The 454,442-nt window shown below is 66.2% G+C and carries 426 protein-coding genes, 5 tRNA genes, 1 other RNA gene, 1 pseudogene and 1 riboswitch (2 of these 434 only partly in view); of the genes and pseudogenes, 264 read left to right on the top strand and 169 right to left on the bottom strand.

Annotated features, from left to right (window positions below):
- The 6 genes in view from NU688_RS10345 to NU688_RS10320 are tightly spaced (at most 54 nt apart) and all read left to right on the top strand, a layout consistent with a single transcriptional unit that may run on beyond the window.
- On the top strand, window positions 1-2,637 hold the 3' portion of the coding sequence (locus NU688_RS10345; RefSeq protein ID WP_257860437.1) for a 2-oxoglutarate dehydrogenase E1 component. It extends 240 nt beyond the left edge of the window; 2,637 of the gene's 2,877 nt are visible here — the last part of the coding sequence; its start codon lies off the left edge, out of view; its stop codon occupies window positions 2,635-2,637.
- 54 nt (window positions 2,638-2,691) lie between these two features.
- On the top strand, window positions 2,692-3,957 hold the full coding sequence (gene odhB, locus NU688_RS10340) for a 2-oxoglutarate dehydrogenase complex dihydrolipoyllysine-residue succinyltransferase (protein WP_257860436.1): 1,266 nt from the start codon (window positions 2,692-2,694) through the stop codon (window positions 3,955-3,957).
- Between the two features lie 16 nt (window positions 3,958-3,973).
- Window positions 3,974-4,438: a GNAT family N-acetyltransferase gene (locus tag NU688_RS10335; protein WP_257860435.1), complete on the top strand. Its 465-nt coding sequence runs from the start codon at window positions 3,974-3,976 to the stop codon at window positions 4,436-4,438.
- Window positions 4,439-4,453: 15 nt separating this feature from the next.
- Window positions 4,454-5,884, top strand: coding sequence for a dihydrolipoyl dehydrogenase (lpdA, locus tag NU688_RS10330; protein ID WP_257860433.1), 1,431 nt, complete (start codon window positions 4,454-4,456; stop codon window positions 5,882-5,884).
- A 12-nt stretch (window positions 5,885-5,896) separates the two neighbouring features.
- Window positions 5,897-6,997 carry a cell division protein ZapE gene (zapE, locus tag NU688_RS10325; protein WP_257860432.1) on the top strand — a complete coding sequence of 367 codons (1,101 nt, stop codon included), beginning with the start codon at window positions 5,897-5,899 and terminating at the stop codon, window positions 6,995-6,997.
- Entirely contained in the window at window positions 6,994-7,662 is a 669-nt protein-coding gene (locus NU688_RS10320) for a hypothetical protein (RefSeq protein ID WP_257860431.1), read from the top strand. The genes zapE and NU688_RS10320 overlap by 4 nt, the downstream gene beginning before the upstream one ends.
- A gap of 16 nt (window positions 7,663-7,678) precedes the next feature.
- On the opposite strand, the gene NU688_RS10315 is transcribed toward NU688_RS10320, so the two are convergent.
- A complete protein-coding gene (locus tag NU688_RS10315) occupies window positions 7,679-8,470 on the bottom strand; it encodes a PP2C family serine/threonine-protein phosphatase (RefSeq protein ID WP_257860430.1) in 792 nt (263 codons plus the stop codon).
- A gap of 108 nt (window positions 8,471-8,578) precedes the next feature.
- Here NU688_RS10315 and NU688_RS10310 point away from each other — a divergent pair, with 108 nt between their 5' ends.
- A complete protein-coding gene (locus NU688_RS10310) occupies window positions 8,579-8,782 on the top strand; it encodes a YdcH family protein (RefSeq protein ID WP_041943815.1) in 204 nt (67 codons plus the stop codon).
- Window positions 8,779-10,845, top strand: coding sequence for an ATP-dependent DNA helicase (locus NU688_RS10305; protein ID WP_257860429.1), 2,067 nt, complete (start codon window positions 8,779-8,781; stop codon window positions 10,843-10,845). Before NU688_RS10310 ends, NU688_RS10305 begins: the two co-directional genes overlap by 4 nt.
- A 10-nt stretch (window positions 10,846-10,855) precedes the next feature.
- Here the strand turns inward: NU688_RS10305 and NU688_RS10300 are convergent, their stop codons facing one another.
- Window positions 10,856-11,662, bottom strand: a complete 807-nt coding sequence (locus NU688_RS10300; RefSeq protein WP_257860428.1) for an outer membrane protein assembly factor BamD — start codon at window positions 11,660-11,662, stop codon at window positions 10,856-10,858.
- A 71-nt stretch (window positions 11,663-11,733) separates the two neighbouring features.
- Between NU688_RS10300 and NU688_RS10295 the strand changes: the two genes are divergently transcribed.
- The 20 genes from NU688_RS10295 to NU688_RS10200 all read left to right on the top strand — a co-directional run bounded on the left by NU688_RS10295 (window position 11,734) and on the right by NU688_RS10200 (window position 32,253).
- Window positions 11,734-12,702: an RluA family pseudouridine synthase gene (locus NU688_RS10295; RefSeq protein WP_257860555.1), complete on the top strand. Its 969-nt coding sequence runs from the start codon at window positions 11,734-11,736 to the stop codon at window positions 12,700-12,702.
- 130 nt (window positions 12,703-12,832) lie between these two features.
- Window positions 12,833-13,732 (top strand): SMC-Scp complex subunit ScpB, encoded by a 900-nt coding sequence (scpB, locus tag NU688_RS10290; protein WP_257860427.1) that lies wholly within the window; start codon window positions 12,833-12,835, stop codon window positions 13,730-13,732.
- Window positions 13,719-15,491 carry a pseudouridine synthase gene (locus tag NU688_RS10285; RefSeq protein WP_257860426.1) on the top strand — a complete coding sequence of 591 codons (1,773 nt, stop codon included), beginning with the start codon at window positions 13,719-13,721 and terminating at the stop codon, window positions 15,489-15,491. Before scpB ends, NU688_RS10285 begins: the two co-directional genes overlap by 14 nt.
- Window positions 15,492-15,648: 157 nt before the next feature.
- Entirely contained in the window at window positions 15,649-16,074 is a 426-nt protein-coding gene (gene ndk, locus NU688_RS10280) for a nucleoside-diphosphate kinase (protein WP_257860425.1), read from the top strand.
- 21 nt (window positions 16,075-16,095) lie between these two features.
- Entirely contained in the window at window positions 16,096-17,250 is a 1,155-nt protein-coding gene (rlmN, locus tag NU688_RS10275; RefSeq protein ID WP_257860424.1) for a 23S rRNA (adenine(2503)-C(2))-methyltransferase RlmN, read from the top strand.
- Window positions 17,251-17,254: 4 nt separating this feature from the next.
- Window positions 17,255-18,109 carry a type IV pilus biogenesis/stability protein PilW gene (gene pilW / locus NU688_RS10270; RefSeq protein ID WP_257860423.1) on the top strand — a complete coding sequence of 285 codons (855 nt, stop codon included), beginning with the start codon at window positions 17,255-17,257 and terminating at the stop codon, window positions 18,107-18,109.
- A complete protein-coding gene (locus NU688_RS10265; RefSeq protein WP_257860422.1) occupies window positions 18,102-19,058 on the top strand; it encodes a helix-turn-helix domain-containing protein in 957 nt (318 codons plus the stop codon). Before pilW ends, NU688_RS10265 begins: the two co-directional genes overlap by 8 nt.
- Before the next feature lie 5 nt (window positions 19,059-19,063).
- Entirely contained in the window at window positions 19,064-20,353 is a 1,290-nt protein-coding gene (ispG, locus tag NU688_RS10260) for a flavodoxin-dependent (E)-4-hydroxy-3-methylbut-2-enyl-diphosphate synthase (protein ID WP_257860554.1), read from the top strand.
- 15 nt (window positions 20,354-20,368) lie between these two features.
- Window positions 20,369-21,679 (top strand): histidine--tRNA ligase, encoded by a 1,311-nt coding sequence (gene hisS / locus NU688_RS10255; protein WP_257860421.1) that lies wholly within the window; start codon window positions 20,369-20,371, stop codon window positions 21,677-21,679.
- 6 nt (window positions 21,680-21,685) lie between these two features.
- Entirely contained in the window at window positions 21,686-22,378 is a 693-nt protein-coding gene (locus tag NU688_RS10250) for a tetratricopeptide repeat protein (RefSeq protein WP_257860420.1), read from the top strand.
- 7 nt (window positions 22,379-22,385) lie between these two features.
- The gene (gene bamB, locus NU688_RS10245) at window positions 22,386-23,528 is read left to right on the top strand and encodes an outer membrane protein assembly factor BamB (protein WP_257860419.1); all 1,143 of its coding nucleotides are present in this window, start codon (window positions 22,386-22,388) and stop codon (window positions 23,526-23,528) included.
- A gap of 60 nt (window positions 23,529-23,588) precedes the next feature.
- Entirely contained in the window at window positions 23,589-24,932 is a 1,344-nt protein-coding gene (der, locus tag NU688_RS10240; RefSeq protein ID WP_257860418.1) for a ribosome biogenesis GTPase Der, read from the top strand.
- Between the two features lie 157 nt (window positions 24,933-25,089).
- Window positions 25,090-25,353: an RNA chaperone Hfq gene (gene hfq / locus NU688_RS10235; protein WP_018902784.1), complete on the top strand. Its 264-nt coding sequence runs from the start codon at window positions 25,090-25,092 to the stop codon at window positions 25,351-25,353.
- A gap of 57 nt (window positions 25,354-25,410) precedes the next feature.
- Window positions 25,411-26,580 carry a GTPase HflX gene (gene hflX / locus NU688_RS10230; RefSeq protein WP_257860417.1) on the top strand — a complete coding sequence of 390 codons (1,170 nt, stop codon included), beginning with the start codon at window positions 25,411-25,413 and terminating at the stop codon, window positions 26,578-26,580.
- Window positions 26,581-26,654: 74 nt separating this feature from the next.
- On the top strand, window positions 26,655-28,031 hold the full coding sequence (hflK, locus tag NU688_RS10225; protein WP_308340290.1) for an FtsH protease activity modulator HflK: 1,377 nt from the start codon (window positions 26,655-26,657) through the stop codon (window positions 28,029-28,031).
- Between the two features lie 17 nt (window positions 28,032-28,048).
- Entirely contained in the window at window positions 28,049-28,948 is a 900-nt protein-coding gene (gene hflC / locus NU688_RS10220; protein WP_257860415.1) for a protease modulator HflC, read from the top strand.
- Window positions 28,949-28,964: 16 nt separating this feature from the next.
- Window positions 28,965-29,153, top strand: a complete 189-nt coding sequence (locus NU688_RS10215; protein ID WP_013542105.1) for a DUF2065 domain-containing protein — start codon at window positions 28,965-28,967, stop codon at window positions 29,151-29,153.
- 44 nt (window positions 29,154-29,197) lie between these two features.
- Window positions 29,198-30,358: an ATP phosphoribosyltransferase regulatory subunit gene (locus NU688_RS10210; protein ID WP_257860414.1), complete on the top strand. Its 1,161-nt coding sequence runs from the start codon at window positions 29,198-29,200 to the stop codon at window positions 30,356-30,358.
- Between the two features lie 22 nt (window positions 30,359-30,380).
- Window positions 30,381-31,712 (top strand): adenylosuccinate synthase, encoded by a 1,332-nt coding sequence (locus NU688_RS10205; RefSeq protein ID WP_257860413.1) that lies wholly within the window; start codon window positions 30,381-30,383, stop codon window positions 31,710-31,712.
- A gap of 16 nt (window positions 31,713-31,728) precedes the next feature.
- A complete protein-coding gene (locus NU688_RS10200) occupies window positions 31,729-32,253 on the top strand; it encodes a phosphoribosyltransferase (protein WP_013542102.1) in 525 nt (174 codons plus the stop codon).
- Window positions 32,254-32,264: 11 nt separating this feature from the next.
- Here NU688_RS10200 and NU688_RS10195 read toward each other — a convergent pair whose 3' ends face one another.
- The 3 genes from NU688_RS10195 to NU688_RS10185 form a co-directional block, all read right to left on the bottom strand.
- Window positions 32,265-32,729, bottom strand: coding sequence for a VOC family protein (locus NU688_RS10195; protein WP_257860412.1), 465 nt, complete (start codon window positions 32,727-32,729; stop codon window positions 32,265-32,267).
- A gap of 63 nt (window positions 32,730-32,792) precedes the next feature.
- Entirely contained in the window at window positions 32,793-33,662 is an 870-nt protein-coding gene (locus tag NU688_RS10190; RefSeq protein WP_257860411.1) for an AraC family transcriptional regulator, read from the bottom strand.
- A gap of 41 nt (window positions 33,663-33,703) precedes the next feature.
- Window positions 33,704-34,045: a DUF5713 family protein gene (locus NU688_RS10185; protein ID WP_257860410.1), complete on the bottom strand. Its 342-nt coding sequence runs from the start codon at window positions 34,043-34,045 to the stop codon at window positions 33,704-33,706.
- Between the two features lie 104 nt (window positions 34,046-34,149).
- Between NU688_RS10185 and NU688_RS10180 the strand changes: the two genes are divergently transcribed.
- Window positions 34,150-35,343 carry a PLP-dependent transferase gene (locus NU688_RS10180; protein WP_257860409.1) on the top strand — a complete coding sequence of 398 codons (1,194 nt, stop codon included), beginning with the start codon at window positions 34,150-34,152 and terminating at the stop codon, window positions 35,341-35,343.
- 160 nt (window positions 35,344-35,503) lie between these two features.
- On the top strand, window positions 35,504-35,707 hold the full coding sequence (locus NU688_RS10175) for a hypothetical protein (protein ID WP_257860408.1): 204 nt from the start codon (window positions 35,504-35,506) through the stop codon (window positions 35,705-35,707).
- An 80-nt stretch (window positions 35,708-35,787) separates the two neighbouring features.
- Here the strand turns inward: NU688_RS10175 and NU688_RS10170 are convergent, their stop codons facing one another.
- Window positions 35,788-36,435 carry an arylesterase gene (locus NU688_RS10170; RefSeq protein WP_257860407.1) on the bottom strand — a complete coding sequence of 216 codons (648 nt, stop codon included), beginning with the start codon at window positions 36,433-36,435 and terminating at the stop codon, window positions 35,788-35,790.
- Between the two features lie 42 nt (window positions 36,436-36,477).
- Between NU688_RS10170 and NU688_RS10165 the strand changes: the two genes are divergently transcribed.
- The 4 genes from NU688_RS10165 to rlmB are packed head-to-tail and all read left to right on the top strand — an operon-like array spanning window position 36,478 to window position 39,516.
- The gene (locus NU688_RS10165; RefSeq protein WP_257860406.1) at window positions 36,478-37,200 is read left to right on the top strand and encodes an ABC transporter ATP-binding protein; all 723 of its coding nucleotides are present in this window, start codon (window positions 36,478-36,480) and stop codon (window positions 37,198-37,200) included.
- Between the two features lie 47 nt (window positions 37,201-37,247).
- On the top strand, window positions 37,248-37,751 hold the full coding sequence (locus NU688_RS10160; RefSeq protein ID WP_257860405.1) for a ribosomal protein L7/L12: 504 nt from the start codon (window positions 37,248-37,250) through the stop codon (window positions 37,749-37,751).
- Window positions 37,752-37,755: 4 nt separating this feature from the next.
- Complete coding sequence (locus NU688_RS10155; protein WP_257860404.1) at window positions 37,756-38,736, top strand: hypothetical protein; 981 nt, start codon at window positions 37,756-37,758, stop codon at window positions 38,734-38,736.
- Between the two features lie 33 nt (window positions 38,737-38,769).
- On the top strand, window positions 38,770-39,516 hold the full coding sequence (gene rlmB / locus NU688_RS10150; protein WP_257860403.1) for a 23S rRNA (guanosine(2251)-2'-O)-methyltransferase RlmB: 747 nt from the start codon (window positions 38,770-38,772) through the stop codon (window positions 39,514-39,516).
- A 7-nt stretch (window positions 39,517-39,523) separates the two neighbouring features.
- Here rlmB and NU688_RS10145 read toward each other — a convergent pair whose 3' ends face one another.
- Both NU688_RS10145 and NU688_RS10140 read right to left on the bottom strand, forming a co-directional pair.
- Complete coding sequence (locus tag NU688_RS10145; protein WP_257860402.1) at window positions 39,524-40,723, bottom strand: NAD(P)/FAD-dependent oxidoreductase; 1,200 nt, start codon at window positions 40,721-40,723, stop codon at window positions 39,524-39,526.
- A 131-nt stretch (window positions 40,724-40,854) separates the two neighbouring features.
- Window positions 40,855-41,025: a hypothetical protein gene (locus NU688_RS10140; protein WP_177224720.1), complete on the bottom strand. Its 171-nt coding sequence runs from the start codon at window positions 41,023-41,025 to the stop codon at window positions 40,855-40,857.
- A gap of 571 nt (window positions 41,026-41,596) precedes the next feature.
- Between NU688_RS10140 and NU688_RS10135 the strand changes: the two genes are divergently transcribed.
- The 13 genes from NU688_RS10135 to NU688_RS10075 all read left to right on the top strand — a co-directional run bounded on the left by NU688_RS10135 (window position 41,597) and on the right by NU688_RS10075 (window position 56,094).
- Window positions 41,597-41,803, top strand: coding sequence for a hypothetical protein (locus NU688_RS10135; RefSeq protein ID WP_257860401.1), 207 nt, complete (start codon window positions 41,597-41,599; stop codon window positions 41,801-41,803).
- Window positions 41,804-41,986: 183 nt separating this feature from the next.
- Window positions 41,987-43,138: a cupin domain-containing protein gene (locus tag NU688_RS10130; protein ID WP_257860400.1), complete on the top strand. Its 1,152-nt coding sequence runs from the start codon at window positions 41,987-41,989 to the stop codon at window positions 43,136-43,138.
- A 137-nt stretch (window positions 43,139-43,275) separates the two neighbouring features.
- Entirely contained in the window at window positions 43,276-43,890 is a 615-nt protein-coding gene (locus NU688_RS10125; RefSeq protein ID WP_257860553.1) for a sulfotransferase family protein, read from the top strand.
- The gene (locus tag NU688_RS10120; protein WP_257860399.1) at window positions 43,874-45,019 is read left to right on the top strand and encodes an oxidoreductase; all 1,146 of its coding nucleotides are present in this window, start codon (window positions 43,874-43,876) and stop codon (window positions 45,017-45,019) included. The genes NU688_RS10125 and NU688_RS10120 overlap by 17 nt, the downstream gene beginning before the upstream one ends.
- A gap of 1 nt (window position 45,020) precedes the next feature.
- Window positions 45,021-45,641, top strand: a complete 621-nt coding sequence (locus NU688_RS10115; RefSeq protein ID WP_257860398.1) for a hypothetical protein — start codon at window positions 45,021-45,023, stop codon at window positions 45,639-45,641.
- Complete coding sequence (locus NU688_RS10110) at window positions 45,631-46,815, top strand: DegT/DnrJ/EryC1/StrS aminotransferase family protein (RefSeq protein ID WP_257860397.1); 1,185 nt, start codon at window positions 45,631-45,633, stop codon at window positions 46,813-46,815. The genes NU688_RS10115 and NU688_RS10110 overlap by 11 nt, the downstream gene beginning before the upstream one ends.
- Window positions 46,816-46,874: 59 nt before the next feature.
- On the top strand, window positions 46,875-48,179 hold the full coding sequence (gene aroA / locus NU688_RS10105) for a 3-phosphoshikimate 1-carboxyvinyltransferase (RefSeq protein WP_257860396.1): 1,305 nt from the start codon (window positions 46,875-46,877) through the stop codon (window positions 48,177-48,179).
- A 23-nt stretch (window positions 48,180-48,202) separates the two neighbouring features.
- Entirely contained in the window at window positions 48,203-48,736 is a 534-nt protein-coding gene (gene cysC, locus NU688_RS10100) for an adenylyl-sulfate kinase (protein WP_257860395.1), read from the top strand.
- Between the two features lie 115 nt (window positions 48,737-48,851).
- Window positions 48,852-50,285: an efflux transporter outer membrane subunit gene (locus NU688_RS10095; protein WP_257860394.1), complete on the top strand. Its 1,434-nt coding sequence runs from the start codon at window positions 48,852-48,854 to the stop codon at window positions 50,283-50,285.
- Window positions 50,286-51,575: a hypothetical protein gene (locus NU688_RS10090; protein WP_257860393.1), complete on the top strand. Its 1,290-nt coding sequence runs from the start codon at window positions 50,286-50,288 to the stop codon at window positions 51,573-51,575.
- 18 nt (window positions 51,576-51,593) lie between these two features.
- Window positions 51,594-52,859 (top strand): HlyD family secretion protein, encoded by a 1,266-nt coding sequence (locus tag NU688_RS10085; protein WP_257860392.1) that lies wholly within the window; start codon window positions 51,594-51,596, stop codon window positions 52,857-52,859.
- A gap of 6 nt (window positions 52,860-52,865) precedes the next feature.
- Entirely contained in the window at window positions 52,866-55,007 is a 2,142-nt protein-coding gene (locus NU688_RS10080) for a peptidase domain-containing ABC transporter (protein ID WP_257860391.1), read from the top strand.
- Between the two features lie 34 nt (window positions 55,008-55,041).
- Window positions 55,042-56,094 (top strand): hypothetical protein, encoded by a 1,053-nt coding sequence (locus NU688_RS10075; RefSeq protein ID WP_257860390.1) that lies wholly within the window; start codon window positions 55,042-55,044, stop codon window positions 56,092-56,094.
- A gap of 529 nt (window positions 56,095-56,623) precedes the next feature.
- Here NU688_RS10075 and NU688_RS10070 read toward each other — a convergent pair.
- Window positions 56,624-57,217, bottom strand: coding sequence for a helix-turn-helix domain-containing protein (locus NU688_RS10070; RefSeq protein WP_257860389.1), 594 nt, complete (start codon window positions 57,215-57,217; stop codon window positions 56,624-56,626).
- A gap of 42 nt (window positions 57,218-57,259) precedes the next feature.
- Between NU688_RS10070 and NU688_RS10065 the strand changes: the two genes are divergently transcribed.
- Window positions 57,260-57,781 carry a GNAT family N-acetyltransferase gene (locus tag NU688_RS10065; protein ID WP_013542087.1) on the top strand — a complete coding sequence of 174 codons (522 nt, stop codon included), beginning with the start codon at window positions 57,260-57,262 and terminating at the stop codon, window positions 57,779-57,781.
- Here the strand turns inward: NU688_RS10065 and NU688_RS10060 are convergent.
- Genes NU688_RS10060 through NU688_RS10045 form a run of 4 tightly spaced genes read right to left on the bottom strand, consistent with a single transcriptional unit; the run spans window position 57,778 to window position 60,524 of the window.
- Window positions 57,778-58,257, bottom strand: a complete 480-nt coding sequence (locus tag NU688_RS10060; protein WP_257860388.1) for a DUF3237 domain-containing protein — start codon at window positions 58,255-58,257, stop codon at window positions 57,778-57,780. The genes NU688_RS10065 and NU688_RS10060 overlap by 4 nt on opposite strands.
- Before the next feature lie 14 nt (window positions 58,258-58,271).
- The gene (locus tag NU688_RS10055; protein WP_257860387.1) at window positions 58,272-59,237 is read right to left on the bottom strand and encodes an aldo/keto reductase; all 966 of its coding nucleotides are present in this window, start codon (window positions 59,235-59,237) and stop codon (window positions 58,272-58,274) included.
- Between the two features lie 38 nt (window positions 59,238-59,275).
- On the bottom strand, window positions 59,276-59,875 hold the full coding sequence (locus NU688_RS10050; protein ID WP_257860386.1) for a chromate transporter: 600 nt from the start codon (window positions 59,873-59,875) through the stop codon (window positions 59,276-59,278).
- A 58-nt stretch (window positions 59,876-59,933) separates the two neighbouring features.
- On the bottom strand, window positions 59,934-60,524 hold the full coding sequence (locus NU688_RS10045; protein ID WP_257860385.1) for a chromate transporter: 591 nt from the start codon (window positions 60,522-60,524) through the stop codon (window positions 59,934-59,936).
- Window positions 60,525-60,607: 83 nt separating this feature from the next.
- On the opposite strand from NU688_RS10045, the gene NU688_RS10040 reads away from it, so the two are divergent.
- Window positions 60,608-61,531 (top strand): YihY/virulence factor BrkB family protein, encoded by a 924-nt coding sequence (locus NU688_RS10040; RefSeq protein ID WP_257860384.1) that lies wholly within the window; start codon window positions 60,608-60,610, stop codon window positions 61,529-61,531.
- Window positions 61,532-61,540: 9 nt separating this feature from the next.
- Here NU688_RS10040 and NU688_RS10035 read toward each other — a convergent pair whose 3' ends face one another.
- Window positions 61,541-62,092, bottom strand: coding sequence for a DUF924 family protein (locus NU688_RS10035; RefSeq protein ID WP_257860382.1), 552 nt, complete (start codon window positions 62,090-62,092; stop codon window positions 61,541-61,543).
- A 116-nt stretch (window positions 62,093-62,208) separates the two neighbouring features.
- On the opposite strand from NU688_RS10035, the gene NU688_RS10030 reads away from it, so the two are divergent.
- From NU688_RS10030 to NU688_RS10015, 4 genes are all read left to right on the top strand, one after another.
- Window positions 62,209-62,658, top strand: coding sequence for a CHRD domain-containing protein (locus tag NU688_RS10030; RefSeq protein ID WP_257860381.1), 450 nt, complete (start codon window positions 62,209-62,211; stop codon window positions 62,656-62,658).
- A 75-nt stretch (window positions 62,659-62,733) separates the two neighbouring features.
- Window positions 62,734-63,945 (top strand): patatin-like phospholipase family protein, encoded by a 1,212-nt coding sequence (locus NU688_RS10025; protein ID WP_257860380.1) that lies wholly within the window; start codon window positions 62,734-62,736, stop codon window positions 63,943-63,945.
- 76 nt (window positions 63,946-64,021) lie between these two features.
- Entirely contained in the window at window positions 64,022-64,771 is a 750-nt protein-coding gene (locus NU688_RS10020; RefSeq protein ID WP_257860379.1) for an acetoacetate decarboxylase, read from the top strand.
- Window positions 64,772-64,817: 46 nt separating this feature from the next.
- Complete coding sequence (locus tag NU688_RS10015) at window positions 64,818-65,600, top strand: 3-hydroxybutyrate dehydrogenase (RefSeq protein ID WP_099790010.1); 783 nt, start codon at window positions 64,818-64,820, stop codon at window positions 65,598-65,600.
- Window positions 65,601-65,603: 3 nt separating this feature from the next.
- Here the strand turns inward: NU688_RS10015 and NU688_RS10010 are convergent, their stop codons facing one another.
- Window positions 65,604-66,554, bottom strand: a complete 951-nt coding sequence (locus NU688_RS10010) for a helix-turn-helix domain-containing GNAT family N-acetyltransferase (protein ID WP_257860552.1) — start codon at window positions 66,552-66,554, stop codon at window positions 65,604-65,606.
- A 155-nt stretch (window positions 66,555-66,709) separates the two neighbouring features.
- Here NU688_RS10010 and NU688_RS10005 point away from each other — a divergent pair, with 155 nt between their 5' ends.
- Window positions 66,710-69,121 (top strand): YgiQ family radical SAM protein, encoded by a 2,412-nt coding sequence (locus NU688_RS10005; protein ID WP_257860377.1) that lies wholly within the window; start codon window positions 66,710-66,712, stop codon window positions 69,119-69,121.
- 22 nt (window positions 69,122-69,143) lie between these two features.
- Here the strand turns inward: NU688_RS10005 and NU688_RS10000 are convergent, their stop codons facing one another.
- Both NU688_RS10000 and NU688_RS09995 read right to left on the bottom strand, forming a co-directional pair.
- Window positions 69,144-69,524, bottom strand: a complete 381-nt coding sequence (locus NU688_RS10000) for a tautomerase family protein (RefSeq protein WP_257860376.1) — start codon at window positions 69,522-69,524, stop codon at window positions 69,144-69,146.
- A 54-nt stretch (window positions 69,525-69,578) separates the two neighbouring features.
- Window positions 69,579-70,250, bottom strand: a complete 672-nt coding sequence (locus NU688_RS09995; protein WP_257860375.1) for a cold shock and DUF1294 domain-containing protein — start codon at window positions 70,248-70,250, stop codon at window positions 69,579-69,581.
- A gap of 270 nt (window positions 70,251-70,520) precedes the next feature.
- Here NU688_RS09995 and NU688_RS09990 point away from each other — a divergent pair, with 270 nt between their 5' ends.
- Together NU688_RS09990 and NU688_RS09985 are read left to right on the top strand one after the other, a co-directional pair.
- Entirely contained in the window at window positions 70,521-71,447 is a 927-nt protein-coding gene (locus NU688_RS09990; protein WP_257860374.1) for a DMT family transporter, read from the top strand.
- 37 nt (window positions 71,448-71,484) lie between these two features.
- Complete coding sequence (locus NU688_RS09985) at window positions 71,485-72,390, top strand: hypothetical protein (protein ID WP_257860373.1); 906 nt, start codon at window positions 71,485-71,487, stop codon at window positions 72,388-72,390.
- Between the two features lie 6 nt (window positions 72,391-72,396).
- Here NU688_RS09985 and NU688_RS09980 read toward each other — a convergent pair whose 3' ends face one another.
- Window positions 72,397-73,278: a CoA transferase gene (locus NU688_RS09980; protein WP_257860372.1), complete on the bottom strand. Its 882-nt coding sequence runs from the start codon at window positions 73,276-73,278 to the stop codon at window positions 72,397-72,399.
- A gap of 158 nt (window positions 73,279-73,436) precedes the next feature.
- On the opposite strand from NU688_RS09980, the gene NU688_RS09975 reads away from it, so the two are divergent.
- On the top strand, window positions 73,437-74,480 hold the full coding sequence (locus NU688_RS09975; protein WP_257860371.1) for an OmpA family protein: 1,044 nt from the start codon (window positions 73,437-73,439) through the stop codon (window positions 74,478-74,480).
- Window positions 74,481-74,608: 128 nt separating this feature from the next.
- Window positions 74,609-75,511, top strand: coding sequence for an SDR family oxidoreductase (locus NU688_RS09970; RefSeq protein WP_257860370.1), 903 nt, complete (start codon window positions 74,609-74,611; stop codon window positions 75,509-75,511).
- A gap of 12 nt (window positions 75,512-75,523) precedes the next feature.
- Here the strand turns inward: NU688_RS09970 and NU688_RS09965 are convergent, their stop codons facing one another.
- On the bottom strand, window positions 75,524-75,982 hold the full coding sequence (locus NU688_RS09965) for an Lrp/AsnC family transcriptional regulator (RefSeq protein ID WP_257860551.1): 459 nt from the start codon (window positions 75,980-75,982) through the stop codon (window positions 75,524-75,526).
- A gap of 117 nt (window positions 75,983-76,099) precedes the next feature.
- Here NU688_RS09965 and NU688_RS09960 point away from each other — a divergent pair, with 117 nt between their 5' ends.
- Window positions 76,100-76,708 (top strand): glutathione S-transferase, encoded by a 609-nt coding sequence (locus NU688_RS09960; protein ID WP_257860369.1) that lies wholly within the window; start codon window positions 76,100-76,102, stop codon window positions 76,706-76,708.
- A 1-nt stretch (window position 76,709) separates the two neighbouring features.
- Here NU688_RS09960 and NU688_RS09955 read toward each other — a convergent pair whose 3' ends face one another.
- Together NU688_RS09955 and NU688_RS09950 are read right to left on the bottom strand one after the other, a co-directional pair.
- The gene (locus NU688_RS09955; protein ID WP_257860368.1) at window positions 76,710-77,108 is read right to left on the bottom strand and encodes a DUF488 domain-containing protein; all 399 of its coding nucleotides are present in this window, start codon (window positions 77,106-77,108) and stop codon (window positions 76,710-76,712) included.
- Window positions 77,109-77,129: 21 nt separating this feature from the next.
- On the bottom strand, window positions 77,130-79,007 hold the full coding sequence (locus tag NU688_RS09950) for a PhoX family phosphatase (RefSeq protein WP_257860367.1): 1,878 nt from the start codon (window positions 79,005-79,007) through the stop codon (window positions 77,130-77,132).
- A 99-nt stretch (window positions 79,008-79,106) separates the two neighbouring features.
- On the opposite strand from NU688_RS09950, the gene NU688_RS09945 reads away from it, so the two are divergent.
- Together NU688_RS09945 and NU688_RS09940 are read left to right on the top strand one after the other, a co-directional pair.
- On the top strand, window positions 79,107-79,937 hold the full coding sequence (locus NU688_RS09945; RefSeq protein ID WP_257860366.1) for a crotonase/enoyl-CoA hydratase family protein: 831 nt from the start codon (window positions 79,107-79,109) through the stop codon (window positions 79,935-79,937).
- A gap of 288 nt (window positions 79,938-80,225) precedes the next feature.
- Window positions 80,226-80,540 carry a hypothetical protein gene (locus tag NU688_RS09940; RefSeq protein ID WP_013542063.1) on the top strand — a complete coding sequence of 105 codons (315 nt, stop codon included), beginning with the start codon at window positions 80,226-80,228 and terminating at the stop codon, window positions 80,538-80,540.
- A 22-nt stretch (window positions 80,541-80,562) separates the two neighbouring features.
- Here NU688_RS09940 and NU688_RS09935 read toward each other — a convergent pair whose 3' ends face one another.
- From NU688_RS09935 to NU688_RS09925, 3 genes are all read right to left on the bottom strand, one after another.
- A complete protein-coding gene (locus NU688_RS09935; protein ID WP_257860365.1) occupies window positions 80,563-81,825 on the bottom strand; it encodes an acyl-CoA dehydrogenase family protein in 1,263 nt (420 codons plus the stop codon).
- 86 nt (window positions 81,826-81,911) lie between these two features.
- On the bottom strand, window positions 81,912-83,054 hold the full coding sequence (locus NU688_RS09930) for a DSD1 family PLP-dependent enzyme (protein WP_257860364.1): 1,143 nt from the start codon (window positions 83,052-83,054) through the stop codon (window positions 81,912-81,914).
- A gap of 150 nt (window positions 83,055-83,204) precedes the next feature.
- On the bottom strand, window positions 83,205-83,540 hold the full coding sequence (locus NU688_RS09925; protein ID WP_257860363.1) for a hypothetical protein: 336 nt from the start codon (window positions 83,538-83,540) through the stop codon (window positions 83,205-83,207).
- 185 nt (window positions 83,541-83,725) lie between these two features.
- Between NU688_RS09925 and NU688_RS09920 the strand changes: the two genes are divergently transcribed.
- Complete coding sequence (locus NU688_RS09920) at window positions 83,726-83,992, top strand: hypothetical protein (protein WP_257860362.1); 267 nt, start codon at window positions 83,726-83,728, stop codon at window positions 83,990-83,992.
- 28 nt (window positions 83,993-84,020) lie between these two features.
- Here the strand turns inward: NU688_RS09920 and NU688_RS09915 are convergent, their stop codons facing one another.
- Window positions 84,021-85,763 carry a CocE/NonD family hydrolase gene (locus tag NU688_RS09915; protein ID WP_374684627.1) on the bottom strand — a complete coding sequence of 581 codons (1,743 nt, stop codon included), beginning with the start codon at window positions 85,761-85,763 and terminating at the stop codon, window positions 84,021-84,023.
- Between the two features lie 471 nt (window positions 85,764-86,234).
- Between NU688_RS09915 and NU688_RS09910 the strand changes: the two genes are divergently transcribed.
- The 5 genes from NU688_RS09910 to NU688_RS09890 are packed head-to-tail and all read left to right on the top strand — an operon-like array spanning window position 86,235 to window position 92,544.
- Window positions 86,235-86,630, top strand: coding sequence for an acyl-CoA thioesterase (locus tag NU688_RS09910; RefSeq protein WP_257860361.1), 396 nt, complete (start codon window positions 86,235-86,237; stop codon window positions 86,628-86,630).
- The gene (gene prpC, locus NU688_RS09905; RefSeq protein ID WP_257860360.1) at window positions 86,627-87,796 is read left to right on the top strand and encodes a 2-methylcitrate synthase; all 1,170 of its coding nucleotides are present in this window, start codon (window positions 86,627-86,629) and stop codon (window positions 87,794-87,796) included. Before NU688_RS09910 ends, prpC begins: the two co-directional genes overlap by 4 nt.
- 20 nt (window positions 87,797-87,816) lie before the next feature.
- Window positions 87,817-90,441 (top strand): Fe/S-dependent 2-methylisocitrate dehydratase AcnD, encoded by a 2,625-nt coding sequence (gene acnD, locus NU688_RS09900; RefSeq protein WP_257860359.1) that lies wholly within the window; start codon window positions 87,817-87,819, stop codon window positions 90,439-90,441.
- A 28-nt stretch (window positions 90,442-90,469) separates the two neighbouring features.
- The gene (prpF, locus tag NU688_RS09895) at window positions 90,470-91,666 is read left to right on the top strand and encodes a 2-methylaconitate cis-trans isomerase PrpF (protein ID WP_257860358.1); all 1,197 of its coding nucleotides are present in this window, start codon (window positions 90,470-90,472) and stop codon (window positions 91,664-91,666) included.
- Window positions 91,667-91,683: 17 nt separating this feature from the next.
- Window positions 91,684-92,544: an oxaloacetate decarboxylase gene (locus NU688_RS09890; protein WP_257860357.1), complete on the top strand. Its 861-nt coding sequence runs from the start codon at window positions 91,684-91,686 to the stop codon at window positions 92,542-92,544.
- 64 nt (window positions 92,545-92,608) lie between these two features.
- Here the strand turns inward: NU688_RS09890 and NU688_RS09885 are convergent.
- From NU688_RS09885 to NU688_RS09865, 5 genes are all read right to left on the bottom strand, one after another.
- Window positions 92,609-92,685 (bottom strand) — tRNA-Arg (locus NU688_RS09885).
- Window positions 92,686-92,732: 47 nt separating this feature from the next.
- A tRNA-Pro gene (locus NU688_RS09880) sits at window positions 92,733-92,809 on the bottom strand.
- A 46-nt stretch (window positions 92,810-92,855) separates the two neighbouring features.
- Window positions 92,856-93,560: a glutathione binding-like protein gene (locus NU688_RS09875; protein WP_257860356.1), complete on the bottom strand. Its 705-nt coding sequence runs from the start codon at window positions 93,558-93,560 to the stop codon at window positions 92,856-92,858.
- 96 nt (window positions 93,561-93,656) lie between these two features.
- On the bottom strand, window positions 93,657-93,920 hold the full coding sequence (locus NU688_RS09870; protein WP_257860354.1) for a UBP-type zinc finger domain-containing protein: 264 nt from the start codon (window positions 93,918-93,920) through the stop codon (window positions 93,657-93,659).
- A 39-nt stretch (window positions 93,921-93,959) separates the two neighbouring features.
- Window positions 93,960-95,639 (bottom strand): FAD-dependent oxidoreductase, encoded by a 1,680-nt coding sequence (locus NU688_RS09865; protein WP_257860353.1) that lies wholly within the window; start codon window positions 95,637-95,639, stop codon window positions 93,960-93,962.
- A 145-nt stretch (window positions 95,640-95,784) separates the two neighbouring features.
- Between NU688_RS09865 and NU688_RS09860 the strand changes: the two genes are divergently transcribed.
- From NU688_RS09860 to NU688_RS09850, 3 genes are all read left to right on the top strand, one after another.
- The gene (locus tag NU688_RS09860; protein ID WP_257860352.1) at window positions 95,785-96,672 is read left to right on the top strand and encodes a GNAT family N-acetyltransferase; all 888 of its coding nucleotides are present in this window, start codon (window positions 95,785-95,787) and stop codon (window positions 96,670-96,672) included.
- A gap of 179 nt (window positions 96,673-96,851) precedes the next feature.
- Window positions 96,852-98,990, top strand: a complete 2,139-nt coding sequence (gene ppk1, locus NU688_RS09855; protein ID WP_257860351.1) for a polyphosphate kinase 1 — start codon at window positions 96,852-96,854, stop codon at window positions 98,988-98,990.
- Window positions 98,991-99,009: 19 nt separating this feature from the next.
- Window positions 99,010-99,471 (top strand): histidine phosphatase family protein, encoded by a 462-nt coding sequence (locus tag NU688_RS09850; RefSeq protein WP_257860549.1) that lies wholly within the window; start codon window positions 99,010-99,012, stop codon window positions 99,469-99,471.
- A gap of 130 nt (window positions 99,472-99,601) precedes the next feature.
- Here NU688_RS09850 and NU688_RS09845 read toward each other — a convergent pair whose 3' ends face one another.
- Window positions 99,602-101,122: a Ppx/GppA phosphatase family protein gene (locus tag NU688_RS09845; RefSeq protein ID WP_257860350.1), complete on the bottom strand. Its 1,521-nt coding sequence runs from the start codon at window positions 101,120-101,122 to the stop codon at window positions 99,602-99,604.
- A gap of 256 nt (window positions 101,123-101,378) precedes the next feature.
- On the opposite strand from NU688_RS09845, the gene pstS reads away from it, so the two are divergent.
- The 7 genes from pstS to phoR all read left to right on the top strand — a co-directional run bounded on the left by pstS (window position 101,379) and on the right by phoR (window position 108,126).
- Complete coding sequence (gene pstS / locus NU688_RS09840) at window positions 101,379-102,413, top strand: phosphate ABC transporter substrate-binding protein PstS (protein ID WP_257860349.1); 1,035 nt, start codon at window positions 101,379-101,381, stop codon at window positions 102,411-102,413.
- 35 nt (window positions 102,414-102,448) lie between these two features.
- Entirely contained in the window at window positions 102,449-103,528 is a 1,080-nt protein-coding gene (gene pstC / locus NU688_RS09835) for a phosphate ABC transporter permease subunit PstC (RefSeq protein WP_257860348.1), read from the top strand.
- Complete coding sequence (gene pstA / locus NU688_RS09830) at window positions 103,525-104,409, top strand: phosphate ABC transporter permease PstA (RefSeq protein WP_257860347.1); 885 nt, start codon at window positions 103,525-103,527, stop codon at window positions 104,407-104,409. The genes pstC and pstA overlap by 4 nt, the downstream gene beginning before the upstream one ends.
- A 19-nt stretch (window positions 104,410-104,428) precedes the next feature.
- On the top strand, window positions 104,429-105,208 hold the full coding sequence (gene pstB, locus NU688_RS09825; protein ID WP_093435048.1) for a phosphate ABC transporter ATP-binding protein PstB: 780 nt from the start codon (window positions 104,429-104,431) through the stop codon (window positions 105,206-105,208).
- A 9-nt stretch (window positions 105,209-105,217) separates the two neighbouring features.
- Entirely contained in the window at window positions 105,218-105,919 is a 702-nt protein-coding gene (phoU, locus tag NU688_RS09820; RefSeq protein WP_013540927.1) for a phosphate signaling complex protein PhoU, read from the top strand.
- Between the two features lie 132 nt (window positions 105,920-106,051).
- Window positions 106,052-106,744 (top strand): phosphate regulon transcriptional regulator PhoB, encoded by a 693-nt coding sequence (gene phoB, locus NU688_RS09815; protein WP_056580146.1) that lies wholly within the window; start codon window positions 106,052-106,054, stop codon window positions 106,742-106,744.
- A gap of 44 nt (window positions 106,745-106,788) precedes the next feature.
- Window positions 106,789-108,126 carry a phosphate regulon sensor histidine kinase PhoR gene (gene phoR, locus NU688_RS09810; RefSeq protein WP_257860345.1) on the top strand — a complete coding sequence of 446 codons (1,338 nt, stop codon included), beginning with the start codon at window positions 106,789-106,791 and terminating at the stop codon, window positions 108,124-108,126.
- 7 nt (window positions 108,127-108,133) lie between these two features.
- On the opposite strand, the gene NU688_RS09805 is transcribed toward phoR, so the two are convergent.
- The 3 genes from NU688_RS09805 to NU688_RS09795 form a co-directional block, all read right to left on the bottom strand.
- Window positions 108,134-109,477 (bottom strand): MATE family efflux transporter, encoded by a 1,344-nt coding sequence (locus tag NU688_RS09805; protein ID WP_257860344.1) that lies wholly within the window; start codon window positions 109,475-109,477, stop codon window positions 108,134-108,136.
- 3 nt (window positions 109,478-109,480) lie between these two features.
- Window positions 109,481-111,208, bottom strand: a complete 1,728-nt coding sequence (locus NU688_RS09800; RefSeq protein WP_257860342.1) for a hypothetical protein — start codon at window positions 111,206-111,208, stop codon at window positions 109,481-109,483.
- Between the two features lie 75 nt (window positions 111,209-111,283).
- Window positions 111,284-111,553, bottom strand: coding sequence for a type B 50S ribosomal protein L31 (locus NU688_RS09795; protein ID WP_257860341.1), 270 nt, complete (start codon window positions 111,551-111,553; stop codon window positions 111,284-111,286).
- A gap of 196 nt (window positions 111,554-111,749) precedes the next feature.
- Here NU688_RS09795 and NU688_RS09790 point away from each other — a divergent pair, with 196 nt between their 5' ends.
- Entirely contained in the window at window positions 111,750-112,817 is a 1,068-nt protein-coding gene (locus NU688_RS09790) for an oxidoreductase (RefSeq protein WP_257860340.1), read from the top strand.
- 54 nt (window positions 112,818-112,871) lie between these two features.
- Here NU688_RS09790 and rho read toward each other — a convergent pair whose 3' ends face one another.
- Window positions 112,872-114,137, bottom strand: coding sequence for a transcription termination factor Rho (gene rho / locus NU688_RS09785; protein WP_013540932.1), 1,266 nt, complete (start codon window positions 114,135-114,137; stop codon window positions 112,872-112,874).
- Window positions 114,138-114,317: 180 nt separating this feature from the next.
- Window positions 114,318-114,650, bottom strand: coding sequence for a thioredoxin TrxA (gene trxA, locus NU688_RS09780; RefSeq protein ID WP_042578306.1), 333 nt, complete (start codon window positions 114,648-114,650; stop codon window positions 114,318-114,320).
- Between the two features lie 136 nt (window positions 114,651-114,786).
- Between trxA and NU688_RS09775 the strand changes: the two genes are divergently transcribed.
- From NU688_RS09775 to NU688_RS09765, 3 genes are read left to right on the top strand one after another with little or no spacing between them, the layout of a single operon-like run.
- Window positions 114,787-117,342: a PD-(D/E)XK nuclease family protein gene (locus NU688_RS09775; protein WP_257860339.1), complete on the top strand. Its 2,556-nt coding sequence runs from the start codon at window positions 114,787-114,789 to the stop codon at window positions 117,340-117,342.
- Window positions 117,339-120,593 (top strand): exodeoxyribonuclease V subunit beta, encoded by a 3,255-nt coding sequence (locus tag NU688_RS09770; protein WP_257860338.1) that lies wholly within the window; start codon window positions 117,339-117,341, stop codon window positions 120,591-120,593. The genes NU688_RS09775 and NU688_RS09770 overlap by 4 nt, the downstream gene beginning before the upstream one ends.
- A complete protein-coding gene (locus NU688_RS09765) occupies window positions 120,590-121,828 on the top strand; it encodes a TIGR03862 family flavoprotein (RefSeq protein ID WP_257860337.1) in 1,239 nt (412 codons plus the stop codon). The genes NU688_RS09770 and NU688_RS09765 overlap by 4 nt, the downstream gene beginning before the upstream one ends.
- An 84-nt stretch (window positions 121,829-121,912) precedes the next feature.
- On the opposite strand, the gene ffs is transcribed toward NU688_RS09765, so the two are convergent.
- Window positions 121,913-122,009, bottom strand: an RNA gene (ffs, locus tag NU688_RS09760) — signal recognition particle sRNA small type.
- 113 nt (window positions 122,010-122,122) lie between these two features.
- Here ffs and dnaX point away from each other — a divergent pair.
- From dnaX to NU688_RS09720, 8 genes are all read left to right on the top strand, one after another.
- Window positions 122,123-124,000, top strand: coding sequence for a DNA polymerase III subunit gamma/tau (dnaX, locus tag NU688_RS09755; protein ID WP_257860336.1), 1,878 nt, complete (start codon window positions 122,123-122,125; stop codon window positions 123,998-124,000).
- A gap of 65 nt (window positions 124,001-124,065) precedes the next feature.
- A complete protein-coding gene (locus NU688_RS09750) occupies window positions 124,066-124,398 on the top strand; it encodes a YbaB/EbfC family nucleoid-associated protein (protein ID WP_007836669.1) in 333 nt (110 codons plus the stop codon).
- 7 nt (window positions 124,399-124,405) lie between these two features.
- Window positions 124,406-124,996 carry a recombination mediator RecR gene (gene recR, locus NU688_RS09745; RefSeq protein ID WP_257860335.1) on the top strand — a complete coding sequence of 197 codons (591 nt, stop codon included), beginning with the start codon at window positions 124,406-124,408 and terminating at the stop codon, window positions 124,994-124,996.
- Window positions 124,997-125,013: 17 nt separating this feature from the next.
- A complete protein-coding gene (locus tag NU688_RS09740) occupies window positions 125,014-125,406 on the top strand; it encodes an MAPEG family protein (RefSeq protein WP_257860334.1) in 393 nt (130 codons plus the stop codon).
- 158 nt (window positions 125,407-125,564) lie between these two features.
- On the top strand, window positions 125,565-126,599 hold the full coding sequence (locus NU688_RS09735; RefSeq protein ID WP_257860333.1) for an ABC transporter substrate-binding protein: 1,035 nt from the start codon (window positions 125,565-125,567) through the stop codon (window positions 126,597-126,599).
- A 52-nt stretch (window positions 126,600-126,651) separates the two neighbouring features.
- Window positions 126,652-127,467 carry an ABC transporter ATP-binding protein gene (locus NU688_RS09730; protein WP_257860332.1) on the top strand — a complete coding sequence of 272 codons (816 nt, stop codon included), beginning with the start codon at window positions 126,652-126,654 and terminating at the stop codon, window positions 127,465-127,467.
- Entirely contained in the window at window positions 127,464-128,297 is an 834-nt protein-coding gene (locus NU688_RS09725; RefSeq protein WP_257860331.1) for an ABC transporter permease, read from the top strand. The genes NU688_RS09730 and NU688_RS09725 overlap by 4 nt, the downstream gene beginning before the upstream one ends.
- Window positions 128,298-128,332: 35 nt before the next feature.
- A complete protein-coding gene (locus tag NU688_RS09720; protein ID WP_257860330.1) occupies window positions 128,333-129,517 on the top strand; it encodes a low temperature requirement protein A in 1,185 nt (394 codons plus the stop codon).
- A gap of 16 nt (window positions 129,518-129,533) precedes the next feature.
- On the opposite strand, the gene NU688_RS09715 is transcribed toward NU688_RS09720, so the two are convergent.
- Together NU688_RS09715 and gloB are read right to left on the bottom strand one after the other, a co-directional pair.
- On the bottom strand, window positions 129,534-131,156 hold the full coding sequence (locus NU688_RS09715; RefSeq protein WP_257860329.1) for a transglycosylase SLT domain-containing protein: 1,623 nt from the start codon (window positions 131,154-131,156) through the stop codon (window positions 129,534-129,536).
- On the bottom strand, window positions 131,153-131,932 hold the full coding sequence (gloB, locus tag NU688_RS09710; RefSeq protein ID WP_257860328.1) for a hydroxyacylglutathione hydrolase: 780 nt from the start codon (window positions 131,930-131,932) through the stop codon (window positions 131,153-131,155). Before gloB ends, NU688_RS09715 begins: the two co-directional genes overlap by 4 nt.
- Between gloB and NU688_RS09705 the strand changes: the two genes are divergently transcribed.
- Together NU688_RS09705 and rnhA are read left to right on the top strand one after the other, a co-directional pair.
- Window positions 131,931-132,704 (top strand): class I SAM-dependent methyltransferase, encoded by a 774-nt coding sequence (locus NU688_RS09705; RefSeq protein ID WP_257860327.1) that lies wholly within the window; start codon window positions 131,931-131,933, stop codon window positions 132,702-132,704. The genes gloB and NU688_RS09705 overlap by 2 nt on opposite strands.
- A 29-nt stretch (window positions 132,705-132,733) precedes the next feature.
- Entirely contained in the window at window positions 132,734-133,183 is a 450-nt protein-coding gene (gene rnhA / locus NU688_RS09700; RefSeq protein ID WP_042576760.1) for a ribonuclease HI, read from the top strand.
- 10 nt (window positions 133,184-133,193) lie between these two features.
- On the opposite strand, the gene NU688_RS09695 is transcribed toward rnhA, so the two are convergent.
- Complete coding sequence (locus NU688_RS09695; protein WP_257860326.1) at window positions 133,194-134,267, bottom strand: NADH:flavin oxidoreductase/NADH oxidase; 1,074 nt, start codon at window positions 134,265-134,267, stop codon at window positions 133,194-133,196.
- Between the two features lie 71 nt (window positions 134,268-134,338).
- On the opposite strand from NU688_RS09695, the gene NU688_RS09690 reads away from it, so the two are divergent.
- Window positions 134,339-135,295 carry a helix-turn-helix domain-containing protein gene (locus NU688_RS09690; RefSeq protein WP_257860325.1) on the top strand — a complete coding sequence of 319 codons (957 nt, stop codon included), beginning with the start codon at window positions 134,339-134,341 and terminating at the stop codon, window positions 135,293-135,295.
- Window positions 135,296-135,308: 13 nt separating this feature from the next.
- On the opposite strand, the gene glp is transcribed toward NU688_RS09690, so the two are convergent.
- The 5 genes from glp to NU688_RS09665 all read right to left on the bottom strand — a co-directional run bounded on the left by glp (window position 135,309) and on the right by NU688_RS09665 (window position 140,567).
- Window positions 135,309-136,625: a gephyrin-like molybdotransferase Glp gene (glp, locus tag NU688_RS09685; protein WP_257860324.1), complete on the bottom strand. Its 1,317-nt coding sequence runs from the start codon at window positions 136,623-136,625 to the stop codon at window positions 135,309-135,311.
- On the bottom strand, window positions 136,622-137,278 hold the full coding sequence (gene mobA / locus NU688_RS09680) for a molybdenum cofactor guanylyltransferase MobA (RefSeq protein ID WP_257860323.1): 657 nt from the start codon (window positions 137,276-137,278) through the stop codon (window positions 136,622-136,624). Before mobA ends, glp begins: the two co-directional genes overlap by 4 nt.
- Entirely contained in the window at window positions 137,275-138,432 is a 1,158-nt protein-coding gene (moaA, locus tag NU688_RS09675; RefSeq protein ID WP_257860322.1) for a GTP 3',8-cyclase MoaA, read from the bottom strand. The genes mobA and moaA overlap by 4 nt, the downstream gene beginning before the upstream one ends.
- A 57-nt stretch (window positions 138,433-138,489) precedes the next feature.
- The gene (locus NU688_RS09670) at window positions 138,490-139,779 is read right to left on the bottom strand and encodes a serine hydrolase (protein ID WP_257860321.1); all 1,290 of its coding nucleotides are present in this window, start codon (window positions 139,777-139,779) and stop codon (window positions 138,490-138,492) included.
- Window positions 139,780-139,865: 86 nt separating this feature from the next.
- Window positions 139,866-140,567: a hypothetical protein gene (locus NU688_RS09665; protein ID WP_257860320.1), complete on the bottom strand. Its 702-nt coding sequence runs from the start codon at window positions 140,565-140,567 to the stop codon at window positions 139,866-139,868.
- 193 nt (window positions 140,568-140,760) lie between these two features.
- Between NU688_RS09665 and NU688_RS09660 the strand changes: the two genes are divergently transcribed.
- Both NU688_RS09660 and NU688_RS09655 read left to right on the top strand, forming a co-directional pair.
- Complete coding sequence (locus NU688_RS09660) at window positions 140,761-141,405, top strand: superoxide dismutase (RefSeq protein WP_257860319.1); 645 nt, start codon at window positions 140,761-140,763, stop codon at window positions 141,403-141,405.
- A gap of 11 nt (window positions 141,406-141,416) precedes the next feature.
- Window positions 141,417-142,346, top strand: coding sequence for a ZIP family metal transporter (locus NU688_RS09655; RefSeq protein ID WP_257860318.1), 930 nt, complete (start codon window positions 141,417-141,419; stop codon window positions 142,344-142,346).
- Window positions 142,347-142,469: 123 nt separating this feature from the next.
- Here the strand turns inward: NU688_RS09655 and NU688_RS09650 are convergent, their stop codons facing one another.
- Window positions 142,470-143,903, bottom strand: coding sequence for an aldehyde dehydrogenase family protein (locus NU688_RS09650; RefSeq protein ID WP_257860317.1), 1,434 nt, complete (start codon window positions 143,901-143,903; stop codon window positions 142,470-142,472).
- Between the two features lie 310 nt (window positions 143,904-144,213).
- Here NU688_RS09650 and NU688_RS09645 point away from each other — a divergent pair, with 310 nt between their 5' ends.
- From NU688_RS09645 to NU688_RS09635, 3 genes are all read left to right on the top strand, one after another.
- Window positions 144,214-145,725 (top strand): DUF4214 domain-containing protein, encoded by a 1,512-nt coding sequence (locus tag NU688_RS09645; protein ID WP_257860316.1) that lies wholly within the window; start codon window positions 144,214-144,216, stop codon window positions 145,723-145,725.
- 674 nt (window positions 145,726-146,399) lie between these two features.
- Complete coding sequence (locus tag NU688_RS09640; protein WP_257860315.1) at window positions 146,400-148,229, top strand: peptidase domain-containing ABC transporter; 1,830 nt, start codon at window positions 146,400-146,402, stop codon at window positions 148,227-148,229.
- Entirely contained in the window at window positions 148,226-149,656 is a 1,431-nt protein-coding gene (locus NU688_RS09635; RefSeq protein ID WP_257860314.1) for an HlyD family type I secretion periplasmic adaptor subunit, read from the top strand. Before NU688_RS09640 ends, NU688_RS09635 begins: the two co-directional genes overlap by 4 nt.
- Window positions 149,657-149,677: 21 nt before the next feature.
- Here the strand turns inward: NU688_RS09635 and NU688_RS09630 are convergent, their stop codons facing one another.
- Window positions 149,678-150,232, bottom strand: a complete 555-nt coding sequence (locus tag NU688_RS09630) for a peroxiredoxin (RefSeq protein ID WP_257860313.1) — start codon at window positions 150,230-150,232, stop codon at window positions 149,678-149,680.
- Between the two features lie 131 nt (window positions 150,233-150,363).
- Here NU688_RS09630 and NU688_RS09625 point away from each other — a divergent pair, with 131 nt between their 5' ends.
- The 8 genes from NU688_RS09625 to NU688_RS09590 all read left to right on the top strand — a co-directional run bounded on the left by NU688_RS09625 (window position 150,364) and on the right by NU688_RS09590 (window position 157,966).
- Complete coding sequence (locus NU688_RS09625) at window positions 150,364-151,938, top strand: phospholipase D family protein (RefSeq protein WP_257860312.1); 1,575 nt, start codon at window positions 150,364-150,366, stop codon at window positions 151,936-151,938.
- 9 nt (window positions 151,939-151,947) lie between these two features.
- Window positions 151,948-152,730 carry a sterol desaturase family protein gene (locus tag NU688_RS09620; protein ID WP_257860311.1) on the top strand — a complete coding sequence of 261 codons (783 nt, stop codon included), beginning with the start codon at window positions 151,948-151,950 and terminating at the stop codon, window positions 152,728-152,730.
- The gene (locus NU688_RS09615; protein WP_257860310.1) at window positions 152,714-153,652 is read left to right on the top strand and encodes a fatty acid desaturase; all 939 of its coding nucleotides are present in this window, start codon (window positions 152,714-152,716) and stop codon (window positions 153,650-153,652) included. Before NU688_RS09620 ends, NU688_RS09615 begins: the two co-directional genes overlap by 17 nt.
- A gap of 3 nt (window positions 153,653-153,655) precedes the next feature.
- Window positions 153,656-155,617 carry an iron-containing redox enzyme family protein gene (locus NU688_RS09610; protein WP_257860309.1) on the top strand — a complete coding sequence of 654 codons (1,962 nt, stop codon included), beginning with the start codon at window positions 153,656-153,658 and terminating at the stop codon, window positions 155,615-155,617.
- Window positions 155,614-156,525, top strand: coding sequence for a hypothetical protein (locus NU688_RS09605; protein ID WP_257860308.1), 912 nt, complete (start codon window positions 155,614-155,616; stop codon window positions 156,523-156,525). Before NU688_RS09610 ends, NU688_RS09605 begins: the two co-directional genes overlap by 4 nt.
- 17 nt (window positions 156,526-156,542) lie before the next feature.
- Window positions 156,543-156,911, top strand: a complete 369-nt coding sequence (locus tag NU688_RS09600) for a hypothetical protein (protein ID WP_257860307.1) — start codon at window positions 156,543-156,545, stop codon at window positions 156,909-156,911.
- Window positions 156,898-157,149, top strand: coding sequence for a hypothetical protein (locus NU688_RS09595; protein ID WP_206173785.1), 252 nt, complete (start codon window positions 156,898-156,900; stop codon window positions 157,147-157,149). The genes NU688_RS09600 and NU688_RS09595 overlap by 14 nt, the downstream gene beginning before the upstream one ends.
- Window positions 157,150-157,381: 232 nt before the next feature.
- Window positions 157,382-157,966, top strand: coding sequence for a hypothetical protein (locus NU688_RS09590; RefSeq protein ID WP_257860306.1), 585 nt, complete (start codon window positions 157,382-157,384; stop codon window positions 157,964-157,966).
- Here NU688_RS09590 and NU688_RS09585 read toward each other — a convergent pair.
- The gene (locus NU688_RS09585) at window positions 157,963-158,811 is read right to left on the bottom strand and encodes a metal-dependent hydrolase (protein WP_257860304.1); all 849 of its coding nucleotides are present in this window, start codon (window positions 158,809-158,811) and stop codon (window positions 157,963-157,965) included. The genes NU688_RS09590 and NU688_RS09585 overlap by 4 nt on opposite strands.
- Window positions 158,812-158,931: 120 nt before the next feature.
- On the opposite strand from NU688_RS09585, the gene NU688_RS09580 reads away from it, so the two are divergent.
- Window positions 158,932-159,561, top strand: coding sequence for a TetR/AcrR family transcriptional regulator (locus tag NU688_RS09580; protein WP_257860303.1), 630 nt, complete (start codon window positions 158,932-158,934; stop codon window positions 159,559-159,561).
- On the opposite strand, the gene NU688_RS09575 is transcribed toward NU688_RS09580, so the two are convergent.
- The 6 genes from NU688_RS09575 to NU688_RS09550 are packed head-to-tail and all read right to left on the bottom strand — an operon-like array spanning window position 159,558 to window position 167,240.
- The gene (locus tag NU688_RS09575; protein ID WP_257860302.1) at window positions 159,558-160,712 is read right to left on the bottom strand and encodes an ABC transporter permease; all 1,155 of its coding nucleotides are present in this window, start codon (window positions 160,710-160,712) and stop codon (window positions 159,558-159,560) included. The genes NU688_RS09580 and NU688_RS09575 overlap by 4 nt on opposite strands.
- Window positions 160,712-161,896 (bottom strand): ABC transporter permease, encoded by a 1,185-nt coding sequence (locus NU688_RS09570; RefSeq protein WP_257860301.1) that lies wholly within the window; start codon window positions 161,894-161,896, stop codon window positions 160,712-160,714. The genes NU688_RS09575 and NU688_RS09570 overlap by 1 nt, the downstream gene beginning before the upstream one ends.
- Window positions 161,897-161,906: 10 nt before the next feature.
- The gene (locus NU688_RS09565; protein ID WP_257860300.1) at window positions 161,907-162,908 is read right to left on the bottom strand and encodes an HlyD family secretion protein; all 1,002 of its coding nucleotides are present in this window, start codon (window positions 162,906-162,908) and stop codon (window positions 161,907-161,909) included.
- Between the two features lie 2 nt (window positions 162,909-162,910).
- Complete coding sequence (locus NU688_RS09560) at window positions 162,911-164,335, bottom strand: TolC family protein (protein WP_257860299.1); 1,425 nt, start codon at window positions 164,333-164,335, stop codon at window positions 162,911-162,913.
- A gap of 14 nt (window positions 164,336-164,349) precedes the next feature.
- On the bottom strand, window positions 164,350-164,718 hold the full coding sequence (locus NU688_RS09555; RefSeq protein WP_257860298.1) for a nuclear transport factor 2 family protein: 369 nt from the start codon (window positions 164,716-164,718) through the stop codon (window positions 164,350-164,352).
- A 2-nt stretch (window positions 164,719-164,720) separates the two neighbouring features.
- Window positions 164,721-167,240 (bottom strand): sodium-translocating pyrophosphatase, encoded by a 2,520-nt coding sequence (locus NU688_RS09550; protein ID WP_257860297.1) that lies wholly within the window; start codon window positions 167,238-167,240, stop codon window positions 164,721-164,723.
- Window positions 167,241-167,497: 257 nt separating this feature from the next.
- On the opposite strand from NU688_RS09550, the gene ppa reads away from it, so the two are divergent.
- A complete protein-coding gene (gene ppa, locus NU688_RS09545) occupies window positions 167,498-168,025 on the top strand; it encodes an inorganic diphosphatase (protein ID WP_042576736.1) in 528 nt (175 codons plus the stop codon).
- A 1-nt stretch (window position 168,026) separates the two neighbouring features.
- Here ppa and NU688_RS09540 read toward each other — a convergent pair whose 3' ends face one another.
- Together NU688_RS09540 and NU688_RS09535 are read right to left on the bottom strand one after the other, a co-directional pair.
- Entirely contained in the window at window positions 168,027-168,674 is a 648-nt protein-coding gene (locus tag NU688_RS09540) for a lysozyme inhibitor LprI family protein (protein ID WP_257860296.1), read from the bottom strand.
- A gap of 116 nt (window positions 168,675-168,790) precedes the next feature.
- Window positions 168,791-170,011 carry a GNAT family N-acetyltransferase gene (locus tag NU688_RS09535; RefSeq protein ID WP_257860295.1) on the bottom strand — a complete coding sequence of 407 codons (1,221 nt, stop codon included), beginning with the start codon at window positions 170,009-170,011 and terminating at the stop codon, window positions 168,791-168,793.
- 19 nt (window positions 170,012-170,030) lie between these two features.
- On the opposite strand from NU688_RS09535, the gene NU688_RS09530 reads away from it, so the two are divergent.
- Window positions 170,031-171,728, top strand: coding sequence for an NAD+ synthase (locus NU688_RS09530; protein WP_257860294.1), 1,698 nt, complete (start codon window positions 170,031-170,033; stop codon window positions 171,726-171,728).
- Window positions 171,725-172,063, top strand: a complete 339-nt coding sequence (locus NU688_RS09525; protein ID WP_013540975.1) for a P-II family nitrogen regulator — start codon at window positions 171,725-171,727, stop codon at window positions 172,061-172,063. The genes NU688_RS09530 and NU688_RS09525 overlap by 4 nt, the downstream gene beginning before the upstream one ends.
- Window positions 172,064-172,110: 47 nt before the next feature.
- Here the strand turns inward: NU688_RS09525 and NU688_RS09520 are convergent, their stop codons facing one another.
- From NU688_RS09520 to NU688_RS09495, 6 genes are read right to left on the bottom strand one after another with little or no spacing between them, the layout of a single operon-like run.
- On the bottom strand, window positions 172,111-172,701 hold the full coding sequence (locus NU688_RS09520; protein ID WP_257860293.1) for a TIGR00730 family Rossman fold protein: 591 nt from the start codon (window positions 172,699-172,701) through the stop codon (window positions 172,111-172,113).
- Window positions 172,702-172,732: 31 nt separating this feature from the next.
- A complete protein-coding gene (locus NU688_RS09515; protein WP_257860292.1) occupies window positions 172,733-173,140 on the bottom strand; it encodes a diacylglycerol kinase in 408 nt (135 codons plus the stop codon).
- Window positions 173,137-173,706 carry an RDD family protein gene (locus NU688_RS09510; RefSeq protein WP_257860291.1) on the bottom strand — a complete coding sequence of 190 codons (570 nt, stop codon included), beginning with the start codon at window positions 173,704-173,706 and terminating at the stop codon, window positions 173,137-173,139. Before NU688_RS09510 ends, NU688_RS09515 begins: the two co-directional genes overlap by 4 nt.
- Before the next feature lie 13 nt (window positions 173,707-173,719).
- Window positions 173,720-174,520 carry a DUF3106 domain-containing protein gene (locus NU688_RS09505; RefSeq protein ID WP_257860290.1) on the bottom strand — a complete coding sequence of 267 codons (801 nt, stop codon included), beginning with the start codon at window positions 174,518-174,520 and terminating at the stop codon, window positions 173,720-173,722.
- A gap of 56 nt (window positions 174,521-174,576) precedes the next feature.
- Entirely contained in the window at window positions 174,577-174,999 is a 423-nt protein-coding gene (locus NU688_RS09500) for a DUF3619 family protein (protein ID WP_257860288.1), read from the bottom strand.
- The gene (locus NU688_RS09495) at window positions 174,996-175,562 is read right to left on the bottom strand and encodes an RNA polymerase sigma factor (RefSeq protein ID WP_013540981.1); all 567 of its coding nucleotides are present in this window, start codon (window positions 175,560-175,562) and stop codon (window positions 174,996-174,998) included. Before NU688_RS09495 ends, NU688_RS09500 begins: the two co-directional genes overlap by 4 nt.
- Before the next feature lie 285 nt (window positions 175,563-175,847).
- Here NU688_RS09495 and NU688_RS09490 point away from each other — a divergent pair, with 285 nt between their 5' ends.
- The 8 genes from NU688_RS09490 to NU688_RS09455 all read left to right on the top strand — a co-directional run bounded on the left by NU688_RS09490 (window position 175,848) and on the right by NU688_RS09455 (window position 185,528).
- Window positions 175,848-177,632: an acetolactate synthase 3 catalytic subunit gene (locus tag NU688_RS09490; protein ID WP_257860286.1), complete on the top strand. Its 1,785-nt coding sequence runs from the start codon at window positions 175,848-175,850 to the stop codon at window positions 177,630-177,632.
- Window positions 177,633-177,762: 130 nt separating this feature from the next.
- A complete protein-coding gene (ilvN, locus tag NU688_RS09485) occupies window positions 177,763-178,254 on the top strand; it encodes an acetolactate synthase small subunit (protein WP_013540983.1) in 492 nt (163 codons plus the stop codon).
- Window positions 178,255-178,308: 54 nt separating this feature from the next.
- Window positions 178,309-178,572: a DUF4282 domain-containing protein gene (locus tag NU688_RS09480; protein WP_042579951.1), complete on the top strand. Its 264-nt coding sequence runs from the start codon at window positions 178,309-178,311 to the stop codon at window positions 178,570-178,572.
- A gap of 54 nt (window positions 178,573-178,626) precedes the next feature.
- Window positions 178,627-179,643 (top strand): ketol-acid reductoisomerase, encoded by a 1,017-nt coding sequence (gene ilvC / locus NU688_RS09475; protein ID WP_093122648.1) that lies wholly within the window; start codon window positions 178,627-178,629, stop codon window positions 179,641-179,643.
- 183 nt (window positions 179,644-179,826) lie between these two features.
- Window positions 179,827-180,651: a CDP-diacylglycerol--serine O-phosphatidyltransferase gene (pssA, locus tag NU688_RS09470; protein ID WP_257860285.1), complete on the top strand. Its 825-nt coding sequence runs from the start codon at window positions 179,827-179,829 to the stop codon at window positions 180,649-180,651.
- A 185-nt stretch (window positions 180,652-180,836) separates the two neighbouring features.
- Window positions 180,837-182,540 (top strand): 2-isopropylmalate synthase, encoded by a 1,704-nt coding sequence (gene leuA, locus NU688_RS09465; RefSeq protein WP_257860284.1) that lies wholly within the window; start codon window positions 180,837-180,839, stop codon window positions 182,538-182,540.
- Between the two features lie 123 nt (window positions 182,541-182,663).
- Window positions 182,664-184,202 carry a 2-isopropylmalate synthase gene (locus NU688_RS09460; RefSeq protein WP_257860283.1) on the top strand — a complete coding sequence of 513 codons (1,539 nt, stop codon included), beginning with the start codon at window positions 182,664-182,666 and terminating at the stop codon, window positions 184,200-184,202.
- A gap of 117 nt (window positions 184,203-184,319) precedes the next feature.
- Window positions 184,320-185,528: a serine hydrolase gene (locus NU688_RS09455; protein ID WP_257860282.1), complete on the top strand. Its 1,209-nt coding sequence runs from the start codon at window positions 184,320-184,322 to the stop codon at window positions 185,526-185,528.
- Between the two features lie 83 nt (window positions 185,529-185,611).
- Here the strand turns inward: NU688_RS09455 and NU688_RS09450 are convergent, their stop codons facing one another.
- The 3 genes from NU688_RS09450 to aat are packed head-to-tail and all read right to left on the bottom strand — an operon-like array spanning window position 185,612 to window position 187,974.
- Complete coding sequence (locus NU688_RS09450) at window positions 185,612-186,442, bottom strand: IclR family transcriptional regulator (RefSeq protein WP_257860281.1); 831 nt, start codon at window positions 186,440-186,442, stop codon at window positions 185,612-185,614.
- A 30-nt stretch (window positions 186,443-186,472) separates the two neighbouring features.
- Window positions 186,473-187,222 (bottom strand): arginyltransferase, encoded by a 750-nt coding sequence (locus tag NU688_RS09445; RefSeq protein ID WP_257860280.1) that lies wholly within the window; start codon window positions 187,220-187,222, stop codon window positions 186,473-186,475.
- A complete protein-coding gene (aat, locus tag NU688_RS09440) occupies window positions 187,219-187,974 on the bottom strand; it encodes a leucyl/phenylalanyl-tRNA--protein transferase (protein WP_257860279.1) in 756 nt (251 codons plus the stop codon). Before aat ends, NU688_RS09445 begins: the two co-directional genes overlap by 4 nt.
- Before the next feature lie 222 nt (window positions 187,975-188,196).
- Here aat and NU688_RS09435 point away from each other — a divergent pair, with 222 nt between their 5' ends.
- Genes NU688_RS09435 through NU688_RS09415 form a run of 5 tightly spaced genes read left to right on the top strand, consistent with a single transcriptional unit; the run spans window position 188,197 to window position 192,677 of the window.
- Entirely contained in the window at window positions 188,197-190,527 is a 2,331-nt protein-coding gene (locus NU688_RS09435; RefSeq protein ID WP_257860278.1) for a xanthine dehydrogenase family protein molybdopterin-binding subunit, read from the top strand.
- Between the two features lie 36 nt (window positions 190,528-190,563).
- Window positions 190,564-191,478 (top strand): helix-turn-helix transcriptional regulator, encoded by a 915-nt coding sequence (locus NU688_RS09430; RefSeq protein WP_257860277.1) that lies wholly within the window; start codon window positions 190,564-190,566, stop codon window positions 191,476-191,478.
- Window positions 191,457-191,816, top strand: coding sequence for a VOC family protein (locus NU688_RS09425; RefSeq protein ID WP_257860276.1), 360 nt, complete (start codon window positions 191,457-191,459; stop codon window positions 191,814-191,816). Before NU688_RS09430 ends, NU688_RS09425 begins: the two co-directional genes overlap by 22 nt.
- Window positions 191,817-191,838: 22 nt before the next feature.
- On the top strand, window positions 191,839-192,240 hold the full coding sequence (locus tag NU688_RS09420) for an SRPBCC family protein (RefSeq protein WP_257860275.1): 402 nt from the start codon (window positions 191,839-191,841) through the stop codon (window positions 192,238-192,240).
- Window positions 192,240-192,677 (top strand): nuclear transport factor 2 family protein, encoded by a 438-nt coding sequence (locus NU688_RS09415; RefSeq protein ID WP_257860274.1) that lies wholly within the window; start codon window positions 192,240-192,242, stop codon window positions 192,675-192,677. The genes NU688_RS09420 and NU688_RS09415 overlap by 1 nt, the downstream gene beginning before the upstream one ends.
- Here NU688_RS09415 and pobA read toward each other — a convergent pair.
- Window positions 192,647-193,828, bottom strand: a complete 1,182-nt coding sequence (pobA, locus tag NU688_RS09410) for a 4-hydroxybenzoate 3-monooxygenase (RefSeq protein ID WP_257860273.1) — start codon at window positions 193,826-193,828, stop codon at window positions 192,647-192,649. The genes NU688_RS09415 and pobA overlap by 31 nt on opposite strands.
- A gap of 132 nt (window positions 193,829-193,960) precedes the next feature.
- Between pobA and NU688_RS09405 the strand changes: the two genes are divergently transcribed.
- The 5 genes from NU688_RS09405 (at window position 193,961) to NU688_RS09385 (ending at window position 198,817) form a co-directional block, all read left to right on the top strand.
- Complete coding sequence (locus tag NU688_RS09405) at window positions 193,961-194,731, top strand: IclR family transcriptional regulator C-terminal domain-containing protein (protein WP_198784261.1); 771 nt, start codon at window positions 193,961-193,963, stop codon at window positions 194,729-194,731.
- 59 nt (window positions 194,732-194,790) lie between these two features.
- Complete coding sequence (locus tag NU688_RS09400) at window positions 194,791-195,450, top strand: response regulator transcription factor (protein ID WP_176657107.1); 660 nt, start codon at window positions 194,791-194,793, stop codon at window positions 195,448-195,450.
- The gene (locus NU688_RS09395; RefSeq protein ID WP_257860272.1) at window positions 195,447-196,799 is read left to right on the top strand and encodes an ATP-binding protein; all 1,353 of its coding nucleotides are present in this window, start codon (window positions 195,447-195,449) and stop codon (window positions 196,797-196,799) included. Before NU688_RS09400 ends, NU688_RS09395 begins: the two co-directional genes overlap by 4 nt.
- A 177-nt stretch (window positions 196,800-196,976) precedes the next feature.
- On the top strand, window positions 196,977-198,458 hold the full coding sequence (locus NU688_RS09390) for a Do family serine endopeptidase (protein WP_257860271.1): 1,482 nt from the start codon (window positions 196,977-196,979) through the stop codon (window positions 198,456-198,458).
- Window positions 198,459-198,475: 17 nt separating this feature from the next.
- Entirely contained in the window at window positions 198,476-198,817 is a 342-nt protein-coding gene (locus NU688_RS09385) for a hypothetical protein (RefSeq protein ID WP_257860270.1), read from the top strand.
- On the opposite strand, the gene NU688_RS09380 is transcribed toward NU688_RS09385, so the two are convergent.
- The gene (locus NU688_RS09380; protein ID WP_257860269.1) at window positions 198,792-199,766 is read right to left on the bottom strand and encodes a YafY family protein; all 975 of its coding nucleotides are present in this window, start codon (window positions 199,764-199,766) and stop codon (window positions 198,792-198,794) included. The genes NU688_RS09385 and NU688_RS09380 overlap by 26 nt on opposite strands.
- 90 nt (window positions 199,767-199,856) lie before the next feature.
- Here NU688_RS09380 and NU688_RS09375 point away from each other — a divergent pair, with 90 nt between their 5' ends.
- The 17 genes from NU688_RS09375 (at window position 199,857) to NU688_RS09295 (ending at window position 229,273) form a co-directional block, all read left to right on the top strand.
- A complete protein-coding gene (locus NU688_RS09375; RefSeq protein ID WP_257860268.1) occupies window positions 199,857-200,261 on the top strand; it encodes a GFA family protein in 405 nt (134 codons plus the stop codon).
- Window positions 200,262-200,374: 113 nt separating this feature from the next.
- Entirely contained in the window at window positions 200,375-200,824 is a 450-nt protein-coding gene (gene gspG / locus NU688_RS09370) for a type II secretion system major pseudopilin GspG (protein WP_257860267.1), read from the top strand.
- A gap of 16 nt (window positions 200,825-200,840) precedes the next feature.
- Window positions 200,841-201,884 carry a type II secretion system minor pseudopilin GspK gene (gene gspK / locus NU688_RS09365; protein WP_257860266.1) on the top strand — a complete coding sequence of 348 codons (1,044 nt, stop codon included), beginning with the start codon at window positions 200,841-200,843 and terminating at the stop codon, window positions 201,882-201,884.
- A complete protein-coding gene (gene gspL / locus NU688_RS09360; RefSeq protein ID WP_257860265.1) occupies window positions 201,881-203,065 on the top strand; it encodes a type II secretion system protein GspL in 1,185 nt (394 codons plus the stop codon). Before gspK ends, gspL begins: the two co-directional genes overlap by 4 nt.
- Before the next feature lie 32 nt (window positions 203,066-203,097).
- Complete coding sequence (locus tag NU688_RS09355) at window positions 203,098-203,658, top strand: type II secretion system protein M (RefSeq protein ID WP_257860264.1); 561 nt, start codon at window positions 203,098-203,100, stop codon at window positions 203,656-203,658.
- Window positions 203,655-206,261, top strand: coding sequence for a type II secretion system secretin GspD (gspD, locus tag NU688_RS09350; protein ID WP_257860263.1), 2,607 nt, complete (start codon window positions 203,655-203,657; stop codon window positions 206,259-206,261). The genes NU688_RS09355 and gspD overlap by 4 nt, the downstream gene beginning before the upstream one ends.
- Window positions 206,258-207,730 carry a type II secretion system ATPase GspE gene (gene gspE / locus NU688_RS09345; RefSeq protein ID WP_257860262.1) on the top strand — a complete coding sequence of 491 codons (1,473 nt, stop codon included), beginning with the start codon at window positions 206,258-206,260 and terminating at the stop codon, window positions 207,728-207,730. Before gspD ends, gspE begins: the two co-directional genes overlap by 4 nt.
- Before the next feature lie 15 nt (window positions 207,731-207,745).
- Window positions 207,746-208,951, top strand: a complete 1,206-nt coding sequence (gene gspF / locus NU688_RS09340) for a type II secretion system inner membrane protein GspF (RefSeq protein WP_257860261.1) — start codon at window positions 207,746-207,748, stop codon at window positions 208,949-208,951.
- A 217-nt stretch (window positions 208,952-209,168) separates the two neighbouring features.
- Window positions 209,169-210,458, top strand: coding sequence for a substrate-binding domain-containing protein (locus NU688_RS09335; RefSeq protein ID WP_257860260.1), 1,290 nt, complete (start codon window positions 209,169-209,171; stop codon window positions 210,456-210,458).
- 146 nt (window positions 210,459-210,604) lie between these two features.
- Window positions 210,605-211,897, top strand: coding sequence for a substrate-binding domain-containing protein (locus NU688_RS09330; RefSeq protein WP_257860259.1), 1,293 nt, complete (start codon window positions 210,605-210,607; stop codon window positions 211,895-211,897).
- 232 nt (window positions 211,898-212,129) lie between these two features.
- The gene (locus NU688_RS09325; protein WP_257860258.1) at window positions 212,130-212,825 is read left to right on the top strand and encodes an STN domain-containing protein; all 696 of its coding nucleotides are present in this window, start codon (window positions 212,130-212,132) and stop codon (window positions 212,823-212,825) included.
- The gene (locus tag NU688_RS09320; protein ID WP_257860257.1) at window positions 212,822-213,391 is read left to right on the top strand and encodes an RNA polymerase sigma factor; all 570 of its coding nucleotides are present in this window, start codon (window positions 212,822-212,824) and stop codon (window positions 213,389-213,391) included. Before NU688_RS09325 ends, NU688_RS09320 begins: the two co-directional genes overlap by 4 nt.
- A gap of 8 nt (window positions 213,392-213,399) precedes the next feature.
- Window positions 213,400-214,389, top strand: coding sequence for a FecR domain-containing protein (locus NU688_RS09315; RefSeq protein WP_257860256.1), 990 nt, complete (start codon window positions 213,400-213,402; stop codon window positions 214,387-214,389).
- Window positions 214,390-214,453: 64 nt separating this feature from the next.
- On the top strand, window positions 214,454-214,828 hold the full coding sequence (locus tag NU688_RS09310) for a FecR/PupR family sigma factor regulator (protein ID WP_257860255.1): 375 nt from the start codon (window positions 214,454-214,456) through the stop codon (window positions 214,826-214,828).
- Window positions 214,825-227,793 (top strand): filamentous hemagglutinin family protein, encoded by a 12,969-nt coding sequence (locus NU688_RS09305; RefSeq protein WP_257860254.1) that lies wholly within the window; start codon window positions 214,825-214,827, stop codon window positions 227,791-227,793. Before NU688_RS09310 ends, NU688_RS09305 begins: the two co-directional genes overlap by 4 nt.
- A 121-nt stretch (window positions 227,794-227,914) precedes the next feature.
- The gene (locus NU688_RS09300; RefSeq protein ID WP_257860252.1) at window positions 227,915-228,544 is read left to right on the top strand and encodes an RNA polymerase sigma factor; all 630 of its coding nucleotides are present in this window, start codon (window positions 227,915-227,917) and stop codon (window positions 228,542-228,544) included.
- A 120-nt stretch (window positions 228,545-228,664) separates the two neighbouring features.
- Window positions 228,665-229,273: a transposase gene (locus tag NU688_RS09295; protein WP_257860251.1), complete on the top strand. Its 609-nt coding sequence runs from the start codon at window positions 228,665-228,667 to the stop codon at window positions 229,271-229,273.
- Here NU688_RS09295 and NU688_RS09290 read toward each other — a convergent pair.
- Window positions 229,270-229,719, bottom strand: a complete 450-nt coding sequence (locus tag NU688_RS09290) for a type II secretion system protein N (protein ID WP_257860250.1) — start codon at window positions 229,717-229,719, stop codon at window positions 229,270-229,272. The two genes, NU688_RS09295 and NU688_RS09290, sit on opposite strands and share 4 nt — an antisense overlap.
- A gap of 129 nt (window positions 229,720-229,848) precedes the next feature.
- On the opposite strand from NU688_RS09290, the gene NU688_RS09285 reads away from it, so the two are divergent.
- From NU688_RS09285 to NU688_RS09275, 3 genes are read left to right on the top strand one after another with little or no spacing between them, the layout of a single operon-like run.
- Entirely contained in the window at window positions 229,849-230,355 is a 507-nt protein-coding gene (locus tag NU688_RS09285) for a prepilin-type N-terminal cleavage/methylation domain-containing protein (protein WP_257860249.1), read from the top strand.
- A 3-nt stretch (window positions 230,356-230,358) separates the two neighbouring features.
- Entirely contained in the window at window positions 230,359-230,730 is a 372-nt protein-coding gene (gene gspI, locus NU688_RS09280) for a type II secretion system minor pseudopilin GspI (protein WP_257860248.1), read from the top strand.
- Window positions 230,727-231,410, top strand: coding sequence for a type II secretion system protein J (locus tag NU688_RS09275; protein ID WP_257860247.1), 684 nt, complete (start codon window positions 230,727-230,729; stop codon window positions 231,408-231,410). The genes gspI and NU688_RS09275 overlap by 4 nt, the downstream gene beginning before the upstream one ends.
- 23 nt (window positions 231,411-231,433) lie before the next feature.
- Here the strand turns inward: NU688_RS09275 and NU688_RS09270 are convergent, their stop codons facing one another.
- Window positions 231,434-231,790: a hypothetical protein gene (locus tag NU688_RS09270; protein ID WP_257860246.1), complete on the bottom strand. Its 357-nt coding sequence runs from the start codon at window positions 231,788-231,790 to the stop codon at window positions 231,434-231,436.
- 312 nt (window positions 231,791-232,102) lie between these two features.
- On the opposite strand from NU688_RS09270, the gene NU688_RS09265 reads away from it, so the two are divergent.
- The 10 genes from NU688_RS09265 to NU688_RS09220 all read left to right on the top strand — a co-directional run bounded on the left by NU688_RS09265 (window position 232,103) and on the right by NU688_RS09220 (window position 241,636).
- Complete coding sequence (locus NU688_RS09265; protein WP_308340289.1) at window positions 232,103-233,749, top strand: ShlB/FhaC/HecB family hemolysin secretion/activation protein; 1,647 nt, start codon at window positions 232,103-232,105, stop codon at window positions 233,747-233,749.
- A 60-nt stretch (window positions 233,750-233,809) separates the two neighbouring features.
- A complete protein-coding gene (locus tag NU688_RS09260) occupies window positions 233,810-235,615 on the top strand; it encodes a DUF2341 domain-containing protein (RefSeq protein WP_257860244.1) in 1,806 nt (601 codons plus the stop codon).
- Window positions 235,616-235,635: 20 nt separating this feature from the next.
- On the top strand, window positions 235,636-236,049 hold the full coding sequence (locus NU688_RS09255) for a biopolymer transporter ExbD (RefSeq protein ID WP_206173739.1): 414 nt from the start codon (window positions 235,636-235,638) through the stop codon (window positions 236,047-236,049).
- Window positions 236,050-236,059: 10 nt separating this feature from the next.
- Window positions 236,060-236,791, top strand: a complete 732-nt coding sequence (locus NU688_RS09250) for a hypothetical protein (RefSeq protein WP_257860243.1) — start codon at window positions 236,060-236,062, stop codon at window positions 236,789-236,791.
- Window positions 236,792-236,844: 53 nt separating this feature from the next.
- Complete coding sequence (locus NU688_RS09245; protein WP_257860242.1) at window positions 236,845-238,641, top strand: putative porin; 1,797 nt, start codon at window positions 236,845-236,847, stop codon at window positions 238,639-238,641.
- Between the two features lie 10 nt (window positions 238,642-238,651).
- Window positions 238,652-239,422: a hypothetical protein gene (locus NU688_RS09240; RefSeq protein WP_257860241.1), complete on the top strand. Its 771-nt coding sequence runs from the start codon at window positions 238,652-238,654 to the stop codon at window positions 239,420-239,422.
- The gene (locus NU688_RS09235) at window positions 239,419-240,360 is read left to right on the top strand and encodes a peptidylprolyl isomerase (protein ID WP_257860240.1); all 942 of its coding nucleotides are present in this window, start codon (window positions 239,419-239,421) and stop codon (window positions 240,358-240,360) included. The genes NU688_RS09240 and NU688_RS09235 overlap by 4 nt, the downstream gene beginning before the upstream one ends.
- Window positions 240,361-240,396: 36 nt before the next feature.
- Window positions 240,397-240,939, top strand: a complete 543-nt coding sequence (locus tag NU688_RS09230; protein WP_257860239.1) for a YbjN domain-containing protein — start codon at window positions 240,397-240,399, stop codon at window positions 240,937-240,939.
- 26 nt (window positions 240,940-240,965) lie between these two features.
- A complete protein-coding gene (locus tag NU688_RS09225; RefSeq protein ID WP_257860238.1) occupies window positions 240,966-241,199 on the top strand; it encodes a hypothetical protein in 234 nt (77 codons plus the stop codon).
- An 89-nt stretch (window positions 241,200-241,288) separates the two neighbouring features.
- Window positions 241,289-241,636 (top strand): GFA family protein, encoded by a 348-nt coding sequence (locus NU688_RS09220; RefSeq protein ID WP_257860237.1) that lies wholly within the window; start codon window positions 241,289-241,291, stop codon window positions 241,634-241,636.
- A 35-nt stretch (window positions 241,637-241,671) separates the two neighbouring features.
- Here NU688_RS09220 and NU688_RS09215 read toward each other — a convergent pair whose 3' ends face one another.
- From NU688_RS09215 to NU688_RS09205, 3 genes are read right to left on the bottom strand one after another with little or no spacing between them, the layout of a single operon-like run.
- Complete coding sequence (locus NU688_RS09215; RefSeq protein WP_257860236.1) at window positions 241,672-242,433, bottom strand: substrate-binding domain-containing protein; 762 nt, start codon at window positions 242,431-242,433, stop codon at window positions 241,672-241,674.
- A 10-nt stretch (window positions 242,434-242,443) separates the two neighbouring features.
- The gene (locus NU688_RS09210) at window positions 242,444-243,319 is read right to left on the bottom strand and encodes an alpha/beta hydrolase (protein ID WP_257860235.1); all 876 of its coding nucleotides are present in this window, start codon (window positions 243,317-243,319) and stop codon (window positions 242,444-242,446) included.
- Between the two features lie 39 nt (window positions 243,320-243,358).
- The gene (locus NU688_RS09205) at window positions 243,359-244,261 is read right to left on the bottom strand and encodes a LysR family transcriptional regulator (RefSeq protein ID WP_257860234.1); all 903 of its coding nucleotides are present in this window, start codon (window positions 244,259-244,261) and stop codon (window positions 243,359-243,361) included.
- A gap of 117 nt (window positions 244,262-244,378) precedes the next feature.
- Here NU688_RS09205 and NU688_RS09200 point away from each other — a divergent pair, with 117 nt between their 5' ends.
- A complete protein-coding gene (locus tag NU688_RS09200) occupies window positions 244,379-245,392 on the top strand; it encodes a zinc-dependent alcohol dehydrogenase family protein (RefSeq protein ID WP_257860233.1) in 1,014 nt (337 codons plus the stop codon).
- A gap of 15 nt (window positions 245,393-245,407) precedes the next feature.
- Here NU688_RS09200 and NU688_RS09195 read toward each other — a convergent pair whose 3' ends face one another.
- Window positions 245,408-246,484, bottom strand: coding sequence for an MBL fold metallo-hydrolase (locus NU688_RS09195; protein ID WP_257860232.1), 1,077 nt, complete (start codon window positions 246,482-246,484; stop codon window positions 245,408-245,410).
- A gap of 84 nt (window positions 246,485-246,568) precedes the next feature.
- Complete coding sequence (locus tag NU688_RS09190; RefSeq protein WP_257860231.1) at window positions 246,569-247,462, bottom strand: CsgG/HfaB family protein; 894 nt, start codon at window positions 247,460-247,462, stop codon at window positions 246,569-246,571.
- A 318-nt stretch (window positions 247,463-247,780) separates the two neighbouring features.
- Between NU688_RS09190 and NU688_RS09185 the strand changes: the two genes are divergently transcribed.
- Both NU688_RS09185 and NU688_RS09180 read left to right on the top strand, forming a co-directional pair.
- Window positions 247,781-247,999 carry a hypothetical protein gene (locus NU688_RS09185; protein WP_257860230.1) on the top strand — a complete coding sequence of 73 codons (219 nt, stop codon included), beginning with the start codon at window positions 247,781-247,783 and terminating at the stop codon, window positions 247,997-247,999.
- A gap of 36 nt (window positions 248,000-248,035) precedes the next feature.
- Window positions 248,036-248,353 carry a YnfA family protein gene (locus NU688_RS09180; protein WP_257860228.1) on the top strand — a complete coding sequence of 106 codons (318 nt, stop codon included), beginning with the start codon at window positions 248,036-248,038 and terminating at the stop codon, window positions 248,351-248,353.
- A 56-nt stretch (window positions 248,354-248,409) separates the two neighbouring features.
- Here NU688_RS09180 and NU688_RS09175 read toward each other — a convergent pair whose 3' ends face one another.
- The 9 genes from NU688_RS09175 to NU688_RS09135 all read right to left on the bottom strand — a co-directional run bounded on the left by NU688_RS09175 (window position 248,410) and on the right by NU688_RS09135 (window position 255,231).
- The gene (locus NU688_RS09175; protein ID WP_257860227.1) at window positions 248,410-249,063 is read right to left on the bottom strand and encodes a M23 family metallopeptidase; all 654 of its coding nucleotides are present in this window, start codon (window positions 249,061-249,063) and stop codon (window positions 248,410-248,412) included.
- Window positions 249,064-249,106: 43 nt separating this feature from the next.
- A complete protein-coding gene (locus NU688_RS09170) occupies window positions 249,107-249,343 on the bottom strand; it encodes a hypothetical protein (protein ID WP_257860226.1) in 237 nt (78 codons plus the stop codon).
- Window positions 249,344-249,453: 110 nt separating this feature from the next.
- Window positions 249,454-249,699: a hypothetical protein gene (locus tag NU688_RS09165; protein WP_257860225.1), complete on the bottom strand. Its 246-nt coding sequence runs from the start codon at window positions 249,697-249,699 to the stop codon at window positions 249,454-249,456.
- A gap of 135 nt (window positions 249,700-249,834) precedes the next feature.
- Window positions 249,835-249,910: transfer RNA gene (locus tag NU688_RS09160), tRNA-Asn, on the bottom strand.
- An 83-nt stretch (window positions 249,911-249,993) separates the two neighbouring features.
- On the bottom strand, window positions 249,994-252,156 hold the full coding sequence (locus tag NU688_RS09155; protein WP_257860224.1) for a TonB-dependent siderophore receptor: 2,163 nt from the start codon (window positions 252,154-252,156) through the stop codon (window positions 249,994-249,996).
- A 16-nt stretch (window positions 252,157-252,172) separates the two neighbouring features.
- Window positions 252,173-253,099 carry a thiamine phosphate synthase gene (gene thiE, locus NU688_RS09150; RefSeq protein WP_257860222.1) on the bottom strand — a complete coding sequence of 309 codons (927 nt, stop codon included), beginning with the start codon at window positions 253,097-253,099 and terminating at the stop codon, window positions 252,173-252,175.
- The gene (locus NU688_RS09145) at window positions 253,096-253,908 is read right to left on the bottom strand and encodes a thiazole synthase (RefSeq protein WP_257860221.1); all 813 of its coding nucleotides are present in this window, start codon (window positions 253,906-253,908) and stop codon (window positions 253,096-253,098) included. The genes thiE and NU688_RS09145 overlap by 4 nt, the downstream gene beginning before the upstream one ends.
- Window positions 253,909-253,930: 22 nt before the next feature.
- Entirely contained in the window at window positions 253,931-254,134 is a 204-nt protein-coding gene (gene thiS / locus NU688_RS09140; RefSeq protein WP_257860220.1) for a sulfur carrier protein ThiS, read from the bottom strand.
- Complete coding sequence (locus NU688_RS09135; protein WP_257860219.1) at window positions 254,131-255,231, bottom strand: FAD-dependent oxidoreductase; 1,101 nt, start codon at window positions 255,229-255,231, stop codon at window positions 254,131-254,133. The genes thiS and NU688_RS09135 overlap by 4 nt, the downstream gene beginning before the upstream one ends.
- A 140-nt stretch (window positions 255,232-255,371) precedes the next feature.
- Between NU688_RS09135 and thiD the strand changes: the two genes are divergently transcribed.
- Complete coding sequence (thiD, locus tag NU688_RS09130) at window positions 255,372-256,262, top strand: bifunctional hydroxymethylpyrimidine kinase/phosphomethylpyrimidine kinase (RefSeq protein WP_257860218.1); 891 nt, start codon at window positions 255,372-255,374, stop codon at window positions 256,260-256,262.
- Here thiD and NU688_RS09125 read toward each other — a convergent pair.
- On the bottom strand, window positions 256,195-257,544 hold the full coding sequence (locus tag NU688_RS09125) for a cytosine permease (protein WP_257860217.1): 1,350 nt from the start codon (window positions 257,542-257,544) through the stop codon (window positions 256,195-256,197). The genes thiD and NU688_RS09125 overlap by 68 nt on opposite strands.
- A gap of 76 nt (window positions 257,545-257,620) precedes the next feature.
- Window positions 257,621-257,728, bottom strand: a riboswitch (TPP riboswitch).
- A gap of 137 nt (window positions 257,729-257,865) precedes the next feature.
- Here NU688_RS09125 and NU688_RS09120 point away from each other — a divergent pair.
- Window positions 257,866-259,821, top strand: a complete 1,956-nt coding sequence (locus NU688_RS09120) for an adenylate/guanylate cyclase domain-containing protein (RefSeq protein ID WP_257860216.1) — start codon at window positions 257,866-257,868, stop codon at window positions 259,819-259,821.
- Here the strand turns inward: NU688_RS09120 and NU688_RS09115 are convergent.
- Window positions 259,805-260,542: a TetR/AcrR family transcriptional regulator gene (locus NU688_RS09115; RefSeq protein WP_257860215.1), complete on the bottom strand. Its 738-nt coding sequence runs from the start codon at window positions 260,540-260,542 to the stop codon at window positions 259,805-259,807. The genes NU688_RS09120 and NU688_RS09115 overlap by 17 nt on opposite strands.
- A gap of 107 nt (window positions 260,543-260,649) precedes the next feature.
- Here NU688_RS09115 and NU688_RS09110 point away from each other — a divergent pair, with 107 nt between their 5' ends.
- Complete coding sequence (locus tag NU688_RS09110) at window positions 260,650-261,954, top strand: aspartate aminotransferase family protein (protein ID WP_257860214.1); 1,305 nt, start codon at window positions 260,650-260,652, stop codon at window positions 261,952-261,954.
- Here NU688_RS09110 and NU688_RS09105 read toward each other — a convergent pair.
- The 15 genes from NU688_RS09105 to NU688_RS09035 all read right to left on the bottom strand — a co-directional run bounded on the left by NU688_RS09105 (window position 261,935) and on the right by NU688_RS09035 (window position 278,715).
- The gene (locus NU688_RS09105; RefSeq protein ID WP_257860213.1) at window positions 261,935-263,011 is read right to left on the bottom strand and encodes an NAD(P)/FAD-dependent oxidoreductase; all 1,077 of its coding nucleotides are present in this window, start codon (window positions 263,009-263,011) and stop codon (window positions 261,935-261,937) included. The genes NU688_RS09110 and NU688_RS09105 overlap by 20 nt on opposite strands.
- Complete coding sequence (gene fdxA, locus NU688_RS09100; RefSeq protein ID WP_093240594.1) at window positions 262,969-263,298, bottom strand: ferredoxin FdxA; 330 nt, start codon at window positions 263,296-263,298, stop codon at window positions 262,969-262,971. The genes NU688_RS09105 and fdxA overlap by 43 nt, the downstream gene beginning before the upstream one ends.
- Window positions 263,299-263,340: 42 nt before the next feature.
- Entirely contained in the window at window positions 263,341-264,678 is a 1,338-nt protein-coding gene (locus tag NU688_RS09095; RefSeq protein ID WP_257860212.1) for a sulfate adenylyltransferase subunit 1, read from the bottom strand.
- On the bottom strand, window positions 264,678-265,619 hold the full coding sequence (cysD, locus tag NU688_RS09090) for a sulfate adenylyltransferase subunit CysD (protein WP_257860211.1): 942 nt from the start codon (window positions 265,617-265,619) through the stop codon (window positions 264,678-264,680). Before cysD ends, NU688_RS09095 begins: the two co-directional genes overlap by 1 nt.
- Window positions 265,620-265,661: 42 nt before the next feature.
- The gene (locus tag NU688_RS09085) at window positions 265,662-266,294 is read right to left on the bottom strand and encodes a phosphoadenosine phosphosulfate reductase family protein (RefSeq protein WP_257860210.1); all 633 of its coding nucleotides are present in this window, start codon (window positions 266,292-266,294) and stop codon (window positions 265,662-265,664) included.
- 11 nt (window positions 266,295-266,305) lie between these two features.
- Window positions 266,306-266,701, bottom strand: coding sequence for a DUF934 domain-containing protein (locus tag NU688_RS09080; protein WP_257860209.1), 396 nt, complete (start codon window positions 266,699-266,701; stop codon window positions 266,306-266,308).
- Window positions 266,698-268,476: a nitrite/sulfite reductase gene (locus tag NU688_RS09075; protein ID WP_257860208.1), complete on the bottom strand. Its 1,779-nt coding sequence runs from the start codon at window positions 268,474-268,476 to the stop codon at window positions 266,698-266,700. The genes NU688_RS09080 and NU688_RS09075 overlap by 4 nt, the downstream gene beginning before the upstream one ends.
- A gap of 942 nt (window positions 268,477-269,418) precedes the next feature.
- A complete protein-coding gene (locus NU688_RS09070; RefSeq protein ID WP_257860207.1) occupies window positions 269,419-270,240 on the bottom strand; it encodes a M55 family metallopeptidase in 822 nt (273 codons plus the stop codon).
- Complete coding sequence (locus NU688_RS09065; RefSeq protein ID WP_257860206.1) at window positions 270,237-271,316, bottom strand: P1 family peptidase; 1,080 nt, start codon at window positions 271,314-271,316, stop codon at window positions 270,237-270,239. The genes NU688_RS09070 and NU688_RS09065 overlap by 4 nt, the downstream gene beginning before the upstream one ends.
- A 14-nt stretch (window positions 271,317-271,330) precedes the next feature.
- A complete protein-coding gene (gsiD, locus tag NU688_RS09060) occupies window positions 271,331-272,257 on the bottom strand; it encodes a glutathione ABC transporter permease GsiD (protein WP_093432219.1) in 927 nt (308 codons plus the stop codon).
- A gap of 10 nt (window positions 272,258-272,267) precedes the next feature.
- Window positions 272,268-273,188 carry a glutathione ABC transporter permease GsiC gene (gene gsiC, locus NU688_RS09055; RefSeq protein ID WP_257860205.1) on the bottom strand — a complete coding sequence of 307 codons (921 nt, stop codon included), beginning with the start codon at window positions 273,186-273,188 and terminating at the stop codon, window positions 272,268-272,270.
- A gap of 58 nt (window positions 273,189-273,246) precedes the next feature.
- Entirely contained in the window at window positions 273,247-274,800 is a 1,554-nt protein-coding gene (gsiB, locus tag NU688_RS09050) for a glutathione ABC transporter substrate-binding protein GsiB (RefSeq protein WP_257860204.1), read from the bottom strand.
- A gap of 75 nt (window positions 274,801-274,875) precedes the next feature.
- The gene (locus NU688_RS09045; protein WP_257860202.1) at window positions 274,876-276,753 is read right to left on the bottom strand and encodes a dipeptide ABC transporter ATP-binding protein; all 1,878 of its coding nucleotides are present in this window, start codon (window positions 276,751-276,753) and stop codon (window positions 274,876-274,878) included.
- Between the two features lie 31 nt (window positions 276,754-276,784).
- Window positions 276,785-277,741, bottom strand: coding sequence for an isoaspartyl peptidase/L-asparaginase family protein (locus NU688_RS09040; protein ID WP_257860201.1), 957 nt, complete (start codon window positions 277,739-277,741; stop codon window positions 276,785-276,787).
- Window positions 277,738-278,715 carry a MurR/RpiR family transcriptional regulator gene (locus NU688_RS09035; RefSeq protein ID WP_257860200.1) on the bottom strand — a complete coding sequence of 326 codons (978 nt, stop codon included), beginning with the start codon at window positions 278,713-278,715 and terminating at the stop codon, window positions 277,738-277,740. The genes NU688_RS09040 and NU688_RS09035 overlap by 4 nt, the downstream gene beginning before the upstream one ends.
- A gap of 463 nt (window positions 278,716-279,178) precedes the next feature.
- Here NU688_RS09035 and NU688_RS09030 point away from each other — a divergent pair, with 463 nt between their 5' ends.
- Window positions 279,179-279,940, top strand: a complete 762-nt coding sequence (locus NU688_RS09030) for an alpha/beta hydrolase (protein ID WP_257860199.1) — start codon at window positions 279,179-279,181, stop codon at window positions 279,938-279,940.
- Between the two features lie 107 nt (window positions 279,941-280,047).
- Window positions 280,048-280,896: an alpha/beta hydrolase gene (locus NU688_RS09025; protein WP_257860198.1), complete on the top strand. Its 849-nt coding sequence runs from the start codon at window positions 280,048-280,050 to the stop codon at window positions 280,894-280,896.
- A 41-nt stretch (window positions 280,897-280,937) separates the two neighbouring features.
- Here the strand turns inward: NU688_RS09025 and urtA are convergent, their stop codons facing one another.
- From urtA to NU688_RS09010, 3 genes are all read right to left on the bottom strand, one after another.
- Entirely contained in the window at window positions 280,938-282,185 is a 1,248-nt protein-coding gene (gene urtA / locus NU688_RS09020) for an urea ABC transporter substrate-binding protein (RefSeq protein ID WP_257860197.1), read from the bottom strand.
- A 31-nt stretch (window positions 282,186-282,216) separates the two neighbouring features.
- Window positions 282,217-283,395: an ABC transporter substrate-binding protein gene (locus tag NU688_RS09015; protein ID WP_257860196.1), complete on the bottom strand. Its 1,179-nt coding sequence runs from the start codon at window positions 283,393-283,395 to the stop codon at window positions 282,217-282,219.
- A gap of 291 nt (window positions 283,396-283,686) precedes the next feature.
- Complete coding sequence (locus NU688_RS09010; RefSeq protein ID WP_257860195.1) at window positions 283,687-284,148, bottom strand: GNAT family N-acetyltransferase; 462 nt, start codon at window positions 284,146-284,148, stop codon at window positions 283,687-283,689.
- Between the two features lie 124 nt (window positions 284,149-284,272).
- Here NU688_RS09010 and NU688_RS09005 point away from each other — a divergent pair, with 124 nt between their 5' ends.
- Window positions 284,273-285,301, top strand: a complete 1,029-nt coding sequence (locus NU688_RS09005; protein WP_257860194.1) for an aldo/keto reductase — start codon at window positions 284,273-284,275, stop codon at window positions 285,299-285,301.
- On the opposite strand, the gene NU688_RS09000 is transcribed toward NU688_RS09005, so the two are convergent.
- On the bottom strand, window positions 285,298-286,191 hold the full coding sequence (locus tag NU688_RS09000) for a LysR substrate-binding domain-containing protein (protein WP_257860192.1): 894 nt from the start codon (window positions 286,189-286,191) through the stop codon (window positions 285,298-285,300). The two genes, NU688_RS09005 and NU688_RS09000, sit on opposite strands and share 4 nt — an antisense overlap.
- 166 nt (window positions 286,192-286,357) lie before the next feature.
- Here NU688_RS09000 and NU688_RS08995 point away from each other — a divergent pair, with 166 nt between their 5' ends.
- The 3 genes from NU688_RS08995 to NU688_RS08985 are packed head-to-tail and all read left to right on the top strand — an operon-like array spanning window position 286,358 to window position 289,618.
- Window positions 286,358-287,515, top strand: a complete 1,158-nt coding sequence (locus NU688_RS08995; protein ID WP_257860191.1) for a branched-chain amino acid ABC transporter substrate-binding protein — start codon at window positions 286,358-286,360, stop codon at window positions 287,513-287,515.
- 8 nt (window positions 287,516-287,523) lie between these two features.
- On the top strand, window positions 287,524-288,429 hold the full coding sequence (locus NU688_RS08990) for a delta(1)-pyrroline-2-carboxylate reductase family protein (protein ID WP_257860190.1): 906 nt from the start codon (window positions 287,524-287,526) through the stop codon (window positions 288,427-288,429).
- Window positions 288,430-288,445: 16 nt separating this feature from the next.
- The gene (locus NU688_RS08985) at window positions 288,446-289,618 is read left to right on the top strand and encodes an FAD-binding oxidoreductase (protein WP_257860189.1); all 1,173 of its coding nucleotides are present in this window, start codon (window positions 288,446-288,448) and stop codon (window positions 289,616-289,618) included.
- Between the two features lie 12 nt (window positions 289,619-289,630).
- Here NU688_RS08985 and NU688_RS08980 read toward each other — a convergent pair whose 3' ends face one another.
- Together NU688_RS08980 and NU688_RS08975 are read right to left on the bottom strand one after the other, a co-directional pair.
- Window positions 289,631-290,980 (bottom strand): DUF3443 domain-containing protein, encoded by a 1,350-nt coding sequence (locus tag NU688_RS08980; RefSeq protein WP_257860188.1) that lies wholly within the window; start codon window positions 290,978-290,980, stop codon window positions 289,631-289,633.
- Window positions 290,981-291,016: 36 nt separating this feature from the next.
- Window positions 291,017-291,577, bottom strand: a complete 561-nt coding sequence (locus tag NU688_RS08975; protein WP_257860187.1) for a DUF2844 domain-containing protein — start codon at window positions 291,575-291,577, stop codon at window positions 291,017-291,019.
- Window positions 291,578-291,745: 168 nt separating this feature from the next.
- On the opposite strand from NU688_RS08975, the gene NU688_RS08970 reads away from it, so the two are divergent.
- Both NU688_RS08970 and NU688_RS08965 read left to right on the top strand, forming a co-directional pair.
- The gene (locus NU688_RS08970) at window positions 291,746-292,771 is read left to right on the top strand and encodes a class I fructose-bisphosphate aldolase (RefSeq protein ID WP_257860186.1); all 1,026 of its coding nucleotides are present in this window, start codon (window positions 291,746-291,748) and stop codon (window positions 292,769-292,771) included.
- A 16-nt stretch (window positions 292,772-292,787) separates the two neighbouring features.
- Window positions 292,788-294,083 carry an acetyl-CoA hydrolase/transferase family protein gene (locus NU688_RS08965; RefSeq protein ID WP_257860185.1) on the top strand — a complete coding sequence of 432 codons (1,296 nt, stop codon included), beginning with the start codon at window positions 292,788-292,790 and terminating at the stop codon, window positions 294,081-294,083.
- Window positions 294,084-294,289: 206 nt separating this feature from the next.
- On the opposite strand, the gene NU688_RS08960 is transcribed toward NU688_RS08965, so the two are convergent.
- Window positions 294,290-294,493, bottom strand: a complete 204-nt coding sequence (locus NU688_RS08960; protein ID WP_257860183.1) for a hypothetical protein — start codon at window positions 294,491-294,493, stop codon at window positions 294,290-294,292.
- A 106-nt stretch (window positions 294,494-294,599) separates the two neighbouring features.
- Between NU688_RS08960 and NU688_RS08955 the strand changes: the two genes are divergently transcribed.
- Together NU688_RS08955 and NU688_RS08950 are read left to right on the top strand one after the other, a co-directional pair.
- Entirely contained in the window at window positions 294,600-295,142 is a 543-nt protein-coding gene (locus tag NU688_RS08955; protein ID WP_257860182.1) for a Crp/Fnr family transcriptional regulator, read from the top strand.
- Window positions 295,139-295,876: a Crp/Fnr family transcriptional regulator gene (locus tag NU688_RS08950; protein ID WP_257860181.1), complete on the top strand. Its 738-nt coding sequence runs from the start codon at window positions 295,139-295,141 to the stop codon at window positions 295,874-295,876. The genes NU688_RS08955 and NU688_RS08950 overlap by 4 nt, the downstream gene beginning before the upstream one ends.
- Window positions 295,877-295,916: 40 nt before the next feature.
- On the opposite strand, the gene NU688_RS08945 is transcribed toward NU688_RS08950, so the two are convergent.
- The 10 genes from NU688_RS08945 to NU688_RS08900 all read right to left on the bottom strand — a co-directional run bounded on the left by NU688_RS08945 (window position 295,917) and on the right by NU688_RS08900 (window position 306,167).
- The gene (locus NU688_RS08945) at window positions 295,917-296,678 is read right to left on the bottom strand and encodes a winged helix-turn-helix domain-containing protein (RefSeq protein ID WP_257860180.1); all 762 of its coding nucleotides are present in this window, start codon (window positions 296,676-296,678) and stop codon (window positions 295,917-295,919) included.
- 521 nt (window positions 296,679-297,199) lie between these two features.
- Window positions 297,200-297,778, bottom strand: coding sequence for a hypothetical protein (locus tag NU688_RS08940; protein ID WP_257860178.1), 579 nt, complete (start codon window positions 297,776-297,778; stop codon window positions 297,200-297,202).
- A gap of 126 nt (window positions 297,779-297,904) precedes the next feature.
- Window positions 297,905-298,981, bottom strand: coding sequence for a fimbrial protein (locus NU688_RS08935; protein WP_257860177.1), 1,077 nt, complete (start codon window positions 298,979-298,981; stop codon window positions 297,905-297,907).
- Window positions 298,978-301,596, bottom strand: a complete 2,619-nt coding sequence (locus NU688_RS08930) for a fimbria/pilus outer membrane usher protein (RefSeq protein WP_257860176.1) — start codon at window positions 301,594-301,596, stop codon at window positions 298,978-298,980. Before NU688_RS08930 ends, NU688_RS08935 begins: the two co-directional genes overlap by 4 nt.
- A gap of 20 nt (window positions 301,597-301,616) precedes the next feature.
- Window positions 301,617-302,402, bottom strand: coding sequence for a molecular chaperone (locus NU688_RS08925; RefSeq protein ID WP_257860175.1), 786 nt, complete (start codon window positions 302,400-302,402; stop codon window positions 301,617-301,619).
- A 195-nt stretch (window positions 302,403-302,597) separates the two neighbouring features.
- Entirely contained in the window at window positions 302,598-303,131 is a 534-nt protein-coding gene (locus tag NU688_RS08920; protein WP_257860174.1) for a fimbrial protein, read from the bottom strand.
- Window positions 303,132-303,602: 471 nt separating this feature from the next.
- Window positions 303,603-304,304 (bottom strand): peptide-methionine (S)-S-oxide reductase MsrA, encoded by a 702-nt coding sequence (gene msrA / locus NU688_RS08915; protein WP_257860173.1) that lies wholly within the window; start codon window positions 304,302-304,304, stop codon window positions 303,603-303,605.
- 93 nt (window positions 304,305-304,397) lie between these two features.
- Window positions 304,398-304,649: a pentapeptide MXKDX repeat protein gene (locus tag NU688_RS08910; protein ID WP_257860172.1), complete on the bottom strand. Its 252-nt coding sequence runs from the start codon at window positions 304,647-304,649 to the stop codon at window positions 304,398-304,400.
- A gap of 80 nt (window positions 304,650-304,729) precedes the next feature.
- Window positions 304,730-305,521 (bottom strand): molybdopterin-binding protein, encoded by a 792-nt coding sequence (locus NU688_RS08905; protein ID WP_206173619.1) that lies wholly within the window; start codon window positions 305,519-305,521, stop codon window positions 304,730-304,732.
- A gap of 1 nt (window position 305,522) precedes the next feature.
- Complete coding sequence (locus tag NU688_RS08900; protein WP_257860171.1) at window positions 305,523-306,167, bottom strand: cytochrome b/b6 domain-containing protein; 645 nt, start codon at window positions 306,165-306,167, stop codon at window positions 305,523-305,525.
- 97 nt (window positions 306,168-306,264) lie between these two features.
- On the opposite strand from NU688_RS08900, the gene NU688_RS08895 reads away from it, so the two are divergent.
- Together NU688_RS08895 and NU688_RS08890 are read left to right on the top strand one after the other, a co-directional pair.
- The gene (locus tag NU688_RS08895) at window positions 306,265-306,993 is read left to right on the top strand and encodes a response regulator transcription factor (RefSeq protein WP_257860170.1); all 729 of its coding nucleotides are present in this window, start codon (window positions 306,265-306,267) and stop codon (window positions 306,991-306,993) included.
- A 73-nt stretch (window positions 306,994-307,066) separates the two neighbouring features.
- Window positions 307,067-308,557 (top strand): HAMP domain-containing sensor histidine kinase, encoded by a 1,491-nt coding sequence (locus tag NU688_RS08890; RefSeq protein WP_257860169.1) that lies wholly within the window; start codon window positions 307,067-307,069, stop codon window positions 308,555-308,557.
- Window positions 308,558-308,563: 6 nt separating this feature from the next.
- Here the strand turns inward: NU688_RS08890 and NU688_RS08885 are convergent, their stop codons facing one another.
- Entirely contained in the window at window positions 308,564-309,052 is a 489-nt protein-coding gene (locus NU688_RS08885) for a YcxB family protein (protein WP_257860168.1), read from the bottom strand.
- Window positions 309,053-309,144: 92 nt separating this feature from the next.
- On the opposite strand from NU688_RS08885, the gene NU688_RS08880 reads away from it, so the two are divergent.
- Both NU688_RS08880 and NU688_RS08875 read left to right on the top strand, forming a co-directional pair.
- The gene (locus NU688_RS08880) at window positions 309,145-310,068 is read left to right on the top strand and encodes a crotonase/enoyl-CoA hydratase family protein (protein ID WP_257860167.1); all 924 of its coding nucleotides are present in this window, start codon (window positions 309,145-309,147) and stop codon (window positions 310,066-310,068) included.
- A gap of 160 nt (window positions 310,069-310,228) precedes the next feature.
- Window positions 310,229-311,434: a glycerophosphodiester phosphodiesterase gene (locus tag NU688_RS08875; protein WP_308340288.1), complete on the top strand. Its 1,206-nt coding sequence runs from the start codon at window positions 310,229-310,231 to the stop codon at window positions 311,432-311,434.
- Between the two features lie 49 nt (window positions 311,435-311,483).
- On the opposite strand, the gene NU688_RS08870 is transcribed toward NU688_RS08875, so the two are convergent.
- Window positions 311,484-312,995 carry an alpha/beta hydrolase gene (locus NU688_RS08870; protein ID WP_257860165.1) on the bottom strand — a complete coding sequence of 504 codons (1,512 nt, stop codon included), beginning with the start codon at window positions 312,993-312,995 and terminating at the stop codon, window positions 311,484-311,486.
- A 197-nt stretch (window positions 312,996-313,192) separates the two neighbouring features.
- Window positions 313,193-314,092 carry a transglutaminase family protein gene (locus tag NU688_RS08865; RefSeq protein WP_257860164.1) on the bottom strand — a complete coding sequence of 300 codons (900 nt, stop codon included), beginning with the start codon at window positions 314,090-314,092 and terminating at the stop codon, window positions 313,193-313,195.
- 110 nt (window positions 314,093-314,202) lie between these two features.
- Between NU688_RS08865 and NU688_RS08860 the strand changes: the two genes are divergently transcribed.
- Window positions 314,203-314,544 carry an antibiotic biosynthesis monooxygenase gene (locus NU688_RS08860; protein WP_257860163.1) on the top strand — a complete coding sequence of 114 codons (342 nt, stop codon included), beginning with the start codon at window positions 314,203-314,205 and terminating at the stop codon, window positions 314,542-314,544.
- Here the strand turns inward: NU688_RS08860 and mnmC are convergent.
- Window positions 314,541-316,337 (bottom strand): FAD-dependent 5-carboxymethylaminomethyl-2-thiouridine(34) oxidoreductase MnmC, encoded by a 1,797-nt coding sequence (gene mnmC / locus NU688_RS08855; protein ID WP_257860162.1) that lies wholly within the window; start codon window positions 316,335-316,337, stop codon window positions 314,541-314,543. The two genes, NU688_RS08860 and mnmC, sit on opposite strands and share 4 nt — an antisense overlap.
- A gap of 135 nt (window positions 316,338-316,472) precedes the next feature.
- The gene (locus tag NU688_RS08850) at window positions 316,473-316,748 is read right to left on the bottom strand and encodes an oxidative damage protection protein (RefSeq protein WP_198087792.1); all 276 of its coding nucleotides are present in this window, start codon (window positions 316,746-316,748) and stop codon (window positions 316,473-316,475) included.
- Between the two features lie 139 nt (window positions 316,749-316,887).
- Here NU688_RS08850 and NU688_RS08845 point away from each other — a divergent pair, with 139 nt between their 5' ends.
- The 11 genes from NU688_RS08845 (at window position 316,888) to NU688_RS08795 (ending at window position 326,811) form a co-directional block, all read left to right on the top strand.
- Window positions 316,888-317,928 carry a sulfate ABC transporter substrate-binding protein gene (locus tag NU688_RS08845; protein ID WP_308340287.1) on the top strand — a complete coding sequence of 347 codons (1,041 nt, stop codon included), beginning with the start codon at window positions 316,888-316,890 and terminating at the stop codon, window positions 317,926-317,928.
- A 93-nt stretch (window positions 317,929-318,021) separates the two neighbouring features.
- The gene (gene ssuE, locus NU688_RS08840) at window positions 318,022-318,606 is read left to right on the top strand and encodes an NADPH-dependent FMN reductase (RefSeq protein ID WP_257860159.1); all 585 of its coding nucleotides are present in this window, start codon (window positions 318,022-318,024) and stop codon (window positions 318,604-318,606) included.
- 120 nt (window positions 318,607-318,726) lie between these two features.
- On the top strand, window positions 318,727-319,779 hold the full coding sequence (locus tag NU688_RS08835) for a sulfonate ABC transporter substrate-binding protein (RefSeq protein WP_257860158.1): 1,053 nt from the start codon (window positions 318,727-318,729) through the stop codon (window positions 319,777-319,779).
- A 25-nt stretch (window positions 319,780-319,804) separates the two neighbouring features.
- On the top strand, window positions 319,805-320,761 hold the full coding sequence (locus tag NU688_RS08830; protein WP_257860157.1) for a sulfonate ABC transporter substrate-binding protein: 957 nt from the start codon (window positions 319,805-319,807) through the stop codon (window positions 320,759-320,761).
- Window positions 320,761-321,930 (top strand): FMNH2-dependent alkanesulfonate monooxygenase, encoded by a 1,170-nt coding sequence (gene ssuD, locus NU688_RS08825; protein WP_257860156.1) that lies wholly within the window; start codon window positions 320,761-320,763, stop codon window positions 321,928-321,930. Before NU688_RS08830 ends, ssuD begins: the two co-directional genes overlap by 1 nt.
- A gap of 15 nt (window positions 321,931-321,945) precedes the next feature.
- Window positions 321,946-322,797, top strand: a complete 852-nt coding sequence (gene ssuC / locus NU688_RS08820; protein WP_257860155.1) for an aliphatic sulfonate ABC transporter permease SsuC — start codon at window positions 321,946-321,948, stop codon at window positions 322,795-322,797.
- Window positions 322,798-322,808: 11 nt separating this feature from the next.
- Entirely contained in the window at window positions 322,809-323,774 is a 966-nt protein-coding gene (locus NU688_RS08815) for an aliphatic sulfonate ABC transporter substrate-binding protein (RefSeq protein WP_257860154.1), read from the top strand.
- A gap of 5 nt (window positions 323,775-323,779) precedes the next feature.
- A complete protein-coding gene (locus tag NU688_RS08810) occupies window positions 323,780-324,607 on the top strand; it encodes an ATP-binding cassette domain-containing protein (RefSeq protein WP_257860153.1) in 828 nt (275 codons plus the stop codon).
- A 34-nt stretch (window positions 324,608-324,641) separates the two neighbouring features.
- Window positions 324,642-325,928: an O-acetylhomoserine aminocarboxypropyltransferase/cysteine synthase family protein gene (locus tag NU688_RS08805; RefSeq protein WP_257860152.1), complete on the top strand. Its 1,287-nt coding sequence runs from the start codon at window positions 324,642-324,644 to the stop codon at window positions 325,926-325,928.
- A gap of 22 nt (window positions 325,929-325,950) precedes the next feature.
- Window positions 325,951-326,547: a malonic semialdehyde reductase gene (locus NU688_RS08800; RefSeq protein WP_257860151.1), complete on the top strand. Its 597-nt coding sequence runs from the start codon at window positions 325,951-325,953 to the stop codon at window positions 326,545-326,547.
- 48 nt (window positions 326,548-326,595) lie between these two features.
- Window positions 326,596-326,811, top strand: a complete 216-nt coding sequence (locus NU688_RS08795) for a molybdopterin-binding protein (RefSeq protein WP_042579699.1) — start codon at window positions 326,596-326,598, stop codon at window positions 326,809-326,811.
- A 59-nt stretch (window positions 326,812-326,870) separates the two neighbouring features.
- Here NU688_RS08795 and NU688_RS08790 read toward each other — a convergent pair whose 3' ends face one another.
- Complete coding sequence (locus tag NU688_RS08790) at window positions 326,871-327,317, bottom strand: hypothetical protein (RefSeq protein ID WP_257860150.1); 447 nt, start codon at window positions 327,315-327,317, stop codon at window positions 326,871-326,873.
- 148 nt (window positions 327,318-327,465) lie between these two features.
- Between NU688_RS08790 and NU688_RS08785 the strand changes: the two genes are divergently transcribed.
- The 11 genes from NU688_RS08785 (at window position 327,466) to NU688_RS08735 (ending at window position 338,425) form a co-directional block, all read left to right on the top strand.
- On the top strand, window positions 327,466-328,563 hold the full coding sequence (locus tag NU688_RS08785) for an ABC transporter substrate-binding protein (RefSeq protein ID WP_257860149.1): 1,098 nt from the start codon (window positions 327,466-327,468) through the stop codon (window positions 328,561-328,563).
- On the top strand, window positions 328,560-329,936 hold the full coding sequence (locus NU688_RS08780; protein WP_257860148.1) for an LLM class flavin-dependent oxidoreductase: 1,377 nt from the start codon (window positions 328,560-328,562) through the stop codon (window positions 329,934-329,936). The genes NU688_RS08785 and NU688_RS08780 overlap by 4 nt, the downstream gene beginning before the upstream one ends.
- Window positions 329,933-330,775, top strand: coding sequence for an ABC transporter permease (locus NU688_RS08775; RefSeq protein WP_257860147.1), 843 nt, complete (start codon window positions 329,933-329,935; stop codon window positions 330,773-330,775). Before NU688_RS08780 ends, NU688_RS08775 begins: the two co-directional genes overlap by 4 nt.
- Complete coding sequence (locus tag NU688_RS08770) at window positions 330,775-331,581, top strand: ABC transporter permease (protein WP_257860146.1); 807 nt, start codon at window positions 330,775-330,777, stop codon at window positions 331,579-331,581. The genes NU688_RS08775 and NU688_RS08770 overlap by 1 nt, the downstream gene beginning before the upstream one ends.
- A gap of 13 nt (window positions 331,582-331,594) precedes the next feature.
- Entirely contained in the window at window positions 331,595-332,425 is an 831-nt protein-coding gene (locus tag NU688_RS08765) for an ABC transporter ATP-binding protein (protein ID WP_257860145.1), read from the top strand.
- Between the two features lie 46 nt (window positions 332,426-332,471).
- On the top strand, window positions 332,472-333,416 hold the full coding sequence (locus NU688_RS08760) for a TauD/TfdA family dioxygenase (RefSeq protein WP_257860144.1): 945 nt from the start codon (window positions 332,472-332,474) through the stop codon (window positions 333,414-333,416).
- 290 nt (window positions 333,417-333,706) lie between these two features.
- Window positions 333,707-334,189: a rhodanese-like domain-containing protein gene (locus NU688_RS08755; protein WP_257860143.1), complete on the top strand. Its 483-nt coding sequence runs from the start codon at window positions 333,707-333,709 to the stop codon at window positions 334,187-334,189.
- Between the two features lie 51 nt (window positions 334,190-334,240).
- On the top strand, window positions 334,241-335,155 hold the full coding sequence (epsC, locus tag NU688_RS08750) for a serine O-acetyltransferase EpsC (RefSeq protein WP_257860142.1): 915 nt from the start codon (window positions 334,241-334,243) through the stop codon (window positions 335,153-335,155).
- Entirely contained in the window at window positions 335,152-335,421 is a 270-nt protein-coding gene (locus tag NU688_RS08745) for a helix-turn-helix domain-containing protein (protein WP_257860141.1), read from the top strand. The genes epsC and NU688_RS08745 overlap by 4 nt, the downstream gene beginning before the upstream one ends.
- Before the next feature lie 73 nt (window positions 335,422-335,494).
- A complete protein-coding gene (locus NU688_RS08740) occupies window positions 335,495-336,427 on the top strand; it encodes a family 2A encapsulin nanocompartment shell protein (RefSeq protein ID WP_257860140.1) in 933 nt (310 codons plus the stop codon).
- A 63-nt stretch (window positions 336,428-336,490) separates the two neighbouring features.
- Window positions 336,491-338,425, top strand: a complete 1,935-nt coding sequence (locus NU688_RS08735; protein ID WP_257860547.1) for a family 2A encapsulin nanocompartment cargo protein cysteine desulfurase — start codon at window positions 336,491-336,493, stop codon at window positions 338,423-338,425.
- 16 nt (window positions 338,426-338,441) lie between these two features.
- Here the strand turns inward: NU688_RS08735 and NU688_RS08730 are convergent, their stop codons facing one another.
- The 5 genes from NU688_RS08730 to NU688_RS08710 form a co-directional block, all read right to left on the bottom strand.
- Window positions 338,442-338,933, bottom strand: a complete 492-nt coding sequence (locus NU688_RS08730) for an SgcJ/EcaC family oxidoreductase (protein ID WP_257860139.1) — start codon at window positions 338,931-338,933, stop codon at window positions 338,442-338,444.
- Between the two features lie 163 nt (window positions 338,934-339,096).
- Window positions 339,097-339,783 carry a response regulator transcription factor gene (locus tag NU688_RS08725; RefSeq protein ID WP_257860138.1) on the bottom strand — a complete coding sequence of 229 codons (687 nt, stop codon included), beginning with the start codon at window positions 339,781-339,783 and terminating at the stop codon, window positions 339,097-339,099.
- A 12-nt stretch (window positions 339,784-339,795) separates the two neighbouring features.
- Window positions 339,796-341,418 carry an ATP-binding protein gene (locus NU688_RS08720; protein ID WP_257860136.1) on the bottom strand — a complete coding sequence of 541 codons (1,623 nt, stop codon included), beginning with the start codon at window positions 341,416-341,418 and terminating at the stop codon, window positions 339,796-339,798.
- 78 nt (window positions 341,419-341,496) lie between these two features.
- Complete coding sequence (locus NU688_RS08715) at window positions 341,497-342,501, bottom strand: dienelactone hydrolase (RefSeq protein ID WP_257860135.1); 1,005 nt, start codon at window positions 342,499-342,501, stop codon at window positions 341,497-341,499.
- 29 nt (window positions 342,502-342,530) lie between these two features.
- Window positions 342,531-343,388 carry a GyrI-like domain-containing protein gene (locus NU688_RS08710; RefSeq protein ID WP_257860134.1) on the bottom strand — a complete coding sequence of 286 codons (858 nt, stop codon included), beginning with the start codon at window positions 343,386-343,388 and terminating at the stop codon, window positions 342,531-342,533.
- Here NU688_RS08710 and NU688_RS08705 point away from each other — a divergent pair.
- Together NU688_RS08705 and NU688_RS08700 are read left to right on the top strand one after the other, a co-directional pair.
- Window positions 343,387-346,530 (top strand): GH92 family glycosyl hydrolase, encoded by a 3,144-nt coding sequence (locus NU688_RS08705; RefSeq protein ID WP_308340285.1) that lies wholly within the window; start codon window positions 343,387-343,389, stop codon window positions 346,528-346,530. The genes NU688_RS08710 and NU688_RS08705 overlap by 2 nt on opposite strands.
- A gap of 106 nt (window positions 346,531-346,636) precedes the next feature.
- Window positions 346,637-347,995 (top strand): NAD(P)/FAD-dependent oxidoreductase, encoded by a 1,359-nt coding sequence (locus NU688_RS08700; RefSeq protein ID WP_257860132.1) that lies wholly within the window; start codon window positions 346,637-346,639, stop codon window positions 347,993-347,995.
- 40 nt (window positions 347,996-348,035) lie between these two features.
- Here the strand turns inward: NU688_RS08700 and NU688_RS08695 are convergent, their stop codons facing one another.
- The 3 genes from NU688_RS08695 to solA all read right to left on the bottom strand — a co-directional run bounded on the left by NU688_RS08695 (window position 348,036) and on the right by solA (window position 350,972).
- A complete protein-coding gene (locus tag NU688_RS08695) occupies window positions 348,036-348,719 on the bottom strand; it encodes an aspartate/glutamate racemase family protein (protein ID WP_257860131.1) in 684 nt (227 codons plus the stop codon).
- A gap of 23 nt (window positions 348,720-348,742) precedes the next feature.
- Window positions 348,743-349,675 carry a 2-dehydropantoate 2-reductase gene (gene panE, locus NU688_RS08690; protein ID WP_257860130.1) on the bottom strand — a complete coding sequence of 311 codons (933 nt, stop codon included), beginning with the start codon at window positions 349,673-349,675 and terminating at the stop codon, window positions 348,743-348,745.
- 64 nt (window positions 349,676-349,739) lie between these two features.
- Window positions 349,740-350,972 carry an N-methyl-L-tryptophan oxidase gene (gene solA, locus NU688_RS08685; protein WP_257860129.1) on the bottom strand — a complete coding sequence of 411 codons (1,233 nt, stop codon included), beginning with the start codon at window positions 350,970-350,972 and terminating at the stop codon, window positions 349,740-349,742.
- 133 nt (window positions 350,973-351,105) lie between these two features.
- On the opposite strand from solA, the gene NU688_RS08680 reads away from it, so the two are divergent.
- Window positions 351,106-351,663, top strand: a complete 558-nt coding sequence (locus NU688_RS08680; protein ID WP_257860128.1) for an NADPH-dependent FMN reductase — start codon at window positions 351,106-351,108, stop codon at window positions 351,661-351,663.
- A 75-nt stretch (window positions 351,664-351,738) separates the two neighbouring features.
- On the opposite strand, the gene NU688_RS08675 is transcribed toward NU688_RS08680, so the two are convergent.
- Entirely contained in the window at window positions 351,739-352,866 is a 1,128-nt protein-coding gene (locus NU688_RS08675) for a branched-chain amino acid ABC transporter permease (RefSeq protein ID WP_257860546.1), read from the bottom strand.
- A gap of 210 nt (window positions 352,867-353,076) precedes the next feature.
- Between NU688_RS08675 and NU688_RS08670 the strand changes: the two genes are divergently transcribed.
- Window positions 353,077-354,012 carry a LysR family transcriptional regulator gene (locus NU688_RS08670; RefSeq protein ID WP_257860127.1) on the top strand — a complete coding sequence of 312 codons (936 nt, stop codon included), beginning with the start codon at window positions 353,077-353,079 and terminating at the stop codon, window positions 354,010-354,012.
- 62 nt (window positions 354,013-354,074) lie between these two features.
- Here NU688_RS08670 and NU688_RS08665 read toward each other — a convergent pair whose 3' ends face one another.
- Window positions 354,075-354,722: an FMN-dependent NADH-azoreductase gene (locus tag NU688_RS08665; RefSeq protein ID WP_257860126.1), complete on the bottom strand. Its 648-nt coding sequence runs from the start codon at window positions 354,720-354,722 to the stop codon at window positions 354,075-354,077.
- 133 nt (window positions 354,723-354,855) lie between these two features.
- Between NU688_RS08665 and NU688_RS08660 the strand changes: the two genes are divergently transcribed.
- From NU688_RS08660 to NU688_RS08610, 11 genes are all read left to right on the top strand, one after another.
- The gene (locus NU688_RS08660; protein WP_257860125.1) at window positions 354,856-355,824 is read left to right on the top strand and encodes a LysR family transcriptional regulator; all 969 of its coding nucleotides are present in this window, start codon (window positions 354,856-354,858) and stop codon (window positions 355,822-355,824) included.
- A gap of 77 nt (window positions 355,825-355,901) precedes the next feature.
- A complete protein-coding gene (locus tag NU688_RS08655) occupies window positions 355,902-356,543 on the top strand; it encodes a peroxiredoxin (protein ID WP_257860124.1) in 642 nt (213 codons plus the stop codon).
- Between the two features lie 22 nt (window positions 356,544-356,565).
- Window positions 356,566-357,141, top strand: coding sequence for an alpha/beta hydrolase (locus NU688_RS08650; RefSeq protein WP_257860123.1), 576 nt, complete (start codon window positions 356,566-356,568; stop codon window positions 357,139-357,141).
- Window positions 357,138-358,154 (top strand): sulfate ABC transporter substrate-binding protein, encoded by a 1,017-nt coding sequence (locus NU688_RS08645; protein WP_257860122.1) that lies wholly within the window; start codon window positions 357,138-357,140, stop codon window positions 358,152-358,154. The genes NU688_RS08650 and NU688_RS08645 overlap by 4 nt, the downstream gene beginning before the upstream one ends.
- Window positions 358,155-359,042: a sulfate ABC transporter permease subunit CysT gene (cysT, locus tag NU688_RS08640; protein ID WP_257860121.1), complete on the top strand. Its 888-nt coding sequence runs from the start codon at window positions 358,155-358,157 to the stop codon at window positions 359,040-359,042. It abuts the gene before it with no gap.
- Window position 359,043: 1 nt separating this feature from the next.
- On the top strand, window positions 359,044-359,946 hold the full coding sequence (gene cysW / locus NU688_RS08635; RefSeq protein ID WP_257860120.1) for a sulfate ABC transporter permease subunit CysW: 903 nt from the start codon (window positions 359,044-359,046) through the stop codon (window positions 359,944-359,946).
- 22 nt (window positions 359,947-359,968) lie between these two features.
- Window positions 359,969-361,066, top strand: a complete 1,098-nt coding sequence (locus tag NU688_RS08630) for a sulfate/molybdate ABC transporter ATP-binding protein (protein WP_257860119.1) — start codon at window positions 359,969-359,971, stop codon at window positions 361,064-361,066.
- Window positions 361,063-361,566 carry a disulfide bond formation protein B gene (locus NU688_RS08625; RefSeq protein WP_257860118.1) on the top strand — a complete coding sequence of 168 codons (504 nt, stop codon included), beginning with the start codon at window positions 361,063-361,065 and terminating at the stop codon, window positions 361,564-361,566. The genes NU688_RS08630 and NU688_RS08625 overlap by 4 nt, the downstream gene beginning before the upstream one ends.
- A 199-nt stretch (window positions 361,567-361,765) precedes the next feature.
- A complete protein-coding gene (gene macA / locus NU688_RS08620) occupies window positions 361,766-362,932 on the top strand; it encodes a macrolide transporter subunit MacA (RefSeq protein ID WP_257860117.1) in 1,167 nt (388 codons plus the stop codon).
- Window positions 362,929-364,911 carry a macrolide ABC transporter ATP-binding protein/permease MacB gene (macB, locus tag NU688_RS08615; protein WP_257860116.1) on the top strand — a complete coding sequence of 661 codons (1,983 nt, stop codon included), beginning with the start codon at window positions 362,929-362,931 and terminating at the stop codon, window positions 364,909-364,911. The genes macA and macB overlap by 4 nt, the downstream gene beginning before the upstream one ends.
- Window positions 364,868-366,295, top strand: a complete 1,428-nt coding sequence (locus NU688_RS08610) for an efflux transporter outer membrane subunit (protein ID WP_374684626.1) — start codon at window positions 364,868-364,870, stop codon at window positions 366,293-366,295. Before macB ends, NU688_RS08610 begins: the two co-directional genes overlap by 44 nt.
- Here NU688_RS08610 and NU688_RS08605 read toward each other — a convergent pair.
- Genes NU688_RS08605 through NU688_RS08590 form a run of 4 tightly spaced genes read right to left on the bottom strand, consistent with a single transcriptional unit; the run spans window position 366,286 to window position 369,720 of the window.
- A complete protein-coding gene (locus NU688_RS08605; RefSeq protein ID WP_257860114.1) occupies window positions 366,286-367,062 on the bottom strand; it encodes a glycosyltransferase family 2 protein in 777 nt (258 codons plus the stop codon). The two genes, NU688_RS08610 and NU688_RS08605, sit on opposite strands and share 10 nt — an antisense overlap.
- Window positions 367,029-367,829 carry a lysophospholipid acyltransferase family protein gene (locus NU688_RS08600; RefSeq protein ID WP_257860113.1) on the bottom strand — a complete coding sequence of 267 codons (801 nt, stop codon included), beginning with the start codon at window positions 367,827-367,829 and terminating at the stop codon, window positions 367,029-367,031. Before NU688_RS08600 ends, NU688_RS08605 begins: the two co-directional genes overlap by 34 nt.
- 41 nt (window positions 367,830-367,870) lie before the next feature.
- Window positions 367,871-368,929 carry a hypothetical protein gene (locus tag NU688_RS08595; RefSeq protein ID WP_257860545.1) on the bottom strand — a complete coding sequence of 353 codons (1,059 nt, stop codon included), beginning with the start codon at window positions 368,927-368,929 and terminating at the stop codon, window positions 367,871-367,873.
- Between the two features lie 2 nt (window positions 368,930-368,931).
- Window positions 368,932-369,720, bottom strand: a complete 789-nt coding sequence (locus tag NU688_RS08590) for a class I SAM-dependent methyltransferase (protein ID WP_257860112.1) — start codon at window positions 369,718-369,720, stop codon at window positions 368,932-368,934.
- A gap of 117 nt (window positions 369,721-369,837) precedes the next feature.
- On the opposite strand from NU688_RS08590, the gene NU688_RS08585 reads away from it, so the two are divergent.
- From NU688_RS08585 to rng, 9 genes are read left to right on the top strand one after another with little or no spacing between them, the layout of a single operon-like run.
- Entirely contained in the window at window positions 369,838-370,563 is a 726-nt protein-coding gene (locus tag NU688_RS08585) for a YebC/PmpR family DNA-binding transcriptional regulator (protein WP_206173565.1), read from the top strand.
- Between the two features lie 37 nt (window positions 370,564-370,600).
- Window positions 370,601-371,899: a phosphoribosylamine--glycine ligase gene (purD, locus tag NU688_RS08580; RefSeq protein ID WP_257860111.1), complete on the top strand. Its 1,299-nt coding sequence runs from the start codon at window positions 370,601-370,603 to the stop codon at window positions 371,897-371,899.
- Window positions 371,899-372,816: an oxygen-dependent coproporphyrinogen oxidase gene (hemF, locus tag NU688_RS08575; RefSeq protein WP_257860110.1), complete on the top strand. Its 918-nt coding sequence runs from the start codon at window positions 371,899-371,901 to the stop codon at window positions 372,814-372,816. Before purD ends, hemF begins: the two co-directional genes overlap by 1 nt.
- The gene (gene nadD / locus NU688_RS08570; protein WP_257860109.1) at window positions 372,813-373,442 is read left to right on the top strand and encodes a nicotinate (nicotinamide) nucleotide adenylyltransferase; all 630 of its coding nucleotides are present in this window, start codon (window positions 372,813-372,815) and stop codon (window positions 373,440-373,442) included. Before hemF ends, nadD begins: the two co-directional genes overlap by 4 nt.
- Window positions 373,442-374,131, top strand: coding sequence for a ribosome silencing factor (gene rsfS, locus NU688_RS08565; RefSeq protein WP_257860108.1), 690 nt, complete (start codon window positions 373,442-373,444; stop codon window positions 374,129-374,131). Before nadD ends, rsfS begins: the two co-directional genes overlap by 1 nt.
- Window positions 374,128-374,595, top strand: a complete 468-nt coding sequence (rlmH, locus tag NU688_RS08560) for a 23S rRNA (pseudouridine(1915)-N(3))-methyltransferase RlmH (protein WP_042579728.1) — start codon at window positions 374,128-374,130, stop codon at window positions 374,593-374,595. Before rsfS ends, rlmH begins: the two co-directional genes overlap by 4 nt.
- Window positions 374,592-375,272: a phytanoyl-CoA dioxygenase family protein gene (locus NU688_RS08555; protein WP_257860107.1), complete on the top strand. Its 681-nt coding sequence runs from the start codon at window positions 374,592-374,594 to the stop codon at window positions 375,270-375,272. The genes rlmH and NU688_RS08555 overlap by 4 nt, the downstream gene beginning before the upstream one ends.
- Before the next feature lie 2 nt (window positions 375,273-375,274).
- Window positions 375,275-375,877, top strand: a complete 603-nt coding sequence (locus tag NU688_RS08550) for a nucleoside triphosphate pyrophosphatase (RefSeq protein ID WP_257860106.1) — start codon at window positions 375,275-375,277, stop codon at window positions 375,875-375,877.
- 7 nt (window positions 375,878-375,884) lie between these two features.
- Window positions 375,885-377,411 (top strand): ribonuclease G, encoded by a 1,527-nt coding sequence (gene rng / locus NU688_RS08545; RefSeq protein ID WP_257860105.1) that lies wholly within the window; start codon window positions 375,885-375,887, stop codon window positions 377,409-377,411.
- 9 nt (window positions 377,412-377,420) lie between these two features.
- Here the strand turns inward: rng and msbA are convergent, their stop codons facing one another.
- Window positions 377,421-379,205: a lipid A export permease/ATP-binding protein MsbA gene (msbA, locus tag NU688_RS08540; RefSeq protein WP_257860104.1), complete on the bottom strand. Its 1,785-nt coding sequence runs from the start codon at window positions 379,203-379,205 to the stop codon at window positions 377,421-377,423.
- 253 nt (window positions 379,206-379,458) lie between these two features.
- Here msbA and tolB point away from each other — a divergent pair, with 253 nt between their 5' ends.
- From tolB to NU688_RS08515, 5 genes are all read left to right on the top strand, one after another.
- Window positions 379,459-380,685 carry a Tol-Pal system beta propeller repeat protein TolB gene (gene tolB, locus NU688_RS08535; RefSeq protein ID WP_257860103.1) on the top strand — a complete coding sequence of 409 codons (1,227 nt, stop codon included), beginning with the start codon at window positions 379,459-379,461 and terminating at the stop codon, window positions 380,683-380,685.
- A gap of 24 nt (window positions 380,686-380,709) precedes the next feature.
- On the top strand, window positions 380,710-381,228 hold the full coding sequence (gene pal, locus NU688_RS08530) for a peptidoglycan-associated lipoprotein Pal (RefSeq protein ID WP_257860102.1): 519 nt from the start codon (window positions 380,710-380,712) through the stop codon (window positions 381,226-381,228).
- Complete coding sequence (gene ybgF / locus NU688_RS08525) at window positions 381,228-381,977, top strand: tol-pal system protein YbgF (protein WP_257860101.1); 750 nt, start codon at window positions 381,228-381,230, stop codon at window positions 381,975-381,977. Before pal ends, ybgF begins: the two co-directional genes overlap by 1 nt.
- 19 nt (window positions 381,978-381,996) lie before the next feature.
- The gene (locus NU688_RS08520) at window positions 381,997-382,839 is read left to right on the top strand and encodes a tRNA threonylcarbamoyladenosine dehydratase (protein WP_257860100.1); all 843 of its coding nucleotides are present in this window, start codon (window positions 381,997-381,999) and stop codon (window positions 382,837-382,839) included.
- A gap of 49 nt (window positions 382,840-382,888) precedes the next feature.
- Window positions 382,889-382,964 (top strand) — tRNA-Lys (locus NU688_RS08515).
- A gap of 83 nt (window positions 382,965-383,047) precedes the next feature.
- On the opposite strand, the gene NU688_RS08510 is transcribed toward NU688_RS08515, so the two are convergent.
- Window positions 383,048-383,932, bottom strand: a complete 885-nt coding sequence (locus tag NU688_RS08510; protein WP_257860099.1) for a LysR family transcriptional regulator — start codon at window positions 383,930-383,932, stop codon at window positions 383,048-383,050.
- A 195-nt stretch (window positions 383,933-384,127) separates the two neighbouring features.
- On the opposite strand from NU688_RS08510, the gene NU688_RS08505 reads away from it, so the two are divergent.
- The 4 genes from NU688_RS08505 to NU688_RS08490 are packed head-to-tail and all read left to right on the top strand — an operon-like array spanning window position 384,128 to window position 389,078.
- On the top strand, window positions 384,128-385,228 hold the full coding sequence (locus NU688_RS08505; protein WP_257860098.1) for a TauD/TfdA family dioxygenase: 1,101 nt from the start codon (window positions 384,128-384,130) through the stop codon (window positions 385,226-385,228).
- The gene (locus tag NU688_RS08500) at window positions 385,225-386,613 is read left to right on the top strand and encodes an MFS transporter (protein WP_257860097.1); all 1,389 of its coding nucleotides are present in this window, start codon (window positions 385,225-385,227) and stop codon (window positions 386,611-386,613) included. The genes NU688_RS08505 and NU688_RS08500 overlap by 4 nt, the downstream gene beginning before the upstream one ends.
- A 28-nt stretch (window positions 386,614-386,641) precedes the next feature.
- Window positions 386,642-387,832 (top strand): acetyl-CoA carboxylase biotin carboxylase subunit family protein, encoded by a 1,191-nt coding sequence (locus NU688_RS08495; RefSeq protein WP_257860096.1) that lies wholly within the window; start codon window positions 386,642-386,644, stop codon window positions 387,830-387,832.
- Complete coding sequence (locus NU688_RS08490) at window positions 387,813-389,078, top strand: ATP-grasp domain-containing protein (RefSeq protein WP_257860095.1); 1,266 nt, start codon at window positions 387,813-387,815, stop codon at window positions 389,076-389,078. Before NU688_RS08495 ends, NU688_RS08490 begins: the two co-directional genes overlap by 20 nt.
- 171 nt (window positions 389,079-389,249) lie before the next feature.
- Here NU688_RS08490 and NU688_RS08485 read toward each other — a convergent pair whose 3' ends face one another.
- Both NU688_RS08485 and NU688_RS08480 read right to left on the bottom strand, forming a co-directional pair.
- Window positions 389,250-389,630 carry a hypothetical protein gene (locus NU688_RS08485; RefSeq protein WP_257860093.1) on the bottom strand — a complete coding sequence of 127 codons (381 nt, stop codon included), beginning with the start codon at window positions 389,628-389,630 and terminating at the stop codon, window positions 389,250-389,252.
- A 23-nt stretch (window positions 389,631-389,653) separates the two neighbouring features.
- Window positions 389,654-391,231 carry an ABC transporter substrate-binding protein gene (locus tag NU688_RS08480; protein ID WP_257860091.1) on the bottom strand — a complete coding sequence of 526 codons (1,578 nt, stop codon included), beginning with the start codon at window positions 391,229-391,231 and terminating at the stop codon, window positions 389,654-389,656.
- Between the two features lie 166 nt (window positions 391,232-391,397).
- Here NU688_RS08480 and NU688_RS08475 point away from each other — a divergent pair, with 166 nt between their 5' ends.
- Genes NU688_RS08475 through NU688_RS08465 form a run of 3 tightly spaced genes read left to right on the top strand, consistent with a single transcriptional unit; the run spans window position 391,398 to window position 395,103 of the window.
- Window positions 391,398-392,381, top strand: coding sequence for an ABC transporter permease (locus NU688_RS08475; RefSeq protein WP_257860090.1), 984 nt, complete (start codon window positions 391,398-391,400; stop codon window positions 392,379-392,381).
- A 30-nt stretch (window positions 392,382-392,411) separates the two neighbouring features.
- Entirely contained in the window at window positions 392,412-393,368 is a 957-nt protein-coding gene (locus NU688_RS08470) for an ABC transporter permease (protein ID WP_257860089.1), read from the top strand.
- Window position 393,369: 1 nt separating this feature from the next.
- Window positions 393,370-395,103 carry an ABC transporter ATP-binding protein gene (locus tag NU688_RS08465; protein ID WP_257860088.1) on the top strand — a complete coding sequence of 578 codons (1,734 nt, stop codon included), beginning with the start codon at window positions 393,370-393,372 and terminating at the stop codon, window positions 395,101-395,103.
- A gap of 130 nt (window positions 395,104-395,233) precedes the next feature.
- Here NU688_RS08465 and NU688_RS08460 read toward each other — a convergent pair whose 3' ends face one another.
- On the bottom strand, window positions 395,234-396,757 hold the full coding sequence (locus NU688_RS08460) for an amidase (RefSeq protein WP_257860086.1): 1,524 nt from the start codon (window positions 396,755-396,757) through the stop codon (window positions 395,234-395,236).
- A 16-nt stretch (window positions 396,758-396,773) separates the two neighbouring features.
- Complete coding sequence (locus NU688_RS08455) at window positions 396,774-398,381, bottom strand: ABC transporter substrate-binding protein (RefSeq protein ID WP_257860085.1); 1,608 nt, start codon at window positions 398,379-398,381, stop codon at window positions 396,774-396,776.
- Window positions 398,382-398,652: 271 nt separating this feature from the next.
- On the opposite strand from NU688_RS08455, the gene NU688_RS08450 reads away from it, so the two are divergent.
- From NU688_RS08450 to NU688_RS08405, 10 genes and pseudogenes are all read left to right on the top strand, one after another.
- Window positions 398,653-399,084, top strand: a complete 432-nt coding sequence (locus NU688_RS08450; protein ID WP_257860083.1) for a DoxX family protein — start codon at window positions 398,653-398,655, stop codon at window positions 399,082-399,084.
- A gap of 51 nt (window positions 399,085-399,135) precedes the next feature.
- A pseudogene (locus NU688_RS08445) lies at window positions 399,136-399,219 on the top strand (ABC transporter permease); the annotation flags it as partial.
- Between the two features lie 123 nt (window positions 399,220-399,342).
- Window positions 399,343-400,416 (top strand): putative FMN-dependent luciferase-like monooxygenase, encoded by a 1,074-nt coding sequence (locus NU688_RS08440; protein WP_257860082.1) that lies wholly within the window; start codon window positions 399,343-399,345, stop codon window positions 400,414-400,416.
- A 14-nt stretch (window positions 400,417-400,430) separates the two neighbouring features.
- Entirely contained in the window at window positions 400,431-401,066 is a 636-nt protein-coding gene (locus NU688_RS08435; RefSeq protein WP_257860081.1) for a CMD domain protein, read from the top strand.
- Between the two features lie 20 nt (window positions 401,067-401,086).
- On the top strand, window positions 401,087-401,698 hold the full coding sequence (locus tag NU688_RS08430; RefSeq protein ID WP_374684625.1) for an alkylhydroperoxidase domain protein: 612 nt from the start codon (window positions 401,087-401,089) through the stop codon (window positions 401,696-401,698).
- Between the two features lie 289 nt (window positions 401,699-401,987).
- Window positions 401,988-402,791 (top strand): MetQ/NlpA family ABC transporter substrate-binding protein, encoded by an 804-nt coding sequence (locus NU688_RS08425; protein WP_257860080.1) that lies wholly within the window; start codon window positions 401,988-401,990, stop codon window positions 402,789-402,791.
- 15 nt (window positions 402,792-402,806) lie between these two features.
- On the top strand, window positions 402,807-404,417 hold the full coding sequence (locus NU688_RS08420) for an ABC transporter substrate-binding protein (protein ID WP_257860079.1): 1,611 nt from the start codon (window positions 402,807-402,809) through the stop codon (window positions 404,415-404,417).
- A 130-nt stretch (window positions 404,418-404,547) separates the two neighbouring features.
- The gene (locus tag NU688_RS08415; RefSeq protein WP_257860078.1) at window positions 404,548-404,871 is read left to right on the top strand and encodes a hypothetical protein; all 324 of its coding nucleotides are present in this window, start codon (window positions 404,548-404,550) and stop codon (window positions 404,869-404,871) included.
- Between the two features lie 140 nt (window positions 404,872-405,011).
- Entirely contained in the window at window positions 405,012-405,575 is a 564-nt protein-coding gene (locus tag NU688_RS08410) for a fasciclin domain-containing protein (protein ID WP_257860077.1), read from the top strand.
- Window positions 405,576-405,872: 297 nt separating this feature from the next.
- On the top strand, window positions 405,873-406,463 hold the full coding sequence (locus NU688_RS08405) for a GAF domain-containing protein (RefSeq protein ID WP_257860076.1): 591 nt from the start codon (window positions 405,873-405,875) through the stop codon (window positions 406,461-406,463).
- Between the two features lie 13 nt (window positions 406,464-406,476).
- Here NU688_RS08405 and NU688_RS08400 read toward each other — a convergent pair whose 3' ends face one another.
- Complete coding sequence (locus tag NU688_RS08400) at window positions 406,477-407,187, bottom strand: XRE family transcriptional regulator (RefSeq protein ID WP_257860075.1); 711 nt, start codon at window positions 407,185-407,187, stop codon at window positions 406,477-406,479.
- Window positions 407,188-407,253: 66 nt separating this feature from the next.
- Here NU688_RS08400 and NU688_RS08395 point away from each other — a divergent pair, with 66 nt between their 5' ends.
- Window positions 407,254-407,493 carry a helix-turn-helix domain-containing protein gene (locus NU688_RS08395; protein ID WP_257860074.1) on the top strand — a complete coding sequence of 80 codons (240 nt, stop codon included), beginning with the start codon at window positions 407,254-407,256 and terminating at the stop codon, window positions 407,491-407,493.
- Window positions 407,494-407,675: 182 nt separating this feature from the next.
- Here the strand turns inward: NU688_RS08395 and NU688_RS08390 are convergent, their stop codons facing one another.
- The 10 genes from NU688_RS08390 to NU688_RS08345 all read right to left on the bottom strand — a co-directional run bounded on the left by NU688_RS08390 (window position 407,676) and on the right by NU688_RS08345 (window position 419,828).
- The gene (locus NU688_RS08390) at window positions 407,676-408,185 is read right to left on the bottom strand and encodes a hypothetical protein (RefSeq protein ID WP_257860073.1); all 510 of its coding nucleotides are present in this window, start codon (window positions 408,183-408,185) and stop codon (window positions 407,676-407,678) included.
- Window positions 408,186-408,228: 43 nt separating this feature from the next.
- Complete coding sequence (locus NU688_RS08385; RefSeq protein ID WP_257860072.1) at window positions 408,229-410,199, bottom strand: ABC-F family ATP-binding cassette domain-containing protein; 1,971 nt, start codon at window positions 410,197-410,199, stop codon at window positions 408,229-408,231.
- A 142-nt stretch (window positions 410,200-410,341) separates the two neighbouring features.
- Entirely contained in the window at window positions 410,342-411,223 is an 882-nt protein-coding gene (gene prmB, locus NU688_RS08380) for a 50S ribosomal protein L3 N(5)-glutamine methyltransferase (protein ID WP_257860071.1), read from the bottom strand.
- Window positions 411,220-412,404 (bottom strand): succinyl-diaminopimelate desuccinylase, encoded by a 1,185-nt coding sequence (gene dapE, locus NU688_RS08375; RefSeq protein ID WP_257860070.1) that lies wholly within the window; start codon window positions 412,402-412,404, stop codon window positions 411,220-411,222. Before dapE ends, prmB begins: the two co-directional genes overlap by 4 nt.
- 16 nt (window positions 412,405-412,420) lie before the next feature.
- Window positions 412,421-413,569 carry a PilT/PilU family type 4a pilus ATPase gene (locus NU688_RS08370; RefSeq protein ID WP_257860069.1) on the bottom strand — a complete coding sequence of 383 codons (1,149 nt, stop codon included), beginning with the start codon at window positions 413,567-413,569 and terminating at the stop codon, window positions 412,421-412,423.
- Window positions 413,570-413,635: 66 nt separating this feature from the next.
- A complete protein-coding gene (gene dapD, locus NU688_RS08365) occupies window positions 413,636-414,469 on the bottom strand; it encodes a 2,3,4,5-tetrahydropyridine-2,6-dicarboxylate N-succinyltransferase (protein WP_257860068.1) in 834 nt (277 codons plus the stop codon).
- Window positions 414,470-414,521: 52 nt separating this feature from the next.
- Window positions 414,522-415,733 carry a succinyldiaminopimelate transaminase gene (dapC, locus tag NU688_RS08360; protein WP_257860067.1) on the bottom strand — a complete coding sequence of 404 codons (1,212 nt, stop codon included), beginning with the start codon at window positions 415,731-415,733 and terminating at the stop codon, window positions 414,522-414,524.
- A 52-nt stretch (window positions 415,734-415,785) separates the two neighbouring features.
- The gene (locus NU688_RS08355) at window positions 415,786-416,424 is read right to left on the bottom strand and encodes a LysE family translocator (protein ID WP_257860066.1); all 639 of its coding nucleotides are present in this window, start codon (window positions 416,422-416,424) and stop codon (window positions 415,786-415,788) included.
- A 25-nt stretch (window positions 416,425-416,449) separates the two neighbouring features.
- A complete protein-coding gene (argA, locus tag NU688_RS08350) occupies window positions 416,450-417,796 on the bottom strand; it encodes an amino-acid N-acetyltransferase (RefSeq protein WP_257860065.1) in 1,347 nt (448 codons plus the stop codon).
- Between the two features lie 40 nt (window positions 417,797-417,836).
- Window positions 417,837-419,828 carry an AAA family ATPase gene (locus NU688_RS08345; protein WP_257860064.1) on the bottom strand — a complete coding sequence of 664 codons (1,992 nt, stop codon included), beginning with the start codon at window positions 419,826-419,828 and terminating at the stop codon, window positions 417,837-417,839.
- A 384-nt stretch (window positions 419,829-420,212) separates the two neighbouring features.
- Here NU688_RS08345 and hrpA point away from each other — a divergent pair, with 384 nt between their 5' ends.
- Window positions 420,213-424,076, top strand: a complete 3,864-nt coding sequence (gene hrpA / locus NU688_RS08340; protein ID WP_257860063.1) for an ATP-dependent RNA helicase HrpA — start codon at window positions 420,213-420,215, stop codon at window positions 424,074-424,076.
- A gap of 45 nt (window positions 424,077-424,121) precedes the next feature.
- Here hrpA and NU688_RS08335 read toward each other — a convergent pair whose 3' ends face one another.
- The 8 genes from NU688_RS08335 to lptF all read right to left on the bottom strand — a co-directional run bounded on the left by NU688_RS08335 (window position 424,122) and on the right by lptF (window position 430,047).
- Window positions 424,122-424,280 carry a DUF3309 family protein gene (locus NU688_RS08335; RefSeq protein ID WP_093239522.1) on the bottom strand — a complete coding sequence of 53 codons (159 nt, stop codon included), beginning with the start codon at window positions 424,278-424,280 and terminating at the stop codon, window positions 424,122-424,124.
- A 99-nt stretch (window positions 424,281-424,379) separates the two neighbouring features.
- Window positions 424,380-424,832: a DUF3592 domain-containing protein gene (locus tag NU688_RS08330; RefSeq protein ID WP_257860062.1), complete on the bottom strand. Its 453-nt coding sequence runs from the start codon at window positions 424,830-424,832 to the stop codon at window positions 424,380-424,382.
- A 13-nt stretch (window positions 424,833-424,845) separates the two neighbouring features.
- The gene (locus NU688_RS08325) at window positions 424,846-425,220 is read right to left on the bottom strand and encodes a rard protein (RefSeq protein ID WP_257860061.1); all 375 of its coding nucleotides are present in this window, start codon (window positions 425,218-425,220) and stop codon (window positions 424,846-424,848) included.
- Between the two features lie 28 nt (window positions 425,221-425,248).
- A complete protein-coding gene (locus tag NU688_RS08320) occupies window positions 425,249-426,421 on the bottom strand; it encodes a pyridoxal phosphate-dependent aminotransferase (protein WP_257860060.1) in 1,173 nt (390 codons plus the stop codon).
- Window positions 426,418-427,359, bottom strand: coding sequence for a CysB family HTH-type transcriptional regulator (locus NU688_RS08315; protein ID WP_257860059.1), 942 nt, complete (start codon window positions 427,357-427,359; stop codon window positions 426,418-426,420). Before NU688_RS08315 ends, NU688_RS08320 begins: the two co-directional genes overlap by 4 nt.
- Before the next feature lie 62 nt (window positions 427,360-427,421).
- Entirely contained in the window at window positions 427,422-427,793 is a 372-nt protein-coding gene (locus NU688_RS08310; RefSeq protein WP_257860543.1) for a sirohydrochlorin chelatase, read from the bottom strand.
- Window positions 427,794-427,795: 2 nt separating this feature from the next.
- A complete protein-coding gene (gene lptG / locus NU688_RS08305) occupies window positions 427,796-428,905 on the bottom strand; it encodes an LPS export ABC transporter permease LptG (RefSeq protein WP_257860058.1) in 1,110 nt (369 codons plus the stop codon).
- The gene (gene lptF / locus NU688_RS08300; protein WP_257860057.1) at window positions 428,902-430,047 is read right to left on the bottom strand and encodes an LPS export ABC transporter permease LptF; all 1,146 of its coding nucleotides are present in this window, start codon (window positions 430,045-430,047) and stop codon (window positions 428,902-428,904) included. Before lptF ends, lptG begins: the two co-directional genes overlap by 4 nt.
- Window positions 430,048-430,068: 21 nt before the next feature.
- Between lptF and NU688_RS08295 the strand changes: the two genes are divergently transcribed.
- The 4 genes from NU688_RS08295 (at window position 430,069) to NU688_RS08280 (ending at window position 433,772) form a co-directional block, all read left to right on the top strand.
- On the top strand, window positions 430,069-431,589 hold the full coding sequence (locus NU688_RS08295) for a leucyl aminopeptidase (protein ID WP_257860056.1): 1,521 nt from the start codon (window positions 430,069-430,071) through the stop codon (window positions 431,587-431,589).
- The gene (locus NU688_RS08290; protein WP_257860055.1) at window positions 431,586-432,029 is read left to right on the top strand and encodes a DNA polymerase III subunit chi; all 444 of its coding nucleotides are present in this window, start codon (window positions 431,586-431,588) and stop codon (window positions 432,027-432,029) included. The genes NU688_RS08295 and NU688_RS08290 overlap by 4 nt, the downstream gene beginning before the upstream one ends.
- Before the next feature lies 1 nt (window position 432,030).
- Entirely contained in the window at window positions 432,031-432,426 is a 396-nt protein-coding gene (locus tag NU688_RS08285) for a hypothetical protein (protein ID WP_257860054.1), read from the top strand.
- A gap of 137 nt (window positions 432,427-432,563) precedes the next feature.
- Window positions 432,564-433,772, top strand: coding sequence for a branched-chain amino acid ABC transporter substrate-binding protein (locus tag NU688_RS08280; RefSeq protein WP_198784029.1), 1,209 nt, complete (start codon window positions 432,564-432,566; stop codon window positions 433,770-433,772).
- A gap of 96 nt (window positions 433,773-433,868) precedes the next feature.
- Here NU688_RS08280 and NU688_RS08275 read toward each other — a convergent pair whose 3' ends face one another.
- The 5 genes from NU688_RS08275 to NU688_RS08255 all read right to left on the bottom strand — a co-directional run bounded on the left by NU688_RS08275 (window position 433,869) and on the right by NU688_RS08255 (window position 436,431).
- Window positions 433,869-434,258: a response regulator gene (locus tag NU688_RS08275; protein WP_257860053.1), complete on the bottom strand. Its 390-nt coding sequence runs from the start codon at window positions 434,256-434,258 to the stop codon at window positions 433,869-433,871.
- 103 nt (window positions 434,259-434,361) lie between these two features.
- Window positions 434,362-434,718 (bottom strand): hypothetical protein, encoded by a 357-nt coding sequence (locus NU688_RS08270; protein WP_257860052.1) that lies wholly within the window; start codon window positions 434,716-434,718, stop codon window positions 434,362-434,364.
- A 203-nt stretch (window positions 434,719-434,921) separates the two neighbouring features.
- Window positions 434,922-435,012 (bottom strand) — tRNA-Ser (locus NU688_RS08265).
- Between the two features lie 24 nt (window positions 435,013-435,036).
- Complete coding sequence (locus NU688_RS08260; RefSeq protein WP_257860051.1) at window positions 435,037-435,966, bottom strand: SPFH domain-containing protein; 930 nt, start codon at window positions 435,964-435,966, stop codon at window positions 435,037-435,039.
- A gap of 39 nt (window positions 435,967-436,005) precedes the next feature.
- Window positions 436,006-436,431 (bottom strand): NfeD family protein, encoded by a 426-nt coding sequence (locus NU688_RS08255; protein WP_206173517.1) that lies wholly within the window; start codon window positions 436,429-436,431, stop codon window positions 436,006-436,008.
- Window positions 436,432-436,627: 196 nt separating this feature from the next.
- Here NU688_RS08255 and NU688_RS08250 point away from each other — a divergent pair, with 196 nt between their 5' ends.
- Window positions 436,628-438,925 (top strand): arginine/lysine/ornithine decarboxylase, encoded by a 2,298-nt coding sequence (locus NU688_RS08250; protein WP_257860050.1) that lies wholly within the window; start codon window positions 436,628-436,630, stop codon window positions 438,923-438,925.
- Window positions 438,926-438,931: 6 nt separating this feature from the next.
- Here NU688_RS08250 and NU688_RS08245 read toward each other — a convergent pair whose 3' ends face one another.
- Both NU688_RS08245 and fabI read right to left on the bottom strand, forming a co-directional pair.
- The gene (locus tag NU688_RS08245; protein WP_257860049.1) at window positions 438,932-439,786 is read right to left on the bottom strand and encodes a DNA ligase; all 855 of its coding nucleotides are present in this window, start codon (window positions 439,784-439,786) and stop codon (window positions 438,932-438,934) included.
- Window positions 439,787-439,856: 70 nt separating this feature from the next.
- Entirely contained in the window at window positions 439,857-440,639 is a 783-nt protein-coding gene (fabI, locus tag NU688_RS08240; RefSeq protein WP_257860048.1) for an enoyl-ACP reductase FabI, read from the bottom strand.
- Between the two features lie 37 nt (window positions 440,640-440,676).
- Here fabI and NU688_RS08235 point away from each other — a divergent pair, with 37 nt between their 5' ends.
- From NU688_RS08235 to truB, 11 genes are all read left to right on the top strand, one after another.
- Entirely contained in the window at window positions 440,677-442,491 is a 1,815-nt protein-coding gene (locus NU688_RS08235) for an extracellular solute-binding protein (RefSeq protein ID WP_257860047.1), read from the top strand.
- An 18-nt stretch (window positions 442,492-442,509) separates the two neighbouring features.
- Window positions 442,510-443,550, top strand: a complete 1,041-nt coding sequence (locus NU688_RS08230; protein WP_257860046.1) for a microcin C ABC transporter permease YejB — start codon at window positions 442,510-442,512, stop codon at window positions 443,548-443,550.
- On the top strand, window positions 443,516-444,583 hold the full coding sequence (locus NU688_RS08225; RefSeq protein ID WP_257860045.1) for an ABC transporter permease: 1,068 nt from the start codon (window positions 443,516-443,518) through the stop codon (window positions 444,581-444,583). The genes NU688_RS08230 and NU688_RS08225 overlap by 35 nt, the downstream gene beginning before the upstream one ends.
- Complete coding sequence (locus NU688_RS08220) at window positions 444,580-446,223, top strand: ABC transporter ATP-binding protein (protein ID WP_257860044.1); 1,644 nt, start codon at window positions 444,580-444,582, stop codon at window positions 446,221-446,223. The genes NU688_RS08225 and NU688_RS08220 overlap by 4 nt, the downstream gene beginning before the upstream one ends.
- A 19-nt stretch (window positions 446,224-446,242) precedes the next feature.
- Window positions 446,243-447,439 (top strand): YbfB/YjiJ family MFS transporter, encoded by a 1,197-nt coding sequence (locus NU688_RS08215; RefSeq protein WP_257860043.1) that lies wholly within the window; start codon window positions 446,243-446,245, stop codon window positions 447,437-447,439.
- A 205-nt stretch (window positions 447,440-447,644) separates the two neighbouring features.
- A complete protein-coding gene (rimP, locus tag NU688_RS08210; RefSeq protein WP_257860042.1) occupies window positions 447,645-448,292 on the top strand; it encodes a ribosome maturation factor RimP in 648 nt (215 codons plus the stop codon).
- A 16-nt stretch (window positions 448,293-448,308) separates the two neighbouring features.
- Complete coding sequence (nusA, locus tag NU688_RS08205; RefSeq protein WP_257860041.1) at window positions 448,309-449,802, top strand: transcription termination factor NusA; 1,494 nt, start codon at window positions 448,309-448,311, stop codon at window positions 449,800-449,802.
- Between the two features lie 24 nt (window positions 449,803-449,826).
- A complete protein-coding gene (gene infB, locus NU688_RS08200) occupies window positions 449,827-452,778 on the top strand; it encodes a translation initiation factor IF-2 (RefSeq protein ID WP_257860040.1) in 2,952 nt (983 codons plus the stop codon).
- Between the two features lie 21 nt (window positions 452,779-452,799).
- Entirely contained in the window at window positions 452,800-453,480 is a 681-nt protein-coding gene (gene lepB, locus NU688_RS08195) for a signal peptidase I (RefSeq protein ID WP_257860039.1), read from the top strand.
- Between the two features lie 15 nt (window positions 453,481-453,495).
- The gene (rbfA, locus tag NU688_RS08190) at window positions 453,496-453,867 is read left to right on the top strand and encodes a 30S ribosome-binding factor RbfA (RefSeq protein WP_042576812.1); all 372 of its coding nucleotides are present in this window, start codon (window positions 453,496-453,498) and stop codon (window positions 453,865-453,867) included.
- Between the two features lie 2 nt (window positions 453,868-453,869).
- Window positions 453,870-454,442: the 5' portion of a tRNA pseudouridine(55) synthase TruB gene (gene truB / locus NU688_RS08185; RefSeq protein WP_257860038.1), read on the top strand. The gene runs 396 nt beyond the window's last position; only the first 573 of its 969 coding nucleotides appear in the window; it begins with the start codon at window positions 453,870-453,872; its stop codon lies beyond the right edge, outside the window.

Raw genomic sequence — 454,442 nt, 5'->3', positions numbered from 1 at the left:
CAGGGCACGACCAAGGTCGTGCAGGCCAGCGGCGCCGACTCCGAACTCGGCCGCAAGCGCACCTCCGTCCAGCAGCTGATCGCCGCCTACCGCAACGTCGGCGCACGCTGGGCCGACCTCGATCCCCTCAAGCGCGCCGAGCGCCCGGCCATTCCGGAGCTCGAGCCCTCGTTCTACGGCTTCGCCGATGCCGACCTCGAGACGGTGTTCAACACCAGCAACACCTTCTTCGGCAAGGAGACCATGTCGCTGCGCGACCTGCTCAATGCCTTGCGCGAAACGTACTGCGGCACGATGGGCGCCGAGTACATGTACACCACCGACCAGAACCACAAGCGCTGGTGGCAGCAGAAGCTCGAAAGCGCGCGCACCAACCCGAAGCTGAGCGCAGAGCAGAAGAAGCACGTGCTCAACCGTCTGACCGCGGCCGAAGGCCTCGAGCGCTTCCTGCACACCAAGTACGTCGGCCAGAAGCGCTTCTCGCTCGAAGGCGGCGAGAGCTTCATCGTCTCGATGGACGAGCTGATCACCCAGGCCGGCGCCAAGGGCGTGCAGGAAATCGTGATCGGCATGGCCCACCGCGGCCGCCTGAACGTGCTGGTCAATTCGCTCGGCAAGATGCCGGCCGACCTGTTCGCCGAGTTCGACCACACCGCCCCCGAAGAATTGCCCAGCGGCGACGTCAAGTACCACCAGGGCTTCAGCTCGGACGTGACCACCCCCGGCGGCCCGGTGCACCTGAGCCTCGCGTTCAATCCCTCGCACCTTGAGATCGTGAACCCCGTGGTCGAAGGCTCGGTGCGCGCCCGCATGGACCGCCGCGCCGACCCGCTGGGCAAGCAGGTGCTGCCCGTGATCGTGCACGGCGACGCCGCCTTCGCAGGCCAGGGCGTCGTGATGGAAACGCTGGCGCTGGCCGAAACCCGTGGCTATTCCACGGGCGGCACGGTGCACATCGTCATCAACAACCAGATCGGCTTCACCACCAGCGACCCGCGCGACAGCCGCTCGACGCTATATTGCACCGACATCGTCAAGATGGTCGATGCACCGGTGCTGCACGTGAACGGCGACGACCCCGAAGCCGTGGTGCTCGCCACCCAGCTCGCGCTGGAATTCCGCATGGAATTCCAGAAGGACGTGGTCGTGGACATCATCTGCTTCCGCAAGTTGGGCCACAACGAGCAGGACACCCCCTCGCTCACCCAGCCGCTGATGTACAAGAAGATCGCCCAGCACCCCGGCACGCGCAAGCTGTACGCCGACAAGCTGGCCGCTCAGGGCCTGGGCGACACGCTCGGCGACGACATGGTCAAGGCGCAGCGCGCCGCTTTCGACGAAGGCAAGAACACCGTCGATCCGGTGCTCACCAACTTCAAGAGCAAGTACGCCGTCGACTGGAGCCCGTACCTCAACAAGAAGTGGACCGACGCCGGCGACACCGCCATTCCGTCGTCCGAGTGGAAGCGCCTGGCCGAGAAGATCACCACGGTGCCGGCCGGCTTCACGGTGCACCCGCTCGTGAAGAAGGTGCTGGACGACCGCGCCGCCATGGGCCGCGGCGACGTCAACGTCGACTGGGGCATGGGCGAGCACATGGCCTTCGCCTCGCTGGTGGCCAGCGGCTACCCGGTGCGCCTGTCGGGCGAAGACTCGGGCCGCGGCACGTTCACGCACCGCCACGCCGTGCTGCACGACCAGAACCGCGAGAAGTTCGACACCGGCACCTTCACGCCGCTGCAGAACGTGGCTGAAAACCAGGCGCCGTTCGTCGTCATCGACTCGATCCTGTCGGAAGAGGCCGTGCTCGCGTTCGAATACGGCTACGCCTCGAACGATCCGAACACGCTCGTCATCTGGGAAGCCCAGTTCGGCGACTTCGTGAACGGCGCGCAGGTGGTGATCGACCAGTTCATCGCTTCGGGCGAAGTGAAGTGGGGCCGCGTCAACGGCTTGACCATGATGCTGCCGCACGGCTACGAAGGACAGGGCCCCGAGCACAGCTCGGCACGCCTGGAGCGCTTCATGCAGCTGAGCGCCGACACCAACATGCAGGTGGTGCAGCCCACCACGGCCAGCCAGATCTTCCACGTGCTGCGCCGCCAGATGGTGCGCAACCTGCGCAAGCCCCTGATCATCATGACGCCCAAGTCGCTGCTGCGGAACAAGGACGCGACCTCGCCGCTGTCCGAGTTCACCAAGGGCAGCTTCCAGACCGTCATTCCCGACAGCAAGGGCCTGAAGGCCGAGAAGGTCAAGCGCCTGATCGCCTGCTCGGGCAAGGTCTACTACGACCTGGCCAAGAAGCGCGAAGAGCAGGGCAGCGACGACGTGGCGATCATCCGCGTCGAGCAGCTCTATCCGTTCCCGCACAAGGCCTTTGCCGCCGAGATCAAGAAGTACCCGAACCTCGCCGACGTGGTGTGGTGCCAGGACGAACCGCAGAACCAGGGCGCCTGGTTCTTCGTGCAGCACTACATCCACGAAAACATGCAGGACGGCCAGAAGCTCGGCTACTCCGGCCGTGCCGCTTCGGCATCGCCGGCGGTCGGGTACTCGCACCTGCACCAGGAACAGCAGAAGGCGCTCGTCGATGGCGCATTTGGCAAGCTCAAGGGCTTCGTGCTGACCAAGTAATCCAAGTCTCTTTTCACACGAACACCCTCAAGAAAAACACGGAGCAATCTCCAAATGTCTATCGTAGAAGTCAAAGTCCCCCAGCTTTCCGAATCCGTGGCCGAAGCCACCATGCTCACCTGGAAGAAGAAGGCCGGCGACGCCGTCGCCGTCGATGAAATCCTGATCGAGATCGAGACCGACAAGGTCGTGCTGGAAGTGCCCGCGCCCTCGGCTGGCGTGCTGGCCGAAATCGTGCAGCCCGATGGCGCCACCGTGGTGGCCGACCAGCTGATCGCCAAGATCGACACCGAAGGCAAGGCCAGCGCCGCTGCCCCGGCTGCAGCACCCGCTGCCGCTGCGCCGGCTGCTGCCGCGCCTGCTCCGGCAGCCGCTGCCGCCGCCACCGGGGGTTCGAAGTCCGACGTTGCCATGCCCGCCGCCGCCAAGCTGCTGGCCGACAACAACTTGAAGACCGGCGACGTGGCCGGTACCGGCAAGGACGGCCGCGTCACCAAGGGCGACGTGCTCGGCGCCGTGGCTTCGGGCGCCAAGCCCGCGGCTGCCGCCATTCCCGCACCGGCTGCCAAACCCGCACTGCCGCAGGTCGCCTCACCGGTGGGTTCGTCCGACCTGGGCGAGCGCCCCGAGCAGCGCGTGCCGATGAGCCGCCTGCGCGCCCGCATTGCCGAGCGCCTGATCCAGTCGCAATCGACCAACGCGATCCTGACGACCTTCAACGAAGTGAACATGGCGCCCGTCATGGAACTGCGCAAGCGCTTCCAGGACAGCTTCACCAAGGAACACGGCGTGAAGCTGGGCTTCATGTCCTTCTTCGTGAAGGCCGCCGTGCACGCGCTCAAGAAGTACCCGGTGATCAACGCGTCGGTCGACGGCAACGACATCCTGTACCACGGCTATTTCGACATCGGCATCGCCGTCGGTTCGCCGCGCGGCCTGGTGGTGCCGATCCTGCGCAACGCTGACCAGATGAGCTTTGCCGACATCGAGAAGAAGATCGCCGAGTACGGCAAGAAGGCACAGGACGGCAAGCTGGGCATCGAAGAGATGACCGGCGGCACCTTCTCCATCTCGAACGGCGGCACCTTCGGTTCGATGCTCTCGACGCCGATCATCAACCCGCCCCAGTCGGCCATCCTCGGCGTGCACGCCACCAAGGACCGCGCTGTCGTGGAGAACGGCCAGATCGTCATCCGCCCGATGAACTACCTGGCCATGAGCTACGACCACCGCATCATCGACGGCCGCGAAGCCGTGCTGGGCCTGGTCGCCATGAAGGAAGCGCTGGAAGATCCGTCGCGCCTCTTGTTCGACATCTGATCCACGCGCGCTGCCGATGGAGTGGTATTGCAAGCCTTTCGACGCGCTGACCGCGCGCGAGGTCTACGCGATTCTGTCGGCGCGCAGCGAAGTCTTTGTCGTGGAGCAGCGCTGCGTGTACCTCGATCCGGACGGCAAGGACGCGCAGGCGCACCACCTCTTCGCGCTGGACGATGGCGCAGAGGGACGGCCGCAGGTGGCTGCATACCTGCGGCTCCTGCCGCCGGGCGTGTCGTACGAGGAAGCCTCGATCGGACGCGTCCTGACGGGCGCTGCATACCGTGGCCAGGGCCTCGGGCAGGAGCTCCTGAGCCGAGGTCTCGTGCATGCGAACGGGTTCTGGCCGAATGCCGCGCTCCGGATCGGCGCGCAGGCGTACCTGCAGAGGTTGTATGAGTCGGCGGGCTTTGCCACAGTGGGCGAGCCCTACGACGAAGACGGGATACCGCACATCGAGATGGTGCGGAACGTTCATCACTAAATTTTCGGAAATCAAATGACCACCAAACAATTCGATGTCGTCGTGATCGGCGGCGGCCCCGGCGGCTACATCGCCGCGATCCGTGCGGCGCAACTGGGCTTCAACGTGGCCTGTATCGACGAGTGGAAGAACGCCAAGGGCGGTCCCGCGCTCGGCGGCACCTGCACGAACGTAGGCTGCATTCCTTCGAAGGCGCTGCTGCAATCGTCGGAGCACTTCGAGCACGCCGGCCACGGCTTTGCGGACCACGGCATCAAGGTGTCGGGCCTCGCGCTCGACATCGACAAGATGCTGGCCCGCAAGGACCAGGTCGTGAAGCAGAACAACGACGGCATCACCTACCTGTTCAAGAAGAACAAGATCACGTCGTTCCACGGCCGTGGCTCGTTCGTGAAGGCCGCCGAAGGCGGCTACGAGATCAAGGTGGCGGGCGCCGCCGAGGAAACCATCGTCGGCAAGCACATCATCGTGGCCACGGGCTCCAACGCCCGCGCGCTGCCGGGTGCGGCCTTCGACGAAGAGAACATCCTCTCGAACGACGGCGCGCTGCGCATCGGCGCTGTGCCCAAGAAGCTCGCGCTGATCGGCTCGGGCGTGATCGGCCTGGAAATGGGCTCGGTCTGGCGCCGTCTCGGCTCGGAAGTGACGGTGCTCGAAGCACTGCCCACGTTCCTGGGTGCGGTGGACGAGCAGATTGCCAAGGAAGCCAAGAAGGCGTTCGACAAGCAGGGCCTGAAGATCGAACTGGGCGTGAAGGTCGGCGAGATCAAGTCGGGCAAGAAGGGCGTCTCGATTGCCTGGACCAACGCCAAGGGCGAAGCCCAGGTGCTGGACGTCGACAAGCTGATTGTGTCGATCGGCCGCGTGCCCAACACCATCGGCCTGGCCGCCGATGCCGTGGGCCTGGCGCTCGACGAGCGCGGTGCCATCACCGTGGACGGAGACTGCAAGACGAACCTGCCCAACGTGTGGGCGATCGGCGACGTGGTGCGCGGCCCGATGCTCGCGCACAAGGCCGAGGAAGAGGGCGTTGCCGTGGCCGAGCGCATTGCCGGCCAGCATGGTCACGTCAACTTCAACACGATCCCGTGGGTGATCTACACGCACCCCGAAATCGCGTGGGTCGGCCAGACCGAGCAGCAGCTCAAGGCCGAAGGCCGCGCCTACAAGGCCGGCACCTTCCCGTTCCTCGCGAACGGCCGCGCACGCGCGCTGGGCGACACGACCGGCATGGTCAAGTTCCTGGCCGATGCCGCGACCGACGAGATCCTGGGCGTGCACATGGTGGGCCCGCAGGTCAGCGAACTGATCTCCGAAGCCGTGGTGGCCATGGAGTTCAAGGCGAGCGCCGAGGACATCGCGCGCATCTGCCACGCGCACCCGTCGCTGTCGGAAGCCACGAAGGAAGCCGCCCTGGCGGTGGACAAGCGCACACTCAACTTCTGATGCGCTGATCCCTTGGCCAGCGTCAAAGAGGCTTACGAAAAGGAGCTCGCCGCGCGCGGGTTCCACAGCGATCCCGCGCAACTGCACGCCGTGGAGGCGCTGGATCGCTGCGCGAACGAATGGGCGGAGTACAAGGCCCAGCGTTCGAATGCGCTGAAGAAGTTCATCAACCGGCCCGAGCTGCCGCGTGGCGTCTACATGTACGGTGGCGTCGGGCGGGGCAAGAGCTTCCTGATGGACCTGTTCTTCAACGCGGTGCCGCTGCGCCGCAAGACGCGGCTGCACTTCCACGAGTTCATGCGCGAGGTGCACCGTGAATTGCGCGAACTGCAGGGCACGGTCAACCCGCTCGACGAGCTGGGGCTGCGCATCTCCAGGCGCTACAAGCTGATCTGCTTCGACGAGTTCCACGTGGCGGACATCACCGACGCGATGATTCTTCATCGGCTGCTGGTGTCGCTGTTCGAGAACGGCGTGGGCTTCGTCACCACCTCCAATTTCAAGCCCGACGACCTGTATCCCGGCGGGCTGCATCGCGACCGCATCCTGCCTGCGATCGCGCTGCTCAACGAGAAGCTCGAAGTGCTGAGCGTGGACAACGGCACCGACTACCGGCGCCGCACGCTCGAGCAATTGCGCATGTACCTCACGCCGAACGACGCGTCGGCCGAGAAGGAAATGCGCAAGGCCTTCGACAAGCTGGCCGAGACGGCCGACGAGAACCCGGTGCTGCACATCGAGGCGCGCGAGATCCGCGCGCGGCGCAAGGCCGGCGGCGTGGTCTGGTTCGACTTCAAGACGCTCTGCGGCGGACCGCGTTCGCAGAACGACTACCTGGAGATCGCCAGCCAGTTCCACACCGTGCTCTTGTCCGACGTGCCGCACATGCCGGTGCGCATGGCCTCGGAGGCACGCCGTTTCACCTGGCTGGTCGACGTCTTGTACGACCGGCGCGTGAAGCTCATCATGTCGGCCGAGGTTCCGCCCGAGGCGTTGTACACCGAGGGTCCGCTGGCGCACGAGTTTCCGCGCACGGTCTCCCGGCTCACCGAAATGCAGTCGAGCGAGTTCCTCTCCCTGGAACGCCGCATCGTCGATACCCGACTCACATGAAAAAAATCGCCCTTGCCTTGCTGATGACCTTGGCCAGCCTTCCGCTCTGGGCGCAGTCGAATGCCGCGGCCGGCAACGCCAACCTCGAAGCCGAACGCGGCCGACTGTCCGCCGAGCGCGAAGCGATCGAAGCGCGCTTCGTCCAGGAGCGGGCGGTCTGCTACAAGAAGTTTGCGGTCGAAGACTGCCTGCGCGAAAGCCGTGGCCGGCGGCGCACGGAGCTCGACAGCATCAAGCGCCAGGAAACGGCCATCAACGACATCCAGCGCCAGCGCGCCGGTGCGGCGGAACAGCAGAAGCTCGACCAGAAGGCCGCCACGCAGCGTCCGGCGGACACCCAGGACAAGCGCGACCAGTCGGCCAAGGAGCAGAAGGACCGCGAACAGCGCGCTGCCGACCATGCCACCAGCCGGGCCGCCACCGCGGGCGAAGCCGCCGAGCGCCAGAAGCAGTTCGACGACAAGCAGAAGGCGCATGCCGACACCCAAGCCAAGGCTGCTCAGCGCCGCGCCGAGGGGCCCGCCGAAGCGGAGCGTTTTGCAGAAAAGCAGCGCAAGGCGGAAGAGCACAAGGCGAGCCGCGAGCGTCAGAACGCCAACCGCTCCAAGCCGCGCGGCGCACCGCTGCCGCCGGCGGCGGCGCCCGCGTCATCGCCGGCGCGCTGAAGGCGCGCGGCGGCGATCAGGCCGTTGCGGTGGCGGCCGTTGCCGTTGTCGGCAACGGATCGAGCTTCAGCACGGCGATCGAGATGTTGTCACCCGTGCCGCGGGCCCGGCGGCGCGCTTCCCCCACCAGGATCTCGACCGCATCGCGCGGCGGCTGCGCGTACAGCACGCTTGCGAGCTCCGCGGGGCTGAAGTAGTGCCAGAGCCCGTCGCTGCACGCCATCAGCAGGTCGCCCGGCTGCATCTTCGGGATGTAGTGCGGGTCGATGGGCGGCGGCGTCGTGGCCATGCCCAGGCAGCCGAGCAGGATGTTGCCCTGGGGATGCACATTGGCCTCGGCCTCGCTGATCTGGCCACGGTCGACCAGCGCCTGCACATACGAATGGTCGCGCGTGCGCTTGACCAGTTGCCCGTCTCGGAAGTGATAGATGCGCGAGTCGCCCGCATGAATCCAGGCGCAATCGCCCTTGGGGTTCATGAGGAACGCCGCCAGCGTGCTGTGCGGCTCCTGCTCGCTGGAGATCGCGGTGAGCTTGATGACCGTGTGCGCGTCGTCGAGCAACTGGCGCAGGATGGCCTCGGGGTCGTCGCGGTCGGGGTGGTAGCGGGTGAAGAGCTGGCGTGCCGTCATCAGCACCTGGTCGGAGGCCTTGCGGCCCCCGCTGCGGCCGCCCATGCCATCGGCGATGACGCCAAGGACACAGCCCGGCGTGCGCGGATGGCTCATCATCAACACCTGGTCCTGTTGATAGGGGCGGTCTCCCTTGTGGAGTCCGGTGGCGGCGGCAAGTCGAAAGCCTTGGGTCATGAGCACATGTGCGCCAAAGGCGCGCTTCCTGTCTTCTCGTAAATTCGTATCAGGACGTATTATCGAATGAACATGCGCCGCGCCAACCCTGCGTTCGCACACCCACCGTTGGACTCCAATCTCCACTCCCTTTCCCGCCAGCTGATCGAACTGCGCATCGAGCACGCCGATCTCGATGCCACCATCGACCGATTGGCCGAAGCCTCGCCGCAAGACGAGCTCCTGCTGCGGCGCCTGAAGAAGCGCCGTCTCGCGCTGCGCGACCAGATCACGCGCGTGGAGAACATGCTCGATCCGAGAGAGCCCGCGTGACCGAGACGCTCGAGGACAAGGTGCGCGACGCGTTCGCGCAGGGCGGGGTGCTTTCGCATGCCGCCGATCAGTTCCGCGAACGCTCGGGCCAGACCGACATGGCCATGGCGGTGGCCCGCACCATCGACCAGGGCGGCGTGCTGGTGGTCGAGGCCGGCACCGGCGTCGGCAAGACTTTCTCGTACCTCGTGCCGGCGCTGCTGAGCGGTGAGCGCGTGTTGCTGTCGACTGCGACCAAGACGTTGCAGGATCAGCTGTTCGGTCGCGATCTGCCGAGGCTGGTCGAGGCCTTCGGCCTGCCGGTGCGCACGGCACTCTTGAAGGGGCGCGGCAGCTACCTGTGTCTGCACCGGCTCGACACGGCGCGCCACGACGCTTCCTTGCCCGAACGCGGCAGCCTGCGAACGCTCGCCAAGATCGAGCAATGGTCCAAGGCCACGCGCACCGGCGACCTGGCCGAGCTGCCGGGGCTCGACGAGCGCTCGCCGCTCATTCCGCTGATCACGTCCACACGCGAGAACTGCCTGGGCGCGCAGTGCCCGCAGTTCAAGCCCTGCCACGTGAATCTGGCGCGGCGCGAGGCGCTGGCGGCCGACATCGTGGTCATCAACCATCACCTGTTCTTTGCCGATCTCGCGGTGCGCGAGACCGGCATGGCCGAGTTGCTGCCGAGCGTGAGCGTGGTGGTGTTCGACGAAGCGCATCAGCTCAACGAAACTGGCGTGCAATTTCTCGGCGCGCAACTGGGCAGCGGCCAGGCGCTCGATTTCGCACGCGACATGCTGGGCGCCGGCCTGCAGCATGCGCGCGGGCTGGTCGATTGGCAGCAACTGGTGGCGGCGGTCGAGCGGGCTGCGCGCGAGCTGCGGCTCGTGGTCGGCAAGCAATGGCCCGGCGCCAAGCTGCGCTGGCTGGGCGAGTCGCCGGAGGGCGTCGATCCGGGGGCTTGGCAGAGGTCGCTCGAGGATCTGCAGCATTCGTTCGAACTCGCAGCCGAAGGGCTCGATACCGTCAGCGAGATTTCTCCCGACTTCGTGCGCCTGCACGAGCGGGCGCAGCAGCTCGCCAAGCGCTCGGCGCGCTTCGCACTGCCGTGTGCGGTCGATTCGGTGCGCTGGGTGGACGTGGGCTCGCAGCTGCGGCTGATCGAATCGCCACTCGACATTGCCGAGGCGATGCGCAAGCGCGTGCTCAAGATCAGCGATCCGGAAGACGGCGACGACAGCGACACCGACGCGTACGGCGAGCGCCCTCCGGCACAAGAGCGGGAACACGACCGCCGGGCCTGGGTCTTCACCTCCGCCACGCTGGGCGACGAGCCGACGCTGCGCTGGTTCACCGAGCCCTGCGGCTTGGGCGATGCCGAGGTGCTGCGCGTGCAGAGCCCGTTCGACTACGCCTCGCAAGCGGCGCTCTACGTGCCGCGCGTTTTTCCGAAACCCAACGACGCTTCGCACAGTGCGAAGGTCGCGCAACTGGCCGCACGCGGTGCCGCCGAGCTTGGCGGGCGCACGCTGGTGCTGACGACCACGCTGCGCGCATTGCGCACCATCGGTGATGCGATGAAGCAGCACTTCGAACTGCTCGATGCGGCGGTGCGGCCCGAGGTGCTGGTCCAGGGCGAGCTGCCCAAGCGCGTGCTGATGGAGCGATTCCGCGAAGGCGCGAACGAGGGCCGTGCCGGCTGCGTGCTGGTGGCGTCGGCGTCGTTCTGGGAGGGCTTCGATGCGCCCGGCGATGCGCTGCAGCTGGTGGTGATCGACAAGCTGCCGTTCCCGCCGCCCAACGATCCGCTGGTCGAGGCCCGGTCACAGCGCCTGGAAGCGCAAGGGCGCAGTTCGTTCAGCGACTACTCGTTGCCCGAGGCGGCCGTGGCGCTCAAGCAGGGGGCGGGGCGTTTGATTCGCCGCGAGACCGACAGCGGGGTGCTGGCGATCTGCGACACGCGGCTGGTGGCGATGGGTTATGGCCGCCGCTTGCTGGCGGCGCTGCCGCCGATGCGGCGGCTGGAAACCGAGGCGGATTTCGAGAGCGCCATCGGCGCCCTCAGGAATCCCGGCTAGTCGGCGCTGACTACCAGACCTTCCACCAAGGGTCGTTGTTGCCCTTGAAGCCGTTCGCCAGGTAGGTGCTCTGCGGATAGTTGGTGGTCAGCACGCGCTGGGCATCGTCGCGCAGGTCCTTCATGCCGAGGGCGTCGTACGACTTCACCATGATGTACAGGGCCTCTTCGAGCGCCGGCACTTCGCGGTAGTCGGACAGCGCGATCTGCGCCCGGTTGATGGCCGCCAGGTAGGCGCCGCGCGTGTAGTAGTAGCGCGCCACGTGAACCTCGTACTGCGCGAGCGAGTTCACGATGTAGTTCATGCGCTGGCGCGCGTCGGGGGCATAGCGCGAATCGGGGAAGCGCGTCACGAGGTCGCGGAACGACTCGAACGATTCCTTGGCCGCCTTCTGGTCGCGCTCGGACAGGTCCTGGCGGGTCAGAAACGCGAACATGCCCAGGTCGTCGTTGAAGTTGATCACGCCCTTGAGGTAGAGCGCGTAATCGAGCGCCGGGCTGGCCGGGTGCAGCTTCATGAAGCGGTCGATGGTGGCGATGGCATTGGCCTTTTCGCCGCCCTTGTACTGGGCGTAGGCCTTTTCCAGCTGGGCCTGCTGCGCGAGGGGGGTGCCGGCGGCGCGGCCTTCGAGCTTTTCGTACAGCGGCACGGCCTTGTCGTAGGCGCCCGAGCTGGATTCTTCCTTGGCTTCCGAGTAAATGCGGTTGGGGCTCCAGGAAGCGGTCTTGTCTTCCTTGGTGGAGGAGCAGCCGGTAGCGAGCAGAGCCGCCGCGCTGAGCGCGATCCAGGCGGGGACCGATAATTTGGCGCGAAACATCACATACGGCTTTCGTGAAACAGTTGACTTCAATTATATCGACCGACCCTTTGGCCGATCCCCCGGAAACCATGGAGCTCGAAGAGGGCGCCGATCCGGTCGAGCCGAGCGAGTTGCGCCCCTTTGTGGTCAGCGAAGCACTGCACGGTCAGCGGCTCGACCGGGCGCTGACCGCCCTGGTGCCCGAATTTTCCAGAAGTTACCTGCAGCAGTTGATCGAGGCCGGTGCGGTCGAGTTCCAGGGCCGCACGCTGACCAAGGCTTCGGCCACCGTGCGCGCCGGGCAGGCAGGGCACATCGAACTGCGCCCCACGCCCCAGAGCCAGGCCTTTCGGCCCGAGCCGATGGACCTGGTCACCGTGTTCGAGGACGAGCACCTGCGCATCGTCGACAAGCCGGCCGGCCTGGTCGTGCATCCGGCCCCGGGCCACTGGAGCGGCACGCTCCTGAACGGGCTGCTGGCGCTGGACCCGAAGGCCGTGCTGCTGCCCCGCGCGGGCATCGTGCATCGGCTCGACCGCGACACCAGCGGGCTGATGGTCGTCGCGCGCACCCGCGCCGCGATGGACGCGATGGTGGCGCTGATCGCCGCGCGCGAGGTCAAGCGGCAGTACCTCGCCATCGGACACAAGCCGTGGATCAGCGCCGCGGCCCGCCAGGTCGATGCCCCGATCGGGCGCGATCCGCGCAACCGGCTGCGCATGGCCGTGGTCGATCTGGAGCGCAACGCGGGCAAGACGGCCCGCACGCTGATCGAGCGGCTCGACAGCCATTCGGAGGGCTGTGTGGTGCGTTGCACGCTCGAAACGGGCCGCACCCACCAGATCCGCGTGCACATGGCGTCGATCGGCCATCCGCTGGTCGGCGATGCGCTTTACGGCGGCGCCCCGGCCGTCGGGCTGGCGCGCCAGGCGCTCCATGCGTTCCGGCTGGCCTTCGTGCACCCCGTCACGCAGGCTGCGCTCGAGTTCCGTTCGCCACCGCCGCCGGACCTTGTTCAGGCTTTGCAGTCCTGGGGGCTGGACTACAATCGCGCCTGACGGCCCAAGGGCCGCGCCGGCCCCCCGAAGCCGGCCCTGCGTTGCACTCGCCGTGTGCCGGCAACGCCTCCTTCTTTCATCCTTCTGAACAAGCGCCCACTCGGCGCCTTTTTCCCGGATAACGCGAACCATGAATACGGCGGATGCCAAGCGCATTCTCGAAACCGCCTTGATCTGTTCGAGCCAGCCGTTGCCGGTGCGCGATCTGCGCGTGCTGTTCGACGACGAGTTGGGTGTGGACACCATCAAGGTGCTGTTGCTTGAACTGCAGGAAGACTGGGCGCAACGCGGCCTGGAGCTGGTGAGCGTCGGCAGCGGCTGGCGCTTCCAGAGCCGGCCCGAGATGCGCGACCACCTCGATCGCCTGCACCCCGAGAAACCGCCGCGCTACACGCGCGCCGCCCTCGAAACGCTCGCCATCATTGCCTACCGTCAGCCGGCCACGCGCGGCGACATGGAAGACATCCGGGGTGTCACGATCAACTCGCTGATCCTCAAGCAGCTCGAGGACCGCGGCTGGGTCGAGGTGATCGGCCACCGCGAAACCGTCGGTCGGCCCGCGCTGTATGCGACCACCCGCCAGTTTCTCGATGATCTCGGTCTTGCCTCGCTCGACCAGTTGCCGCTGATCGAAACTCCTGCGCAGCAGGCCGCGCTGGTCGATGCGCTCGAGCAGGCCTCTGGCAACCAGCCAGGCCTGCCCATGGACGCGGTCGCCGAATCGGATGCTGATGCATCCGCCGATGGCGATGCGGATGTGATGCCGGAAGAGGCGCCGCTGCCGGTCAGCGACTCCGTCGAAGCCGCACCCGAAGTGGTGGAAGCCGCCGCTGCGCAGGTTGCCGAAGACGCCGCAGCTGCCGATGTGGCCGAAGCGGATGAAACCCTGCTTCCCACAGGCGAAGAGGCCGAATCTCCCGTCGAAGCCGAGCCCACCCCCATTACTACCGACTCCGACCCCGATGCCGCGTCCCAGGACGAGGTCGATCCCCACGCAGTTCCTCCGGAAAAACCCCATGAGCCCATCTGACATCGACGACGCGGGAATCCTGCCGATCGCGCCTGAATCCGAGAAGAAAGAGGCGCAAGCGCCCGAACAGGCTGCGGATGCTGCGATCGATTCCGCTGCGCCTGCCGATGGCGAGGCTCCCAAGAAGCGGCGCCCGCGCAAGAAGAAGGTCATCGAGGCTGCTGCCGATGAGGCCGAGGCATCGCCCGTGGTCGCGCAGGCCGAGCCTGTAGAGCCCGCGGTCGAGTTGCCGGTTGCCGCTGCCGCGCCGGTCGAAGCCGCTCGGCAAGAGCGCCTGACAGAGGACGCTCCCCGGGGCGACCAGAGCGACCAGAGCGATCAGGACGACGACGAGGACGAAGACGAAGAGCCCGACGAGGAAGAAGACGACCTCGACCGCGCCCGCCGTGCCGCCGAGCGCGAGCAGCGCAACGCACTGCCGCCCGAGCCGATCCGCTTCGCGGACGTCATCTCGGGCCAGTTCGACGCCGACGAGGAAAGCCCCGAGGTGCCGCCGCTCAAGCGTGTGCTGCTGCCCGAAGCCGATTCGCCCAAGCTGCACAAGGTGCTCGCGCAGGCCGGCCTGGGTTCGCGGCTCGAGATGGAGGGGCTGATCCTGCAGGGCCGGATTTCGGTCAACAACGAGCCCGCCCACATCGGCCAGCGCATCCAGTACGGCGACCAGGTCAAGATCAACGGCAAGCCGATCCGCTACCGCATCGCGCCGCCGCCGCCGCGCGTGATCGCGTACCACAAGCCCGTCGGGGAAGTGGTCACGCATGACGATCCGCAGAATCGGCCCACCGTGTTCCGCAAGCTTCCGCGCCTGCAGCAGGGCAAGTGGCAATCGGTCGGCCGCCTTGACCTGAACACCGAAGGCCTGTTGCTGTTCAGCAGCTCCGGCGACCTGGCCAATCAACTGATGCATCCGCGCTTCGGCCTGGAGCGCGAGTACGCGGTGCGCGTGCTGGGTGCCCTCAGCAGCGAAGAGAAGCAGAAGCTGCTCGACGGCGTGCGCCTCGAAGACGGCATGGCCCAGTTCGGCACCATCGAAGAGGGTGGCGGCGAAGGCTCCAACTGCTGGTACCGCGTCACCATTTCCGAAGGTCGCAACCGCGAAGTGCGCCGGCTGTTCGAGTCGGTGGGCCATGCGGTCAGCCGGCTGATTCGCATCCGCTATGGCGCGATGGTGCTGCCGCGCGGCCTGAAACGTGGCGCCTGGATGGAACTGGACGAGCGCGACATCCGTGCGCTGTTCCAGGCCTCCGGCGGTGCGGTTGCGCGCCCTGCAGCGCCTCAGCAACGTGGCCCTGGTGGTCCCGAAGGCGGTGGTCGCAACGGACGCAACAAGAAGCGCCGCGGCAACCGCAATGGCGGTGGACAGGGTCAAGGGCAAGGCCAGCAGCCGCGCGAAATGCGCGATGAGGGGCGCGAGGCGCCCATTCCGAGTCCGCTGGGCGACGGTCGCGGTGGCCGAGCCAACCGCGGCGGCGGTGGCGGCAACGGCGGCCCCCCGCAGCAGCGCCGCGGCAATGCCGGTGGCAATAACCGCCAGGGGCAGGGCGGCGGCAATCGCCAGCAGGGCGACGATCGCCAGCCGAGTGGCGCCAACCAACCCGATCCGATGAAGACCTCGCTGGGCTACATCGGTGCCGACAGCTTCTCGCGCCAGCGCAAGGAGCAGCGCGGAGGACCGGGGGGGCGCCGCAGCGGTGGCGGTGGTGCTTCGGGCGGTGGTGGTTACGGCGGCCCGGCCGGCTCACGCCGCCGCGGACGCTGAAAGCCAGCCGTCACGGCGCGGCGCGGCTTTCGCGGGGTTTTCACCAATCCCGAAGGCCGCGCCGGTTAAAATCAGAGGCTTTGTCGACTCGTGACGAAACAAACTCGTTGCAGTTGTGACAAAACACTTCAAAATCAAAGCTGCAGGAAGCATTTCAATGGCTATCGAACGTACCCTCTCCATCATCAAGCCCGACGCTGTCGCCAAGAACGTCATCGGCAAGATCGTTTCCCGCTTCGAAGCTGCCGGCCTCAAGATCGTCGCCGCCAAGCTGGTGCATCTGTCGCGCAACGAAGCCGAACAGTTCTACTCGGTCCACAAGGATCGTCCCTTCTTCAAGGATCTGGTCGAGTTCATGATCTCGGGCCCCGTGTTCGTGCAAGTGCTCGAAGGCGAAAACGCCATCGCCAAGAACCGTGACCTGATGGGCGCCACCGACCCCAAGAAGGCAGCCGCCGGCACCATCCGCGCCGACTTCGCCGACAGCATCGACGCCAACGCCGTGCACGGTTCGGACGCTCCCGAAACCGCAGCGAACGAAGTCTCGTTCTTCTTCGCCGGCCTCAACGTCTACGCACGCTGAAGCTGTCTGCCGACTGATTCCATGACCACGGCCAACCTGCTCGACTTCGATCTCGAGGGTTTGGCTGCGTTCTGCGAAAAACTCGGCGAGAAGCGTTTCCGCGCCACGCAGCTGTTCCGCTGGATCCACCAGCGTGGCGCCAGCGACTTCACCCAGATGACCGATCTGGCCAAGTCGCTGCGCGAGAAACTCGCGACCACCGCGCGTGTGGAGGCCTTGCCGGTTCTCACGCAGCACGAATCCAAGGACGGCACGATCAAGTGGCTGTTCGACGTCGGCGATGGCAATGCCGTCGAAGCCGTATTCATTCCCGAGGACGACCGCGGCACGCTGTGCGTGTCGTCCCAGGCCGGCTGTGCGGTCGGTTGCCGCTTTTGCTCGACCGGGCATCAGGGCTTCAGCCGCAACCTGAGCACGGGCGAAATCGTCGCCCAGCTCTGGTTTGCCGAACACTTCCTGCGCAAGCACTTGAAGCGCGACGAGCGCGTCATCTCCAACGTGGTGATGATGGGCATGGGCGAGCCGCTGCAGAACTACACCGCGCTGGTGCCCGCATTGCGCACCATGCTCGACGACAACGCCTACGGGCTGTCGCGCCGCCGTGTCACCGTGTCGACCTCGGGCGTCGTGCCGATGATCGACCGCCTTGGCAGCGACTGCGCGGTGGCCATGGCCGTTTCGCTGCACGCGCCCAACGATGCGCTACGCGACGACCTCGTGCCGCTGAATCGCAAGTACCCGATTGCAGAACTGCTCGAAGCCTGCAAGCGCTACCTCGAACACGCGCCGCGCGACTTCATCACTTTCGAGTACTGCATGCTCGACGGCGTGAACGACCAGCCCGAGCATGCGCGCCAGCTGGTCGAGCTCGTGCGCAAGCACGATGTCTCGTGCAAGTTCAACCTGATTCCGTTCAACCCGTTTCCGGCCTCGGGCCTTCTGCGTTCGCCGCAGCCGCGCGTGCTGGCGTTCGCCCGGACGCTGAGCGAAGCGGGCCTCGTGACCACTGTGCGCAAGACGCGCGGCGACGACATCGATGCCGCCTGCGGGCAGCTCGCTGGCGACGTCAAGGACCGCACCCGCGCCGCCGAACGCATGGCCCAGCGCCGTGCAACCGAACGTCCCGTTGTCTTGCACCCGATGCGCAAGAACCCCACCGTCCCCCAGGAGCATTGAACCGATGAGCAAGGCCTTTCCGATGATCACCGCGAGCACGCAGCGCATGCTGGCTGCAAGCCTTGCCGGTGTCGCCGTGGCGTTTCTGCTCGCGGGCTGCGTCAACACGCGGACCACTACCACCAGCCTGGCCGACACCAGCTCGGGCAAGGCCACCGAGATGGTGACGGAGTCCGACGAAACCAACCGCCAGCGCCGCGCGCGCCTGCGCATGGAACTGGCTTCGGGCTATTTCGAACATGGACAGACCACCGTCGCGCTCGACGAAATCAAGCAGGCGCTGGTGGCCGACCCCAACTACGCGGACGCCTACAACCTGCGCGGCCTCGTCTACATGCGCCTGGAAGATGCGGGCCTGGCCGAAGACAGCTTCCGCCGCGCGATCGCGATCGCCCCGCGCGATCCCAACATCCGCCACAACTACGGCTGGCTGCTCTGCCAGCAGAACCGCTTTGGCGACGCCGCCCAGCAGTTCACCGAAGCGCTCGCCGTGCCCAGCTACAACGACCGCGCCAAGACGCTCATGACGCAGGGCGTCTGCGAGCTCAAGGCCGGGCTGCGCCCGCAGGCCGAGCGCAGCCTCCTGCAGGCTTACGAAATCGACGCCGGCAATCCAGTGGTCGGCTTCAACCTGGCGTCGGTGCTGGCGCAGCGCGAGGAGTGGCAGCGCGCGCAGTTCTACATTCGCCGCGTCAACAACAGCCCCTCGGCCAGCTCCGAGACGCTCTGGCTCGGCATCAAGATCGAACGCAAGCTCAACAACCGCGAGGCCATCGCGCAGTTGGGAGGCCAACTGCAACGCCGCTTCCCCCAATCGCGGGAGGCATCAGCGTACGAGCGCGGGAATTTCAATGACTGAACGGGTTTCGGAGTTCGGCACTTCCGCGGCACTGCCGCTCGAGGAAGGCGACATCACGCACAAGACGGCCGGCGACCTGCTGCGCGAAGCGCGCGAGGCGCACGGACTGCACATCGAAATGGTCGCGGCCGCCCTCAAGGTGCCGCCGCAAAAGCTCATGGCGCTCGAGGCGGACGACATCGCTTCGCTGCCCGACCCGGTCTTTGCGCGCGCCCTGGCCAGCAGCGTCTGCCGGGCCCTGCGCATCGATCCGGCGCCCGTGCTCGCCAAGCTGCCGAGCACCCAGCACACAGCGCTGGCCGTGGCCGACCGCACCCTCAAGACCAACATCGTTTCCGGCACGCCGCGCTGGAACGGCGGGCGCTCCAGCGTGCTGCCGTCACGGGCGCTGCTGACGGTGGTCGTGCTGCTGCTGATCGGCGCGGGCGCGCTGTTCTGGCTGCCGCAGTCGGTCTTCGATCAGATCGGCGCCTCGGTCTCGCGCCTCACGTCGCGCAGCGCGCCCGATGCGGCTTCGACGGGTGAGGCGCCTGCGGCCGGATCGGCTTCGGGCACGTCGGGCGTTGTTGCCGAGAACGTTCCCGTGCAAGCTGTCGCGCCCACGGGCCCGGCAGGCGATGCACTCGCCGCGGCCGCCAATGCAAACCCGGTTGTCCCTGCAGCCGTCGCGCCCGCATCGGCATCTCCCGTTGCCGCTGCAAACAGCAGCCAGCAACTGGTTTTCGTGGCACGCGAAGAGTGTTGGATCACCGTGACCGAAGCCGGCGGCAAGCAACTGCTGCGCCGCAGCTTGCAGGCCGGCGAAACCGTCGGGCTGTCGGGCACGCTGCCGCTCTCGGTGGTGGTGGGCCGTGCCTCGGCCGTCGATGTGCAGGTGCGCGGAAAGGCCTACGATCTGAAGCCTGTCACGCGCGGCGGCGGCGTGGCGCGTTTCGAGGTGACATCGTGACCGACTTGACTGACTGCACTCCTCAACCCATCGAATCAGCCATCGAATCGGCGGCGCCCAAGGCGCGCCGCTCGCGCCAGGCCAGCGTGGCCTGGGGCCCGCGTGTCGTCACGGTAGGCGGCGATGCGCCGGTGCGCGTGCAGTCGATGACCAACACCGACACGGTCGATGCCATCGGCACCGCGATCCAGGTGAAAGAACTCGCCATCGCGGGCTCCGAGATGGTCCGCATCACGGTCAACACGCCCGAGGCCGCGGCCCAGGTGCCCTACATCCGCGAGCAGCTCGATCGCATGGGCATCGATGTGCCGCTGATCGGCGATTTCCACTACAACGGCCACCGTCTGCTCACCGACTATCCAGCCTGCGCCGAGGCATTGAGCAAGTACCGCATCAACCCCGGCAACGTGGGCAAGGGCGACAAGAAGGACAAGCAGTTCGGCCAGATGATCGACGCCGCAATGCGTTGGAACAAGCCGGTGCGCATCGGCGTGAACTGGGGCAGCCTCGACCAGGAACTGCTCGCCAGCCTCATGGACACGAACAGCCAGCGCGCCGAGCCCTGGGATGCCAAGCAGGTGATGTACGAGGCGCTGATCACCTCGGCCATCGAATCCGCGAAGCTCGCCGAATCGATGGGCATGGCTGGCAACCAGGTCATCCTGTCGTGCAAGGTGAGCGGGGTGCAGGACCTGATCTCCGTGTACCGCGAACTTGCGAAGCGCTGCGACTATCCGCTGCACCTGGGCCTGACCGAAGCCGGCATGGGCACCAAGGGCACGGTGGCGTCGGCCACGGCGCTGTCGATCCTGCTGCAGGAGGGCATCGGCGACACGATTCGCGTGTCGCTCACGCCGCAGCCGGGCGAGTCGCGAACGCAGGAAGTGCTGATCGCCAACGAAATCCTCCAGGCCCTGGGCCTGCGCGTGTTCGTGCCCAGCGTCACGGCCTGCCCCGGCTGCGGCCGCACCACGAGCACCACCTTCCAGGAACTGGCCAAGCAGATCGACGACTACCTGCGGCTGCAGATGCCGGTCTGGCGCAAGAAATACCCGGGTGTCGAGACGATGAAGGTGGCCGTCATGGGCTGCATCGTCAACGGCCCTGGCGAGAGCAAGCACGCCGACATCGGCATCAGCCTGCCCGGCACCGGCGAGGCGCCCGCCGCGCCGGTCTTCATCGACGGCGAAAAGGCCCTCACGCTGCGCGGCGACAATATCGCCAACGAGTTCCACCAACTCGTCGAAACCTACATCGAAAAGCGCTTCGGCGGCGAACACGCCGTCGCTGCCTGACACCTCCGCAGACTCATGGCTGAAAAATTGAATGCCGTCAAAGGCATGAACGACATATTGCCGCCCGAATCGGCGCGCTGGGAGTGGCTCGAGGCCACCGTGCGCGAGCAGATGGGCCGCTTCGCCTACCGCAACGTGCGCACGCCGATCCTCGAGCACACGGCGCTGTTTGTGCGCGGTATCGGCGAGGTCACGGACATCGTCGAAAAAGAGATGTACGCCTTCGAGGACCGCTCCGACAAGCACGGCCAGGCCGAGCATCTCGCGATGCGTCCGGAGAACACGGCCGGCCTCGTGCGCGCCGTGATCGAGCACAACATGCTCTATGACGGTCCCCGGCGCCTCTGGTACACGGGTCCGATGTTCCGCCGCGAGAAGCCGCAGCGCGGGCGCTATCGCCAGTTCCACCAGATCGGCGCCGAGGCGCTCGGCTTTGCCGGTCCCGATGTCGATGCAGAGTTGATCCTGCTGGCCAGCGCGCTCTGGAAGGCCATCGGCCTGACCGATGTGCGGCTCGAACTCAACAGCCTGGGCCAGCCCGCCGAGCGCGCGTTGCACCGTGCTCAGCTCATCGCCCACTTCGAGCAGCATGCCGACAAGCTCGACGAAGACGGCAAGCGCCGCCTGCACAGCAACCCGCTGCGCATCCTCGACACCAAGAACCCGGCCATGAAGGATGTGGTCGAGTCGGCGCCCAAGCTGAGCGAGTTTCTCGGAGCCGAATCGATCGCGCACTTCGAGGGGCTGCAGGCCATCCTCCAGGCCAACGGCATCGCCTACACGATCAACCCGCGTCTCGTGCGCGGGCTCGACTACTACAACCTCACGGTGTTCGAGTTCGTCACCGATCGCCTCGGTGCGCAAGGCACCGTTTGCGGCGGCGGCCGTTACGACGGCCTGATCGAGCAGATTGGCGGCAAGCCTGCACCGGCCGTGGGCTGGGCCATGGGTGTGGAGCGCGTCCTCGACTTGCTGAAAGAGCAGGGCTCAGACATTCCCGCGCCGGCTCCCGATGCCTACGCCGTCGTGCCCGACGCGACCTCCATGCCGCAGGTGCTGCGCACGCTGCAGCAGTTGCGCGAAGCCGGCGTGCGTGTGCAGATGCACGGCGCCACGGCCGAGGGCCTGGCGAGCTTCAAGTCGCAGATGAAGAAAGCCGACAACAGCGGCGCGACCTACGCGCTGATCTTCGGCGCCGATGAACTTGCACGCGGCGAAGTGACTCTCAAGGCGTTGCGCGACCGCAGCGGCGCGCAAATCGCCCGGCCGCTCGCCGAAGTGGCCACCTGGGCCGCCACCCTACAATCCCCGGCTCCCAACACCTGACAGCGCATGGCAACTCATCTCGATCTCGAAGAACAGGAACAGCTCGACCAGCTCAAGCATTTCTGGAACACCTACGGCACCCTGATCACTTGGGTCGTGCTGCTCGTCGCCGGCGCCTTCGTGGCCTGGAACGGCTGGCAGTACTTCCAGCGCAGCAAGGCAGCCCAGGCTGCGGCCCTTTACGACGAGGTCGAGCGCAGCACGCAGTCCGGCGACGTCGAGCGCATCCAGCGCGTGCTGGGCGACATGAAGGAACGTTTCGCCGGCACCGCCTATGCGCAGCAGGCTGGCCTGCTGGCCGCCAAGACGCTGTACGAAAAGGGCAAGGTCGAGGAATCGCGTGCCGCGCTGGGCTGGGTGGCGCAGAGCGCCATCGACCCGGGCTACCAGGCCATCGCGAAGCTGCGGCTAGCGGCCGAACTGCTCGACGGCAAGTCGTACGACGAAGCCCTCAAGCAACTCGACGGCAAGGTGCCCAAGGATTTCGAGCCGCTGGTGGCCGACCGCAAGGGCGACATCTACATGGCACAGGGCAAGCGCGACGAGGCGCAGCAGGAATACCGCAAGGCCTGGACGGGCCTGGGCGCGACCTCCGACTACCGCCGACTGGTGGAGATCAAGCTGAACGCGGTCGGTGTCGACCCGAAGAGCCTGGCGCCGACCATCACTGTCACACCCGCAGCCCCCAAAAACTCCTGACCGCATCATGAATTTCAAGCGTCTCATGCCTGAATCGGGCGCCTTGCGCGCAGGTTCCGCTCTTGTTTTGGTAGCGCTGCTGGCCGCCTGTTCGGGCACCAGCAAGCCGAAGCCGGCCGAGCTGCCCGCCAACCCCGCCTTGCTCGGCGTGCGCCAGGCCTGGAGCGTGAAGATTCCGGAAGTGAGCTTCCCGCTCACCGCCGACGTCAGCGGCGACATCGTGACCGTGGCCGGCAGCGACGGCACCATCGTGGCCATCGACGCCCGTGCCGGCCGCGAAACCTGGCGCGCCAACGCGGGCGCCACGCTGGCGGCAGGCGTCGGCAGCGATGGCACGATGGCCGCGGTCGTCACCACCAACAACGAACTCGTTGCCATCGAAGGCGGCAAGGTCCTGTGGAAGCAGAAGCTGTCGGCCCAGGCCTTCACCGCACCGCTGGTCGCAGGTCGCCGCGTGTTCGTGCAGACCGCGGACCGCAGCATCAGCGCCTGGGACGGCCAGAGCGGCCGCCGCCTCTGGCTGCAGCAGCGCCCCGGTGAAAACCTCGTGCTGCGCAAGTCGGGCGTGCTGATCGCCGTGGGCGACACCCTGGTCGCCGGCATCGGCGGCCGGCTGGTCGGCATCAACCCGGCCAACGGCACGTCGCGCTGGGAGTCGCCCATCGCGGCACCGCGCGGCACCAACGACGTGGAGCGCCTGGTCGACCTGACAGGCAGCGTGAGCCGCTTCGGCGACAGCGTTTGCGCCCGTGCCTACTACGCCAGCGTCGGCTGCGTCGAGACCCAGCGCGGTGCGCTGGTCTGGAGCAAGCCGGCCTCGGGCGCGGACGGCGTCACCGGCGACGAAGGCTTTGTCTACGGCACCGAATCCGACGGCAGCGTCACGGCCTGGCGCCGCGGCGACGGTGAACGCGCCTGGCAATCGACCCGTTTCAAGAACCGTGTGCTGACCTCGCCGCTCGCGGTGGGCCGCTCGCTGATCCTCGGCGAGGACACCGGGTCCCTGCATTTCGTTTCGCGCGAAGACGGCGCGCTGCTCAATCGCGTTACGCCCGATGGCTCCGCCATCACCGTTGCGCCGGTCCTGGCCGGCAACACGGTCGTGGTCGTGACTGCCAAGGGCGGCGTGTTTGGCTATCGCCCTGAATAATTTCTTCTTTTCCCACTCTCAAGGCCCGACCATGAAAACCGCGCCATCGAAAGGCCGGCCATGAAGCCGGTCGTGGCCCTGGTCGGCCGTCCCAACGTCGGCAAGTCGACGCTCTTCAACCGCCTGACCCAGACGCGCGACGCCATCGTCGCCGACTTCGCCGGCCTTACGCGCGACCGCCACTACGGCAACGGCCGCCTGGGCAAGCACGAGTTCATCGTGATCGACACCGGCGGCTTCGAGCCCGACGCGGGCAGCGGCATCTACAAGGAAATGGCCAAGCAGACACGGCAGGCCGTGGCCGAGGCCGATGTGGTGATCTTCGTGGTCGATGCCCGCGAAGGCCTCTCGGCGCAAGACCACGACATCGCCAACGAGCTGCGCCGGCTGGGCAAGCCCTGCGTGCTGGCGGCCAACAAGGCCGAAGGCATGCACGACGGCACCAAGCTGGTCGACTTCTACGAACTGGGCTTTGGCGACGTGCACGGCGTGTCCGCCGCGCACGGGCAGGGCATGCGCGACCTGGTCGAGCTGGCCCTCGAGCCGCTGAACCTGCCGGATCCGGACGATGAGGCCGACGAAGACGACGTCAACAAGCCCATCAAGCTGGCGGTGGCCGGCCGGCCCAATGTCGGCAAGTCCACGTTGATCAACACCTGGCTCGGCGAAGAGCGCCTGGTGGCCTTTGACATGCCGGGCACCACGCGCGACGCCATCTCGGTGCCGTTCGAGCGCAACGGCCAGCGCTTCGAGCTGATCGACACCGCCGGCCTGCGCCGCAAGGGCAAGGTGTTCGAGGCGATCGAGAAGTTCTCGGTGGTCAAGACGCTGCAGGCCATCGAGTCGGCCAACGTCGTGCTGCTGCTGCTGGACGCCACGCAAGGCGTGACCGACCAGGACGCGCACATTGCTGGCTACATCCTGGAGAGCGGCCGCGCAGTGGTGATCGCCATCAACAAGTGGGATGCGGTCGACAGCTACCAGCGCGAGCAGATTCAGCGGCAGATCGAAACCCGGTTGCCGTTCCTGAAATTCGCGTCATTGCATTTCATCTCGGCCATCAAGCGTCAGGGCCTCGGCCCGGTGTGGCAGGCAATTGCGCAGGCGCACAAATCGGCCACCCGCAAGATGTCGACGCCGGTGCTTACGCGCCTGTTGCTGGAGGCGGTGCAATTCCAGGCGCCCCAGCGCGGCGGCATGTTCCGGCCCAAGCTGCGCTATGCGCACCAGGGCGGCATGAATCCGCCGGTGATCATCATCCACGGCAATTCGCTGGAGCACGTGACCGATGCGTACAAGCGATTCCTGGAAGGGCGCTTCCGCAAGGAATTCGACCTGGTGGGCACGCCCTTGCGGATCCAGTTCAAAAGCTCGCAAAATCCATTTGCGGACAAGGACAGCTGAATTGCGTTTGGGCGCGCTTGGCCACCGATGGCGGCCGATGAGTTGCAGCTGGAACGGAAGTTCCGTCTTTTGAGAACCGTTATTTTCTCAAGGCTTTTGGCCCCGATTGCTGCAGCGCAGAAACCCTGTGTTAAGGTCATCTCTCCAACAACTACTCTTGAACACGGAGAATATCGTGAGCAATAAAGGGCAACTTCTGCAAGACCCGTTTCTGAACACCCTGCGTCGCGAGCATGTGCCGGTTTCCATTTATTTGGTGAACGGCATCAAGCTGCAGGGCCAGATCGAGTCTTTTGACCAATACGTCGTGTTGCTCCGCAACACAGTGACGCAAATGGTCTACAAGCACGCCATTTCCACCATCGTGCCGGGTCGTGCCGTCAACTTCTCGGCTGCCGAGAACGACGACGCCGCAGCCTGATCGCGCGGAGCGCGGCGGAGCCCCCTCCGTCGCGCTTTTTCCATTTTCTGATTCCGCTTGTCTGAACTGATCCACCGCCAGGAAGGCGCCGCCGTTCTCGTCGGCGTCGACTTTGGGCTGCCCCATTTCGACAGCGAACTCGAGGAACTCGGCCTGCTCGCGCAGACCGCGGGCCTCACGCCTGTCGCCCGACTCACCTGCAAACGCAAGGCGCCCGATGCGGCGCTGTTCGTTGGCAGCGGCAAGGCCGATGAGATCAAAGAACTCGCCGCCATGCACCGGGCTAGCGAAGTCATCTTCGACCAGTCCCTGAGCCCGGCGCAGCAGCGCAACCTCGAGCGCCAGCTCGACGTCGCTGTCTACGACCGCACTTTCCTCATTCTCGAAATCTTCGCCCAGCGCGCGCGTTCTCACGAAGGCAAGCTGCAGGTCGAACTGGCTCGCTTGCAGTACCTCAGCACGCGGCTGGTCCGCCGCTGGTCCCACCTGGAGCGCCAGACCGGCGGTGCAGGTGTGCGCGGCGGCCCGGGCGAGAAACAGATCGAGCTCGACCGCCGGATGATCAGCGAGTCGATCAAGCGCACGCGCGAGCGCCTGGCCAAGGTGCAGAAGCAGCGCGGCACGCAACGCCGGCAGCGGGAGCGCCGCGAGACCTTCAACATCTCGCTGGTGGGTTACACCAACGCGGGCAAGTCGTCGCTCTTCAATGCGCTCGTCAAGGCGCGCGCCTATGCGGCCGACCAGCTCTTCGCCACGCTCGACACCACGACCCGCAACCTCTACCTGGGCGATGCGAAGCGCCAGGTGTCGATTTCCGATACCGTCGGATTCATCCGCGACCTGCCGCACGGCCTGGTCGACGCGTTCAAGGCCACGCTGCAGGAGGCGGTCGATGCCGACCTGCTGCTGCACGTGATCGACGCCTCCAATCCCCATTACCCCGAGCAGATGGCCGAGGTTCAGTCCGTCCTGCGCGAGATCGGCGCGGACGCCGTTCCGCAACTGTTGGTATTCAACAAGCTCGACGCTCTTGAAAGCGCGCAACGTCCACTGCATCTGCAGGACGAGATGGAAATCGACGGCGTTCAGGTCCCCCGCATCTTCCTCAGCGCCAAAAGCGGCGAGGGCGTACCGTTGCTGCGCGCCGAGCTGGCCCGGCTATCGGGCTCCGTAGCCGATACGATGACCCCTGCGGACGACACTGAATTGCACGATGCTGCCCTTTGATTGGGCACAATCCCGCCACTGACAAGAGAACGAAGCGAATGAATGCAAAGCCAGCGTGGAGAGGGTTTCTGGGCATGTTCAATCTGAACGATGGCCGATGGGGTCGCGGGGACGAGCCGTCGTCCTCCAACGGCGACCGCCCAGCCGGCAACCGGCCCCCCGATGCCGATCCTCCGGGCGCACCGACGCCCCCGCCTTCGGGCAACAACAATAACAACGGCAACCGCCCCCGCGGCCAAGGCCCCAACCAGGGCCCGCCCGACCTCGATGAACTCTGGCGCGATCTCAATCGCAAGCTCGGTGGTTTCTTCGGCGGCGGCAAGGGCGGTGGCAACCGTCCCAACGGCGGCAACAGCGGCGGTGGCGGCAACGGCTACAGACCCGACATGAAAAACGCAGGATTCGGCCTCGGCCTGGTGGCTGCCGTGGCGATCCTGATCTGGCTCGGCACCGGCTTCTTCATCGTGAACGAAGGCCAGCAGGCCGTGGTCACGCAGTTCGGCCGCTACAAGTCGACGGTGAACGCCGGCTTCAACTGGCGCCTGCCGTACCCGATCCAGCGCCACGAGGTGGTGGTGACCACGCAGATCCGCTCCACCGACGTGGGCCGCGACGCCATCGTGCGTTCCACGGGCCTGCGCGAATCGGCCATGCTGACCGAAGACGAGAACATCGTCGAAATCAAGTTCGCCGTGCAGTACCGCCTGAGCAATGCGCAGGCCTGGCTCTACGAAAGCAAATCACCGGCCGAAACCATCGTTCAGGTGGCTGAAAGCTCCGTGCGCGAAGTGGTCGGCAAGATGAAGATGGACGCGGCACTGGCCGAGGAGCGCGACCAGATCGCTCCGCGCGTCCGCGCGCTGATGCAGACCATCCTCGACCGCTACAAGATCGGCGTCGAAGTCGTCGGCATCAACCTGCAGCAGGGTGGTGTGCGTCCTCCCGAGCAGGTGCAGGCAGCGTTCGACGACGTGCTCAAGGCTGGCCAGGAGCGCGAGCGCGCAAAGAACGATGCACAGGCCTACGCCAACAACGTGGTGCCGCTCGCCACCGGTACGTCTTCGCGCCTGAAGGAAGAATCCGAGGCCTACAAGGCGCGCATCATTGCGCAGGCCCAGGGTGATGCCGGCCGTTTCAGTGCGGTGCTGGCCGAGTACCAGAAGGCGCCACAGGTCACCCGCGACCGCATGTACACCGACGCCATGCAGCAGATCTACGCCAGCACGACCAAGGTGCTGGTCGACACCAAGGCGGGCTCCAACCTGCTGTACCTGCCGCTCGACAAGATCATGCAATTGAGCGGCAACAATGCGGCCGCCACACCCGTCGATGCCGCCAGCCCGAGCGTGGCCGGCACCGCACCGACCCAGTCGTCGGTGATCCCGGTGGCGCCGCCCACGGGCGAGACCCGTGCACGCGACGGTCGTTCGCGTGACCGCGACGTGCGCTGAAAAAGGCCTAGAAGAACATGAACAGAATCGGATTCATCGCCTCGTCGATCCTCGTCTTGCTCGTGCTGCTGAGCTCGACCCTCTTCGTGGTCGACCAACGCCAGTTCGGCGTGGTCTACGCCCTCGGCCAGATCAAGAGCGTCATCACCGAGCCCGGCCTCAACTTCAAGCTGCCGCCGCCGTTCCAAAACGTGTCGTACATCGACAAGCGCCTCTTGACGCTGTCGAGCATCGACACCGAACCCATGCTCACGGCTGAAAAGCAGCGCGTGGTGATCGACTGGTATGTGCGCTGGCGTATCAGCGATCCGCAGGCCTACATCCGCAACGTCGGCCTCGACGAAAACGCGGGTGCCATGCAACTGAACCGCGTGGTGCGCAATGCGTTCCAGGAAAACATCAACAAGCGCACCGTGCGCGACCTGATCTCGTTGCGTCGCGAAGCCCTCATGGCCGATGTGCAGCGCGAAGTGCTGGGCGTGGTGAAGGGTGCCAAACCCTGGGGCGTGGATGTGGTCGACGTGCGGATCACCCGTGTGGACTACGTGGAAGCCATCACCGAATCGGTTTACCGCCGCATGGAAGCCGAGCGCAAGCGCGTGGCCAACGAACTGCGCTCGACCGGTACGGCCGAAGGCGAAAAGATCCGCGCCGATGCCGATCGCCAACGCGAAGTGATCGTGGCGAACGCCTACCGCGATGCCCAGAAGATCAAGGGCGAGGGTGATGCCCAGGCTGCCGCTTCCTACAGCGAGGCCTTCGGCCGCGACCCGCAGTTCGCCCAGTTCTATCGCAGCCTCGAGGCCTACAAGCAGAGCTTCAACAAGAAGAGCGACGTGCTGGTGGTCGACCCGTCGTCCGACTTCTTCCGTGCCATGCAGGGCTCCGGCTCGGCAGGCAACGCACCCCGCCGCTGATCCGCTCCGGGGCTTCGTGAGCGCCGAGACCTTCTGGAGCGCGCTCGCGCTCGTCCTGGTGATCGAAGGCATCCTGCCCTTCGTTTCGCCGGGAGGTTGGCGGCGCGGCTTCGGACAGTTGATGCAACTGCGCGACGGCCAGCTGCGTTTCTTCGGTCTTTGCAGCATCTTGCTGGGCTTGGTACTACTTTGGGTTTTGGCGTAGCGCGGTCCCGGTAGAATCCCGGTTTAACCACGCCCCCGATCCCCATGTCCGCCTGGGTCCTCCCGGATCACATTGCCGATGTGTTGCCTTCCGAGGCGCGCCACATCGAAGAACTTCGACGCCAGCTGCTCGATACCGCCCGTGGCTATGGCTACGAGCTGGTGATGCCGCCGCTGCTCGAGCACCTCGAGTCGCTGCTCTCCGGCACCGGCGAGGCGCTCGACCTCCAAACCTTCAAGCTCGTCGACCAGCTCTCCGGCCGCAGCATGGGCCTTCGTGCCGACACCACTCCTCAGGTGGCGCGCATCGATGCCCACCTGCTGAACCGCGACGGCGTGGCCCGGCTTTGCTACTGCGGCCCGGTGCTCCACACCCGGCCCGACCGCCCGCATGCGACGCGCGAACCGCTGCAGTTCGGCGCCGAGATCTACGGCCATGCCGGCCTCGAAGCCGACACCGAAACCCTGCTGCTGGCGCTCGACTGCCTCGATGCCGCAGGCCTGCGCGACGGCGTGATCGTCGACCTGGCCGATGCCCGCATCGTGCGTGCGCTGTTCGCCGGCGTGCCGGTCGATGCCGCCGCGCTCGCCCGCGTGCATGCCGCTCTGGCTGCCAAGGATGCGAGCGAGCTGCACCTGCTCACCAAGGATTTCCCGGCCGCTTCACGCGACGGGCTGCGCGCGTTGGTCCAGCTCTACGGCGACGCCGCGGTGCTCGACGAGGCTGCCAAGGCCTTGAAGGGCACGCCGGCCGTGAGCGCCGCGCTGGCCGACCTGAAGCAACTCGCCGCCGGCCTGAACGGCACGGCAGGGCGCCAGATCAGCTTCGATCTGGCCGATCTGCGCGGCTATGCCTACTACAGCGGCATGCGCTTCGGCATCTACGTGCCGGGCGCCGCCGATTCGCTGGTGCGCGGCGGCCGCTACGACGAGGTGGGGGCCGTGTTCGGCCGCAACCGCCCGGCCGTCGGCTTCAGCCTCGACGTGCGCGAACTGGTCGGCGTGCTGCCGGCGCGCCCGCTGCGCGCCGCCATTCGTGCGCCGTGGAGCGATGCAGCGGGCCTGCGCCAGGCCATCGCCCAATTGCGCAAGGCCGGTGAAACGGTTGTCTGTGTGCTGCCGGGACACGGCAGCGAAATCGATGAATTCCATTGCGACCGCGAGCTCGTCGAGCAGGCGGGTCAATGGAATGTCCGAGCGATCTGAATTTTTAAGCAATGGAACGAGCATGAGCGTAACCACCGGAAGAAACGTGGTCGTCGTCGGCACCCAGTGGGGCGATGAAGGCAAGGGCAAGCTGGTCGATTGGCTGACGGAGAGCGCCCAGGGCGTGGTCCGCTTCCAGGGCGGCCACAACGCGGGCCACACGCTGGTCATCAACGGCGTGAAGACCGCGTTGCACCTGATCCCGAGCGGCATCATGCGGCCCGGCGTCAAGTGCTACATCGGCAACGGCGTGGTGCTGTCGGCCGCCAAGCTGTTCGAGGAAATCGAAGGCCTGGAGAAAGCCGGCGTCGAAGTGCGCTCGCGCCTGCGCATCAGCGAGGCCTGCCCGCTGATCCTGCCGTTCCACGCCGCGCTGGACATCGCGCGCGAGGCCTACCGCGAGAAGGGCGGCGTCGAGAAGATCGGCACCACCGGCCGTGGCATCGGTCCGGCCTACGAAGACAAGATCGCCCGCCGCGCGCTGCGCGTGCAGGACCTGAAGCACCCCGACCGCTTCGCCACCAAGCTGCGCGTGCTGCTCGACCTGCACAACCACGTGCTGACGCAGGTGCTGGGCGCACCGGCCGTCGACTTCGACACCGTGTTCGACGAAGCCATGCGCCACGCCGTGCTGCTCAAGCCGATGATGGCCGACGTGTCGCGCGAGCTGAACGACGCGCACAAGGCCGGCGCCAACCTGCTGTTCGAAGGCGCGCAGGGCACACTGCTCGACGTGGACCATGGCACCTACCCGTATGTCACCTCCAGCAACTGCGTGGCCGGCAACGCCGCCGCCGGCTCGGGCGTGGGCCCGGGCATGCTGCACTACATCCTGGGCATCACAAAGGCCTACTGCACGCGCGTCGGCGGTGGTCCGTTCCCGACCGAACTCGACTGGGCCACGCCCGGCACTCCCGGCTATCACATGAGCACCGTGGGCGCCGAAAAGGGCGTGACCACCGGCCGCAGCCGCCGCTGCGGCTGGTTCGACGCCGCGCTGCTCAAGCGCTCGGCGCAGGTCAATGGCCTGTCGGGCCTGTGCATCACCAAGCTCGACGTGCTGGACGGCCTCGAGAAGCTCGAGCTGTGCACCGGCTACGAACTCGACGGCGAAACCACCGACATCCTGCCGATGGGCGCGGACGAAATCGAACGCTGCACGCCGATCTACGAGACCCTCGAAGGCTGGACCGAAAGCACCGTGGGCGTCACGCAATACGACAAGCTGCCGGTCAATGCGCGCCTCTATCTGCAGCGCATCGAGCAGATCACGGGTGTGCCGATCCACATGGTGTCCACGAGCCCCGATCGCGACCACACGATCATGATGCGTCACCCCTACCTGGCCGACTGAAGAGGAACTAGAACCCATGTTGACCGAAGACGGCAAACATCTCTACGTCAGCTACGACGAGTATCACAACCTGATCGAGAAGCTCGCGATCAAGGTGCACCAGTCGGGCTGGGAGTTCGACACCATCCTGTGTCTCGCGCGCGGCGGCATGCGCCCGGGCGACGTGCTCTCGCGCATCTTCGACAAGCCGCTGGCGATCATGTCGACCAGCTCGTACCGTGCCGATGCGGGCACGGTGCAGGGCCACCTGGACATCGCCCGCTTCATCACCACGCCCAAGGGCGAGATCGCTGGCAAGGTGCTGCTGGTGGACGACCTGGCCGACTCGGGCCACACGCTGCATGCCGTGATGGACATGCTGCGCAACAACTACAAGCCCATCACCGAGCTGCGCAGCGCGGTGATCTGGACCAAGGCGCTGTCGACCTTCACGCCCGACTACTCGGTCGAGTACCTGGCGACCAACCCCTGGATCCACCAGCCCTTCGAGGGCTACGACTCGCTCGGTGCAGAGAAGCTGCTGGAGAAGTGGTCGGTCTGATCAGCCGTTGATCAGGCCTGGCACGACCCGTCGCCGGACGTGAGCATCGCGGTGTAGCGCCGCTGCATCTCTTCCGGCGTCAGTTTTTCGATGCTGTGGCCGACGTTCCAGCGGTGGCCGAAGGGGTCGCGAAAAACCCCGGAGCGCTCGCCATAGAACTGGTCCTGCGGCGCCATGTCGAGCGTTGCGCCGGCCGCCACGGCCCGCGCCACCACCGCATCCGCATCGTCCACGTGCAGGTGCAGCGTCACCGCGCTGCCGCCCAGCGTCTTGGCGCTGCGGATGTTGTATTCGGCGAACTCGTCCGAGATCATCAGGATCGCGCCGTTGTGGAAGTCCAGTTCCGCGTGGCCGATGCGCCCGCTGGGCTCGGTGAGGCGGAATATTTCCTTCACTTCAAAAACCTCGCAATAGAAGTCGATGGCCGCGCCGGCATCGTCGACGCAGAGATACGGGAACAGTTCGTGGATCGCCATGGTTGTTGCCTTTCGAGAGAAGGGGAAGCAGTGTCGTGGCGCCGATTCTGGGTCGCCGCGCCGCTAGCGTCTTGAACGAATTTGACCTGTTGTTGTGCCCGCCGGCACATGCCGCGGCGACATGGCCCCGGTCCGCCGCCACGCCTGCGGCGACATGCCCGCCAGCGCGGAGAACTCGCGGCTCAGGTGTGCCTGGTCGCTGTAGCCGGCCGTGAGCGCGATCTCGGCCCAGCTTTGCGCGGGATCGCCTGCCAGCGTCAGCGCGCGGTCGAAACGCATCACGCGTGCGTACTCCTTGGGGCTGAGGCCGATGGCGCTGCGAAAGAGCGCGATGAAGCGGTGGTGGCTGTAGCCGCTGCGAGTCACCAGTCCGGCGATCGAGGGGTTTTCGCGGGCCAGTGGGCCGAGCGTTGCGGCGATGGCCGGATGCAGGCCACGCAGGCCGGCGCCGAGCGAGTCGATGACACGCTGGGTGAGCAGGGCTTCGAAGACATTCAGCTGTCTTTCGAGGTCACCCGCCGCATGAACCTGCTCGAGCGCGGCATCGGTCTGCCGCGCGCCCCACAACGCATCGAGCGGCGTGTGCTGGTTGGCCAGTGCATCCTCGGGCGCACCGAGCAGGGCGCGTGCGGCGCCGGGCTGAAGCTGTGCGCCGACGGAGCGTGTGGCCACCGAAACGTCGCGCATGTAGGAGGCGGCGCGCGTGCCGCCGACGATCGCGTAACCGCAGGTCTGGCCGCGCATGTCGTCGGGGCCACCGAACAGCTTCAGCGGCGGACCCGACAGGCGGAGCACCAGGTGCATCCCACCGGTAGGCAGCACATGCTCGCGCGCGCCGGGCCGATCGGTCGATGCGCCTTCGGGCGCCGAAGCCCACAGCAGCTTCACGAAGGGTTGCAGATGGGGAGGAGGGGGGCGCGTCAGCTGCACCATCGGTGCATTGTGCGACGGAACCCGTGCTGCGAAATCCGGGCCTACCAGTCGCGCGTGGCGATCACGTCCTCGATATCGACATCGACGAACCCGTAGGCCCTGACGATGGTCTCGAAGTCCGCGCCAATGGCTTCGCGCGCGCCTGTTTCCAGTTCGCTGTCGTTCTCTTCGAACTCCTCGACCAGTTCGTTGAACCGGTCCGTGGCGGCATGCGTCAGCTTCAGCAAGCCGGCGTCGTCGGATGGTTTCTTCGCCTCGATCTCCTCGCAGAGATCGACCAGGATCTGCTTGCACTTGTCCACCAGGAAGTCGGGAAAGTACGCGTCGCGGTACATGTCCTTGAGGAACGGATGGTTCTGCAGTTGCGGGTTCGTGATCGGCATCGACGGGCTCCTGGTGGGGTTGTGTGGCGTGGTTCGCAAGCGCGAGGCCGCGAGTCTAGGGCGCCCGGTTTCCCCGCGTGTGACGGGCGCGCTAGCATCGGCACATGAGCAAGCCATCGACGACCCTGATCCACCACCCCTACACCCCGCCCGCCATCTTCTCCGCGCCGCAGCCCGGCGTGTTCAAGGCATCGACGGTCTTCTTCGCCGACGTGGCCGCCATGCGCGCACGCGACTGGAAGACCAAGGCCGGCTACACCTACGGCCTGCACGGCACGCCGACCACCTTCACGCTCGAGGAGCGCCTGGCCACGCTCGAAGGCGGCACCGAATGCCTGCTGGTGCCCAGCGGCCTGGCGGCCATCTCGCTGGTCTCGTTTGCGTTCCTCAAGACCGGCGACGAGGTGCTGATTCCCGACAACGCCTACGGCCCCAGCAAGGCGCTGGCCACCGGCGAACTCGCCAACTTCGGCATCACCCACCGCCTGTACGACGCGATGAATCCGGCCGACCTGGAGGCCAAGATCTCGCATCGAACGCGGCTGGTGTGGGTCGAGGCGGCGGGCTCGGTCACGATGGAGTTTCCGAACCTGCCCGCGCTCGTGGACGTCTGCCGCGCACGCGGCGTGGTAACGGCGTTGGACAACACCTGGGGCGCGGGCCTGGCGTTCGCGCCCTTCGATTTCAACGGCACGGGGCAGGGTGTGGACATCTCGGTGCACGCGCTCACCAAGTACCCCAGCGGCGGCGGCGACGTGCTGATGGGCAGCGTGGTCACCAACGACGAGCGGCTGCACCGCGCACTCAAGCTCGCGCACATGCGCATCGGCTTCGGCGCCGGCGTGGGTGACGTGGAGACGCTGCTGCGCTCGCTGCCGAGCATCGGCCTGCGCTATGCGGCGCACGACCGTGTGGCGCGCGAACTGGCTGGCTGGCTCAACGGCTGCGAGGAGATCGCGCAGGTGCTGCACCCCGCGCTGGAGGATTCGCCCGGCCACGCCAACTGGCGCGCGCTGTGCGGCGCCACCGACCTGGCCGCGGGCCTGTTCTCGGTCGTGTTCGACGAGCGCTACAGTGCCGAGCAGGTCGACCGTTTCTGCGACAGCCTGAGGCTCTTTCGCCTCGGCTATTCGTGGGGCGGGCCGATCAGCCTCGTGGTGCCCTACGACATCGGCCTGATGCGCGATGCGAGCGTCGCGCGCTGGCCCTACAAGGGCACGTTGGTGCGCTTCTCGGTCGGCCTGGAAGATGTCGACGATCTGCGCGGCGACCTGCAGCAGGCGCTGGTGCAGATGTAAGACCGGTGCGATGGGCTGGTTCATGCACCAGCGCTACCCCGGTTTGCAAGGTGTGTTCGAGTTCGAAACGGCGCCCGGCGCCACGCCTTGAGACTGCACCGTTATCGCTTACAGTAGGCGACGCACAGTCACCGTGACTGTCTCGCCTCAAGGAGAAGCAGTGGCAACACCAAATTACGGCTACGAGAAGCGCCAGAAAGAGCTGGCCAAGAAGAAGAAAAAGGAAGACAAACTCCGCGAGAAGCAATACCGCAAGCTCGGCCCGAGCAGCGACGGACTGGCTCCCGGAGACCCGGAGACCGACGTGGCATCGCTCGAACGCGATCCCCCCACGGTGCCCGAGTTGCCCACCAAGAACGGTTGATCCGTTCCTGGCGTCCCCATCGAAATGCCGCCGCAGGCCTGTGCCTGCGGCGGCTTTTTGCTTCTTGCGCGCCGCCCGCCTTACTTCGGCAGCAGCTTGCGCAGTTCGGGCCAGACGTTGTCGAGCAATTGGGGCTGCGCCACGGCCGTTGGATGGATGCGGTCGGCCTGGAACAGCGAGAGCGCATCGGGCGCATCGGCCACGCCCTTGAGCAGGAAGGGCACCAGCGCCGACTTGGTCGCGCCCGCCACCTTCGAGAACACCGCCTCGAAGCGCCGCGTGTAGTCGCCACCGTAGTTCGGCGGCACCTGGATGCCGACGATCAGCACCTTCGCGCCCGCGGCCTGCGCGGCCTTGGTGATCTGCAGCAAATTGCTTTCGGTGTCCGAGAGCGGGAGGCCGCGCAATGCGTCGTTGGCGCCGAGCTCCAGCACCACGTGGCTGGGCTTGTGCTGCGCGAGCAGGGCGGGGAAGCGGGCGCGTCCGCCGGAGCTGGTGTCGCCGCTGATGCTGGCGTTGACCACGGTGGCCGCGATCTTCTGCTGGGCAAGCCTTTTTTCCAGCAAGGGTACCCAGCCTTCACCGCGCTTCAAGCCGTACTCTGCACTCAGCGAATCGCCCAGCACCAGGATGACCGGCTTGTTGCCGGCCGCGTTGGTGGCCTGGGCGTGCGCCGCGGCCGTCCATGTCCCCGCGCTGCCCGCACCGCCTAGTGCGGCGGTGGTCAAGATAAAGTCACGTCGATTCAAAACCAAAGCCAAAGCCTTTCCATGTCCCAACCCCCGTCTGATGCCATTGTCGCCGTCGAGCATGTCTTCAAGTCCGTCACCGATTCGACCGGCACGCTGGACATTCTGCAGGACATCCATTTCACCCTCGGCTCACGGGAAACCGCCGCCATCGTCGGCGCCTCGGGCTCGGGCAAGAGCACCTTGCTGTCGATCATCGCGGGGCTCGATACGCCCACGCGCGGCACGGTCAAGCTCGCGGGCGACGACATCTTCGCCATCGACGAGGACGAACGCGCCGCCCTGCGCGCGCAGCGCGTGGGCTTCGTGTTCCAGAGCTTCCAGCTGCTGGGCAACCTGAGCGCGCTCGAAAACGTGATGCTGCCGCTGGAGCTGGCCAACCGCAAGGACGCGCGCAAGGCCGCCACCGAAATGCTCGGCCGCGTCGGCCTCGGCCAGCGCCTGGGCCACTACCCCAAGGTGCTCTCGGGCGGCGAGCAGCAGCGCGTGGCGCTGGCGCGGGCCTTCGTGGTCCAGCCGGCCCTGCTGCTGGCCGACGAGCCCACCGGCAGCCTGGACTTCGCGACCGGCGAGCAGGTGATGAAGCTGATGTTCGACCTCAACCGCGAACTCGGCACGACGCTGGTGCTGGTCACCCACGACCGCGGCATCGCGTCCCGTTGCGAGCGCCGCATCACCATCGAGGCCGGGCGCGTGTCGCTCAACGAGAAAACGCCGGTCTCGACGGTCGACCAGGCCGCCTGAACGCCAAAGACGCAGCGAAGAGACAACAACAACCCGAGGAGAGGTCCATGGACAAGCTTCCACCCGAAGCCATCGCGGCATTGCAGCGCGGCAGCCTGATCGAGGCGATCAAGATCGTGCGCGACAAGACCGGCATGGACCTCAAGTCGTCCAAGGAAGCCGTCGAGCGCTACGCCAATGGCGAGGGCGCGCCGGCCGATTGGCAGGAGGGCGACTGGGGCCGCGGCGAACCCGAGGGCGCGGGCATGCAGGGCAACGGGCCCGCGGCGGTGCCGTCGGCCGCGCTCACGGCCCTGGCAAAGGGCAACAAGATCGAGGCCATCCGTCTCACGCGCGAAGCCACGGGCCTCGGCCTGGCCGAGGCCAAGCAGTTGGTCGAGAACCACCAGAACCCGGCGGCCGGCGATTTCGGACACCTGTCGTCGGGCATTCCGACAAACCCGATGGCCGAGCCGGGGCGGGTGTCGCAAGGGGGCTCCAAGTTGCTGCCCATCGTCATCGTCGTCCTGGTCGTGGTGCTGGCCTGGCTGTATTTCGTGAAGGGCGCCTGAAGCGATGATCGTTCCCCAGTTCTGGGCCGAGGGCCGCATCCAGGAGCGCCTGGCGGGAAAGCAGATCACCGTGCGGCGCTACGGCTGGTCCGACGACAGCCCACTGGCCGCGCAGGCGCATGCCGACCAGCGCACCCGCGAGGCCTTCGACCGCATCGCGAGTGGCGAAAAGCTCGAGCGCCGCGAGCGCAAGTTGGCCTACAACGGCGCCGACGGCGTGCCGATCCGCGAGGAAATCGTCGAGCGGCAGGGCGAGAGCGTCATCACCCGCAATGGCTACGGGGCGCGCTGCCTCAACACGCCCGACGTGATGTTCGTCGACATCGATTTCGACGAACCCCTGCGCACCAGCGTATTCGGCTTTGCACTGGTGCCGGCGCTCATCGCGGGCATCGTCGGCGGCTGGACGGCCAAGACCTGGGTGGGCGGGCTGATCGCCGCCATCGTGGTCTTCATCGTTGCGTACCGCATCGGGCTGGCCAAGAAGCGCGGGGAGGCCAGCACGAACCCCGCGCCCGAGAAGCGCGCGGCCGAGCGCATCGGGCGCTTCATGCACCAGCATCCCGACTGGCACCTGCGGGTCTACCGCACCCCTGCGGGCTTTCGCCTGCTGGCGATGCATGACGTCTTCGGCCCGGCCGACATGACGGTGGCCGACTGCTTCCAGGCGCTGGGCGTGGACAAGGTCTACGCGCGCATGTGCCGCAACCAGAACTGCTTTCGCGCCCGCGTGAGCGCCAAGCCCTGGCGCGTCGGCATCGGCGAGCACATGCGGCCGCGGCCGGGCGTCTGGCCCGTGTCGCCCGAGAGGCTGCCCGTGCGCGATGCCTGGATCGCGCAGTACGAAAAGGCCGCCGAAGGCCACGCCGCCTGCCAGTACCTGGAGAGCGTCGGCAACACCGGGCGGGTGCATCCGAACGCGCAGGCGGTGCAGGAACTGCACGACGAGCGCACGCGTGCGCTCAGCGGCCTTCCGATCGCCTGAGGGGGCATCCCCGGGGGTAGGGATAATCGGGGGATGTCTTCCCCCAAAGTGATCTTCGGCTTCCATGCCGTGGGCGTGCGAATCAAGACCGCGCCGAAATCGGTGCTCGAGGTTCTGTTCGACGCCAGCCGGCGCGATGCGCGCATGAAACAGTTCATTGCGCGTGCGCAAGAAGCCGGTGTGCGGCTGGTCGAGGCCGACAGCCTGCGCATCGCCAAGCTCAGCGGCAGCCACGGCCACCAGGGCGTGGCGGCGCGGGTCGAACCCACCGCGCAAATCCATTCGCTCGACGAACTGCTCGAAGGCCTCGAAGAGGCCGGCACCGTGCCCCTCTTGCTGGTGCTCGACGGCGTGACCGATCCGCACAATCTGGGCGCCTGCCTGCGCGTGGCCGATGGCGCCGGCGCGCATGCGGTGATCGCGCCCAAGGACCATGCGGCCGGCATCAACGCCACCGTGGCCAAGGTGGCGAGCGGCGCGGCTGAAACAGTGCCGTATTTCATGGTGACCAATCTCGCGCGCACGCTCAACGAGCTCAAGGAGCGCAGCATCTGGTGCGTGGGCACCAGCGATGACGCGCCGGGCACGATCTACCAGAGCGACCTGAAGCGGCCGCTGGCGCTCGTGCTGGGCGCCGAGGGCGAGGGCATGCGCCAGCTGACCCGCAAAACCTGCGACGAGCTGGTCAGCATCCCGATGGCCGGCGCGGTCGAGAGCCTGAACGTCTCGGTGGCGAGCGGCGTGTGCCTCTACGAGGCGATGCGCCAGCGCAGCGCCTGATCTCCCGCTAATCCTTCTTCGGAAGCGGCCCACCCTTGCGGTGGAAGTAGACGAGTTCTGCCATGCGCCGCATCTGCGGCGTGCCGAGCAGGTGGTTGAACATCCAGTCGCTCTGGAAGTGGTCGAAGGCCCAGCGCAGCGAGCGCTTGAGCAGGAAGCGCGGGTAGCTGCGCACGAACCACGTCGCAGGGTCGCCCACTTCGCCGCGCACGAAGCGCGCCACCGCCTCGCCCGCGCGCTCGCCGTGCTGCAGCGCGGTGTGGATGCCACCGGCCGTGACCGGCGACACCATGCCGGCCGCATCGCCCACCAGCAGCGCCCGTTCGCGCGCCACGACCGGGAGCACGCCGCCGCAGGGAATCATTCCCGCGCGCACGGCCACGGGCGGCGCATCGCCTGGAGACACCACCGATTCGATCTTCTTGAGCAGCGGGGCGAGCCGCAGCGCGTTCGCATCGTGGTGGCCCAGGCGGCGGGCCAGGCCGATCTGGCTCACGCCCACGCCATCGAGCGCCCAGCCGATGTAGCCGGGGGCGAGCTTGCGGTCGATGAAGCAGTGGAGAAGGTCGGGCGCCATGCGGGCGCCCTGGTATTCGTGTTCGACGCCGTAGAGAAAGCGCGTGTTTCGCGAGAGGCCCAGCGCCTTGGCGACGCGTGAATGCGGGCCGTCGGCGCCCACGAGGTAGGTGGCGGTGATGCAGGGGCCGTGCGTCACGGGGACTTCCCAGCGGTCGTTCATCCACAGCGCCTGCTCGAAGAGCGTGCCGAGCCGCACATCGACGCCGCAGGCCCGGGTCGAATCCACCATCCAGTCGAGCAGCGCGGGCGCATCGGTGGCCCAGAACCAGTAGCCGGGCGCGTGCAGGTCGACGTGCCGCATGTTCGGCGCATAAAGCCGCACGCCTTCGATGCGGCGGACCAGTTCTGGCGGCACTTCCGCCAGCCAGGGGACGCTGTCGACCGCGTCCTTCACGATGATCCCGGTGGTGTGGAGCTTGGCGCCGGCGCTGGTCTTTTTCTCCAGCACCATCACGCTGAGTCCGGCGAGCGCCGCGGCGTGGGCGCAGGCGAGGCCCGCGAAGCTCGCCCCGACAACGAGCAGATCCACCTTGATGTTGGCGAGTCCGCCGCTCGTGGCGGCCGGTGCCGGGCAGGGCGCCGTGGATGAAGTGGAGAGCGGGGAGAAGAGGCAGGAAGAGGTGTGCATGGGGCAGCTGACTTGGCGATGCGCGCCACGGCTTGTGGTGCGCGTGCGAAGTTAGCTACGCCATGTGCGGGTGGTGTGCGCGCGATGTGCGCGCGCCGTGAAGGCTGTGTGAACCCCGCGGCCGCAACGCGTCAGGACGGGTCTTTGCCGCGCGTGCGGCCCACCGCGCTGAAGATGCCGATGCCCAGGAGGATCAGCGCACCGATGCCGATGTAGAGCGTTGGAACACCCGCCACTGATGCACCCCAGGCGACGCCGCCCAGGAAGATCAGGAAACCGATCATGTAAAGCGCAAAAGACATCATGGTCCTCCGAAGCTGAGATGCCTTGCAGTATCCCGACCGGCCTTTAGGCCCGGACCGGCCTGAATCGCCTCTGCGTGTGGGAGCGTGCCTACCGTTTGCCTAGACGAAGTACCGTGTAGATCTGTCATTTTCCCTACCACTTGCTGGCGTGGCATCACCGAAGCGCGCGATACATCACCCCAGGATAAGCCGCTGCCACAACCTCACGTAGGTATGCAGACGCATGCGCAAGGCCGGAGCAAAAACTGCGATCCATGTTCCTAGAAATGGGGGCGAAACTGTGGAATGGGACGTCAGTTGAAGCGCTCCTCTCAAAGAGTCGACATCGATTACTTTGGATGGAAATTAGCGAGATCGACATTCAAACTGAGAATTAAATCGAGACGGGCTTCCGAAATTACATCAAAGGACTGGAAAAAATGTATGGGTGGTGCTTGTGCATGCGAAGGTTCTCTCATACGATTATTTTGGAGGGTCTGAAAAAGGATTTTGAACCCCCCATCGGAGATGGTTTGGTCGATTCGATCAGATCAACAGTAAACTTTACCATCAAGAAAGGCATTTTGTAATGCAAAAGAACTCACCCACGTTGGCGTCAAAATTGGAAATTGAATCGAACTTGAGCCAAGTCAACCTCGAACGTCTGCACAGCAGCCATGCGAATTACAAAGATCTCGTCGATGCTTTCGCTCGCGAACTGACCTCTGATGAGGTGCTTCTCATCTCTGGTGCAGCCAAGACTGGTGGCCACTATTGCGGTCAGGTTTATTCCTAACCAAAAGCATTAATTTTCATGCGCCCGACTGCCAGATGCGCTCTGACAGTCGGGTTAGTCTTTCGCTTGTGGCCGGGTTGGAGGGGCTGCGAGATGGCAGAGTTTCTGGATCGCGCAGCGGAGTGACCTTGGCTACGAGCACCTGCGGGGAGAGCAGGAAAAATCAAAATAAGGAAAAAGCCCATGCTGATAGATTTCAAGATAAATCCCACAGAATTCAAGGAAAAATACCAAGAAAAAAAACCGCTGGTCATTAAAAAATCGGCAAATCCCAGTGTTGTCTCCTGGAATGATATTAATGACATCATTGCCAGAACAGACGCAGACTCAATCAATTTTCGCGTTTCTTTCCCTCATGGAAATGTGCCCAAGGAGGAGTATATTGACACATACTTTCACGTTGGGGATGTTCGCAAGAAATTGAAAAAAATTGCCCTCTATAAGTTTCTAAAGGAGGGTGCAACTGTTGTGGCAAATAATATTTATGATGAGCCACGGTTCAACGACTATGCCAAAGACATTGCGCAATTAACTGGTAGGCAAACGGTCACGTCTGCATATATCGCATTCGGAGAAGTCGATTCATATCGGGCGCATTGGGACTCGAGAGATGTTTTTGCAGTGCAGCTGGTGGGAAAGAAGCGCTGGGTAATTTATAAGCCCTCTTTCGACGCGCCTCTCTACATGCATCAGAGCAAATTTATTGAAGATCGATATCCGTGCCCATCCGAGCCCTACATGGATTTCATACTGGAAGAGGGTGACGTTCTCTACATTCCGCGAGGGTGGTGGCACAACGTCACTCCACTTGGAGAGCCAACGGTGCATCTCGCGATTGGCACTTTTCCTTCTTTCGCGCTGGATTACGTCAAATGGATCTTCCGGCAACTTCCTGAATCCGTGCACGCGCGCCAAGCGTTTGGAGATGAGAAAGACGACAGGGCGACAATTAGTGCGTTGAGCGAGCACATATCTGCCCTGATGAACGATTCGGCGTCGTATCGCAATTTCATGGAGCAGCATCTCGGCGAGCAACGCATAGAGACGCGGCTGAATTTGGATCTCCTCGGTGATGCCAATGTGAAGTCCTTGGAAACACATTTAAAAGTCAGATTGAATGTGCTTCAACCGGACGCGGCAGAAGACCATTTCGCAACCAGCACCGGAAAAATATACTTCCGAGATGAGTTGCGGGACCTGAAAGGTTTTCTTGCTCGCAATCCGGAAACAACGATTGGCGCTTTGCTCGAACAATTCCAAGATCGCAATCCAAGAGAGGTTCATGACGTGATTCTTTCGTTGGCAACGCGTGGAGTCATTGAGCTGCTGCGATAGGAATAAATAATTTCGCGGCAAATAAACCGCATTCACGGCTAGGCGTAAGTCAGTTTTGTGAAGATCAATATGGGTAGCTAAAGTAGCCACGGCGCTGAACTGTGCGCTTCAGCAAAGAGGAGAGATGCGTGATCATCATGCATTCCAGAAAAATGATATTTATTCGCTGCCGGAAGACGGCGAGCACTTCATTGGAAATTGAATTGTCAAAGCATGCGGAACGCGGTGACGTCGTCACGGCGGTCTCGCCGCGCGACGAGCAATTGCGTGCGGAGCATGGAGGAAAAATTCCGGATGCGGATGCACATCCTTTTTACAACCATGCCTCTGCCGCAGAGATTAGGAAATTCGTTTCCCCGGAAATTTGGGATTCTTATTTCAAGTTCTGCATAGACCGTAATCCTTGGGATAAGGTTGTTTCAATGTTCTATCACCGCAGGGCCAGGCCTACGGCAGCGCGGAACTTCAGCGATTTCATTTCCAGTGGAGAGTTCAAGGACGCCAGGAATTTTCCTCTCTATGGAATCGCCTCGTCAGTCATCGTGGACCACGTGGGCAGGTACGAAAACCTAGACGAAGAACTTGAGAAAATATTCAGTCGAATTGGTCTCTCATATTCTGGATTGTCGTGTCGGGCCAAAAGTCAATTCCGCGAGAGAAAAGACTACAGAGATTTATACGATGCCACCAGCATTAAAGCGGTGGCTAATGCATTTGCGGAGGAAATCTCTTTACATGCTTACCAGTTCTGAAAACTGGCTGCCATCGGGCAGCAATGGATTGAAATCCCTTTTCGAGGGTTTTCAATTGCAGGGGAAATATTTTCGAAACCGCGTATGGGTGCCCCCCATGTGCCAGTACGCTGCCCCACAAGGGGCTCCGACCGCTTGGCATGAGCGGCATTACGCGACCTTGGCGATTTCATCGGGATGTGTCGTGGTGGAAGCTACAGCCATTTCTTCGGTGGGCCGCGTTACACCGGAGGATCTTGTTCTTGACGATGTTTCGCTATTACCTGCGCATCAACGCTTGGTCGACGGGATTCGCCGTGCCGGCGCTGTGCCCGGCATTCAGCTTTGTCATGCGGGGCGCAAAGGGTCTCGCAGCAGCCCATGGCGCGGTGACCTGTCCTTATCCGTGAAGGAGGGGGGGTGGCCCATCTTGGGGCCTTCCGCGATCGCATTTGGCGAAAACTACGCCGTCCCGGGCGAGATGACTCTCGGGGATATCCAGCAGACGATTCGCCAGTTTGTCGAATCGGCCCAGCTTGCTGAGCGGGCCGGCTATGAAGTCATTGAGGTACACGGCGGTCATGGGAGATTGGTGCATTCCCTACTCTCTCCAATCTCCAATTTGCGCACAGACTCGTATGGCGGCAGCTTTGAAAACAGGTGTCTCTACGCCGTGGAGTTGGCGCGTACGCTGCGCTCCGCGCTGCGTGCCGACACTATCCTGGCATTCAGACTTTCCTGTGTTGACTGGGTCAACAATGGCATCGCGCTCGAGGACTCTGTTCAACTGTCGCGACTGCTGGGTATAGAAGGAGTGGCGCTGATCGATTGCAGTTCGGGAGGCATCGTCTCTCCGATACTCAAGAAAACCCATCCCGGCTACCAAGTCCAGTTTTCCAATGCTATCAAAGTAGGTGCTGGCATCGCCACTGCGGCGGTGGGGGAGATCTTCACTATCGAGCTTTCCGAAAGCATCCTCGAATCGGCGCAGGCGGACGTCATCATGATGGGACGACGATCCCTCATTGATCCCACTTACCTAATGCGTTGCGCAGCACTGGCTGGATATTGGGACCTTGTTCCTCTTCCCTACCGGCGGGCGATGGAGCGATTGCTACGTGCAGAAATTCAACTCGTTCCGGAGCTTTGACATGCTGATAGAAGTAGCCGGCATTGACGGCAGTGGGAAGACGACGCTGATTCACGCAGCGAGAAAGCGTATTAACGAGCTGGGCCAAGCTTACGCTTATGAGCGCCCGTTTCAAAGCGAAGGCGTGAGATTGCTGGAGGCCGCGGCATCGCGAGCGGGCCGATGTCGTCCGTACAAGGTGTTCGGCCACTCAACGGTCGAGGCAGTGCGAGCCGTAGATCTGGTCGCGCGATCCGCTCTGCTACACATGTATAAAGGTTCGAATGTGCAGCACGCCTTCTGCGACGGCTATGTCGTTGAACAGCTTGGACGATTCAGGCAATTCGGATTGGCAACCGCACAAAACCTCGAAATACTCAAATTTGCAACACAGCCGGACATCCTGATTTACCTTCGCCTACCTGCAGAACAGGCAATAGAAAGAATGAGGGGACGTCCGAAAGGTGATTCTCTGCTTCTGGAGGACGATCCACTTGCAGCGACGCAGAAGGTCATATCCGCGCTCGAGGAAGTAATCGCCGATTTAGGTTCCGGTGTGATTGCACTGGATGCGACCCAATCGCCAGATAGGTTGCTGACGGAGGTCATGCAGATTATCGAGCGGTCACAGCATGGCGCTTGACACCGAACCTCGGCTCTGGCCTCTCTACGAAGCACAGGTGCTGGCTCAGTTGCCTGAAATAGCGGCTATGCCCGATCTGGGCGCCGTAGATCCCCATCCGGCAGTCGTTTCCTTTGAAGCCGCGTTCTGCTTGCATCTCGGAGGAGGGCGCGCCGCTTTCTATAACTCTGGCACCTCGGCTTTGGCAGCTGGCTTGTTCGCGTTGGATCTGCCGATTGGCTCCGAAGTCATTGTCCCCTCACACAGTTTTCGGGGAACGGTGACGCCGCTGTTCCAGTTTGGGTTGGTTCCCGTGCTGGTTGCCTGCGACGCTTCCGGCAGCATCGAGCCAGCTGCGGTGCAGCAGGCTATCAGTTCTCGCACCAGCGCGGTGATCATCAATCACCAATGGGGTTTACCAGCCGATATGGTGCGCCTCTGCGCATTGGCCCAACAACATTCATTGAAATTAATTGAGGACGCATCGCATGCGCATGCGACGCGCATGGACGGTATTGCGGTGGGTAATTTTGGGGATGTAGCATTCTTCAGCTGTGGCACCACCAAGCTGGTTAGCGGTGGCTTGGGGGGCGTGCTGTTTTCCCGGTCCTCCGCTATTTTCGATCGGGCTCTGGTGTTCGGTCTGGCCAAGCATCGGTGTCTCGCGGAGATCAACGATGCAACGATCAGACCACTCGGGCGCCTGGGTGTCGGCGTCAATTTGCGCGGCTACCCCCTGGCTGCCCATCTTGCTCACAGCCACATGAAGCGACTCGACAATATTGCCGCGGCGAAGAATCGAAACGTCGCTAAGTTTGAGTCGATCTTGACCGAACTTTTTCCCATGGTTCGTCCACTGCAGCGCCCCAAAAGATGGAGCGAGGGCGTGTGGTACAAGCTGCCTTGCCGTGTAGACGAGCCGGCCGTGAGAGATCGGCTAGTGCAAGTTGCGGTCACAGCGGGGATTCGGTTGAAGCACTGCGATCCCCCATTGGCACAGCAGTTTGCGGCAAGCCTCGACCTCGGTGCAGGCGCGCTTTCCAGCCGGAGGCTCAACTTCAGATACGTTGACGCGAGCGACAACTGCGGCTTGGACGATCTCGTGTTATTCGATACGAGAGACATGTACGGCGAGGTCGACTGGGACTCCTGCTGGCAAAGGCTACAGCGCTGGTCGCAAGCTTTTCATGCCTAGTGCTTTTTTGCTTTTTTTAATTGTTAGAGGTAGAGATGAGTGCAGATCAAGATGTATGGATGCTGAGCAAACTGGCCGATGCGCCACGGGACTTCTCGATGGACCTTCCGGGCAGCAAGTCGATCTCATTACGGACCCTGGTCCTCGCCTCGCTGGCAACGGGAACAAGCCGCATTACTGGCCTTGCCAATTGCGACGATATCGATGAGTTGACCAGCGCCCTGCGAACACTGGGCGTTGGCATGGCAGTATCCGAGGACGGCACCTATACCGTTACGGGCACCGGCGGAAAATTCGCTACAGGTCAATTGAACGTTCAGTTGGGACTCAGTGGAACCTCGACTCGATTCCTGATCGCTCTGGCATTCCTTCGCAAGGATGCGACCCATATCGATGGCCACGAATCCCTGCGTGCTCGCCCCAACAAATACCTTGTCGATGCACTTAGGAGTCTTGGTGCACGGGTCGATCCTGAGGAAGCCTCGGGACTTCCTGTCCTTATTCAAGGGCATCCCGAGACGCGACAACGATCCGTGGAGATGGCAGGCAACCGTTCCAGTCAGTTCTTCTCCGCCTTGATGCAAATCGCGCCGTTGCTGACTGAGGGTTTGAGCATCAAGGTGCGGGGTGAACTGGTCAGCCGACCCTATATCGACATCACCACCGCACAGATGAAAGCCTTCGGTGTAAATGTCACATGGAACGAGAGCGGAACTGCGTTCGATGTTCGTCCCCAAAGCTATCGCGCCGTCGATATGGCGGTGGAGGGCGACGCCTCGGGGGCTTCCTACTTTGCTGCGCTCGCGACCGTGCACGGCACGGCTGTGACTTTTCGGAATCTGGGTCACCAGACCTTGCAAGGCGACTATGGGTTCTTCAAGCTGTGCGAAAAGCTTGGCGCCACCGTTTCGTCCGACGCAGACACCACTCGGATCACCGGCCCCAGCAACGGCATGAACGCAGTCGATGAGGAGATCGACATGGAGGACATGCCAGACGTAGCTCCGACTCTGATGGCTATTGCTCCCCTTGTTCCCGGTGGTTTGAGAATTCGGGGACTGGGCACATTAAGAATCAAGGAATGTGATCGCCTCGGCGTTTGCGCAGCACACTTGCGCACGTTGAATGTGCCTGTCGAGGAAGGACCCGATTCCATCGTGATCCAGGAGCATCGAAGTGGCCCCTCTGAAATGGTTGGACTGGAGACCTTTGACGATCACCGCATTGCAATGAGCTTCGGGGTCCTTGCTTCCAAGTTGGGGAACATTGCGATCCTGGATCCGCATTGCGTGGCCAAGACATTTCCTGAGTACTGGGATGAATTGCAGCGATTCGGTATCGATGGTACCGGTAAAGCGGCCTGACAGCAGTCCCCGAAAGCAGCCGCATGACAAGTGGATTGGGAAGATGCTATTGGATGACAGGACTGCCCGGTTCGGGAAAGACATCCATCGTGAAAGGCGTGCAACAGCGGCTTCGCCTGCGGGGAGTCGCGTGCCTAGTCCTGGACGGCGATGAGGTCCGAAGGGGTTTGAGTAGCGATCTAGATTTCGCACGTTCGAGCCGCCGAGAGAACGCACGACGAATCGCCGAGGTTGCCCGCTTGGGGGTAGAGGCGGGGCTTGTGGTGCTGGTTGCGTCCATCACACCGTTCCGTATAGACCGTGAAATGGCACGGGACATTCTTCCCAAGGGCAGCTTCATCGAGGTTCACGTAGCGGCTTCCTTGGCCGTTTGTTCAACACGCGACCCGAAGGGCCTCTATGCGAAAGCGCGGGCAGGAGAGTTGACCGGGTTAAGTGGGTGGGACGCGGAATACGAGCAGCCCAATGAACCGAATATCACCTTGAATCCGGAGCATCTTTCTCTGCAGCAATCCGTAGAACTGATAGCAGGCCACGCGGCCGGCGCCACCGCCTAAACGCGAATGATCTCTTAATGCAATCCGCCCCTTCGCCGGATAACTTTGAACGCCAGACCAATTGCAGCCATCGGATGCGAGTTATTACGGCGCGCTTAAAAAAACTACTTTCGCCATGACTTTCGTATTCTGGACGCTGACAGCTACCAGTTTAGTGCTTGTGGGCTGTGCAAGCATGGCGCCCGAGTACCGACGGCCGGAGCCGCCCGTGCCTGCGCGCTTCGGCGATGCATCGCAGTTGGGCGTAAACGGCGCCCAAGCCGTTGCTTCACTTCAATGGCATGAGGTATTCCTAGATAAGCGCTTGCAAAAGTCGATCTCGACCGCGCTCGAGAACAACCGCGACCTGCGATTGAGTTGGCTTCGCATGGAAAGACTACAGGCGCAATACCGCATCTCGCAGGCCGACATGCATCCGGCCCTGCAACTCCAGACCAGTCAGAGCGCCTCGCGAGGGCGTACTTCCTCTGGCGAAGCCGCTCGCGTGAATCGTTCGGCTACTCTAGGCGTGGGAGTCAGCAGCTGGGAGCTCGATCTTTTCGGCCGCATACGCAGTTTGAGCGACGAGGCGCTCGAAACCTTTCTTGCCTCCGAGCAAGCGCAGCGTAGTGCGCGCATCAGTTTGGTTGCGGAGGTAGCGAGTACGTGGCTGGCTGTGGGAGCCGACCAAGCACGGTTGGCTCTGGCCGAGCAGACGTTGCTGAGTCAGCGCAAAACTTTGGAGTTGATGCGCAACAAGTACCAGTTCGGCATCGCCTCTGCAGTAGATCTGGCCCAAGTTCAGGCCAGCGTCCAAAGCGCCCGCGCCGATGTAGCTGGCTTCACGACGGCCCTTGCGCAGTCTCGTCACGCACTGGAGCTGGTGGTTGGAGCTTCGTTGGGCGAATCGGAGCTGCCGACCGTCGACCGTACCTTGGAGCCGATCAGGCTTGCGCCGCCGCCTGAGAATCTCTCATCAAGTGTGCTGCAGCTACGTCCGGATGTGCTCGCGGCCGAGCACGAGCTCAAGGCTGCGAATGCCGATGTAGGCGCAGCCAGGGCTGCGTTTTTTCCGACGATCGCGCTCACCGCCTCGTCGGGGCGTAGCAGCGATGCATTGACTCACTTGTTTGTCAAAGGGGGCCATACATGGTCCGTGCTGCCCGGCGTCACGGTACCTGTATTCAATCAGGGAGCAATCAGGGCCTCGCTCGATGCCGCCGAAATTCAGAAAAAAATTCGTGCCGCCGAATATGAGAAGAGCATCCAAAGAGCTTTTCGCGAGGTCGCCGATGCTTTGGCCGTGCGCGCGAACGTCAGCGAACAGATGGCAGCGCAATTAGAACTCGTTGCTGCCACAGAAACGAGATACCGGCTGTCCGAGTTGCGTTATCGCAGCGGCGTGAACAGCTATCTGGAGACACTTGACTCCCAGCGGTCGTTCTATAACACCCAGCAAGCTTTGATCACTCTGCAGCTGGATGAGGCAAACAATCGCGTCGTGCTGTACAAAGTTCTTGGAGGGGGCGCAGACGCTGTCGCTTGGAACGTTGACGGCCTCGGGCAATAAATGGACGGACCGGGCGGCCTATTTGATATGACGGGCTTGGAAGAGGAGGCGTTTGTCGGGCAATCGGAATGCAAAGCCATCGAGAAACACGAAATTCAAACCCGTCTTCGTCCGCAGCCACGTTGCACAAGAATGATCAAAAAAATCCCCTATCCCTTTTCTCTCGATGTCATGAAGCGCAACCTGCTTTTCCTGCCTTTTTGTCCTCCGGACGGACTGGACAGCGACGGAAGGCCCGTGCTCGAGGGGCGTTCCATCTACTACAAACCGGGAGAAAAATCGTATCGTCGATGCACTTACGGTGACTCACGCAGTCACAGCGGAAAGCCGATGAATCTTGAGTCACTTCAGGCACTGAACGGGCACAAGAGCGACGTGCAGGAACTCATCCATGACTTGTCGGATATTCTGAGAACCAAGCTCCCAGAAGCTGACGGCCTATCTTGGCTCAAGTCCTTGTACGCATTGGCGTACATTTTGTACAAGGCGCCCAGTTATTTTTTTGTTCGGCAGGTATTGGACAGCTCAGTCAAAATTCCCGGCTTCTACGCCTCAGCGTCACGGTTTTCTCATGGCTTAGTCAACATGCTGTCAATCCTGGCGCTTGATCATGATGGCCAACTGGGCGATTTGCATTGCAATGCCGAAGAGCTTTATGGCATAGCGGATCGAAGTGGCTACCTCGTCGGCAGAAATGAGGTTTGCGCCGCTCCGAAGAACCAGATCATTGCGTACTTTGAGCTAATGCGAGTCGGCCTTGCCGGCGAGATTGATCGCAGTGGCGGAAACAAGCGCCCGCAAAAACAGGATATCCAGGCCGTCTGCGACTTTGGTTGTGCGATGTTTCTGCTAGAGATCATCAGTCTTGTCTACGAAACGGTCCGATGCCGCCTGTGGCGATGCGGCCACGTCGCGAGTAGCGACGCAGCCTCCGCCGCCAATGAACCTCGTGCATTACATGCAATCACTCACTGCTCGGTTGCGCAGCGAATCTCGCGGGACAGGCAGCCTTTTTCTCACGTTCTTTTTCGCAGACTGAGCAATTTTTACTGGGGCGAATCTGACGGGCGATATTCGATCCATCAAATCGTTGCATCGGCCAATGAACTGCTCGAAAAATCTGAATTAGCTCGGGTCGATCCAACAGCATGGGAGTTTCAGCTCGCAGGTTTCCAGGAACGAGTAAGGAACAGCCTGTTGGCCCACCGCCCAGTGTTGCCGGAATGCACGGACGAAGGTGCACTTCTCTCGAGTGGCTTGGATATTTTTTTCGGGAAATGGCCCCAATGACCCGATCTGGCAGATTCAATGGATAAGAACGAACTCTTCAGAAAGGAGGCGATGGAGGCGCGCGCTGAAGCAAGGGGATTTGACGGCAGCGTGGTTCTCTACATGCCCAGATCATACTGGGCACTTGTCGGAGGCATCACTTTTATCGCGGCGTGCATTATTGTCTTGCTGGTTTTTGGGTCGTATACCCGTCGCGTCACAGTAAGTGGTGAGCTACTTTCTGATCAAGGGGTAATTCCAGTTTTCTTGCCGCGCCCTGGAATTGTAAGTAGATATTTGATCGCCGAAGGCGAGAGAGTTCAAGTCAATGACTCGATGCTTGAGGTCTCCAATGAAATATTCGGAGCGTCAAATCGTAGCGGCTCCATCGAGATTGCTGCTCTTTTGAATAGAAAAAAGGAAACGGTTCAACGCCAATTGGCTGCTGGCGATAAATCCATAGGGAAAAATATAGAAAACATTGAAAGAAAAATATCTTCCATTGTTCGTGAGAGACTCATTCTGAGTGCCCAATCAGCCGAAACGAAGGCGAAAAATGAACTAGCAAAAGAAATGCTAAGCCGACACAACGGCGCTAAGGAAATCGGAGCAGTTTCTGAAGACGAACTCGCAGCAAAGAAAATCGCGCTACTCGAAAGTTCGATCGGGCGTAGTGAAAAAGAGCGCGAGCTTGAATTGTTGGAAAGAAATTTAAAAGAGTTGCTCTTTCAGAAGGTTTTCTTGCAAACCGAAAGCGCAACCGAAAAGGCCAAACTTGAGCGAGAACTGATCGGCGTGGAGGAGCAGCTGCTAGAGGCCGATTCACAACGCGGCGTTATTGTGAAAGCCCCCATCACAGGAGTTATCACGGCAATTCAGGGATCTATTGGTTCGCTTTTTGAAAATACCAAACCTATTGCTCTCATAATTCCCGAAAAATCGAAGATCGAGGCGCAAGTACTGGTGCCCAGCAGCTCCATCGGTTTTCTCAAGAAGGGCCAAGTTGTTTTTCTGCGGTACGCGGCATACCCCTATCAGCAATTCGGACAAGGACGAGGTGAAATTTATTCCATTTCGAACGCCTCGCTAGCTCCTAATGAGATTGCTTTCGGATCAAGAATGACGCTTGTTGAGCCAATGTATATTGTAAAAATAAAAATTACGGAACAAGAAATAAAATTGAATGGCTCTTCGCATTTTCTGAAGCCCGGAATTAAAGTTGACGCCGATATCATGTTGGAAGAGCAAAAGCTCTATCAGTGGATCCTCCGCCCTTTCTTCGCGGCGGCAGAAAAACTCAAATAATCTCGCATGAATATCTTTTCTTTTGGGTTGGCGGCTCGTAAGATTCCGGTGATTTTGCAGACTGAGGCGACCGAATGTGGTCTCGCGTGCATTGCGATGATTGCCCACTTCTTCGGAAACAAGGTCTCCTTGCGGGAGCTTCGTATCAGATTTTCAGTCTCCCTGAAAGGCGCTTCTCTTGGATCGCTTATCCGTGTTTGCAAACACGCAGGGCTTGCTACCAGACCGGTCAAGGTGGATCTCGCTGGGCTTCATCAGATTAGATTGCCTTGTATTCTTCACTGGAATTTCAATCACTTTGTGGTACTACAGAAGATCACAAAAAAAGGTGCCCACGTAATCGATCCCGCGCTTGGCGAGCGGGTTTTGCCCATTAGCAAAGTTTCCAGTTCCTTTACGGGGGTAGCTTTAGAGATCTGGCCTGGTGCAGATTTCACTCCCAAAAAAGCGGCCAAGAAAATTTCGTTGGCACAGCTTGTCGGGAATGCCCATGGGCTGGGCAAGACGATCGCATCGATTCTCTTTTTGGGCATCCTCTTAGAGTTCGTCACGATACTCGCTCCGTACTTTATTCAACTGGTTATAGATAAGGCGGTAATCTCTTCCGACAATCAGGTCTTGGCAATTCTTGCTGCAGGATTTGGAGTGGTCTATTTGGTAAAAAACTTAATCGCCTCCGTGAGAGCTTGGTTTCTTATGTATATAGGAACTAGCCTGAATATGCAGTGGAAGGACAACGTACTCGGGCATTTGCTCTCACTGCCGCTTGAATTTTTCGAAAAAAGACATATTGGAGATGTCACTTCTAGATTTTCTTCTATTGATTTCATCCAAAGAATGTTGACGACATCTTTCATCGAATCCGTCCTTGATGGATTGATGTCGATTGTCGTTTTGATCGTGCTCTTTTTCTATAGTCCAATGCTGGGGCTAACGGTATTGCTTAGTTGCGTGCTTTATGCGGGCGTTCGTATAGCGGCGAATCACACCCTTTGGAATGCAACGAGAGAAGAAATTATTTATGGAGCGCGGCAGCAGTCGCACTTGCTTGAAACCATACGAGGTATGAAGCCGATCAAGCTCTTCAGTAAGCAGAACGAGAGACGACTGGTATGGCTATCATTGTTTGCTGATCAAACTAATGCGAAGCTGGGCATGCAGAAGATCGAGATAGTTTTGAAGAGCACTCGCACGCTGATCTTCGACATGCAAAATATCCTTGTCATCTGGCTTGGCGCGAATCTGGTGATAGCCGGAGAGTACACCGTAGGCGCTCTTGTCGCATTTCTGGGATATAAGCTGATTTTTGAAAGTAGGATCGTTGCACTCATCGATAGTATTTTCACGATCAAGAATATTGGATTGCAGGTCGATCGCCTCAGTGACATTGTTGTTTCAAAGTCTGAGGAGGAAAAATCTGCGCTCCCCGTTGATGTGCAAGAAATTCGAGCCGAACTTGAATTTAAAAATGTCAGCTTTCAGTATTCTTTGTATGAAAAAAAAGTCATGAGTGGAATGAATTTCCTCGTTCAAGAAGGGGAGTCGGTTGCAATTGCTGGTCCATCTGGATGCGGGAAGTCGACCATTTTCAACGTTATACTTGGAATCTACCAAGGTGCAAAGGGTCAAATTTTAATTGGTGGGAGAGATGTCAACTCTATCGGAGCGGAGGGGGTTAGGGCGATCATTGGTACGGTGCTTCAAGATGACATGCTTTTCTCCGGCTCCATCGCAGAAAATATTTCATGCTTTGACAATGAGGCGCGGCAGGATTGGATTGCCGAATGCGCAAGGTCGGCTAATGTTCACAACGAAATAGATGCAATGCCAATGAAGTATCACACATTGGTTGGGGATATGGGGACTGTTCTTTCCGGGGGGCAAAAACAGAGAGTGCTTTTAGCAAGGGCGCTCTATAAAAGACCGAAAATTCTCTTATTAGATGAGGCGACGAGTCACTTGGATATTGAAAATGAGAGGATAGTTAGTGCCGCAATTAAGTCGCTCAACATTACCAGGATAATTATCGCGCATAGACCGGAAACGGTGCTTTCGGCGGATCGAGTGATGCTGATGGAGGGGGGAGCTATAAAAAGCTCATTGGATCCGATTGAGGCTAAGAAAATATTAGAGGCGATGAACTTCTGAGTGCATTTGAAGATTCATAAATCGAGAATCAGTTATGAAATACATTTCGATAAAAGCCGACGAATTCGAGGTGAGTCTGGAAAGAATTGCATCCGCATTGTCCGTTGACATGGAAACTGATTTTCTGCGTTGCAAATGCCTCCTCTTGGTTGGGTCCCAAGCCGAACAATTGGACACGGATAGTTCTGATCTTGATCTGATGCTTGTAGTGGATGGGCATGAAAGCTCTTGGGGAGAAAATGAAAAATTCCGTAGTTGCCTGCTCAATGGGATGCGCACTGAGGTGCTGATACTGGATGACGCAGGTTTAAAAAAACTGACGACCATTCACCAATCTCCTAGCTACTCTCGATTTGCTCTGCGGGACTTGGAGTTTTTGCATCGATTACTGAATGGACGCGTGCTGCATGGGAAAGAATGGCATGACATATTTTTAGGGGCGCGGCGAGAAATCTACCAAGAAAGAATGTCGGAGTTTTACCTGAAGTTTGCTGAGAACTTTTATGAGGATACGGTCGGTCTGAGTGTTCAAGAGGATTCGTGGACACAGATCATCCAATCGAGAGAGTTGGCGCGATTAAGCTTTGACGCTCTGCTTGCGGCGAATGGTGACACTTACCCAAAGAAGAAATGGCGGGGAAGGCGCTTGATGAGATGCTTTTCAGAACGCCGCGCGGTTGTCGATAATTTTTATGCAATTGAATTCGATATCCCAAGGCCAACCAAGGAAAATTGCAAAATATGGTGCGGCGCGCTGTTGTCTTTGGCAGCGCAAAATCAGTTGGAAATATATTTTGGTGTGCGGCGCGACCTATTGTTGACGGAAATTATTGCCCTGCCGGGCCGCATTGAGGGCTATATTTTTCGTCATCTGGGTAAGTTTTATTTGCACAGTGGTTTTAGCGTGTTTGAGATTCCGGAAGCAGTTGCGCTTTGCCTCCTGCTGCTTTCAGCCAAATTCAGGCCGGAAGATTTGCCTGAAAAGATTGAAGGGGTCTGCTTTGAGCGAAATATTTCGCCGGCGGGAATTGGAGACGCTGTAAATTTCGTTACAGCACTGGTTGCGCGAGGCATTTATTTTCGGTAGCGTAGCCGCTGAAATCAAATTAAGCGCTTGACAAGATGTTAATGGGGATGCGCTGAGTACGGCGACGACAGGTCGCTGACGCGCAATGCCGCATTTTTGGCCAGTCTCAAGGCAAATGAACGGCCAGAACCGTTTTCCTCTCCCCGCATTGTTTACGTCGTTAGGATGCAAATGCTTTTTGCCAATCGTAAATTTATTGGTGATGATGGTTCTCCCTCAGACACGCGGTTGTGGGTGAGGCACCGCTGTGCCCATCGAGTAGGACTAGTGAATATCACTGCAGAGCGGCATGCTGCGTCCAACGGAAAGTGAAATCAAGGCGACGCGTATTGCAGATTAGATGAGCCCATCTGATTGGATGCATATTAGAAGGGTGGGTGCACGAGAAGGAGTTGCAGGCACAGTTTGGAGGCGCCGCAGAGGTTCTGCTCTTCTTTGGCCACGGCGGCGCTGACAGCCGTCTTGCTGAAGAAGGCGAATACGAGGACCGCCAACAGCACCGTAATGCGCATCCGAGGTAGGGCAGGTTCTAGTCCGGAGAGGCCACCAGCAAGTAGCGGCAGGCCGTGCGCCCGAGCGCCTTGAAGACCAGCGGCCGGTCCACGCCGAAATCGAGGCAATCCCCGGGCGCCAGCTCGAAGCGCTCGTCGCCGTAGTCCACCCGCAGCGCGCCTTCGAGCATCCACAGGCACTGGCGGTAAGGCTTGCCGCTCCATCGCGGATAGCCGACCTGCGCCGAACGCGGCAGCTCGACCTCGACCAGTTCCACTCCGCTGCCCGTCGTGCCGCGCTCGGCCACCTGGCGGCGCAGATAACCCGCCTCGGGGTCGCGCCAGACCTCCTGCATGGCCTTCGTGCGAAGCCGCTGGGGCGCTTCCTTTTCTTCCGTGAGCAGTTGTGCCAGCGACACGCCGAGGCCCGCCGCCAGCCGGCCCAGCAGCACGGCCGTCGGGCTGCTCTGTGCCCGCTCCACCTTCGAAATCATGGCCTTGCTCACACCCGACAGCTCGGCCAGCTCGGCCAGGCTGAGCCCCTTGGCCTGGCGCAGCGCCAGCAGCCGGGTCGCGATGAGGGCGTCGATGTTGCCGGGGGATTCGCCTGAAGGGGGTGATTCGTTTCTCATATGAGATTATTATTCTCCTATATTGAACGACAGAGAAGCACCATGCGCCTCATCACCTGCACCGAGGAAGCCCACGCTGGCGCCATCCTCGCGATCCTCAACGACGCCATCGTCACCTCTACCGCGCTGTACGACTACAAGCCGCGCACGCCCGAGAACATGGTCGCGTGGTTCGCCACCAAGCGCGCCAACGGCTTCCCGGTGATCGGCGCGGAAGACGAGAACGGCAAGCTGCTCGGCTTTGCGAGCTACGGAAGTTTTCGCGCCTTTCCCGCCTACAAGTACACGGTCGAGCACTCGGTGTACGTCGAGGCCGGCCATCGCGGCGCGGGGCTCGGGCGCACTCTCATGGAGGCGATCATTGCCGAGGCGATCGCGCGGGACGTGCATGTGATGGTCGGCGCCATCGATGCCGCGAATGCGGGCAGCATCGGCCTGCACGAGCGGCTGGGGTTCGAACACTCGGGCACGGTGCGGCAGGCTGGCTTCAAGTTCGGCCGCTGGCTCGACGTGGCGTTCTACCAGCGCATCCTGGCAACGCCGCTGAACCCGGTCGACGGCTAGGCGAGCGAGAAGAAGCGCATCACAACCTCGGCCGGGTGCCTGACACCGGCGCCGACAAACATCCGCTCGTTGATCCATCGCAGCGCAGGCGAGGCCGTCTCGAAGCGCGGGTTGCAGCGGAAGTAGACGTCTGCCGGATCGACCGGCTCGCCGCGCAGCAGCTTGGCCATCACCTCCGGCGCGGCCGAACGCACCGCGTGGTTCTGCACGTAGATCAGGTCGCCTGCGTCGGTCTCCAGGCCATAGCGCGCATCGAGTTCGGAGAGCGTGTCGCTCACGATCAGCTGAAAGTCGCTGCCGCCCGGCAGCACGCGGGCGCGCCAGCCGTGGCCCGAAGCCTCGCCGCCCGTGATGGGCACGACGCGCCGCAGCCCGCGCGCACTCTGGCCCAGCACTTGCGGTACGCCCACTTCCACGCGCAGGTCGGCGAAGTGCTCGAGCGTGGGAGCGGCGATCGAATCGAAGACGTTGCTCATCGCTGAAGAACGGTTCAGGCGGCCGTCTCTGCGCTCGCGCGGTCGAGCATCTCGATGGTGCCCGCGTCCAGCTTCAGTTGCGTGGCGACCACCAGCTCTTCGAGCTGCGCGATCGAGGTGGCGCTGGCGATGGGCGCCGTCACGCCCGGCCGCGCGATCTGCCATGCGATGGCGACCTGGCCCGGTTTGGCGTTGTACTGCTGCGCCACCTTGTCGAGCGCATCGAGGATGCGCAGGCCCCGCGGGTTCAGGTACTTCTTGGTGGTGTTGGCGCCGCGTGCGCTCTTCGAAGCATCGGCCTCGGTGCGGTACTTGCCGGTCAGGAAGCCGGCCGCGAGCGCGTAGAAGTTGATCACGCCCACTTCGCGCTTCACGCACAGCGGCTCCAGTTCGTCTTCGAACACCGCGCGGTCGTACAGGTTGTAGAGCGGCTGCAGGCTCTCGTAGCGCGCCAGCCCCAAGCGCTCCGACACGTCCAGCGCCTCGGCCAGCCGCGGCGCCGTGTAGTTGGAAGCGCCAATGGCGCGCACCTTGCCTTCCTTGATGAGCGCATCGAAGGCGCCGAGCGATTCTTCGAGCGGCGTAGTGGCGTCGTCATCGTGCGATTGGTAAAGATCGATGTGGTCTGTCTGCAGGCGCCTGAGCGAGGCCTCGACCGCCTCGCGGATGTACTTGGGTGACAGGCCCATCTTGCCTTCGCCCATCGGCTTGCCGACCTTGGTGGCAAGCACCACGCGGTTGCGCTTGCCGCTCTGCTTGAGCCACTTGCCGATGATGGTTTCCGATTCGCCGCCGGTGTGGCCCGGCACCCAGGCCGAGTAGACGTCGGCGGTGTCCACGAAGTTGAAGCCCGCGTCCAGCCAGGCATCGAGCAGCTTGAACGAGGCCGCCTCGTCGACCGTCCAGCCGAACACGTTGCCGCCGAAGGCGAGCGGCGAAACCAGGAGGCCGGAGCGGCCGAGCGGACGAAGTTGCGACATGAAGAAGTTTCCTGAAGAAGACAAAGGGAAGGAAGGAATCAGACGAAGCCCACGGCGCCGAGCAGTGCGCCGGCGCCCAGCAGCCAGAGCAGGTGGATGCGCGTGCGCCAGACGATAAGCGCGGCCACGCCGGTCAGCAGCCACAGGTGCCAGGCAGGCGCGTTGCCGGCATGGTTACCCGTGGCCAGCACCCAGCCGGTGGCGATCAAGAGGCCCACCACCACCGGCGCCATGCCCTGCTTGAAGGCGCGCACCTCGCGGCGGGTGCGGTTGCGGTGGCCCCAGCGGGTGGCGACATAGGTGAGGGTGGTGCTCGGCACCATGATGCCGACCATGGTCACCATCAGGCCGAAGAGACCGAGCAGCCACGCCGTCGGCCCGGCGCCGATGCCGCCGCCCGCGTTGAGCCCGACGTTCCAGCCCATCAGCGCGACGAACAGCACGTTGGGCCCGGGCGCCGCCTGGGCGATGGCGACCGACGAGCTGAACTGCGCATCGGTGAGCCAGCCATGCTGGGTGACGAGGTAGCGGTGCATGTCGGGCACCGTGGTGATGGCGCCGCTGATCGACAGCAGCGAGAGCAGCAGGTACTGGCCGAAGAGGGCCAGCCAGTCGTGCCATTGCATCGCGATGGTCATTCGAAAACCTCCGCCTTCGGCTGCGGTGCGCGCTTGCTTGGGGCGGCCCGGCGCGCGCTCATGGGGCGATCCTCTTCCAGGTCCAGACGCAGGCCACGCCGCCGAGCACCAGCAGCACCCAGCCGAGCGGCACCTTGAACACCGCGATGGCCGCGAACACCAGCGCCATGAACGCGAGGCAAATCGGAAAGCCCAGCGGGTGCTTGCGCAGTTGCGGAATCAGCTTGATGCCCGTGGCGGCGATCAGCCCGCCCGACACCGCCCCCATGCCCCGCAGTGCCGCCGCCACCTGCGGGTTGCCGGCGTAGTGCGCGTAGAGCACGGCCAGCGCGAGGATCACGACCAGCGGAATGGTCAGCATGCCCGCCACCGCCGCAATGGCGCCGCGCAGGCCGAAGTAGCGGTCGCCGATCATCAGGGCGAGATTGATCACGTTGGGCCCGGGCATCACCTGGGCCACCGCCCAGTCTTCGAGGAACTGCTCGGGCGTGAGCCACTTCTTCTTCTCGACCATCTCGCGCTGGACGATGGCGAGGACGCCGCCGAAGCCCTGCAGCGCGAGCCAGGTGAATGAAACAAAAAGGTCGCGTGGCGACTTGGGCTGGGGCGGAGCCTGCGGCGTTGCCGCATCGGGAAGGGGCGGTTGCATGTGGATGCGATTATCGTAGGCAGGCCTGCAAACTGCCGGGCATCGCGCCGACATGACCCCGGCCGATTCAACAGGGACACTCCATGCTCATGCAAATCCGCGCGCTCCTCGATCTCTGCAAACGGGCCTTCGCCTCGTGGTCGAACGACTACGCACCCAGCATGGGCGCGGCGCTCGCCTACTACACGGTGTTTTCCATCGCCCCGCTGCTGCTGATCGTGATCGCGGTGGCGGGCCTGGTCTTCGGCCAGGAGGCTGCGCGCGGCGAGATCTTCGCGCAGCTCTCGGGCCTCATGGGCGAGCAGGGCGCGGCGGCGGTGCAGGGCATGCTGCAGGCGGTCAACAAGCCGGCCGAAGGCATCGTGGCCACGGTGATCGGCATCGGCCTCCTGGTGGTCGGCGCGACCACGGTCTTCGGCGAATTGCAGGACGCGCTCGACCGCATCTGGCGCGCACCGGCCCGCACCAAGAACAAGGGACTCTTCAACATGCTGCGCGTGCGGCTGCTGTCGTTCAGCATGATCATGGGCATCGGCTTTTTGCTCATGGTGTCGCTGGTGGCCAGTGCGGCGCTGGCGGCGCTCGGCAAGTGGTGGTCGCCGATGTTCGGCGCGTGGGAGAGCCTGGCGCAGGTGGTGAACTTCGTCTTCAGCTTCGTGATGGTGACGGTGATCTTCGCGATGATCTACAAGATCATGCCGCGCGCCAAAGTGCAGTGGCGCGACGTGTGGGTGGGTGCGGCGGTCACCGCGCTGCTCTTCACGGTGGGCAAGCACCTGATCGGCCTGTACATCGGCAAGAGCAGCGTGGCCTCGGGCTACGGCGCCGCGGGCTCGCTGGTGGTGGTGCTGGTGTGGGTGTACTACTCGGCGCAGATCTTCCTGCTGGGCGCCGAGTTCACCTGGGTCTATGCGCGCACCTACGGTTCGATGAAGGACAAGGCGGACCTGCCCGATGCGAACCCGTCGCCGACGCGCGACGTGCCCTTGGCGCACAACGACGCCTAAGGGCGAGCGTCAACCGGCGAAGCCGCCTTCGTCGAGAAACTTCTGCTCTTCCGCCGTGCTGCTGCGCCCCAGCATCCGGTTGCGATGCGGAAAACGGCCGAAGCGCGCGACGATGTCCCGGTGCAGCACGGCGAAGCGCTGCGTGTTGGCGTCGAGCGCTGCATTGAGTTCGACCGAGCGCTCCTGCTCGGCGAGCACTTCGGAGTGCATGAAGGGCAGGTAGAAGAACGCGCGCAGTGCGGTTTCGAACTGCTGGTCGAAGCCCGCGTCGATCGCCTTCTTCGCCACGGTCAGCGCGAGTGAGTCGGTGGCGAGCATGTGCGGGTTGTTGCGCCAGGCGTTGCGCGGCAGTTGGTCGAGCAGCACCAGAAGGGCCAGCGAGCCCTCGGCATCGTCGGTCCAGTGATCGAGTTCGCCGCGGGCGGCGGCCTGGTGCGCATCCGAGAAGCGAGAGAGGAATTCGGCGTCGAATGCATCGCTCTTGGCGAACCAGCGAGCGGGACCGGCTTCGCGCCAGAAATCGACCACTTCGCGGGCGGTAGGGAGTGCTTGGAAGGTCATCGTTGCATTCTCTTTCACTCTGTGGCGGGCCCGCAAAGACGGGGCGGTGGCCGACACGGCGGCGCGCGGGCGCTGCCTATGCTGGGGAGGCTTTCATAACCCAGGAGATAAAGCTCATGACCAAATACGGCACCCTTTTGCGCGCAGCCCTCATCACCGGTGTGGCCAGTGCTGCCCTGGTCGGCTGCGGGATGATGTCCAAGTCGAACACCGCCAGCTTCAGCGGCGCGATGAACGCGGCCAGCCAAGTCCCGCCCAACATGACGCGCGGCAGTGGCATGGCCGAAGGCTGGCTCAACCGGGACACCAACGTCCTCAAGTACAAGATCACCTACACCGGCCTGAGTGGCCCGGCCACCGCGGCGCATTTTCACGGTCCTGCCGCGGCCGGCGCGAATGCCGGCGTGGTGCTGCCGTTCGCCAACGCGGCCAGCCCGATCGAAGGCCAGGCCACGCTCACGCCGGCCCAGGCAGCCGATCTGGTCGCGGGCAAGTGGTACGCGAACATCCACACCGCGGCCAACCCGGGCGGCGAGATCCGCGGGCAGATGCTGCCGAAGATGTGATCTTCTTCCGGGGGCGGCTCAAGGGCTTGAACCCCCGGTCAGGTTGCTGTCGCGGGGCTGGTGTCAAATGAATGCATGACGACGACCCCCAAGAAGAAACCCCGTGCGGCAGCCTCCCAACAACCCCTCAATCCTTTCGCGTCACGCCGCGAAGACATGCGCCAGGCCCGCAAGGCCCTGGTGCTGCAGGGCGGCGGCGCACTCGGCGCCTACCAGGCGGGCGTGTATGCCGCGCTCAGCGAGACCGAGCTGCAGCCGCACTGGATCGCCGGCGTATCGATCGGCGCCATCAATGCGGCGCTGATCGCGGGCAATGCGCCCGAGCACCGGGTCGACAAGCTGCGCGAGTTCTGGCACCTCGTGTCCTCGGGGCCTTCGCAGCGTCTGCCGTCGTGGTTCGGCGACCGGGCCACGCAGAACCAGTACAGCGCGGCGATGGCATCGCTGGTCGGCATTCCGGGATTCTTCGAGCCGCGCTATTCGCCGGCTCTCCTGATGGGCGGCGCGGCGCCGCTCCTGAGCTACTACGACACCTCGCCGCTCAAGGCCACGCTCGAGCGCCTCATCGACTTCGACCGCATCAACGCCTGCGAGGCCCGTTTCAGCGTGGGCGCGGTCAATGTGCGCACCGGCAACTCGGTGTACTTCGACAACACACGCCAGCGCATCGGCCCCGAACACATCATGGCCAGCGGCGCTTTGCCGCCGGGCTTTGCGCCGGTGCACATCGACGGCGACGACTACTGGGACGGCGGCATCGTCTCGAACACGCCGCTGCAGTACGTGCTCGACCTCCATCCGCGCAACGAACCCCTGGTGGTGCTGCAGGTCGACCTGTTCAATGCACGCGGCGAAATGCCGCGCAACATGGCGGGTGTGATGGAGCGGCAGAAGGACATCACCTATTCGAGCCGCACCCGCATGAACACCGACGCGATGGCCGCGAACATGAACCTGCAGCAGGCCATTGCCGACCTGATCACCAAGCTGCCGGCCAACCTGCGCAAGGACCCGAGCGTGCTCGCTGTGCAGTCGCAGCTCACGCACGAGCCCATCGACATCTTTCACCTCATCTACCGCGACAAGCCCTACGAGCTCGAATCGAAGGACTATGAGTTCTCGCGCGCCGCGGTCGAGGAGCACTGGGAGTCGGGCGCGCGCGACATGCGCGCGACGCTGGCGCATCCCGAAACCCTGCGCGCCGACGCCACCGTCAATGGCGTGACGACCTTCGACCTCGGCGAGCACGGTGCGGGCCGGGTCAAGCGCCCGGGCTTGTCGCGCTGAACGGGGCGAACGAATCAGCTTCGACTAAGAAACCACCGCCAGACTGGGCCGGTCACTTCAACAGGAGGAAATGTTCGTGAACATTGAAGATGTACGGCGACAGGCTTTCGCCATGCCGCTCACCAGCCCCGCCTTTCCGCCCGGACCGTACCGGTTCGTGCGCCGCGAATTTCTCATCGTCACCTACCGCACCGACATGGACGCGTTGCGCGCCGTGGTGCCCGAGCCGCTCGAAGTGCTCGAGCCGCTGGTGAAGTACGAATTCATCCGCATGCCCGACTCCACCGGCTTCGGCGACTACACCGAATCGGGCCAGGTCATTCCGGTGCAACTGCGCACCGCCAAGGGCGTGGAGCAGGGCGCGTATGTGCACGCGATGTACCTCAACGACCATCCGCCGATTGCCGGCGGCCGCGAACTCTGGGGCTTTCCGAAGAAGCTCGCCTCGCCCTCGCTCGACTACGAGACCGATGTGATCGTCGGCACGCTCGACTACGGCAAGGTGCGCGTGGCCAAGGCGACAATGGGCTTCAAGCACCGCGCGCTCGACCATGCGCCGATTCTTGCGGGCATCGCGCAGCCGAACTTCCTGCTCAAGATCATTCCGCACGTCGACGGCACGGCCCGCATCTGCGAGCTGGTGCGCTATCACATGGTCGATGTCACGCTGCACGGCGCATGGACCGCGCCGGCCTCGCTCGAGCTGCATCCGCATGCGTTGGCGCCGGTGGCCGACCTGCCGGTGCTGAAGGTCGAATCGGCCGTGCACTACATCGCGGACATGACGTTGGCATTGGGTACGGTCGAGCACGACTACCTTGCCTGATTCCTGCTTGTCTTCTTTCATCCTCAACCCTCAAGGAACATTCACCATGCAACTCAAGGACAAGGTCGCCTACATCACCGGCTCGGCCAGCGGCATCGGCAAGGAAATCGCCATCCTCTTCGCGCAGGAAGGCGCCAAGATCATCATTGCCGACCTCAACAAGGAGGCGGCCGACGCCACGGCCGCCGAGCTCAAGGCCACGGGCGCGCAAGCCATCGGCGTGGCTGTGGACGTGACCAACGAAGACCAGGTCAATGCCTCGGTCGAAGAGGGCGCGAAGGCCTTCGGCGGCATCGACATCCTCATCAGCAACGCCGGCATCCAGATCGTTCATCCGGTCGAGGAGTTCAGCTTCGCCGACTGGAAGAAGATGCTCGCCATTCACCTCGATGGCGCCTTCCTCACCACCAAGGCGTGCCTGAAGCACATGTATGCGCAGGGCCGCGGCGGCAGCGTGATCTACATGGGCTCGGTGCACTCCAAGGAAGCGTCGCTGCTGAAGGCGCCTTACGTCACGGCCAAGCACGGCCTCATCGGTCTCGCGAAGACGGTCGCGAAGGAAGGCGCCAAGCACGGCGTGCGCGCCAACGTGATCTGCCCCGGGTTCGTGCGCACCCCGCTGGTAGAAAAGCAGATTCCCGAGCAGGCCAAGACGCTGGGCATCAGCGAGCAGGAAGTCATCAAGAACGTGATGCTCAAGGAAACGGTGGATGGCGAATTCACCACCACCGAAGACGTGGCGCGCGTGGCGCTGCTGTTCGCGGGCTTCCCCACCAATGCGCTGACCGGTCAGTCGCTCGTCGTGAGCCACGGCTGGTTCATGCAGTAGGCGCTACAGCTTCAGCTCCCACGTCTCGCCCACGAGTTGCTGGCCGTAGCTGGCGTGCGGCTCGGACTTGGTGAGCTGGAAGCCGCGCTTGGCATAGATGCCGCGCGCGGCAGCGAGGCAGCTGTTGGTCCACAGCACCACCTTCCTGTAGCCCTTGCGGCGCGCGAAGGCGAGGCACTCGTCCACCAGCTTGCCGCCGAGGCCCAGCCCGCGTGCGGTCGGCGAAAGGATCAGCAACCGAATCTGCGCCACGCCGGCCGATTTGCGCACCACGAAGATCGAGCCCACGCGTTCGCCATGGAGCTCGGCGATCCAGCAGCGCTCCCATTCGGGCTGGAACTTGAGCAGGAACTCCCCCGCGATCTGCGCCACCAGCGCTTCGAAGCTGCTGTCCAGGCCGTATTCGCGCGCGTAGATTTCGCCGTGCTGCTGCACCACCCAGCCGATGTCGCCGGGCGCCGGGTCGCGCAGGACGGCTGCCTGGGGTTTGGCCGGCGCGGCGGCGGGGTCGAGCAGCGATTGCATCGTGCCCATGGCCTGCACCAGCTGGTTTCGCTGGGCCGGGCCGAGTGACGCGAGCAGTGCGGCGGCCTCGTCGCGCGATTTCTGTTGCAGCGGCGCGAATGCGGCATGGCCGGCCTCGGTCAGGCGCAGCACGCTTTGCCGGGCATCCCGCGCATGGGGCTCGCGCGTGAGCCAGCCTTCGGATTCGAAGCGGCGCAGGATGCGGCTCATGTAGCCGGCGTCGAGCCCGAGGTCGCGGCCGATCTCGCTGGCGACCGCCGTTTCGCGGTGCGCCAGCTCGTACAGCACGCGCACATCGGTCAGCGACATGGCGCTGCCGAGGTACGGATCGAGGGCACCGATCTGGCGCGTGTAGAAGCGATTGAACTGCCGAATGGCCTTGACGGCGGCGACGTCGGTGGTGGGTGAAGGCGTGGACATGGTTGCCATTGTCATTTGATTGATTGACTTTGGCAATCAGTTGAGAGCCACATTAGAGCCCGGTCACTGGATGTTTGTAGCGACAGGCATGCTCGAAAACCCTAAAATCGCGGGTTGCCCACGACGGCACCGCACAGCCGCGGGCTGTCCCTAACTCCCCACTGATGAACGCCCCCGTCGACGTCTCCTTTTTCGCGCGCGCCGCCAAGCCGCTGACCAGCTACCGCAAGTACTGGGCGGCCCGTTTCGGCACGGCCAAGTTCCTGCCGACTTCGCGCAAGGAAATGGACGCGCTCGGCTGGGACAGCTGCGACATCATCGTGGTCACGGGCGATGCCTACGTCGACCACCCCAGCTTCGGCATGTCGGTGATCGGCCGCATGCTCGAGGGACAGGGTTTCCGCGTGGGCATCATTGCCCAGCCCGACTGGCAGAGCGCCGAGCCCTTCAAGGCGCTGGGCAAACCGAACCTGTTCTTCGGCGTGACCGCCGGCAACATGGATTCGATGATCAACCGCTACACCGCGGACCGGAAGATCCGCAGCGACGACGCCTACACGCCCGGCGACATCGGCGGCTCGCGCCCCGACCGCGCGGCCATCGTGTATTCGCAGCGCTGCAAGGAAGCCTGGAACGACGTACCGATCATCCTGGGCGGCATCGAAGGTTCCTTGCGCCGCATCGCGCACTACGACTACTGGTCGGACAAGGTGCGCCGCTCCATCGTCGTCGACGCCAAGTGCGACCTGCTGCTGTACGGCAACGCCGAGCGCGCCATCGTGGAGATCGCGCACCGCCTGGCCGCCAAGGAGCCGGTGCAGCAGATCACCGACGTGCGCGGCACCGCCTATGTGCGCCGCGAAACGCCCGAAGGCTGGTTCGAGATCAACTCCACCAGCGTGGACGAGCCCGGCCGCGTCGAGGCGCACGTCAATCCGTACCTGATGGTGTCGGACCAGGCCAAGGCGAACGGCGCCACCTGCGCGAAGGAAGACGAAGCGCAGGACGTGGCCAAGGCCGCGGAAGCTGCCGGTTCGCCGGCGCTTCAGTCGGTGCAGTCGGTGGTGAACCCGGCCATCAAGCCGCTGACCTTCATGCCCAACCCCGCGCTGCAAAGCCGCGGCAAGATCAGCGTCCCGCCGCGCGACCGCTCGGTGATCCGCCTGCCTTCGTACGAACAGGTGCGCAGCGACCCGGTGCTCTACGCCCACGCCAACCGCGTGCTGCACCTGGAAACCAACCCCGGCAATGCCCGCGCGCTGGTGCAGGCGCACGGCGAAGGCACCACGGCGCGCGACGTGTGGATCAACCCGCCGCCCATTCCGCTCACCACCGCGGAAATGGACTACGTGTTCGACCTGCCGTATGCGCGCAGCCCGCATCCGCGCTACGCCGACGAGAACGGCAGCCACGACGGCGGGACGAAGATCCCCGCGTGGGAAATGATCCGCTTCAGCGTGAACATCATGCGTGGCTGCTTCGGCGGCTGCACCTTCTGCTCGATCACCGAGCACGAGGGCCGCATCATCCAGAGCCGCTCCGAAGAATCGATCATCAAGGAGGTCGAGGCCATCCGCGATTCGGTGAGCGGCTTCACCGGCACCATCTCCGACCTCGGCGGCCCGACGGCCAACATGTATCGCCTCGGCTGCAAGAGCCCCGAGATCGAATCGGCCTGCCGCAAGCCCAGCTGCGTGTATCCGGGCATCTGCCCGAACCTGGGCACCAACCACGATCCGCTCATCAAGATCTACCGCCGCGCGCGTGCGTTGCGCGGCATCAAGAAGATATTGATCGGTTCGGGCCTGCGCTACGACCTGGCCGTGCAGTCGCCCGAGTATGTGAAGGAGCTGGTGCAGCACCACGTCGGCGGCTATCTCAAGATCGCGCCCGAGCACACCGAGCAGGGCCCGCTCACCAAGATGATGAAGCCCGGCATCGGCAGCTACGACAAGTTCAAGCAGATGTTCGAGAAGTTCTCGGCCGAGGCGGGCAAGAAGCAGTACCTCATTCCGTACTTCATCGCCGCGCACCCGGGCACCAGCGACGAGGACATGATGAACCTCGCGATCTGGCTCAAGAAGAACGGTTTCCGCGCCGACCAGGTGCAGACGTTCTATCCGAGCCCGATGGCCACGGCCACGACGATGTACCACACCAACAAGAACCCGCTGCGCAAGATCACGCGCGAGAGCGAGACGGTGGACATCGTGCGCGGCGACAAGCGCCGCCGCCTGCACAAGGCGTTCCTGCGGTATCACGATGCCAACAACTGGCCGCTGCTGCGCGAAGCCCTGAAGAGCATGGGCCGCGCCGACCTGATCGGCAACGGCAAGCACCACCTCATCCCGACGTGGCAGCCGCTCACCGATGGTGGCTACATGAGCGCGCGGCGCAAGAACTCGACCTCCGCGCCGGTGGCCGCCAAGGCCTCGGCGCCTGTGCGGCTCGCGCCGGTGAAGCCCTCCAAGGGCCGCATCCTCACGCAGCACACGGGCCTGCCGCCGCGGGATAACGGCAGTGGTGGCGGCAGCGGCAAGCCGGTCAACAAGCCTTCATCGCGCAAGGTGCGTTGATCGGGCGGGTAGCGGGCGACCGCTACGCGTACTGCATCTCGCCGTTCCCGAACGACCAGTTCTCCTTCATCACCTCGACGAGGTTGATGAACACGTCCTCGCGCCGGATGCCCAGCTTCTCGTGCAGGTCGTCGGCCACGCGCTTGTAGAAGGCCTTCTTCATCTCGATCGTGCGTCCCTGGTTCAGCGTGATCTGGATCAAGACGAAGCCCGCCGAATACGTGACGCCCAGGTAGCTTTGCGGATGGACCAGGTTCTGCGCGGCATGCCGCGTGATGACCTGGAACTTGTCGTCCTTGGGCACGTTGATGGTTTCGGTCATGGCCTGGTAGATCAGGTCGCCGATGGCCGGGCCCAGCGTTTCCGGCGAGGCATCCGACAGTTCGATGCGAACGAATGGCATGGGAGGTTTCTCCTGGTTGGGACCGTTTCAGTCTAGGACCGCACACAACGGACGTCAGGCCACAGCAGGAATACCCCGCAGCCAGAAAACCCAGGCCAGCACTGCCGCGCAATGAAGCACGACGGTGGCGCGGTACACGATCAGAAAGCTCTGCTTGCTCGACTTGTGGCGCAGCAGCCTTTGCGCGGCCCAGGCCCCCGGCCAGCCGCCCACCAGTGCGAGCAGGTGCAGGGTGCTTTCCTTCGTGCGCCAGCGGCCGGTCTGCGCGGCGTTCTTGTCGAGGGCGTAGGCGAAGAAGGTCAGCAGGCTCAGCGCCGGAACTGCGCCCAGAACCAGCAACGGCAGGCGGCCGGACCAGACGGTCGCGCCGAGCAGCACTCCGTACGCGAGAAGGAAAAGCAGACCCCAGGAGGCCGGAGCATCGGATGCGCCCGCACGACGCGGATTCGCGCGCTTCGGAGCAGAGCGGCGATGGCTGTTGATGGGCGTGTGCTTCGGCGCGGACCGCGAGGCACTGGCCGATACCGCCTGCACCGCCACGGCACGCGGCCCCTTGCCGCCGACATGGATCTCCTCGAAGCTCAGTGCCATGCCCACCTGCGGCAACACCCGCCGGTCGCTGAAGTCGCGCAGGTGCACGAACACATCGGCCGACACCTCGGGACTGCGGATGAAACCGAAGCCGCGGTCGGCCTCCCAACGGACGAGTCGACCTTGGCGTTTCATGTTTCGTGGCGGGTGGGAGGAGGGCACATGGCCGGGATTCTCTCTTGCCCTCGCCGGACCCGGCTCCTATCATCGGCCGCTCATGAACCTGCACCACTCTCCCCCCACCATCGCCTGCCTCTGACGCGCGCCTCGCGCCGCGCTCAGACCCGCAAGTGGTCGCCGTCGTCCGCCTCCTGCAAGGCCTAGTGACGGCCGGATGGTCATGCCTGCCCTCTACAGAAACAGAGCGGCGGGCGTCATGGAGAACTTTCAACAATGAACGCAAGAATGTCTGCCGCCCTGGCCTGGGGCGGCGTGTTGCTGGCTGGTGCGCTGTGGGGCGGCGGTGCGCTGGTGGCGCAATTCCTCATAGATGGCGGCATCGCGCCGCAGAGCCTGTCGCTGGCGCGCTTCGCGCTCGGGGTGCCGCTGTTGTGGTGGCTGCATTGGAGGGCGCAGCGCATGGCGCAATCCACCGACGCGCGCTGGCGCGAGCTGACCCGGCGCGAGCAGTTCCAGGTCGTCGGCACCGGCGCTGCGATGGCGCTCAACGTGAGCTGCTGGTTCGCGGGCATCGCGCACCTGGGCGCCGCGCTGCCGACCGTGATCTCGATCTGCTGCGCGCCGGTGATCGTCGCGCTCGTCTCGGTCGCGCGCGGCTACGAGCCCTTCGGCCTGCGCCTGCTCGGCGGCCTAGTGCTGGCACTCGCAGGCGTGGCGCTGCTGGTGATGCCGGCCGATGGTTGGGGCCCGCTGCCTGCCGGGCATGCCGCCGGCCTCGCCTGGTCGTTCGGCTCGGCCTTCTGCTACGCGCTGGTGGTGCTCGGCAACGCACGCATGCCGGTGCGGGTGCCGGCCGTCACCGCGTCGGCATGGGGCATGAGTGTGGCGGCGCTGTGCATGCTCGCGGTCGCATGGCCGAGCGGCATCACCTGGCCCAACGGCGCGGCCCAATGGCTGGGCGCGAGCTACACCGGCGTGGTGACGACCTCGGTGGCCTACCTGGCCTTTGCCTGGGGCGCACGGCGACTGTCGCCGACGGCGGCCGTGGTCGGCACGCTGATCGAGCCGCTGGTGGCGGCGTTGCTGGCGGCGCTCTTGTTCGCCGAGCCGATGGCGCCCCGGCAGTGGCTGGGCGCTGTGCTGCTCGCAGTGGCGATGCTGCTGCTCATGCGGCGCGGTGCGAAGACGCCACCCGAAACAGAAGCCGACTGAAGCCAAAAGTGGTCGCGCCGTTGTATGGTGTGGCCCCATGAGCAGTTCGCCCCACCTGCCGGCATCGTGGACACGCACCCTGTGCGGCGCCGTCCTGTTCGCAGCCTCGCTGCAGCTGTGTGCCGCGGCACCCGTCGAGTCCGCCGCGCCGGCCCAGGCGCTGCGCGACACCCACAAGCGCCTGAGCGACAAGCTCGACCGCAGCAGCTTCGGCCGCCCCGTGCAGCTGGATTCGAGCGAAACACCCGGCGGGCTCGAGGGCGACGTCTACGCGGTGATCGACCATCCGCTGTCGGAAGTCACTGCCGCGTTCAAGGGATCGGCCCACTGGTGCGAACTGCTCACGCTGCACATCAACAACCGGCGCTGCAAGACCGGCGCGGCACAGGGGCGCGAGACGCTCACGCTCTACGTCGTGCGGCGCTACGACAAGCCTGTCGACCAGGCCTTCGAGCTGCCGTTCGTCTACCGCGTGGCGAATGCGACGCCCGAGCACCTGTCGGTCGAGCTCTCGGCCGCGAGCGGTCCGTTCGGCACGAGCAACTACCGCGTCACGCTCGAAGCGATTGCGCTCGACGCGCAGAAGAGCTTCGTGCATTTCGGCTACAGCTACGACCACAACCTGATGGTGCGGCTCGCCACCCAGGCCTACCTCGCCACCTTCGGCCGCGACAAGGTCGGCTTCACGGTGATGGGCAAGGCGCCCGACGGCAAACCCGAGTACATCCGGGGCTTGCGGGGGCTGGTGGAGCGCAATGCGATGCGCTACTTCCTCACGCTCGATGCCTATCTGTCCAGCGACGCGAAGGATGCCGACGAGCGCCGGCAGCGCCACTGGTTCATGGCCGCCGAGCAGTACCCGCGGCAGCTGCACGAGGTCGATCTCGACACCTACCTCGCGCTCAAGCGCGAAGACCGCCAGCGCGACGGCGCCGGTCGGTGAAGCTCCTCAACCGGCCAGCGTGAGCAGCGGCACGTCGCGCTCGCGGCCCATGGCTTCGAGCTCGGCGCGCGTGCGGGTCGCGAGCCACGCTGCCAGCGCCTCGTGCGTGGCCGTTGCCATCATGTCGGGCGGCGTCACGCCTGCGACTTCGCACAGGCGATTCGCAAAATGCGGCTCCAGCGCCGCCACCGCCACGCGGCCATCGGCACACGGGTAGACGCGGTAGCCCGCATGGGCGCCGCCGACCGCGCCCGAGGGCTGCGTCAGACCCCAGGTGCGTGGCAGGGCGAGCCAGTCGGCCGAGGCGTTCAGGGCGACTTCGAAATACATGCCGCCGTTCTTGTCCCCGCCACGGGCGCGCCGCAGCATGGCTGTCAGCACCGCCTCGCTCGCGAGCAGGGCGCCGCCCATGTCGGCATAGAGCGTGGGCGGCAGCTCGGTGCCGGTGACGAGGCCGCTCTCGGCCACGTAGGTGAGGTCGTGGCCCGGCTCTTCGGCGCGCTCGCCCGGCGCGCCGACGATGGCCACCTGCGAGAGCGACGGATGGCGCGCCTGCAGCGCGGACCAGTCGAGGCCCAGCTTGCGCAGCGCGGAGGGGCGGAACGAGGTGAGCAGCACGTCGGTCTTCGCGAGTGCGGCGTGCAATTGCTGCTGTCCCGCCTCCGTCTTCAGGTCCGCCGTCTCGATGGCGATGCCTTCGTGCAGCGCGGCATACGCCGGCTGGTTGTAGAGCGCCATCGGGTCGCCGCCCGGCGGTTCGAGCTTCAGGCAGGTGGCGCCCATCTGGCGGCAGCGCAGCAGCGCGGCGGGACCGGGCAGGTTGAGCGCAAGGCTCAGGACGCGCACGCCTTCGAGCGGCAGGAATGGGGAGGCGCTGGGGCTTGGCATAGGGCGTATATCCAAAGAACTGGTTGCTATCGAATGCGTAGCGGGCCATGCAGGCAGGGCAAAGGCTGCACGCCGCACCCACCTCAAAAACGGCGGCCGGCAGGCCTCGCGCGCCGGGTTATCGTCGCGGCCATTCTCACTCGACGCCAGGGAGCGCCATGCACGCCGCACGCCATGTCTTTCTTGCCGCTGCACTGCTGGGCGCACTCGCCGGCGTTGCGCAGGCCGACACGCTGGTGCCCAAGCAGGACCTGAAGGGCCTGGGCGATCCGGCGGGCCTCAAGCGCTTCTCGGGCGCGGTGCTCGTGTACCGCGACGACGTGGCCTACGACGAGGTCAAGCTGCCGGTCGCCAAGGCCGTCTACAAGGACGAGAAGGTGACCGCCGCGCGCTCCCTCGACCGCGCGGGCCAGCGCACCGCCCTGCAATACATCACGCCCCCCGACCGCAGCGCGCTGGAAGTGCTGCGCAACTACCAGCAGGAGCAGAAGGGCGCGGGCTTCGAGACGGTGTTCGAGTGCGCGGGCGAAGCCTGCGGCGACAGCCGGGACATCGACAAGACCAGCCTCTCGGCGCTGGTCCTGCCCGACACTTGGTGGACCAAGGCCGGCGACAACTCGCCCGCGGCCTGCGGTGCCGGCCACTTCGTCTCCGACTTCCGCTATGCCGTGCTCGACAACAAGGCGAGCGGCGCTTCCATCGCGCTCATGGTCTGGAAGCCCGGCGATGTCTCGGTGTACTGCGACGAGAAGGAATTCAAGAAGCGCATCAGCGTGCTGGTCGTCAAGGTCGAACCCAAGGCGCGCGAGCAGAAGATGGAGACGCTCTCGGCCTCCGAGCTCGGCAAGAGCCTGGACGCCAATGGCAAGGTCGCCGTCTACGGCATCCTGTTCGACACCGGCAAGGCCGACATCAAGCCCGAGAGCAAGGCCTCGCTCGACCAGATCGGTGCGCTGCTCAAGCAACAGGCCGCGCTCAAGCTGCATGTGGTGGGCCACACCGACAACGTGGGTGCGCTGCCGGTCAACCTCGACCTCAGCAAGCGCCGCGCCGATGCCGTGTCTGCCGCGCTCGCCAAGGACTACGGCATTGCGCGCGACCGCCTTACCGCGAACGGCGTGGCGAGCCTGGCGCCCGTGGCTTCGAATGCCAGCGAGGCGGGCAAGGCGAAGAACCGGCGCGTCGAGCTGGTGCTGCAGTAGCCGTCGCTGCCCGGCGAGCGAAGCCAGATTCCGCAAGCCGCCACCCTTGTGGCGCGCGTAGCATGCGCCGTGGCAGCGTGCGTCCTTGCCGCTGCCGCACGACTCAACGTGACTCAAGGAGACCCCCCATGTTCCAACCTTCCCTGATGAGCGGCCAGCGCATCCTCGTGACCGGCGGCGGCACCGGCCTCGGCCGCGCGATGGCCGAGCGTTTTCTCAGCCTGGGCGCCGACGTCGCCATCTGCGGCCGGCGCCAGGCGGTGTGCGAGGAAACGGCGGCCGAGTGGCGCCAGCAGTTTCCTGGCCGGCGCATCGACACCTTCGGCGTGGACATCCGCATCGCGCAGAGCGTGGACGAGATGGTCGAGAGCCTGTTCCAGAGTGGCGGCCTCACGGGGCTCATCAACAACGCCGCGGGCAACTTCGTCGCACCGACCGAGAGCCTCTCGCCGCGCGCCTTCGACGCGATCGCGAACATCGTCTTCCACGGCAGCTTCTACGTGACGCAGGCGGTGGGCAAGCGCTGGGTGGCGGAGGCCAAGTCGGGCCAATGGAAGCAGGGCGATGCTTTCCGCAGTGTCATGAGCATCATCACGACCTGGGTCGACAACGGCAGCCCCTACGTGGTGCCCTCGGCCATGAGCAAGGCCGGCATCGACGTGATGACCAAGTCGCTCGCGGTGGAGTGGGCGCGGCACGGCATTCGCCTGAATGCCGTGGGCCCGGGCGAGATTCCGACCGAGGGCATGAGCAAGCGCCTGAACCCCGGCGAGGAGCCCGGCGCGCGCAGCAAGCAGAACAACCCGATGGCCCGCACCGGCCGCATGAGCGAGCTGCAGAACCTCGCGGCCTTCCTGATGGCGCCGGGCCAGTGCGACTGGCTCACGGGCCAGAGCATCATGATGGACGGCGGCAACGCGCTGGCCACCGGCGGCAATTTCTACGAACTGCGCCAGTGGAGCGACACCGATTGGCAGGACGCGCGCGAACGCATCGAGGCGCAGAACCAGAAGGACAAGGCGCAGCGCTGAACGCGCTGTCCCTTATTTCTTCGGCGGTTTCGCCGCGTGCACGGTGACGTGCTTGTTCACGGGGCTCGACAACACCAGCGAGGTGGTCACCGCGCCGTCCACCGCCAGCGCATCGACCACGCGCTCCAGGTCGGCCGGCTCGGCGATGGCGCAGCGCACGAAGAAGCAGTCTTCGCCGGTCATGCGGTCGGCGCTCAGCACTTCGGGCATGGCCTCGAACAGCTTCAGGTACTTGGCGATGCCCGCATGCGTGGTGTCGATGCGGATGATGGCCTGCAGCCCCACACCCAGCGCCCGCAGGTTGACGCGGGCGCCGTAGCCCTCGATCACCCCGGCATCCTCGAGCTTGCGCACGCGCTCGCTCATCGCGGGCTGCGAGAGGCCGATGCGCTTGCCCAGCGCGGCCAGGCTCTGCCGCGCATCGGCCTGCAGGGCTTCGAGGATCAGGCGGTCCTTCTTGTCGATGTTCATGGTGTGTTTCATGACCGATGGGTGATCGGTTTGCGGCCCTGATTTTCGATGGGTTGCCATTCGGTGCGGATGCAGCGACCGATATCGTGGCGAAACATCCTCAATGAGAAACAAACAATGCAACTCATCGGCATGCTCGATTCACCCTATGTGCGCCGCGCCGCCATCTCGCTGCGGCTGCTCGGCCTTGCGTTCGAGCACCGCCCGGTCTCGGTCTTCAGCACCTTCGAGCAGTTCCGCGCGATCAACCCGGTGGTCAAGGCGCCCACGCTGGTGTGCGACGACGGCACGGTGCTGATGGATTCGACGCTGATCGTCGACTACGCAGAAGCGCTGGCCGGCCGCAGCCTGCTGCCCGCCGATCTGGCACTGCGGCAGCGCGCGCTGCGCATCACCGGGCTGGCACTGGCGGCCTGCGAGAAGACCGTGCAGATCGTCTACGAACACAACCTGCGCCCGGCCGAGAAGCTGCACCAGCCCTGGCTCGACCGGGTGCAGGGGCAGCTCGCTGCGGCGTATTCGGCGCTGGAGCAAGAGACGGCGGCCATGCCGCTGCCCGATGACGAAGCGACCCTGACGCAGGCCGGCGTTTCATCGGCCGTGGCCTGGTCCTTCACGCAATTGATGCTGCCCGAGGTCATTGCGCCGGCCAGTTTCCCGCTGCTGGCCGCCTACGCCGCGCGCGCAGAAAACCTGCCGGCATTCCTGGCTTTACCCCAGGTGTGATTCAGCCCGCGATGTCCGCGCCGCGCTCGGCCAGCAGCCCGCGCAGCAGCGAGCGGTGGCAGCGCGATTCGTCCTCGCAATAGCAGCCGACCGCAAGGGCGGCGCTGTGCGACAGCGCGGCGAGCAGATCGAGGCTGCGGCTCGCGTCGGACTCGGCCATCTCGGCCTTGTACTTGCGCGCGAAGGCGTTCCATTGCGCGGGCTCCTGCGTTGCCTGCGCCTCCTGGCCCAGCTTCATCGTTTCGGCGGACGGCGCGAGGTTGGGGTACCAGACGTCATACCAATCCTGCGAGGCGAACTCGGTCTTCGGAACGCCGCGCGGCGGGCGGCGCACGGTGCCGACGCGCAGGCCCTCGCCGGGTGCGCGCGGTGTGCCCAGGCGAACGATGCGGATGCTCATGGATGGGTCTCCTTGTTCTCGTCAGGTGCCGACGATACCGCCGTCGCGACGACGGATCGCCAGCGTTGCCGAGCGCGGTCGCGCGGAGCCCGGTGTCGTGCCGTCGGGCCAGGCGCTCACGGGCGTGCCATTGCCATCGTCGCGCGCCTCGCCCGGATGCTGGATGTTCACGAACAGCGTGCGGCGGTCGGGCGTGACCACGCAGCCGGTGATCTCGCTGCCGTTCGGCCCGGTCAGGAAGCGCTTGATCCGACCGGTGGCCGGGTCGGCGCACAGCATCTGGTTGTTGCCCAGCGACGCGTAGGCGGGCTTGCCGATCACCTGGCCGCTCATGTCGGTCTGGATCCAGAGCAGGCCGCCGCTGTCGAAATGCAGGCCGTCGGGGCTGCCGAACATGTCGGCGTCGGCGGCGGGATAGCGCGCGCCGCTGCCCGCCTGCGCGGGGTCGCTAGCGAGCGCGAAGTGGTCCCAGGCGAAGCCGGTGCTCGCCGCATCGTTGCCGTCCTCGCGCCAGCGCAGGATGCCGCCGAAGAGGTTGTTGGCGCGCGGGTTGGCGGCATCGGGCGCGGGCTTGCCGGCGTCGCCGCGCTGGCTGTTGTTGGTGAGGGTGACGTAGACCTCGCGGCTGTGCGGATGCACGGCGATCCACTCGGGGCGGTCCATCTTCGTGCCGCCGACGATGTCGCCTGCCAGGCGCGCGTGGATCAGCACCTCGGCCTGGTCGGCAAAGCCGCTGGACGCGTCGAGGCCGTTGCGGCCGTGCGTGAGTTCGAGCCATTGGCCGCGTCCGTCGGGGTCGAAGCGCGCCACGTAGAGCGTGCCCTCGTCGAGCAGGCGGCTGTTGGCCGGCGCCTGCGGCGCGTCGGTCACGGCGACGATCGAGTCCTTGCTGACGAATTTGTAGATGTATTCGAAGCGCGCATCGTCGCCCATGTAGACGACCGCGCGGCCGTCTTTCGACGTCGTGCAGGTGGCGCTCTCCTGGCGCTTGCGGCCCAGCGCCGTGCGCTTGATCGGCGCGGCGCCGGGTTCGAAGGGGTCGATCTCGACCACCCAGCCGAAGCGGTGCGGCTCGTTCGGGTGGCGGCTCAGGTCGAAGCGCTCCTCGAATCGCCAGTATTCGACCCATTGCGAACCCGGGACCGTGCCGTAGCGGCGCTGTGCATCCGTCATGTCCTTCGCCGCCTCCTTCGGGCCACCGAAGTAGCCGTGGAAGTTCTCTTCGCAGGTGAGATATGTGCCCCAGGGCGTGACGCCCATCGCGCAGTTGGCGAAGGTGCCGAAGACCTGGTCGCCGGCCGGGTCGGCGGCGGTGCGCATCAGCGGCGTGCCCGCGGCCGGGCCGGCGATGCGCATGGGCGTGTTGCCGTGGATGCGGCGCGCAAAGGGTGAGGGCCGCACCTGCTGCCAGCCCCTGGCGGTCCGGCGTATCTCGATCACCGACACGCCCATCGCATGCAGCGACTTGCGCACCTTCTCCGCTGTCCATTCCTTGATGCCGTCCGCGTGCAGCAGTTGCTCGTCGGTGTACTCGTGGTTCATCACGAGCAGGGCGCGGTCCGGCACGGAGAGCGGAAAGAAATGCATGCCGTCGTGGTGCATGCCGGCCTGGAGCGCCTGCTCGTCGGCGGTGTTGCCGGCATTCGGTGCAAAGGCCGGCATCGGGCCCGCAATGCCCGTCGGCGTGCCCCAGGCATAGAGCAGTTGCCACTCGTATTCGGCCGGGATCGCGACGGCATCGCGCAGCGACGCGGGGACGGCCGTGAAGCCGAGCGCATGGCCGGCAGTGGCAGTGCGGCCGCGCCCGGTAACCGGCGCTGCATGGGACTGGCCGAACAGCGCGACCACGGCGGCGGCCGAACCCGATTGAAGAAGAAAGTGGCGACGGTCCAGCGGCATGGCAGGGGTGTTGGGTAGGCGACAGCCGCGATCATCGCCGAGCCTCCGCGCCGGGCGATACTGGCCAAAACCCACAACGAAATCCACAAGGAGACACGCATGAGCGATCGCATCGAATGGACCCTCCACCCCGACGGCGTGGTGGAACTGCAGCTGGCACGCGCCGACAAGATGAACGCGCTCGACCCCGCGATGTTCGATGCGCTGATCGAAGCCGGCGAGGCCCTCCGCGCCGACACGGCGGTGCGCGCCGTGGTGATTTCCGGCCGCGGCAAGGCGTTCTGCGCGGGGCTCGACATGGCCTCGTTCGAGCGCATGCAGCAGCAGGGCGCGGGCGAGGGCGTGCTGGGTGAGGGCGCGGCAGGGGCCGATCTGGTGAAGCGCACCCATGGCGTCTCCAACGCTGCGCAGCACGTCGCGATGGTCTGGCGCGAGGTGCCGGTGCCGGTCATCGCCGCCGTGCACGGCGTGGCTTTCGGTGGTGGTCTTCAGGTGGCGCTGGGCGCGGACATCCGCATCGTCGCGCCCGACACGAAGCTGTCGGTGATGGAGATCAAATGGGGCCTGGTGCCCGACATGGCCGGCATGGTGTTGATGCGCGAACTGGCACGCAACGACGTGGTGCGCGAGCTCACCTTCACCGGGCGCATCTTCTCGGGCGAAGAGGCGCTGCAGATCGGTTTTGCCACGCGCCTCTCGGCCGACCCGCTGGCCGAGGCATTGCAGATGGCGCACGAGATCGCGGGCAAGAGTCCCGATGCGATTCGCGCCGGCAAGCGCCTGCTCAACGCGGCGATGTCAGAGGGCGCAGCGGAGCTGCTGATGGCCGAGTCGGTCGAGCAGAAGGCGCTGATCGGCAGCGCGAACCAAGTCGAAGCCGTGAAGGCCAACATCGAGCGGCGCGCACCGCGTTTCGATCCACCCGCCTGACCGGCAAGCCACCCTTGTGTTGCATCGTCCGCGCTCCGAAAAAGGAGTGCGGCGCCTTCCTTTCCGAACGATTTATGCACTTCGGTTCTCGAAGAAATCGGCATTTAACACACATCGGGTATCTGTGTGTAAGAATTAAGTAGTTGTTTTATAGGGAGGATGAAAGGAAATGGAATCAATTTGTGTGCAGAAGGTCACGTCTTGTCGGGGAGTAGTCCCTTGGAAGGATGGCTCCTGAACTCGCACTCCCTAACAATCGAACGCTTTGCCTAGCGACGGCGACCCCGCATGTCGACGACCACGTTCTTTTGTAACCTCAGTGTGCCCATCCTGGTGGGCGAGGATCGCTACAAGTACATCCCCATCGTTGGGGTCTTCCGCAGCATTCCGTTCGATCAAGTCGATGAGTGGGTGATGCACCCCGACGGCGGACCGCGCAGCGATCGCGAACTCGCGGCCGAAGTGCTTGTCGAGATCCGCAAGCCCCTCGGCGCGAGTGGACGCACCGCGCCACACGCCTTCGATGTGGCCGACATCCTGCAACTGGATCGCGCTGCCGCGATCGTTGTCTCCACTTTTCTCGCCGCGCTGCCTCGCGTCTGAGGCCTCCGCTTTTCTTGCGCCGTCAGGCCGCAATCGCTCCCACCGCCCAGTAGAACGTCGGCCTCGCTCCGTTGAGCAGGTGATCGCCGACCACGCGCCCCTTGTAGATCGTCGGGTTGTGCGATGCCAGCGTGCGCGCGTTGCGCCAGTGGCGGTCGAGCCGGCGGTCTTCCTGCAGCGCCGAGGCGCCGCCGATGTCGAAGAGCCGCGTGCCCGCCTGCAGCACCGCATCGACGATGCCGGCCTGCGCCTTCGCGGTGTTGAGTTCCACCTCGAACAGCAGGCTCTCGGGAACGGCTTCGCCGCGCTGGCGGAAGCGGTCGACCTCGCCGAGCCCGCGCGCCACGGCCTGCACGGTGGACGCCGCGATGAACGCGGTGCTCGCCAGCTGGCCGATGACCTGCTGCACCAGCGGATCTTCACGCGGCGTGTCGCCGCTGCCGTGGCTGTAGACCCGCTTGCGCGGCTGCACGAAGGCGACCGCGTCGCGCACGATGGCGCGTGCGATGCCCGCCAGCGTGGCGAGATGCGTGAGTTGGAAATGCGCGGTGAGCGGCGTCGGCTGGTCGCGCACGTAGAGCAGCACGTTCTCGGGCTTCACCCGCACGTTGCGAAAGCGCGTGGTGCCCGATGCGCTCAGCCGCTGGCCGAAGCCGCGCCAATCGTCGACGCGCTCCACGCCTTCGGCTTCCGAGGGCACGAGCGCGATCACGCGGTCGCTGCTGCCGTCGGCGTTCAGGCGCTGGGCCGAGACCGAGATCCAGTCGGCGTAGAGCGTGCCGGTGCTGTAGTACTTGTCGCCGTCGAGCCGCCATGCATCGCCGTCGCGCGACAGCGTGGTCTGCAGCGCGCCGAGCGCGCCTTCGCCCAGTTCCGTGGTGGCGTTGCCGAAGATCACGCCTTCGGCCGCAAGCCGCATCCACGGGCCATGCAGCGACGGATCGATCTCCGCGAACAGCCGCTCGATGAAGCTGAAGTGCGCGCGCAGGATCTGCGGCAGGTTGGAGTCGGCCTCGCCGAGCTCGATGAGCAGGTCGTACAACTGCTCGACCGACGCTCCGATGCCGCCGTATTCGGCAGGCACGCGCAGGGCGCCGAAGCGTTCGGCGTTGAGCCAGGCGACCGGCTCATGGGCCAGTTCGCGGTCGTTTTCGCGCTGCGCCGCGTGCACGGCGATGCGGTTGAAGATGGGGCGAAAGCGCGCGAGCAGTTGTTGCGAGGAGGGCGCTGCCGACGCCACATCGGGGGCGCGCGTCGGGCGCGGTGTGTCTTGGAGGATGGGCATTGGACCCGGACTGTGCCCCGGCCGCACCCGTCTTGGGAAATACGCTTTCCGAGTTTCCTTATGCCGAGTACGCCGTCCGCAATGGGCTATCGCTTCCCGCGCGCATCCACCGGCCAGATCGCCACCAGCGCGCCGCCTTCGACCACGTGATAGACGTCGTGCAGGTTCACCGTCGGATCGCAATGCGGCGTCACGAACTCAATGCGCGTGCCCAGCGCGGGCCGCGTCCCCGCCGGCATCAGCTTGCCGTGCTCGTCGCCGAAGAAGGCGTAGCGGCTCGCGGCATCGATACCGCGAGCGACCAGCGGCACGCCGCTGTCCGTGGCGAAGCATTTGGTGCCGCCGTCGACCGTGACCCAGTCCGCCGCATTGGTGCTGACCACGGCCGTCTGCACGAAGAGGGCCACCTCGAAGGGCGAAGGCTCGGTGCCGGCGGCCAGCACCTGCGTGTATTCCGCGTCCATGAAGACATAGGAGCCGGCCTGCAGTTCGGTGAAGGCGTTCTGCTCCGAATCGAGGTCGTGGGTGCCGGTGCCGGCACCGGTGACGATCTCGAAATGGATTCCCTTGCGCCGGGCCGCCGCGACGATGCCCGCCACGGTTTCGCGCAGTGCCGCGGCCGCCGCGCTGCGTTCTTCGCGCGCCACGATGTGCTGCAGGTTGCCCGCATAGGCCTGAAGGCCGCGCAGCCGCAGGCCCGGCTCGGCGGCAATGGCTGCGGCGAGCGCGAGCACCTGCGCCTCGTTCGCGGCGCCGGTGCGGTTGTAGCCGGCGCCGTAGTCGACCAGCACAGGCAGCGGATGCAGCAGCCCGCTCGCGGCCCGGGCCAGGTCGGCCACGTTGGCCAGGTTGTCGGCCACCACCATCACGCCGCCGGGCGCCGCGCGCTCGGCGAGCTTGACGAGGCGCGCGATCTTGCTCGGCGTGACGGCGGGCGAGGTGATCAGCACGCTGCGGATGCCGCCGTCGACCATGACTTCCGCCTCGCCCAGGGTGACGCAGCTCACGCCGATGGCGCCCGCGGCCACCTGGCGCCGCGCGATCTCGATCGACTTGTGGGTCTTCACGTGCGGCCTGAGGCCGATGCCGCGCGCCTTGGCAAAGGCGGCCATGCGTTCGATGTTGCGGGTCATCGCGGGCAGGTCGATCAGCAGGGCGGGGGTGTCGAGCAGGTGGCGGCCGCCGGGAACGCCGATCAGCGGCGAATTGGGATGCTGGGGTCTGGGCATTCTTTTGTCTTCCTTTGTTCTTGGATTTGGATGTGCGATGCGTGGGCGCATGCATGCGGAATGATCGCATCCAAATATTCGCACGATCCGTTGGTGTGCGAATGGCCGCCGTTGCGCAATGACAGCGCGCGGCGCCGAAGCCTCGAAGGTCTATCGCGTCCGCTTCGCGGCGCTGGTCGGCACGCTGGCGTCGCCCTGGAACGCCGAGTCGCGCGGCCGCAGCGCCAGCCACCACAGCAGCCCCGCATTGACTGCCCAACTGCCCGCGAGCAGCAGCAGCGCGGTGTTCGCCACGCCGGGCGAAAGATCGAGCGTGAGCAGGCCCAGCGACCACGGCAGCCCACCCGCGATGGCGACCAGCATGCCCACATCGCTTTCCGGAACGGCCGCGCTGCCCAGCACGCACACCACGCCGGCGACCGTATAGATCGACGCTGCAATGCGCCAGCCGGGGCGAAAGGACAGTGGGGAACGCGCCGTGGACATGACCCGAGCATCGCCGATTGCCGTGTCAGCCGTGAAGGCCGGATACGCGCAGGAACGTAGTGTTTTGGCGACGGTTCATCGGCGGGCCTGCCAACCAGATCACACGATTGCCGGGTTCCACTGCGGCAGCAGAACCTTCACAGCCGTTTCGCGCGACTGTCACTTGACCCCGCCACCATGCGCCCATGGCTGGCCAACTCATCTCCATCGCCCTCACCGTCGACCAACACGACGCCGGGGATTATTTCTGGGTGCTCCTCGAATCCTTCGACAACTCGATGGAGTTCGAGCCGCTGATGGAGGCCGCGACAGGCTTCGCCACATACGGCGATGCGCTGCAGGCGGGCTACGTCGTGCTCAAGGGGCTGTCGGAGGACCTGGGCACAGGCCCCAGGGAAGAGGGCGACGATGCGAACCTGATGGCGATGGACGACGTGGGGGACACCGACTGACGCGTTGTGTCCCCCGCGAAGGTGAAGCTCAGCGCGTCGGCACGACCAGCGTCGCTTGCAGAACCGGGTCGAACTCGAAGCGCACCCCGAAACGCTCGCCCGGATTGACCGGCGACGCGTACAGGCTGTCCGCCGTGTCCAGTACCACGCCGATGTGGTGGCCCGCCGGAATGTCGTACGCGGTGGCCGAGAAGTCGATCGGCAGATCGACCGTCTGCCCCGCCGTGGCCCAGTGCAGCGTGGCCGCGCCGTGCGTGATCAGCACGCCCGTGCCGATCGCATCCACGTCGTACAGGTAGGCCGACACCTGCGAGCGTGCCTGTGTCGGCGTGACGCGCAGGTTCAGCTTGGCGATGCCCCGGATCTTCTTCGTGCTCTGGAGCGCCGGTCCTTCGTAGCGCACGCCGGTGGACAGGCCCACCGTCAGCAGCGAATTGACCACCGGCAGGTTGATGGTTTCGCCGAGCGTGGAGAGCACCGGGATCGGCCCGCTGGTGGCCGTGGTGTCCCAGAAGTTCTGGATCAGGTCGGAGCCGCGCGTGGCATTGGGCGAAGACGAGATCGAGCCCTTGTCTCCCTTGCCGCACAGGCAGCCGAGGTCGAAGCGCAGCGCGCCGCGCGGGCCGAGGTAGTAGGTCTGGTCGCTCAGTTCGGGCGCGGGCCAGGTGGCGAAGGATTCGCGGCGGTCGCTGAACTTGACCTGCATCGTCACCTTGGGTTCGGTGTCCACGCCGTTCTGCACGCCCTTGAGCCAGCGATCGAACCAGCGGTGCGCCTGGTCGTACGGGTAGTTGTCGGCGCCCAGCAACGCGCCGGTCAGCTCGGCCGAGGCGTGGATGCCCGGGTTGAGCACGAACTTCTTCGGCCCCGTGAGCGCCGCGAACATCGCGAGCGACGAGTTGGGCGTGAACAGGTCGTCCTGGAAGTTCTTGCTGATGAACACCGGCGCATTGCGCGCGTTGATCGCATCCACATAGCTGGACGGCGAACGCACCTTCGACCACGCGGTGATCTCGGCGATCTTCGCGGCCGGGGTGTCGGGGTCCATCAGCGCCTGCATGTACTGGTTCACCTCGGGCGCGGGGCGGCCCACGACGGTGCCCAGGCTGAGGATGGTTCCCCAGGTCACGTTGCCGGTGCTGCGGGCGTAGAGCTCGTCGGCCATCGTGCCCCAGCCGGAGAGCGCCACCGCGGTCTTGATCCGCGCATCCTTGGCCAGCGCCATCAGCGAGAGGCCGGCGCCGTAGGAGATGCCGCTGGCCGCGATGTTGTTCGCATCGACCGGCGCGTTGGCCTGCAGCCAGTCGATCACCGAGGAGACATCGCGCACGTCTTCCGGCGCGGCCGCGCCGACCAGGCCTTCGGACAGCCAGAAGCCGCGCGCGCTGTAGCTCGCGACCACGTAGCCGTCCCTGGCAAGCCGCTGCTGCTGGCCGATGTATTCGACGCGGCCGGGCGCGGACCAGCTGGCGATCATCACGATGGTCGGAAAGGTCTGCGTGCTGCTCGTGCGTTTGGGCAGGAACAGGTTGGCCGCGAGCTTGGTGCCGTCGAAGCTGGGGATCGTCAGCGCGGGGATCCAGCAGGTGCCGTCGATGGGCGAGACGATGCCCGGCGACTGCAGGGGCGTGGTGTAGCGGGCGGCCTCCGCGGGGGTGGCTACCCGGCAGAGTTCGGCGGAGGTCTGGGCGAGGGCTGGGGCGGCGGGTGAGGCGAGCGCCAGGACCATGGCGGGCAGCGCCAGCAAGGTCGGGATTCTTGAGATTGGCATGCGACGTCTTCTTCCTGAATGTTCTGTCTGTCGTTCGGGTGTTCCGCAACGCGAGGCATCGCGCCGGGAACGGCTACGGCTGGAGAAACAGGGGAGCCAACGCTTGCCGGTGACGGCTGCGTTGATCCCGGAGGCGACAACCCGCATGAGGGCAGGCGAATGGTGATCGCCGGCATCGCGCCCGGGACGACGTCGAGCCGCTGGCGAATCGACGGTTAAAAAGAACGATCGTTCGTTCTAACGAGGCGGATTGCACCATGGCGCAAAGGACTGCGGCCATAGCGCTATCCCGTAAAACTTCGGTAGTCGGGTGGCACCTCCCATTCGCCCGGTTGTCGTTTCCCGTGACCTGGGCGCGAGACGGTGCCATGGCGAATATTCACAAGATTCGCAGAACGAAGCGATCGACTTCGCAAGAGTTCGCCCTTTCAGTCCTTATGCAAAGGGCGCAATCTGCGTAGATTGCGAACCATGACGACACCCGTTGGAACAATAGAACTCCGCGAGCTGGTGCTGCCGGTGCATGCCAATCACCGCGGCACGCTCTTCGCCGGCCAGGGCCTGCAACTGATGAGCAAGGCGGCCTTCCTGGCAGCCCGCGGCCTGGCACAGCGCGAGGTGGTGATGGCCGGCGTGACCAGCGTCGCCTTTCTCGCTCCCGTGCCGGTGGGCTACCAGCTCATCCTGCGCGGCTGGGTCAGCCGCATCGGCCGTTGCTCGATGACCGTGTGCGTGACCGGCATCGCCGACGTGCCGGGCGTTCCGGCGGAGGAAGTCCTCAAGGGTGTGTTCGAGATGGTGGCGGTCGACGCCGCCGGCCGTCCCGCTGGCATCGATCGCTCTTATCTGAACAAGGAAACCGCATGACCACCACCACGACCGAAACTACCGCTCCCGCCGGCTTCAAGCCCAAGAAATCCGTCGCCCTGTCGGGCGTGACCGCGGGCAACACCGCGCTGTGCACCGTGGGCCGCACCGGCAACGACCTGCACTACCGCGGCTACGACATCCTGGACATCGCCGAGGTCTGCGAGTTCGAGGAAATCGCCCACCTCCTGGTGCACGGCAAGCTGCCCACACGCGCCGAGCTCAAGGCCTACAAGACGCGGCTGAAGGCGATGCGCGGCCTGCCGGCCAACGTGAAGAGCGCGCTGGAGAGCCTGCCCGCGGGTGCCCACCCGATGGACGTGATGCGCACCGGTGTCTCGGCGCTGGGTTGCGTGCTGCCCGAGAAGGACGACCACAACCTGCCCGGCGCGCGCGACATCGCCGACCGCCTGATGGCCTCGCTCGGCTCGATGCTGCTGTACTGGTACCACTGGAGCAGCCAGGGCAAGCGCATCGAGGTGGAGACCGACGACGATTCGATCGGCGGCCACTTCCTGCATCTGCTGCACGGCGAGAAGCCCAGCGAAGCCTGGGTGCGCGCGATGCACACCTCGCTGAACCTGTACGCCGAGCACGAATTCAACGCCAGCACCTTCACCGCGCGCGTGATCGCCGGCACCGGCAGCGACATGCACTCGGCCATTGCCGGCGCTATCGGCGCGCTGCGCGGCCCCAAGCACGGCGGCGCGAACGAGGTCGCCTTCGAGATCCAGAAGCGTTACGACGCGCCCGATGAAGCCGAGGCCGACATCCGCCGCCGCGTGGAAGCCAAGGAGGTCGTCATCGGCTTCGGCCACCCGGTGTACACGGTGAGCGATCCGCGCAACGTGGTGATCAAGGGCGTGGCGAAATCGCTGTCCGAGGAGGCCGGCTCCACCAAGATGTTCGACATCGCGGAGCGGCTGGAGACGGTGATGTGGGAGGTCAAGAAGATGTTCCCCAACCTCGACTGGTTCAGTGCGGTGAGCTACCACATGATGGGCGTGCCCACGGCGATGTTCACGCCCCTCTTCGTGATCGCGCGCACCAGTGGCTGGGCTGCGCATGTGATCGAGCAGCGCGTGGACAACAAGATCATTCGCCCGAGCGCGAACTACACCGGTCCGGAAGACCTGAAGTTCGTGCCGATCGCGGCGCGCGTCTGAGCCGCTTTCCGATTCCCCCGATGAACCCACGACACAGAAAACAACTCCCCGGCACCGCGCTGGACTACATCGACGCCCGCGCCGCGGTCGACGCGCTGCAAAGCGGCGCCTGGGACACGCTGCCCTACACCGCGCGCGTGCACGCCGAGAACCTGGTGCGCCGCTGCGACCTTTCCATCCTCGACGAATGCCTGCTGCAGCTCATCGAGCGGCGGCGCGATCGCGACTTTCCGTGGTTTCCGGTGCGCGTGGTGTGCCACGACATCCTGGGCCAGACCGCGCTGGTGGACCTGGCAGGTTTGCGCGATGCCATCGCGGCCGAGGGCGGCGATCCGTCGCAGGTGAACCCGGTGGTGCCGGTGCAGTTGATCGTGGACCACTCGCTGGCCGTGGAGTGCGGCGGCTTCGATCCGCAAGCGTTCGAGAAGAACCGCCAGATCGAAGACCGCCGCAACGAAGACCGCTTCCATTTCATCGACTGGACGAAACGCGCCTTCGCCAACATGGAGGTGATCCCGGCGGGGAACGGGATCATGCATCAGATCAATCTGGAGAAGATGTCGCCGGTGGTCTACGTGCAGGACGGCCTGGCCTTTCCCGACACCTGCGTGGGCACCGACAGCCACACGCCGCACGTCGATGCGCTGGGCGTGATCGCGGTAGGCGTGGGCGGCCTCGAAGCCGAGAACGTGATGCTGGGCCGCGCCTCGTGGATGCGTCTGCCGGACATCGTCGGCGTCGAGCTGACCGGTCGGCGCCAACCAGGCATCACCGCCACCGACATCGTGCTGGCGCTCACCGAGTTCCTGCGCAAGGAAAAGGTGGTCGGCGCGTACCTGGAGTTCTTCGGCGAAGGCACGCGGGGCCTCACGATTGGCGACCGCGCCACCATCTCGAACATGTGCCCCGAGTACGGCGCCACCGCCGCGCTGTTCTATATCGACGACCAGACGCTCACCTACCTGCGGCTCACGGGCCGCGAAGACACGCAGGTCGCGCTGGTCGAAACGTATGCGAAGACTGCCGGCTTCTGGGGCGATGCGCTGAAAACCGCGAGCTACGAACGGGTGCTGAAGTTCGACCTCTCGAGCGTCGTGCGCAACATGGCCGGACCCTCCAACCCGCACCGCCGCCTGCCGACCTCGCAACTGGTCGAGCGCGACATCGCCGTCGGCCTGGCCGAGGCCCGGCTGCAGGAGGCCGCAGGGCTGATGCCCGATGGCGCCGTGATCATCGCGGCCATCACCTCGTGCACCAACACCTCGAACCCGCGCAACGTGATCGCCGCGGGCCTGCTTGCGCGCAACGCCAACCGCTTGGGCCTGAAGCGCAAGCCGTGGGTCAAGTCGTCGCTGGCGCCGGGCTCTAAGACGGTCGAGCTCTACCTGCGCGACGCCGGCCTGCTGCACGACCTGGAGCAGCTGGGCTTTGGCATCGTCGCCTTCGCCTGCACCACCTGCAACGGCATGTCGGGCGCGCTGGACCCGAAGATCCAGCAGGAGATCATCGAGCGCGACCTGTACGCCACCGCGGTGCTCTCGGGAAACCGCAACTTCGACGGGCGCATCCACCCGTATGCGAAGCAGGCCTTCCTGGCTTCGCCGCCGCTGGTGGTGGCCTACGCGATCGCGGGCACGATGCGCTTCGACATCGAGCGCGACGTGCTGGACGTGGTCGACGGCAAGGAGATTCACCTGGCCGACCTGTGGCCGAGCGACGAGGAGATCGATGCGATCGTCGCGGCTTCCGTCAGGCCCGAGATGTTCCGCAAGGTGTACGAGCCGATGTTCGCGATCCATGCGGACAACGGCGAGAAGGTGAGCCCGCAGTACGACTGGCGGCCGCAATCGACCTACATCCGCCGCCCGCCGTACTGGGACAGCGAGGGCGTGGGCGCGCTCGCTGCCGTGCCGCGCACGCTGCGCGGCATGCGGCCATTGGCCATCCTGCCGGACAACATCACGACCGATCACCTGTCGCCCTCCAACGCGATCCTGCTGGACAGCGCCGCTGGCGAGTACCTGGCGAAGATGGGCCTGCCGGAAGAAGACTTCAACTCGTACGCCACGCATCGCGGCGACCACCTGACAGCCATGCGCGCTACCTTCGCGAACCCGCAGCTCGTCAACGAGATGGCGGTGGAGGGCGGTGTGCAGAAGAAGGGATCGCTCGCGCGCATCGAGCCCGAGGGCAATGTCGTGCGCATGTGGGAGGCCATCGAGACCTACCTGAACCGCCGGCAGCCGCTCATCATCGTGGCCGGCGCCGACTACGGCCAGGGGTCGTCGCGCGACTGGGCCGCCAAGGGCGTGCGGCTGGCCGGCGTGGAGACTGTCGTGGCCGAGGGCTTTGAGCGCATCCACCGCACCAACCTGCTCGGCATGGGCGTGATGCCGCTGGAGTTCAAGCCCGGCACCACGCGCCTCACGCTGGGCCTGGACGGCACCGAAACCTACGACGTGGTCGGCGAGCCCAGGCCGCGCGCCGACCTGACGCTGGTCGTGCACCGCAAGAGCGGAGAAACGCTCCAGGTCCCGGTGACCTGCCGGCTCGACACGGCCGAGGAAGTGTCCATCTACGAGGCGGGCGGTGTGCTGCAGCGTTTTGCGCAAGACTTCCTGGCCGAGAACCGACTCGCCGCCTGAGACAACCACCGTCACCTTCATCAACTCCATGGCATCCGTTCCCCAGATCAAGATTCCCGCCGTCTACATGCGCGGCGGCACCAGCAAGGGCGTGTTCTTTCGCCTGCAGGACCTGCCCAAGCCAGCGCAGCAACCCGGCCCGGCGCGCGACGCGCTCCTCTTGCGCGTGATCGGCAGCCCCGACCCCTACGCCAAGCAGATCGACGGCATGGGCGCGGCCACCTCGTCCACCTCCAAGACCGTGATCCTGTCGCGCTCCACGCGGCCGGACCACGACGTCGACTACCTCTTTGGCCAGGTCTCCATCGACAGCGCCTTTGTCGACTGGTCGGGCAACTGCGGCAACCTGTCGGCGGCGGTCGGGCCGTTCGCGATTGCGCAGGGGCTGATCGATCGTGCGCGCGTGCCGCAGAACGGCATCTGCACCGTGCGCATCTGGCAGGCCAATATCGGCAAGACCATCGTGGCCCATGTGCCGATCACCGAGGGCGAGGCGCAGGAGACCGGCGACTTCGAACTCGATGGCGTCACGTTCCCCGCGGCCGAAGTGCCGCTCGAATTCATCGATCCGGCCGACCAGGGCGATGGTGAAGGCGGCGGCGCGATGTTCCCGACCGGCAAGGTGGTCGACGACCTCGAAGTGCCCGGTGTTGGCACGTTCAAGGCCACGCTGATCAATGCGGGCATTCCCACCATCTTCGTCAACGCCGGCGACATCGGCTACACGGGCACCGAACTGCAGGACGCGATCAACGGCGATGCGAAGGCGCTGGCCATCTTCGAGACCATCCGCGCATACGGTGCTGTGAAGATGGGGCTCATCAAGGACATCGCCGAAGCGGCCAAGCGCCAGCACACGCCCAAGGTCGCCTTCGTCGCACCGCCGAAGAACTACACGGCTTCCAGTGGCAAGGCGGTGCAGGCGGCGGATATCGACCTGCTGGTGCGTGCGCTCTCGATGGGCAAGCTGCACCACGCCATGATGGGCACGGCGGCAGTCGCCATCGGCACGGCCGCGGCGATTCCCGGCACGCTGGTGAACCTCGCGGCCGGTGGCGGTGAGCGCCAGGCCGTGCGCTTCGGCCATCCTTCGGGCACGTTGCGCGTCGGCGCAGAGGCCCGCAAGGCCGACGATGGCGAATGGGTGGTGACCAAGGCCCTGATGAGCCGAAGCGCCCGTGTGTTGATGGAAGGCTGGGTGCGCGTACCCGGCGACAGTTTCTGATGATTGGAAGTTCTCGAATGTCCACCCGCAAACAACTCAAATCCCTCGCCGAGGCTCGCCGCGGCCTCATCGTTCCCGGCGCATTCAATGCGCTCTCGGCCAAGGTCGTCGAAGACCTGGGCTTCAAGGCGATCTACATCACCGGCGCCGGCGTCACCAACATGTGGTTCGGCATGCCCGACCAGGGTTTCATGGGCCTCGCCGAAATCGCTGACCACACGGCGCGCATCCGCGATGCGGTGTCGGTGCCGCTGATCGTGGATGCCGATACGGGTTTCGGCAACGCGCTGAACGTGCGTCACACGGTGCGCACGCTGGAGCGGGCCGGTGCCGACTGCATCCAGTTCGAGGACCAGGTGGCGCCCAAGCGCTGCGGCCATTTCTCGGGCAAGGAAGTGATCTCTACGGAAGAAGCAGTCAGCAAGATCAAGGCGGCCGTCGATGCGCGGCAGGATCAGGATCTCTTGATCATGGCCCGCACCGACGCGGCCGCCGTGCATGGCTTCGAGGCTGCGGTCGAGCGGGCGCAGAAGTTCGCGGAGGCGGGGGCGGACATCCTGTTCGTCGAAGCGGTTACCACTGCAGATGAGATTCGTGCGCTGCCGCAGCGTCTGGCCAAGCCGCAGTTGATGAACATGGTGATCGGGGGCAAGACGCCGATCTTCAATGCGACGGATCTGGGTGAGCTGGGGTACGGGATCGTGCTTTACGCCAATGCGGCACTGCAAGGGGCGGTCGCCGGGATGCAGAAAGCCCTGACTGTGTTGCGCGATGAGAAGCAGGTGCTGGAATCGAGCGGGCTGGTCACGACTTTTGCCGAGAGGCAGCGGCTGGTCGGCAAGCCGGAGTGGGATGCGCTGGAGAAGCGCTATACGTGAGGAGATGCTGGCCCGGGAGCCGGGCTGCTTATGACGGCTCGTGGAGCGTCATGATCTCTTGAGATGGCCTGCCCGGAGGGGATCGAACCCCCGACAACCTGCTTAGAAGGCAGGTGCTCTATCCAACTGAGCTACGGGCAGATTCCGGGCCGGACAGAAGCAAAAACGAAAACACTGAAAAGAAAACTTGGTCGGGGCGAAAGGATTCGAACCTTCGACCCTCTGGTCCCAAACCAGATGCGCTACCAGGCTGCGCTACACCCCGACAAGCCCTCGATTCTAGCCCGGATATTGACCGGTTCCGGATTTTCTCAACGTTTCTCGTACTGCGTCTTGCCGAAAAGAACCTGGCGCTCCTTGTCGCCGGTGAGCGGCTGGCGCAGGTCGGCCAGCACTTTCACGCCGCGCTGCACGGCTGGGCGCGCGGCGATACCGTCGAACCAAGCCTTCAGATGCGGGAAGTCGGTGAGGGTGATGCCCTGGTTTTCCCAGCTGCGCAGCCACGGGAAGATCGCGATGTCCGCAATCGAATAGCTCTTGCCGGCGATGAACTTGCTCTTCGACAACTGCTTGTCGATCACGCCGTAGATGCGCCTGGCTTCATTGGTGTAGCGGTCTATCGCATAGGCGATCTTCTCGGGCGCATACAGGCGGAAATGGTGTGCCTGGCCGAGCATGGGGCCGACGCCGCCCATCTGGAACATGAGCCACTGCAGCACGTCGTAGCGTTCGCGGTCGCCGGTGGGCAGGAACTTGCCGGTCTTGCCCGCGAGGTAGACGAGGATCGCGCCCGATTCGAACAGCGAGATCGGCTTGCCGTCCGGACCGTCGGGGTCGGTGATGGCGGGGATCTTGTTGTTGGGGCTGATCTGCAGGAACTCGGGCGCGAACTGGTCGCCCTTGCCGATGTTCACAGGGTGCGCGTGGTAGGGCAGGCCGCACTCCTCCAGCATGACGTGAACCTTGTGGCCGTTGGGCGTGGGCCAGGAATAGACCTCGATGGGCGATGCGGGCATGTCTCGGGCTCCGGGGGGGTGTGATGGGAGGGAGGCAGCATATACGTGCCAATCCAAACCCGTGCCGGCGCGGGAATTCGCCTTGCGGCAGCGCTTTCAGCCCACCTGCAGCTGGTGCGCGTTGCACCACATCCAGTCTTCGCCGGGCTCGAGCGACTGAATGACCGGATGCCCCTCTGCCTGCGAATGCCGTGTGGCATGACGGTTCTTCGACGAGTCGCAGCAGCCCACGTGGCCGCAATGCACGCACAGGCGCAGGTGGACCCAGGTGTCGCCGGTCTTCAGGCAGTCCTCGCAGCCGCGCTGGGTGTGGGGTTGCGCGAGGGCGGAAGGCACGTGGTCGCAGGCTTTGATGGGCACCGAAGAATTCCTTGATTGGTATCTGATGGAGAAAGAGGGTCAGGCCACGGCCGTCGTCTGCGACAGGTGCTGATGGATCAGCGCCACCGCCGCAGCCCCTTCTCCGATCGCACCACCCACGCGCTTGACCGAGCCCGAGCGCACGTCGCCCACGGCGTACACGCCGGGCACGCTGGATTCGAGCGCCGTGGCCGGCCGCGCGGGAAAGCCGCTGCTCGCCGGCGCGCCGGTCAGCACGAAGCCGTGTTTGTCGACCGCGACCGCGCACCCCTCGAGCCACGAGGTCTCGGGTTCGGCGCCGACAAACAGGAAGATGTTGCGCGCCGGGCAGTCGTGCTCGTTGCCGCTCGTGTGACAGCGCCACGTCGCGCCCGTGAGGCCTTCGTCCGAACCGCCATGCAGGCGCACGAGTTCGGTGTGGGGCTGCAGCTCGATGTTGGGCGTGGCCTCGATGCGGTCGATGAGGTAGCGAGACATGCTGGCGGCCAGCGAGGGTCCGCGCACCAGCACGTTCACCTTGGCCGCGTGGCGCGCGAGGAATACCGCGGCCTGGCCCGCTGAATTGCCGCCGCCGACCAGCGCCACTTCCTGTTGCGAGCAGATCTTCGCTTCGATGGCCGAGGCCCAGTACCAGATGCCGCGGCCTTCGAATTCGGCAAGGCGGGGAACGTCGGGACGCCGGTAGCGTGCGCCGCTCGCGATGACCACCGTGCGCGCGTGGATCGTGCGGCCATCGGCCAGCGCAATGCCGAGGCTTTCGCGCTCGTTCTCGCGCGAGCAGTCGAGCGACGTGACCTTCGCCGGAATCAGCATCTCGACGCCGAACTTCTGCGCTTGCACGAAGGCCCGGCCGGCCAGCGCCTGTCCCGAGATGCCGGTCGGAAACCCCAGGTAGTTCTCGATGCGCGCGCTGGCGCCGGCCTGGCCGCCGAAGGCGCGGCAGTCGAGCACGATCACGCGCAGGCCTTCGGAGGCGGCATACACGGCGGTGGCGAGGCCGGCCGGCCCCGCGCCGACCACGGCCACGTCGAACAGCTCGTTGTGCTCGACGGTGTCGACCATGCCGAGGCAGCGCGCCAGTGCGTCCTCGGCCGGGTTCACGAGCACCGAACCGTCGGGACACACGGCCAGCAACTGGCAGGTGCCATATTGTTCGAGCAGCGCGGCGGCGTCGGGGTCTTCGGCGGCATCGACCAGGTGATAGGGATAGCCGTTTCGCCGCAGAAAGTTTTCGAGGCGCGCCATGTCGGCCGACTGCGGCTTGCCGATCAGCACCGGCCCACTCGCGCCGGATTCGATCAGCGCCACGCGCCGCAGGATCAGCGCGCGGGTGATGCGTTCGCCCAGGTCGGCTTCGGCCACCAGCAATGCGCGCAGTTGTTGGGGGGACACAAGCAGCGCCTCGACGTCTTCATCGGCATGCCCGTCGACCAGGGCAGGGCGGCCACTCAATTGGCCGACTTCGGCCAGGAATTCGCCAGGGCCCTGCCGCACGATCGGCACCACGCGGCCGAGCCCGTCGCGCTGCGTGACAGCGACCACGCCCTTGAGCAGCACGAACATGCCGGGTCCGGTTTCGCCGGCGGTAAAAAGCCGCTCGCCGCGCGCGAATTGCTGCACGCTGCCGAAGCGCGCGATGCGCGCAATCTCGGTGTCACTGAGGACAGGAAAGGTTTGGTGAAAGCGGCTGCTGTCGGTGCCGTTTGCTGCGGTGGCCATGTGTTCCAAGCTCCATGTCGCGAATCCACCGCATTAGACGACGAAGTACCGCAGACCGGCTGTAACACCGTCATACGCATGCAATCTTCCTGACACGCCGGCTTCATCGCAGGTGCGGAGACTCCCTCGGCAGAAAGGGTTCCACATGAAAGAACTGCCCAACCCGACGTTTCCGCTTTCGCAGATCGGGCTGCGCGCGGCCTTGTGGCCTGCGCCCACGGTCGCTGTAGCCAGTGCTTCCACCGCGGCCCGTGTGTCGGTGCCGCAGGCACCCGCCGTCATTCTTCCCCCGCCCGTCGAAGCCAAGCAAGGCATCACGGTTGGCTGGGCCCGCCATCTGGACGACGTGCGTGCCGCGCAGCGCCTGCGCTACGACGTGTTCGTCGGCGAAATGGGCGCCCGTGTCTCTTCGCCGCTGGCCGGCCACGACATCGACCTGTTCGACGACTTCTGCGAGCACCTCTTGGTGCGCGACGAGCTCACCAACCAGGTCATCGGCACCTACCGTGTGCTCACCCCGGCGCAGGCGCGCCGCATCGGCAGCACCTACAGCGACACCGAGTTCGACCTGACCCGCCTGCGCGACCTGCGCGAGCGCATGGTCGAGTTGGGCCGCAGCTGCGTGCATCCCGAACACCGCCAGGGCGGGGTGATCCTCGCGCTGTGGGGTGCGCTGGCCGGTTTCATGCACCGCAACAAGCTGGACACCATGATCGGCTGCGCGAGCATTCCGATGTCGCACAACGGTGTGACAAATGGTGACGCGGCCGCCAGCATCTGGCGGCAGGTCTCGGCCAGCCACATGGCGCCGATTCAATATCAGGTGCAGCCGCGCCTGCCGCTGCCGGTCGAGCGGCTGGACAGTACGCTCGACGTGGAGCCGCCGGCGCTCATCAAGGGTTACCTGCGTCTGGGCGCCAAGGTGCTGGGCGCACCGGCCTGGGACCCGGACTTCAACGCCGCCGACCTGCCGATGCTGATGCGCATCGACGATCTGCCGGCGCGCTACCGCAAGCACTTTCTCGGCGCATGAAACCGGTGGGCGTCCGTCCTGACGACGGGCCGCCCGCCCTCCCGCCGGGCATGATGGAGCCGCACAAGGCGGGGGATGCGGCGTCACATGAACGTCATTCAACTGTCACAAATGACATAGACACTGTCATATTTCAGTCTACGTCTGCTCCCGTGCCGCTTGCTCCAGAATCAGTGCCCATGTCACCAGCCCCCGCAGACCGGTCGCTCGCCGTCGCGGCGCCCACATTCACCCTGCTCGACCGGGATCACAGCATCCTGTCGTTCAACGAGCGCGTGCTCGACTGGGCCCACCGGCCCGAGGTCCCGCTGATCGAGCGTCTTCGCTACCTGTGCATCGTGTCCTCCAACCTCGACGAGTTCTTCGAGGTCCGCGCCGCGCCGCACCTGATCGCCGGCAGCGCCGGTGACCAGAAGGGCACCTACACCGTCGACTCGTTCGAACAACTGGCCGAGGCGGCGCACACGCTGGTGGCACGCCAGTACGCGCTGTACAACGACGAGCTGATGCCGACCTTCGCGACGCACGGCATCCACATCATTTCGCACGGCGAGCGCAATCCGGCGCAGCGCAAATGGGTGAGCGAGTATTTCGAGCGCGAGGTGCGCCCGCTGCTGATCCCCGTCGGGCTGGACCCGGCGCATCCGTTTCCGCAGGTGGCCAACAAGTCGCTCAACTTCATCGTGCGGCTGGGCGGCAAGGACGCCTTCGGGCGCGAGAACCCGATCCAGATCGTCAAGCTGCCGCGCGTGCTGCCGCGCCTGATCCGCATGCCGGCCAAGGTGTCGGACGGCAAGACGCTGTTCGTGGCGCTGTCGAGCGTGGTGCGGGCCCATCTGTCGAGCATGTTCCCGGGCCGCGAGGTGGGCGACTTCTCGCAGTTCCGCGTCACGCGGCATTCCGATCTCGCGGTGGACGAGGAAGACGTCAAGAACCTGCGCACCGCATTGCGCCAAGGCCTGCAGCACCGCCACTACGGACAGGCCGTGCGCCTGGAGGTGTCGGCCAGCTGCGCCGAATCGCTCGCGAGCTTTCTCCTGGCGCAGTTCAACCTGCCGCCTGAGTCGCTTTACCGCGTGCATGGGCCGGTGAACCTGGCCCGGCTCACGCAGTTGATCGACCTGATCGAAGAGCCGCAACTGCGCTTTCCGCCGTATTCCGCGTCGTTTCCGGTCACGCTGTCGCCCGCCCAATCGTTCTTCGAGCGCCTGCAGCGCGGTGACGTGCTGATCCACCAGCCCTTCGAGAGCTTCGATGGTGTGCTCGCCTTCCTGCGCGAAGCGGTGCTCGACCCGCAGGTGCTGGCCATCAAGCAGACTATCTACCGCACCGGCGCCGATTCGGAGCTGATGGACCTGCTGCGCGAAGCCGTGCGCCGGGGCAAGGAAGTCACCGTGGTGGTGGAGCTCAAGGCGCGCTTCGACGAAGAGGCCAACATCAACTGGGCCGAGATGCTCGAGTCGATCGGCGCGCAGGTGGTGTATGGCGTGGTGGGCCTGAAGACCCACGCCAAGATGCTGCTGGTGACGCGCCGCGAGGGCAAGCAGTTGCGCCGCTACGGCCATCTTTCCACCGGCAACTACAACCCGCGCACCGCCAGGCTCTACACCGACATCAGCCACCTCACGGCCGATCCGCTGCTGACGGCCGACATGGAGGCGGTGTTCGTCCACCTGGCGAGCCAGAGCCGCCTACCCAAGCTCAACCGCATGTGGCTCGCGCCCTTCGACCTGCACAAGAACCTGGTTGCGCAGATCGACGCGCTGGGCCTGGCCGCATCGAACGGTGAGCCGACGCGCATCGTCGCCAAGATGAACGCGCTGACCGACGACGCGCTGATCGCCGCGCTGATCCTCGCGGGGCAGAAGGGCGTGAAGATCGACCTGATCGTGCGCGGCGCCTGCACGCTGCCGGCACAGGTGCCGGGCCTCACCGACAACATCCGCGTGCGCTCGGTGATCGGGCGGTTCCTCGAGCATTCGCGGGTCTTCTATTTCCGCAACGGCGAGGACGAATCGCTCTACCTCTCGAGCGCCGACTGGATGAACCGCAACATGATGCGGCGCATCGAACTCGCCTGGCCCGTGACCGACCCGGGCCTGCGCCAGCGCCTCATCGACGAGTGCCTGGTGGCCTACCTGCACGACGGCCGCGACGCCTGGGACCTGGGCGGCGACGGTATCTACGCGCGCGTCGACCACGACACGCATCCGGGCGAGGCGGGCGCCTCCCGCGTGGTCGAGGCCCACGGTGCCCAGGCCGCACTCATGAACCGTTATGCATCACGAGGGCATCACGATGATGCATCCAGCAACTGATGTTCGAAAGACGATGACCATGGACTTGATCTTCTGGCGTCATGCCGAAGCCGAGGACTGGACCGAGGGTTGTGACGACATGCAGCGTTCGCTCACCGCACGTGGCGAAAAGCAGGCCAAGCGCATGGCCAGCTGGCTCGATCGGCAACTGCCCGACGGCACCCGCATCATCTGCAGCCCTGCACGGCGCTGCGAGCAGACCGCCCTCGCGCTGGGCCGCAAGTACAAACTGCGCAGCGAGCTGGCGCCCGACACCACGGCCGATGCGGTGCTCGGCGCGGCCGGCTGGCCCAACGGCAAGTCGGTCGTGCTGATGATTGGCCACCAGCCCTCGGTGGGGCAGGCCATCTCGCTCCTGCTCGGGCTGAAGCAGGACAGCTGCCCGGTGCGCAAGGGCGCACTGTGGTGGATCCGCACCCGCGAGCGCGACGGCGATGTGCAGACCGTCGTGGTGACGGTGCAGTCGCCCGAGCTGCTCTGAAGTTTTCTTCGCGTCCGCGGCGGGGCATTTTTCAAGAACACCGCGGAACCGGCTTTGCCGGGCCGCTGGTGTTGCCCCCGGCGAGGGGGTTGGCGAAGCGACACGAAGTGCGCGAAGCCTGGGGGAGTGCTTAGATTCCGGTCAGTTCCACGCGCCAGTTGCTGGTTTTCTGCCAGGCCAGCACTTCCTCGCGCAGGAGGTGGGCCGACTGCGGATAGGCATCGGCCCAGTCAGGCGCGCACACGATGGTGAACGCCCGTGCGCCCAGCGCGGCGAGGTGCAGTGCCTGCGGATCGGGATCGCGGCGCGCGTGGCAGAGGATCACGGCCAGCCGCAGCGCGAGCAGCTGCATCACGAAGGTCTCGTCGTCGAGCGAGGCTTCGAGCTTGCGCAGCTTGCCGCGCTGTCCCAGCACCAGTTGGCCGAGCGCATGCAGCTCGTTCACCGCGAAGCCGGGCGCGTCGGTGTTGTCGAGGATGTAGGCGCCGTGCTTGTGATAGTCGCTGTGCGACACAAGCGCGCCGATCTCGTGCAGTTGCGCGGCCCAGCCGAGCTTGCGCAATGCGCGGCCCGCGCGGTTGGAGGTGCTGCCGCCGCGCGCGGCGGGCGCGAGCTGCACGAACAGCGAAGCAGCGGCGTCGCCCACCCGCTTGGCCTGTGCGGGGTCGACCGCGAAGCGCGTGGCGAGCCGCGCCACCGTGGCGGTGCGCATGTCGGCCACGCTCTCGTCGCGCTCCAGCAGTTCGTAGAGCACACCGTGGCGCAGGGCGCCCTGGGCAACCTTCATTTCTTCGATGCCGAGCAGGTCGAACACCGCGCGCAGGACGCTCACGCCGCCGCCGATCACGGCCTTGCGGTCTTCGCGCATGCCGTCGATGCGCAGCTTGTCGGCGCTGCCCGCCTTGAGCAGGCGGTCGAGCAGCCAGTCCAGGCCCTCGCGGGTGACGAGGCCGGGCTCCGCGCCGGCCGCGGCCAGCACGTCGCCGACAGCGCCGATGGTGCCGGAGGCACCGTAGGCCACGTCCCATTGGTCGCGGGTGTAGCTGCCGAGCGCGTCGTCCAGCACCGCCTTGGCGGCCACTTCGGCGGCGCGGAAGGCGGCAGGCGTGAACTGGCCCTCGGCGAAGTGCTTCATCGACCAGGCGACGCTGCCGACGCGGTAGGACTCCATCAGCTCGGCATCGAGCGCGCGGCCGATGATCATTTCGGTGGAGCGCCCGCCGATGTCCACCACCAGGCGGCGCTCGCGGTCGGAGGCGTCGGTGTGGGGGAGCATGTGCGCCACGCCCTGATAGATAAGGCGGGCTTCTTCCCGGCCCGGGATCACGTCGATGCCGAAGCCCAGGATGGTGCGCGCGCGCAGCAGAAATTCTTCGCGGTTGCGCGCTTCGCGCAGCGTCTGCGTGGCGACGGCGCGCACCTGCGAGCGCTTGAAGCCGGCCAGGCGCTCGCCGAAACGCGCCAGCGCGTCCCAGCCGCGCTGCATGGCTTCGGTCGTGAGATTGCGTGCGCTGTCCAGGCCATTGCCCTGGCGCACCGTTTCCTTCAGGTATTCGGTGCGGTGGATCTGGCCGTGGTCGACCTGTCCGATTTCGAGCCTGAAGCTGTTGGAACCGAGATCGACTGCGGCGAGGCGGGTGCCGTTTTGCATGTAGTTGTAGTGAAGAGGGCGGTGTTGTCTTTGATCGTAGCGCCGTGACAGGCGCGCCGCCTCCCGAATCACTCAGCGGCGAGGTTGGAAGGCTAGGCGCAACGCATGACGGTTATGTGACAGCGTCACACGTCCGGCGGGGGAAAGATGGCCATTCTCCCTCGACAGAGGGGTGTCATATTGATGTCACACAAGCTTTCTAGAGTGCGTTCCAAGCCCGAAAGGGACTACTTCTTACTTCTAAAAAGGAAGCTTCATGAAAACGACGTTCAAATTTGCAACCGCCGGTCTCGTGGCCGCGCTGTTCTCCATTCCCGCCCTCGCACAAGACGTGACCGGCGCCGGCGCCAGCTTCCCGGCACCGCTGTATGCCAAGTGGGCTTCGGACTTCAACAAGGCCACCGGCGTCAAGATCAACTACCAGTCGGTCGGCTCGGGCGCTGGCCTCAAGCAGATCGAAGCCAAGACCGTCGATTTCGGCGCTTCGGACGCTCCCCTGAAGGACGACGAACTCCAGGCCAAGGGCCTGATGCAGTTCCCCACCGTCATCGGCGGCGTGATCCCCGTGGTCAACATCACCGGCATCAAGCCCGGCGAGCTGAAGCTCAACGGCCAGGTCCTGGGCGACATCTACCTGGGCAAGATCACCAAGTGGAACGACCCCGCCATCAAGGCGCTGAACGGTTCGCTCGCCCTGCCTGACGCTGCCATCGCCCCGGTTCGCCGTGCCGACGGTTCGGGCACCAGCTTCCTGTTCACCAACTACCTGAGCAAGGTCAACTCCGAGTGGAAGACCAAGGTCGGCGAAGGCACGGCCGTGAACTGGCCCACCGGCGCGGGCGGCAAGGGCAACGAAGGCGTCGCAGCCTTCGTGGGCCGCCTGCCCAACTCGATCGGCTACGTCGAGTACGCCTACGTCAAGCAGAACAAGATGGTCTACGCCCAGCTGCAGAACGCCGCCGGCAACTTCGTCTCGCCCGACGACACCGCCTTCAAGGCTGCCGCCGTTGCTGCCGACTGGAACAAGAGCTTCTACCAAGTGCTGACCAACCAGGCCGACAAGGGCGCATGGCCCATCACCGGCGCCACCTTCATCCTGATGCACAAGGTGCAGGACAAGCCCGCCAACGCGACCACCGTGCTCAAGTTCTTCGACTGGGCCTACAAGGGTGGCGACAAGACCGCTGACGACCTCGACTACGTGCCGATGCCCGACGCCGTCAAGGCCACCATCGCCAAGGCATGGGGTGACGTGAAGGACGCATCGGGCAAGCCCGTCGCGTTCAAGTAAGCCTTCCACCCACCAGTCCAGAACGCGGCGCATCCATGAGCAGCACATCGCTCGAGGACGCGTCGCTTTCGTCTTTGCCGGAGCGACCCGTGTCATCCACTCTTCCTGCTGCCGCCACGTACGACCTCGCGGCCGACCGTGGCCGCGCCACTGCGCTGCCACCGCCGGCGAAAGCGCCGCGTTCCGGTCCCATGGCCGACCGCATCTTCGGCTGGGCCGCCAAGGGCGCCGCGCTGCTGACGCTGGCGATGCTGATCGGCATCCTGGTGTCACTGGTCGCCGGTGCCTGGCCCGCCATTTCCAAGTACGGCCTCAGCTTTCTCACCAACAGCACGTGGGATCCGGTCAAGGAAGAGTACGGCGGCCTCGTGATGATCTACGGCACGCTGGCCACCTCGATCATCGCGCTGGTGATCGCGGTGCCGGTGAGCTTCGGCATTGCCCTTTTCCTGACCGAGCTGTCGCCCAACTGGCTCAAGCGCCCGCTGGGCACGGCCATCGAATTGCTCGCCGCCGTGCCGTCCATCGTGTACGGCATGTGGGGCCTGCTGGTGTTCGGCCCGATTCTCTCGACCTGGGTGCAGCAGCCGCTGCAGAAGCTGCTGACCGGCGTGCCGTACCTGGGCGCCCTGGTGTCCGGCCCGCCCGTGGGCATCGGCATCCTGTCGGCCGGCATCATCCTGGCGATCATGATCATTCCGTTCATTGCCTCGGTGATGCGCGACGTGTTCGAGGTGACCCCGCCGCTGCTCAAGGAGTCGGCCTACGGCCTCGGCTCCACCACCTGGGAGGTCGTCTCCAAGGTCGTGCTGCCCTACACCAAGGCCGGTGTGATCGGCGGCATCATGCTCGGCCTCGGCCGGGCGCTGGGTGAAACGATGGCGGTCACGTTCGTGATCGGCAACATGAACCAGCTCAACTCGCTGTCGGTGTTCGAGGCTGCCAACAGCATCACCTCGGCCCTGGCCAATGAATTCGCCGAAGCCGGCGCGGGCCTGCATCAGGCTGCGCTGATGTACCTCGGCCTCGTGCTGTTCTTCATCACTTTCGTCGTGCTGACGCTTTCCAAGATCCTGTTGGCCAAGATGAAGAAGAGCGAAGGAACCAAGTCGTGAGCACTGCGCAAGACCTCATCAACGCCAAGGCGCTCACCGAGATGCGCCAGGCCAGGTTTGCTTCGCGCAACCGGGTCAACAAGATCGCCCTCACGCTCTCGCTCGCCGCCATGGCGTTCGGCGTGTTCTGGCTCGTGTGGATCCTCTGGGAAACGCTGCGCCTTGGCATCGGCGGCCTCGCCCTCGCCACCTTCACCGAAATGACGCCGCCGCCGAACGAGGCGGGCGGTATCGCCAACGCGATCTTCGGTTCGTTCGTGATGGTGATGCTCGCCACCTTCGTGGGCACGCCGATCGGCATCATGGCCGGCATCTACCTGGCCGAGTACAACCCCAAGGGCTGGCTCGCCTCGGTCACGCGCTTCGTCAACGACATCCTGCTGTCGGCGCCCTCGATCGTGATCGGCCTGTTCGTCTACGCCGTGGTGGTGGCCTATTTCAAGACCTTCTCGGGCCTGGCCGGTGCGCTGGCGCTCGCGCTGATCGTGATTCCGGTGGTGATCCGCACCACCGAGAACATGCTGCAACTGGTGCCGCCGGGCCTGCGCGAAGCGGCCTACGCGCTCGGCACGCCGAAGTGGAAGGTCATCATCAGCATCACGCTGCGTGCCGCGCGCGCCGGTGTGGTCACGGGCATCCTGCTGGCCGTGGCGCGCATCGCGGGCGAAACCGCACCGCTGCTCTTCACTGCGCTGAACAACCAGTTCTGGACCGCCGACGTGAGCCAGCCGATGGCCAGCCTGCCGGTCACGATTTTCAAGTTCGCGATGAGCCCGTACGAGAACTGGCAGCAGCTGGCCTGGGCCGGCGTGTTCCTGATCACCGTCGCCGTGCTCGCCCTCAATATCCTGGCGCGGGTCCTCACGCGCAACAAACACTGACTGAAGAAGAAGATCTCCCATGCCAAATACCGTCGCACAACCGTCGCGCTCGAAGATCTCGGTCAAGGACCTGAACTTCTACTACGGCAAATTCCACGCGCTCAAGGGCATCAACCTCGAGATTCCAGAGAACAAGGTCACGGCTTTCATCGGCCCGTCGGGCTGCGGCAAGTCGACTCTGCTGCGCACCTTCAACCGCATGTTCGAGCTCTATCCCGAGCAGCGCGCCGAAGGCACGATCGCCCTGGACGGCGAGAACCTGCTCACCTCCAAGCAGGACGTGGCACTGATCCGCGCCAAGGTCGGCATGGTGTTCCAGAAGCCCACGCCGTTCCCGATGTCGATCTACGACAACATCGCCTTCGGCGTGAAGCTGTTCGAGAGCCTCTCGGCCAGCGAGATGGACGACCGCGTCGAGTGGGCCCTGAAGAAGGCCGCCCTCTGGACCGAAGTGCGCGACAAGCTCCAGCAAAGCGGCTCGGGCCTCTCCGGCGGCCAGCAGCAGCGCCTGTGCATTGCGCGCGGCATCGCGATCAAGCCCGAAGTGCTGCTGCTCGACGAGCCGTGCTCCGCACTCGACCCGATCTCGACCGCCAAGATCGAAGAGTTGATCGCCGAGCTCAAAAACGAGTACACCGTGGTCATCGTGACGCACAACATGCAGCAGGCGGCCCGCTGCAGCGACTACACCGCCTACATGTACCTGGGTGACCTGATCGAATTCGGCGCGACGGAGCAGATGTTCTTCAAGCCGCAGCGCAAGGAAACCGAGGACTACATCACCGGCCGTTTCGGCTAAGGAGACACCATGAGCGAGAAACATCTTTCCAGCCAGTTCGACAGCGAACTCAACGGCGTCTCGTCGCGCGTGATGGAGCTCGGCGGCATGGTCGAGTCGCAAATCCACACGGCGGTGTATGCGCTGCTGCAGTTCGACGCCGAGGCGGCCGACCGCGTGATGGAAACCGAGCACCGCGTCAATGCGATGGAAATCGACATCGACCGCGAGCTTTCGTCGATCATCGCGCGCCGCCAGCCGACGGCACGTGACCTGCGCCTTTTGATCGCCATCAGCAAGACCACGGCCAACCTCGAGCGCGTGGGCGACGAGGCGAACAAGATCGCGCGCATGGTCAAGTCGATCATCGAGAGCGGTTCGGCCCGTCAGCTGCCCACGACCGAGTTGCGCATCGCCGCCGACCTGGCCTCGGGTCTGCTGCGCACCGCGCTGGACGCCTTTGCGCGCCTGGACACGGCCGCGGCGCTGTCGATCCTGAAGGACGACGACCTGATCGACAAGGAGTTCGATGGGTTCGTTCGCAAGCTGGTCACCTACATGATGGAAGACCCCCGTACCATCTCGGCGAGTCTCGACCTGCTGTTCCTGGCCAAGGCCATCGAGCGCATCGGTGACCACGCCAAGAACATCGCCGAATTCATCATCTACATCGTCAAGGGTGCCGATGTGCGGCACACTTCGATGCAGGAAATCGAGTCCGCGCTTCAATGACAAACCCCCAGGCTTGTCCACTTCGTGTGGCCGCCAACCCCCTTGCAGGGGGTAGCGACAGCGGCCCGGCGAAGCCGGTTCCGCGGCGTTCGCTGGAAGGGACCGGGGGTGACTGGCAAGTGAGCAAATAACATGAAGAAACCCCGAGTCCTGATCGTCGAAGACGAGTCCTCGATCGCCGAGCTGATCGCCGTCAACCTGCGCCACAACGGCTTCGAGCCGATCTGGTCGGAAGACGGTGCCGCAGCGCAGCGCGAAATCGACGCCTTCCTGCCCGACCTGATCCTGCTCGACTGGATGCTGCCGGGCCAGAGCGGCCTGCAGCTCGCGCGCCAGTGGCGCAAGGACCCGCGCACCAAGGCCATCCCGATCCTGATGCTGACCGCGCGCGGCGACGAGCCCGACAAGGTCGCGGGCCTGGATGCCGGCGCCGACGACTACATCACCAAGCCCTTCTCCACGCAGGAAATGCTGGCGCGTATCCGCGCAGTGCTGCGCCGCCGCGCACCCGAAGTGGTGACCGAGCGCGTGGAAATCGGCGAGCTCGCGCTCGACACCTCCACGCACCGCGTGACCTGGCAGGGCGCTGCGCTCAAGGTCGGCCCGACCGAGTTCAAGCTGCTGGCCTACCTGATGCAGCATGCCGAGCGCGTGCACAGCCGTGCGCAGCTGCTCGACAAGGTGTGGGGCGACCACGTCTATATCGAGGAACGCACGGTCGACGTTCACGTCAAGCGCCTGCGCGAATCGCTGGGTGCCGCCGCGCCGATGGTCGAAACCGTCCGGGGAGCAGGCTACCGCCTGACCGCCCAAGTCACGGTTTGATCGCCGTGGCGTCCCTCGGCCGCGGGCGCGGATAATCGCCCGCCATGCCTTTCCGAATTGCTACTTTTTTAATAGCGTCCCTTGCAATAGGCGCGGGCGCTGTCGGCATTTTTGGCTGGAAGTTCGGATGGCTGGGCGCCTGGTTGGGCGCGGTGCTGTGGCTGGGGCTCGACGCCTGGCGCGCCGAACGGCTGCTGCAGGTGCTGCGCAACGACGCCACGGGCCTCCCGACCCGTGGACCCGGTGTCTGGGGCGAACTGGCCGAACGCATCCGCAAGCTGCTGCGCGACCGCGAGCAGCAGACCCGCCAGGCCGAAGACCGCCTGCAGGAATTTCTGGCCGCCATCCAGGCTTCTCCCAACGGCGTGATCCTGCTCGACGAACAGGGCCGCATCGAATGGTGCAACCAGACGGCGGCGGCCCAGTTCGGCATCGACGCCGAGCGCGACCTGCTGCAGCACCTGGCCAATCTCGTGCGCGACCCGGCCTTCGTGGCCTACCTGGCGTCGTGGAACTACAGCCGCGATGTCGTCATCGACGCTTCCGGCCCGGGCCATACGCACCAGCGCAGCCATCCGGTGCGCTTGTCGGTGCAGGTGCATCCTTACGCGGGCAACCGCCGCATGCTGCTCACGCGCGACATCACGGCGCTGGAGCAGGCCGAGGCGATGCGGCGCGATTTCGTGGCGAACGTGTCGCATGAGATCCGCACGCCGCTCACGGTGCTGGCGGGCTTCGTCGAGACGCTGCAGAACCTGCCGCTCGATGCGGACGAGCGCACGCGCTATCTCTCGCTGATGGGGCAGCAGTCGCACCGCATGGAAACGCTGGTGAACGACCTGCTGACGCTGTCGCGGCTGGAGGGCAGCGCGGCGCCTTCGGGCAGCCAGTGGATCCGCATTCGCGCCCTGCTGGCGCAGTGCGAGGATGAGGCGCGCGGCCTGTCGGGTCGGCTCGCGCCGCTGGGTCATCGGCTGTCTTTCACTATCGATGCCGAGTCCGAGATATCGGGCGCGCCGACCGAGTTGCAGAGCGCGATGTCGAACCTGCTGAGCAACGCGATCCGCTACACGGCCGGCGGCGGCGAGGTGGCGGTGAGCTGGCGGGTGCTGCCCGACGGGCGCGGCGAGTACGCGGTGAAGGACACCGGGCCGGGCATTGCCGCCGAGCACATTCCGCGGCTCACCGAGCGCTTCTATCGCATCGACCGCAGCCGTTCGCGCGAGACCGGCGGCACGGGACTGGGGCTGGCGATCGTCAAGCACATCGCACAGCGGCATGGCACCGAGCTGCGCATCGAGAGCACGGTGGGCAAGGGGAGCCGGTTCGCACTGGTGTTCCCGGCTATGCGGGTGCGCGAGGCGCGCGTGCTGGTGAAGTGAGCAGGGTCTAGCCTGCTCGTTTCTTCATCGTCCACCGCAGCAGCGCGCTGAACAGCAGGGCCGTGAGCGCCAATGCGCCGGCGCTCATGATCCAGAACGCCAGCGGCGATTGCATCGCTGCCCAGGGACCGAGGCCACGATAGGCCAGCAGGTAGCTGCCGCCGAGCCCGAGTCCCCAGAGCATCGTGCAGTAGATGACCAGCGGCGCCAGCGTTACCCGGTAGCAGCGCAGCACGAACACGCACAGCGTCTGCAGGGCATCGGCGATGTGGTAGAGCGCCACGACGGGCAGCAGCGAGGCGGCCAGCGCGATCACGGCCGGGTTGTCCGAGTACACATTCGCGAGTTCGTGGCGCAGCGCGACCATCGCGCCCGCATAAACCAGCGCACACAGCATGGCCAGTTCGAAGCCAAGGCGGCAGGCGCGCCGCGCTTTCGCGGGATCGCCGGCGCCGAGCCAGAAGCTCACCCGCGCGCTGGTCGCGATGGCGAGCGAGAGCGGCATCATGTAGGCCACTGCCAGCAGGTTCGAGGCGATCTGGTGTGCGGCCGCCGCGGCGGTGCCCAGGCGTGCGATGAAGAGTGCCATCAGCGTGAACGAGGTCACCTCCACCAGCACCGCCAGGCCGCCGGGAACACCCAGCCGTGCGAACTGGCGGATCTGGTGCCAGTCGGGCGGCTCGATGCGTTCCCAGAGCGCATAACCGCGATAGAAGGGGCTGCTGCGCAACAGCCAGACCGCGCAGCCGAGCATTGCCCAGTTCACGCACAGCGTGGCCCAGGCGCAGCCGACGAGACCCATCGCCGGCAGGCCCGCGCCGCCGAAGGTGAACCAGATCGACAGCGGCAGCTTTACGACCAGCGAGCCCAGTTGCAGCCAGGTCACGAGCTGGGGTTTGCCCAGACTTTGGTTCAGCGTGCTGAAGAGGCGAAAGAGCAGAGACGGCGCCAGCGCGAAGGCGAGCACCGCGAGGTAGGCCTCGACCTCGCCGCGCATCTCCGCCGGCACCTGGGTCCAGCGCAGGGCGCCACCAGGCAGCAGCAGCGCAATCATGCCCACCGCGATGGCGATGCTGGCCAGGTAGAGCGACTGCCGCACCGAGCGGCCCACCTCACCGCTGCGACCTGCGCCGTGCAGTTCGGCCCACACCGGCAGCAGCGCCTGCAGCACGCCCATCAGCGAGACATACACGCTCACGAAGATGGCCGCACCGACCGAGAGCGCGGCCAGCGCGTGCTCCGAATAGCGGCCCGCGATGATGGTGTCGGTCACGCCGAAGGCCATCACGGCCAGTTGGCCGACCAGCACCGTGCCGGCGTGGCGAGCGATCAGTCCCCGTTCGCCCGCCACGGGTCAGGGCACGATCTTTTGATAGAGCAGCAGGTCGTCCGCGGCGCTGCTGGGCCGGCGCAGGGTGCCGCTGAAGCGCCACTTCTCGAGGGGAATGATGGTGTGCAGCCGCTCGATCGTGTCGGGGCTCACCACCAGCCAGGGGCAGTCGGTGCCCAGCAGCAGGGGCTGCAGATTGAAGTTGCCGTGGTGGCGCAGCGCCGCGATGTGCGGCCGGCTGAGTGCCAGTTCGGCGATGCAGCTCGGCTGACCCACGCGCTCGGCGACGGCGCGCACCTGGGGCAGGTAGCTGCGCGCGTAGTCGATGGGCGGCAGCCAGAGCGTCATCAGCAGCATCCAGCAGAGGGCTGTGCCACCGGCCGGCAGCACCAGCGTCTTCCAGAGCGCGGCGCGGTGGCGCCCGGTGCGCCAGCGCACCAGCCAGCACCAGGCGATGGTCGCGGCCAGCGCGAGCACGAACGCGATCGGCGAGAACTCGGCCACGAAGCCCGGCACCAACCGCGCGACGCTGGCCGCAGGCTTGCGCGGCATGCCGGTCAGCATGGCGATCCAGTAGAGCCAGCCCAGCACGGCCAGGCCGCTGAAGAAGAGCACGTTGAACCAGTCGATCAGCGCCGCGGCGCTGCGCCGGAAGGTCGGCAGCGCGAAGGCAGCGAGCGTGGCGAAGGCGGGCAGGGCCAGCAGCAGCGAGCGGTCGGAGTAGTCGGTGGTCCAGGTGGCGGCCAGCGGCACGAGTGCGAACCAGAACGGCAGCGCGACATGACGCGCCGTGAGCTGGCGCCGCCAGCGCCAGAGCGTCCAGATCGCGAGCGGCCAGACCGGCCAGGTGAACCACAGCAGCAGCTTGGCCTGGCTGCGGATTTCGCCGAGCACCGAGTTGCCGTCGAGTGTGATCTTCCATTGCGTCAGGCCGAGCCCGAACACCAGCGCCGTCGCCAGCAGTGTGACGCCGATCATCGTGAGGAGGGCGCCGCGGGTGTAGCCGGGGCCGTCGTCGGTGCTGGCATCGATCCCCGCCTTGGCGGTGCGGCGCCGCTCGTAGGCGATGTAGAGCGCGCTGCCCGTGGCCAGCGCCAGGCCCACCGTCGGGGCGCCGCTCAGCGTCATGCCGAGCGTGCCGATCAGCAGCGCGATCACCGGGCCCGCGCGGCGGTATGGCAGGGCAGCCACGCCGTAGAACAGGTGCGAGGCGAAGTACAGCTGCGCCAGGGCGGGCGTGGTTTCGTGGCCGAGCTGGGCGAGACCCAGGCAGGCGATCAGCGCGAGCAGGCCGCCATCGGCGATCGCGCGCGCGTAGTCGGTCGGGCGCGCCTCGCCGCCGAAAGCGAATGCCACCGGCTGCGCGCGTGCCGTGCGGGCGAGGTAGTAGACGGCGTACCAGGTGGCGGTGAAGGTGCCCCAGAGCAGCAGCGCGAAGACGAATCGCACGGCCAGGTCGGGGTTCAGCCACGCGGGGGCGAGCTTGATCGCCAGGGCGCCGATCCAGTACGGGACCAGCGCGGGCGTCTCGGGCTGCATGCCCAGCAGGAGGGGATCGAACCAGCGCGCGATGCCTTCGGTGCTTCGGGCCAGTTCGGCCATGTAGCCGAAGGCGGTGATGTCGGCGCTCTTCCACGGTCCGCGCCCGACGAGGCCCGGCAGCAGGTAGGCCGCGCACAGCAGCAGCAGCGCGATGCGTGGCAGCCGGCGCACGGCATTCTGGGCAACGATCGCGGGAGTGGGCTGGTTCAAAAGGGCGAAAGGAGATTCGGAATGAAAAAGGGCAGCGCGGTAAACCGGGCTGCCCTCGACGCCAAAGCGCGTGCTTTACTTCGAAGCAGTGCCGGTGGTCTTGCCGAAGCGGTTGCGGAACTTCTCGACGCGGCCGCCCATGTTGTCGACCGACTTCTGCGTGCCGGTGTAGAACGGGTGCGATTCGCTCGTGGTGTCGAGCTTGAACAGGGGGAGTTCGCGACCGTCGTCGGTCTTGCCCATTTCCTTGGTGTTCGCGCACGAACGGGTCACGAACTTGAAACCGTTCGACATGTCGACGAACAGGATTTCGCGGTAATTCGGGTGGATGCCTTCTTTTGCCATGGTGTTTCCTTTTGCGCTGTTGGAATCAATGCGCGGTCGATGCGAGAGCCACAAGCGGCCAGTATCAAAAGTTAGTCTGGCGCGCCGCCCTGGGCCTTGGAGGCACAGGAAGCCGGGCGACGCTGCCCGGCCGCACTTTTCGCGGAGCCCATGATTATCGCATACTGCCCCATTTGCGAGCAAACCAGCCCTTCCCATGACCTCTACACCTCTGCGCGCCGGTCTCGTCGGCTATGGTTTTGCCGGCCAGACCTTCCATGCGCCGGTGCTTTCGGCCGTTCCGGGGCTCGAACTGGCGGCCGTGGCTAGCTCGCAGCCGCACAAGGTCCACGCCGACTGGCCCGGCGTGGCCGTGGTGCCGGATGTGGCGGCGCTCGTGGCCCGGGCGGACATCGACTTGGTCGTGGTGGCCACCCCCAATGCGCAGCATCACCCGGTCGCCAAGGCGGCCCTGGAGGCGGGCAAGCATGTGGTGGTGGACAAGCCTTTCACGCTCGATGTGGCCGAGGCGCGCGAACTCGAACTGTTGGCTCGGCGCAACAATCGCATCTTGGCGGTCTATCAGAACCGGCGTTTTGACGCCGATTACCTGACGTTGAAGGATCTTCTCGCAGGCGGTGAGCTGGGGCGGCCGGTGTACCTCGAATCGCATTTCGACCGCTTCCGGCCCGAGGTTCGCGAGCGCTGGCGAGAGCAGCCGGTGCCGGGTTCGGGCCTATGGGTGGACCTCGGCTCCCACCTGGTCGACCAGGTCGTGCAGCTCTTCGGCCGGCCCGACACGCTGCAACTCGACACAGCCGCCCTGCGCGACGGTGCACTGGTCGAAGACTATTTCCACGCCGTGCTGCGCTACGAGAGCGGCCCGCATGCGCCCTTGCGCGTGGTGCTGCACGCCACGACGCTCGCGGTCCATGCAGCGCCGCGCTACATCGTGCACGGCACGCGCGGCAGTTACGTCAAGCACGGCGTCGATCCGCAGGAGGATGCGCTGCGTGCCGGACAGCGGCCGCCGGCCGCGGGGTGGGGCGCCGATCCGCTCGATGGCGAACTCACACTGATCGGCAGCGACGGGGCGCCGCACTTTCGCGCCTTGCCGACGCGGGCCGGCAACTACGTCGACTACTACGCTGCGGTTCGGGACGCGATCCTTGGCAATGGTCCGAACCCCGTGCCACCCGAGCAGGCCGTCGCACTGATGGAACTGCTCGACATCGGCCGCCAGAGCGCCGCCGAAGGCCGCGCCATCCGCATCGACCGCCCATGAAAAAAGCGCGCTGGCCCGTGAGGGTCAACGCGCTTTTGCGGGAGAGCGTGGTGCTCAGCCGCCGCGACGCATCATGTCGAAGAACTCGACATTCGTTTTCGTCGCCTTCATGTTCTTGAGCATCAGCTCCATCGACTCGATCTCGTCCATGTTGTACATGAGCTGACGAAGAATGCGGGTCTTCTGCAGGATCTCGGGGGCCAGCAGCAATTCTTCGCGGCGCGTACCGCTGCGGTTGAGCTGGATCGAGGGGAACACGCGCTTTTCGTAGAGGCGGCGGTCGAGGTGGATTTCGGAGTTGCCGGTGCCCTTGAACTCTTCGAAGATCACTTCGTCCATGCGGCTGCCGGTGTCGATCAGCGCGGTGCCGATGATGGTCAGCGAGCCGCCTTCTTCCACGTTGCGCGCGGCGCCCAGGAAGCGCTTGGGACGCTGCAGCGCGTTGGAGTCCACACCGCCGGTCAGCACCTTGCCCGACGAGGGCACGACGTTGTTGTAGGCGCGGGCCAGACGCGTGATCGAGTCCAGCAGGATCACCACGTCCTTCTTGAGTTCGACCAGGCGCTTGGCGCGCTCGATCACCATTTCGGCGACGTGCACGTGGCGCGCTGCGGGCTCGTCGAAGGTCGAAGCAATGACTTCGCCCTTCACCGTGCGCTGCATTTCGGTCACTTCTTCAGGGCGCTCGTCGACGAGCAGCACCATCATGTGGACGTCGGGGTAGTTGGCGCTGATCGCATGGGCGATGTGCTGCATCATCACCGTCTTGCCGCTCTTGGGCGGCGCCACGAGCAGGGCGCGCTGGCCTTTGCCGATGGGGGCGATGATGTCGATGATGCGGCCCGTGATGTTCTCTTCGCCCTTGACGCCATCGCGTTCCAGCTTCATCTGCTCCTTGGGGAACAGCGGCGTCAGATTCTCGAACATCACCTTGTGCTTGTTCTGCTCGGGCGGACCGTCGTTGACCTTGTCGAGCTTGGTCAGCGCGAAGTAGCGCTCGCCATCCTTGGGCGTGCGCACTTCGCCTTCGATCATGTCGCCGGTGTGCAGGTTGAAGCGACGCACCTGGCTCGGCGAGATGTAGATGTCGTCGGTGCTGGCGGTGAAGCTCGTGTCGGGGCTGCGCAGGAAGCCGAAGCCGTCGGGCAGGATTTCGAGCACACCGTCGGCGAAGACCTGTTCACCGGCTTTTGCGCGCTTCTTGATGATCGCGAACATCAGCTCCTGCTTGCGCATGCGGCCGACGTTTTCGATCTCAAGCGCTTCAGCCTGCTTGAGGACTTCAGACACGTGGAGTGCCTTGAGTTCGTTTAAGTGCATGGAATGACCCCTCGCGGGGTAATCGATCGGAAAACGGGGGGAGGTTGAATGTGTAGCGAGAACTGCTGCACTAACCGGGGAACTCGAACCGGTTGCCTGAAAGGGCCGGTGATCTGTGGGAGATTATGACAGGAAAAACGCGCCGGCCAACGCATTGCGCATTGGCCGGGTGAAATGCCTTTAAGCGAGTTGCTGGTCGATGAAGGCCGTGAGTTGCGCCTTGCTCATCGCGCCGACCTTGGTGGCGGCCAACTGGCCGTCCTTGAACAGCATGAGCGTGGGGATGCCGCGGATACCGAACTTGGCGGGGATGTCCCGGTTCTCGTCGACGTTCAGCTTGGCGATCTGCAGCTTGCCTTCATAGGTGGCCGACACTTCGTCGAGGATCGGGGCGATCATCTTGCAGGGACCGCACCATTCGGCCCAGTAGTCGACCAGCACCGGCTGGCTGGACTTGAGCACGTCGGCTTCGAAAGAGGAATCGGAGATGTGTTTGATGAGTTCGCTGGCCATGTGATGTGTCCTTGTGCGCAGAGAGTTTCGGTGCAGCTAAAGTGCTGGTCATTGTGACAGAAACCAAGGGGTGACGTGCCATGCGCAGCGGCTATGGCGGCGATAGCCAACGCCCCCTCGAACCCCTCGATAGAACATGAACGAAGGCCACCCCGTCCACGCCTTGTGGTGCGACCCCGCCGACGGCGTCGTCGCGCGGATCGTCCGCGCGCTCGCCGAGCGCGAGCTGCATGCGGCGCGCACCGTGGTGCTGGTGCCGTATGCGCAGCTGATGGGCGTGGCGCGCGGCATGTGGGCGCGTTGCGGCAGCGCGGGCTTCGTGCCGCGCTTCGAGACCACCCACAACTGGGCGCGCAGCGCGGGCGGTTTTCTGCCGACGGGTTACGACATCGCGTTCGACATGGCACGTGACCTCATCACGGCCCAGGCGCTGCTGTCCCAAGCGGGATTCAACAACGAGCGCTTCGCATTGGCAGGCCGCGTCGTCGAACTGGCCTACCAGCTCGCGCCCCTCGCATCGGCATCGCTGCCGGACGCGCGCGTCGCCGAATGGGCCCAGCGTGCCGCGCAGGTGGCCGAGGCGGGCAGCGAGTCGGAGTGGTTCCGCATCGAAAGCGCGCTGATCCGCATCGCCGTCGCCTGGGCCGCGACCTCGGGCTACGCGACGGACGTGCTGCTGCGAGAAAGCACGCGCAACCAGGTCGACGCGCTGATCGTGCTCGAAGGCTTCCAGACCGATCCGCTCACCCAGACGCTGTGTACCTTGTGGAGCGACCATGCGCTGCATCTCTCGCTGGTGCCCGCGAACACGCCCGTGGACCCCGCGGCTTCGCACGTGGCAGCAGACCCCGAGGATGAAGCCGAACTCGCGGCTGCCTGCGTGCTGCGCCACCTCGCCGAGGGGCGCGCGCCGGTCGCGCTGATCGCCACTGACCGCGCGCTCACGCGCCGCATCAGCGCTCAGCTCAAAGCGCAGGGCATCGTCACGCACGACGAAACCGGCTGGAAGCTCTCGACCACGCGCGCCGCCGCCACGTTGATGAGCGCGCTGCGCGCCTGCGCCCACGACGCCTCCAGCGATCAGGTGCTCGAATGGCTCAAGAGCGGTGCCGATGGCGACGCGCTGGCCGTGCAGGCGCTCGAAGCGCGCCTGCGACGCGAAGGCCTGCGCGACTGGTCCGCCTGGTGCGGCCTTGCGGCCCGCAGCGAGAAGCCAAGCGACGTGGCGTTGTCGCCCTACACCGAGGCGATCGAAGCACGGCGCGCATCGATGATGAAGTCCAGGCCCGTGGCCGAATGGCTGCGCGCGCTGCGCGAACTGCTTGAAGGCAGCGGGCAATGGACGCCACTGGCCGACGACATGGCGGGCGGCAAGGTCATCGCCGCGTTGTGGCTCGATGCCGATTCGCACGGCGATGCCGACGAGTTCCCGGGCGGCCGCCACACGCTCGCCGAATTCACCGCCTGGGTGCGCGATGTGCTCGAAGACGCGAGCTTCGTGCCGCCCACCGGCGACCAGGCGCCCCGGGTGATCGTGCTGCCGCTCTATCAGTTATTGGGCCGCGCATTCGGCGCCGTGGTCATCCCCGGCTGCGATGATCGGCGGCTGCCCGCATCGCCCGAGCCGCCCGGCAACTGGAGCGCTGCCCAGCGCCTCGAACTGGGCCTGCCTTCGCGCGAGACCCTCGAAGCCGCGCAGCGTTCGGCCTGGACCGCGGCCTTGCACAACCCCTGGTGCGAGTTGGTCTGGCGCCAGTCCGATGCCAGCGGTGAGCCAGTCCGCCCGAGCCCGCTGGTGCAGGCGTTGCAGCTCGACCATGTGCTGCAACCCGCGATCGATCCACGTCCTGCGCGCGACGTGCCCGTGCAGCCGACCGCCGTCCCCACGCCCTCGGGCGCATTGCTTCCGCTCGAGAACATCTCGACCAGCGTGTACGAAGACCTGCGCCGCTGCCCCTATCGCTTCTTCGCGCTGCGGCAACTAGGGCTGCGCAGCGCCGACGAGCTCGATGTCGAGGTCGACAAGCGCGACTTCGGCAACTGGCTGCACGCGGTGCTCGGCCATTTCCACGAGGCACTGATCGAAACCCCGACGCAGGATGCACAGCAGCGCGTTGCAAGCATCGAAGAAGCCGCGCAACGCGCCACGCGCGAATACGGTCTCTCCGACGCCGAGTTCCTGCCCTTCGCCGCGGCGTGGCCCGCGGTGCGCGACGGCTATCTCGAATGGCTCGCGGGGCATGAAGCGGGTGGCGCGGTGTTCGTCGAATCCGAACCCTGGAAGGAGCAGCCGCTCGGCGGGCTGCGCCTCGTCGGCCGCCTCGACCGAGTCGATCGCACGTCCGACGGCCTGGCCTTCGTGATCGACTACAAGACCGAGTCCGCAAGCGTCACCAAGGAGCGCGTCAAGGACCCGACCGAGGACACGCAGCTCGCTTTCTATGCAGCGCTGGTGGCCGACGACACCTTGCGCGCGGCCTACGTCAACGTGGGAGAAAAATCCTCGGGCACTCAAACCGTCGAGCAGCCCGCGGTAGTCGATGCGAGGGATGCGCTGGTGGCCGGCATCATGAGTGACTTCACGCGCATCGCCGAGGGCGCGGCGCTGCCGCCGCTGGGTGAGGGTGCCGTCTGTGACTACTGCGCGGCCCGTGGCCTGTGCCGGAAAGACTTCTGGGAGGTGTCGAAATGAACGACGCAGCCTACGAACACAACGGCCGGCACGTCACGCGCGAGGCCTTCTACACCGTCGCCTGCGATCCGCGCCGTTCGGTGGCCGTCGAAGCCTGCGCGGGCGCGGGCAAGACGTGGATGCTCGTGTCGCGCATCCTGCGCGCGTTGCTCGAAGAGGGCGACTCCGCCTGCGAGCCGCATGAGATCCTCGCAATCACCTTCACCAAGAAAGCGGCCGGCGAAATGCGCGAGCGTCTTGATCAATGGCTCGAGCAATTCGCCGAAGAAAGCCCCGAAGAACTGGTGAAGCAACTCGTGATGCGCGGCGTCGAACCTGCTGCCGCGCTCGCTGCCGTGCCGCGATTGAAGGGCCTCTACAGGCGCCTGCTCGAAGGCGGCCGCCCGGTGCAGTTCCGCACCTTCCACGCCTGGTTCGCGGGCCTGCTGCGCAACGCGCCGCTCGCGGTGCTGCGCGAGCTGGGCCTGCCGTCCAACTACGAACTGCTCGAAGATGATGCCGAGGCGCGCGGCCACACCTGGCGGCCCTTCTTCGAAGCGGTCACCGCCGACAGGCACGCGCTGGCCGACTACTACGCCGTCGTCGCGACGCACGGCCGCTCGCAGACGGCGAAGGCGCTGGGCGAGGCGCTGACGAAGCGGGTCGAATTTTCGCTGGCCGATGCCAAGGACGTCGTCGATAACGGGGTGCAGCCTGTCGGCGTCCTGTTTCCGTCCTATGCCGATGCAGCCGATCCGGCCCAGGTACTGTTCGACACGCCGGCGATCCGCGATGCGCTGTGGGGTGCCGCACAGGCATTGGGTCGTGCCAGTGCCCCAACCTTCTCGGCCAAGGGCGGCGAGCTGGAGCAGGCCATCGGCGCGCGCCATGCGCAGGGCGTGCTCGATGCGCTGCTGACACAAAAGGGCGAGGCGCGCAAGTTCAGCGAGAAGCTCGCCGGCCTGGAGCAGGTACGCATCGCGCAGGGTCATGCCATCGAACACAGTGCCGCGCAGGCCCACCACGCGGCGTGGCTCTTTCAGCAGCGCATGACGCGGCTCACGCGCCTCTTGATCGCCGCCTTCGCCGACGTCAAGCGCGCCCACGGCTGGGTCGACATGAACGACGTCGAGCAGGCCGCACAGCTGCTGCTCGGCCAGTCCGCGCTGTCGGGCTGGGTGCAGGAGCGGCTCGACGCGCGCATTGCGCACCTCCTGATCGACGAATTCCAGGACACCAACCCGCTGCAGTGGCAGGCGCTCTACGGCTGGCTCAGCGCCTACACCGGCGCGGGCGGCAGCGCACCGCGCGTGTTCATCGTGGGCGACCCGAAGCAGAGCATCTACCGCTTCCGCCGCGCCGAGCCGCAGGTGTTCATCGCCGCGAAGAAGTTCGTGCGCGAAGGGCTCGATGGCGAACTGCTCAACTGCGACCACACGCACCGCAATGCACGCGCGGTGGTCGGGCTCGTCAACCAGGCCATGCTCGCCGCGCAGGACGCGGGCGAGTTCGACGGCTACCGCGCGCACACCACCGAGCGCGGCGACGAAGGCGAACTGCTCAAGCTGCCGGCCATCGACCGCGATGCGCTCGGTGACGCGGCAGAAGCCGCACCGGCCGACGACGGCATGCTGCACTGGCGCGACAGCCTCGTCACGCCGCGCGTGCTGCCCGAAGAACAACTGCTGCAGAAGGAATGCGAGCAGGCCGCGCGCTGGGTGGCACAGCGCATCGCCGATGGCATACCGCCCCGGCAGATCATGGTGCTGGCGCGTCGGCGCAATCGCCTGTCCGCGATGCAGGACGCGCTGCGCCAGCGCCACATCCCCGTGCAGCAACCCGAGAAGAACGAGTTGCACGACGCACCCGAGGTGCAGGACATGGTCGCGCTGATCGACGCGCTGGTGTCGCCCGCGCACGATCTCTCGCTGGCGCGTGCGCTGAAGTCGCCGCTTTTCAACATCGATGACGAGGTGCTGGTGCAACTGGCGTTGCGGCAGCGCGAGCATTCGTCGTCGAGTTGGTTCGCGTTGATCCAGAAAGGCGAAGGCCTCCCGCCGGTGTTGGTCGAGGCGGGTGCGAGCCTGAAGAAATGGCAGCGCTGGCTTGTGACCCTGCCGCCGCACGATGCCATCGACGCGATCTTTCACGATGGCGATGTGCTCGCGAAGTTCGGCGCGGCCGTGCCTGCCGCGATGCGCCAGAGTGCGCTCGCCAATCTGCGCGGGCTGATGTCCGCATCGCTGGAGATCGAAGGTGCACGCTTCGCCACGCCGTATGCGCTGGTGCGCGCCCTTCGTGCCGGCGGCGTGCGGGCACCGTCCGTGGCCGCGCCCGATGCGGTGCAACTGCTGACCGTGCACGGCGCCAAGGGCCTGGAAGCCGACACCGTGCTGATGCTCGACTGCGATGCCGCACCGCCGCGCGCGCAAACCATGGGCGTGCTGGTCGAGTGGAAGGGCAGCGACAGTGCGCCGACGCGTTTCGTGTTCCTCGCAAGCGAGAAGACGCCGCCGGCCTGCGCGGCCGCGCTGTTGGAAGAAGAGCAACGTGCGCGCCATCGCGAGGAACTCAACGGCCTCTACGTCGCGACCACACGGGCGCGCGAGCGATTGGTGCTGTCGTCGGTGAAGCCGGCGCGTGCCAACGAGGGCAGCTGGTGGGCCCGGCTGGAATCGGCCTGCGAGTCGACCGAGGCCGATGAGCCACTGGTTGCATTGCCCACCGAGACCGGCGTGCCCAGCTTCTCGATGAAGCAGATGCCTCCGGCGCCTGTCGCCATCGATCAGCCTTCCGCCAGGAAGGCCGCCGACGCCACGGTCGACGCGCGCGCCGCCGCCTTCGGCCAGGCCATGCACCGGCTGCTCGAATGGGCAGTGCCGGGCGAGGCACTGCCTTCAGCCCATGTGCGCGCCGCGGCCCGCGAATTCATGCTCGATCCGCAGCAGGCGCGGGGCGCGGCGACGCTGGCCGAGCGCATCCGTGCAGGCGCGGGTGCCTGGGTGTGGGACGATCGCAGGGTCGATTGGCATGGCAACGAAGTCACGCTGGTCCATGAAGGCGAGACGCTGCGCATCGACCGGCTCGTGCGCGAGCGCGACGGCGGTGCCTGGTGGATCCTCGACTACAAATCCGCAGCGCGCCCCGAACGGGACGCGACGTTGATCGCACAGATGCAGCGCTACCGCGCGGCCGTGCAACATGCCTACCCCGGTGCCACGGTCCGCGTCGCGTTCCTCACCGGGCAGGGCGAACTGGTAAATCTCGAATGACTCTTTCCCCAACCGTCGCCGTGATCGGCGGCGGACCTGCCGGCCTGATGGCGGCTGAAGTCCTCGGCGCGTCCGGCGCGCAAGTGCACGTCTATGACGCCATGCCCTCGGTGGGCCGCAAGTTCTTGCTGGCCGGCCGCGGTGGCCTCAATCTCACGCACTCGGAGCCCTTCGATGTGTTCATGAACCGGTTCGGCGAGCGCCGCGCGCAACTCGAGCCGATGCTGGCGAAGTTCGGTCCGCAGCAGGTGCGCGAATGGGCGACCGGTCTCGGCATCGAGACTTTCGTGGGCACCTCGGGGCGCGTGTTTCCGACGGACATGAAGGCTGCGCCTCTGCTGCGCGCGTGGCTGCATCGGCTGCGTTCGGCGGGGGTGCAGTTTCATATGCGCCATCGCTGGCTGGGCGATCCGTCGTTCGATGCGGCCGCGCTGCGGTTCGCCACGCCGGCTGGCGAGACCTCGGTGAAGGCGGATGCGGTGGTGCTGGCGCTGGGCGGTGCGAGTTGGGCGCGACTGGGGTCCGATGGCGCGTGGGCTCCATGGTTGCAAGGACGAGGCATCGATGTCGCGCCGCTGCTGCCTGCCAACTGCGGCTTCGACGGGGCAGGGTGGAGCGAGCATTTCTCCAGCCGTTTTGCGGGGCAGCCTTTCAAGTCGGTGGCCATTTCGTTCACCGACAGCCAGGGGCGCAGCTTTGCGCGCAAGGGTGAGTTCGTTGCGACGGCGACGGGGATCGAGGGCAGCCTGATCTATGCGGCCTCGGCCTTGCTGCGCGACGAGATCGCCGCGCAGGGCAGTGCCACGCTGTTGCTGGACCTGTTGCCAGATCGCAGTGCGGAACAGGTGCTGGCGGCCGTAAAGCATCCGCGCGGCGCTCGGTCGCTGAGCAGCCACCTCAAGAGCCGACTCGGGCTCGAAGGCATCAAGGCCGGCGTGCTGCATGAAGCGCTGAGCCGCGAGGCGATGCAGGACCCGGGGCAACTCGCCGCGACGATCAAGGCGGTGCCATTGAAGCTCGTCGCGACGCGGCCCATCGATGAGGCGATCAGCACCGCTGGCGGCGTTCGCTTCGATGCGCTCGACGCGCAACTTATGGCGAGCGCATTGCCGGGCGTGTTCGCGGCGGGGGAGATGCTCGACTGGGAAGCGCCGACCGGCGGCTACCTGCTGACCGCATCGATGGCCAGCGGCGCAGCCGCAGCGCGCGGCGCAATCCAGAGACTGGGCCTGTGAAGGCCTCGCGCCCGGGGATTTTTCGCTGAGAGATTTTGCAAGCTGCGTTTCACTTCGCATGGAGTGAAACGAGCGGCTGAAGAGGTTGACGAGCCTTACCCCTGGCACTGACTACGCAGTTAGGGCTGCTTGGTTCCCCACCTGACCCGGTTGGCCACTTCACCATGCAGGGAGGCCCGTCAGCCTGCATTCTAACCGGGTGAATTTGCCCCCTTCGCGGGGGCGTGAATGATTTCAGGGGCAGCGAGGAAACAAGCGTGAAGTGGCCTCTCCGCGCCTTTTAGAATGACCGCAATGTCTTATCTCGTGCTCGCTCGCAAGTTCCGTCCGAAAACCTTCGGTGAGATGGTCGGTCAGGGGCATGTGGTGCAGGCGCTCGAAAACGCACTGACCACGCAGCGCCTGCATCACGCCTATCTTTTCACCGGCACGCGGGGTGTCGGCAAGACCACGGTTTCGCGCATCCTGGCCAAGTCGCTCAATTGCCAGGGGCCGGACGGGCAGGGCGGCATCACCGCCACGCCGTGCGGCGTGTGCCAGGCCTGCCGCGACATCGATTCGGGCCGCTTCGTCGACTACACCGAGCTCGACGCGGCCTCCAACCGCGGCGTGGACGAAGTGCAGTCGCTGCTCGAACAAGCCGTCTACAAGCCGGTGCAGGGGCGCTTCAAGGTCTTCATGATCGACGAAGTGCACATGCTCACCAACACCGCGTTCAATGCGATGTTGAAGACGCTCGAAGAGCCGCCCGAATACCTCAAGTTCGTGCTCGCCACCACCGATCCGCAGAAGGTGCCGGTCACGGTGCTGTCGCGCTGCCTGCAGTTCAACCTGCGACCGATGGCGCCCGAGACGATCCTCGAGCATCTGACGGGCGTGCTGCAGACCGAGCAGGTGCCGGCCGAGCCGCAGGCACTGCGCCTCCTGGCGCGCGCGGCGCGCGGTTCGATGCGCGATGCGCTCTCGCTCACCGACCAGGCCATCGCCTTCGGCAACGGCGAGCTGATCGAAACCGGCGTGCGGCAGATGCTCGGCAGCGTGGACCGTGGCCATGTGTTCAAGCTGATCGAAGCGCTCGCGCAAGGCGACGGCAAGACGGTGGTCGATACCTCCGAGGCCCTGCGCCGCGATGGCATGTCGGCCGCTTCCACGCTCGAAGACATGACGTCGGTGCTGCAGGCCATGGCCGTGCTGCAGGCGGTTCCTTCGCGGGCGGAGTCCGCCGATTCGGCCACCGACCCGGATGCCGCCGACACCGCGCGCCTCGCATCGCTGATGCCGGCCGACGAAACGCAACTGCTCTACAGCCTCTGCCTGCACGGCCGCGGCGAGCTGGGCCTGGCGCCCGACGAGTACGCCGCGCTGACCATGGTGCTGCTGCGGCTGCTGGCCTTCAAGCCTTCCAACGCGGCCGCTTCGACGGCTTCCCCGGAAAAAAAAACTCTGAATGAAGCGCAGGGCGCGGCGCAAAGGGCTCCGGCTCCCGTCGCTGCTCCTGTGCCGGCCCCGGCACCCGTGGTCAGACCTGCGGCCGAAACACCGCCTCCGGCAGCGCCCACGCCGCCCGTTCCGGCACCCGCTGCCGCATCGAACGCGCCAGCGTCGGTTCCCGCGGGTCACCGTCTGGCCGTGGTCGACCAGCCCATGCGGCCCTCGGACCACAGGCCTTCTCCCACGGACACCCCCGCCAAGGTCGTCGGCATGCCGATCCGCGTGCAGCCCCCTCCGGGCCAGCGCGATGCGCCGCGCACCGATGAGCAGCGCGGCCCGGCCGCACCGATCCCCCCCAGCGAGGACGGCGACTTCTGGTACGCCACGGTCACTCAATTGGTCGCGGCCGAAAGCATCACAGCCCTTGCGCGCGAACTCGCATTGCAATCGCAGCTCGTGGGTCGCGACACCGACCAGTGGATCCTGCGCATCGAGCGCGAAACGCTCAATCAGCCTACGAGCCGCGAGAAGCTGACCGCGGCGCTCAACGCCCTTGGCAACGACATCAAGCTCGCCATCGAGATCGGCGGCGTGGTCGACAGCCCCGCGCGCCGCAACCGGCACGCGGCCGAGGAGCGCCAGCGCGTGGCCGAGGAGGCCATCCACAGCGACCCCGAAGTGCAGATGCTGATGCGCGACTTCGATGCGAAGATCGTCCCCGGAACGCTGCGGCCGGCCTGAGCCGAGCAGTCAGCCACGTCTCTTATCCTTCACCCCTTTTCTTCACCACACACACAGGACCAACGATGTTCAACAAAGGACAACTGGCCGGCCTCATGAAGCAGGCGCAGGCAATGCAGGACAACCTCAAGAAGGCCCAGGAAGAGCTGGCCCACATCGAGGTCGAAGGCGAATCGGGTGCGGGCCTCGTGAAGGTTGTCATGACCTGCAAGCACGACGTCAAGCGCATCACCATCGACCCGAGCCTCCTGGCCGACGACAAGGACATGCTCGAAGACCTCGTGGCCGCCGCCTTCAACGCAGCCGTGCGCAAGGCCGAGGAAACCAGCGAGCAGAAGATGGGCAAGCTCACTGCAGGCATGCCGGGCCTCCCGCCCGGCATGAAGCTGCCGTTCTGAGCGATTGATGGCCGACGCCAGTTCGCTCGATGCCTTGGTCGATGCGCTGCGCCGCTTGCCCGGCGTCGGCGTGAAGTCGGCTTCGCGCATGGCGTTTCATTTGCTGCAGCACGACCGCGACGGCGCCCAGTTGCTGTCGCGCGCATTGCAGCAGGCAGCCAGCAATGTGCGGCACTGCGAGCTCTGCAACACCTTCACCGAAGCGCCGATCTGCAACGTGTGCATGGACTCGCGCCGCGACGGGACGAAGCTGTGCGTGGTCGAGACGCCCGCCGACCAGGCCGCGCTGGAGCGCACCGGCGCCTTCCGCGGCTATTACTTCGTGCTGATGGGCAAGCTCAGTCCGCTCGACGGCATCGGGCCGAAAGACATCGGCTTGCAGAAGCTGTTCGACCGCGCGCTCGACGGCACGGTGAGCGAAGTCATCCTCGCCACCAACTTCACCGCCGAGGGCGAAGCGACCGCACATGTGATCGGCGAAGCGCTCAAGCAGCGCGGCCTCACCGTGACGCGCCTCGCGCGCGGCGTTCCGGCCGGCAGCGAGCTCGAGTACGTGGACCTCGGCACCATCGCGCACGCACTGGTCGATCGTCGATAGCGCGCAATCCACCCGACATGACCCTTTCCCTGCTCACCATCGCCTACTGGTGCGTGTTCATCGCCTGCGGCCTGCCGTACCTCGCTGCGTGGACCGCGAAGGCCGGCAACTTCGGCCCGCGCGACAACGTGCATCCGCGCGACTGGGCTGCCAGACAAAACGGCTGGCGCGCACGCGCCAACAGCGCGCAGGCCAACACCTTCGAAGGACTGCCGTTCTTCATCGGCGCGGTGATCATTGCGCACCAGCTGGGCGCCAATCAGGCGCGCCTGGACATGCTGGCGGCGGCCTATGTCGTGCTGCGCGTGATCTACCTTGCGATCTACATCAGAGGTCTCGGCGGTGTGCGCAGTGCGGTCTGGGCGCTCGCGTTCCTCGTCAACATCGCGATTCTTTTCCTCGCGAAATAAGCGGCCGAAGGCCGTTCGGCTGAGGTGTCATGGAGGCTCTCGGGAGGCCTTCGTGCTTACGTGGAAACCCGCACGGGATGACCCCGATGCAGGCAACGGTCGCGCACCCCTAAGCTCGATTCACTTTACAAGAATCAAAGAGCCCGCAGGACCGCTTCATGCTTCATCGCAGAACCCTCATTTCCGCCTCCGCAATCGCCGCCGCAGCGATTGCGCTGCCGCGGGTTTTTGCGCAAGCCAAGCTGGAAAAGACCAAGGTCTCCATCGCGGTCGGCGGCAAGGCCGCGTTCTACTACCTGCCTCTCACCATCTCCGAGCAACTCGGCTACTTCAAGGCCGAAGGACTCGAGGTGGAGATTTCCGATTTCGCCGGCGGCGCGCGCGCGCTGCAGGCGGTGGTGGGCGGCTCGGCCGATGTCTGCTCGGGCGCCTACGAACACACGATCAACCTGCAGGCCAAGAACCAGTTCTTCCAGGCCTTCGTGCTGCAGGGCCGTGCGCCGCAGATCGCGGTGGGTGTCTCGACCAAGAACATGGCGGGCTACACCGGCATCCAGGACTTGAAGGGGAAGAAGATCGGCGTCTCGGCACCGGGCTCGTCGACCAACATGGTGGCCAACCTCGTGCTCTCGCGCGGCGGCCTCAAGGCGAGCGATGTGAGCTACATCGGCGTGGGCGTCGCGGCCGGCGCGCTCACCGCGCTGCGTTCGGGCCAGATCGACGCCATCAGCAACACCGACCCGGTGATGACGATGCTCGAGCAGAAGGGTGACGTGAAGATCATCAGCGACACGCGCACGCTCAAGGGCACGCAGCAGGTGTTCGGCGGGCCGATGCCCGCGGCCTGCCTCTACGCGCCGATCGATTTCATCCAGAAGAACCCCAACACCTGCCAGGCGCTGGCCAATGCCATCGTGCATGGCCTGAAGTGGCTGCAGACGGCGGGGCCGGGCGACATCATCAAGACGGTGCCGGAGACTTATCTGCTCGGTGACCGGGCGCTGTACCTCGCGTCGTTCGACAAGGTGCGCGAATCGATCGCAACCGACGGCCTCGTGCCGGCCGACGGACCCAAGACGGCGCTCACCGCCATCGCGAGCTTCGACACTGCGGTGAAGGCCGACAAGATCGACCTTGCCAGGACCTACACCAACGATTTTGCTAGGCGCGCGAAGGACAGGTTCAAAGCCTGACTCCGAACGTCCCCGCGACCCGGCCTTGGCCGGGTTTTTTAATCCTGCAGACATGTCCGACCACGCCCTCGAACTCCTTTCCATCAGCTGCACCTTCCACTCGAAGGACGACCCGGGCCAGCGCTACACCGCCGTCGCCGACACCACGCTGCGCATCAAGGCCGGGGAGTTCGTCTCGGTGGTCGGGCCCACGGGATGCGGCAAGTCGACGCTGTTGAACGTGGGGGCTGGATTGCTCGAACCGTCGTCGGGCACGGTCAAGGTGTTCGGAGAGACGCTGGCGGGCGTCAATGCGCGTGCGGGCTACATGTTCCAGACCGAGGCGCTGATGCCGTGGCGCAGCGCCGTCGCCAATGTGATGGTGGGGCTGCAGTACCGCGGCGTGTCCGATGCCGATGCGCGCGAGCAGGCCGAGGCCTGGCTCTCGCGCGTGGGCCTCTCGGGCTTCGGCGACCGCTATCCGCACCAGCTCTCGGGCGGCATGCGCAAGCGTGTGGCGCTGGCGCAGACGCTGGTGCTCGACCCCGACATCATCCTCATGGACGAGCCCTTCAGCGCGCTCGACATCCAGACCCGCCAGCTGATGGAAAACGAGGTGCTCGAGATCTGGAGCGCGAAGAAGAAAGCGGTGCTCTTCATCACGCACGACCTCGACGAGGCGATTGCGATGAGCGACCGCGTGGTGGTGCTGTCGGCCGGCCCCGCGACGCACCCGATCGGCGAGTTCGCCATCGACCTTGCGCGGCCGCGCGACGTGGCCGAGGTGCGCACGCAGCCGCGCTTCGTCGAACTGCACACGCAGATCTGGGAAGTGCTGCGCGACGAAGTGCTCAAGGGCTATGCGCAGCAACTGAGGAAGGCCGCATGATCCCGCGGCTGAACGAGCGCAACGCGCGCTTCTGGCAGCTGGTGCTGCTCGTGCTCATCCTTGTGGGCTGGCACGTGGCCTCGCGCAACCAGCAGTTCGCCTTCTTCGTCGGCGAGCCGATCCAGGTGGCGGGCCGCATCTGGAGCTGGTTCCTGCCGTTCGAGGTGCCGCCGAACCTGCTGTTTCCCGAAGGCCTGAAGGGCAACGCCGACATCTACCGGCACCTGGGCACCACGCTGCTGGAGACGGTGCTGGCCTTCGGCATCGGCACCGTGCTGGGTCTCGCGTGCGGGCTCTGGCTCGCGCTCGCGCCGACCGCGAGCCTGATCCTCGATCCGTACATCAAGGCCGCCAACTCGATGCCGCGCGTGATCCTGGCGCCGATCTTCGCGCTGTGGTTTGGCCTGGGCATCTGGAGCAAGGTGGCGCTGGCGGTCACGCTGGTGTTCTTCATCGTGTTCTTCAACGTCTACCAGGGCGTGCGCGAGGTGAGTCCCGTGGTGCTGGCCAACGCGAAGATGCTGGGCGCCAACCAGCGGCAGTTGCTGCGCACCGTGTACCTCCCGAGCGCGACGAGCTGGGTGTTCTCCAGCCTGCACACTTCGGTGGGGTTGGCTTTCGTCGGCGCGGTGGTGGGGGAGTACCTGGGCTCGGCGCGCGGCGTGGGCTACCTGATACTCCAGGCCGAGGGAACGTTTGACGTCAACACCGTCTTTGCCGGTATTGTCGTGCTCACGGCCTTTGCGCTGGCGCTCGACGGGCTGGTCGGCCTGATCGAGAAGCGTCTCGTGAAGTGGCAGCCGCGCAGTGGAGAAACCGAAAAGCTCTAGCTATCTGAAATCTGAAAACTGAAAGGGAGAGAGTCATGTTGAGCAAGAAAAACGGACTGCCAACGACTTTGCGATCGCGCAACGAGGCTGCCAGGGTCTCGAATGAAGAACTGTTCTTCGACCTGGTCTACGCGTTCTCGGTCACGCAGCTGTCGCACTATCTGCTGGACCACCTGAGCCTGCTGGGTGCGCTGCAGACGCTGGTGATGTGGTTTGCCGTCTGGCTCGGCTGGCAGTACACCGCCTGGGCCACGAACTGGTTCAACCCGGGGTCGCTGCGCATCCGGGGCATGCTGTTCGGCGTGATGCTGCTGGCCATGGTGATGGCGTCGGCGGTGCCGGGCGCGTTTGCCGAGCGAGGGCTGGTGTTCGCCTGCTGCTTCGCGGCCATCCAGGTGGGGCGCACCTTGTGCATGCTGATCGCGGTCGGCAGCAAGAGCCCGCTGGCGCCCAACTTCCGGCGCCTGCTGGCGTGGAACTGCGTGGCGGCGGTGTTCTGGATCGCGGGCGGGCTGTCCGAAGGACCGTGGCGCATCGGGCTCTGGTTCGTCGGCGTGCTGTGCGAATACGTCGCGCCGATGATCGGTCTGGCTTTTCCGGGACTCGGACGCTCGAGCACGGCGGAGTGGACCATCGACGGCGGCCATGTCGCGGAGCGATGCCAGCTCTTCGTGATCGTGGCGCTGGGCGAGTCGATCCTGGCCAGCGGCATCGCGTTCGGCCACCACGCCGAATGGCACGCGATCGACGTGTACGCGCTGCTCGTGGGCTTCGCGGGCAGCCTGGCCATGTGGTGGATGTATTTCGACACCAGTGCCAGGGAAGCCACGCATGCCATCGAGCATTCGAACGACCCGGGCCGCATGGGCGCCAACTACCACTACACGCACGTGATCCTGGTGGCCGGCATCATCGTGTGCGCTGTCGCGGACGAACTCGTGATCGGGGAGGGCTCGCACCATGCCGAGCTCAAGTACCTGGGGCCGCTGTTGGGCGGGCCGGCCATCTACCTCTTCGGCAATGCGTTGTTCAAGCGGGTGGTGCGTGGCTTTCTGCCGCAGTCGCACCTCTACGGGTTGATTGCGCTTGCGGTGCTGGCGGCGTTCGCGTCGCACCTGACGGTGCTGGTGGTGGGCACGCTGACCACGGTGGTGATGATCGCCGTGGCCGCGCTGGAAGCCGTGGTGCGTCGCCGGGCGTGGGCCGCCCAGGCGCACTGAGCAAGCACCGCCGGCGTCAGCGCTTCTTCTTCGAGGGCGTGCCGCCGCGCTTCTCGCGCACGACCTGCTTGCTGCCGGCGGGCACCTTGACGACATTCTTGCCGCGGGCCGTGCTGGCCTGGGCAGGCGCGCCGCCGCGCTTCGAGGAGGCCGCTGCGGCATGGCCGCGCGCCACCGCCACGCCGGCGCCGACACGGGCCGCGGGCGCTGCACGCACCGGCAGGTACACGACCACGCTGTAGCCGCGCTTGAACGCATGGTTGGGCTTCACGTCGTTCCACTCGGCCACGTTGGAGGGCGCGAGCCTGTAGCGGCGGGCGATGCTCGCCACGCTGTCGTTGCGCCCGGCCTTGACGGTGGTGCGGCGGTTGACGATTTCGGGCTGGAAGCTCAGGTGGCCGCCATCGGCCACGACCGCCGCAACGTCTTCCTTCACGCGGGCGCCGCGCGGCACGATGAGCGTCGAGCCGGCCTTGATGAGCATGCGCGGCGGCACGTTGTTCATCGCGCGCAGGTCGCTCTCGCTCATGCCCGAGCGCTGTGCGGCGTCGGCCACCGTCATGGTGTTGGGCACGACCCAGGCGGTCCAGCTCGCGTACTGGCCTTGCGAGTAGGCATCGAAGTTGCGCTGGAACACGGCCGCGTTGTCCCAGGGCAGAAGGATCTGCGGCGTGCCCGCGGCGATCAGCACCGGCTTGTGCGCGGCGGGGTTGAGCGCGCGAAAGTCGTCGATGCGCACGTCGGCCAGCTTGGCGGCCAGTTCCACGTCGAGGTCGCGCGTGAGCGTGACGGTCTGGAAGTACGGGTGGTTGGCGATCAGCGGCAGCTCGGCGTTGAAGGCCTGCGGGTTGGCCACGATGTTCTTCACCGCCTGCAGCTTGGGCACGTACAGCCGCGTCTCGGCCGGCATGTTGAGGTCGCTGTAGGTGGTGGGCAGGCCCGCGCGCTGGTTCTTGGCGATGGCGCGGCTCACGCTGCCTTCGCCCCAGTTGTACGCGGCGAGCGCGAGCTGCCAGTCGCCGAACATGCCGTAGAGCTTCTGCAGGTAGTCGAGCGCGGCGCGGGTGGAGGCCAGCACGTCGCGGCGGTCGTCGCGAAAGATGTTCTGCTTGAGGTCGAAATCGGTGCCGGTGGCCGGCATGAACTGCCACATGCCCGCCGCGCGCGCGCTGGAGACGGCCTGCGGGTTGAACGCGCTCTCGATGTACGGCAGCAGCGCGAGCTCGGTCGGCATGTTGCGCCGCTCGAGTTCCTCGACGATGTGGAACATGTACTTGTTCGAGCGCTCGGTCATGCGCTGGATGTAGTCGGGCCGGCTGGCGTACCACTGCTCGCGGTCGCGCACCAGGTCGCTCTCGAGGTTGGGCATCTTGAAGCCGCGGCGGATGCGGTCCCACATGTCGGTCGGCGGGGCCAGCGTGACCACGCTCTGCGAACGGGCCTCGCTGCTGGACAGGGGGGAGAGGGCGTCGCGCGGGTAGATGGGGGCCGCGCTGCTGGCAACCTTGGAGCCGGTGCCGCCGGCGGTGGCGCCGGTCTGGGGGGAGGTGCTGGAAGAGGATGAAGGGGTGTCGGTCGGTGCCGCGCAGCCTGCGAGCACCAGTGAACCTGCAAGGCAGGTAGCAGCGATAAATTTCATCGGAAGTCGTTTTTCCATTGGCGCAGTGCGGCGAACACATCGGCTTCGGCCGCGTCGGCGGAAAGCTCGGCATGCGCACGCACCGCTCGAAGGACAGTGGCTTCGCGGCTGCGAAGAAAGGGGTTGATCAGGCGTTCGGTCGCCAGCTGCGCGGGCAGTGTGGGCTGCCCTTGCGCGCGCAGGCTTTCGCAGCGCGCGTTGTAGTGAGTCAGATCGGCGTTGCCCGGTTCCACCGCGCGAGCGAAACGCAGGTTAGCAAGTGTGTATTCGTGGGCACAGCACACGCGCGTGTCGCCGGGCAGCGCGGCGAGCGCGTCGAGCGAGGCCAGCATCTGCGCGGGCGTGCCTTCGAAGAGGCGGCCGCAGCCGCCCGAGAACAGCGTGTCGCCACAGAAGAGCAGCGGCGCGCGGCTTTCGGCAGCCGGAAGAAAGTAGGCGATGTGGCCGGCCGTGTGGCCCGGCACGTCGATCACTTCAAAGCGCAGGCCGAACGCTTCGGCGATGTCGCCTTGCACGTAGGGCGTGAAGGGCTCCGGAATGCGTTCGCGGGCGGGGCCGTGCACCGGCGCGCCCGTGGCGGCATGCAGCGCGGCCACGCCGCCCGTGTGATCGGCGTGGTGGTGCGTGACTAGAATCGCGGCCAGCTGCAGCTTGTGGTGCGCCAGCGCATCGAACACCGGTTGGGCGTCGCCCGGATCCACGACGATGGCGCTGGACCCGTCGTGCAGCATCCAGATGTAGTTGTCAGCGAAGGCAGGCAGCGGAACGAGGGTCATGAGCGGTCAAATTATAGGTTTGCAGGATTGGTTCGCGACCCCCCCGGGACGCTACCTCCTCGCGTGGGAGCAGGCCCAGTTCGACCAGGCGGTGGCCGATGTGTTCGGCTACCACGCGCTGCAGCTTGGCGCGGCCGAAGTCGAGGGCCTGCGCACCAACCGCATGCCGCACCGCTGGCTGGCCCTGAGCGACCCGATGCAGCCGGCCAAGGCCACGCTGCTGACCGACTTCACGGCACTGCCGTTCGCAGCCAACAGCCTCGATCTGGTGGTGATGCCGCATGCGTTGGAGCTCAGTCCCGATCCGCACGCCACGCTGCGCGAGGTCGAGCGGGTGCTGGTGCCCGAGGGCCGCGTGGTGATCTGCGGGCTCAACCCGGCGAGCCTCTGGGGCATGCGGCAGCGGCGCGCACACCTGTACCGCAAGCTCGGCATCGGCGATCTTTACCTGCCCGAAGGCGGGGAGTTCATCGGCTACTGGCGCATGCGCGACTGGCTGCGGCTCCTCGGCTTCGAGGTGGAGTCGGGGCGCTTCGGCGTCTACCGGCCGGCAGTGCGCAGCGAAGCCTGGCTCGAGCGCTGCCGATGGATGGACAAGGCCGGCGAGCGCTGGTGGCCGATCTTCGGCGCGGCGTATTTCCTGGTGGCCGTGAAGCGGGTGCGCGGCATGCGCCTTCTGAGCGCGGACTGGCGCCGCGCCGCGGCACGCGCCACGGCGCCGGTGTCGATCGCGGGCAAGGTGCATCGGCACCAGCGGGATCAAACGGATTGAATTGAACAGAGAAACAAGGAAAAGAGAGCTTGAACGAAGTCGTGATCTACACCGATGGTGCATGCAAGGGCAACCCCGGACCCGGGGGCTGGGGCGCGTGGCTCAAGTCGGGCGCCACCGAAAAGGAACTGTTCGGCGGCGAACTCAACACCACCAACAACCGCATGGAGCTGACCGCCGTCATCGAGGGCCTGGCCGCGCTCAAGCGGCCCTGCAAGGTGCTGCTCTACCTCGACAGCCAGTACGTGCGCATGGGCATCACCGAGTGGATCCGCGGCTGGAAGGCCAAGGGCTGGATGACCGCCAGCAAGCAGCCGGTGAAGAACGTCGAGCTCTGGCAACGGCTGGACAAGCTGGTGGCCGAAGGCGGCCACACGATCGAATGGCGCTGGGTCAAGGGCCACTCGGGCGACCCGGGGAACGAGCGGGCCGACATGCTGGCGAACAAGGGCGTGGACAAGGCGCTGGGGCGGATCTGAAGCCGGCGTACTAGCCTGCAATGGCGCTGCGGTAAGGGGGCGGCGGTGTCGTGCGCTGGTTCAATGTCCGCTGCGCATCCATCGGCCAGTAGGGGTTGCGCAGCAGCTCGCGTCCCAGGAACACCAGGTCCGCATCGCCTCGCGCAAGAATCTCTTCCGCCTGCCGGGCCTGGGTGATCAGGCCGACTGCGCCCGTGCGTATGCCCGCAGCGCGCCGGACGCGACCGGCCAGCGGTACCTGGTAGTTCGGACCGACCGGAATCTGCGCGTCCGGCCGCAACCCGCCGGACGAGACGTCGATCAGATCGACGCCGTGCTGCTCGAGGCGAACGCACAGGCGCTCCGCGTCGTCCACCTCCCAGCCACCCGGAATCCAGTCCGTCGCCGAGATGCGAACGAAGAGCGGCATCTCCGACGGAATGACTTCGCGCACCGCCGGCACGAGCTCGATGAGCAGGCGGCTCCTGCCGTCCGGCGAACCGCCGTATGCGTCGCAGCGCTTGTTCGACAGTGGCGACAGGAACTGATGCAGCAGGTAGCCATGCGCGGCGTGGAGTTCCACGATCTCGAAGCCCGCCGCCACGGCGCGACGGGCCGCGTTCGCAAAATCGCACAGCAGAGCGGCGATGTCCGCGACGCTCGCCATGCGCGGGGCCGGCGATGACGGGCCGAATGGCATCTCGCTGGCGGACAGCAGCTCCCATCCGCCGTCGCCGGGCGGCAGCGGTGCACCGCCTTCCCAGGACGCCCGGCAACTGCCCTTGCGTCCGGCGTGGGCCAGCTGAATCCCGGGGACGGCCCCCTGCCGCTTGATGAAGTGCGCTATCCGCGCCAGCGGCTCGATCTGGGCGTCGTTCCACAGGCCCAGGCAGCCGGGCGTGATCCGCCCCTCGGGCGACACCGCCGTCGCCTCGACCATGATCAGGCCGGCCCCGCCCACCGCGCGGCTGCCCAGGTGAACGAGGTGCCAGTCGTCGGCCATCCCGTCGCTGGCGCTGTACTGGCACATGGGGGACATCACGATGCGGTTGCGCAGCGTGACGCCGCGGATCGCGAGCGGTGTGAACAGCGTGGCGTTGGTCATGCGGCGATGCTACGGTCGAGCCGTCGTGTCGGCGGTTGTCGGATTCGCCAACATGCGGTAAAAATCCGCCAATGTCGAAATCCCCGCCGCTCGTTGCCGCCGTGGTCTACGAGGGCATGAACCTCTTCGAGCTCGGTGTCGTGGCCGAGGTGTTCGGCGGCGAGCGCCCCGACTTCGAGCAACCGCTTTTCAGGCTGAAGTTCGCGCAGGCCGAGCCGGGGCCGCTTCGCGCGGTGGGCGGACTTCAGCTGCAGACCCACGGTGGACTCGCCGTGCTGAGAGGCGCCGACATCGTCGTGATTCCCGGCTGGCGGGATCCGCGGTCCGAGGTCCCCCGGCTGCTGAAGAACGCGCTGGTCGCGGCGCACGCACGCGGGGCCCGGCTGGTCTCCGTCTGCGCGGGAAGCTTCGTGCTCGCCGCCACCGGCTTGCTGGACGGCCGGCGCGCCACGACGCACTGGCGCTATGCCGACCTGTTCCGCGAGCGCTTTCCGCGGGTTCTGTTCGACCCCAACGTGCTCTATGTGGATGGGGATGCGTTGATGACCTCTGCAGGCAGTGCCGCGGGGATCGACGCCTGCCTGCAGGTCGTTCGCCAGCACTACGGCGCCGACGTTGCCAACACCGTGGCGCGTGCGATGGTGACCAGTCCGCATCGCAACGGCGGCCAGGCGCAGTACATCGCCCAGCCATTTCCGGCGCGCGCCGGCCGCTCCCTGGCGCCGCTGCTCGAATGGGCGCGGCAGCACCTCGCCGAGCCGATCACCGTGACGACGCTGGCCGAGCGCGGCGCCATGAGCGACAGGACGCTGCTTCGGCGGTTCGTCGCCGAAGTGGGCATCGCGCCCAAGGCCTGGCTGCAGAACGAACGGATCATGGCCGCGCAGCGGCTTCTGGAGTCGACCGCTTCGTCGCACCAGAGCGTGGCGCAGGCGGTGGGTTTTGCGACGCTGGCTGCGTTTCGCAAGTCGTTCACGCAATCGACGGGCCTCTCCGCGGCGGCCTACCGCGAGCGATTCAGGGCGTAGGCCAGCGCGGCGCCTAGATCACGCCCTCGAACATCATCACGTCGACCTCTTCGCCGGCGGCGATATGGCCCTGATCGTGATGCAGCACCACCAGCCCGTTGGCTTCGACCATCGAACTCAGCACGCCCGAGCCCTGGTTGCCCGCAACGCAGACCTCGGGCAATGACCCCGGCACGGCCTTCACGAACCCACGCTGGTATTCGGTGCGACCGGGCTTCTTGCGGATCGGCCCGGCGCTGCGTGCGCGCAGCAGCGGCGGAGGGGTCGAGGCCGCATCGTGGCAACCCATCATGCGCAGCAGCGCGGGCCGCACGAAGGCGAGGAAGGTGACCATCACAGCCACCGGATTGCCGGGCAGGCCGAACAGCACAGCCGGGCCGGCGTGCTCCCCGCCGTCGCGTGGAATCAGGCCCACGGCCAGTGGCCGGCCGGGTCGCATCGCAACATGCCAGAAGGCCATCTCGCCGACCTGTTGCATCACGTCGCGCGTGTGGTCTGCCGCGCCGACGCTGACGCCGCCGCTGGTGACGATGGCGTCGGCTTCGCGCGCCGCGCGATGCAGTGTCGCGGCCAGCGTGGCGGGGTCGTCGTGCACGAGGCCCAGGTCGATCACCTCGCAGCCCAGGCGCGTGAGCAGGCCGAACACGGTGTAGCGGTTGCTGTCGTACACCGCGCCTTCGCGTGGCGGCTCGCCGATGCAGAGGATTTCGTCGCCGGTTGAGAAGTACGCGACGCGCAGCCTCCGAAGGGCCGGCACGCCGGGCAGGCCAAGGCTTGCGACCATGCCGAGCGCGGCTGGCGAAAGCCGCTCGCCGCGCCGTAGGGCCGGGTGGCCTTTCATCAGGTCTTCGCCCGCGAAGCGGCGGTTGTCGCCGCGGCGCAGCACGCGGTCGGGGAAGCTCACGACGTCGCCCTCGACCTGGCAGAACTCCTGCGGGATCACGGTGTCCAGGCCGGCCGGCATCATCGCGCCGGTCATGATGCGCACCGCATCGCCCGGGGCCAGCGCGCCACGCCAGGCCGCGCCGGCGAGCGCAGTGCCCACCACGCGCAGCTTGATGGAGTGGTCGGCGGGGGCGTCGGTCGGGAGGATCGCGCCATCGAACGCGTAGCCGTCCATCGCCGAGTTGTCGTGCGGCGGCACGCTCACCGGCGAGATGATGTCCTCGGCCAGCACGCGGCCCAGCGCCTCGCGCAGCGAAACGCTCTCGCGCTGCGTGACGACCAGGGGCGCGACCAATCGCGTCAGGAAAGCCTGGACGGCATCGACGCTCAGCGCGTCGGTGTCATGGCCCGGGAGGGCGGCGGCGATGTCGGCGAGGCTGCTCATCGGTTTTCGAGTGCTTGCAATTCGGCGAGCGTGTTGGCGTTGAAGAAGGCGTCGGGTGCATCGCCGGGCCGGTCGAAGGGGACGAGCACGGTGCGGTGCTGCGCGGTCCACGCCTGCACCTTGCGGCCGCCGGTTTCGGTAAAGCGCGCGAGGCTTTCGCGCAGGTGGGTGCGCAGCAGGCAGAACACCGGCTGGGGGCGCAGCGCGGGTCCGCCGTCGCCTTCGGAATCTGGCGCGCTCACCATGGCGATCTCCGCGTCGTCGGCGGCGAGTGCTTCGGCCAGGCGCGCCGCGAGGTCGAGCGGGAAAAGCGGCGTGTCGCAAGGCACGGTGAGCAGGAGGGGCGTGGCGCAATGCGCCAGCCCCGTGAGGAAGCCCGCGAGCGGCCCCGGATAGTCCGCCAGGCTGTCGGCCAGAACCGGAACGCCGAAGGCTTCGTAGGCCGCGATATTCCGGTTGGCATTGATCACCACCCGGCCGACCTGCGCGCCCAGCCGGCGCACCGCGTGCAGGGCGAGCGGCTCGCCGTTGAAGTTCTGCAGGCCCTTGTCGACGCCGCCCATGCGGGAACCGCGTCCACCGGCCAGCAGCAGGCCGGTGATGTCGGTAGGCGCGATGGCGGGGTGCGCGGGCATGGCGGCAGCCCGCGTCATCCGCCGATGTAGCTCATCTCGACGCGGCGCGGCGCCTTGTCGTTGGCATCGCCGCGCTCGGCGGCGTGGTCGGGCCCGCGCAGGGCGCGCAGCTCGGAGTAGCGGTCGGCCCGGCCCTGCCAGATGTGGCCGATGGCAGAGGAAATGTCGTCGTCGCTGGCGGCGCCGCGCAGCAGCGGGCGCAGGTCGTGGCCGGCGCTCGCGAAGAGGCAGAGGTACAGCTTGCCTTCGGTCGACAGGCGCGCGCGGCTGCAGTCGTGGCAGAAGGCCTGGGTCACGCTGCTGATCACGCCGATCTCGCCGCCGCCGTCCGCATACGCCCAGCGCTGGGCGGTTTCGCCGGGGGTGGTGGCCTGGAGCGGCACCAGCGGAAATTCTTCGGCGATGCGTGCGATGACGTCGGCCGAGGGCAGCACCTCGTCCATGCGCCAGCCGTTGGTGGCGCCCACGTCCATGTATTCGATGAAGCGAAGCACCACGCTGGCGCCATGGTTCTCGCGGAAGTAGCGCGCCATCGGCAGGATCTCCTGCTCGTTGGTGCCGCGCTTGACCACCATGTTGACCTTGATGGGCCCGAGGCCCGCGGCCTGCGCCGCGTCGATGCCGGCCAGCACGTCGGCCACCGGGAAGTCGACGTCGTTCATGTGGCGGAAGACCGCGTCGTCCAGGCTGTCGAGGCTCACCGTCACGCGCTGCAGGCCGGCGGCCTTGAGCGCGGCCGCCTTGCGCGCCAGGAGGGAGCCGTTGGTCGTGAGGGTGAGGGCCAGCGGCTGGCCGTCGGGCGTGCGGATTTCGGCGAGCTGCTCGATCAGCCCCTCGATGTTCTTGCGCAGCAGCGGCTCGCCGCCGGTGAGCCGGATCTTGCGCACGCCGTGCGCGGCGAAGAGGCGTGCCAGGCGCGTCATTTCCTCGAAGCTCAGCAGCGCGCTGTGCGGCAGGTACTTGTAGTCCTTGTCGAACACGTCCTTGGGCATGCAGTAGCTGCAGCGGAAGTTGCAGCGGTCGGTCACGCTGATGCGCAGGTCGGTCAGCGGACGGCCCAGGCGGTCGAGCAGCAGGCCCGTGGCGGGCACGGCGACGTCCGGCACGCCCACGGCGGGTGGCGTGCGGCCGATCCGGGAGATCGGAATGACGGTGCTGCTGCTGTTCTTCATGGCTTCGAGGGGAGGGCCCGATTTTGCGCCAGGCCTCAAGGACCCGGTGAATGCAGGCTACTTGATCACGGCCGCATAAATCATGTCCCGGGTCAATGTTCTGTAATGTGTCCGGTATTTCGGCGACTGCAGCATCAGCACGACGAACATTTCGTTCTTCGGGTCCACCCACATGTAGGTGCCGCCCGCGCCGCCCCAGTTGTATTCGCCGCCGGCCGAGGGGTAGGGCGCCTCGCCGTCGTTGCGGCGCACCGCAAAGCCCAGCCCGAAACCATAGCCCGGCCCCGGCAGGTAGAGCGGACCGGCCACGATGCCGGCGCCCGCGTTGGAGTGGTCGGCGGTCATCAGCGCGATGGTGCGCGGGCCCAGGTAGCGCTTGCCGTCGAGCGAACCGCCGTTCAGCAGCATCTGCAGGAAGCGCGCGTAGTCGCCCGCCGTCGACACCAACCCGCCGCCGCCCGACTCGAACTTGCCAGCGATGCGCGGATCGTTGAGGTCGGCGCCCACGCCGATGTTTCGATCGTTTGGCAGCGGCTCGGCAATGCGTGGCTGGCGGGCCGGTTCGGGCACGTAGTAAGTGGTGTCCTTCATGCCCAGGGGGTCGAACAGGCGCGCCTTCTCGAACTGGTAGAGCGACTGGCCCGACACCACCTCGATCACGCGCCCGAGGACGTCGGTCGACTGGCCGTAGTCCCAGGTCGTGCCGGGCTGGTAGGCCAGCGGCAGTTTGGCGAGCCGTTTCGAGAACTCCGCGTTGTCCAGGTCATAGGCTCTGAGGCCCAGGCCGGCTTCGTTGTAGGCCTGCTTGACCAGGCCCGGCCCGAAGAAGCCGTAGGTCAGGCCCGAGGTGTGGCGCATCAGGTCCTGCACGGTGATCGGCTTGCGCGCGGGCACGGTCTCGAGCACCGGCTTGCCGTCGGCGCCGGGCTTCTCGACGCCGACGGTCATGCTGGCGTATTCGGGCAGGTAGGTCGAGATCGGGTCGTCGAGCTTCAGGCGGCCGTCTTCCACCAGCATCATCGCGGCCACCGAGGTGATGGGCTTGCTCATCGAGTAAATACGGAAGATGCCGTCGCGCTGCATCGGCGTGCCTGTGGTCGGATCGAGTTTGCCGACCGGCTCGAACCATGCCACCTTGCCTTGCCGGGCCACCAGCAGCACCGCGCCCGGGATCTTGCCGCTGGCCACGTCGGCCTTGAGCACGTCGGTGAGCATCTGCAGGCGCTCGGTCGAAAGGCCGACGCGCTCCGGCGTGGCGGTCGGCAGCGATTGCGCCGCGGCCAGCAAGGGGGCGGCCAAGCTCAGGCCGAGCACGGCCGCGCGCAGGGTGCGCTGGAAGAACTTCATGGTGTTGTCTCCGTCCTGTCGTTGATGGAAAGTCGGCATGACGGTCTTGGTGCCGTCTGGGGATCTGGGGAGTCGGGGTCTGGGTGTCAGCCCCGGCAGAGCTTCAGGTTCGTGCGGGTCGCGCGGACCACGGGCAGGATGTCCTCGGCGTCGGCGGGCGGGTAGTTGTCCCTCACGCCCTGGTCGGTTCGGGCAGCGTCTTCGGCCAGCGGCTCCAGCGTCTTGAGGCAGGCCGCGCGGTCGCCGAGCCTGAACTGCGTGATCGCCAGGTCGTTGCGGACGCGGCCCGTGGTGATCCAGTCGAGTGTCTTGCTGCACCCGTCGAGCACGGGGGCGAGGGTGGCCTGGGCGGCGGCGAAATCCTTGGCGTCGTACTGACGCTTGAAGGTCTTGCGCGTTGCAGCCACGGCCTTGTCGGTGCAGGCGGGGCTGGGCTTGAGGTACGTGCCCTCGAAGGACGCCCGCGCGCCGCAGCTCTGGCGGCAGTCTTCCGCGCCGTTGGAGCCGACCTCGACTGCGCCGCCCTTGAGGGTGAAATTCACCACGCAGCCGGTGTCGTCGATCTTGGACTTGCCGCGGACGATGGTGCCGTCGAGCGAGCAGACGTGGGCATTGGAGCCGACGGTGGTGATGTCGAAGTGCCCGTTGGGCTTGACGCGCAGCGAGCCGGCACCGCCTTCGTAGATGTAGTCGCCGGCCGGTGGGGTGGCGATCTGCGCGCCGGCAATGCCCGCGCCGAGCAGCAGGAGGAAGGTCGGCACGAGGGGCAGGATGCGGTGCAATCTCATCGGTGCGAAGCCTTTCATGAAGACGCGAGGCAGTGTATCGGGCTCGTCGCGGAACGTGACCGATTTGGCTTGTTTGCGTCATCGCAAGGTGTGATGTCTTGACATAGACAATGAGAATTACTATCATCTTGACGCCTGAGTACGCAGCACGTCGATAACGCAAAGGGCTCTTTCAACCAAGGAGCTTCCGACCGTGCCGTACACCCTGCCAGCCTTGCCCTATGCCTTCGATGCGCTCGAACCGCACATCGATGCGCAGACGATGGAAATCCACCACGGCAAGCACCACCAGACCTACGTGAACAACCTCAATGCGGCCGTCAAGGACACGCCGCACGAAGGCACGCCGGTCGAGCAACTGATCGTCGACATCGAGCAACTGCCCGAAGCGCTGCGCGCGCCGGTGCGCAACAACGGCGGCGGCCATGCCAACCACAGCCTGTTCTGGACCGTGATGGCGCCCGCCGGCCAGGGCGGCGGCGGAACGCCCACGGGTGATCTGGCCAAGGCCATCGATACTGACCTGGGCGGCTTCGACGCCTTCAAGGAAGCCTTCACCAAGGCCGCGCTCACGCGCTTCGGCAGCGGCTGGGCGTGGCTCGGGGTCGCCAAGGGCGGCAAGCTCGCGGTGGAAAGCAGCGGCAACCAGGACAGCCCGCTGATGCGTGGCATCGGCTCGGGCAACACGCCGATCCTCGGCCTGGACGTGTGGGAGCACGCCTACTACCTGAAGTACCAGAACCGCCGCCCCGAATACATCGCGGCGTTCTACAACGTGGTGAACTGGGCCGAGGTGGCCCGGCGCCACGCCGCCGCCCTTGTGGCGATCGGCGGCTGAGGACATCGCCCATGAACGACGAGTCGCAACATCCGCAGGCCACTGTCGCGACGGCGCAGTCGCGGCCGACGCCCTCGACGCGCGAATGGATCGGGCTGGCGATCGTCACAGCCGGCGCGGTGGCGCTGGTGTCGCAGTTCTGGCAGTTCGTGCGGGCCGACCCGGTGGTCTGGAACGCCTTGCTTGGCGGCTCGGTGGCCGCGCTGGCGACGGCGCTGGGCACGCTGCCCGTGGTGTTCTCGCAGAAGCTGCCCGAGCGGCTGCAGGACACGCTGTTCGGTTTCGGCGCCGGTGTGATGCTGGCGGCCTGCGCCTTCTCGCTGATCATTCCCGGCCTCGACGCGGCGAAGAACATCGGTGCCTTCGGCGGCAGCAGTTGGGCGGCGGGCGGTGTGATCGGCGCGGCCATCCTGCTGGGCGGCCTCGTGCTCATGGTGATGGACCGCGTGCTGCCGCACGAGCACTTCATCAAGGGGCGCGAAGGGCAGTCGGCAAAGCAGCTGCGGCGGACGTGGCTCTTCGTGTTCGCGATCGCGCTGCACAACGTGCCCGAGGGGCTGGCCATCGGCGTGGGCTACGCGGGCAACAACGGTCTGCGCGCGGACGCGCTGGCTACCGGCATTGCGATCCAGGACGTGCCGGAGGGGCTGGTGGTCGCGGTGGCCCTGCTGGCGGCCGGCTACAAGCGCTGGTTCGCGGTGGTGATCGGCATGGCTTCGGGGCTGGTCGAGCCGCTGGGCGCAGTGCTGGGCGCCGCGGTGGTCGGTCACTCTGCGCTGTTACTGCCGTGGGGACTCGGTTTCGCGGCGGGCGCGATGCTGTTCGTCATCAGCCACGAGATCATTCCGGAGTCGCACCGCAAGGGGCACGAAGCCTTTGCGACCAGCGGGCTGATGATCGGCTTCGTGCTGATGATGCTGCTGGACACGGCGTTGGGGTAAGACTTTCCCCGTCCCCTTCGCGGGACACCGCGGAATCGGCTTTGCCGGGCCGCTGGTGTCGTTCCCGGGCGAGGGGGTGGCGAAGCGACACGAAGTGCGCGCCGCCTGGGGGCGGGCCTGTTGCTAGCCGTGCTTGACGGCGACGGTCTTCAGCGTCGTGAAGCCGTACAGCGCCTCGAAGCCCTTTTCGCGGCCGTAGCCCGAGGACTTCACGCCGCCGAAAGGCAGTTCGACGCCGCCGCCCGCGCCATAGTTGTTGATGAACACCTGCCCGCTGCGCACGCGCCGGGCCATGCGGAACTGGCGCGAACCGTCGGCGGTCCACACGCCGGCGACGAGGCCGAACTGCGTGGCGTTGGCGAGTGCCACCGCCTCGTCTTCGTCGGCGAACTGCATCGCCGCGAGCACCGGGCCGAACACTTCTTCTTGCGCAAGGCGATGGCCAACCGGCACATCGCGCAGCAGCGTGGGCGCCTGGTAGAAGCCGGTTTCGGGCGCCTCCTCTACGACGATGCCCTGCGCCACCATCGGGATGCCTGCGTGCTGGGCGTCGCTCAGAAAATCCCACACGCGCTGCTGCTGCGTCTGGCGGATCAGCGGGCCGACGTCCAGGTCCATCGCCGCGGGACCGACGCGCAGGGCTTCGAACGCGTGGCCGAGGCGTTCGAGCAGCGGCTCGTAGATGCTGCGCTGGATCAGCACGCGCGAGCCGGCCGAGCAGGTCTGGCCGGCGTTCTGCACGATGGCGTTGATGACCACCGGAATGGCCGCATCGAGGTCGGCGTCGGCAAAGATGATCTGCGGGCTCTTGCCGCCCAGTTCGAGCGTGACTGGGCAATGCCGCTCGGCGGCCACCTGCTGGATCAGCGTGCCGATCTTCGGGCTGCCGGTGAAGCTGATGTGGTCGATGCCTTCGTGCCGCGCGAGCGCGTCGCCCACTTCATGGCCGTAGCCCGTCACGATGTTGAGCGCGCCGGCCGGAAAGCCGACCTCTGCCGCGAGCTGCGCCACGCGGATCAGCGAGAGGCACGCGTCCTCGGCCGGCTTCACCACGCACACGTTGCCCGCCGCCAGCGCACCGCCCACGCTGCGCCCGAAGATCTGCATCGGGTAGTTCCACGGAATGATGTGTCCCGTGACGCCGTGTGGTTCCCGCCAGGTGAAGACGCTGTAGCCGTCCTGGTAGGGGATGGTCTCGCCGTGCAGCTTGTCGCAGGCGCCGGCATAGAACTCGAAGTAGCGCACCAGCGCCACCGCGTCGGCGCGCGCCTGCTTCACGGGCTTGCCGCAGTCGCGCTGCTCGATCAGCGCGAGCTCGTCGACATGCTCGGCGATCTTCAGCGAGAGCTTGTAGAGCAGGCGGCTGCGGTCGGCGGCGCTGACTTTGTGCCACACGCCCTCGAAGCAGTCGCGCGCGGCGCGCACGGCGGAGTCGATGTCGGCGGCATTGCTGCGCTGGATGTCGTCGAAGGGCTGGCCGTCGGAAGGATCGATGACGGGAAGGGTGCGGCCGGAGGAGGAGGGGACGTCGGCGTTGGCGATGTAGTTGAGCTGCATGGGGCGGGATTTTGCGCGAATGCGAAAAGGCCGCGGCTTGGTCGTTTCGTATCCCGAGCGGCGACCAGGAAACATCGCCTAGCAAATATACCTAGTACTTAAGAACTACTGGTCTGGTGTGCTTTGTGAAAAGCAGACGGTCCGTGGAAAAAGCACATGAGTGTGAGCGTCTTCACGCAGGAAACAAGGGATACAAGCGGATACGATACCGGGAGAGTCAGGCCGAAAACCGTGACTTGGATGGGCTGTATCGGCAGTGAGGGACGATGCAGATGTGGAGAAGTCTTACTTAAAAACGAAGGAACGTACTGTGATCATCAACGGCACTCCCCAGAGAGACGAACTGGCTGGAACTTCCGATTCCGACATCATTCACGGCGGCGCCGGTGACGATGCCATCGACGGCGGCGCCGGGAACGACGTCATCTTCAGCGACGAAGGAAACGACGACATCTGGGGCGGTCAGGGCAACGACTTCATCACCGGCAACAACACCGGTTTGGTCATGGTCCATTACAACGACGGTCCCGCTGGGGTCACCGTCGACCTCCGGTCGGGCACTGCGACGGATGGCTGGGGCAATCGCGACACGCTGTCGCAGATCTATGCCGTCGCAGGCTCGGACTTCAACGACACGTTGAGCGCGCTGGGCGCAACGAGTTCTGTCTTTCTTTCTGGCGGCGCAGGCGACGACAAGGTCACCGGCGGCTGGGGCAACGATGGTTTGGTCGGCGGTGCAGGCAACGACGTCATCGACGGTGGTGACGGCATCTTCGGCACTTCGAACACGGCCTATGGCGCCGTCTATCGCCTGTATCAGGCGACCCTGGGCCGGGAACCGGACGTCGGCGGCGTCAAAGCCTGGGCCGGCGCTCTCAATGGCGGTACGGCGATCAATTCGGTCGCGGCAGGTTTCGTGGGTTCCGCGGAATTCCAGTCGGTCTACGGTGCCCTCAACAACTCCCAGTTCGTGACCTTGCTGTACCGGAACGTGTTGGGCCGCACGCCCGACAGCGGCGGCCTGGCAGCCTGGGTGCAGGCATTGAACGCCGGCACCTCGCGTGCGGATGTGGTCGTCGGCTTCTCGGAGTCCAGCGAATTCAGAAGCACCACGTCGACCGACGTCGATGCCTTCATGACGTCGAAGTTCAGCGCGGAGCATCAGGGCGCTGTCTACCGTCTCTACAAGGCCACCCTGGGCCGCGAGCCCGACGGTGGCGGCCTGATCAGTTGGGCCAATACCCTGGACAACGCCACTCAGACAATTCAATCGGTTGCACAGGGTTTCGTGGGATCCGCGGAGTTCCAGAGCACCTATGGAACGCTGAACAACAGCCAGTTCGTGTCGCTGCTCTACCGCAATGTGCTGGGACGCAATCCCGACCAAGGTGGGTTGGCCGCATGGGTCAATGCACTGAACAACGGAACGAGTCGCGCCAGCGTGGTGGTTGGTTTCTCCGATTCCGCTGAATTCCGTTCGACGACTGCGCCCGCGCAGGCCACCTACATGGCATCGACCTTCGGCAGCTGGTCCGATGTGTTGAACGGCGGCGCAGGAAACAACACGTTGATCGGCGGTCGTGGCGCGGACCTGTTCGTTTTCAGCGCGGGCACCGAAGCCAGCAACAACCAGGTCTACGGGCTCGAGGGCGTTGACCAGTTGAGGTTCTCCGGCTTCGGCTACGGTGGCACGACCGATGTCCTGAACCATATGACGCAGAACGGGCAGAACGTGGTGTTCACCGATGGCAACCAGAGCATCACGTTCCACCATGCAACCCTCGCACAGCTTTCGCAGGCCAATATTCAATTGACTGCGTGACGTAGAAAACGCGTCGCTGGTGCACTGCCTGGGCTGCAGAGCGACGCGGCGCCTTGATTGAGAAAAGAGCTTGGACTGCTTTGGACCAAAAGGCCATGGAAGAGGGGGGCGCGAGCCAGTCGCAGCAGGCATTGAATAGTCCTGGCGGCCTCGGCACGTCGCCTCAGCCAGGAGGCGCCTCTTTTCCGGCGCTTCAAGGCCTCTCGGCCTTGCAGCCCATCGTTGCATTCTTTTCCCTGGAGATGAGCGTCCAGGCACTCGGTCAGGCAATGGGCTGGCGCCCTGAAACTCCCATCGGCGTGCAGGAGTTGCAGCATGCGGCCCAGCATCTGGGGCTCGTGTCGAAGCCTCAGCAGGTTCGCGAACTCCCGTCGCGCAAATGGCCGTTCCTCAAGCAACGCGGGGGTGCACGGTCATTGCCCATCCCCTGTGTGATCGTCGCTGCCGATGGCAGCGTGGTCACGGTGGTTGCCCGACGTGAGCCGCGCGGTTCTTCCGCAGGGCCACGCCACGGCGCTGCGAGCGAATCGGGTGCCGTCGATCCGAAGCAGCCTTCGGAGGAGTTACTCCTCTGGATACCCAAGACTTCGAAATTCACGTGGGTTTCGATGGCGGACTTGGTCCAAAGCCACGGGGAAAACGGTGTTCTCCCCGTCATCCGTTTTCGCCAGCCCTTGCAACTGGGTACGGGCAGCGGCGCGCCCACCCGGCGCTTTGGTCTCGGATGGTTCGTTCCGGTGCTGTGGCGCTACCGCAAGCCGCTGGGTCAGGTGTTGCTCGGAGCCTTCCTGCTCCAGCTGGTCGCGTTGACGACGCCCCTGTTCAGCCAGGTCATCATCGACAAGGTCCTGATGCACAAGAGCCTGTCGACCCTGCATGTCCTGGGCATCGGCATGGCGGGCCTGATCGTCTTCGAGGCCGTGACCAACACGCTGCGCGGGTACATGCTTGCCCACACGTCCGCACGCCTCGATGCCGGCCTGTCGAGCGATCTCTTTCGCCACCTACTCAGCCTGCCCATTCGCTATTTCGAGCAGCGCCAGGCCGGCGACACCCTGGCTCGCACGCGCGAGCTCGAAAACATCCGCAGCTTCTTCACGGGCGGCGCGCTGACGACATTGGTCGACGGGCTCTTCATCGGCATCTTCATTGCGGTGATGCTGCTCTACAGCATCAAGTTGACCATCGTCACGCTCATCGGCTTGCCGATCCTTGCCCTGGTCACGCTCGTGGCCCAGCCGATTTTCGCAAGGGCGCTGCAGACGAAATTCGATCGCAGCGCCGAGGCCGGCAGCTTCATGGTCGAGAGCATCCAGGGCATCCACACGCTCAAGAGCCTGGCGCTGGCACCCATGTGGCAGCGCAAGTGGGACCTGCTCGCTGCCCGGCAAGTGGCGGCGGGGTTCGATGTCAGCAAGCTGGGCAATGCGGCGCAGAGCATCTCGCAGGCGGTGCAGCGGATGCTGACGCTGGCGGTGCTCTGGGTAGGCACCACGCTGGTGATGAACAACGATCTCACTGTCGGCGGGCTCATCGCGTTCCAGATGCTGGCCGGTCAGGTGCTGCAGCCCGTGTCCCGCCTGGTGGGGCTCTGGCAGAACTTCCAGCAGGTCAAGCTGTCGGTCGACCGCATGGGCGACCTCATGAATGCACAGCCGGAGCCCACCAACACGGGCGTCCAGGCCATGCCGCCGCTGAAGGGCCGTGTCGAGTTGCAATCGATCCATTTCCGCTACCAGTCGGAAACGCCGCTCGTGCTGAACGACGTGAGTCTTCTGCTGGAGCCGGGTGAAGTGGTGGGCATTGTGGGGCGTTCCGGCTGTGGCAAGTCGACGCTCACCAAGCTCATCCAGCGGCTGTACGGCATGGAGGCGGGGCGTGTGCTGGTCGACGGCCACGACATCGCGCATGCCGATCCCCAGCAACTGCGCCGGCAGATCGGTGTTGTGCTGCAGGACAGTTTTCTTTTCAGCGGGACGATCGCGGAAAACATTTCGGTCGCCCATCCGGGGATGTCTTTCGACCGCATCATTTTTGCGGCGCAGCAGGCGGGGGCGCACGAGTTCATCACGGCCTTGCCGCAGGGCTACCAGACGCCAGTGGGCGAACGCGGTGCCCTTCTTTCCGGCGGGCAGCGTCAGCGCATCGCGATCGCCCGCGCACTGACGGGAGACCCGCGCATCCTGATCCTGGACGAAGCCACCAGCGCGCTGGATGTCGAGAGCGAGCAGGCCATCCAGGCCAACATGGCGCAGATCTGCCGCGGCCGCACGGTCATCATGATTGCCCACCGTCTTTCCACGCTGCGCCATTGCAGCCGCATCGTCGTGCTCGACAGCGGCAAGGTGGTGGAGCAGGGCGGGTTGCAGGAGCTCATTGCGCAGCAAGGCGAGTTCGCAAGGCTCTGGGCCATGCAGCAGCACGAGCCGGGGGGTGGCCCTCGCAAGAACCCTGCAACGCATCATGCCGAGCGACGCGGCAACCCCGCGGAGACGGAGGCATGAATACCGTGCTGTCCCCGAAGGAGAGGGCGTTTCACAGCCCGGCGCTCGCCATCGAGGAAACACCTCCGGCGCCGTTTGCCAGTGGCCTGATGTGGGCGCTGGCGGTGCTGTTGTTGGGCGCCATTGCCTGGGCGTGCATCGGCGAGATCGAGATCGTGGCGACGGCGCCCGGCCGGCTGATTCCCGACGGCCGGGTGAAGGTCCTGCAGACGATAGAGCCGGCCCTCGTGCGAGCCATTCACGTGCGCGAAGGCCAGCGCGTCAAGGAAGGCGACCTCCTGATCGAACTCGATCCGACGTTGTCCCAGGCCGATCTGTCCAGCAGCCAGCAGCGGCTGCAGCAGAACCAGCAGCAGATGGCGCGGCTGATGGTGGAGATGAGGGGGCAGCATCTGCCCATGTCAGCGCAAGCGAGCGGTGCCGGCACGGTGCGCACCGCGCCGGCGCTGACACCCGACCAGATGGCGACGATCCAGGCCCGCGAAGCGGCCTTCGAGGCCAAGCTCGCGGAAGCCAGGGCATCGGTCGATGAAAAGACGAAGGCCCTCAAGGCCGCCGAGTCGACACACACGAAGCTGCGCCTGAACCTCGGACTGGCGACCAAGCGTTATCAACAGAGTCTGGCGCTGGTCAAGGAGGGCTTCTTCAGTGAAGGCGAGCGCCTCAAGCAGGAGCAGGAAGTGGTCGGCCTGGAGCATGACCTGGCGGCGCAGAGCCAGACACTGGCCCAGCTTGCCGCGGGGCTTCAAGAGGCACGCTTCCGGCAGGCTGCCGTGGAGCAGGAGCGCAAGGTGCAGATTCTTGCCGAGGTCGAGCAGGCCAGCCGCGAGGGCGCAAGCCTCCAGGCCGAGTTCGAGAAGGCCCAGCAGCTCAACGGGCTGAAGACCTTGCGCGCGCCGGTTTCAGGCGTGGTCCAGAGCCTCGGGGTCACGACGCTGGGGAGCGCGGTGGCCGCCAATCAACCGCTCCTGACCATCGTTCCCGAAAACACGCCATTGATTGCCGAGGTCTTGCTCAGCAACAACGACATTGGCTACGTCAGAGTCGGCCAGATCGTCGAGGTCAAGCTCGACAGTTTTCCCTTCACGCAATACGGTGCCGTGGCCGGCACGGTGAAATGGATCAGCGCGGACGCCGAGTTCCAGAACCCGCAGGCGCTCGACAAGCAGACGGGCACGGGCCAGGCCGCTTCGAGCAACCGCAACTTCGACAGCAGCAATTCGGACCAGCGGACGAATGGCCTGGCCTACCGCGTGCAGATCGCCCTTGCCGGGCCTGACGCCAGCATCTGGGTCAAGGGGCACCCGCAGCCGCTGCAATCGGGCATGAGCCTTCAGGCGGACATCCAGACCGACAGACGCCGGCTGATCCAGCTGGTGCTGAACCCGCTGGAGAAGGGCTGGAACGAGGGCGTCCGGGTCAGATAGGACCGGGGCCGGCCCCTTTGCTCACTTCGCCGCGGTGGCCTTCGGCAGCGCCCGCACCGCATTCAGCATGCGCTCCACATGCTTGTCCGGATTCAGGTTCTGGTAGTAGTAGGCCACCTTGCCGTCCGGCGAGATCACGTACGACAGCCGGTTGGCGAAATCCGGGCGGGTCTGCATCAGCGCGTCGAAGCCGTTGATCACGGTCTTGGCTTCGTCCGATGCCACCGGAAACCGGCTCTGGCAGGACTTGACCGAGAATTTCGACAGGGTGTCGATGTCGTCCGCCGAGACGCCGATCACGGTGGCGCCCAACGCCGCGAACTGGTCGACGGCCTCGGCGAAGGCGTGGGCTTCGATCGAGCAATCGTTGGAGTCGGCCGCTGGAAAGAAGTACAACACCACAGGCCCCTTGGCCAGCGCGTCGGCCAGCGAGTAGCGGAAGGTCTTGCCGCCCAGCGCGGCGTTGGCGGTGAACTTGGGCACCGGGTCGCCGATGTCCAGTGCCGCCCAGGCGGGGTGCGCCAGGGCGGCAATGACCGTCATCAGGGCGATGCGTGAGAGGATCGGTCGGGCCATGGTGCAACTCCGGTCAGGTGTGAGTCGAATTCTAGGACGGCGTGCCTTTCGGAGGAGCGAAATGAAACTGACGCACCCCGGCCAGCGTATTCATGGCAGTGACTGAAAAACGAAAGACGGAAATCATCATCATGAATGGCTGGGATCGACTTCTGCGCATGGCGTTCACGGGCTTTCTGCTGGCAGTGCTCGCTGCCTGTGGCTCGCTGCCGCCAGCGAAAGATCGACCCGCCGAGCACGCCGCCTCGGCCGACCCGTCGACCCGGCTCGCGAAGATCGCGGCCGCCTCCACGCCGCCGGAGGAGCATTCGGGTTTCCGGCTGATGCCGCTCGGCGTGTACTCGCTCGATGCCCGCATCCAGCTTGCGCAACGGGCCCAGCAATCGCTGGTGGTGCAGTACTACCACATCGAAAACGACGCCACCGGACGCCTGCTGCTGCGCACCTTGCGCGAAGCGGCGGCGCGCGGCGTGAAGGTGCGATTGCTGGTGGACGATCTCTACACCGTCAACAGCCAGCAGTTGCTGTTGGCGTTGTCGGAAACGCCCAATGTGCAGGTGCGGCTCTACAACCCGTTCTGTTGCGGTCGCAACGGCTTTCTGTCGCGCTTTGCAGCCTCTCCGCACGAGATCGTCCGGCTCAACCACCGCATGCACAACAAGCTCTTCATCGCCGACGGCGTGATGGCGGTGGTGGGCGGGCGCAACATCGCCGACGAGTATTTCGTGCTGAGCGAGGCCCAGAACTTCATCGACATGGATGCGCTGGTGGTCGGCAAGGTGGTGCCGCAGCTCGAATCCATTTTCGATGCCTACTGGAACAGCGTGCAGGTCTGGCCCATCGCCGACATCGTGAAAGGTGAGAGCGGCCGCATGCCCGGGAGCGCTGAGTTCGACGACTGGATCGGCATGGCAGCGCCGCCGCCGAAGATCGTGCTGCCGCCGTCCGACATCCTCGGCTATGGCCCGATCGCCGAAGAACTCGATGGCGGCCGCATGGGCCTTCTGTGGGGCGAGGCGCGCGCGATTGCCGACCCGCCGACCAAGCCCGCGACGATGACGGCCGAGGAGGCCATCTCCACCAGCGTGACGATGAAGGTCTGGGGGCTCCTCATGGACGCCAAGACCGAGGTCGACCTGACCTCGCCGTATCTCGTGCCGGGTGAGCGCGGCATGGCGGCTTTCGACGACCTCGCCAAGCGCAAGGTCAAGCTCACGCTGCTGACCAACTCGCTGGCCGCCAACGACGAACCGCTGGTGCACACCGGCTACGCGCGCTACCGCGAGCGGCTGCTGCAAAGCGGCGCCGACCTGTACGAGCTGAGCCCGCAGCGCACCAGCAAGGGCGAGCGCTTCGGCATGTTCGGCAAGTCGCTCGGCCGGCTGCACGCCAAGACCGCCGCCATCGACAAGACGCGCATCTTCATCGGCTCGATGAATCTGGACCCGCGCTCGGCCAGCCAGAACACCGAGATGGGGCTGGTGGTCGACAGCCCGCAACTGGCGCGCGAGATGCTGCGCATCATCAACATCAGCAAGCTGCAGAACTCTTACCGGCTGCGGCTGGCCAAGGACACCGGCACGCTGCAGTGGCTCACCAACGATGGCGAGAAAGAAGTGATCCTGACCTCCGAGCCCGAGTCGGGCTTTTTCCAGCGCTTCTACAACATGCTCATCGCCCCCATCGTTCCCGAGATGCTGTTGTAGCCTCGGGGGATGGCGCAGACCTTCACCTCGTTGCCCGCCCTGCAGGTCATGCTGTGGGGCGTGCTTTTTTTCGGCAGCATCTATCTGGGGTTCGGCGCCATCACCTGGCTGCTGACCCAGCGGGTGCTGCCGGCGCTGGGCATCGGGCGGATGCTCGATCCGCGGCCGCTGCAGCCGGGGCAGATGCGGCGGGAGCTGGGGCAGTCGGGCATCTCGGTGCTGATCTTCGGGCTGGGCATGGTGTTTCCCTGGGGCTTGCTGCAGCTGGGCTGGGCGCGGCTCGATCCCGATGCGGGATGGCGGCAGATCACTGTCGAGATCCTCGTGCTGGCGGTGTGGAACGACGTGCATTTCTGGATCAACCATCGCCTCTTGCACACGCGCCTGTTGCGCCGCTTTCACGGGCCGCACCATCGCTCGTTCGTGACGACGCCGTGGGCCACCTACAGCTTCCACCCGATCGAGGCGCTGATGCTCGGCAACGTGATCCTGCTGCCGATGGTGGTGCACGACTTCAGCTTCTGGTCGCTCGCGGCCGTGCCGGTGTTCAGCCTCTTCTTCAACTGCGTCGGGCATTCGAACTACGACTTTTTCACCGGGGTGTCGTACAGCCACTGGTTCGCCGCGAGCCGCCGGCACCATCTGCATCACGCCTGCCACAACGGCAACTACGGCTTCCAGTTCACCTTCATGGACAGGCTGTTCAGGACCCGCATCGCGGCGGATGCGGCCGAGCCGCACTTCCAATCCTTTCGGGACAAGCAGGCGCGGCAGCATGGCACGCCCGCCTGAGGTGTCGCATCGCCTGCCGCGCCTGCGGCATTGGCGTGATTGGCAAAGCCTTGCGTACCTGGTCGCGCTGCCGGCATTGGCGGCGTGGCAGTGGTTGAACGGTTTCAACGTGCTGCTCTATGCGCTGATGCTGTTCCTCACGCTCGGCATCGGCGTGATCCACCACAACCATGTGCACCTGCGCATGTGGCGCGGACGGCGCATGAACCGGCTGACCGATTTCTGGATCACGCTGCTGCAGGGCCACCCGACCTTCGTGTTCTGGCCTGCGCACGTGGCCAACCACCATCGCTACCGGCACGGTCCGAAAGACGTGGCACGCACCTACCGTTTCGGCGGCGACACCAACCACCTGTGGGGCTACCTGCTGCATCCGTTCCAGGCAGTGTGGGTGCTGGTGCCGGTGTTCGTCGGCTGGCTTGCGCGGCTGCGGCAGCATCGGCGCGGCGCCTGGCGCTACTGCATCGCGCAGTACGTGCTGTGGCTCGGGAGCTGGGCCGTGCTGCTGGCGCTCGACTGGCGCAAGGCGCTGCTGTTCGTGATCGTTCTTCAGCTGCATGGCCTGCACTGGTTGCTGGCGACCAACTACCTGCAGCATGCGCACGCCGATGGCCGGAAGCCGTCTCGCGAAGAGGCGTTGCGCGATACCCCGAGGGGCAGGCTGAACTACGCACGCAATTTCGAAGGGCTGGTGAACCCGTTGCTGTTCAACATCGGCCTGCACACCGCACATCACGAGAACCCGCATGCCCATTGGTCCGAGCTCACGCACCTGCACCACACGCGCTACCGCGCGCAGGTCGATCCCGTGCTCAACGAGGGCGGGCTGGTTCCCTACATGCTGCGGGTCTTCGTGCTGGGGACCGTGTGGCCGCGTTTTCGCAGCCGCTCGCTGATGCCTCCCGATTCCTTCACTCACTGAACCATGCCTGTTTCATTCCAACGCGTGTACCTCGAGAGCGCCGGCTATTTCATGCCGGGCGAGCCCATTCCCAACGACCGCATGGACGCGTACATCGCGCCGCTCAACCGCATGTCCGAGCGCATCAAGCGGCGCATCCTCGCGGAGAACGGCATCCTCACGAGGCACTACGCCATCGATGCGGAGGGCGTGACGCAGCACACCAATGCGCAGCTTGCCGCAGGCGCGATCCGCGATTGCCTGCAGCGCGGCGGGGCAGAGCTGTCGCGCGTGTCGCTGCTGGCCAGCGGCTCCTCGGGCGGCGACACGCTGATGCCGGGCTTCGCCAACATGATCCAGGGCGAGCTCGCCGCGCAGCCCATGGAGACGCATTCGGTGCACGGCATCTGCGCGGCCGGCGTGTCGGCGATCCAGACGGCTGCACAGGGCATCGAGCTGGGTGCGCACCGCAGTGCGATGGCGGTGGCGAGCGAGATGCCGTCGCGGCTTTTCAAACGCTCGCGCTTCGCGGCGCGCGGCTACGAGACCGACTTCGACTCGCACTTCCTGCGCTGGATGCTGTCCGATGGCGCTGGAGCGCTGCTGTTGTCCGATGGCACGCCTGCACTGGCGGGCGCACCAGGCCTCCGCCTGAAGCTGAAATGGGTGCACCAGCGCGCGTTCTCGGGGGACTATCCCGTCTGCATGCAGTTGGGCCTGACCGAAGACCGCGCGCGTGGCCACCTCGATTTCGGCTCCTGGGCCGAAGCCGAAGCCGCCGGCGCGCTGTCGCTGCGGCAGGACATTCGCCTGCTGCCGCACCTGTTCGACATCGGCATCCACGAATACGCAGGGCTGGTGCGCGACGGCTGGGTCGATCCGAAGCGGGTCGATCACTTCCTGTGCCATTACTCCTCGGAGAAGTTCATCCCGGTGGTCGAAGACCTGATGAACAAGGCCGATCTTTCGATTCCGCGCGAGCGCTGGTGGAGCAACCTTGCGTGGCGCGGCAACACGGGGGCCGCGTCGATCCTGGTCATGCTGGCTGAGTTCCTTCATACGAAGACCTTGAAGCCGGGCGAGCAGATCTTCTGCTACGTGCCCGAGTCGGGGCGCTTCATGGCGGCGTACATGCTGCTGGAAGTCGAGGCGGCCGATGCGGCGCCTGTGACGATGGTGGCGCCCCGCGCCGCCGCCGTGCCGGACGACGATCTCGTCATCGCGCCCCCGCACGACCCGGCCGCCGCTCCAGAAGGCCTGGGCGCCTTGCTCACCGAGCTGGCCGCCATCTGGCACGACTACCGCTCCCGCGTCTGGCGCACGCCGCTGATCCGCCAGATCCGCGAGCGCCGATTCGCCTTGCCCGACTACCTGAACTGGATGGAGCAATGGGTGCCGCAGGTGCGCGAAGGCAGCCTGTGGATGCGCGAAGGCGCCGCCTCGCTGAGCAAGCCGTACCAGATGCTCGCCTCGCTGATCGACGTGCACGCGGGCGAGGAGCAGAACGACTTCAACATCCTCTTCAGCGACTACAGGAAGGCCGGCGGCACGGTCGCGCAGATCGACGACCTGCGCCGCAACCCCGGCGGCGAGGCGCTCAACGCCTACCTGCACGGTCTGGCCGCCACGCGCGACCCAATCGGCCTCTTGGGCGCGATCTACATCATCGAGGGCACGGGCCAGCGCATCGTGCCGGCGCTGCTGCCGCTCATCAAGGCGAGCGTGAAGCTGCAGCCCGATGCATTCCGCTTTCTCGAGTACCACGGCCACAACGACGAGAACCACCTGAACCGCTGGCTCGCCGCGGTTGAGATGGTCATGGCCGTGGAAGGGCAGGCCCGCGCGGCTCGCCAGATCATCGACACGGCGCGCCACACAGCCGCGCTGTACCTGATGCAGTTCCAGCACATCACGGAGCGGATGCCCCATGAGCCGCCGGGCCGCCCCAAGGCGAATACCGCAGCCGAAGGCGGAGGTTTCCAATGAGCCGAACGCCTGAATTCCTCACGCAAGCCCACGACGAGCGCGACCCGAGCCCGTGGCTCGCGCTCTACCTCGACCAGAGCACGCCGCTGCCGGACAACGTCAAGTCGGCGTGGCTGGCGGATTCGAGCTCGGGCTCGCGGCAGTACCTGCTGCCGTTTTTGCGGCCGATCGCGCGGTTGACGATCATCCTGATCCAGGTCGTGAAGGTGTTCGTGCCGCGCAATTGGTCGCACTCGATGCTGCTGCACCGCTTTCTGGCGTGGGGGCTCAAGCGCTTCGTGTCGCCCGAGGCGAACTGGCTGATCCTGCGGCACTTTCACCTGGGGTCGCAGGTGCTGGCGTTCATCGGGCGCAATTCGCCGGCGCCCGTGACCACCAACCCGCTGGAGCCGGCGGACATCGACGCGCTGAAGGACGAGATGTTCTTGAAGCACGACCTGAACCTCTTCAACTTCGTGATCCGCCTGAACACGGCGCTGCGCGAGAAAGACATGGCGCTGTGCAAGGCGGAGAAGGCCGATTTCTCGATGATCAGGGAGCCGGGGCTGCGGCTGGAGGACATGCCGCACGGCAAGCTCAATTTCCTCGACCTGCAGAGCGCCATCGAGCTTTTCACGCCGCTCTACCAGCTGATGCTGACCGACAACGATTTCTGGCGCGCCGCCAATTCATTGCAACTGGACGAAACCATCGGCATCTACACGGCGACCATCCTGAACGCGCCCGAGCACCTGATCCTGGTCAACAACAAGCATCCGCTGGTGCCCCTGTCGACCCTGCGGGCGGGGCACCGGCTGGTGATCCATGGGCTCTCAACCGAAATGCTCCACAGCCTGCTCCAGCGCATGCAGGCGGCCCAGAAAGCAGGGGAGCCGGAGACGGCCCTGTACGACCAGCCACTTGCATAGGCGTATGCTGCCCCCAGATGCAATCCATGAACACCACCCACAATCCGTCCCCCAAGACCGATCTGGCAGTGACCCAGGTGCTGGCGCAACTGCTGGAGCGCCTGGAGCACAGCGCCGTGCCCGTAGGCGCCGAGCAGTACCGCTCGGTGGTTGAGCACCTGGTGCACGAGTTCGAGGATGTCGCGCCGGGGGCCGATCTGGGCCGTCTGCTCGATGCCTATCCGGCTGCATCCGAGGTTTATGAGAACCTCCACTATCAGCACGCCGGGCTTTGCCGCTCGGCATTGGACGTTTCCCTTGCGGCTGAAGTCAGCGCACGGGAAGCCATTGCACGCGCCATGGGCGGTGCCAAAACGAACAAGGACAAGACGCATGGCGAAGGGTGAAGTGAAGACGGCAGTGGTGGCGGACGGCCTGCGCTACAAGTCCAAGACACCGGGTTCCCCGTTCCGCGCTTCGGCGTCTTTCAGCGGGGCAACCATGTCCTGCTTCATGTGCGGCAAGCACCGCGTGCGCTCGCAACTGCGCACGCGCCAGGTGCTGGGCAAGTCGCAAACCGTGTGCGCGCCTTCCTGCAAGGCACTCGACGAAGCGCTGGAGCAGTCGGAAGCCTCTTCGGGCTAACTTTCGGCTAGCACGAAGCGGCGACGTTTTGGCGACATGCCCGCGTGAACATGTCGCAGATCTCCTTCCAAAACGGACTTAATCGATATACAGTTAGAAACAATTGATGCATGTAATTGCATTCATCCAAAAGTTCTAATCTGTAGCCGATGACAAATCAATTCCAGCAAGGCCTTGGCTGCCCGGCATCGGGCGTGGACGTGGACCTTGACGCATGCAAAGGGGTTCTGCCGTGAGCAAACCTCGCCATGTCGTCATGCAGGTGGTCAAGCGCTCGTCCGGGAGCGCCACGCACCACGTCGAATTCCTCATGGACGACAACTTCGCGGAGCGCCTGCGGCAGTTGCGTTCGCTGGTCCCGCCCCTGGGTACGCTCAACAAGCAGCGCGATCTGGTGATCGACAAGGTGCGCGTGCGCCTGCCCAACGCCATCTGGCGTTCCGGCAACGAGATCGACATGGACGGCGGCGTCGAAGGCTCCTGCATCGTCATCGCAGCAGAAGGCTCCTTCAACTGCGGCGGCAAGGACCGCAAGACGCGCGAGAAGCTCGTGACGTACAACTTCTCGATCGCGCGGCTGGTCGAGCTCCACGCCGAGCGCTCCGAAGGCGAAACCCTCTACATCCGCGATGGCACCTTCGCCAACGACGAGCCGGCCGATTCGGCGGCCGGCCGCTGGGTCGCGTCGATGCACGAGCTCGAAGTGGTGATGCGGGTGCCCGATGCGCCCTCGGATTTCGACACCCTGCACGACCTGTCGCCGCGCCCCGAGCAGCAGGGAAGCGGCCGCGGCACGCACCGCGCCAGCATGTTCTAAGCCGCTGCGGCAGCCGCCTCGGGTGCAGCAGCACCCACGGGTGTGTACTGCGCGCGGTTGTCGGCGAGCCAGCGCGTCGACAGGCTGCTGTCCTGCTGTGCCGGATGGAAGTCGGCACGCAGGTAGCTGCGCCAGCCGCCCAGGTTGCCGCGCAGCAGACCGTTCTTGCTCAACAGGATGCGCGCCGCGCTCTTCCAGGTCGCCCACTTCCACAGCTGTTTTTCGTGGCGCAGGTTGTCGATGGTCTGGTGCATCAGGTCGCCGAGGAACATGACGGTCACGCGGCGGAACCAGCGCTTGCGCCATTCGTCCGAGCCGCCGGCGGCCTTGTAGATGTCGAAGGCGACGGACTTGTGCTCCAGCTCTTCGGCGCTGTGCCAGAGCCACATGGTGCGCAGCCGCGGTTCGGCGCCGTCGAGGATCTCGGGGCGGGCCAGCAGCCACTCGGCGAACATCGCGGTGAAGTGCTCGGTGGCGGCGGTGACCGCCAGCGCGTGGCGTGGATCGGCTTCTTCCATCATCGCCAGGCGCTTGTTGGCGCGCGCCGTCCAGCCATCGACCAGCCCCTGGCTCTCCAGGTGATTGTTGAAGAGCGAGTGGATACGCCGGTGCGTGGCCTCCTGGCCGATGAAACCGCGCACGTCGGCGCGGTACTTTTCCTGCACCTCGGGCGGCAGCGTGGCCACTGCGTCGCGCACGGCGTCGATGAAGAATTGCTCGCCGAAGGGAAAACTCATCGACAGGGCATTGAAGAAGGCGGTCGAGAATGCATCGCCGCCGCACCAGTTGCGGGCAAAGGGCGATTGCAGGTCGATCAGCAGGCGGCGGACAACGAGTTCAGTCATGAAAACAATCCTCGGGACATCGTGGGAAGAAAGGTTGGTACAGATTCGTACCGCATGCCTCCATGGTGCGGGTCGATGCTGGTACTGTCAAGTACCGAGACGTAGGAAAATGTGCCATTCATGAGCGACACCATCGAAAAAACCGTGGCCTCCAAGTCCGCCGAGGGCACGGAAAGCGAGCACTATGCGCGCCTTCTGCAGGGCATGGCGCAGGCCGTGGCGGCCAAGGGGTACGCCGACACGACCATCGCCGACATCGTGCGCGAGGCCGCCGTGTCGCGCCGCACCTTCTACGAGCACTTCAGCACCAAGACCGAATGCTTGATCGCGCTCTACGAAACCGCCAGCCGCCTCGCGCTGCAGGCCGTGAGCGAGGCCTTCGATCCTGCGCAGCCCTGGCATGCGCAGGTCGAGCAGGCGATGACCGCGTACTTCGACTACCTGGCGCAGGACCCGGTGCTGCTGCGCACGCTCTTCGTCGAAATCCTGGGGCTCGGCATGCCGGGCCTCGCGGCGCGCCGCCGCGTCAATGACGAGATCGCCAACTTCATCCAGGTCGCGATCAACAGCAGCGGCGCGGGAGACGGTCCGGCCGCGCACCTCAGCAGCCAGATGGCGATGACGGTTGTGGGCGGCATCAACGAGCTGGTGCTTCAGGCCATCGAGCAGGAGCGTGCCGGCGACCTGCGCGAACTGGTGGCACCAGCCACGCGCCTCGTGCGCGCCGTGGCGGCCGAGAGCCAGCGCTAGGCGGTTTCGCGGTCCGCCCGGCGCGGCCTGGCCGCCACCCAGAGAACCAGCAGCCCCGCCACGGCAAGCAACAACAACACGCCGAGATAGGGCAGCACGTCGTGCAGCGGCGCCCCCATCTGGTTGAGCCTGAGCGACGCCTGGATACCCGCAGTGCTCGGAAAGATCCAGCGCAAAGCCTGCAAGGGCCCGGGCAGGGCCTCGACAGGCCACGAGAACCCCGAGAGAAACGCCATCGGCAACGCAGTGAACAGCAGCACCTGCAATGCCCGCTCGCGGTCGCGGAACCAGCACCCGAGCAGCAGCCCGACCGTGCAGATCGCGGGCACATAGAACATCAGAAGCACCAGCGCGCCGAGCGGGTTGCCGCCCCGCGGATAGTCCTGCAGAAAAAACACCCAGCCGAAGTAGAAAAGGCCGCTCAAGAAGCCGAAGGCCGACAGCGCCCCCAGCCGCCCGAACCAGGCCCCCATGCCCGCGCGCAATTGCCCGGCCTCGGCCCAGGTGCCGGCCAGCATCGCCGCGCCCATCAGCAGCGTCTGCTGCAGGATCAGCAGCGCCACCGCCGGCACCACGTAGCTGCCATAGCCCTCGGTCGGATTGAACAGCGCGACAAGCTGCGTGTTGAGCGGACTGCGGCTGCGCGCCGCCTGCACCGCGCTTTGCCCGCCAGCTTGCAGCTTGCGGATCTCGACCCCCGCCGACACCGTACCCACCGCCTCCGAGAAGCCATACAACACCGCCTTGTTCAGCAGCGCATACGCGCCGTTGCCCTCGATCGTCACCACCGCCGAGAGCCCGCGGATCACGTTGCGCTTGAGGTCCGCCGGCAGCAGCGCGTAGCCCTCGATCTCGCCGCGCCAGAGCGCCTGCTGCGCCTCGTGCACATCGGAGGTGACCATGCGCACATCGAGCCGCGGATTGGCCATCGCAAAGCGCGCGATCTGCCGCGACAGCCCGCTGTGGTCTTCGTCGACCACCGCCACCGGCACCCGCGTCACGGCCTGCGTGCCGTAGGGCCACGGGTAGAAGAATCCATAGATGATGGGCGCGAGCAGCATGATCAGCAGCACGCCCTTGTCGCGCAGCACCGCGAGCGCGGTATCGCGCCAGGCGGCGCCGAAGCGGGTGCGCGTGGAATCGAGCGCCATCAGCGGCCTCCCCAGGTGTCGGGTGCGGCGACGGCGCGCACCAGTGCCGCGGCCGACGCGGCCAGCAGCACGGCCGTGCCCAGCACCATCCACAGCGGCGTACCGACGGAATAGGCGAGCGGCGCGCCCATCTGCAACTGTTCCATCTGCACGCGGATGTAGTGCGTGTAGGGCAGCAGGCTCGCCCACATCTGGGCAAGGAGCGGCATCGCGACCAGCGGAAAGCCCACGCCGCCGAAAGCGAACGCGGGCGCCGTGATGAAGCCCGTGGCTGACAACGCGGTGCGCAGCGACCGCGTGAGCGCAGAGACGAATGCGCCGAGCGCAATGGAAAGCGCGAGGAACACCACCAGCGCGAACAGCGTCCAGCCCACCGACCCGACCGGGTGCCAGCCGCGGCCGGCCGTGATCCACAGCATCGCCGCGATGCCGACCGCCGACAGGCTCGCGAACGGCAGCGCAAGCTTGCCCGCCAGTGCGGCCAGCGCCTCGTGCCAGCGCGGCGCAGCGCCGAGCCATTCGGCAATGGTGCGGTCGCGCAGTTCACGCCCCACGGCCCACGCGCCGGCCGTCATGGCGAGGATGTGCAGCAGCGCTGGAATGAGCGCGGCACCCAGGAACTGCTCGTAGTCCGTCGAAGTGTTGAACAGCGCCACCATGCTCGCCTTGATCGGCTCCATGCTCACGCGCGCGGACGTCATCGATTCGCCGCGCTTGTTGCGCACCGCGAGTTCGACGCCGCCCGAGATCGTGGCCACCACCGTGCGAACGTCGCGCTGGATCAGGCTCGAATGCGTGCCGAGTTGCGCGTTGTGCAGCAGCACGACCTGGCCGACGCGCCCGCGCTTCACATCGCGATTGAGGTCGCGGGGCAACTGCACCGCCGCATCGACCGCACCACTTGTCAACGCGCGCGCCATGGCGCCTTCGTCCGCGTAGTACTGCGTCACACGCAGGCCGGGCGTGGCATCGAGAAAGCGCACCACCTGCCGCGACAGGGCCGTGCGGTCCTGGTCGAGCACGCCGATCGGCAGGCGCTCGGGCAGGCCGGCCGAGAAGATCCACCAGATCAGGAACACCGCGAGCAGCGGCACCCACGAAATCATGGCGAGGTCCCAGGGGCAGGTGCGCAGCAGCGCGAATTCGCGCCTGGCGCTGGCTGCGGAGAAGCCTCGAAGGCTCATCGCCGGACCGTCAATCGACCAACACGCTCATGCCCGGCCGCGCGCCTTCGATGGGCTTGAGCGGCCGCGCGCGGACCTCGAAGGTGCGCACGTCGAAGCCATTGCCGCCGCGTGTCGCCCGCCAGGTCGCGAAGTCGGGCAGGGCGGCGCTGTAATAGACCTTGAAGCGGGCTACGCGGTGTGCGTCGGACTTGTCCTTGTCATTCGCCAGCGCCGGCAAGCGCGCATCGAACTCGCTGTCGACGGCAAAACGTGCGAGCCGGTCTTCGCGCACGTTCAGCACCACCCACTGGTCGTTCAGGTCGACTACCGTGACCACCGCCACGCCCTGCGGCGACAGCTCGCCGACCTTGGCGAGCACCTTGGCCACTTCGCCGCCCACGGGGCTGCGAAGCTCGGTCTCGGCCTTGGCCGCTTCCGCCTCGGCCACCACGCCGGCGACCTGGCGCGCCTGCGCGCTGGCCGCGGCCTGGTCCTCGGGGCGGGCACCGATGCGGGCCATGTCGTACTGCGCCTTGGCCGCGATGGCCGCGTCGCGCGAGGCCTTCCAGTTGGCTTCGGCCTCGTCGCGCTTCTGGTCGGCGACCAGGCCTTCGCGCGCGAGGCCGTCGACGCGGCGGAACGAGGTCTGCGCGAGCTGCGCGGCGGTTTCGGCGCGCTGCCACTGCATGCGCGCCATCTCCACCTCCTGCGGACGGGCGCCGTTCTGCGCCTTGTCGGCGACGGCCTGCGCGGCCTGCTCGGCGGCCGTGGCCTGCGCGAGCTTGGCGCGCACTTCGGGGCTGTCCATGCGCACCAGCAGCGCGCCGGCCTGGATGCGGTCGCCTTCCTTCACCGCCACTTCGGCGATGCGCGCGGTGACCTTGCCGGCCACGTCGGTCTCGCGCGCTTCCATCTGGCCCTGGAACACCTCGGCCGCAGGCTGCGAGGCGCGCCAGAAGCCCCACACGAGCAGCACCAGCACGAGCAGCGCCGCGGCGATGGCGATCAGTTTTCGGGTCTTGGCACTCATGATCAATTCACCTTCACGTCGGCACGCGCGATGTAGTCGGAAAACTTCTCGGAGAGGCCCGCGCTCTCGAGCAACTGCGCGAGCGCCTGCACGTACTCGTTGGCCGCCTGCGCGCGCTCGGTCAGCACCTTGGCGCGGTTGGTCTCGGCGTCGATCAGGTCCAGCATGGTGCTCGTGCCTTCGCGCAGGCCCGCCACGCGCAGCTTCACCACTTCTTCGGAGAGCTCGACCGAGACCTTCATGTCCAGGTACTGGCGGCGGGCGTTTTCGAGGGCGCGCCAGTTGCGCTCGACCAGGAGCGAGATGTCGCTGCGCGCCTGCGCATCGGTGTGCTCGGCCTGTTCGACCTGCTTTTGCGAAGAGGCCGAGAGTGCATCGCGGTCGACCGAGTCGTACAGCGTCCAGCGCACGCCCAGGCCCGCCACCCAGTCGGCATTGCCGCTCTTGAGCTGGCGCGTGCCGAAGGCGATGACCTGCGGGCGGCGCAGCGCCTCTTCGCCTTCGTGCAATTGCTCGGCCTGCGACCTCTTGGCCGCGACCTTGCCGAGGCCGGGGTGCCGCGTGAGCGCCGAATCGATGAAGTAGCCCAGCGGCTCGATGGGCGCGCTGATCAGGAAAAGCGGCGTCTGCGGCGTCACGCTGCCTTCGGCGCGAACCGTGCGGGCGAGGGCGACGGCCGCCAGCGCCGCATCGTCCTCGGCCTTGCGCGCATTGCGCCGGGCCTCTTCGTAGGCGGCGCTCGCCTGCAGCCGCTCGACGCGTGAGATCACGCCGGCCGCGAGCATCTTCTGCGCGGCCGCGTCGTGTTGGGCGATGGTGCGTTCGGCCTGTGCACGCAGCGTGGCCGCGCGCTGCGCGAGCTGGGCGCCGAAGTAGCGCTGCACCAGCAGCGTGTCGACCTCGTGGCCGGCCTGCTCGGCATCGGCCTGCGCCTCGCGCGTCTGCGCCGAGACAAAACCGCGCACCGCATCGGTCGCGCCGCCCAGGTAGATCGGCCAGACCGCCGAGATCGAGGTGTTGGTGCCCGTGTCGTGGCGGTTGAGCGTGTAGCTGTTGGGCAGCTGCGGAATCGGCACGCGCGAGATGAAGCTCTGGATCGACGGCGGCAGCGACTGGCCGATCTGCCCGAGCTTCTGGTTGAGCGGATCGAGGTCCAGGTTCAGGTTGGCGTTGTACGCATAGGCCAGCCCCGAAACGCTCACCACCGGGCCGCCCAGGCGCTTCAAGCCCTCGCTCTGCAGCTCCTTCGATTCGACGGCCGAGCGTGCGGCTGCCAGCTTGTCGGAGCGCTCGACCATGCGGGCGCGTGCGGCGTCGAAGCTCAGGGGCAGGGCGTCCGGGCGGGTTTGAGCGATGGCCGCCGCGCCGAGCGCCAGGGCGGGCAGCGCCAGCAGCACCAATCGGCGTGGGCGGCGTGGGCTTTGCACCTTGCCGTTGCGCTTCAGCCCGGCTTTCTTTGCGCCGGGTCGTAGAAGAACTGCTCTTCGGCGATGCGCTCGCCGTCCCAGCGCTGCCAGGCGATCTCTTCCATGCGCATCCGGCTGCCGCCCTTGAAGGTGAACTCGAAGACCCAGTGGATGGCCACGTGGTCGCCGTTCACCAGCACGGGCCGCACGCACGTGGACACCACCGATTCGGTGCGGTCGAGCACGGTTGTTTCCTGCGCGACCAGCGTGCTGCGGCCCCGCCGCGGCTCGGCCTGGTTCTCGCGCACGGTGGCGTCTTCGGTGTAGTAGTCCTCGATGACCTGCGCATGCGCGCCGCCCTCCACGGCGGCGATGAAGGCTTCGAGCCGTGCGGGCGTGGGCATCTTCAGGACTTCACTTTCACTTCGACGCGGCGCGCCTCGGAAGGCGGGCCGTCGGCCTGCGACTGCTCGGGCTTGGCCAGTTCGATCTTGTCTTCGGGCGCACCCGCGGCCTTGAGCGCGTCGCTCACGGCCATGGCGCGCTGCTTGGCCAGCTCGGCGTTCTTGGCCGGGTCGCCGCTCGCATCGTGGTAGCCGCTCACGAGCACGGTGCTGCCGCTCTGCACGGCCTTGATGACGTCGGCCAGCGCCTCCTTGGCGTTGGGCGCGACTTCGGAGCTGGCGCTCGCGAAGTAGAACTTCACGATGCCGTTCTCGACCTTCACCGCGGCGGCTTCGGCCGCCGTCACGGCGCCCGCAGCAACCGCTGCAGCCGGCGTGGCCGGGGCCATGGCTGCAGGTGCCGGTGCGGTGGCGGCCGGCGGCGTCTCGACCTTGGCCGGCGCCATCGCCGCCGCATCGCCGGAATGGAACTTCACCACCAGCGGCACGATGAGCAGCGCCACGATGTTGATGATCTTGATCAGCGGGTTCACGGCCGGACCGGCGGTGTCCTTGTAGGGGTCGCCCACGGTGTCGCCGGTGACGGCCGCCTTGTGCGCCTCGGAGCCCTTGCCGCCGTGGTGGCCGTCCTCGATGTACTTCTTGGCGTTGTCCCACGCGCCGCCACCTGTGCACATCGAAATGGCGACGAAGAGGCCCGTGACGATCGTGCCCATCAGCAGGCCGCCCAGCGCCTTCGGTCCGAGCACGAGGCCCACGACGATCGGCACCACCACCGGCAACAGCGACGGGATCATCATTTCCTTGATGGCCGCGCCCGTCAGCATGCTCACGGCCTTGCCGTATTCGGGCTTGCCGGTGCCTTCCATGATCCCGGGGATGTCGCGGAACTGCCTGCGCACTTCTTCCACGACCGCACCGGCCGCGCGGCCCACGGCTTCCATCGCCATCGCGCCGAACAGGTAGGGAATCAGCCCGCCGATGAAGAGGCCCACGATCACCATCGGGTCGCTCAGGTTGAAGCTGATGTTCAGCCCGAAGCTCTCCAGCTTGTGGGTGTAGTCGGCAAAGAGCACCAGCGAGGCGAGGCCGGCCGAGCCGATGGCGTAGCCCTTGGTCACGGCCTTGGTCGTGTTGCCGACCGCGTCGAGCGGGTCGGTCACGGCGCGCACGCTGGCGGGCAGGTCGCTCATCTCGGCGATGCCGCCGGCGTTGTCGGTGATGGGGCCGTAGGCGTCCAGCGCAACCACGATGCCCGCCATGCTCAGCATGGACGTCGCGGCGACCGCGATGCCGAACAGGCCGGCCAGCGAGTACGAAGCCAGGATCGCGATGCAGACGAAGATCACCGGCCAGGCGGTCGAGCGCATCGAGACGCCCAGGCCCGCGATGATGTTCGTGCCATGGCCCGTGGTCGAGGCCTGCGCAATGTGCTGCACGGGCTTGTACTGCGTGCCGGTGTAGTACTCGGTGACCCATACCAGCGCGGCGGTGAGCGCGAGGCCCACGAAGCAGGCGCCGAAGAGCTTCAGCTGGCTGCCGCTCGCAGCGATCGCGTTGTCCGGAATGATCCAGGCAGTGACGAACCAGAAGGCGATCAGCGAGAGGATGCCCGCGACGGCGAGGCCCTTGTAGAGCGCCGGCATCACGTTGACCATGCCGGGCGACGCCTTCACGAAGAAGCAGCCGATGATCGACGCGATGATCGACACGCCGCCCAGCGCGAGCGGATACAGCACCGCATTCGTCGGTGCCGTGGTGACCATCAGCGCGCCCAGCACCATCGTGGCGATCAGCGTCACCGCGTAGGTCTCGAACAGGTCGGCCGCCATGCCGGCGCAGTCGCCGACGTTGTCGCCCACGTTGTCGGCGATCACCGCCGGGTTGCGCGGGTCGTCTTCCGGAATGCCGGCTTCGACCTTGCCCACCAGGTCGGCGCCGACGTCGGCGCCCTTGGTGAAGATGCCGCCGCCCAGCCGCGCGAAGATCGAGATCAGCGAGGAGCCGAAGGCAAAGCCGATCAGCGGATTGAGGATGGCCGCAAGGGTGTGGTCCGACTTGGGCGCGCTGCCGGCCAGGAACCAGTAGAAGGCAGTCACGCCCAGGAGGCCCAGGCCCACCACCAGCATGCCGGTAATCGCGCCGCCGCGGAACGCCACGTCCAGCGCCGGGCCGATGCCCTTGGTGGCGGCCTGCGCGGTGCGCACGTTGGCGCGCACCGACACGTTCATGCCGATGAAGCCGCAGGCGCCCGAGAGCACCGCGCCGACCACGAAGCCGACGGCCGTGGTGAGGTCCAGGAAGAGGGCGATCAGGACCGCCAGGATGATGCCGACCACCGCGATGGTGGTGTACTGCTTGGCGAGGTAGGCCGAGGCGCCGGCCTGGATGGCGGCGGCGATTTCCTGCATCCGGGCGTTGCCCGGGTCCTTGGCGAGAATCCAACTTCGGGCCCAGAAACCGTAGCCGACGGCCACGAGGCCGCAGACGATGGCGAGTATCAGGGGGGTGTTGCCGATCATGCTTTGCTTCTCCATTCGTTCGTTGTGACTTGTGGAGACGGACAGCATGGATCCTGCGCGCAACGCGTACGGGACCCAGGTTTTCCGTCGCGTTGCTTCCTCGAAGCTCGCTGCACCGAGAAGGTGAGGAGCCGATTGGCCAACGGTTGCAATTTACAGGCAAAAACGCGGGCGTGTGCGACCGGGCGGTGACACGGAAAGTAAACTCAGGGTTTGTCCCCGTCTCCCCAATACTTTTCAACTACTCGAAAAACGTCATGTCCTTCGACAAAGTCTCCCCCGGCAAGAACGTCCCCGATGCCTTCAACGTCGTGATCGAAATCCCGATGAATGCCGACCCGATCAAGTACGAAGTCGACAAGGAATCCGGCGCGATCTTCGTGGACCGCTTCATGACGACGGCCATGTACTACCCCGCCAACTACGGCTACGTGCCGCAGACCCTCTCGGGCGACGGCGACCCGGTCGACGTGCTGGTGATCGCGCCGTACCCGCTGCTGCCGGGCGTGGTCGTGCCCTGCCGCCCGCTGGGCATCCTGATGATGGAAGACGAAGCCGGCGTCGACGGCAAGGTCCTGGCCGTGCCCACCGACAAGGTGCTGCCGATCTACAGCCACTGGAAGTCGGTCGACGACGTGAACCCGATGCGCCTGAAGGCCATCAGCCACTTCTTCGAGCACTACAAGGACCTGGAAGCGGGCAAGTGGGTCAAGGTGCTGGGCTGGGAAGGCATCGACGCGGCGAAGAAGGAAGTCGTCGACGGCATCGCCGCGTACAAGAAGTAATTCACTTCGCTCCCTCGAGCTCGAAAGGCGAACGGCGCGGGTCGCGTACGTAGGCGCCTTTCAGTGCCGGTGCGCATTCGGGCCCATCTGTGACCGTGATGCGGTCGGCGGCGAACTGGAAGGTGCGGGTGCAACGCCCGCCTTCCGCCACCCTCAGGTGCTGCCCGGCTTCGAGCACGTTCCTGCCCTGCAGCAGCATGTTGCCGCGCGGGTTGGGGCAGATATAGATCTCCACATCGAGCTGCCCGGCGTCGCCGGGCGTGACATCGAGGAAGCGGCCCTCGTGCGGGCATTTGCCCTGCACGTAGCGGCCCATCCAGTGCAGCAGCGGATGGCTGAGGTAGGCGATGCGTCGCTGGTAGTCTTGGTTCAGGCAATCGACGTTGCCCTTGCACTCGCGGTTGCGCACCGCAATCCAGTCGCGCTGATCGCGCCGCAGGATCGTTCCCCATTGGCCCGCATCGGGCATCTTGAGCTGGCGCTGGTAGAGCGCGGCCAGGGCCTCGTCCTGCCGCGACAGGCCCGGGTCGGCGCAGATGGCTTTTTCGGTGGCGTTGCCGGCCTTGGCGCAATCGAAGCTGGCGGCAGAGGCGAGGCCGGCGCTTGTGAGGCAGAGCGCCGCAAGGGCGAGACGGGTCAAGGGGCGCATGCGGTTTCTCCTCGGAGTCGGGGCTTTTCTGGCCCGGATGCTAGGAGAGGCGCCGCGCGCCGTCGATGTGCCAAACGGACAAGGGCGCTATGCCCTTGGACAGAGGCACGCGCGCTTCAGGCGGCCTTGAACGGGCTGCGCTCGCCCAGGTGGTCCATGTAGTTCTCGATGCCAGCCCCTTCGCGTTCGAGAAAGCGCTCCACCGCATCCGAGAACGCCGGGTGCGCAAGCCAGTGGGCGCTGGTGGTCTTCACCGGCATCAGCGCGCGCGCCATCTTGTGCTCGCCCTGTGCGCCGCCTTCGAAGCGCCGGGCGCCGTGTTCGATGCACCAGGCAAGGGGCTGGTAGTAGCAGGCCTCGAAGTGCAGGCAGTCGACACGCTCCAGCGCGCCCCAGTAGCGGCCGTAGGCGACCAGTGGTGCGTCCGGCTCCGTGGAGAGCGCGATCAGGCTCGTCGCCATGGGCTTGCCGTTGCGCTCGGCGATGAACAGCAGCCAGGCCTCGGGCAACGTATCGGCCATGCGCTGGAAGAAGTCGCGCGTGAGGTAGGGCGGGTTGCCGTGCTCGCGATAGGTGCGCTCGTAGCAGCGGTAGAAGAAATCCCAGTCGACTTGCGAGATGTCCTTGCCGCGCGACCAGCGGAAGCTCACGCCGGCGTCGGCGACCTTGCGGCGCTCCTGGCGGATCTTCTTGCGCTTGTCATGGGCGAGGCTGGCGAGGAAGGCGTCGAAGTCGGGGTAGCCGGGCCGCTCCGGGGTGGAACGCTCCCCCTCGGACAGCGAGGACACGTCGGTGCCGACCGTGGGCGCCACGTTCGTCCAATGGAACTGCACCGTGTTGCGCAGCATCAGCCCGGCTTCGGTGCATGCGGCGATGTCCTCGTCGGCGCCGAACAGCAGGTGCAGAGAAGAAATTTCTTCCTGCTTGCACCACGCAACCAGCGCCTGCACCAGCAGCGTGCGGCTTTGCGCATCGCGCGCCAGGAGACGCGTGCCCGGCACCGGTGTGAACGGCACCGCGACCACGGCCTTGGGGTAGTAGGCGAGCCCGTGCTGCTCATACGCATTGGCCCAGGCCCAGTCGAAGACGTACTCGCCGTAGGAATGGTCCTTGATGTAGACGGGGCAGGCGGCTTCGAGTTGCTTGCCGCGCCACAGCGTGATGAACTGCGCCGCCCATCCGCTCGCAGGGGATGCGCTTTGGCTTTCGTGCAGCGCCGCGAGGTATTCGTGGCGCATGAAAGGCGAGGGCTCGGCCTGCGCGGCGAGCAGCGCGTTCCAGGCTTTCGGGCTCACGTCCGACGGTGACGCCAGAACCCGAATGACATAATCGTTCAAGCCTTTTTCTTCCTTCTGTATGACGCTCAAGCTCGCCATCGCGCAACTCAATTTTGTGGTGGGCGACCTCGCCGGCAATGCAAGAAAGATCGTCGATGCCGCACGCGACGCCCATGCGCAAGGCGCGCGTCTGCTCCTGACGCCCGAACTCTCGATTGCCGGCTACGCAGCGGAGGACCTCTTCCTCCGTCCCGCCTTCACCGAAGCTTGCGATGATGCCGTGAAAGGCATTGCCGCTGCGCTGGCCGACCTCAAAGACATGGTCGTGGTGGTGGGGCATCCGACCGGTGGGAGCCTGCGCAGCCGCTCCGTGGCAGTGCAGATGCGCCACAACGCGGCCAGCGTCATCAAGGAAGGCCGCATCCTCGAGACCTATGCCAAACGCGAGCTGCCGAACTACCAGGTGTTCGACGAGCGCCGGTATTTCACGCCGGGGCAGGGTACCTGCGTGTTCGAGACGGGTGGGGTTTCCGTCGGGCTGCTGATCTGCGAGGACGCCTGGTTCGACCAGCCGGCCGAACTGGCCCGCGAAGCCGGTGCCGAGGTGCTGGCCGTGATCAACGCGTCGCCCTATCACGTGGGCAAGGAGGGCGAGCGTGTCGCGCGCATGGCCGATCGCGCACGCGCCGTGGGGCTGCCGTTGGTCTACGCGCACTTGGTCGGTGGGCAGGACGAAGTGGTGTTCGACGGGGCCTCCTTCGCGCTGCAGGCTGATGGCGTGCTCGCCATGCAGGCCGAGAGCTTCCAGGAGAAATTGGTCTTTGCGCAGTTGGAGCGCGCACCTCAAGATGGCGTCGGCTTCGTGGCCGAGCCCGGCGCGGTGGCAGCCCCGCGCGACGCCGAAGCGCAGTTGTGGGACGCCCTGGTGCTCGGCGTGCGTGACTACGTCGGCAAGAACGGCTTCCCGAGCGCCATCCTGGGGCTCTCGGGCGGTATCGACTCCGCATTGGTGCTCGCGATCGCGGTCGATGCACTCGGCAAGGACAGGGTGCGTGCGGTGATGATGCCTTCGCCTTACACCGCCGACATCAGCTGGATCGATGCGCGAGAGATGGCAAGCCGCCTTGGCGTGCGCTATGACGAGATTTCGATCAAGCACACCTTCGAGTCTTTCAAGGGCGCCTTGGCCGAGGAGTTCAAGGGCCGCCCCGAAGACACGACCGAGGAAAACATCCAGGCCCGCATCCGCGGCACGCTGCTGATGGCCCTGTCGAACAAGTTCGGCTCGATCGTGCTCACCACCGGCAACAAGAGCGAAATGGCCACCGGCTACTGCACGCTCTACGGCGACATGGCGGGTGGTTTCGCGGTCATCAAGGACCTGCTCAAGACCACGGTGTTCGCGCTGGCCCGTTGGCGCAACGCCCATGACCCGTACAGCACCGGCGGCGCGCCGATCCCCGAGCGGATCATCACGCGCCCCCCGAGCGCCGAGCTTCGGCCCGACCAGACCGACCAGGACAGCCTGCCGCCCTACGACATCCTCGATGGAATCCTGGCACGCTACATGCAGGACGACGAGGGCATCGACGAGATCATTGCCGCGGGCTACGAACGCGCGGTGGTCGAACGGGTTGCGCGGCTCATCAAGGTCAATGAATACAAGCGGCGCCAGGCGCCGGTAGGCATCCGGGTCACCCACCGCAGCTTCGGCAAGGATTGGCGTTACCCTATCACCAGCAAATTCAACGAAACCGCCGGAGCACAAAAACCATGAAGCAGATCACCGCCATCGTCAAACCCTTCAAGCTCGAGGACGTGCGCGAAGCCCTGGCCGAAGTGGGCGTCACCGGCCTGACCGTGACCGAGGTCAAGGGCTTCGGCCGACAGAAGGGTCACACCGAGCTCTACCGCGGTGCCGAATACGTGGTCGACTTCCTGCCCAAGATGAAGGTCGAAGTGGTCGTCAACGAGGGCGATGTGGAGCGCTGCATCGAGGCCATCGTCAATTCGGCGCGCACTGGGAAGATCGGCGATGGCAAGATTTTTGTCACCGCCGTCGAACGCATCGTTCGTATCCGTACGGGCGAGGAAAACGAAAACGCCGTCTGAAGCAAGAAAGCCCCGTTGACCGGGGCTTTTTTCTTTCGAGACGGGCGTCAGAGATTTTCCGACAGCCTGTCTTCGCGCGGATGGAGCGGCACTTCGGCGCGCAGTGTGGTGAGCAGTTCGGTGGCGTCGGTGCCGGTGCGGATCAGCGTCATCTGCCAGTCGCCCATGAAGCCTTCCCGCACGCTGTGGGCCAGGAAGCCCAGCAGGCCGTCGTAGTAGCCGGCGGTGTTGAGAATGCCGGTCGGCTTGTCGTGGTAGCCGAGCTGGCGCCAGGTCCAGATCTCGAACAATTCCTCGAAGGTACCGATGCCGCCCGGCAGGGCGATGAAGGCGTCGGCGCGCTCGCCCATCATGGCCTTGCGCTCGTGCATGGTGTCCACCACGTGCAATTCGTCGCAGAGGGGATTGGCCAGTTCCTTGTCGACCAGGGCCTTGGGGATGATGCCGACGACGCGGCCGCCGGCCAGACGGGTGGCTTCGGCCACCGTGCCCATCAGGCCGGTGCGGCCGCCACCGTAGACCAACTGGCCGCCGTGCCGGCCGATCCACTGGCCGACAGCCTTGGCGGCTTCGGAAAACTCGGGGCGCTCGCCGGGGCGCGAGCCGCAATACACACAGATCGAAAATTCAGGATTCATCCCGCCATCATGCCTCGGGATGCGGGCCCGCTCATGACACGAAGCGCGTCCACAACGCCGCTGCCCAGATGCCGCCGCACAGCGTGAGCGAGAGCAGCACCGCGGCGCTGCCCATGTCCTTGGCGCGCTTGGAGAGGTCGTGCCATTCGGGGCCGATGCGGTCGATGGCGGCCTCGACCGCGGTGTTGAGCAGCTCCACGATCATCACCAGGAGCGCGCTGCCGGCGAGCAGTGCCACCTCGACCCAGCTGCGCCCGAGCCAGAAGGCCGCCGGGATCATCACGATCGAGAGGATCGCTTCCTGCCGGAAGGCAGGCTCGCTCCAGCCGGCGCGAAGCCCATGGAGCGAGATCAGCGTGGCATGCCAGACGCGCTCGAAGCCCTTGCGGGCCTTCTGCGGATTGACGGCGGGGTCGGGAAGCTCGGGCAGGGCACTCATCGGCGGCTCATGGGCTTGGAGGTGATGAGCCGCGTACCGGCCCAGGCGTCGTGCCAGAACTGGCGATCGGGGTGAAAACGAGCGAGCACGGCCCAGACGGCGATCCAGCCAAGCAGCAGAACCATCGTTTCGACCACCGGCACGCCCAGCAGGGGATGAAGTGCCAGCGGAGGCAGAAGCCAGACCCAGCTCAGGATGTAGCGCAGGAAGGCGCGCGATTGCGTCAGTGGGCGGCCTTGCCGGTCCACGATGCGGATGTTCCAGGTCTTCATGCCCAGCGTCTGCCCCTTGCACCAGAACCAGACGAAGTACACGCCGAAGACCACGAACAGGTAGGCGAGCAGCAGGGGGCGGCGCGTCTCGTCCATGGCGTTGCGCATCTGGCTGAGGGCGCTGAAAAGCCAGCCGGCCGTCATGGCCACCGCGAACAGCAGCATGCCTTCGTAGAGCCAGCAGGCCATCCGGCGCCACAGGCCGGGCACTGTCGAAGCAGGAGCGCTGGTTGTCTGTGCGTCAGGCAAGGCAGGCTGATCGGGCCCCGAAGCCTCGGGAGAACTGGAAACCATCGAAGCCTTGGTGTCAGGGAGCCGAGGGTGGCTGTTCGGTCGCCGTCGGGATCGGCGATGGCGCCGGGACCTGTGCCTCGGCGGGAACCGGTGGCGATGTGACGTAGACGGGGGCAGGCGCCGCGGCGGGGGCGACGCTCGCTGCGGCAGGCGCCCGCTCCAGCGGCGTCGTCACCAGGATGGTTGCAGGCATGGACGGTGCGGTCGGCGACGGCGCCAGCACGATCCTGGGCGTGTGCTGGCCGGGCGGCGTGACGGCCGGCACCGGCACGAGCTTTTGCGACGAGACGGGACGCACCGGAATGGCCGCGCCGCGCGGCTTGGCCGGTGCGCGTTCGGCGAGCTTGCGCTTTTCTTCCTCGCTCAAGGCCTGGTATTGCTCCCATTTGGCCTTGCGCTCGTCGGCTGGCACGCGCTTGACCTCGGCGAAGTTCAGGCGCGCCTGGGCCCGCTGCTGATTGCTCAGGGCGGTCCACTCGATCATGCGGCTGTGCAGGGTGACTTGATCATCCGCCGACATGTTCGCGAAGTTTCGTGACAGTGCCAGCCACTTGCGTTTTTGCCCGCTGTTCATCGTGGTCCAGTGCGGGACCAGGGGCTTGAGGGCCTGCTGCTGTTCGGCGGTGAGTTCGCTCCAGAGCGGCTTGGTTGCGGGAACTGTCTTGGTGGCGCCGGCTGCCGCGGCACTCGCAACGCCCGCCGGACCGGCCTTGTTGGCCTCGGAGGGCGGCTGGGCGCAGGCGGTCGTCAGGCCGAAGGCTGCGACGGCGAGCGCGCCCGCCCAAACGAATGCGCCCGCCGTGAGCGGGCGCAAAGGGCGGGGGGTGTTCGCGCTGGGTTTGGAGCGGCGTCGCATTCGGTCGGAGAGGGTCAGTCGGAGGCGCCGTCGGCCTTCAGGAATTGGGCGAAGCCCGGGTCGGTGTAGGCGGCGGGAGGCAGGTCGCCGGTGAGGAGGGCGGAGTCGACCTCGGCCAGTTCGCTGGCGCGGTCGTCGTCCTGCATCACGCTGATGGTGATGAGGCCGGCCACGAGTGCGATCAGCGGCACCACAGATCCGATGCGGGTCCACCAGCCACCGCCCAGCGTGAGCGTGCTGCCGGACTGCACCACCTCGGGCGCGGTCCGCAATTGCGGAGCTTGCTTGCGCGCGGCCACGGCCTGCGCGCGTGCAACGCGCAGCCGCTCGCCGATGTCGTGCGACAGTTCCTGGTTGCCGGCGGACAGCCGGGCAGCCAGGCGCTGACCGAACTGATCTTCGGCGGCGGTAGAAGAGGTTGGAACCTTAGTGTTCATAGCGATATTCCCTTGGCCTTGAGCGCCTTGCTCAGAGCGTGAACGGCTCGCGAACAATGGGTTTTGACGCTGCCCTCGGAGCAGCCCATTGCAGCGGCCGTCTCTGCGACGTCCATTTCCTCCCAGTAACGCATCAGGAAAGCCTCGCGTTGACGGCCCGGCAATGCGGCGATCTGTTCCTCGATCTCGTGGAAGACCTGGGCGCGGCGGGTGGTGTCTTCGGCGCTTTCCGTCTCTCTGGAGTCGGTTGGAGAGACGAAGTTCTCCAGAAGGTCGAAATCTCCGTCGTCGTCGACCGAGTCGAAGTCGCTCAGATTCGAGAACAGCGCGCGGCGGGTTTTCTGGCGGCGGAACCAGTCGAGCGTGCAGTTCGACAGGATGCGCTGGAACAGCATCGGCAGCTCGTTGGCCGGCTTGTCGCCATAGTGCTGCGCCAGCTTCATCATGCTGTCCTGCACGATGTCGAGCGCCGCTTCTTCGTCCCGCACGTGATAGACCGAGCGCTTGAAAGCGCGTCGTTCGACGCTTTTCAGGAAGTCGGAGAGTTCTTGTTCAGTGGCCAAGCGAGAGGGGGCGCGCAAAGGCGCGCCGCATGGGAAGGGATGTCTAGCGGACGCTTATGTTTTCCGCCGCGGATTATGCCCCGATGCCTTTACAAGCCACCTGAAGCGAATCTGAACCGCCGGGTAATGTCATAATCCGCGCTGCAAGTCAAAAGGCAAACGGGTCAAGGTCCGGCGGAACATCAGTCCGCTCATGGCCATGGCCTCAAGTCCTGGCGCGACCCCACAAGGGTTGGCAAGGGGCACCCAAGGTTTTTCGTTCCCGAAAAAACACAAAGGTTGATCATGGAAATCTCGAAGGCGGAAATCATTTCCGCAGCAGCCGCGTCCTCAGGCGCCGGCAACCCAACGCAAGAACTCATGGGCGCTGAAGTGCTGATCAAGGCACTGCAGGCCGAAGGCGTCCAGTACGTCTGGGGCTACCCCGGCGGCGCGGTTCTGTACATCTACGACGCGTTCTACAAGCAGGACACCATCCAGCACGTTCTGGTGCGCCACGAGCAGGCAGCCGTGCACGCGGCCGACGGCTATGCGCGCGCCACCGGCGAAGTCGGCGTGGCACTGGTCACCTCGGGCCCCGGCCTGACCAATGCGGTCACCGGCATCGCCACGGCGTACATGGACTCGATCCCGATGGTGATCATCTCGGGCCAGGTACCCACCGCCGCCATCGGCCTGGACGCCTTCCAGGAATGCGACACGGTCGGCATCACCCGTCCCATCGTCAAGCACAACTTCCTCGTCAAGGATCCCAAGGATCTGGCCATGACGATGAAGAAGGCCTTCCACATCGCGCGCAGCGGCCGTCCGGGCCCCGTGGTGGTGGACGTGCCCAAGGACGTTTCCTTCAAGAAGACGCCCTACACAGGCTATCCCGACAAGGTCGAGATGCGCTCGTACAACCCGGTGCGCAAGGGCCACGGCGGGCAGATCCGCAAGGCGCTGCAGTTGTTGCTGGCGGCCAAGCGCCCGTACATCTACACCGGCGGCGGCGTGTTGCTGGGCAATGCCTGCAACGAACTGCGCACGCTGGTCGACATGCTCGGCTACCCGGTCACCAACACGCTGATGGGCCTGGGCGCCTACCCGGCGAGCGACCGCAAGTTCCTCGGCATGCTGGGTATGCACGGCACCATCGAAGCCAACAACGCGATGCAGAACTGCGACGTGCTGTTGGCCGTGGGCGCGCGATTCGACGACCGCGTGATCGGCAATCCCAAGCACTTCGCGACGAACGAACGCAAGATCATCCACGTCGACATCGACCCGTCGAGCATCTCCAAGCGCGTGAAGGTCGACATCCCGATCGTCGGCGACGTGAAGGACGTGCTCACCGAGCTGATCTCGATGATCCGCGAGAGCACCACCAAGCCCGATGCCGGCGCATTGGCCGACTGGTGGAAGACCATCGAGGCCTGGCGTTCGCGCGACTGCCTCAAGTACGACCGCGGCAACAAGGACGTGATCAAGCCGCAGTACGTGGTCGAGACGCTCTGGAACATGACCAAGGACGCCGACGTGTACATCACGTCGGACGTGGGCCAGCACCAGATGTGGGCGGCCCAGTACTACCGCTTCGACGAGCCGCGCCGCTGGATCAATTCCGGCGGCCTGGGCACCATGGGCGTGGGCATTCCCTACGCCATGGGCATCAAGCTCGCCAAGCCCGATTCGGAAGTGTTCACCATCACCGGCGAAGGCTCGGTGCAGATGTGCATCCAGGAACTCTCCACCTGCCTCCAATACAACACGCCGATCAAGATCTGCTCGCTCAACAACCGCTACCTGGGCATGGTGCGCCAGTGGCAGGAGATCGAATACTCCGGCCGCTACAGCCATAGCTACATGGATGCACTGCCGAATTTCGTGAAGCTTGCCGAGGCCTATGGCCACGTGGGCATGCTGATCGAGCGTCCACAAGACGTGGAGCCCGCGCTGCGCGAAGCACGCAAGCTCAAGGACCGCACAGTGTTCATGGACTTCCGCACCGACCCCACCGAGAACGTGTTCCCGATGGTGAAGGCCGGCATGGGCATCACCGAGATGCTGTTGGGTTCCGAAGATCTCTGATCCTCGGCGCATTCGCTTCTAACTCTTTACTGACGAATCTATTGCCCGCCGAGCCCGCGCATTACCGTGCGCGGGGGAGGGCGGCGAAAGCGAAAGCTTCCGCGCAGGCGAAAAGAGGAGTCACGCAAACATGAAACACATCATTGCAGTGCTGCTGGAAAACGAGCCGGGTGCTCTTTCCCGCGTGGTGGGCCTGTTCTCGGCCCGTGGCTACAACATCGAATCGCTGACCGTCGCGCCGACCGAGGACGCAAGCCTCTCGCGCATGACCATCGTCACGACCGGTTCGGACGACGTGATCGAGCAGATCACCAAGCACCTGAACCGCCTGATCGAGGTCGTGAAGGTCGTCGACCTGACCGAAGGCGCCTACACCGAGCGCGAGCTCATGATGGTGAAGGTGCGCGCCGTGGGCAAGGAGCGCGAGGAAATGATGCGCATGGCCGAGATCTTCCGCGGCCGCATCATCGACGTCACCGACAAGAGCTACACCATCGAACTCACCGGCGATCACGGCAAAAACGACGCTTTTTTGGAAGCGATCGACCGTAGCGCTATCCTCGAGACTGTCCGCACCGGTGCCAGCGGCATTGGGCGCGGCGAGCGCATCCTGCGCGTGTAGGGGGTGAAGATCCCCTCAGTTCCACCGTTTCAAATCAACATGAGGAGAAGGTAAATGCAAGACTTGCTGGGTTTCGAGAAGATGGTGACCCCGATCATCATTCGGATTCTGTACTTCCTCGGACTGCTGGGTGTGCTCGCTGCAACGGTCATCTCGTTGTTCCAGGGCCGCATCCTGGCTGCCATCGGTATTCTTGTTTTCGGCGCGATCATGGTTCGCGTCTACAGCGAATTGCTGATCCTGCTGTTCCGCATTCACGACAACCTCGTGTCCATCAACCAGCAAATGAAGGACCGGAATCCCTCCGGCCAACTGTGAGTGAACGCACCCCCGCTTCAGGGGGTGCTCGAGATTAATTAGGAAAGACGCATCATGAAGGTTTACTACGACAAGGACGCCGACCTCAGCCTCATCAAGGGCAAGACGGTCGCAATCATCGGTTACGGGTCGCAAGGTCACGCGCACGCGCAGAACCTGAACGACAGCGGCGTCAAGGTCGTGGTCGGCCTGCGCAAGGGTGGCGCTTCGTGGGACAAGGTCGGCAAGGCCGGCCTGCAGGTCGCTGAAGTGGCCGACGCCGTGAAGTCGGCCGACGTGGTCATGATCCTGCTGCCCGACGAGCAGATCGCCAACGTCTACAAGAACGACGTGGCCCCGCACATCAAGGAAGGCGCCTCGCTCGTCTTCGCGCACGGCTTCAACGTGCACTACGGCTTCGTGCAGCCGCGCGCCGACCTGGACGTGTGGATGGTTGCCCCCAAGGCCCCGGGCCACACCGTGCGCAGCACCTACACGCAAGGCGGCGGCGTGCCCCACCTCGTGGCCGTGCACCAGGACAAGACCGGCAAGGCGCGTGACCTCGCGCTGAGCTACGCCACCGCCAACGGCGGCGGCAAGGCCGGCATCATCGAGACCAACTTCCGCGAAGAAACCGAGACCGACCTGTTCGGCGAACAGGCGGTTCTGTGCGGCGGCACGGTCGAGCTGATCAAGGCTGGTTTCGAAACGCTGGTGGAAGCCGGCTACGCGCCCGAAATGGCGTACTTCGAATGCCTGCACGAGCTCAAGCTGATCGTCGACCTGATCTATGAAGGCGGCATCGCCAACATGAACTACTCGATCTCGAACAACGCCGAATACGGCGAGTACGTCACGGGCCCGCGCATCGTGACCGACGAGACCAAGAAGGTCATGAAGCAAGTGCTCAAGGACATCCAGACCGGCGAATACGCCAAGAGCTTCGTGCTCGAAGCCGCTGCCGGCCAGCCCGCGCTGATCAGCCGCCGTCGCCTGAATTCAGAGCATCAGATCGAAGTCGTCGGCGAAAAGCTGCGCGCCATGATGCCCTGGATCAAGAAGAACAAGCTGGTCGACCAGACCCGCAACTGATCTGCGAACCAGAAAGGGTGCTTCGGCACTCTTTTCCCAAGGGCCACCCGTTGCGGTGGCCCTTTTGTTTGTCGGGGGCGCAGCGCCCCTGAACTACACTGCGAACCATGCGACTCACAGATCAAAATGCTATCGAATGGATAGCTGCTCGCGCAGTGCCCATGAGGGACGGAGGCAATTTCAATGTATGACGACACGCTCCCCGACGATGTGCAGCCGCGCAAGCGTCGCAAGGGCATCTACATCCTGCCGAACCTGTTCACGCTGGCGGCGCTGTTCGGCGGCTTCTACTCGGTCGTGATGGCCATGAACGCGCGCTTCGACCTTGCCGCGCTCGGCGTGTTCGCCGCGATGATCCTCGACAGCCTGGACGGGCGCGTTGCGCGCATGACCAACACGCAAAGCGCGTTCGGCGAGCAGATGGATTCGCTGTCCGACATGGTGTCGTTCGGTGCGGCACCGGCGCTCATCGCTTACGAATGGTCGCTCAAGGGCCTGGGGCGCTGGGGTTGGATCGCAGCCTTCGTGTACTGCGCCTGTGCGGCCCTGCGGCTCGCACGCTTCAACGTGAACACCGGCGTGGTCGACAAGCGCTGGTTCCAGGGGCTGCCATCGCCCGCCGCAGCGGCGCTCGTGGCGGGCTTTATCTGGCTCGTGAACGAATGGGGCAAGCGCGGCGGCGAGGTGCTGTACCTCTCGTGGACGCAGATCACCTGGGTCACCTTCGCGTTCACGCTGTATGCCGGCCTCAGCATGGTCACCAATGCGCCGTTCTACAGCTTCAAGGACGTGCAGATGAAGAAGAGCGTGCCGTTCGTGGTGATCGTGCTCATCGCGCTCGGCATCGCCGTCATCAACATCCATCCGCCGACGGTGCTGTTCGGCCTCTTCGTGGCTTACGGTTTGAGTGGCTACGTGGTCTACGCGTGGCGCAAGGCCAAGGGCCAGCCGGCCAGCGTGATCAGCACCTCGACCGAGGAGCCCGACGAGCGGGGCTTGCATAACTGAATGTGGCTTGTGCTACATTCGCAACCCTCATGACCAAGATTTCGCTGCTGGCCCTACTAGCCCTCCCTCACGGGCGGAGACGGTAGCGCACGCGCAAATCCCTCACCACGGCCCGTTCGCACCAGCAACGGGCCGTTTGTTTTTGGGGTTGCTGGTTGATTACCAACCATCACAGAGAAATCGACATGCTCAAGCAACCTCAAGCCAAATACCGCGCATTCGCCCCGATCGGCCTCAAGGACCGCACCTGGCCCGATGCCGTGCTGACCAAGGCCCCGATCTGGCTGTCGACCGACCTGCGCGATGGCAACCAGGCCCTGGTCGAGCCCATGGACATCGCGCGCAAGATGCGCATGTTCGAGACGCTCGTGGCCATCGGCTTCAAGGAAATCGAAGTCGGCTTTCCCTCCGCGTCGCAGGTCGAATTCGACTTCGTGCGCAAGCTCATCGAGGAAGACCGCATTCCCGACGACGTGACGATCCAGGTGCTGACGCAGGCACGTGACCACCTCATCGCCCGCACCTTCGAATCGCTGCAAGGCGCCCCGCGCGCTATCGTTCACCTCTACAACGCCGTCGCCCCGGTGATGCGCCGCGTGGTGCTCGGCATGGACGAAGACCAGATCGTCGAACTCGCCAGCAGCCACGCGCGCATGTTCAACGACTTCGCCGCGAAGCAGCCGAGCACGAAGTGGACCTTCCAGTACTCGCCCGAAATGTTCTCGGGCACCGACGTCGTGTTCTCCAAGCGCGTGGTCGATGCGGTCACCGAAGTCTGGGCGCCGACGCCCGGGCGCAAGTGCATCGTCAACCTGCCCACGACGGTCGAGCATTCCACGCCGAACATCTTCGCGGACATGATCGAATGGATGCACCGCAACTTGGCGCGCCGTGATTCCATCGTGCTGTGCGTGCACCCGCACAACGACCGCGGCACCGGCACCGCTGCCGGCGAACTGGCCTTGATGGCGGGCGCCGAGCGCATCGAAGGCTGCCTTTTCGGCAATGGCGAGCGCACCGGGAATCTCGATCTCGTGAATGTCGCGCTCAACCTCTACACGCAGGGCGTATCGCCCGAGCTGGACTTCTCGAACATCGACGAGATCCGCGCGACGGTCGAGCACTGCAACCAGATCCCCGTGCATGCGCGCCATCCCTATGTCGGCGACCTCGTCTACACCTCGTTCTCCGGCTCGCACCAGGACGCGATCAAGAAGGCCTTCGCCGCGCGCAAGGAAGGCGACATCTGGGACATGCCCTACCTTCCCATCGACCCGAAGGACGTGGGCCGCAGCTACGAGGCCGTGATCCGCGTGAACAGCCAATCGGGCAAGGGCGGCATGGCCTACCTGCTCGAGAGCGAGTACGGCCTCGAGATGCCGCGCCGCCTGCAGATGGAATTCATGCAGACCGTGCAGAAGGTGATGGACGTCGCCGGCAAGGAACTCACCGCTGCCGACCTCTGGCAGCTTTTCGTGAGCGAGTACGGCATCGAGACCGCGCAGTCGTTGCAGCACCGCGTGATCGAGGAAGAAGGCGAGGGCGCCAACGCCTCCGTCGTCCTGCGCGGCGACCTGCCATGGGACGGTGAAACCCGCGCCATCGAAGGTCGCGGCAACGGTCCGATCGACGCGTTCACCCAAGCACTGAGCAAGGCCACGGGCCACACAGTGCGCGTGATGGACTACCACCAGCACGCCATCGGCGCCGGTGCCGATGCGAAGTCGGTGGCCTACCTGGAACTGCGCGTGGACGAGAGCCAGACGCTGTTCGGCGTCGGCATCGACGCCAACGTGATCACGGCGTCGCTGAAGGCCATCGTCTCGGGCGTGCAGCGGGCGCGGAGCCGGGGCGCGCACAGCGCACAATCGGCGGTTGAAGTCGCCTGAAGGCATGACCCCCACGCTCTCGCACTGCGTGTCGTCGCTGCCCCCCGAGGGGGCCGCTGGCCGCCTTGGGAGCGGCCCGGCGTCGGCCTGATCGATGGCTGAATAAACCCAAGGAGATTCACGATGGCTGACCAACTCATAATTTTCGACACCACCTTGCGCGACGGCGAGCAATCGCCCGGCGCCTCCATGACGCGCGACGAGAAGATGCGCATCGCCAAGCAGCTTGAACGGCTCAAGGTCGACATCATCGAAGCCGGTTTCCCGGCCAGCTCGAACGGCGACTTCGAAGCGGTCAAGGCGATTGCCAACGCGATCAAGGATTCGACCGTGTGCGGCCTGTCGCGCGCCAACGACCGCGACATTTCGCGTGCAGCAGAAGCGCTCAAGGGCGCAGCGCGCGGCCGCATCCACACCTTCATCGCGACCTCGCCGCTGCACATGGAAAAGAAGCTGCGCATGTCGCCCGACGAGGTGCACGAGCAGGCGAAGCTCGCCGTGCGTTTTGCGCGCAACCTCGTGAGCGACGTGGAGTTCAGCCCCGAAGACGGCTATCGCAGCGACCCGGACTTCCTGTGCCGCGTGCTCGAAACCGTGATCAACGAAGGTGCCACCACCATCAACGTGCCCGACACCGTCGGCTACGCCATCCCCGAGCTCTACGGCAACTTCATCAAGATGCTGCGCGAGCGCGTTCCCAACAGCGACAAGGCGATCTGGTCGGTGCATTGCCACAACGACCTCGGCATGGCCGTGGCCAACTCGCTGGCCGGCGTGAAGATCGGCGGCGCGCGCCAGGTGGAGTGCACGATCAACGGGTTGGGCGAGCGCGCGGGCAACTGCTCGCTCGAAGAAGTCGTGATGGCGGTGAAGACCCGCCGCGACTACTTCGGGCTTGACCTGAACATCGACACCCAGCACATCCTGGCCGCGAGCCGCATGGTGAGCCAGACCACCGGCTTCGTGGTGCAGCCCAACAAGGCCGTGGTGGGCGCCAACGCCTTCGCGCACGCTTCGGGCATTCACCAGGACGGCGTGCTCAAGGCGCGCGACACCTACGAGATCATGCGGGCCGAGGACGTGGGCTGGGCCGCCAACAAGATCGTGCTGGGCAAGCTCAGCGGCCGCAATGCGTTCAAGCAGCGGCTGCAGGAGCTGGGTGTGACGATGAGCAGCGAGGCCGACATCAACGCCGCCTTCCTGCGCTTCAAGGAACTGGCCGATCGCAAGTCCGAAATTTTTGACGAGGACATCCTCGCGCTCGTCAGCGCGGAAGAGCTGTCGAACGTTGACGAACAGTTTGCATTTGTCTCTCTCTCCCAGCACAGCGAAACCGGCGAGCGCCCCCAGGCGAAGGTCGTCTTCACCGTCCAGGGCGAGGAAGTGACCGGAGAATCCGACGGCAATGGCCCGGTTGATGCTTCCCTGAAAGCCATCGAATCGCACGTCAAGAGCGGCGCCGAGATGGTTCTTTACTCGGTGAACGCGATCAGCGGCTCGACAGAGAGCCAAGGTGAAGTTACAGTTCGGTTACAAAACGCAGGGCGGGTGGTCAACGGTGTGGGTGCAGACCCGGACATCGTGGTCGCCTCGGCAAAGGCTTATTTGAGTGCTCTCAATAAGTTACAGAGCCAAGCTGAGAGAGTTGCAGCGCAAGGTTAGGTTTTCAGGCGTTCCTTGGTATTCGAATGAAGAAAAGGATGCAAGTAACTGATATTGCGTGTCTTTTTTGAATTCGATACACTGCGGTCCTCGTTTGTCGCCGCTGGAGATTTATTAATGCCTGAAGCCCGTCTCCGCCGAGTTTCCAGCCAGCGGTTCCTACCCGCATTCAAATTCATCGCCGTGGCGCTCTGCGCCACGGCGTTTTTGCTGCCCGGCGCCCAGGCCGCGAAGAAAGAAAAGCCCGCCGCCACCAAGACCGCCGTCGCCAAGAAGGCGAAGGGGCCAGTGCCGGTCGAAGTCAAGCGCAATGCGTCTTCCGGCAAGACCGCCGTGGTCGCCAAGCGCGGCGGCCGCGCCGAGCGCAGCGAAAAGGTCGAGAAGGTCGTTCGCGGTGGCCGCAACGTGGTGGCCACGATCCGCAAGAAGAACGGCAAAACCGTGGTGGCCGTCCAGCGCCGTTCGGTGGTGCGTGTCGAGGCGCCTCCTCGCCAGTCCTTCGGCCAGATGGCCGGCCTGCATGGCACCGACGACGCACTCGACCTGAAGTCGAGCGTCGCCCTCGTGATCGACCAGGACACGCACGAAGTGCTGTTCAGCAAGAACGACCACGCTGTGCTGCCGATCGCGTCGCTCACCAAGCTGATGACGGGCCTGCTCATCAGCGAAGCCCATCTGCCTAACGATGAGCTGATCACCATCACCCAGGACGATGTCGACACCGAAAAGGGCAGCCGCTCGCGCCTGACCATCGGCACGACGCTCTCGCGCGGCGAACTGCTGCATCTGGCCCTGATGTCGAGCGAAAACCGTGCGGCGCACGCGCTGGGCCGCACCTACCCGGGCGGCCTCACGACCTTTGTGAGCATCATGAATGCCAAGGCGAAGATGCTCGGCATGAAGGACACGCGCTACGTGGAGCCCACGGGCCTCTCGAGCCGCAACCAGTCGAGCGCGCAGGACCTGGCGCTGCTGGTCAACGCCGCTTATGCCGACGCCACGGTGCGCTCGCTGTCCACGTCGCCTGAGTACCAGGTCGAGGTCGGCAACCGCGTGCTGCAGTTCAACACCACCAACCGCCTCGTGAAAAGCCCCGATTGGGAAATCGGCGTGCAGAAGACGGGCTTCATCAACGAAGCCGGCCAGTGCCTCGTGATGCAGGCCAAGGTGGCCGGCCGCAAGCTGATCATGGTGTTCCTGGATTCGGCCGGCAAGTTCAGCCGCATCGCCGATGCAGAGCGCGTTCGCCGTTGGGTCGAGGCGACGCATGCCGTGCCAGGTTCGCCGGCAGCCTCGCGCAATGTGAGCTACCAGATCGCCGGCTGAGCAGCAGCGGTGCCGCGATAGCGGTGGACAAAAAGAAAAGCGGGCCAAGGCCCGCTTTGTCTTTTGGCGCCCCGCAAAGGGGGTCAGGCGCTTGCTGAAGGCGCGTTGGCGGCCGGGGAGGGGGGCGTTGCGGCCACGCCATCCTTGAACCCCAGCGCGCCCGAGATTTCATTGGCCGTTGCCTGCAGCTTGGGCAGCCAGCCCTCGTCCAGCCGGTCGGCCGGCGCCGAGATCGACAGGCCTGCCACCAGCTTGCCCTGGTCGTCGTAGATGCCGGCGGCCATGCAGCGCACGCCCAGTTCCAGTTCTTCGTTGTCGCGGGCAATGCCGTACTGGCGCGCCTTCGACAGCTCGCGCTCGAGCGCGGGCAACTGCGTGATGCTGTTGCGGGTGTGGCCCGCTAGGCCCGTCCGGGTGGCGTAGCTGCGCACCCGCGCTGGGTCGTCGGCTGCCAGGAAGAGCTTGCCGGTCGAGGTGAGATGCAATGCCGCGCGTCCACCGATGGCGCGTACCACCTGCATGCCCGAGCGTTCGCTGTACGAGCGCTCGATGTAGACGATCTCGTCGCCCTGGCGCATGCTGAGGTTCACCGGCTGCTGCGTGAGCTTGTGCAGCTCGCGCATGGGGCCCAGCGCGGCATCGCGCACGTTGAGCCGTCCCTTCACCAGGTTGCCCAACTCCAGCAGGCGCATGCCCAGCCGGTAGCTGCCCGCCTCGGGCCGGTCGACAAAACGACCGACTGCCAGGTCGTTGAGGATGCGGTGCGTGGTCGAAGGATGGAGCCCGGTCTTCTCGCTGATTTCCTTCAGCGAGATGGCCTCCTCGCGGGACGCCAGGACGTCGATGAGCGAAAACATGCGCTCGATCACCTGGATCACGGGAACGGCAGGAACGTCGGATTGGTTTTTTCTCATGGCGCTGGGCGGTGATGACCGAGCGCCATTTTACCTTGTGAAATCACCGGATGGCTGCCAATGTCCATCCACCAGCACTTCATGCGGGGAGAAACGCGCCTTGTAGTGCATCTTGGGGCTGCGTTCGATCCAGTAGCCGAGGTAGACGTGCGGCAGGCCCAGCTTGCGCGCCTGTTCGATCTGCCAGAGCACGCTGTAGGTGCCGTAGCCTGCGCTCGTATCGGGCTCGTAGAACGTGTAGACCGCCGAGATGCCATCGTTCAGCACGTCGAGGATCGACACCATCTTGAGCGCGCCTGCGCTGCCATCGGCCAGCGTCTCGCGGAACTCGACCAGCCGCGAATTGACCCGGCTCTGCAGCAGGAACTGGGTGTACTGGTCGATGCTGTCGTGGTCCATGCCACCACCCGCGTGGCGGCCGTTCTGATAGCGCAGGTAGAGCTGGTAGTGCTCGGGCACGAAGCAGAGCTTGAGCACGCGGGCCTGCAGGTTGGCATGCTGTTTGGCGGCCCGCCGCTGGCTGCGCGTGGGCTGGAAGCTGTTGGCCAGCACCCGCAGCGGAATGCAGGCGCGGCAGCCGTCGCAGTAGGGCCGGTAGGTGAACATGCCGCTGCGCCGGAACCCGCTGAGCACGAGGTCGGAGTAGGCGTCGTTGTGGATCAGGTGGCTGGGCGTGGCCACCTGCGACCGGGCCTGACGATCCGGCAGGTAGCTGCAGGGATAGGGCGCCGTCGCATAGAACTGCAGCGTGTGAAGCGGGAGATCCTTGAGGTGCGTCACGTCGGTGAAAGAGGTCGCGCGGAAAGGAGTTCGGCCCAGTATACGGGCTCGAATTGCCACTGTGGCCCCTCCTGTTCCCGGGCCTTGGCCACGTGGGCGACGAAGCGCTTGCGCGGCATCTCGCGGGCGCCGAGGCTGGCGAGGTGGGCGGTGTTCTGCTGGCAATCGATCATCTGCACGCCGGCGCACCGGCACAGGCTCACCAGCGCGGCGAGCGCGATCTTCGAGGCGTCCGGCCGGCGGGTGAACATCGACTCGCCGAACACCGCGCGGCCGAGCGCCACGCAGTAGAGGCCGCCCGCGAGCTCGCCGTCGATCCAGGTTTCGACGCTGTGCGCATGGCCTGCCGCGTGCAATTGCGTATAGGCCTCCACCATGTCCGGCACGATCCACGTGCCCGACTGACCCACGCGCGGGGAGAGCGAACAGGCCTTGATGACCGCCGCGAAATCGTGGTCGATGCGCACCTCGCAGCCGGGCGTTTCCGCGAAATGGAACAGGGTCTTGCGAAGCGACCGGTGCAGCTTGAACTCGGCCACCTGCAGCACCATGCGAGGGTCGGGGCTCCACCAAAGGATCGGCTGGTCGTCGCTGAACCACGGGAAGACGCAATGGCTGTAGGCCTGCACGAGCGTATCGACATCGAGCGCGCCGCCCGCCGCAAGAAGGCCCGGCACGGGGTCGGCCATGCCCCATGCCGAGGCCGGGTCGGGCAGGGTGTCTCCGGGTTCGAGCCAGGGCAGTTGTCGCATGGCCGTAGGTATACACGGCTTCGCCCGCATCCCCTGTGGGATGAGGGAAAATGGCGCCCCGGCCGCCGGGTGTCGCAAACGATTGCGGTCCATGCGCCACAGGCTGCCGTCGTAGCGGACAAGAACCCCCGAAGCCCATATAGTGCTGCTTCTATTTGCCCCCCATAAAGCGGATCCAGTGGGCCAGCGTTGCCCACCGGGGATCAGCACAAGAGGACCACGTTGACCACTGAACCCAACCCCACCCGCTTTGGCAGCGGCCAGGCGGTGCGCCGCCTCGAGGACGAAAGCCTGCTGGCAGGCGCCGGACGCTACACAGACGACGTCACGCTCCCCGATCAGGCGCATCTCGTTTTCCTTCGCTCTCCCTATCCGCACGCACGCATCGTTTCCATCGACACGAGCACGGCCGCTGCCATGCCCGGCGTGCTGCGCGTCATCACCGGCGCCGAGCTGGTGGCCGCGGGGGTCAAGCCGATGCCGGGTGCCGCCGGGTTCAAGCGTGCCGATGGCAGCGACAGCGCCAGTCCGCCGCGCCATGCCATGGCGAACGAACGCACGCGCTTCGTGGGCGAGGCGGTGGCCGCCGTGATTGCCGACACGGTCCAGCAGGCGCGCGACGCCGCGGAGGCCGTGATGGTCGACTACGAAGACCTGCCGATGGTGGTCGATCTCGCCAGCGCCACCGCCGATGGCGCGCCGCAGCTGTGCGAAGAGGCCACCGGCAACATCGCCGCCGAAATGCGGCACGGCAACAGCGAGGCCGCGACCGCCGCCTTCGCCAAGGCCAGCCATGTGGTTGCGCTCGACGTCATCAACCAGCGCGTGGTCGCGCTCACCATTGAGCCGCGCTCGGTGCTCGCCGTGCATGACGCCAAGACCGATCGCCTCACGATCCGCATGAGCACGCAGATGCCTTCGGGCGTGCGCGATTCCGTGTGCGCGGCCATCGGCCTTGCCAAGGAAAAGGTGCGCGTGGTGGTGGGCGATGTGGGTGGCGGTTTCGGCATGAAGACCGGCGCCTATCCCGAAGACATCGCGGTCGCCTTTGCCGCGCTGCAGGTGAAGCGTCCCGTGAAGTGGGTGGCCGACCGCAGCGAAGAATTCTTGTCGAGCGCGCATGGCCGCGACATCGAGGCGCGGGCCGAACTCGCGCTCGATGCCGAGGGAAAGATCCTCGCGCTGCGCATCAAGACGCTCGCCAACGTGGGCGCCTACGCCACGGGCACGGGCGTCGCGATCCAGCTGCTCATCGGCCCCTGGGTGCAGACCAGCGTCTATGACATCCAGACCATCGACTTCCATTTCAAGGCGGTGCTCACCAACACCGCGCCCACCGGCGCCTACCGCGGCGCGGGCCGGCCCGAGGCCATCTTCACCATCGAGCGCCTGATGGACGAGGCCGCGCGCCAGACCGGCATCGACCGCATCATCCTGCGCCGGATGAACTTCATCCAGCCCGACCAGATGCCCTACAAGAACCCGATGGCGCAGGTCTACGACACCGGCAACTTCGAGTCGGTGATGGACCAGGCGCTCACGCTGGCCGACTGGCAGGGCTTCGAGGGCCGTGCCGCCGAGTCCGCGAAGAACGGCAAGCACCGGGGCCTGGGCATCGCCACCTTTCTCGAATGGACCGGCGGCAACGTGTTCGAAGAACGCGTCACGGTGTCGGTGCAGGCCGATGGGGTCATCGAGGTGTTCTCCGCCGTCAACGCCATGGGGCAGGGCATCGCCACCTCGCTCGCGCAACTCGCGGTCGATGCCTTCGGCGTGCCCATCGAGAAGGTGCGCGTCGTGCTCGGCGACACCGACCGCGGCGACGGCTTCGGCAGCGCAGGTTCCCGCTCGCTCTTCACCGGCGGTTCGGCCGTGCGCATCGGCGCGGAGCGCACCATCGACAAGGCCCGCGAACTCGCGGCGCAGGAGTTCGAGGCCGCCATCGACGACATCATCTACAGCCGCGGCAGCTTCTCGGTGGCCGGCACCGACCTGGAGCTCGACCTCTTCACGCTCGCGGGCAAGCAGCCCGAGCGCGAGATCTTCGTGGACTCCACCAGCACCGTGGCCGGCCCGACCTGGCCCAACGGCTGCCACATCTGCGAAATCGAGCTCGATCCGCCCACCGGCGAAATCAGCGTGGTCGCCTACAGCTCGGTCAACGACGTGGGCCGCGTGATCAATCCGATGATCGTGCGCGGCCAGCTCGAAGGCGGCGCGGTGCAGGGCATCGGGCAGGCACTGTACGAGCAGGTGGTGTACGACCACGAAACCGGCCAGCCCGTGACCGGCAGCCTGATGGACTACGCCGCGCCGCGCGCCGACATCGTCGACACCATGTTCCACATGGAGATGGACGAATCGACGCCCTGCACCAACAACCCGCTGGGCGTGAAGGGCGTGGGCGAGCTGGGCACCATCGGCGCCACGCCGGCCATCGTGAATGCGGTGGCCGATGCCTTTGCGCGCAACGGGCTCGCATCGACTGCGCCGCGCCTGCATATGCCGCTGTCCCCTTCGCGGGTATGGGCGGCCATGCACACTGTGGACTGAGCCCCACCACACGGGTGTTCGAGGGGCACATCCCACATGCGCATCACCACCGAACTGCAGACCGACCCGATCCGCGTATCCAGCTACCGCTGCGACGCGGGTCCCGGCGCGCCGTCGTTCACCGAGATGCACGAGGACTACTCGGTCTCGTATGTGCGCAAGGGCAGCTTCGGCTACCGCACACGCGGCAATGCGTATGAGCTGGTGGCCGGTTCGGTGTTGGTGGGTTGCCCGGGCGACGAGTACGTCTGCACCCACGACCACCACATCTGCGGCGACGAGTGCCTGGCATTCCACCTCTCGCCCGGCTTCGTCGACCTCGTCGGCGGCGACAAGCAGACCTGGCGCACGGCGGGACTCCCACCATTGCCCGAACTCATGGTGCTCGGCGAACTTGCGCAAGTCGCGGCCGAAGGCGAGAGCGACATCGGCCTCGATGAGCTGGGCATGTGGTTCGCCAGCCGCTTCGTCGAGGTGGTCGGCGGCCGCGGCAAGCCGCCGTCGCTGCAGTCCGCTGCGCCGCGTGACAGGCGCCGTGCCGTCGATGCCGCGATGTGGATCGACGCCAACTCGCACGACGACATCGGCCTAGAAGGCGCGGCCTCCGAAGCCGGCCTGAGTTCCTTCCATTTCCTGCGCCTGTTCTCGCAGGTGCTCGGCGTCACGCCGCACCAGTACCTGGTCCGCTCCCGCTTGCGCCACGCGGCGCGCCTGCTGGCGGACGACGACCGGCCTGTCACCGACGTGGCCTTCGATGTGGGCTTTGCCGACCTCAGCAACTTCACTCGCACCTTTCACCGCGCGGCCGGCGTGTCGCCTCGGGGTTTCCGGCAGGCCGCCAAGGGCGACCGCAAGATTCTCCAAGACCGCATGGCGGCCCTGCTCAATGATGACCGCCTGGTTCATTCATCAAGCAGGAAGTCATCGCCATGTACGACCACATCGGACTGAAAGTCAAAGACCTCGCCGCGAGCCGACGCTTCTACGAAGCCGCACTCGCACCGCTCGGCCACGTACTGGGCAGCCACGACGACAGCTATGCCGGCATCGGCCCGGCCGACGCGCCCGCCCTGTGGCTGTACGCGGCCAAGGGCGCGAAGGGACCGGGCACACACCTCGCGTTCCGCGCACCCGATCACAAGGCCGTCGCGGCCTTCCACGAGGCGGGCCTGAAGGCCGGTGGCACCGACAACGGCGGCGCCGGTCCGCGCGGCGACTACAGCCCGACCTACTACGCGGCCTTCCTGATCGACCCCGACGGCAACAACGTCGAGGCGGTCTGTCCCTGAGGCGCGAAAAGGAAAAAGCACCATGGCCACGATCTACAAGGAATTCACCGTCGAAGCCGACGCGGCGCAGGTGTGGGATGCGCTGCGCGACTTCGGCGCCGTGCACACACGCCTCGCACCCGGCTTCCTCACGGACTGCAAGCTGGACGGGCAGGGCGCCCGCATCGTGAGCTTTGCCAACGGGCTCGTCGCGCGCGAACTGCTGGTGGGCATCGACGAGGCGAACCGCCGCCTCGCCTACACCGTCACCGATGGCAAGGCCAGCCACCACCAGGCTTCGGCCCAGGTGTTCGCGCTCGGCGAAGGGCGCTCGCGCTTCGTGTGGATCACCGACGTGCTGCCCGACGAGTTCGCCGCCTACGTCGAGCCGATGATGATGAAGGGCGGCGAGGCGATGAAGAAGACGCTGGAGACACAACGCTGATGGGCAGTTCACCCGCTTCGAGCGAGATCCACGCCGTCGTCCGGCGGTATGCAGACGCCTGGGCAGCCAACGACCTGAAGGCCATCTTCGACTGCTACCACGACGAGGTCGTCTTCCACTATTTCGGCCGGAGCCCGCTCGCGGGCACGCACCGCGGCAAGGCGGCTTGCTTCGCCGTGCTCAAGGAGGTGAAGGAGAAGACCAACCGCCGGCTGATCGCGATTCGCGACGTGCTGGCCGGCGAGCACTTCGGGCTCATCGTCGCCATCGAGCAGTTCGCGCATGAAGGCCAAGCCTTCGAACTGGAGCGCCTGCTGCGCTACGCGGTGAAGGACGGCAAGCTCTCCGAGTGCTGGGTCTACGACGAAGACCAGCGGCGGGTCGACGAGGTGCTGAGCCCCGTCGCTCAGAAATCCTCGAGCGGCAGCCCCACGTAGTTTTCCGCCAGCGCGGTGGAGGCTGCGTGCGAATGCACGAGGTAGTCGAGCTCGGCTTCCTGGATCTTCTGGCCGAAGGCGCCCGTCTCGGGAAAGCGGTGCATCAGCGAGGTGAACCACCACGAGAAGCGCTCGGCCTTCCACACGCGGCGCAGGCACAGGTCCGAATAGCGATCGAGTGCCGAAGCCGACTTCTCGCCATAGAAGATCTCGAACGCACGCGAGAGATAACCCACGTCGGCCGTCGCGAGGTTCAGCCCCTTGGCACCGGTCGGCGGCACGATGTGCGCCGCGTCGCCCGCGAGAAAGAGCGCGCCGAAGCGCATCGGCTCGGCAACGAAGCTGCGCAGCGGCGCGATGCTTTTCTCCAGCGACGGGCCGGTCACCAGCCGCTCGCGGGCCTCGGGGTCGAGGCGTGCGCGCAGCTCGTTCCAGAAGGCCTCGTCGCTCCAGTTCTCGACACGCTCTTCGGTCGGCACCTGCACGTAGTAGCGCGAGCGCGTGGCGCTGCGCATGCTGCACAGCGCGAAGCCGCGCTCGGTGTTCGCGTAGATGAGTTCGTGCGATACCGGTGGCACATCGGCCAGCACGCCGAGCCAGCCGAAGGGGTAGACCTTCTCGTAGGTCTGGATCGCATCGGCCGGCACGCTCGCGCGGCTCACGCCGTGGTAGCCGTCGCAGCCGGCGATGAAGTCGCATTCGATCTCGTGCGTCTGGCCGTCCTTCTCGTAGCGCACGCGCGGCTTGGCCGAATCGAAGTCGTGCAGGCTGACGTTCGCTGCGCTGTAGACGGTCGTGAGGCCTTCGGCGGTGCGCGCTTCCATGAGGTCACGCGTCACTTCGGTCTGGCCATACACCGTGACCTGCTTGCCGCCGGTGAGGCCGTGCATGTCGATGCGATGCCGCGCACCCTTGAACAGCAACTCGATGCCTTCGTGCGGCAGCCCTTCGGTGCGGGCACGCGCATCGACGCCGGCGCGTGCCAGCAAATCCATCGTCACCTGCTCGAGCACCCCGGCGCGGATGCGGCCGAGCACGTAGTCGCCGCTCTGGCGTTCGACGATGACGTTGTCGATGCCGGCCTTGAAAAGCAGTTGACCGAGCAGAAGGCCGGCAGGGCCCGCGCCGATGATCGCGACCTGGGTGCGCATGTTCGTGTCTCCGAGAGGTGTTTCGCCGAGCGTAGGGCGCGGCCGGCCGCCTGGTTCACGGCATTGCGAGGCACTGTGCGATCATGCGAACGCGTGCGCGATCATCGCGCAACACTTCAAGTTGAGACCCGAATGACCATCGCCAAGGCCGATTTCATCGAGGGCATCGCCAAGGGAATGGCGGTGCTCGAAAGCTTCGACACCGAGCGCCAGCGCCTCAATGCCACGCTGGCTGCGGAACGCGCCGGCCTCACGCGCGCCGCCGCCCGCCGCCACCTGCTCACGCTCGCCCACTTGGGCTACCTGGAGACCGACGGCAGCTATTTCTGGATGGCGCCCAAGGTGCTGCGTTTCTCGGGCAGCTACCTTGCCTCGTCGCGCCTGCCGCGTGCGCTGCAGCCCACGCTCAACCGCCTCGCGGCGCAGACCGGTGAATCGTTCTCCGCCGTGGTGCTCGATGGCGAGGAGGTGGTCATCGTCGCGCGCAGCGGCAGCTACGGCACGCCGACGCGCGTGCTGGCCTACGGCCTGCACCTGGGCGCGCGGCTGCCGGCGCATGCGACCTCCACCGGCCGCGTGCTGCTCGCGGCCATGGCCTCCACCCAGCTCACGCAATGGCTCAAGGGCCGGCATCTCGCGCGACTGACGCCGCACACCGTCACGCAGGCACGGGGCCTGCGCCAGCTGATTGCCCGCACGCGCAAGGACGACTATTGTTTTGCCAGCGAGGAGCACGAACTCGGCGTGCAGGCGCTCGCGGTGCCGCTGCGCGACATGCAGGGCCACACGGTGGCTGCGCTCAATGTGGTGCTGTCGGGCACGCGCTACCAGGAAGAAGCGCTGCAACGCGAGATGCTGCCGCTGCTGTTCGAAGCGGCGCGCGAAGTCCGCTCGTTGCTCTGAACTGAACTTCGCCAAGGCCGCTGCCTCGAATCCTGCAGACCGTAGAACGGAATACAACCATGCGACTCCTGCTTCTCGAAGACGACGTGATGATCGGCGAGGCCGTGCTCGACCTGCTGCGCGCCGAGCAATACGCGGTGGACTGGGTGAAAGACGGCGAGGCCGCCGAGTCGGCCCTGCGCACCCAGCAGTACGACCTGGTGCTGCTCGACCTGGGCGTGCCGCGCCGCGATGGCCTCGAAGTGCTGCGCAGCCTGCGCGCCCGCAAGCAGCGCATGCCGGTGCTGATCGCCACCGCGCGCGACTCGGTGCAGCAGCGCATCGAAGGGCTCGATGCCGGCGCCGACGACTACGTGCTCAAGCCCTACGACCTCGACGAACTGCTGGCCCGCATCCGCGCCTTGCTGCGCCGCGCGGCCGGGCGCGCCGAGCCGGTGTACGAGCACATGGGCGTGAGCATCAACCCCGCCACGCGCGAAGTCACGGTGGCCGGCCAGCCGGTGGTGCTGTCGGCGCGCGAATGGGCGGTACTCGAGCCGCTGCTGGCGCGGCCGGGCATGGTGCTCTCGCGCGCCCAGCTCGAGGAAAAGCTCTACAGCTGGAAGGACGAGATCAGCAGCAACGCGGTCGAGGTCTATGTGCACGGCCTTCGGAAAAAGTTGGGCGCTGAATTCATCCGCAACGTGCGTGGAGTGGGCTACATGGTGCCGAAGGTATGACGCGGAGCCTGACCGGATCGCTGCGCGCGCGCCTGCTGTGGTTCCTGCTCGCCGCCATCGTGCTGGCCGCGGGCGCGCAGGCGCTTGTCGCCTACCGCACGGTGCTGCACGAGGCCGACGACATCTTCGACTACCACATGCAGCAGATGGCGATGTCGCTGCGCTCGGGCCTGCCGCCCAGCGCGGCGGTCGGCGGCATCGGCGGCGGCGAGCAGAACTTCGACTTCGTGGTGCAGGTGTGGACCACCGATGGCGTGCGCGTCTTCGAATCCGCCGACCAGGCGGCGCTGCCGCAGCTCGCGGTGCTGGGCTTTGCCGACGTGCGTGCGCGCGGCACCACCTACCGCGTGTTCTCTATGCAGACGCGTGGCCTCGTGATCCAGGTGGCGCAGGACATGGCGGCGCGGCGCAGCATGGCCGGCACGCTGGCGCTGCGCACCATCGCGCCGGTGGCGCTGATGGCGCCGCTCCTGATGCTGGTCGTGTGGTGGGTGGTGAGCCGTTCGCTCGCGCCGGTGGCCCGCGTGAGAAAGCAGGTGGCCTCGCGCCAGGCCGACGATCTTTCTCCGGTGAGCGAAGAGGGCCTGCCCGAAGAGGTGCGCCCGCTGGTGCAGGAACTCAACCTCCTGTTCGGCCGCGTGCGCCATGCCTTCGATGCGCAGAAGCACTTCGTCGCCGATGCCGCGCACGAGCTGCGCTCGCCGCTCGCGGCATTGAAGCTGCAGGTGCAGGGCCTGCAGCGCGCGCCCGACGATGCGGCACGCGATATCGCGGTGAGCCGGCTGGTCGCAGGCATCGACCGTTCGACGCGGCTGGTCGAGCAGATGCTCGCGCTGGCCCGGCACGAAGCCAGCATGGCGGCCGGCGCGAAGCCGGAACCAGTCGATCTGGCCGAGGTGGCACGCCTCGCGATCTCGGATGCCGTGGCGGGCGCGCAGGCGCGGCGCATCGACATCGGCGTCGCGCATGCCGATGCGGCGGTCGTCGAGGGCCAGCCCGAGGCGCTGCGCATGATGCTGCGCAACCTGCTGGACAACGCGGTCAAGTACACGCCCGAAGAGGGGCGCGTTGACATCGGTATCGCGAAGCTGGGCGATGCGGTCGAACTGAGCGTGGACGACAGCGGCCCGGGGCTGCCCGAAGCGGAGCGCGAGCGCGTGCTCGACCGCTTCTACCGCTCGGGCGAACCGCAGGCGCCAGGCAGCGGGCTGGGGTTGGCCATCGTCAAGTCGATTGCGGAGCTGCACGGTGCCACGGTGGCGCTGGAAAAGTCCCCCAGCCTCGGCGGGCTGCGCGTGCGGGTCGTCTTCGCTCCCTCTCCCTCTCCCTCTGGGAGAGGGCTGGGGTGAGGGCACTGTGCCGCCGATGAAGCGCGGCAGCTGGGGTGAGGCCGATGCCCTCACCCCAACCCTCTCCCAGAGGGAGAGGGAGTAAATCCCGAGACCGTTTAAGCCGCGCTTAAGTCAGCGCAACGACATTCCTTTCATCGTGTTTTGCGTCCATACGCAATTGAAAGGAACCGACCCATGAACACCCGCCTGACTTCCCCCCGCGCCCTGGTGATCGCCCTGGCAAGCGCCGGCGTGATCGGCGCCATCGGTGCCGGCGCCTACACCAGCGCCGTGAGCGCCCCAACCAACGCCACCCCCATCGCCGCAGCTCCCGCGATGGTGACGCTGCCCGACTTCTCCACCATCACCTCGCGCGACGGCCCCGCCGTGGTCAACATCAGCGTGACCGGCACCATGAAGGCGTCGGACGACGAAGCCGCGGCCGAGATCCAGGGCATCGACCCCGACGACCCGATGTTCCAGTTCTTCCGCCGCTTCCAGGGCCAGATGGGCCCGCGCGGCCAGCAACAGCAACAACGCGAAGTGCCGGTGCGCGCGCAGGGCTCGGGCTTCATCGTCGACCCGAGCGGCATCATCATCACCAACGCCCACGTCGTGAAGGACGCGAAGGAAGTCACCGTCAAGCTGACCGACCGCCGCGAATACCGCGCCAAGGTGCTCGGCGCCGATGCCAAGACCGACATCGCCGTGCTCAAGATCGACGCGAAGAACTTGCCGGTGCTCGCTCTGGGCAACACCAAGGACCTGAAGGTCGGCGAATGGGTGCTGGCCATCGGCTCGCCCTTCGGCTTCGAGAACACGGTGACGGCCGGCGTCGTGAGCGCCAAGGGCCGCTCGCTGCCCGACGACAGCTACGTGCCCTTCATCCAGACCGACGTGGCCGTGAACCCCGGTAACTCCGGCGGTCCGCTGCTCAACACGCGTGGCGAGGTGGTCGGCATCAACTCGCAGATCTACAGCCGCAGCGGCGGCTACCAGGGCGTGTCGTTCGCGATCCCGATCGACGTCGCCGTGCAGGTGAAGGACCAGATCGTCGCGACCGGCAAGGCCTCGCATGCACGCCTGGGCGTCGCGGTGCAGGAGGTGAACCAGGCCTTCGCCGATTCCTTCAAGCTCGACAAGCCCGAAGGCGCGCTGGTCTCGAACATCGAGAAGGGCGGCCCCGGCGACAAGGCGGGCCTCAAGGCGGGCGACGTGATCCGCAAGGTCGATGGCCAGGCCATCGTCTCTTCGGGCGACCTGCCCGCGGTGATCGGCCAGCAGGCGCCGGGCAAGAAGGTCTCGCTCGAAGTGTGGCGCCAGGGCGAACGCCAGGAGCTGCAGGCCAAGCTCGGCGATGCCAGCGACAAGCCGGCCCAGGTCGCGAAGGCCGACACCGGCGCGGGCCAGGGCAAGCTGGGTCTGGCGCTGCGCCCCCTGCAGCCGCAGGAGAAGCGTGAAGCGGGTGTCGATACCGGTCTTCTGATCGAGGACGCAGCCGGCCCCTCGGCGCAGGCTGGCGTTCAGGCCGGCGACGTGCTGCTGGCCATCAACGGCACGCCGGCACAGAGCCTGGAGCAGGTGCGCGAGGTGGTAGCGAAGGCGACCAACAAGTCGGTGGCGCTCCTCATCCAGCGCGGCGAAGACAAGATCTTCGTGCCGGTCCGCATCGGCTGACGGTAGGGCGCAAGCGGATGAAGCCGCCAGGCAACCTGCCCCTCGTGGTGGTTCAGGAGCGCGCGGCGGCCAACAGCCTCTCCGCGCACATCCTGCCCACGTCGGCCACGATGATCGGCGTGTGCATGACGGTCATGTCGATCGGCCATCTCGGGCCGCGCGACGACATGCGGCTTTTGATCGACAGGCTCCTCGCCATCGACGCGCTGGTCTTCCTGGCCAGCGCGTTGCTGTCTTTCATCTCGATGCGTTCTCGCCGCTCGGGCGTGCGGCTGGAGGCCTGGGGCGAGATGGTGTTCATTGCCGGCCTCGGACTGCTGGCGCTGGGCGCGGTCACGCTGGCGTTCGCGCTGCGCTAGTTCCCACTGCCTTGCCGAGCCGACCGGCAACCAGGGCGATGTGCGCCACCAGTTCCTTCGGCGACTCGACCTCGAAGTCGTGCCCGAGGCAGCCGAGCCATACGGCCAGCGCATCGAGTGAATTGGCCGCGGTCGCGATCCGCGTCGTGCCTTCGTCGATCGCCTCCGGCACGCCGCCCACCCAGCCCAGGTGCGCTTCGAGCGCCTTGACAGGCGCATGCACCACGATGCGCGCGTGGTGCAGGTAGGGCGAGACGCGCAGCGCCTGCTCCATGTACGCCGCGACATCGCCGTGCGGGAGCCTGCGTGGTGTGAAGCGTGCGCCGGTCGGCACGGGCGCCACGATGCGGTCGAGGCGAAAAGTGCGCCAGTCTTCGCGCGCCGTGTCCCACGCGAGCAGGTACCAGCGCTGGCCCGACTGCACCACGCGGTGTGGCTCCACCGTGCGCGCGGTCGCCTTGGCGTGGTGGTCGCGGTAGTCGAAGCGCAGCGCGTCCCGGTCGGTGCAGGCTTCGGCAAACAGCGTGACCGCCTTCAGCCGCACTTCCGACTTGCCGCGCGCAAGCGGCACCACCGACGCGCGCATGCTGTCGAGCCGCTTGCGCAACCGCGGCGGCATCAACTGCTCGAGTTTGGCGAGGGCGCGCATCGAGGCGTTCTCGATGTCGCCCTTGCCGTCGCTCGGATTGCCCAGGCCCAACGCCACCGCGATGGCCTCTTCGTCTTCGAGCAGCAGCGGGGGCAGGGCGGTGCCCGCACCGAGCCGGTAGCCGCCGGCCACGCCCGAGGTCGAGTCGACCGTGTAGCCGAGGCTGCGCAGGCGGTCGACGTCGCGGCGCAGCGTGCGCTCGGTGATCTCGAGGCGTTCGGCCAACCCGGCGCCCGTCCAGGAACGTTGGGCCTGGAACAGGGAAAGGAGCCGGATCAGGCGTGCGGAGGCAGACAGCATGGGCCGCATGATGCCTCGGATCGAGGACAGGATCTGTCCGCAATGGGTCGTAGCCTTGGATTCTTTCCAACCCATCCAAGGACGTCCACCATGAAGAAGACATACAACGGCAGCTGCCACTGCGGCAAGGTTCGCTTCCAGGCCCTCATTGACCTCGCCGCGGGCACCGGCAAGTGCAATTGCTCGATCTGCATGAAGTCCCGCGGCTGGGGCGCGATCGTCAAGCCCGAAGATTTCACGCTGCTCTCGGGCGAGCAGGACCTCTCGAGCTACCAGTTCGCCTCGCGCAGTGCCGAGCATCTGTTCTGCAAGACCTGCGGCATCAAGTCGTTCGGGCGCGGCAACGTGCCCGAGATCGGCGGCGCCTACGTCAGTGTGAACGTGACGTGCCTCGACGACGCGACGCTGGAAGAACTTTCGACTGCACCGGTGCGCCACATGGATGGGCGCAACAACAACTGGTTCGAGGCGCCTGCCGAGGTGCGCTACCTCTGAAACCGGGCCGGGCGCCCGGCCGACTCCCGAGGATTTTCCATCGGACTGACATGCGCTCCTGCCACGATCCGTGGCTTGACCGCAATCGACGTACCTTGTCCTGGGAGTGAAAGATGGCCGCACGTTCCGCCCGCAGCAACGCAAGCCGGCACCCCGTGCAACCGCGCGGCTTCACCCTCATCGAACTGATGGTCGTGCTCGTCATCATCGGCGTGCTCGCCGCGCTGATCGTACCCAGCCTGATGGACCGCCCCGACCAGGCGCGCGCCACCGCGGCGCGGCAGGACGTGGCCGCGATCATGCAGGGGCTGAAGCTCTATCGCCTGGACAACGGCGCCTACCCCAGCTCGACGCAAGGCCTGCGCTCGCTGGTGGAGAAGCCCACCACCGGCAAGGTGCCCACCAACTGGCGCACCTACCTCGAGCGCCTGCCGCAGGACCCGTGGGGCAACGCCTACCAGTACCTGAACCCCGGCACCCACGGCGAGGTCGATGTGTTCTCGCTGGGCGCCGACGGTGAACCCGGCGGAGAGAAAGCCAACGCAGACGTCGGCTCCTGGTAGCGCACGGACCACGAACGTGCACGCACCGATGGGCATCAGGGCGGGCCAGCCCGTCCGCGCCTTTGCTTCCATTCACGACATTCATGCGCGCCAGCGCGGCATGGCCGTGGTCAGCGCGCTGCTGATCGTCGCCGTCATCGCCGCGCTGGCCGCGGGCCTGCTGGGCCGGCAATCGGCCTTCATCCGCACCACGCAGGGCGACCAGTCGCGCGTGCAAGCGCGCTGGCTGCTGCGAGGCGAAATCGGCGAGGCGCAGCGCGTGCTGCGCGCGGAAGCGCTGCGAGATGTGACCACCCGTCTGGACGGCCTGTGGAACCAGCCCTTCGCGCGGCAGGCCTCGGGCCAGGTGGCCGCCGACGGCGGGCGCCTCGTGAGCGAGATCACCGACGAGCAGGGCAAGTTCAACCTGCGCAACCTGGTGGATGCGGTGGGTGTCGATCCGGCGGAGGTCGAGGTGTTCACACGGCTCTGCGCAACGGTGGGTGTGCCGCCGCGGCAGGCGCAGGCGATCATGCGCCGCGTCATCCTGAGCCTGGGCGATGCGGAATCGCAGGCGCCGGGCGACGTGACGCAAGAAGTTCGCACGCGGGCCGCCAAGGCGGCTGCCGCGCTCGGCCTGCCGGCCGAACTGCCACGCGCTCCAACGGCCCCGCGACCGCGCGTTGTGGAAGACCTGCTGGCCGTGCCTGGCATGGACCCGGCGATGCTCGCCCGGCTTGCGCCTTTCGTGACCGTGCTGCCCCAGCGCACCTGGATCAACGCGAACACAGCGAGCGCCGAACTCATCGCCGCCGGCGTGCCGGGGCTGTCGCTCGATCGCGCCCGCGCCTTGCTGGCGGCCCGCGATCGCGGCCAATGGTTCGTGAACCGCGGCGACTTCGTCAACCGCCTCCGAATGCCAGCGCTCGACCTGAACGAGATGCGCATGGGCATCACCAGCAATTGGTTCCGCGTGGCGAGCGTGCTCGACACCGCGCGCACGAAGTTCGTGCAGGTGGCTTTGCTGCACGACGACAAGACCTCCATGCCGCGCGTGACGTGGCTGCGGGAGGGCGTATGAAGGTCGACCTGCTGCGTTTGCGCCTGCCGCCCTGGCCGGGCGATGGCGCGCCACCCGGCACGGTGCAATGCGGCTGGCGCGAGTCCGACGGGACATGGCGCGATGGCGGCACGCTGGCGCTCGGCGAGATCGCCGGGCGCTTCCATCCGAAGCGCATCGAGGCCTGCCTGCATCCCGGCGACGTGCCCACGGCCAGCTTCGCGCTGCCGCCGCTGTCCGGCCGGCGCCTGCATGCGGCTGTGCAGGGCGCCATCGAGCCTTGCGCGCTCCGTCCGCTCGAAACCCTGGTGACAGGCTTTGGCGTACGTGGGCCGGATGGCGCCGTACCCGCGGCATGGGTGGGCCGCGATGTGGTGGAAGGCTGGTCGGGCCTGCTGCGCCGGCACGGCCTGGCGGTGCGCGCGCTGCATCTGCCGGCGGCTTTCCTGCCATGCGCCGACGCGGGCTGGACCGCATGCCAGATCGACCGGTGGCTCGTCGTCCGCACGGGGCAGGACCAGGGCTTCACGCATTGGCTGCCGGACGGAGCGGATCGCGAAGCGGGCATCGCGGCGCATGCCGGCGGCGATGCGGCACTTCCCGCGGTGCGATGGGTCGAGGGCGATGCGGCGGTGCAGTGGGCCGGCGAAGGCTGGCGCTGGTCACTGCCAGTCGGCAGCACGGAAGCCGGCAGTAGCGGTGTTGCCGCGTTGGCCGCACCCGCTGTCGCATGGGGCGCCATCGCCGCAGCCGTGTGGCTGGTCGGGCTGAATGTCTACGCCAGCCAGCTGGCCGCGCAAGGCCAGACGCTGAAGCGGCAGATGGCCGCGCGGGTCAAGGCCGCGTTTCCTGACGTGCCGGTGGTCGTCAATCCGGTGCAGCAGGCACGGCAGCAGAAAGAGGCGCTCGCCGCGGGCGCGCCGCAAGCGGCAAAGGGCGACTACGCGGGTCTTTCGCGCGCGGCAGCGAACCTGCTCGCGCAGGCGCCGGCCGGGCAGGTTCAGGGCCTGCGCTATGCGGCGGGCGAGCTGCAGTTCCGATGGCGCGACGGCGCGGCGCCGGAGGCGGAGGCGCTGCGCACGCTGCAGGCCCAGGCCCGTGAGCAAGGCTTCGCCATCGAAGGCGATGCGGGCACGCTGCGCATGAAGGTCGCCAGCGACGCACCGGCCGCAGAGGGCACCGCGCAGAAAGGTTCGCCATGAACGCCGATCGCCTGCGCCCACTGGTTCGCGCCTTGCAACCGACACACCAACTGATCCGTGAAGGCACGACACGCTGGCGCGCACTGTCCGCGCGCGACCGGTTCGCGGTGGGCATCGCAGCGCTCGTGATGACGCTCGCGTTCCTGTGGCTCGCGCTGACCCGCCCCGCGCTGGACACCATCGTCCAGTGGCGTCGCGACCTGCCGAAGCTGCAGGCCCAGTCGACCGAACTCGACGGCATCCTCGCCGGCGTTCCCGTCGCGGGCGGGCGGGCGGGTGCGCAGGCCGAGCCCTTGCAAACGGGCCTGGACCGCGCCGGCCTGCAAGGGCTCTACAAGGTCCACGACGTCGTGGCCGACGGGCCCGCCGCCGCAGGCAGCAAGCCCTTGCCCGCGAAAGCGTGGCGCATCGAATTCTCCGGACCCGCGCCCGCGGCCAAGGTCTTTTCATGGCTGCTGGCGGTGTCCGCCCGCAGCGACGTCGAAGTCATGCGCGCCAACCTGGAGCGCGCGGACGGCACCGCCGACCCACAGGGTCCGGTGCGCGGTGCGGTGGACCTGCAGTCCACGCAAATCAACAAGGATGGCCCGTGATACGAGAGCTGAAGGGCGCAGCGATGCGCCGATGGACCGTGGCCTGCTGCCTGGCTTCCCTGACACTGGTCAGTGGCGCAAGCCTCGCGGCCGGTGCGACGCAAAGCGCACCGCCCGGTCGCCCGGAAGCCGCCAGGAGCGGCAGGGACGAGAAGGTGGTGCTCAACTTCGTCGATGCCGACATCACCTCCGTGGTCTCGGCGCTGGCGCGTTTCCTCGGGCGCAACTTTCTCTTCGATCCGCGTGTGAAGGGGCAGATCACCCTCGTCTCCGAAGGCGAGGTGCCCGCGGCCACGGCCTACGGCATGCTCTCGACCGCGCTGCGCATGCGCGGCTTCGCGATCGTCGACGTGGGCGACGTGAGCCGCGTCGTGCCGGTGGCCGATGCCAAGTTGCAGGGCGGCTCGGTCAACACGCGCAACCCCGGCGGCGGTCTTGCCACGCGCACCTTCCGGCTGAACTACGAGAACGCCGAGGCGATGGTGCCGGTGCTCAAGCCGCTCATCGCGGCCGAGAACACCATCACGGCCTACCAGGCCAACAACACGCTGGTGGTGACCGACTACATCGACAACCTCGAGCGCCTGGCCCGCATCATCGAGAGCATCGACACGCCCACCTCGCTCGACGCCGAAGTGGTGAAGCTGCGCAACGGCATCGCGGTGGACATCGCGGGCCTGGCGAGCGAGCTGCTGGAGAACACCGGCGACAAGGGCAAGCGCGACATCGTCGTGCTGGCCGATCCGCGCTCCAACAGCGTCATCATCCGGTCGAGCAGCCCGGGCCGGACCGCGCTCGCGCGCGAGCTGATCGCCAAGCTCGAAAGCGCGCAGAGCGACCCGGGCAACCTGTACGTGGTGTACCTGCGCAATGCGCAATCGGTGCCGCTGGCCAATGTGCTGCGCGGCCTGTTGACGGGTGAATCGCCCGATGCATCGGCGGCCGGCAACACCTCGGTTCGTGCGGCGCTGGGCGCGGGCGGCATGCTCGGCGGCGCGGGGGGGGCGGGCGCCACGGGCACGAACGGCAGCACCGCTGCCGGGACGGGTACAGCGGGCACTGCGGGCACATCGGGCACGGCGAACCGCAGCACGACAGGCGGCATACAGCGCGGCGGCGCGGGCGGCTCTGCGTCCGGCGCGGCGGGCGGCAGTACCTCTGCCGCCTTCTCCGCCAATGGCGTCACGGTGCAGGCCGACGCCGCGACCAACACCTTGATCATCGCGGCGCCCGAGCCGATGTACCGGAGCCTGCGCCGCGTGATCGACATGCTCGACCAGCGGCGCGCGCAGGTGCTGGTCGAGAGCCTGATCGTCGAGGTGACAGAGCGCGACGCCTCCGAGCTGGGCATCCAGTGGATGGCCGGCGGACGCAACGGCCAGGTGCGCGGAGGCACGAACTTCGGCGGCGCCCAGCTCAACACCGCTGCGACCAACACCATCGACGTGATTCCCAGGGGCCTGAACATCGGCGTGATCGATGGCACCGTCAACCTGCCGGGCGTGGGCGAGATCCTCAACCTCAAGGTGCTGGCCCGCGCGCTGCAGACCAAGGACGGCGCCAACATCCTCTCGACGCCCAACATCCTCACGCTGGACAACGAGCAGGCCTCCATCATGGTGGGCAAGACCGTGCCTTTCGTGAGCGGGCAGTACATCACCAACGGCAATAGCAGCAGCAACCCGTTCCAGACCATCCAGCGCGAAGACATCGGCCTGAAGCTGAACATCCGGCCGCAGATTTCCGAGGGCGGCACCGTCAAGCTCGACATCTACCAGGAGGTGTCGAGCATCGACGAGCAAAGCTCGGGCGCGGCCGGCATCGTCACCAACAAGCGCGCGCTGGACACCAGCATCCTGGTGGACGACGGCCAGATCATGGTGCTCGGCGGGCTGATGGAAGACAGCGTCACCAACGGCACCGAGGCCGTGCCCGGGCTCGGTTCGCTGCCGGTCGTGGGCAACCTGTTTCGCTACGACAAGCGCCAGCGCGTCAAGACCAACCTGATGGTGTTCCTCAGGCCCTACGTGATCCGCGATGCGAACGCGAGCCGCGGCCTCACGCTCGACCGCTACAACTTCATGCGCATGCAGCAAGGGCGGTCGCGGCCCATGCCGCATGGCCTGTTGCCCGATGTCGGCGGCCCCGCGCTGCCGCCCTCCGACGTGCCCAGAGTGGGCCGCGCACCGCAGGTCGACCTGCGCCCGCAGAACTGGGCGCAGACGCGCGAACAGGCGCCGCCGCCCACCGCAGCGGCCAGCGAGGTGCGCCAGGCGCCCGAGGCGGCCGCGCCGCCAACACCGGTGCTGCGCTCGCAGCTGCCGGTCGGCGTGACGGTGGACTCCGATCCCGCCGTGCTCTACGGCGGCGCCAACGACAAGCGCACCGTCGTGCAGATCGCCGACGTGAACGCCGAGCAGGACGCGGTGCGCATCGTCAAGCGGGTGCGCATCAGCGGCATCGGCGCCTACATCGTGAGCGGTCCGGGCGGGGAGGGGAACCTCGTGCGCGCGGATGTTCCGCGCGATCCGCAGGCGGTGGACAACACCATCGCCGTGCTGCGCGAGCTGGGCTACCGGCCGGAGCTGGTGGTGACGCCGTGAGCGATGCGGTGGTGCATGCACAGGCGCGCGAACAGGCACACGAAGCCGTGCTGCCGCATGCATGGGCGCGCAGCCAGCGCATCGTCGTGCGCAGGGAGGGCGACGATGTGCCCCGCATCGTGGTGTGCCCGCGCACGCCGGGCTGGGCCATCGTCGAGGCACGCCGCCTGCTGGGCGAGCTGCCGCTGAAACAGGTCGGCGAGGTCGAGATGGACGGCCTGCTCGCCGGCAGCTATGCCGAGACCGGCGACGCCGCTTCGGTGGTCGGCGCCGTGGAGCAGCAGGTCGATCTCGCGCGCCTGATGCAGGACATTCCCGCCGTCACCGACCTGCTCGACGCGCAGGACGATGCACCCGTCATCCGCATGATCAACGCGCTGCTGACCCAGGCCGCACGCGACGGCGCGAGCGACGTGCACCTCGAATCCTTCGAGACCCATTCGGTGGTGCGCTTTCGCGTCGACGGCACGCTGCGCGATGTGGTGTCGCCGCGCCGCGCGCTGCATGCGGCGCTCATCTCGCGCATCAAGATCATGTCGCAGCTCGACATCGCCGAGAAGCGCCTGCCGCAGGACGGGCGCATCACCCTGCGCGTGGGCGGGCGGCCCATCGACGTGCGCGTGTCCACCGTGCCCACCGCGCATGGCGAACGCGCGGTGCTGCGTTTGCTCGAGAAAGACGCCGGCCGCCTGCAACTCGAACGCCTGGGCATGGCGCCCGACACGCTGGCCGAACTCACGCGGCTGGTGCGCCAGCCGCACGGCATCGTGCTCGTGACCGGTCCCACCGGCAGCGGCAAGACCACCACGCTCTATGCGGCGCTCGGCCAGCTCGACCTGAGCACCAGCAACATCCTCACCGTGGAAGACCCGGTGGAATACGACCTGCCCGGCATCGGCCAGATTCCGGTGCACAGCAAGATCGGCATGACCTTCGGCGCCGCGTTGCGCGCGGCGCTCCGGCAGGACCCGGACAACATCATGATCGGCGAGATCCGCGACCTGGAGACCGCGCAGATCGCGGTGCAGTCCTCGCTCACCGGCCACGGCGTGCTGGCCTCGCTGCACACCAACGACGCGGTCTCGGCCGTCACGCGCATGAGCGACATGGGCATCGAGCCCTTCCTGCTGTCGTCGTCGCTGCTGGGCGTGCTCGCGCAGCGGCTGGTGCGCCGGCTGTGTCCCGCATGCAAGGCGCCACGCCAGCAGCCCGACGGCAGCGTGGCCTACGTGCCGGTGGGCTGCCCCGCGTGCGGCAACTCCGGCTTCAAGGGACGCACCGGCATCCACGAACTCTTCGTGGTGCACGACGACGTCCGCCGCCTCATCCACGAAGGCGGCGACGAGCAGGCCATGCGCGCCGCCGCCGTGCGCCACGGCATGCGCTCGATGCGCGAGGACGGCCAGCGCTGGGTGCGCGAAGGCGTGACCACCGCCGAGGAAATCATGCGCGTCACGCGCGACGCATAGGAAGGAGGCGCGGCCATGGCCCGTTTCGAATTCGAGGCCGCCAACGGCGCTGGCGAAATCCAGCGTGGCACTACCGAAGGCGAGTCCGCGCGATCGGTGCGCACGCAACTGCGCGAGCGCGGCCTGACACCGCTCGACATCCGCGAGAAGGCTGCGGGCGGCGGTGCGTTGGCGTGGCTGAACCCGAAGCTCAGTGCCAGCGACCTGTGCTGGGCCACACGCGAACTCGCGAGCCTCCTGGGCGCACGCCTCACGCTCGAAGCTGCGCTCGTCGCCACCATCGAGCAGGCCGAGCGCAAGCACGTGGCCGATGCCTTGAGCGCGGTGTGCGACGGTGTGCGCGCCGGCATGCGGCTGGCCGATGCGCTGGGCGAACGGCCGCGCGACTTTCCATCGATCTACCGCGCGCTCGTGAGCGCGGGCGAAGACTCGGGCGACCTTGCGCGCGTCATGGAGCGGCTGGCCGACTACCTGGAGAACCGCGACAACCTGCGCAGCAAGGTGCTCACCGCCTTCATCTATCCGGCCATCGTCGGCTTCGTGTCGTTGTGCATCGTGGTCTTCCTGCTGGGTTACGTGGTGCCGCAGGTCATCGGTGCGTTCGCGCAGGCGCGGCAGGAGTTGCCCGCCATCACGCGCGCCATGCTGGCCGCGAGCGCCTTCGTGCGCGAGTGGGGCTGGCTTACCGCGGGCCTCATCGTTGGCGCCTGGGTACTCGCCCGCGCCTCGCTGCGCGATGCCGGCAGGCGGTTGCGCTGGCACGCGATGGTGCTGCGCATGCCGATGGTGGGCCGCTACGCGCTCGGTGTGGACACCGCGCGCTTCGCCTCCACGCTGTCGATCCTGATGGACGCGGGCGTGCCGCTGCTGCGCGCGCTGGAAGCCGCGCGGCAGACGCTCGGCAACGAATGGATCAAGCGCTGCGTGCTCGAAGCCACGGGCCGCGTGAAAGAGGGCACGCCGCTCGCGGCGGCATTGAAAGCGCAAAAGATTTTTCCCTCCAACCTCGTGCATCTGGTCGCCAGCGGCGAGAAGACGGGCGCGCTCGCAGCCATGTTCGAGCGTGCGGCCCAGAACCTCTCCCGAGATCTGGAGCGCCGCGCAATGCGCCTCACGACCGTGCTCGAGCCTCTGATGATCGTCGGCATGGGAGGCGTGGTGATGGTGATCGTGCTCGCCGTGCTCATGCCGATCATGGAAATCAACCAGATGGTGCGCTGAATGTTCGGGAACACAGGCATCGAAAACAGCCGCGAGTTCGGGAGCTTTTGCAGCTGTGTTCCCGAGGTTTTTTCGGGCCCCTGTCACCTGCGAAAAGCAAGATCAAAACGTCGCCGAGAAGGGTGACAGAGGCAGAGACGAGACAGGCGGTCGAACGAACGAGCGTCGCGTCTTCGGTAGTTCATTTTTTACTTTTGGTCCATTCAAAGGAGTTTCCATGAATGCAATGTTCAAGACGGCCGCACTGTCGGCCGTGGCAGTGGCTTGCCTGGTGGGCGCAGGTGTTGCGTCGGCCCAGATCGTGCGTGGCGGCGGTGCGACGCTGCCCGAGCCGCTGTACGACGCCCTCCTGCCGAGCGGCATCGGCAATACCAACTACAGCTACACCGGCACCGGCAGCGGCGCTGGCAAGTCGGCATTCCTCAACAACAACGCCACCGGCTTCAAGAACGAATCGATCGCCGGCACGCCCGCCTGGCTCCCGGCCGACTCCGTGCATTTCGCCGGCAGCGATTCCACCCTGACCTCCACCGAGTACAACACCTACAAGACCGCCCACATCGAATCCTCGCCCGGCGTCCCGGTGACCGGCGCCGCAGCCTGGGGCCCGCTGATCCAGATCCCGGCCGTCGGTGCCGCGGTGCTCATCCCCTACAAGAGCTCCACCGCCAGCGTCATCTCCAGCCTGAACCTGCCGGACGCCAAGATGTGCGCGGTCTTCTCCAAGTCCGTGGGTGGCCGCACCTGGGGTGAACTGCTCGGTACCGCCGACACCACGCCCATCCAGGTGGTCTATCGCAACGAAACCAGCGGCACCACCGAACTGCTGGCCCGTTACCTGCTCGCCGCCTGCCCGGGCAGCGGTTTCGTCTTCTCGAACAACTTCCGCACCGTGGTTACCGGCGCCCTTCCGGCTGGCACGCCGCTGCCCCGCCTGTCCACTGCCCCGGCTGACCCTGCTGCCGACGCCATCTGGAAATTCGTCGACGGCAATGGCGGCATGGCTGCTGAGTTCGGCACGGCTGGCCGTATCGGCTACCTGAGCCCGGATCCGGCCTTCAACCCGACCAACGCCACGAAGGTCGCGACGGTCAACGGCTTCGCACCGCTTCCCGCTTCGATCAAGACGGCACTCGCCAGCCAGGTGCTGCCCCTCGGTGGCGCATCGACCGATCCGCTCGCCTGGGTTCCGGCCTATGTGAAGCCGCCCGTCAGCGGCACTGGCGCCAGCTACCCGATCTTCGGCACCACCAACCTGCTGCTGAACCAGTGCTACAAGGATCCGGCGATCACTACCAAGGTCCGCAACTTCCTGGCCCGCCTGTATGTGCCGAGCCCGCTCGTCGCTTCGCACGGCTTCGCTGCGCTGCCTGACGGCACCGGCGCTGCTGGTGCCAACGCCAACTGGAAGTCCGCCATTCAGACCACGTTCCTGACCACGACCGCTGCTCTGGGCATTGGCAACCCCAACGTCTGCAACACCGTCGGCCGTCCGGTGACCAACTGATCGACTGTTCTGCGTGCATGTCCTGAACCGGCGCGCCTCGGCGTCGCCGGTTCCGGATCAGCCCCGGGGGAAGGTTGTGCCAAGGCACGGCCTGAACTCCCGGGGCTTTTTTTTCTGTAGCTGCCAGTTCATTCAACGGAGTTTCCATGCGTGCAAAGTTCAAGAAGGTCGCCTTGCTGGCCGTGATGGTGAAGGGCCTGTTGGTCGTGGGTGCGGCTTCCGCGCAGATCGTGGTCGGTGGTGGCGCGACGTTGCCCGAGCAACTGCACAAGGATTTGCTGCCCAGCGGCGTAGCTCTCACCAACTACAGCTATACCGGCATCGGCAGCGTCGTCAAGGATGCATTCCTGCTCAACAACCCGCAGGCCACCGTTGGCCGCGAGTTGCGCGACGAGAGCCAGGCAACCCGTCCAAAGTGGCCGACGACGCAGTCGGTGCATTTCGCTGCCGGCGAATCCGTATTGCGCGCAGCCGAACGCGATGCCTACAGGGCTGCTCACGTCGAATTGGCGCCCGGCGTTCCGGTGACGGGCCCGGCCGCCTGGGGGCCGCTGATCCAGATTCCGATCTTCGGCACTGCGGTGTTGATTCCCTACAAGGGGTCCGCCGCCAGCGCCGTGACCAACCTGAACCTGCCGGATGCAAAGGTCTGCGCGATCTTCTCAAAACAGCCTGGTGGCCGTTCCTGGGGCGAATTGCTCGGCACCGCCGATCCCACGCCGATTCAGGTGGTCTACAACGATGAGCTCAGCGGCACGACCGAACTACTGAGTCGCTACCTCGTGGCTGCATGCCCCGGCAGCGGTTTCCGTGTCTCCAGCGACTTTCGCGCGGTGGTCGACGGCACCGTCCCGGCCGGTACGCCGCAGCCCCGTCGATCCACCGACCTGGCCAACCCCGCAGCCGATGCCATCTGGCGCTTCACCGAGGGTGATGCTGGAATGTCCGGTTCGTTCAGCACGGCCGGTCGCATCGGCTACATGAGCCCGGATCCGGCCTACAACCCAACCAACGACACGCTCTTCGCGAAGGTCAACGGCTTCCTGCCGGTCGCCGCTGCGATCAGGACGATGCTCGGCAGCCAGTCGCTGCCCGTTGGCGGCGCCACGACCGATCCGCTCGCCTGGGTTCCTGCCTATGTGAAGCCGCCCGTCAGCGGCACCGGTGCCAGCTACCCGATCTTCGGCACCACCAACCTGCTGGTGAACCAGTGCTACAGGGACCCCGCGATCACGGCGAAGGTCCGCTCGTTCTTGACCCGTCTGTACGTGCCGAGCCCGCTGGTCACCTCGCACGGTTTCGTTCCGCTGCCCGACGGCACCGCCGGCACGCAGAACTGGAGGTCGACCATCATCTCCAGGTTCTTGACCGTGACCAGCGCCCAGGCCATCGGCAACACCAGCGTCTGCAACGGCATCGGTCGCCCGTTGAGCAACTGATTGCTGCGTTCGAACGCGTTTTCATCGTTGCGGAATCCGATGTCGGTGTTTGGTTTTTCAATGTCACGTGAACGTCACCGCCCAAAGCTAACGTCACCCGGGTTCGCCGACGTGCCCCGTGTTTCGGTCGGCGAACGCGGCAACTCAGGAGCGTGTGCGCCTACCCGGTATGAGAGTGAATTCGGCATCGGTCAGTGTCGTGGCACTGGCATGGTGTCTTGCTGGAGCGGCCATGTCGTTCATCGCGCACACCGCGAGCGCACAGCAAGCGGAAGCAGCGACGGCGCCCGCGACGCGCATGGAATTCGACATCGCCGCGCAGCGCCTGGGCGATGCCATCGCGGCCTACGGCAAGGCGACGGGGCTGGACGTATTGATCGACGGCGTTCATGCGCAACGCCTTTCGGGAACGGTGCGCGGCACGTTCACCGCCATGGAGGCTCTGGAGGCCATGCTGGCCGGCACGGGATTGGAGGCGCGCCATGCGAGCGCGACGTCGGTGGTGATTCGTGCATCGCGCACGGCCGGCGGCACGGCCTTGCAGCCGATGCCCGAGGCCGAGGGCATGGAGGAGTCGGGGTTCAAAGAAGGGGAAGTCTTGCATCAGTCCTATGCCGCCCAGGTTCAGCGGGCCTTGAACGGCACCTTGTGCGCTTCGACGCAGACGCGTCCGGGCAGCTACCGCCTCGCGCTGCAACTGCACGTCGATGCGCGCGGCGTGGTGGACCGCTTTCGCCTCCTGAGCACGACCGGCGTCTCCGACCGCGACGCCGCCATACAGATCCGGCTGCGCGGCCTGTCCGTCGGCAGCCCGCCGCCGCCTTCGCTGCCGCAGCCGCTGGTCATCCTGATGCTGCCGGAAGGACCTGGCGCGTGGTCCGATTGCGAGGCGTCGAACGCCACCGACACGAACAGGCGCATGCAATGAACGAAGGCATGGCGTCCACGCTGCGCGCGCGCATGGTCGCGCGCTATGTCGAGCTGCGCGGCAAGCTCGAGCGCATCGTCGGTTCGCGCGACGACGCGGCCGATGCGATGCAGGAAACCTGGCTGCGTCTTTCCACGACGAGCTCCACCGGTTCCGCCACCAGCGATGGCGGCACGGTGAACAACGCCGACGCCTACCTGCTGCGCATGGCCGCGAACATCGCGACCGACCAGTACCGGCAGAACAACGTGCTGCTGGTGCACGGTGAGATCGATGAACTGGTGCATATCGTGGACGAGGTGAGCGACCCCGAGCGCATCGCCAGTGCACGCAGCGACGTGCGGGCATTGAGCCAGGTGCTGGGACGCATGCCCGCGCGGCGCCGTGCCATCCTGGTGGCGGCGCGCGTCGAGGGCCAGCTCAACGACGAGATCGCGCGGCGTTTCGACGTGTCGCTGAGCACGGTCGAGAAGGAGCTGCGCGCCGCCCTCGAATTCTGCAAGCAGCATTTGCCGGATGTGGAGGCTGCGCAGCGTGGCCGCTTTGCCGGTCCGAGACAATACTGATGAGCGCCATGTCTTCCCCCGATCCCGAATCCCTGCTGCAACGCCAGGCCGAGGCTTGGTGGGTGCGCCTGCATTCGGGCCGGGCCACCCGCGCCGACGCCGATGCGTTCCGCGAATGGGCGACCCACAGTACGGCGCATGCACAGGCCTGGCGCGAGGTGATGCGGACGTGGTCCGCGCTCGATCCGCTGCTGGCCGAAGAGGCCGTGCGCCAGGCATCGCGCGCCGGCGCGTTCTCGTTGCGGGGGCTCTCCGCGGCCCTGGCCTTGCAGTCGCCGCGGCGCCGGGCGTTCCTCGGTGGCGCGGTCGCGGCCTCGGTGACGGCGGGCGTGATGGCGGTCGATCCGCCGCTCGGCCTGTGGCCCTCGGTCGGCGAGCTCACGGCGGACTACCGCACCGCCACCGGCGAGCAGCGCCAGGTGGCGCTGGCGCAGGGCATCAGCGTGCGCATGAACACGCAGACGCTCATCAACCGCATCGGCGCCGACACGGGCCCTCGCGGCATGGTGCTGGTGGAGGGGGAGGCGGAGATCGTGGCGAACGGTGCGAGCGATTTCCTCGTGGAAACCGGCGGCGGCCGCCTCGTGGCGCGCGCCGCGCGCTTCAACATCCGCCACACCGGTCCGCAGGTCTGCGTGACCTGCCTGGACGGCCGCGTGACGGTGTCGGTGAACGGCGAGCAGCGCTCGCTCGAAGCAGGTCGGCAGGTGACCTACGACAAGGCCGGCCTGCAAGAGGTCGTGCGCGCGGACGAGGCCAGCGTGAGCACATGGCGAACGGGCATCCTGTCCTTCGACCGCATGCCGCTCGTGGAAGTGATCGACGAGATCAACCGCTACCGGCCCGGCAAGGTCTTGCTGCGCAACGAAGAGCTGGGCCGCACGCTGGTGAGGATGCAACTGAACCTGCGCAGCATCGACAACGCGCCCGTGATGATTCGCGAACTCTACGGCGCACGCATGCGCAGCCTGCCGGGCGGCATCGTGGTGCTGAGCTGAGAGACTGAGTCGAAATTAATTTACGGGTTGCGCCGCGCAGGCTCGTCATGGAGGTATGGATGCGATGCCTCATGACGAACGCCCACGCGATGCACGCAGCGACGACGCCTGCCTGGGTGAAGCGCTGGACTGGATCGTGCGCCTGAACCGCCTGCGCGCAAGCGACAGGGAAGTTCGCGCGCTGGCGATCTGGTGCGCACGCAGCGCGGCGCATGCCCGGGCATGGCGCGAGGCGATGGCGTTGTGGGCACTGCTGCTGCCGGCGGCGCGCGAGTGCTTCCCGACGCAGCACCGCCGCGGCGCGGCACCCCGGCCGCGGATCGCCCATGCGGCCGGCGACATCCGATTTCCCCATCGCAGCGCCGCACCGGGCGCAGCGCCAGACACCTCTTCTTCCTCGCAATCCTCGCACTTGCGCCCCAGGCACTCATGGTCTTGAATCCGCACACCATCCGTTCGCGCCGCTCCACGGCGGAACTTCGCCAGGCCGCTGCCGGCGGCGATCTCCGATTGACGCCGCTCGCGCGCGCGGTCGCCGTGGCGCTCGCGGCGATCGGCGCCTGGGGGCCGGCACACGCGGGCCAGGCCTTCAGCCCCGCATGGTTCGCCAGCAAGGGTGCGGCGCAGGCCAGCGCCGCGCAGACCGGCCGCCTGCCGAACGGCATGCCGGCATCGAACCTCACCAACCCCGCGCAGCAGCAGCAACAAGCCAATGCGCAGTTGCAGCGTTCGATCGGCAACCTGAACCTCGCCGCGCAGTCCATCGCGGCGCAGCAGGCCGCGCAGGCGGCGGCGCGCGAGGCGGCGCTGCGCGATCCATCGTCCGTTCCCGACGGCCTCGCCGACGGCGGCCTCAGGGTCGACACCAACAGCCTCACCGCGGGCTGGCACAACGCACAGGCGCCGGTGCAGTCGCAGCAGCCCGACGGCCGCACGAACGTCGCGATCCAGCAGACCGGCGACCGGGCCATCCTCAACTGGGAGACCTTCAACGTCGGGCGCAACACGACGGTGGAATTCAGGCAGCAGGCCGACTGGGCGGCGCTCAACCGCGTGAACGATCCGCAGGCGCGGCCTTCGCAGATCCAGGGGCAGATCAAGGCGAACGGCACGGTGCTCATCGCCAACCGCAACGGCATCGTCTTCAGCGGCAGCAGCCAGACCGACACGCGCAACCTCGTGGCGGCCGCCGCGCGCATCAGCGACGCGCAGTTCAAGACCAACGGCATCCACAGCGCGAAGACCGCCGACAGCTACGCACCGAGCTTCACCGACGCGGGCGGCGCCGTGCGGGTGGAGGCGGGCGCGCGGATCACCACCAGCACGCCTACCTCGGTCAAGCAGGGCGGCGGCTATGTGCTGCTGATGGGCCAGGAGGTGAGCAACGCGGGCACCATCACCACGCCGCGCGGCCAGGCACAGATGGCCGCGGGCGATTTCTTCATCGTGCGGCCCGGCCAGGGCACTGCTGCCAACCAGGCTTCCACCACGCGCGGCAACGAGGTGTCGCCGCAGTTCAATGCCGACAGCATGGCGGGCCACGTGGTCAACACCGGCCTGCTGCTGGCACCCGAGGGCGACATCACGCTGGCCGGCCGCAAGGTGGTGCAGGACGGCGTGGCGCTCGCCACCACCACGGTGGACACGCGCGGCACCATTCACCTGCTCAACTCGGCGAGCGACAAGCTCGGCAGCGTCACGGTCACGCAGCGCGCATTGAATGCGGTGCTGCTGGACGACAAGAACGGCCGCACCGCGCTCGACGGCCAGCGCGAGGCCGCCATCGCCGAATCGGGCAAGCAGAACAGCCTGCGCACCTTGGCCGGAGCGACCGGTGCGTTCGACAACCTCTCGCTGTTGAACGACCGGCAGGACCTCTCGCGCATCGAGATCGTCACCGGCGGCAACGTGCTGTTCGAAGGCGGCTCGACCACGCTCGCGACCGGCGGGCAGCTCGCCGTGAGCGCGGGCCAGGTCGGCGGGCGCAGCACCGTGGCCGACGGTGCGCGGCTCGACGTATCGGGTGCGATGGGCGTGCAGGTGGCCATGTCCTCCAACAACGTGCAGATCAACATCCAGGGCAACGAACAGCGCGATGCGCCGCTGAACCGCGACACCACGAAGCTGAACAACGCCAACGTGTGGATCGACCGGCGCAAGCTGGTGTACGTGGCGGCCGGTGTGGGCGGCTACGACAAGGAGCGCTGGTACACCGCGGGCGGCCTGCTCGAAGTCGGCGGCTACCTGGGCCTGCAGGGCCATGGCATCGGCGAATGGGCCGCGCAGGGCGGCAGCGTCACCTTCGGCGGCGGCGAGGTGGTCACGCAGGCGGGCTCGAACATCAACCTGTCCGGCGGCACGCTCGACGTGCAGACCGGCGTGATCCGCCAGAGCTGGCTCAAGGGCGTCGACGGGCGGCTCTACGAGGTGTCGAATGCGCCGGCCAACGTGGCCTACAGCGGCCTGTACAAGGGCTTCGAGGACGCACACGAGCGCTGGGGCGACAAGACCACCGGCTACTTCTACAACCCGCTGATCGGGCCGCAGAGCCGGCTCGAAAACGGCTACACCGTGGGCCGCGACGCGGGCCGGCTGGTGGTGTCGACCGGTGCGGCGGTGCTGGAAGGCGACATCACCGCCACCGCGTACCAGGGGCCGCGCCAGACGGTGAAGGGCGACGCCGCGCTCGACGGCTACGCCCAGTCGCACAACGCGGCGGCGCAGGCCGCGCAACTGGTGCTCGGCAGCTACACCACCGGCTACAACACCGATACCGGGCAGGGACCATTGGGCGATTTCCGTGCGCTGGCACCCACGTTCCAGCGCATCGTGTTCGACGACGCGCAGCCGCAGTTCGGTGCGGGGCTGTCGCCCGACGGGCCACTGCCCCAGGACCGCAAGGACACGCTGTACCTGAGCAGCAAGCACCTGAGCAGCTTCGGCCTTGGTGCGATCACCGCCGTGGCGAACGAGAGCGTGACGGTGGACGGCGGGCTCGCCGTATCGCCGGGTGGAAGCATCGAACTCTTCGCCACCAAGGTCGCGGTGAATGCGGACCTCAGCGCGCGCAGCGGCGCCATCGTGCTGGGCAATGCAGCCACGCCGCTGATGCGCTCGGGCCTCACGCCGAGGCTGCTGCCGACGCCGGTCGCCGAGAACCCCGGTGAAGTCGTCGTCGCCAAGGACGCCAAGCTCGATGCGCGCGGCCTCTGGACCAACCTGCAGCTCGATCCGGCCAATGGCCTGGGCCTCGCGTACCTCGACGGCGGCAGCGTCGACATCCGCAGCCTGGGCGCGGTGACGCTCGCCGCCGGCACCTCGATCGACGTGTCCTCGGGCGGCGCGGTGCTGGTCAACGGCAAGACGCGCGGCGGGCGCGGCGGCGACGTGACACTGGGCGCGGATGTGGTGCCCGGCGGTTCGGTCGCGCACGGCCTGCTCACGATCGATGGCGACATCCGCGGCTACGGCGTCAACGGCGGCGGCACGCTCAAGCTGATATCGGGCGGCGGCATCGTGATCGGCGGCCAGGTGCGCAGCACCGGCGACGTGCTGAATGCGGGCGAGAGGGCTCCCTTCGACCTGATCCTCCTGCAGGATTACCAAGTTCGTGCCGGGGATCTGCTTCCGGTGGACTACACCTACAGACGCACGCGCGCGCGGCCCGGCGAGGCCCTGGGGGCCGCGCCGCTTCTCGTGGCCGGCGATCCGGCACTCAACGTCGTTCTCGCGGCCGACTGGACGCCTCCGGATGCGACCGGGGTCGCCGGCAGCACCTACATCCTGCAGGCCATCGTCAATGGCGCGCCACGCGACATCACCGTGGGCCAAACAGGGGACGGGGCGGTCATCGAGACCCTGCCGGCGGGGTCCACGCTGATCGGGATCGTGTCTTTCACCCTCCAGCGGTTTCCGTTGAGCTACGTGGTGCCCGCGAACGTCTTCCCGGACGGGATTCCGGTCAACCCCCAGAACGTGACGGTCGTCGCCGGCCAGGCAGCGCCGGTGGACTTCACGCTCGCGAGCGGCTCCCGCGTGGTCGCCGGTTCCGTCTTCAGGCAGGACGTGGCCACCCGGTCCAACACCTCAATCGATCCGTCCGTCCTGCAGTCTGGGTTTGCGCGCTACGACCTCAACGGCCACCTGGGCGTCATCGTGGCCGACAACGCGCGTCTGGATGTCCGGATGCCCGTGTACCGGTTCACCGACGGGGCGAACACGTCCGCGACCGGCAGCGACCCCGCGGCCGGTCTGGCGCTCTGGACCCCGCCGGTCTGGACGGAAGACCCGGTCAAGGGCGTGCTCACGCAGCGCGGCGGCGCCAGCCTCACCTTGCAATCGACGGTGGGTTCGGGCAACGCATCGAACGCCGGCGGCCTGATCGACATCCGGCCGGGCACCGCGATCGACGTCGACCCCGGCCAGTCGATCACCTTGCTGGGCCGCGACGTCACGGTCGACGGAAAGCTCAGCGCACCGGGCGGCACGATCGCGATCGACCGGCCCCGCAGCGCATTGCCCGGCACGCCGGGCCTGATCTGGATCGGCGACCACGCCGTGCTGGACGTGGCCGCACGCGCGGCCACTGCGCAGGACGTGTTCGGCCGGACCTACGGCCAGGTGGCCGACGGCGGCACGATCAGCATCGGCGGCGCACTCGATTGGGACAAGACGGGCGAGGCGGATGCCGCCGACGCGTTCATCGTCATCCGCTCGGGCGCGCTGCTCGATGCCTCGGGCACCCGTGCCGTGCTCGATCCCTCCGGCAGCGCACCGGGCCGCTCGCCCGCGCCCATCACGGTGGCCAGCAACGGCGGCTCGATCGTGCTGAAGTCCAACCACGGCCTGTACCTGGACGGCACGCTGCGCGCGGCGGCCGGCGGCGAAGGTGCGGCGGGCGGCACGCTCGCGCTCGCGCTCGCATCGCCGCTCTACGAGAGGGCGACCACCCGCGGCGACGTGCTGCGCCACCGCGAGCTGGTGCTGGCGCAGACGCAAGGCGACAGCCCGGTGGCGGCTGCGCAGACGATGGCGGATGCGCGCGGCGAATTGCTGACGGGCACCGCGCGCGTCGGCGTCGACCGCATCGAGGCCGGCGGCTTCGGCAATCTCTCGGTGCTCGTCGACGGGCCGCTCAGCTTCGACGGCAACGTCGCGCTCGGCATGAGCCAGAGCCTGCGCCTGTATGCAGGCACCTATGCGCACGGCGAGACCACGCCAGCGGATTCGACGGTGTCGCTGTCGGCGCCTTATGTGCGCCTGGCGGGCACGACGCGCAGGGCCTCGGCGGACACGCAGATCATGCCGATGGCCCATTGGGAGAACGGCCCGTCCCGCCAGCAGGGCGACGGCACGTTTTCCGTGCTGGCGGACCTGGTCGACCTGCGGGGCAGTTTCGGCTTCGGCACCCGCGCGGATGTCAACCTGGGCATCACGAGCTATGGGGTCGACCGGCGCGGGTTCGAAGCTGTCGAACTCACGAGCCGCGGCGACTTGCGGCTGCTCGGCGCAAGCCTGGCGACACCTGGCGATGTGCACTTGGCGGCCGCGCAGATCTATCCAGGGACAGGGACGGTAAACACCATCACGGCTGGCTATGCCCTGACGGGCGGCGTATTCAGAAGTTATGTTCCCGGCAGCGTTCTCTCCATCCGTCGCTATGGCGAAGGTGAAGTTGCCATGCCGTATTCGGCCTTCGGCACCATCAACCTCCAGGCCGAAACCGTCGAGCAGGGCGGCATCGTGCGGGCGCCGCTGGGACGGCTGACCCTCGGCACCGAGACCGACCCGTTCACGGCTGCCACGAACCGCGTGACGCTGCTGCCCGGCAGCATCACCTCGGTGAGCGGCGAAGGCCTGCTCATGCCGTACGGCGGCACCGTCGATGGCCTGAGCTACCTGTACAACGGCCAGCCGGTGGTGCTCAAGGGCGTGGGCGACCTGGAGGGCGGCATCAAGGTGGCTACGCGCCACCTCGACGCACAGGCGGGCTCCGTGCTCGACCTGTCGGGCGGCGGCACACTGGCCGGCGCGGGCTTCGTGAGCGGGCGCGGTGGCTCGGTCGATGTGCTGGCGACGGCGCTGGCCAACGCGAACCCTGCCAACGGCTTCAGCCGGGCCGGCAATGCCGTCTATGCCATCGTGCCCGGCAGCGCGGCCAGCTATGCGCCGGTGGCGCCCGAGGCGGGCTTCGGCACGCCGGGCATCGGGCAGCAGATCACCGTGCCCGCGGGCGTGCCCGGCCTGCCGGCCGGCACCTACACGCTGATGCCCTCGAGCTACAGCCTGCTGCCGGGCGCCTTCCGGGTGGAAATCGGCGCGGCCGACCGCATCGGGCTTTCGGGTGTCACGAGCGTGGGCAACGGCTCCTACGTTGCGGGCGGCTACCTCGGCGTTGCCAACACGTCGATCCGCGAGGCGCTGCCCAACCAGGTCGTCATCACGCCGGGCGACAAGGCGCGCAGCTACTCGAGCTACAACGAGACCGACTACAACGCCTTCGTACAGGCGGATGCGGCGCGGCGCGGCTTTCTGCGCGCGGCACTCACCTCGGATGCGAAGACGCTGGACATCATGCTGTCCAGGCCGCCCGTGGGCGAAGCGGACCGGACCGCGCTGAAATTCGACGGCGAACTGCGCCTGGGTGCGCAGCCCGCGAGCGTGGGCTTCGGCGGCACGGTGAACGTGCGCAACCTCGCCGAGGTTCTCGCCGCGGGGCAAGCGGCCGACGAGGCGCTGGCGGGCGCATCGGTCCACGACAGCGAATTGAACAAGCTGGGCACCTCGCGCCTGGTGCTCAACGGCACGCTGGGAACCACCTATGGCCAGCGCGGCCGGATCGTCAACATCGCAGGCGCCGGCAGCCTGATCGTGCGCAGCGGCGCCAACCTGTCGGCGGGCGAACTCATCCTCGTGGGCGCACCTTCGCCCATCGCGGATGGCCGCATCACCATCGAGGAAGGGGCGTCGCTCGGCACCATCGGCAGGGGCACGGCGAGCTACGGCTCGAACGACGGCTATGTGTTCACCGGCACCGGGGTGGTTGCCCTGTCCAATGGCTGGTTCAATCTTGTTCTCGCGCAACCTTCCGCGGCGCAAGGACCCGGAACGGTTGCGATCGACATCGGCAGTTGCGTGAGCGCGGCCTGCAACGGCGCGACCCGTCTGGTGTCGGAGGGCACGCTGGCGATTGCGACCGGGGGTGCGCTGACGCTGGCCGACAACGTCTCCTACGGCACGCGCAACCTCTCGTTGGCGTTGGCCGCGGTCAACCTCGGCGAGGACGCCAATATCGCCGCCGCGCGCGCCGGTGGCCAATTGCCGAGCGGGCTCGTGCTCAACCAGGCCAAGCTGGACAGCCTGCTGGCCGGCAACACCGCCACCGGCGCGCCCGCACTGGAGACGCTGACCCTCAATGCGCGGGATGCCGTGAACACCTACGGCGCGGTGAAGCTCGATGCATCGAGCCTCGACCGGCTGGTGCTCGGCACGCCCGCGATCTACGGCTACGGCGCGGCCGGCGACGTGGTCGCGATCCGCGCGGGCGAATTCGTCTGGACCGGCGCCGAGGGCGCGCCCGGCGCCGCGGTCACCGGGCTGCCGGGTGGCGGCACGCTCGACATCGCCGCGCGCTCGATCGTGCTGGGCCACGGCCCGTATGCACAGGCGAACGGCACGCAGACCGATGCGCGGCTCGCACTGGGCTTTGCCGACGTGAAGCTCACGGCCTCCGAGCGCGTGACCTCCGACAGCAGCAGCACGCTTGCGGTGTACCAGCGCCAGGGCGCGTACACGCCGGGTGAAGGCTATGCCTACGAAGGCGGCAACCTCGCGATCACATCGCCGCTGCTGACGGGGCAGGCGGGCTCGAAGACCCGCATCACCGCGGGCGGCGCCATCAAGGTGGCGGCGCCCGAAGGTGCGAGCACGGCGACCACGGCCACATCGAACGATGCGCTCGGCGCCACACTGGAACTGAAGGGGAAGAGCATCGGCCTGGAGGGCAGCATCGTGCTGCCCTCCGGGCGGCTGGTGCTCGCGGCGACCGACGGCATTGCGCTGGGCGCCGGCTCGCGCATCGACCTGTCGGGCCGCAAGGTGGCGCTGTTCGATGTCGACAAGTACAGCTGGGGCGGCGACCTCGTGCTGACCAGCGCGGCGGGCAGCATCGCGCAGGCTGCAGGCTCGGTGATCGACGTCTCGGCACGCAACAACCGAGGCGGCACTGTCGAGGCCACCGCGCTGGGCGAGGGCGCGGGTGCGGGGCGCGTCGACCTGCTGGGCGCCATTCGCGGCAGCAGCAGCGGCAGCTACGACGCGGGCGGCACGGTGGTGCCCTACGACGCGGGCGAGCTCACGGTGCGCGCGCAGACGCTGGGCGACTTCGCGGACCTCAACCACCGGCTGAACGAAGGCGGTGTGTTCGGCGCGCGCCGCTTCCAGGTGAAGCAGGGCGACCTCGTGGTGGGCGACGGCGTGAAGGCCCGCGAGGTGTCCATTGCCGTGGACGGCGGCAGCCTGCGCGTGGACGGCCGCATCGACGCGAGCGGCTTCCAGGTCGGCTCGATCCGGCTCGCCGCGAAGGGCGACCTCACGGTCAACGGCACGCTCGACGCGCACGGCACCGGGCTGCGCGTGGACAGCTACGGCAAGATCATCGACAGCCCCAACCGGGCCATCGTCGATCTCACCAGCGCCGAGGGCATGCTGACGCTGGGCAGCGGTGCGCGCATCGACCTGCGGGCCGGCACCGACGTCGCCGTGGGCGCGAAGGCGGGGCAGAACGATGGCCGCGCGCGCGGCACGCTCGACCTGAATGCGCCGCGCGTCGGCGCGGACGACGTGGCCGTTACGGTCAACGGCACGCCAGTGGTCCAGGGCGCGAAGACCGTCGCGGTCAACGCCTTCCGCAGCTACGACGACGCGCCGCTGGCCGACCTGCCCGACGTGTCGGGCTACCGGCCTCAGCTCATCACGCAGGGCTATCTCGATCGCATCGACGGGGACAGCCAGCTCTTCATCAATGCCGCGCTGGGCAACGGCGCACTCGCCAACCGGCTGTCGGGCCTGGGTAGCTATCACCTGCGGCCGGGCGTGGAGATCGTCAGCGACCGCATGAACAACCCGCATGGCGACATCACGGTGGACGGCGACCTCGATCTCTCGGGCTACCGCTACGGTCCCGGTGCCGACCGCAACGATCCGGCGCGGCGCGGCTACGGCGAACCCGGCAAGCTGGTGATCCGTGCAGCGGGCGGGCTCAATGTCCACGGCAGCATCAACGACGGCTTCGCGCCGCCTCCGGCGACGCCCGATGACAGCGGCTGGGTGTTGACGGAGGCTCACTATCCTGCCCTGCCCGCGTTCGGCGGCGACATCGTGGTGCCGATCGACAACGTGGTGCTCGACACCGGCACGGTCTTCCCCGCGGGATCGACGCTCAACTACAGCGTGAACGTGGCGGCGATGACGCTCCCCGCGGGCACGGTGCTGCCGGTGGACGCTGTGCTCACGGGCGCGCTGAACCTTTCGGCGGGCACGGTGGTCGCCGCCAACATCTACAACGCCGATGGGTCGTTGGCCTATGCGGCCGGCACGGTGCTGCGGACCGCCACCGCGCTGGGCGAGGGCATGCGGCTCGGTGCCGGAACGGCGCTGCGTGTGCCGGCGGGCGTGGCCGCGCTCACCTGGCCCAAGGGCGTGGCGCTGCCGGTGGAGATGAACACGACCGGCCAGACTGTTCTCGCGCGGGGATCGCTGATTCCATCGTTGACCACGATCGAACTGCCTGGCGACCAGCCTATCAACCTGCGGCCTTCGGTGAACGGCGTACAGGGGCGCAATTGGGCGGTGGCGCCGATGCTCGGCGAGGGTGCCACGTCGTGGAACGTGCAACTGGTCGCGGGAGCCGATCTCGGCTCGGCCGACCGGCGCGCGCTGAACCCGGCTTCCACAGCGGCCCTTCGGCTGGGCGACACGCACGGCATCAGGGACTACATCATTGGCCGAAGTACGGTCATTACCTGGGGTCCGAACGCGCACGAAATGGGCGACTATGTCGAGGGCGAAGTGGTGCCGGAGTCTGAAAGTTGGGTTTGCGTTTTCGATCCGTCCTATTGCGTGGAGACCTCCGGCCCGCCCAGCATCACCGGCAGCCAAGTTGTCGCACCGGCCTTCAGCGTGCTGCGAACCGGCACCGGCGACCTCGAGCTGCTCGCTGCCGGCGACATCCGCATGGATTCGCTCTACGGCGTCTACACCGCCGGCGCGGCGACAGCAGCCGATGCAGCGTACAACCGCCCGCGCGGCAAGGACGCCAGCGGCTCGCCGATCGGTCCGCAATCCGAGCTGCTCGACTACAGCGCCGGCCTGGCGACGTATCGCGCCTGGTACCCCGACCAGGGTGGCAACGTACTGGTCGCAGCCGGGGGCAACCTGGTGGGCGACCTGATGGGCAGCGGGCTGTCGAGCGTGTTGCCGGGCAACTGGCTGTGGCGCCAGGGCTCCGGCACGGCGGCCATCGACGAGGCGATTCCCACGGCGTGGTGGATCAACTTCGGCGCCTATACGGCTACGGCGCCGGGGACGGACCGCAAGGCACCGGACCTCACCGGCTTCACCGGCATCGGCACGCTGGGCGGCGGCGACATCCGCATCCGCGTGGGCGGCGAGGCGGGAACGATCGGATTGCGCGGCACCCAGACCAGCGTGCAGAACGCCACGGACCGCAGCGAAGGCCTCGTGGTCGCAGTGGGTAGCACCGGCCGCGTCGGTGCCGACGGCACGCTCACGCTGACCGGCGGTGGCGACATCGACATGCGCGTTGCCGGTGCGCTCAACCCCAATCGCAACCTGAGCCCGGGTTCGGAAAAGCTGCCCCTCACCGGTGCCATCGCAAATTTGCGCGGCGCCACCGGGGTCAGCGCCGCGTCGATTGGCAGCCTGGGCCTGCAGTACCTGTCGGGCGCCTTCCTGTTCTCCGACCCGGTCGACGCGCGGGGCATGGACCCGTTCGCGGCGAGCTATGCCAACGCCAGGGGTGGCATCAACCTCGTGCCGGGCGACACGGCGATCTACCTGCAGACGCGCGGCGACCTGGTGCTCGGCGGCGCCTCCGATCCAGGACGCAGCGACATGCCCAACAGCTCTGCCTTCTCGGTCGGCGGCCAGTCGCCGAACGCGGGCGGGCAGGGATGGTTCAGTCTCTGGACCGGCCGCAGCGCGATCAATCTCATCTCCGCCGGCGGCCAGCTGACGCCCACGATGGCGGCCGGCGACAACAGCCAACTGCGCACCACATCGAAGGATGCGTGGATCGTCTATCCCTCCATCTTCCGGGCGGCGGCCCTGACGGGGAGCCTCTACTACGGCTATGCGGCACTGCCGCTGACCGTGGGCGATCCCGGCAAGATCAACTACGGCCTGACGCTCGCGCCGTCGGCCACGGGCGAGCTGGAAATGCTCGCGGGCGGTTCCATCTACGCGGGCCAGTATTCGGTCGGCATGTCTGGCACGGGCACACCGTTGCCCACGCCGTTCAATCCGGCATTCGTCGCCCAGGCGTACGGCATCGGCAAGGTGCTTGCGACCAATGTTGCGAGCAACGGTCTGGCGATCTCGGGCAGCGGCGACGCGACCCAGTTCAATGGTCCGACGCTCTTCGCATTCGGCCCGAACACGGCGGCGGTCGGACTCGACCGCGTAGCCGAAGCACCGCCCGTGCGTTTCTATGCCGCCGGCGGCGACATCATCGGACTGAAGACAGGCGAAGTCATCGCGCGCAGCACGACGGAGACCTGGTACAACGCCGCCGCGCCGATCCGCGTCATGGCGGGGCGGGACATCGTCAACACCGGCGTCGCGCCGGGGGACTCGACCGCAGCCCCCCAGGAACTCGGGGGCAACCTGCGCGGCAACCTGATCGTTCACGGCAACCCGACCGACGTCTCCATCGTCTCGGCCGGACGCGACATCCGCTATGCCAACTTCGACATCGCCGGCCCCGGCACGCTGGAAGTCACGGCGGGCCGCAACCTGCTGCAGGAAGACCGCGGCGGCATCACCTCCATCGGACCGATCGTGCCGGGCGACACACGCCCGGGTGCATCGATCGCGATGGCGGCGGGCGTGGGCGCAGCGGCCGGTATCTCGGGCCTGGACATGTCCGCGATCCGCACGCGCTATCTCGACCCGTCGATGCGCGCCGATGCAGGCACGTCCCTCGCCAGCCAACCGGGCAAGGCCGTCAAGACCTACGAGGCGGAACTCGCCGCATGGTTGAACACGCGCTATGGCTTCAGCGGCGACACCGCGCAGGCCCTCGCGTATTTCGATGCATTGGCGCCGGAGCAGCAGCGCGTCTTCCTGCGCGAGGTGTATTACGCCGAGCTGCGTGCAGGCGGCCGCGAGTACAACGATCCGCAGAGCAGCCGTTCGGGCTCGTACCTGCGTGGCCGCGAGATGATTTCGACGCTGTTCCCCGAGAAGGACGCGGCGGGCAACCCGATCGCGCGCGGCGGCGACATCACGATGTTCGGCGGCTCGGGCGTGCGCACCAATTTCGGCGGCGACATCGAGATGCTGGCGCCGGGCGGCCAGATCATCCTGGGCGTGCAGGGCGCGGTGCCGCCGGCCACCTCGGGCGTGATGACGCAGGGCGAGGGCGACATCCGCCTCTTCAGCGACGGCAGCCTGCTCTTGGGCCTCTCGCGCATCATGACCACCTTCGGCGGCGACATCTTCGCCTGGTCGGTCAAGGGCGACATCAATGCGGGCCGCGGCTCCAAGACCACGGTGCTGTACACGCCGCCCAAGCGCGTGTACGACGCCGTGGGCAACGTGGAGGTCTCCCCGCAGGCGCCGAGCTCGGGCGCGGGCATCGCCACGCTGGCGCCCATTGCCGAGGTGCCACCGGGCGACGTCGACCTGATCGCGCCCCTGGGCACCATCGATGCGGGCGAGGCCGGCATCCGCGTGTCGGGCAACGTGAACGTCGCGGCGCTGCAGGTGGTCAACGCCGCCAACATCCAGGTGAAGGGCGAGTCGTCCGGCCTGCCGGTGATCGCCTCGGTGAACGTGGGCGCATTGACGAACGCCAGCGCGGCGGCCTCGCAGGCCAGCATGGCCGCGCAGGACGTGATGCAGCGCGACCGCGCCGCGGCGCGGCAGGCCTTGCCCTCGGTGTTCACCGTGCGCGTGCTGGGCTTCGGCAACGAACCGGCCGGTGGCGGCAACAGCAGCAGCAACAACAACGGCAGCAACAACGACGTGCCCGCCGACAAGGCACTGACGCCCGTGAGCTACAACCCGCGCAGCGTGATCCGCGTGCTGGGTGCCAGCGGCAGCCTGCCGCCGTCGGCGAGCCGGCAACTGACGGACGAGGAGCGTGCCAACCTGCAACGTTGACCTGCGCCCGGCGCCCGGGCCGGCGGGCGCACTCGTTCTTCCTTGGTTTCAAGGCTTGGCCTTTCCCGCGGCCGGAGATCCCGGCTGGCGGCAAGCGCCCGGCGTTCAGCGGACATCCAACATGACTCCAGACTTCCAGGCCTTCGGCCATGCACCGGACCGGTTCTCCTCGCTACCGCCTTCGTTCTGGCGCCTGCTCGACGACCATGCCGAGTCGCATGTGCCCGAGGTGCGCGCGCCGAAGCCGCCGGTGCACCCGGTTCCGGTGGCGCCCGCGATGGATCTGCGGGCGCACCTGACGGCGAACTACGGCCCGCTGCACCGGCGCCTCGAGCGGCACCTGGGGTGTGCCGACTTCGCGAGGGAGTGCCTGCACGACGCATGGCTGCGCCTGGCCGAGCGCCCGCCGCAGGAGGCGCCCGCGAACCCCGATGCGTACGTGTACCGCGTGGCGTGCAACCTCGCGATGGACAGCCTCCGCGCGCGCAAGCGCTGGCCCACGTCGAACGAGGCGGGTGGGGACCTGGACGTCATCGCCGACCTGCAGCCCGGCCCCGAGCTCATCGCCGAGGCACGTTCGGAAGTGGCCGCGGTGGACCGCGCGATGCAGCGCCTGCCGCGGCGCCACCAGTCGGTGCTGCTCGCGCTGCGCTGGCACGAGATGTCGCGCCAGGAAGTGGCCCGGCGCCACGGCGTCTCGGTGCGCAAGGTGGACACCGCGCTCAGGCAGGCCCTTGGCGCGCTGCGCTGAACTCACGGCGGGGGGACGCGAACCGAATGCGCCGTTTGCCCCTTCCGTGCCACCGTCACGCATCCTGTTGCATAGTCGTTCGGGGAATGAAGGGAACAGAAGATGAAGTGGATGTCGCCCATGCGGGTCACCATGCAGGAGCTGGATGCCAAGCTGTCGAAGATCGTCGAACGCGCCCGCGAGGGGCCGGTGGCGGTCAACCGCTACGGATCGCCCTGGGTCTGGATCGTGAGCCACCAGGCCTGGGTGCAGGCCGACAACCTGCGCGCGCTGGTGCCGCAGGGCCACCCGCTGGTGGCGCTGCATGACCTGGTGGAAGACGCGCTGCGCTACGAGCGCACATTGCTGGCCGACCTGCAGCGCCAGCACACGTTCGGCATCGAGGCCTCGACGCTCTTCAAGTGCCTGATCCTGCAGATCATCTACTCGCTGGAAGACGGCGAGAAGGTGCACGAGAGCCTCACCTACAACATGCTCTTTCGCTGGTTCGCGGGCTTCGAAAAGTTCGCCGACGAGTTGCCCGGGCGCGGTGAGTTCACGCGCGAACTGCAGGCGCTGGGCGCCGATCCGCGCGCGGTGCGCGTGGTGACGCGCTGCCTATCGAATACGTACCTTCCGGAATCCGGCGAGGGCGATTTCAGGGTCAACCGCGGGCTGCTGCACGCGCTGTCGACCTGGGCCTCGGTGAGCTCGGCGCCGGAGGCGAGGCCCCACGACGCGCTGCGTTAAGGCGACCCGGTGATGGACGCCGCGCGCACGATGCCGGGGCTCGCGGGCTGCGGCAGCACGGGCGCGGCGATGCGCTCGGAAACGCCGGCCTTGTCGATCACCACCGCGCCGGCCTCGATGGCCGACAGCGTGACCGATCGCGTCAACGCCTCGCCCACGCGGTACGGCCGGGGCGCCGCGCCGTTGACGGCCAGCACGGCAACGCCGTGGTCCGCGCCCTTGATCAAACCCTTCACCGCAATGTTCGCGCGGACCTCGCCGGGGCCGAACCATGCGGCTTGCGCATCGGCGGTCGAGTCGGGTTCGGCCGCCTGCACTTGCGCGGCATGCGGGGGTGGCGCGGGCCGCGACAGCAGGTGGCTCCACGTCGCGACGCCCGCCAAGACCAGCAGCAGGCCCGCTGCATGGACGATGTACCGGGCGGGTGGTTTGACGGGATCGGTCATCGTTGCTTTCATGAGGCGGTTGCGGACTGCATGTCTATCACAGGGCCGTTGGGGTTTCGTGTCACACAGCGCGCCTAGCATGGGCAACGGCTTCGACAACCAACCGACAACCAACCGGACCCGCGCGAGATGAAGGCGTGCCTGCCACCGCGAACCACCGCCGCGCACGCGTGCGGCTTCTCGCTGATCGAGCTGATGATCGTGATGGTCATCATCGGCATCGCGACCGCGGCGATCAGCCTGGGCATCGCGCCCGACCCCGCGCAGGAGCTGCGCCGCGACGCGAACGAGCTGGTGCGCCGCTTCGCGGTCGCGCAGAACGAAGTGCGTGTCGACGGGCGCGTCATTGCCTGGCAGGCCGATGGCGATGGCTACCGCTTCGCACGCGGCACCTGGCAGACGGTGCCCGGCAGCAACGTACCGACGGTATCGACGCTGGGCACGCTCGACACCTTTGCGCGCGACGACATCTTGGCCCCGAGGGCCTGGCGTGTGGGGCCGGTGGAGGTGGTGCCCGCCGGGGCGGTACTGCTCACGTCCGAGCCCATCGGCGCGAACTGGCAGCTGGTGTTGCGCCATGGCAATGCCGCGGTGACCGTGCTGCGCGATGCCGCAGGCGGCTATGAGGTCCGCTAGGCCATGCGCTCGCGTGCCACGGGCTTCACGCTCATCGAAGTGTTGATGGCGCTCACCATCGTCAGCATCGCGCTCGCGGCGATCGTGCGCGCGTCGAGCCTTACCATCACCAACCTCGGCATGCTGGAGCAGCAGTCGCTCGCGATGCTGTCCGCGGAGAACAGCCTGGCGGAGCTGCGCATGGGACAGGGACCGGCGGGCCCGGGCGTGGTGCGCAGCCCTTGCCCGCAAGGCAGCGTGCGGCTGGTCTGCCGGCTCGAAGCGAGTGCCGCCGTCGATGGGCTGCGCCTCGTGACGGTGGATGTCTATCTCGCGGACGACGGCGACCGGCGCCTCGCCTCGCTGCAGACGCGCATGCCGGGGGGCGGTAGATGAGGCGGCGGCCGCAGGCGGGTTTCACGCTGGTCGAGGTGATGATCGCCATCACGATCATGGCCGTGCTCAGCGTGATGGCCTGGCGCGGCCTCGACGGCGTGACCCGCGCCAACAGCATGCTCGAGGAGCGCACCGAAGGCATTGCCCTGTTGCTGCGTGCGCTCGACCAGCTGGATCGCGACATCGCCTTGCGTGCCACCACCGAGCTGGGGTCGCGCGAGATCGATGCATTGCAGGCCGCCGCCGATGCGGGGACCGATGCGGCAGGCGCGAAAACCGCGGCGCCGCCGGCGGCCGCCGAGTTGCTGCCGCCCGCGTTGCAGGTGCGCCGGCAGACCAGCCTGCCGTTCTTCATGGAGATCATCCGTGCCGCGCCCGCCGCGCCCGGCCAGTGGCAGCGCGTGCAATGGTGGCAGCGCGGCAACGTGCTCTACCGTGCCGCGGGCGCGGCGTCGGCTTCGTATCCCTTGCCTGCGCCGGACGATGCCGCGCGCGTCGTGGTGCTGAACGACGTGGCCGCGTCGCACATCCGCGCCTGGGAGCCGGGGCAGGGATGGCGCAACCTGCCGACGGTTGCACCCGCGCGCGCGGGTGCAACGGGGCTGGAGCTCGCGTTCGATGTGCAGGCGGCCGGCAGCGGAAGCATCCAGACTTTCCGCCGCGTCATTCCGCTGGATTGATGCCGCTCTCGGGGCTGCGGAAATCAGCGCCGGTTGATCAGCGGCGAAGCCGGTGGCACCGGCGGCGGCCGCTGCGGATGGACCGAGGTGCCGAAGGTGTTGCCCATGCGATGCCCGGTCGCCGCGCGGTTGAACAGGCCGAGCTGGTTCGAAGGCCGCTGCGCGATGGCTTCGGAGGCCATGCCGGGTTGCGCATCGTCGGGTCCGCGTGCCGGGGCCTTGGGCTGCAGCTTCTGAGTGAGGCAGTCATACGAAGGTGCGCGTTCGCCGTTGACGGTGACTTCCACGCAGTTGCCGCCCGTCGCCTCCTGCGCGATGGCCGCGCCGCAGAGGCCGCATGCCAGCAGTGCCGCGATGCCATGCAAAAAGATCGTGCGCATATTCGTTTTCTCCTCCGTCGTGCGAAACACCTGATCGTCGTGCAGGCGAGCCCGGCAGTCTAGGCAGCACGCAAGTCATTGCAAAGACGAAGCACTAACAGAAAGAGGCCTCTTTTCATGCAGAGGTCCTTCTTCTTAAGTGCGCAAAACCACCCGCCGCCAATTTCTCGATGAAGTTTTCGTGACAAACGACAGTCGCCGTGCGCGCCGCGCGTCTAGATATCCGTACGCAGCAGCGACATGAAGGCTCTCCATCATGAACTCGCTGCCACGCGAGCTTCATCCTTGAGAACCGAGCTGTAAATGCATGACATGAAGAAGAAAGGCCCACCGGCGCGCTGGAGAGCGGTGTGGCTGGCCACGATGGCGATGGGCGCCCAGGGAGCGGCCCTCGCGCAGGCGCCCGCGGCCGAACCTGCACCGGCCGCGGCGGCAACGGCGACCACGGCGGCAACGCCCGAGCCCGCGCGCAAGGTCGACATCAACGAATACATCGTGCGCGGCAACACCGTGCTCGACGCGCGCGCCATCGAGAAAGCCGTCACGCCCTTTCTCGGCCCCGAGCGCACGCTGAAAGACGTGGAGAGCGCACGCGATGCGTTGCTCGCGGCCTACCAGGCGGCGGGCTACCAGTCGGTGTACGTCGACCTGCCCGAGCAGCAGGTGACGCAGGGCGTGGTGTTCCTGCAGGTCAACGAAACCCGCGTGGGCCGCGTGCGCGTGGTGGGCGCCGAATACAACTCGCCGCTCGACGTGCGCGACCAGGTGCCCGCGCTGAAGGAGGGCGGTGTGCCCAACTTCAACGCGGCGCAGTCCGAGCTCTCCGCGCTCAACCGCGGCCCCAAGCGGCAGGTGATGCCGCTGGTGCGTCAGGGCAGCATGCCGGGCACGATGGACGTCGACCTCAAGGTCGAGGACTCGAGCCCGTGGCGCGCGAGCGTCGGCCTCAACAACGACTACAGCGCCGACACGCGCAAGCTGCGTGCGTCCGCATCGCTCGGGCACGACAACCTCTGGCAGCTGGGCCACAGCGCTTCCATCAGCTTCTTCGGCGCGCCGCAGGACCTGAGCCAGACCAAGGTGATCTCCGCCTCCTATACAGCGCCGTTCGCAGGCACCAACTGGAGCGTGGAGGCCAACGCCTTCGTGTCCGACAGCAACGTGGCCACGGTGGGCGGCACCGACGTGCTGGGCAAGGGCAATTCCTTCGGCCTGAAGGCGACCTACACCGTGCCGAATGCCGGCAACTGGTGGCATGCGTTCAGCTTCGGCCTCGACCTCAAGAACAACAAGGAAGCGCTGACGCTCAAGGGCAGCGGCGACACCGTGCCGCTGAAGTACGCGCCGATCACGCTCTCGTACTCGGGCTTCCGCCAGACGGAGAAGAGCCAGTACGGCGTGGGCATCTCGCTGGTGGTGGGCACCAGCAGCTCGTTCAAGTACGGCAGCGACGAGGTCGAGTTCGACTACAAGCGCTACAAGTCCACGCCGCGGTTCATGGTGCTGAAGACCGACCTCAACGGCACGCACAACTTCGACGGCGGCTCGCAGCTTTCTTTCCGCTTCAACGGGCAACTGGCCGACTCGCCGCTGGTGTCGAGCGAGCAGATCGCCGCCGGCGGCATGAACTCGGTGCGCGGCTATCTCTCGGCCGAGGCCACCGGCGACTACGGCGTGGTCGGCTCGGTGGAGCTGCGCAGCCAGCCGCTCACCTACCTTGGCAGCGCGGTGGAGAACTGGCGCGTCTATGCCTTCGCCGATGCGGCGCGGCTGCGCCTGAAGAACCCGCTGGCCGAGCAGAACGACCGCTTCTCGCTGTACTCGCTGGGCGTCGGCACCAGCTTCAAGGTCGGGCAGTACCTGGCCGGCCGCGTCGACATCGGCTACCCGCTCACGGACGGACCGCGCACGAAGAAGCACGACCCGCGGGTGAATTTCAGCCTTACCGCGAATTACTGATCCGCACGGCGCCCAGTGTTCTTTCATTTTTTTCCTACGAGTTTTCCGGAGACCCCTGTCATGCGACGAATTCTTCTCATCGTTCTCACGCTGCTGAGCACGCTCCTGCCGGGCCTGGCGCACGCCTGGTGGCAGGCCGAGTGGTCCTACCGCAAGCCCGTCACCATCGACGGCGGTCCGCAGGCGGGCGCCATCGGCAGCGATGCCGGTCGCGTGCCGGTGCTGGTGCGCCTGCACACGGGCAACTTCAAGTTCGAAGGCGTGAGCGAAACCGGCGCCGACCTGCGCTTCGTCGCGGCCGACGACAAGACGGTGCTCAACCACCAGATCGAGCAGTTCGATCCGCTGCTGGGCATGGCGCTGATCTGGGTCGACGTGCCCAACGTCTCGGCCGGCACGCCGCAGAAGCTGTGGATGTACTACGGCAACCCGAAGGCGCCCGCGTCGGGCAACGGCCAGCGCAGCTTCGACCCCGACTACACGCTGGTCTATCACTTCGCCGAAGGCGCGGTGCCGCCGCGCGACACCACCGCCTACGGCAACAACGGCCAGACCTCGGCGGTGCCGGTCGAAGGCACGGTCATCGGCAAGGGCGCACAGCTCGGAACCGCTCCGCTGATGCTGCCCGCCACGCCGTCGCTCGCCGTGCAGGCCGGCGGTACGCTGACTTTTTCCGCCTGGGTGAAGCCCGACCAGCTCGGCGCGCGCCAGGCGATCTATGCGCGCCGCGACGGCGCTGGCGAGCTCGTGGTCGGCATCGACCAGGGCGTGCCCTTCGTGCAGGTCAACGGCCAGCGCAGCACGCCGGGCCAGCCGGTGCAGGCCGGCCAGTGGTCGCACATCGCGGTGAAGGCCGAGGGCGAGAACGTGGCGCTGTATGTGGGTGGGCGTCCCGCGGTGTCGCTCGCGGCGAAGCTGCCGGCGCTGAACACGGCCGCCGCCATCGGTGCCGACGTGCCGGCCGGCGCAGCCGTCGCGCAGGGCGTACAAGCTCCCGCGGGCTTCGCGCCGTTCACCGGTGCCATCGACGAGGTGCGCCTCTCGAAGGTCGCGCGCGCCGATGCCTTGCTGTTGGCCGATGCCGTGTCGCAGGGCGCCGAATCGCGCCTCACCGTCTTCGGTGCCGACGAGCAGCAGGCCGGCAAGAGCCACTTCGGCTTCATCCTCGCCGCGATGCCGCTGGACGCGTGGGTCGTCGTGGGCCTGCTGGGCCTGATGATGGTCCTGTCGTGGGCCATCATGATCGGCAAGGGCCGCAGCTACGGCGCCACCTCGCGCGCCAACGGCATCTTCATCGAGCACTTCCGCGAGGCCGCGGGCGCACCGCTCGACCGCCTGGCCGTGAGCAACAGCGTGCCGGAAGACGTGCGCGCCGATTCGTCGCTGTGGCGCCTGTACGAAGTGGCCATCGACGAGATGCGCCGCCGCCATGACCGCGGCTACGACCTGAGCGCTGTGTCCAACGCCACCATCGGCGCGATCCGCGCCGCCATGGACGGCGTGATGGTGCGCGAGACCGAGCGCATGTCCAAGCGCATGAACTGGCTCTCCACCACCATCGAAGGCGCGCCTTACGTGGGCCTCTTCGGCACGGTGATCGGGATCATGCTGGTGTTCGTCGTCGCGGCCATGGCCGGCGCGGTGGACATCAACTCGGTGGCGCCCGGCATGGCGGCTGCGCTCCTGTGTACCGCCGCGGGCCTGGGCGTCGCGATTCCCGCGCTCTTTGGCTACAACTGGCTCGCCTCGCGCTCGGACGCCATCGGCGCCGACATGGCGGTGTTCGTCGACGAGTTCGTCACGCGTCTGGCGGAAGAGCAGGGCGAAGGCCGCTCCTTGCCGCATGCCGTGGTCAAGCGCGCCTGAGCGGCGGAGAACAGCACGCCATGGCAAACACCGCAGCCAAGTTCGGCACCCGCAAGCGCGCGGGCGGCATCAACATCACGCCCTTCGTCGACGTGCTGCTGGTGGTGCTGGTGATCTTCATCCTCACCAGCAACGCCAGCATTCCCGGCATCAAGGTCGACCTGCCGAAGGCCAGCGCCTCGGTGGCGCTGGAGAAGCCCAAGACCAAGGCCATCACCATCGACAACGCGGGCAACGTCTTTCTCGACGCCTATCCCGTGACGCTGCCGGAGCTCGAGGAGCGCCTGCGCACCGAGAAGGCGCTGTCGCCCGACTTCCCCGTGATCGTGCGCGGCGATGCCAGCGTGCAGTACGCGAAGGTGATCGACGTGCTCGACCTGCTGCGCCGCATCGAGCTGAACCAGATCGGCCTCGTGACCGGCAAGCAGAAGTGAGGAACGCAGAGTGAATCCTCGCGACCCGACTTCTGCTTTCGCGCGCGCGGGCGCAAAGAGAAGGCCGACAGGGCTGTGGCGCCGCTGGGGTGGTGTGGTCATCGGCCTGGCGATCTTCGCCGCGCTGGTGGCGCTGGTGTGGCACCTGCTGACCGACACCGCGAGCACCCGGCGCGTGGTGGCCGACGCGCCGATGCTGATGCTGCCGCCGCCACCCCCACCGCCGCCCGAGCCCGAGAAGCTGCCCGAACCCGAGCCGGAAAAGATCAAGCCCGTGACCGAGCCCGAACCCAAGCCGGTCGAGCCGCTCGAGCCGCCCAAGGACGACACCCCGCCCAGCCCCTCGAAGGACCTGGGCGACCCGGTGACCATGGACAGCGCCGGCCAGGCCGGCAACGACGCCTTCGGCATCCAGGCCGGCAGCGGCGGTGGCATGAGCGGTACCGGTGCCGGCGGCGGCCTGGGCAGCGGCTCGTATGCGCGCTACGTGTCGAGCATGTTGCAGCAGGCGCTGTCGCGTGATCCGCGCACCCGCCAGCTGGTGTTCGACGACATCCAGATCGACCTGTGGCTCGGCGCCGACGGCAAGACCACGCGTGCGCAACTGGTGCGCGGCACCGGCGCGAACGACATCGACGAAGCGGTGCTCGCCATGGTGCGCGCGCTCGACCGCATCGACGAGAAGCCACCGGCCTCGCTGCGCTTTCCGATGCGCGTGTCCATGAAGGGGCGCCGGCCATGACCACCACCCGTGCCGAAGCCCTGCCTGTTCCATTCAATCCTGTGAACGAAGCGATGAACCATCTCCAAAACATCCAGCGCCGGGGCGCCATGCCGACCCTGCGTCAATGCGCGCTCGCGGCGGCCGTGGCCTCCGTGTTCGCCTTCGCGGCCGGCAACGCCGCAGCCCAGGCCGCGCCCGCGTCCGGCGAGACCGCCATGGTCAAGCTGATCCGCGGCCTGATCCAGAGCGGCACGCTCGCCAAGGACGTGGGCGAGGCACTGCTCGCGCAGGCCCAGACCGAGGCCCTTGCGGCGCAGCAGACGCAGCAGCGCCTGGCCGCCTCGGCCACCGCGGCGTCGGCCAGCGCGGCTGGTGGCGTGCGGCTGGAGGCGGGCGACGTGCGCGTGCCCTACATCTCGCAGACCGTGCGCGACCAGATCCGCGACGAGATCAAGGCCCAGGTCATGGCCCAGGCCCAGACCGAAGGCTGGGCCGCGCCCAACGAAACGCCCGAGTGGAGCAAGCGCATCCGCGTGGAAGGCGACGTGCGCGTGCGCAACGAATCGCGCAGCTATGCGAGCAACAACAGCAACATCGAGATCAACTGGGCCGAGCTCAACAAGGGCACCGGCTACGACGTCAACCCGAACACCAACCTCGCGCTGCCGTCGATCCTCAACACGCTCAAGAGCCGCCGCAACGTGTTCCGCGCCCGTGCGCGGCTGGGCGTGTTCGCCGACCTCTCAGAGGACACCAAGGCCGGCGTGCGCCTGGCCTCGGGCAGCGACGAGAGCCCGGTTTCGACCACGCAGACGCTGGGCGGGGGCCTCAGCAAGAAGAGCGTGTGGCTCGACCAGATGTGGATCTCGCACAAGCCGGTCGACTGGCTCACCGTGACGGCGGGCCGCTTCGGCAACCCCTTCATGTCGACCGACGTGCTGTTTTCGAACGACCTGAACTTCGACGGCATCGCCGCGCAGTTCGAGAAGAAGCTCGCCTCCAATCGCGACCTCACGCTGTTCGGCACGCTCGGCTTGATTCCGCTCGAATACTCCTCGGACAACGCGCCCAACCGCACCCAGGCCGAGTTCAAGGCCAAGAGCGAGAACAAATGGCTGTTCGGCGCGCAGGTGGGCGCCGACTGGAAGATCGACGAGGACAACCGCCTGCGGGGCGCGCTCGCGTACTACAACTTCCGCAACATCAGCGGCCAGGTGTCGCAGCCCTGTGCGCTGTATGCCGGCGCCGACGGCTGCAGCACCGACTGGTCGCGCCCGGCCTTCATGCAGAAGGGCAACACGCTCATGCTGCTGCGCGACATCTCGCTCGATCCGCTCAATCCGGCCGGCACGCCGCAGCCGCAGTACGTGGGCCTGGCCTCGCAGTTCCGCCTGATCGACCTGAACCTGCGCTGGGACACGCAGGTGGCCGGCAACAACCTGCGCCTGGACGCGAACTTCGTGCGCAACACCGCCTACGACGCGAACGACATCTGGCGGCGCGCAGGCACCCGCAGCACCATCCTGAACAACTTCGGCCCCACCGGCGGTACCAGCCAGGCCGACTTCAAGAGCGGCGGCAATGCCTACATGCTGCAGGCCACCTACGGCAAGCCGGCACCGGCGGCACGCGGCGACTGGAACGTGCTGGCGGGCTACAAGCGCATCGAGCCCGATGCGCTGCCGGACGGCTACAACGACTCGACCTTCCATGGCGGCGGCACCAATGCGCGCGGCTACTTCCTGGGCGGCTCGTACGCGATCGACAAGAACATGTGGTTCACCGGCCGCTGGCTCTCGACCCGCGAGGTCTTCGGACCGCCGCTGTCGATCGACACCCTGCAGCTCGAATTCAATGCGCGTTTCTAAGGGAGCCGCCGTGTCCAGAAAAATACTTCCGGCGCTGATGCTGGTCTCACTGGCCACGCTGGCCGCCACGGCCGGCGTGTCCCATGCCCAGCAGCCGCCGCAACAGGGCCAGAGCATGGAAGAGCGGCTGCGCGCGCAGTTGCGCATCACCACCACGCAGCTGCAGCAGGCGCAGAACGAACTGGCTGCGCTGAAGGCGGGGCAGCCTGCGGGCGCACCTGCCGCACCGGCGGGCGCAGCGCCGGCCGGCAAGTCCGAACTCGATGCGCTCAAGAAGGAGCTGGCGCAGAGCCAGCAACAACTCGCCGCCGAACGCCATGCGCGGGCGCAGGCCAGCGCGGGCGGCGAGCAATTGCGCCAGCAAGCCCAGGCCACGAGCGAGAAGGCGACGGCGCAGGTCGCGCAGTTCCGCGGCGCCTACGACGACCTGCTGAAGATGGCGCGCATCGCAGAGGCCGAGCGCCAGCGGCTCGCCACCGAGGCGACCACGCAGCGCACCGCGCTGACCCAGTGCGAGGCCAAGAACGCGCAGCTCTACGCCGTGGGGCAGGAGATCCTGCGCGCCTACGAAACGGTGGACCTGGGCAGCGTGCTGGCCTCGCGCCAGCCGTTTGCCGCGCAGAGCCGCGTCAAGTTCGAGCAGATCGCGCAGCAGTACGGCGACAAGCTGTACGAAGGCAAGTTCGACGCGCGCGCGGTGAATGCACCGGCGCCGGCGAAACCGGCGGATGCAGCACCCGCCACACCTGCCGCACCCGCATCAGGAGAGCAGAAGCAATGACGAAACACCACATGAAATACGCGGCACTCGCGCAACGGCTGCGCGCCGCCTGCGGCGTGCTGCTGGTCTCGTCGGTCGGCGTGGCCGCCGCGCAGGCGCCCGCACCCGGCAACGCCGTGGTGGCGCGCATGGGCGAGGTCACGGTGGGCCAGGACGAGGTCGAGAAACTGCTGCAGGCGCTGCCCGAGGCGGAGCGCGCGGCCGTCAAGGCTGACCGTGCGAGCCTGGACGGGTGGCTGCGCCAGCGGCTGTTGAGCGAAGCGCTGCTGCGCGATGCACGCGGCAAGGGCTGGGCCGACCGGCCCGAGGTGAAGGCGAAGGTCGACGCGGCCGTGCGCGAGGCCGCCCTGCGCGTGGTGGCTGCGAGCTACCTCGAATCGGTGAGCCAGGTGCCGGCCGGCTATCCGTCGGATGCGGAAGTGAAGGCCGCCTACGAACAGGGCAAGGCCAACTTCAACCTGCCCGCCGGCTACCGTGTGGCGCAGATCTTCCTGGCCACGCCCGACCGCGATGCAGCCGCCATCGGCAAGGTGCGGGAAGAGGCGGGCAGGCTCGCCCGCCAGGCGCGCACCGGCGACTTCGCTGCCGTGGCGCGCGCCAGTTCGCAAGACAAGCGCACGGCCGAGCGCGGCGGCGAAGTGGAGGCCCTGCCGCTGGCCCGCATGCTCCCCGAGCTGCGCGACACGGTGGCCACGCTGAAGCCCGGCCAGGTGAGCGAGCCGGTGCAGGCACAGGCCGGCTTCCACGTCGTGAAGCTGCTCGACACGCAGCCCGCGCGCACCGCCACGCTCGACGAGATGAAGCCGCAGTTGCAGCTCGCACTGCGCCAGCAACGGCAGCAGCAGCTCGTGCAGGCCTATCTCGCGCAGCTCGCGCCGGCGACTCAATTGAGCATCGACGGCGCCGCGCTGGACGCGGCGCTCAAGAAGACGAACTGAACGCGAACCGAACAATTTCTCAACAGGGGCAGACACATGAACAACACAACGACCAACACCGAAGCCAACGACGCCGCCGCAGCGGCGCAGCACCTCGAACTGCTGGACGCCGTCACGCCCGAGCAGGTGTCCGACGCCATCAAGGCCGCGGGCGCCGCCGTGACCACCATCGAGCAGAACGGCGTGGTGCGCCTGCACAGCGCGAGCCACGGCGTCGGCTTCCAGGTGCTGTGGGGCAACCCGGTCACGACCACGCAGTACACCGACTTCACGCTGAGCTGTCCGCTGCATGTGCAGGGCGGCACGCTGCCCGAGGCCGTGCTGGCCTCGTGGCACCGCACCAAGCGCTTCGCGCGCGTGGCGCAGCACGGCGACCTCGTGGTGCTGGAGATGGACGTGGTGGTCGCCGGCGGCGTGAGTCCCGCGTACCTCGCGTTTGCGATGCGGCTGTGGATGCAGATGATGGGCGAGTTCTTCCTGCACCTGCGCAACTACGGTCCGGCCGCGGAAACCCGCGGCGATGCGGCGAACGGCGGGGCCGTTGGAGAAGCCGCGCGGGGTGTTCCCGCCGCTGCCTGAGCGTGGCGGGAACGCGTCGAATCGCGATGCCTGCCAACGCCCGACCCGGCCCGTCGATCGACGACCACGAAGCGCCGGTGGTCCGCGCCATCCATGCCACAGAGCGCCAGGCGCAGCGGGCGCGGCGCGCCGAGATCGCGCGCCAGCGGCAACGCTCGGCGCTGGTCGATCTGCTTGCGCAGACGATGGAGGAGCTTCATATCTCGATGTCGGAGCTCAATGCGGCGCGGCGCGCGCGCGAGGAATCAAAGGCGAAGTGAGGACGGGGCCGTAGCGTGGCCGCGCGCGCTTGCCATGCGTTCGGCCGGCTGCCATCCTTGGCGCCCCTATCCTGCAGGAGACACACACGATGAAGTACGAAGGAAGCTGCCACTGCGGCCGCGTGAAGTTCGAGGCCGAGGGCGAGATCGCCTCGGCCATGGCTTGCAACTGCTCCATGTGCCAGCGCAGAGGGTCGCTGCTGTGGTTCGTGCCGCGCGACGCGATGCACCTGCTCACGCCCGAAGAGAACGCAAAGACCTACCTGTTCAACAAGCACGCGATCAGGCATCGCTTCTGCCCGAACTGCGGCATCCAGCCGTACAGCGAGGCAACCAATCCGAAGGGCGAGCCGATGGCGGCCATCAACGTGCGCTGCATCGAAGGCATCGACCTGCAGGCCGTGCCGGTCACGCACTTCGATGGCCGGTCGCGATGAACTGACCGAAGCAGCCCGCCGTCAGCGGCCTCGGGTCAAGGCCCTTCCATGCCCTTTTGCCTGAGCACTTCGCGCGCCTCGGGGCTGCCGAGCAGCGCGAGAAAGGCCCGTGCCGCCGCCGGGTCGCGTGCCGCGACGGCCACGGCGCCGGCATACACCGTGTAGTTCTGGATCTCGGCGGGGATCGGGCCGACCAGGGCGGCACCCGGCACCGCGAGGATCTCGCTGATCTGGTGGATGGCGATGTCGGCCCTGCCGTCGACCACGCGCTGCGCCACCAGCCCGCCGGGCACCAGCACCGCCTTGGCCTGGATCTGCGGCGCGATGCCCATCGTGGCGAACAACTGCGAGAGGTACACGCCGCTGGAGCCGCCCGCCGCCGGATCGATGTAGGCCACGGCGCGCGCGGCCAGCAATGCCTGCCGGAACGCAGCCACGCTGCCGATGTCGGGTGCCGGCGCGCCCTCTTTGACCGCGACACCGATGCCGACGCGTGCCAGCCGCGCCGACGTGGCGGCATCCACCTTGCCGGCCTTGGCCAACTGATCGAGCGCGGCCGGCGTCAGCACCACCACGTCGAAAGCCTCGCCATCGCCGATGCGGCGCTGCAGCGCGCCGGCGGTGTCGTTGTCGATGACCAGCCGATGGCCCGTGCGTTGCTCGAAGGCCGGCGCCAAGGCCGCGACCACCGGCTTGAATGCGCCGGCGGTCAGCACCTTGAGTTCTGCCGCCGACACGCTGCTGCACAAAGCCAGGAGGGCGAGGGTGGAGGCGATGATCGTTCGGAGGTTTCGCATTTTTTTCGATTCAGCGAGTGGATGACACGACGCGCGCAATCCACGCCAGCAGCACGGCCACGACTTCATCGCGGTTGGTCTCGTTCAGCGTCTCGTGGCGCGCGCCGCCGAACACATGGCACGACACATCGCGCAGGCCCGCCTCCCGGTAACGCTGCACCAGCGGGTAGAACCATTCGGCCTTGTTGCTGACCGGGTCCTCGTCGCCGATGAAGAGGTACAGAGGCAGCTCGGGCCGGATGCGCGATTGCATCGCGGTGGGCGTGAGTTCAGCGAGGTCCGCGAACATGGAACCCAGGCCCTCGGTCGAGACCGTGAACCCGCACAACGGATCGGCGATGTACTTGTCGACCTGCGCCGGGTCGCGGCTGAGCCAGTCGAACGGGGTGCGCACATCGGGCAGCGCGGCGTTCATGTCTTCGAGGCGGAATCCGCTCTGCAACGCGGCGCCCAGCAGGTCGAGGGCCGCGGTGCCCGAGAGCACCGCGCCGGACAGCAGCTCGCTGTGCCGCACCAGGTAGTACTGCGTGGCGAAGGAGCCCATGCTGTGGCCGACGAGTAGCAATGGCAGGCCGGGGTGCGCGGCGCGCGCATGCCGGCTCAGCAGCGCCATGTCGTCCACGAGGCCGGCGAATCCGCGTGGACCGAATTCGCCGAGCTCGCCGCGTTCAGAGGCGCGCTTGCCATGGCCGCGGTGCTCGTTTGCGTAGACGACGTAGCCGGCATGCGTGAGTGCCTCCGCGAGCGGGCGGTAACGCAGCGAATGCTCGCCCATGCCGTGCGCCAGCTGGACGATGGCGCGCGGTGCGGCGCCTTGCCATCGGTGGGCTTCCACCGTGTAGCCGTCGTTGGCGGTCAGCTCGAAGTTTGTCTCGGTGCTCGGCATGCGGTGTCCTCCGGGAGAGTTAAGGGAAGGGTTGCGATCCTAGTCGTTGAAGGCCCGCAGCATCGCCTTGCGCAGCCACGTCTCCGCCGAGTCCTTGTCCGTCACCGCGCGCCAGGCCAGCTTGATCTGGTAGTCGGGGCTTTCGAACGGCAGGGCCTCATGGCGAAGGCCGCCTTGCGCCGACAGCGCCAGCGCCACGTGCTCGGGCACCGTGGCCAGCAGGTCGGTGCCGGCCAGCACGGCGGGCAGGCTGCCGAACTGCGGTACCGAAAAAGCCACGTCGCGCTGGCGTCCCATTTCGCCGAGCGTTTCGTCGACGGTGCCGCACAGGTCGCCCGCGTAGGTCACGAGCACGTGGCGGCGGCGACAGTAGTCGTCGAGCGAGAGTTTTCCGGGCACGGCATCGGCGCGCAGCATGGCGAAGCGCACCGTGCGGACCTTGCGCACCTTGGCGTCGGCGGGCAGGTCCTTCAGGAAAGACATCACCGCGCTGACCTCTCCCTGCTCCAGGTAGCTCATGGCGTTGCGGTAGCAGACCGTGAGCGTCACCAGCTTGGCGCGGGGCACTTCGGCGCTCAAGGCGCGCAGCAGCCGCGGCAGCATCGCGATCTGCAGGTCGTCGGTCAGGCCGATGCGGAACACCGGCGCGGCGCGGGCCGGTTCGAAGTCGGCTTGCGCGCGGAAGGTGGCCTCGATCTGTTCGAGTGCGGGGGCGAGGCCCTGCATCAATGCCAGCGCGCGCTCGGTCGGCTCCATCGTGCGGCCCTGGCGCACCAGCAGCGGATCGCCGGTGAGTTCGCGCAGCCGTGCGAGCGCATGGCTCACCGCGGGCTGGCCGAGGTTCAGCCGCTCCGCGGCGCGGCTGACGTGGCGCTCGCGCATGAGCGCGGCCAGCACGGTGAGCAGGTTCAGGTCGATGCGGTTGAGTTCGACGGGTTTCATCGGTGGTCCTGGCGTTATCGATTGCGCGCATAGCGAATATCCGGCGAATCGATTTCTTTGATTGTCCTGCGGCCTCTAGATTGATGCCATCGGTCATTCAAGAAGAAGGAGTTTTTCATGAGCAAGATGGTTCGCTTCCACACGTTCGGCGGCGCCGAGGTCCTGAAGGTCGAGGAGGTCGCGACGCCGGCACCCGGCGCTGGCGAAGTGCGCATCGCGGTGCAGGCCATCGGCCTGAACCGGGCCGATGCGCTGTGGCGCGAGAACCTGTATGTCGAAGACGCGACGTTGCCGGCCGGGCTGGGCAACGAGGCTGCCGGTGTCATCGAGGCGGTGGGTGCGGGCGTCGAGGGGCTGAAGGTAGGGGACAGGGTCGCGGTGCTGCCGGGTGCGGGCCAAGGCCGGTATCCCACCTACGGCGAAGACATCCTTCTGCCGGCGGCGCACGTGGTGCGGTATCCCGGCAACCTGTCGGCCGCGCAAGCCGCGGGCGCCTACATGGCCTACCTCACGGGCTACTTCCCGATGTTCGAGATGGCGCAGTTGAAGCGCGGTCAGACGATGCTCGTCACCGGGGCTTCATCGGGCACCGGTATCGCCGCGCTGCAGATGGCGCGCGCGGTGGACATCGTCGCCATCGCGGTTACGCGCACGGCTGCCAAGCGGGATGCGCTGCGCGAGGCGGGTGCGACGCATGTGGTCGTGACAGACGATGAAGACGTGGTCGAGCGCGTGATGAAGCTCACCGATGGCCGCGGCGTCGACCTGGTGTACGACGGCGTGGGCGGCGCGCAGGTCGAACGGCTCGGCGACCTGGTCGCGCACCGCGGCTGGTACGTGCTGTATGGCCTCTCGGGTGGCGCGGAATTCAAGTACCCGGTGATCGCGCAGTTCCGCAAGAGCTGGCGCTTCCACGTCTACAAGGTGCTGGAGCACACCGGCGCGGCCACGATGGGATTGCCGCGCGACGAGGTTGCGCTCGGCCGCGCACTGGCCTTCATCGACGCAGGCCTCGCCGACGGCACGCTGCAGGTGCGCATCGACCGGGCCTTCGCGCTCGACGACGTGGTGCAGGCCCACCGCTACCTGGAGCGCGCGGGGCACATCGGCAAGGTCGTGCTCACCGTCTGACCGTCAGGCCTGCGGTCAGACGGCGGATATCGATCGATACCGGGCCACACCATCCCCGGCGATGTCGCACGCGATCTCGCCGCGGTGCAGCAGGTAGTTGAGGCAGGCGAGGCTTTCGCCGGTCGCCATGCCCAGCAGTTGCACGTCGGACTCGGCGATGCTGCGCGCGAAGAGGCTCGCGAACACATCGACCGCGCGCTTGGGCGTCTTCAACGTATTGCGCAACCGGTCGAGCGAGCGCTCCTGTCCCTGCTGCAGCCGGTCGATGCGCGCATGCAGGCCACGGAAGCATTCGTTGTGCGAGGGCAGAACGAGCACGTCGTCGGGCACTTCGCGCCTGAGCTTGGCGAGCGAGGAGAGCCAGTCGGCCATCGGGTCGGCATCGGGCTCGATGGGCGAGACCGAGACGTTCGACGAGATGCGCGGCAGGATCTGGTCGCCCGAGATCAGCAGCTTGAGGTCGGGGCAGTACAGGCACGCGTGCTCGGGCGAATGGCCGTTGCCGGTGACGATGCGCCAATCGTGCGCGCCGATGCGCAGCACCTCGCCGTCGCGAAGCCGCCGGAAGCTGTCGGGCAGCGGATGGATGTGCTTGCCGAAATTGCCGAAGCGCGTGCGGTAGGTCTCGATGGCGGCATCGCTCCAGCCGGCGCGGCGGTAGAAGGCGATGGCATCGTCCGGCGCCTCGCGTCCGGTGTCGGACACCATCACGCGGCACATGAGGTATTCGGAGCGGGTCATCCACAGCCGCACGCCGAACTTGCGCGTGAGCCAGCCGGCCATGCCCACGTGGTCGGGGTGCATGTGCGTCACGAAGACGCGGGTGAGGCCGCGCGTGTCCGGCGAATTGGCGAAGAGCTCGCGCCAGACAGCTACCGTTTCCTCGGTGCGCACGCCGGTGTCCACGACGGCCCAGCCGGCGCCGTCGTCGAGCGCCCACAGGTTGATGTGATCGAGCGAGTAGGGCAGCGGCATCCGGATCCAGTGCACGCCCGTGGCGACTTCGATCGACTTGCCGCGTGGCGGAAGCTCCGCGAAAGGGTAGATGAGCTTGCCCTTGGCTGCTTCCGCCGTCTCTTCCAAACCGTCCATCGTGTTTCACCTCCAGAGGGGTGAATTGTGGACCTGGCCGCAATCCGGGCCGGGCCTCGTCCCGAGGACGATGGACCGCCGCGCTTACTTGCGGCGCGTGCGGGGGGCGCCCGGCACCGAGGTTTGCGAAGGCGCGGCACCGCCGTCCACGCCCAACCGGCCACCGCCGCCCAGGCCTTGGCCACGCACCGTCTGCGCCTTGTAGTTGCGCAGCGACCGGACCATCTGGTTGAAGGCGTCCATGAAGGCTGCGGCAATCACCTTGCCCTGCGGCGTGCGCGTGTAGCCGCCGATGCCGCCCGCGGCAGAGACGCCACCCAGGCCGGCGAAGCCCGCGAAGTCGGTCTTGGAGGCGCTGCCTTCGGCGGCGGCCACCTGCACGCCGGAGCGGTTGTCGATGAGGGTCAGGAGCGCGCTGGCTTCCTTGGTCTGCAGGCTGGCGCCGATGCTGGCAATGGCACGGCCGCGGCCGCCGCCCACCAGGCCGCCGAGCGCGCCGCCAAGGCCGCCGGCGTCGTTGTTGCTGAACACGATCTCGGGCGACAGGCCGTAGTCGGAAGCTACCATCTGGCCGCGGCCGAAGTTGCTGCCGCCGCGCATTTCGCCGGACTGCATCAGCGCGCGCTCGCGCGTCATGGCGTTCATGCCAGCGCCGCCGCGCTCGACCACCACGAAGCAGTTCGATTGCTGCACCAGCAGGCGCAGCAGGTTGGCGGTGGGCGGGAGCTTGTATTCACCGGTGAGGACGGTGTACCAGCCGGCGTCGACGTTCTCGATGAGAGAGACGGTGCCCAGCGGCGAATCGCAGCGTTCGAGCGCGCTGCTTTCACCGGAGGTGGCCGAACCGGCGGCGCTGCCCGTGGCCACGGTCTTGGCCGACTGGCTGCCCATTTGCATGTCGGTGGTCGCGCAGCCGGAGAGAACCAGCACGCCGGCAAGAACGCTTGCGCTTGCGAAGGAGAATTTGGAAGAAGCCATGTCCGGATCCAGAGAGGTAAGAGTGAAGAGGCGCCCCAGCGGGAGACGCCACTCATCGGATACCGAAGTGGGACCGCATGGCCTGTCTGACCTCCCCCGATTCGTCGCGCCGCCAGCGACCGCGCGACGATACGACCTGGAGAGTCGGCATGCCAGTGCCGAAAGTCATGGTCTGCGCGCGGCGAAGCGGGCGAGATTATTACCCGGTACGGGGCCCGTGGGCAGAGGGCAACAAGCTCCCCGGAACGGGCAGGGGGATGGCCCTCGGCAGGGCGCGAGGGCCGTTACAGTCGGGCCTTCATCACGAGGAGTTTTCAGATGGCAACCACCAAGAAGAATGTCGTTGGCGAAGCAGCAGCGGAACTGACCCGCCAACAGGTCGCGCAGGCCCTGGCCATCGCCGGCGCCTCGAATTTCAGCGGCGCATCCGATCCGTCCTTCGTCGGCTCCATCCTGGTGGCCCTGGCCGTCAACACCAACTCCGTCAGTGCGACCATCGACAACGCGAAGGGGCGCACCCCCGTCGTCCAGCACTGACCGACGCTCGGCGTCGGCGGCCCTTCAAGTCGCGCGATGCGGACTTTTCTTTTCTACGTCGCGACGGCGCTTGCCGAGATCGTCGGCTGCTATCTGCCGTATCTCTGGCTCAAGCAGGGGCGCTCGGCCTGGCTGCTGGTGCCTGCCGCGATCAGCCTCGCCGTGTTTGCATGGTTGCTGACCCTTCATGCCACGGCCGCCGGCCGCGTCTACGCGGCATACGGCGGGGTGTACATCGGCGTGGCCATCGCGTGGCTCTGGGCGGTGGATGGCATCAGGCCCACGCCCTGGGACATGGCGGGCGTTGCGGTCTGCCTCGTCGGAATGGGGCTCATCGCCTTCCAGCCGAGGTAGGCAGCGGGCGCTGAGCGGGTGGCCTGAGTTCCAACGGATCGCTTCGTCGAACAGTCTCAGTCGGGCGAAGCGAAATAGGGAATGGGATCGACCGCATTGCCGTTCTTGCGCAACTCGAAGTGCAGCTTGACGCGATCGGCTTCGGTGCGACCCATCTGGGCGATCGCCTGGCCTCGCTTCACGGACTGCCCCTCCTTGACCAGCAGCTTGCTGTTGTGCGCGTAGGCGGTCACGAAGATCGCATCGTGCTTGATCATGACCAGTTGGCCATAGCCACGCGGACCCACGGCCGAATAGACGACCTTGCCGTCGCGCGCGGCGATGACGGGATCGCCTTCCGATCCTGCGAAGTCGATGCCCTTGCTGTTGCGGCCGTTGAATTGCTGGATGACGGTGCCCTTCGATGGGCGAAGGAAATTCCGCTCCGCCTTGGCCACGGGGGCGGATGCAGATGGCGTCGCCGGCGCCGGTTCACTGCTTCGCTGCCGACGCTCCGGTGCGGGGCGCGAAGATTCGTTGCGAGCGGCAGGTGCCGGCTTGGTACTGGCCGGTTTCTTCGGCGCGGGTGCAGGGGGCGGTTTGGTGGCACAGCCGACGAGCAGGATGCTCAGCGTGCCGGAGGCGAGGGCCAGTGCGATCCGATGGGGAACGAGCGGGCGGGGCGTGGGGAGATCGGGAAATCCGGGTTCAGCTTGCGGCTTGAAATGCATGGTCAGGACTGTATTGGAATCCGCCGACCGTCCGGCTGACCGATCAACTCCCGATGTGATGGTCCGCGATGGAATGCGTGTGGCCGTGGTCGATGGACTCCTTCATGGCATCTCTGAGCTTTCGCAGCGTGTTGGTGAGAGCCTGCGGGCTGGTGCCGACTTCGCGGGCCGCGACGCCGGGGCGCACGCCGCCGACGAGAACCATGTATGCGGCATCGCGAGACGGCGTTTCTCGCAACCGGGCGCGCCTCGACAGCGCGTTGAATTCGCTTCGCGTCATCCTCGTCCCTCCTTCCAGTTGACCGGAGTCTGACGAGATTTCGGGCGTCGAGGAATAGTCGTCTTTGGAAACTGCTGGTAAGAGTTTTTCCCGTGGCCCGGCTTTGCCGATCAGCCCGGCGTCCGCACCGGCAGGAGGCCGATGGGTGCGATGCGCGCAATGATCTCTGCCTGCATGAGCGCGAGGGAATGGGCAGGAAGGAAGGTGGCCTCTACGGTCAAACCGGCCGATCCGGTGCTGCGGTTGACCGTTGCCGTTGTGATCGCGCCGGGGAGCGCGAGCACTTGCTGGACCTGCAGCTGCTGCGCTTCGCTGCAAAGAGGCAGGCTGAATTCGTATCGACTCGTGTTGTTCATCGAAGACCTCGATTCGGTGGACGAGGTGCGAGTCTAGCGGTGGTGCCAATTGCCAAATAAACAAACGGCCCGCAATTGAAAATGCCCCGCTACCTTTTTGAGTAGCGGGGCATCCAGTTGCCTTGCGGCTTGTAGTGGCTCCTCGACCTGGGCTCGAACCAGGGACCTACGGATTAACAGTCCGGCGCTCTACCAACTGAGCTATCGAGGAACAAGCCTCAGATTATAGCGCGGTTTTTTTGGCCTTCTCAAGCCTCCCGAACTTTTGCAGAAAAAACTTTCGTTCGTGCATCTTCACAGCGCAACGCTGAGGCCCAGACGCAGCGTGCGAGGCGCACCGGGGAACAGGTAGACGTGGCCGAACTGATAGGGCGACTCCTTCCAGTAGCGGCGGTCGAACAGGTTGTCGACAGCCAGCGTCCAGCTCGTGTTCACGCCGCGCAGTTTCGTGTCGTAGCGCAGCACCGCATCGACGCGCGTCCACGAGGGCAGCGTGATCGACCCATCCGCGAGCACGTTGCGGCGTCCTTCGTGCGACAGCTGGCCCGCCACTTCCAGACCCGGCACCGAAGGCACGCGATACGCCGCCTGCGCACGCAGCACCTGCTTGGGCACGTTGGTCGGCCACTGTCCGTTGCTCGCGGGTTCGACGGTGCTGTCGCGGCGCTTGGCGTTCATCAGCGTCATGCTGCCGCCGATGCGCCAGGGGCCCTGGGTCCACTGCGCGCCGGCTTCGAGGCCGCGGTGCACGGCGCGGCCGTCGTACTTCGCCTCGCACGGCGTGATGCCTAGACGATTGCATGCGTCGAGATTTGTCATGGGGCGCGAGATATCGAACCACGCGAGCTGCCAGTTGAAGGCGTCGTTGCCGCCCTTGATGCCCAGTTCCCACTGGCGCGACTTCAGTGCGGGCAGTGCCTGGCCGGCGTTGCTGTACTGGTCGCCCCGGTTCGGAACGATCTGCGATTCGACACCCTTGCCCCAGCTCGCATACGCGAGCAGCCCTGGCTGGATGGCGTAGCTGGCAGCAATCCACGGCGTGGTCACGCCTTGCTTGTAGCCCGTCGGGTTCGAGCCGTCGTTGCCGATGCTGCTGCGGTCCAGGCGCGTATGGCGCGCGCCGAGCCAGGTGGTGAAGCGGTCGTTCCAGCGGATCGCGTCCTGCACCGAGAGCTCGGTCGAGCGTTCGTCGCGGTTGGTCTGCGGCGTGATGGCGTCGGGGCTCGGCGGCACCATGGCCGTGGCCCAGATGTTGCCCGTGCCCGCGTAGTTGTAGGCCTGGTCCTGGAAGCGGTTGCGCACGCGGCTTTGCAGCAGGCCGAAGCCCAGTTCGTGGCGCACGCTGCCGGTCATCACGTTGCCCTTCAGGTTCAGGCTGCCTGCGGTCTGTGTGCGGCGCTCGTTCTCGCTGCGGAAGTCGTAGACGTCGAAGGTGCCGTCCGAGCAGTAGCGGTCGTATTTCTCCTCTGCGCTGCAGCCGAAGGCGTAGGCCAGGCGGTCGTCGGTCTTCAGGCGCTGCTGGCCGATCTGCGCGCTCCAGCGCCAGTCGGCGTTCAGCGCCTGGCTGAAGCGCACGGTGCCGGTCAGCGCCTTGAATACCGAGGGCTGCGACCACGGCTGGTTGTTGAGGTTGATGCGCGGATCGACCGGCGCGGGCAGCACGCTGCCCAGCAGGCTGTAGCCGTTTTGGCTCGGCTGCGTCTTGCGGCTTTGCTCGATCTCGAATTCGAGCACCGAGTCGCGCGTGATGCGCCAGTCGGCCGCGAGCGAGAACATGTTGCGGTTGCCGTCCAGGTTGTGCGTGATCGGCTTGAGGTTTTCACTCGCCACGTTGAGCCTATAGCCAAACTGGCGGTTCTCGCCGAAACGGCCGCCCAGGTCGAGCGCGCCGAGCACGCTGCCGCGGCTGGTGGTCTCGATGCGCACCGTGCGCAGGTCCTGCTCGGTCGGGCGCTTCACCACGTAGTTGACGAGCCCGCCCGGCGCGCTGGTGCCGGCCTGTATGCCGCTGGTGCCGCGCAGGATCTCGACGCGCTCCTTGTTGTCGAGCGGGATCGAGGTCTCGGCGCTGATCGGCAGGCCTTCGCGCCGGTAGTTGAAGCGGTTGTCGAGCACGAAGCCGCGCACGGTGAGGTAGTCCCAGTAGCCGGCGGAGTTGTAGGCGTCGGTGACCGAGGAGTCGAACTGCGTGAGGTCGGCGAGCCGGCGCGCGCCGCTGGCGTTCAGCTGTTTGCTGTCGATCACCGTGGCCGACAGTGGCAACTCGCGCAGGGGCACGTCGCCGAAGCCGCTGACGTCGGCCTGTGGCGCCGTTGCGCCTTCATTGACGACGATTTCGGGCAGCGCGGTTTGCTGCGCGTGAGCGCTACAGGCGGCGGCGAAAAGCACGGCGGCGATCGCATGCGAGATGGGCGAGCGCGTCAAGGCAAAGGAATGTGGAAAGCGTCGTTGAGTCATTGATTGCTTGATGTGTTCAGTTGCCGATGGCGGCGCCCATGGCCGCCATCCATTGCGCGGCCGTGGCCTCGGGATCGGTGGCCGTCACCAGCGCGCGCACCACGGCAACCGAGCCCACGCCGGTGGCGAGCACTTCGGGTAGCCGCACCGCGTCGATGCCGCCGATGCCCACTTGCGGATAGCCGCGCAGCAGGCGCGCATAGGCCGCGAGCCGGGCCACGCCCTGCGGCGCGGTCGCCATCTTCTTGAGCGTGGTCGGATAGACCGCGCCCATCGCGATGTAGCTCGGGCTCACTGCATCGGCGCGCACCATCTCTGCATAGCCGTGCGTGCTGACGCCCAGCCGCAGGCCGGAGGCGCGCAGCTGCTGCAGTTCCTCCGGCGAGAGGGCATCGAGGTCTTCCTGCCCGAGGTGGATGCCGTAGGCGCGCGCGGCGATGGCGACCTGCCAGTGGTCGTTGATGAAGAGCAGCGCGCCCGTGCCCTGCACGGCCTCGACGGCCGCCTGGACTTCACGCGCGACGGCCGCGGCATCGTCGGACTTGAAGCGCAGCTGCACTGTCGGCACGCCGGCACGCGCCATGCGGCCAACCCATGCCGCATCAGGCAGCACGGCGTAGAGGCCGAGCCGTTCGGGGCAGGGCAGGAACGCGTCGTCGCGCGCGGCGGGCGGAAACGAACGTATGCCGAAGTCGGCGGGCGCGTCGGGCCACCGGGAAGCGTCGAACTGGCCGATGCGTTCGGTCTGCGCATGCCAGGCAAGCGCGAGGCATTCGGCATCGACCTCGATGAAGCCGAGCGCCGTGCAGGCTTGCTTGGCGCCGCGGTAGACCGCGTCGTCCGAGGAGAAGTGCGTGGCGCCCACGGCCGATGCGGTGATCGCGCCGAAGCGCAGCCCGTGTGCGGCGACGATGGCGTGGGCGATGGAGCGGGCGTCGTTCATGCCGCGTGGTGCCAGAAGGGCGTGCCGAGCACGGGCGTGCTGGGCTGCGCGGAGTCTTGCGCGGCCATCGCGCCGGCGCGGTAAGCGGTGCGGCCGGCCTGCACCGCATCGGCAAAAGCGCCGGCCATCGCGACGGGTTCCTGCGCGAGCGCAACCGCGGTGTTGAGCAGCACGCCGTCGTAGCCCCACTCCATGACCTGGCACGCGTGCGAAGGCAGCCCGAGCCCGGCGTCGACCAGCATCGGCACCTTGAGCCGCTCGCGCAGCACCTGCAGCGCATACGGATTGACCGGGCCACGGCCGGTGCCGATGGGCGCGGCCCACGGCATGACGGCCTGGCAGCCCACGTCGACCAGCCGCTGGCACAGCACGAGGTCTTCGGTGCAGTAGGGCAGCACCTGGAAGCCGTCGCGGATCAACTGCGAGGCGGCGTCGACGAGGTTCAGCGTGTCGGGCTGCAGCGTGTAGTCGTCGCCGATGAGCTCGAGCTTGATCCACGGCGTGTCGAACAGCTCGCGCGCCATGTGGGCGGTGGCGACCACCTCCTGCACGCTGTGGCAGCCGGCGGTGTTGGGCAGCACGGGCACGCCCAGCTTGCGCAGCAGCGCCCAGAAGCCGTTGCTCGTGTCGTTGCCGCCGGAGCCTTGGTTCGCTGTCTGGCGGCGCAGCGAGGCGGTGAGCATCGCGGGCTTCGCGCGCTTGACGGCCGCTTCGAGCAGGTCGGGCGAGGGGTAGCGCGCGGTGCCGAGCAGAAGGCGGCTTTGAAAGGTCTGGCCGTAGAGAACCAGCGGGTCGTTCGGGGTGGTCATGGTGTCGTCTCCAATCTTTTTTTCAGCCGCCCGTCACGGGGCGGATCACTTCGATGCGGTCGTCGGGCTGCAGCGCGCGCGCGGCGTAGGCCGAGCGCGGCACGAACTCGCGGTTCACCGCCACCGCGAAGGGCGGCACGGCCTCCAGCGCGGTGAGCGCGTCGGTGAGCGCGGCGCCATCGGGCAGCGTGTAGGGCTTGTCGTTGATCAGGATGTTCATCGTCATGCGTCGTCGGATGTCGTGGTGTCCATGCCGAAGCCCTGCGCGAGTGCGGATTGGCCGTGCGTGAGCAGCTCCATCGCCGCGTCGAGCAGCGCCGGCGCGATCATGAAACCGTGGCGGTAGAGACCGTTGATCTGCAGCACGCGCGGCTGCGGCTGGCGGATGGCGGGCAGGTTGTCGGGCAGCGTGGGGCGGCACTGCGTGGCGATCTCCACGATGCGCGCTTCGGCAAAACCGCTGTGCACCGCATAGGCCGCGCTCAGCAGCTCGAGCGTGGAGCGCACGCTGGCTGGGGACATGTCGTCGGACTCGATCTCGGTCGCGCCGATCACGAACAGGTGGTCGGGCTTGGGTGCGATGTAGAGCGGATAGCGCGGATGCACGAGCCGTGTCGGGCGCCGCAGCGTGACCTCGGGCGCATGCACGCGGATCACCTCGCCGCGCACGCCGCGCAGCGCCCGCCATTGCGGGCGGGCGCCCAGGCCGCGGCAGTCGATCACCCAGTCGGGCTGGCCGGGCGCGCCGGGCGAGAAGTCGGCCGGTACGTGCGGCGACTGCCAGTGCAGCGTGACGTTTGGGTTGCCCTGGAGCGTGGCGAGCAGCGAGGCGAGCAGCGCGCGGTTGTCGAGTTGGCCTTCGCCCGGGAGGAACAGCCCTTTGGCGAAGTGCTGGCCGAGCGATGGTTCCAGTGCGGCGATGCCCGCGCTGTCGAGTGCCTGCATCGGCGCGAGCTCGGGCACCTGGGTGGCGGTGTGAGCGAGCACGCGTTCGAGCCGCGCGGCTTCGGTGGCATCCTGCCGATGCCAGAGCACCAGCGTGCCTTCGCGCTGGAAGAAAACGGGCTGTGCCAACGGCGCGAGCAATTCGGGCCAGCGCGATAGCGCATAGTGGCCCATGCGCACGACCGACACGGGTGCTACAGCCGATTCGGCCAGCGGTGCGAGCATTGCTGCGGCCACGCGCGCGGCTGCGCCTTCAGCGTCGGCGCTGCCGGCTTCGTACAGCGAGACCTTGCAACCTGCTTGTGCGAGCGTGACTGCCATCAGGCGTCCCATGAGGCCCGCGCCGATGATTGCGGTCGATTGAAATGGCACGCTCATGGTCTTGCTCCTTCCCCCTCTGGGGGAAGGCGGGGATGGGGGCAGCCAGAGCGCCCGAGGGATACGCCGCTTGCCCCCACCCTGACCCTCCCCCGGAAGGGGAGGGAGAAAGACGGAGCCGGTCGCCGATAATTTTCAGCATGACCCAAGGACCTTCCTCCGCGCCGCAAGTGCCCCTGCCTCTGCCCCTGCGCTACGCACGCGTACTCTCCATCGCAGGCTCCGACAGCGGCGGCGGCGCCGGCATCCAGGCCGACCTCAAGACCTTCGCGGCCCTCGGCTGCTACGGCATGACGGCCATCACCGCGCTCACCGCGCAGAACACGCGCGGCGTCTCGGGCATCCATGGCGTGCCGCCCGAATTTCTCAAGGCGCAGATCCAGGCGGTGGTTGAGGACATCGGCGTCGATGCCGTCAAGCTCGGCATGCTGCATGCGCCCGAGGTAGTCGAGGTCGTGGCCTGGGCCATCGACCACTACAAGCTGCCGAACGTGGTGCTCGACCCGGTGATGGTCGCCACCAGCGGTGATCGCCTGATCGCTTCGGAAACCGTGCAGGTGCTGGTGCGCGAACTGTTCCCGCGCGCCGTGGTGGTCACACCGAATCTCGATGAAGCGGCCTTGCTGATCGGCCATGCCATCGACGGCATCGATGCGCTCGATGGCGCGGCCGACGAACTGCTGGCGCTCGGTGCCAAGGCCGTGCTGCTCAAGGGCGGCCATCTGCCCGGCAATGAGGTGGTCGACGTGCTGCTGCAGTCGGACGGCACCCGCAAGCGCCTGGCCTTGCAGCGCATCGCGAGCCGCAACCTGCATGGCACCGGCTGCACGCTGTCGTCCGCCATCGCGGCGCACCTGGCGCTGGGATTGAAGCTGCCCGAAGCCGTCGAGCGCGCACGCGCCTACATCCTCGGCGCGATGGCGGCCGGAGCGGATGTGCAGGTCGGTGCAGGCCACGGGCCGCTCAACCACGGTTTTGCGCCAGTGCCGATGCACCGGCTGCCGCTGCCCGCGAAGGTTTTGGTCGGCTGATCCAGGCGAGCACGAAGGTCGCGGCCAGCGTCGGCAGCGCCGAGCCGAACTGCGGCGCCCATTTGGCAAGGGCGTGGTACGCCGCGATGCCCGCGATCCAGATCAGCGCCGCAGCCCAGTCGATCTGGCGTGTGCCGGTCGACACCGCCGCCTGACCGCTGCCGAGCCGCCCGAGGATCACACCGTACAGCGGCACGAACACCGAACTCAACAGCAGCAGGAAGGGTTCGAGCGTGTGCATCGGCAGCACCAATGCAAGCGCGATGCACAGCGCGGCCAGCAACAAGCCCCAGCGCTTCACGCTCCATCGCGGCAAAAGGCTGTGCGTCGAGACCGAGCCCGAATAGACATCGCCGTACGCGTTGTCCAGCTCGTCGATGAGGATCAGCCCCAGCGCCACCAGTCCGCCCTGCGCAAGCAGCAGCGCGGTGACCAGGCCCGTGCCCGGTTCGGCCACGCTCACTACCATCACGCCGAGCGCATAGCACCAGATGTTGGCGAGCGCGTAGCCGATCCAGGTGCCGCTGAATGCGCTGCCCAGGCCGCCCGCGCTGCGCTTGCCGTGGCGCGCGTAGTCGGCCACCAGCGGCAGCCACGACACCGGCATCGCGATCACGAGGTCGAGCGCGCCGAACATGCCCATGCTGCCGTCGCCGGGTCGCGCCCAGAAGGCGTCCAGGCCCTTGGCCTGCAGCCGCGTCGCGAACTGCCATGTCAGCCAGAGCAGCGAGATCACCACCAGCGGCAGGCCGAAGCGGCTCACGAAGCGCCGCACCAGCTTGACCATCGAGCCCGCGAGCAGTGCCAGCAGCACCGCGCCCCAGAGCAAGGTGGTGAAGACGCCGCCCCAGAACGTGCCCAGTGATGCGCCGAAGGCGACCTGGCCGATGGCCTGCGTGCCTTCCCGCATGATCACCAGTTCGAAGGTGGTCCAGCCCACCAGCTGCACGATGTTGAGCAGCACCGGCAACCGCGCGAAGGCGCTGCCGTAGGTGGCGTGCATGAGGCCCGCGCTCGCAAGACCGGTTTCGCAGCCCAGGCGCGCAGTCCAGGCCAAGAGGCCGGCACCGATGACGGAGCCGAGCGCAATCGCCAGCGCCGCATCGCGCGTGCCCACGGCCGGCACGAGGTACGCGCCGATCTGCATCACCAGCAGCCCGACGCCCAGGCTGAACCAGAGCGAGGCGTGGTCGGTCCAGCCGAACACGCGGCGGGACGCGGGCAGGGGCGTCAGCGCCTCGTTGCCGGAGGAAATTCCGTTGTCGTTGTCGTCGTGTGCCATCCGTTTGCTCCAGTGCAAAAGGTTTGGCAGGTGGGCGAGGCTCCAGCAGCGCTGCCGCCACGCGAGACAACGTGACAGGCCGCCGGACCAGCTTCCCTGCGCGAGGATTACCTCAGTCAGGTTCAAAGGGACTCTCTCAGTCAGCCCCGGAACGGATTCCGGCTCGACACCCCTAGCGATGCGCCCCGGCAAGCCGAAGCGCGGGCGGATTTTATCCCCTGCCGCAAAAGCACACGACCATGGAAACCCAGGCCACGCGCAGGGCGGGGGAAAATCGCCACCACACAAGCGCATCCGAATGCGCAGGAGGAACCCCCGCACATGACAGACGACTTCACGCAGCAGCCGGGCCCGGCGCAGGCGCCGCCCGCGACTTCTTCTTCGCCCCGCGCGCGCCTGCGCCGCTTCCGGGTCGACGTCGGCACCATCATCTGTGCGGTCGCGCTGCTTCAATCGCTGCTGCTCGTGGCCTTCGGTTACTGGGGCGCGGAACAGCTGGTTTCCAGGGTCGGCGAGTCGGCGCACAAGGTCAACCACGACCGCGTGGAGGACAACGTGCTCGCCTTCCTCGCCAAGACCGAAGCGCTGGTGCGCGCCATCGCGCACACGCCCAGCCTGCATCCGGCGGGCCACGACGGCGACCAGACGGCCGAGCTGCTCTGGGCCGCGCTGGAGCAGACGCCCGAACTCGACAGCATCGACGTGGCCAGCGACGACGGGCACCTGCTGATGGCGATGCGCTACCCCGAGCCGGTCGTGCGGCAGGTGCTGCGCGACGACGGCTTCAGCACCGAGACCTGGGAGTACAAGCAGCCCCCCGATGGCGACGGTGACGAGGACCCGCGGCAGCGCTACGAGACGAGCCGCATCGAAGCCTTTCGCAGCGATGACGATCCGACGGGCGACGAGGATTTCGTCCAGGCGATGAAGGCACAACGCCCCGTATGGACGTCGCCTTTCATGCTCCCCTCCGAAAAGGAGCTGGGCGTCAGCCACGCGCGGCCCAGCCGGCGGCGCGACGACGAAGGCCGCGTGCAGACGCTGGTGGTGTCCGCCAGCGTGTCGCTCGGGCATCTCTCCGGCCTCGTGCGCGTGTTCGGCGGCACCGGCCATGGCCACAGCGCCCTGCTGAGTGCCGACCACCATGTGATTGCGCGCAGCGACCAACCCCACGTCGTTCGCACGCTGGAAGACCCCGAGGGCGGCGTGCTCGGCGCGCTGCATGCCCACATGCTGGCCAACGGCAGCCGGGGCTGGACCGAAGACATGGCTTTCACGCTCGATCACGAAGGGGAGCGCTACAAGGTGCAGACGTCGCACATCGCGTCCACGGGCTGGCGGCTGGTGAGCTGGGAGCCTGAAGATGCGCTGCTCGGCGGGCTGCACCGGAACGTGCTCTGGTCGTTGCTGCTGACGCTGAGCTTCCTGGCCGTGGCGCTGTTCATTTCGCTGCGCCTGTCGAAGCTCGTGACCGCGCCGATCGAGAGCCTTTCGCACACGGCACGCCGCATCGGGCGGCTGGAGCTGGACGCGCTGCCGCGCGAGTCGAGCCGGGTGTTCGAGATCCAGAACCTGAGCCAGGCGCTGGACGACTCGGCGCGCAGCCTCCAGGCCTTCAGCAAGTTCGTGCCGGTGGACGTGATCAAGCAGCTCATCGCCGAGGGCCATGCGCTCGCGCCCAACGGTTCGCCGCGCCGCGTGACCGCGATGTTCACCGACGTGGAAGGCTTCACCAGCATCTCCGAGTCGATGGAGGCCGACGTGCTGATGCGTCAGCTGACCGAGTACTTCAATCTCGCCACGCGCGTGTTCGCACGGCATGGCGGCGTGGTCGACAAGTTCATGGGCGACGGGATCATGGTGCTCTGGGGCGCGCCGGCGGACCTGCCGGATGCGGAGTACCAGGCGTGCATCGCCTCGCTCGCGCTGCATGACGAGATGAAGGCGCTCAACCGCAAGTGGCTGGGGGAGGGCCTGCAAGAGTTTCGAACGCGCATCGGCATTCACACTGGTGTCGTGATCGCAGGGGTGCTCGGCTCGAGCGACCGGCTGTCGTACACCGCGCTGGGCGATGTGATCAACGTGGCGAGCCGCATCGAGGGCACGAACAAGCAGCTGGGCACGCGCACGCTGATCTCGGAGGCGACGTTCGAGGGATTGGGCGGGCGACTCTCCACACGACGGATCGAGGAACTGGTCGAACTGCGCGGCCGGCAGACGCGCATGGTGCTGTACGAGCTGGTGGACCCGCCGGACCCGGCTACTGCGAACCCTTGACCCTGCGCGCGAACGCCTCCAGCCCATCGACGGTGATCTGGATGTGCCGCTCGAAGCTGCTGTCCAGCGGCACGGTGGTGCCGTTGTCCCAGCGCACGATGAAGGCGTTGTTGGCGAGCAGCGGCAGGTTGCGCGCGAGCACCGGATGGTCGAGCGGACGGATGGTGTGGACCCGTTCGCGCAGCTCCTCGGCCCAGGCCTGGGTGTTGTCGGCCGGCAGGGGCGAGAACTCCATCGTGAGGAAGCCCAGCATCGCCGCGATCACGCAGTTGTAGGCCTCCAGCAGTGACTGGCCTTCGAAGCCGGCTTCCGTCAGCGCCTCCAGCACGCCTTCGACCAATTCAGTCGCCAGGCTGCCGTTGGACACCAACTGCGCGCCCAGCAACTGCGCCACGTTCGGATGACGACGCACCGCGACGCGGCAACGGCGGAACAGTTCGGCGATCCATTCTTGCCAGGGCAATTCCGTCGGCGGGGTGACCTCTGCCATCACCGTGGCGGCGACCTCGGCGAGCAGCGCTTCGCGCGTGCTGACATGCCAATGCACCGTGGCCGGATACACGCCGAGCTGCGATGCGATCTCGCGCATGCTGAAAGCGCCCAGGCCGAATTCGTCGATGTGCGCGAGCGCCGCTTCGGCAATGAGCCGTTTCGAGAGCGCGCCGCCGCCGGTGGGGCGGCCGGCGGTCTTGGGTTTGGGTGCGGGTGCGGTTTTTTTCATGGAAGCGGGCGTTGTGCGGCGGGCGAATTGATTGTATAAATATTATTAATTGAGCAGTGATCAATTAACTGGGCCAAACCGCCATCCCCTCTTTCAAGGACCGTTCCATGACCGACGCCGCCATCGACCAAGCCCTCGCCGGGGCGCATCAACGCTTCATCGAGGGCAATCCCGAGAGCCGGCGCCAGTTCGAGGAACAGACGCGCTACATGCCCGGCGCCAACACACGCTCGGTGCTGTTCTACGCACCGTTCCCGCTCACCATCGCCAAGGGCGAGGGCGCGGCGCTGTGGGACGCCGACGGCCATCGCTATGCCGACTTCATCGCCGAGTACACGGCCGGCGTCTACGGCCACTCGGCGCCCGAGATCCGCGAGGCGGTCATCGAGGCGATGCAGGGCGGCATCAACCTCACGGGGCACAACCTGCTCGAAGGGCGGCTGGCCAAGACCATCTGCGAGCGCTTTCCGCAGATCGAGCAGCTGCGCTTCACCAACTCGGGCACCGAAGCGAACCTGATGGCGCTCACGGCCGCGCTGCACTTCACGGGGCGCCGAAAGATCGTGGTGTTCTCGGGCGGCTATCACGGTGGGGTGCTCGGCTTCGGCGACAAGCCTTCGCCGACGACCGTGCCTTTCGATTTCCTTGTGCTGCCCTACAACGACACGCAGCGTGCGAGCGAAGGGATTGCGAGGCACGGGCCGGAGATCGCAGCCATCCTGGTCGAGCCGATGCAGGGCGCGAGCGGGTGCATTCCGGGGCGGCTCGACTTTCTGCAGGCCCTGCGCGAAGCGGCCACGCAGGTCGGCGCGCTGCTGATCTTCGACGAGGTGATGACTTCGCGCCTCGCGCCCCACGGCCTGGCCAACAAGCTCGGCATCAAGTCCGACCTCACCACGCTGGGCAAGTACATCGGCGGCGGCATGTCGTTCGGCGCCTTCGGCGGTCGCGCGGACGTGATGGCGCAGTTCGATCCCCGCACCGGCGCGCTCGCGCATTCGGGCACCTTCAACAACAACGTCATGACGATGGCGGCGGGGTATGCGGGGCTCACAAAGCTCTTCACGCCCGAGGCGGCCGGCCAGTTGGCCGAACGTGGCGAGGCGATGCGCGCGCGGCTCAATGCGCTGTGCGCGAAAGAGGGCGTGGCGATGCAGTTCACCGGCATCGGCTCGCTGATGAATGCGCACTTCCTGACGGGTGAGGTGCGGCGCGTGGACGATCTGGCGGTGGTCGACGGGCGCCTGCGCCAACTGCTGTTCTTCCATCTGCTGAGCCAGGGCATCTACACCTCGCCGCGCGGCTTCGTGGTGCTCTCGCTGCCGTTGTCCGATGCGGACATCGATGGTTACGTCGCCGCCATCGGCAGCTTCATCGGCGAGTACCGGGCGCTTATGCCTGGCGCGAAGTAGCCACGCCCAGCAGCTCGTGCAGCCGCGTGCTGGTGGTCGTGTACTGCAGCGGCACCGCCTTGCCCGGGAACACGATGGCGGTGGCGCCCCAGGCGGCCAGCGTGGCTTCGTGGAAGCCGCAGACGATGAGCTTCTTCTTGCCCGGGTAGGTGTTGATGTCGCCCACCGCGAACACGCCGCGCTCGCGCGTTTCGTACTTCTCGGTGTCGACGGGTACCTGCTTGCGCTCGAGCTCCAGGCCCCAATCGGCGATGGGGCCGAGGCGCGGCGAGATGCCCAGGCACGCAACCAGCGCGTCGAGCGGCAGGTCGATGGTCGTGGCATCGGGCGTGGTGATCTGCAGTTGCTTGCCATCGAAGGCGGTCGGCTGGCCGACCTTGAAGGCCAGCTTGCCGGCAGCGACGAGGGCGCGCATCGCGGCGATGTTCGCCTCGTCGGCCTGGAAGCCGTCGCGCCGGTGGACCAGCGTGACCTGCTTGGCGATAGACGTGAGCGCGACGGCGGTTGCTAGCGCAATGTCGTCACCGCCATTCACCACCACCGTCTGCCCCGCAAAGCGGTCCAGCGATTCGGGGTGATAGAAAAGGGAGGTGCCTTCGAACTGCGAAATGCCGTCGAGCGTGATGCGTTTGGGCACGAAGGCACCAACGCCGGCTGCGATGAACACCGTCTTCGCGAGGAAGGCCTTGCCGGCCGAAGTCGTCAGCAGCAGGCGTTCGTCGGCCTGGCGGGCGAGCGTGGCGACCTGCTCGCCGAAATGGAACTGCGGCTTGAACGGCGCCACCTGCGCGAGCAGCGATTGCGCAAGCTCGCGCCCGCTGGTCACCGGCGTGCCGGGAATGTCGTAGATCGGCTTGTCGCCATAGAGCGCCACGCACTGGCCGCCCGCGGCGGGCAGTGCATCGACGATGTGGCAGGAGATTTCAAGCAGACCCAGCTGGAAGGCCTGGAACAGCCCGACAGGGCCGGCACCGACGATCAGCGCGTCGGTTTCGATGGGCGCGGTGGGCTGGTTCAGCGCACCAGCTCCCCGACCTTGTCGGTCTTGTCTTTCCATTCTTCGGCGTCAGGCAGCGCGGGCTTGCGCTTGGTGATGCTCTTCCAGCCGTCGGCCACGGCCAGCTCGGCGTTGATCTTGATGAAGGCGATCTGGTTGGCCGGCAGGTCTTCCTCGGCGTAGATCGCGTTGACCGGGCATTCGGGGATGCAGACCGCGCAGTCGATGCATTCGTCCGGGTCGATCACCAGCATGTTGGGACCTTCGCGGAAGCAGTCGACGGGGCAAACGTCCACGCAGTCGGTGTATTTGCAACGGATGCAGGCTTCGGAAACGACGTGGGTCATTTGTCTTTTAAACGTCAGTTTGATCGGGGAAAACCCCAGATTTTAGGCCTTTGCGGCGGCGGGCTGCACGAGCACGGCAGCAGCGGTCTTGTGGGAGGCCGTATCGACCAGCACCAGCGAGCCCAGGGCGCGCGATTGCGTGAAGGGCAGAACGGCCAGCGGCTGCTGCAGTGCGAGCACCACATCGCCGATCGAATTGGCCTCCAGCTGCGTCGCCGGTTCCGATTCGAGCGTGGTGATGTTCACCCGGTCGACGATGCGCGCGACCTTCGCCTTGACCCAGCGGTGGCCCTGCAGCGCCCAGTACACACGGCCCGCGACCAGCGGCTCGTCATCGAGCCAGGCCACGGTGGCAGTGATCTCGCGCACCGGCTCGAAGGCGCCGGGCGCCAGCAGCCAGTCGCCGCGCGACACGTCGACCTCGCGGTCGAGCACGATGCCGGCGCTGTGGCCCGCATGCACCGACTTCGGCTGGCGCGTGTGGCTGAGCACCTGCGCGACGGTGGCGGTCTGGTTGCTCGGCAGCACGGTCACGCGCTGGCCGGGCTCCACATGGCCCGAGGCGACGCGGCCCCAGAACACGCGGCGGCCCTGCGAGGTGTCGGCCGAGGACGAGAACTTCTCGACCCACTGCACCGGGAAGGCGAAGGGCACGGCCTCGTCCTGCACCGTGACCGGCAGGTCTTCGAGCAGCGCGAGCAGGCTCGGGCCTTCATAACCGACCCAGTCGGCATGGCGCGTGGCCACGTTCCAGCCCTTGAGCGCGGAGATCGGCACGATGCCGGCCACTTGCACACCCGCCGCTTCGGCAAAGGCGTTCAGCGCGGTCGAGATGCGCTCGAAGGCCAGGCCCGCGTCGTCGATGGCATCGAGCTTGTTGATCGCGAACACGATCGACTGCACGCGCAGCAGGTTGGCCAGCAGCGTGTGGCGGCGCGTCTGCGGCAGCAGCTCGCGCTTGACCACGGTGCCGTCTTCCACTTCGGCGGCCCAGGCCAGCTTGGTCGCATCGACCAGCACCACGGCGGCGTCGGCGGCCGAGGCGGCGGTGACCATGTTGCGCGTGTACTGCTCATGGCCCGGCGCGTCGCCGATGATGAACTTGCGCTTGGCGGTCGAGAAGTAGCGGTAGGCCACGTCGATCGTGATGCCCTGTTCGCGTTCGGCCGAGAGGCCGTCGGTCAGCAGGGCGAGGTCGGTTTCGCCGCCGCGTTGAACGCCAGCGAGCTGGTCCTGCAGCACGGTCTTGCTGTCCACCAGCAGGCGGCCGATCAGCGTGCTCTTGCCGTCGTCGACCGAGCCGCAGGTGATGAAGCGCAGGGCGGTGCCGGTGTCGCCGCGCACGGCGAGTTCGTTGGGGGTGGCTGTCGTCGCGCTCATCAGAAGTAACCGTCTTTCTTGCGTTTTTCCATGGATGCTTCGGAGGTCATGTCGTCCATCCGGGTGGCACCGCGTTCGCTGACGTCGACCGTGAGCGTTTCCAGCACCACGTCGCCCGCATCGGCCGCGAGGCTTTCCACGGGGCAGGTCGTCGTGATGTCGCCCACAGTGCGAAAGCGCACGTCGCGCACCTGCACCGTTTCGCCGTCGCGCGGCGGGGTCAGTTCGGTCACCGGCACCAGCAGGCCGCGGCGCTCGACCACTTCGCGCTTGTGCGTGTAGTAGATCGACGGCAGGCCGACGTGCTCGCGCTCGATGTACTGCCACACATCCAGTTCAGTCCAGTTCGAGATCGGGAACACGCGGAAGTGTTCGCCCGGGGCGAGGCGCGTGTTGAACAGCGTCCACAGCTCGGGGCGCTGGTCCTTGGGCTGCCATTGGCCGAAGGAATCGCGGTGCGAAAAGATGCGTTCCTTGGCGCGCGCCTTTTCCTCGTCGCGGCGGGCGCCACCGATCAGCGCGTCGAAGCGGAATTCTTCAATGGCTTCGAGCAGCGTCACCGACTGGTGCGCGTTGCGCGATTCGCCGGGGTGCGCCAGGCGCACGGTGCCCCGCGCCATCGAATCCTCGACGCTGCGCACGATGAGTTCGGCGCCCAGTTCCTTCGCGCGCTGGTCGCGGTAGGCCGTCACTTCGGGGAAGTTGTGGCCCGTGTCGATCATCAGCAGCGGGTAGGGAATGCGGCCGACGCCAAACGCCTTCTCCGCGCACTTCAGCAGCACCAGCGAATCCTTGCCGCCCGAGAACAGCAGGGTGGGGCGCTCGAAGGCGGCGGCCACTTCGCGCAGGATGAAGATGGTTTCTTCCTCCAGCGCATCGAGGTGCGTGTTGGACAGGTGCGCCGGAGACAGCAGCAGTTCGGATTCGGTACGGGCGTTCATCGGATGGGGGCTGGATTCAGAGGATCGGTGAGGCGTTGGCGCTCAGTGCGCGATATGCAATCCGCACTCGCGGTTGTCTTCGCCCTTGGTCGGGTCCACGTAGTCGAAGTTGTTCGGCAGGCCGTGCGCCGTGCAGTATTCGTACAGATCCTTGGACGACCAGTGCAGCAGCGGCGCGACCTTGATGAGGCCGTCCGGATTGACGCTGACCGGGTCCATCTGCGCGCGCACGGCCGTGTCGGTGGCGCGCAGCGCGGTGAACCAGACCTTGGGCGCCGTCTCGCGCAGCGCGCGGGCAAAGGGCTCCAGCTTCACTTCTTCGGTGAAGGCGGCGTGGCGCGGATCGTCGAGCGCCGGCGTCGGGCCTTCCACCGCTTCGCGATGCGCACGCGAGCGGCGCGGCAGGTAGATGTGCAGGTCCAGACCCAACTGCTTGGTCACTTCGTCGGCAAAGCGGTAGGTGGCCTCGGTGTTGTAGCCGTTGTCCATCCAGACCACGGGAACATCGCGCTTGGCGCGCGTGACCATGTGCAGGATCACCGCCTCGAACGGGCGGAAGTTGGTGGTGATGATCGCGGGCTGGCCCAGGCCGATGGCCCAGTCCACCAGGCCCTCGGCGTTGCGGCCGAGTTCGGTGTTGATGCGTGCGAAGTCGATGTCGGTGGCGATGCTCATGTCGGATGTGCTCAGTTGCCGGCTGCGAAGTGCGGCGCGGTCTTGACTGCATCGCCCTGATAGAACGAGGCGAAGCGGTCGAACTGGCGCTGCGCGTCGGAGGCGTCCACGCCTTCCTTCAGCACGGCGCTCGAAAAACCGGTGCGTTCCATCTGCACCAGCTGGTCGATCAGCACGTCGCCCGTGGCGCGGATGTCGCCCTGGAAGCCGAGGCGGCGGCGCAGCAAAAAGGCCTGGCTGTAGGCGCGGCCGTCGGTGAACTTCGGGAAGTTCAGGTCGATGCGCTCGATGTCGGCCAGGCAGACCTCGATCGCGAGCGGGTCGGCATCGTTGGCCAGTTGCAGCACCTTCGGATCGCCGTCGTCCACGTGTTCTTCCGCGGACAGGATGTTCAGCGTCTTGTTCATGCTGCCACCTCCACCTTGAAGCGCGCACCGTTGGCCGCGGTCTTGAACGGGTCATGCCCGACACGACGCAGCGTGTCGATGAAGGTCTCGCCCGACATGCGGGTGTCGCGGTAGGTCGTGAGCACGGCCTCGATCACGCCCGGCACTTCAGCCGCCGAGAACGACGGGCCGACCGCCTTGCCAGCCTGCGACGGACCGCTGAGCGCGGAGCCGTCGGAGCCGGCCAGGGTGACCTGGTACCACTCCTTGCCGTCCTTGTCGACACCCAGGATGCCGATGTGGCCGCTGTGGTGGTGGCCGCAGGAGTTGATGCAGCCGCTGATGTGCAGGTCGATCTCGCCCAGGTCGTCGAGCTCGTCGAGGTCTTGATAACGCTCGGTGATGGCCTCAGCGATCGGGATGGATCGCGCATTGGCCAGCGCGCAGAAGTCGCCGCCGGGGCAGGCGATCATGTCCGTCAGCAGGTGCACATTGGCGCTCGCGAAACCGGCGGCGCGGGCGGCGAGCCACAGCGCGTGCAGGTCTTCGGCATGCACCCAGGGCAGCACCACGTTCTGGTCGTGCGTCACGCGGGCTTCGCTGGCCGAGAAGCGGTCGGCCAGTTGCGCGAGCGTGTCGAGTTGGTCGGCCGAGGCATCGCCGGGCGCCTGCTTCAGGCGCTTGAACGACAGCGTGACGGCGCGCAGCGCGGGGTTCTTGTGCGGCGCCACGTTGCGGGCGAGCCAGCGGGCGAACATCACGTCGTCGGCGGCGTGGGCGCGCAGTTCGGCGTCGGTCTTCTCGGCGCTCTGCAGCACGCGGGTGGCCAGCGTCGGCGGCACGAAGGAGGCGGCCACGCGGTCGTACTCTTCCTGCGTGATGGTGTGCGGTGCGCCGTCGTGTTCGAGGATCTGCTTGTACTCGGCATCGACGTCGTCGATGTAGCGCTGGCCTTCGGCCTTCACCAGGATCTTGATGCGCGCCTTGTAGATGTTGTCGCGGCGGCCATAGCGGTTGTAGACACGGATCACCGCTTCGAGGTAATTCATGATCTGCTGCCAGGGCAGGAATTCGCGCAGCACGGTGCCGATGATCGGTGTGCGGCCCATGCCACCGCCCACCTGTACGCGGAAGCCGATTTCGCCGGCCTCGTTCTTCACCACATGCAGGCCCACGTCGTGCCAGCCGGTGGCGGCGCGGTCTTCGGTGGCGCCCGTGATGGCGATCTTGAACTTGCGCGGCAGGAAGGCGAACTCGGGGTGCAGCGTGCTCCACTGGCGCATGATTTCCGCGAACGGGCGCGGATCGGCGATTTCGTCGACGGCAATGCCGGCGCGCTCGTCGCTCGTGATGTTGCGGATGCAGTTGCCGCTGGTCTGGATGCCGTGCATGTCGACCGAAGCCAGCAGGTCCATCACGTCGGCCGACCTGGACAGCGGAATCCAGTTGAACTGGACGTTCTGGCGCGTCGAGAAGTGGCCGTAGTGGGTGGGGAGCTTGTGGCTGCCGAGGAGGCCCTGGGTTTCGATGGCCTTCTTGTAGACCTCGGCCTCGGGTTCGTCGTATTCGCGGGCGATCTTGGCCAAGACGCGCAGCTGGCGGCTCGAAAGCTCACCGTAGGGCACGGCCACGCGCAGCATTGGCGCGTAGCGCTGGACGTACCAGCCGTTTTGCAGCCGCAGCGGGCGGAACTCGTCCTCGTGCAGGCGGCCCTTTTGCCAGCGCTCGAGCTGGTCTCTGAACTGGGCGGCCCGTTGGTGAACGAACTGGCGATCGAATTCTGTGTATTGGTACATCGTGCGTGCTGTGTCTTGAAGTGCGGTGCGTCCAGCGCCCCAGCAAGAAGCCGAGATTCTGAAAGCGGGCCTTATGGAAACAAACTATTTTTTGGTTCGCGCTTTATGCGGATAAGCTAATTCACCAATGGCCATGCGGGTTTGCGGGCGGTTGGATGCTTATTCTGGATAAGGCGGGTGGGGTGGAAACGGGGTGCCCCGGCGCGTTGATTTTAGGAACTGCTGGGTTTCTTGCGTATTGATCTGGTTTTCTTTCCGAGGCCGGGTCTCGCCCCGGCGGGCGACCTACTTTTCTTTGCTTCGCCAAAGAAAGGTAGGCAAAAGAAAGGCGACCCCACTGTCTGCGACCCTTCGCTGCGCTACGGGCAACCTGCGGTGCTCGCGTTTCGCGGGGTCTCGCAGAACTCGCTTCGCTCAGACAGCTGCGAGCCCTGATCCGCGAAACGCTGCGCTCCTCGGCGCAGCCAGAGGGGAGGCGGCAATCAGCGGGCCATCGCTTTGCTCGGCTTGCAATCGGGCCTTTGCTTCGCTCGGCCGCGGTGCCCTCACCCCAGCCCTCTCCCAGAGGGAGAGGGAGCCAATCCGAGCCCAGCGGAGTAGAGACCTGTCGTCGCAGAGGGAGCCAACCCAAGCCGAGCGAAGCAAAGGCCCGAGGGAGTCGCCGAGCGCAGCGATGGCGTGTCGGTCCCCAAAGCCCTTCTGTATGCGCCGAGGAGCGGAGCGTTTCGCGGATCAGGGCTCGCCCTTGTTTGAGCGAAGCGAGTTTGGGCGAGACCCCGCGAAACGCGAGCACCGCAGGTTGCCCGAAGCGAAGCGTAGGGACGCAGACAGCAGGGTCGCCTTTTCTTTGCTTACGTTCTTTTGGCGAAGCAAAAGAAAGTAAGTCGCCTGCCGGGGCGAGACCCGGCCTCCGCCCTCAGCAGAGAAAAAGAAAAAGCAACCTCAGCGCAACATCGCCGACATCGCCGAACAGCAGTTCAGCATCCGCACAGCCGCTTCCACCGTCTCCACGCTGAAGCGCAAGGTAACCCCGTCGACACGCTCGAACGTCGGCCACTGGCAGAACAGGTCGGCCATCATCGGCGACTGGGTGCGCAGCGTGACCACCTGCGGGCCTTTGAACACCAGCGGACTTGCCTTGCCACGCGCAGCCAGCGCTTCAGCGACCCCGGCCCGAATCGCCTTGCGCGATTGCTCCGGCGAAAGCGACACGCCGCTGTTGAAACCAGTCGCCTTCTTGGTCTCCACAAACGTCGCATGCGGAAAGAGCGCCCGGTTCTCGCCGATGAACACATCGTCGCCGCTGCCCATCACGACAGGCACGCCGTACTCACCGGCCAGAGCGCCGTAGATCCCAGCCTCACCCAGTTCCTGGTCCCCAAACCGGATGCCCGCAAAGGCAAACCCGTTGATCGTGTGCGCAAGGATGCCGCGCCCCTGCGCACGCGAGTGATAGCCGACCATGCAGACCGCTTCCACGCCTTCTTCCTCCACGCCCGCCACCATGCTCAGGTAACGCGGCTTGCCCTGCACGACACGGGCACGCGCATCGAGCACATCGGGCGGCATGTTGCGAAAGCCGCCGTGCGAGTCGTTCACCAGCACCTCGGTGGCGCCCGCATCGAAGGCACCGGCAATCGCCGCATTGGCTTCGTGCGCCATCAGCACGCGGGCGCGTTCGTACTCGGGGTTGCCCTGCCGCGCCTGCTCGTGGTGGTAGACGCCTGCAACGCCTTCGATATCGGTGGAGATCAGGACTTTCATGGGAGGGCGTGCACTTCTGCGGAAGAGAAAAGGGAAGAGGGCGGCAACACCTCGGACAGCGCCGCCCGGTGATTGCCATCGCGGCCCGTCACGGCCGCGGCGCGCCAGAGCGCATGAAGAATCGCCTGCTCGGTGCTGTCGGCCGCGGCCTGGAAGAGGCCGTCGAGCAGCCCGTCGTGCACCATCGCGATCGTCGGCATCGGGCGGTCGACGCGGTCGGGCACGGTGTAGGCGGTCGAGAACGCCAGCACGATGTCGCCGCTGCCATGGCCGAAGACCGAGCCGGTGCGCGCAAGGCCCGCGCCTGCACGCAGCGCCACACGGCGCAGCTGGCGCGCATCGAGCGGCGCATCGGTCGCGACCACGATGATGATCGAGCCCTTCTCGGGCTCCTTGCTCTCCGCCTTGCTTTGCTGCGCGGCCAGTCGCTCGCCGACCGCGTGGCCGGCCAGCACCAGTTGCGGCTGGCGCCCGTAGTTCGCGAGCACCAGCGCGCCCACCGTATGCACTTCACCGCAAGGCGACGACACGCGCCGCGAGGCGCTGCCGATGCCGCCCTTGAGCTGGAAGCTCGACATGCCGCGCCCCGCGCCGACCGAGCCTTGCGCGAAGTCGGGGCCGGCGGCGTCGAGCGCCTGCAGGTAGTCGGCCTCGGTGATCGCCAGCCGCTGGATGTCGTTCAGAAAACCGTCGTTGCACTCGAAGACCAGCGGGTTCACCGTCGGCAGCGACCGGCCGCTCTCGGGATTCGCCGCGATGCAATGCCGGATCTGCGCCGTCGCCACCGTGCCGACCGAGAAGGTGTTGGTCAGTGCGATCGGCGTCTCCAGCACGCCGAGTTCTGCCAGCTGCACCAGCCCCACACTCTTGCCGAAACCGTTGAGCACCACGGCTGCCGCCGGCACCTTGTCGCGAAACGGATCGCCCGCGTGCGGGCGGATCACCGTCACGCCCGTCTGCACCGCGCCGTCGTCCAGCGTCTGGTGGCCGACCGTGACGCCTTCGACGTCGGTGATGGCGTTGCGCGGGCCCTGGAGCAGGGTGCCGATGTAAGGCAGGGTGTTCGTCGAGGCCATGAAGAAAGGAGAAGTTACTCGCGGTCGATCTTCGGATCGAGCGCGTCGCGCAGCGCGTCACCCAGGAGGTTGAAGGCGAGCACGGTGAAGAAGATGGCCAGGCTCGGGAACAGCGCCACATGCGGCGAGGTCACCATGTCGGCGCGCGCTTCGCTGAGCATCGCGCCCCACTCGGGCGTCGGCGGCTGCGCGCCCATGCCGAGGAACGAAAGGCTGGCGGCCGTGATGATCGAGGTGCCCACGCGCATCGAGAAGTACACGACGATGGAAGAGATGGTGCCCGGCAGGATGTGCCGCACGATGATGGTCCAGTCCGATGCGCCGATGCTGCGCTCGGCCTCGATGTAGGTCTGCTGCTTCAACACCAGCGTGTTGCCGCGCACGAGCCGCGCGAAGGCCGGCACGCTGAACACAGACACCGCCACCACCACGTTGGTCATGCTGCTGCCCAGAATGGCGACCACGCCCAGCGCGAGCAGGATGCCGGGAAAGGCGAACAGCACGTCCGAGATGCGCATCACGATGCGGTCCCACCAGCCTTCGTAGTAGCCCGCCAGCAGTCCGAAGGCCGTGCCGATGAAGCCGCCCACCAGCACCGAGAGAAAGCCCGCCATCAGCGAAATGCGCGCACCCGCGAGGATGCGGCTGAAGATGTCGCGGCCCAGCGGATCGACGCCGAACCAGTGCGTGGCCGAGGGGCCGCTGTTCAGCATGTCGTAGTCGAAGAAGTTCTCGGGGTCGAAGGGCACGATCCACGGAGCGAACACCGCGACGAACACCAGCAGCAGCACGAAGATCGCGGCCACGATGCCCACGGGCTGCTTCTTGAAGCGGCGCCAGCATTCGCCCCAGGGCGTGCGGACCTTGCCCGCGATCTGGACGGCCGCGACCGGCGTCGTTGGAATGAGGGTTTCGGCAGGCACGCCGGAAGCTTGCGTCATGGCTGCTTGCTCACTTGTAGCGGATGGTCGGGTTGATGTAGCCGTACAGCACATCCACCACGAGGTTGATCAAAATGAACTCGAGTGAGAACAGCAGCACCAGCGTCTGGATGACGGGGTAGTCGCGCATCTGCACGGCATCGACCAGCAGACGGCCGAGGCCGGGCCAGTTGAACACCGCCTCCACAAGGATGGAGCCGCCCAGCAGGAAGCCGAACTGCAGGCCCATCATGGTGACCACGGGAATCAGCGCATTGCGCAGCGTGTGCTTGAACACCACGCCGGATTCGCGCACGCCCTTGGCGCGCGCGGTGCGAACAAAATCTTCCTGGATCACCTCGACGAACGAGGCGCGCGTGAAGCGCGCCATCACGGCCGCCACGGCGGCACCGAGCGTGATCGAGGGCAGGATGTAGTGCTTCCAGGTCGCGGCGCCCACCGTGGGGAGCCAACCGAGCTGAACCGAGAAGATCTGCATCAGCAGCATGCCCAGGGCAAATGCGGGAAATGAAATGCCCGACACGGCGAGCGTCATGCCCAGCCGGTCTGGCCACTTGTTGCGGTACACGGCAGAGACGATGCCGATGCCCATGCCGAAGATCACCGCCCACACCATGCTGATGATGGTCAGCATCACCGTCGGGAAGAAGCGCTCGCCGATCTCCACCGACACCGGCCGCCGCGTGCGGATCGAGGTGCCGAAGTCGCCTTGCAGCATGTGGGTGAAGAAGCTCACGAACTGCTGCGGCAGCGGCTTGTCGAGGCCGAGTTCGGCGCGGACCATGGCCACGGTCTGCTCGTCGGCCTCCTGGCCGGCGGCCAGGCGCGCCGGGTCGCCGGGCAGCATGTGGACGAACAGGAACACCAGCACGGCCACGATGAGCAGCGTCGGGATCAGGCCCAACAGGCGTTTGAGAAAGTAATTCAGCATGGGGTGCGGTTGCCGCGAACGGGCGATGGCGCGGTGCCATCGCCCGGTGCGCGCTCAATCAGTTCGAGACGGCGATGGCGTCGATGTTGATGTTCGCGTCGGGCATCACGAAAACACCCGACAGGCGCTTGGCATGCGCCGACAGGTTCTGCTCGGTCACCAGCGGCACGCGCGGCAGGTCCTTGCGGATCTCGTCCTGCGCGGTCTTGTAGAGCGCGGCCTTTTCCTTGTCGTCCACCGTGATCAGCGCCTTGGCGATCGCGGCGTCCACCACGTCGCTCTTGTAGAACGACATGTTGTTCAACTTCGGTGCCCACGATTCGGAAGCGAACAGCGGACGCAGGCCCCAGTCGGCTTCACCGGTCGACGACGACCAGCCCGTGTAGTACATGCGCACCTTGGCGGTCTTCGGATCGGGCCATGCATCGACCAGCTCGGTGCGCTGGCCCACTTCGAGCGCCTGCACCTGCAGCTTGATGCCCACCTGTGCGAGCTGCTGCTGCACGAACTGGATCGTCTTCTGACTGGTCGTGTTGTTGTAGGCGCTCCAGAGCACCGACTCGAAACCGTTCGGGTAGCCCGCTTCGGCCAGCAGTTCCTTGGCCTTCTTCACGTCGTACGGAATCGGCGCCATCTTCTCGGCGAACTTCACACCCTGGGGCATCACGCCCTGTGCGGGGAAGGCATAGCCGCCGAAGGCGACTTTGGACAGCGCTTCCTTGTTGATCGCGTAGCCGATGGCTTCGCGCACCTTCGGGTTGTCGTACGGCTTCACGAGCATGTTGAATGCCAGGAAGCGCGTGATGATCGATGGCGAGGCCACCACTTCGAGCTTGTCGCTCTTCTTCAGCAGCTCGGCCTGCTCGTAGGGAATGGGGAATGCGAAGTCGGCTTCGCCGGTCTGCAGCATCGCGGCGCGCGTGTTGTTCTCGAGCACCGGCTTCCATTGCAGGTTGTCGATCTTCGGGTAGCCCTTCTTCCAGTAGCCGTCGAACTTCTTGGCCTTGACCGCGTCGGTCTGCTTCCATTCGACGAATTCGAACGGGCCGGTGCCCACGGGGTGGAAGGCGATGTCCTTGTTGCCCCACTTCTTCAGCGCGGCGGGCGAAATCATCGCGGCCGATGCGTGGGCCAGCGAGTTGATGAAGGGGCCGAAGGGCTCCTTCAGCGTGATGCGCACGGTCGTCGGGTTCAGCGCCTCGACCTTGCCCACGCGGTTGAACTGGTTGTAGCGCAGGAGCTTGTTGTCCTGGTTCAGCACGCGGTCGAGCGTGACCTTCACGGCTTCGGCGTTGAAGTCGGTGCCGTCGTGGAACTTGACGCCGCTGCGCAGCTTGATGGTGTAGACCAGGCCGTCCTTGGAGACGTCGTAGCTCTCGGCGAGCACGTTCTGCACCTTCAGGTCCTTGTCGAACTGGAACAGGCCTTCATAGAAGGTCTTGGTCACTGCGGTGGTGATGGTGGTGTTGGTGTTGTACGGGTCCAGCGTTTCCGGCTGGTAGCCGATTGACAGCACCACGTCTTTGGACGCGAGCGCCGTGCCCGATGCAGCCAGTGCCGCCAGGCCCAGCAGTGCGGATGCCCATCGCAGGGAAGAAGAAGATTGCTTCATGGAAGAACTCCAGTCGGTTCGTGGATAAAAAAGCAGGAGGGCCTGCGGGTAGAAAACGGTTTCGAAATCAGAAGGTCAGAAGGCGCCGCCGATGGCGTGCCGTGCAACGAAATGCCCGGGCGCAACCTGCACCAGCGGCGGCACCTCGGGCTCGTCGCCCACCGCGCGAATCGGGCTCGGGATCTCGCCTTCGAGCAGCGCACGCGGTTTGTGGCGGCGCGACGGATCGGCCACCGGCACCGCCGCCATCAGTTTGCGGGTGTAGGCGTGCTGCGGTGCTTCGAACACCGCGCGGCGCGGGCCGATCTCCACGATCTGGCCGAGGTACATCACGGCCACGCGGTGGCTGATGCGCTCGACCACGGCCATGTCGTGCGAGATGAAGAGAAAGGCCACGCCCAGCTCGCGCTGCAGGTCGAGCATGAGGTTGACGATCTGCGCCTGAATGGACACGTCCAGCGCCGACACCGATTCGTCCGCCACCACCACCTTCGGGTTGAGCGCGAGTGCGCGCGCAATCGCGATGCGTTGCCGCTGTCCGCCCGAGAACTCGTGCGGATAGCGCTGCGCCACTTCGGGCGGCAGGCCGACCTTCTGCAAGAGCCAGTCGACACGCTGCTGCGCCTCGGCGCCCTTGGCGATGTTGTGGATCAGCAGCGGTTCCATGATCGAGAAGCCCACCGTCACGCGCGGATCGAGCGAGGCGAACGGGTCCTGGAAGATGAACTGGATGTTCCGGCGCAGCGCCTGCAATTCACGCGTGGGCAGCTCGCGGATGTTCTGTCCGCCGAACTCGATCGCACCGCTCTGGCTCTCGACCAGGCGCAGCAGCGAGCGGCCGGTGGTCGACTTGCCGCAGCCCGATTCGCCGACCAGCGCCAGCGTTTCGCCGGGGTACAGGTCGAAGCTGATCTTTTCCACCGCATGCACGCGGCGCTTCACGCGGCCGAAGAGGCCACTGCGCACGTCGAAGCGCGTGACGAGGTCGCGCACGCGCAGGATCGGGCCGGCGTCTTCGCGCACAGTCGTCCGCGGCGTGGTGTTCGTGCACGGCACGGTCTCGGTGCTGCCTTCGGTGCGCAGCAGCTCGAACTTGGCCGGCAGGTCGGTGCCCTGCATCGCGCCGAGCTTCGGCACGGCCGACAGCAGCGCCTTCGTGTACGGGTGTTGCGGCGCGGCGAACACGGTTTCGGAAGCGCCCGCTTCCACCTTGTCGCCGCGATACATCACGAGCACGCGGTCAGCAATCTCGGCCACCACGCCCATGTCGTGCGTGATGAAGAGCACGCCCATGCGCATCTCCTTCTGCAGCTCGCGGATGAGCTGCAGGATCTGCGCCTGGATCGTTACGTCGAGCGCGGTGGTGGGCTCGTCGGCGATCAGCAACTGCGGCTTGCACGACAGCGCCATCGCGATCATCACGCGCTGGCGCATGCCGCCCGAGAGCTGGTGCGGAAAGCGGTCGAGCACGTTGCGCGCTTCGGGAATGCGCACGAGTTCGAGCATGCGCAGCGCCTCGGCGCGCGCGGCCGCATTGTTCTTGCCCTGGTGGATGCGGATGGCCTCGGCGATCTGCTCGCCGGCAGTGAACACCGGGTTCAGCGATGTCATCGGTTCTTGAAAAATCATCGCGATGTCCGCGCCGCGGATGCCGCGCATCGTGCTGTCGCGTGCCTGCGCGAGGTCGAGCACTTCGCCATTGCGGCGGCGGAACGCCATGCTGCCGCCGAGGATGCGCCCGCCGCCGTGTTCCACCAGCCGCATCAGCGCGAGCGAGGTGACCGATTTGCCCGAGCCCGATTCGCCCACCACCGCGAGCGTTTCGCCATGGTCGACGTGGAAGGACAGGTTCTTGACGGCATCGACGGTGCGTTCTGAAGTCGAGAAGCGCACGGTGAGGTCGTCGACGGCGAGAACGCGGCCGTCCGGCAGGTTGAGGGCAGGGGAGGACATGGCGGTGCGAAAGAAAGAGGGGGCGTGTGCGTCAGGCAAAGATGGCGGTGACGGGGGCTTCGTCGCCGCGCGCGTGGCCGCGGTACATGCCTTCGGTGTTGAAGGCGAGGCTCAGGTTGCCGTGGCGGTCGACGGCGATCAGCCCGCCGGTGCCGCCGATGGCGGGCAGCGATTGGCGCACCACGGCGTGCGTGGCGGCTGCCAGCGTCGCGCCGCCGTAGGCCATGCGCGCGCAGATGTCGTGGGCGGCCGCGACGCGGATGAACATTTCGCCGCTGCCGGTGCAGGAGATGGCGGCCGTGCGGTCGTCGGCATAGGTGCCGGAGCCGATCAACGGCGAATCGCCGATGCGGCCGACGCGCTTGTTGGTCATGCCGCCCGTCGAGGTGGCGGCGGCGAGGTGGCCGTGCATGTCGAGCGCGACCGCGCCGACGGTACCGAACTTCTTGTCTTCATCGAGCGGCGGCGTCATGGCGGCGCCTTCGTGGTCGGTGACCACGCGGCCGGTGTCGCGCACCCGGTAGAGCTGCTGGCGGCGTGCCTCGGTCGAGAAGAAAAAGGGCTCGACCATTTCGAGCCCGTGATCGCGCGCGAAGGCTTCGGCGCCGGTGCCGGCGAGAAGCACGTGGGCGCCGTCTTCGAGCACCGCGCGCGCGGCGCGCACCGGGCGGCGGACGTGCCAGACGCCGGCGATGGCGCCGGCAGCGAGCGTGGCGCCGTCCATCACGGCGGCGTCGAGCTCGTGGGTTTCGTCATGCGTGAAGACCGCGCCGTAGCCGGCGTTGAAGAGCGGGCACTCTTCGAGCAGTTCGACCGCGAGGCAGGTGGCGTCGAGCGCGGAGGCGCCCTTGAGGAGCGCGGCTTGCGCGGCCCGCACGATGTTCTGCAGCGCGTCGTGGTACGCCTGCGCCTGCGCGGTGCTGGTCGTGGCGGCGCTGATGGTGCCGGCACCGCCGTGGATGGCGATGACGGGCGTGGTGTTCTTCATCGGGAAGCTTTCTTCTTTTTCTTGGCCGTGCCGTTCAGGGCGGCGGCGTCGGATGTGCCGGCGGTGCGCGCGGCGATGCCGTCGATGCGCGGCAGCCCGTTCGCGCCGTGCAGCCAGGGCCGCAGCACCTGCAGCGTGCGGCGGGCCGACTGCACCGCATCGGGCACCTGCAGCGCCACGGCGCTGGTCAGCGCCTCGACCAGCGCGAGCACGCTGGTCTCGCAGTTCGGGCGGTAGTTGGTTTCGGTCTGGCAATAGAGCGCCACATCGGCCAGCGGCGCTATCGGCGAGGTCGGCCGGTCGGTGAGTGCGATCACGCCGCAGCCTTGTTCGCGTGCGATCTGCGTGAGCATCACGGTGTCGGTCAGGTAGCGCGGAAAGGTGAGGCCGATGAACACGTCCTTCGGACCCGCGTGCGTCAGCGCGCGGGCCGCATGCGTGACGCCGCTCACGCCCGGCAGCAGGCGCACATCGCGGCAGCTGCTGTCCAGCCCGTGCTGCAGCAGGCCCGCGAGCCAGCCGCTCGCGCCGAAGCCCGCGATGTAGATCGAACGCGCCTTGCCGATGCGCTCCACCGCGGCTTCGCAGGCGGCGTAGTCCAGCGTCTGGCGCGTGGCTTCGATGTTGCGGCGGCTCTCGTCGAGCGCGGTCGCGAACACCTCGGCCACCGTGCTCGGGTGCTCGAGGTTGCCGCGCAGCCGTTCCACCGGCGCCACCAGCGACTCGAAGCCGCGCACGAGTTCGGCGCGGAAGGTGGCGTAGCCGTCGAAGTCCAGCGCGCGGGCAAACCGGTTGGCCGTGGCGACGGAGACGCCCGCGGCGGTTGCGAGCTCGTCGATGGGCAGCGTGGCCACTTGCAGCGGGTGTTCGAGCACGTAGTCGGCCACCTGCCGGTGCGAACGCGTCAGCCGCGGCAAGGCCTGCGCAATGCGCTGGGCCACGGTGGTGCCTGGGGTGTCGACAGGGGTGCTCATGAAGGTGCGGAGGAGCCCGAAAGTGTGCGGTTTTTGAAAACTGGTTTACAAATATAAGTCAGGACGGAAAATTTTCTGTCATTTTTGACCGAGTTCGCAATTAACGGGCCAGCGGCGAAGGGGTTTGGAAAAGCGGTGGATGCGCGGTTTCCCCTCTGGGGGCACGCACCAAAGCTCTCCGCGGGTGCGGCTTCTAGGTGTTTCCCCGAGGTGGCGGCTTCTCGTGGCGCGACGCGATCGCGCGCAGCGGCGCGCGGCCGGTTGCGTCATTGACTCCTGACCGGATCGCCAGCGACGATCCGCCGCGGTGCGCATTGCACCGTTCAAAAAACAAAGAGGATTCGCTATGAGGGCTGGAGGAGTCTTGCGCGCGCTGGCGTGCGTGTGCGGTTGTGCGTTGCTGGTCGCGTTGTCCGCCTGCGGGAGAGGCGGTGGTGGAGGCGGAGGCGGCGGCGGGGCGGCCTTGCCGATACTGCCCGTGGGCCCGTCGGCCAATCCGCCACCCTCGGCGACGGGGCGCGTGGCGTCCGACAGCATCAAGTCCGCAAAGACCGGTGCGACCTATTCGCTCAACGTCTTCATTCCGGCCTCGTACGACGCCGACACAGCGGCGTACCCCGTCATCTACGCAACGGACGGCGACGCGAACTTCAATCCGCCCGGCAACCGTTTCGAGAACTTCAAGGCCATCCTGGAGAAGCGAGGTGCGAAGGCGATCCTTGTCGGCATCGGCGGAACTGATCGGCGTGGCACCGACTACGTGCTGCCCGGCGTCAACGCGTACCACGACTTCCTGACGCTCGAGCTGGTGCCATTCATCGAAGCGAAGTACCGCGCCGATGCGAAGAAACGCATGCTCACTGGCCTGTCGCTCGGCGGCTTGATGACGGGCATCGCGTTCTTGCTGGAAGCGCCGGACAAGCTGACCTTTTCGTACTTCCTGTCCTTCGAGGGCTCCTTCGGATACCAGAAACCCGACCTGGACGCCCTCGAGCAGAAGATGTTCGACGCATCGGCCGGCGAGCAGTTTCCGGTGACCCTGCTGCTTGCACGATGCAACAGCGGCTCCGACTGCAATGCGGTTCCGGTGAGCGATCTGTACCAGAAGCTCAGCGACCGTCACTACCCGGGCCTGGCGCTGATCTCGACCCTCTTTTCCTCGACTTCGCACACGCAGACGGATATTCCGGCGTTCGAGGATGCGGTGGCACGGGTCCTGAAATAGGTTTCGCAAACGACCGCCCGACGGCGTTGACCCCGTCGCGGGCTGCGGCGACTATCTCTCCCGGTGCGACTTGCACCGGGGGAACGAGGAACAAACATGAGACTTGAATGGCTTCGCCGCGCGCTCGCGGCGATGGGTACTGCGTGATCCTTGCGGGCGTGTCCGCATGCGGAGGCGGGGGTGGAGGAGGCGGCGGTCTGCCGATACTCCCGCCGACCGGCGGTGTTCCCATCCAACCGGGGCCGTCGACCAGCGGCCGCGTGGTGACGGACACCTTCCAATCGACCGCCAACGGCGTGCGCTATTCGATCGAGATCTTCATCCCCACCGCCTACGACAGCAGCAGCGATGCGGTGCCCACCATCTATGCGCTCGACGGCGACGCCACCAACGGCCTGCCCGATACGCGATTCACGAATCTGAAGAACATCCTGGTCAAGCGCGGGACGAAGGCCATCCTCATCGGCATCGGGAACAGCGCGCGCAGGCAGGAGGACTACAACTTTCCGGGCGCCAATGCTTATCACACCTTCCTCGCGAAGGAGCTGATCCCGTATGTCGAATCAAAGTACCGCGCGGACCCGAAGAAGCGGATGCTCACGGGCCTGTCGACCAGCGGCAACCTCGCGGCCACGGCGCTGTTCCTGGAGGCGCCGGACAACCTGGTCTTCTCGTACTTCATTTCCATCGAGGCCGCCTTCTGGCAGCAGGAGACCCAGAACTACGACCTTGAAAAGAAGATGTTCGACGCGCTGGCGGGTAGGCCACTTCCCGTCACCTTGATCCTCGCGCACTGCGTCAGCGGGGGCAATGAGCCGGCCGTGATGGCGATGTACCGCCGAATGGCGGCTCGAGGCTATGCGGGGCTGCAACTCCTCGACACGGCGTTCGATGCGACCCATGTCGGCGCCGACGTTCTTGCATTCGAGGACGCGATCGTGCGGATCTTCAAGTAGGCAGCGGACGCGGGGGGCTGCGGGCCGGCGCGTCCTCGGCGCTACTTCCTGCTCTTCGCCAGATAGGGGCTGAAGGGCTGGGCCGGAATCGGCCCTTGCGTTCGCCAGAGGATGTCGAACTGGCCGTCCCTGCGCACCGAGCCGATGAAAACAGGCTTGTGCAGGTGATGGTTGACCGCATCCATCTTCAGCGTGAACCCCGAGGGCGCCTGGAACTCCTGCCCCGCCATGGCCGCCCGCACGGCGTTGACGTCCGTGGTGCCTGCCTTCTCGACGGCCTGCTTCCACATGTACACCCCCACGTAGGTCGCCTCCATCGGGTCGGTGGTGACCACGCGGGCATTGAGCGGCTGCAGATGCCGGGCCTGAACATAGGCCTTCCACTTCCGGATGAACGCTTCGTTTCGCTCGCCCTTGATGGACATGAAGTAATTCCAGGCCGAGAGCCGGCCCTCCAGGAGCCTGGGGTCGATGCCGCGCAATTCTTCTTCGCCCACGGAAAAGGCAATGACCGGAATGTCCGAGGCCTTGACATCCTGCTCGGCGAGTTCCTTGTAGAAGGGAACATTGGCGTCTCCGTTGATCGTGGAGATCACCGCCACACGTCCTTTCTTTGAGAAATCCTTGATCTGGCGGACGATCGCACCGAAATCTCCATGGCCGAATGGGGTGTAGACCTCCTCGATGTCCTGCTCCGGAATTCCCCTGGACAAAAGAAAAGACCGCAATATCTTGTTCGTGGTGCGCGGATAGACGTAATCGGTGCCCAGAAGATAGAAGCGCCTGGCCTGTCCGCCTTGCGCGCTCATGAGGTATTCAACCGCGGGAATGGCCTGCTGATTCGGGGCCGCACCCGTGTAAAAAATATTGTTCGATTGTTCCTGGCCTTCGTATTGAACGGGATAAAAAAGCAATCCATTCAGTTCCTCGACAACGGGCAGTACGTGTTTGCGAGACACCGAAGTCCAGCAACCGAAGACCGCTGCCACCTTGTTCTGGACAAGGAGCTCCTTCATCTTTTTTGCATACAAGGGCCAATTCGACGCGGGATCCACGATCACAGGCTCGATTTTCCGTCCCAATACTCCGCCGGCGGCGTTGATTTCATCAATGGCCATTGTGGCGATATCGGCGAGGACGGTTTCGCTGATGGCCATGGTTCCCGACAGGGAATGAAGTATTCCTATCTTGATTGGAGGCAAATCGGGCGCGGGCGTTGGAGCGGACCATGTCCTGCTGCCGCAGAGCAACAGCGCGCACCATAAAAAAATGACTTTCGCATTGGGCATCGAATTTTCCTTATTGCGTCAAACACCGCGATCAATGGATGAATTTGCCATCCTGGGAGATCATGGTCAATTCAGAAAATGAAGACCCGCTGTGATCCGTGGGTCCGTAGTCGATGGTAAATCCACCCAGGTCATATTGATCCAGTGTCTCCAGCGCGGCAATAAGATTTGCGCGGGTGGGCGTGCCCGATATGCGGCTCAACCCCAGTGCAAGAACCTTGGCAGCGATAAATCCTTCGAAATTGGTGAATGAAATTGCATTGCGCGGATTGCTCTGCGCGGAGATCTGTTGGTATTCGCGCACCAGCGCCGAGCGCGTGCCCCAGGGGTAAGGGACGACCTGGGAGACGATCACGCCCTTTCCGTCACTGCCCAGTCGTTCGGACAAAGCCTTGGCGCCGACGTATGAAACATTCACGAAGCGTGGATGCGAGCCCAGCGCCTTTGTTCTTTGAATAAAGGCAGCGGATGCGTTGTATCCGGTGACGAGGATGACCGCCTGCGGTGTGGTCTTGGAAATACTTGCCGCAGCACCCGAAATTTCCTCGGAATTGGGCTCCACCTTTTCCAATGCGACAAGCGAGATACCGTGCCGTTTCAAGGCACGATTCACGCCGGCGAGCCCGGCGCTGCCATAGTCGTCGTTCTGGTACAGGAGTGCAATTTTCGTCATGCCGAGCGTGACCAGCAGATCCACCATCTTTTCTGTTTCGGCGAAATAGCTGGCGCGCGTATTGAAAATGTATTTGTTGAATGGCGTGCGCATCGCTTCGGACCCCGCCAGAGCACCAATCAAAGGAACGCGGGCCTTTGTGAAAACCGGCATTGCGCTCATGACATTGTTCGTGCCGACATAGCCGAAAAGAGCCATGACCTGATCTTGCGCAATGAGCCGCTGCGTGTTTTCCCCCGTCTTGGCGGGAATTCCAGCGTCGTCGTAGGTTTGGAGCACTATTTTCCGCCCGCCAATTCCGCCCTTTGAATTGACATGATCGAAATAAGCCTGTGCTCCCGCCTGCATTTCGGCGCCGATTTGCGCATCTACACCCGTCAATGGCACCGATTGACCGATGACGATTTCCGAATCGATGGCACCAGGAGGAGCCGCCATCGCCGCTCCGGGCGCGAGCGTCAGAAAAATACCTGCGACAAATGCGGCGGCGATTTTCTTTAATTCCGGCCGTCGGACCTCGGGATGGATGGTTTCCATTGGCGTGCGATGTGTATTTCGAACCTGATTGAAAAAAAGCGGTAACAGATGACTGTTTCTGTCAGGTTCCATTGAAACTTAAGGTTTCCTTTGGTTCCATACGCCATTTGCCGAACAGGCTGATGAAATACTGCGCCAGCGCTTATGTTTTTTTGTCTGCGAACAAGAGCTTTTTCCGCATCGTGCGATATGCGGTGAGGGAAATTAACAATTCGCCCCGAGCGATTTGCAATTCGTTGAAAGCGCTGGGGATGGTCGAATTTCCCCGGCAGCGAATTGCGGGGATGCGCGTCACCGGCGTCGGCCGGCGTCTTTCTGCATGAACACGCTCAGCGGATCGTCCGGATACCGTCCGAACCGTTCGCGTCGCGCGTAGCCGGAACGCGCATAGAACGACAGCGCCTCGGGCTGGCTCACGCCCGTCTCCAGTCTGAAGATCGCGCAGCCCCTGGCCGTCGCTTCGTCTTCGAGAAACGCCAGCAACTTGCCGGCGATGCCTTGTCCGCGGTTCTCCGTCCGCACGTACATCCGCTTGAGTTCGCCGTATTCGGGCTCGATGACGATGGCCGCGCAGCCGATCGCCGAGCTTGCTTCATCGCGTGCAACGGCGAACAGCACATTCGCGGCCGACAGCGCCGCGATGTCGATGCCGTAGTGGGCCTCCGGCGGATACAGCGGTTTCTGGTACGCATCGAGGTCGTCGATGAGCTGGATGACGTCGGGCTGGGCGGGGTTTTCAATGGCAATTTGCATCGGTCGATATTACTTAGCCGAATTCGACAAAGCCCGACGCGCAAAGGGGTTCAACGCCCCGGCCAACAATGGCCCAACGGCGCGCCGGTCGGCCCGCCGCTTCATTCTTCGAAGGAGCAGCACTTTGGAATACCGTCATCTGGGCAAATCGGGCCTCAAGGTCCCCGTGTTGAGTTTTGGCACCGGCACTTTCGGCGGCAAGGGCGAGTTCTTCAGCGCCTGGGGCAGCACCGACGTGGCCGAGGCGCGCAAGCTCATCGACATCTGCATCGATGCGGGCGTCAACATGTTCGACAGCGCCGACATCTACTCCGACGGCGCCGCCGAATCGGTGCTCGGCGAGGCCATCAAGGGCCGGCCGCGCGACAAGCTCATCATCTCGACCAAGGCCACCTTCCGCAGCGGCCCCGGGGCGAACGAGGTGGGGTCGTCGCGTCATCACCTCGTGCAGGCGGTCGACAGCGCGCTCAAGCGCCTGGGCACCGACTACATCGATCTCTTCCAGCTGCATGGCTTCGACGCGAGCACGCCCGTCGAAGAGACCGTGTCCACGCTCGACGACCTCGTGCGCGCGGGCAAGCTGCGCTATGTGGGCGCGTCGAACTTCTCGGGCTGGCATTTGATGAAGTCGCTGGCGGTGTCGGAGCGCTACGGCTACGCGCGCTATGTGGCGCACCAGGCCTACTACTCGCTGATCGGCCGTGAGTACGAGTGGGAGCTGATGCCGCTCGCGCAGGACCAGGGCGTGGGTGCCGTGGTCTGGAGCCCGCTGGGCTGGGGGCGCCTCACGGGCAAGATCCGCCGCGGCCAGCCGCTGCCCGCCAACAGCCGCCTGCATGTGACCGCCGACATGGGCCCGCCGGTGGCCGACGAGCTGCTGTACCGCGTGGTCGATGCGCTGGAAAAAGTCGCCGGAGAGATCGACAAGACGGTGCCGCAGGTCGCGCTCAACTGGCTGCTGCAACGGCCGACGGTGTCGAGCGTGGTCGTCGGTGCGCGCGACGAAACGCAACTGCGCCAGAACCTCGGCGCCGTGGGCTGGAACCTCACGCCCGCGCAGGTCGCCGAACTCGATGCGGCCAGCGCGGTGACGCGGACGTATCCCTACTGGCACCAGCAGGGCTTTCTGGAGCGCAACCCGAACCCGGTCTAGGCAGGTGTTAGTCCGAGCACCCACTGCTTGAAGTGCTCGAGCGCCCCGGAGGCCGGACGGCCTTCGGGGTACGCGAAGTAATAGCCCTGCGGCACATCGAGGTGCCGGTCCACGGGGATCACCAGTTCGCCGGTGCGCAACTCGTGCTCGATGAGGATGCGCGGCGCGAGGCCCACGCCCATGCCAGCCGCGGTCGCCGCCACCACCATCGTGAAGAGCTCGTAGCGCGGCCCGCGCGAGGCGTGCACCGTGTAGTCCCAACCCTGCTGCGCATACCAGTCGCGCCACGCATGCGCGCGCGTGCTCAGGTGCACATGGCGGCAGCGCTCGAAGCCCGCTTCGTCCCACGGCCCATTGGCATCGCGAAAGGCCGGACTGCAGATCGGCACCATCTCGCCCTCGGAAAAGATCAGCCCGCCGCGCGTGTTGGGCCAGAACTGGTCGCCGAAATAGATGGCCGCGTCGTAGGCGTTTTCCTGGAAGGAGAAGGGCTGCGAGCGCGCCGACAGGTTCACCGTGATGTTCGGATGCAGCCGGCTGAAATCGGGCAGCCGCGGAATCAGCCACTGCGTAGCGAAGGTCGGCACCACGGCCAGCTCCAGCACGAAGCCCATGTCGTGGCCGGCGCTGATTTCCAGCGTGTCGCGGCGGATCTGGTCGAGGTGGTGGCGGATGCGCGCCGCGTACTCGCGCCCCACGTCGGTGAGCGTGAGGCGCCTGCGCACACGCGAGAAGAGGGGCACGCCGAGCCGTTGCTCCAGCATCGCCACTTGCCGCCCGACCGCGCTCTGTGTCAGTGCCAGTTCGACCGCCGCGCGGGTGAAGCTCCCCAGCCGCGCCGAGGCCTCGAAGGCCTGCAGCGCGCCGAGGTTGGGAATGTCTTTTCTCATCGGTTGCCTGTTGTCTCTTCTGTCCTGCATGCCTCATGCACCTACCGTGCCGGGCCTCGTTCCTTCCGGCGCTGCACAACGTTGTGAGTATTTAGCGTTTGTTTCGCATGCCGCCGCGACCCTATTCTGCGTCCCGACCCCTGCCAACGATATGAGGAGACTTCCGATGATTGTTCTGCGCACCCGCTGCACTGCCCGGTCTACTGCCTTGGGCATTGCACTGGCTTCCGTCCTGGGACTGCCCACCGCCGCGCTCGCGCAGGCCGAGCAGACCGTCACCATCGGCCACGCCGGCCCGCTCACCGGCGGCGCGGCCCACTGGGGCAAGGACAACGACAACGGCGCGCGCCTGGCGGTCGAAGACCTGAACAAGCAGGGCCTCGTGATCGGCGGCAAGAAGATCAAGTTCGTGCTCCAGTCCGAAGACGACCAGGCCGACCCGAAGCAGGCCATGGTGGTGGCCAACAAGCTGGCCGACATGGGCGTGAAGGGCATGCTGGGCCACTTCAACTCGGGCGCCGCCATTCCGGCCTCGGCCGTCTACAGCCGTGCAGGCCTGCCCGACGTGTCGACCGCCACCAACCCGACCTTCACCAAGCAGGGCTACAACAACGTCTTTCGCATCCTGGCGAGCGACGACGACGTGGGCATGGCCATCGCCGACTTCACGGTGAAGGATTTGAAGGCCAAGAAGATCGCGGTGATCGACGACCGCACCGCCTACGGCCAGGGCGCGGCCGAGGTGTTCACGCGCGGCGTGAAGGGCCTGGGCGGCACCATCGTCGCGCAGGAGTTCGGCAGCGACAAGGCGACCGACTTCATGGCCATCCTCACCAGCATCAAGGCCAAGCAGCCCGATGTGGTGTTCTACGGCGGCATGGATGCGCAGGGCGGCCTGATCGCTCGGCAGATGAAGCAGCTGGGCATCACGGCCAAGCTGTTGGGCACCGACGGCCTCTGCACCAATGAGGTCGCCAAGATCAGCGGCGGCGCGGTCGACGACCTGCTGTACTGCACGCGCGGCGGCAAGGAGATCGAAAAGACCTCCAAGGGCGCCGAGTTCGAACAGCGCTACAAGGCCCGCTTCGGCGTCGAGGTGCTGACCTACGCACCGTATCTCTACGACGCCATGATGGCGCTGGCCGCCGGCATGCGCACGGCCAACTCGGTCGAGCCCGAGGCCTACCTGCCGGCGATGCGCAAGGTGAAGTTCGATGGCGTCACCGGTGCCATCAGCTTCGATGCCAAGGGCAACCTGCAGAAGCCGGACTTCACCGTCTTCACCTACAAGGACGGCAAGCGCGTCCGCGTGGCCGGCTCCTGAACGCACGCATGCGGACGCTTGATGCAGCGGAGACGGCGGCGGCGCTGCCTTATGGCGCGCTGGTCGAGGCGCTGCTGCAGATGTTCGAGCGCGAACGCCGGGGCGAGGCACATGCCGCGACCCGGACCTCGGTGCCGCTCGCGGGCGGCGGCGTGCTGCTGCTGATGCCTGCGGCGGACCCGCACTTCGTCGCGCTCAAGACCGTGACGGTGCATGCCGGCAATGCCGGACTCGGATTACCGGTGGTGCAGGGCGAAGTCACGCTGATGGACGCGGCCACCGGCACCCGGCTGCTCGCGATGGATGGCAATGTGCTGACCGCCCGACGCACCGCGGCGCTGTCGCTGGCCGGCGCTGCGAGGGCAGGGCGCCATGTCGGCGGCCGCATGCTGCTGATCGGTGCGGGCGTGCAGGCGCGTTCGCATGCCGAGGCGTTCGCGGAGGTTGCGGGCGTGCGCCACCTCTGGATTCACGCGCGCACGCAGGCCCATGCCGAAGAACTAGCGCAGCACATGCGAACGCTCGGCGTGGATGCCAGCGCGATCGCCGATCCCGCGCAGGTCAGCGAAGCGGCTGACGTGATCGTCGCCACCACCAACTCCCCGACGCCCGTGATCCCGCCGAAGGTGCGGCCGGACGCAACGGTGATCGCCGTTGGCGCCTATCGCGCCGAGATGGCCGAGGTTCCGCCCGAACTCGTGCGCCGCTGCGCCGTGTTTGTGGATACGCTGGAGGGGGCGCGCAGCGAGGCCGGTGACCTGATTCAGGCGGGCATTGACTGGTCCACCGTGCAGGCCTTCGCGGACGCGGAACCTGCAACGCAAGACCAGCCGGTGCTGATCAAGACCGTGGGCCATGCCCTGTGGGACCTCGCGGCGGCGCAACTGGCGTACACGCATCAACAGCAACGATGAAGCAAGGAAAGCATTCATGCGTCGAGTGGTGATCATCGGCGGCGGGGCCATCGGTTCGGCCATCGCCTATTTCTTGACCAAAGACCCGGAGGCCGAGCCCTTCGAAGTCACGGTGGTCGAGCGCGACTTCTCGTACAAGCAGGCGTCGTCGGCACTGTCTGCAAGTTCGATCCGGCAGCAGTTCTCGACCGCCATCAACATCGAGATGTCGCTCTACGGCATCGATTTCTTCCGGCACCTGGGCGAGACCTTGCGCGTTGGCGACGATGTGCCGGACATCGGCCTCGTCGAGCCGGGCTACCTCTACCTGGCCTCACCGGCGGGCGTCGAGGTGCTGCGCGAGAACCATGCGATGCAGAAGGCGCATGCGGTGGACGTGGCGCTGATGACGCCCGATGAATTGAAGGCGCGCTTTCCGTGGATATCGACGGAAGGCGTCGAACTCGCATCGCTGGGCCTTTCGGGCGAAGGCTGGTACGACGGCTACAGCCTGCTGCAGGCCTTTCGCAAGAAGGCCGCCTTGCAGGGCGCGCGGTACATGCAGGCGCATGCGACGGGACTGCATCACAACGGGCGCACCGTGACCGGCGTGCAGCTCGACAACGGCGACACGCTCGATGCCGACATCGTCGTCAACGCCGCCGGCGCGTGGGCCGCGAAGGTGGCCGAATGGGCCGGCATCGACCTCCCGGTGCGCGGCCGCCGCCGCAGCGTGTTCAGCTTCTCGTGCCCCGAGACGCTGCCCGGCTGCCCGCTGGTCATCGACACCTCCGGCATCTGGCTGCGCCCCGAGGGCCGCCAGTTCATCTGCGGCTTCGCGCCGCCCGAAGACCAGGACCACGACGACGCGCCGCTCGACGTCGAGTACGGCGCCTTCGACGAACTCATCTGGCCCGCGCTCGCCGAGCGAATCCCGGCTTTCGAAGCCATCCGCATGACCGGCGCCTGGGCCGGCTACTACGAGATGAACGTGTTCGACCACAACGCGATCCTCGGCCTGCACCCGGACTGCGACAACCTGTTCTTCGCCAACGGCTTCTCGGGCCACGGGCTGCAGCAATGCCCGGCCGCGGGGCGCGGCATCGCGGAGCTGATCCGCTTCGGCGCATACCGCAGCCTCGATCTCTCGCCGGTCTCCTTCGCCCGCATCCTCGAGAACAGGCCGCTGCTCGAGAAGAACGTGATCTGAAGAGGGGCCGTCTCAGCGAGGCGCCAACGCGGTGAACGGCCCTGGCTGGCCCAGTGCGGACTGCCCCTCGTTGAGCACGGCGACCAGCTTGCCGTAGAAGAACGGAAGACCGAAATCGATGGCACTGGTGGCGTTCGTCGCGACGGCGATGTTGTCGACGGCCACCATGCCCGGATTGTTCGTGAACAGCGATTGGGCACTCGCGACGGCAAAGCTCTGGTCCGAAGCGGAGCCTGCGGCTGTGGCAAAGCTGGCACTCAGGGCCAACGGGTTTGCCGGGCAATAGAAGCCCTTCAGGGCGCCGTCCTTCGAGCACTGGGCGATCGTCGAATCGTTCAGGAAGAAAAAATTCGATCCGCTGTCCAGAAAGCTGTCGGGAAAGCTCGCGTTCTTGTAGCTTGCTGAGACGCGCAGCGTTCGCCGGTCCGTCTTCAGCACCGTCGCCCCGGTCATCGCATTGTTGGCTTGCGTGCCGACGCCGAAATACAGCGTTCCGACCGTGACGCCCTGGCCGGCCGAGGAGATCGCGGGCAGGCTGAGCACCACCCCGTTGTTGTCCTGCGCGAAATTGGCAACGATGTTCTGGGCTTGCATCGCGATGGGAACCGCCGTGCTCTGGCACTGGCCGCCCGAGGGGCAGGCGTAGTAGGTGGCCGAAACGGCGCTCTGTGCACATGCGGCGCCGCAGTCCTGCAGGAAGGAGGCCACGCCGATCACGCCGTTCGTGCCGAGTTCGGCGGGCGTGTTCTCGGCATCGAGCGTGCCGTTGTCCGTGCACGCGGCCGGCACGGTGCCCGCCGACGGGTCGCCCACGATCTGCAGCGGTTGCGATGCCGCCGACTTCGGCCCCAGCGTGACATCGGCCACGCGCATCGTTCCCCATGTGTAGCCGTCGAGGAACTGCTGGCATGCGTCCAGCGGCGTGCCGTTCACCGTTTCCTGCGGCAGCGCAGCCCGCAGCGACGCGCCGAGCGCGGCGGAGGCGATCCGTATGCCGGTGGAGCCGGTATCCAGCAGGACGTTGTCGATCGTCTGGCAGGTGCTTGTCCCCGGCGCGCAGATCTGCACGCTGACCTGCGGAAGATTGATCGCGTTCGAGTCCGTTCCGCCGGACACCGTGAGGGCCATCGAATTCAGCGAGTTCGCGGCCGGCGCCGAAGTCGACGCCGGACCGGCGGGACTGGCTGGACTGGCGGAAGGCAGCAATGCGATCGGCAAGGCAGCACTGCCTCCGCCGCCTCCACCACCCCCGCAGGCAACGAGTCCCAGCAGGGTTCCCGCGCACAGTGCGATGGCCGCCGCTGTGCGCATCAAGGTTGTGGAGCCGGCAACGCGCCGGTTGCTGGCTTGTGGTTGTTCCATCGGCATGGGGTGTCGCAGAAGAAAAGCGTCGTCGTGTCAGGAGCCCGGCGCGATGGACAGCGCGCTCGGGTCGGTGCCGGGGGGCAGCATCCGGGGCAGCCAGGCAACGCCCACCGAGGAGCGCTGGTGCGTGCTGGCCTGCACAGCGAATGTCTCGCCCATTTGCGAGGTGCTGCCGTGAGCGCCCCTGCCTTGCCGGCGCAGCGCACGGGCGTCGCGGGACATTTGCGTGGCGTATGGCGTACCCAGCAGCACCGACAGTTCCGGACGGTGCGGGCCGCGCCACGCCACCGCGAACACGGTGCCATCGGCGCCCAGGTATTCGCGTTCGACCAGGCCATCGGGCAGCGTGACTTCGCGGGTGCTCCAGCCGGTCGAGGTTTCCGTCACCGCGTTGCCGGCCGTCGGAGCGGCAGCCTTGCGCGATTCGGCGGCAACCCGCTGGGTAAGCCCGAGGGTGGGGGCTCCGCCCAACTCCGCGAACGCCGGGGCCGCGCCGGACACGGCGACGGCAAGCGCCAGGCCGCGCAGAAGGGCCGATCCGTTGGCACGGTGCGCATGGCGTTTGAGTGACGCGTTGTGAGACCCGCTGTTCATCCTGGTTTCCTTTCCGTCCCGGCTCGCGGAGGTTACTGCGCACCGGTGTCCGTTTGGCAAAGACCCGGGGCGCCGCATTGGCAGGCATGCCAAGTCGGCTGGCGATCAGGTAGCGTTGGTACACGCGTCCTCCGTGGGGCGTAGGATGCCCGCCAGAAAGGTGCCCCAATGACTGCACAGACACTGATCGATACCGCACAGGCGCTGGTCGCCGGCGACAAGGGCCTGCTCGCGATGGACGAGAGCAACGCCACCTGCAACAAGCGCTTCGCCGCGCTGAACATCCCGCAGACCGAGAGCGCGCGGCGCGACTGGCGCGAGCTGATCGTCACCGCGCCCGGCCTGGGCGACAGCATCAGCGGCGCGATCCTCTTCGACGAAACCATCCGCCAGACAACCAACGCCGGAAAGCCCTTCGCCAAGGCACTGGCCGACGCGGGAATCATCCCCGGCATCAAGGTCGACATGGGCGCGAAGGCGCTGGCCGGCCATCCCGGCGAGACGGTCACCGAAGGGCTCGATGGCCTGCGCGAGCGGCTGGCCGAGTATGTCGGCATGGGCGCCCGCTTCGCGAAGTGGCGCGGGGTGATCGCCATCGGCGATGGCCTGCCTACGCGGGCCTGTATCGACGTCAACGCCCATGCGCTCGCACGCTATGCGGCGCTGTGCCAGGAGGCCGGCGTGGTGCCGATCGTCGAGCCCGAGGTGCTGATGGATGGCGGCCATTCGCTGGCGCGGTGCGCGGAAGTGACCGAAGAAGTTCTGCGCGAGGTGTTCGTTCAACTGAACGCACAGGGCGTGTTGCTCGAAGGCATGCTGCTCAAGCCGAACATGGTGCTGCCGGGGCAGGGCAGCCAGACGCAGGACAGCGTCGAAGCGGTGGCCGATGCGACGGTGGCTTGCCTCTTGCGCACGGTGCCTGCCGTGGTGCCCGGCGTGGCGTTCCTCTCGGGTGGGCAATCGGCGCAACTGGCGTCCGCGCGGCTCAACGCAATGAACGTGAAGTTCAAGTCGCGCATGCCCTGGGCGCTGACCTTTTCGTTCTCGCGCGCGGTGCAGCAGCCGGCGCTCGATCTCTGGAAGGGCCAGGCCGCCAATGTCGCAGAGGCGCAGCAGGCGCTCGTGTTCCGCACGAACTGCAACAAGGCCGCGCGCGGCGGCAGCTACGACGCACAGGCCGACGCGCCGCGATAGAGAAGAGAAAGAGCGAATGACCGTCCAGGACCTGTACGCGCAGAAGCGCGTTTCCGCCGCCGATGCCGTGCGCCTGGTGCGCAACGGCGACCTCATCATCGTGCCGACCGGCGTCGGCGAGCCGCCGTCGTTGCTCACGGCCTTGTCGGAGCAGCGCCGCGACTTCCGCGACGTCAAGGTTGCGCAGATCCTCGCGATGCGCAAGTACGCCTACATCGACCCCGAGACCGTGGACCATGTGCGTCACGTCGCGCTGTTCTTCGGTGGCGCCACGCGCGCGGGTGGGCAGGAGGGGTGGATCGATTTCATCCCCAACTACTTCTCTGAGATTCCCGTGCAGATCGAGCGCGGCCAGATTCCCGCCGAGGTGGTCTTCAGCATGGCCTCGCCGATGGACGCGCACGGCTACTTCGCCGTGAGCCTGGGCGCCGACTACACGATGGCCGCCATCGCCAAGGCGCGTGCGGTCGTGCTCGAGGTGAACCCGAACGTGCCCTTCGCCCACGGCAACTGCCATGTGCACATCTCGCAGGTGGCGGCGTTCGTCGAAAGCGATGCGCCGGTCATGGAAGTCGGCCTGCCGAAGATCGGCCCGGTGCAGGAGGCCATCGGCAAGCATGTGGCCGACCTGATCGACGACGGCTCGACGCTGCAGATCGGCTATGGCGGCATTCCCGATGCGGTGGTGATGCAGCTCACGCACAAGCATGACCTGGGCATTCACACCGAGATGATCGGCGACGGCATCCTGAAGCTGATCGAGAGCGGGGCTGTGACCAACCGCCGCAAGAACTACCTGCCGGGCAAGACCATCGCCACCTTTGCGCTGGGGTCGGGCAAGCTGTACCGCTTCATGGACCGCAATCCGTCGCTGGAGATGCATCCGGTGAACTTCACCAACGACCCGGCGCTGGCCGGGCTCAACGACAACCTCATCGCGATCAACGCCACGATGCAGATCGACCTGCTGGGCCAGTGCGGCTCCGAGAGCCTCGGGCATGCGCCGTACTCGGGCACGGGCGGGCAGTCGGACTTCGTGCGCGCGGCCAACCGCTCGCGCGGCGGCAAGGCCTTCATCGTGCTGCCTTCGACGGCCAAGGGCGACACCATCTCGCGCATCGTGCCCTCGCTCTCGCCCGGCACGCATGTGAGCACGAGCAAGAACGACATCAATTACGTGGTCACCGAATACGGCGTGGCGCAGTTGCGCGGCAAGTCGGCGAAGCAGCGGGCGCAGGAACTGATTGCGATCGCGCACCCGGATTTCCGGGCGGAGCTGACGGAGCAGGCCAGGCGATCGAGGTTGTTGTAAGCGGGCGCCGGCGGACTCAAGTGGGGCCAGCGCGCGCTGGTCTCGGTGGTGCCTTTCGGTGCGGTGACGCACTGGGTCTGCGATGCGCGGCGGCCACAGGAGGCGCGGCGATGGATGCCAGGTCCGCGCGAGGGGTTGTTCAATGCCCTGTTGGACAATTCGTAGGCGCGGATCCTTGCCGCCACGAAAAAATTCGAATCGCTGGGTCACCGGCCGATCTGCGCCAGGCGCATGCGCCATGCCCAGCGCCCCAAAATCACAGTTGACGCGAAGAACAGCACGGTTGCGCCCTGCAAAGAAGAGAGAAATCGAGTGGCTACCACCAGCAGTTCCACCCCGAGCGACAAAGACCTGATGGCGCTCACGCTGGGAAAAATGCAGGGCTTTTCGTCGTGGTCGTCCACAAGCATGAGCTTGCTCCTGGCGTCCTCCAGGTTGTGCTGGCATCGGCGCGGGGATTCGTTGTCGGCGTTGGCGAAGGCGCCCGAAATCCTTGTCATCGTGACGGGGCATGTCATGCAGTTCGAGACCTCGCCCAACGGCATCCGGTTGCGCTGGGCGCTTCGTGGACCGCGCCAGATCCTCGGCTTTTCCAGCATGCTTTCCATCGAAGAGAGCCGCCGTGAGTACGTTGCGAACGATGACGTCGTTGCCATTCACATGGCGGGCGACTCGCTCTTCGGCCTGCTGGACGGCGACCCCATGCGATGGAAAGACATGGGGCGCATGCTGATGCAGCAAGAGCGTGAGCAGATAGACATGGTGCTCGGCCAGATCGTCGGAGGGCTCAGATGGCGGCTCGCCAGCACCATCAGACAACTTGCCGCTCTTCATGGCATTCAGGCCAACAAGGAAAGTGCCATTCACTTGCGATTGACGCAAAAGGATTTGGCAGGCCTGTTGCGCGTCAGCCGCCAATCCATCAACAAGGAATTGACTTCCTGGGAGGCCATTGGCGTCATCAAGCTGAGGCTCAATGCGGTCGTGATCCTGGATGAATCCGCACTGAAAAAAATGGCCCATCCATATCCTTCATCCGGCAGAAAAGAAGTGGTATGACCGAAAAAATAAAAAACACCCCTGGCGATCTTGTTCTGATGGAGAACTTTCTGCGGATGAATCGGGCCTTTTCGCCGTGGTCTCGCGAGGCCATGAATCGACTGCTGGCTTTCTCGCAAATAGGCCGGCATGCCGCCGGCTTTGTCTTATCAACCGATTTGTGCGCGGCAGGGGAGAGTTTTCTCGTTATTTCGGGAGAGGTCATGGTCTCCCATATATCTCGGGATGGAGAGCAATTCAACATGATGATGATGGGTTGCGGAGTCTTTGTGGGAATTGCCCAGATATTTGGTGGAACCAGCCATACTGTACTTGCCCTCGCGGCGCATTCTGCCGTCATGGCAATTCATATGCCAACGTCCTTGATTGTGGAATTGATGGACCGCGAGCCGGCACTCTGGAAAGAAATGGTGCTCATGATGACGCACCAAAGCGCAATTCAAGTGAGCATAGTGAGCACACAGATCGCAGGTTCGCTGCAGCAACGTGCCGCAGCCACCATCGAGAGGCTGGCTGCACTCTATGGAACCTGTGCCAGAGGCGAGTCTGCAATTCGCCTGCAGGTATCACAGGCAACTTTGGCCACGATGCTGCAGGCCAATCGTCAGGCTGTACACAGAGTCCTCAAGGCCATTGCGGCCTCCGGCGCGATCAGCCTGGAATACAAAACCATTGCGATACGAGACCTTGATGCACTGAAGCGCTACGCGGTCGAAGCGGAGTGTGGCGCCTGACGCTTATTGCGCGTGAGGTTCATCCTGCGACGTGATTTATTTAAATTCCGTCCTCGGAATCCAATGAATTTAATTCGTAACCTCGTCCATAGATCGACCTCAAGATGAGCCCCTTGTCGGCATCAATGTGCATTTTTTTTCTCACATTGGAAATGCAGACGTCAAGCTTTCTCGATTTTGTGGAGCAAGGTGACTCTCCCCAAAATTGCGCGTAGAGTTTTTCTCTGGTCAATACAGAATTGATATTCTGAAAAAACTCGAGCGAAAGATCGAACTCCAATGGCTTCAGGTGGATTTTTTCCTCCCCTACCCAGGCCGTGCGCCTCTTCAGGTCGAAGCTGTATTTGCCAAAATTGAAAAAACCAATACTGGCAGAAGCCTCGACTGCCTGGTGCTTTAAAAAATGCAGCCGCCAACTCAGTTCGTGCCTGGTGCAAGACTCATGAATTACATCAACTCTGTTGGATTCGGAAAAAAATTTCTCCAATACCGACAGGGCCGGGAAATTTTCTTTGGCGGTGACCAGCAGCATCGGCGATTTATATTTCTCCATTGCAGCCTGTATTTGCGAATGAATGAATTCGTCCTGCGACGCGATGATCATGCATCCAAATTCCAGGGGATCGAATTGATCGACGATCAGGTCGTGCGGAGAGTCGAACGCCAGCGATGCATAGCCCAAAACATCCAATTGCTGACGAAAAGAATTTCTTCTGGGTAAATTGCTGTCCACCAAAGCAACGAGAAATACCTGCTCCTTGTCAGATGGTGCGTTTGATTTTCTGAAGGGCCTTGCAATCATGAGCTTCCATGCTTTAAATTTCTCGGGAATTCTTTTGCCTCATTTTTTTGAAAAATCAATGAGAGGCGATGATTTGATTTGCATGCGAGACGACGTCCGATGAAGAACGCCTGGCGGCGTCTCAACGCGTCATCTCGTCGCGGCGGCCTCCATCAGCCTCCGGGTTCCTCCTCCAACATCGATGGGCGGAATGAAATCTAATTTCCTACATGCAGGCGCATCCCTCTAGATGTCAAGAATGCGACTTTCTCGAAGAAATTCCTGTGTTGTCCGCTAACGATTCGCACACGTTTGCGCGTGGAGCGCTTTCGGCAAGGTGCCGCGACCTCGCTCGCGATCGGGGCCACCAGATCGCGGAAGCTGCGGCGCAATGTGCGGCAGATCCGCGCAAGGAGAACACCCGGCACTCACCCGCACCGTGAGGCCTTCGGCTCACAAAGCGGGTGGGGCGGTGGCCAATGGAAGTCCAGGGTCAGAGATCGGCGGACTCCAACATTCGGACGCTTCTTCACTTCTTGCCTTCAAGTCGTGACGTTGGTCATCGAGCGTTGAAGGCTGATTCCGGGAGCAAGCCCAGCCAGTTCAACGCGAACGACCACGTGAATCTGGCCGTCGGTGCCTGGTGCCGTGCTCACATAGGTTTTCCCGTCGGGGCCCGGACGCTTTCCGCGCAGCGAGGATGCGCGGGCACGTCGCATTGCACGACGCTGCTTCCATGGCTCTGGCGGCGAGGCATTTTGTCGGCCTTCGAGATGTGGATTTCTCGATTCGGTGAAGAGGATCTTCTCGCGCGGTGTCGGAATTTCCTTGCCTGCCGAAGATTCTTCGAGTGAAGGCTGCGTGCAGGCTTTGGATGCGAGGTTTCGAAACCGCTCAGGCTGCCGTATCGCAAACCCCTCGCGCGCAACATCGACTTTGGCGCGGGAGTAGAGCCTTGTTGTTTTGCTTTGAGGGCAGTAGTAGAGGCGAAGCCAAGGAAAAAGATGCATCCAGTTGCGGCGGGGAATGCGCACCAAGACGCCTGAGCTGCGCGAAAGATCGGGGGTCAGAACTTGTTTGATTGCAGAGAAAAATTCGCCTAGATAGGAGCCAGTTCGCATAGGGCTAGTCAAAGATATTCGGATTCTCAAAAGGAACGAAGGGCAGCATGTCCAATGCCGGACTCTTTGGGCCTGGCGTCTGGTCCTTGTCTGTTCCCTTCTTTTGCATGCGAGTGGGCGGCTCCACTATTTGTAGTTGATCGTGAAAGTCGCCGTGCTGTTGGCGCTGCCCGTTGTGACCGATGGGCCCGTCTGGATGTAGCGGGCGGTGTAGCGAAGATCGAAGACACCGTCCTTGGAGACTCCCGCGAACGAACCGCTCCCGCCGAACTCCACCAGCACGTCATTCCAGTCACGAACCTGGATGCCGACGCCTGTTGCATTGCCCACACCGGGTGTCAGTTTCAGCAAACCAGGAACTCCAGCCACTGCGCTGTTGGAGTCCATGCGCAGATACACCTGATTCAACGGACTGCCCACGCCAGCATTGCAATTGAGCCGGATGTTGAAAGGCGTGGCCGGCGAGGTGCTGTTGATGCCCTTGAACGAACTCCTGGGCTGCTTGCCCAGCGGGACGTTGACGGTCTTGCTGCCTGTATCGACCGTGCAGGTCGGGGTGACGATGGTGATTGCGTCACCGAGCACCTGGGTGGTCAGTACCGAGGTGGAGGATCCGTCGCCCGTGTAGGTGCTGTAGATACCCTCGGCCAAGCGGCCGCTTCCTGTGACCCGTGCGATTTTCTTCAGCCTCACGACGAATTTCAGATCGCTTTGGAAGAAGCCCACCGTGTCGAACTCCGGGCCACGAAAGGGAATCGTATGGGGGTAGGAGATGAAAACTCCACCGCGATTGCGAGAGAGCTGGATCGCGATGCCCTCAACGTTGGTCGTGAACCAGTTGTCCGAGTCAATTTGCGTCCCTCCCGAGAGAACCCTCCCGAGCAACGAGCCACCGCCTGGGCAAGTGAACGGCGGCACATCGGTTTGGGGATTGACTGGGAACATGTACCCGTCGGTCGGACTGTTGGATGGATAGATCGTGCCCACCGGGTCGTTCGGGCTGATGAAGACGCGTCCGACTGTCATCTGCAGGGGAGCGAGGTTGGTGGTCTTGAATTCGGGGTGGGGGCTGCATGCCGCCATCGCGTCGGGTGTGCCTGCAAGCAGCAGGCCGAGCGCGGCAATCGCCAGGCCTGCAGGATGCTTCAGGCACCCGGCTCGGGAAGTGGCCATGGTTGCGGTCATGTGTTCGGTGTTTTTCACTGGCATGTTTCCTTCAACTCGCGGATCGGCGCGGGAGTGTCTTGCGGCGTGAGTCGATAGCGCACCGCACACTGCGCAGCGTCGCCATGCCCCCAGGTCACCTTGAGCGTGCCGGCCTCGCCCGCACCGGTCACGAAGGCCAGGCCATCGGGGCCGACGATGCCCACCTCCTGGCCGCCTTCGTTCTCGATGCGCGAACCGAAGGGAAGCGGCTGGCCGTCCTTGCCGGTGAGCGTCAACATGAGGCGGTAGCCGATCGAGGTCTCGAACAGGGCCCGCACCACGGCGCCGCGGGTCGGCACCACTTCCAGCGCACCGTTCTTCACGTCCACCGTGTCGCCCAGGTCCTGTGTTTTCAATGCCAGGCGGTTGATGCGGTACGAGGTCACGTTGGAGATCACGGCGTTGCCTGCGCCATCGGTGCGAACGCCGGGCTGCGACTCGAAGCCCACGCCCTCCGCCTTGGGCGCCTGCACGAGCGCGATCGTTTCGCCCAGCGGCTGCGACAGGGTGATGCCACCGCCGTGAATCAGCATGCCGCCGGACATGCCGAAGGTGCTCTGGCCATAGCCTCGGCCCTGCGAGTGGCCGATGTCGAAGCGGCCGACCTGCGACAGGTAGCTCGCGCTCGCACTGCCGCTGCTGCCACCACCCTGGTTCGCGGCACTGGCTGTCATGTTGTAAGTCAGGCGGCTGTCGTCGAAGGCCGAGCCGTAGACGCTGGCCTGCTGGTTGACGCGGCCGGCGCTGTCGCGGGTGACGGAGTACATCGCACTGGCGTGCGTGTCGCCCAGCGGAATGCTCAGCGTGAACATCACCTGGCGCACCGCAGGGCGGTTCAGGTTCGTGGTGTGGTTGTAGAAGACGCTGTAGCCGAATTGCTTGTAGCTGCCCGAATAGCCGACCTGCACCAGCCGGTCTTTTGCGCTCATGCCCCAGTAGCTCTGCTGACGTGCGGAAGCGAACACGTTACCCAGGCTGCCGATCTGCTGCGAGACCTCGAAGCGCACTTCGTTGCGGCGGCTGTTGAACGACTCGAAGGGCCGCAGGTCCTGCATCTGCACCGCTTCCTGGAAGGTGCGGTAGCCGCTGGTCGAGTAGCGGTAGCCCGCCACGCGGAAGTTGGTGCCCGAGGTGAGAAACGACTTCGAATAGAGGAAGCGCACCGACTGGCCGTCATAGGTCTTCTGGCCGTTGGCGGGCGTGCGGTCGGTGGTGCGCGCGCTCGACAGGTCGAACGACACCGCACCGAAATCGCGCAGGTTCTTGCCCACGCCCGCGAGCAGCGACTGGTACATGTTCGCCATCAGCACGCCGCCATAGACCGAGAACTCGTTGCCCAGCCCGCGTGCGAGCGTCGCCTGCATGAAGACCGGCTGCGAGAGCGAGGGCTGCAGTATCTGCACCACGTCGCCACCGCCGTGGAGGCTGTTGCGGTACTTGCCGACGGTGGCGGAATAGCGCCAGGTGCCTTCGCGCAACAGCGTGGGGACAGCCGAGAAGGCCTGCGTGTACTTGGTCTGGCGGCCGTCGGCTTCCACGATGGTCACTTCCAGGTCGCCGCTGGAAGAGGTCGGATACAGGTCGTCAATGACGAACGCGCCCGGCGCCACGAAGGTGCTGTAGATGACGTAGCCGTTCTGGCGCACCGTGACGCGCGCATTGGTCTGCGCCACGCCGCGGATGGTGGGTGCGTAGCCCTGCTGACTGTCGGGCAGCATCGCTTCGTCGGAAGAGAGCTGCACGCCGCGGTACGGCAGGCTGTCGAAGAAGTTGCCGGGCGTGTTGCCGTCGCCGATCTGGAGGCGTCCGTTGATCGAGGCCAGGTCGCGCTGCGCGTAGGTGTTGATGCCCTGCCAGCGGCTCTTGCCGTCGATGCCGCGGTTGTAGGTCGAGAAATGGCGGAAGCGCCAGTCGCCATAGTTGAAGCCAGCGCGCAGACCCGCGAACAGGGTATTGCGTTGCAAGGTCTTGTTGCGTTCGGCGAAGGGGTTGCCGTCGAACACGTTCTGCGGCTGCGCGAAGGGGTTGGCGTCGTTGCGGTAGTTGTCCCCGCTGTAGCGCGCGAAGTTGAGCTGGTAGTCCAGCATCGCGGCAGTGATGCCCCTGTCCCATTTCCCGGGGTCGACCGCCCCGCGCGCCGAGCGCTTGAGCGCCGCCTGCGGGATGCTCACGAACAGGCGCTGTTTGCCGGCATCGTAGGAGAAGGCCGCATCGGGAATGATCGTGACCAGGTCGACGCAAGCGTCGTCCGCAGCCTCCGCCAGCGCGGGAAACACCGCCGTGTTGACGCCCCAATCGTCGAGCATCCGGCGTGTGAGGCAGGGTGCCGCGTCGTTCTTGCCCTCCTTGTCGGCGAAGCGGATCTCGGTCTGCCCGGCGCCACGCTCGTTGAGCGACACGTCGACCATGTACTTACCCGGCAGCACGCGATTGCCAAAGGAGAACAGCGAAAGGTCGGCATGCGGCTGATCACCGCCGATGCCGAGGAATTCCTTGTTGAAACTGGAGCCGGCCAACCGCTCCTGCGCATGGCCTGGAGCGCCCATCGCGCCCAGCAAGGCGGCGCACAGCGTCAGTCGGAACGGAGCACGAAGAGCAGAGGAGCGGCGCATGGCGGCGTGTCTCCGGCGTCTCAGCGCTTGTCGCCGTCGGCGGAAGGTGCAGGCTGGGGAACCAGTTCGGCCTTCACGGCGACGGGCTCGGCGCCCGCCGGAACCTGCACGCGCTCTTCAGGCGTCTCGCCGCCGTAGTCGTTGAGCGTGGTGAAGTTGACCTGGACAGCCTGCGGCGCCTTCACTGCAGTCAGTGGATAACTCATCTCGCCGAACGGCGGCACCATGTCGGCGTTGATCAACTGCTGGCCGTTGTCGATGTTCAGCCCGGTAAAGGTCACGTGGTAGGCCGTCGGGTTGCCGACCTTGAGCACGGCGCCCTGGCCCTCGGCGCCCGCGCTCACCGCCCACTTGAGTTGGCCGCGCGACTCCATCGATTTGCCCGCGAGCTTCGAGGGTCGGTAGAACAGCTTGATGCGGCTGCGTACCGCGATCTGCAGCACGTTCTCTTCGCTCGACTTCTCGGGAATCTCCTTGACGTTGAGCCAGAACACCGACTCTCGGTCGGCCGGCAACTCGCCGGCCACGCGCAGGATGCGCAGGATGTTTTCCTTGCCCGGGTCCAGCCGCGACAGCGGCGGCGTGACGAGCAGGGGAGCCTTGTTCTTGCTTTCGCCAACGTCGATCCAGGCCTGGACCACATAGGGCGAGGTGCCGGTGTTCTTCACCGGAATGGAGGCTTCGCGGTCCTTCTCGCCCAGAATCACGCGGGTGCCGCCGAGCATCACGCCCGCGCTGGCCGGCCACTGGAGGCAAAGCATCAGCACCATGCCGAAGGCCCACCGAAAGCTGTTCTTGCTGTACATAAAGGGTCCTTGACGTACGGAGCCGCACGAGCCGGAGCACGTGTCCACGCACAGTCGAGAGAAAGCGAAAGGGGAAAAAAAGGCCTGACGAAACCGCGCAAGCGAGGCCTCGGGACGACGTCAGGCCTTGGCGGGCATCACGCGGGACTGAATGCTCAAAAAGCCTCAGTCGGCCGCAGATGCCGCCAGCACTGCTTACTTGTAGTTGACCGTGAACAGGGCGGTCGCGTCACCGCGGCCGGTGGTCACTTTGGCGGCCGTGGAGATATAGGCGGCCTCGAACTTCAGTGCATTGGCGCCTTCAGCCAGGACGTACACCGGCGACTCTGCATTGGCTGCAAACGACTTGGAGCCGGAGTCTCGGAGTTCGATGGCCACGCCTTCGGCAAACGAACCGGCAGCCATGCCGGCGTCGATGCGCAGTTGCCCGGCTGCATTGGCGGGGCCGGTGAAGGTCACGCTCGCGCCCTTGGAGGCCGCGGGGCAATTCAGCAGTTCGATGTTGAACTTGGCCGGCGTGGCCTTCTTGCCCACACCGCCGTCGAGCACCGTGCGCGAAACCTTGCCGAGCGGCACAGTCAGGTTCTGGCTGTTGGGCGAGATCGAGCAAGGGGCGTCAACAATTTCACCCTCGAATTTAATGGTGCCGTCGGCAGCAAAAGCGCCTTGCGACAACACACCGGCCACGGCCAGCGCCGCGAACTTAACAACAAATACGCTCTTTTTCATTTACGTTCCCTGGATTAATAGACAGATTGCTACCTGCACTTTGCAAGTAGAGGCGCAGTCTAGTTATCCGAAAACGCGGAAACAATGGCGATTACTTGATATCAATAATTAACAATCATCGCTAACATTTGGAGGTGAATTTCTGTGAAATCGGCCCAGGAATTGAGGGGATATGCGAATTGGCCGTTCGATGTATTGAGTGATTTACAGGTCGCGCAATTTGTCGAGCGCACCCAAAACGAGCATCCGGGTGGATAGCAGCGGGCGGCCGGCCTCGGGCCAGGCGCAGCCCGATGAGGAAACCGTAGAAAGCCGATGCGTTGCCCAAGGGAACGAAGGTGCTCGAAATCTCCGCAGCGGCTGTGCGGAAGCGGCCTGCTGTTGCGGGCCGTGTACGGGCAGGGCTATCGGGTCGTATGGGTGCGGGCTCGCACCAGCGCGATGCGGAGAGGCCGCACCACGCTAGGTTGACTATCCGGCCTTCGCGCCGCGCACCAGCGACGGCGTCGCCTTGTAGCTCTCGGGGAACAGCTTCTTCAGGTCGTCGATCTTGGGCATGTCGTTGATCGCGATGTAGGGCTGGCTCGGGTTGAGCGTGAGGTAGTCCTGGTGGTAGTCCTCGGCCGCGTAGAAAGGCTTGGCCGTCTCGATGGTGGTCGCGAGCGGCTTGCCGAAGGTCTTGGCCTGGTTCAACTGCGCGATGTATTCCTTGGCGATGCGGGCCTGCTCGGCGTTTTCAGCGAACACGGTGGAGCGGTATTGCGTGCCGGTGTCGGGACCCTGGCGATTCAATTCGGTCGGGTCGTGCGCCACCGAGAAATAGATCTGCAGCAGCTTGCCGTAGCTCACCTGTGTGGGGTCGTAGGTGATGCGCACCGATTCGGCATGGCCGGTGCGGCCCGAGCCCACTTCGTCGTAACGCGCGGTCTTCGCATCGCCGCCGGCATAGCCCGACACCGCGTTGCTCACGCCCTTGACGCGCTGGAAAACGCCCTGAACGCCCCAGAAGCAGCCGCCCGCGAACACGGCGGTTTCGGTTTTCGCGGTGGCCGGTGCGACCAGGTCGGCGGTGGGGGCGGGCACGCGCTTGGCCGGTTCGGCGAAGGAGGGCACCGCGTACCAGACGAAGGCCGCGGCAGCCAGTGCGCCAGCGGTGAGTGCGAGGGATTTCATGGGTTGTCCTTCAGAGGAGGTTTGCGCGTGGAAGCGCGAAGCCGATGGCGGCGACATTGCCGCCGAATCCACCGGTCGTCAATGGCGCGTGCCTTACTTCTTCATCTCGTCCTTGCCCATGCTGTCCTTCTTCATGGCGTCCTTGGACATCGAGTCCTTGGCCATCGAATCCTTCTTCATGCCGTCTTTGGCCATGGAGTCCTTGGCCATCGAGTCTTTCTTCATGCCGTCCTTCGACATCGAATCCTTGGCCATGCCGTCTTTCGCCATTTCATCCGCGGCGAAGGCCGAGGCGCCAGCGAAGGCCATGCAGGTTGCGAGCAGGGTTGCGGTGAGCTTGTTCATTGGAAGTCCTTGAGTTGAGGTTGAGTTGAGGTTTTTGCTTTCGCGCTTTTCATCGGCAGTTCAGGCGTCGTGAAGACGCCTCAGCTCCCTCCGAACCAGTTGTAGCCCTGGTCTTCCCAGTAGCCACCTGTGTAGGTGTTGGTGACGAACATCGCCTTGATGTGCTTGGGGTTCTTGTAGCCAAGCTTGGTCGGCATGCGCAGCTTCATCGGGAAGCCGTACTTCGGCGGCAGCGGCTGCCCGTCGTAGGTGAGCGTGAGCAGCGTCTGCGGATGCAGCGCGGTGGGCATGTCGATGCTGGTGTAGTAGTCGTCGGCGCACTTGAAGCCGACGTACTTGGCGGTGGTGTCCGCGCCGATGTGGCGGAGGAAATCAGCAAAGCGCACGCCGCCCCATTTGCCGATGGCGCTCCAGCCTTCCACGCAGATGTGCCGCGTGACCTGGTCGTGCTGCGGCATCGCGCGCAGCTCGGGCAGCGTCCAGCTGCGCTTGTCGGCGACCATGCCGGTCACTTCGAGCTTGTAGGTGGCTTCGTCGACCTCGCGGATCTCGTCCTCGCCGTAGTAGGCGTTGAACGGAAACGGCCGCGTGATCATCGACTCGGGGAAGGTCTCCGCGAGCTGCGTCGGGCTGAAGATCAGGCCCTGCACCTTGTCGTTGAAGCGCGAGATCTTCGAGAGCGCGGCTTCGACATGGCTGTCGTCGCTGATGCTGCAGCCCGTGAGCAGCGAGAGACCGCCCAGCGTGAGCGAGCGCTGCAGGAAGGCGCGGCGCGCGGGCTGGTCGAGGTTCTTCGCGATCAGCGTGCGGGCTTCGCGCACCACGGCATCGCCATCGACGCCGGTCATCTTGGGGGCTTTGAAGATTCTCATGTCAGGCTTTGGGCGCACGGCCGCGGATCATCGTGAGGAGGGAGCGGGGCACGAGGGCCACCATCACCAGGTGCAAGGCGACGAAAGCAACCAGCGACGCCATGCCGAAGAAGTGGATGCGGCGCGCAAACTCGTAGCCACCGAGCAGGTCGCGCAGCACGGCGAACTGCACCGACTTCCACAGCACCAGGCCCGAGAGCACGATGACCACGATGTCGACCATCACGAACAGGTAGGCCAGGCGCTGCACGCTGTTGTAGCGGCGCGGGTCGGCATGCGAGAGCTTGCCCTTGAGCGCTGCGAGCGCGTCGTGCCAGATGCCGGCCGGTGTGACCGGGAAGAACTTCGCGGCGAGGCGACCGCTGGCAATGTTGATCGCCAGATAGACGAAGCCGTTGAACACCAGCAGCCACATCGCCGCGAAGTGCCATTGCAGCGCACCGCCGAGCCAGCCGCCGAGCGTGATCCCATTCGGAAAGCTGAACGGAAAGAACGGCGCCGCGTTGTAGATGCGCAAGCCGCTGGTCACCAGCACCAGCACGGCCAGGGCGTTGAGCCAGTGCGTGATGCGCATCCACAGCGGGTGGATGGGACGGGCATCCGGGCCGGCGCTGGCCGTGTGGGCGGGGAGGGCTGTGCTGTTCATGGGGTGGATTCTTGGGCGCACCCCATGGCCGATTCATCACGCAAAGTTCAATTAATCGTGATAACTCGGGAATCCGTATCGCGGGACAATCGGCGGCATGGACACCCCCAAACGCGTGCTGATCGTCGAGGACGACGCCCACATCGCCGAACTGCTGCGCATGCACCTGCGCGACGAAGGCTATGCGATCGAACACGCCGCCGACGGCCATGCGGGCCTGCGCGAACTGGAACGCGGCAACTGGGATGCGCTGGTGCTCGACCTGATGCTGCCCGGCGTCGACGGCCTCGAGATCTGCCGCCGCGCGCGGGCCATGGCGCGCTACACGCCGATCATCATCATCAGTGCCCGCTCGAGCGAAGTGCACCGCATCCTCGGCCTGGAGCTGGGCGCCGACGACTACCTGGCCAAGCCCTTCTCGGTGCTGGAACTGGTGGCGCGCGTGAAGGCGCTGATGCGGCGCACCGATGCGCTGGCGCGCAATGCGCGCATGGAGTCGGGCAGCCTCACGCTCGGCAACCTCGACATCGAGCCGCTGGCGCGCGAGGTGCGCGTGGACGGCAAGCTCATCGAGCTCACACCGCGCGAGTTCGACCTGCTGTACTTCTTTGCGCGCAACCCCGGCAAGGTGTTCTCGCGGCTCGATTTGCTCAACCAGGTGTGGGGCTACCAGCACGACGGGTACGAGCACACGGTCAACACGCACATCAACCGGATGCGCACCAAGGTCGAGGCCGATCCGGCGGAGCCGCGGCGCATCCTTACCGTGTGGGGGCGGGGCTACAAGCTTTCGCCGACGGGCACGGGCGACGAGGGGGGCGCATGAGCGCCGCGCCGGGCCGCCCCAAGCAAGCTCGCTCCCGCCTGGCGGGAAGGCGCGAAGCGCCAAGGGTGCACCGATGATCGCTTGGGCCACGCTCTCTCGCCGTCTCTCGATGGTGTTCGCGGTGCTGCTGCTGGCCTGCTGCGGCGCTTCGGCGTGGCTGCAGATGCGCTCGAACGGGCTGCACGAGCAGGAGGTGATCCAGCGCCTGTCGGGCGGGCTCGCCGCTCACATCGCGGAGAACGCCGAGCTGATCAAGCCCGGCGGCCTCGATCAGGACAAAGTGAAGGACCTGTTCGACAAGCTGATGGCGGTCAACCCCAGCGTGGAGGTCTACCTGCTCGGGCTCGACGGCCACATCGAGGCGCAGGCCGCGCCACCTGGACACCTGAAGCGCGACAGGGTGGCGGTGGAGCCGATCCGCAAGCTGATCTCCGGCGCACCTCTGCCCATCGTGGGCGACGACCCGCGCAGCCCCGACACCGCCAAGGTGTTCAGCGCCGCGCCGCTGCGCATGGGCGGGCGCGAGGTGGGCTATGTCTACGTGGTGCTGCAAGGCGAGGACCACGATGTGCTCTCGGCCCATCTGGCGGCCGACAACGTGCTGCGCACCACGCTGTGGTCGATGGGGCTGGTGGCGCTGCTCGGGTTGCTCGCGGGGCTGGCGGCGTTCCGGCTCATCACGCGGCCGCTGCGCGAGCTGACGAAGGCGGTCAAGCGCTTCGAGACCGAGGGCATCGCATCGCTGGAAACCGAAACGCCCAGGCTGGAAAGGCTTTCGCACGGCACCGACGAGATCGCGTTGCTGGGCCAGGCCTTCACGCAGATGACGCGCCGCATCGCCGAGCAATGGCGCGAGCTCACGCTGCAGGACCAGCAGCGCCGCGAGCTTTTCGCCAACATCTCGCACGACCTGCGCACGCCGCTGACATCGCTGCACGGTTATCTCGAAACGCTGCTGCTCAAGGCCGGCACGCTCAGCGAGGAAGAGCGGCGGCGCTACCTGGAAATCGCGCTCGGCCAGAGCCGCAAGGTGGGCCGGCTCGCGCAGGAGCTGTTCGAGCTGGCGCGGCTCGAGTACGGCGTGGTCAAGCCCGAGAAGGAGAACTTCGCGCTCGCCGACCTGGTGCAGGACGTGTTCCAGAAGTTCGAGCTCGCTGCCGAGGCAAGGCACCAACAGCTCAAGCCCGACATCGCGCCGGGCCTGCCGGTGGTGTCGGCCGACCTCGGGATGATCGAGCGCGTGCTGACCAACCTGCTGGACAACGCCATCCGCCATACGCCGGCCGGCGGCCAAATCGAGGTTCAGCTTCGCCCCGCGAACGCCGGCGTGGCGGTGCAGGTGAGCGACACCGGCGCCGGCATTCCGGGCGAGCTGCAAAAGGGGCTCTTCGTGCGGCCCGTGTTCATGAGTGGTGCGCGCAGCGACGGCTCGGGCAGCGGCGGGCTGGGGCTGGTGATCGTGCAGCGCATCCTGCAGCTGCACGGCAGCGACATCCGGCTGGTGCCGCAGGCGGGCAAGGGGGCGGTGTTCCGCTTTCAGTTGAGCGGCGCCACCGGCACCTGAAGCGCTTCAGGTTTCGGGACCGACGTGCCGGTTCAAGCGCTCGACAAGTGCGGGCACGTCGAAGCCTTGCGCCGCCACCGACTTGGGCAGCACATGAAAGAGGCGCGGCATCGGGTAGAGCAGCACGAAGCGCTCGTCCTGGCGCCACTTGAGCACGTTCGCCCAGATGATCCGGCTCTCTCCGTGCGGGGCCCAGAGGCGCAGGGCATCGTCCAGCAGCTCGACCGAGAACTCGTCCTGGATCGCCTTGTACTTGCGGTAGTGGCGGCGTGCGCTCATCGGCAGGACCATGTAGCGCATGGCCAGCAGCACCATCGTGCCGCCGACGAGGCCGCCCAGCGCGCCTGACTGCACCTGGCGCGAACCGAAGACCGCGGTCAGCAGCAGCCCGACGGCGATCGCGATCACCACCCATCGCGCGAGACGCGGCAACCGCCCATAGAGCCGCATCGCATCGACGTAGTCGTCTTCGGAGATCCTGAATGTCGCGGTCATCGTGTGGTGCTCCCCCGTGGTTTGCCTGTGCCGGTTGGCCTGGCGGCGATGCTACAAGAGCATGGCGACCCAACCCAAGGAGACACCAGACCATGCCCGCCTTCAAGACCGTCCTGATCGACAAGGACCCGCAGCATCCGCGCATCGCGCGCCTCGTGCTCAATCGCCCCGAAAAGCTCAACGCCATCGGTGAGACCACGCCATCGGAAATCCGCCAGGCGGTCGAGTGGGCCGAGGCCGACGACGAGGTGCACGTCATCGTGGTCGAAGGCGCGGGCCGCGCCTTCTGCGCCGGCTACGACCTCGGCGACTACGCCGAGGGTCACGGCCGCGAAGGCGAAGGCGACCACCCTTGCAGGCAGGAGAAAACCCCCTGGGACCCGATGCTCGACTACGCCGCCATGAAGCGCAACACCGACGACTTCATGGCCCTGTGGCGCTGCCGCAAGCCCACCATCGCGAAGGTGCACGGCTATGCAGTGGCGGGTGGCAGCGACATCGCGCTGTGCTGTGACCTGCTGACCATGGCCGACGACGCACGCATCGGCTACATGCCCACGCGCGTGTGGGGCTGCCCGACCACGGCGATGTGGACCTACCGGCTCGGCGCGATGCGCGCGAAGCAGCTGATGTTCACCGGCGACACCATCGACGGCGCGCAGGCGGCCGAATGGGGCCTCGCGAATTTCTCGGTGCCGGCCGACCAACTCGACGACGCCACGCTGAAGCTCGCGCAACGCATCGCGGGCGTGCCGCGCTCGCACTTGATGATGCACAAGCTGGTCGTCAACCAGGTGTGGCATTCGATGGGGCTGGAGCAGACGCAGATGTTCGCGACCGTGTTCGACGGCATCACGCGCCACAACCCCGAGGGGATGTGGTTTCGCCGGCAAGCGGAGGCCGAGGGGTTCAAGAGTGCGGTGCAGTGGCGCGACAGCGGCCGCAATATTCCCGAGGGCGACGAGGCAAGGGCATTGATCGCCGAACTCGAAGCCAAACTGGCTGCGCGCTCCTGACCTTGCAGCGCGGCTCTGCCATGCCACCTGTCGCGTGACATGGCATTGCCGTCACGGCATCGACATAAATCCTCGCAATGATCCGGCGCTCGCCGCAAACCAACACCAAGACTGGCACGAGCGAATACGGATCGACAGAAGCGAAAACGGGGGATCTCCAATGCAGTCATTTTCTTTCTCCAGGACCACCCTGGCGGCCTGCGCATGCGCGCTTATGAGCGCGTGCGGCGGCGGGGGAGGCGGCCCGTCGTTCTCGCCGCTGGTCCCGGCGCCCGCACCGGCACCGTCACCCGCGCCGGCACCACCGCCCGTGCAGCAGGCGCCTTCCGCGCTCGTCATCGGCCATCGCGGCGAACCGGCCCTGCGGCCCGAGCACACGCTGGCCTCCTACCAGCAGGCCATCGACGACGGCGCCGACTTCATCGAACCCGACCTCGTGCCGACCAAGGACGGCGAGCTGGTCGCCCGCCACGAGAACGCCATCGCCATCGTCGATGCTGGCGGCAACGTGACCGAGGCCACCACCAACGTGGCCGATGTGCCGAAGTTCGCCAGCCGCAAGACCACCAAGACGATCGATGGCCGCCCGGTCACCGGCTGGTTCACCGAGGACTTCACCCTGGCTGAGCTCCGCGAGCTGAGGGCCCGCGAGCGCATTCCGAAGCAGCGCCCCGCCAACGTGTCGTACAACGACCAGTTCCTGGTGCCGACGCTCGACGAAGTCATTGAGCTTGCCAAGGCGCAATCGGTGGCCAAGGGCCGCGTGATCGGCATCTATCCGGAAACCAAGCACCCGACCTACTTCCGCTCCATCGGCCTGCCGCTCGAGAACAAGCTGCTCGACACGCTGCAGAAGCACGGCCTGAACAAGGCCGAGGCGCCGGTGTTCGTGCAGTCCTTCGAGACGGGCAACCTGAAGGACGTGCGCCTGAAGAGCACGGTGAAGATCGTGCAGCTCATCGGCGGATCGGGCGCGCCCTATGACCTGGTGGCCCTGGGCGACAAGCGCACCTATGCCGACCTCGTGACGCCCGCCGGCCTGGCCGAGATCGCGACCTATGCGCAAGGCATCGGCCCGGACAAGTCGCGCGTGATTCCGGTGGCCGACGGCAAGCTCGCCACGCCGACCACGCTGGTGAAGGACGCGCACGACAAGAAGCTGCTGGTCCACATCTACACGATCCGGCCCGAGAACTTCTTCTTGCCGCCCAGCCTGAAGAAGGAGCCGAAGGGCGATCCGACCGTGCAGGGCGACACGGCGGCGGAGATCAAGGCTTTTCTCGATGCGGGCATCGACGGCCTTTTTGCCGACAGTTCCGCGACGGCGGTGCCGGTGGTGAAGGCCTACAGCGCGGCGAAGCGCTGAAGGGAACCGCCAGCACTGGAAGCAAGGCGGTTCCCCACGGGCATCTCCCTCAGCAGGGCGCTGCCAGTGCGGCTGTGGGCCGCGTCGCCTGGCTGGTCGGGGATTCGTCGACTGTGCCGAGCGGCCGCGAGAAGGTACAGCCGTATTTGCTGTCCGCCACCGTCGCGGCCGTCACCACGTCGTCGCCCGCGGGCTTCGGTCCGCCTTGCTGCCACTGGACCATCGCGTCGAAGGCCTCGACCTGCTCCTGCACCGTGAAGTCGCAATGCGTGATCCCGCGGATCGCGCGTTGCACCAGCCATTGGCTGTTGCCCTTGGCGGCCACGCGCTTCTGGTAGATCTGCTCCATGCTGAAGGGCACGTACAGGTCGCCGAGCGTGTGCAGCGACACCACCGGGATCCTGAACTCGCCGTTGTTCTTCGGAACCCAGCGCAGGCCGTCGGTGCGCAGGCGGTTGGCGTCGGGCACTGCCGTGAGCTTGATCACCGAGGCGTTCAGGCTGGCCGAGCCGGGCGCATCGCCCAGGATCGTGTAGGTGAAGCGGTTGGTGTCGAGCGTGTTCTTGTTGAGGATGCCCGTCACGGTGCCGTCGCTGCCGAACACGCCCCACACGGCTGCGAAGGAGCCGCCCCTGGCGAAGCCGATGTCGAACATTGGCCGTTGGCCGCCGGTGAGGTTCATCACCACCGTCATGTACTTGATGCCCGTCGGCGTCGGCACGATGTTGGGCGGCGAGGTCGTGAAGGTCGAAAACAACGTGCCCGTGACCTGCGCCATGATGTCCGCCCAGTTCGGCGTCGGATATTTCGGCAGTCCTGCAAGCGCTTGCGCCGTGACCTGCGCGCCCGCGAAGTAGTCGAACAGTTCGGTATCGCCGAGCACGCCGCACATCGGCACCGCGCCGCTGTACTTCACCTTGTGGTTGGCGGTGGCGAAGGCCTCGTCCTCGATGGCCGCTGCGGTGATGTGACCGCCCATCGAGTGTCCGGTGATGTAGGTCTGCGATGGCGCAGCGAGCTCGCGGCCATTGGCCTTGGCGATCTTGTTGAACTCAAGTGCCAGCGCGTTGGTGTCTTCCACGCCCACGCGCACGTCGTAGAAGTTCTTGCTGTAGCTCGAGGCGGCCCAGGCGTAGCCTTCCTGGATCAGATGGCGGCGGATCGACGGGTTGGTCACCGACAGCACGTTGCCTTCGCCGGCATAGCCGTGCGCGTACATCACGAGCTTGCCGTTCCATGCGGCCGGCACTTCGACGTGGTACTGGGCGCCGCCCAGCATGCCGGCCCAGCGGCTGGTGGTGGCGTTGTCGACCCTGTCGCCGGCGTCTGCCGCGAGGGCGGCGAAGGTGGTGGCGCTCGGGTCTGCAGGCGCGAATGAATTGCGACTGTCCTGCACGCGCGTTTCTTCGGGTGCCGGCGGCGGTGCGGGTGGGGCGGGCGCTGGCGCCGGAGCCGGCGGCAGGGGCGTGAAGGCAAAACCGTTTCCACCGCCACCACCGCCGCAGGATGCGACGGCGAGGCTGGCGGCGAGGGCAAGGAGTGTCAGGCGCGCGGAATGCATGGGATGTCTCTCTCCGTTTTTATGGGTCTTGGTTGGGAAGATCACCGGCGCAGCGAGGCCCGGGCGGCCATGGAGAACGACCGTGCTATTTCGCTGGACCGGCGGCGCAGCGTAGGGGCGCTGCCGGGCGCATCGGCCCGGGGTTTCCCGTAGCTGCTATCTCCTGCGCGACACCCGCGCAGAACCTCTGGGAGAGATCAGCCCTTGCGGCGGGTGACCACCACCGTGGCATCGAGGCCTTCGTACGCCTCGGCGTCCCCATACCAACTGCCCGAGATCGGCGCGGCCTGCGCCGGGTCGCGCGTGACGCCCACGCGGATGAGCTGTCCGCTGCCCATCAGGTTGTTCGTCGGGTCGAACGCGAGCCAGCCGATGCCCGGCAGGTACGCCTGCAACCAGGCGTGCGTGGTGCCGGCGCCGGTCATCGATTCGCCGGGCGCCTGCGCCGCGCGGTCGAGCGCGGCGTCGTAGAGGTAGCCCGATACAAAACGGGTGGCGATGCCCAGGCGCCGCGCGGCTTCCATCATCAGCAGCGCGTAGTCGCGGCAACTGCCACTGCCCAGCGCCAGCGTGGCGAGCGGCGTCTGCGTGCCTTCTTCGTCGCGCGCCTTGTATTCGAGGCTCTGGCCGATGTGCGCGTTCATGCGCGTGAGCACCTCGCGCGTGTTGTTGGGCTTGTCGTTGTGCAGGAACTGGTGGGCCCAGCGGATCAGCGTGCCGCTGGCGTCGTCTTCGTGGTGCGGACGCAGGTAGTGCTCCAGGTCCAGGCGCTCCTGCACCGAGTAGGCGAAGGGCAGGAATTCGGCGGCCGGATCGAGCGCGAGCTGGTCCTGCTGCGCAGGCACATGCTCGATGGTGAAGGAGCACACGATGCGCAGCTCGGTGGCTTCGCCCATGGGCTGCACCAGCGCGACGGAGTTGGAATGCGGGTCCTGGATCAATCGCGTGAAAGCCTGGGGGCTCACCTGCAGGTCGGTGGCGAGCACGCGCAGGTCGTGGCTGTCGCGGGGCCGGAACATCACCCGGTGCAAACCGAAGGTGACCGGCTTGTTGTAGCGGTAGATGGTGGTGTGCGTGATGTCGTACTGGATGGCCATGGGGCATTCTCGTGCGTTCGTGCCGCGCGTAGTGACTTGCGATGGTCCTATGCCGCAGAATCGGCGCCCGCTCGACGTTCGAGCGTCCTATCAAGGGGATTTCGGCAGCCATGTACTCCGCCACCTTCATCTTCGCCAAGAAGCAGTTCGACGACGCGTTCCACCGCCTCGACCAGACCATCGCCGCGGCCGCGAAGTCGCTGCCCGGCTACCTGGGCGAGGAGACCTGGGAGAACACGGGCAACGGGCTGGTGTCGAACGTCTACTACTGGGATTCGCTCGACAGTCTGCAGGCGCTGATCCGGCACCCGGCGCACCAGGAGGCCAAGGCGGCGCAGGCGAACTGGCTGGATGGCTACAAGGTGGTGATCTCCGAAGTGGTGCGCACCTACGGGGACAGCCGGATCGACCACCTGCTGGCGCCTCCACCACCCGGCACGACGCGCTCCTAAAGCCGCTGCGTGCCGAGTGCCTTCGCCAGCGTGGCGGGCAATGGCAGCGGTTCGCCGTGCCATTGCGCGGCCAGCAGTTCGGCGCACAGGGCTGCGAAGCTGAGGCCGCGTGAGCCCAGTGCGGTGCAGGCCCAGAGGCCGCTAGCCTCTTCGTCCAGCGGACCGACCAGCGGCCGCCGATCGCCCGAGGCGCAGCGCACGCCGATCCAGGCGTTGACTTCGCCGCGCTCGAAGGCCGGCCCCAATGCCGCAGCGGCGGTGGGGTGCAGCCGGGCGAGGCGGTCACGGTTCGCGGCGCTGTCGTCGGCGTTCGGGGCGAGGTCGGTGCTGTCGCGGTCGAAGGTGGCGCCGGCGAGCCAGAGCAGGGCGCCTTCGGCATCGGGCACATGGGCGATCAGGTGGCCGTCGCCGTTGAGTGGTGTGGCCGGAAGGGCGCTGTCGTTGGTGCGGCCCCACGCGACCTGACCGCGCACCGGCTGCAGCGGCAGCCCCGGGGCGAAGCGGCCTGACTCGAAGCCTGCGGCGACGACCACGCGGTCTGCTGCGATCAACAGATGGTTTGCCGCGTCGAACAGGTGCCAGCCGTCGGCGTTCCGCGTTACCCGCGCCACGGATGCGTTGCCGCGGAACTCGACACCCGGCTGACGCAGCCAGACCTCGATCAACCGTGACGGGCGCACCCAGCCGGCACGGGCGTGCCAGATGGCAGGCGCATCGGCCGGCAGACCAGCCGCGGTCAGTTGCCCGGCGCTCGCGGGCCACGATTCGTTGGGGCCGCTGTCGCTCCAGCCGGCAGGCACGCGCGTATCGCCTTCGGGTCGCCGTTCCAGCACGCCGCCGGCGCGCCAGTCGCGGCCCTCTTCGAGCAGGCGTTCCAGTTCGAGCCAGGTGGAGCGAATGCCCGCGCGCGTGAGTCGCGAGAGCAGGGCATCGTCGGGCGACACATGGGGCGCCAGCACGCCGACCGGCAGGCCGGAGGCGCCCGAGGCGGGGCGCGAGGCCGCATCGAGCACCGTGACCTGCCATCCGCGCCGCGCGAGGCTCGCGGCCACCGCCGCACCCGCGAGACCGGCGCCGATCACGGCGCAGCGGCCCGGCACTTCGATCCGCGCGGGAGCCGGGCCGCGGCGCCGCACCGTCCAGGCGGGCGCGAACACGCCGCCGAGGCAGTCGCGCTTTGGGAGCAGGCCCTCGCGCCTTTCGAGCTGGAAGCCGTTCTGCGAGAGCGCATCCCGCACTGCGCGCGCGTAAGTCCAGGTGGCAAGACCGGTGCCCTGACGAGCGAATCGCGACACCGCCTTCAACGTATCGGGCGACCACATCGCCGGGTTCTGCTGCGGGCTGAAGCCATCGAGAAAGAGGCTGTCGGCCTCGAAGCGCTGGGCGCGCAGCATGGCCTGAACGTCGCCGATGCACAGCGTGAGCAGCACGCGGCCGTCGTCGAAGGCGAGCCGGTGGAAGCCCGGCAGCAGCCCGTGCCACTGCGCGACCAGTTCCCGGGCCAGCGACGCCAGTTCCGGATACGCCTCGGCAGCCCGCAAGAGATCGTCCGCCCCGACCGGATGCGCCTCGACCGAGACGAAGTGCAGCATCCGCGGCCGATTCGCATCCGAACGCCACGCCTGCCAGGTTGTCAGGAAATTGAGGCCCAGCCCGAAGCCGGTTTCGAGAATCCGCCATTGCGGCTGCCCGGCCCACGCTTGCGGTAGGCCGCAACCGTCCAGGAACACATGGCGAGCTTGCGCCAGCGCCCCGGTTTCGGTGTGATAGATGTCGTCGAAGCGTTCAGTCACAGGCTCACCCCCAGGCTTCGCGCACTTCGTGTCGCTTCGCCCACCCCCTTCGAGGGGGCAACGCCTGCAGCCCGGCAAAGCCGGTTCTGCGGCATTCCCGGAAGGAGACGGGGTCGGTAATCGCCGCAGCGCCCGTCAGCTGGCGGGGGGAGGAACGTAGCCTTGCGCCACGTCGGCGCCTTCGCCGAAGAAGTGCTTTTCCATCTGCCGCGCCAGGTACTGGCGGGCGCGCAGATCGGCCAGATTCAGCCGGTTTTCGTTGACCAGCATGGTCTGTTGCTTGAGCCAGGCGGCCCAGGCTTCCTTGCTGACGTTTTCCCACAGGCGCTTGCCCAGATCGCCGGGATAGGGCGGGAAGTCGAGCCCTTCGGCCTCTTTGCCGAGCTTGATGCACTGAACCATGCGTGCCATTTTTTTGCCTCTTGGGTGGGGTAAGCGTTTCGCTTAGTTGATTTCGCTATTTAGAACTGAAAACTTGGTCGTTCCAGTTTCTATATGTCGTATTGAGAATACGCAGCTTCATTGATATGCCTTTTTAGAGCAAGACACCATGAGCCTTCGCCGCGACTTTATCAAGCTTTCCCTGGGTGCCGGCGTGGCCGGTGCCATGGCCCTCTCGGCGTTGCCGACGTTTGCGCAGGGCGGCGCAGCCCCGGTGACGCTGCTGAACGTGTCGTACGACCCGACGCGCGAGCTCTACGTGGACTACAACCAGGCCTTCGCCAAGTACTGGAAGGCCAAGACCGGCCAGGACGTGACGGTCAAGCAATCGCACGGCGGCTCGGGCAAGCAGGCCCGCTCGATCATTGACGGCATCGACGCCGACGTGGCCACGCTGGCACTCGGCGGCGACGTCGATGCGCTCGTCACACACGGCGGCCTGGTCAAGGCCGACTGGCAGAAGCGCCTGCCGCACAACTCCGCCCCCTACACCTCGACCATCGTGTTCCTGGTGAAGAAGGGCAACCCCAAGGGCCTGAAGGACTGGGATGACCTCACCAAGCCCGGCGTGCAGGTGATCACCCCCAACCCCAAGACCTCGGGCGGCGCCCGCTGGAACTACCTGGCCGCATGGGAATTCGCCAAGCGTAAGTACGGCAGCGACGCCAAGGCCAAGGAGTACATCGGCAACCTGTTCAAGAACGTGCCCGTGCTCGACACCGGCGCGCGCGGCTCGACCATCACCTTCGTGCAGCGCGGCGTGGGCGACGTGCTGCTGGCCTGGGAAAACGAAGCCTTCCTGGCGCTGAAGGAATTCGGCCCCGAGAAGTTCGAGATCGTGGTTCCGTCGATCTCCATCCTGGCCGAGCCCAGCGTGGCGGTCGTCGACAAGGTCGTCGACAAGAAGGGCACGCGCGCCGTGGCCGAGGAATACCTGAAGTACCTGTATTCCGACGAGGGCCAGGACATCGCGGGCCGCAACTTCTACCGCCCGACCTCGGACAAGGCCAAGGCCAAGTACGACAAGCAGTTCCCCAAGCTGACGCTGGTGACCATCGACCAGGCTTTCGGCGGCTGGGCGAAGGCCGACAAGGAGCACTTCGCTGACGGTGCGTCTTTCGACCAGATCTACACAACCAAGCAGAAGTAATCCGCGCTGCCAAGCCGGTCCTCAAGGCGCTCGTTCCGCGAGCGCCGTGACCCGGCACGCCTCGACCTCTCCGAAGAAAACCGAAAGCCTCCCGTGTCCGTTCTCCTGATTGCCGGCAGCCCCTCGGCCCCGTCCCGTTCCACCGCCTTGCTCGAGGCCGTGGGCGAGCGGTTGGCCAAACGCCATGCCCGCATCGAGCGGCTCGCGATCCGCGACCTGCCGGCGCAGGCGCTGCTGCTGGCCGAGTGGGACCATCCGGCCATTGAGCGCGCCATCGCCCAGGTGGCGGCGGCCCGCGTGATCGTGGTGGCCACGCCCGTCTACAAGGCGGCCTACAGCGGCGTGCTGAAGGTTTTTCTGGACCTGCTCGCGCAGAACGCCCTCAAGGGCAAGACCGTGCTGCCGCTGGCCACCGGCGGCAGCCCCCATCACATGCTCGCGCTGGACTACGCGCTGCGGCCCGTGCTGCAGTCGCTGGCGGCGCGCCACATCCTGCCGGGCGTCTACGCGAGCGATTCGCAGATCGTGCTGACGCCCGAGAACGCCTACCAAGTGCACAACGAACTGGCCGAGCGACTCAACGAAGCTGTCGAGGTGCTTGCGACCGAAGGCCTCAAGCTGCCTGCAACGCACGGATTCGAGCCCGTGCCGTTTTCTCGCGTGCGATGTAGCGTCTGACGACCGGGCTCGCCATCGAGCCCGTGCTCAAGCAGACCCATCCCCGTCCCCCGTTTCGAAGCCGCCTGTGTGCGGCAAGGGGACAGCTTTGCCCAAAGTTTTGCACCAAGGAATCCCCGCATGAACCCCGTTGCCACCGAAGACTCCGCGCTCGACACACCGCCGCGCTCGATCTGGCATGCCCTGCGCGACCTCGCGATCAGCACGATCGTGGTCGCCGCCGTCGCGCTGATCGTGAGCTTCATTGCCGCCGCATCGGCCCATGCCCAAGGCAAGGGTGAGCTGCGCATCGGCTACCAGAAGTCCGCCAGCCTCTTCGTGCTGCAGAAGGCCCAAGGCTCGCTCGAGAAGAAGCTCGCGCCGCTCGGCTTCGGCGTCAAGTGGGTCGAGTTTCCGGCCGGCCCTCAACTGCTCGAAGGGCTGAACGTTGGCGCGGTCGATGTGGGCTATGTCGGCGAGGCGCCGCCCATCTTCGCGCAGGCAGCTGGTGCGAAGTTCGTCTACTTCGGCTACGACCCGGCGGCACCGCGCGCCGAGGCGATCCTGGTCACCAAGGATTCGCCCATCAAATCCGTCGCCGACCTGAAGGGCAAGAAGGTCGCGCTCAACAAGGGCAGCAACGTGCACTACCTGCTCGTGAAGCAGCTCGAGAAGAACGGCCTGAAGCTCTCCGACATCCAGCCCGTGTACCTCGCACCGGCCGACGGCCGCGCCGCTTTCGAGAGCAAGAACGTCGACGCCTGGGTGATCTGGGACCCGTTCCAGGCCGCCGCCGAGAAAGCCACCGGCGCGCGCGTGCTGGCCGACGGCACCGGGGGCACGGGTGGCACCGGCGGCACCACCGACGTGGTCAACAACTACCAGTACTACCTGGGCGAGCGCGGCTTCGTGAAGAACAACCCCAAGGTGATCGACGCGCTCTTCGCCGATTCGGTGGAGCAGGGCATCTGGCTCAAGAAGAACCTGCGCCAGGCGGCCGAGCTGATCGCGCCACTGCAGGGGCTGCCGGTCGATGTGGTCGAGCTGGCATTGCGCCGCTACGAGTTCAACGTGAAGCCGATCACGCCGGCTGTCGCAGCCGACCAGCAAAAGATCGCCGACACCTTCTTCGCGCTGAAGCTCATTCCCAAGCCCATCAAGGTCAGCGACGCCGTCGTCGCCGCCCAGCCCTGAACCTGATTTTTTCGAGCATCACGCCATGACCCGTATTTCCATTCCCCGACGACGATTGATCCAGGGAGCAGCAGCCGCCATCGCGCTGCCTTCGTTCGCCGCACTGGCACAGGCGCCCGCGCGCCAGTTCCGCATCGGCAACCAGAAGGGCACGCTCAACATCCTGAAGGGCCGGGGCACGCTCGAGAAGCGGCTTGCACCGCTGGGCGTCACGGTCAAGTGGACCGAGTTCACGGCCGGCCCGGTGCAGCTCGAAGCGCTCAACGTCGGTTCGATCGATTTCGGCGATGTTGGCGAAGCGCCGCCCATCTTCGCGCAGGCCGCCGGTGCGCCGCTGGCCTACGTGGCGGCCACGCAGCATCGCCCGCAGACCGAGGCGGTGCTGGTGCCCAAGGGCTCCGCCATCAAGACCGTGGCCGATCTGAAGGGCAAGAAGATCGCGCTCAACAAGGGCTCGAATGTCCACTACTTCATCGTCAAGCTGGCCGAGAAGCACGGCCTCTCGTACGCCGACCTGAACCTGGTCTACCTGCCGCCGGCCGATGCGCGCGCCGCGTTCGAAAAAGGCTCGGTCGATGCGTGGGTGATCTGGGACCCGTTCCTTGCCGCCGCCCAGAAGTCGATCGACGCGCGCATCCTGGCCGACGCCACGGGTGTGGTGGGCAACCGCGCCTACTACTTCTCGTCGCTCGACTACGTGGCGAAGAACGCCGACGTGCTGGCCATTGCGGTCGAAGAGATCAACAAGGTCGAAGCCTGGGGCTCCGCGAACAAGGGCGAACTCGCTGCCGAACTGGCCGCTTTGTGGGGCCTGCCCAAGCCGGTGGCCGATGTCACTACGGCCCGGACGCCCTACGGCATCACCCCGATCACCAGGGCCATCCTGGCCGAGCAGCAAAAGATCGCCGACACCTTCTTCGATCTCAAGCTGATCCCGAAAAAGATCAACGTGCTCGAAGCCGCCGGCGCGGGAGTCGCGTGATGCAGATCTTCTGGTTCCTCCCCACGCACGGCGACAGCCGCTACCTCGGCACCAGCGAGGGCGCACGCCCCGTCGACCTGGCCTATCTGCAGCAGATCGCGGGTGCGGTCGACAACCTCGGCTACGAAGGCGTGCTGATTCCCACCGGCCGTTCATGCGAAGACCCGTGGGTGATCGCCTCCAGCCTGATCGGCTCGACCAAGAATCTCAAATTCCTGGTCGCCGTGCGGCCGGGGCTGCACCAGCCCAGCCTGGCCGCGCGCATGGCTGCGACCTTCGACCGGCTCTCGGGCGGACGGCTGCTCGTGAACCTCGTGACTGGTGGCGACCAGGCCGAGCTCGAAGGCGATGGCGTGTACCTGGATCACGCATCGCGCTACGAGCAGTCGGCCGAGTTCATCCGCATCTGGCGAGAGATCCTCACGCGCAGCCACGACGGGCAGGGCTACGACTTCGAAGGCAAGCACCTGAGCGTGAAGGGCGCCAAGCTGCTGTACCCGCCGGTGCAGACGCCGTATCCGCCGGTGTGGTTCGGTGGCTCCTCAGCTGCTGCACACGACCTGGCCGCCGAGCAGGTCGATGCGTACCTGACGTGGGGCGAGCCGCCCGCCGAAGTCTCGAAAAAGATCGCCGACGTGCGCGCCCGCGCCGAGCGGCAAGGCCGCCGCGTCGAGTTCGGCATTCGCCTGCACGTGATCGTGCGCGAGACCGAAGACGCCGCATGGAAGGCCGCCGAGGAACTCATCAGCCGCGTGGACGACGAGACCGTCATCCGCGCCCAGGCCGCCTTCGCGCGGATGGACTCCGAAGGCCAGCGCCGCATGGCCGCGCTGCATGCCGGCGGTGCGAAGCGCTCGCGCGCCGAGCTGGAGATTTCGCCGAACCTCTGGGCCGGCGTGGGCCTCGTGCGCGGCGGTGCCGGCACGGCCCTCGTCGGTGACGCGAAGACCGTCGCGGCGCGCATCGAGGAGTACGCGGCGCTCGGTCTCGACAAATTCATTCTCTCGGGCTACCCGCACTTGGAAGAGGCCTACCGCTTCGCCGAGCTGGTGTTCCCGCTGCTCTCGCGCAAGGCGCAGGCGCGATTGGCTGGTGGCTCGCTGAGCGGTCCGTTCGGCGAAGTCGTCGCCAACCTCGACGCACCTTCGCGCCTCGTCTCGCAAAGCTGAACCCAAAGGAATTCCATGACTGAACAAGTACAGGAGCTTCCGGTGGCTTCAACCGATTCCAACGCAAGTTCCGGCAACGCGTTCAAGGCCTTCGGCCTCGGCGTCGCGAGCCGGCTCATCCCCTGGCTCGTACCGGTGGGGCTCATCGCGTTCTGGCAGATCGCCTCGTCGCTCGGCTGGTTGTCCACGCGCGTGCTGCCGGCACCGGTCGATGTGATCAAGGCCGCGTGGTCGCTCACCGTGTCCGGCGAACTCTGGACGCATGTGAAGGTCAGCGCGGGCCGCGCCCTCGCGGGCCTGGCCATCGGCGGTGGCGCCGGGCTGGCGCTGGGCCTGCTCACGGGCTCGGTGAAGTTCGCCGAGACGCTGCTCGACTCGACCATCCAGATGGTGCGCAACATCCCCGCGCTCGCGCTGATTCCGCTGGTGATCCTGTGGTTCGGCATCGACGAATCGGCCAAGCTGTTCCTGATCTCGGTGTCGGTGTTCTTTCCGATCTACCTCAACACCTTTCACGGCATCCGCAACGTCGATCCGCAACTCATCGAGATGGGCCGCACCTACGGCCTCACGCGCTGGCAGCTGTACCGCGAGGTGATCCTGCCGGGCGCGCTGTCGTCGATTCTCGTGGGGCTGCGTTTCTCGCTGGGCCTCATGTGGGTGATCCTCATCGTGGCCGAGACCATCTCGGCGCAGGCCGGCATCGGCTACCTCACGATGAACGCCCGCGAGTTCCTGCAGACCGACATCGTGCTCGTGGGCATCCTGCTGTATGCGCTGCTCGGCAAGCTGGCCGATCTGTTCGCGCGCGGCCTGGAGCAATGGTGGCTGCGCTGGCACCCGGGCTACCAGAAGAAGCCGAAGTGAGGGCAGGGCAGATGAACCAATCCGTTTCCCGCCGCACAGTCATCGCCACGCTGGGTGCGCTCGGCGCCGGTGCCTTGTGGGCACAGGGCGTTGCGCCGCGACCCGTCACCGTGCGCTTCGGCTATCAGAAGTCGTCGACGCTGACCGCGCTGCTCAAGGCCCAGGGCACGCTCGAAAAGCAACTCGCGCCGCTCAACGCCACGCTGAGCTGGCACGAGTTCACCAGCGGCCTGCCGCTGCTCGAGGCGCTGAACCTCGACAACCTCGACATCAGCGCCGACGTGGCCGACACGGTGCCCGTGTTCGCGCAGGCGGCCGGCGCAGAGCTGACCTTCATCGCGCAAGAGGCGCCTTCGCCCGCCGCGCAGGCGATCGTCGTGCGCGAAGACTCGCCGCTCAAGACCGTGGCCGACCTGAAGGGCAAGAAGATCGGCTTCGCGAAAGCGGCCGGTGCGCACTACCTGCTGATCGCCGCGCTGGAGAAGGCCGGCCTCTCGTTCAAGGACATCGAGCCCGCCTACCTCACGCCGGCCGACGGCCGCGCCGCTTTCGAGAAGGGCGCGATCGACGCTTGGGTGGTGTGGGACCCGTTCCTCGCCGCCGCGCAGCGCCAGTCGAAGGTGCGCATCCTGGCCGACGGCGCGGGCATCGCCTCGTACCAGCGCTACTACCTCGCGAGCACCAAGTTCGCGAAGGCGCGGCCCGACGTGCTGCGTGTCATCTATGCCGAACTCGAGAAGACCGGCAAGTGGGTCAAGCAAAACCCGAAGGAGGCCGCCGCGCTGCTGTCGCCCGTGTGGGGCCTCGACGTCGCCACCATCGAACAAGCCAACAGCCGCCGCAGCTACGCGGTGCGCCCGGTCGTGGCCGATGGCCTGACCGAACAGCAGCGCATCGCCGATGCGTTCTTCGGCGAAAAGCTGCTGCCTAAAAAACTCAATGCGCTCGACGTCGCGCTGTTCAAACCCGGAGCCTGAAGCCCATGAGTGCCGTTCTGAAAGACATCCAACCCCAGGCCATCGCTGGCGGCGTGCGCCTCGAAGCGCGCGGCCTGCACAAGCGCTACGGCACGCGCGACGTGCTGCGCAACACCAAGCTCACCATCGAGCCCGGGCAGTTCATCGCCATCGTGGGGCGCAGCGGTTGCGGCAAGAGCACGCTGCTGCGGCTGATCGCGGGGCTCGAAGAAGCGACCTCCGGCGGCCTGTACACCGACGGCAAGGCCGTGAACGGCCTGCACGACGACACCCGCATCCTGTTCCAGGAGGCGCGCCTCCTGCCCTGGCGCCGCGTGCTCGATAACGTGACGCTGGGCTTGTCGAACGACGCCAAGCCGCGCGGCAAGGAAGTGCTCGCGCAGGTGGGCCTGGCCGATCGCGAGAACGAATGGCCGGCGCGCCTGTCGGGCGGACAGCGCCAGCGCGTGTCGCTGGCACGCGCACTGGTGCACCACCCGCGCCTCTTGTTGCTCGATGAGCCGTTGGGCGCGCTCGACGCGCTCACCCGCATCGAGATGCACCGGCTCATCGAGAACCTCTGGCAGCGCCACCGCTTCACCGCCTTGCTGGTGACGCACGACGTGCAGGAAGCCGTGGCCCTGGCGGACCGCGTGATCCTGATCGAAGACGGCCGCATCGCGCTGGACGAAAACATCGCCCTGGCCCGCCCTCGCTCGCAGGGCGACCCGGCCTTCGCGGCCATCGAAAAACGCATCCTCGACAGGGTGCTGCAAAAGCCCGAAGAGGTGGACAGCAGCGCCGACGCCAACTGGCTTGGAACACCCGCGCACGCACTGCGCTGGGCGATCTGAGCCTTCCTTCCTCTTTCCCCGAAAGGCAGTCCTTATGTCGCAGAACTGGAAATTCGAAACCCTGTCGGTGCATGCCGGCTACTCGCCCGACCCGACCACGCGCGCCGTCGCGCCGCCGATCTACCAGACGGTGGCTTACGCCTTCGACAGCGCGCAGCACGGCGCGGACCTGTTCGACCTGAAGGTGCCGGGCAACATCTACACCCGCATCAACAACCCGACGCAGGACGTGCTGGAGCAGCGCGTGGCCGCGCTCGAAGGCGGCATCGCGGCGCTCGCGCTGGCGTCGGGCCAGGCGGCCGTGACCTACGCGATCCAGACCATCGCGGAAGCCGGCGACAACATCGTGAGCAGCACCGCGCTCTACGGCGGCACCTACAACCTCTTCGCGCACACGCTGCCGCAGTTCGGCATCACCACGCGCTTTGCGGACCACCGCGATCCGGCGAGCTTCGAGAAGCTCTTCGACGACAAGACCAAGGCGGTGTTCGTCGAGTCGCTGGGCAACCCGGCGGGCAACGTGACCGACATCGCGGCCATCGCCGAGATCGCGCACCGCCACGGTGTGCCGCTGATCGTGGACAACACCGTGCCTTCGCCGTACCTGAGCCGTCCCATCGAGCATGGCGCCGACATCGTGGTGCATTCGCTCACCAAGTACCTGGGCGGCCACGGCACCAGCATCGGCGGTGCCATCGTCGACTCGGGCAAGTTTCCGTGGGCCGAGCACAAGCAGCGCTTCAGGCGCCTGAACGAGCCCGACGTGAGCTACCACGGCGTGGTCTACACCGAGGCGCTGGGCCCGGCCGCCTACATCGGCCGCGCGCGCGTGGTGCCGCTGCGGAACACCGGTGCGGCCATCTCGCCGTTCAACGCGTTCCTGATCCTGCAGGGCATCGAGACGCTGGCGCTGCGCATGGATCGCATCGGCAGCAACGCGCTCGCGGTGGCGCAGCACCTGAAGCGCAACAAGGCTGTGAAGTGGGTCAACTACGCGGCGCTCGAAGACCACCCCGACTACCTGCTCGCGAAGAAGTACCTCGGCGGCAAGGCGAGCGGCGTGCTGACCTTCGGCATCGGCAGCGGCCGTGAAGGCGGCGCGAAGTTCCTCGATGCACTGAAGCTCTTCACGCGCCTGGTGAACATCGGCGATGTGCGCTCGCTGGCCACGCACCCGGCCTCGACCACGCACCGGCAGCTTTCGCCCGAAGAGCTCGCCAGGGCTGGCGTGACCGAGGACACGGTGCGCCTGTCGGTCGGCATCGAGCACATCGACGACCTGATCGCGGACCTCGACGTGGCGCTCGCCGCAGCATCCTGACCGCTTTGAGAAACGGAAAACCATGACAACACTCAATGCCATCCCCGAAGCGGCGCTCGACCAGCTGTTCCGCAAGGCGCGCACCGTGCACGCCTTCAAGCCGGTGCCCGTGACCTACGAGCTGATCCACAAGCTCTACGACCTCGTGAAGTGGGGCCCGACCGCCTACAACGCGCAGCCCGCGCGCTATGTGTTCGTGCGCAGCGAAGAGGCCAAGGCGAAGCTCAAGCCCGCGGTCTCGTCCGGCAACACGGCGCAGACGCTGGCTGCCGGCGTGACGGTGATCGTCGCGCACGACACGCGCTTCTACGAGCACCTGCCCACGCAGTTCCCGGCCTACGACGCCAAGCCCTTCTTCGAGAAGAGCGCCGAGGCCGCGCAGGCCACGGCATTTCGCAACAGCAGCCTGCAGGGCGCCTACCTGATCCTGGCGGCACGCTCGCTTGGTCTGGACGTGGGGCCGCAATCGGGCTTCAACGCGGAACTGGTCGACAAGGCCTTCTTCCCCGACGGCCGCTATCGCGCCAACTTTCTCGTGAACCTCGGCGTGGCCGATCACGCCGGCACCTTCGAGCGCGGGCCCCGGCTCGCGTTCGACGACGTGGCGGAGATCGTCTGATCTCCCCATCCTCATTGCTTCATTCTTCAACCTGAAAGAGAAACCATCATGTCCATCCAAGCCATCAACGTGCGCAACCAGTTCAAGGGCAAGGTCCGCGAAATCATCCGTGGCGACGTCGTCTCCGAAGTCGATGTCGAAACCGCCTGGGGCATCGTGACCTCGGTCATCACCACGCGCTCGATCGACGAGCTGCAGCTCAAGGTCGGCTCCGACGTGGTCGCGCTCGTGAAGTCGACCGAGGTTTCGATCGCGAAGCTCTGACGGACCCTCGGGCAATTGCGAACAACCCGGCGTCTTCAACGACGCCGGGTTTTTTTACGTCACTGCAGCCTGGGCAGGAACGAGGTTTCCATGTGATAGCGCTTGGGGTTGTTCCGATCGATATAGACCGGGATCCATTCCTGCACATAGTCCGTCGGATCGAACCAGAGGTTGGCGCTGCGAAACACGTGCAGGCGGTTGTTCGCGGTGTCGTGCCATCTGGCGACGATGCGGTAGGGGTGCTCCCCATTCACCTCGAGGCTGCTGTTGAGCTCGACCTCCTGGAACTCGGCTTCGACCAGCTGGCCGTTCTGGCGCAGGTCCGCTTCCTTCTGCGCGCTCCAGCGGCCGAAGGCGATGATGCCGCCGCCGACGCCCGCGAAGATCACGCCCATGATGGTGAGAGCCGGCTTGGCCTCGCGGTCCACGAAGATGGCGCCGACCAGGAGCGCCAGCCCGATAGCCAGGAAGAGCCACTTGATGAGGGTGATGACCTTGTGATTCATGGCGCCACTGTGCCCATGTTTCGCACAGGTCGATATAGCCAACATGGCTTAGTCGAATGGAGCATGAGGAACTGCGAACAGCTTCCTTCCGGCCCGCGCACCCGCCTCGCAGAATCTTCTGGATTCATCGAAGCCAAGGTCGCCTCACATGCTCAAACGCTCGTTCCTCCGCCACGCCGCCGCGTGGCCCCTGATGGCCGCGGCACCGCGCCTGCTGGCCGCCGGTAACGACGCATCACCGCCCGTCATCCGTATCGGCGTGGCGACCGGCGGCGTCGGCAACCCGGTGCGTTTCGGCGGTTCATCGGCAGCGCTGGTGCACTCGACCGGCGCGTTGGAGGAAGAGTTCAAGGCCGACGGCACGAAGATCGAATGGGTGTTCTTCAAGGGCGCGGGGCCGGCGGTGAACGAGGCGCTGGTCAACAAGCAGCTCGACCTGGCCTGGCAGGGTGACCTGCCTTCCATCGTGCATCGCGCGGGCGGCGTCAAGACGCGGATCATCGCGGGCTCGGGCGTGCGCAACGGCCTGTACCTGGCGGTGCCGCCGGACTCGCCGGTCAAGCGCATCGAGGACCTGCGCGGCAAGCGCATCGCGCTCTACAAGGGCACGAACCTGCACCTGGCGGCCGTGCGCGCGCTGGCGGCACATGGGTTGAAGGAGAGCGACGTCCGCCTCATCAACCTCGACCTGCCGGGCGCACAGGCCGCGCTGGCCACCAAGGACATCGACGGCGCGTTCGGCTATGTCGAACTCTTCGTGCTGCGCGACAAAGGCGTGGCGAAGGTGATCTATTCGGCCTCGGAGGATTCGTTCAAGTTCACGCGCCAGACGGTGCTGTTGGCCTCGGACGATTTCGCGCGCAACCAGCCCAAGGCCACGCAGCGCATCGTGAGCACGCTGGTGAAGGTGGCGCGTCGCTATTCCGATGAATCGCAGCGCGACGAGGTGTTCGCGCAATGGGGCAAGGCCGAGGTGGCCGAGAAATACTGGCGCGAGGACTTCATCGGCCAGCCGCTGCGCACGCGGTTGTCGCCGCTGCTCGATCCGTTCCTGGTGCAGCGCTACAAGGATTCCGCCGAACAGGCGCTGGCACTCAAGCTGGTGCGTGGCAAGACCGAGATCGACGGGTGGTTCGATCGCAGCTTTCTCGATGCATCGCTGCGCGAACTCAAGCTCGAGAACTACTGGCCGGTGTACGAGGCCAACGGCGAGATCAGCGGCAAGCAGGTGGCGGTGCTGCGATGAGCCGTAGCAGCGCCAAACCTCCGCGCCAGATCAAGCTCAACGCCTTCCTGATGGCGACCGGCCACCATGTGGCCGCGTGGCGCCATCCCGATGTGCCGCTGCAGGCCGGCCTCGGTTTCGCGCACTACAAGGCCCTGGCGCAGACGGCGGAGCGTGCGAAGTTCGATGGGGTGTTCCTGGCGGACAGCGTCGGCATCCGCGATGCGTCGGCGTCGCAGACCCTGCACCGCAGCGCACGCGTCTCGGGCTTCGAGCCGCTGACGCTGCTGTCGGCGCTTGCGGCCGTGACCGAGCGCGTGGGGTTGATCGCCACGGTGTCGACCACCTACAACGAGCCGTACCACGTGGCGCGCAAGTTCGCCTCGCTCGATCACTTGAGCGGCGGGCGCGCCGGCTGGAATGTCGTCACTTCGTCGAACGAAGCTGAGGCACTGAACTTCAACCTCGACCGGCATCCCGAACATTCGCTGCGCTACGAGCGGGCGCGCGAGTTCGTCGATGTGGTCACGGGACTCTGGGATTCGTGGGACGACGATGCCTTCACGCACGACAAGGCCGAGGGCGAATATTTCGATCCCGACCGGCTGCATGTGCTCGGCCACCAGGGCAAGCACTTCCGCGTGCGCGGTCCGCTCAACATCGCACGGCCGCCGCAGGGCCACCCGGTGGTGGTGCAGGCCGGTGCTTCGGAAGCAGGGCAGGCACTGGCGGCCGCGACGGCGGAGGTGATCTTCACCGCGCAGCAGTCGCTGGCGGGGGCGCAGGCTTTTTATCGCGGCCTCAAGGGGCAGCTTGCGCACCACGGGCGTGATCCCGAGGGGCTCAAGATTCTGCCGGGCGTGTTCCCGGTGGTGGGGCAGAGCGAGCAGCATGCGAAGGAAAAGCTCGAAGAGCTTCAATCGCTGATTCCGCCCGATGTGGGCGCGGCACTTTTGTCGACGGTGATCGGCGGCGTCGACCTCGCGGGCTACCCGGTCGATGGCCCGCTGCCCGACAACCTGCCCGAGCCGAACGGCCCCAAGAGCCGCTTCCGTCTCGTGACCGAACTTGCGCGTACCGAGGGCCTGAGCATTCGCCAGCTGTACCAGCGCGTGGGCACGGCGCGCGGCCACTGGTCGATCCATGGCACGGCCTCGCAGATCGCCGACCAGCTGCAGCAGTGGTTCGAGGAAGAGGCGGCCGACGGCTTCAACGTCATGCCGCCGACGCTGCCCGGTGGGCTCGACGATTTCGTGACGCAGGTGGTGCCGGAGTTGCGCCGCCGCGGCCTGTTCCGGCATGAGTACGAAGGCCGCACGCTGCGCGAGAACCTGGGCCTGGCGAGGCCGGCGAGCCGGCATCTGCTGGCGCGCGAGTTCAAGGCTGCCGCATGAGTGCGGTATTGCCCCCGGAGTCGTTGACGCTCCCTGCGGTCGAGCGGATCTCACCGTTCGCGGCGTTGCGCCGCTGGCTTCCGGGTGTGGGGCGGCTGCTGCTCGCCTGGCCGGTGCCGCTGGCCGTGCTGCTCTTGTGGCACATCGCGGCGCGCAACGAGTGGATCGCCCCGCAGGTGCTGCCGTCGCCCGAAACGGTGGCCGCCACTTTCGTCGAAGCGCTGCAAAGCGGCGAGCTGATCGAGAACCTGCGCATCAGCCTGTGGCGCGTGTTCGCGGGCTTCGGCGTCGGGCTGGTGGGCGGGCTGCTGCTCGGCGTGGCGATGGGCCTGTCGCCGACTTTCAAGGACTACACCTACCCGCTCTTCAAGGCCTTCGCGCAGGTGCCTGTGCTGGGCTGGCTGCCGTTGCTGATGCTGCTGGTGGGCATCGACGAGGCGCTCAAGATCATCCTGATCGCCAAGGCCTCGCTGGTGCCCATCGCGCTCAACACCTTCAAGGGCATTCAGAACGTGCCGACGCGCTACATCGAGGTGGCGCGGGTGTTCCGCTTCAGCCGTTGGCAGATGCTGTCGAAGGTGGTGTTTCCGGCCGCGCTGGCGCCGATCTGGAACGGCGTGCGCTACGGCTTCACGCACGCCTGGCTCGCGCTGGTGGTGGTCGAGCTGCTGGCGTCGAGCGAGGGGCTGGGCTACATGATCGTGTTCGGCCGGCAGCTGTTCCAGCTCGACGTGGTGCTGGCGGCGGTGGTGATGGTGGGCGCGGTCGGGTTCGTGCTCGACAAGCTGCTCGCGCTGGTCGAGACGCGGTTGCTGCGCTGGCGGCGGGCGGGGTTCTGATGAGCCGTACTGCACCCGTGGACCGGAACATTTTTCGCCGCGTGCCCAAGCCCTTGCGCGGCTGGGTGTTGCCCGCATTACTGGTGGCGCTCTGGTGGGCGGCGTTCCGCTTCGGCTGGTCGAGTTCGCCGCTGCTGGTGTCGATCGACAGCGTCTGGCAGCGGGCGGTGGAGCAGGCCACGAGCGGGGCGCTGTGGACCGGACTCTCGGCCAGCCTGTGGCGCGACCTTGCCGGCTTTGCCATCGGTGCGAGCGCCGGGCTGCTGTTCGGCGCGGCACTCGGCCTGTCGCGGCTCTTCGAGAACCTGGTCGGGCCGAGCTTCCATACGCTCAAGCAGATCTCGCTGTTCGCATGGATTCCGCTCCTGTCCGTGTGGTTCGGCCTGGGCGATGCGGCGAAGGTGGCGTTTCTCTCGCTCGCGGCTTTCTTTCCAGTGGTGCTCAACACCTTCGAGGGCATCCGCAGCGTGCCGGGCGATCTGGTCGAGGTGGCGCGTGTGCTGCGCTTCAGCCGCTGGCAGCTGTTCACGCGCGTGGTGCTGCCGAGCGCATCGCCCTCGATCTTCGCGGGCGTGCATCTGGCGCTGATCTACGCGTGGCTCGCCACGCTGGGCGCGGAGTACCTGCTGGTCTCGGGCAAGGGCATCGGCAACACCATGATCGACGGGCGCGACCATTTCTGGATGGACCTCGTGATCTTCGGCGTGATCGTGGTCGGCCTCGTGGGCTTCACGCTCAACTGGATCGCGACGCGCATCGAGAACCGCCTCCTGGCCTGGCGCGGTCGTTCCGTGGCCGGCTTCTGAAAGAGAAAAAGACATGGCACACGCCGCAACACTCGAGATACGACAACTGAGCAAGCAGTACGAAGTCGAAGGCGCGCCACTCAAGGTGCTCGACGACATCAGCCTGACCATCACGCCCGGCGAGTTCGTGAGCATCGTGGGCTCCAGCGGCTGCGGCAAGTCGACACTGCTGCGGCTGATCGTCGGGCTCGAAGCGGACTACCGCGGCGAGGTGCTGATCGACGGCCACCGCATCGTCGGCACCAGCCTGGACCGCGGCATCGTGTTCCAGGAGCACCGGCTGTTTCCGTGGCTCACGGTGCAGCAGAACATCGCGCTCGGTTTGCTGAACGCGGGCCTCGATGCGGCGCAGAAGCGCAAGGAGGTACAGACGCACATCGAGCTGGTCGGGCTCAAGGGCTTCGAGAGCGCGTACCCGCACCAGCTGTCGGGCGGCATGTCGCAGCGCGTGGCGATTGCGCGGGCGCTGGTCAACCGGCCCGAGATCTTGCTGCTCGACGAGCCCTTCGGCGCGCTCGACGCGATGACGCGGGCGCATCTGCAGCAGGAACTGCACCGCATCTGGCAGGCCGAGGGCATCACGATGATTCTGGTCACCCACGACGTGGAGGAGGCCGTGTACCTCGGCGACAAGGTGGTGGTGATGGAGCCGCGCCCGGGGCGCATCCGCCGCATCGTGCCGGTGGCGCTTTCGCATCCACGCAATCGGGTGGACCTGGCCTTCACGCATGTCAAGGAAGAGGTGCTGCGCGAGTTCGCGGGGGCGCCTCTGCCCGAAGCACCGCCGCAATCGCCGCCGGACACCTCAGGCGGTCTGCCTGCCGGGCTGCGCTTTGCCTACTGAGGCTTCCGTTTTTCTTTCTTTCTATCAACCCCAAAGAGGACCTTCGATGAGCGCTGTTCTTTCTTCCCCCGTCGTTGCACAAGACAACAACGAACTCGACATCGTCCGGCAGGCCGGCCACATCGGCGCCGAGGTGCGCGGCGTGCGGCTCTCGGGCGAACTGCAGCCGGAGGTGTTCCGGTCCATCAAGGCGGCGCTGCTCAAGCACAAGGTGCTGTTCTTCCGCGGACAGCAGCACCTGGACGATGCACAGCAACAGGCCTTCGGCCGCCTCTGGGGCGAGCTGGTGCCGCACCCCACCGTGCCCTCGAAGGACGGCACGAAGCTGCTGGAACTCGACTCGCGCCACGGCGGCCGCGCCAACTCGTGGCACACCGACGTGACCTTCGAGGTGGCGTATCCGCAGGTGTCGATCCTGCGCGCGGTCGTGATTCCGGCCTATGGCGGCGACACCGTCTGGGCCAACACCGTGGCCGCCTACGAAAGCCTGTCGGACGACCTGAAGGCGCTGGCCGATCGCCTCCGCGCGGTGCATGGCAACGACTACGACTACGCCGCCTCGCGGCAGCCCGCCGACCTGGCCGACGAGGGTGTCAAGCGCTACAAGGAGGTGTTCACCCGCCGCCTGCTCGAAGCCGAGCACCCGGTGGTGCGCGTGCACCCCGAGACCGGCGAGCGCAGCCTCGTGCTGGGCCACTTCGTGAAGCGGCTGGCGGGGCATTCGACCTATGACTCCCAGCATCTGCTGAGCGTGCTGCAGAGCCATGTGCACCGCCTGGAGAACACGGTGCGCTGGCGCTGGACGCAGGGCGACGTCGCGATCTGGGACAACCGGGCCACGCAGCACTACGCGATCAACGACTACGGCGACCAGCACCGGGTGGTGCGGCGCGTCACGGTCGCGGGCGACGTGCCGTATGGCGTGGACGGCGGGACGAGCGTGGACCTCACCGCGCCGGCCGTGCGTGCGGCGGAGGCGGCTGAGGCCTGAGAGGCTGAAAGGCAATCCGACATGACCGCTCATCCCCCGCAAATGGCCCCACTCTGCGTTGCAAATGCTCGCCATAGCCCGTGCTATGGCTGCGCTTTGCGCCTTGATTGGGCCCATTTGCGGGGGCTGCTCGGTCACGCCGAACTGCCTCTCAGCCTCTGAGTTTTCTCTATACAACGTCCGGTTGTTAGGAATCGACTTTTCAGTCGTTGGAGGTTCGGCACGGCGCTCCTAAAGTGGTGGTTATCGCCATCAAGGCGAATACCAACGCACAACAGGAGCCGCACAGCATGTCAGTGGAAGTTGAAGAAGAACTCGTCTTGCCCGAAGCACTGGAACAGGCGCGCGCCAAGGCCGCCGAAAACAACTGGCCCTATGCCGGCGGCGTGACGCCAACGGTGGCCTGGGACTTGGTGCAGAAGGGCCAGGCCGTGCTGGTCGACGTGCGCTCGGGCGAGGAACGCAAGTTCGTCGGCCATGTGCCCGAGAGCCTGCACGTGGCCTGGGCCACGGGCACCGCGCTCACCCGCAACCCCCGTTTCGTACGCGAACTCGAGGCCAAGCTCGTGAAAGAGGGTGGCAAGGAGGCCGTGGCGCTGCTGCTGTGCCGCAGCGGCAAGCGTTCCGCGCTGGCTGCCGAAGCGGCCGCGAAGGCCGGGTTCACCCAGGTCTTCAACGTGCTCGAAGGCTTCGAGGGCGAGATCGATGCGCAGCAGCACCGCGGTGGTGCGGACGGCTGGCGCTTCCACAGGCTGCCCTGGGTGCAGGACTGACTGCGACCCACACAAGAACCCACACAAGACGTTTCAGGGAGAAAAAAACACATGGCCCATTTCGAGGTAAGCGACATCGTGCGCGCGCTGCATGGCGTGCGCGACGAGTGGCGCGATTCACAGCGGCGCTCGCGAGAGCCCGGCGCGCGCGAGTTTCCATCGCGCGATGCGCTCACGCAGATCGTGGAGTCGCTCAAAGGCGCGCTCTTCCCGATGCGGCTCGGCCCACCGGACCTGCGCCACGAGAGCGAAGACTTCTACGTCGGCCATACGCTTGACGCCGCCTTGCAGGCGCTCCTGGTGCAGGCTCGACTGGAACTCAATTTCAATGCACGCCTGCAACCGCGCGCCGCGAGTGAAATCGACGATGCGGCCACCGAGGCCGTGCGCCAGTTCGCGAACGCGCTGCCCGGCCTGCGCCGCCTGCTCGACAGCGATGTGCTCGCCGCCTACCAGGGCGACCCGGCGGCCCGCAGCGTCGACGAGGTGCTGCTGTGCTACCCCGGCGTGCTCGCGATGATTCATCACCGCCTCGCGCACCAGCTCTACAAGCTGGGCCTGCCGCTGCTCGCTCGCATCGTTGCCGAACTCGCGCACGGGCAGACCGGCATCGACATCCACCCCGGCGCGCAGATCGACGCGGGCTTCTTCATCGACCATGGCACGGGCGTCGTGATCGGCGAAACGGCTGTCATCGGCAAGCGCGTGCGGCTCTACCAGGCCGTGACGCTCGGGGCCAAGCGCTTTCCCACCGACACCGAGGGCAACCTGCAGAAGGGCCTGCCGCGGCATCCGGTGGTGGAGGACGACGTGGTCATCTATGCGGGCGCGACCATCCTCGGGCGCGTGACGCTGGGCAAGGGCGCCGTCATCGGCGGCAATGTGTGGATCACCGACGACGTGAAACCGGGCGCAAGCGTGACCCAGGCCAGTTTGCAGAATGCACCGAAAGCGAGCGCACCATGAAAGCCTTTGTCGAAGATTTCGGCGTCACCGTGCGCCAGCTGCGCGAGGCGCATGGCTGGTCGCAGGAGCAGCTCGCCGAGCGCTCGGACCTCAATCGCTCGTACGTGGGCGAGGTGGAGCGCGGCCGCGTGATTCCGTCGATCGTCACCGCGCAGAAGCTCGCGACGGCGCTCGGAATCAACATCGTGAACCTGCTTGCACGCTGCGAGCAACTCGAGCAATCGCGCCTTGCAAGGCGGATCAACTTGGCGGCTATAGCCTGTTGAGGGGAAACCCTTGGCCCCCGGACACTGGCGACCAATTTCTTACCCCCTTCTTATTTCCTCGGAGCTTTAATACATGAGCGCAACAGTCGGTGGTACCACCGCCCTTGGCGACAACGCCGCACGCCAGCTAGCCAATGCCACCAAGACAGTTCCCCAACTGGAGACCATCAGCCCGCGCTGGCTGACGCACCTCCTGCAATGGGTGCCGGTGGAAGCAGGCATCTACCGCGTCAACAAGGTCAAGAACCCCGAGTCGATCAAGGTCACCTGCACCTCGCGCGAAGAAGAAAACCAGCTGCCGCGCACCTTCGTCGACTACGAAGAAAAGCCGCGCGAGCACTACCTCAATGCCGTGAGCACCGTGCTCGACGTGCACACCCGCATCTCCGACCTGTACAGCAGCCCGCACGACCAGATCAAGGAGCAGCTGCGCCTGACGATCGAGACGATCAAGGAGAACCAGGAGAGCGAGCTCATCAACAACCCCGACTACGGCCTGCTGGCCCAGGTGACGGACGAGCAGCGCATCTTCCCGCTGACCGGCGCGCCCACGCCCGACGACTTGGACGAACTGCTGACCAAGGTCTGGAAGGAGCCCGCGTTCTTCCTCACGCATCCGCTGGCCATTGCCGCTTTCGGCCGCGAAGCCACGCGCCGCGGCACGCCGCCGCCGACCGTGAGCCTGTTCGGTTCGCAGTTCATCACCTGGCGCGGCATTCCGCTGATTCCGTCGAACAAGGTGCCGGTGGCAGACGGCAAGAGCAAGATCCTGCTGCTGCGCGTGGGCGACAAGCGCCAGGGCGTGGTGGGACTGTTCCAGCCGGGTCTTTCGGGCGAGCAGAGCCCGGGGCTGTCGGTGCGCTTCATGGGCATCAACAACCATGCGATCGCGTCGTACCTGATCTCGCTGTATTGCTCGCTCGCGGTGCTGACCACCGATGCGCTGGCGGTGCTCGACGAAGTGGAAGTCGGCAAGTACCACGACTACGCCGACACCTACAAGTAAGCCGCGGTGAGTACACCCACGATTCCGGGCGAGGCGCCGTTCGACCCGGCCATCCTCGCGCGCATGGCGAGCGCCATGTTCTCCGCGCTGCCGGGCACGCCGCCGACCTCGCTGCCCGGCGTGGCGAGCGGGCTGGTGCCGGGCGCGCAGTTTCCCGCCAACATCGCGCCACCTGGCTCTCCGCTGGTGAGCCCCGCGGGCTTCGGGCCGAGCGTGCCGGGTACGCCGATTCCGCTGGGCCAGATTCCGGGCGCCAATGTGTTGCCCGCGTCGCCGACCCAGCTGCCTTCGCTGGCCAACCGTGCGCCCGCCCTGTTGCCACATGCGGTGGCGGGCAATGGCGTGCCTGACACGGTGTTCTCGGTCGCGCCGGCCTTCGAGCCGCGCCTGGGTGGCACGGTGCTGGGCGTGCCGCAGCAGGTCAATGCACCTGTGGCGCCACAGGCCGCAGCGGCATCGCCGTTCTACTTCCTGAACAACAGCTACGGGCATCCGACGGCGGGGGCCGGCGAGGTATTGCCCCCTCTCCCTCTGGGAGAGGGTTGGGGTGAGGGCGGGGGCGCTAAAGTCCCTGCCGTCTTTCCACCGCCGCAGCCCCTCACCCCAACCCTCTCCCCAGAGGGGCGAGGGAGCAGCAGCCAACCGCAGGCGAGCCAGCAGCCGCAGTTCTACTTCGTCGACGCGGTGCGCCTGCCCAACGGCTTCGTCACGCCGGCCAAGCCAGACCCACGTGGCCCCGATGCGGTGCCGCTCGCCGGCAGCGGCCAACATCCGCCGTTCGATGTCAATGCCGTGCGCCGCGACTTTCCGATCCTGCAGGAGCGAGTCAACGGCAAGCAGCTCGTGTGGTTCGATAACGCGGCCACCACGCACAAGCCGCAATCGGTCATCGATCGCATCGCGTACTTCTACGAACACGAGAACTCGAACATCCACCGCGCGGCGCATGAACTCGCTGCGCGTGCGACCGATGCGTACGAAGGCGCACGGGAGCGCGTTCGGAAGTTCATCAATGCGCCCGAAGCCGAAGAAGTGATCTTCGTGCGCGGCACCACCGAGGCCATCAACCTCGTGGCCAAGAGCTGGGGCGGGCAGCACGTGGGCGAGGGCGACGAGATCATCGTCTCGAACCTGGAGCACCACGCCAACATCGTGCCGTGGCAGCAGCTCGCCGCCGCCAAGGGCGCGAAGCTGCGCGTGATCCCGGTCGACGACTCGGGGCAGGTGCTGCTCGACGAATACCGCAAGCTCTTGAACGACCGCACGAAGATCGTTGCGGTCACGCAGGTCTCCAACGCACTGGGCACCGTGGTGCCGGTGAAGGAGATCGTCGAACTCGCACACCGAGCCGGTGCCAAGGCGCTGGTCGACGGCGCGCAGTCGGTTTCGCACATGCGGGTCGACGTGCAGGACATCGGTGCCGACTTCTTCGTGTTCTCCGGCCACAAGGTGTTCGGCCCGACCGGCATCGGCGTGGTCTGGGGCAAGCGCGAAGTGCTCGAGGACATGCCGCCCTGGCAGGGCGGCGGCAACATGATTGCCGACGTGACCTTCGAGAAGACCGTGTTCCAGCCGATCCCGAACAAGTTCGAGGCGGGCACCGGCAACATCGCCGATGCGGTGGGCCTGGGCGCCGCGATCGACTACGTCAACAAGGTCGGCATCGAGAACATCGCGCGCTACGAGCACGACCTGCTCGTGTACGGCATGCAGAAGCTCGGTGCGATCCCGGGCGTGCGGCTGATCGGCACGGCCGCCGACAAGGCGAGCGTGATGTCCTTCGTGCTCGACGGCTACACCACAGAGGAAGTGGGCCATGCGCTGAACGACGAAGGCATCGCGGTGCGCACGGGCCATCACTGCGCGCAGCCGATCCTGCGACGCTTCGGTGTCGAGACGACGGTGCGGCCTTCGCTCGCGTTCTACAACACCTTCGACGAGGTCGATCGTCTGGTGGCTGTTGTGCGGCGCCTCGCGGGGCAGCGGCGCGCCGGGTAGCAGGAGATAACGCGCGCTACTTTTGCGCGACGGCTTCAGGCATTGCCGACGAGTGGTGATGAGCGATCAGCCATTGACCGTTCACCCACTCGTAAACGTACGTGTAACGCGCATGCACGCGCTGGCCGTCCTTGAACCGGAAGGTGTAGGTGCCGACGTCCTGCGCGACGTTGCAGCCGATCTTGATGACGCGTTGATCGATCGTGCCCTGCGGCCCGCTCTTGAGGAACTTGACGAAGTAGTCGTGGATTTCCGCCGGGGTCGTGCGCGGCTTGTTCGAGACGGTGGCCAGCAGCACGCCGTCCGCCGCGTAGTTGGCGACGACCTTGTCGGCGTCCAAGCTGCGCAGCGAGTCGTTCCAGCGGTCGAAGAGTGCGGCGATCTGCGGTCGCGTGGCCGGGACACAGCTTCCCGCGGCCGGCGCCTGCGCCTGCGCGAAGGCGGAGGAAGAGATGACGAGGATGGCCGCGGTCGTTGCCGACAGGCCGAGCGTGCGAAGTGCATTCATGGAGTTTTCCTTTTTGCAATGAGAGGTCGATCACCGGCTGGCCGGTGCTGCACCGTCGATCGGTGCAGGACTTCATTCTTCGAGGGCGCCATGAACGCCAACGGTCGCCCGCCATGAATGGCGGGTGACGCGCACATGAACAACGGATGAACTGACGGCCGCCTCAGGCGAGCGTTGTCGCATCCAGCCGATAGCCGAGGCCGCGCACCGTCTTCAGCAGCGGCACCGCATGGCCTTCGTCGATCTTGCTGCGCAGGCGGCGCACGTAGACGTCGACGATGTTCGTCAGCGGATCCTCGTTGGTGCCCCAGACGTTCGAGAGGATGCGCTCGCGGCTGTAGACGCGGCCGGGCGCCGTCATCAGCAGTTCGAGGAATGCAAGCTCCCTGGCCGTCAGCGGCACGCGCTTGCCGGCGCGGGTGACCTCCATGCGTTCCCGGTCGAGCACGAGGTCCGCCACCTGCAGCGTGGTGGCCCGGGGTCTCTGTTCGCGGCCGCGGCGCAGCAGGGCCTCGATGCGCGCCAGCAGCTCTTCGAAGGCGAAGGGCTTGGTCAGATAGTCGTCGGCGCCCAGCCGCAGGCCGCTGACCTTGTCCTCGGTCTCGCTCAGGGCGGTGAGCATCAGCACCGGCACATGGTGGCCTTCGGCGCGCAGCGTCTGGCACAGCTCGAGGCCGCTGAGGCCGGGCAGCATCAGGTCCAGCAGAAGCAGGGAGAGTTCGCTGTTGCGCGCAAGCGCGAGGCCTTCGGGCCCGGTGCGCGCGAGCTGGACGCGGTAGCCCTCGGCGCCCAGGCCCCGCAGCAGAAAATCGGCGACGCGTGCGTCGTCTTCGACAACCAGGATGTTCATGTTCTCTTCGGATCAGGCGCCGGCGGTGAAACCCTGATGACAGGGCAGTTCGATACGAACCGTGGTGCCCTGCAGGGGAATGCTGTCGATGTCGATGCGGCCGTCGTGGGCCTGCACGATGGCCAGCGCGATCGACAGCCCGATGCCGGTGCCATCGGCCCGGTGCAGGCGTGCGCGACGGCCGCGCACGAAGCGTTCGAACACCTTCGGCAACTCGTCGGCATCGATGCCGATACCCTCGTCGGCCACGCGCACCTGCACGCGGTCGCCATGAGCCTGCCAGCTCACGCGCACCGTGCCGTCGTGGCGCGAATAGCGCACCGCGTTGTCGAGCACGATCACAAGGGCCTGCCGCAGCCGGTCGGCATCGGCCCGCAGCAGGACGGGGGGCGCGCCGGCGCCGGGGGCCTCCAGCTGGACGCGCACGTTGTGCCGCGCGCCCAGCGTGCCCGCCATCTCGGTGGCATCGCCCAGCAGTTCCGGCAGGTCGACCGTGTCGAGGCGCATCGCCAGTTGATCGGCTTCGGCCTTGGCGACCAGCAGCAGGTCGTCGATCACGCCGGTGAGCTGCTTCACGCCGCCCACGATGCGCGTCAAGGTTTCGCGGTACTCGGGCAGCGGCTTGTCGGCGCCGCGCAGCGCGATCTCGGCCTCGCCGCGGATGGCCGTGGCCGGCGTGCGCAGCTCATGGCTGAGATCGGCCAGCAGCTGGCGGCGCCGCTGGTCGATCTGCTGCAGGGTCTGGTGCGCGGCGCGCAACTCGCTGGTGCGCTCGAACACGGCGTCTTCGAGCCGGCGGCGTGCGGCGTCGGCATCGAGCCGGTGCCGCTGCAGTTCGGCCGCCATCGCATTGAAGTGTCCGGCGACGCGGCCGAACTCGTCGTGCGTATCGAGCGCGATGCGGTGGTCGAGCGCGCCGGTGCGCAGGGCCTCGGTGCCTTCGAGCAGGCGGTCCAGGGGGCGCTTGAGCCGCCGGTTCAGATAAAGCGCCAGCAGCACCCCCGCGGCCAGCGTGAGGGCCGCGAGGCCGATGGTCTGCTGGCGCAGGCGGTCCAGGCCGCCTTCGGTGGCGGCGCGCGCCACGGGCATCACGTTGCGCTGCCGTTCGATGGCGCCGTTGATCAGCTCGCGCAGGTCGCGGCCGCGTGCCTTGTCGAAGACCTCGTTGAGTTCCTCCCAGACGCTGGCGAATTCGGCGCCACGCTCCAGCGGTGCCAGGCTCAGCAGCCGGGTGCGGACGGCGGCGAGGTTGTCGTCGAGCAGTTCGGTCATGGCCACGAGCTGGCCGACTTCCGGCGGGATCGACGTGCCCTCGCGCACCGTCATCTCCTCCCACAGCGAAAGATCGCGGCGCGCGAGCTGCTTGAGCCGCTCCTTGCTGGACTGCATCCGCGCCAGCAGGCCGTCGCGCACCTCGGGCGACGCGTCGGCTCCCATCAGCTGCTGGGAGGCCCAGACGCGCAGCCGCTGCTTGCTGGCGGACAGTTCCAGCAGCTCCGACAGGATGTCGCTGGCCAGCCGGCTGTGCGTGGCGTAGTCGTTGACCCGGTTCGATCCCCAGTAGACGAAGCCGGCCTGGATGCAGACCAGCGCGACGAGAACGGCGAATGCGAGCGAGAGGCGGAGGCGGAACATGCCGCACTTTAGCGGCGCGCCGGGGGCCTGGCGCGTGGCTCGGCATTAACGGGAGATGAACGTGCTGGTAGCGCGACCCTAGGGTTTGGCCGCCTGCATCAGGTGCTGGTTGAAGAAGCGCAGCACCTGCGCATTGAAGGTGGCATGGAACGCCACGCGATCGAAGCCGGGGGCGTCGCGGCAGATCTCGGCTTTGGCTTCGAGCTGTGGCGCCGAGCAGGGCGCAAGAAAGCCGAAATGCGCGGCCTTTTCCGCCACATGCCAGTCCGGTGCCGCAGGCAGATTGCGACGCACCGCGGCCACGCTGTCGGGCGTGACGCCATCGCCGCCGAGCGCGGAGGTCCAGAGCTGGATCGGAATGGTCACGTTCTTCAGGCCCTCGGCCGTGAAGACCATGCTGAGCGGATCGGCGATCACGGCCGCCTTGATGCGGACGTCGTGCGCCAGGGGCGCGGCGAGAAGCTCCTTGAAGCGCTGCCCCATCTGTGCGCAGGCCGGGCTGGCCGGTGCCGTGGCGCAGGGTGGCCCAGGACGGGGAGGGAGTCGTTCGAAATCCGGACGGGCACCGGCAAGCACGAGGCCCGTGTAGCCGCCTCTCGAAAAGCCGTAGAAGCCGATCCTGTCGGCGGCCAGTCTTTCATGCGCGGGCCATTGCACAAGCATGTAGTCCAGCAGCCTCTTGATGTCGGTGGTCCGCGTCGCGAGCGCCACGACCCTGTCGTTCGGGCCGCCGCGGATCTGGTAGTTGTCATCCGAATGGCTGATGGCCGCGACCACGAAGCCCGCGTCGGCCAGCGCTTGCGCCGTGTCGTGGTGGCCGAGGAAGGAGCCGCCGTAGCCGTGTGAGAGCACGACCAGCGGCAGTCTGTAGTCTGCCGCGATCGGGCAGTCGCGCACGCCTGTGATCGCGCTGCGTTCGAGTTTGATCTCGCCGGCTGGCGTGGCGCAGGGCGTCCACACGGCGCCGCGCAATGCCGGTCCTGCCGCGTCAGCTGGAATCTCGAGGGTGCTGAAGCCTGCGGCGTGGGCGAAGGGCGCCACGAGGCAGCAGGCGGCGATCAAGAGCAGGCGAAGAAGGGGCATGGAGAGTCCTGTGCAAAGGTCGGCAGGCGTCAGCTGGCGGGACGGATGGGAATCAGCAGGTCGGTGCGCAGTTCGGCCAGTGTCACCTTGCGAGGCGAGTTCAAGTAGTGCTCCAGCGTGGGCCGATCGTCCGGCTCGTAGCCGCTGGCGGGCAGCCATTGCGTGTAGAGCGCGTGCACGGCGGCATTGATGCGGGTGTAGGGACCCGCGAGGCAGTGCACGGCGTAGAGGCCACCCGGAATGTCGAGCATCTCGGTCTCCGTATCGTCAACGGGCCAGGGCTCGGGCGAAGTCGCCGCGACGTAGTACCTGAAGCTGGACCGCACCTCCGGATCGCCGCAGGAAATGCCAAGCCAGTTCGACACGGTCCGGCTGCCGATATGCGCGCGCAGCCGCCGATGGGTGTGGGGAATGGTGGAGAACGGCCCGCGATGGAGCAGCGCATGCACCGGCTGCGCCTGGCGTTCGACGATCCGCACGGACGGCGCCGCACCGGTGTCCTTGCCTTGGTGGAGCGCGGGGGCGGCGTCGAGAGTCGCCCCGTGCATCTGCTGCTGGAATTCGCGCGGCGACTGTCCGGTGAACTGGCCGAAGGCGCGCGTGAAGGCCTGCGGACTCTCGTAGCCCACGGCCAGTGCCACTTGCGTGATGCTGCCGTCGCCCCGCGTCAGCAGTTGGGTGGCAAGCGCCAGCCGCACGCGCCGGACCGTGGCCGCCACCGTTTCACCGGCGATGCTGCTGTAGACGCGGTGGAAGTGAAAGGGCGAGAAATGCGCCAGCCGTGCCAGGTCTTCGAGCCGGTGCTCGGCCATCGGATCGGCCACGATGGCCGCGACGACGCGCGCCACACGCTCTCTGTAGTCTTGCTCGGCACGCCGGGTTTTCATGGCCGCCAGTGTGCCGCGAGCCGGTCGGTGCCGCTTAGCAGACCTTGCGCAAATCGCCGGCTTGTTGCTCTGCCAACGCCGTGTTTCGTCCGGGAAATCACAAGCGCATCTGCACAGGAGCCGTACATACACTGCGGCCGTTTGGCGCCCCGACCGTGGGCGATGTGCAAGCAGCAAGGGAGACAACGTGGAAAAGAAAAGCGCAAGCAAGAGTCTTGTGACGGGGTTGATCGTCGCGTCGGTGTTGGTGGGTTGCGGCGGCGGCAGTTCGGGGAGCTTCTCAGCCTCGACATTGCCGCCGACGGCGGTTGATACGACGACCGGTACGGTGCCAACCGGCACTGCACCCGCCGGTACGACGCCAACTGGCACTGCGCCAACCGATACGACACCAAGCGACACGACGCCAGTCGTTCCGATGCCAACCGTTCCGACGCCAGTCGTTCCGACCCCAGTCGTTCCGACGCCAGTCGTTCCGATGCCAACCGTTCCGACGCCAGTCGCTCCAGCGCCAGCCGTTCCGACGCCAGTCGTTCCGACCCCAGTCGTTTCGATGCCAACCGTTCCGACGCCAGTCGTTCCGACGCCAACCGTTCCGACGCCAGTCGCTCCAGCGCCAGCCGTTCCGACGCCAGTCGTTCCGACGCCAGCCGTTCCGACACCAGCCGTTCCGACGCCAGTCGTTCCGACACCAGCCGGCAAGACACCAACCGACACGACATCAGCCGGCACTACGACGCCCGCCATCGAGCCGGAGCGGCGGGTCGATATCACGCTGACACCGTATGTGAATCTGTTCGTCGGAACGAAGATCTCCGACACCGGCAGCGGCCATTCCGGCAACGTCAATCCCGGTGCCCAGACGCCATTCGGCATGGTGAGCTTCGGGCCGGACACGACAGGAAGCGGCGCGCCTTGGGGCTATGGCTCGGGCGGCTACTACGACGGCGACACGAGCATCCGCTACTTCAGCATGACGCACCTCAACGGTCCCGGCTGCAGAGGGCAGGGCGCCGTGGCCATCCTGCCGGGCAACACCAATGCCGGAATCCCGTCGGGCGGTGTCCGCTATGCAAAAGCGAACCAGTCGGCCGCACCGGGCTACTACAAGGTGAAGTTCGACAACGGCATCACGAGCGAGCTGACCGCGACCACGCGCACCGGCATGGCGAAGATCGCCTACACGGACAAGGACAAGGCCTTCCTCGTCATCGATTCCGCCCGCAACAACCCCAACCAGGACGGCGTGTCCTATCCCGAGCTGACCGACATCGTGCTGAGCGCGGACCGCAAGTCCGTCTCCGGCAAAGCGGTCGCCAACGAGTTCTGCGGGGGCACCTGGAAGCAGCCCGTCTACTACCACGCGACCTTCGACAAGCCGCTGAAAGCCAGCTCCGCCATCTCGGGCAAGGCGGCGGTTCTGCAGTTCGACCTCGGCAATGCGGACCTGACGGTGCAGGTCAAGGTCGGGATCTCCTCGGTCAGCGTTGCCAATGCCCGCAAGAACCTCGAAGCCGAGAACGCGGACTGGTCGTTCAGCGCGGTACAGGCCGCGGCCGGGAAGAACTGGAACAGCCGGCTGAACGTCGTGCAGCTCGATCTCGCGAAGGCAGGCGAGCTCGACAAGCTCGATGCGAAGAAGAAGGACGCGGCCATCGCGAACCTGAAGAAGTTCTACACGGCCCTCTACCGCGTCTACAGCGGACCGACCGTGTACAGCGACGTCAACGGCGACTACCGCAGCATGAAGCAGGTCGACATCTCGCAGGGCAATTCGGTGCTGCCCGACCGCGCGAACGAGAACGTTGCCAACTACAGGTTCAAGGTCGACGGCAAGGACGCGGGCTACAAGACCCACTACTCGGGCTTCTCGATGTGGGACACCTACCGCAGCCAGGCCCAGCTGCTGGCGCTGATCGCGCCCGACGAAGCCAGCGAGATGATGCAGTCGCTGGTGGCCGACGCGCAGCAGTGCGGTGCCTTCCCGCACTGGGTGGACGGCAGCGAGGACACGGTGCCGATGAATGGCGACCATGCGCCCACCGTCGTTGCGGGTTCCTATCTGTTCGGGGCGAAGAAATTCGACCTCGAGAACGCCAGGAAATACATGCTCCAGTCGGTTGGCGATGCCAACAGCCGGTGCAACAACATCTACGCGATCGGCAAACCGGGCGACAGCCGGGCGGACTATCTGAAGCTGGGCTGGATTCCCTCCGGCAAGGGCTACGACCATCCGACTTCGACGACCCTCGAGGCGATCACCACGGACCGCTCCGTCGGCGCGTTTCTCGATGCGCTGCCCGACACCCGCGCGGCGGACCAGAGCGTCATCCAGAAGGTGTTCAAGAGAGCAGGCAACTGGCTCAACATCTTCGACAGCGGCACAAAGTCGCTCCGGTCGAAAAACGCCGCCGGTGCATGGACGGGCAGCGGCGATTTCCATGAATCCACCGAGGCCAACTACATCTGGACCTTCGCCTACGACTGGACCCGCCTCGCCGAAAAACTCGGTGGCAAGACAGCCGCGCTCGACCGGCTTGCCAAGCTGTTCTCGCTGGATGCGGCCAATCCGTTCACAGGGACCGAGCCGAGCGGCGAAGACCTGAACGGCGGGGAGAGATCCAGCCGCTATTACATCGGCAACGAGCCGGCCTTCCAGACGCCCTGGGCCTACAACTGGCTCGGTTCGGCCAAGTACGCGCAGTACATCATCCCGGTCATCCTGCGAAAGAACTTTTCGCTGGATGCCGGCGGCCTGCCGGGCAACGACGACATGGGCGCGACCTCGGGCTGGTTCGTGTGGGCCGCGATGGGGCTCTATCCGGCGATCCCGTCGGCACCGGGCCTTGCGGTGTCGACGCCGCAGTTCTCGGGCATGACGCTGTGGCTGGGTAACGGCAAGAAGCTGCGGATCGAGGCCGACCGGCAGGCGCTGCTCGACGATGTGCGCTACATCGGCACGATGAAGTTCAACGGCACCGCCTACGCGGGCTCGTGGCTGCCGGTGGACAAGATCAAGGACGGCGGCACGCTGAGCTACACGCTGTCGCCGACGCCCACCGATTGGGCTTCCGATCCGGCGTTGACGCCGCCTTCGGGGCCGGATGCGGACTACACCAAGGCGACTGCGCCACCGAGCTGAGCGGGCGTGCCTCGCCTCCCTGCATCAAGGGTCCGGTGAGTGGGAGAGGGCGCTCGCGGAGGACGTTATGCTGCACATCGTCATCCAACAACGTTGTACCGCCTGAATGTCTTCGACCGAAGCCTCCCTTGCCAGCCCGCACGCGAACGAAGAATCCTGCGACGTGATCGTGATCGGCGGCGGCCCCGCCGGATCGACCGCTGCGGCGCTGCTGGCGCAGCAGGGCCGCAAGGTGGTGCTGCTGGAGAAGGCGCACCACCCGCGCTTTCACATCGGCGAATCGCTGCTGCCCGCGAACGTCGAGCTGTTCGACAGGCTCGGCGTGCGCGACCAGGTCGAGAAGATCGGCATGCCCAAGTTCGGCATCGAGTTCGTCTCGCCCGAGCACGAGCACCGCAGCTATGTCGAATTTGCCGAGGGCTGGGACAAGTCGCTCGACTCGGCCTGGCAGGTGCGCCGCTCGGAGCTCGACGAACTGCTGTTCCGCAACGCCGCTACGCGCGGCGCAGAGGCCATCGAAGGCTGCAAGGTGCGCGACGTGGCGTTCGACGCCGACGGTGCGAGCGTCAAGGCCGAGATGGACGATGGCGCGAAGCGCAGCTGGCGCGCCCGCTTCGTGGTCGATGCCACCGGGCGCGACACGCTGCTGGCGAACAAATTCCGCTGCAAGGAAAAGAACCCCGACCACAACAGCACCGCCGTCTTCGGCCACTTCACCAACGCCGAGCGGCTCGAGGGCAAGAAGGAAGGCAACATCAGCATCTGCTGGTTTCCGCACGGCTGGTTCTGGTTCATTCCGCTGGCCGACGGCACCACCAGCGTGGGCGCTGTCTGCTGGCCGTACTACCTGAAGACGCGCGACAAGCCGCTGAAGGATTTCTTCTACGACACCATCGCGCTGTGCCCGGTGCTGGCAGACCGCCTGAAGGGCGCCACGCTGGTGGACGATGCGGTGCACGCCACCGGCAACTTCTCGTACTCGAGCACGCACGCCACGGGCGACCGCTACCTCTTGCTGGGCGATGCCTTCACCTTCATCGACCCGATGTTCTCCTCGGGCGTTTACCTGGCGATGCACAGCGCCTTCGACGGCGCTGAACTCGTGGCCACCGCGCTCGACCAGCCGGCCGAACTGGCCGCCGCGCGCCAGGGCTTCGAGGCCATGATGCGCAAGGGGCCGCGCGAGTATTCGTGGTTCATCTACCGCGTGACCAACCCGACCATCCGCGACATGTTCATGCACCCGGGCAATCCGCTGCGGGTGAAGGAGGCGCTGATGTCTCTGCTGGCCGGCGACATCTACAAGGGCACGCCGATGTGGGGGGCGCTGCGGATGTTCAAGGTGCTGTACTACGGCATCTCGATCGTGAACTTCCGGCGCACCTGGGCGGGGTGGAAGCGGCATCGCGTCAATACGCAGGACATGGGGGCGCTGAAGGGGGAGACGATCCTCAAGTCGGAGTAGCGACTACAGCGAGTTCAGCCTTGCGGCCCCGAGAGCATGTTCATGCGCCGGCGGTCCACGCGTTGCCCGACGCCCGCAGCGTCGCCACCGCATGCGCAACGCCCAGCCCCGGACTGCTGAGCACATCGATCCCGAGGTCCGCAAGCAGCGGCGTCACTGGCGCCATCGAAGCCTGCGCGAGCACGACCACATCGGCCCTGCTGACCGCACCGCGGATTGCCGCGGCCAGCGTCTCCACGTAGCGTCCGGTGTCGCCGGCCTGGAAATGTGCCCACGCCCCTTCGACGAGCAGCGCACTCGGCCGCGTGCCGACACCGGCCTGCGTCGCCGCCGAGAGGATCAGCGCCGTTGTCGGTTCCAGCGTGCTTTCGACGGCCGCGACGATCAGCACGCGCGGGCCGGTGCGCACCGCGCGGTCGGCCATGGCGCGGTCGATGCGCAAGGCCGAGAAGGCGCCGCCGGTGGCGGTTTTCTCGGCAATGCCGCCGATGGTCGAGCAGGTGCACACGACCACCGCGGCGCCGTCCGATGCCGCCTCGCGCATGGCCTCCTGCACGCGCTTGACCAGCGCCGCGTTGTCGATGCCCACGACGCGCGCGTCGGCCAGCAGCTCTTCCATCACCAGGTGGCGTATTTCCAGTTCGGGTGCCATCTCGTGGACCAGGCGCCCGAAGGTCTGCACGTGCGACTTGGCCGTGTGAAGGAAGGCGAGCGCGTCGGCCATGGCGTGGGGTCGCGGGTTCGGGTTCAGCCGGCTTCGCGGGCGCGTCGGGCCTCGTAGGCCTTGAGGTGGACGTACGCGGTGCGCAGCACCGTAAGCACGGGTGAATCGCTCTTGGGCGCACGGCCCAGGAGGTCGCCCACGATGTGGTCGGCCTCGACAGCCGCGCCGCGCACCATGTCCTTGTACATCGAGGCCGTCATCGGCGAGCCGGCGGTCGTCACCACCGCGCGGCCGCGCTGGATGGCGGCGGGGCGCGGCGCGAAGCCGTTGTGCGCGGCGATGGCGCAACACTCGTCGAAGATCGAGAGCGCCACGTCTTGCCCGCCGGCCGCGACGATGTCGCCGATAGACGCGCGCATCAGGCTCGTGAGGCCCGCCGCCGAGGCGATGAAGACCCATTTTTCCCACATGTCCTGCGCGATGGTCTCGCTCGCGGTGGCGTCGAACTTCGCGCCCGCGAACTGGGCCGCGATGGCATCGACGCGGGCCGAGCGTCCACCGGCACGCTCGCCGTAGCTCAGGCCGTGCATGTCGTTCAGGTGCAGCACGCGGCCTTCGTCGTCCAGCGTGGCCGAGATCATGCAGAGGCCGCCGAGCACGCGCTCGTCGCCGAAGCGTGCGACCAGCTGGTCGATGTGCTTCATGCCATTGAGAAGGGGGAGGATCACCGTGTTCGGGCCGACTGCGGGGGCGAACGAATCCATCGTCGAATCGAGGTCGTAGGCCTTGCTGCCGACGACGACAACGTCATAGGGGCCGTCGATGTTCTCGGCCAGCACATGCTTCGGTGCAGGGAGTTCGAGGTTGCCGAAAGGGCTCTGCGCCACGAGTCCGGTCTTCGCGAGCTGCGCAGCACGGCGCGGACGAAGAAGAAAGGTCACATCGCGCCCCGCCTCCAGCAAGCGGCCGCCGAAGTAACCACCGAGTGCGCCGGCACCCACCACCAGGAATCTCATCGCGCATTGCTCCAGAAATCAGAAAGATCGGGAGCGATGATGCCCGCGTTCGCACTGGGCCGCTCTAGGCAGTTTCCTTCTCCTTCAGCAGCCGCCGGCGAGCAAAGGGGCGCAGGTCGAGGCCGTGGGACATGGCGCGGCCCAGCACCTGGTCGGCGATGGCTTCGCCCAGGCCGGCCGAATGCTTGAAGCCGTGGCCCGAGCAGGCCGAGGCGATCAGCACGTTGGGCAGGCCGTCGAGCGCGTCGATGACGAAGCGGCGGTCGGGCGTCACGGTGTACATGCAGGCGCGCGCCTTGAGGGCGCGGCCGCCGATCTGCGGGAAGCGGCCGGCGACACGATCGCGGTACATCGCCGCGGTTTCCTCGGGGCTCACGCTGCGGTCGATGGTGTCGGGTGTGGTGGCGGCCACGTACTGCTCGGTCGCGACCTTGAGCGCAGGTTGCGCGGGGTCGGAGGACGGAAAGCCGTACATGTAGTCCTCCTGCCCGTCGCCGAACATCCAGATGAAGACGGGAAAGCGTCCGGGCGAGAAATCGGCGGCGGCGCTGCCGGTGTCGAACCAGTGCATCACCTGCCGATGCACCGAAAAGTCCGCCTGCCAGTCGGCGCGGGCCTGCCGGCCGAGGAACTCCGGAAGCCACGCGCCCGCTGCAATCACGACGCGATCGGCGGTGAAGCTGGCCGCATCGGTGCGCACGCGGACCGTGTCGCCGTTGCCCACCGGCTCGACGGACTGCACGCGCTCGCCGGTGCGCGTCGCTGCGCCCGAAGCGCGGGCCACAGCCAGTTGCGCGCCGATGGCGTCTTCGGGCCGCACGAAGCCGGCATCGTGCTCGTGGTAGCCGATCTCGTCGCCCTGCAGGTGGAACTGCGGAAAGCGCGCGCGGATGCCGGCCGCGTCGAGCACCTCGTGCGCGATGCCGAAGTGCTCGGCAGAGGCGATGGTGCGCCGCACGAAGTCGGACTTGCCGTGGTGCTCGGCCACGCGGTCGCGCGGCGCGAGGATGAGGCCGCCCGTGGTGGTCATGAGTGGCGTGCCGGTGCGGGCCTCGAGCTCGCGCCAGATGGCGTGCGAGCGCTGCACAAAGGGCACGTATTCGTCACCTTCGCCGATCGCCAGCCGCGTGATGCGTGAATCGCCGTGCGAGGAGCCCTGGTCGTGCGGCGGCGCGAACTGGTCGATGCCGAGCACGCGGGCGCCGCGCTGGGAGAGTTGGTAGAGCGTGGCCGCACCGAGGGCGCCGAGGCCGACGACGATCACGTCGTAATGGGTGGAGGAGGAGGGCTGGGTCATGGCCTCCAGCATCTTTCAGGGCGCGCGATGGCGCAAGAACTTTTCCAGAAAAGGTCATGGGCGATTCGCATAATCGCGTTCGTCTTTCGGACCTTCCCTCCAGATCTCTTCATTCACACCAAGGAGTTTCCTCATGGCACAGACCCGGATCGCCGTCGTTGTCGGCAGCCTTCGCAAGGATTCGTTCAACCAGAAACTCGCGCTCGCGCTGGCCCACCTTGCGCCCTCGGACTTCACCTTCGAACATGTGCGCATCGACGACCTGCCGCTCTACAACCAGGACGACGACGGCAACCAGGCGCCCGCGGTGAAGCGCCTGAAGAGCGAGATCGCGGCTGCGCAGGGCCTCTTGTTCGTGACGCCCGAATACAACCGCTCGATCCCCGGCGTGCTGAAGAATGCCATCGACCACGCCTCGCGCCCCTACGGCCAGAGCGTCTGGGGTGGCAAGCCGGCCGGTGTGATCGGCATCTCGGTGGGGGCCATCGGCACCGCGCTGGCGCAGCAGCACCTGCGCAACATCCTGGCTTACCTCGACGTGCCCACGATGGGCGCGCCCGAGGTGTTCCTGCAGAACAAGGACGACCTGTTCGACGCCAAGGGCCATGTCGGCAACGAAGGCTCGAAGAAGTTCCTGCAGGGGTGGATGGACAAGTACGTGGCGTGGATCAAGAGCCATTCGGCTGTCTGATCGACAAACCGGGCGCCAGCATGCGCCCGCACCCTTTCTTGTCGGTTGCCGCACGAATCCATCGGATTCATGCCCCTATCGCGGCTTGGCTTGCTCGGGTGCGGGCCACAGTCCATGTGGTCGCGCCAGCATGGTGACGATCATGGCAAGCGAGATCAGCAGGGGGCGCAGAATGCCCGCGTCGAGTCGACCGTCGGTCAGGGTCTGCAGCGGACCGGCAACGTAGCGAAGCGCTTCCGGCAAGGTGGTCAGCAGCAGTGCGCCAAGAATCACGCCCGGAATGTGCCCGATTCCGCCGAAAACCACCATGGCAACGATGATCACCGACTCCTGCAGGCCGAACGCCTCGGGCGAAACAAAGCTCTGAAAGGCGCCGAACATCGCACCGGAAACGCCGCCGAAGCTCGCACCGATCCCGAATGCCAGAAGCTTCATGTTTCGGGCGTTGATGCCCATCGCCTGCGCCACGACCTCGTCGTCGCGGATCGCCATCCAGGCCCGCCCGATTCGCGAATGCTGCAATCGATGGCAGATCGTGACGGTGAGCAGCACGAGTGCCAGGAACAGGTAGTAGTACAGCGTGACCGAGGCAATTTGATAGCTGCCGACGGAAAGAGGCTTGCCCAGGTCCAGGCCGAAGAAGCTGATCGAATCGCTCGGGCCCACGCCCTTCGCACCGTTGGTGATGTTGACCGGATGACTCAGATTGACGATCAGGATCCGGACGATCTCGCCGAACCCCAGCGTCACGATGGCCAGGTAGTCGCCGCGCAGCTTCAGCGTGGGTGCCCCGAAGAGAATCCCGAGCAACGCGGCCAGCATGGCGCCGAGCGGGATCGTGACCCACCAGGGGGCGTGAAGGCCCAGGGGGAACATCGCGGCGATCCATGCAAAGTTGTCGACCAGATGCGGCGAGGTCAGCAATGCGAACATGTAGGCGCCGACGGCATAGAAAGCCACATAGCCGAGATCCAGTAGACCGGCATATCCCACCACGACGTTCGCCCCCAGAGCCAGCATCACGTACAGCAGGCAGGTGTCGGCGATTCGAACCCAATGCGTACCGGCCGTTTGCAGCAGCAGAGGCAGCAGGAGCAGTGCGACGAGCGCCGCATATTTCAGAGCCTTGTCACGGCAATCGATGCGGGTTCGGTCTGCATTGGAGGGGGCAGCGGGTGCAATCAGTGAGCCGGGAGTCTCCATCACCGCGGGTTCCTTTTTTCTGGCCTCCGCGTCCCATGCACCATGGCTTTCCGCAAGAGTGTTCAACGAACTTGTTCATCAGTGCCCCAGGTCGTTTTCTGCAGCACTGCCTGTGTGCAGCCAACGTTAAACTGGACCGAATTGCGAGGAAAGAAGCGGCATGTCCGTTCAAAGCGGAACAAATTTCCGCAATTACACAGGTATGACCGGATGGACAAGCTCAGCGGACTTCTGGCTTTTGTGAAGACTGCCGACCTTGGCAGTTTTGTCGCGGCGGGTCGCTCGCTGGAGCTGTCGGCGTCGGCGATTGGCAAGGCCGTCGCCCGTCTCGAGCATGAGGTCGGGGTGCGCCTTTTGCAGCGCAGCACGCGACGGATCCAGTTGACCGAAGAGGGCCGGCTTTTCCACGAGCGCTGCCGCCGCATCCTGGATGACCTCACCGATGCGCAAGCCATGCTTTCGCAAGTGAAGGAAGTGCCGCGCGGGAGGCTGCGGATCAGTGCGCCGATCGTCGGCTACCACTTCCTTTTGCCAGTGATCCCGGATTTCGCCTCACGTTACCCGGAGGTCGAACTGGACATCAATTTCACCGACCGCACGGTGGATTTGATCGACGAACGCGTCGACGTCGCCATCCGCAGCGGCGACCTGCCTGATTCCCGTCTCGTTTCGAGGCCGCTGAATCCCTTTCGACTGCTGCTGTGCGCATCGCCGGGGTACTTGATGCAGCACGGCACGCCGCGCGTCGCGAGCGATCTGGAGCGGCACGCCACGGTTCGCTTTCGCCATCCGAACTCGGGCAAGTTGCTGGAGTGGCCCATGTTGCGGTCGACCGCCGATGCCGAAATCCGCCTTCGTACGGTTCTCGCATGCAACAACATGGAAGCAGTGCTGGGTGCCACGTTGCGCGGGATGGGGATTGCCTGCATGCCCGACTTTCTTGCCCGCGACATGCTCGCAAATGGCCGGTTGCTGACGGTGCTCGAGGCGGAGCTCAACGCGGTCGGCCAGTTCAACGCCATCTGGCCGTCACGCCGGTACCTCTCGCCCAAGGTGCGCGTTTTCGTGGATCACCTGTGCCGGCATTTGTCTGCGTCGGGAGAGGACTCGTCGGTGCCGACGAATCCTCTGGATGCCGCTTCGTGAGCCTGGCCTTGTGCCTTGTGTGTATCAGGCGCTGGCCAATCTCGTAGGTATCCGCTGCCTGTTCAGGCAGCTTGGGCGAGGTCCTTCTGGTTGGCTGCTTCCGCCGTCGCCACCAGGATGTCCGAACGCGCAGCAGCCAGCGCGGTGGCCTTGGGCTCGTCACCCATCGCCACGCCTTCGGCACGCACGACGCGCACGTCGGTGATGCCGAAGAAGCCGAAGACCACCTTCAGGTAGCTCTCCTGGTGCTCGGCGCCTTGGCCCCAGTCGCTGGTCGAGTAGACGCCGCCGCGGCTCGACGCCACGATCACGGTCTTGCCGCCGGCCAGGCCCACGGGGCCGGTCTCGGTGTACTTGAAGGTGCGGCCGACCTGGCCGAGGCGGTCGATCCAGGCCTTGAGCTGGGTCGGGATCGAGAAGTTGTAGAGCGGTGCGCCGATGACGACCACGTCCGCGGCCAGGAACTGGCTCACCAGCTTTTCGGACAGCGCGTTCTCGCGTTGCTGGGCTTCGGTCGGCTCGGCCTGCGGGCCGGTCTTGATGGCCAGGGCGTCGGCGCTGAAGTGCGCGGGGGCGTCCACGGCAAGGTCGAGGTACTCGACGGTGGTGTCGGGGTGCGCGGCCTTCCAGGCGGCCACGGTCTCCGCCGTCAGCAGGCGGGAGGTCGAATAGGCACCGAGGATGCTGGAGTCGACGTGGAGCAGCTTCATATCAATCACTTTCGTGTGGATGGTGTCGGCGCTCAAAGGTGGCCGGCGTTGGGAGAATTCTATTTTTGGGTCGAGTAATTGATAAGTAGCCAAAATTTGCTTAGATCGTCCTGATTGCGGGACAATCTCCGCCATGCAAGACCTCAACGACATGGTTTTTTTCGCCGAAGTGGCCGAACGGGGCGGATTTGCCGCCGCCAGCCGGGCGCTCGGCATCCCCAAGTCGCGCCTCTCCCGCCGCGTGGCGGAGCTGGAGGAGCGCCTGGGCGTGCAGCTGATGCAGCGCAGCACCCGGCGCCTGTCGCTCACGCCGGCCGGCGAGATCTACCTGCGGCACGCCGCCGCCATGCGCGACGCGGCGCAGGCTGCGGCCGAATCGGTGGCGCAGGTGCAGAACGAGCCGAGCGGGCTGGTGCGGCTGAGCGTTCCGATCACGATGGCGTACAGCGGGGTGGCCCAACTGCTGCCGATCTTCATGGAGCGCTATCCGGCGGTGCGGGTCGACGTGCGGGTCATCAACCGCCCGGTGGACCTGATCGAGGAGGGCTTCGACATCGCGCTGCGCGTGCGGCCCGTCGTCGAGGAAAGCGCCACGCTGGTGGCCAAGATCCTGGGCACCGGCCGCGGGGTGCTGGTGGCCAGCCCGGCGCTGATGCAGCGGCAGGGGCCGGTGGAGACGCCGGCCGACCTCGCGCGGCTGGACACCATGGCGATGTCGGTCAACGGCGAGGGCCGCGCCGAATGGCGGCTCGCAGGCCCCAAGGGCAAGGCCTACGTCCACACGCACACGCCGCGCTACGTGGCGGACGACATCGCGACGCTGCAGGTCGCCGCGATCGCCGGCATCGGCGCCACGCTGCTGCCTGGCTATATGTGCGCGGCCGACATCGAGGCGGGCCGGCTGGAGAAGGTGCTGTGCGACTGGGGCCCGGAGGAAGCCGTCGCGCACATGGTGTTTCCGCCGCGGCGGGCGCTGGTGCCGGCGGTGCGGCGGCTGATCGATTTCCTGTTCGAGCACCTGCAGGGCATCGAGGGGGCGCCTTTGCTCAGGCCGGATGGGGAACCCTGCAATTCCCACCCCGTTATGCGGAAAGCGACATAACCAAACAAGTAGATATTCGTTTGTCATCCTTGCCGGGGTTCGCACAATCCGAAGCTCCCATCCATCCAGGAGCGACCATGGCTACTCTGCGACTCGGCGATACCGCCCCCAATTTCACCCAGGACTCCAGCGAAGGCCCCCTCGACTTCTATGAATGGGCCGGCAATTCGTGGATCGTGTTCTTCTCGCACCCGGCCGACTTCACGCCCGTGTGCACCACCGAACTGGGCAAGACCGCGGCGCTGTCGGGCGAATTCGCCAAGCGCGGCGTCAAGCCCATCGCATTGAGCGTTGACCCGGCCACCAAGCACAAGGAATGGATCGGCGACATCAACGAAACGCAGAACACCACGGTCAACTTCCCGATCATTGCGGACGCCGACCGCAAGGTGGCCGACCTGTACGACCTGATCCACCCGAACGCCTCGGCCACGGCCACCGTTCGCAGCGTGTTCATCATCGATCCGAAGAAGGTGATCCGCACCACCATCACCTACCCGGCATCGACCGGCCGCAACTTCGACGAGATCCTGCGCGTCATCGACTCGCTGCAGCTCACCGACAGCCACAAGGTCGCCACTCCCGTGAACTGGAAGGACGGCGACGACGTGGTCATCGTCCCCAGCATCCAGGACCCGGCCGAACTGGCCGAGCGCTTCCCCAAGGGCTTCAAGGCCGTGAAGCCCTACCTGCGCATTACGCCGCAGCCCAACAAGTAAGCGGCACAGGCGGCATTCGCAGATGCAAACGCGCGTCGTCATCGTCCCTGGTTGGCGCGATTCCGGGCCCGGCCATTGGCAGAGCCTGTGGGAAGAGCGCATTCCGGGCGCCGCGCGGGTGGTGCAGGACGACTGGGCCTCGCCCAAGCGCGACGCCTGGGTGCCCGCGCTCGCCAGGCTGGTGCTCGAGACGCCCGGCCCGGTGGTGATCGCAGCCCACAGCCTGGGCTGCATCGCCACGGCGCACCTGCCGCCCGAAGCCGCCGCCCGCATCCAGGGCGCACTGCTGGTGGCCCCGGCCGACCCCGAGCGCCGCGCCGTGCTCTCCGACTTCGCGCCCGTGCCCTACGCGACGCTGCCGTACCGCAGCATCGTGGTGGCCAGCAGCAACGACCCCTACTGCCCGATCCGCCTAGCAGGTGCATATTCGCGGGCCTGGGGCAGCGAGTTCGTGCGCATGCAGAATGCGGGCCACATCAACATCGATTCGGGGCATGGAGACTGGCCGCTCGGCCTGGCCTTGCTGCAATCGTTGACCGACGAGCCCGCTGCCTGGTCGGCGGGCCGTGATTTTTCAGAAACCTTGGCAACCACATGACTTCCAGAATCAAGACCTTCGTCGCCGTGCTCGCGCTGGCGTCCTCCGCACTCGCCGGCAGCAGCGCCTTCGCCCAAGGCACCACGCTGCTGAACGCCTCGTACGACGTGGCCCGCGAGTTCTACAAGGACTACAACGCAGCCTTCGTGGCGAACTACAAGAAGGCCACGGGCAAGGACGTGAAGGTCGACCAGTCGCACGGCGGCTCCAGCGCACAGGCGCGTTCGGTGGCCGACGGCCTCGACGCCGATGTGGTGACCATGAACACCTCGACCGACATCGACTTCCTCGCCAACGCCGGCGTGGTCGCGAAGGACTGGACCAAGAAATTCCCCGACAACGCATCGCCGACCACCTCGACCATGCTGTTCCTCGTGCGCAACGGCAACCCCAAGGGCATCAAGGACTGGGACGACCTGGTCAAGCCCGGCATCCAGGTCGTGATCGTCAACCCCAAGACCGGTGGCAACGGCCGCTATGCCTACCTCGCCGCCTGGGGCTACATCAAGAAGAAGGGCGGCACCGATGCGCAGGCCGCCGAATTCGTGGGCAAGCTCTTCAAGAACACGCCGGTGCTGGCACGCGGCGGCCGCGACGCCACCACCGCCTTCCTGCAACGCAACATCGGCGATGCGCTGATCACCTTCGAATCGGAAGTGGTCTCCATCGACCGCGAATTCGGCACCGGCAAGGTCGATGCGGTCTACCCGTCGATCAGCATCGTGGCCGAGAACCCGGTCGCCGTGGTCGAGCGCACCGTCGCCAAGAAGGGCACGGGCGAGCTCGCCAAGGCCTACCTCGACTGGCTCTATTCCGAAGAAGCGCAGGAAATCGCCGCCAAGCACGCGCTGCGTCCGCGCTCGCAGACCGTGCTCAAGAAGTACGCCGCAACCTTCAAGCCGCTGCAGCTCTTCACGGTGCAGGAACTGTTCGGCAGCCTCGGCGAAGCGCAGAAGGTGCACTTCAACGACGGCGGTCAGTTCGACAAGCTGTACACCCCTGGCGCAAAGTAAATGAGCGGCGCAGTTTCTTCGGCGCTCCCGTCCGCGGGAGCGCCGCTTTCGCGTGCGAACCGGGCGAGTGGCTCCAGGCGGGTGCTGCCGGGCTTTCACATCACGCTCGGCTTCTCCATTCTTTATCTGAGCCTGATCGTGCTGATCCCGCTGTCGGCACTGGTCTTCAAGACCTTCACGCTGACCTGGGAGCAGTTCTGGGTGGCCGTGACCGCACCGCGCGTGATGGCCTCGTACCGGCTGACCTTCGGCGCCTCGCTGCTCGCGGCGCTGGTGAACGCGGTGTTCGGCCTGCTGGTGGCGTGGGTGCTGGTGCGCTACAAGTTTCCGGGCAAGCGCATCGTCGACGCGCTGGTCGATCTGCCGTTCGCGCTGCCCACGGCCGTGGCCGGCATCTCGCTCACGGCACTGCTCGCGGGCAACGGCTGGATCGGGCAACTGCTCGAGCCGCACGGCATCAAGCTGGCTTTCACGCCGGCGGGCATCGTGATTGCGCTGATCTTCATTGGGCTGCCGTTCGTGGTGCGCACGGTGCAGCCGGTGCTGGAAGACGCCGAGAAGGAACTCGAAGAAGCCGCCACTTCGCTCGGTGCGACGCGGTTGCAGACCTTCACGAAGGTGATCCTGCCTTCCATCGGTCCTGCGCTGCTCACCGGCTTTGCCATGGCCTTCGCGCGCGCCATCGGCGAGTACGGCTCGGTGATCTTCATCGCCGGCAACATGCCGATGATCTCGGAGATCACGCCGCTCATCATCATCGGCAAGCTGGAGCAGTACGACTACGCGGGCGCCACCGCAGTCGCGCTGGTGATGCTGGTCATTTCGTTCCTGCTGCTGCTGGTCATCAACGGCCTGCAAGCCTGGCAACGCCGCCGCGCGGGGGCCTGACATGAGCGCACCTTCCAAAGTCATTCGCCGCGCACAGGCCGGCACCACCGAAGCGCCCTGGGTGCGCTGGACGCTGATCGGTATCGCGCTCGCGTTCATGTTCCTGTTCCTCGTGCTGCCGCTGGCGGCCGTGGCTGCAGAAGCGCTGCGCAAGGGAGTCTCGGCCTACTTCGAAGCGCTGAAGGAGCCCGATGCCTGGAGCGCCATCCGTCTCACGCTGATCACGGCCGCCATCACGGTGCCGATGAACCTCGTGTTCGGCGTGGCCGCGGCCTGGGCCGTCGCCAAGTTCGAATTCCGCGGCAAGGCCTTTCTCACCACGCTGATCGACCTGCCGTTCGCGGTGTCGCCGGTGGTGGCGGGCCTGATCTACGTGCTGGTGTTCGGCGCACAGGGCTGGCTCGGCCCGTGGTTGTCCGAGCACGACATCAAGATCATCTTCGCCGTGCCCGGCATCGTGCTGGCGACCGTGTTCGTGACCTTTCCGTTCATCGCGCGCGAACTGATTCCGCTGATGCAGGCGCAGGGCACCGACGAGGAGCAGGCCGCCATCGTGCTCGGTGCGACCGGCTGGCAGACCTTCTGGCGCGTGACGCTGCCCAACATCAAGTGGGGTTTGCTGTACGGCGTGATCCTGTGCAACGCGCGCGCCATGGGTGAGTTCGGCGCGGTGTCGGTGGTGTCGGGCCACATCCGCGGCCAGACCAACACCATGCCGCTGCATGTGGAAGTGCTCTACAACGAATACCAGTCGGTGGCCGCCTTCGCCGTGGCCTCGCTGCTGGCGATCCTGGCGCTGGTCACGCTGGTGATCAAGTCGGTGATCGAGTGGCGCCATGAGCGCGAGATGAAGGCCATCGCCGAGCTGCCCCCCGAGCGCCCGCCGGAAGCCACGGCGGCCTGAGAGAGAAAGAACAGAGAAGATCATGAGCATCGAAATCCGCAACATCAGCAAGCAGTTCGGCGACTTCCGCGCGCTGCGCAACGTGAACCTCGACGTGGAGTCGGGCGAGCTCGTCGCGCTGCTCGGCCCTTCGGGCTGCGGCAAGACCACGCTGCTGCGCATCATCGCGGGGCTGGAGACGGCCGACACCGGCAGCATCCTGTTCTCGGGCGAGGACACCACCGACGTGCATGTGCGCGAACGCCAGGTGGGCTTCGTGTTCCAGCACTACGCGCTGTTCCGCCACATGACCGTGTTCGAGAACGTCGCCTTCGGCCTGCGCGTGAAGCCACGCAAGGAGCGCCCGAGCGACGCGCAGATCAAGGCCAAGGTGACCGACCTGCTCAAGCTGGTGCAGCTTGACTGGCTGGCCGACCGCTACCCGTCGCAGCTCTCGGGCGGCCAGCGCCAGCGCATCGCGCTCGCCCGTGCGCTCGCGGTGGAACCCAAGGTGCTGCTGCTCGACGAGCCCTTCGGCGCGCTCGACGCCAAGGTGCGCAAGGAACTGCGCCGCTGGCTGCGCAGGCTGCACGACGAGCTGCACGTCACCTCGATCTTCGTCACGCACGACCAGGAAGAAGCGCTCGAAGTGGCCGACCGCGTGGTGGTCATCAACAAGGGCCAGATCGAACAGGTCGGCTCGCCGCAGGACGTGTGGGACAAGCCCGCGAGCCCTTTCGTCTACGGGTTCCTGGGCGACGTGAACCTGTTCCACGGCCGCGCCGACAACGGCCAGGTGCAACTGGATGGCATGCGCCTGGATTCGCCCGAGCACAGCGGCGCCCGCGACGCCAAGGCCATGGCCTACGTTCGCCCACATGACCTGGATGTGACACGCTACGTGTCGGGCGCTGCCGGCATCGTCGCCACGCTGTCGCGCGCGATCGTGGTCGGACCCATCGCGCGGCTGGAACTTGAGCCCACCGAATCGAATCCAGATAATCCGGGCTCCGGAACCATCATCGAGGCGCAACTCCCTGCGCAACAGTTCCGCGACCTGGGCTTGAAGGAAGGCGACACCGTCGTCGCCAATCCGCGCAAGGCCAGGGTGTTCGTAGAAGAAGATTGGGTGTCTCCTTGATCGATTGGTACTTCGGCGCGCCGCGCCGCGCGCTCGGGCTGATCTGCCTGGCCTGTGTCCTCATGCTGGCCTTCGGGCTGTATCTGCAGCACGTGGTGGGGCTCGAACCCTGTCCCATGTGCATCGTGCAGCGGTATGCGCTGGTGCTGGTGGCCATCTTTACGGGGCTGGCCGCCATCTTCCGCAGCCGCCCGTTGCAGGTGACGGGCGGAGTGCTGGCGCTGGTGTCGGCGGTGGGCGGCGCCTACACGGCGGCCTCGCAGAGCTGGCTGCAGTGGTATCCGCCCGAAGTCGTGTCCTGCGGGCGCGACCTGTACGGGATGATCGAGACCTTCCCGCTCAAGCGGGCGTTGCCGCTGATCTTCCGTGGCGGCGGCGACTGCTCCAAGGTCGACTGGTCGCTGTTCGGCCTGACGCTGGCGAACTGGTCGTTCGTCGCGTTCGTGGTTCTCTCGCTGCTGCTGATCACGCTGCTCCTGCGCCGCCGCACCGCGCGCTGAACTCTTCTTTGCATCCGAAACGGCGTGGCTCGCTGCCCTGAAAGGGGCGGCGAGCCACGCCGTTTTTCATGCCGCTCCAACGGCAACAATGGCATGAAGTAGCCCTTCGAGGGAACTCCCTCTTTAGCTGGCCTTCAGAAAGCGGGGCTAGGATCGATTCGCTCCTTTTCCGCAGCGTGTTCCACTTTCACCTCATTGCATGCCTAACACCCCCCCGCGACGATCGCGCAAAGTCCTTCTCGGTATTGCAGCCCTCGTCGTCCTGGCCGTCATCGCCTTCTTCTGGCTGAGCCCGGCCAAGAAAACCGAATACCTCACCGCCACCGTGCAGCGCACCGACCTCGAGAACGCGGTGCTTGCCACCGGCGTGCTGCAGGCGCTCAGGCAGGTGGAGGTGGGTGCCCAGGTCAGCGGCCAGCTCAAGTCGCTGAAGGTGGTGCTGGGGCAGACGGTGAAGAAGGGCGACTGGCTCGCCGAGATCGACCCCGTCATCTCGCAGAACACCTTTGCGCAGGAGCAGGCCAAGCTCGACAACTTGCAGGCGCAGAAGCTCGCGAAGGAAGTGCGGATCAAGCAGGCCCAGCTCACCTGGACCCGGCAGCAGGAAATGCTCGCGCAGGACGCGGCCGCGAAGCAGGACATGGAAAGCGCCGACGCCGAACTGCGCGCGCTGCGTGCCGATGGCATCTCGCTGGAAGCGCAGATTCGCCAGCAGCGGCTGGCCCTGGCCTCCGCGCAGACCAACCTCTCGTACACCCGCATCGTCGCGCCCATCGACGGCGACGTGGTCTCCATCAGCACGCTCGAAGGCCAGACCGTGGTGGCGGCCTTCCAGGTGCCCACGCTGATGAAGCTGGCCGACCTGTCGACCATGACGGTGAAGGCGCAGGTCTCCGAGGCCGACGTGGTGCGCGTGAAGCCGGGGCAGCCGGTGTACTTCACCATCCTCGGCGACCCCGACAAGCGCTACTACGGCACGCTGCGCGCGGTGCAGCCGTCGCCCGAGAAGATCAACAACGCGGTGTTCTTCAATGCGCTGTTCGATGTGCCCAACCCCGACCGCACGCTGCGCGTCGACATGACGGCGCAGGTGGCCATCATGCTCGGCGAGGCCAAGCAGGCGCTGACCGTGCCGCTCACCGCGCTCGGCGCGCGCGACAAGGACGGCCGCCAGGAGGTGCGCGTGCTCAAGCCCGACCAGAGCGTGGAAAAGCGCCAGGTGCGCGTGGGCATCAGCAACAACTTTCAGGCGCAGGTGCTCGAGGGGCTGAAAGACGGCGACACCGTCATCACGGGCGATGCCTCGGCGCTCGACCCGGCAAGCAGCGGCGAAGGCGGCGGCAACAACAGAGGAAAGCGCCAGTGACCGAGCCGCTGCTGAAGCTGCGAGGCATCGGCCGCAGCTTTCCCTCGGGCGAGCAGGAAGTGCAGGTGCTGAAAGATGTCGACCTGGACATCGGCAACGGGGAAATGCTGGCCATCGTCGGCGCCTCGGGCTCGGGCAAGTCGACGCTGATGAACATCCTCGGCTGCCTCGACCGGCCGAGCACCGGCACCTACACCGTCTCGGGCCAGGACGTGGGCACGCTCGACAGCGATGCGCTCGCCCAACTGCGGCGCGAGCACTTCGGCTTCATCTTCCAGCGCTACCACCTGATGCAGCACCTGACGGCCACCGGCAACGTCGAGGTGCCCGCGGTGTATGCCGGCACCGAAGGTGCCGCGCGCGATGCGCGGGCACGGCAGCTGCTCGCGCGCCTGGGCCTCGAAGACCGCACCGAGCACCGGCCGAGCCAGCTCTCGGGCGGCCAGCAACAGCGGGTGAGCATTGCGCGTGCGCTGATGAACGGCGGCCAGGTCATCCTGGCCGACGAGCCGACCGGCGCGCTCGACAGCAAGAGTGGCCAAGAGGTCATCGGCATCCTGCGGGAACTGCATGTGCAGGGGCACACGATCATCATCGTGACGCACGACATGCAGGTGGCGAGCTGCACCGAACGCATCATCGAGATCGCCGACGGCGTGATCGTGGGCGACCGGCCCAATGTGCCGACCGTCGCGGCGCCTTCGCAGGCGGTCGGCGCCGATGCGTCGACACCCCCCGCAATGACCAGGCCCAAGCTCGGCATTGCGCGCTTCAGCACCGGCTGGGCCCGCTTCGCCGAAGCCTTCCGCATGGCCTGGCGCTCGATGATGGCGCACCGGATGCGCACGGCGCTCACCATGCTGGGCATCGTCATCGGCATCACCTCGGTGGTGTCGATCGTGGCCATCGGGGAGGGCGCCAAGCGCTTCGTGCTGTCGGACATCCGCGCCATCGGCACCAACACGCTCGACGTCTACCCGGGCCGCGATTTCGGCGATGACAAGGCCGCGAGCATCCGCACGCTGACGCCGCCCGACCTGCAGGCCATCGCCGCGCAGCCCTATGTGCACAGCGTGACGCCCGCCACCATGCGGAGCCTGCGCCTGCGCTACCGCAGCGCCGACGTCAACGGCAACGTGAACGGCGTGAGCGACGCTTTCTTTCGCGTGCGCGACATCCAGATGGCGAGCGGCGCGGCCTTCACCGCCGAGGACGTGCGCCACCAGTCGCAGGTGGTGGTGATCGACCAGAACACGCGGCGCAAGCTCTTTCCCGATGGCACCGGGCCGGTCGGCAAGGTGATCCTGGTGGGCAACCTGCCGTGCACCGTGATCGGCGTGGCGCAGGAAAAGAAGAGCGTGTTCGGCGAGAACAAGTCGCTCAACATCTGGCTGCCCTACAGCACCGGTGCGAGCCGCCTCTTCGGGCAGCAGCACTTCGACGGCATCACCGTGCGCATCCGCGACGACCAGCCGACCAAGGCGGCCGAGGACAGCATCGTGCGGCTGCTCACGATGCGCCATGGCGCCAAGGATTTCTTCACCTTCAACATGGACAGCATCGTGAAGACGGCCGAACGCACGAGCCAGTCGCTCACGCTGCTGCTGTCGCTGATTGCGGTGATCTCGCTGGTGGTGGGCGGCATCGGGGTGATGAACATCATGCTGGTGTCGGTGACCGAGCGCACCCGCGAGATCGGCATTCGCATGGCCGTGGGCGCGCGGCAGAGCGACGTGCTGCAGCAGTTTTTGACCGAGGCGGTGCTCGTGTGCCTCGTGGGTGGGTTCATCGGCGTGGTGCTGTCGTACGGCATCAGCTTTCTGTTTTCGTTGTTCGTGACGCAATGGCAAATGATCTTTTCGATGGGGGCCGTGGTGTCGGCATTTCTTTGCGCGTCGCTGATCGGCGTGCTGTTCGGCTACCTGCCAGCGCGCAATGCGGCGCGGCTCGACCCGATCGAGGCTTTGGCCCGTGAGTAGCGCGCGTCTGGCCCTGGGTTCGCTCGCCGTGGCGATGGCGCTGGGCGGCTGCACGCTGTTCCAGCCCGAGCGGCGCGAGCAGCGGCCGCTCGAAGTGCCACAGGCGTGGCAGCAACCGCAGCCCGGCACGCCGAGTGCGGCCGCGGCGTTCCCGGCCCGATGGTGGAGCGCATTCAACGATCCACAGCTCGATGCGCTGATCGACGATGCATTGCGCACCAACAACAACCTCGCCGCGGCCGGCATTCGCGTGCAGCGCGCGCAGTTGCAGGCGGGGCTCGCGAACACCAATCTCACGCCCAGCGTGGTGGGGCAGGCCAGTACCGGTCGCAGCTATGACCTCAAGCGCGGCGGCGTGGCCGGGTCGAGTTCAACGTCGCTGGTGACGCTGAGCTACGAGCTCGACCTGTGGGGCCGGCTGGCGGCGCAGCGCAATGCGGCCGACTGGGAGCTGAAAGCCACCGAGTCGGACCGGCAGGCCACGGCGCTCTCGCTGGCGGGCACCACCGCGGGGCTCTACTGGCAAGTGGGCTACCTGAACCAGCGGATCGCGCTGAGCGAAGCGGGCATGGAGGACGCACGTCGCATCCTCGCGTTGGTGCGTGCCAAGTACAAGGCAGGCGCCGTGTCGGGGCTCGACGTTGCGCAAGCCGGCCAGAACCTCGCGAGCCAGGAAGCGGCGCACACGCAACTGCTGCAACAGCGCGTCGAGGCGCGCAATGCGCTGGCGATCCTGTTCGACCGGCCACCGGAAACCGCGGCGCAGGAGCCGTCGCAGCTGCCCAACATCGATCTGCCCGCGATCGACGCCGGCCTGCCCGCGAGCCTGCTGGGCCGTCGGCCTGATCTCCGTGCCGCCGAGCAGCGCCTGCGCGGCGCGCTGGCGAATGTCGATGCGACGCGGACCAGCTTCTATCCGACGCTGAGCCTGACCGGCTCGCTCGGCACGACGAGCACTGCGCTGGGTGAGCTGCTGGAGAACCCGGTCGCCACGCTCGGCGCCGGGCTGGCGTTGCCTTTTCTTCAATGGAACACGGCGCGTTTGACCGTGGCCGTGTCGCAGACGCAGTACGAGGAAGCCGTGCTCGGCTTCCGCCAGTCGCTCTACACGGCGCTGTCGGAGGTGGAGAACTCCTTGTCATCGCGAACGCAGTTGCGCGACGAAAGCGAAAAGCTGGTCGTGGCGCTGCAGCAGGCGCAACGCGCGGAGACCTTGTCCGAAGTGCGCTACCGCGCCGGTGCAACCGCGTTGCAGCCCGTGCTCGATGCCAAAGACAGGCGTCGTTCGGCGGAGGTTTCGCTGGCGCTCAACCGCATGAACCAGCTCAACGCGACGATGACGCTCTACAAGGCGCTGGGCGGGGCGGCGGCCGGTCAGTCCTGAAAGGGCGGCGCCCCGCGTAGCTTGCGGAAAATCAACGCGGGCAGCCGCAAGACGAACTCGACCATCAACCGGGCGTGCATCCAGGTCAGCAGCACGTTGTCGCGCCCGTACCGAAAGTGTGAAACCCCGCCTTCCTCGGCCGTCAGGTACTTCACCGGCGCATCGATGTTCACGGGCTTGACGCCGCGCCAGGCGAGGCGCACGACCGCTTCGGTATCGAAGTCGAAGCGACGCATCCATGGCTGGCGCGCCATCACCGCGATCAGGTCGGCGACCGGGTACACGCGAAAGCCGTAGAGCGAATCACCGATCCCCGCGAACAGCGTCTCTAGCTGCGTCCACCCGTTCGACACTCGCCGTCCGCGCACCCGCAACAGCGGCGCGCTGGCGTCGAACACGGGGCGGCCGAGCACCATCGTCTCGGGCCGGGCGAGCGAGGCCTGCATGAAGGAGGGGATCAGGTCCGCGGGATGCTGCCCATCGGAATCCATCGTGAGGGCATGCGTGAACCCGGCGTCCTTCGCCATGCGCAACCCGTGCAGCACGGCCGCGCCCTTGCCCTGGTTCTGCGGGAGCACCCACACGCGCAAGCCCGGATCGCCGGCCGCCATCTGCTGCAGGCGCTCGCCCGTGCCGTCGTCGCTGCCGTCTACGACCACCCACACCGGGTTCCATTGCGCCCGCGCGCCCTCGACGGTCGAGAACAGGCGTTCGCCCGCGTTGTAGCTGGGGATCAGGACAAGGTGGGTGCGCGAGGCGTCTGGCATTCGGGGGACGCGTCGGTTGCGCGCTGCTCCATGTTTTGGCGGAAGTATTGTTCCAGGTCGGCCTGCAGGATGTCGCTGTCGGACGTCGGCGAAAAGCGCTGGCCCAGCCGCAGGGTGAAGACGATCGGCAGCGGCGGCACGCGCCACAGCGGCCAGCCCTTGCTGAGGTAAGGCGAATCGGTGTCGATGAACACCGTCTGGATCGGCGCCTGCGCCAGCTTGGCGATCAGCGTCACGCCGGGACGGAACGCATTGAGCGGCGGCGTCACCGTACGCGTGCCCTCGGGAAAGATCACCAGCTGGCCGCCGCTGCGCAGGTCGTCCACCGCCAGCCGCACCATCATGCGCGCCGATTCGTTGCTGATGTAGCGCGCGAGCCGGGCACCCGCGCCGAGGAAGATGTTGCGCAGCAGGTCGGCCTTCATGATGCAGGCGCTGCGCGGCAGGCGTGCCACCAGCAGCAGCGCATCAAGCATCGTCGGATGGTTGGCCACGAAGATCACGCCGGGCTCGTTGCGCATCGGGTCGAGGCAGGTGGCGTCGATGCGCATCATGCCGGTCACCGAGGCGAGCCACCAGAACATGCGGTAGGCGAAGGCGATCGTCGTCCGGCCCAGCGTGCGCGCGGGCCCCACCGGCATCACCGGATAGAGCAGCATCGCGACGAAGTTCCAGACCAGGGAGATCAGGCCGAGGAACAGCAGCAGCGCGTAGAGCATCAGCGCGAGCGGGATCGCCCAGAGAATGCGCAGCACGCGGGTCATCATGGCGGAAGGAATGGTCGGCCCCGGTCGGTCGCGCGAGCCGCTCAGGCCCGCAGCCGGCCGGCTGCATCCGCTTGCAGCCGGCCGGCCGCGACCGTGTGGGCCTCGATCTCGACCAGCAGATCGCTGCGGCAGATGTCGGCTTCCAGGTAGACCGCATGACGCACCATCGGGGCGTCGGCACCGAGCGCGCTTTCGATCACGCCGCGCACCGCGTCGGTGTCAGACGGGTGGCGCACGTACACCACGCAATCCAGCCCGGCCAGCGAGAAGGTCGCGGTGACGCGCTCGTTGGCGGCGGCGATCACGGCGCCCAGGTTGCGCAGCGTTTCGCGCGCCTGCTCCTGCACGTCGCCGTGGTGCTGTGTCTCGTGCCCGACGATGCTCGCGGTGCCGGAGATGAAGAGCGCGATGTGGCCGTCGCCGATGTCCGAGAGCGCGGCGCGCGAGAAGGTCGGCGAGCGCGGCCCGTAGGTTTCGGGATAGCGGTAGGCCGAGACCTGCCGCGGGTTCTCGACCGGCAGCGGTGCCGCCTGGCCCGCAAGGAAACGGATCGACAGCATGCCCTGGTGGATGCCCAGCGCGCACGCGGCCGGCGCGCCCTCAAACGCGGCGCGCCCGGCTTCGAAGAAGGCCTCCTGCCGGCCGAGATTGAATTGGCGATAGCGCTCGAGCCCGCCGCCGTCGGCGTTGATCTGCGGCAGGTAGTTCCAGATGCGCTGCAGGTGCGGCGTGCCGGCCTGCTCGAGCGTCTTGAAGAGATCGCGGTAGGCGCGGTGCGCGAGTTCGGCGAGGCCCTGCTTCTCGGCGGCTTCATCGAGGTCGATGGCGCCCAGCAGCCAGTGGCCGTCGGTGCGCCAGCGCGCGATGCCGGTGGTGCCCGACTCGATGTGCGTGCCCGTCACATGCCATACGTCGGCCATGGCGCCGTGCGACGACAGCACGCGCGCATTGACGGTCGGCATCCATGCCACGCTGTGCGGCGTGCCGTAGCCCAGCGCGGCGAAGGGCGCCTTGCCGTTCGCGGCCAGCGCCAGGCTGTTCGCCAGCGAAAGGCGCTCGACACGCAGATGGGAAGAAGAGATGTCGTCCTGAACTCGCACTGTCAAGCGGCCTCGGCGGTCTGTTCTGGTTTGCGGGCGGTGTAGGAAGAAAAGACGCCCAGGCTCGGGTGGCGGCACACCTCGGTAAAGCCCGCATCGCCCAGGGCCTGCATCACCCGCTCGGGCGGAATGCAGGCTTCGATGGTGTCCCAGTAGTAGCGCCACAGTTCGGAGGTGTTGCGCTGGCGGCCGACCACGCGGGCGATCAGCGGCACCACGGCGCGCATGTAGCCCTTGAGCAGCGCCGTCGCGATGCGGCCTTCGGGCTTGGTGATTTCGAGCACGATCACGCGCCCGCCCGGCCGCAGCACGCGGTGGAATTCGCTGAAGGCGGCGGCCACGTCGCTGATGTGGCGCATCGCGTAGCCCATGCTCACGAAATCGGCGCTGGCATCGGGGCGGGGAATTGCTTCGGCCACGCCTTCCAGCAGTTCGACGCCGGGCAGCTTGACCTGTTCCATCATGCCGGCGCTGGGGTCAACGCCGGTGAGTTTCCCCGTGGGGCCGATGATCTTGAGTGCCTCGCGCGCCACGAGGCCGGTGCCGATGCCCACGTCGAGCACCTGTGCGCCGGCGACGAGGCCGGCTTGCTGCAGTGCAGCGCGACGGTACGAAGGGCCGGTGCCGAATGCCAGGACCGCCTCGATGCGGTCGTAGTCCGCCGCGGTGCTGTCGAAGATGCGGCGAAGAAATGCCTGGTGCTCTACCTCATTGTTGTAATACAGCGGAAGGGGCGCGTGAGGCGCGAGGGTGTCGGGATTCCCGGTTCCGACGGTAGGCGATGGCGTCATCGAAAGATTATCGCCAAAAGCCCCGGTCCGAATTCCGGGGCGCCGGCGGGCGTTGTGTGCGCCGGACAGTAAACTCGCACCTTGCTTTGAAAACACAAGACAGCGAGATAGAAAGCCATGGCCGGACACAGCAAATGGGCGAACATTCAGCACCGGAAGGGCCGCCAGGACGAGAAGCGCGGCAAGCTCTGGACCCGCGCCATCCGTGAAATCACCGTGGCCGCCCGCGCCGGCGGCGGCGACCTGAGCGCCAACCCGCGGCTGCGGCTGGCGGTCGAAAAAGCCAAGGCGGTCAACCTGCCGATCGACACGGTCAAGCGCAACATCGACAAGGCCACCGGCAACCTCGAAGGCGTCAACTACGAGGAAATTCGTTACGAGGGGTACGGCATCGGCGGCGCGGCGATCATCGTCGACACCATGACCGACAACCGCGTGCGCACCGTGGCCGAAGTGCGCCACGCCTTCTCCAAGCACGGCGGCAACATGGGCACCGAAGGCTCGGTGGCCTTCCAGTTCAAGCACTGCGGCCAGATCATCTTCGCGCCCGGCACCAATGAAGACAAGGTGATGGAAGTGGCGCTCGAAGCGGGTGCCGAAGATGTCGTCACCGATGACGACGGCGCCATCGAGGTGATCACCGCCGTCGGCGATTTCGAAGCCGTGAAAAACGCGCTCGAAGCCGCCGGCCTTGCACCCGACGCCGCCGAGGTCACCATGCGCGCCGAAAACCCGATCGAGGTCGCGGGCGAAGATGCCGCCAAGATGCAGAAGTTGCTCGACGTGCTGGAGGACCTGGACGACGTGCAGGCCGTCTATCACAACGCATCGCTCTCCGAATGAAGCACATTGATCCACAGCGAATGAAGAAGGCCCACGAATGAAGGTACTGGTTATTGGTGGAGGGGGCCGTGAACACGCCTTGGCATGGCGACTGGCACAGGCCAACCGTGTCAGCCGCGTGTACGTGGCGCCGGGCAACGGCGGCACCGTGAGCGACGAGCGCTACGACTGCATCGACATCACTGAGCCCGCCGCGCTGCGCGAGTGGGCCATCAAGGAAAAGATCTCGCTGACCGTGGTCGGCCCCGAGGCGCCGCTCGCCGCGGGCGTGGTCGATGAATTCCGCGCGCACGGGCTGCGCATCTTCGGCCCGACGCAGGCAGCCGCGCAGCTGGAGAGCTCCAAGGCGTTCTCCAAGGCGTTCATGAAGCGCCACAAGATCCCGACGGCTGAATACGAGGCCTTCACCGATGCTGCGGCAGCGCATGCCTACATCGATGCCAAGGGTGCACCGATCGTCGTCAAGGCCGATGGCCTGGCGGCCGGCAAAGGCGTGGTCGTGGCCATGACCGCCGAAGAAGCGCACGAAGCCGTCGACTTCATGCTGGTCGACAACAAGTTCGGCGTGTCTCACAACGACGGCGGCGCGCGCGTGGTCATCGAGGAATTCCTGCAGGGCGAAGAAGCCAGCTTCATCGTGCTGTGCGACGGCAAGAACGTCACCGCGCTCGCCACCAGCCAGGACCACAAGCGCCTGCTCGACGGCGACGAAGGCCCCAACACCGGCGGCATGGGCGCGTATTCGCCCGCACCAGTGGTCACGGCCGAGGTGCATGCGCGCGCGATGCGCGAGATCATCCTGCCGACCATCCGCGGCATGGAAAAGGACGGCATCCCGTACACCGGCTTCCTCTACGCCGGCTTGATGATCGACGCGGCTGGTCACCCCAAGACGCTCGAATTCAACTGCCGCATGGGCGACCCCGAAACGCAGCCGATCATGATGCGGCTCAAGTCCGACCTGTTCGAAGTGTTCTGGCATGCCACCGATGGCACGCTGGACCAGGTCGAGTTGCAATGGGACCGCCGCGTTGCGCTTGGCGTGGTGATGGCGGCGCACGGCTACCCGCTCTCGCCGCGCAAGGGCGACCGCATCACCGGCATTCCGCCCGAGGCGCCCGATGCCGTGGTGTTCCACGCCGGCACGACGATGCAGGACGGCGAACTCAAGACCAGCGGCGGTCGCGTGCTCTGCGTGACCGTCCTGGCCGACAGCGTGAAGCTCGCGCAGCAGCGGGCTTACGAAGTCTCGGCGCGCGTGCGTTTCGACGGCGCGCAATATCGCAAGGACATCGGATTCCGCGCAGTGCATGCGCGCAACACCCCCCAAGCCTGATGCAGCAGACGAACCCCGCGGCAGTCGGCAGCTACCTGCGCGGACTGCAGCAGTCGATCATCGCGGCGGTCGAGAAGGCCGACGGCGGCACTTGCCTGCACGATGCCTGGCACAAGGCGCCGGGCGAGCAGCTGCAGGGCAATGGCCTCACCTGCATCCTCGAAGGCGGGGCGCTGTTCGAGCGCGCGGGCTGTGGCTTCTCGCAGGTGCGCGGGTCCAGGCTGCCGCCTTCGGCGACGCAGAACCGGCCGGAACTCGCGGGGGCGCCTTTCGAGGCGATGGGCGTCTCGCTGGTGTTCCATCCACGCAATCCGTACGTGCCGATCGTCCACATGAATGTGCGGATGCTGGCGGCTCTGCCCGAGGGTGGCGAGCCCGTCTGCTGGTTCGGCGGCGGCATGGACCTGACGCCGTGCTACGGCTTCGAGGAGGACGCGGTGCACTTCCACACCGTGTGCCGCGATGCGCTGGCGCCCTTCGGCGACGACAAGTACCCGCGCTTCAAGACCTGGTGCGACGAATATTTCTTCCTCAAGCACCGCAACGAGCAGCGCGGCATTGGCGGCATCTTCTTCGATGACTTTGCCGAGGGCGGTTTCGAGAACAGTTTCTCGCTGATCCGATCGGTCGGCGATGCCTTCTTGCCGGCTTACCTGCCCCTGGTCGAACGTCGCCGCCACACGCATTACGACGAGCGCGAGCGCGAGTTCCAGCTGTACCGGCGCGGCCGCTACGTCGAGTTCAACCTCGTGTGGGACCGCGGCACGCATTTCGGACTGCAGTCGGGGGGGCGCACCGAATCGATCCTGCTGTCGATGCCACCGCTCGCAAGCTGGGCCTATCGCCAGCAGCCCGAACCCGGCAGTCCCGAAGCCGCGCTGTACAGCGACTTCCTCCCGCGGCGCGACTGGTTGTGAATTCTTCCGGCAAGGCCCCGCGCATCGGCGTCTTCGGCGGCGCTTTCGATCCGCCGCACAACGCCCACGTTGCGCTGGCCGAAGCCGCATTGGCGCAACTCGACCTGGCCGAGCTTCATGTCATTCCGACAGGGCAGGCGTGGCACAAGAGCCGCACGCTCACCTCGAAGGAAGACCGCCTCGCGATGACGCGGCTGGCCTTCGGCGACTTGAAGGGCAAGGTCGTCATCGACAGCCGCGAAGTATTGCGCGACGGCCCGACCTACACGCTGGACACCCTGCACGAGTTGCAGAAAGAGCAGCCCGGCGCTCAACTGGTTTTGATCATGGGCGCCGACCAGGCGAGCGCGTTGCCGAGCTGGCACGGCTGGCAGGCTATACTCGGCATTGCTATAGTTTCTGTAGCGTATCGCGCACTATCGACGGGCGGCACTGCCCGTTTTGATCCGAACATGCTGCCCAACCTTCCGGCTGGCGCGCGTTTCGAGGCGCTAGAACTGCCTGCCATGGACACCAGCGCCACCGAGATTCGGCGGCGCGCTGCACTGGGCGTGGACATTTCCTCGCTGGTTCCGCCCACGGTTGCACGCTATATTGACCAACACCACCTCTACCGCTCTGCCTGATGACCACTGAAGCCGCCGCCAAGAAAGACACCCAGAAACTCCAGCGAGCCATCATCGATGGACTCGAAGACGTCAAGGCGCAGGACATCCAGGTATTCGACACAGAGCATCTCTCGCCGCTGTTCGAGCGTGTGATCATTGCGTCGGGCACTTCGAACCGCCAGACCAAGGCGCTCGCCGCCAGCGTGCGCGACGCGGTGCGCGAGGCCGGCTTCGGCAAGCCGCGCATCGAGGGCGAGGACAACGGCGAGTGGATCATCGTGGACTGCGGCGCGGCCGTCGCGCACATCATGCAGCCCGCCATCCGCCAGTACTACCACCTCGAAGAGATCTGGGGCGACAAGCCGGTGCGCGCCAAGCTCGGCGGTGCCAAGCCTGCCGCCAGCACCTCGTCGAGCACGGAAGACGTGGGCGAGAAGAAGAAAAAGCCCGCCGCCAAGGAGCCATCGCTGCGCCGTGCGAGCGCCGCCAAGACAGCGGTCAAGGCTGCCGAGCAGGAAGCCAGGGAAGAGAAGGCTCGCAGGTCGCCTGCAAGAAAGACGGCCGCCAGGAAGGCGCCCGCCAAGAAGACCTCGGCCACCGCGCGCACGCCTGTCAAGGTGATCGGCAAGCCCGCCGCGAAGAAGACTGCGGCCAGGCCAGCAGCAAAGAAGGCGCCTGCCAAGAAGGCGCCAGCCCGCCGCGCATGAAGCTGCTGGTGGTCGCCGTCGGGCAGCGCATGCCCGATTGGGCGCAGACTGCCTGGGACGACTACGCCAAGCGCTTCCCGCCCGAGCTCAAGCTCGAGTTGCGCGCCGTCAAGACCGAACCCCGCGGCTCCAAGTCATTGGAGACGCTCTACGCCGCCGAACGCGAACGCATCGAAGGCGCCATTGCCCGCGGCATGCGGATCGTCGCACTCGACGAGCGTGGCACCGCACTCACCACGAAGGCACTCGCGGCGCGCCTGCAGGCCTGGCAGGGCGAGGGCGATGATGTGGCCCTTGTCATCGGCGGCCCCGATGGTCTCGACCCCGCCTTCAAGGCTGCAGCGCACGAACGCATCCGCCTCTCGGACCTGACCCTGCCGCATGCGATGGCGCGGGTGCTGCTGGTCGAGCAGCTGTACCGGGCGTGGTCGGTCAACGCGGGCCATCCGTACCACCGGGAATGACCGGGCCCGTCGCCTTGCTCGATGAGGCGGGCTACCGGCTGCTGCCTGCGCTGCTGCAGGCCGGGCACCTGGACGAGGTTGCGGAATCGCTGGAGCCGTGGCTGCAAGGCGCAGTCGGCAGCCGCAACCTGCTGACGCAGCCGCAGTGCCGAAACATGGCAGCGCAACTCAAGGCGCGGCTCGTCGAAGCCGACTTGTTGAACCCCGCATCGGTGGCCGTGCAATGCACCCTGTTCGACAAGACCGCCGATAGGAACTGGCTGGTCGCGCTGCACCAGGACACATCCATTCCCGTATCGGCGAGTCCGCCCGACGCGGCGCTGCCTGTTTCCATCAAGGAAGGCGAGCCCTATGTCCAGCCGCCGGTTGACGTCCTGGAATCGTTGCTCGCCGTGCGCGTGCATCTGGACGATTGCGGCGTCGACGCGGGACCCTTGCGCGTGGTGCCAGGCAGTCATCGTGCGGGCCGGCTCGGTGATGCGGAGGCGCGAGCCTTGCGCGATCTTCATGGCGAAGTGACGTGTACCGCCGCGCGCGGCGATGCCCTCGCCATGCGCCCGTTGCTGCTGCACGCTTCTTCTCGCGCCCGGACGCCCGTCCGTCGGCGCGTCCTTCACTTTCTGTTTGGACCCGCGCGCTTGCCGCATGGACTGGTCTGGAACTTCACGGAGCCTTGAACTTGCCCGACTTCATCTACCTCGCATCGCAAAGCCCGCGTCGCGCCCAACTGCTCGGCCAGCTCGGGGTTCGCCACGAGTTGCTGCTGGCCACGCCTGACGAAGACGCCGAATCGCTCGAAGTAGTGCTACCCAACGAGTCGCCGACGGCTTATGTGCAACGCGTGACCGCCCTCAAGCTCGATGCAGCCGTCGCGCGACGCAAGCGCCTCGGCCTCGCCGACGCACCCGTGCTCTGCGCAGACACCACGGTCGCGCTCGGCCGCACCATCCTCGGCAAACCCGAAGACGCGCGCGATGCGGAGCGCATGCTCGCGCTGCTGTCCGGCAGCACCCACCGCGTGCTGACCGCCGTCGCGCTGCAGCACGGCCGACGCCGCCATGCGGCGCTCAGCGTGTCGCGCGTGCGCTTCGCCGCGATCACGAAGAAGCAGATCGCCAGCTATGCCGCCAGCGGCGAGCCGCTGGGCAAGGCCGGCGCCTATGCGATCCAAGGAGCCGCGGCTGCTTTCATCGAGCACATCAGCGGGTCCTATTCGGGCATCATGGGACTCCCGATGTTCGAGACCGCGCAGCTGCTTCGCAGCGCCGGTTTCAAAACCTAAGAATTCCATGCAAGACATCCTGATCAACTGGTCCCCGCAAGAGACCCGTGTGGCGCTGGTCGAGCACGGCGCGGTGCAAGAACTGCACGTCGAACGCACGCTGGAGCGCGGGCTGGTCGGCAACATCTACCTGGGCAAGGTTTCGCGCGTGCTGCCGGGCATGCAGTCGGCGTTCATCGACATCGGCCTGGAGCGCACGGCCTTCCTGCATGTGGCCGACATCGTCGCGCCGTTCACGCCGGGCTCGCGGCCTAGCGCGCCGGCGCCCGAGCGCGACCACCGCAATGGCGGCCCGATGGTGCCGATCGAGAAGCAGGTGTTCGAAGGGCAGTCGCTGCTGGTGCAGGTGATCAAGGACCCGATCGGCACCAAGGGCGCGCGGCTGTCGACGCAGATCAGCATTGCCGGACGGCTGCTGGTGTTCCTGCCACAGGACAACCACATCGGCGTGTCGCAGAAGATTCCTTCGGAGCAGCGCGAGTCGCTGCGCACGCGCATGCTGACGCTGATCGAGGCGGCTGCGGCGGCCGAGAGCGGCGGCGTGGTGCCGGCCAACACCGGCGGCTTCATCCTGCGCACCAACGGCGAAGACTCGTCCGATGCCGAACTGGCCGAAGACATCGGCTACCTGCGCAAGACCTGGTCGCGCATCCGCGATGCGTCGAGCAAGCTGCCCGCGATGTCGCTGCTGCACCAGGACCTGAGCCTGCTGCAGCGCGTGCTGCGCGACATGACCAGCGAAGACACGCAGACCATCCGCATCGACTCGCGCGAACAGTTCGAAGTGCTGCTGAAGTTCGGCCTCGAATTCATGCCGCAGGCGGCTGGCAAGCTGCAGCATTACAAGGGCGAGCGGCCGATCTTCGACCTGTATTCGGTGGATGAGGAAATTGCCAAGGCGCTGGGCCGGCGCGTGGAGCTCAAGTCGGGCGGCTACCTTGTGGTCGACCAGACCGAGGCGTTGACCACGGTGGATGTGAACACCGGTGGCTTTGTCGGCGCGCGCAATTTCGATGACACGATCTTCAAGACGAATCTCGAAGCGGCGCAGGCAATTGCACGGCAACTGCGGCTGCGCAACCTGGGTGGAATCATCATCGTCGACTTCATCGACATGGGGCGCGACGACCACCGCGAGCAGGTGCTGGCCGAGTTCCGCAAGCAACTGGCGCGGGACCGTGTCAAGACCACGGCCGGCGGCTTCTCGCAGCTCGGTCTGGTCGAGATGACGCGCAAGCGCACGCGCGAATCGCTGGCCCACATGCTGTGCGAACCGTGCGCCGCCTGCGGCGGGCAGGGCATCGTGAAGACGGCGCGCAGCGTGGCTTATGACGTGATGCGGGAGATCCTGCGCGAGGCGCGGCAATTCACGCCGCGCGAGTTCCGCATCGTTTCGTCGCCGCAGGTGATCGAGCTCTTCCTCGACGAGGAAAGCCAGCACCTGGCGGGGTTGAGCGACTTCATCGGCAAGCCGATTTCGCTGCAGTCCGAGCCCGCCATCGGGCAGGGCCAGTACGACATCGTGCTGCTCTGAGCGAGCGGCTCAGAGCGTCGGGTCTTGCCCCGGCGTGGCGCTGCGCACCGCCAGCGTCTGCAAACGCGCATAGAGCCCATCGAGCACCATCAACTGCGCATGGCTGCCTTGCTCGGCAATGCGGCCTTGCTCCATCACGATGATGCGGTCTGCATGCTGGATGGTCGAGAGCCGGTGGGCCACGATCAGCGTGGTGCGGTTCTGCATCAGGCGTTGCAGGGCATCCTGCACCAGCCGTTCCGATTCGGTGTCGAGCGCCGAGGTGGCCTCGTCGAGCAGCAGCACGGGCGCGTTCTTGTAGAGCGCACGCGCGATGGCGAGACGCTGGCGCTGGCCGCCAGAGAGTTGCGTGGCGTTGTGGCCCAGCACCGTGTCCATGCCCTGCGGCAGGTTGTCGACGTGGGCGCTCAGGTTGGCGGCGACCAGGCATTCGTTGACGCGCTCGCGGTCGATCTCCGCGCCCAGTGCCACATTGGCCGCCAGCGTGTCGTTGAGCATGACCACGTCCTGGCTCACCATCGCGAACTGCGCGCGCAGGCTCTTCAACTGCCACTCGCTGGTGTCGTGGCCATCGAGCAGCACCTGCCCGCCGCTGGGCTGCACGAAGCGCGGCAGCAGGTTGACCAGCGTGGTCTTGCCCGATCCCGAAGGCCCGACGAAAGCCACCACCTGGCCAGGTTGGATGATCAGGCTCACGCCGTCGAGCGCGCGCTGTTCGTCGTCGCCGCGGTAGCTGACCTGCACGTTGCGCAGTTCGATATGACCATCGGCATGCGCGAGCTCGAAGCTGCCTTGCGATTCGGGCGCGACCTCATCGACCAGGATCAGGCCGCGTTCGAGCGCGGCGAGCCCGCGTGTGATCGGGCCGGCCACTTCGGCCAGGCGCCGGATCGGTGCGATCAGCATCAGCATGGCCGTGATGTAAGCGACGAATCCACCCACGGTAAAGCCCTGCTTGCCGCTTTGCCAGAGCGCGATCATCACCACGATCGACAGCGCGAGCGAAGCCATCATCTGCGTGAGCGGCGTAGTGGCAGCCTGTGCGATGGTGGACTTCACGGCCAGGCGGTTCAGGCGCTGGCTCAGTTGCTCGAAGCGGCGCTCCTGCGCCTGCTCGGCGCCGTGCAGGCGGACGACGCGGTGGGCCAGCACGTTCTCCTCGACCACGTAGGCCAGCTCGTCGGTCGCCTGCTGGCCCTGCTGGGTGAGCTTGTAAAGGCGCTTGGAGAACACCTTCATGATCCAGGAGATGCTCGGCACCAGGAAGGCGACGATCAGCGTCAGCTTCCAGTTCAGGTAGACCAGGTAGCCCAGCAGCGCGATCAGCGTGAAGCCGTCGCGCGAGAGCCCGAGCAGCGCCTGCACCAGCAGCATCGCGCCGGTCTGCACTTCGTACACCACCGTGTTCGACAGAGCGCTCGCCGATTGGCGCGTGAAGAGGGCAAGCTCGGCGCCGAGCAGGCGTTCGAACAGCACCCGGCGCAGCTTCTGCATGCCTTCGTTGGCGATGCGCGACAGGGCATATTGAGAGATGAATTGCGCGATGCCGCGCACGGCGAACAGCGCCAGCACAGCGGCGGGCACGAACCACAGCGGCATCTCGCCGCGGGTGAAGCCGCGGTCGAGCAACGGCTTCAGAAGAGCGGCCATCAGCGGCTCGGTGATCGCCGCCAGCATGGCCCCTGAGAGGCCCACGGCCCACCATTTGCGCGAGCTGCCGAACCAGGTCATCAGGCGCGCCAGACGGCGCATCAGGGGAGGGCGCGCGGTCTCGCTGCCAGGGGATGCTTGCATGGCGGCGGATTCTACGGGTCACCCCGAGGCTGGCTTTTCGCAAGAGTCGTGTAGGACCGCACCGACGGATAAACGTTTTGTGACGGGGACACCGGGCCAGTGTGTAACATGTGGCCCCTTGCGTCGGGCAGAAACTTTTTGTCCGAAAACCTCTCCGAACCGCATGAACAAGCCGTTGCCAGCTCCTATCCCAACTCCTTCTTCATCGCTATTTGCACGCCGCACCCTCATTGCGGCCCTTGCTGCCACCCCCATGCTTCCTGCGCTGGCCCAGTTCCGGGTCGAGGTGTCGGGCGTCGGGCTGACGCAATTGCCGATCGCGCTGGTCCCGTTCAAGGGCCAGGATTCCTCGCCCCAGAAGATCTCGGACATCGTTCAGGCCGACCTGGAACGCAGCGGCCAGTTCCGCGGCGTCGATGCCTCGGGCCAGGCGCTGGACGAGGCCTCCCGCCCCGATCTGTCGCTGTGGCGCCAACGCACCGCTGACTCGCTGGTGGTCGGCAGCGTCACCCGGCTCGCAGACGGTCGCTTCGACGTGAAGTTTCGCCTGTGGGACGTGGTCAAGGGCCAGGACCTCGGCGGCCAGAGCTACACCGTGCCGCAGGGCGACCTGCGCCTCGCCTCGCACCGCATCGCCGACTTTGTCTATGAGAAGCTGACCGGCGAGAAGGGCATCTTCTCGACCCGCATCGCCTACGTCACCAAGGGCGGCAGCCGCTACTCGCTGTGGGTGGCCGACGCAGACGGCGAGAACGCCCAGGCCGCGCTCGCGAGCCCAGAGCCGATCATCTCGCCGTGCTGGTCGTCCAACGGCCAGCAACTGGCGTATGTGTCCTTCGAATCGCGCAAGCCCGTGGTCTACGTGCACAACGTGGCCAGCGGCCAGCGCCGCCTGCTGGCGAACTTCAAGGGTTCGAACAGTGCGCCGGCCTGGGCACCGGACGGCGGCTCGCTCGCCGTCACGCTCAGCCGCGACGGCGGCTCGCAGCTCTACACGATCCCGGCCGGCGGCGGCGAACCGCGCCGGCTGACCCAGAGCGCAAGCATCGACACCGAGCCGGTGTACTCGGCCGACGGCGGCACGATCTACTTCGTGAGCGACCGCGGCGGCGCCCCCCAGATCTACAAGATGAGTGCCAGCGGCGGCAACCCGACCCGCGTCACCTTCAGCGGCACCTACAACATTTCTCCGTCCGTCAGCGGCGATGGCCGGTGGTTGGCCTACATCTCGCGCATCGGCGGTGCCTTCAAACTCCAGGTGATGGAGTTGGCGTCCGGCAACGTTGCGTCCATCACCGACACCACCGCCGACGAGAGCCCTAGTTTTGCCCCCAATAGCAAGCTGATCGTCTACGCCACGCGCCTGCAAGGCCGCGAAGCCCTCATGACGACCACGCTCGACGGAAAAATAAAGGCACGACTGGCGGGACAGGCGGGAGACATCAGGGAACCGGACTGGGGTCCGTTTCAAAAGCAATGATCAGGTTTATTTGAGGAGTTCGTAATGTTGAAACGCACAATTTATTCGCTGGCCATCGTGGCTCTCATCGCTGGCTGCTCGTCGGGCACGAAGCTCAACGAAACGCCCGTCACCGACGGCCGCGGTACCACGGCCCAGCCAGGCGGCGGCGCCAGCACGGTGACTCCGGTCAACGCCGACCAGAGCGCAGCCACGGCACAAGGCCCGGTCGGCGTGGCGCGCATCGTGTACTTCGACTACGACAGCTACACGGTCAAGCCCGAGTTCCAGTCGATCATCGACGGCCACGCCCGCTTCTTGAAGAGCGCGCCGCAGCGTCGCATCTCGATCGAAGGTCATACCGATGAGCGCGGTGGCCGTGAGTACAACCTGGCCCTCGGCCAGAAGCGCGCCGAAGCCGTTCGTCGTGCACTGACCCTGCTGGGCGTGAACGACGGCCAGATCGAAGCCGTGAGCTTTGGCAAGGAAAAGCCGGCCGTCCAGGGTGGCGGCGAAGAGGCGTGGGCACAGAACCGCCGCGCTGAAATCCGCTACACCCGGTGATGCCACGCGCCTTGCTGCGGGGCGCGGCGCTGGCTGCCGCCCTGCTTTGCGTCTCGATGGGATCGCAGGCCGCGTTGTTCGAGGATGACGAGGCCCGCAAGGCCATCCTCGACCTGCGCCAGCGTGTCGAGGCCATGCGCCAGCAGACCGACCAACGGCTGACCGACGAAAACGGCCAGTTGCGCCGCAGCCTGCTCGACCTGCAGAACCAGATCGAGCAGATGCGTGGCGACCTGGCGCGCATGACGGGCCAGAACGAGCAGCTCACGCGCACGCTGAGCGAAATGCAGTCGCGCCAGACCACCATCGACGACAAGCTCAAGCAGAACGAGCCGTCCAAGGTGACGGTCGACGGCCGCGAGTTCAACGCCGATCCCAAGGAAAAGGCCGACTTCGAGGCTGCGCTCGGCATCTTCCGTGCCGGCCAGTTCGCGCAGTCGCAAACCGCCTTCGCCGAATTCGTCAAGCGCTACCCGCAAAGCGGCTACAACGCCTCGGCGCTGTTCTGGCTCGGCAATGCGCAGTACGCCACGCGCAACTACAACGAGGCCATCGCGAACTTCCGCTCCATGCTCTCGCTCGCGCCCGATCACGCCAAGGCCCCCGAGGCCGTGCTGTCGATCGCGAACTGCCAGATCGAGTTGAAGGACACGCGCTCGGCACGCCGCACGCTGGAAGACCTGGCCAAGGCCTATCCGCAGTCCGAAGCCGCACAGGCAGGCCGCGAGCGTCTCTCGCGCCTGCGCTAGTGCCGGCGGAGCATTCCGCTTGAGCGCCACCCTTCCAGCAGCGTTCACACCGGTCGCCGCGGATGTCGTCACCGACACCGCGGCGCCTGACTTTGCGCGCCGCTTCGGCGGCCTCGAGCGGCTCTACGGCGTGGCCGGCGCCGCGCGCATCCGCAACGCCCATGTGCTGGTCGCCGGCATCGGCGGCGTGGGCTCATGGGCGGTCGAGGCCCTGGCACGCAGCGGGGTGAGGCGGCTGACGCTGGTCGATCTTGATCATGTGTCGGAGTCGAACATCAACCGGCAGATCCACGCGCTCGAGGCGACCGTGGGGCAGGCCAAGGTCGAGGCCATGCGCGACCGCATCGCGCAGATCAATCCCGATTGCAAGGTGCTCGCGCTCGACGAGTTCGTGGAGCCCGGCAACTGGACCGCATTGCTCGATGCCGCACAAACCGCTAATGGTCCGGCCACTGCCGTCATCGATGCCTGCGACCAGGTGAAAGCCAAGCTGACCATGGCCGCGTGGGCACGCGCATCGCGCGCGGCGTTCATCACGGTGGGTGCGGCGGGCGGAAAGCGGCAGGCGCACAAGGTCGACATCGACGATCTTTCGCTCGTCACGCACGACCCGCTGCTCGCCCAGCTTCGCCAGCGCCTGCGCAAGGAGCACGGCGCACCGCGCGAAGGCAAGAAGATCGGTGTGACCTGCGTCTTCAGCCGCGAAAGCGTCGCGCCGCCCGATGCATCCTGCGCGATCGAAGAAGGCGACGGTTCGCTCAACTGCCATGGCTATGGCTCCGTGGTCAGTGTCACGGCCACCTTCGGACAATGTGCGGCAGGTTGGGTTCTCGACAAAATCGCGAGCAACGCCACGCTATAATCTTTGGCTTTGCCGGATTCAACGTCGGCAAGAAGCAAAAAATGGTTCCGGGACGTTAGCTCAGTTGGTAGAGCAGCGGACTTTTAATCCGTTGGTCACTGGTTCGAATCCAGTACGTCCTACCACCGAACCTCGCTGAATACGAAAAGCCCGCTGTCGAACAGACAGCGGGCTTTTTTTCGTTCCACGCCTTGCGCAATTCCAGGAATCAGAGCGGCGCCATCGGCTGCCGCGCAGAGCGTCGCAGCTCCTGCATCAGCGCACGAGCCTCCACACCAGGCTGCCAGCCCTCGCGAAACACGAAATAGCTCGTGGCCGGCGCCAGGTCGCGCGGGCGATAGACCTGCAGCTGGTAAGACTGCGACTGGTGCTCCACCAGCCTGCGCGGCACCACCGCCATGCCCATGCCGGCCGCGGCGCAGCCCAGCACCGCGCCGTAGGTGCTGAACGACAGCACGCGGGCGCAGGCAATGCGACGCGATTCGAGCCAACGCAGCGCCATCGTGCGGTAGGGGCAGCCTTCGCGAAACGCGAGCAGCGTCGGCGCGTAGACGGGCGCCTGCGCCAGCAATTCCGCCGGGTCTTCCTGCGCGACCACCACGAGCGGCTCGTCGAAGCCTGCCTCGTAGACGAGGCCTGCACGCTCGTTGACGCGCGCAGTCACGGCAAGGTCGAGGCGGTGCTGCAGCAGCATCTGCGACAAGGCCGGCTCGGCCTCGACTTCCAGCTGGAGCTCCAGTGCGGGGAACGCCTGGCGCAGGCTGCCCAGCGCGTGGGGCAGGTGCATGGCGGCCGTGCTTTCCATGGTGCCCAGGCGCAGGCGCTGCACCACGGGCAATTCGGCCCGCGCATTGGCGGCGGCCTCGTCGATCAGTTCGAGGATGCGCGCCGCGTAAGGCAGGTAGCGCTCGCCGGCTTCGCTCAGCTGCAGCCGCTTGCCCTGGCGGTTGAACAGCGGCACGCCCAAACGCTGCTCCAGTTGCTTGAGCCGCGTCGTCACGTTGGACTGCGCACAGCCGAGCACGTTGGCCGCCTTCAGTGCGCCGCCTTCGTCCACCACTGCCTTGAAGGTTTCGAGCAATACACGGTCCATGGGCGGTCCTTTCGAGGAAAGAAGCTGAAAGTTATAAATCTGATTATCAGATAAGGAATGTTAAATAGATTCGTTTTTGAGATAAAAAATCGCCCATAGCCTCGCGTCCAGCGTCAGCACACCACCCGTCGCTGCCCGCCGCGACGCGCATTGCCGCGCGCCTGTAGTGCCTGTAGCCCCACTCAAGGAGTTTTCATGTCAGACCATGGTTCGAGCGCCGAAGTGAGCATCACCGCCAGCGAGGCCGAGCAGATCCGTCAGGTGCTCGCAGGCCTCGACTACGACCCGGCGGGGAGTTCGGCGTACATCGGCGAGCTGCGCCGGCGCGTCTATTCCGGGTTTCCGGAGCGCCTCGTGCGGTTGCTGGAGGTCATCAAGTCGTCCAACAGCGCCGCCTATGCCTACCTGGTGGTCGACAACCTGCCGATCGACACCGGCGTGCGCGGCAGCCCGCAGTTCGGCGAAACCGGCCGCGAGTTCAAGGACGGCGTGCTCAGCGAGAACCTGCTGGCGGCGCTCGGCGCGGCCATCGGCGAACCGTATTCGATCTCGCACGAAGGGCTGGAGCTGGTCAACAACCTCACGCCCCACAAGCACACCCGCCACGAGTACACGGGCCTCGGCTCCGAGGTGGAGTTGGACTTCCACATCGAGAACGCCGCCCAGGCCTTCATGCCCGAGGGCGACACCTCGCCGCTCGCGTTGCTGCTGCTCGGCCTGCGCGGCGCGCCCGAGGGCCAGGGCAAAGGGCCGCTCACGCGCGTGGCCGATGCGCGGCTTGCGCTCGCGCGCCTGAGCGACGAAGACCTGGAGGCGCTCTACGGCCGCCACTTCATCATCCGCGTGCCGTACCGCTGGCGCGGCGCCACGCCCACGCCGCGCGACAACACCGACCTGAGCCCGGTGCTCTCGGGCCCGCTCGAATTGCCGCGCGTCACCGTCGCGTTCTATCCCGACATGGTGCTGCCGGTGAACCAGCGCGCCAAGGCCGCGTTGGAAAACTTCCACCGCGAGGTGAGGGCGGTCTCCGAGGCCATCGACATCAAGCCGGGCCGGCTGGTCTTCATCAACAACCGCTTCGCACTGCATTCGCGCGACAGCTTCGTGCCCAGCTTCGATGCCAACGAGCGCGCCTACCGCTGGGTGCAGCGCATCATGGTCACGACCAACCTGTGGAACTTCCGCTCGTTCGGCAAGCGCCACGAGCGGGTGTTCGATCCATTCCTGCTGCCGCGTGCGAGCGAGCCGGTGCGTGCGCGCAGTGAAGAGGCCCGTCAGCCCGTGTTGAGCGAATGAGCACGGCCGGCAGCACCACACTGGCCGAACTCGCGCCTGCACCGCGGCGCAGCGCAGGCATCGGCTGGACCCTGGCCGCCACGAGCTTCGGCTTCATCGTGGTGCAGCTGGACGTGACCATCGTCAACGTCGCGATGCCGCAGATCGGCAAGGACCTGGGCGCCGGCGTGACCGGCCTGCAGTGGATCGTCGATGCCTACACGCTGGCTTTCGCGGCACTGCTGCTCACGGCCGGCTCCTTCGCCGACCGCTTCGGAAGCCGGCGCGTCTTCAGCCTCGGCCTGGTGCTGTTCGGGCTGGCCTCGCTGGCGTGCGCGGTCGCGCCGTCCATCGGCGTGCTGATCGCGGCGCGCGCGGCGCAGGGCATCGGCGCTGCTTTGATCCTGCCCACCTCGCTCTCGCTGCTCTCGCACGCCTGCGCCGGCGACGCGACGGCGCGCACCCACGCCATCGGCTGGTGGAGCGCCATCGGCGGCGTGGTGAGTGCCGCGGGCCCGGTGGTCGGCGGCGTGCTCACGAGCGGCCTCGGGTGGCGCTCGATCTTTTTCGTGAACTTGCCGATCTGCGCCGTCGGCCTGTGGGCCACCCGCCGCTATGTCGCCGAGACCGTGCGCGTGGCGGCCAAGCGGGTGGACATCGCCGGACAGGTGCTGGCCATCTTCGCGCTCTTCTTTCTCACGCATTCGGTGATCGAGGCCGGCGTGCTGGGCTGGACCACGGGGTCCGTGCTGGCGGGCTTTGCCATTGCGGCCGTGGTCATCGCCGCATTCGTGTTCACCGAATCGCGCGTGGCGGCGCCGATGATTCCGCTCGGGCTGTTCCGCAACAAGGCCTTCTCGGCGTCGGTCGTGCTGGGCGTGGTCATGAACGTCACCTTCTACGGAATGATCTTCGTGCTGAGCCTGTACTTCCAGAACGCCAAGGGCTACACGCCGACCCAGACCGGCTTTGCCTTGCTGCCCTTCGTGGTGATCATGGTGGCGAACCTTGCGAGCGGGCGGCTGGCCAAGCGCTATTCACCGCGCGTGCCGGTGATCGCGGGCTTCCTGCTGTTGGCCCTGAGTTCAGCGCTGCTGCACGGCATCGACGAGACCACGCCGTACCTGCGCATCCTCCCCAGCCTCTTGCTGATGGCCATTGGCGCGGGCATCGCCACGCCGGCGCTGATCTCGCGCACGCTGGCGAGCGTGGATCCCGAGCGCTCGGCGACCGCCTCGGCGATCCTCGGCGCGGCGCGCCAGGTCGGCAGCGCCATCGGCATCGCGCTGTTCGGCGCGCTGGTGGCGGGGTTGCCGGCGCAACTGGCGGCAGGGGCTTCGTTCTCGTTCGACCTGTCGACGGCGTTCCGGCTCGCGGGCGTGCTGCTCGCGGTGCTGTGCCTGTGAGCTTTTCTTTCTCCGGGGGATTTCTTGAATGACACGACTCATCGTGATCGGCGCGCGCTCGACCGGCACCAGCCTCGCGCTGGTGCGTGCCGCACTCGACCGCCAACTGGACGTGACCGTGATCAGCGGCCCGAACGATTCGCTGCAGGGCGTGTTCGCGCCAGAGGTCGAGCTCGTCAACCTGCAGACGGATGCCGAAGTCGTCGTGGCATGGCTGCAGCGCCATTACCCCGACCCCGAGCGGCGGCTGCGGGTCACGACCGCCAACGACGTCTATGCACGCCTCGCCGCGCAGGTGGCCGAAACGCTGGAACTGCCCGGGCCGGACGCGGCGAGCGTGGCGCGCTCCGTCTCCAAGGCGTATCAGAAGTCGCTGCTCGCCACGCATGACTTGCCGACCTCGCGCTTCGTCGTCGGTGCGTTGACCGATCTGCCGGCGCTGTGGGGCAAGCTGCCGTTGGTGCGCTTTCCGGTGGTGGTCAAGCCGTCGGAAGGCTCGGCAAGCCACGGCGTGAAACTCTGCCGCGACTTCGATCAGGCGAACCAGCACCTCGAAGCGCTGGCCGGCGAGCTGCGCGCGAACCTGCGCACCGGCCTCACCGACTGCGTGATCGTCGAGGAGTACCTCGAGGGCGCCGAATACTGCGTCGAGTATTTCGACGGCCGCTATGTCGGCGCCCTGCGCAAGTTCAAGCGCCACGGCGAGGGTTTTCTCGAGCGCGGCTACACCTCCGAACTCGATCTGGACGACCGCGCGCTCAGGCGCCTGATCGACGCCGGCACGCAGGCCGTCGAGCGCGCCGGGCTGACCTGGGGTCCGGTGCACCTGGACTGCATCGTGCGCGAGGGCGCTCCATACGTCATCGAGCTCAACCCCCGCATCGCCGGCAGCTTCATCTGCGACATCGTGCGCGACGGCTACGGCTTCCGCATGGTCGAGCGCCTGCTCGACAAGCTGCAGGGCCGCCCGGTCGTCGTGCCGGAGTTCTTCGCGCCCAGTGCCTACGCGCGGGTCGAATTCCTGCTCGACAGCGATCCGTTGCCCTGGGACTTCTCCAAGCCGGGCGAACTGAAGAACGGCGATCTCCACATCAGCTACGGCCCGCAGCGCGCGGCCGACCGCGAGCGGCGTGCGTACCTCTATGTGCGCCGCACCTTCCAACCCACCGAACCGACCGAACCCACCGCGGAAAAACGCCATGAAGAAGCAATTGCTTGACACCGTTGCCATCGTCGACGGCATCTCGACCAGCGCGCACCTCGCGCCCGCGTTTCGCGCCTACGGCGTGAAGTGCGTGCATGTGCTGAGCAGCGAATCGTTCCCCGAGCGCCTGCGTCCCCAGATCAACCCCGCGGACTACGTTCGCAGCATCGTGCACCGCGGTGACGTGCAAGAGACCGCCGACGCCTTGCGCGACCTGGGCATCAGCGTGGTGCTGCCGGGCGTGGACAGCGGCGTCGAGCTGGCGTCCCTGCTGGCCGATGCGCTGCAGGCGCCGTTTCGCAACCCCGTGGAACTCACGGCCGCGCGCCGCGACAAGTTCGAGCAGATCCAGACGCTGCAGCGCGCTGGCGTGCGCACGCCCCAGCAATTCCAGTCGCGCTCGTCGGAGGAGATCGTCGAGTGGGCGAGGGCGCATGCGCGCCTGCCCGTGGTCATCAAGCCCACGCGCAGCGCGGGTGTGAAGGGCGTGAAGATCTGCCGCACGCTCGCGCAGGTGGAAGAAGCGGCGCGCAACGTGCAGGCGATCAAGTCCTGGTACGACGAGGTGCAGGACGAGATCCTGGTGCAGTCGTACAGCGAAGGGCAGGAGTACATCGTCGATGCCGTGTCATTCGAGGGGCAGCACAAGATCGTGAGCCTCTGGGCCGTCGAGCGCGACCGCAGCCATTCGCCGAGGCTGGAGAAGATGCTCGTGGTCGACCACACCGAGCCGCGTTTTCGCGAGGTGATCGCCTATGCCGCAGAGGTGCTCGACGCCGTGGGCCTGCACTACGGGCCCTCGCACCTGGAACTGATCGTGACCGAAGAGGGACCGACCATCGTCGAGCTGAACTCACGCCTGCACGGCAGTCTGGACCCGCGCCTGACCACGGCCGTGTCGGGTGAGAACCAGGTCTCGGTCACCGTCGAGGCCTTCGTCAACCCGACGCGCTTCAAGCAGACGCTCGGCGATCAACCGCGCTTCGAAGGCTTCTGCGGCCACATCCTGCTGGTGTCGCCCAAGGCCGGCGTGCTCAGCCGCGACTTCGTGTGGGACTCGATCGAACAACTGCCGTCCTGCGTCAGCGTGAAGCGCTGGGTGAAAACGGGCGACCGCCTGAACGTCACCACCGACCTGCTCACCGCGCTCGGCATGGTCGGCCTGTTCGATGCGAAGTTCGACCGGCTGCTGGCCGACTGCGAGTCGATCCGCCAGATCGAGCACAGCTTCTTCTCGGATCCTGAGGCGCTTGCTGCTTGAGCTTGCTGCCACCGAGCCAGTCTTGTCCCCTCTCCCGCTTGCGGGAGAGGGTTAGGGTGAGGGTTGCGGCCTTCACACCCGTGCGCCTTTTCCATCGCCCAATGCCCTCACCCCAGCCCTCTCCCGCAAGCGGGAGAGGGAGAGGGAGAGGGAGCAAGACCGGACCGACTCCTAGACGTTCACCAGCGCCGCATCGACCCGCCGCGCCCGGTGATCGACGTAGTACCCGCCGAACTCCGTGTACCGCAGCACCAGCCGCGCACAGGCCGCACACCGGAACACGTCGCAGCGATTGAATGGAAAGTGCGCGACCGAGATCGGCGCATCCGTCGAGTCGTAGCGCGTGCCGCGCGGATGGAATTCTTCAAAAGTCGGCTCGTCGATGTCGTCGGCGCGCAGCGTGCCCAGGCGCTCCATCAGGTCGGCGGGCCAGCGGTCTTCGGTGAAGCTTTCCCACGCGGCGGCCCTGTGCGGCCAGCTCCCGCAGGTGGGTGATGCCGATTCCTCGGCGGCTTCGGCGAGCTGCTTGAGCTCGTGGGCATTCAACGGCATCGTATTTTGCGAAAGAGAACAGGTCAGCGAATATAGACGTCCGCGAAGTTCGCCTCCACGCCATCGCCCGTCAGCGAATGGTCGTGCACCCGCCGGTTGTAGATGGTGAAGTAGGTGGGCGAGAGCAGGTTCAGGTCCGGCACCTCGATGCCGACGATGCGCTGGAACTCCTTGAAGAGCGTCACCCGCCGGGCCGGGTCGATCTCGACGGTCGCGTCTTCCAGCAGCTTGTCGACCACCGGGTTGTCGTAGAAGGTGCCGTTCGAGAAGGGCACGCCCTGGCGGATGTTCTTCGACCAGTACAGGCGCTGTGAGCCCACCGTGGGGTCGAAGAGGTTGCTTGTGCCGTTGATGGCCAGGTCGTAGCTCTGTTCTGTGTAGATGCGCTTCACGTACTGCGAGAAATCGGTGGCGCGAATCTCCACCTTGATGCCGATGCGGCCCAGCGCCTGCTTCACGTAGTCGGCCAGCCGCTTGTGCAGGTCGCTCGGGTTGAAGTCCAGCGCCAGCGTGAAGCGCGTGCCCTCGGCGCCGCGCGGAAAGCCCGCTTCATCGAGCAGCCGTTCGGCGGTCTTCGGCGCGAAGGGGTAGGGCGTGGGGCGCGTGTCGTGAAACTCCTTGAGCCCCGGCGCAATGGGCGAATACGAGATCACTCCGTACCCGTAGAACACGTTGTCCCGCACCACCTCGCGGCTGATGGCGTGCGCGATCGCCTGGCGCACCTTCAGTTCCTTCAACTGCGGCTGGCGCAGGTTGAATTCCAGCCGCGTCACGTTGTACGAGTAGGCGTTGCCCTTGGTCTCGAAGCCCAGCTTCGGGTTGGCCTTCAGCCGCTCGATGTCGCCGGGCGACACGGGAGTGCGGTGGCCGATGTCCACCTCGCCGGTCTCGAAGGCGATGGAGCGCGAGGCCGCGTCGGGAATGATCTTCACGATCAGCCGGTCGATGTAGGGCTTGGGCTTGTCCCAGTAGTCGGGGTTGCGCTCGTACACGATGTGGCTGCCGCGCACCCATTCCTTGAACCTGAACGGGCCCGTTCCGATGGGCGCCGCGCCGTTGGGGTTGCGCAGCACGTCGCCGCTCTCGTAGAGATGCTTCGGCACGATGGGCGCCTCGGATGCGACGAAGGCCTTCAGCAGGTAGGGCGCGGGCCGCGAGAGCTCCAGCACCGCCGTGTACGGGTCGGGCGTCTTCACGCGCTCCACTGGCGCGAAGGTGCTGCGGCCGCGCGGGTGGTGTTCCTTCAGCAGCAGGATCGAATGCGCCACGTCGACCGAAGTGAAGTCGCGCCCGTCGTGCCACTTCACGCCGCGGCGCAGCGTGAAGGTGTAGGTCTTGCCGTCGGGGCTCACCTGCCAGGCCGTGGCCAGCTGGGGCAGTGGCTTCAGGTCCTGGTCGTACTTCAGCAGGCCCTCGGTGACCTTGGCGCTCACGGCCAGCGTGGAGGAGTGCGAATGCGCAATCGACACCAGCGTGGGCGGCTCGTTCATCAGCACCAGCGTGACGGTGCCGCCCGAAGGGGGCGCCGCCTGGAGCGTGTGCAGGTTCACGAGCAACGCGAAGGCGGCCAGCGCCTTCGCGACAGTGGAGGTAGAGCGCATCTGTGGGGTTCCGTAGGGCGAGCCGCAATCTAGGGGCGCCCGCGGCCCGGTCCAACGAAGCAAACCGGATATCCGTAGAAGAAAAGCTTCCTTCGCCGTGGGCGCCCGCCCGCATACGCTGCGAGCCCATCGACTGCCTTCACGACCCGTTCTTCATCCTTTCCCTATGAACCTGCGCAGCGCAAGCCGCACGCTGGCACGCACCGCGTGGCAGGCCGTGCCCACCGTCATCGGCGTGATCCTCCTGAACTTCGTGCTGATGCAGTGGATACCGGGTGACGCCGCCGACGTGGTGGCCGCCGAATCCGGCTCGGCCACCACCGAGAGCATGGCCCAGTTGCGCCGCCACTTCGGGCTCGACCTGCCCGTGCTGCACCAGTTGGCCGCCTACCTCAACAACCTGGCGCACTTCAGCCTCGGCACCTCGCCGCGCTACAACATGCCGGTGGTCTCGCTGATCGGCGCGCGGCTGGGCAACACGCTGCTGCTGATGGTCACGGCGCTGGCCTTCGCGCTCGCCATCGGCATCGCGGTGGGCACGGTCATGGCCATCCGCGTGGGGCGCTGGCAGGACCGCACGCTCTCTGTGCTGGCACTGCTGCTGTATTCCACGCCGGGTTTCTGGCTCGGCCTCATGGCCATCGTGCTGTTCTCGGTGCACCTGGGCTGGCTGCCCACCGGCGGCAGCGAGAGCATCGGCGCGGGCTACACCGGCTGGACGCATGTGGTCGATGTGGCGCGGCACCTGGTGCTGCCCGCGCTGGCCATGTCGGGCTTCTACATCGCGATCTTCTCGCGGCTCACGCGCGCCGCGATGCTCGAGGTGACGCGGCAGGACTTCGTGCGCACCGCCGAGGCCAAGGGCCTGCACCCGTGGACCATCAACCTGCGCCATGTGCTGCGCAACGCGCTGATTCCGGTCACCACCGTCGCGGGCATGCATTTCGGCACGCTGCTGGGCGGCGCGGTGGTGGTCGAGACCGTGTTCAGCTGGCCCGGTCTCGGGCGCCTGGCCTTCGATTCGGTGGCGGGCCGCGACTACACCGTGCTGTTGGGCGTGCTGCTGATGTCGTCGCTGCTGGTCATCGTGGCCAACATGCTGGTCGATCTGCTGCATGCCTGGCTCGATCCGCGTATCCAGGTGCGCTGAGTTCTCTCCGATTCCCAATTGCCATCTCCGATGTCCACACCGTTCCCACTCGATACCGCGATTGCGCACCCGCCCGCACCGGCACCCGTCGTTGCACGCCGCGCGAAGGCACCGGCCGTCAAAGCCGCCGTAGACGTCAAGCCGCTCTCCAGCCGTCACGCCGCGCTGCGCGCGTTCCTGCGCAACCCGGCTGCTGTGGCGGGTGTGGTGCTGCTGGTCTTCATGCTCGTCCTCGCGCTGTTCGCTCCGCTGCTCTACCCGGGCGATCCGCTCGACATGGTGGCGCCGCCGTTGCTGTGGCCGGGGCAGGACGCGGCCTATCCGCTGGGCAGCGATTCCCTCGGCCGCGACGTGATCGCAGGCATTGCGCACGGCGCACGCGTCTCGCTCGCGGTCGGCGTGGTGGCCGCCACATTGAGCCTGCTGATCGGCGTGCTCATGGGCGCCACAGCCGGCTACTTCGGTGGGCGCATCGACGACGTGCTGGTGCGCATCACCGAGCTGTTCCAGACCATGCCGTCATTCCTGTTCGTGATCGTGGTGGTCGCGATCGGCCAGCCCTCGGTGCCGGTGATCGTGTTCGCCATTGGCCTCGCGTCGTGGCCGGTGATCGCCCGGCTGGTGCGCGCCGAATTCCGCGCGCTGCGCGAAACCGAGTTCGTGCTGGCCGCGCGCAGCCAGGGTTTCGGCCATGCGCGGATCATCTTCCAGGAGATTCTTCCCAATGCGCTGCCGCCGGTGATCGTGACGACCTCTGTGCTGGTGGCGAGCGCCATCCTCATCGAATCGGCGCTGTCCTTCCTCGGCATGGGCGACCCGAATGCGGTGTCGTGGGGCAGCATGATCGGGCAGGGGCGCGAGCTGCTGCGCACCGCGTGGTTTCTCACGGCGCTGCCGGGCGCGGCCATCGTGCTCACGGTGCTGGCGCTCAACCTCGTGGGCGATGGCCTGAACGACGCGTTCAACCCCCGCCTGAGGGGCCGCTGAGATGACACTCGAACAGGTCACGACCACGCCGCCGCTGCTCGAGGTGCGCGGCCTCGATGTCTTCTTCCACGGATCGAACGGCCCCATCCAGGCCGTTCGCGGCCTCGACCTCACGCTGCAGCGCGGCGAAACGCTGGCGCTGGTCGGCGAATCGGGCTGCGGCAAGTCGACCACCGCGCTCGCGCTGCTGCGCCTCCTGGCGCCCGGCACCGCGCTGCGCGGCAGCATCCGCTTCGACGGGCGCGACATCCTCGCGCTCTCGCCGGCGGCCCTGCGCGAAGTGCGCGGCCGCGAGATCGCGATGATCTTCCAGGAGCCGATGACCTCGCTGAACCCGGTGCACACCATCGGCTCGCAGATCGGGGAAACGCTGCGCCGGCACGAGAAGCTGTCGGCCGTCGCCGCCCGCAAGCGCGCGATCGAACTGCTCGACCTGGTGCGCATTGCCGAGCCGCACCGGCGCATCGACGACCATCCGCACAACCTGTCGGGCGGCCAGCGCCAACGCGTGATGATCGCGATGGCCGTGGCCTGCAAGCCGCGTCTGCTGGTGGCTGACGAGCCGACCACCGCGCTCGACGTGACCATCCAGGCGCAGATCCTTGAACTGCTGGACGGCCTGCGCCGCGAGCTCGACATGGCGCTGCTGCTCATCACGCACGACCTCGGGCTGGTCGCCCAATGGGCCGACCGCGTGGCCGTGATGTACGGCGGTGAGAAGGTGGAGGAGGCCTCCACCTCGAAGCTCTTTGCCGCCCCTTCGCACGCTTACACCAAGGGCCTGCTGGGCGCCTCGCTGCATGCCGGCAGCGCTTTGCACTACGCCGATGCGCGCCTGCCCGAGATACAGACGCGGCTCGACCCCGCGACCGGCGTGCGCGACTTCGCACTGCACGTGCCCCAGCCTTCATCGACAGTGCGCGCCTTGCCCGTGCGCACCGCGGCCGCCGGCGAGCCGCTGCTGTCGGTGCAGGACCTGCGCACCGATTACCCAACGCGCGGCGGCGGCGTGCTGCACGCGGTGGATGGCGTCTCCTTCGACATCCGCGCCGGCGAGACCGTCGGCCTCGTGGGCGAATCGGGCTGCGGCAAATCGACGCTCTCGCGCACGCTGCTGCGCCTCGTGAACCCGGCCGCGGGCCGCATCGTGTTCGACGGCACCGACATCGCGCCGCTCTCCGAGAAGGCGCTCAAGCCCTGGCGGCGGCGCGTGCAGATGGTGTTCCAGGACCCGTATGCTTCGCTCAACCCGCGGCGCAGCGTGTTCGACATTCTCGAATCGGTGCTCAAGGTGCATGGCGTGTCCGAGCGCGAGGAGCGGCGCAACCGCATCGCGGCGATCCTGGAGCGCGTGGGCCTTCCGGGCGATGCGGCACGGCGCTTTCCCAACGAGTTTTCCGGCGGGCAGCGCCAGCGCATCGGCATTGCGCGGGCGCTGGTGGTGCGGCCTTCGCTCGTGGTGCTCGACGAGCCCGTGTCGGCGCTCGACGTGTCGGTGCAGGCGCAGATCCTGAACCTGCTGGTGGAGCTGAAGGAAGACTTCGGGCTCTCGTACCTGTTCATCTCGCACGACCTCTCGGTGGTGCGCTACATCGCCGACCGGGTGATGGTGATGAACAAGGGGCAGATCGTGGAGACCGGCAGCCACCGCGACATCTGGGAGCGGCCGCAGGACCCGTACACGCGCAGCCTGATCGCGGCGGTGCCGGGGGTGGAGCAGCGCAGGGCGGCTTGAGCTGAATCGCCGTCAATCCCACAACCGCTCGGGCTGAGCCTGTCGAAGCCTCGCGCGGCACTTCGACAGGCTCAGTGCGATCGGCTGGCTATCGAGTGCGGGACTTCATCGATCGACAGCCGCCCGGGTGTTATGCCTCGGCCGCCAGGTCCGTCTCGTACCCAGGCGGCGCGATGAAGCCACCGTAGACCTCTTCCAGCAGCGCCGCAAAGGCAATGGTCGTGCGGTCCTCGAGGTACGGGCCCACGGCCTGCGCGCTCACCGGCAGCCCGTCGTCATCGAGCCCGACCGGGAAGCTGGTCGCCGGCAAGCCCGGCAGCACAGGCAGACCCGCCCAATGGAACAGATCGAGAAAGCGCACCTCGCGCGTGCCGTCCTCGAACCCGACGGGATAGGTGCGCGCGTCCTTCGGCTCGCTGTGGTTGTGGCGAAAGGCCGGCAGCGGTGCGACCGGCGTCACCACCACGTCGAAGGTTTCGAAGAGGCGCTCCCACTGGTGGCGCAGCGAGACACGGATCTCGTTGTCCTTGAGCCAGTCGCTGTGGCGCAGCGTGGGCGCGCGCAGCCATGCGGCATCGGCGCTGTGGTCGTCGGGCGCCAGCGTTTCGAGCCGCTTCTGCGCTGCCTTGCTCAATGCGGGCGGCGTGGCCAGCGACGAGCCCAGCAGGCTGCGGTAGACGCGGTGCGACTGCGCGAGATCGGGCAGCAGCCCGGCCGGCAGCTCCGAAGGCCGCGTCACCTTCACGCCCTGCGTGCGCAGGCGTTCCACCACGCGCTCGACCACCAGCGCCTCGTGCAGGCTGCGCGCGCTGCCAGGCCACTGGTCAATCACCAGCACGCGGAAGTCCTTGAGGTTCGCGTGCCGTGCCGGGGGCAGCGTGGCCTTCCATGCCTTGGCAGCCAAGGGTTCGAGGTTGAGCAGCAGGTCGAGCGCCAGTTCGAGATCGGACGCGGTGCGCGCCAGCGGCCCCGCCACGCTCAGGTCGCGGTCGGCCAGCCGGCCGGACGGCACGCTGGTGCCGCGCATCGCGACGAGGCCTGCGGTCGGCTTGTGCCCATACACACCATTGAAATGCGCGGGAATGCGGATCGAGCCGCCGATGTCGGTGCCCAGCTCCAGTGCCACATAGCCCGCCGCCAGCGCCGCGGCCGAACCGCCCGAGGAGCCGCCCGGCGTGCGCGCGAGGTCCCACGGGTTGTTGCTCACGCCGTAGATGAGGTTGTAGCTCTGCAGGTCGGCCAGAGCGAGCGGCACGTTGCTCTTGCCCACGATCACCGCGCCCGCGCCGCGAAGGGCAGCCACGGCCACCGAATCCTGCGCCGCCACGTTGTTCGCGAAGTCGGGGTTGCCGCTGCTCGTGACAAAGCCGGCCACGTCGAACGATTCCTTCACCGTGATCGGCACGCCCAGCAGCGGCCGGCGCTCGCCGCGCGCCAATGCGGCGTCGGCCTCGCGGGCCGCGGCACGGGCGCCTTCGTCGTTGCGCGCGACCACGGCGTTGATGTCGTTGTCGAAGCGGTTGATGCGCTCCAGCACATGCTCGAGCAGATCGACGGCCGACACGCGGCCAGCGGCCAGCGCCTCGGCCTGCGCGCGTGCGCTCGCGAAGGTCAGCGAATCGAGAAGGGGTCGATGCAGGTCCTGTGTGGTCATGGGGGCTTTCGGGCGGTCACTTCTTCGGTTCGATCCACGCGTCCGCCAGGTCGCCGGACATGAGGTCGATGCTGTTGTTGAAGTTGTGCAGGCGCGCGCTGTGCACCACGATCGATGGCACGGCGACGATGGGCAGCACCGGCAGCTCGCGGCCCACGATCTGCTGGATCTGCTTGAACTGCGCGGCGCGCTTGCCCGCATCGACCTCGACGGCCGCCTGGCGGAACAGATCGTCCACCTGCGGGTTGTCGTAGTGCGCGGCGTTCACCCAGATCAGCGGGTTGCGCACGCCGTCGCCCCAGTAGATGCGCTGCACGCCCACCGTCGGATCGAACAGGCGGCCAAGGCCATTGATGTTGATGTCGAAGTCGCGCGTGGTGTAGACGCGCTTGAGGAAGGTGGGCAGGTCGCCATCGACGATCTCGACCTTGATGCTCACCCGCGCGAGCGCCGAGCGCAGGTAGTCGGCCGTGCGCTTGAACTCCGCGCCGGGGATGTAGCTCAGCCGCAGTGCAAAGCGCTGGCCGTTGGCCTGCTTCGGCTGGCCCGCTTCGTCCAGCAGCCTGTTGGCGGCGGCCACGTCGAAGCTGTCGCGGAAGGTGCTGTCGTCGTAGTAGTCGGAGAGCACGCGCGGGATCGGCGAATTCACCACCTCCACGCGCTTGTAGTAGATGGTGTTGCGGATGAAGTTGCGGTCGATGGCCTGCGCGATGGCGTGGCGCACCTTGGGGTTCGCGAGCACCGGGTTCTCGACGTTGAATTCGAGGAACGAGGCGTTGTTGAGGAAGCCGTCGTAGCCGTCGTCCACCTTGAGCTTGGGGTTCGCCGACAGGCGTTCGAGGTCGGCCAGGCTCACGCCTTGTGCAACGTCCACCTCGCCGGTCTCGATGGCGGTGGAGATCGCGGCCGGGTCGCGCACGAACTTCACGATCACGCGGTCGATGTGCGGCGTGCCCGTGCGCCAGTAACTGGGGTTCTTGCGCAGCACCAGGTGGCTGCCGCGCACCCATTGCTCGAAGATGAAGGGGCCGGTGCCCACGGGGGCCGAGATGTTTGCGCTGCCCAGTGGATCGCCGTCGGCGTAGCGGTGCGCCGGCACGATCGGCAGCTCGGCCGACGACAGCGACTTCAGAAGGAAGGGCGCGGGCTTGGCCAGCACGATCACCGCGGTGAGCGGATCGGGCGCATCCACGCGCTCCACGTTCGCCAGCGTGATGCGGCCGCGCGGGCCCTGCTTCTTCTGGGTCAGCACCGCGTAGCGCACGTCCTCGGCGGTGAAGTCGCGGCCGTCGTGGAACTTCACGCCGGGGCGCAGCTTGAAGGTGTATTTCAGGCCGTCGGCGCTCACCTGCCACGAGGTGGCCAGCAGCGGCTGCGGGTTGAACTTCGCGTCGTAGCGCAGCAGGCCTTCGGTGACCTTGGCGCTGATGTTGCGGTTGTCGGTCTTGGTGTCGAGGAACGACACCAGCGAGGTGGGCTCCTGCGACACCGCATAGGTCAGCGTGCCGCCGTTCACCGGCGTTGGCGCTTTGGTTTGTGCGACGGCCGTGAAGGGCAGCGCGGCGAGCGCCAGATGAAGCAGCCGTTGGCTGAACTTGAGTTTGTCGAGCAAGGAAGAAAGCATGGAGTGGGTCACCGTGTCCGCAAGAGGCGCAAAAGGGCAGACGATGGTCTTGGAAAACCGGCGCAGGACTTAGCATTTTTTCGATTTTGGAAATGCAATTCGAGGGAGGGCATCCAGGTGCGGCATCGAACAGCGCTTCGAGCGTCGCAGCACGATCCGATGCACGAGAAAACGAAAGTGAAAGCGCGAATTTCGTGCTTGGGACGCAACTGCTGCGCTCGCAGAATTCGAGCGGTATTTCTCCTGCTCACTTTTTTCCGGAGTCCACTGCATGACCATTCCCAACACAGATCGCCTGGTTCCGCCCGCACTCTCGGTGCTGCGCATCGTCTCGGCCTACCTGCTGATCCAGCACGGATCGGCCAAGCTCTTCGGCGTTCCGCACGTGGCCTTCTTCGACAACCTGCAGATCGTTTCGCTGCTCGGGGTCGCGGGCATCCTCGAATTCTTCGGCGGCATCCTGTTGCTGGTCGGCCTGTTCACGCGGCCGGTGGCCTTCGTGCTCTCGGGGTTGCTGGCGTTCGCGTATTTCCTCGGGCACGCGTCCAAGGGCTTTGCGCTCATCCCCTTCCTGAACCAGGGCGAGGCCGCGGTGCTGTTCTCGTTCGTCTTCCTGTACATCGCGGCGGCCGGAGCCGGCCCGTGGAGCGTGGATGCATGGCGCAAGCGTCCGGCGAGCGTGCCTGCAGGCGCTGCTGCATAAGCGCAAGGAAGACGCTGGCGATGGTGAGCGTGTCGGCTTTCATTGCCATCAGTGATCGTGATCCTGATCGCGCTGGTGTCGGTGATCCAGTTCGGCGGCGAGTGGCTGGCGCGCAAGGTCGATCACCGGCGTTGACGGTATGGACCCATGCGGGGGCGATACATGCAAACCGCATATCCAAGCGCGAAAACCGGGTTTCCCTGATGCCCGGTCACAGGCAAGACTCGAAGGCTCTCCGACCACCTTGTCTGCATCCGGATGCCCGGCCTTTCCAACACCCCGAAACCCCTTCGCCTCGGCTTCTTCAGCCGCCTGCTCGACAACACCTCCGCCGCCGAGCGCTACAGGCTCGTTGCCGCGCAGATCGCCCACGCCGAGGCCTTCGGCTTCGATTCGGCCTGGGTGGCGCAGCACCACTTTCATGAACACGAGGGCGGGCTGCCGTCGCCGTTCGTGTTCCTGGCCTATGTGGCCTCGCGCACGAAGCGCATTCGCCTGGGCACAGGCATCGTCACGTTGCCGCTGGAAAACGCGGTGCGCGTGGCCGAGGATGCGGTCGTGCTCGACCTGCTTTCGAACAGCCGTCTGGAAGTGGGCGTGGGCACGGGCGGCACGCCCGAATCGTTCGCGGCCTTCGGGCTGGACGGCAACGATCGCTCGGCCATCTTCGCGCGGCAACTCGCTGCGGTGCGTGCGGCGTGGGCCGGCGAACCGCTCGCGGGCGGCGACACGCTGTACCCCGCAGGCGCCCGACTGCTCGACCGCATCTGGCAGGCCACGTTCTCGGTGAGCGGCGGCACGCGTGCGGGGGAGGCGGGCGATGGGCTGATGCTCTCGCGCACACAGCCGCGACCGGAACACGCGACCGATGCGTCGCTCGCCGATCTGCAGAACCCGATCATCGATGCGTACCTGGCTGCATTGCCGGCCGGCCGCGCGCCGCGCATCGTGGGCTCGCGCAGCGTGTTCGTGGCGGAAACGCGCAAGGAGGCGCTGCGTCTTGCTGACATCGGCCTGCGCCGCTCGGCCGCCCGCTTCGCCGCTTCGGGGCAGGCCGGCCTCGCGGACCGCGCAGGCCCGGATGCCTCGCTCGAACAACTGATCGCCGCCTACGACGTGCACGTCGGTTCGCCCGACGACGTGATTGCCTCGCTGCGCGCCGACAGCACGCTCTCGCGCGTGACCGATCTCGTCTGCCAAGTCCACTCGGTCGATCCGCCGCACGAGGCGATCCTGCGCTCCATCGAACTGACCGCCACCGTCGTCGCGCCAGCCTTGGGCTGGGCGCGGGGTGAGGGCGTGTCGGACCTTCAATCGCTTGCACTTCTCTAGGCTGGACTTCATCCATGAACGCCACTGTTTCTTCTTCTGTGCCTGACGTCATCGACCGGCTCGCCGGTATCGCGCCGGGCAACCACCTCGACCAGATCCGCGCGCAACGCGAGCAGGCGCGCACGAACGCGCAGCAGAGTTATCTCTCGCTGTTCGCGCCGACGCCGCCCGTGGTCGGCAACTTCGAGATCGTGGACCGCTTCGCCGTCGCGGCGTTCGTTGCCGCGCTGCATGGGCAGCCCGATGTGGCGCGTTTCTATGCCGACGCGCTGGCCGGGCAGGGCGCGCGCGCCGGGGTGGCCGAGGCCATCGCCATCGAAACGCAGCGAGGTGCCGCAGAAGGGCCTTACGGGCGCTATCCCGCCGGCCCGCTCAGCGCCGAAGACGTGCCCGGGCCTTCGTATGCGGTGGGCGCTGCACAGCGCCCGGTGCTCGGCGAGCGGCTTTCGGCCGGCCTCGCGCATGCCCACCTGCTGGTCTTTCACCCGCGCGATGCAAGCCCGGGCGCGCTGCAGTCGCTGCTCGATGCCGGATGGACGAGCACCGAGGTCGTGACGCTGTCGCAGCTCGTGGCGTTCCTCGCCTTTCAGATCCGCGTCGTCATCGGCCTCAAGGCGCTGGCGCAACGTCCCGTCACCCTTGTCGATTGATCGATCCGAGGAGCCGCACCATGACCACTGAATCCACGCTGACCCATCCCCACAACGCGCACCCGACCGTCTTCACGCAGGCACAGCTCGAATGGTTGCCCTGGCTGGAGCCGCTGCCCGAGGCCGAGCTGACCGAGCGGCACTTTGCCGGCCTGGTGGACGCATCGCGCGCCAAGTCGCCGTACTTCCGCCTGCTGGCACGCGACCCCGACATCCTGGGCGCGCGCACCCGCACCGACAAGGACATCTTCTACAACCCCGAAGCCGGGCTGCCGCGCGCCGAGCGCGAGCTCTCGGCGGCTGCGGCCTCGCGCTACAACGGATGCATCTACTGCGCCTCGGTGCACGCGCGCTTCGCCTCGCATTTCTCGCAGCGCACGGAGGATGTGCAGCGTTTGCTCGACGAGGGCGTGAAGGCCGATCTGGGCGAGCGCTGGAATGCGATCGTCGCGGCCTCGGTCGCGCTGTCGGCCACGCCTTCGGCGTTCGGGCCGGAGCACATCGAGCAACTGCGCGCGCAGGGGCTGGACGATCTGGCGATTGCCGATGTGATCCATGGCGCGGCGTTCTTCAATTGGGCCAACCGGTTGATGCTGTCGCTGGGCGAGCCGCAGGAGAGCGCGGTCGACTGATACCAGGTTGCGTCCGAAACGATAGAACCGTTCGGGCTGAGCTTGGCCTGTCCTGAGCCTGTCGAAGGATCGAAGCGCCGCGCGAGGCTTCGACAAGCTCAGCCCGAACGGTTGGGGTAGATCGAACGCAATTCCGTATGAGTGCCGCGCGCATGCGGAAAACAGATATGCAAGCGCCGATCCATTGTTTGGTTCGCGGTGTGGCGCAGCTAACCTGCGACCCCCGCGCCTTCTCATGCTGATGAAGAGGGCGCACGCAAAAAACCTATCTCCTGAGGGAACCCCAACCATGTCGCTTTCCATCCGCCGCGCACTGTCCGTGCTGACGCTTTCGATCGCCGGTCTCGGCGCCACCGTGCATGCGCAAGAAGTTCTGCGCGTGGCCGCATCGCCGGTGCCGCACGCCGAGATCCTCGAATTCATCCGTCCGCAGTTGAAGGCGCAGGGCGTCGATCTGCAGGTCAAGGTGTTCAACGACTACGTGCAGCCCAACCTCGCTGTGAGCGACAAGCAACTGGACGCGAACTTCTTCCAGAACCGTCCGTACCTGGAGTCCTTCAACAAGGACCGCAAGACCGACATCGTGGAAGTGCCGGGCAGCGACGTGCACATCGAGCCCTTCGGCGCGTACTCGCAGAAGATCAAGAAGGCCTCCGAGCTGCGCGAGGGCGCCATCGTCGCGATCCCGAGCGATCCGTCGAACTCGGGCCGGGCGCTGGCGCTGCTGGCGCGCGAAGGGCTCATCAAGCTCAAGGACCCGAGCAACATCAAGTCGACCGCGCGCGACATCGTCGCCAACCCGAAGAAGCTGGTGATCCGCGAGCTCGAATCGGCGCAGCTGCCGCGCGCGCTGCCCGATGTGGACCTGGCACTCATCAACACCAACTACGCACTCGAAGCCAAGCTCGACCCGAGCAAGGACGCGCTCTTCATCGAAGACGGCCGCAAGTCCCCCTACGCCAACTTCATCGCCTCGCGCAAGGACAACGCGGCATCGCCCGCCGTCGTCAAGCTGGTCGCCGCACTGCACACGCCGGAGGTCCGCAAGTTCATCCAGGACAAGTACAAGGGCGCGGTGATCCCGGCCTTCTGAGCGAGCGACAAAGACATGACTCCCTGGACTCTCGCGCGGGGCGTTCCCCGCCGCGCGGCATCGGCCGTGGTCGCCGCATTCGCTCTTGTTGCACTCACCGCCGCGGCCCAGCCGCAGCGCGGCGGCTCGCTGAACTGGCTGATCAACCCGGTTCCTTCCTCGATCGTTCCGCTCACGACCACGGCCGGCGGCAACACCGAGATCGGCCCGAAGATCGTCGAGGGGCTGCTGACATACGACTACGAGCTCAAGCCCAAGCCGTTGCTGGCCACCGCGTGGTCGCAGAGCAAGGACGGCCTGCAATACACCTTCGAGCTGCGCAAGGGCGTGAAGTGGCATGACGGGAAGGACTTCACTTCCGCCGACGTGGCCTTCTCGATCCTCACGCTCAAGCAGGTGCATCCGCGCGGGCGCGGCACCTTTGCCAACGTGGTGGAGGTGAAGACGCCGGACCCGTACACCGCGGTCATCGTGCTGAGCAAGCCGTCGCCGTTCCTGTTGACGGCGTTGGCCGCGACCGAATCGCCCATCGTGCCCAGGCACCTGTACGAAGGCACCGACATCGCGGCCAACAAGTACAACAGCGCGCCGGTGGGCACCGGGCCCTTCGTGTTCAAGGAGTGGGTGCAGGGCAGCCACATCATCCTGGAGCGCAACCCGAACTACTGGGACAAGCCCAAGCCTTATCTCGACCGCGTGGTGGTGCGCTTCGTCCTCGACGCGGCGGCACGCGCGGCTGCGCTGGAGTCGGGCGCGGCCGATCTTGCGAGCAGCGGCATTCCGCTGTCGGACGTGGAGCGATTCAAGAAGCTGCCCGGCATCGAGATCGACGCGCGCATCTCGCCCTACCTGGGCAGCCACCAGCAGATCTACTTCAACCTCGACACGCCCGTGCTGCAGAAGCTCGAAGTGAGAAGGGCGATTGCGCAGGCCATCGACGTCAACGCGTTTGCGAAGACGGTGTGGTACGGCTACGGCACGCTGTCGGCATCGCCCATCGGCAAGGGCATCTCGCGCTATCACGACGCGAGCATCCAGCCGTATCCGTTCAATCCGAAGGCGGCCGAGGCGGCGCTGGACGCGGCCGGGTTTAAGCGCGGAGCAGCGGGTGCAGGCGGCGCGCGCCTGAAGCTGCGCCTGCTCTACAACCCTTTCCAGGAACGGCGCGCGGCGGACTTCGTGCGCCAGTCGCTCGGGCGCATCGGCATCGATGCGGTGATCGAGAGCTACGACTTCGCGACCTACGTGAACAAGGCCTACACCGAGCGGGCCTTCGACATCACGCTGGAAAGCCTCACGAACCTGTTCGACCCGACGGTGGGCGTGCAGCGGGTGTTCTGGTCGAAGAACTTCAAGGTCGGGCTGCCGTTTTCCAATGCGGCGCACTACGTGAACCCGGAAGTCGACCGACTGCTGGAAGCTGCGGCGGTCGAGGTGGACGAGGGCAAGCGGCGTCAGCTCTTCATCGACTTCCAGCAGATCGTGCATCGTGACATTCCGTCGATCGAGCTGGGAGCAAACCCGGCGATCACGGTGGTGGCGAAGAAGGTGCGCGACTACGCGCCGACGGGCGAGCACATTCGCGGGAGCTTCGCGGACTTGTACTTCCAGCAGCCCCAGCCCTGAGGCCGTTTGCTGGTGCGAGGGCGAGCGTGCGCCTTCGGCCTACGCGAATGTCCGCCGCTGGCTGAGCGCCCGCGGCGGGCGGGCAGGCGAGGCTTGTTCGCAAGATCAATCAGAGAGGAAAGGCTTTCCCATGCGCGCCAACAACGACACCCGGCTCTCGGGCCCGATTGCAGAAGAACTGACGCCGCTGGAGATTTCTCAGGGCATCCTCGAAGGAGAAGAGAACCCGAGTGCCCTGCGGGCGGTCACCCCGCTGGAGAGGGCGGCTTCGGGCGAGGGGAATGGCGGTGAGCCACCGCGTTCGCGGATCGGGCGCTTCCTTTTGAACCCCTTGGTGCTGGGAGGCGCGGCCGCGACGGGCGTCGGCCTGATCCTGGCGCTCGCGTATGCGAAGAAGACGCCGCGCTCGGAATTGCGAGCGCACTTGCGAACGCTGGGCTCGTTCCGGTTCTGATGTTCTGAGCTTTGCTCCGGCGCAATCAGGCGCCGTTTTCTTTTTTCGTCGATGAACGAATCTGCTGCACGCAACGCCCCGTATTGAAGGCAGCCGTCGCGCATTTCGCGACGTGCTCGTCACACAACAGGAGCACCTTCATGCAGAGCAGCAAACTTCATCGCCTCGCCGCCGTCAGCCTCGCCATCGCGCTTTCAGCCGGGGCCTATTCGGCGATGGCGGCCAGTGTCATGGTCGGTGGCGCACCGATGCTCCCCACCAAGGACATCATCGATAACGCGGTCAACTCCAAGGACCACACCACGCTGGTGGCCGCGGTCAAGGCAGCGGGCCTCGTCGACACGCTCAAGGGCCCGGGTCCGTTCACCGTGTTCGCGCCGACCAATGCGGCCTTCGCGAAGCTGCCGGCCGGCACCGTCGACACGCTGCTCAAGCCCGAGAGCAAGGATGCGCTCACGGGCGTGCTGACCTACCACGTGGTGTCGGGCAAGCTCGATGCGGCCGAACTCAAGAAGGAGATCAAGGCCGGCAAGGGTTCCGCCGAACTGAAGACCGTCGCCGGCGGCACGCTCATTGCCAAGAGCAAGGGCGGCAAGATCACGCTCACCGACGAGAAGGGCGGCACCGCCACCGTCACGATCCCGAACGTCTATCAGTCGAACGGCGTGATCCATGTGGTCGACAAGGTGCTGCTGCCCAAGTAAGGCCAAGCCGTATCCGCCCCCTGTCTTCTTCCAGCGAACACCGCGGAACTGGCTTCGCCAGGCCGCAGGTGTTGCCCCCGGTAGGGGGTTGGCGAAGCGACACGAAGTGCGCGTAGCCTGGGGGCGAGCAAAAAAAAGCCCGCACGAGGCGGGCTGGAAGGTGACCTGCTGGAGGAGGGAGGATCAGAGAGGATGCAGGCCACGGGAGAGACCCAACTATGCGTTCTGAAACTGAAAGCAACCTGACCTCGCGGCAGCGCTTGCGCCATTGCGCGGCGGAAAAATAAAATCGGCCGCATGGTTTTCTACGATCCCGACTACGCTCCGGACGCGTTCGAAGTCCGTGTTTCCGAACTGCTGGTGGCCACGCCCGATGGCGCCGACGATCTCATCGACGTGTCGGTGACGGAGGTTCTGCGCATGGTGCTCGATCACCTGCAGATGGACGTCGTCTTTGTCTCGGAGTTCTGCGATGGCCGGCGGGTGTTCCGTCGCGTCGAGACGAAACCCGAGGCGAGGGTGATCGAGCCTGAGCAATCGTCGCCTCTGGAGGAATCGTTCTGCCAGCGAGTGATCGATGGCCGCCTGCCGCGGCTCGTGCACAACGTCGCCACGCTGCCGAACTTCGATGAGCTTCCGCCCACGGATTTTTCGATTGGCGCCCACCTGAGCACCCCCATCGTGCTCGACGATGGCCGCATCTACGGCACGCTCTGCTGCTTCAGCTTTGCGCCCAACGAGCAGTTGGCGCAGCGCGACCTGAAGAAGCTCGAAATTTCGGCCCAGCTTGCCGCGAAGAAGATCAACCTGCGTCGCGCGCGCGATGCGGAGAAGGCCATGGCGAAGTGGGCGCTGGAACCCCATGTGCCGCCGCCGCGATTGCGTTGATTCGCGCCGTTGATCAGTCCTCGTCTTCCCACTTGCCGATGACGGTGCCGAGCACGACGAAAGCGGTGCGGATCGGCTCGTGCTTCGGGTTGAGCGGCAACAGCCAGCGCGGGCCGTCCTGCTCCTTGAATTCCTTGAAGGTGAGCTTGCCGCCCTCCGTGACCAGGGCAATGACGCGCTCGCCGTCGGCGGGCATCTTGAGGTTGGTGTCGACGAAGATGATCGAGCCTTCGGGATAGCTCTTCAGCTCGCCGCTCGCCGCGGCCATGCTGTCGCCTTCCACCCGCAGCGCGTAGGTCTTCTCGGGGCTGTGGTGCGCGATGCAGGGAATCCAGCGGTCGGCTGTGTGCTTGCCCGCGATGTCCCAGTTGGCGGCCTGCGACCAGGAAATGAGCGGCACCGTGTCGGGCGTTCCGGGCGCGAAGTGCGGCAGTTCCGGCGGCACGCGCACGACCCGGTAGATGGCCGCAGGCTCGTTGGCCTGGTGCTGCGCCCTGCGGATCTGGATGGGGTCCCACGGCGCCGGGCCGTCGCCGGTGTCCAGCCAGTTGGGATCGGCGCGGTAGACGCGCGCCAGGGCGAGCAGGCTCATGGTGCGGGTGGTGTCCCCGCGCTCGATCTTCGAAATGCTTGCCTGTTTCACGCCCGAGGCCGCTTCGGCCTCCTTCTGGGTCATGTTGGCGTATTCGCGTGCCGCCTTTGCACGTTTGGCAATAGTCTCCATGGACGGAGATTTAAGCTCAAATGAATATTATAAGTAGAATGGAAAATATAAAAATGGGAGTTTTCAATGAAGCCACGCGAGTTGGTGCAGGCGCTGCGGGCCATGGGCCTCACGCAAAAGCAGATCCAGGAACGCACCGGGATCCCACAACCCACGGTCAGCAAGATCGGCCTCGGACGGGTGCGCGACGTCATGTCGCGCCACTACGTGGCACTGCTGACCGCCTACGAACACCAGGTGAAGGTGCAAGCCGCCGAGATGGCGTCGGCGCCGACTTCGTTTCACTGGCCCCGCGTCAACGACTGAGGCGGTGCGCCGTCCTGTGTCGTCGGGCCTTGGGCTCGACTGCGCACTGTGCGCGCTGTTGGCGCTGCTGTCCACGGCTGCGCTGTTCTACGGGGTCCTGAAAGGCGCCCCTGCGGTGATCGGCATGGCGGCGTTCGGCCTGTCGGGTGCGGCCTGGACCGCGTGCGTGCTGCTCGACGGCGCTAGGCGCCAACGGGCACGTGCTGTGCGGGAGGCGCTAGACCGAGTGTGGCGCTGACGCGCACGCAGTCCTTGATGTGCTGCTCGCCAAGGGCGCGCAGCGCCGCATAGCCGAGCGCGGCCGACACGATCTGCCCCGCGATTGGCACGTACTTGGTGGCCTGCTTGGCCGTCAGGCGCACGCCGGCGTGTTTGGCGAGCTTGATCAGCAGGTCGCGCGTGACGAGCCGGCCGACCAGGAGCGCGCCCACGGTGGTGGCCGCCTTTTGGATGCGCTCGCGCTGGTGCGGTGCGAGCTTTTCGACCTGGGTGACCGAGAGCCCGAACTCGGCGCTGATCTGCGGCACCAGCCGCGAGAGCAGGGCCGCATCGGCGGCCCAGTCGATGCCGGGCAGCGGAATCGCGCTGGCCGCCGCCGCCATCAGGGCCTTGCGGCCGATCAGCTTCCGGCTGCGGTGGATGGCCGCGATGAGTTTTTCGTCACCATGGGCCAGTTCGATCGCGGACGGCATGCGGCGTGTCTCCTTGGTGGGACCCCGATGGGGTCGGATGAGGTCAGGCTGCCAGGGCCTCCAGCTGGTCCGAGAGGGCCAGCCAGCGCTCTTCCAGCTTGGCGATTTCTTCGTTCAGGGCCTTCAGCCGCTTGCCTGCGTCGGCGAGCTCGGCTGGCGCGATGGGCTCGCCCAGGCGGGCTTCCAGCGCAGCCCGTTCGACGCCGGCCGCAGCCAAGCGTTCATCGATCTGGGCAATTTCGCGCTTGATCGGCTTGGCCTGGTCGCTGCGTTGCTGGCGCTCCTGTGCGCTGGGCTTGGCCGCAGTGGCTGCCGCCGCGGCCGCGGCCATCGCGCTTTCGGCCTCGCGCACCGCGATCTTGGCCTCTTCGCGCAGGCGCTTGGCTTCGTCCAGCAGGTAGCGCTGGTAGTCGTCCAGGTCGCCGTCGAAGTCGGCGACGACGCCGCGGCCCACGAGCCAGAACTCGTCGCACACCGAGCGCAGCAGCGCACGGTCGTGGCTCACCAGCATCAGCGTGCCTTCGAACTCGTTGAGCGCCACGGCCAGGGCCTCGCGGGTGGCCAGGTCCAGGTGGTTGGTGGGCTCGTCCAGCAGCAGGAGGTTGGGGCGCTGCCAGACCATCATCGCGAGCACGAGGCGGGCCTTTTCGCCGCCGCTCATGGTGCCCACAGGCTGCTTGACCATGTCGCCGCTGAAATTGAAGCTGCCCAGGAACCCGCGCAGCGCCTGCTCGCCGGTGCTTTCCTTGACGGCGCTGCCCAGTTCGCGGGCCATGCGCACCATGTGCTCCAGCGGGTTGTCCTGCGGGCGCAGCACGTCGAGTTCCTGCTGCGCGAAGTAGCCGATGTTCAGGCCCTTGCCCTCGGTGACTTCGCCGGCCAGCGCGCCCATTTCGCGCGCGATGGTCTTCACCAGCGTCGACTTGCCCTGGCCGTTGGCGCCCAGGATGCCGATGCGCTGGCCCGCCAGCACCGAGCGGCTCACGCCGCGCAGGATGGTCTTGGGCGCTTCGTCTTCGATCTCGTAGCCGAAGCTCGCATTGGCGATCGACAGCATCGGGTTGGGAATGTTGCCCGGCTCCTTGAATTCGAAGGTGAAGTCGGCTTCGGCCAGCAGCGGTGCGACCCGCTCCATGCGCTCCAGCGCCTTGACCCGGCTCTGCGCCTGCTTGGCCTTGCTGGCCTTGGCCTTGAAGCGGTCGATGAACTTCTGCAGGTGGGCGATCTTGTCCTGCTGCTTGGAGAACGCGACCTGCTGCTGCTCCATCTGCAGCGCGCGCATGTCCTCGAACTTGCTGTAGTTGCCGCCGTAGCGCGTGAGCTGGGCGTTGGCGATGTGCAGGGTGACGTCGGTCACGGCATCGAGGAACTCGCGGTCGTGGCTGATGACGATCATGGTGCCGGCGTATTTCTGCAGCCAGGCTTCGAGCCAGACGAGCGCGTCCAGGTCCAAGTGGTTGGTGGGTTCGTCGAGCAGCAGCAGGTCGCTCGGGCACATCAGCGCGCGGGCGAGCTGAAGGCGCATGCGCCAGCCGCCCGAGAAGCTGTTGACGGGGCCGTCGAGCTCGTGCGACTTGAAACCCAGGCCCAGGATCAGCGCCTGCGCGCGCGGCACGGCGTCGTGCTCGCCGGCATCAGCCAGGTCGGTGTAGGCGTGGGCCAGTTCCATGCCGATGTCGGCATCGTCGGGGTTCTCGGCGTAGGCGGCCTCGATGGCGGCCAGGGTGGTGCGCAGCTCGGTCAGGCGGGTGTCGCCGCCCACCACGAAGTCGGTGGCCGACTCCTCGGTTTCGGGCATGTCCTGCGCCACCTGGGCCATGCGCCACTGCTTGGGCACGTAGAAGTCGCCGCCGTCTTCGTGCAGCGAGCCGTTGAAGAGCGCGAACAGCGTGGACTTGCCCGCGCCGTTGCGCCCGACGAGGCCGACCTTTTCACCGGGGTTGATGGTGACGGTGGCGCCGTCGAGCAGTTTCTTGGCGCTGCGGCGAAGAATGACGTTTTTGAGAGTAATCATGAAATAGGAACCGTAGGGGCGATTATCCCGTCCGGCCCGGGGCGTCCTGGCGCGAAGGGGCAAAAGAGGGGCATCACCCGATGAAGGGGGACCGCAGCCAACGCTGCGACAAATCGGCGGAAAGGGGCTTGGGCGGGTGCAGCTAACGCGCGCCGGCGCCGGCCAGCAGGGCGGCCCGGGTCACGAGCAGGACCTGGTCCTCGCCCGCCGAGGTTTCGAGCCACACCACCTCCAGCTGCGGGAATGCCGCTTCGAAGTAGTCGCGCTCGTTGCCGATTTCCAGCACCAGCACCGCCTGTTCACTCATGCGGGAAGGCGCGTCGGCGAACAGTTGGCGGATGAAGTCCATGCCGTCGTCGCCACCGGCCAGCGCCAGTTCGGGCTCGGCCCGGTATTCGGCGGGCAGGGCGGCCATGCTGGCGCTGTTCACATAGGGCGGGTTGCAGAGCACCAGGTCATACGGTCCGGGCAGGTTGGCCATGCCGTCGGATTCGACCAGCTTCACGCGCGCATCGAGTTCGTGCCGGGTGACATTGATGGCCGCAACCTCGAGCGCCTCGACGGAGAGGTCGGCGGCGTCCACCGTCACGTCCGGGTACGTCAGCGCCGCGAGCACGGCCAGGCTGCCGTTGCCGGTGCACAGGTCGAGCACGCGCTTGGTGTGTTCGCCGAGCCAATAGTCGATGCTGCCGTCGGCGATCAGTTCGGCGATGAAGCTGCGCGGCACGATGGCGCGCTCGTCCACGTAGAAGGGCACGCCTTGCAGCCAGGCTTCCTTGGTGAGGTAGGCGGCCGGCTTGCGGGTGGCGATGCGTTCGTCGAGCAGCGCCGCGACCTTGCCGGCATCGGCCGGCGAGACGGCCGTGTCGGCCACGGCATCGATGTCGTCCAGCGGCAGCTTCAGGCGCCACAGCACAAGCCACGCAGCTTCGTCGAAGGCATTCGCCGTGCCGTGCCCGAAGGCGACGCCGGCTTCTTCCAGTCGCTTGGCGCCGGCCTCGATGAGTTCGATGACGGTACTCATCGAGCGAGCGAGGCTTCAAGCCTGTCGAGCGTGCGCTTATAGATGTTCTTCAGCGTCTCGATCTCGGCCACGTCGATGTGCTCGTCGATCTTGTGGATGCTGGCGTTGACCGGGCCGAGTTCGACCACCTGCTTGCAGATCTTCGCGATGAAGCGCGCATCGCTCGTGCCGCCGCTGGTCGAGAGCTCGGTCGCGATGCCGGTTTCGTCGGCAATGGCCGCCTGCACCGAGGTGACGAGTTCGCCGGGCGTGGTCAGGAAGGGCAGGCCGCCGACCGTCCAGGCGAGCGTGTAGTCGACGCCATGTGCATCGAGCACCGCATGCACGCGCTGCTGCAGCGATTCGGGCGTCGACTCGGTCGAGAAGCGGAAGTTGAAATCGATCACCGCATTGCCCGGGATCACGTTGCTCGCGCCGGTGCCCGAATGGAAATTGCTGATCTGCCAGCTGGTCGGCTGGAAATAATCGTTGCCCGCATCCCATCCGCCGGCCGTGTTGAGGGCCACCAGGTCGGCCAGCGCGGGCGCCACCGAATGCACCGGGTTCTTCGCCAGGTGCGGATAGGCGATGTGCCCCTGCACGCCCTTGACCGTGAGCTTGCCGCTCATCGTGCCGCGGCGGCCGTTCTTGATCATGTCGCCGCAGCGCTCCACGGCCGTGGGCTCGCCGACGATGCAGTAATCGATGACCTCGCCGCGCGCGACCAGCGCGTTGCAGACGATGACGGTGCCGTCGACGCCCGGGCCTTCTTCATCGCTCGTGAGCAGCAGGGCCAGCGTGAGCTTGGGGTCGGGCGTGCCTTGCAGGAATTCTTCGATGGACACGACGAACGCCGCCACCGAGGTCTTCATGTCGCAGGCACCGCGACCGTACAGCTTGCCGTCGCGGTGCGTGGGCGTGAACGGGTGGCTGGTCCATTGTTCGACGGGGCCGGTGGGCACCACGTCGGTGTGGCCGGCGAACACCAGTGTCTTGCTGCAGGTCGCGTCGGTGGCGTTGGCCGGGCGGCGCACCGCCCAGAGGTTGGTCACACGGAAGTCGGCCGGCCCGCTCTCGATGGTTTCGAGCGCGAAGCCCAGTTGCGCCAGCCGTTCGCCGAGGATCTGTTGGCAGCCCGCGTCGTCAGGGGTGACCGAGGGGCGCGAGATGAGTTGTTCGGCGAGCTGGAGCGTGCGGGACATCGGGAAAAGGGTTCGTTCAGAACTTCACGTCGAGCGTGATGTCGGTAAAGGTCGGTTCGTCGACCTGGTCGGTGAGGTGGCGGTCGTCGACCTGTTGCTTGGGCGCAGCGCGGTTCTGCAGACGCCACAGCAGGTTGGTGGGCGAGTCGGAGTGGGCCAGGCCCTCTTCGCGCGTCACGCGCTCCTCGATGATGAGGCGGGCGATGTCTTCCTCGAAGGTCTGCGAGCCTTCGGCCATCGATTGCTGCATGGCCTCCTTCACGGCGGAGAAGTCGCCCTTTTCGATCAGGTCGGCCACGAGCGCGGTGTTCAGCATGACTTCGAGCGCCGGCACGCGCGCGCCGGCCGGCGTGCGCAACAGGCGCTGCGACACGATGGCGCGCAGCGCCCCGCCCAGGTCGCCCAGCAGCGTGGCGCGCACTTCCACCGGGAAGAAGCTCAGGATGCGGTTCAGCGCGCGGTAGCTGTTGTTGGCGTGCAGCGTGGCCACGCAGAGGTGCCCTGACTGCGCGTAGGCGATGGCGGCCGTCATGGTCTCGCGGTCGCGGATTTCGCCGATCTGGATCACGTCGGGTGCCTGGCGCAGCGCGTTCTTGAGCGCGATGTGCAGCGAGGTGGTGTCGCTGCCCACGTCGCGCTGGTTCACCAGCGATTTCTTGTTGGTGTAGGTGAACTCGATCGGCTCTTCCACCGTGAGGATGTGGCCGCTGGCGTTCTCGTTGCGGTAGTCGAGCATCGAGGCCAGGGTGGTGGTCTTGCCCGCGCCGGTTGCGCCGACCATCAGGATCAGCCCGCGCTTGTCCATGATCAGCGTCTTCAGGATGTCGGGCAGGTTCAGGTCGGCAAAGCTCGGAATGACCGAGGCGATGTGCCGCACCACCACCGCATAGGTGCCGCGCTGGCGCATGGCGCTGATGCGGTAGTTGCCGGCGCCTTCGAGGGCGACGGCCATGTTCAGTTCGCCCGTGTTCTCCAGCTCCTGGATGCGGGCTTCGGGCACCACCTCGGACAGCAGCGCGAGCGGCGCCGTCGCGGGCAGGACCTGCGCATTGATCGGCACGCAGACGCCGTTGATGCGGATCATCACCGGGGAGTGAGCCGAGAGGTAGATGTCGGAGGCCTTGCGCTCGGCCATCAAACGAAGAATTCGCTCCATCATGTTCATCGGTCTCTCTCCTCGGGTCTGTTGTTTTCTAACGGGACAAAAGCAGGGGGTGGGTCGATCGGTCGATCAGTCGCGCAGCAGGTCGTTCAGGCTGGTCTTGGAGCGCGTTTGCGCATCGACCGTCTTGACGATGATCGCGGCGTAGGTGCTGTAGTCCTGGCCCGACTTGGTCTTCTTGGGCAGGTTGCCGCTGATGACGACGCTGCCCGACGGCACGCGGCCGAAGAAGGTTTCGCCGGTGTCGCGGTTGAAGATCGGGGTGCTCTGGCCGATGTACACGCCCATGCCGAGCACCGAGTTTTCTTCGATCACCACGCCTTCGACCACTTCGGAGCGCGCGCCGATGAAGCAGTTGTCCTCGATGATGGTCGGGCCGGCCTGCAGCGGCTCGAGCACGCCGCCGATGCCGACGCCGCCCGACAGGTGCACGTTGGCGCCGATCTGCGCGCACGAACCCACGGTGGCCCAGGTGTCGACCATGGTGCCTTCGCCCACGTAGGCGCCGATGTTCACGTACGAGGGCATCAGGATCGCGCCCTTGGCGATGTAGCTGCCGCGGCGGGCCACGGCCGGCGGCACGATGCGCACGCCCGATTCCTTCAGCTCGCCGGCCGACAGGTGCGAGAACTTGGTCGGCACCTTGTCGTAGAAGCCGAGCGAGCCGGCCTGCATCTGTTCGTTGTCCTTCAGGCGGAACGACAGCAGCACGGCCTTCTTGATCCACTGGTGCACGGTCCACTTGCCGACGCTTTCGCGGGTGGCCACGCGCAGCTTGCCGTTGTTGAGCTCGGTGATCACGCTCTCGACGGCGTCGCGCACTTCGGCGGGAGCGGCGGAGGGCGAGATGTTGGCGCGGTCTTCCCACGCGGCGTCGATGATTTGTTGCAGTTGCTGGGTCATGGAGAAAGTCTCGGGTGAAAAATCGGGGCCAGGGGCCATGGGAGACGGTGTGTCAGAGCCGGCCGTCCTGCACGAAACGGACGATGCGTTCGGCGGCTTCCACACACTCGGCCGTTTCGGCCACCAGGGCCATGCGGATGCGGCCCCGGCCAGGGTTGGCGCTGTGCGTGGTGTTTCGCGCCAGATAGCTCCCCGGCAGAACCGTGACATTGTATTGAGCGTAGAGCGCGCGGGCGAAGGCTTCGTCGTCGCCAGCCCACACTTCGGGCACGCCGGCCCAGAGGTAGAAACTGGCGTCGGGCAGGCGCACGTCGAGCACCGGTTCGAGCAGCGGCGTGACGGCGGCGAACTTGGCGCGGTACTTGGCCCGGTTTTCGACCACATGGGCCTCGTCGCCCCAGGCCGCGATGCTGGCGGCCGCCACGATGCCGCTCATGGCGCTGCCGTGGTAGGTGCGGTAGAGCAGGAACTTCTTGATGAGGGCCGCGTCGCCCGCAACGAACCCGCTGCGCAGGCCCGGCACGTTGCTGCGCTTGGACAGCGAGGTGAGGGCGATCAGGTTCCTGAAGTCGGGCCGGCCCAGCTTGACCGACGCTTCGAGGCCGCTGAGCGGGGGCTCGTCGCGGAAGTAGATCTCGCTGTAGCACTCGTCGGCCGCGATCACGAAGCCGTGGCGGTCCGACAGGGCGAAGAGCTTCTGCCACTCGTCCAGCGGCATCACGGCGCCCGTCGGGTTGCCCGGCGAGCAGACGAACACGAGCTGGGTGCGGGCCCAGATGTCGTCGGGCACGCCGTCCCAGTCGACCGCGAAATTGCGCGACGCCACGCTCGGCACGTAGTACGGCTCGGCGCCCGAGAGCAGCGCGGCGCCTTCGTAGATTTGATAGAACGGATTGGGCGACAGCACCACCGGCTGCGGCGAAACGGTGGCATCGATCACCGTTTGCGCCAGCGAGAACAGCGCCTCGCGCGAGCCGTTGACCGGCAGCACCTGCGTGGCCGGATCGAGCGCGAGGCTGTAGCGGGTCTGGAGCCAGTCGGTGAAGGCGGTGCGCAGTTTCAGGTCGCCGGCGGTGGCGGGGTAGGCGGCCAGCGCGCCGAGGCTGGCGCGGAGGGCTTCCTTGATGAAGTCCGGCGTGGCGTGCTTGGGTTCGCCGATGCCGAGGCTGATGGGTGCGTATTCGGGAACGGGCGTGACGCCCGCGAACAGTTGCTTCAGCCGCTCGAAGGGGTACGGCTGCAACCTGGAAAGCAAGGGATTCATGCCCGGGATTATCGGCGACGGGCGCCGGCCGCCCCACGGGAAATGGCCGATTTCAGGTGCTGCCGCGGCGGTAGAAGGCCAGCGAACCCGCCAGCGCCAGCAGCATGCCGCCGCAGGCGCGGTCGATCCAGCGCGTGGCCGAGATCGTGAGAAGCCGGATCGCGCGGGCGCCGACGAAGGCGTAGCCCAGCATCACCACCATGTCCAGGCCCGCGAAGATCAGCGAAATGATCAGGTACTGCGGCGCCTGCGCGGCCGTCGGGTCGATGAACTGCGGCAGCAGCGCCGAGCAGAAGATGTAGCCCTTGGGGTTGGTTACCGCCACGAGAAACGACTTGAAGAAGATGCGCCGGCTTTCGTCCGCCGTGACCGTCGCGGCCGCATCTGCTATCGGCAACTGGAAGCCGCCCTTGGAGCGCAGCATGCGCAGCCCGAGCCAGGCCAGGTAGACCGCGCCGACCCACTTGAGCATCGAGAACCAGAACTCCGACGCCGCCAGCAGCGCGCCGAGCCCGAGCGCCACGGCGCCGACCAGCACGAAGTCCGACAGCACCGCGCCCAGCATGCCCGGCAGCGCCCGGCGCACGCCGTGGCGCGAGCCGTTGCTGAGCGCCAGCAGCACGGTGGGTCCGGGCGTGGCGATGGCGGCGAAGGCCACGATGGCGAACAGCAGGGCGGTGGCGAGCGTCATCGGGGTGTCTTTCTTCGAGTGCTGGCTAGATCTTCTTGACCAGGACCATGCTCTTGCGGTCCCAGTTGTACTTGCGCTTGCGGGCCTCGGGCAGCCAGTCGGGGTTGACCTGCTGGAAGCCGCGCTTGAGGAACCAGTGCATCGTGCGCGTGGTGAGCACGAAAATGCTTTCCAGGCCCATGGACTTGGCGCGGTGCTCGATGCGCTTGAGGATGCGTTCGCCGTCGCCTTGCGACTGCGACAGCGGCGAGACGGTCAGCGCCGCCATCTCGGCCGTCTTCGCCTCGGGGTAGGGGTACAGCGCCGCGCAGCCGAAGATCACGCCGTCGTGCTCGATCACCGTGTAGTGGCCCACGTCGCGCTCGATCTCGGTGCGGTCGCGCTTGACCAGCGTGCCGTCGCGCTCGAAGGGCTCGATCAGCTGCAGGATGCCGCCGATGTCGTCCACGGTGGCTTCGCGCAGGCTTTCGAGCTTTTCGTCGATCACCATGGTGCCGACGCCGTCGTGCACGTAAATCTCCAGCAACAGCGAGCCGTCGAGCGCGAAGGGCAGGATGTGGTTGCGTTCCACGCCGCCCTTGCAGGCTTTCACGCAGTGCTGCAGGTAGAAGGCGGTGTCGGTGGGTTTCTGCGCGGGGGGGAGGGACGCGAGCAGCTTCTCGGCGGCGTCCAGCGGCAGTTCGGTGTCGATCGGGTTGTCTTCGCTCTCGGGCAGTTCGCTGTCGATGCGGATGCCGGGAATTTCTGTCAGGAAGATCAGCTTGTCGGCCTGGATCGAGATGGCGACGCTGGTGGCGACCTCTTCCATCGTCAGGTTGAAGGCCTCGCCGGTGGGCGAGAAGCCGAAGGGCGACATGAGCACCATCGCGCCGAAATCGAGCGTGCGGCGGATGCCTGACGCATCGACCTTGCGCACGAGGCCCGAATGCTTGAAGTCCACGCCGTCGACCACGCCCACGGGGCGCGCGGTGATGAAGTTGCCAGAAATCACCCGCACCGTCGAGCCGGCCATCGGCGTGTTCGGCAGGCCCTGGCTGAAGGCCGCCTCGATTTCGTAGCGCAGTTGGCCGGCGGCTTCCTGGGCCGAATCGAGCGCCACCGCATCGGTGATGCGGATGCCATGTGAGTACTTTGCCTCGTGGCCCTTGGCCGCCAGTTGCTCGTTGACCTGCGGACGGAAGCCGTGCACCAGCACGATCTTCACGCCCATGCTCTGGATCAGCGCCAGGTCTTGCGCGATGTTCTGCAGCTTGCCCGCCGCGATCGCCTCGCCAGCGAGGGCAACCACAAAGGTCTCTCCACGGAACTTGTGAATGTAGGGCGCGACCGAGCGGAACCAGGGCACGAAGGTGAAATTGAAGACGGTGGACATGGGGCGTAATTGTGCATTCTTGGAAGCGGTTTCGTACGGCTCAGGCCAACGCGCGCAACACGCGGGCCGCGGCGGCAGGCGGACCCGCGCCGCGGCCTTGGCCGGCCGCCGGCTGCAACACGTCCGCCTTGCGGGCGCGGAAGGTCGCGAGCAGCGCCGCGTAGGCGTCGGTCGACTCGCCCGCCGGGGTGGCGGGCAGGTCGAGCAGGGCGGTCAGCTCGGCCGGGGCGATGGAGCCTTCGCGCATGAGCGCGTCGACCACCGCCATCAGCGCGGCCGTGTGCGTTTCGAGCAGGGCGCAGGCGCGCGCATGCTCCTGCGCCAGCAGGGCCTCGATTTCCGGGTTGGTCGCCTCGACGTCGGTGTTCAGGTCGTCGTTGGCGTCGTTCGCGATGTCGGTGCGGCTCAGGCGCGAGCCGAAGGCGTAGTGGCGCACGTACTGCGCGGCGTTGGCCGTGGCCTGCATGAAATCCTGCGAGGCGCCCGAGGTGCAGGCCTGGTCGCCGAACACCATTTGTTCGGCGGCACGGCCCGCGAGGCTCACGCAGATGCGGTCGCGCAGGTTCTCCTTCGACCAGGTCTTGCGCTGCTCGTAGCTGTTGTAGCCCCCTTCGAACGAGGCCACGTTGATCTTGATCTCCTGCGGCGCGCGGCCGAAGAGCACGCCGTAGACCACGCCGTGGCCCGCCTCGTGCACCGCGAGCAGGGCGCGGAAGTCCTCGCTCGAACGCTGCTTGAGGCGGCTGAGTTCCAGCACCACCGGGAACTGGCGGCGTGCCTTGCGGTACTTCGCCACGATGCACGGCACGCTCGCGTCGAGCGAGAGCCACACCGGCTCGCCGCCATCACCGCCATTGGCGCCGCGCTCCAGCGCCCACAGCGCCGCGTTGACCAGCGTGGCGCTCAGGATCGCGTGGATCGACGAGAACAGCGGGCGCGTGCCCTGCGCCGGGAACACGGCGTTGGCGTAGATCTGCTCGTACACGCCGGCGTCGAGCACGAAGCGCACGCCGGAGCTTTCCTGGATCTCGCTCACGTAGCGGTCGCAGATCGACAGGATCAGTTGCACGTAGGTCGCGCGGTTGAACGACGGGTAGATCACGTGGTTATTGCCCAGGCGCGCGATCTGCTCGGGACGGAAGCGATTGGCCAGCGCCTTCTTCACGTCGATGACCGAGAGCTTCTTCGTCAGCGCGTGGAAGATGTCGGCATCGGTGTCGCAGTCCTCCACGCGCTGGGCGGTCTCGGCGTACATCTCGTCCAGGTTGCCCGAGACGAACACCAGGAGCTTGCTGTAGTCGGTTTCCCAGTTCTGCTGCGCATCGCGGAAGGCGCGCAGGCGCGCATGCACCTCGGCGGGCTTCCAGGCCATGATCTGCAGCAGGGTCTCGGGCAGCTTCAGGCAGCGCTTGACTTCGCGCGCCTCCCAGGGCGAGAGGTGCAGCTTGCGCTTCTTGAGCTTCTTCTTGTCGGCGGGGCCGTCGCGGTCCTGCTCGTACTCGGCGTAGGCGAGCGAGGATTCGATTTCACCGAGCATCGACAGCGCCGGCGGCAGGCGGCCGTCGGACAGCAGCGCCCACACGTCCTGGTAGCGCTCGACCTTGGCGTCGTGGCCGTTGCCGTCGACGGTGCGAAAGCGCTGGAACTCGTCGAGCACCAGCATGCCCGGCGTGCCCTCGACGATGCCCGATTCGGCCAGCATGGCCGAGATCGAGCCGCGGCTGCCGTGGCCCGAGCCGTGGCTGAAGCCGTCCATCTGCACTTCGATGAAGCGGTCGTAGAAGCCCAGGTGCTGCGCGAGCTTGCGCACCAGCTGCGTCTTGCCGGTGCCGGTCAGGCCCCAGAGGCAGACGATGACCGGACGGCTGATGAGCTGCGGCAGCACATACCAGGCGCGCAGCGATTCGATCACGCGATCGATGATGTCGTCGATGCCGAAGAGTTCTTCCTTCAGTGATCGGGCGACGGTCTGCAGGTGCTTCGTTCGCTCGGCGAGCTCGGCATGCAGTTCGGAATGGATGTCGGTGGACATGGAATGATTTCTTTGAATGAAACAGGTACGAAAAAGCGGCCACCCCCTCGCAATGAGGGAGCGGCAGGCAGACGCTGTGAAGGGACGGTTGCTGCGCTTCTGAGGCTGAAGCGCGCGACTCGAAAAAAGTGGCGCGGGCCTCAGGCCGGGCGGAGCAACCTGACCCGGCCATGCGTTGGGAGCGCATGGCGTGCGCAGCGGCTGCGCAAAGGGGTGAGGGCAAGGAAGGACATGGACGCGATCCTAGCGAGGCGTTGCGGTAGAGTAAAGATTATTTACACCCCACGTTGCACCGGCACGCCGCACTGTGGAAGCTGTGCAACAGCCGGTGCGCGCCGATAATCGACGGTTTGCCTGCCGCGCGCCGACGACGACTGCTTTCCCTTGACGACCACGACACCTTCCGCCCCCTTGCGCATCGAGTTCCCCGAATCGCTTCCCGTCTCCGGCAGGCGCGACGAAATCATGGCCGCCATCCAGGCGAACCAGGTCGTGATCGTCTGCGGCGAAACCGGTTCGGGCAAGACCACGCAGTTGCCCAAGATCGCGCTGGCACTCGGCCGCGGCAAGATCAACGCCGAGCCGGGCAAGGGCCGGCTCATCGGCCACACGCAGCCGCGGCGCATTGCCGCAAGCTCGGTGGCCAAGCGCATCGCCGAAGAGCTGAAGACGCCGCTGGGCGACGTGGTCGGCTTCAAGGTGCGCTTTCAGGATCGCCTCAGTCGCGACGCCTCGGTCAAGCTCATGACCGACGGCATCCTGCTCGCCGAGACGCAGACCGATCCGCTGCTCAAGGCCTACGACACGCTCATCATCGACGAGGCCCACGAGCGCTCGCTGAACATCGACTTCCTGCTCGGCTACCTGCGCGAGATCCTTCCGCGCCGCCCCGACCTGAAGGTGATCGTCACTTCGGCCACCATCGACGCCGATCGCTTCGCGCAGCACTTCGCATCGGCCAAGGGACCGGCCCCGATCATCTATGTGTCGGGCCGCACCTTCCCCGTCGAGCAGCGCTACCGCCCCTTCGAGGAGTCGCGCGAGCACGACATGAACGACGCGATCGCCGAGGGCGTCGACGAACTCTGGCGCGATCCGCACAACGCGGGCGACATCCTCGTCTTCCTGCCCGGCGAGCGCGAGATACGCGAGGCCGCCGACCACCTGCGCCGCCACCTGAGCCACCAGCCGCTGTTCCGCAATGCCGAGGTGCTGCCGCTGTTCGCACGGCTCTCGGGCCCCGAGCAGGACCGCATCTTCGACAGCCACACCGGCCGCCGCATCGTGCTCGCCACCAACGTGGCCGAAACCTCGCTCACGGTGCCGGGCACGCGCTACGTCATCGACACCGGCACGGCGCGCGTCAAGCGCTACAGCTTCCGCAGCAAGGTCGAGCAATTGCTGGTCGAGCCGATCAGCCAGGCCGCGGCCAACCAGCGCGCGGGCCGCTGTGGCCGCGTGGCGAACGGCATCTGCATCCGGCTTTACGACGAGAAGGATTTCCAAGGCCGCCCGCGCTTCACCGATCCGGAAATCCTGCGCTCCTCGCTCGCGGGCGTGATTCTGCGAATGAAGTCGCTGCGCCTGGGCGACGTGGCGCAGTTTCCGTTTCTCGAAGCGCCGTCGCCGCGCGCGATTGCCGACGGCTACCAGTTGCTCAACGAACTCGGCGCGGTCGACGACGCGAACGAGCTCACCGCCACCGGCGCCGAACTCGCCAAGCTCCCGCTCGACCCGCGCGTCGGCCGGATGATTCTCGAAGCCCGCACGCGCGGCGCGCTCGAAGAGGTGCTGGTCATCGCCTCGGCCCTGAGCGTGCAGGACGTGCGCGACCGGCCGATGGAAGCGCAGCAGCAGGCCGACCAGGCCCATTCGAAGTTCGACGACGAGAAGAGCGAGTTCAGCGGCTACCTGCGCCTGTGGAAATGGATCGCCGATGCGCGCGGCGGCCATGGCGACACGCACAAGCTGAGCAACCGCCAGTACGAGCAGCTGCTGCGCCAGAACTTCATCAACATCCGCCGTGTGCGCGAATGGCGCGACATCCACTCGCAGCTGCTCACCGTGGTCACCGAGCACAAGTGGCGCATCAACGCGGAGTCCGCCGGCTACGAACCGCTGCACCTGTCGATGCTCGCCGGCCTGCTGGGCAACGTCGGCTGGAAGCTCGAGGACGACGAGGCCTACCTCGGCGCGCGCGGCATCAAGTTCTACAAGCACCCCGGCGCCCACCTGAAGAAGAAGCCGGGCCGCTGGATCGTCGCGGCCGAACTGGTCGAGACCACGCGGCTCTTCGGCCGTGGCATCGCCAACATCGAGCCGCAGTGGCTCGAGCAGGTGGCGGGGCATCTGCTGAAGAAGCAACTGCTCGATCCGCACTGGGAGAAGAAGGGCGCACAGGTCTCGGCGCTGGAGCGCGCAACGCTCTACGGCCTCGTGGTGTACAGCGGGCGCCGGGTCGATTTCACCAAGGTCGACCCGGTCGCAGCGCGCGAGATCTTCATCCGCGAAGCGCTGGTCGCTGGCCAGTGGGAAAGCAAGTTCCCGTTCCTCACCGCCAACCGCAAGCTGGTGCGCGAGGTCGAAGGCCTGGAGCACAAGGCGCGCCGGCAGGACGTGCTGGTCGACGAGGAACTGATCTTCGCGTTCTACGACGCGCAGCTGCCCGCCGACGTGGCGAGCGGCATCACCTTCGAGAACTGGTATCGCCACGCCTCGCGGGAGCAGCCGCGTCTCCTGTACCTGACACGTGATGAATTGATGCGCCACCAGGCGGCTGGCATCACGACGCAATCGTTCCCGGCCACGCTGCGGCTCGGTGGCGTCGACTGTGCCGCGGCGTACCTGCACGAACCCGGCGACGCGAAAGACGGCCTCACGGTCAGCGTGCCGCTCTTCGTGCTCAACCAGGTGAGCGAGGAGCGCTGCGAATGGCTCGTGACCGGCATGCTCAAGGACAAGATCCAGGCCCTGATCAAGAGCCTGCCGCAGCGTCCGCGCTCGCGGCTGGTGCCGCTGCCTGAGTCGGCGACCAAGCTGGCCGAGGCGCTCTCAGTGCCTGAACTGTTCGGCAGCGGCTCGCTCACCGACGTGCTGCTCAAGCGCGTGCGCGACCTGACCAGCATCGACGTGAAGCGCGCCGACTTCAAGCTCGACATGCTGCCGCCGCACCTGTTCATGAACCTGCGCATCGTCGACGAGCACGGCCGTCAGCTGGGCATGGGGCGCAATCTGGGTGCGCTGAAGGCCGAGCTGGGTGCGCAGGCACGCGGGGCCTTCCAGGCGCTGGCGGGGCTCAACGTGAAGGCATCACCGGCGCCGAAGGCAACGGCGGCCGACGAGGGCAAGGCACCTGCGAAAAGTGCGGCGCCCGAAAAGGCCACGCCCGCGTTGCCCGCTGGCGAGCGCTACACGGCCTGGACCTTCGGCGAGTTGCCGGAGTTGATGGAAGTGCGGCGCGGATCGCAGTCGCTCATCGGCTTCCCTGCGCTGCGCGACGAAGGCGATGCGGTGACGATCGAGGTGTTCGACGAGCCCGCCGTGGCCGCCGCGAAGCACCGTGCCGGCCTGCGCCGCCTGTTCGCGCTGCAGCTGAAAGACGCACTCAAGTACCTCGAGAAGAACATCCCCGACCTGCAGAAGATGGCCGTGGCCTACATGCCGCTGGGCACCTCCGAGGAACTGCGCGCGCAGATCATCGACGTGGCCATCGACCGCGCCTTCCTGCAGGAGCCGCTGCCCACCGACGAATTCGCCTTCAAGCGCCGACTGGAAGAGGGGCGCGGGCGGCTCACGCTGATCGCGAACGAGGTGGCGCGTCTCGCGTCCACCATCCTCGTCGAGTACGCCGCTGCCGCGCGCAAGATCAAGGACACCAAGATCCAGCCCGAAGCGGTGCAGGACGCCGCGCAGCAGCTGCAGAAGCTCATCGGCAAGCGCTTCATCGCCGATTCGCCGTGGACACAGCTGCAGCACTTCGCGCGCTACCTGAAGGCCATCGTGCTGCGCCTGGACAAGCTGCGTGCAGACCCTGCGCGCGACACCTCCAAGCTGGCTGAACTGCGCCCGCAGGAACAGCGCTACTGGCGGCTGGTGGCCGAGCGCAAGGGTGTGGTGGACGACCGCATGCTCGAATTCCGCTGGCTGCTCGAGGAGCTTCGCGTGAGCTTCTTCGCGCAGGAACTGCGCACACCACAGCCCGTGAGCGTCAAGCGGCTGGACAAGGCCTGGGCCCAGCTTCAGGCATGAAAAAAGCCCGCTGCGAAGCGGGCTTTCTTCATTGAAGCGCGGGCGCTATATGCGACCCATCAGCACCAGGATGACGACGATCAGCACGACGAGGCCGAGGCCGCCGCTGGGCCCGTAGCCCCAGGACCGGCTGTAGCCCCAACTCGGCAGCGCGCCGATCAATATCAGGATCAGGACGATCAGCAGAATGAACGAGAGGGACATGGTTTTCTCCTGGGACGTTTGTTGTAACGAGCCTTGATGCTCATCGTCCCGGGGTGCGCGAAGGGCCGGAGAGCCGCCCCTTCGGCGGTCAGGGCTGTCCTACCGTGGACGTCGGCGCCTGGCGCCTGCTGCGTCGGAGAGCAGGAAGTGCATGCCGATGGCGAATGCCAGGAACACGGCGCCCAGCCCGCCGACGATGGCCGCGCCGCCCCAGAGGTCGAAGAAGCCGTCGAGCCGGGCGTCCTGCGGGTTGGACGGGTTGAAGAACACCCCCACGACTTCGCCCTTGCTGTACGCGGGCGGGTTGCTGCTGCTCGACGGCGCGAACTCGATGATCGCGCCCGAAGGCGCCTTGAAGCGAACCCGCGGGCGCCACGTCGGCGAGCTGTTGCGGCGCGAACTTCCCACGGACTCCAATGCGATCACCTCGCCCTGCGCCTTGCTGGCCGAGGCGATGAACGCCGAGGTGTTCTGGTGGAGCAGCCATGCGCCCACAAGCATCGACGCGCCGACCAGGTCGAAGACGATCTTGACGATGCGGACGGAGTTCATGCCAGCGATCCTCTCAGGCCCGCACCGACTCGGTCAACAGGGTGCCGCCTGCCGCGAGCAGCAAGCCAACGACCAGGAAGCCTGCGGCCCCCAGCGTGGACACCAGCGCCCGTCGCCAGGGGCGCGTGCGAAAGAAATAGACCGGAATGCCCAGCAGCGGAAAGACACCTGCGAGCAGCGCCGAACGGCCCGGCGGGATCACGCCGCGCGCCAGGCCCTCGGCGCGGCACCACGTGTAGCAGAGCGCCGAGATCAGGAACGCATGCACCACGTCGAGCACGCTGTAGTCCTTGCCGCGAAGCGGCGGCACGAAGGCGTCGGCCACGCCGACCACGAGGAACGAGAGGCCCAGCACCAGCAGGATCCAGCGCGGCCGGTTCATCGTCATGGCTGCGTCCGGACGGATCGTGCCGGCGTCAGAGCTTCGCGAGCCGGTCCAGCGCCGCGATCAGCGTCTCGTCCTTCTTGGCGAAGCAGAAGCGCACCACGCGCTGGTCGAAGCCGTTGCCGTAGAACGCCGACAGCGGAATCGCCGCCACGCCAATTTCGCCGGTGAGCCACAGGCAGAAGTCGGCTTCGGAGAGATCGCTCACGGCCGAGATGTCGACGCACTGGAAGTAGCTGCCTTCGCTGCGCAGCAGCTTGAAGCGCGTCTTCTCGGCCAGGCCCGCGGCGAACAGGTCGCGCTTGCGCTGGTAGAACGCCGGCAGTTCGAGATACGGCTTCGGCTCGGCCATGTACTGCGCGAGCGCGTGCTGCATCGGCGTGTTGACGGTGAACACGTTGAACTGGTGCACCTTGCGGAACTCGGCCATCAGCGGCGCGGGGGCGGCCACGTAGCCGACCTTCCAGCCGGTCACGTGGTAGGTCTTGCCGAAGCTGCTGACGATGAAGCTGCGCGCCGCAAGGCCCGGGAAGCGGGCCGCGCTTTCGTGGCGTGCGGCGTCGAACACCATGTGCTCGTAGACCTCGTCGGCGATCACGAACACGTCGGTCGCAGCGAGCAGCTCTTCGAGCTTGCGCATCTCGGCCGCGGTCCAGACCGTGGCGCTCGGGTTGTGCGGCGTGTTGATGATGATCGCGCGGGTGCGCGGGCTCATCGCCGCGGCGATCTTGTCGAAGTCGGGGCGGAAGGTGCCCGGCACGAGCGGCACGCGCACCACGCTGCCGCCGGCCAGTTCGATGTTGGGCACGTAGCTGTCGTAGCAGGGCTCCAGCACGATCACCTCGTCGCCGGGCCGCACGATGGCCAGGATGGCGGTGATGATGGCCTGCGTTGCGCCCGCGGTGACGGTGATCTCGGTGGCGGCGCTGTAGCTGTGGCCGTAGAGCGCGGAAATCTTGGCGGCGATGGCATCGCGCAGCGCGGGAATGCCCGGCATCGGCGGGTACTGGTTGTGGCCGGCGGCCATGGCGGCCGTCACGTCTTCGAGCAGCTTCGGATCGCAGTGGAAATCCGGAAAGCCCTGCCCGAGGTTGACCGCGTTCTTCTCGGCGGCCAGCGCCGACATGACCGTGAAGATGGTGGTGCCGACAGCCGGCAGTTTGGTGGTGATTTCGGGCGTGCGTGGGGAAAGCACAGTACTCATAGTTCGTAGTCTTGTTGATGGCCGCTCAGGGCCTTGGCGATCAGGTTGCGGTCGAGCCGGTCGCTCAGCAGCTCGGCGAACTTGAAGACGAAATTGCGCAGATACGCGCTGCGCTTGAACGCGACACGGGCAATATTCTGGCCGAACACATGGCCCATCGGACGCACCACGAGGTCGGCGTTCGACTCGTCGCGCACCGCCATCTCGGCCACGATGCCCACGCCCAGGCCCAGGCGCACGTAGGTCTTGATCACGTCGGAGTCGATCGCTTCGAGCGCGATGCGCGGTGTGAGCTTCTTCTGCGCGAAGGCGTGGTCGATGCGCGTGCGGCCGGTGAACGACGGGTGGTAGGTGATGATCGGCTCGAGCGCCAGGTCTTCGAGCGAGATGCGCTCCTTGCCGGCCAGCGGATGGTCCTTGGGCAGCACCAGCACGTGCTGCCATTCGTAGCAGGGCAGGGTCACGAGTTCGGCATAGCCGTCGAGCGATTCGGTGGCGATGCCGATCTCGGCGATTTCGTCGATCACCATGCGCGCCACCTGGTCGGGCGAGCCCTGGTGCAGACTCACGTTGACCTTCGGGTACGCCTCGCGCAGGTTGGCCACGGGCACCGGCAGCACGTAGCGCGCCTGCGTGTGGGTGGTTGCGATCGAGAGGGTGCCGCTGTCCTGCGCGCTGAACTGTTCACCGATGCGCTTGAGGTTGCCCACCTCGCGCATGATGAGCTCGATGCTGGCGATGACATGCTGGCCTGGCTCGGTCACGCGTTTGAGGCGCTTGCCGTGGCGCGCGAAGATCTCGACGCCCAGCTCTTCCTCGAGTTCGATGATCGCCTTGGAGACGCCAGGCTGCGAGGTGTGGAGCGCCTTGGCGGCCTCGGTGAGGTTCAGGTTGCGCCGCACGGCTTCCTGAACAAACTTGAATTGGTGCAGATTCATATCAAATTCCGTCTTATTGCGGAATTCATTATGCCTTCTCAATCTATCGAAATTGCCGGATCTCAGGATTTGACCGCAATTCTGGCCAGCAATTCGACCAGTTCGGGCTCCTCGCCCACGATGCGGGCGAGCGAGAAATCGACCTGCGGCCAGGTCTTGCGGAGGGTGTCGAGCTGCAGCGGCAGGTCTTCGCGGGCGTGCTTGCCCATGCCGAGGAACAGGGGAACGACGCGGATGGCGGTGGCGCCGCCGGCAATCAGGCCTGCCGCGGCCGAATGAATATCTGGCGTGGCCAGCTCCATGTATGCGCACACGACGCGGGCCGCGGGGTCGTCCTGCAGGACCCGCGCAGCCACCGCCTCGATGGGCTCGCGCCAGCGCTCGTCGCGCGAGCCGTGCGCCAGCAGCACGATGCCGCGCATCCCGGCGGCCATGGTCATCTTCGAAGAACCAGCCAGCTGAAGGCCGTCAACGACATCACCGAGTAGATGAGCCCCGGCGCCGCCGCCGTAAGCCACGGCGACCAGTTGCTGAGGTTGCCGAGGTAGCCGAACACGTTGTTCAGCAGGAAGAAGCTGATGCCGATCATCACGCCGCCGAACACGTAGGTCGTGATGCCGGCCTGACGGAAGTGCAGGTAGGCGAAGGGCAGGGCGAGCACCACCATCACCAGGCACGAGAGCGGATAGAACACCTTGCGCCAGAACTCGATCTCGTAGCGCTGCGCGGTCTGGCCGTTGGCATCCAGGTGGCGGATGTAGTCGAACAGGTCGATCGTGCTCATGCGGTCCGGCCGCAGCAGCGCCACGGACACCATTTCGGCGGTGAGCGAAGTGGGCCAGTCCATCTTCGGGATTTCGGTGGTGACGATGCGGGCCTTGTCGGCGGCGCTGCGCGTGTCGTAGTCCTGCTTCTCGACGTCCGCCAGCGCCCAGTGCCCGTCAAGGATGCGGGCGGACTTGGCGACCAACTGCTTGCTCACATAGCCGTTGGCATCGAATTCGAAGATACGCGCGTTCTGCAGCGTGCCGTCGCGCGAGATCGACAGCACGTTCACCGCATAGGAGATGTTGTCGCGCTTCTCCTTGAGCCAGGCGCCGGTGTTGCCCACCAGCGTGTAGGGGGCCTGGTAGCGCGACTTGAACAGCTGGCCGGTGCGCCCCGACAGCGGCGCGATGTAGTCGCCCACGGCGAAGGTCAGGATGACGAAGCCCAGACCGAGCAGCAGCAGCGTGCGCAACGCGCGCCACGGGCCCAGGCCGCTGGTGCGCAGAATGGTGTATTCGGAGCTCTGCGCGAGGCGCGCCATCACGAAGATGCAGCCGATCAGCACGGTGATCGGCAGCAGCTCGTAGAGGTGGCTGGGAATCAGCAGAGCCACGTAGATCAGCGCCTGCATCGGCCCATAGGCGAGGCTTTCGGGCTTGCCTACGGATTGCAGCTCGTCGACGAAGTCGAAGAAGAAGAACAGGCTCAGGAAGCCGAGCGTCACGAAGGCCACCGCCTTCAGTGCCTCGACGTAGATCAGGCGTCTTATGGTTTTCACGAAATGGGATCGATCTTTGGGGGCTGTGGCTGCGGGGTCGGCAGGCCGCCGGCGATCACGCGTGCGTGTTTCTTTCGCTGCCCCCAGTTGTTGTTACGCAGCATCAGCCACGTCGTACCGATGAGGAAGACCCCACCGTGCAGCAGGAGCATGAAGCTGCCCATGCCGTAGCGACCGGAGCTGACCCAGCTCTGGCCGAGGTTCAGCAGGTTGTAGTAGATGACGAACGCGAACAGCGCGAACAGCAGGTTGCCGCTGCGTCCCACGCGCGGATTGACGCTCGAGACAGTCAGCGCCAGCAGCACGAAGTTGATGGCGGCCAGCAGCATGCCGATGCGCCAGCCCAGCTCGCCCAGGCTCGCGCTGCTGCGGTCGCGCAGCAGCGACAGGGTGGTGCGGGCGCGCGGCGGCGTGGTGTTGGCGGTGGCGTCGGAGCTGCCGCCGGCGCGGGTGCCGTAGGTCTTGAACTCGCTGATCTTGAGGCCCGATGTCGGCAGCAGCGGGCGCTCCAGGCGCTGGCCGTTGCTCAGCATCAGGAAGCGGTTGGGGCCCACGTCCTCGATGCGGCCACTGCGCGCCGAGGTGGTGATCTGCAGGCCGCGCTCGATCGCCCAGATGAAGACGTTGGTGGCGGTGGCGCCGTCCGGCGTGTCCTTGTCGATGAAGAAGACGCGCATCCGGCCCGACGACTCACGGAATTCGCCGGGCGTGACGCGTTCGACGTCGCTGCGCTGCTCGTACTGCTGACGCATGCCGATGGTCTGCGAGTTGGCCCAGGGCCAGCCCACCAGCGCCATCGCAGCGATCAGGATCAGCACCGGCCAGGCGAAGCGAAACAGCGGCTCGACGAAATCGGTGAGTCCCCGGCCGCTGGAGAACCAGATCACCATTTCGCTGTCCCGGTACATGCGCGAGAGGGTGCCAACGATGGCGATGAAAAGGCTCAGGCTCAGGATGGTCGGCATGTAGCCCAGCACCGTGTACGCCATGACGATGAAGACATCGGCCGGATTCACACTGCCCTTGGACGCGAGCCCGAGGGTACGGATGAGCATCATGGTCATCACGATGGTGACCAGAACCACGAGGGTCGCTCCGAAGCTGCGCGACAGCTCCTTGCGTAGGGAAGAATGGAATAACATCGTTCGAGGAAAAAAAGGATTATGGACTTTCAACTCAAGCCCCTCACCATCGCCCAGGCCGCGGCCGAAAAATCCGACGTCCTCATCGTGCTCGTCGGCAGCGCGGCCCTCACCTCCAAAGACTCACTTTCCGTGCTGGCCGCCAGCGCCCGCAAGGCCGGCGACCTGCCCGACAAGGCCGGCAAGCTCCTCTCACTCTACCGTCCCGACGACGTCGTGGCCTCCCGCGTCGTGCTCGCGGCCATCGGCGACGGCAAGCCCGCGTCGGTGCGCAGCGGCGTGATCGCGGCGGTCAACGCGGCCAAGGTGCATCGGCCCAAGCGGGCCGTTGTCGTCTTTGCCCAGCCGGCCGACGGCGCCGCAGTGGCCAGTGCCGTCTCGGCCGCGGCCGATGCCAGCTATGTCTACACGACCACCAAGTCGAAGGCCGAGGCGCGCAGCATCCGCCACCTGACCATCGGCGTGGCCGATGCAGCCGGCGCTGGAAAGGCCTTCGACGAGGCCCGCGCCACCGTGCTGGGCATCGAGCTGGCCAAGGAGTGGGGCAACCGCCCCGCCAACCACGCCACGCCCACGCTGCTGGCCGAAGCCGCCAAGGGGCTGGCCAAGCTCGACAACATCAAGTGCGAGGTGCTCGGGCCCAAGGAAGTCGAGAAGCTGGGCATGGGCTCCTTCGCCGCGGTGGCGCAGGGCTCGGCCGAACCGCTGCGCTTCATCGTGCTGCGCTACCAGGGTGCGCCCAAGGACCAGGCGCCGGTGGTGCTGATTGGCAAGGGCATCACCTTCGACACCGGCGGCGTTTCGCTCAAGCCCGCGGCCGAGATGGACGAGATGAAGTTCGACATGTGCGGCGCCGCGAGCGTGCTGGGCACCTTCCGCGCGCTCGGCGAGATCCAGCCGGCGATCAACGTGGTCGGCCTCATCCCCTCGTGCGAGAACATGAACGATGGCAAGGCCGTCAAGCCCGGCGACGTGGTCACCAGCATGAGCGGGCAGACCATCGAGGTGCTCAACACCGACGCCGAGGGCCGGCTCATCCTGTGCGATGCGCTGACCTATGCCAAGCGCTTCGAACCGGCCGCGGTGATCGACATTGCCACGCTCACCGGGGCCTGCGTGATCGCGCTCGGTGGTGTGCGCAGCGGCATGTTCGCGAGCGACGAGCCGCTGGCCGCGGCGCTCCAGGCGGCCGGCGAGCAATCGCAGGATCGCTGCTGGCGCCTGCCGCTGGACGACGAGTACGCCGAAGGCCTCAAGAGCAACTTCGCCGACGTGGCCAACATCGGCGGGCGTGCCGGCGGTGCGGTCGTCGCGGCGAAGTTCCTGCAGCGCTTTGTCGGCGACTTCCCCTGGGCGCACCTGGACATCGCAGGCACCGCCTGGAAGAGCGGGGCCGCCAAGGGCTCGACGGGCCGACCCGTGGGGCTGCTGGTGTCCTACCTGACGACCCGCGCGGCCGACAAGGCCGCCACCGCGACGCCCAAGGTCAAAGCCAAGACGGAGCCCAAGGCCTCGGCACGCAAGGCCCGGTCCCCGAAGTGACGGAAATCGGCTTCCACTTCAACGCGCCCGACAAGCTGAACTACGCTTGCCGGCTCGTTCGCAAGGCGGTGAATGCGCGCGGGCTGCGGGTGGTGGTCGTCGGCGATGCAGAGGCGCTCGACGCGGTCGATGCCGCGCTCTGGCAACTGTCGCCCGTCGACTTCGTCGCGCACTGCCGCGGCGATGCGCAAGCCCACGTGGTGGCCCGTTCGCCTGTGATCCTTTCTTCGGAGGGCGCCGATGCGGCATCGCTGCCGCACCGCGAGATGCTGGTGAACCTGGGCCTGGAAGTGCCCGCCGGGTTCGAGCGCTTCGAGCGGCTGATCGACATCGTGAGCGACGAGCCCAACGACCGGCAGATCGGCCGCTCGCGCTGGCGCCATTACGCCGACCGCGGCTACACCATCCAGCCGCACGACTTCGCAAGGAGCGCTTCCTGATATGGCCAGCACGCTGCGCACGCCGCCCCGCTTCGTCCCCACCCTGACCACGGTGCTCGATATCCCGGCGGAGCCCGCGAGCCCCGAGCCGTCCGATGCGCCGGTGCCACAGCCCGATGCGGCCAGCGCGGTCGCATTGCCACCCGCGGCGCAGCTCACGCAGGCCGAAATCGTCAGCCTCGAAGAGCAGCTCCTGCACCGTGTACTGCAGCGCGTCGACCTCTCTCTCGAAGAGCGATTGAGCGACGCGGTGTCCGCCGCCGTCCAGCAGCAACTCGACGACATGGTGCCGCGCCTGCGCGGTGAAATCGAGGCCGTTCTGCGCGCGCTGGTGATCGAATCCATGGCCGCCGAACTCTCCGAAAACACAGGGTCTACGCCAGCTTCCGGCGCATAAATCCTCGGCTAAACTGCGCCGCAGGTCGGAATGGCGTGAGGGTGCCGCTGGTCTGCGGCGCGAAACTTGCGAGGTCTGCGCGCCCGGATCACACGACCGGTTTTTTATTGTTCTCATCCAAGTTCTGGAGGTTTCCCATGCAATTGAAATGGACTGCGGTCGCACTGGCTGCACTCACGCTGGTGGCTTGCGGCAAGAAAGAAGAAGCTGCTGCACCCGCTGCAACGCCGGCGCCCACGGCGGCCGCCCCCGCACCCGCAGCACCTCCTGCCGATGCACTGGTCGTCAAGATCGGTCACGTCGGCCCGACCAGCGGTCCCATTGCCCACCTCGGCAAGGACAACGAGTTCGGCGCCAAGATGGCCATCGAAGACCTGAATGCAAAGGGCCTCAAGATCGGCGACAAGGTTGCCAAGTTCGTGCTGGTGCCTGAAGACGATGCCGGCGATCCGAAGCAAGGCACGGCCGTTGCCCAGAAGCTGGTCGACGAAAAGGTCAACGGCGTGGTCGGTCACCTGAATTCGGGCACCACCATTCCCGCTTCCAAGCTCTACAGCGACGCCGGCATTCCGCAGGTCTCGCCGTCGGCAACCAACCCCAAGTACACGCGCCAAGGCTTCAAGACCACGTTCCGCGTGGTGGCCGATGACACGCAACTGGGCGGCACGCTCGGCAAGTACGCCGTCGACACGCTCAAGGGCAAGAACATCGCCGTGATCGACGACCGCACGGCTTACGGCCAAGGCGTTGCCGAAGAATTCGAGAAGGCCGCCAAGGCCGCAGGCGGCACCATCGTGGGCCACGAGTTCACCACCGACAAGTCGACCGACTTCAACGCCATCCTGACCAAGCTGAAGGCTGCCAAGCCCGACGTCCTGTTCTTCGGCGGCATGGACGCCGTCGGCGGCCCGATGCTCAAGCAGGTCAAGCAACTCGGCCTGAACGTCAAGTTCATGGGCGGCGACGGCCTGTGCACCGGCGAACTGCCGAAGCTGGCTGGGGATGCCATCGGCGAAGACATGGTGGTCTGCGCTGAAGCCGGCGGTGTCGACGGCGATTTCAAGCAGCCGCTGGAAGACTTCAAGGCCAGGTTCAAGACCAAGAACGGCGTCGAAGTGCAGATCTATGCACCGTACGTCTATGACGCGGTCAACGTGCTGGCCGAAGCCATGGTCAAGGCCGGTTCGTCGGAACCGGAAAAGTACCTGCCCGAAATCGGCAAGCTGCAATACAAGGGCGTGACCGGCCCGATCGCCTTCGACGAAAAGGGCGACATCAAGAACGGCGCGCTGACCTTGTTCACGTACAAGGGTGGCGTGCGCACGCAGATCGCCGTGGTGCGCTGAAGCGCATTGGCAGTCGCGCATGTCGCGCGGCTTGTCTGCTAAAAAGAAAAGGGCCTTCGGGCCCTTTTTTCATGATGCCCTGCGATTGAGGCGTCGTCAGAGTGTGGCGAGGCCCGAGGGGCGGTCGGTGTTGCAGTACTCGATGAAGGCATCGAGATCGCGCGACTTGTCGAACACCGCGTCGGCCCCCAGCGCTTCGCAGCGGGCCCGGATGTCCACGGTCACGTAGTTGCTCAGCACCACGACCCGCTGGCCCGCCGAGCGGGCCTTGCAGCCGGCCAGCACGCCGAGGCCGGAGCCTTCTTTCAGGAACAGGTCGACGATCAGGAGTTGCCAGTCATTCGGATGGGCCGCCAGCCATGCCAGCGCATCCGACTCGGTCTCGGCAAAGCCGACCACCCGGCCGTTGACCAGATCCTCCAGTGCAGGGACCAGGTTGTCTCTGATGGTCTTGTTGTCCTCGACGAGGAACGTGATGAGGGCCATGCCTTGGTTTCGCTTTGAGAACCAATAGCGTAGCGTGCTGAACGCGGCCGCAGCGTAGGAGAAGGGAGACGGACCGAGGGAACGTTGTTCTTCTCGGGCTGCTTCAGTCCGCGCCGTCGGCGCGGATCTTTGCCTTGAGCTTTTCGGCCAGCGCCTGGCTCTCGTCGCGTTCGGCGGTCACTTCGAGGCGCTTTTCGATCTCTTCGCTCAGCGCGGCATTCACCTCGGCCAGTTTTTCCGCTGACTTGGCCAGCTTTTCCTCGAGCTGGCTCGTGTGTTCGATCGCCTGTGCTACCTCGCCGACCTGGACTTCGTCAGGCAGTTCCTGCTCAAGCACCGTGCTCACCACGGCCAGGTTGTCCGAAGCCCGTTGCACGTCGGCTGCGACTTCTTCGCTTTTTTGAAGCGTCTTGTCGAGGGTGGTCTTGTCACGCGTCGTCGTCGGGGTCTGTCCGGCCATCGAGGCTCCTTGCGAATTTTTCGCGCTTGAAAGTAAAACCTTTGGATCGTACCGCCGGGCAAACGCGTCGGCGGGCCTGACCCTGGTTGTTGCGAGGCAACGTGTCATATGACACCCTGGAAGACAAAAAAGCCCAAGTGCTTGTGGCGACTTGGGCTTCTTGCTATCTGCATGTTCGCGAACGGTCACGAACAATCAATCTCTGGCGGAGCAGGCGGGATTCGAACCCGCGGAGGGCTATTAACCCTCACACGCTTTCCAGGCGTGCGACTTAAACCGCTCATCCACCGCTCCTGAGCCCACGATTATAGCAGTCGCTCAGCTCGGATTCGACGGCTTGCCGGCCTGGACCATGCGCATCGCCGAGGCGATGAGCGCAGCCGTCTCGGTCATGTTGCTCGGCACGATCAACGTGGTCTTGGAATCGGCTGCGACCTTGCCGTAGGCATCGACTGCGCGCTCGGCCACCTTGAGCTGCACGGCCTGCTCGCCGCCGGGCTTCTGGATGGCCGCTGCCACGCGTTCGATGGCGTCCGCAGTGGCCGTAGCCACCGCGGTAATGGCGGCTGCCTCGCCCTGCGCGTTGTTGATCTGGGCCTGCTTTTCACCTTCGGAGCGGGCGATGAAGGCCTCGCGCTCGCCGGTTGCGATGTTGATCTGCTCCTGGCGGCGGCCTTCCGATGCCGCGATCAGCGCGCGCTTGCCGCGCTCGGCGGTGATCTGCGCCTGCATGGCCAGCAAGATTTCCTTCGGCGGCGTCAGGTCCTTGATTTCGTAGCGCAGCACCTTCACGCCCCAGTTGAGCGCGGCTTCGTCGATCGCGGCCACCACCTGGGCGTTGATGACGTCGCGCTCCTCGAAGGTCTTGTCGAGCTCGAGCTTGCCGATCACGCTGCGCAGCGATGTTTGCGCGAGCTGCGTCACGGCCACGATGTAGTTCGACGAGCCGTAGCTCGCGCGCATCGGGTCGGTCACCTGAAAGTACAGGATGCCGTCGACCTGCAGTTGGGTGTTGTCGCGCGTGATGCAGATCTGGCTCGGCACGTCGAGCGGGATTTCCTTCAGGCTGTGCTTGTAGGCCACCCGGTCGATGAACGGGATCAGGAAATTGGGGCCGGGCGTCATCGTGCCGTGGTACTTGCCCAGGCGCTCGCGCACCCAGGCGTTCTGCTGCGGCACGAACTTGACCGACTGGCTGATGAAGATGATCGCGATGACCAGGATGATGAGGGGGACCGAGAATTCCATGGTGCTCTTCCTTGTTCCGAGTTCTTGAGTTCTGACTGACTAGATCTTGTCGACGACGAGGCGGCTGCCGACCACCTCGACCACGCGGTGCTCGCCCGTCGAAGGCGCATGCCCCGCGCGCTGCACGACGGTCCATTGGGCACCGCGGTAGCGCACGGTGGCGGTGCCGTCGGGGTTCCATGCATCGACATGCACGCTTTCGCCGATGTCGAGATTCACGTCGCGGTTGGTGCCGGCGGCCGCTGCCCGCGGGCGCTTGCGCTGGATCGAGTACCAGACCAGCACGGCACCCACGCCGATCACGGCGGCCACGATCAATTGAGTGATGGTGCCGAAGCCCAGGTGTGCCGCAATGGCCGCTGCCGCGAAGCCGGCCGCCAGCAGGAGCAGGTAGACCGTGCCCGAGAGCAGCTCGACCACGATGGCGGCTCCCGCGATCAGCCACCAGATGGTGGAATTCGCCATGACAACTCCTTGTTTTGCTTGTTCGATGCGCGCCATTCTGAGGCATACGGCGCCAAGCGCTTGCCCCACGTAGGGGTACTGGCCCCAGGGGAGTGCCTCATGCGGCCATCGCCCAAATGTCTTGCACCAGGCTGACCAAATTCTTCATCTGAATTCCGTACACTTCGCGCCTCATTGCCTGTCCGGAGCCCCGCTCATGAAATTCCGCTTCCCCATCGTCATCATCGACGAGGACTTCCGCTCCGAAAACACCTCGGGCCTCGGCATTCGCGCGCTCGCGCAGGCCTTCGAAAGCGAGGGCTTCGAGGTGCTGGGTGTCACGAGCTATGGCGACCTGAGCCAGTTCGCGCAGCAGCAAAGCCGCGCCAGCGCTTTCATCCTGTCGATCGATGACGAGGAATTCACGGTCGGCCCCGACCTCGATCCGGCCGTGCTGAACCTGCGCACCTTCATCGGCGAGGTACGGCGCAAGAACGCGGACGTGCCGATCTATATCTACGGCGAAACCAAGACCGCACGCCACATCCCGAACGACATCCTGCGCGAGCTCCACGGCTTCATCCACATGTTCGAGGACACGCCGGAGTTCGTGGCGCGCCACATCATCCGCGAGGCCAAGGCCTATCTCGAAGGCGTGCAGCCGCCGTTCTTCAGGGCGCTGATCGACTATGCGGAAGACGGCTCGTACTCCTGGCACTGCCCGGGCCACTCGGGCGGCGTGGCGTTTCTCAAGAGCCCGGTGGGCCGCATGTTCCATCAGTTCTTCGGCGAGAACATGCTGCGCGCCGACGTCTGTAATGCGGTGGAAGAACTGGGCCAGCTGCTCGACCACACCGGCCCGGTGGCCGCCAGCGAGCGCAATGCGGCGCGCATCTTCAATGCCGACCATTGCTTCTTCGTGACCAATGGCACCAGCACCAGCAACAAGATGGTGTGGCACCACACGGTGGCGCCCGACGACGTGGTGGTGGTCGACCGCAATTGCCACAAGTCGATCCTGCACGCGATCATCATGACCGGCGCGATTCCGGTGTTCATGAAGCCCACGCGCAACCACTTCGGCATCATCGGCCCGATTCCGAAGAGCGAGTTCGAGCAGAGCGCCATCAAGGCCAAGATCAAGGCCAACCCGCTGCTGGCTGACGTGGACCACGAGAAGGTCAAGCCACGCGTGATGACGCTCACCCAGTCGACCTACGACGGCGTGATCTACAACACCGAGACCATCAAGAACATGCTCGACGGCTACGTCGACACGCTGCACTTCGACGAGGCCTGGCTGCCGCACGCCGCCTTCCACCCGTTCTACGGCGCCTACCACGCGATGGGCAAGCGCCGCGTGCGGCCCAAGGAATCGCTGGTGTTCGCCACGCAGTCCACCCACAAGCTGCTGGCCGGCATCAGCCAGGCCAGCCATGTGCTCGTGCAGGACTCGCAGAATCGCGCGCTCGACCGCGACCTCTTCAACGAGGCCTACCTGATGCATTCGTCCACCAGCCCGCAGTACGCGATCATCGCGAGCTGCGACGTGGCCGCCGCGATGATGGAGCCGCCCGGAGGCACCGCGCTGGTGGAAGAAAGCATCCTCGAGGCGCTCGACTTCCGCCGCGCCATGCGCAAGGTCGAAGAAGAATTCGGCAAGGACGAGTGGTGGTTCAAGGTCTGGGGCCCCGAGAAGCTCGTCGACGAAGGCATCGGCCGCGCCGATGACTGGATCATGAAGGGCGAGAAGGACGCCAAGCCCAAGAACAAGAAGAGCCCGCGCAACTGGCACGGCTTCGGCGACCTGGCCGACGGCTTCAACATGCTCGACCCGATCAAGTCGACCATCGTCACGCCCGGCCTCGACCTTGAAGGCAACTTCGCCGAGACCGGCATTCCGGCCAGCGTGGTGACCAAGTTCCTCGCCGAGCACGGCGTGATCGTGGAGAAGACCGGGCTCTACAGCTTCTTCATCATGTTCACCATCGGCATCACCAAGGGCCGCTGGAACACGCTGCTCACGGCGCTGCAGCAGTTCAAGGACGACTACGCGCGCAACCAGCCGATGTGGCGCATCCTCCCTGAGTTCTGCCAACATCACCCCGGCTACGAGCGCCTCGGCCTGCGCGACCTTTGCCAGCACATCCACCAGCTCTACGCCCGCTACGACGTGGCGCGCCTGACCACCGAGATGTATTTGAGCGACCTCACGCCGGCCATGAAGCCCAGTGACGCCTTCGCCCACATCGCGCACCGCAAGACCGAGCGCGTGGAAATCGACGAGCTCGAAGGCCGCATCACGACCAGCCTGATCACGCCATACCCGCCGGGCATTCCGCTGCTGATTCCCGGCGAAGTGTTCAACAAGAAGATCGTCGACTACCTCAGGTTCTCGCGCGAGTTCAACCTGCAGTGCCCGGGCTTCGAGACCGACATCCACGGCCTCGTGGCGCGCGTCGACGAGACGGGCAAGAAGCGCTACTACGCCGACTGCGTTCGCAGGGCGGGCTGATCTTGCTCAGGAGTGCGGGGCGTCTTCGCGCACCCGCATGAAGCGCGCGAACCGCGGCAGGCCGCTGGCATTCGTGCCGTTGAAGCGGTAGGTGACCCAGGCGCCGATGGCGGGCGGGTTCTCGCGCTCGGCATCGGTCAAGCCGCTGCCTAGCTTGAAGCGCTTGCCCTCGGGCGTCTCGACGACCAGGGCGCCCAGCCGATGGCTGTTGCGGCCTTTGCCGGTCACGTGGCCGACCACGCGGGCTTCGGCATCGTCATAAGGCTTGACCTTGAGCAGGTCGTTGTTGCGCTCGCCGCGGTAGAGCGAGCCGCCGCGGTGCAGCATCAACCCTTCGCCGCCCATCTTCACCGTCTTGTCGAGCAGGGCCTGCAGTTCGGCGTGCGTCGTGGCGCGCTCTTGCGGCACCAGGACGACCCACGGTGCATCGGTGATCGGCAGCAGCTTGCGCAATGCTGCCAAACGGGTGGTGAAGTCGCCGGACTGTGCCGGCATGTCGAACACCATGAAGCGCATCTCGCGCCAGGCGACGTCGTTGGGCGTCTGGCTGCGCGCGGTGGATACCGCATGCGAGAAGCGGCCGCGGCCCGCCCACAACTCGCCGTCGAGTGGTTGCTTCGGCAGCGACGCAATGAACCAGGCGGGCGCCGCGACGGGCTCGCCGCCGCGGGTCCAGAGCTGCTTGCCGTCCCAGTAGCCGCGCACGCCGTCGTATTTCTCGCTGACCCAGTAGTCGGCCAGCGACATGCCGGGACGGTAGACGTCGGCCAGCATCAGCGAGGGCGCAGTGTTGCGCGCAAGCGCTGGGGAGGCCAGGGCCACGCCCAGGACTGCGAGCAGGAGGGAACGTCGATTCAGCACGGTGCCATGAAATGAGTCGCGGATAGCGACCGTTCGACGATCGCTGCAAGCCTGCGGGAAGAGGGCAGGCTTACTCCGCCATGCCCCCGACGACGTTGCTGAAGCCGCCGTCCACGTAGGTGATCTCGGCCGTCACGCCGCTGGCCAGGTCGCTCAGCAGGAAGGCCGCGACGTTGCCCACTTCCTCGATCGTCACGTTGCGGCGGATCGGCGAAGCGTCGGCCACGGCCGCCAGCATCTTGCCGAAGCCCTTGATGCCGCTCGCGGCCAGCGTCTTGATCGGGCCGGCGCTGATGCCGTTCACGCGCATGCCCTTGGGGCCCAGCGACGAGGCGGTGTAGCGCACCGAGGCTTCGAGCGAGGCCTTGGCCAGGCCCATGGTGTTGTAGTTGGGCAGCGCCCGTTCGGCGCCCAGGTAGGTCAGGGTCAGCAGGGCCGACTTGTCGTTGAGGTAGGGCAGGGCGGCCTTGGCCATGGCCGGGAAGCTGTAGGCGCTGATGTCGTGCGCGATCCGGAAGCCTTCGCGCGAGAGGCCGTCCAGGAAGTCGCCCGCGATGGCTTCGCGCGGGGCGAAGCCGATGCTGTGGACGAAGCCGTCGAACTTGGGCCAGGTCTGGGCGAGGTCGGCGAAGAGCTTGTCGATCTGGGCGTCGTCGCCCACGTCGCAATCAAAAATCAGCTTCGAGCCGAAGTCTGCGGCATATTCGGTGATACGGTCCTTGAATCGTTCGCCGACATAACTGAAGGCGAGTTCCGCGCCTTGTTCGTGGCACGCCTTGGCGATGCCGTAAGCGATCGAGCGATTGCTCAACACACCGGTGATCAACAGTTTTTTGCCGGAAAGAAAGCCCATGAAGTTGCCTTGTGAAAATCTTGGGCAGAATTCTCGCATGCGGTTTCTCCGGGTCTGGTGGTTGTTGGTGTGTGCGGCTCCTGTGTGGGCGGCGCATGGATATGCACTCTGGGATGACCTGAAGTACGCCCCTGGCTTCACCGCCTTCGACTACGTCAACCCCGACGCGCCCAAGGGCGGCGAGCTGCGCCTGGTCAGCAACCTGCGTGTTTCCACCTTCGACAAGTACAACCCGTTCACCATCAAGGGCACGGCACCGGCCTACCTCGACAGCCTGATCTTCGAGTCGCTGCTGGCCGGTTCGATGGACGAAACCGCCTCGGGCTATGGCCTGCTGGCAGAAGACGTGGCGGTCGCCCCCGATCGCCGCAGCGTGACCTTTCGCCTGCGGCCCGAGGCGAAGTTCCACAACGGCAAGCCGGTCGAAGCCGCCGATGTGAAGCACAGCTACGACACGCTGATCGGCCCCTTCGCCTCGCCGGGCTACAAGACGCTGCTGCAGGAGGTCGACGGCGCCGACGTGCTCGACGCGCGCACCATCCGCTTTCGCTTCAAGACGCCGAACCGCGAACTGCCGTTGATCGTCGGTGCCCTGCCGGTCTTCAGCCGGGCGTGGGGCATGGAGAACGGCAAGGCCAAGCCCTTCGACCAGGTGGTGATGGACATTCCCATCGGCAGCGGCCCCTACAAGATCGGACCGGTGCGCTTCGGCAAGGACATCACCTACGTGCGCGACCCCGGCTACTGGGGGCGCAACCTCGCGGTGAACCGCGGCAGTTCCAACTTCGACCGCATCACCGTCAAGATCTACAAGGACAACACGGCCCGCCTCGAGGCGTTGAAGGCCGGCGAGTTCGACATGATGAGCTTCTACTCGGCCGGCGACTGGGCGCGGCGGGTGACCGGCAAGCGCTTCGACACCGGCGAGCTCATCAAGCACGAGTTCCAGCACAAGAAGCCTGCGGGCTTCCAGAGCTACGTGCTCAACAGCCGCCGGGGCAAGCTCAAGGACCCGCGCGTGCGCGAGGCACTCGGGCTGGCGCTGGATTACGAGTGGATGAACCGCCAGATGTTCTACGGCGGCTATCCGCGCGTGAAAGACCTGTTCGGCAACACCGACTGCGAAGCGCAAGGCCAGCCTTCGGCGGAGGAAAAGGCCTTGCTCGAACCCTGGCGCGGCAAGATTCCCGACGCGAGTTTCGGTCCGATGTACACGCCGCCCACGACCGAGGGCGCGGACCAGTCGCTGCGCAGCAACCTGCGCCGTGCGCGCGAGTTGCTCAAGGAGGCCGGCTGGGAATACCGCGATGGCGCACTGCGCAACGCCAAGGGCGAGGCCATGACGCTGGAGTACCTGGACAGCAGGGAAGGTGGCGTACGCACGGTGTCGCCGTGGGTCCGCAATCTCGAGAAGCTTGGCATCACGCTCAACTTCTCGTCCGTCGATTTCGCGCTCTACCAGGAGCGGCTCGACCGGTTCGAATTCGACATCACCACCATCAATTTCCCCGGCACCAACAACCCGGGCCAGCAACTGCTCGAGATCTTCGGCAGCAAGGCCGCCAAGACGGAGAGCTCGGGCAACTACATGGGCGTGTCCACGCCGGCGGTCGATGCCTTGCTCAAGCACATCGTCGATGCCGACACCAAGGCCGACCTGCTGCCCGCCTGCCGGGCGCTGGACCGGGTCATCATGCACAGCCACTACCTGATTCCCCAGTGGACGCTGAGTTCGCACCGTGTCGTGTACGACGACTGGCGACTGGCGTTCAAGGCGCCGATGCCGCCGTACGCCGCTGCCGAGGGCTGGATCATGGGCACCTGGTGGGCCAAGCCGCCGAAGAAACCATAGAAGAGAAAGACCGCCGCCATGCTCTCCTATGTCCTCAAGCGACTGCTGCTGTTCATTCCCACGTTGCTGGGCGTGCTGTTGGTCACCTTCCTCGTCATCCAGTTCGTGCCCGGGGGGCCGGTGGAGCAATACCTGGCTGAGGCGAAAACCGCGGGCGTCGCCGGCGGAGGCGGAGGCTTCGAGTCGGGCGGCGGCTCCTACCGGGGCAACCAGGGCGTCGATCCCAAGCGCGTGGAGCAGATCAAGGCGCTGTATGGCTTCGACAAGCCGCCGCACGAGCGACTCTGGCAGATGCTCGGGCAGTTCGCGCGCTTCGATCTGGGCAAGAGCTTTTTCCAGAACAAGGACGTGTGGACGCTGATTCTCGAGAAGCTGCCCGTGTCGATCAGCCTCGGCCTCTGGACTTTCTTCATCAGCTACGGCGTGGCCGTGCCGCTGGGCGTGGCCAAGGCGGTGCGCGCAGGCTCGCGCTTCGACCTCGTCACCACGCTGATCGTGCTGATCGGCTATGCCATTCCGGGCTTCGTGCTGGGCGTGGCGCTGCTGGTGATTTTCGGGGGGCAGCTGCAGTGGTTTCCGTTGCGCGGGCTGACCTCCTCGAACTGGGATGAGCTCAGCTGGGGTGCCCGCATCGTCGACTACCTCTGGCACATCACCTTGCCGGTCACGGCCATGGTGCTCGGCAGCTTCGCGGTGACGGCCATGCTGACCAAGAACTCGTTTCTCGAGGAGATCCGCAAGCAGTACGTGCTGACCGCGCGCGCCAAGGGGCTGGGCGAGCGGCAGGTGCTCTGGAAGCATGTGTTCCGCAATGCGCTCATTCCCATCATTACCGGGCTGCCGGCGGCCTTCATCGGCTCGTTCTTCGCAGGGTCGTTGCTCATCGAGACGCTGTTCTCGCTCGACGGGCTGGGCCTGCTGGGCTACGAAAGCGTGATCCGGCGCGACTACCCCGTGGTGCTGGGCACCCTCTACATCTTTACGCTGATCGGCCTGGTGACCAAGCTGATTTCCGATCTCTGCTATGTCTGGGTGGACCCGCGTGTCAAATTCGACTGAGACGGCCCCGCACATCTCGCCCGGCCGCCGCGCCTGGATGCGCTTCAAGCGCAACCGGCTCGGCTACTGGAGCCTGGTGCTCTTCACGCTGATGGTGCTGCTGAGCCTCTTTGCCGAGGTGCTGTCCACCGACAAGCCGCTGATCGTGCGCTACCAGGGCCAGACCTATTTCCCCGTGCTGCGCGACTATTCCGAAAAGACGTTCGGCGGCGACTTCGAGACACCTGCCGACTATCTGGACCCCTTCATCCGCGAGCGGATCACCGCCGGCGACAACTGGGCGGTCTTCGCGCCCAACACCTACGGCGCCAAGACGCTGAACTATTTCGCCAAGGCGCCGAGTCCGGCGGCTCCCTCGGCCGACAACTGGCTCGGCACCGACGATCGCGGCCGCGACCTGCTGGCCCAGCTGATCTACGGCTTTCGCGTGAGCGTGCTGTTCGCGCTCGCGCTGACGGTCATCGGCACGGTGCTGGGCGTGGCGGCCGGCGCGGTCCAGGGTTACTTCGCGGGCAGGATCGACCTGGCGTTCCAGCGCTTCATCGAGATCTGGGGCTCGATGCCGGAGCTCTACCTGCTGATCATCTTCAGCGCCATCTTCAAGCCGAGCGTGACGTTGCTGCTGATCCTGCTGAGCCTGTTCGGCTGGATGGCCCTGTCCGACTACGTGCGCGCCGAGTTCCTACGCAATCGCCAGATGGACTACGTGCGTGCTGCCCGCGCGCTCGGTGTGAGCAACCTGCAGATCATGTGGCGCCATATCCTGCCCAACAGCATGGTGCCTGTCGTCACCTTGCTGCCGTTCCGCATGAGCGCGGCGATCCTGGCGCTGACCTCGCTCGACTTCCTCGGCCTCGGGGTGCCGCCGGGCACACCGTCGCTGGGCGAATTGCTGAACCAGGGCAAATCGAGCATCGACGCCTGGTGGATCTCGCTTTCCACCTTCGGCGTGCTGGTCGTCACGCTGATGCTGCTGACCTTCATGGGCGACGCGCTGCGCGATGCACTCGATCCGCGGAAGGCCGACAAGTGAACGACACGACAACAAAGAACCAGCCTTTGGTCGACGTGAAAGGCCTGCGCGTCGCGTTCAGCGGCAAGGAGGTCGTGCACGGCATCGACTTCCAGATCGCCGAGGGCGAGAAGCTCGCGCTCGTCGGCGAATCTGGCTCAGGCAAGACCGTCACGGCGCTGTCGCTGCTGCGCCTTGTGCAGAACGCTGATCTCACAGGCGTGGCCAGGCTCTTCGGCCCGGAGCGCTCGCAGAGCGGGAATGCGCGCGACCTGCTGGCGATCCCGGAGCGCGAGCTGCGCGGCATCCGCGGCAAGGAGATCGCGATGATCTTCCAGGAGCCGATGACCGCGCTCAATGCGCTCTATAGCGTGGGCGACCAGATCTCCGAGGTGCTCGAGTTGCACGAGGGGCTGTCGGCCCGCGCGGCGCAAGCGGCGGCCGTCCAGCTGCTGGCCGATACCGGCATTCCCGAGCCGGCGCGGCGGGCGCGGTCGTTCCCGCACCAGCTCTCGGGCGGACAGCGCCAGCGCGCCATGATCGCGATGGCGCTCGCCTGCAAGCCGCGTCTCCTGCTGGCCGACGAGCCGACCACCGCGCTCGACGTCACGGTGCGCGCGCAGATCCTCGAACTGCTGGCCGACCTGCAGCGCAAGTACGGCATGGCCGTGCTGCTGATCACCCATGACCTGAACCTCGTGCGCCGCTTCGCCGACCGCGTGGCCGTGATGGAGAACGGCCACATCGTCGAGCACGGCGCCGTGGCCACCGTGTTCGACGCCCCGCAGCATGCCTACACCCGCAAGCTGATCGACAGCCATCCGGAGCGCGACGTGGCGGCAGTGGCAGCGCGGGCCGATGCCGCGCCGCTGCTCGAAGCCAAGGCCTTGCGTGTGAGCTATCCGGTGCCGAAGCCGGGCTTTGCCGGCTGGTTCCGCAAGGGCGAATTCATTGCGGTGCAGGGCGCCGATTTCCGCATCGTGCCGGGTGAGACGCTGGGCGTTGTCGGCGAATCGGGGTCGGGCAAGTCGACGCTGGCCCTTGCGGCGCTCGGGCTCCTGAAGCATCGGGGCGAGCTGAAGGTGGACGGCAAGGGATGGGCGGTCGATCGCGCATCGGACCTGGCCCTTCGCCGCACGATGCAGGTGGTGTTCCAGGACCCGTTCTCCTCGCTCTCGCCGCGCATGACGGTCGAGCAGATCGTGGGGGAGGGGTTGCGCGTCCACGCGCCGGAACTCGACACGAACGCGCGCAGGGCCCGCTCGCTTGCGGCGCTGGCGGACGTGGGGCTGACCGAGGCGCAGTTTCCCGCGCTGCTCGATCGCTATCCGCACGAGTTCTCGGGCGGCCAGCGGCAGCGGCTCGCGATTGCGCGCGCCTTGATCGTCGATCCGCAGCTGCTGGTGCTCGACGAGCCGACCAGCGCGCTCGACGTGACGATCCAGAAGCAGGTGCTGGGCCTGCTGCAGCGCCTGCAGCGCGAGCGGGGCCTGAGCTACCTGCTGATCACCCACGACGTCGAAGTGATCCGCGCCATGGCGCACCAGGTCATCGTGATGAAGGACGGGGCGATCCTCGAGACCGGGACGGTCGAGCGTGTGCTGGATGCGCCGGAGCATCCCTATACGCAGAAACTGGTGGCCGCTGCGCTGCTGGAATAAAACGAAAAGTGAAGAAGAAATGTCGGTAAACAGACAGGACCGCCGCGGCGCCTGGCGTGCGGCGCTGGCCTGCATGGTCACGCTGGCGGTGGCGATGGGCCTCGGGCGATTCGCCTTCACGCCGATGCTGCCCATCATGCTGGGGGAGGGAAAACTCGAACTGGCCGGGGGCGGCGTGCTGGCGTCGCTCAATTACCTGGGCTATTTCCTGGGGGCGGTGAGTTGCGCGGCCATCGGGATCAAGGCGTCGAGCATGGTCCGGGGCGGACTGGCCGCGACGGCGGCATTGCTGATCGGCATGGGCCTGCTCCACAGCTTCACGGGCTGGGGCGTCCTGCGCGGGGCCGCCGGCGTCATGAGCGCCTGGGTCTTCGTGTTCGCCTCGGGCTGGGGCCTGCGGCGGCTGGCCGAAACGAATTCGCCGATGCTGGCCGGCGTGATCTATACCGGGCCGGGCATCGGCATTGCGATGACCGGCCTGCTCGGCGGGGCGCTGGGGCGTTGGGGTTCCGAGGTGGGCTGGATCGGCCTGGGCCTGCTGGCCGTGGTGCTCATCGCGGTCATCTGGCGGGTGTTCGATGACGGCGAAGCCGCGCAAGGCGGCAGCACGAAAGCCCCTGTGATCGCAAGCAGCGTGACGGCGTCCGGCGCGGATCGCAGCGATGCGATCTGGCTGGTCGCGCTCTATGGGCTGGCAGGCTTCGGCTACATCATCACGGCCACCTTTCTCCCGGTGATTGCGCGCCAGGCGCTGCCGGAATCGTCCTGGCCCGACTTCTTCTGGCCGCTGTTCGGTGCGGCGATCATTCCAGGCGCGCTGATCGGTGCCCGCGCGCCCACCCATTGGGACAATCGGCTGCTGCTGGCCGCAGCCTATGCGCTGCAGGCGCTGGGCGTGGTGCTTTCCGTGGCGTGGCCCACGATCGGCGGGTTCGCGTTGGGCAGCCTGCTGCTGGGGATGCCGTTCACCGCGATCACGCTTTTCGCCATGCGGGAGGCGCGCCGGCTGCGTGGCAATGCGGCGGCGGGGCTGATCGGCTATGCCACGGCGTCCTACGGGGTGGGGCAGATCATCGGACCGCTGTTCGCGGCGCCCCTGGCCCAGCGCACCGGTTCTTTCGAGCAGCCGTTGCTGGTTGCGGCGGCTGCCTTGGCGCTCGGTGCGGTGCTGTTTGCGGTGGTCTGGTCGAAATCTCGTCGTCCAGTGACTGTCTGAGCTGCAATGGCCCTTCATTTATCACACGAATAGCATATAATTCGAGGCTCACGACCAAACGGGCGGGTACCAACCGCCCGTTTTTTTTGGTCTATGCATTCTTGATCATTCGTTACGTTCGCTGAGATTCGGGCATTCGCCGCATTCGCAGTGGCGGATATCGCGAATTCGGCGAATTGAGTATTTAAAAGGCACTTTCGAACACGTGGCATTGCAGCAAATAGTGGAACAAACCGTAGCCGGTCTTGGCTACGACCTGGTCGAGATCGAGCGCTCGGCCGGGGGATTGCTGCGCGTGACGATTGATTTGCCCTGGACGGCCCCCACCTCTGAAGCTGTGGCTGCAGGCGTGCCGGAGCCCTTCGTGACGGTCGAAGACTGCGAGAAGGTGACGCGGCAACTGCAGTTCGCGCTCGAGGTCGATGGTGTCGAATACAAGCGGCTCGAGGTGTCCTCGCCCGGTATCGACAGGCCGTTGCGCAACGAACAGGATTTCGGGCGTTTCGTGGGTCATGTGATTGACCTCACGCTCAAGGCGCCGATGGGCGCGGCGGCGGCGGGGCAGGTGTCCGCCACCCGCAAGAAATTTCGCGGCACGCTGGAGCGTGCTGAAAAGGCAGAAGGGGCTGACGCAGCCCCGGGCTGGCAAATCGTCTGGAGCGATGCGCCCGAGCCCAAGCCGGGTCAAAAAGTGAGCAAGAAGCGCGCGCCTGCACCGCTGCATGCGCTGGGCTTCGTATTGGACGAGCTGCGCGATGCGCGGCTCGCGCCGATTGTGGATTTCAAGGGCCGCAAGGCCAAAACCCAACCGGGTTTTTCGGACATTGACGACGGAACGAATGTTCCTGACTGACAAGAGGAGTGGTGGCATGAATCGCGAAATGTTGATGTTGGTGGATGCGATCTCGCGCGAGAAGAACGTCGAGCGCGACGTGGTTTTCGGCGCGGTCGAGTCCGCACTGGCGCAAGCCACCAAGAAGCTCCATCAGGGCGACGTGGACATCCGCGTCGCAGTCGATCGCGACAGCGGCGACTACGAAACCTTCCGCCGCTGGCACGTCGTTCCCGATGAAGCCGGCCTGCAGCTGCCCGACCAGGAAATTCTCCTGTTCGAAGCCAAGGAAGAAATGTCGGACATCGAGGTCGGCGAGTACATCGAAGAATCGGTGGACTCGGTGCCGATCGGCCGCATCGGCGCCATGGCCGCCAAGCAGGTCATCCTGCAGAAGATCCGCGACGCTGAGCGCGAGATGCTGCTCAACGACTTCATGTCGCGCGGCGACAAGATCTTCGTGGGCACCGTCAAGCGCCTGGACAAGGGCGACATCATCGTGGAGGCCGGCCGCGTCGAAGGGCGCCTGCGCCGCAGCGAGATGATCGCCAAGGAAAACCTGCGCAACGGCGACCGCGTGCGGGCCATGATCATGGAAGTCGACCTGACGCTGCGCGGCGCGCCGATCATCCTGTCGCGCTCGGCCCCCGAGTTCATGATCGAGTTGTTCCGCCAGGAAGTGCCCGAGATCGAACAGGGCCTGCTCGAAATCAAGAGCTGCGCCCGTGACCCGGGTTCGCGCGCCAAGATCGCCGTGCTCTCGCACGACAAGCGCGTCGATCCGATCGGCACCTGCGTCGGCGTGCGCGGCACCCGCGTCAACGCCGTCACGAACGAGCTCGCCGGCGAACGCGTCGACATCGTGCTGTGGAGCGAAGACCCGGCCCAATTCGTGATCGGTGCCCTGGCACCGGCGAACGTGTCGTCGATCGTGGTGGACGAAGAAAAGCACGCCATGGACGTGGTGGTCGACGAGGAAAACCTCGCCATCGCCATCGGTCGCGGCGGCCAGAACGTGCGCTTGGCTTCCGACCTCACCGGTTGGAAGATCAACATCATGGACGCCAACGAGTCGGCCCAGAAGCAGGCGACCGAAACGGATGCCAGCCGCAAGCTCTTCATGGAAAAGCTCGATGTCGATGAAGAAATCGCCGACATCCTGATCTCCGAAGGTTTCAACAGCCTGGAAGAAGTCGCGTATGTGCCGATTTCCGAAATGCTCGAGATCGAAGCGTTCGACGAAGACACCATCAATGAGCTGCGCTCGCGTGCCAAGGATGCGCTGCTGACCATGGAAATCGCCAAGGAAGAGGGCGTCGAGACCCAGTCGCCGGTATCGCAGGATCTGCGCGACCTCGAAGGCCTGGACCCCGAGCTGATTCCCAAGTTGGCCGAAGCGGGTGTGAACACCCGTGACGACCTCGCCGACCTCGCGGTCGATGAACTCACCGAGATCACCGGCCAAAGCGCCGATGACGCCAAAGCCCTCATCTTGAAAGCCCGCGAACATTGGTTCGCCGGCCAAGAGTGATGGTCATGGAGGCACGAAACCAATATGTCCAGTACCACTGTCGCCGAGTTCGCGAACGAGCTCAAGAAGACTCCCGAAACCTTGCTTGACCAGCTCAAGAGCGCAGGCGTGCCCAAAGCGGCACTCACCGATGCGCTCACCGAGGCTGACAAGCAGCGCCTGCTCGGCTTTCTCAAAGCCAGCCATGGCACCACCGAGCCCGAGCGCAAGAAGATCACGCTGACCAAGAAGTCGACCAGCGAGATCAAGCAGGCCGACGCCACCGGCCGCGCCCGCACCATCCAGGTCGAAGTGCGCAAGAAGCGCACCTTCATCCAGCGCGATGAAGGCCACCCGGCCGAGCCGGCGCAGCAAGCCGCCGAGGCGCCCGCCGCCGCGCCGGCCGAACCCCGCGTCGACGAGGCCGAACTGGCCCGCCGCGAGGAAGAGGCACGCCGCCAGGCCGAGCTGATCCGCCGCCAGGAAGAAGAACTGGTCGAGAAGCGGCGCCTGCGCGAAGAAGCCGAAGCCCGCGAACGCGAGCAGGCCGAAAAGGCCGAGCGCGCCGAGCAGGAGCAGGAAGCCGCACGCATCGCCGCCGAAAAGAAGGCGGCTGCCGAAGCCGCCGCTGCCGCGCCTGCCAAGGAAGCAGCCAAGCCGGTTGCAGCGCCTGCTGCAGCCGCTGCGGCCGCCGCCGAACAGCAAGCCGCCGATACCAAGCTGGCCGCCCAGACCGCCGCCACGCAAGCCAAGGAAGACGCGAAGGCCAAGGCCGCCGCCGAATCGAAGGCCCGTGCCGACGAGGAAGCCGCCCGCGCCAAGGACCTGGACGAGCGTCGCCGCAAGGCCCTCGCCGAGGCCGAAGCCATTCGCGCCATGATGAATGCACCGGCCCGCGTGCTGGTGCCGCACAAGGCGCCCGAGAAGCCGCAGCCCGAAAAGGCCGCGGTCAAGGGCACGCTGCACAAGCCGGCCACGCCCGCAGCGCGTCCCGGCGCGCCGGCCGCACCGGGTGCTGCAGCAGCCCCTGGCGCAGCAGCCGGTGCTGGCAAGGAAGTCAAGTCGGCCAAGCTCTCGTCGAGCTGGGCGGGCGATCCTGCCAAGAAGAAGGAAATCAAGACCCGCGGCGATGCCAGCGGGGGTGTCGGCCGCGGCAACTGGCGCGGAGGCCCGCGCGGCCGTCGCGGCAACGACCGCGGTGGTCACGAGGAGCACGCACCGGCCGCACCGGTCGAGGCGCGCATTCTGGAAGTGCACGTGCCCGAAACCATCACGGTGGCCGAGCTCGCGCACAAGATGGCCGTGAAGGCCGGCGAAGTCATCAAGCAATTGATGAAGCTGGGCCAGATGGCGACCATCAACCAGTCGCTCGACCAGGACACCGCCATGATCCTGGTGGAGGAAATGGGTCACAACGCGGTGGTTGCCGCGCTGGACGATCCGGAAGCCTTCACCGACGAGGACGTGTCGGCGCAAACGGCGGAAGCCCTGCCGCGCGCACCGGTCGTGACCGTCATGGGTCACGTCGACCACGGCAAGACCTCGCTGCTCGACTACATCCGCCGCGCCAAGGTTGCAGCGGGCGAAGCCGGCGGCATCACGCAGCACATTGGTGCGTACCACGTCGAAACCGAACGCGGCATGGTGTCGTTCCTCGACACCCCGGGTCACGAGGCGTTCACCGCCATGCGTGCCCGCGGTGCGCAGGCCACCGACATCGTGATCCTGGTGGTGGCGGCCGACGACGGCGTCATGCCCCAGACCAAGGAAGCCATCAAGCACGCGAAGGCGGCGGGTGTGCCGATCGTGGTTGCGATCAACAAGGTGGACAAGCCCGACGCCAACCTGGACCGCGTGAAGCAGGAACTGGTGGCCGAAGAGGTCGTGCCCGAAGAGTACGGCGGCGACGTGCCGTTCGTGCGGGTGTCGGCCAAGACGGGCGAGGGCATCGACGACCTGCTCGAACAGGTGTTGCTGCAGGCCGAAGTGCTGGAACTCAAGGCGCCGGTGGATGCCGCCGCCAAGGGCCTGGTCATCGAAGCGCAGCTCGACAAGGGCCGTGGCCCGGTTGCGACCGTGCTGATCCAGTCGGGCACGCTGAAGGCGGGCGACGTGGTGCTGGCGGGTTCGACCTATGGCCGCGTGCGCGCCATGCTGGACGAGAACGGCAAGACCATCAAGACCGCGGGTCCGTCGATCCCGGTCGAGATCCAGGGCCTGACCGAAGTGCCGCAGGCCGGCGACGAGTTCATGGTGATGGCCGACGAGCGCCGTGCGCGCGAAATCGCCACCTACCGTGCCGGCAAGTTCCGCAACACGAAGCTGGCGAAGGCCCAGGCCGCGAACCTGCAGAACATGTTCACCGACCTGTCGGCGGGCGAAGTGCAGACGCTGCGGATCATCATCAAGGCCGACGTGCAGGGCTCGCAGGAAGCGCTGGCCCAGTCGCTGCTCAAGCTGGCGACCGAGGAAGTCAAGGTCCAGATGGTGTACGCCGGCGTCGGCGGCATCAGCGAAAGCGACATCAACCTCGCCATCGCCTCGAAGGCCATCGTGATCGGCTTCAACGTGCGTGCCGATGCCGGTGCGCGCAAGCTGGCCGAGAACAACGGCGTGCAACTGAACTACTACAGCATCATTTACGACGCCGTGGACGAGATCAAGGTTGCGATGTCGGGCATGCTGGCACCGGAGCGCCGCGAAGAAATCATCGGCTCGGCCGAGATCCGCACGGTCTTCGTTGCCTCCAAGATCGGTACGGTCGCAGGTTCGTACATCACCTCGGGCTCGGTCAACCGCAGTGCGCATTTCCGCCTGCTGCGCGACAACGTGGTGATCTACACCGGCGAAGTCGACTCGATCAAGCGCATGAAGGACGATGTCCGCGAAGTCCGCGAAGGCTTCGAGTGCGGTATCAAGCTCAAGAACTACAACGACATCAAAGAAGGCGATCAGCTCGAGTTCTTCGAGATCAAGGAGATCGCTCGTACGCTGTAAGGCGCACGAGAGGCATCGATCATGTCGCGACTCACCCAACTATGGCGCCAGCAGAAGGGCCTCGTGCTCTTCATCGGCCTCATGCTCGTGTTCCGTTCGGCTGCGGCCGACTGGAACTACGTGCCGTCGTCTTCGATGAATCCCACGCTGTGGGCCGGGGATCGCGTGGTGGTCAACAAGCTGGCCTACAGCCTTCGGGTTCCGTTCACGCTGCACCAGATGGTGCGCTGGAGCGAGCCCGCGCGTGGCGATGTCATCACCTTCGATTCGCCGGCGGACGGGGTGAACCTGATCAAGCGGGTGGTCGCGGTCGGTGGCGACACGGTGTCGATGTGGGACAACGTTCTCAGCGTCAATGGCACGCCGGTGAAGCGTGCCCTGGTCGAAGAGTCCCGGCCCGTGCCCACTGAGATGGGCGTGCTGCACGAAGAGATCTGGCGCGAGCATCGCGACAGCGGCGACATCGAGGTCGCGCGGCTGCCAGCCTTCAATCGCTCCACGAGCTTCGCGCCGGTGACCGTGCCCAAGGGCTTCGTCATGGTGATGGGCGACAACCGCGACAACAGCAACGACTCGCGCTTCATCGGCTTCATCGACGAGAACCGCATCACCGGAAAGGCCGAACGCGTCGTCATGTCGCACGACCCTTCCACCCTTTATTTGCCGCGCAGCGATCGCTGGTGGTTGCCACTGCATCTCTGACAAGCGATTTCCACTGTGCCCAAAAGAAAAGCCGCCGCCCCCAACCGTGCGTTCAAGGTTGCCGATCAGATCCAGCGCGATCTGACGGAGCTGATCGCGCGCGAGTTGAAGGACCCGCGCGTGGGCATGGTCACGATCCAGGCGGTCGAAGTCACGCCCGACTATGCGCACGCGAAGATCTACTTCAGCATGCTCACGGGCGACGTTGACGAAACGACCGCAGCGCTCAACCAGGCCGCAGGGTTCCTGCGCAACGGCCTGTTCAAGCGCCTCCACATCCACACCGTGCCGACGCTGCACTTCCTGTTCGACCGCACCACCGAGCGTGCGGCCGACATGAACGCGCTCATCGCGCAGGCCGTCGCTTCCCGCTCGAAAGACGAATAGCGATGAATGCGCCACGCACAAGGGTGCAGCGGCGCCCTGTGCATGGGGTGTTGTTGCTCGATAAACCGCTGGGACTCTCCAGCAACCAGGCCTTGCAGAAGGCCAAGTGGTTGCTGCGCGCCGAAAAAGCGGGCCATACCGGCACGCTCGATCCGCTGGCCACCGGCGTGCTGCCGCTGTGCTTTGGCGCAGCCACCAAGTTCAGCCAATTGCACCTGGACGCAGACAAGACCTACGAGGCCACGGCGCGCCTTGGCATCAAGACCTCGACCGGCGATGCCGAAGGCGAGGTGATTGCCGAGCGCCCGGTGCACGTCACCGCCGAAGACCTGGCCCGTGCCGAGGCGCAGTTCACCGGCCCGATCCGCCAGGTTCCGCCGATGCACAGCGCCCTCAAGAAGGATGGCAAGGCGCTCTACGAATACGCTCGCGAAGGCATCGAGATCGAACGCGCACCGCGCGACGTGGTGATCCACGCATTGAAGGTCACGCAGGCGGCCTCCGAATCGGCTGGGAACACGATCCGCATCGTGGCCTCCGTGAGCAAGGGCACCTACATCCGCACGCTGGGCGAA

The sequence above is a fragment of the Variovorax sp. ZS18.2.2 genome (assembly GCF_024701975.1).
In the GTDB taxonomy this organism is placed as follows: domain Bacteria; phylum Pseudomonadota; class Gammaproteobacteria; order Burkholderiales; family Burkholderiaceae_C; genus Variovorax.
This window is presented reverse-complemented; position numbering and strand designations above follow the sequence as displayed.

Coding starts and splice junctions, on each gene's coding strand:
- odhB (WP_257860436.1), top strand. CDS start 2,692: ATGTCTATCGTAGAAGTCAAAGTCCCCCAGCTTTCCGAATCCGTGGCC.
- NU688_RS10335 (WP_257860435.1), top strand. CDS start 3,974: ATGGAGTGGTATTGCAAGCCTTTCGACGCGCTGACCGCGCGCGAGGTC.
- lpdA (WP_257860433.1), top strand. CDS start 4,454: ATGACCACCAAACAATTCGATGTCGTCGTGATCGGCGGCGGCCCCGGC.
- NU688_RS10320 (WP_257860431.1), top strand. CDS start 6,994: ATGAAAAAAATCGCCCTTGCCTTGCTGATGACCTTGGCCAGCCTTCCG.
- NU688_RS10315 (WP_257860430.1), bottom strand. CDS start 8,470: ATGACCCAAGGCTTTCGACTTGCCGCCGCCACCGGACTCCACAAGGGA.
- NU688_RS10300 (WP_257860428.1), bottom strand. CDS start 11,662: ATGTTTCGCGCCAAATTATCGGTCCCCGCCTGGATCGCGCTCAGCGCG.
- NU688_RS10295 (WP_257860555.1), top strand. CDS start 11,734: ATGGAGCTCGAAGAGGGCGCCGATCCGGTCGAGCCGAGCGAGTTGCGC.
- scpB (WP_257860427.1), top strand. CDS start 12,833: ATGAATACGGCGGATGCCAAGCGCATTCTCGAAACCGCCTTGATCTGT.
- NU688_RS10285 (WP_257860426.1), top strand. CDS start 13,719: ATGAGCCCATCTGACATCGACGACGCGGGAATCCTGCCGATCGCGCCT.
- ndk (WP_257860425.1), top strand. CDS start 15,649: ATGGCTATCGAACGTACCCTCTCCATCATCAAGCCCGACGCTGTCGCC.
- rlmN (WP_257860424.1), top strand. CDS start 16,096: ATGACCACGGCCAACCTGCTCGACTTCGATCTCGAGGGTTTGGCTGCG.
- pilW (WP_257860423.1), top strand. CDS start 17,255: ATGAGCAAGGCCTTTCCGATGATCACCGCGAGCACGCAGCGCATGCTG.
- NU688_RS10265 (WP_257860422.1), top strand. CDS start 18,102: ATGACTGAACGGGTTTCGGAGTTCGGCACTTCCGCGGCACTGCCGCTC.
- hisS (WP_257860421.1), top strand. CDS start 20,369: ATGGCTGAAAAATTGAATGCCGTCAAAGGCATGAACGACATATTGCCG.
- NU688_RS10250 (WP_257860420.1), top strand. CDS start 21,686: ATGGCAACTCATCTCGATCTCGAAGAACAGGAACAGCTCGACCAGCTC.
- bamB (WP_257860419.1), top strand. CDS start 22,386: ATGAATTTCAAGCGTCTCATGCCTGAATCGGGCGCCTTGCGCGCAGGT.
- der (WP_257860418.1), top strand. CDS start 23,589: ATGAAGCCGGTCGTGGCCCTGGTCGGCCGTCCCAACGTCGGCAAGTCG.
- hflK (WP_308340290.1), top strand. CDS start 26,655: ATGTTCAATCTGAACGATGGCCGATGGGGTCGCGGGGACGAGCCGTCG.
- hflC (WP_257860415.1), top strand. CDS start 28,049: ATGAACAGAATCGGATTCATCGCCTCGTCGATCCTCGTCTTGCTCGTG.
- NU688_RS10210 (WP_257860414.1), top strand. CDS start 29,198: ATGTCCGCCTGGGTCCTCCCGGATCACATTGCCGATGTGTTGCCTTCC.
- NU688_RS10205 (WP_257860413.1), top strand. CDS start 30,381: ATGAGCGTAACCACCGGAAGAAACGTGGTCGTCGTCGGCACCCAGTGG.
- NU688_RS10200 (WP_013542102.1), top strand. CDS start 31,729: ATGTTGACCGAAGACGGCAAACATCTCTACGTCAGCTACGACGAGTAT.
- NU688_RS10195 (WP_257860412.1), bottom strand. CDS start 32,729: ATGGCGATCCACGAACTGTTCCCGTATCTCTGCGTCGACGATGCCGGC.
- NU688_RS10190 (WP_257860411.1), bottom strand. CDS start 33,662: ATGGTGCAGCTGACGCGCCCCCCTCCTCCCCATCTGCAACCCTTCGTG.
- NU688_RS10185 (WP_257860410.1), bottom strand. CDS start 34,045: ATGCCGATCACGAACCCGCAACTGCAGAACCATCCGTTCCTCAAGGAC.
- NU688_RS10180 (WP_257860409.1), top strand. CDS start 34,150: ATGAGCAAGCCATCGACGACCCTGATCCACCACCCCTACACCCCGCCC.
- NU688_RS10165 (WP_257860406.1), top strand. CDS start 36,478: ATGTCCCAACCCCCGTCTGATGCCATTGTCGCCGTCGAGCATGTCTTC.
- NU688_RS10160 (WP_257860405.1), top strand. CDS start 37,248: ATGGACAAGCTTCCACCCGAAGCCATCGCGGCATTGCAGCGCGGCAGC.
- NU688_RS10155 (WP_257860404.1), top strand. CDS start 37,756: ATGATCGTTCCCCAGTTCTGGGCCGAGGGCCGCATCCAGGAGCGCCTG.
- rlmB (WP_257860403.1), top strand. CDS start 38,770: ATGTCTTCCCCCAAAGTGATCTTCGGCTTCCATGCCGTGGGCGTGCGA.
- NU688_RS10145 (WP_257860402.1), bottom strand. CDS start 40,723: ATGCACACCTCTTCCTGCCTCTTCTCCCCGCTCTCCACTTCATCCACG.
- NU688_RS10140 (WP_177224720.1), bottom strand. CDS start 41,025: ATGTCTTTTGCGCTTTACATGATCGGTTTCCTGATCTTCCTGGGCGGC.
- NU688_RS10135 (WP_257860401.1), top strand. CDS start 41,597: ATGCAAAAGAACTCACCCACGTTGGCGTCAAAATTGGAAATTGAATCG.
- NU688_RS10130 (WP_257860400.1), top strand. CDS start 41,987: ATGCTGATAGATTTCAAGATAAATCCCACAGAATTCAAGGAAAAATAC.
- NU688_RS10125 (WP_257860553.1), top strand. CDS start 43,276: ATGCATTCCAGAAAAATGATATTTATTCGCTGCCGGAAGACGGCGAGC.
- NU688_RS10120 (WP_257860399.1), top strand. CDS start 43,874: ATGCTTACCAGTTCTGAAAACTGGCTGCCATCGGGCAGCAATGGATTG.
- NU688_RS10115 (WP_257860398.1), top strand. CDS start 45,021: ATGCTGATAGAAGTAGCCGGCATTGACGGCAGTGGGAAGACGACGCTG.
- NU688_RS10110 (WP_257860397.1), top strand. CDS start 45,631: ATGGCGCTTGACACCGAACCTCGGCTCTGGCCTCTCTACGAAGCACAG.
- aroA (WP_257860396.1), top strand. CDS start 46,875: ATGCTGAGCAAACTGGCCGATGCGCCACGGGACTTCTCGATGGACCTT.
- cysC (WP_257860395.1), top strand. CDS start 48,203: ATGACAAGTGGATTGGGAAGATGCTATTGGATGACAGGACTGCCCGGT.
- NU688_RS10095 (WP_257860394.1), top strand. CDS start 48,852: ATGACTTTCGTATTCTGGACGCTGACAGCTACCAGTTTAGTGCTTGTG.
- NU688_RS10090 (WP_257860393.1), top strand. CDS start 50,286: ATGGACGGACCGGGCGGCCTATTTGATATGACGGGCTTGGAAGAGGAG.
- NU688_RS10085 (WP_257860392.1), top strand. CDS start 51,594: ATGGATAAGAACGAACTCTTCAGAAAGGAGGCGATGGAGGCGCGCGCT.
- NU688_RS10080 (WP_257860391.1), top strand. CDS start 52,866: ATGAATATCTTTTCTTTTGGGTTGGCGGCTCGTAAGATTCCGGTGATT.
- NU688_RS10075 (WP_257860390.1), top strand. CDS start 55,042: ATGAAATACATTTCGATAAAAGCCGACGAATTCGAGGTGAGTCTGGAA.
- NU688_RS10070 (WP_257860389.1), bottom strand. CDS start 57,217: ATGAGAAACGAATCACCCCCTTCAGGCGAATCCCCCGGCAACATCGAC.
- NU688_RS10065 (WP_013542087.1), top strand. CDS start 57,260: ATGCGCCTCATCACCTGCACCGAGGAAGCCCACGCTGGCGCCATCCTC.
- NU688_RS10060 (WP_257860388.1), bottom strand. CDS start 58,257: ATGAGCAACGTCTTCGATTCGATCGCCGCTCCCACGCTCGAGCACTTC.
- NU688_RS10055 (WP_257860387.1), bottom strand. CDS start 59,237: ATGTCGCAACTTCGTCCGCTCGGCCGCTCCGGCCTCCTGGTTTCGCCG.
- NU688_RS10050 (WP_257860386.1), bottom strand. CDS start 59,875: ATGACCATCGCGATGCAATGGCACGACTGGCTGGCCCTCTTCGGCCAG.
- NU688_RS10045 (WP_257860385.1), bottom strand. CDS start 60,524: ATGCAACCGCCCCTTCCCGATGCGGCAACGCCGCAGGCTCCGCCCCAG.
- NU688_RS10040 (WP_257860384.1), top strand. CDS start 60,608: ATGCTCATGCAAATCCGCGCGCTCCTCGATCTCTGCAAACGGGCCTTC.
- NU688_RS10035 (WP_257860382.1), bottom strand. CDS start 62,092: ATGACCTTCCAAGCACTCCCTACCGCCCGCGAAGTGGTCGATTTCTGG.
- NU688_RS10030 (WP_257860381.1), top strand. CDS start 62,209: ATGACCAAATACGGCACCCTTTTGCGCGCAGCCCTCATCACCGGTGTG.
- NU688_RS10025 (WP_257860380.1), top strand. CDS start 62,734: ATGACGACGACCCCCAAGAAGAAACCCCGTGCGGCAGCCTCCCAACAA.
- NU688_RS10015 (WP_099790010.1), top strand. CDS start 64,818: ATGCAACTCAAGGACAAGGTCGCCTACATCACCGGCTCGGCCAGCGGC.
- NU688_RS10010 (WP_257860552.1), bottom strand. CDS start 66,554: ATGGCAACCATGTCCACGCCTTCACCCACCACCGACGTCGCCGCCGTC.
- NU688_RS10005 (WP_257860377.1), top strand. CDS start 66,710: ATGAACGCCCCCGTCGACGTCTCCTTTTTCGCGCGCGCCGCCAAGCCG.
- NU688_RS10000 (WP_257860376.1), bottom strand. CDS start 69,524: ATGCCATTCGTTCGCATCGAACTGTCGGATGCCTCGCCGGAAACGCTG.
- NU688_RS09995 (WP_257860375.1), bottom strand. CDS start 70,250: ATGAAACGCCAAGGTCGACTCGTCCGTTGGGAGGCCGACCGCGGCTTC.
- NU688_RS09990 (WP_257860374.1), top strand. CDS start 70,521: ATGTCTGCCGCCCTGGCCTGGGGCGGCGTGTTGCTGGCTGGTGCGCTG.
- NU688_RS09985 (WP_257860373.1), top strand. CDS start 71,485: ATGAGCAGTTCGCCCCACCTGCCGGCATCGTGGACACGCACCCTGTGC.
- NU688_RS09980 (WP_257860372.1), bottom strand. CDS start 73,278: ATGCCAAGCCCCAGCGCCTCCCCATTCCTGCCGCTCGAAGGCGTGCGC.
- NU688_RS09975 (WP_257860371.1), top strand. CDS start 73,437: ATGCACGCCGCACGCCATGTCTTTCTTGCCGCTGCACTGCTGGGCGCA.
- NU688_RS09970 (WP_257860370.1), top strand. CDS start 74,609: ATGTTCCAACCTTCCCTGATGAGCGGCCAGCGCATCCTCGTGACCGGC.
- NU688_RS09965 (WP_257860551.1), bottom strand. CDS start 75,982: ATGAACATCGACAAGAAGGACCGCCTGATCCTCGAAGCCCTGCAGGCC.
- NU688_RS09960 (WP_257860369.1), top strand. CDS start 76,100: ATGCAACTCATCGGCATGCTCGATTCACCCTATGTGCGCCGCGCCGCC.
- NU688_RS09955 (WP_257860368.1), bottom strand. CDS start 77,108: ATGAGCATCCGCATCGTTCGCCTGGGCACACCGCGCGCACCCGGCGAG.
- NU688_RS09950 (WP_257860367.1), bottom strand. CDS start 79,007: ATGCCGCTGGACCGTCGCCACTTTCTTCTTCAATCGGGTTCGGCCGCC.
- NU688_RS09945 (WP_257860366.1), top strand. CDS start 79,107: ATGAGCGATCGCATCGAATGGACCCTCCACCCCGACGGCGTGGTGGAA.
- NU688_RS09940 (WP_013542063.1), top strand. CDS start 80,226: ATGTCGACGACCACGTTCTTTTGTAACCTCAGTGTGCCCATCCTGGTG.
- NU688_RS09935 (WP_257860365.1), bottom strand. CDS start 81,825: ATGCCCATCCTCCAAGACACACCGCGCCCGACGCGCGCCCCCGATGTG.
- NU688_RS09930 (WP_257860364.1), bottom strand. CDS start 83,054: ATGCCCAGACCCCAGCATCCCAATTCGCCGCTGATCGGCGTTCCCGGC.
- NU688_RS09925 (WP_257860363.1), bottom strand. CDS start 83,540: ATGTCCACGGCGCGTTCCCCACTGTCCTTTCGCCCCGGCTGGCGCATT.
- NU688_RS09920 (WP_257860362.1), top strand. CDS start 83,726: ATGGCTGGCCAACTCATCTCCATCGCCCTCACCGTCGACCAACACGAC.
- NU688_RS09915 (WP_374684627.1), bottom strand. CDS start 85,763: ATGCCAATCTCAAGAATCCCGACCTTGCTGGCGCTGCCCGCCATGGTC.
- NU688_RS09910 (WP_257860361.1), top strand. CDS start 86,235: ATGACGACACCCGTTGGAACAATAGAACTCCGCGAGCTGGTGCTGCCG.
- prpC (WP_257860360.1), top strand. CDS start 86,627: ATGACCACCACCACGACCGAAACTACCGCTCCCGCCGGCTTCAAGCCC.
- acnD (WP_257860359.1), top strand. CDS start 87,817: ATGAACCCACGACACAGAAAACAACTCCCCGGCACCGCGCTGGACTAC.
- prpF (WP_257860358.1), top strand. CDS start 90,470: ATGGCATCCGTTCCCCAGATCAAGATTCCCGCCGTCTACATGCGCGGC.
- NU688_RS09890 (WP_257860357.1), top strand. CDS start 91,684: ATGTCCACCCGCAAACAACTCAAATCCCTCGCCGAGGCTCGCCGCGGC.
- NU688_RS09875 (WP_257860356.1), bottom strand. CDS start 93,560: ATGCCCGCATCGCCCATCGAGGTCTATTCCTGGCCCACGCCCAACGGC.
- NU688_RS09865 (WP_257860353.1), bottom strand. CDS start 95,639: ATGGCCACCGCAGCAAACGGCACCGACAGCAGCCGCTTTCACCAAACC.
- NU688_RS09860 (WP_257860352.1), top strand. CDS start 95,785: ATGAAAGAACTGCCCAACCCGACGTTTCCGCTTTCGCAGATCGGGCTG.
- ppk1 (WP_257860351.1), top strand. CDS start 96,852: ATGTCACCAGCCCCCGCAGACCGGTCGCTCGCCGTCGCGGCGCCCACA.
- NU688_RS09850 (WP_257860549.1), top strand. CDS start 99,010: ATGGACTTGATCTTCTGGCGTCATGCCGAAGCCGAGGACTGGACCGAG.
- NU688_RS09845 (WP_257860350.1), bottom strand. CDS start 101,122: ATGCAAAACGGCACCCGCCTCGCCGCAGTCGATCTCGGTTCCAACAGC.
- pstS (WP_257860349.1), top strand. CDS start 101,379: ATGAAAACGACGTTCAAATTTGCAACCGCCGGTCTCGTGGCCGCGCTG.
- pstC (WP_257860348.1), top strand. CDS start 102,449: ATGAGCAGCACATCGCTCGAGGACGCGTCGCTTTCGTCTTTGCCGGAG.
- pstB (WP_093435048.1), top strand. CDS start 104,429: ATGCCAAATACCGTCGCACAACCGTCGCGCTCGAAGATCTCGGTCAAG.
- phoU (WP_013540927.1), top strand. CDS start 105,218: ATGAGCGAGAAACATCTTTCCAGCCAGTTCGACAGCGAACTCAACGGC.
- phoB (WP_056580146.1), top strand. CDS start 106,052: ATGAAGAAACCCCGAGTCCTGATCGTCGAAGACGAGTCCTCGATCGCC.
- phoR (WP_257860345.1), top strand. CDS start 106,789: ATGCCTTTCCGAATTGCTACTTTTTTAATAGCGTCCCTTGCAATAGGC.
- NU688_RS09795 (WP_257860341.1), bottom strand. CDS start 111,553: ATGGCAAAAGAAGGCATCCACCCGAATTACCGCGAAATCCTGTTCGTC.
- NU688_RS09790 (WP_257860340.1), top strand. CDS start 111,750: ATGACCTCTACACCTCTGCGCGCCGGTCTCGTCGGCTATGGTTTTGCC.
- rho (WP_013540932.1), bottom strand. CDS start 114,137: ATGCACTTAAACGAACTCAAGGCACTCCACGTGTCTGAAGTCCTCAAG.
- trxA (WP_042578306.1), bottom strand. CDS start 114,650: ATGGCCAGCGAACTCATCAAACACATCTCCGATTCCTCTTTCGAAGCC.
- NU688_RS09775 (WP_257860339.1), top strand. CDS start 114,787: ATGAACGAAGGCCACCCCGTCCACGCCTTGTGGTGCGACCCCGCCGAC.
- NU688_RS09770 (WP_257860338.1), top strand. CDS start 117,339: ATGAACGACGCAGCCTACGAACACAACGGCCGGCACGTCACGCGCGAG.
- NU688_RS09765 (WP_257860337.1), top strand. CDS start 120,590: ATGACTCTTTCCCCAACCGTCGCCGTGATCGGCGGCGGACCTGCCGGC.
- dnaX (WP_257860336.1), top strand. CDS start 122,123: ATGTCTTATCTCGTGCTCGCTCGCAAGTTCCGTCCGAAAACCTTCGGT.
- NU688_RS09750 (WP_007836669.1), top strand. CDS start 124,066: ATGTTCAACAAAGGACAACTGGCCGGCCTCATGAAGCAGGCGCAGGCA.
- recR (WP_257860335.1), top strand. CDS start 124,406: ATGGCCGACGCCAGTTCGCTCGATGCCTTGGTCGATGCGCTGCGCCGC.
- NU688_RS09740 (WP_257860334.1), top strand. CDS start 125,014: ATGACCCTTTCCCTGCTCACCATCGCCTACTGGTGCGTGTTCATCGCC.
- NU688_RS09735 (WP_257860333.1), top strand. CDS start 125,565: ATGCTTCATCGCAGAACCCTCATTTCCGCCTCCGCAATCGCCGCCGCA.
- NU688_RS09730 (WP_257860332.1), top strand. CDS start 126,652: ATGTCCGACCACGCCCTCGAACTCCTTTCCATCAGCTGCACCTTCCAC.
- NU688_RS09725 (WP_257860331.1), top strand. CDS start 127,464: ATGATCCCGCGGCTGAACGAGCGCAACGCGCGCTTCTGGCAGCTGGTG.
- NU688_RS09720 (WP_257860330.1), top strand. CDS start 128,333: ATGTTGAGCAAGAAAAACGGACTGCCAACGACTTTGCGATCGCGCAAC.
- NU688_RS09715 (WP_257860329.1), bottom strand. CDS start 131,156: ATGAAATTTATCGCTGCTACCTGCCTTGCAGGTTCACTGGTGCTCGCA.
- NU688_RS09705 (WP_257860327.1), top strand. CDS start 131,931: ATGAGCGGTCAAATTATAGGTTTGCAGGATTGGTTCGCGACCCCCCCG.
- gloB (WP_257860328.1), bottom strand. CDS start 131,932: ATGACCCTCGTTCCGCTGCCTGCCTTCGCTGACAACTACATCTGGATG.
- NU688_RS09695 (WP_257860326.1), bottom strand. CDS start 134,267: ATGACCAACGCCACGCTGTTCACACCGCTCGCGATCCGCGGCGTCACG.
- NU688_RS09690 (WP_257860325.1), top strand. CDS start 134,339: ATGTCGAAATCCCCGCCGCTCGTTGCCGCCGTGGTCTACGAGGGCATG.
- glp (WP_257860324.1), bottom strand. CDS start 136,625: ATGAGCAGCCTCGCCGACATCGCCGCCGCCCTCCCGGGCCATGACACC.
- mobA (WP_257860323.1), bottom strand. CDS start 137,278: ATGACGCGGGCTGCCGCCATGCCCGCGCACCCCGCCATCGCGCCTACC.
- moaA (WP_257860322.1), bottom strand. CDS start 138,432: ATGAAGAACAGCAGCAGCACCGTCATTCCGATCTCCCGGATCGGCCGC.
- NU688_RS09670 (WP_257860321.1), bottom strand. CDS start 139,779: ATGAAGTTCTTCCAGCGCACCCTGCGCGCGGCCGTGCTCGGCCTGAGC.
- NU688_RS09665 (WP_257860320.1), bottom strand. CDS start 140,567: ATGAGATTGCACCGCATCCTGCCCCTCGTGCCGACCTTCCTCCTGCTG.
- NU688_RS09655 (WP_257860318.1), top strand. CDS start 141,417: ATGAACGACGAGTCGCAACATCCGCAGGCCACTGTCGCGACGGCGCAG.
- NU688_RS09650 (WP_257860317.1), bottom strand. CDS start 143,903: ATGCAGCTCAACTACATCGCCAACGCCGACGTCCCCTCCTCCTCCGGC.
- NU688_RS09635 (WP_257860314.1), top strand. CDS start 148,226: ATGAATACCGTGCTGTCCCCGAAGGAGAGGGCGTTTCACAGCCCGGCG.
- NU688_RS09630 (WP_257860313.1), bottom strand. CDS start 150,232: ATGGCCCGACCGATCCTCTCACGCATCGCCCTGATGACGGTCATTGCC.
- NU688_RS09625 (WP_257860312.1), top strand. CDS start 150,364: ATGAATGGCTGGGATCGACTTCTGCGCATGGCGTTCACGGGCTTTCTG.
- NU688_RS09620 (WP_257860311.1), top strand. CDS start 151,948: ATGGCGCAGACCTTCACCTCGTTGCCCGCCCTGCAGGTCATGCTGTGG.
- NU688_RS09615 (WP_257860310.1), top strand. CDS start 152,714: ATGGCACGCCCGCCTGAGGTGTCGCATCGCCTGCCGCGCCTGCGGCAT.
- NU688_RS09610 (WP_257860309.1), top strand. CDS start 153,656: ATGCCTGTTTCATTCCAACGCGTGTACCTCGAGAGCGCCGGCTATTTC.
- NU688_RS09605 (WP_257860308.1), top strand. CDS start 155,614: ATGAGCCGAACGCCTGAATTCCTCACGCAAGCCCACGACGAGCGCGAC.
- NU688_RS09600 (WP_257860307.1), top strand. CDS start 156,543: ATGCAATCCATGAACACCACCCACAATCCGTCCCCCAAGACCGATCTG.
- NU688_RS09595 (WP_206173785.1), top strand. CDS start 156,898: ATGGCGAAGGGTGAAGTGAAGACGGCAGTGGTGGCGGACGGCCTGCGC.
- NU688_RS09585 (WP_257860304.1), bottom strand. CDS start 158,811: ATGACTGAACTCGTTGTCCGCCGCCTGCTGATCGACCTGCAATCGCCC.
- NU688_RS09580 (WP_257860303.1), top strand. CDS start 158,932: ATGAGCGACACCATCGAAAAAACCGTGGCCTCCAAGTCCGCCGAGGGC.
- NU688_RS09575 (WP_257860302.1), bottom strand. CDS start 160,712: ATGGCGCTCGATTCCACGCGCACCCGCTTCGGCGCCGCCTGGCGCGAT.
- NU688_RS09570 (WP_257860301.1), bottom strand. CDS start 161,896: ATGAGCCTTCGAGGCTTCTCCGCAGCCAGCGCCAGGCGCGAATTCGCG.
- NU688_RS09565 (WP_257860300.1), bottom strand. CDS start 162,908: ATGAGTGCCAAGACCCGAAAACTGATCGCCATCGCCGCGGCGCTGCTC.
- NU688_RS09555 (WP_257860298.1), bottom strand. CDS start 164,718: ATGCCCACGCCCGCACGGCTCGAAGCCTTCATCGCCGCCGTGGAGGGC.
- NU688_RS09550 (WP_257860297.1), bottom strand. CDS start 167,240: ATGATCGGCAACACCCCCCTGATACTCGCCATCGTCTGCGGCCTCGTG.
- ppa (WP_042576736.1), top strand. CDS start 167,498: ATGTCCTTCGACAAAGTCTCCCCCGGCAAGAACGTCCCCGATGCCTTC.
- NU688_RS09540 (WP_257860296.1), bottom strand. CDS start 168,674: ATGCGCCCCTTGACCCGTCTCGCCCTTGCGGCGCTCTGCCTCACAAGC.
- NU688_RS09530 (WP_257860294.1), top strand. CDS start 170,031: ATGACGCTCAAGCTCGCCATCGCGCAACTCAATTTTGTGGTGGGCGAC.
- NU688_RS09525 (WP_013540975.1), top strand. CDS start 171,725: ATGAAGCAGATCACCGCCATCGTCAAACCCTTCAAGCTCGAGGACGTG.
- NU688_RS09520 (WP_257860293.1), bottom strand. CDS start 172,701: ATGAATCCTGAATTTTCGATCTGTGTGTATTGCGGCTCGCGCCCCGGC.
- NU688_RS09515 (WP_257860292.1), bottom strand. CDS start 173,140: ATGAGTGCCCTGCCCGAGCTTCCCGACCCCGCCGTCAATCCGCAGAAG.
- NU688_RS09510 (WP_257860291.1), bottom strand. CDS start 173,706: ATGGTTTCCAGTTCTCCCGAGGCTTCGGGGCCCGATCAGCCTGCCTTG.
- NU688_RS09500 (WP_257860288.1), bottom strand. CDS start 174,999: ATGAACACTAAGGTTCCAACCTCTTCTACCGCCGCCGAAGATCAGTTC.
- NU688_RS09490 (WP_257860286.1), top strand. CDS start 175,848: ATGGAAATCTCGAAGGCGGAAATCATTTCCGCAGCAGCCGCGTCCTCA.
- ilvN (WP_013540983.1), top strand. CDS start 177,763: ATGAAACACATCATTGCAGTGCTGCTGGAAAACGAGCCGGGTGCTCTT.
- NU688_RS09480 (WP_042579951.1), top strand. CDS start 178,309: ATGCAAGACTTGCTGGGTTTCGAGAAGATGGTGACCCCGATCATCATT.
- ilvC (WP_093122648.1), top strand. CDS start 178,627: ATGAAGGTTTACTACGACAAGGACGCCGACCTCAGCCTCATCAAGGGC.
- pssA (WP_257860285.1), top strand. CDS start 179,827: ATGTATGACGACACGCTCCCCGACGATGTGCAGCCGCGCAAGCGTCGC.
- leuA (WP_257860284.1), top strand. CDS start 180,837: ATGCTCAAGCAACCTCAAGCCAAATACCGCGCATTCGCCCCGATCGGC.
- NU688_RS09460 (WP_257860283.1), top strand. CDS start 182,664: ATGGCTGACCAACTCATAATTTTCGACACCACCTTGCGCGACGGCGAG.
- NU688_RS09455 (WP_257860282.1), top strand. CDS start 184,320: ATGCCTGAAGCCCGTCTCCGCCGAGTTTCCAGCCAGCGGTTCCTACCC.
- NU688_RS09450 (WP_257860281.1), bottom strand. CDS start 186,442: ATGAGAAAAAACCAATCCGACGTTCCTGCCGTTCCCGTGATCCAGGTG.
- aat (WP_257860279.1), bottom strand. CDS start 187,974: ATGCGACAACTGCCCTGGCTCGAACCCGGAGACACCCTGCCCGACCCG.
- NU688_RS09430 (WP_257860277.1), top strand. CDS start 190,564: ATGCGCATCACCACCGAACTGCAGACCGACCCGATCCGCGTATCCAGC.
- NU688_RS09425 (WP_257860276.1), top strand. CDS start 191,457: ATGTACGACCACATCGGACTGAAAGTCAAAGACCTCGCCGCGAGCCGA.
- NU688_RS09420 (WP_257860275.1), top strand. CDS start 191,839: ATGGCCACGATCTACAAGGAATTCACCGTCGAAGCCGACGCGGCGCAG.
- NU688_RS09415 (WP_257860274.1), top strand. CDS start 192,240: ATGGGCAGTTCACCCGCTTCGAGCGAGATCCACGCCGTCGTCCGGCGG.
- pobA (WP_257860273.1), bottom strand. CDS start 193,828: ATGCGCACCCAGGTCGCGATCATCGGCGCGGGCCCTGCCGGCCTTCTG.
- NU688_RS09405 (WP_198784261.1), top strand. CDS start 193,961: ATGACCATCGCCAAGGCCGATTTCATCGAGGGCATCGCCAAGGGAATG.
- NU688_RS09400 (WP_176657107.1), top strand. CDS start 194,791: ATGCGACTCCTGCTTCTCGAAGACGACGTGATGATCGGCGAGGCCGTG.
- NU688_RS09395 (WP_257860272.1), top strand. CDS start 195,447: ATGACGCGGAGCCTGACCGGATCGCTGCGCGCGCGCCTGCTGTGGTTC.
- NU688_RS09390 (WP_257860271.1), top strand. CDS start 196,977: ATGAACACCCGCCTGACTTCCCCCCGCGCCCTGGTGATCGCCCTGGCA.
- NU688_RS09385 (WP_257860270.1), top strand. CDS start 198,476: ATGAAGCCGCCAGGCAACCTGCCCCTCGTGGTGGTTCAGGAGCGCGCG.
- NU688_RS09380 (WP_257860269.1), bottom strand. CDS start 199,766: ATGCTGTCTGCCTCCGCACGCCTGATCCGGCTCCTTTCCCTGTTCCAG.
- NU688_RS09375 (WP_257860268.1), top strand. CDS start 199,857: ATGAAGAAGACATACAACGGCAGCTGCCACTGCGGCAAGGTTCGCTTC.
- gspG (WP_257860267.1), top strand. CDS start 200,375: ATGGCCGCACGTTCCGCCCGCAGCAACGCAAGCCGGCACCCCGTGCAA.
- gspL (WP_257860265.1), top strand. CDS start 201,881: ATGAAGGTCGACCTGCTGCGTTTGCGCCTGCCGCCCTGGCCGGGCGAT.
- gspF (WP_257860261.1), top strand. CDS start 207,746: ATGGCCCGTTTCGAATTCGAGGCCGCCAACGGCGCTGGCGAAATCCAG.
- NU688_RS09335 (WP_257860260.1), top strand. CDS start 209,169: ATGAATGCAATGTTCAAGACGGCCGCACTGTCGGCCGTGGCAGTGGCT.
- NU688_RS09330 (WP_257860259.1), top strand. CDS start 210,605: ATGCGTGCAAAGTTCAAGAAGGTCGCCTTGCTGGCCGTGATGGTGAAG.
- NU688_RS09325 (WP_257860258.1), top strand. CDS start 212,130: ATGTCGTTCATCGCGCACACCGCGAGCGCACAGCAAGCGGAAGCAGCG.
- NU688_RS09320 (WP_257860257.1), top strand. CDS start 212,822: ATGAACGAAGGCATGGCGTCCACGCTGCGCGCGCGCATGGTCGCGCGC.
- NU688_RS09315 (WP_257860256.1), top strand. CDS start 213,400: ATGTCTTCCCCCGATCCCGAATCCCTGCTGCAACGCCAGGCCGAGGCT.
- NU688_RS09310 (WP_257860255.1), top strand. CDS start 214,454: ATGCCTCATGACGAACGCCCACGCGATGCACGCAGCGACGACGCCTGC.
- NU688_RS09300 (WP_257860252.1), top strand. CDS start 227,915: ATGACTCCAGACTTCCAGGCCTTCGGCCATGCACCGGACCGGTTCTCC.
- NU688_RS09295 (WP_257860251.1), top strand. CDS start 228,665: ATGCGGGTCACCATGCAGGAGCTGGATGCCAAGCTGTCGAAGATCGTC.
- NU688_RS09290 (WP_257860250.1), bottom strand. CDS start 229,719: ATGACCGATCCCGTCAAACCACCCGCCCGGTACATCGTCCATGCAGCG.
- NU688_RS09285 (WP_257860249.1), top strand. CDS start 229,849: ATGAAGGCGTGCCTGCCACCGCGAACCACCGCCGCGCACGCGTGCGGC.
- gspI (WP_257860248.1), top strand. CDS start 230,359: ATGCGCTCGCGTGCCACGGGCTTCACGCTCATCGAAGTGTTGATGGCG.
- NU688_RS09275 (WP_257860247.1), top strand. CDS start 230,727: ATGAGGCGGCGGCCGCAGGCGGGTTTCACGCTGGTCGAGGTGATGATC.
- NU688_RS09270 (WP_257860246.1), bottom strand. CDS start 231,790: ATGCGCACGATCTTTTTGCATGGCATCGCGGCACTGCTGGCATGCGGC.
- NU688_RS09265 (WP_308340289.1), top strand. CDS start 232,103: ATGAAGAAGAAAGGCCCACCGGCGCGCTGGAGAGCGGTGTGGCTGGCC.
- NU688_RS09260 (WP_257860244.1), top strand. CDS start 233,810: ATGCGACGAATTCTTCTCATCGTTCTCACGCTGCTGAGCACGCTCCTG.
- NU688_RS09255 (WP_206173739.1), top strand. CDS start 235,636: ATGGCAAACACCGCAGCCAAGTTCGGCACCCGCAAGCGCGCGGGCGGC.
- NU688_RS09245 (WP_257860242.1), top strand. CDS start 236,845: ATGAACCATCTCCAAAACATCCAGCGCCGGGGCGCCATGCCGACCCTG.
- NU688_RS09235 (WP_257860240.1), top strand. CDS start 239,419: ATGACGAAACACCACATGAAATACGCGGCACTCGCGCAACGGCTGCGC.
- NU688_RS09230 (WP_257860239.1), top strand. CDS start 240,397: ATGAACAACACAACGACCAACACCGAAGCCAACGACGCCGCCGCAGCG.
- NU688_RS09225 (WP_257860238.1), top strand. CDS start 240,966: ATGCCTGCCAACGCCCGACCCGGCCCGTCGATCGACGACCACGAAGCG.
- NU688_RS09220 (WP_257860237.1), top strand. CDS start 241,289: ATGAAGTACGAAGGAAGCTGCCACTGCGGCCGCGTGAAGTTCGAGGCC.
- NU688_RS09215 (WP_257860236.1), bottom strand. CDS start 242,433: ATGCGAAACCTCCGAACGATCATCGCCTCCACCCTCGCCCTCCTGGCT.
- NU688_RS09210 (WP_257860235.1), bottom strand. CDS start 243,319: ATGCCGAGCACCGAGACAAACTTCGAGCTGACCGCCAACGACGGCTAC.
- NU688_RS09205 (WP_257860234.1), bottom strand. CDS start 244,261: ATGAAACCCGTCGAACTCAACCGCATCGACCTGAACCTGCTCACCGTG.
- NU688_RS09200 (WP_257860233.1), top strand. CDS start 244,379: ATGAGCAAGATGGTTCGCTTCCACACGTTCGGCGGCGCCGAGGTCCTG.
- NU688_RS09195 (WP_257860232.1), bottom strand. CDS start 246,484: ATGGACGGTTTGGAAGAGACGGCGGAAGCAGCCAAGGGCAAGCTCATC.
- NU688_RS09190 (WP_257860231.1), bottom strand. CDS start 247,462: ATGGCTTCTTCCAAATTCTCCTTCGCAAGCGCAAGCGTTCTTGCCGGC.
- NU688_RS09185 (WP_257860230.1), top strand. CDS start 247,781: ATGGCAACCACCAAGAAGAATGTCGTTGGCGAAGCAGCAGCGGAACTG.
- NU688_RS09180 (WP_257860228.1), top strand. CDS start 248,036: ATGCGGACTTTTCTTTTCTACGTCGCGACGGCGCTTGCCGAGATCGTC.
- NU688_RS09175 (WP_257860227.1), bottom strand. CDS start 249,063: ATGCATTTCAAGCCGCAAGCTGAACCCGGATTTCCCGATCTCCCCACG.
- NU688_RS09170 (WP_257860226.1), bottom strand. CDS start 249,343: ATGACGCGAAGCGAATTCAACGCGCTGTCGAGGCGCGCCCGGTTGCGA.
- NU688_RS09165 (WP_257860225.1), bottom strand. CDS start 249,699: ATGAACAACACGAGTCGATACGAATTCAGCCTGCCTCTTTGCAGCGAA.
- NU688_RS09155 (WP_257860224.1), bottom strand. CDS start 252,156: ATGACTCAACGACGCTTTCCACATTCCTTTGCCTTGACGCGCTCGCCC.
- thiE (WP_257860222.1), bottom strand. CDS start 253,099: ATGAACGACGCCCGCTCCATCGCCCACGCCATCGTCGCCGCACACGGG.
- NU688_RS09145 (WP_257860221.1), bottom strand. CDS start 253,908: ATGACCACCCCGAACGACCCGCTGGTTCTCTACGGCCAGACCTTTCAA.
- thiS (WP_257860220.1), bottom strand. CDS start 254,134: ATGACGATGAACATCCTGATCAACGACAAGCCCTACACGCTGCCCGAT.
- NU688_RS09135 (WP_257860219.1), bottom strand. CDS start 255,231: ATGAGCGTGCCATTTCAATCGACCGCAATCATCGGCGCGGGCCTCATG.
- thiD (WP_257860218.1), top strand. CDS start 255,372: ATGACCCAAGGACCTTCCTCCGCGCCGCAAGTGCCCCTGCCTCTGCCC.
- NU688_RS09125 (WP_257860217.1), bottom strand. CDS start 257,544: ATGGCACACGACGACAACGACAACGGAATTTCCTCCGGCAACGAGGCG.
- NU688_RS09120 (WP_257860216.1), top strand. CDS start 257,866: ATGACAGACGACTTCACGCAGCAGCCGGGCCCGGCGCAGGCGCCGCCC.
- NU688_RS09115 (WP_257860215.1), bottom strand. CDS start 260,542: ATGAAAAAAACCGCACCCGCACCCAAACCCAAGACCGCCGGCCGCCCC.
- NU688_RS09110 (WP_257860214.1), top strand. CDS start 260,650: ATGACCGACGCCGCCATCGACCAAGCCCTCGCCGGGGCGCATCAACGC.
- NU688_RS09105 (WP_257860213.1), bottom strand. CDS start 263,011: ATGGAAAGACAAGACCGACAAGGTCGGGGAGCTGGTGCGCTGAACCAG.
- fdxA (WP_093240594.1), bottom strand. CDS start 263,298: ATGACCCACGTCGTTTCCGAAGCCTGCATCCGTTGCAAATACACCGAC.
- NU688_RS09095 (WP_257860212.1), bottom strand. CDS start 264,678: ATGAGCGCGACGACAGCCACCCCCAACGAACTCGCCGTGCGCGGCGAC.
- cysD (WP_257860211.1), bottom strand. CDS start 265,619: ATGAACGCCCGTACCGAATCCGAACTGCTGCTGTCTCCGGCGCACCTG.
- NU688_RS09085 (WP_257860210.1), bottom strand. CDS start 266,294: ATGAGCATCGCCACCGACATCGACTTCGCACGCATCAACACCGAACTC.
- NU688_RS09080 (WP_257860209.1), bottom strand. CDS start 266,701: ATGAACAAGACGCTGAACATCCTGTCCGCGGAAGAACACGTGGACGAC.
- NU688_RS09075 (WP_257860208.1), bottom strand. CDS start 268,476: ATGTACCAATACACAGAATTCGATCGCCAGTTCGTTCACCAACGGGCC.
- NU688_RS09070 (WP_257860207.1), bottom strand. CDS start 270,240: ATGAAAGTCCTGATCTCCACCGATATCGAAGGCGTTGCAGGCGTCTAC.
- NU688_RS09065 (WP_257860206.1), bottom strand. CDS start 271,316: ATGGCCTCGACGAACACCCTGCCTTACATCGGCACCCTGCTCCAGGGC.
- gsiD (WP_093432219.1), bottom strand. CDS start 272,257: ATGACGCAAGCTTCCGGCGTGCCTGCCGAAACCCTCATTCCAACGACG.
- gsiC (WP_257860205.1), bottom strand. CDS start 273,188: ATGCTGAATTACTTTCTCAAACGCCTGTTGGGCCTGATCCCGACGCTG.
- gsiB (WP_257860204.1), bottom strand. CDS start 274,800: ATGAAGCAATCTTCTTCTTCCCTGCGATGGGCATCCGCACTGCTGGGC.
- NU688_RS09045 (WP_257860202.1), bottom strand. CDS start 276,753: ATGTCCTCCCCTGCCCTCAACCTGCCGGACGGCCGCGTTCTCGCCGTC.
- NU688_RS09040 (WP_257860201.1), bottom strand. CDS start 277,741: ATGAAGAACACCACGCCCGTCATCGCCATCCACGGCGGTGCCGGCACC.
- NU688_RS09035 (WP_257860200.1), bottom strand. CDS start 278,715: ATGAGCACCCCTGTCGACACCCCAGGCACCACCGTGGCCCAGCGCATT.
- NU688_RS09025 (WP_257860198.1), top strand. CDS start 280,048: ATGGCTTCGCCGCGCGCTCGCGGCGATGGGTACTGCGTGATCCTTGCG.
- urtA (WP_257860197.1), bottom strand. CDS start 282,185: ATGCCCAATGCGAAAGTCATTTTTTTATGGTGCGCGCTGTTGCTCTGC.
- NU688_RS09015 (WP_257860196.1), bottom strand. CDS start 283,395: ATGGAAACCATCCATCCCGAGGTCCGACGGCCGGAATTAAAGAAAATC.
- NU688_RS09010 (WP_257860195.1), bottom strand. CDS start 284,148: ATGCAAATTGCCATTGAAAACCCCGCCCAGCCCGACGTCATCCAGCTC.
- NU688_RS09000 (WP_257860192.1), bottom strand. CDS start 286,191: ATGAGAAAAGACATTCCCAACCTCGGCGCGCTGCAGGCCTTCGAGGCC.
- NU688_RS08995 (WP_257860191.1), top strand. CDS start 286,358: ATGATTGTTCTGCGCACCCGCTGCACTGCCCGGTCTACTGCCTTGGGC.
- NU688_RS08990 (WP_257860190.1), top strand. CDS start 287,524: ATGCGGACGCTTGATGCAGCGGAGACGGCGGCGGCGCTGCCTTATGGC.
- NU688_RS08985 (WP_257860189.1), top strand. CDS start 288,446: ATGCGTCGAGTGGTGATCATCGGCGGCGGGGCCATCGGTTCGGCCATC.
- NU688_RS08980 (WP_257860188.1), bottom strand. CDS start 290,980: ATGGAACAACCACAAGCCAGCAACCGGCGCGTTGCCGGCTCCACAACC.
- NU688_RS08975 (WP_257860187.1), bottom strand. CDS start 291,577: ATGAACAGCGGGTCTCACAACGCGTCACTCAAACGCCATGCGCACCGT.
- NU688_RS08970 (WP_257860186.1), top strand. CDS start 291,746: ATGACTGCACAGACACTGATCGATACCGCACAGGCGCTGGTCGCCGGC.
- NU688_RS08965 (WP_257860185.1), top strand. CDS start 292,788: ATGACCGTCCAGGACCTGTACGCGCAGAAGCGCGTTTCCGCCGCCGAT.
- NU688_RS08960 (WP_257860183.1), bottom strand. CDS start 294,493: ATGCTTGTGGACGACCACGACGAAAAGCCCTGCATTTTTCCCAGCGTG.
- NU688_RS08955 (WP_257860182.1), top strand. CDS start 294,600: ATGCAGTTCGAGACCTCGCCCAACGGCATCCGGTTGCGCTGGGCGCTT.
- NU688_RS08950 (WP_257860181.1), top strand. CDS start 295,139: ATGACCGAAAAAATAAAAAACACCCCTGGCGATCTTGTTCTGATGGAG.
- NU688_RS08945 (WP_257860180.1), bottom strand. CDS start 296,678: ATGATTGCAAGGCCCTTCAGAAAATCAAACGCACCATCTGACAAGGAG.
- NU688_RS08940 (WP_257860178.1), bottom strand. CDS start 297,778: ATGCGAACTGGCTCCTATCTAGGCGAATTTTTCTCTGCAATCAAACAA.
- NU688_RS08930 (WP_257860176.1), bottom strand. CDS start 301,596: ATGCGCCGCTCCTCTGCTCTTCGTGCTCCGTTCCGACTGACGCTGTGC.
- NU688_RS08925 (WP_257860175.1), bottom strand. CDS start 302,402: ATGTACAGCAAGAACAGCTTTCGGTGGGCCTTCGGCATGGTGCTGATG.
- NU688_RS08920 (WP_257860174.1), bottom strand. CDS start 303,131: ATGAAAAAGAGCGTATTTGTTGTTAAGTTCGCGGCGCTGGCCGTGGCC.
- msrA (WP_257860173.1), bottom strand. CDS start 304,304: ATGAAATCCCTCGCACTCACCGCTGGCGCACTGGCTGCCGCGGCCTTC.
- NU688_RS08910 (WP_257860172.1), bottom strand. CDS start 304,649: ATGAACAAGCTCACCGCAACCCTGCTCGCAACCTGCATGGCCTTCGCT.
- NU688_RS08905 (WP_206173619.1), bottom strand. CDS start 305,521: ATGAGAATCTTCAAAGCCCCCAAGATGACCGGCGTCGATGGCGATGCC.
- NU688_RS08900 (WP_257860171.1), bottom strand. CDS start 306,167: ATGAACAGCACAGCCCTCCCCGCCCACACGGCCAGCGCCGGCCCGGAT.
- NU688_RS08895 (WP_257860170.1), top strand. CDS start 306,265: ATGGACACCCCCAAACGCGTGCTGATCGTCGAGGACGACGCCCACATC.
- NU688_RS08890 (WP_257860169.1), top strand. CDS start 307,067: ATGATCGCTTGGGCCACGCTCTCTCGCCGTCTCTCGATGGTGTTCGCG.
- NU688_RS08885 (WP_257860168.1), bottom strand. CDS start 309,052: ATGACCGCGACATTCAGGATCTCCGAAGACGACTACGTCGATGCGATG.
- NU688_RS08880 (WP_257860167.1), top strand. CDS start 309,145: ATGCCCGCCTTCAAGACCGTCCTGATCGACAAGGACCCGCAGCATCCG.
- NU688_RS08875 (WP_308340288.1), top strand. CDS start 310,229: ATGCAGTCATTTTCTTTCTCCAGGACCACCCTGGCGGCCTGCGCATGC.
- NU688_RS08870 (WP_257860165.1), bottom strand. CDS start 312,995: ATGCATTCCGCGCGCCTGACACTCCTTGCCCTCGCCGCCAGCCTCGCC.
- NU688_RS08865 (WP_257860164.1), bottom strand. CDS start 314,092: ATGGCCATCCAGTACGACATCACGCACACCACCATCTACCGCTACAAC.
- NU688_RS08860 (WP_257860163.1), top strand. CDS start 314,203: ATGTACTCCGCCACCTTCATCTTCGCCAAGAAGCAGTTCGACGACGCG.
- NU688_RS08850 (WP_198087792.1), bottom strand. CDS start 316,748: ATGGCACGCATGGTTCAGTGCATCAAGCTCGGCAAAGAGGCCGAAGGG.
- NU688_RS08845 (WP_308340287.1), top strand. CDS start 316,888: ATGAGCCTTCGCCGCGACTTTATCAAGCTTTCCCTGGGTGCCGGCGTG.
- NU688_RS08835 (WP_257860158.1), top strand. CDS start 318,727: ATGAACCCCGTTGCCACCGAAGACTCCGCGCTCGACACACCGCCGCGC.
- NU688_RS08830 (WP_257860157.1), top strand. CDS start 319,805: ATGACCCGTATTTCCATTCCCCGACGACGATTGATCCAGGGAGCAGCA.
- ssuD (WP_257860156.1), top strand. CDS start 320,761: ATGCAGATCTTCTGGTTCCTCCCCACGCACGGCGACAGCCGCTACCTC.
- ssuC (WP_257860155.1), top strand. CDS start 321,946: ATGACTGAACAAGTACAGGAGCTTCCGGTGGCTTCAACCGATTCCAAC.
- NU688_RS08815 (WP_257860154.1), top strand. CDS start 322,809: ATGAACCAATCCGTTTCCCGCCGCACAGTCATCGCCACGCTGGGTGCG.
- NU688_RS08810 (WP_257860153.1), top strand. CDS start 323,780: ATGAGTGCCGTTCTGAAAGACATCCAACCCCAGGCCATCGCTGGCGGC.
- NU688_RS08805 (WP_257860152.1), top strand. CDS start 324,642: ATGTCGCAGAACTGGAAATTCGAAACCCTGTCGGTGCATGCCGGCTAC.
- NU688_RS08800 (WP_257860151.1), top strand. CDS start 325,951: ATGACAACACTCAATGCCATCCCCGAAGCGGCGCTCGACCAGCTGTTC.
- NU688_RS08795 (WP_042579699.1), top strand. CDS start 326,596: ATGTCCATCCAAGCCATCAACGTGCGCAACCAGTTCAAGGGCAAGGTC.
- NU688_RS08790 (WP_257860150.1), bottom strand. CDS start 327,317: ATGAATCACAAGGTCATCACCCTCATCAAGTGGCTCTTCCTGGCTATC.
- NU688_RS08785 (WP_257860149.1), top strand. CDS start 327,466: ATGCTCAAACGCTCGTTCCTCCGCCACGCCGCCGCGTGGCCCCTGATG.
- NU688_RS08780 (WP_257860148.1), top strand. CDS start 328,560: ATGAGCCGTAGCAGCGCCAAACCTCCGCGCCAGATCAAGCTCAACGCC.
- NU688_RS08775 (WP_257860147.1), top strand. CDS start 329,933: ATGAGTGCGGTATTGCCCCCGGAGTCGTTGACGCTCCCTGCGGTCGAG.
- NU688_RS08770 (WP_257860146.1), top strand. CDS start 330,775: ATGAGCCGTACTGCACCCGTGGACCGGAACATTTTTCGCCGCGTGCCC.
- NU688_RS08765 (WP_257860145.1), top strand. CDS start 331,595: ATGGCACACGCCGCAACACTCGAGATACGACAACTGAGCAAGCAGTAC.
- NU688_RS08760 (WP_257860144.1), top strand. CDS start 332,472: ATGAGCGCTGTTCTTTCTTCCCCCGTCGTTGCACAAGACAACAACGAA.
- NU688_RS08755 (WP_257860143.1), top strand. CDS start 333,707: ATGTCAGTGGAAGTTGAAGAAGAACTCGTCTTGCCCGAAGCACTGGAA.
- epsC (WP_257860142.1), top strand. CDS start 334,241: ATGGCCCATTTCGAGGTAAGCGACATCGTGCGCGCGCTGCATGGCGTG.
- NU688_RS08745 (WP_257860141.1), top strand. CDS start 335,152: ATGAAAGCCTTTGTCGAAGATTTCGGCGTCACCGTGCGCCAGCTGCGC.
- NU688_RS08740 (WP_257860140.1), top strand. CDS start 335,495: ATGAGCGCAACAGTCGGTGGTACCACCGCCCTTGGCGACAACGCCGCA.
- NU688_RS08735 (WP_257860547.1), top strand. CDS start 336,491: ATGGCGAGCGCCATGTTCTCCGCGCTGCCGGGCACGCCGCCGACCTCG.
- NU688_RS08730 (WP_257860139.1), bottom strand. CDS start 338,933: ATGAATGCACTTCGCACGCTCGGCCTGTCGGCAACGACCGCGGCCATC.
- NU688_RS08725 (WP_257860138.1), bottom strand. CDS start 339,783: ATGAACATCCTGGTTGTCGAAGACGACGCACGCGTCGCCGATTTTCTG.
- NU688_RS08720 (WP_257860136.1), bottom strand. CDS start 341,418: ATGTTCCGCCTCCGCCTCTCGCTCGCATTCGCCGTTCTCGTCGCGCTG.
- NU688_RS08715 (WP_257860135.1), bottom strand. CDS start 342,501: ATGCCCCTTCTTCGCCTGCTCTTGATCGCCGCCTGCTGCCTCGTGGCG.
- NU688_RS08705 (WP_308340285.1), top strand. CDS start 343,387: ATGGCCGCCAGTGTGCCGCGAGCCGGTCGGTGCCGCTTAGCAGACCTT.
- NU688_RS08710 (WP_257860134.1), bottom strand. CDS start 343,388: ATGAAAACCCGGCGTGCCGAGCAAGACTACAGAGAGCGTGTGGCGCGC.
- NU688_RS08700 (WP_257860132.1), top strand. CDS start 346,637: ATGTCTTCGACCGAAGCCTCCCTTGCCAGCCCGCACGCGAACGAAGAA.
- NU688_RS08695 (WP_257860131.1), bottom strand. CDS start 348,719: ATGGCCGACGCGCTCGCCTTCCTTCACACGGCCAAGTCGCACGTGCAG.
- panE (WP_257860130.1), bottom strand. CDS start 349,675: ATGAGATTCCTGGTGGTGGGTGCCGGCGCACTCGGTGGTTACTTCGGC.
- solA (WP_257860129.1), bottom strand. CDS start 350,972: ATGACCCAGCCCTCCTCCTCCACCCATTACGACGTGATCGTCGTCGGC.
- NU688_RS08680 (WP_257860128.1), top strand. CDS start 351,106: ATGGCACAGACCCGGATCGCCGTCGTTGTCGGCAGCCTTCGCAAGGAT.
- NU688_RS08675 (WP_257860546.1), bottom strand. CDS start 352,866: ATGGAGACTCCCGGCTCACTGATTGCACCCGCTGCCCCCTCCAATGCA.
- NU688_RS08670 (WP_257860127.1), top strand. CDS start 353,077: ATGGACAAGCTCAGCGGACTTCTGGCTTTTGTGAAGACTGCCGACCTT.
- NU688_RS08665 (WP_257860126.1), bottom strand. CDS start 354,722: ATGAAGCTGCTCCACGTCGACTCCAGCATCCTCGGTGCCTATTCGACC.
- NU688_RS08660 (WP_257860125.1), top strand. CDS start 354,856: ATGCAAGACCTCAACGACATGGTTTTTTTCGCCGAAGTGGCCGAACGG.
- NU688_RS08655 (WP_257860124.1), top strand. CDS start 355,902: ATGGCTACTCTGCGACTCGGCGATACCGCCCCCAATTTCACCCAGGAC.
- NU688_RS08650 (WP_257860123.1), top strand. CDS start 356,566: ATGCAAACGCGCGTCGTCATCGTCCCTGGTTGGCGCGATTCCGGGCCC.
- NU688_RS08645 (WP_257860122.1), top strand. CDS start 357,138: ATGACTTCCAGAATCAAGACCTTCGTCGCCGTGCTCGCGCTGGCGTCC.
- cysT (WP_257860121.1), top strand. CDS start 358,155: ATGAGCGGCGCAGTTTCTTCGGCGCTCCCGTCCGCGGGAGCGCCGCTT.
- cysW (WP_257860120.1), top strand. CDS start 359,044: ATGAGCGCACCTTCCAAAGTCATTCGCCGCGCACAGGCCGGCACCACC.
- NU688_RS08630 (WP_257860119.1), top strand. CDS start 359,969: ATGAGCATCGAAATCCGCAACATCAGCAAGCAGTTCGGCGACTTCCGC.
- macA (WP_257860117.1), top strand. CDS start 361,766: ATGCCTAACACCCCCCCGCGACGATCGCGCAAAGTCCTTCTCGGTATT.
- NU688_RS08610 (WP_374684626.1), top strand. CDS start 364,868: ATGCGGCGCGGCTCGACCCGATCGAGGCTTTGGCCCGTGAGTAGCGCG.
- NU688_RS08605 (WP_257860114.1), bottom strand. CDS start 367,062: ATGCCAGACGCCTCGCGCACCCACCTTGTCCTGATCCCCAGCTACAAC.
- NU688_RS08600 (WP_257860113.1), bottom strand. CDS start 367,829: ATGATGACCCGCGTGCTGCGCATTCTCTGGGCGATCCCGCTCGCGCTG.
- NU688_RS08590 (WP_257860112.1), bottom strand. CDS start 369,720: ATGACGCCATCGCCTACCGTCGGAACCGGGAATCCCGACACCCTCGCG.
- NU688_RS08585 (WP_206173565.1), top strand. CDS start 369,838: ATGGCCGGACACAGCAAATGGGCGAACATTCAGCACCGGAAGGGCCGC.
- purD (WP_257860111.1), top strand. CDS start 370,601: ATGAAGGTACTGGTTATTGGTGGAGGGGGCCGTGAACACGCCTTGGCA.
- hemF (WP_257860110.1), top strand. CDS start 371,899: ATGCAGCAGACGAACCCCGCGGCAGTCGGCAGCTACCTGCGCGGACTG.
- rsfS (WP_257860108.1), top strand. CDS start 373,442: ATGACCACTGAAGCCGCCGCCAAGAAAGACACCCAGAAACTCCAGCGA.
- rlmH (WP_042579728.1), top strand. CDS start 374,128: ATGAAGCTGCTGGTGGTCGCCGTCGGGCAGCGCATGCCCGATTGGGCG.
- NU688_RS08555 (WP_257860107.1), top strand. CDS start 374,592: ATGACCGGGCCCGTCGCCTTGCTCGATGAGGCGGGCTACCGGCTGCTG.
- rng (WP_257860105.1), top strand. CDS start 375,885: ATGCAAGACATCCTGATCAACTGGTCCCCGCAAGAGACCCGTGTGGCG.
- msbA (WP_257860104.1), bottom strand. CDS start 379,205: ATGCAAGCATCCCCTGGCAGCGAGACCGCGCGCCCTCCCCTGATGCGC.
- tolB (WP_257860103.1), top strand. CDS start 379,459: ATGCTTCCTGCGCTGGCCCAGTTCCGGGTCGAGGTGTCGGGCGTCGGG.
- pal (WP_257860102.1), top strand. CDS start 380,710: ATGTTGAAACGCACAATTTATTCGCTGGCCATCGTGGCTCTCATCGCT.
- ybgF (WP_257860101.1), top strand. CDS start 381,228: ATGCCACGCGCCTTGCTGCGGGGCGCGGCGCTGGCTGCCGCCCTGCTT.
- NU688_RS08510 (WP_257860099.1), bottom strand. CDS start 383,932: ATGGACCGTGTATTGCTCGAAACCTTCAAGGCAGTGGTGGACGAAGGC.
- NU688_RS08505 (WP_257860098.1), top strand. CDS start 384,128: ATGTCAGACCATGGTTCGAGCGCCGAAGTGAGCATCACCGCCAGCGAG.
- NU688_RS08500 (WP_257860097.1), top strand. CDS start 385,225: ATGAGCACGGCCGGCAGCACCACACTGGCCGAACTCGCGCCTGCACCG.
- NU688_RS08495 (WP_257860096.1), top strand. CDS start 386,642: ATGACACGACTCATCGTGATCGGCGCGCGCTCGACCGGCACCAGCCTC.
- NU688_RS08490 (WP_257860095.1), top strand. CDS start 387,813: ATGAAGAAGCAATTGCTTGACACCGTTGCCATCGTCGACGGCATCTCG.
- NU688_RS08485 (WP_257860093.1), bottom strand. CDS start 389,630: ATGCCGTTGAATGCCCACGAGCTCAAGCAGCTCGCCGAAGCCGCCGAG.
- NU688_RS08480 (WP_257860091.1), bottom strand. CDS start 391,231: ATGCGCTCTACCTCCACTGTCGCGAAGGCGCTGGCCGCCTTCGCGTTG.
- NU688_RS08475 (WP_257860090.1), top strand. CDS start 391,398: ATGAACCTGCGCAGCGCAAGCCGCACGCTGGCACGCACCGCGTGGCAG.
- NU688_RS08470 (WP_257860089.1), top strand. CDS start 392,412: ATGTCCACACCGTTCCCACTCGATACCGCGATTGCGCACCCGCCCGCA.
- NU688_RS08465 (WP_257860088.1), top strand. CDS start 393,370: ATGACACTCGAACAGGTCACGACCACGCCGCCGCTGCTCGAGGTGCGC.
- NU688_RS08460 (WP_257860086.1), bottom strand. CDS start 396,757: ATGACCACACAGGACCTGCATCGACCCCTTCTCGATTCGCTGACCTTC.
- NU688_RS08455 (WP_257860085.1), bottom strand. CDS start 398,381: ATGCTTTCTTCCTTGCTCGACAAACTCAAGTTCAGCCAACGGCTGCTT.
- NU688_RS08450 (WP_257860083.1), top strand. CDS start 398,653: ATGACCATTCCCAACACAGATCGCCTGGTTCCGCCCGCACTCTCGGTG.
- NU688_RS08440 (WP_257860082.1), top strand. CDS start 399,343: ATGCCCGGCCTTTCCAACACCCCGAAACCCCTTCGCCTCGGCTTCTTC.
- NU688_RS08435 (WP_257860081.1), top strand. CDS start 400,431: ATGAACGCCACTGTTTCTTCTTCTGTGCCTGACGTCATCGACCGGCTC.
- NU688_RS08430 (WP_374684625.1), top strand. CDS start 401,087: ATGACCACTGAATCCACGCTGACCCATCCCCACAACGCGCACCCGACC.
- NU688_RS08425 (WP_257860080.1), top strand. CDS start 401,988: ATGTCGCTTTCCATCCGCCGCGCACTGTCCGTGCTGACGCTTTCGATC.
- NU688_RS08420 (WP_257860079.1), top strand. CDS start 402,807: ATGACTCCCTGGACTCTCGCGCGGGGCGTTCCCCGCCGCGCGGCATCG.
- NU688_RS08415 (WP_257860078.1), top strand. CDS start 404,548: ATGCGCGCCAACAACGACACCCGGCTCTCGGGCCCGATTGCAGAAGAA.
- NU688_RS08410 (WP_257860077.1), top strand. CDS start 405,012: ATGCAGAGCAGCAAACTTCATCGCCTCGCCGCCGTCAGCCTCGCCATC.
- NU688_RS08405 (WP_257860076.1), top strand. CDS start 405,873: ATGGTTTTCTACGATCCCGACTACGCTCCGGACGCGTTCGAAGTCCGT.
- NU688_RS08400 (WP_257860075.1), bottom strand. CDS start 407,187: ATGGAGACTATTGCCAAACGTGCAAAGGCGGCACGCGAATACGCCAAC.
- NU688_RS08395 (WP_257860074.1), top strand. CDS start 407,254: ATGAAGCCACGCGAGTTGGTGCAGGCGCTGCGGGCCATGGGCCTCACG.
- NU688_RS08390 (WP_257860073.1), bottom strand. CDS start 408,185: ATGCCGTCCGCGATCGAACTGGCCCATGGTGACGAAAAACTCATCGCG.
- NU688_RS08385 (WP_257860072.1), bottom strand. CDS start 410,199: ATGATTACTCTCAAAAACGTCATTCTTCGCCGCAGCGCCAAGAAACTG.
- prmB (WP_257860071.1), bottom strand. CDS start 411,223: ATGAGTACCGTCATCGAACTCATCGAGGCCGGCGCCAAGCGACTGGAA.
- dapE (WP_257860070.1), bottom strand. CDS start 412,404: ATGTCCCGCACGCTCCAGCTCGCCGAACAACTCATCTCGCGCCCCTCG.
- NU688_RS08370 (WP_257860069.1), bottom strand. CDS start 413,569: ATGAACATGATGGAGCGAATTCTTCGTTTGATGGCCGAGCGCAAGGCC.
- dapD (WP_257860068.1), bottom strand. CDS start 414,469: ATGACCCAGCAACTGCAACAAATCATCGACGCCGCGTGGGAAGACCGC.
- dapC (WP_257860067.1), bottom strand. CDS start 415,733: ATGAATCCCTTGCTTTCCAGGTTGCAGCCGTACCCCTTCGAGCGGCTG.
- NU688_RS08355 (WP_257860066.1), bottom strand. CDS start 416,424: ATGACGCTCGCCACCGCCCTGCTGTTCGCCATCGTGGCCTTCGCCGCC.
- argA (WP_257860065.1), bottom strand. CDS start 417,796: ATGTCCACCGTCTTCAATTTCACCTTCGTGCCCTGGTTCCGCTCGGTC.
- NU688_RS08345 (WP_257860064.1), bottom strand. CDS start 419,828: ATGTCCACCGACATCCATTCCGAACTGCATGCCGAGCTCGCCGAGCGA.
- NU688_RS08335 (WP_093239522.1), bottom strand. CDS start 424,280: ATGTCCCTCTCGTTCATTCTGCTGATCGTCCTGATCCTGATATTGATC.
- NU688_RS08330 (WP_257860062.1), bottom strand. CDS start 424,832: ATGAACTCCGTCCGCATCGTCAAGATCGTCTTCGACCTGGTCGGCGCG.
- NU688_RS08325 (WP_257860061.1), bottom strand. CDS start 425,220: ATGACGATGAACCGGCCGCGCTGGATCCTGCTGGTGCTGGGCCTCTCG.
- NU688_RS08320 (WP_257860060.1), bottom strand. CDS start 426,421: ATGAGTACTGTGCTTTCCCCACGCACGCCCGAAATCACCACCAAACTG.
- NU688_RS08315 (WP_257860059.1), bottom strand. CDS start 427,359: ATGAATCTGCACCAATTCAAGTTTGTTCAGGAAGCCGTGCGGCGCAAC.
- NU688_RS08310 (WP_257860543.1), bottom strand. CDS start 427,793: ATGGCCGCCGGGATGCGCGGCATCGTGCTGCTGGCGCACGGCTCGCGC.
- lptF (WP_257860057.1), bottom strand. CDS start 430,047: ATGTTATTCCATTCTTCCCTACGCAAGGAGCTGTCGCGCAGCTTCGGA.
- NU688_RS08295 (WP_257860056.1), top strand. CDS start 430,069: ATGGACTTTCAACTCAAGCCCCTCACCATCGCCCAGGCCGCGGCCGAA.
- NU688_RS08285 (WP_257860054.1), top strand. CDS start 432,031: ATGGCCAGCACGCTGCGCACGCCGCCCCGCTTCGTCCCCACCCTGACC.
- NU688_RS08280 (WP_198784029.1), top strand. CDS start 432,564: ATGCAATTGAAATGGACTGCGGTCGCACTGGCTGCACTCACGCTGGTG.
- NU688_RS08275 (WP_257860053.1), bottom strand. CDS start 434,258: ATGGCCCTCATCACGTTCCTCGTCGAGGACAACAAGACCATCAGAGAC.
- NU688_RS08270 (WP_257860052.1), bottom strand. CDS start 434,718: ATGGCCGGACAGACCCCGACGACGACGCGTGACAAGACCACCCTCGAC.
- NU688_RS08260 (WP_257860051.1), bottom strand. CDS start 435,966: ATGGAATTCTCGGTCCCCCTCATCATCCTGGTCATCGCGATCATCTTC.
- NU688_RS08255 (WP_206173517.1), bottom strand. CDS start 436,431: ATGGCGAATTCCACCATCTGGTGGCTGATCGCGGGAGCCGCCATCGTG.
- NU688_RS08250 (WP_257860050.1), top strand. CDS start 436,628: ATGAAATTCCGCTTCCCCATCGTCATCATCGACGAGGACTTCCGCTCC.
- fabI (WP_257860048.1), bottom strand. CDS start 440,639: ATGGGCTTTCTTTCCGGCAAAAAACTGTTGATCACCGGTGTGTTGAGC.
- NU688_RS08235 (WP_257860047.1), top strand. CDS start 440,677: ATGCGGTTTCTCCGGGTCTGGTGGTTGTTGGTGTGTGCGGCTCCTGTG.
- NU688_RS08230 (WP_257860046.1), top strand. CDS start 442,510: ATGCTCTCCTATGTCCTCAAGCGACTGCTGCTGTTCATTCCCACGTTG.
- NU688_RS08225 (WP_257860045.1), top strand. CDS start 443,516: ATGTCTGGGTGGACCCGCGTGTCAAATTCGACTGAGACGGCCCCGCAC.
- NU688_RS08215 (WP_257860043.1), top strand. CDS start 446,243: ATGTCGGTAAACAGACAGGACCGCCGCGGCGCCTGGCGTGCGGCGCTG.
- nusA (WP_257860041.1), top strand. CDS start 448,309: ATGAATCGCGAAATGTTGATGTTGGTGGATGCGATCTCGCGCGAGAAG.
- infB (WP_257860040.1), top strand. CDS start 449,827: ATGTCCAGTACCACTGTCGCCGAGTTCGCGAACGAGCTCAAGAAGACT.
- lepB (WP_257860039.1), top strand. CDS start 452,800: ATGTCGCGACTCACCCAACTATGGCGCCAGCAGAAGGGCCTCGTGCTC.